The sequence below is a fragment of the Maribellus sediminis genome (assembly GCF_011799805.1).
Classification (GTDB): Bacteria; Bacteroidota; Bacteroidia; order Bacteroidales; family Prolixibacteraceae; genus Draconibacterium; species Draconibacterium sediminis_A.
The window spans coordinates 1,211,100-1,672,472 of record NZ_WXUB01000001.1; the positions used below are offsets into that span (position 1 = coordinate 1,211,100).

The window sequence follows — 461,373 nt, forward strand, 5'->3', positions numbered from 1 at the left end:
CATTACTAAAACATGGTTTGGTGCCGCGTCAAAGATTTATCCACCCCAAATTCAGGTTAGTGCAAATGGTAAGAGGAGTGATGTTACCAAGTTAAACGATGGCGCTACTTTGAAATTAGATAGACCTCCTAATGGTCAAACCTATTATATTGTCGGCAATGACTATTTTATCCAAGTGTACGCTCGTGTTCTCATCAAACATAAAAAACTAACAAAATGAAAACCACACTGCAAACCGAAATTACAGTAAAAGATCTTTGCGAAGGCTTTGTATATAACGAACTCGAAGGCAAGGGACTTTTTGGGCTGGCCGGAAAACTTACCATTCAGCCCGAATATCAACGTAACTACATTTATGCCGATGGCCGTAGAGATGTGGCGGTTATTGAATCCATCCTCAAAGGTTATCCGCTGGGGCTTATCTATTTTGTAAAAGTAGCCGACGATAAGTTTGAGGTGCTCGACGGACAACAACGAATTACGAGCTTTGGCCGTTATGTTACCAACAAATTTGCAGTAATCGACGAAAACGGCAAACCGCATTACTTTGGCGGTTTGGCCGCCGACAAACAAAAGCTTATACTCGAAACTCCTTTGCTGATTTACGAATGCGAAGGCGAGGAAAGCGAAATAAAGGAGTGGTTCCGCACCATTAACATCGCGGGGATACCGCTTAACGACCAGGAAGTAAACAATGCCATTTTCTCAGGTCCTTTTGTTACGCTGGCCAAGGAAGAATTTAGCAATACCCAAAATTCCAATACCCAGAAATGGAGCGCTTATATAAAAGGTAGCGCCAACCGCCAGGAATTTCTCGAACGCGCGCTCGACTGGGTGAGCAAAGGAAATATCGTTTCGTATATGAGCCAGCATCGTTACGACAATAGCATTAAAGAATTAAAAACCTATTTCAATAGTGTAATCGATTGGGTAAGCGGTGTATTTATCGATGTAGAAAAAGAGATGTGCGGTTTGGAATGGGGGCGTTTGTACGAAACATATCATAATAAAGCGTATGATCCGAAAAAAGTTTCGGACGCAGTGCAAAAGCTTATCAGCGATTCGTATGTAACAAACCGGAAGGGGATTTTTGAATATATACTTGGTGGTTCGGTCGATACTAAACTACTTAATGTGCGGGTATTTAATGAGCCAATAAAAAAGGCAAGCTATAAAATGCAAACCTCAGATGCTGAGAAGAAAGGCATTTCCAATTGTCCACATTGTGCATTAGGCCACGATGCTAATAAACAAAAAATCTGGAAACTGAGCGAAATGGATGCCGACCATGTAACCGCATGGAGCAAAGGCGGCGCCACCGATGACAAAAACTGCCAGATGTTGTGCAAAACACATAACAGGGTAAAGGGGAATCGTTAAAAGAATATTATGGGAAATATCGCCACGGATACAACAACGCAAATTGCTCTGCTGAAAGAGCGAGGCATGACCTTAGATTTGCCAGAAGATAAAGTTAAAGAACATCTATTGGATATTGGCTATTATCGTTTGGGCTTTTACTGGTATCCGTTTCAGAAGAACACAGATCATGAATTCATCGAAGGAACGAAGTTTTCGGATGTGATTAAACTCTATTATTTAGACAGCGATCTTCGAATCTTATTAATCAAATATACCAACAGGATTGAAATTAACTTTCGCACAAAAGTAATTTATTATGTGTCTAATCATTACATTGAATCGCCAACATGGTTTGCTGATCCTGCTATTGTGAACAAAGAAATTATAGATTTCCTTGATAAAAACTATGATCAGAAATTCATAAAAAACAATAAACCAATAAAACAACATCATTTTAAACACATTAATGATAAATATGCCCCGGCATGGAAAACCTTAGAGTTTCTTACGTTTGGAAATGTATTCAATATTTACAAAAACGTAAAGAATAGGGCGTTAAAAGAACAAATAGCAAATGAGTTTGGCGTTGTGAGTCTGGATAAATTTTACAATCTGTTTAAAGTAATACTTGATATAAGAAACAGTTGTGCACACGGTGATGTTCTTTATGACTACAGGCGACCAACGGGAATCTCTGTAATCCCGTCTATTCCTTTTAATAATAAGGATAGAAGTTCTCTTGATTCGTGTGTTAGAGTAATTTCTTATTTCCTGGGAAATATTTCTAAAAACAGACAAGCGGATCTCAAAGATTCCATAAAAAAACTATTTGGGAAATATGCTGATAATGCAGCGCTTAAAACTATTATCGAAGATAAAATAAACTACAATTTCAAGGAGAACATTTGAATTTGATAACAAAGTTTTTAACTTTGTACCCGCAGTGCACTGCTATTCGTTTATCGCTTTAGTTTCTGCACTTAAAAATATTCTAATAAACCCGGGTTCACCCCGGGTTTTTGCGTTTATATATTTACCCTTACTGGTGTGCCCGTGAATTAAGGGATTATAATATTCCTTTTATAAACTCAAACAGTTTTTCACCTACTCGCTCCTTAACAATTGACCCATTCAACACAATTTTCGAAACAGTAACCTAATTTTTTATCAAATCTGATTGAATAGATGCGATTTAAAGGCCATTCTTTGATTTTCGATTAAATTTGCGCCGGAATTAATAAACTCAAAAATTATGAAGGCATTTGTATTTCCCGGACAGGGAGCACAATACCCGGGAATGGGAAAAGATCTTTATGAAAATTCGGCAGAAGCGAAAGCGCTGTTCGAAAAAGCAAATGATATTCTTGGATTCGATATTACCAAAATTATGTTCGAAGGTGATGTGGAAGACCTGAAGCAAACAAAGGTTACACAACCTGCCATTTTCCTGCATTCGGTATTGCTGGCTAAAACATTAAAAGATTTTGCACCCGATATGGTTGCCGGTCACTCGTTGGGTGAATTTTCGGCACTGGTGGCAAACGGAACGCTAACGTTCGAAGACGGACTGAAGCTGGTTTCGCAACGTGCGATGGCCATGCAAAAAGCCTGCGAAATTGAGCCATCAACTATGGCTGCTATTGTAGGACTGGAAGATGCAGTGGTTGAAGAAGTTTGTGCCGAGATCGATGACGTAGTAGTTCCGGCTAACTACAATTGCCCGGGACAGCTGGTAATTTCCGGTTCGGAGGCCGGCATTGACAAAGCTTGTGCCCTGTTAACTGAAAAAGGTGCTAAACGCGCTTTAAAACTGGTAGTTGGTGGTGCATTCCACTCGCCGTTTATGGAGCCTGCCCGCGAAGAACTGGCAGCTGCCATTGAAGCGACTACATTTAGTGTGCCTGCTTGTCCGGTGTATCAGAACGTTGATGCAAAACCGGTATCAGATCCGGCGGTAATTAAGGAAAACCTTATTGCACAGTTGACCGCTCCGGTAAAATGGACACAGATTGTTCAGAATATGATTGCCGACGGAGCTACTTCATTCACTGAAGTTGGTCCGGGAAAAGTGTTACAAGGCCTGGTTAAAAAAGTTGACCGCGCCATGGAAACTTTTGGTGTGAACAGCTACGAGGGATAAGAAATATTCTCATGACATAAAAAATCCCGGTAAGCATTGGCTTACCGGGATTTTCTTTTGGGAAGGATTGCCTAATCCATATTTTTTTGCAGCATCCGGTAAATGGTAGATTTCCCAATTCCCAGTTTCGATGCCACTAAGCGTACATTCTGATTGTATTTATTCAGAAAGAATTTTACGATTTCGTTGTTGTATTCTTCCAGGGTTTTCTCCGAAGCCAGCAGGTTCTGCACGTTTTCATCCACATTCATGTTCAGGTGGCTGGGCTTGATAACATCGCGGCTGCACATTACACAGGCCAGTTCCATAATCGCTTTCAATTCCCTGATATTTCCCGGGTAATGATAGGTAAGCAACATCTGTTTGGCTTCCTCCGAAATGGTTTTGGGCTCCAGATCGTTGTCTCTGCAAAATTCATCGACAAAGAATTTCGCCAGCAGAATTTTGTCGTTGCCACGCTGCCGCAGTGGCGGTATTTCGATAGGTAAACCGAGCAGGCGGTAATAAAGGTCCTGCCTGAATTTATCATCGGTTGCCAGTGCCGACAGGTTTTTATGGGTGGCGGTAATGATCCTTACATCTAGTGGAATATTGTCGTGGCCGCCCAGACGAACCAGTTCGCGCTCCTGAATCACCCGAAGCAGTTTGGCCTGCAGATTCAGGTTCAGGTCGGCAATTTCGTCTAAGAAAAGTGTTCCGCCGTTGGCCATTTCAAATTTCCCGATCTTCTGAAAATCAGCGCCGGTAAATGCTCCCTTTTCGTGTCCAAATAATTCGCTTTCAATCAGTCCGTCGGGAATGGCAGAGACGTTTACAGCCACAAAAGGTTTGTTGCTTCTTCTCGAGTTATAATGGATGCCTTTTGCTACCAATTCCTTACCGGTTCCGGTTTCGCCCGAAATGGATACCGAAATATTGGTTTGAATGGCTTTATTCATCAAATCAAAAACATGGTCGATTTCGCGACTGTTCCCTTTTATAAGGTTCTTGAAGTTATAGCGTTCCTTTACAGCATCTTTAAGAATAATATTTTCTTTAACCAACTGATCGGTTTTGTAAATATTCCTGATGATGTTGCTTAGTTTTTCGCGGGTATCGGGCGCTTTCATAATGTAATCATAAGCGCCGTTCTTCATCAACTCAATGGCAGTGTCAATACTGTCCTGAGCCGATATAACGATAACATTCGCTTCGGGGTGCTCTATCTGGATTTTTTGCAACACTTCTTTCCCGGTCATGTCGGGTAGGGTATAATCGAGTGTTACCACGTCGGGTTTCTCGTGAAGTGCATTAATGAAGTCGGTTCCGTTATAAAATACTTTTACCTGGAGGTTGTCATCAGTGAGTTGCTTCTTAAGCACTCGGGCATATAGTTCGTTGTCTTCAACTATAAATACCTTGTACTGGGTTTGCTGGTTTTGCTTTGACATGTTTTTGTACTAATTGCGAAAACTAAAATAGATAAAAGAATCATGCGTAACAAGTGCTTTGTCCAAAATATGGAAAATATTTAGGAGGGTATCCCATATTCAAAAAAAGTTTCCTCGATATGGAATATGTGTTTAAAAACTTATAAGCTACTATTTGAAATTTTTCCAATGATGTTATGGTTCTCTTCGGATTTAGCCATTAATGCCGGAGGGCCAACTTTTTCTGTCTTTTGCCTCTTGTTCCTTGCCAATTCCCAATTTGGTAACATCCTCAAATGTCTGTCAATACCTCAGGGTGCTACATCGTAAAAAGTAAAAGAACGAATTCGACTAGATTGCATTAATTTATAATGATTGGTTTTAGTTCATTAAATTTTGAAGAATAGAAGTAATGCACCCGATATGTAAAAATCAATTCTTAAATTTAGCATTTTACGAACCAAAATTCCGGGAAGAAACGTTCCGGCACACTAGTCAGAATTCTTCTTCGGAGTAAAAAATAGTATACTATGAATTATCGTGCTTTCCATAAATTGTCTTATGGCTTATATATTATTGCTACCGAACACGAAGGTGAAAAGGTTGGGTATATTGGAAATACTGCTTTTCAGGTCACTTCCGAACCTTCGAAAATTGCTATAAGCAGTAACAAGGATAATTATTCAACTCAAAAAATAATCGACAGTAAAAAATTCTCGCTTTCGGTTTTGAAGAAGGAAGTTGAAACATCATTGATCGGTAAGTTTGGTTTTATGTCGAGTTCCGACATTGACAAGTTCGATGGAGTTATGACAAAACGATCGGTTACAGGAGCTCCGATTGTGATTAATTCCTGCGTGGCCTGGCTCGATTGTAAAGTGCTGGATACCGTTGATGTGGGCACACATATATTGATTATTGCTGAGGTTGTTGACAGCGATATTATTTCGAACGAGGAACCACTGACTTACGATTATTACCACAAAAAATACAAAATGTTCGCTCCTAAAAATGCACCTACTTACATCGATAAAGATAAGCTGGGTGACGAGCCGGAGCCCGAACCGGAACCTCCGAAAGAAGAAAAGAAAGAAAAAGCCAAAACGATTGATGAGAACGGGGTATTTACCTGCTCAATTTGTGGTTTCAGATACGATCCTGAAGAAGGCGATCCTTCAGCCGGAATACCTCCGGGAACACCATTCGAAGACCTGCCCGACGATTATAAATGTCCGATTTGTAACGCCAGCAAGGAGTATTTTAAAAAGGATTTATAAGGTGCGGTGCGTGCCGTCGCAATATGGTTTATTCGACGAATGTTTGCACTGGCACAACCACACATCTTTCTTTTCATCAATGGTGAAAGCTACGGGTGTTATGCCGGTTACTTTGTGTGAACCGTCGCAAAAAGGTTGATTCTGGCTTCTTCCACAGGCGCACCAGAAATAGGTGCCGGGCTCAAGCGTTAGCATTTTGGGAGCTTTTTTAGCAATAACAGGTTTGTCCATATTTAATCGTTTTTCTTTGTAAATTCAACACCAAAACTTAATAATATAAAATGAAACACTACATTTTGTTCATTTGGGGAGTCCTTCTTTCTACATTCGTATTGGGGCAAAACTCAAAATATCAGGAGTTTTTTGTTGGGACATATACATCAGAAGGAGCTGAAGGAATTAATCTTTGCAAGCTCAATACTGAAACGGGTGAAATTAATCTTGAAAATACTTTCACCGGAATTGAGAATCCTTCGTTTTTACGTTTATCGCCCAATAAGAAATTCTTGTATGCGGTTTCTGAAGCCGGAGATGCCGGAAGTTTTGTTTATGCCTATGAGGTGGTTAATAATGAGCTTAAATTTTTGAACAAACAAAGTTCTAACGGACAGGGCCCCTGTCATGTTGATGTTTCGTCAAAGGGAAGTTATGTTGCGGTGGCCTGTTATGGTGGTGGTACAACATCGATTTATCCGGTGTTAAAAAACGGCAAACTTATGGAGGCTTTTATTACCAACGTTAACTCCGGTACGGGACCTGTTAAAGATCGCCAGGCAAAACCACATGCCCATTCCATAAAATTTTCGCCTTTTGAAAGCCTTGTTTTCAGTGCCGACCTTGGGACTGATCAACTCGATATTTACCAATTAAACTTCGGCGGTTTAAAAAAAGCCGAACAGAAATTTGTTAAACTGCCTCCCGGCTCCGGACCCAGGCATTTCGATTTCCATCCCAACGGAAAGGTGATTTATGTGATCAATGAATTGAACTCAACGGTTTCAGCGATCAGAAAAGAAGGTAATGACTGGAAAGTTTTTCAAAACATTTCAACTTTACCGAAAGATTTTAAAGGAGAAAGTTATTGTGCCGACATTCATGTTTCGAAAGACGGTAAATACGTGTATGGCTCCAATCGCGGACACAACTCTATCGCTGTTTTCGAAGTGAATCCAACCGATCAGTCGTTAAAGTTGTTGGAAACGGTTTCGGTTGAAGGAAACTGGCCAAGGAATTTTGGCATTACACCCGACGGAACCCGGATGTTGGTTGCCAACCAGCGAAGTAGTAATATCACGGTATTCAATATCGATAAAGAAACCGGCAGACTAGAATTCACGGGTAAAGAAATTAAATTGCCAGCCCCGGTTTGTATTGAATTTTTGTAAGTTTCTTTCCGGGATGAGGCGGCTGAAGGATTGAAGGATTGGGAGATGAATGCTTAAATGCTTTAATTCGGAAATGCTTAAATTTTTTAATAGTGTGTAACGACAATCTTCATCGATCTCAATCAATCTCGATCAATCTCAATCAATCACCTGTTCACAGGAACTAGCTTAATTTCGAACTGATCAGTTTGATAAATTCTTCGCGTGTAGCTACTTTTTGGAAAGCTCCGGTAAAATCGGAAGTTGTGGTTATTGAATGTTGTTTTTGAATCCCTCTCATTTGCATACACAGGTGTTGTGCTTCAATTACTACAGCTACGCCAAGAGGTTGTAAGGTTTCCTGTATGCATTCTTTAATTTGCAGTGTCAGACGTTCCTGAACCTGCAGCCGGCGCGCAAAAACATCGACAACTCGCGCAATCTTGCTTAAGCCGGTAATGGTGCCATTAGGAATATAAGCCACATGTGCTTTACCAAAAAACGGCAATAAATGGTGTTCACACATCGAATAAATCTCAATGTCTTTAACAATTACCATTTGGCGGTAGTCTTCTTTGAACATGGCCGATTTCAGTATCTCAACCGGATCGGCAGTGTAGCCGTGCAATAAAAACTGCATGGCTTTGGCCACTCGTTCCGGTGTTTTATTGAGTCCTTCCCGCGTTGGATCTTCTCCGATTATTGTTAAAATTTCAGTGTAATGTTTCGAAAGTTCACGGGTTGATTCGTCGTCATATGAATCTGTTCTCTGGTATCCGTTCGTGTTGTCAGAATTAATTGAACACATTTTTTTGAATTAAAGTTAGTACAAAGATTAACTTTTTTTCAGAAAAACAGTATTAAAGCATAAACACGGTAAACGAATCAAAAATATTCTGCTATCAAAAAATTATGAAGATATTGTTAGTTGCAGCCACGTGGATGGAAGTGAATCTTCTGGTTGAGGAGCTGGAAAAAGTTGAAGAGAAAAGTCACTTGTTAAAAACCTACCGTTTGGGTGAAAATCTAATCGATGTTCTCATTTCAGGGATCGGTGTCACGTTCACAACCTTTCATTTAACCAGTACTTTGCATCAGGAAGAATACGATTTAGTGATCAATTTCGGAATTGCGGGAAGCTTGACACATCAACTCGAAATAGGAGAGGTTGTTAATGTAGTGTACGAGGAATTTGCTGATCTTGGCATTGAGACCTCGCATGAGTTCTTAACGCTGTTTGAATCGGGGTATATGAATATCAACGAGTTTCCTTTCGAGAATGGCATTTTAAAAGCTACCAGCATGTTGGAATGGGACCAATTGAAGAAAGTACGCGGAATAACTGTTAGCAAGAGCCACCGAAACCGGGAAAGTATTAGCAAGATATTATCAAAATTCTCTGGCCATACCGAATCCATGGAAGGAGCAGCTGTTTTTTATGTTTGCAATTGGATGGGCGTTGAATGTTGTCAAATTCGTGCAATATCAAATTATTTAGAGCCCGACAGCTCGGCAAAATGGAACATTCCGCTTGCGCTGGATAATTTAAAGCACAGTTTGCTACGTCAATTGAAACAATTGGCCGTTTCTGTAAATTAAATAGATGCTGTAAAAATTCTTTACGCACATTTCTTTGTCCGTGAAGAAGCTGATCCTCTGTTCACTGAAATTTTTCAATAAAAACTTAATGTAAAGAAGCAACCTTTAAGGGCCGCATTTCACCTAATTAGTACCAGATGTTTGTCTATTAAAGAAAGTTAAATTTATTTTGTGCACCGTGCAATAAAAACGAAGTGGATGAGTTTTATGAGAAAGCCAGATTTCAGAATACAGAGTTTTTACTGTACTAAAAAATCGCATATTCAATGATTGTAGTAACAGGCGCAGCCGGTTTTATCGGAAGTTATTTAGTAGGGAGACTCAATAGAGCAGGTTATACCGATCTGATTCTGGTTGACAAATTCGATGACCCCTGGAAAGATTTAAACCTTTTACATAAGAAATACCGGAAATTTATCGATCGCGATAATTTCTTCAAATGGTTAATTAAGCATTCAGCTGATGTCGATTTCATCTTTCATCTTGGTGCACGGACCGATACAGTAGGGCAGGAGCCTGAACTCTATCAGCAGCTTAACTTGATTTATTCGCAGCGTCTTTGGAATATTTGTTCCGAAATTCAGGTGCCTTTGCTTTATGCATCATCGGCAGCTACCTACGGAAACGGCGAGGAAGGCTTCTCGGATTCACACGTGAAAATTCGTGACTTGCGACCGCTGAATCTTTATGGTTGGTCGAAACACGATTTTGATGTTTGGGCGTTGAAACAATTTCGTACACCTCCGTTCTGGGCGGGCATGAAATTTTTTAATGTGTATGGTCCGAATGAATACCATAAAGGACGAATGGCGTCGGTAGTATTGCATGCTTACAAAACAATTCGCGAAACCGGACAAATGCAATTGTTCCGTTCACACCATAAAGCGTATAAAGACGGACAGCAAAGTCGCGATTTTATTTATGTAGAAGACATTGCTGATGTAATGATGTTCTTTATGGAGAACCAGAATAATTCAGGTATTTTCAATGTGGGCACCGGGAAAGCCCGTTCGTACTTCGATTTGACTACAAGTGTTTTTAAAAGCATGAAAATTGAACCGAACATTTCATTTATTGACACTCCGGTTGATCTTCGTGGACGATATCAGTATTTTACCGAAGCCGAAATCAATAAATTACGTGAAGCAGGATACCGAAAACCGTTTGTTGAGTTGGAAGATGGTGTTTCGCAGTATGTTAAAGAATTTCTGGTAGCGGAATCCTGTTACTAGCCTGCCGGATTTTCGTGTTCTCATTCCCTTTCATTTTCGCAGCTAATTCTTTTTCGAAGAAGTTCAGCTATTTCTTTTGCAAAAAACCTATTTTTATGGCAAGCATAATTGTTCAATGAAAAAAGTTGTACTGCATTTCCTGTTTGCCATAATCGTTATTGGCGATCTTATTGGAGAATACCTTCAAAACCCTCAAATCGATCATATTTTTAAGCCATTGATCTTAGTGTGGATTGCTGTTTATTTTTTGATCTACTCAAGAAATGTTGATCGGAAGGTAATTCGCTTTGCGGTGCTTGCTTTTCTTGCCTCGTGGATCGGTGACTTGTTTATGATGTTCGCCGCCGATTTCATTTATTTTGTTTCCGGAATTGCCGGTTTTTTGATTGCACAGGTGCTCTACGTTTACCTTTTTCTCCGCACGATCAACCTGTCGGGTAAAAAGCCATTTTTAAAGAAGAAACCGTTTTGGCTAATCCCGTACATCGCTTATGGAATACTAATTTACATTGTATTGTTTCCGCATCTTGATAACGTGCTGAGAATAGCTGTTTTTGTGTATATGGTATCTATTCTAACCATGTCGGTTATGGCCTTGAACCGTTATGGAAACGGACATCCACAAAGTTTTACTCTGGTATTTGCAGGCTCGTTGTTATTTATCATTTCCGACAGTTTAATTGCAATAAACCGGTTTTTGGTGGCCATTCCATATGAGGGGCTGTTAATTATGGCCACCTATATTGCTGCTCAATACCTGATAATGCGTGGTTTGTTGAGGCAATATGAATAAAAAATCCCGATTTGAATAGAACAAACCGGGATCGTGCCTGATGTATTTTGTTTATTTACGAAGCAAATATTTTCGAATTCGAACTTATAATCCTGTCAATAAATAGCAATATTGATGAGGCTATTAATATTCCGGCAACACTTAGCGGAACAGAACCTATTTTACCAAAGAAACTGTTGAAAGAATTACTAACGGTTTCGTTTACCTGTGGCAATAGCCGGGCAGTTTCTTCCTGAGGCTGAGCGCCAGAACCGGCCATGAAAAACATGGCAGCCAGTAACACCACAAACACGACCAGTATCGTCCAAAAACCTCTGCCCAATACCCGTTCGGCTTTGATTTTTTCGAAAACACTATCCTCCTCAAAAATCCTGTTCATCACCCGTGCAGAGAACTTCTCGCCGGGCGAATCCAATTGCATGCTTTGCAGTAAGGCTTGCAGTTTTATGTCTTCTAATTCGCTCATAATATGGTGTATAATTCATCCTTCATAATGTTACTGATAATCGTATAGAGCTTTTTTCGCGCTCTGTATAGCTTTACTTTCGTGTTACTTTCCGATAAGCCGGTGACTTTGCCGATATCTTCGATTGATTGTTCCTCGAAATAATACAGCAGCACCAGCGTATATTCATCTTCGGGAAGTTGGTCCAAGGCCTGCTTAATTACCTGCGCCCTGTTTTCTGCCGGAATACCATCGAGATTCAGCTCCTCGGATTCATCTTTTATTTCAATTTCGCTTGTCGACGCAAAGTTCATTTTGCGTTTTCTGATCTCCGAAATACAGGAGTTGTAGGTAATACGGTACAGCCAGGTCGAAAATTTTGCATTTCCTTTAAAAGTATGCAACGAATTGTATGCCTTAATAAAGCTTTCCTGGGCCAGCTCTTCCGCGTCTTCACGATTTTTAAGAACTTTCAGAGCTATTGAAAATACAATTTCTTTGTATTTCTCTACGATATAAGAAAAAGCATTTGTCTCACCACTTTTTACTTTTTCTATGTAATAGATATCGTCTTTTTGCTCCATCTGTTTCTTTGACGCAAGATCATTTTGGTGGTTACAAGTTACTAAGAAAATTTTCATGCTGATAGCGCAGAAAAGACAGATTTATTTAAAACGACCAAGTCACGAAGAAACCGAAAAAGGAGATTTTATTCACTAAGCTTTGTGCCTTGTGGTAAAAAAGTTCGAAGAAATCAGTAAAGTGACTAATCAGCAAGAAAAAAAATGAAAAAGTTGTAACCACAGAAATAAAGTGGCGTCAAAAGGGCGAAAACAAATTAAAAAACAATTTAAAACGTAATATCATGGAAGGATTATTTGTACCGATCGGATTTTTTCTGGCAGTGTTCGCAATATTATATGTATACTGGACAACCAGAACAAAAGAGCGCCTGGCATTAGTTGAAAAAGGTCTTGATGCAGGTATCTTTAAAGGTGAATGCTCGCAGCTGGCACTGGTTAAATGGGGCATCTTTTTAATTGCCATTGGACTGGGAGTAGTTGCCGGCTTTGCTTTGTCGAGAACCATTAACGAAGTAGTTGCTTTCTTTACAGCAATTTTGGTTTGTGGCGGAGTAGGACTGATTGTGGCTTACCTCGTAACCAATAAATTACTCAAGAAGGAATAGAAAACAGAAAAGCCAAAACAATTAACAAAGGAAACGGATGTAAAAACTACATCCGTTTTTTGTGCGTATTAATTTCTTATTCAGCCTGCGCGCGAATAACTTTTCTGATGGCTTCCCTGCAAACTGGGCAAAATCCTTCGGCATTGTTGGTATTCATCCGGCAATCGATATACGGACTGAAAATGCCTTTGCTCATGTATCCTCCTCCTTCGTAGGCTCCAATGGTTTTAGTGTATTTTGCTGTTCGTGGCGTTGGAACCGGAGTTGATTCGTCGATCATTGATTTCCATTTTTTATCAAATTCAACCATGGTGGTAATGTTGGGTTCCCAGGGCTCAATTTCCAGGTTGTAGAAATCTTCGTAGGCTACGCTCGAGTTATAATATTCATCACCCAGTCCGGCAAATCCGTGACCAAATTCATGTACAATAATTTTTGGAGTCAGTTCATTATCGGATGAGCAAACGGTTAAAAAGTTGTAGAATCCGCCGCCACCATATCGTTCGGTATTCACCAGAATGTAAATATGATCGTAAGGCACCACCGAGGCTGCATCGTAAATTGTTTTCATATCGCTGGTGGTTAGGTAGCGCGGGAGATCGAAGGTATAAAAGCTGGAATTGAATTTGGTATTTTTATAAATGTGCTCTCCCGGAATGTCGGTTCCCGATTCTTCCGATTCAGTAAATACAGCTTTTACGTTAAAATTACTTTTCTCCGATTTGAACGGTTCAGCTTCAAAAAGGTAGTCGCTTACCCGTGCTGCATCGGCAAAGAACTTCTCCTGCTCTTTTGCAGTATAACCTTCTGCCAGAATTGCAATATCAACTTTATGTTCCGGCTTCCCGTTATCGAGAATGGCTTTAATTGGGTAGTCATCTTCTTTCTCATTCAGAATAAAATAGTTTTTTGGATCGATTTCAGTCGAATATATGGTTTTAAACGTACCGTCCCACTGCCGGGCATCGATTTGTAACTTCACATCTTTTTTGGGAAACGGGAATATGGCGGCCTGATAAAAGGTTTTTTCTGTTTTTTTAGCCTCCGCGGTAGTTTGCCATTCCTGGAAAAGCGTACTAAAACCTTTCGAAAAAATAAGGCTGTCAGATTTTAGATCGAAAACCCGGAAACGGTAGCTGCCGTAATTAAACGGATCAATCAGGTTGGTATGATTTCCTGCCCAATAAGGTTCTTGTTTCATCATTTCGGGGTAAACGGCAACTTTTTCGCTGTTTCCACCTAAAAGAAAATCGAAACGTAAGGCACCATTTTTATAGTAATTATTGAAGTTAATCTGAGCTGACAGAAAAGTGGGTACAAAAAGAAATAACCATAAAATAAATGATCTCATAGCAGCATTTTATAAATTTGTGGCCTAAATTATCAAATGTAATCTAAAATCACATGCATTATTTATATCGATTTCTATTACAGGAGTTCAGATTAATAGAAGGGTTTGAAACGTTTGCCAAACCTCTGGCAGCACTTTTAACTTTTTTGTCCATTGCGCTCGTTTCTTACTTATCCTATTTACTTGCGCGAAAGTTCATGTTGATTGTTGTGCATCGCATTGCAAATAAAACTCAAACCACCTGGGACGATATTTTGGTTGAAAACCACGTTTTCAAAGGACTAGCCAATTTGGTGCCGGCACTAATTTTCTTTTACACCGCGAATTTTGCAGGTCCCGAACCTATCGGACACTTTGGAAAGGCAGAACAGATTACTGCAGCTGATTTAGCAGATTTTTATGTCAATCTCGACAATTTCCTGATTCTGATGTCGAAAGTGTATTTGATTGGGATTGCAGTTCATCTTTTCAATGCTTTACTGAATTCGGTTCTTGGCATTTATAATACAACGCCATATGCAGCTACTCGTCCGATAAAAGGCTACATCCAACTGGTAAAGATTTTTATTTACAGTATGGCGGTTATTTTAATCATTGCCTCCTTGTTTAAAAAAGATCCCTGGGATTTGATTATTGGACTGGGAACGATGGCGGCTGTGTTGTTACTGATTTTCCGCGATACTATTCTGGGATTTGTAGCCTCAATACAGCTTTCGGCCAATAAAATGGTAAACCTTGGCGACTGGATAACGGTGCCCAAGCATAATGCTGACGGAACTGTAATTGATATTACTCTGAATACCGTTAAAGTGCAGAACTGGGATAAAACCATTTCTACAATTCCAACTTATGCCATGGTTTCAGAGTCGTTCAGCAACTGGAGGGGAATGGAAGAATCGGGTGGGCGCCGAATAAAACGATCGATTCTGATTGATGTAAATACGATTAAGTTTTGTGACGTGGCAATGCTAACACGATTCGAAAAATTTGATTTGATTCGTGATTACGTGAAGGAGAAGGAAAGGGAGCTTAAAGAATACAATAAACAGCGCAAACTATCGGATGACGATTACATTAGCGGACGCCACCAAACCAATGTAGGGATTTTCAGAAAGTACCTCGAAGTGTATTTAAAACAGCATCCAAAAGTTCACCAGAATATGACTTTCCTTGTACGACAACTACAGCCTGGAGGAAAAGGTTTACCAATCGAAATTTATGTCTTTTCGAAAGAACAGGAGTGGGCAAAATACGAGGCAATACAAGCCGATATTTTCGACCATATTTTTGCAGTAGTACCCGAATTTGAATTACGTGTTTTTCAGGAACTTTCGGGAGTGGATTTTGCACGCTCGGGTATGAACAGAATACCACAGGAAAATTGAAAAATATGGATGTGAAAATCCCTTCAACTTACGGTCTGTAAAATTTCGTATGTTTTAAAGCAGCATAGATTAGTATTTGTGATTTTTATCTACTTTTGTTTTACGATTTGAAACTCGTTTTGAAAATTTGAGGCACAGGTTCGGAATTCATTTTTGCGGAATTCTAATGTATATGTGTTCAAATTTATTGGGCGAGTTTAAAGAATTAATGGTTATAAATTACTTCGGAGCGGACTTTGCACACGAACTAAAAAACAGATACTAGCGAATTCCCTCGATTGCCAACAATGTAAACAATTAATGAGATGAAATCAACTGATTATTTTGAAGAGAAGGCAGCTGACATCGATGAACTGGATGAAAAAATACTAAAGCTGATCACCAAAAATGCACGTATCCCATTCCTTGAAGTAGCACGCGAATGCGGAGTTTCCGGTGCTGCAATTCATCAGCGCGTACAGCGATTATTGAATATTGGGGTTGTTCATGGCAGCGAATTTATTGTTAGCCCTCAAAAATTAGGCTACAATACCTGCGCGTACATGGGCATTTACCTCGAAAAGCAAAAATACCACACGCAGGTGGCTGAGGCACTCAGGAATATTCCGGAAATTGTGGAGTGTCACTACACTACCGGGGCCTATGCTATTTTTATTAAAATTCAAACCAAAACCAATACGCATTTGAAGCGCTTAATCGACCAGGACCTTCAGGATATTGAAGGTATTGCGCGTACCGAGACATTTATCTCACTTGAAATGGATTTTAAACGACAAGTTCCAATTAAATAAGAAAAGGCCGGTGAAAACCGGCCTTTTTTATTATTCGTTAGTTCAATTTACTGTTCATCAGAATAAACAAAGTTGTACGATTCGTCGTGCTGGCTGATATCCAGACCAATTTTTTCACCATGGGGAGAAATACGTAATGGAACGATCATATCGGTAATTTTATACATTAGAAAGGAACCTCCGAATGTAAATGCTCCAACAATAACAAGGGCAAGCAGGTGATAAAGGAAAGTCGTGATTTCGCCGTGAATTAAGCCAACTTCATTCGCAAAAACTGCGGTGAGGATCATACCGGTGATACCACCCATCCCATGTGCCGGGAATACATCCAGCGTATCGTCAAGTTTCGATTTTGTACGCAGCGTAATGGCATAATTACTAATTATTGCAGCGATAACTCCAATAAAGATACTTGAGCCAACATTAACAAAACCGGCGGCCGGTGTAATGGCAACCAAACCAACTACCAGTCCGATGGAGGCACCAACTGCAGACGGTTTTTTCCCTTGAGCCGCATCGAAAAATATCCAGGTAAGCATGGCAGCTGCTGAGGCTGTATTGGTGTTAACAAGTGCCGAAGCGGCAACATCATTGGCCGCTAATGCCGAACCCGCATTAAAACCAAACCAGCCAAACCAAAGCATTCCGGCTCCCAACAGGATGTACGGAATATTTGCTGGTTTGAATTCTTTATTGGCATCTTTTCTGCGTCCGAGGAACATAGCTCCGGCAAGTGCTGCGAAACCTGCTGACATATGTACAACGGTTCCACCGGCAAAATCAAGAACACCCCAGTTTCGCAAAAATCCGTTCGGATGCCAGGTCCAGTGGGCGAGTGGCGCATAAATAAAAAGGATGAATAATACCATAAATAACATGTAAGCGCGGAACCTGACTCGTCCGGCAAAGGAACCGGTGATGAGTGCCGGTGTGATGATTGCAAATTTCAGCTGAAACATGGCAAAAACCGCAAATGGAAATGTTGGAGCCAAATCCGGATTGGTACCACCACCAACGCCTTTAAACATGAAATACGTGGCAGGATTACCAAATAGTCCGAAACCTTCCGGACCAATACTGTCACCAAAAGCAATGCTAAAACCTACAATTACCCACAAAACACTAACTATCCCCATGGCAATAAAGCTCTGAAGCATTGTTGAGATAATGTTTCTCGACTGAATCATCCCGCCATAGAATAATGCCAGACCTGGAGTCATAAGCAGAACTAAACCGGTTGCAGTAAGCATCCATGCAGTGTCACCGGCATTCAGATTCGAATAATCTTGCTCGACTGTACCTGTAGGAATTAATACTCCGAGAAAAGCAACAATAACCAATAAGGCTAGTAGCAGCCACCAACTTGTTTTATTTTTCATACTCTGAAAATTTTAAAGCGCACCAAATCGAATTTAAGTGGATAGATACACTCATTCCACAACGATATAATGCGGATTTATTCCGTAATTAAGTTTTGTTTTTCTGTCTGTTTTGATAAAAATCAAAAGTAAATATATTAATTCATTACGGAAAAGCCTTATATTGTAGAAAAATGAAACTAAAAATTCAAGAATGTTCATAAAATGATAATATTGAAGTCCTGTTTTGGATGGATCAAAACTTTTGTTTTCATTTTGTTACTTTTTTGTAACGCTCATATAAAAACAGGGTTATAATGTTAAATTTTTGATATTTTTGTGGAAAATTGTTAGATATGACCTTGAGGAATACCTTAGACGACTGGGATCTTAAAATTTTAGACATCATAACTAAAAACGCCCGAATTCCCTTTAAAGATGTAGCCAAAGAAGTTGGAATTTCAAGAGCAGCCGTGCATCAGCGAGTTAACCGGATGGTTGACCTGGAAGTAATTGTTGGCTCGGGGTACCATATCAATCCCAAAAAAGTTGAATTTAAAACCTGTACCTACATTGGCATCTTTTTAGAGAAAGGTGGCCTGTTTACAGAAGTGGTTAAAAAACTGGAACAAATTCCGGAGATCGTGGAGTGCCACTATACAACCGGGGCTTATGCCATTTTTATTAAGGTTTATGCCAAGGATAACGAGCACCTGAAATCGATTTTAAGTGGCCAGATTCAGAAAATACAGGGAGTTGCCAGTACAGAAACTTTCATTTCGCTCGAAGAATCGTTCAAACGAACTATTCCTGTAAACATTTAATTTCTTTGACGTACAGCTTCGTAGATCATCAACGCGGCTGAAACAGAAACGTTCAGAGATTCTATTTTTCCATTGATTGGGATTTTTAATTCTTCATCGGCAAGCTTTAACAGCTTGGGCGAGATACCTATGTCTTCAGATCCCATAACAATGGCGAGCGGAGCGGTCATATCGGCAGCGGTATACAACTTATCTCCCTTTTCGGTGGCGGCCACAATATAAATTCCAGAATCCTTCAGGTATCTTACAGTGTCTTCAAGGTTCCTTACTTTGCAGATAGGTAAGTGATGAATAGCACCTGCCGATGTTTTCACAGCATCAGCTCCAATGCGAGCCATACCTTTTTCAGGTATAATGATTGCCTGAACTCCGGCGCATTCGGCAGAGCGCGCAATGGCACCAAAATTTCTCACATCAGTTATCTGGTCAAGAACGAGCAATAAGGGATTTTGGCCGGCTTCATAAATCCCGGGTAATACGGTTTCAATATTGTCGAATTCAACGGGTGAAACAAACGCGATAACTCCCTGGTGATTTTTTCGCGTAATTCGGTTGATTTTTTCTATTGGAACATACTGAAAGGCAATGCCGTTTTCTTTTATGAGTAGGTGGAGCTCTGAAATCAATTCGTTTTTTAGGCCTGTTTTAATCAGCACCTTATCAATGGTTTTTCCTGTTTTTATGGCCTCGATAACTGAACGAGTTCCAAATACAAAATCTTCTTTGTTAATCATGATTTGTAAATTGTTCTGCTAAACTTAAAGTTAGTTGTTTTTATGCGAAGTTTGGGATTTATCTACCAGGTTTTACGCGATGTCCAATCCTCAAGCTCTTCGTGCAGTAACTCCCACTCATACATCACCTGCTCAAGTTTGTGTTTAAGTTGTTCGTATTGATCAAATACTGATTGGTCCTCGATACTTTCAGGAGAAGCAAGTAGCTTGTCCATATTTTTGATGTTGTCTTCAATTTCTGCTATCTGAGTTTCTGTGGTTTCAACCTTTTTTTCCAAACGGGAAATATTTCGATTGATTTCTTTTTGTTCCTCGAAACTCAGTTCCTGTTTCGGTTTTTCCTTTGAAGCCGAAGCCGACTTTGTCGTTCCTTTTTGCGTTTCAAGTTCTTTCAACGACTCCATCTTTTTTCGGTATAGAAAATCGAAAATGCCTCCCAGGTATTGTTTGGCCTTTTTATTTCTGAACTCATATACACAATTTACTAGTCCGTCAAGAAAATCACGGTCGTGTGATACCACAAGTACGGTTCCTGTGAAATTGTTGAGTGCGTTTTTCAGGATTTCTTTCGAGCGGATATCCAGGTGGTTTGTTGGTTCGTCAAGAATCAGAAAATTAACGGGCTCCAACATAAGCCGGATCATTGCTAATCGCGATTTTTCGCCACCACTTAGCACCTTAACTTTTTTATCGATGTCTTCGCCACGAAACAAAAAAGCTGCCAGTATATCTCTGATTTTTGTACGAATATCGCCAACGGCAATTTCATCGATAGTTTCAAAAACCGTTAACTCTTCATTCAACAGTTGGGCCTGGTTTTGCGCAAAATAGCCGACTTTTACATTGTGACCCAGTGTCATTTGGCCTTCATGTGCCAGTTCGTTCATGATGATTCGGGCAAGCGTGGTTTTACCTTCGCCGTTCCTTCCCACAAATGCAGTTTTATCACCACTTTCAATGGTCAGGTCAACGTTCTTTAAAACAAGCAGATCGCCATACGATTTGCTGATGTTTTTCCCTTCAACGACCACTTTGCCTGATCTCGGAGCAGGAGGGAAATTTAGTTTCAAGGCTGCGTTATCTTCTTCCTCAATTTCAATCCTGTCGATTTTTTCCAATTGCTTAATGCGCGATTGCACCTGAACAGCCTTACTGGCCTTGTACCTGAATCGCTCAATAAATTTCTCGGTATCATCGATCATTTTTTGCTGGTTTCTGTATGCTGCCAGCGTAATCTCTTTTTGTTCCTGTTTCCAGTCAAGAAAAGCCGAGTAATTCATTTTCTGATCCAGAATCTTACCCAGCGAAATTTCTATGGTTCGGTTGCACACCGCATTCAGAAATGTTTTATCGTGCGAAACCAGAACTACGGCGCCTTTATAATCTTTCAGAAAATCTTCCAGCCATTGAATGGATTCGATGTCGAGGTGGTTGGTCGGTTCATCCAGCAAAAATACATCCGGTTTTTTCAACAGGATCTTTGCGAGCTCTACACGCATACGCCATCCTCCACTGAAATCAGAAGTTGGTCGATCAAAATCTGTCCGCTCAAATCCCAGTCCTATTAAAGTGCGCTCAAGTTCGGCTTCATAATTATCTCCGCCAAGCAGTTGATAGCGCTCGTTCAATTCGGTAACGATATCCAATTTATTGAGGTATTCCTCTGAATGGTAATCTTCGCTTTCTGCAATTTCTGTGTTCAGGCGGGCAATTCGTTTTTCTAAATTAAGCAGCTCTTCAAAAGCCAGAACCGCTTCCTCTTTTAATGTTCTGGTATCTGACAACTTCATCTGCTGTGGCAGGTAACCAAGGCTAGCATCCTTCGGCATTCCAACACTTCCTGAGGTTGGATGTTCTGTTCCGCTAACAATCTTTAATAATGTAGTTTTACCCGCTCCGTTTTTACCGATCAGCCCGATTCGATCCTTCGGATTAATTAGAAAACTGATTTCCTTAAACAGCTCGAATCCGCCGAAGCTAAGGTTTATTTTATCTAATGATATCATTATTGCTTTTGAAAAGCCGCAAATATAATTAATAATGAATGATATAGGATGTTAAATTTTAGACAAAAAAAATACCCTTCCGGGTAAAAAAGGAAGGGGAAAGCACTATGGACGCTTTTTGAAGATGATTGATAATTTACAAACCCCTAAACACAAAACCAATCATAAATACAGAAGTCGCTTTCCCCTATTTAGTTTTACTTATTGAAAATAAAACCAACCATTAAATCAGTAACAAATATAGATAAATGATTAATATAGCATTACATAATCTAACATAAAATTGATTTTATATAGACAAAAAGCCATCGTTTTCCCATTCTGGGATATTTATTTTTTATTTGGGAACCAAGCTAGTGTTCGGTGGTAATGCCATCTTCATTAATAGTTTATATTTGCAGAAAATTTGTAGAAAAGTGGCTAGGAACAAGAAAAAACCATTTTACGAGAACGTAAAAATAAGTGACATAGGTGCGGAAGGTAAAGCAATTGCTAAGGTTGGCGACATGGTAGTTTTTACAAAACTGGCTATTCCGGGGGATGTTGTCGACTTGCAAGTGACTAAAAAACGTAAACGTTATCAGGAGGCTTTTATTAAAGAATACAAAGAACTAAGTAGTGATAGGATCGAAGCCTTTTGTGAGCACTTTGGAACTTGTGGTGGTTGCAAATGGCAAATGTTGCCCTATGAAAAGCAACTTTTTTATAAGCAGAAGCAAGTGGATGATCAGCTTACCCGGATTGGAAAAATCGAATTACCCGATGTCTCACCCATTTTAGGATCTGCCAGCGATACATTTTATCGTAACAAGCTCGAGTTCACCTTCTCGAATAAACGTTGGCTCACTTTTGAAGAAGTAGCAGAAGGGGAGGAAATCAGTGAACCGAACGCCTTAGGATTTCACGTTCCTGGCTTATTCGACAAGGTGATCAATATTAACAAGTGCTGGTTACAACCTGAGCCTTCTAACAAAATCAGGAACTTTATTTACGATTACGCCACAAAACATAAACTCGATTTTTTTGATATACGTGATCAGAAAGGTTTTCTGCGTACCCTTATTATTAGAACGGCCAGTACGGGTGAATTAATGGTCATTCTGTCGTTTTATAAAGAGGATGAGGAAAAACGTGTTGCGCTAATGGAGGCAGTAAATGAAACGTTCCCTGAAATTACAGCATTATTATATGTAATCAATACAAAAGGGAACGACACGATAACCGATCAGGAAATCCATGTTTTTAAAGGACGTGACCACATTTTGGAGAATATGGAAGGACTGAAATTCAAAATCGGCCCGAAAAGTTTTTATCAAACCAATTCGGAACAGGCATATGAATTATACAAAGTAGCCCGCGAATTTGCCGATCTGAAAGGAGACGAAACCGTTTATGATTTGTATACAGGGACAGGTACGATTGCCAATTTCGTGGCAAAAAGTGCGAAAAAAGTAATCGGTATCGAATATGTTCCTGAAGCTATTGAGGATGCAAAAGTGAATTCTTCGATCAATAACATAACGAACACATCGTTTTGGGCCGGAGATATCAAAAATATTCTGAATGAGGATTTTGTAAAAGAAAATGGAAAAGCGGATGTAATTATTACCGATCCGCCTCGAGCCGGAATGCATGCCGATGTTGTTCAGTCCATTCTTTCAATGAATCCCGATAAAATAGTTTATGTTAGCTGCAATCCGGCCACACAGGCCAGAGACATCGCACTGTTAGACGAATTATACCAGGTTAACAAAATTCAACCTGTCGACATGTTTCCTCACACCCATCATGTGGAAAATGTTGTTTTGCTTACCCGGAGGTCTTGATTTATTAAGTTAGATAGCCTAACTTAGTGAAACCAAATACTATCATAATGATGTTTGGTTTAAAATAAGGGTCGTATTAAAAAGCTGGAATCAGTTTTTTAATATTTGTATTGGTATAATTCGTAAAATCCTAAATTCAGAATACTATGAAAAAGATCTTACTTTTTTTATTGGGCTTTCTTCCTGTTATGTTAACAGCCCAGCAAAAATGCGTCTTCTTCGAGAAGATGGTAAAACTAGACACCGAAAAGACTAATCTAAACACCTCCCAAAGCGATTTTGGACCGGCATTCGTTGATAATGAACTTTGGTTCTCGGCATTTGACGATGAAGAAATTGAAAAACTGAGCAGTGGTTCCGATAAAAAAATCTACTATAACTTATTTACTGTTCCTGTTGATGCCAAAGGTAACGTAACAGGCACAAAAACGATGAAATTTGCAGAATTGAGTCAGGGATATCACGCCGGACCGGCCTCGTATTGTAAAGCCACCGGCGAATTGTTTTTAACCCTGAGCAACTTCGAAAATCCTGACATCAAGAATAAAGTCTATCAAAAAGCTAACATTCGTTTAAAAATAATTATTGCCAGGAAAGTAAATGGCGTGTGGGAAAAAACAGGTGAATTGCCGTTTAACAGCCCTGAATATTCAGTAGGGCATCCATCGGTTACTTCAACTGGTGATACTTTGTATTTTGCTTCTGATATTCCTGAGAAAGGCCTTGGTGGAACAGATATTTACATGACCATACGTAGCAATGGAGTTTGGGGAGAGATGAAGAATCTTGGTGATAAGATCAATACATCAGGAGACGACATGTTTCCTTTCATCTTCAAAGATAGAATACTGATTTATGCATCAAACGGATTGGGTGATGGTGATGATCTGGATATCTATGCGGCAGGTTTAATGGGCGATAACGTAATGGAACCGAACGCCATAAGCGAATTAAATTCTGATGGTGACGATTTTGCATTTGTAATTCATCCCAAAGGCGAAGTAGGATACTATACTTCGAATAAAGCCGGAGGAGTTGGAAGCGATGATATTTACAAAGTAAATATAACTCCACAGGGTAAACATGAACTTGAATTGGTTGTGATGGATAAAAAAACAATGCAGCCAATACCCGATGCAAAAATTACGTTCGCCGGAGTATTAAGCACCATAACTGGACTTATTTTCAAACAAGAACTTGAAAAAGAAAAAAGCTACGCGGTTGCCACAAACATCGATGGATATATGAATGATTCAAAAACCATTTCAACTGTTGGAAAACCTTTTGGGGTAATCAAAGATACGCTGTGGGTTGAGAAGGTTGAAGTAGGACAGAAGTTTGTGATGGAAAATATTTACTATGATTTCGATAAGTCAGATATTCTTCCGGCGTCTGCTGTTGAACTCGACAAACTGGTGAAAGTAATGAAAGATAATCCTGGTTGGAAAGTTGAGTTGGGATCGCACACTGATAGCAGAGGTAGTGATGCTTATAACGAGGATCTGAGCCAGAGACGTTCTGATTCGGCAGTGGCTTACATTATCGGTAAAGGCATTCCACAGGATCGCATTATTGCCAAAGGTTACGGCGAAACTCAACTGGTTAACAAATGCGATGACGGTGTTCCCTGTTCACCGGAAGAACACCGTAAAAACCGCCGTACTGAGTTTAAGATTCTTGAAATGAACTAAGATAATTGAATTTGTTATTTGAGTAGAAAGCTGTTCATTATGGGCAGCTTTCTTTGTTTTTGTATTTTTACTCCGATGGCTACAACCCAGGTAAATATTCGTAAAATCATTCACATCGATATGGATGCTTTTTTTGCTTCGGTTGAGCAACTGGATCATCCGGAGTTGCGTGGTAAGCCTATCGCTGTTGGTGGTTCGAGCGAGCGGGGAGTTGTAGCTGCAGCCAGTTACGAAGCGCGAAAATTTGGAGTGAGGTCGGCCATGGCATCAAAAGTTGCAAAACAGAAATGCCCCGATTTGATTTTTGTGAAACATCGTTTTGAAAGGTACCGGCAGATTTCGCAGCAAATTCGAAGCATATTTCTGGAATATACCGATCTGGTTGAACCACTTTCGCTTGATGAAGCATACCTCGATGTAACATTAGCGAAAAAAGGAAAACCTTCGGCAACACTTATTGCACAGGAAATAAGAAAGCGTATTTACGACGAAACCGGTCTTACTGCTTCTGCCGGGGTTTCTTACAATAAATTCCTGGCAAAAGTGAGCTCTGATGTTAACAAACCAAACGGCATTTTTGTGGTAACTCCGGCTGAAGCACAGGAATTCATCGATCAGTTAGAGGTGAAAAAGTTTTATGGTATTGGAAAAGTGACAGCTTCAAAACTGAACAAAATGGGGGTGTGGTTTGGACGCGATCTTCGAAAAATCGATCGTTTGGAGCTGGTTCATATGTTTGGGAAAGCAGGGAACTATTACTACGATATTTGTCGGGGTGTGGATAATCGTTCGGTTCAACCTTCGCGCGAAAGAAAATCAGTAGGAGCCGAAAATACTTTTGAACACGACTTATTTTCTGAGAAAGAGCTGCAAGACGAATTGCTGAAGATTGCCGAAAAAGTGTGGAAACGTAGTTCAAAGTCGGAAGTAAAAGCCAAAACTTTAACTCTCAAATTTAAGTATGCCGACTTTGAACAACACACCAGGAGCAAAACAATTGAAACAGGTTTTACCTCAAAAGAACAATTTCTGGAAGAAAGTTTAAGGCTTTTGAAAGTTGATGAAGGATTTCCCAAAGGCATCCGTTTGCTCGGCCTGACCTTATCCAATTTCATGCACGAAGAGAAGAAAGAAGAGGCAGTTCAACTGGTCATTGAATTTTAAAGAGGAATTATTTGCACCGATCGCTTGCAGATTCTCACCAATCTCTTGTATCTTTCAGCAAACTAAGTTGTGAATTATGAAGCGCATCAAAAACTTCTTTGCAATACTGATTTTACTGGTAATAGTTGTTTACATGCTGGGACCAAAACCGGCAAAACCTGAACTGAACAAAGATCTCCCGTCAGTTTCGACAAGCATTAGTAGCATCGACGCTTACATTGAAAAAGTGGAAGCAGCTTTCGACATTAAACCTGACAACGAATCACGTATTTTCTGGGCAAACGATTCTGTTCATGAACGCACAGAGTATTGTGTGCTATATCTTCACGGCTTCTCTGCCTCGTGGTACGAAGGTTATCCGGCACATGTGGAATTTGCAAAGCATTTCGGATTCAATTTGTACACCCCTCGTTTGCACGACCATGGTTTGGTAACAGAAGATCCGCTGCTTGATATGACTCCGGATAAACTTTGGGAATCGGCAAAAGAGGCGCTCATGGTTGCACGCAGCCTTGGTAAAAAAGTGATCATCATGAGTACTTCAACAGGTGGAACGCTCGGGTTGAAGTTAGCCGCCGATTTTCCTGAATATGTAGATGGATTAATTATGTATTCACCAAATATCAGGATCAACAACAGCACAGCTTTTATTCTAACCAAACCCTGGGGATTGCAGATTGGCCGCAAGGTAACCGGAGGAAAGTACCGGATTACGAACGAAGATTTTGAATCAAAAGACTGTCAGTACTGGAACTGTAAATATCGTCTGGAAGCAGTTGTGTATCTGCAGCAGTTGGTTGAAGCTACCATGAAAAAAAGTACGTTCAACCAGGTAACTACGCCGGTTTTCCTTGGTTATTATTATAAAGATGAAGAACACCAGGACGAAACAGTTCGGGTAGATGCCATGTTGAAAATGTTCGATCAGTTGGGAACTCTTCCTACGCAAAAGGTAAAAAAAGCATTTCCAGAAGCCGGAGAACACGTCATTGGTTGTGAACTCACTTCGGGTTGTGTTGACGAAGTAATTGCAGAAACCATTGATTTTGGGGAGAATATTATGGGGTTTAAACCGGTAGAATGAATCACTAGGAAATCAACGAAGCTGCTTCTTCATCCAAGAACCAGATAAGATCACCATTTGTTGGGGCAATGTAATACGCCGGTAAAAGTTTGGCTGCTTCATTGTCGTTCATTATCTCCGAAACACGCATTGCTTTGTTTTCGCCTGTTACAAGAAAATAAATCCGGTTGGCATTGTTCAACACATTTCCGGTGAGGGTGATCCTTTTTTGTCCGCTTATGGGATGTTGCGCTACCGCACAGTTTTCGGGATAATCGAATAACTCAATCTGGTCGGGGAATATCGAAGCTGTATGTCCATCGTCGCCAAGCCCCAGAATGATCAGGTCGAAAACCGGATCTTTTCCCCTCGAGTTCAGCGTGTCTTCCAATTCTTTTGAATAACGTTTGGCTTCCTGTTCCGGATCTTCTTCACCACGAATTCGGTGTATGTTTTCCTCCGGAATATCAATATTCGACAGCAGATAATCCACAGTCATTTTGTAGTTGCTTTGTTCACTGTCGGGCGAAACACAACGTTCATCTCCCCACCACAAATGGATGCGTTTCCATGGGATTTCGTCCTTGTATTTTTTACTGATCTTTTTGAAAAGACCTTTTGGAGAATTCCCGCCGGAAAGTGCTATGTCAAAAGCTTTTTGCTGCGATTCCTGGGTTAACTTGATGATGCTTTTGGCAATTGCATTATATACCTTCTTTGGCGACTTGTAGATTTTAACCTCGGTAATATGCTCCATGGTGAACAAGAGTTATTGTTTATTCAAATATAATTAAAGCTCGCAATACAAACCATCGTTAGTTAAATTTTTACAGGGATAGCGCCAGTTGCTATTCGGGATCAAGTTTTCCGATTCTTCGGGCCCCCATGTTCCGGCCGGATAACCATAAATCGGAATTTCCGGGTTGCTTTCCCATGCATTTATAATTGGCTGGACAAATTCCCATGCTTTTTCAACAGCGTCGCCACGGGCGTAAAGCGTTGCATCACCGATCATACAATCGTGTAACAAGCGTTCGTAGGCTGCCGGAACTTTCGTATCGGCCAGATCGGAATAATGAAAGTCCATATTCACACTTTGTACTTTGAAGCCGGCTCCCGGTGTTTTCATGCCAAATTTGAATAAAATACCTTCGTCGGGCTGAATGCGGATAATTAGCTGGTTATGAGTTTGTACCTGGCCATGACTGTCAAATAAGTGATGCGGAACTTTTTTAAAGGTGATCACGATCTCGGTAACGCGCGTCGGTAATTTTTTCCCGGTTCTGATGAGAAAAGGAACGCCGGCCCAGCGCCAGTTATCAATAAAAAATTTGAGGGCTACAAAGGTTTCCGTCCGCGAAAGCCGGTCAACACCATTTTCATCGCGATAAGCCGGAACTGCTTCACCTTTAATTTTTGAAGCAGTGTACTGCCCCCTGATCACATACCTGGAAACTTCATTTTCATGTATTGGCCGTATCGACTGGAATACTTTCAGAATTTCGTTTCTGATAGCATCGGCTTCAACTACCACCGGTGGTTCCATGGCTACAAAGCCGGTTACCTGCAACAGGTGGTTCTGAACCATGTCGCGAAGTGCACCCGAATGATCATAGTAGCCACCACGGTCTTCCACCCCAAGACTTTCTGCCGAAGTTATTTCAACACGTTCAATGTATCGGCGGTTCCACAATGGCTCAAAAATTCCGTTCGAAAAACGGGTGACCAACATGTTTTGCACCGTTTCCTTCCCGAGGTAATGATCGATACGATAAATCTGGTCTTCTGCAAAATAATTCAGTAACTGAATGTTTAGTTCTTTTGCCGTTTTCAGGTTGGTCCCAAATGGTTTCTCAACGATCAGCCGCCTGAAAAATTCATTTGATTTCGACAGTCCTACTTCATCCAGCAATCGTGGAATTACGGAATATAACGAAGGTGGAGTGGAAAGGTAAAAAATGTAATTCTGATCGATATTTAATTCTGAAGTCAGTTGTTCCAAACGTGATTTCAGTGGTTTAAAATCGTCGGCTGAATTATTTTGCACCGACTGATAAAATAGCTTCTGTTTAAACGCGTTCAGCTGCTCGTCTTCGGGCAAAAATTCGTCAGCCCGCGTCCTGAAATCTTCATCCGAAAGCTCGGAACGGGAAGCTCCCAACACGGCAAACTTCTCGGGTAATAGCTTTTGTTTATACAGTTCGAAAAGTGCCGGGATAAGTTTGCGTTTGGTAAGGTCGCCCGAAGCTCCAAAGATTATGAGTATTTGACTTTTTGCTTGTTTCATCTGTCAGAATATATTATGCTGAACGCTAATCGTTGAAATGAAATTCCCTTCAATTAAAACGAGGTTCAGAATTTAAAGGTCGTTTTTTGAATTTATATTTCAACAGCATAAACCAGCACATTGTTCTCGATAAAATGAAAATACATTTTAAAAGAAATGTTACTGCTTTGCTGTATCAATTTTCCTTTGAATGGTCTGCCGTTTTCAGGCACAAAATCATCAATTCTGATCTGGCTGTTAAAATGTATACCATGTTCATCGGCACACTTGAAAATGGCCTCTTTTGCCGACCAGTAGGCAACTTTGGCCAGTTGTTGATCTTCAAAAACGCTGATCGTAGTTTTTTCAATGGCATGAAGAAAGCGGTCAGCAACTCTGTCAATATTGCGATCAGCCCGTTCAATATCGATTCCTATTCTATTGTTGGAAACAAAAACGCAGGCAAAATCGGCTGAGTGTGAAATGCTGATTTTTTTATAGCTGTTTTTTAAATGTGGCTTTCCAAAACCGTTGTATTCGATTTCCGGGATTTCGCCAAATGCCATTTTTAAAAGCATGCGAGCGGCTAGAAATTCTACCTTTCGTTTTTCTGAACGCATGGCGGCGAACCGAAGATCATCTTCATTGGGAAGCTGAATTTGTGTCAACAATTCTTTCGGATTCTCCTCCAGTTTCCAGGTTCCAATCCAGCCATATTCCGTTTGTATTTGCTTAAAAAATGGCATTACTTCCAGTGGGTGGTTTCAATCATTCTGATTACATCCGGTTCCAGGAAATTAATGACCGGACGAAGCGAGTCAATGTCAGGAACTTCACTGATATAAAATGCCCCGCGCAGAAAATGTTTGGTACTGTCGGTTAGAAAAAACTGCATGGGCGATGCCGCATTGCCATGTATGTTGTAAATGGTGCCATAAACTTTTTCGGGGCGGTTTATAAAAATCTTTTCGTCGATGGCAGTGGCTTTTATTGAGTGTTTGTAGGCCAGTGACCGCGTTTCTTCCATTAATTCGATGAGTAGCTCTCGCGCTGGTTGACTACCGTTTTGAAGATCGTAATAGGAAAAATGGATTTGTGCATTATTTGCAGGAACCTCCACTGTTATCCAGTCTTTCTCAGCCGGATTAGTGCGGTTTGCACTTACAGTAGCATAATCCGGAACTTCAAATTCATAAGGAAAATTGCCCTGCAATTCGCTGTAACTTTTTTTCGGGAAATCGATTCTGAAAAAACCTCTCGGTTTTGGCGTGTGCTTTTCGCCACACCCGAAAACGAAGAGAACTAAAAAAATTACTGAGAGGAAGCGCATAAAGATTGTTTTTGCTAAAACGCCTTTTCGGGCTTGTTTATTGAATCTTGACCTTTATTTCTTTGATTCTTCGGTTGTCAACCTGTTTAATGGTAAACAAAAACTGTTTACATTTTATTTCTTCGTTCAGTTTCGGGATCTCACCTTTTAGTTCAAGGATCAAACCGGCGAGGGTATCGGCGTCGCCTTTCACTTCGTCGAAAATGGTATCGTCGCAATTGGTTATACGGTAGAAATCACCCAGCAAAATCTTGGCATCGAACACAAAATTCTTATCGTCGATTTTGGTAAAGTATTTTTCTTCTTCATCAAATTCATCGGTGATGTCGCCAACAATTTCTTCCAGGATATCTTCGAGTGTAACGATTCCAGAAGTTCCGCCATACTCATCAACAACAACAGCAAGATGGATCTTCGATTTCTGAAACTCTTCGAGCAGCGAACTGATCTTTTTCGTATCGGGTACATAAAAAGGCGGCCTGATAAGCGTTTGCCACTTAAAGACCTTGGTTTTATGGTAATGCGGCAGAATATCTTTAATGTATAAAATGCCGCTAACATTGTCGAAACTTTCGATATAAACAGGTATGCGCGAATAACCCGATTTATTGATGGTATTAATTACCTCGTCGAATTCGGTTTTAATATCGAGTGCAACTACATCTACGCGAGGTTTCATAATCTCGCTAACGTTTTTGTTGCCAAATTTTACGATGCCTTCCAAAATGTCTTTTTCATCGGAAAGTTCGTGTTCCGAAGTTAATTCGAGCGCCTGCGAAATTTCATTCATCGAAATGTTCTTCCGGTGTTTTTGCAAGCGACGATTAACAAATCCGGTAGAATAAATAAGTATTGAATTGATCGGGCGAAATAATTTCTCGAGTGTTTGAAGTGGCAGTGCCATCAGTTTTGCAAAACGCAAAGCAGTATGCGAGGCGTATACTTTTGGAATGATCTCGCCAAACAGCAGAAGGAAAAAAGTAATGAGCACCACCTGGAAAATAAACTCAAGGAGCGGTGCATTTACAAACGAAACCAGGTTGTTGGCCACAAATGCCGTCAGAATAATAATTCCGACATTCACGAAATTGTTGGTAACGAGAATAGTTGCCAGCAATTTCTCCGGATTATCAAGATTCTCCAAAACGCGCTGATTCGTGCGGCCCGGCTTTTTCAGTTTTTGCTTTTCGGCTGCACTTAACGAAAAATAAGCCACCTCGGAACCACTGATCATGGCCGAGGTGAAAAGCAGCAGTAAAACAACAATTAATGCCAAAATTATCCCAATAGTCAGGGGATGAAAATCAATGTTCCAGCCACTCAAGTCTATGGCTCCGGGTAACGGGTCTGTTTCCAAATTTCAAATTTTTGGTTAGAACGGTAAGTCATCGTCGCCTTCCGGAGTGTCGATATCTGGTTCACTCACTTGTGGTGTCGATGTTCTTGGTGTTTCCATGCTTCCCCCTCCAGGTTCCGATGTCGGACCGGAATCTTTTGAGCCAAGCATTTGCATCACATCTCCGTAAATCTCTGTCGTATATCTTTTGTTGCCGTCTTTGTCGTCGTACGAACGTGTTCTAATTCTGCCCTCGATGTATAACTGGCGGCCTTTGGTAACATACTTTTCTGCAACGTCGGCAAGGCCACGCCACAATACAATATTATGCCACTCGGTGGTGGTCACTCTTTCGCCGTTTTTGGCGGTGTACGATTCTGATGTAGCCAATGGAAAATTAGCAACGGCAACTCCTGAATCCAAATGTCTTACTTCGGGATCTTTCCCTACGTTTCCTACTAAAATAACTTTGTTTACTGACATAATTCTTAATTATTTAGGTTAACATTATTGATTAATATTTGTCATGTTTATCATTAAAATCAACAGCTTCTAAAAAGATTTCCAGTAACCTGGGTACAGCAAATTTAGAAATATCTTTTTTATTTACCTTAACGAATGGATTTTCAATTGTAACATCTTTCGAAATTTCAACCCGGATTAATTTTGCCCAAATAATCTGATGGCTTAAAATGTGTTTTTTTGCTTCCGAAACCGAAACTACATTAAAAGTTGTATTACTTGGCAGTGCGGGTATTTTTTGCTGAATAATTTGTTTGTCGGTAAGGGCATTTTGTGTTTCAGTAAGTGGTAACTGGTATAAGTTTTTCCAAATATCATTCCCGATGCGTTTTTCCATAAAGATAGCATCACCCTGTTCTATCAGGTAATAATAAAAGTAGCGTGTACTTTGTTTCGTTTTCTTTTCCTTCACCGGGAGGAATTCAACCTTCTTATTTATTACAGCATAACACGATTGTTGCAAGGGGCAATTCCTGCAATCGGGATTTTTAGGAGTACATTGCAGTGCGCCGAATTCCATAAAGGCCTGGTTGTGCATTCCCGGGTCGCTTCCTTCAATCAGTGTTTCCGCCAGTTCAAGGAACTCTTTTTTCCCAATGGTTGAATCGATGGGAGTTTCAATTCCGAAGTAACGCGACAGTACCCGGTACACATTTCCGTCGACCGCCGGATAGGGACGTTGAAATGCAATGGAAGCCACCGCAGCGGCAGTGTATGGCCCAACTCCGGGCAGCATTCTTATATTATTATATTCAGAAGGAAAAACACCGTCGTATTTTTCTGCAATTTCTTTGGCTGCACGATGCAGGTTTCTCGCCCGCGAATAATAACCAAGTCCCTGCCATAGTTTTAGCACCTTATCTTCCGGCGCATTGGCCAGATCAATTATTGTCGGAAATGTATCGGTAAACTTAAGGTAATATGAACTCCCCTGGTCAATTCGGGTTTGCTGGAGGATGATTTCGGAAATCCATATTTTATACGGATCACTTGTTTGACGCCACGGTAAATCACGTTTGTTTTTTCTGTACCAATTGTAAATTGCCCCTGATAAATGCTGCATTTTCTTCTAACCCACTAAAAATCTTGAGAAAAACAAAAATAATTTATTTGAAAAAGCTTTTCGGTTTTTAAATTATTTTTATTTTTGCACACTCGATTAAAAACGATTAATATATTAAAAATAAATATTTTAAGAGATGACAAAGGCAGATATTGTAAACGAAATTTCGAAAGAAACTGGAATTGAAAAAGTAACTGTTCAGAAAACAGTTGAAGCTTTTATGGAAACAGTAAAAGATTCATTGGTAGATGGAAAAAATGTATATTTAAGAGGTTTCGGTAGTTTTGTTGTGAAAAAGAGAGCAGAAAAAACTGCAAGAAATATTTCAAAAAATACAACGATTATCATTCCAGCTCACAATATTCCTTCGTTCAAGCCAGCTAAAACATTTGTATCGGAAGTTAAGAACCAAGTAAAAAAATAGAGTTATGCCAAGCGGAAAGAAGAGAAAGAGACATAAGATGGCCACTCATAAGCGCAAAAAAAGATTGCGTAAAAACAGGCACAAAAAGAAAAAATAGAGTTCTGTTAAGATAGAATTCTTTAGCGATGATGATTAAACCTAAAGCAATGTTGCTTTAGGTTTAATCTGTTTAAATAGTAGTATTAACCAATAAAATTACAGTTTAAAATTTAGGTTGTGAGTAGCGATTTAATAATTGATGTAACTCCATCCGAAATTGTTATTGCTTTACAGGAGAATAAAAAGCTTGTAGAATTAACAAGAGAAAAAAGCGGGGCAAAGTTTGCCGTCGGGGATATTTACCTCGGAAAAGTAAAAAAAATAATGCCCAGCTTAAACGCCGCGTTTATCGACGTAGGTTACAGCAAAGACGCTTTTTTACATTACCTTGACATGGGGCCACAGTTTGCCACATTAAACAAATTCCTGCGAATAGTTTCATCACGAAAAAACAAGGTTTCTTCCATCGCAAGAATTAAGTCAGAACCTGATATTAACAAGGAAGGTAAAGTAAACGAGCTATTAAAAGTAGGCCAGAAAATACTGGTACAAGTTGCCAAAGAGCCCATTTCAACGAAAGGGCCACGACTAACATCAGAGATTTCAATAGCAGGCCGAAACCTGGTTCTAATGCCATTTAGCGACAAGATTTCAGTATCGCAAAAGATTAGAACCAACGAAGAAAAAAACCGGTTAAAAAAACTGGTACAAAGCATTAAGCCCCGAAAGTACGGGGTGATTATCCGAACTGTAGCCGAAGGAAAAAAAGTAGCAGAACTCGATCAAGAGCTGCGACGCCTGGTCGATAAGTGGGAAACAACATTTCACAAGCTTAGCAGGGCACAGGTACCGTCACTAATTATCGGTGAACTGGACCGTACAACCGCTCTATTGCGCGACATTTATCATCCTGACTTTAACAGCATTATTGTAAACGAACAGTCGGCGTTCGAAGAAATTGCCGATTACATAGGTAGCATTGCACCTGACAAGCAAAAAATTGTCAAGTACTACAAAGGACGCCGTCCTATTTTCGAGCACTATAGCATCGAAAAACAAATAAAGGCGTCGTTTGGCAAAACCGTTTCTTTTAAAGATGGTGCCTATTTAATCGTAGAACATACCGAAGCGTTTCATGTAATAGATGTTAACAGCGGGAACCGCGCGAGAGCCGGAAACGACCAGGAATCGAATGCACTGGAAGTGAACCTGGCCGCCTGCGATGAAATAGCAAGACAATTAAGGCTGAGAGACATGGGTGGAATCATAGTTATTGATTTCATCGACATGCATGTCGCCGCCAACCGCCAGAAAGTAAATGATTACATGAAGGAGGTGATGGCGAGGGATCGGACTAAGCACAACATTTTACCACTCAGTAAATTCTGTTTAATGCAGATCACCCGGCAACGTGTAAGACCGGAAGAAAATATTGAAACGGCAGAAAGCTGCCCGACCTGTAACGGAAGTGGTAAAATAGTGCCCTCTATCTTATTTGCCGACGATATTAACGGCAAAGTAAAATACGCTCTTAAGGAGCTGAATAAAAAGAAATTATCCTTGAAAGTTCATCCATTTATGGCTGCCTATCTAACGAAAGGACTCAAAAGCCCGAGAAACAAATGGTTCTCAAAGTATTTGAAATGGGTGAAGGTGGAAGGAAACAGTGCATATTCGTATTTGGAATATCACTTCTACGATGAAAGCATGGAAGAAATAATCTTGTGAAAAGGAGCCGTTCAGTAATGAACGGCTTTTTTTTATCCGAAGCTTACCTATGTTCAAAGCACAATAGTACCCCTGAGATTGATAGAAAACACCCGAAGTTTATATGAGGAGGCTACATTTTATCTTTATCAAATGATCAATAGCTGATCAGCTGAAAATTATAGATGCAGTCAGTCGATTGTGGATAAAAGTTGAAATTCAGGTTTAATTCTTTAATCCGGATTTTAAAATATTATTTCGATAAAGACCGTTCAATTGTACTGTTTTGCTTATTTTCGAACCAATCAAATAAATTATGATGAATTACCGGAAGATTTTCCTGCTTTTGTTTCTTTTTCTTTCGTGGCAGATAAATGCCATGGAAATCAAAGGACGTATCAGCCTGGAGGAAGGTTGGCAACCGGTAGTTTTCCTGGCAGCTTTAAATTCTCCGGTTGATTTGTTTGTAGCTTCCCCTGACTTTATTCTTGCTGAAACATTTATTCAAGCCGATGGGAGCTTTGAAATAAGAACCGATGACGTTCCCGAAAATCCTGGGTTTTATCGACTCTATCTGGTGAAAGCAGATATTTCGCTTGTTGAGTTTAATACCACTGAGAACAGAAATTACATTCACCTGCTACTCGACAGAAATTCAACCATTGAGTTGCAGGCAAGTGTAAGCAATAACGCCTTGGTGATTGATGGGCTTGCCGGAAGTGCAGTGAAGGAAAACCTGGATATTTTGAATTTCGATCGCGAATATGTGCGACGCGGCAAAATGCTGACGGGTGATTTAACAAAGGTGAGAAGGGATTTCCTGACCAATGATATGACAGCCTATATTCGTCAGTTTGTAAGCAGCCAGGAGAATGCGCTTGTCGGGCTTTATGCACTGTATCATATCGATGATAAGAACACTGATTTTTTGCTTAACAGTGAGTTTTACTTTGACTTTCAACAAAAACTGGAAGACCAGTTTCCAATAAATACCTACACCGATGCTTATAATGACTTGCTGAAAGAACTGATCGGTTTTCGCGATTACGTTTGTGAAATGCCTGGAATTCAGCCCAAGTGGAAAGACCAGCTAATTATTGCTGAGTCATTTATCATCGTTTTATTATTGGTGTTTACGGTTTGGTTGATCGTAACAAAAAGGAAACTCAAGTTTAGCCAGGCCAACCTTAATCCGAAATCCCTTTACGACAGTTTAACCACGAAACAGCAGGAAATTTTAGGCATGTTGGCCAATGGTAAAACCAATAAAGAGATTGCGCAGGAATTATTTGTTGAGGTAAGTACCGTAAAAACGCATATCAACAACATTTACAGACAATTAAATGTGACTACGCGTAAAGAGGCAATCGATTATTTCAGACAGATTGTTGGACAATAAAGGGGGTCTAGTCCCTATTTCAATCCGGCTACTACTCATCTGCGATGCCTAAATTTCCTATTATTGTTCGCTGTAATACGAATCCAAAAAAAAAAATATTCTATAGATGAGAAAAATTACACTTGCACTGTTTCTTTTTGTTTTGGCCATAGCGGCCAGGTCACAGGTAGTTGAACCAGTAACCTGGAGTTTTTCGCAAAATAAAGTTTCAGAAACTGAATACGATTTATTATTGACAGCCAAAATTGATGAGGGCTGGCACCTTTATGCCACCGAACTTCCTGAAGGTGGTCCAATTCAAACTACTTTTTATTTTGAAGGTTTAGAAAACACTGAATTATCAGGTGAGATATCAGCCGATAAAGAAGCTATCGACAAGTTCGATCCTTCGTTTCAGCTCGATGTAAAATATTACGAGAAAGAAGTAACCTTCAAACAACGCGTGAAACTCACAGGAACTTCCGGCATCGTAAATGGTTACGTTGAATTTATGAGTTGTAACGACGAAACCTGCACTCCGCCAATGGATCAGGAGTTCAACTTTAAATTGGACGGCGGTAACGCTGCAGCAGCAACTACGGTTCAGGCTGATACAGATTCGGATGATGCAGGTGGCCAAAAACGCAATTACTGGAGTATATTCTTTATAGCATTTTTGGGTGGATTGGCAGCTTTGCTTACTCCATGTGTTTTCCCGATGATACCGATGACGGTAAGCTTCTTTACAAAACAAAGTAAAACGCAGGCAGGCGGTATTAGAAACGGAATCTGGTACGGGCTTTCAATCATCATTATTTATGTGATATTGGGTACGGTTGTAACAGCCGTATTTGGTGCCGAAAGTTTAAATAATCTCTCCACAAATCCATGGTTTAACATATTCTTCGCCTTACTGTTATTCGTTTTTGCCTTTTCATTTATGGGGGCATTTGAAATTGTATTGCCAAGCAGCTGGGTGAATGCTGTTGATCGTAAAGCAGACAAAGGTGGATTAATAGGTATTTTCTTTATGGCTTTTGCTTTGGCTTTGGTTTCGTTCTCATGCACGGGACCGATCGTTGGAGCTTTGATTGTTGAAGCGGCACGAAGCGGTGGTATGGCACCGGTTGTAGGAATGTTAGGATTTTCATCGGCACTGGCCATTCCTTTCGCCTTGTTCGCAGCCTTCCCGGGTTGGTTGAATTCACTGCCAAAATCGGGTGGTTGGTTGAATTCTGTTAAAGTAGTTCTCGGTTTCCTTGAATTTGCTTTTGCATTTAAATTTCTGTCGATAGCTGATATGGTACTCGATTTGAGAATTTTGGAACGCGAAGAATATTTGGCTATTTGGATCGCAATCTTCATGGGATTGGCACTTTATTTATGGGGAAAAATAAAATTACCACACGATTCGCCAATGACCCATTTACCTGTTTCAAGGTTCGTGTTGGGAACCATGGTATTTGCCTTTGTTATTTATATGATTCCGGGCTTATGGGGAGCACCTGTGAAAATGATCAGCGGATTCCCTCCTCCTGTCGATTATGCCGAATCACCGCAGGGGGTAGGTAAATCACAGGTTCAGGGCGTAGCCACTTCTTCGGTGAACGTTGATCCGGGTAAACATATTGGTCCGCACGGAATTCCGTTGTATGAAGATTACGACAAAGCTTTGTCGGAATCGATTAAAACGGGTAAACCCTTGTTAATCGATTTTACAGGAAAAGGTTGTACAAACTGCCGGAAAATGGAGGACAATGTTTGGGTAGACCCGGAAGTTAAGAAGATGTTTCTTGAGGACTACGTAGTGGTATCGTTATTTGTCGACCTGAGAGAAAAACTACCGGAAAGCGAACAATACATTTCGGAAACAACAGGTAAGAAGGTACGCACAGTGGGAAATAAATGGACGGATTTTCAGATATCGCGGTTTCACAGAAACACACAACCCTATTACGTTATCCTCGACCAAAATGAAACAGAATTGGTTGAAGGGTATGGATATAATTCTGATCCTGAGGAATTTATTTCCTGGTTGAAAACCGGATTGGAAATGAACAGAAACAAGTAACAACAAATTAAGAACTATATACATGAAAAAGGTATTATTTACAGCAGTAATCGCTTTTCTGGCGGTAATGGCTCAGGCACAAATGATCGTTCCCGTAAAATGGGACATCGAAATTAAAGAGTTGCCAGGTGGCAATCAATACGAGATTGTGGCAAAGGCTAAGATCGATCCGGGTTTTAAATTGTATGGTGTGAACATGGCCGATGGTGGCCCGATAAAAACTTCGTTCAATTTCGAAACCACGGAAAATTGTAAAAAGGTTGGAAAACCGGTTGAAGTTACTCCTTCAAAAAAGATGCACGACAAGATCTTCGATATGGAAGTAACCTATTTCAAAGAAACCGCTACTATTTCTCATAAAATCTGGGTGACAGAAAAGCCGGCAAAAGTTGCAGGGTACATTCAGTGGATGAGCTGTAACGACGACATGTGTACGCCGCCCACCGACGAAGAGTTTGAGTTTGTGATCAAGTAACACAACTCACGCGATAGAAGGTAAAACCACCTGTAAACTTTTTTAGCAGTTTGCAGGTGGTTTTTTTTATTTGCATTTGTCTGTGGTTAACTAAAATTTTGTTGCACAGGCTTTTTGGTTGAAAGTTTAAAAGCCAATAACTTTAGAGAAATTAAAACAGGTTTGAAATGAAACGAGGATTGTTATTCTGGAATGTTGATACGCAGGTTGATTTTATGGAACCCAGCGGGAAATTATATGCCCCGGGAGCAGAACAAATTAAACCGGCATTGAAACAGCTTACTGAATTCGCGGCTCATAATAATATTCAGGTAGTAAATACTGCAGATTTTCACTATCCCAATTCGGCAGAGCTTTCTGCAGAGCCTGACTTTATTCTCACTTTTCCTGAACATTGCATGGCAGATACAGAAGGTGCAGAATATGTTGCTGAAACCAAACCGGAAGATCCGCTTGTATTCGACTGGAACAAAGAATATTTCTCGTTAGATGAAGTAAAGACACACAGAAATGTTGTGATCAGAAAAGATGCATTTGATGTTTTTGCCGGAAATCCTTACACGGATAAAATTGTTGAATTAATTGCTCCTGAAACAGTAGTGGTTTACGGAGTTACAACGAATGTTTGTGTCAACGATGCGGTAATTGGATTGGCCAGACGAGTAGATAAAGTTTTTGTAGTTGAAGATGCAATAAAGGAACTGCCGAATATTCCTTTGCCATTTGATAAATGGGAAAAGCTGGGCGTGAAAATGATCACTGCTGCACAACTCGACGAACTTTTAAGTTAGAAATAAAAAAGAGCCGTTTCGTTATGAAACGGCTCTTTCACTGTCAACTGCGATTGAACGCTTTGACTATTCTTTACAGTCTTTACATGCATTGTAAATACCTTCGAACATTTCTTTTACATCGGAAGCGGCAACAGCTGAGAAAGCAATACGAAGCACATTACCCAAACTGATCAGGCCAATGCTGTATTTCTCTATCAATAGCTGACGAATTTCGTCGCCATTTAATCCTTCAGTCAGCTTCACACACATAAAATAGCCCGAGTTGTATGGCAAAGCCTCAAAGTATTCCAGGTATTTTTCTTCCAGTAAGGCAGCTTTAACGGCATCGTAGCGTTTTTGCATGATGTTGTACTTGGCTGCTTTCTGATCGGCATATTCCTGGCTTTCGAAAGCTGCCAGCAACAACGATTGCGAAATATTGGCTGCATTCGAAATGTTTCCACGGATAGCACCGGCGGTTTTTGATTCAAGTGCACTGTATAATGCCGCATCACCGCCTTTTATTCCATAGGTGATAAATCCAACACGGAAACCCCAAACATAATCTTCCTTGGTAGCGCCGTCAACCTTAACTGCCAGAACATTTTCGTGCAACTGGCTCAATGGCGAGAAGATACTTTCTTTGGCAATTCCTTCTTCGTAAACCAGTCCAAAATAGGCGTCGTCGATAATGGCAACAATTTTATTTCCTTTGTCAGCAGAAGCGTTTATAATTTCAACAATAGCATCCTGTTCAGCATCGGTTGGCGTATAACCCGATGGATTATTCGGAAAATTGAGGATCACGACTTTTTTGCCAATTCCACCTTCATTCAATTTGGCTTCAAAAGCTTCCAAATCGAATCCACCATCTTTAAACAGGTTGAATTTGGTGATTGCCGAACCATAAGCATTGGTCAGTGTCAGGTTGTAATTTCCCCAGAAAAGGTCGGGAACAATCACTTCATCCTCAGGATCCAGAAACATATAGCCCGCCATGCTAATACCATGCGTCAACGCGTTGGTAACAACCGGTAAGCTAAGTTCCACTCCGCTTAAGGACGGGTTTTTATCGTAAATCATGCTTTTCCACTTGGCGCGAATATCAGGGCGGCCAAAGCTTGGTGCATAGGGAAAAACCAGCGACGGATCGAGGTTGATCTTTGATGCAATGGCTTCCAAACGCATCGGTGTGCCATCGTCTTCAACGGCGGCTCCAATTGTGGCGTTAATCTTTGTTCCTTTAGCTTCGGCGGTTTGACCTAAAATTCCCTTTTTCGGGAAAAATATGCTTTTGCCCCTTTCGGAAAGCATTTCAAAAACAATACTGCTTTTTTCCTGGATTACGCTGTTTAGTTCAGCTGCCTGTGGATTCATAATGAATTAATCTTTTAGTCTGTTTTGTTAAGTACCTCAATTTTTACGCAAGATAGAAAATTGAATATTATATTGGCGGGTAGTGTTCGCAACTTGCTTTTATTTTTGATAATATGCTAACATTCTGATTGAGCAGAGATTATTGACAAGGAAAATTGTAGCTTTTGAAACTCAATCGTTTCGGCAAAAACTTCATCTTACCTGGATTTATATTTGGGTTTGGAATGATGAACGACTTGCTATTACCTGCTATTTAATCCCAAACAAATTTCCATTCGCCATTTTCCTGGAGTTTCCAAACGGTGTGAAAAATACCCGTGTCGCGGCTGGTTACGCCGGATGAATCTGTTACTGAATAGATATATTTTCCGTAGGTATAGCCCAAATCTCCCGATTTTGCAACATCAACAAAGTCAGGTTCCCAGGTTAAACTTACGCCTTCCTGTTTTGCCAAGCTATTCCCAAAACTTTTTTCAATGGCCACTTTGCCAACTATTAGTTTATTGTTGCGCATCAGAACCGCACTGTCGGCTGCAAAATGTAAAAACGCTGCAGCAATTCCTTCATTTTCGGCCATGTTGTTAAAAGCTCTTTCAGCTTCAATAATTTCCTGTTTGGCTTTATCTGTTCGCTTATTGTTTTGCACGTTACAAGCGGTGAGAAACATAATCAAAACGAGTAAATGCAGTTTGCTAATTTTCATTTCAACCTGAAATAAATAAGTTTAAACCATGCGAAGGGCTCCAACAATTATAAAGAAACCTAATAAGGCTACCACACTTGTTATTACAACAAGCGTACTGGCTCGTTTATGGTTTTTCCATTCGAGTAGGAATGTAGGAATGGCCATAATCCCGGCAATCAGGAATCCCAAATATGCAGGAAACAACTTAGCTTCAATCGGCACTTCATTCAGAATTTCGTCGTTCAATTCTTCGGCGACAACTTCCTCAGGAGTTAAAAAATTGCCAGCTGCGAGGAAATCGCCCAACAGGACAATTAACGCAAAAATGCCCAACAGAATGAACATGGCTTCACCTGTCAGCCGGAACACTTTTTTTTGCTCTACCCATCCGTAAACTATTACAAACAACGCTGCAAATACGATCCATTGCGGGAAGGTGTATAAAAATACCTGGTTCATTGAATTTTAATTTAGTTAGAACAAAGGTTAAAATTTTTGTGAAATTAAAAAGCTTATTCCAATTCGCGGTAGGAAAAGATTAATTTCGGCACCAGAAACAATGAAGCATGAAGAAAGAATTGGATATAGATAGCAGAGCCAGGGCACTTATTTTTGACCTCGACGGTACCCTGGCCGATACAATGCAGGTGCATTTTTTGGCTTACCAACACATTTTGAGCCAATACGGAATTGATTACACCTATGAAACTTTTATGTCGCTTGCGGGTGTTCCTGCGTTTGGTACCATCGAAAGAATAAATGAAATGTTTGGTACTTCGCTTGTTCCTGAAGAGGTTGGGAATGCCAAAGAAGCCGAGTACGAAAAAATCATGCACCAGATGAAGCCCATCGAGCCGGTTGTGGAACTGGTGAAAAAGTATCACGGTAAACTCCCGATGTCGGTTGGAACGGGAGGCTATCACCGTTTGGCCTGGAAAACCCTGCAAATAATAGGACTCGATAAATATTTTGATATTCTTGTTTCAGCCGAAGATGTGGAGAAGCATAAACCACACCCGGATACTTTTCTTCGCTGTGCCGAACTAATGGGCGTTGCGCCTGAGCATTGCCAGGTTTTCGAAGACGGTCAGCCGGGTATGCAGGCTGCGAAAGCAGCCGGAATGATGGCTACTTTGGTTACTGATTATTTCGACGATACTGTTCGGGTCTAGTCGCTAATTTTAATTGTTGTAAAGAACGGAATTTCGGGATGGTTGTTTTTTGCGCCGTATTTTAGTGCGGTGACAAAAGAGGCGCCTATCAATAATTATCCGGAAATCCTGTACTTTCAATGATACAGAATTTCCGGAGAATCAGAGGAAGTGAAGTAATCCTTTCGGACGTCTTCAGTACTTCAATAAAATTACCAGTTCAAATCGTCGCAAACATCCTGTTCAAAAAGGTGTTCGATAAGGATTTTGATTCTTCCGTCGTCCATGGTTTCCGAAGTGATATTCGAAGTAGACGAATTCAGGTAATTGCCGTTCGCATCAAAGTCGGTACTAAATTCATCGTGTTCCCAGTTTTCTTGCCATAAAAAGCGAATCTCGTAATCTTCGTTGGCTTTGGCCAGAATGTCTACAACGCCACCTTTCATATAAATTCCCTGCCAGGGATCGCCACTGTCTTTAATCCTTATTTCTGCACTGTAAGTCGGTGCCAGTGCAATGGTCGGTTCACCCGAGCAAAATGCTTTCAACACAATCAGGTACTCCACATAACCGTCTTCCGCTTCAACATCAACATTGTAGCTTCCGCTGCACAGGTTATCAACTTCAAGCGAAGCAATTGCCTTAAACGCCGGATTATTGTCTCGGAAAACGATAGTTGCCGCTGTGTTCGGAACATTTTCCAAAGTAATGCTTTGGGGGAACGTTCCTTTAAAATTAGTTGTCTTTATGAGTTGACCAGCCGAGTTATAAATGTCGGCATCAATTGAAAAACTGGTTTTTGAATTCGAAGAAAAATTAAGTGTACCCCCGATCCCGCAAATGTCGTCGATCGAGGCACTGGCCAGGATGTAGGATAGATTCAGGTTGTAATGCTCCACCGTAACTGCAGAAATACTCCAGGCATCACCAATTGTGCTTGCAAAGCCAAAAAGATCGGGTGCTGTTGTTCCGGTGTAGGTACAACTTTGGGAAATTTTTCCGCCGTTTAAATCTTTAACGGTGCGTCCGCCGACGGTTAGTCTAACCAGATCGCCAATTTCGAGTCGTTGAAACAGGGCCACTTTTTCCGAACCATTCTCCAACACCTTGTCGGTGGCTGCCGGAAATCCGGTTTTTATATCAAAAGTAAGTTGTATGAATCCCGTAGGACTGGCTTTGGCAGCTGCTTCCAATTCTTCTACACTACCGAATAAAGTCTGCCCGCTGGCATCTTTAAAGTTGATCAGGTCTTCTTTTAAGATTTTGTAATTCACTTTATAATCTTTCCCAACACTCGCCGATTTGGTAACACCAAAAACCGAGAAAATGAATGAATCGCCACTGTCTTCTCCGTTTAAAGTTTCTTCATCGCCACCTGAAACTGGCGACAGGTACAATTCATAGGTTTTTGTTCCTTCAATGTTTACCTGAATATTTTGCGTGAAGGTTTGATAACCGTCCACTTCAACATGCACTGTAAAATCAAGTGGCGAGCTTTCCGAAAATGGCACATACGGATCAACGGTCAGTTCCAGTTGTCCCTGCGATGTCAGAAATTCGGATTCTTTTTCGCCTGCAAAAGTTACAATGTCGCCGGCATTGGTTCCGGTAAACCAAACACGGGCTTCTTCGGTTATTTGTTCGTTGCTTGCAACATCGATAACCTTGTAGGTCATCGGGGTGGTAAAAATGTTAAGATCTACGATCAGCAGATTTATATCTTCTCCTGTTTCTTTATCCTTTAACGGATTGTCGAACATGTCGCCACAACCCGAAAACAGTAATAGCAGAATAAAACTAAGAAGTGTGTTTTTGTATTTTAGTAAGTTACTTTTCATGATCTGTGATTTTAAAGGTTAAAATATCCGGTAAGCGAGGTTAAGCTTTATTACAGGGTAGATTTTGTACGCGCTGAACTGGTCGGAAAGGTATTCTGCCTGTCCAAATGCAGGATCGGAAGTTGGCGACAATAATCCGTCGGATTCAATTGTCAATACAGGAGCTCCCATGTAATAAATGCCCATTTCAAAATTGAAGGTCAGACGTTTGGCCCGTCCCATAAAAGCCTGATAACCGGCTCCAACGTAGGGCGAAACTTTTAGTCCCGGTTTCATATTCATGCTGAATGTACCGATATCTTCAGCAGGAATAGTAATATCGCCTAACTGGTAATCTCCAACGGCCCGTCCGTCAACAGCAGGCTTAAACGAATTAGCAATAATTCCGGTAGAGATGTAGAGGTTTTTGGTGTAACTAAAATCGCCCAGGAATAAAACGCCGCCACTTTGGTAATCGAAATAAGCATTGTAGTCAATTCCGTTTTCATCAAAATCGAAGTTGTGCGTAAAATTCATTGTTTCGAAACCGGTTTTTAGGGCGAACCAGTTATTAAACACATATTTGGCATTAAAGCCCCAGCCATTGGTCGACGCATTGCCACCCAGGTAAAATCCACTGAAATCTGTTGTTTTGTAGCTGGTTGGAAATTGATCGTCCTGAGCCGAAACATGAAGGCCGTACATGAGCAAAACAGCCATAAAGGCGAGGGTACAGAATCTTTTCATTTTAGAAATTTGGTTAATGTTGTCCACGTTTTGAAAACGTTAAAGTGATTTAATGGTTCGCTAAAAATAGGAAAAATGTCAAAGATAAATTTTGATAGCGGTTTAATTTACTTTTAAGTTTGTCTATATTCGTGTATGGATTTTAAGGTAGTATCTGATTATAAACCCACTGGCGATCAGCCGGAAGCCATTAAGCAACTGGTTGAAGGAATCGTGAACGGAGAGCGGTTTCAGACCTTGTTAGGTGTAACAGGATCGGGAAAAACTTTTACCGTGGCCAATGTTATTAAAGAAGTTCAGCGACCAACTTTGTTGCTAAGCCACAACAAAACTCTGGCAGCGCAGTTGTACAGCGAAATGAAACAATTTTTCCCGAATAATGCAGTGGAATATTTTGTTTCGTACTACGATTATTACCAGCCTGAAGCTTATTTGCCAACAACCGATACTTATATCGAAAAAGACCTTTCCATTAACCAGGATATCGAAAAACTGCGCTTGAGTGCAACATCTTCCTTGCTTTCCGGAAGGCGCGATGTGCTCGTGGTTTCATCGGTGTCGTGTTTATACGGAATTGGTAATCCCGAAGATTTTCATGCCAACGTTACCAGCATTGTTGTTGGCGAGAAGATTTCACGAAATGTTATGCTGCATCAATTGGTGGAAGCTTTGTACTCCCGAAGTGAAGTGGATTTTCAACGTGGTAATTTTCGGGTTAAGGGTGATACAGTGGACATATTTCCGGCTTATGCCGATGTGGCATACCGAATTACTTTTTGGGGCGATGAGATCGAGGAAATCAACAGTTTCGATCCGGTAGATGGATTGACCATCGAAAGCATGGATCAGGTGAAGATTTATCCGGCCAATATATTTGTGACCACTAAAGACCGAATGAAGTCGGCCATTCACCACATTCAGGATGACTTGGTAAAACAAGTAGAATTTTTTAAAGAAATTGGCAAGCCACTCGAAGCAAAACGCATTCTCGAACGCACCGAATACGATATGGAAATGATGCGTGAATTGGGTTATTGCCCCGGAATTGAGAATTACTCGCGTTATTTCGATGGCCGGGCAGCAGGTACCCGTCCGTTCTGTTTACTCGATTATTTTCCCGATGATTTTCTGACCGTAATTGATGAAAGCCACGTGACCATTCCGCAGATTCGAGCCATGTATGGTGGTGATAATTCACGAAAAGTCAACCTGGTGGAATATGGATTTCGATTACCTGCTGCAATTGACAACCGACCGTTGCGATTCGAGGAGTTTGAAAACCTGGTGAACCAAACGATCTATGTCAGCGCAACTCCGGCCGATTACGAACTGGCCAAATGCGAAGGGATAGTGGTTGAACAGATCATTCGCCCGACGGGTTTGCTCGATCCGATCATCGATGTTCGACCAAGTACCAACCAGATTGATGACCTGATGCACGAGATCAACCTCAGAATTGAAAAAAATGAGCGCGTTCTTGTGACTACCTTAACCAAACGAATGGCCGAGGAACTGTCGAAATACCTCGTGAACATGGGCGTTAAAACGCGCTACATTCACTCGGATGTCGATACCATGGAGCGTATTGAAATTATGGAGCAGTTGCGAAAAGGCGAGTTTGATGTTTTGGTGGGGATCAACTTGCTTCGCGAGGGACTGGATTTGCCTGAAGTTTCGCTGGTTGCCATACTTGATGCCGATAAAGAAGGTTTCCTTCGTTCAGAAAGATCTTTAACACAAACAGCAGGACGTGCTGCGCGTAACCTTAACGGAATGGTGATCATGTACGCCGATAAGATTACCGATTCGATGCGGAGGACCATTGACTCGACAAATTACCGCCGCGAAAAACAATTGAAATACAATGAGGCAAACAACATTACGCCAACCGCGATTATAAAACCAACACGCGAAATTATCGGTTACGAATACCGCAGCGATAAACAACCACAGTACGAAGGCGGACTGGGACAGCCCGATATTGCTGCCGATCCGGTGGTGCAGTACATGAGCATCGACGGCTTGCAGAAAGCGATCGACAAAACCGAAAAACAAATGAAAGCATCCGCAAAAGAGCTCGATTTTATTGAAGCTGCCCGACTGCGCGACGAAATGTTTGCTTTGCAGAATATTCTTCAGGAGCGGAAACGCGAGGCTGAAAAGAAAGCACAATAAAACAAGGTTGACTGCATAATCTTCGCTTTTCGGAACCTGATGTATCTTTCGTTTTGTTTACTGCGCAAGATGAAAATTTTCCTAAATTTGATTTAAAGTGTAATTTAGCCGCAAATTTTAAGGGAATGGAATTTTCATTTTCGAACATAATTACACAAGTAAAAGAACTGATCTTTACTCCAACTGATTTCTGGAAAGCAATTAAAGAAAATTCAGAAAACAGTAAAACGTTGTGGCTGTTGTACATGCTGCCGATTTTGCTGGTTGTGGCGGTGGCAGTTTTCGTTGGAGAGTTTTTTAAACGCACGGATTTCTTCATCGAATATCCGCTATTGAAAGCTTTGCGCGAAATCCTGCTTTTTATTTCTCAGTATTTCATCAGTGTGTTTTTAACCACTGAACTGATGAAGTCGTTCGGAGCCGAAAAGCAAATTGATATTGCTCGTAAACTGGTGGTATATTCTATGACTCCCTTGTTGCTGGTTTCGGTTGTTACCGGTCTTTTCCCGTTTCTGTACGTGCTGGATATTCTTGGCGTGTACAGTTTTTACATCTTCTGGATCGGGGTGAAAGAACTACTCACTTTCCCGGAAAATAAAGAGAACAGTTACATTTTAATTACGATAGTAGCTAACTTTTTTGTGTTCAGCTTTTTAAGTGTTCTGCTATCAAAATTGCTAAATGCATATTATTAAATCAGATAAGAGTAAATAGTAGTGAGTAATGAGAAAAAGCAAGGATTTGTAAAATTGATTAAATATTAAAAGAGTATCTCAAAATTGAGCAAAGATTGTACGCTGTACTCAAATCTCAACACTCGTATCTTAGTACTCAATTCTAAAAAATATGGCACACAATAATCAGCAAAATATCAGTATTAAAAACCGTAAGGCGACGTTCGAATATGAATTGGTAGAACGTTTTGTTGCGGGTATGATGCTGGTTGGTACCGAAATAAAATCCATCAGGAGCGGGAAGGTGAACCTAACCGATTCGTATTGTCAGGTTATACGCGGTGAATTGTATGTAATCAACCTGCACATTGCTGAGTACGAAATGGGGAACATAAACAACCACATAGCCAAACGCGACCGGAAATTATTGCTGAACAGGAAGGAAATTCAAAAGCTGGAAAAGAAAACCAAGGAATCGGGATTCACCATTGTTCCTGTTAAACTCTTTGTGAACGACAAGGGATTGGCAAAACTGGAAATTGCACTGGCGCGTGGTAAAAAGACCTACGACAAACGGGAATCATTAAAAACCAAGGATGCCAAGCGCGATATCGACCGAATGATGAAACATTAGACGATTTTATGTGTTAAGTTGTGGTAAAAATTAAAACCGAATGAAGAAGTTACACAAAATACAGGCATTGTTTTTAGCTTTAGTTCTAACGCTTTCGCTCAACTTAGAAGCCTTGGGGTGGGGGGCCAACGGACACAGAGCCATTGCCGAAATTGCCAATCAGCAACTTGACAAATCAACTAAAAAGAAAATAGAAGCACTGCTTGGTGACAGTTACCTGCCGCTCTACGGCACTTATGCCGACGATGTACGTTCAGAACGAGATAATCCCTTATCGCGTGTGCCGCATTACGTAAACATGCCTTTTGAGAAAACCTATGAAACGTCGGACAAAAACGAACAGGGCGATTTGGTGACGGTTATGAACGACATGATCAGCACGTTGAAGGCTAAAAACGCGACCAAAGAAGAAAAAGCTGTCGCATTAAAATTTATTATCCATCTGGTTGCCGATGCCCACCAACCCATGCATGTTGGTTTGGCTGACGACCTTGGCGGTAATAAGGTTGATGTAAAATGGTTTGGCAAGGAAACCAACCTGCATCGCGTTTGGGATACCAATATTATCGAATCTACTTTTCTTAGCTATCTGGAGTTGGCACGTTTTGCCGAATCGGCAGTAGTCAGCAGCCAGATTGATAAAACGGCTATTTCTGTTGTCGGCTGGATTGATGAGACGCACGAATACACCAAACTCATCTATGATAATCTGGGCGACAGAAATTACGGTTACGATTATTTTCACCAGTTCGAACCTCTGGTGATGCAGCAAATCAATGTTGCCGGCTATCGTTTGGGGAATTTCCTGAACGATGTAATGAAGGATCTTAAGCTGAGCGATCTAAAATAATCCATATCGTCAACTACACACTTTCCAGATTTTCGAACGGAATAACTTTATCGCCTTTGTATTTTAAAAGCAGGTTGGCAACTGCAAGCGTATCTTTTTCGCAATATTTGATTATCCGGTCAATGTCATTTTCTTCCCAGTAAACTTTGGCAACCTGGCTGCCGTCGATATCGTCTTTCGGCGTTGGAATATTGAAGAGTTCGCAAAGTAAGGAAAGCGACGTATAATGCTTGTAATCGCCAAATTTCCATAACTGCAGGGTATCGATTAAAACATCCTTTACTTCCCATGGTTTTGCCCCGGCCATATCGAGTACTTTAGGCAGGCGCAGGTTGTTTACGAGTGCCCGGCGCGATATATACGGGAAATCGAATTCCTGTCCGTTATGCGCACACAGCCTGCGTTTTCCTGATTTTGCAAAACGGCTGAGAGCATTAAAAAAATTCTGGATCAGCATTTTCTCATCTTCATCGTAAAACGATTTTACACGGAACCACAATTCTCCTTTTTTCTGGGTAACGTAACCGGCCGAAATACAGATAATACGGCCAAATTCGGCATAAATACCTGCCCGGTCGTAAAGCTCTTCGGCAGGTTCACCGTTGTTGATCTGGAACTGCATTTTGTGGGCCCACAATTGTTGCCACTTTTCAGTGAGTTCGGTGTATTCAGGCGCCAAAGGAACAGTTTCAATGTCAAGGAATAAAATCTCTTCGATGTTCAAATTATGTAACATTACCGGGTAATTAAGGTTTGAAGAATGTGGTTGGTGAGAATTTGAATAGCAATTTTGTTTTTCCCGCCCTGCGGAACAATGATATCGGCGTAGCGTTTAGTGGGTTCAATAAATTGCAGGTGACTTGGGCGAACTGTTTGTTCGTAACGGGCAAGCACTTGGGAAACATCGCGGCCACGTTCCTGGATATCACGTTGAATAACACGCGAAAGCCGGATGTCGGAATCGCAATCAACATAAACTTTTATGTCCATCAGGTCGCGCAAGGCTTTGCTGGTGAGGCATAAAATACCTTCAATAATCAGCACATGGCGTGGTTCTACCCGTTTTGTTTCAGCCGATCGTGTACAGGAGATAAAGGAATAAACCGGTTCTTCAATTGCTTCGCCTCGCTGCAATTGTTTTACGTGCTCAATCATCAGGTCGAACTCGATTGATTCAGGATGGTCGAAGTTTTTTTTACGGCGTTCTTCCAGCGTGAGGTGGCTGTTATCGTAGTAATAGGAGTCGTGCGAGAGAACTGCTACTTCTTCAGTCGAAAACTGCTCACAAATTTTGTTTACCACGGTGGTCTTTCCCGAACCCGTTCCTCCTGCTATGCCAATAATCAGCATGTTCTTGTAATTAATTGTTATCTTTCTTTTCCGTGGGCAAATTAGCCAAATGGAATGCTAAGAAAACACTAATTTCGTAGCATTAAAAGCACAATTTACAAAAAATAGACAGCAATGATCAACCATGTGGTTCTTTTTAAGTTGAAGACATATCCCGACGCCGAGAAAAAGCAAGTTCTTGAACAATTCAAAAACATGTTGCTGGGATTAAAAGACAAAATCGAGGAGTTGAAATACTGCCAGGTAGGTGAAAATTACGAACTGAACGCTAAAAGTTTCGATCTGGCCTTAATTACCCATTTCGACAGTATCGAGGACCTCGATGCATACCGTGTTCATCCCGAACATATGAAAGTGGTTGAATTTGCCGGTGAAATTGTTGCAGACCGTGCTGCTGTTGATTTTCAATTTTAATTAAACTCTTTTGCTGATTGGCTGTTTGAAAAGTCGTCACATTTAAAAATGCAATTTATCATGAGCGGATTATATCCTATAAAATTCAGACCGATATTTCACGAAAAAATCTGGGGCGGCAACCGTATGCGCACCATTTTAAACAAAGACTACGGCGATCTGCCCAATTGCGGCGAAAGCTGGGAACTATCGGGTGTTGAAGGCAATATTTCAGTTGTAAGCAATGGTTTTCTCGAAGGAAACGATCTGAACGATCTGATTGAAATTTATATGGGCGACCTGGTAGGCGAGAAGGTCTATGAAAAGTTTGGTAACGAATTTCCTTTGCTGATAAAATTCATCGATGCACAGGACGATCTTTCAATTCAGGTTCATCCGAATGATAAACTCTCGAAAGAGCGCCACAATGCCTATGGTAAAACCGAAATGTGGTATGTGGCTGGTGCCGAAGAAGGAGCTCTGATCAACTCTGGATTTAACCAGGAAGTAAACCGCGAAAAATACCTTGAATATTTGAATGCCGGTAAACTGACGGATCTGTTGCATTACGATGAGGCAAATGTTGGTGATGTGTTCTTTATCCCGGCGGGGCGTGTTCATGCCATCGGCAAAGGATCGCTGGTAGCTGAAATTCAGCAAACATCGGATGTTACCTATCGCATTTTCGATTACAACCGAAAAGATGACAAGGGAAACGAGCGCGAATTGCACACCGATCTGGCACTCGATGCCATCGATTTTTCGTATTCGAGTGAATACAAAACCAGCTATAAAACCGAAATCAACGTTACAAAAGAACTGGTGAGCTGTCCTTATTTCACCACCAACATTATTGAATTTGATAAAGAGTTGGATAAGGATTACAATGCCGTTGATTCGTTTGTAATATATATGACCCTGGAAGGAAGTTTCGATATTAAAACCGAAGGCGGAACCGAAACTGCAGAAATGGGCGACACAATTCTGATACCTGCCACACTGGAATCGGTGCAATTAAAACCACGCAGCGAAAGGGTAAAAATCCTGGAAGTTTATATTAAGTAGCTGAGAATTTCTTAACTTCAGAATTCATACCAAATCAATTTTTGATGGAGATAAAAGAAGCTCAGTTTTTAATGAGCAATACTGAAGTAGAAAAGTGCCCGGCCCCCAACAAGCCGGAGTATGCTTTTATTGGCCGCTCTAACGTGGGCAAATCATCGTTGATAAATATGCTCACCAATAAAAAGTCGCTGGCTAAAACATCGGGCAAACCCGGAAAGACACGTCTGCTGAACCATTTTCTGATAAACAAAGAATGGTACCTGGTAGATTTACCGGGTTACGGTTACGCCAAAGTGCCCAAGGCTGAGCGCATGAAATGGGAGAAAATGCTGCAAAATTATATCCTGAAACGCGAAAACCTGTATTGCCTTTTTGTGCTCATCGATTCGAGACATCCGGCGCAGCAAGTCGACCTGGAGTTTATGGAATGGTTGGGTGTCAGCGAAATCCCTTTTAGTATCATTTTCACAAAAACCGACAAGCTTCGGCCGGTCGAGCTGGAAGAAAATCTGAAAGCTTACGAAAAGAAAATGTTCGAGACCTGGGAAACCATGCCCGGATATTTTATTTCGTCGGCAGAAACCGGAGCCGGTAAGGATGAGATACTTGCATTTATCGACGACCTAAATAAAAATCAATAGGACGTTTGTTTTTAATCGTTCTATAAGATAATTTAGAGACGATATCATTCAAAGTTTTAACTTTGCAGCATAAAACTACATCGTACAGATTAACGAAAATTCGAATGAAGACTCACCCGCTTAAAATTTTTACAGGAAGAAATTCAAGGTATTTAACAGAAAAAATTTGCGACAGTCTGGATGTCGATCTTGGACATTCGTCGTGCCCGGTTTTTGCCGATGGCGAGTTTGAACCTTGCTACGAGGAAACCATCCGTGGTTCGCATGTTTTTATTGTGCAGTCGACACCACCACCGGCTGATAACCTTTTGGAATTGCTGTTAATGATTGATGCTGCCAAACGTGCGAGCGCCTACAAAGTTATTGCAGTAATCCCTTACTTTGGCTATGCCCGTCAGGACCGCAAAGACAAACCGCGTGTCTCGATCGGAGCCAAACTGGTTGCCGATCTGTTATCGACTGCCGGAATTGACCGCCTGATAACCATGGACCTGCATGCCGACCAGATTCAGGGCTTTTTCAACGTTCCTGTAGATCATTTGTATGCATCAACTTTGTTTGTTCCGTTTATCGAAAAAATGGGATTGAAAGACGTGGTGATTGCTTCGCCTGACGTTGGTGGAACCAAGCGTGCCAATACCTATGCAAAAATGCTGGAAACCGGTATCGTTATCTGTCACAAAACCCGCGCTCGTCCGAATGAAGTTGGAAACATGACCGTGATTGGTGATGTAAAAGGCAAAGATGTGATTATTGTTGATGACATGATAGACACTGCCGGTACAATAACCAAGGCAGCCAATCTGATGAAGAAAGAAGGAGCACGCAGTGTACGCGCTTTTGCTGCGCATGGAGTGCTGTCGGGACCCGCAGTTGAACGCATCGAAAAATCAGAACTGGAAGAGGTTTATTTTACTGATTCGATTAAGTCGCGTGCTGAAAGTTCGAAGATCCGTTATATCTCTACTGCCGACGCTTTTGCCGAGGCCATCAGAAGGGTATATAAAAATCAGTCAATAAGTTCGTTATATTACAAATAATTTATACTTTTGCACCGCTTTTTCCATAAGCAGAGGCATTAATAATGTGCATGCTGTTGGCCCTGAGAAAATCGGGGAGGACTGAGTACCATGATTATTAACGAAAAATTATTTAAAATGCAATCACTTACAATTAAAGGGGACATTCGTACTGCCCTTGGCAAAAAAGATGCTAAAAAATTACGCGCCGAAGAAAAAGCTCCGGCAGTATTGTACGGTGGAGATGAACCGATCCATTTTTCAGTTGATTTTGCAGAACTACGTCAGTTGATCTATACTCCAAATGTATACCTGATCGACCTTGAATTAGGCGGAAAATCATACAAAGCAATCATGCAGGATATCCAATGGCATCCGGTTGATGAGCAAGTACTTCATGTTGATTTTCTTAAAATCAGTGATGATAAGCCAATTAAAATGGAAGTGCCAATCAAAGTTTCAGGACACGCTAAAGGTATCAAAGCCGGTGGTAAACTGAATACCAACTTGCGTCGTTTGAAAGTAAAAGCTTTGGCTGCCGACCTGCCTGATACCATCAACATCGATGTAACCAAATTAGGTTTGGGACAAAGTATTAAAGTTGCCAACCTGAGCGTTGACAATGTTGAATTCCTTGATCCAAAATCTAACGTAGTAGTTAGCGTTGCCATCACAAGGGCTGCAAGATCTGCTGCCGGTGCTGCTGTTGCCATGGATGATGATGAAGAAGAAGGAGGAGAAGAAGTTGCTGCTGAAGGCGGTGAAGAATAAATCTTAAAATCAATTTGTGTGAAGTACTTAATTGCCGGTCTCGGTAATATAGGACCAGAATACAAAAATACTCGCCATAATATTGGCTTTCAAATATTGGACGCTCTCGCTGAGGCGTCCAATATTAGTTTTAGCGATAAGCGATATGGTTTTGTGGCTGAGTTGAAATTCAAGGCAAGAACCTTTATTTTGCTAAAGCCAACCACGTACATGAACCTTAGTGGCCGTGCAGTTCATTACTGGATGAATAAGGAAAAAATCGACATTAAGAACCTGCTGGTTCTGGTCGATGATCTCGCTTTATCTTTCGGAACTTTGCGTGTTCGGGCAAAAGGAGGCGCCGGTGGTCATAACGGGCTCGAAAACATTAACCAGGTTCTTGGACGTAACGACTACGCACGTTTACGTTTTGGCATTGGCGATGATTTCCATAAAGGTTACCAGGTGGATTATGTCCTTGGGGAATGGAACAAAGAAGAACAAAAGGAATTGCCTTTTAAAATTGATGATTGCATCGATATCATTAAAAGCTTCGGAACGATTGGTGTTGAGAGAACGATGAACGTTTACAACAAGAGATAAACGTTATGGCTGAAGGTGTTCGCATTGACAAATGGTTGTGGGCTGTGAGGATATTCAAAACTCGCAGTCAGGCCACCGAAGCCTGTAAAAAGGGACAGGTTACCATCGATAAATTTCCGGCGAAGGCATCGCGCGAAATTCATGTTGGTGAAATCGTTCAGGTACGAAAAGCGCCGATAACAAGAAGTTTTAAAGTACTTGCTCTGACCGGAAAACGGATGGGAGCTAAACTGGTTTCCGATTTTTTGCTGGATGTAACACCGCCGGAAGAACTTGAGATCATCGAGATGCAAAAACACATGCGTTGGAGCGAACGTGCAAAAGGAACCGGCCGGCCAACCAAAAAAGACCGACGCGATCTGGACGATTTTTTTGATTGGGGAGAGTAAGAACTGAGGGACTGATTTGGTGAAGTATTGCTTTCTTTACCTAATGACTCTTCTTTAAACTCTGAACTCTAAACTTTAAACTCAATAGTATGCTGATAGCAAAACAAAAACGAAAAGAGAACATAGCTGAATACATCCTTTACCTTTACCAGGTAGAAGACCTCATAAGGGCTTTCAAACTCGATATGGATATAATTGAGCAGCGCCTTGTGAGCAGTTACAAAGCTGATGATAAAACAAAAGCAGAAATCACCGACTGGTATACCAACCTGGTGTTGATGATGGAACGCGAACAGATCAGGGAGAAAGGCCATTTACAATTCCTGAAGAACCTGATCGATGATCTTGACGACTTTCATTTAAAGTTGATGGAATCGAAAAAAGATCCGTTGTATGTTCAAACTTTTCAAACTGTTGCCGGCCTAATAACTGAGTTAAAGCAGAAAAATCCGGATGCAAAAAATGAGGTCGATCTGGGAATCACAGCGATTTATGGATTTCTGTTATTGAAAATGCAGCAGAAACAAATCTCGATTGATACTACCGAGGCTATTAAACGTATCAGCAAGTGGCTTAGCGATCTTTCAAAGTTGTACCGCGATTTTGAATCCGGCGAACTTAGTTTTGAATAAACCTGCAGGTATTGCGTTTCCCGAACCAACGGTAACGGTTTCGTGCAATCCAGCGGTAAATCCCGTCGCGTAATTTTTTAGGAATAATTCTGAACCCTGACGACCACTTCCATGGCCAGGGCAACAGACGCCCTATTTCAATGGCAGCTTCAGATTCAATGTAAACCGTTTCATTCAGTATTAGAATGACGGAGTCTGTTTCTTCGGGAATTTGATAGCTTTTCACAAGTTTCACGCCTTCATCCGATTGCAGCGAAATATACCGGAACTGCTTCCGTTTATCCCTTTTCAGAATGAAATTAATGGCAGCGTTGCAGAGGTTGCAAACGCCATCGAACAATATGATTGGTAATCTCTGATTCACAGTATAAAAACAGATTGAAAAGCATAGAGTTTAATTTAATGAAAAAAGAGCTTTATTATGATGAATGTGTACAAGTTCAAAGTATTTTTTTGTTTTATTTACATCTGTTCTGTTTTGTAAAATTGATCATATGAGAGTTCCCAAAAAGTATAAAATTTATCTTCAACCAACACTTATATCAGTAGTAATTTTTGTTTTACTGGCTGCTGGCATTTCCGGTTTTACAAAATACAAACTGGGTTTGTGGGAGAAAGATATAAGGGCAGGATTATTCGATGTTGTCTCAGGGAAAAAGTCGAAACTGGAAAAAGCTTTGTATTCACGCATTTTTTATACTCGCGGAGTTGCTGCCTATGTTTCGTTAAATCCGGAAATTTCGCAGGATGAGTTCGCAGAGCTGGCCAAAGAATACATCAAAAACGATACGGTAATTAGTACAATGTCGCTGTCGAAAGACTGTATCATTACCGACATTTACCCTGTAGAAGGCCATGAGGAAGCAATTGGCCTTAATTTGCTGGAACATCCCGAGCGTAAGAAAATAGTAGAAAAAACCATAGAAACACATTTAACTTTTATTGCCGGTCCTGTTGAATTGGTGGAAGGTGGTATCGCGTTTATCAGCTATACCCCGGTCTTCGACAAAACGATGACGGGAAAAGAGCGTTTTTGGGGAGTTACTGATATTGTGATCAAACGCGATGAGCTCTTAAACGAGGCGGGTTTAAATAAATTAGAAAATGGATTTGAGTATGCGTTACGGGGAGTAAACGGCGATGGTTACGAAGGAGATGTATTTTGGGGTGATCCTGCCATTTTTGATCAGAATCCGGTAGAAATTTCAGTTGATTTACCGATCGGTAAGTGGATACTGGCTGCTGCACCTTCATCCGGATGGAGAAAGTATGCCGATCAGGATAAGGCCATGTTTATGGTGTTGTTGTTCAGTGCGATAATTATCAGTATTCTTATCTGGCTGTTTGTAAATGCCCTGTCGAAAATCAGCAGAAACGAGAAAGAGCTGAAAGCCATCTTTGCATCGTTGGATAGCCTGATTATCGAACTGGATTCGAATGGAAGATATCTGAAGATTGCAGCAATAAACGAGGATGATCTTATTTTGCCTAAAGAAGAGTTGATCGGCAAATTTATTCACGATGTTTTTGATCCGTCGAAAACGGAATACATAATGCAGGCAATAAAAAACTGTTTAAAATCGAAAGAGCTGCAGGTGGTTGAATACTCAATTGTTCTTAACGGAAAAGAAAAATGGTTCTCTGCCAGAATAAGTTACAAAAGTTACGACAGCATAATTTTTAATGCCTATGATATTACCGAAGCCAAAGAGCGGGAAAAACAGTTGCAGGAATCAGAGCTGCAATTAAAAGAATTAAACGCATCGAAAGATAAGTTCTTCTCAATCATTGCGCACGATTTGCGTAGCCCCCTGGCCGGGCAAAAAGGAGTGATCGATATTCTGTTGGCAGAGCAGGATGAACTCGATGAAAAAACCAAAAGAGATCTGCTGAAAAGCGTTCAAACCTCATCGAACCAGCTGTACGTGTTACTGGAGAATCTGTTGAAGTGGGCGCTTTCTCAATCTGGAGCTTTGAATTCCGTTCCAACTAAATTTGATTTATATTCAACGTATGATGCTGTTATACAGCGTTATGAAACGAGTGCCCGTCTGAAAGCTATTCAGCTGGAAGATAAGCTTACCGAAGGAATTGTGGTTATGGCTGATGAACAACTTACAGATACAGTGCTTCGGAATTTGGTTTCCAATGCCATAAAATTTACACAACAGGGCGGTAAAGTAAGTGTGCATTCAGAAGTTGTTCAACAGAATGGAAAGTCCTTCTGCAAAGTGAGTGTATCTGATACTGGGATAGGAATATCACCTGAAGTACTGGAGAAGCTGTTTAAAACAGGAAATAGTAAATCTTCAAACGGTACAGCCAACGAGATGGGTAGTGGACTTGGGTTGCTACTGTGCAAAGAGTTTGTTGGAATTCAGGGCGGCGAGATCTGGGCCGAAAGTACTGTTGGTAAAGGCTCTGTTTTCTCTTTCACACTTCCAATGGCAGAATAGAGTTTACTTTTTCAATTAAAATAAATCGGGAAAGTAAGCGTGTAAATCCAGGGGATCCTCCATCATTTTTTGCTGATCTTTTAACCGGGAAATAAGTTGCATTTTTATATCAATGAATTCCGATTGATCGGATAAATCAACGGTTTCGAGCGGATCATTTTCCAGATCAAATAACAGGATTTTCGGAACCCGCGGGTACACGATCAGTTTGTACCGGTCGGTCCTGATCATGCGTTGAAAGTTGATGTAGGCACCATAAATCTCAGGATAAAAACTTTCGGTTTTCTCCTCGCTGATCAAGGGCATCAAGCTGTTAAATTCTACATATTCAGGCTTGTCAATACCTGCCAAATCAAATGTTGTGGCCATAATATCCTGAAGATAAACCTGCATATCACGTTTTTCATTTTCAGGAATATCGGGTCCGGCTACAATTAGCGGAACGCGCATACTATGATCGTACATATTTTGTTTGCCAACCAAGCCGTGATGGCCAACAGCCAGACCATGATCGGCACTAAACAGGATGTAAGTGTTTTTGTCCTGGCCGGTTTCTTTTAAATAGGCTAAAATGCGCCCGATCTGATCATCCAAATGTGTGATGATGGCATAATATTCCTGACGGTGAGTTTGAATTGAATAGGTTGTTCGTGGAAAAGGAGCGAGGCGTTCGTCCCGCAGTCCTTCGCCACAACCGATACTGTCTTTGTAAGGATACCGTTCCTTGAAATTTTCCGGGATGGCAATTTCATCGACCGGATACATTTCAACATACTTTTTCGGCGATTGCCGGGGATCGTGAGGAGCGTTGAAAGCGAGGTACATAAAAAACGGGTGTTCACTCGTTTTCGCCTGATTCAAAAAATCGATGGCATTGTCGCCAACCACTTCGGTCCAGTGTTTACCTCCCTGCCAGTAACCTCCGTATTTGGTGTGCCATGGCAGCCAGGTGGTATCATTAGGCGATAAAGGGCGGTTGTAGGCTTCGGGCATCGAACCCGGCATTCCCGGTCGTATATCGCGCACATGCTGAAACAAACTGTCGGCTGAAATGGACACGTGCCATTTGCCCGTCATGTAGGTATCGTAACCGGCTGCCTGTAGCTGCAAACTCCAGAACTGCCGCTCGTTTTTCATATTCTCGTAGTTGGCCTGCGATGATTTTGCTCGCCAAAGGTAACGGCCGGTATTTAACATGGCCCGGCTGGCTACACAAACTGCTCCGTTCCAACCACCCATATTGTAGGTGTGTGTGAAAGTTACCCCTTGTTCGGCAAGTTTGTCGAGGTTTGGAGTGATCACCTCAGTGTTACCAGCAAAGTGAACGGCTTCGTAACTTAAGTCGTCAGCAAAAATAAAAAGGATGTTTGGGCGTGCAGTCTCTTTTTCCCGGCACCCGATAAATAGAATCGAAAGTGCAACAGCGAAATAGAAATACCTCATTTTATAAGCTTAGGTTTATCTATTCAAGATTACCATTTTTTTTGCAAATAAAAAATGAGTTGGATTAAGGGGACTAAAAAACGAAAATTCGGGTTTATTTATTTGTTTTAAAGTCCTGAATTAAACCTTCGGCCAGCCAGTTGGCAACCGCTTGCCGGTTGGTGGGAATGATCAGTCGTTTTATATCGCGTTCGTGGTTCATATTACCAAGTTCGATATAAACTGCCACTGGCCAGGTGTTGCGTACCACATACAATCCCCGGTCAGAAACAGTCCCCCCATAACCACGGCCGGGTTGATGTTCCTGGTATTTCTTCTGGAATGTATCTTTCAAAATAGTTGCCGCCTTTTTGCCGGTGTCACTACGTTTATCGTGATAAAAGAAAACGTCGATATTCTCGCCCTGTGAACGCGAATCCACATGAATAGCGATCATCCGTTGAAAAGCCCCACGGTTCTTTTTATACAATGCATTAACGGCATCCGAGCGTTGGCGGAGACGTTTAGTCTGGTTGAGCGGAATGGTCTGTTTCGGGTAGCAATACTCGTCGTGATCGACTTTCAAATAGTTTTCTTCACGAATTCCGTCATTCGGGTCGCGGGTGATAATGTAAACTGTTGCTCCATCCATAATCAGGTTTCGGGCAAGTCGCAAAGTTACATCGTAGGCATATTCATCTTCGCACACGGTGTGGCCGTTGTATTTTCCAACGGCTCCCGGGTCGGGGCCTCCGTGTCCGGCTACCAGGTAGTAAATCGCTCCATTGAGTGTGTTACTTTCGATTGGAACATCGGCCTTTTCCTTTCCAAAAATCTCGTAACGGACTGTCTTTCCTGTTCCCTCAGCCGGTTTTTCCGTCTTCCCTGCTGTCGTTTCGTTTACAGCAGTTTCACCATCCGGAAGCTTGTATTTTACGCCGGCAAGCAAGGTATTGTTTTTGCCAAGGTTCTCCTTGTTTAGCGCAATAAAGTCTTCCATGGTTTCGGTAACCGAATAGCCGTAACGTTTTAATAAACTGTAGATTCCGTCACCTTTTTTGGCCACCACTTCTTTTGTTTGTGCTGAAGTAATGATCGGTAGAAAGGCCGTAATAAGAACCAGGAATAAAATAATCTGAAAGCGTGATTTTATATGTAAGTTTGAAACGAACATCGAATTGTATTTCATTTAATAATAACGACTCACTTGCTAAAATAAAGGTAACTTCCAGAAGTTTTTTTTGTTCACGCTACAATCTTTCAGCCATACACTGTTGATAACTTGCCTTGGCTTATCGGCTCAAATGCATCGGAACTGCTGGAAACTGCTGTCAGACTTGTCACTTCCAAAGATTGACAGGGTAGTTGAAAGCCTTCACAAAATATAAACTTCGATTTGTATATTTGATCAAACAAATGAAACGAATACATCGCTTATCACTGTCTTTCACCTCCGGAATCCTGTTAAGTCTGCCCTGGCTCGGCTTTCCCGGATGGATACTTTTCGTTGCATTTGTACCACTACTTTTTCTTGAAGATTTTTTCAAAAGGAAAAAAGATCAGTATCCTTCCATTTCGCTGCCGCAACATGTTTTTTTAGCCACGCTGGTCTGGAATGTTCTGGCTTCGTGGTGGATGGCTAAAGTTTCAATTGTTGGTGTGGGTTCAGCCATGGTTTTCAATGCTTTTCTGATGGCAGGAGTGTGGTGGATTGCCCATTTAGCAGGTCGAAAACTATCACCAGGATTAGGGTATTTGTTGCTAATTGCCTTATGGATTTCGTTCGAGTACATTCAGTTTAACTGGGATATAGAATGGCCCTGTTTGCAAATGGGCAGTGTACTTGCAGACCATGTCAAATTGATTCAGTGGTATGAATATACCGGAACATTCGGAGGAACACTTTGGCTGTTAGTATTGAATTTAATGCTATTTCGAATCTTTAAGCATCTCCAGCAAAAAACACCCTTCTTACACATCGTTCCAACAACTACCATTTTCTTGTTAGCGCTGATCGTGCCTTTACTTATTTCGAATAGGCAGTATAATAGTTATGAAGAAAAGCCGGATCCGGTTCAGATTACAATTATTCAACCCAATGTTGATCCTTATAACGAAAGTTTTGATATGGCAGCCGAAGAGGAGAAACTGAATCGTTTTATGACATTGGCAGCAGAAGTTACAAGCGATGAAACAGACTTTATTTTGGGGCCTGAGACTGTTTTTGAAAATCCCACTTACTGGAATGAGGCCAATTTCGGCAGCAACGAATTTATAACACGATTAAGCGCATTCATAGGGCAATACAAAAAGGCCGAGCTGGTTTTTGGAGTTTCCTCCTTTCATGTTTATAAAAATAAGAATGAAGCTACAATAACTGCCCAAAACAGGGACGGGATAATTTACGACAGGTACAACACTGCTTTATACCTGACCAGGGAAGGAGAGCTGCAAACCTATCATAAATCGAAGCTGGTTGCAGGCGTGGAAAAAGCACCCTTTCTGAAATACTTCCCGTTTTTAAAGAACTGGTTTCTTGATCTGGGTGGTGCATCGGGTAACCTTGGCCGACAAAAAGAAGCATCGAATTTTGTTTGTGAAAACGGAGTGAAAGTGGCGCCTGTGATCTGTTTCGAATCGGTTTTTGGAGAATATCTTACGGATTATGTAAACGCCGGTGCCGAAGTTATTTTCGTAATCACCAACGACGGGTGGTGGAAAAACTCACGAGGGTATAAGCAACACCTGCTTTTTTCGCAGTTGCGAGCCATTGAAACCCGACGGAGCATCGCACGTACTGCCAATACTGGTACATCATGTTTTATTAATCAACGCGGCGAGGTGGAACAAGCTACTGAATGGTGGGTAGAAACAGCAATTTCAGGAAGCATCAACAAAAACGATAAGATCACTTTTTATGCACAATATGGCGATTACATTGCCCGCGTAGCACTGTTTGTAAGTGTAATGCTTGTTTTACTGCTGATTGTGCGAAATTTCACGGAAGAGCAAAAAAAATCCGCACCAATTTGATTTGTGTAAAACCCCTGTATAACAGGATTTGAGTGCCCGATTGATCAAACTTCCACCGGTCCGAAGACTCATCCGTCAGCTGACGGACTACAAGGCCTGTTTTTACAACCATAAAGAGCTTTCTCGGTTTAATTTTTTCTGTTGAGTTTACCAATCTAATTAATGCGGAAAATATCTTTTTTCTATCTGAAAGAACGCTTGCTTGTTGATTCAAATGTAGCTGTAAGCATTGGTATATGCAAATTTTAGCACTTAATTCTAGGCTTCCACAATGTAACAGATTGTTGGTTAGTTTATTAAAACCGGGCCTTTTTGTTGGAGTATAAATATTTAATTACGAATATGAACATTATGATCCAATATTGTTTGAAAGGTCAGGAAATCAGCATGTTATATTCTTATTTCTAATGCCGTCCATTGATGAACGATTTTAAACCATCCCTAAGTAATTCAGTATGGTGCTTTTATGACGCCTGGCTAAGATTTAAGGTTTTGGAAATTCTGTTCAAACGGTATTGATATAACTGTGTACCTTTAATAAATCGACCAATACTAGAATAAAAAACGGGAATCGGAGATAATCCGGATTCCCGTTCTACAACTAACTAATTAAACTAACTTAAATATAAAGTTCAACTTTATTTCCATTGTATTTTACAGTTTCAACCAAGCCTTTGTCCGACAGGAATGGAATGGCATTTTCACCTGAAACCTTGTGAATGCGGAACACTCGATTTTCGATCATTCCATCAAATCCACCTTCACGATCCGTGATCGTAAGTTTGTGTTGATCTTCGGAGTATTCAAACTTAATGGTGCTGAATTTTCCTTCCTCGTAATTGTAATTGGTCGATTCGTCTTCGTACAAGGTAAAACTTCCGTCTTTTCCGGTATATACATAAATGTCGATAGGCGCATCACGCTTCTGATCGGTGTATTCAATTTCAGGACCGGCAGGAAGAATGGAACCTTCGCGCACATAAAGTGGCATCCGCTCGTAAGGAGCTTCCACATTGAGTTGCTGACCTCCTTCTATAAATTCGCCTGAATAAAGGTTGTACCAACCTGTACTTTCCGGGAAATAAACTTCACGTGAGGTCGCTTCATATTCGTATACCGGGCAAACCAGCAACGACGAGCCAAACATAAACTGATCGCCAATATTCAAAACATTTTTATCTGCAGAAAAATCCATGGCTAAGCCACGCATGATGGTGTAATCTTCGTGGTAAACAGCGCCCGTAAGGCTGTAGATATAAGGCATCAAACGGTAACGCAGTTTGTTGTAATACAGCATCGATTTATACGCCGGATGGCTTTCGGGAGCGATGTTCCAGATTTCGCGGTAAGGATACTGACCATGTACCCTGAAAAGCGGAGCAAAGGTTCCGAACTGGTACCAGCGGGTATTCAATTCGCGCCATTCTTTCATGTCTTCGCTGCCTTCCTCGGCACGTTCAAATTTCTTTTGAACACAGAAACCGCCAATATCCATGGTCCAGTAGGGCAGACCCGACATCGAGAAGTTGATCCCTGCCGAAATCTGTGCTTTCATATCCTCCCAGGTTGTACCAATGTCGCCACTCCAGGTAGTTGTTCCGTAACGCTGCATGCCGGCAAAACCCGAACGTGTCAGGATAAATACGCGGTCAACCGGATTTTCCTGACGCTGGCCTTCGTAAATACCTTTGGCATTCATTAAAGCATAAGCATTGAAATATTGGGTTGATGGCCCCATTGATGTTGGGTTCATCAGTTTTTTGCGGTACTCTATACTGGCATTCGACAGAATATCGGGTTCGGTAGCATCGAGCCACCAGGCATCAATACCTTTCGAATAAAGTTTTTCGTTGATCTGTTTCCAAAACAGTTTTCGAGCGTCGGCGCTGTAGGCATCGTAAAAAGAACCGATATAACCCGGCCATATCCAGTCTTTGATGCTGTCGTTGATGGCTTGTTTGTACATCCAGCCGTTCTCATCAAATTCTTTGTAATGTTCTGTTCCAAGGTAAAATTTGGGCCACACCGAAATCAGGATACGGGCATTGTTTTCATGCACCATGTCAATCATTCCTTCCGGATTGGGGAATCGTGCGGCATCAAAATCGTGACTTCCCCATTCGGTAACCGGCCAGTACGACCAGTCTTGCACAATATTGTCGATCGGGATGTGTCGTTTCCTAAATTCTTTCAGGGTATTTTCCAACTCATCCTGTGTTTTGTAGCGTTCGCGACTTTGCCAGAAACCCATGGCCCATTTCGGCATCACCTGCGCTTTTCCTGTAAGGTGGCGGTAGCGCGAAATCACATCGTCCATCGATTCACCTTTCATGAAATAGTAGTTGATCTGGTTGCCCATTTCAGAGTAAAACGAAATGTCATCCTGCTGTTCGGCCGGTACAGGAGACAGTGCTTTTAATCCGATGTACGAAATACCGCCGTCAGGAAACCATTCCAGCTTCAGGTCGTGTTTTGTTCCGGGCTCCATTTCAACCTGGAATTTGGCTACTGATGGATTCCATGCAGTCCGCCATTTGTCGGCCATTAACTGCCCGTCGATCCAGATTTTTGTATAACCGGCGTAATACAGCAAGAAGTGATACAAGCCACTTTCAGGGGCTTCAATCTGTCCTTCCCAGGTTATTTTGGCATTGTTGAAATCGAAACCTTCAGGGAAATTCTCAACAGTTTCCAGGTTTTCGTAATCGATGGTCGATTCGTTCCTGACCGTAAAAACATGGTCAGTTTCAGTATTGTCAATATAAGTTGCTGTCAGGCTGTTTGCTTCGCCGTCCTTGTTATAAAGTTTGAATTGATCCATTTGACCATAGGGACGCGGATCACCAAATCTCGATAGCGAATAGTTGTCCCACAACAAACCATAGTTTTTTGTTGAAATGATAAAAGGAATAGAAACCTTGGTATTGTATTGAAACAGTTCCTCGTTCTTGCCTTTGTAGTTCATTTCGTCGGCCTGGTGTTGTCCCAAACCGTAAAGCGCCTCGTTATCCGACGACTCGAAAACCTGTTGCATACTGTAGGCTTTTACACCGTCAACTTCAATTGGTTCGAGGTTTTTACCACCATTGGCTTTTTCCTGCAGGTAAAGGTTTCCTGCTTCGTCGTAGAATTGAACTTCGCCACTTAGTTTCGATACTTTTACTGTTGTTTTTGAAGTTGATACCAACAGAAAATCGCCGTCGTCTTTTACGTCGAATTCAACTGTTTTTATTTCAGACTGAACAACCAGGCTTTCTTCGTCGCTAAACGTTTTGGTGGCACTTGCCGAAACTTTTATGATCTCTTCATCAACCGGAGCGATTAGGATCGCTTTTACAGTGTTAGCTTTTGTTGGATATACGATCACTCCGTTTTCACTCGATTCCCAGTTTTGCTGCGAACACGAAAAACTAAAGAGTGCGATAAGCAGTACGATTAAAAATTGTTTCATCGGTATATTTATTTACTTGTTATTGTCTCAAAATCTGTCCGTCTTATAATTTCTTAGAATGGATAGTTCCCTTCTTCAGCTCCTTTTAGCAAGCCTTTGTACGAAAGCGAATCTCGCACCATGTTGTTGGTGCGGTCGAATATTGAATTATCCCAACAAAATGGTATAATGCCTTTATTTTTCGATTCGCGGGCAATTGTTTCATAAAAGTAAGCCCTCGATTCGTCGTGTTTTTGTTGCCATTCCTGGTTGCCCAAATGACGGTGCATCGCCCCGAATTCACCCAAAATAACAGGGATGCCGACATTCACAAACTTGGTTTTCGCTTTTAGGAACTGCGCGGCGAGGTAATTTTCTTCACAATCCCAGTTTGGATAACGGTCGGGTGCGTCGGCAACATGATAGGGAGCCCCCCAGAAATAAAACATTTTTCCCCAGTCAGCATCTTCATCCATCAGGCAAAACTGATAGGGAGAATAGTAGTGAACTTCGGCAAACAGCCTGTTTGCTACTTGGTCGGTTGGCATAAACTGAAGCGAAACGGACTTGTCGATATTGGTATACGGTGCCTGTACGATGAGGTTCCGGTATGCATTCCGTCCACCGGTTGCCCGCACCACATCTATAAAAGTTTGCAGATAAACCTTTAAAACATTGGCCTGTTGCTGGTCTTCGGCATTTGGTTCGTTGGCACCTGCAAACAAAAGGTGCTCATCGTAATCGCGGAAATACACGGCAATTTGTTTCCAGATAATCGCTTGTTTGGCCGCTAATTCTTCCTGTTTGGCCGGTGTGCAATTATTTTCGAGCCAGCCGCCGTCCCAGTGAATGTTCAGAATGGCGTACATCTCGTTATTCACGCAATAATCAACAACTTCCTTTACCCGTTGGAGCCAACTTTCCTTTATTCGGTAATCTTCTTGGTCGATGAGGTACTGATCCCACGAACAGGGAATTCGAACCGCGTTGAATCCTGAAGCTTTCACCGCTGCGATCAGATCGTTGGTTGTTTTGGGGTTTCCCCAGGCTGTTTCTCCGCCAATGGCTTCCAATGTATTCACCAGGTTCCAGCCCAGGTGGATTTTTGCAGCCAGTGTTTTTGCATCGCTCTCCATTCCGCTGGCGTCGGGTTCAATATAGCTGGCAATCGCCGGCTGGAAAGCATCCTGTGAAACGGAAATGCTGACAGGATCGACCTCTAAACCACTAATGGTAACAGTTGCAGAGCGCTCACTCTCTTTATAGCTGGCTTTTGCCGAAATGGTAATGGTTGCATTGGAATGTGAACTTTGCCGCGATGCAGTACACCACGGTTCATTGCTACTAATGGTCCATGCGGTGTTTGATGTAATCGAAATATTTTGGGTGCCACCATCGGCAGTGAAACTGAGTGAAACAGGGATAGCCGATAATTCATTTGGAATTAGTGGTTTGTCTTCCGGATTTTCTGATTTGCTGCATGCTAAACCAAGAGCGGCCAGCACAAAAAACAGAAGAACGTAGGTAGCCGATTTCATTTTAATAATTTATTCGTTAGAGTTAGATGTGAAGTACAAATATAATCTATATTGTGAAAACGACAATAACTTTCCTGCAACAGGATGAAAAGTATTGAAATGCTGTTCGTTTTAGGCAACTATAGTTTCCTTTTTCTAAAATAATACGAACGGTAGAGATAAATTTTAATGCTTAACTTTACTTCTGCTAAAATCATGCTAAACGATTCAAATCTGTTCGAATGAAACTTTTGTCGATTCTATCACTGTTGTTTCTTGCCAACATTACATGGGCTCAAAAGAGTATGCCTACCGACTCAAAGGCCACAACTGAAACAATCAATCTGTACCGTAACCTGATGCAACTGCAACACGAAAAACTGATGTTTGGACATCAGGATGATCTGGCTTACGGGCACACCTGGGTGTTTGAAGAAGGCCGCTCGGATGTGAAGGAGGTTTGTGGTGATTATCCGGCGGTTTATGGTTGGGAGCTTGGTCACATTGAACTGGGTGACGCTTACAGTCTTGATTCTGTATATTTCGATAAAATTCAAAAGTGGATAAAAAAAGTATACGACAGAGGTGGCGTAAATACCATAAGCTGGCATTTGCGAAATCCTTATACCGGCGGCACAGCCTGGGATACATCATCAAAACAAGCGGTTAAATCTATTTTGCCGGGAGGCGAAAAACACGAGTTGTTTTGCACGTATCTCGACCGACTGGCAACTTTTCTGGAAGGACTAAAAACGGAGGATGGAACATACATTCCGGTTCTTTTCAGACCTTATCATGAGCACACCGGAAGTTGGTTCTGGTGGGGAAAGAATCTCTGTACTCCGGTCGAATACAAAGCACTGTGGCGGTTTACGGTAGGTTATCTTCAAAACGAAAAGAATATACACCATCTTTTGTATTCGTATTCGACTGATCGTGTTAAAACAGTTGATGAGTACCTGGAGCGCTATCCCGGAGACGATATTGTCGATATTCTGGCCTTTGATCTTTACGACCGTGGCCCCGATTATCCTGAGGCATTAAGAACCTGCGCGACCATTGTAACCGACTTGGCTAAAAACAGAAATAAAGTGGCAACCATGAGTGAAACGGGTGCATCGCTTTCCGAAAATCCTGAGTGGTGGACAAAAACTTTGCTCGAAGCTGTCAAACCCTTCGATTTGTCGTATGTGCTTGTTTGGCGAAATCCTTGGAAACGTGCTGATCACGGTGCATTTGGACCTTACAAAAACAGCCCTGATGCTACAGACTTTGTGAAATTTTACAACGATCCGAAGACCGTATTTCAGAAAGAAGTAAGCAAGCTAAATCTGTACAAAAGTAAGTGATTTAAAAAACTGAATTCAGGAAGTCTATTCCAGGAAAAAATTGGTCTCTATCAGTTGTGTGGCCCGGATGGCTTCTTCATTGGTTCTGAAGCTGTTTTTGTCTTTGCGGAGCAATTTCCTGAGTTCTTTCTTTTTATCGGGGAAAAGCGCAAGTAAGGAACCCCGTTTAAGCTTAACCTTTTCAAAATGCATATCGGGAAAGCAGATATAATAATTCCGACGCAGTACAAAATCCGAAACCTGCAATAAACCATTACGGTCCTTATATGGCGAGGTTTTTTCCTCCATCGTCCGGTTAAATATTACAAGTTGAAGCCTACCTTCGTACAGCATTTCAAAATAATGATCGCCTTTTGGTATTCGGTCGAACTCCATTTTCTTAAAGCGTTGCGATGCTTTTACTCTTTTATCAAATACAAATTCTGATACCGCATCTTTATCAATTGTAATGGCGCGTCTGTTGTTTGTATTTAAATAGATCAATTCATCGTCTACAGTATTGTATTTAAGATGAAGGTTGGTGTAAACATCTCCGTTTATGAGAACTACCGAACCTGTTTCCCAATTGTCATCATAAAACTGTGAACCTCTTGGTATATAAATCGGATAGAATTGTTTGCCGGGGATTTTGTAATTCGTGGTATTCGAAGCCGTTGTTAGTTTTATCTCAGGCGAAAATTTGTTTTTCTGTGCCCAGGAAACCGACACCAGCAGCATAAACAAAACAAAAGCCAGAACGCATTTTGTATTAAATGCCATTACTGATTTAGCGTATGTTTTTGTGTACATCATTTTATTTTTGCCTTTATCGCTTACCGGTTTTCGAAAACCTTGTGGTGTTGTAAAATATTTTGTTGTTTGCTTATTACAATTACGTCAACTACAATATCTCCCTGTATATCCGAAGTATCGAAATTTATTGTTTCCGAAGAGCTTACTTCTGTCCATGTTTTCCGGAAGAAAACCTTTTTGAAATCAGGAGTATTTGTTCTTCTCCAAGAAGTGTTCTTGAAATTCCATTTTGATTCAGGCTGCAAACACTGGTAGCGTATCAGGTTGACTCCTTCAATGTTCTCCACCCAGGTCGTCGATGGCTGGTGAGTATAAACTGCCAGTACTCCGCTAAAGCCAAGGTCACCAAAATACTGTTTATAGAAAACCGCATCAACCTTTTTTATTCTGCTAGTTCCCATGTCGGAAAATATTTTAGGATCGAACACCGGAACGCCATCCAGTAGTTTAAAAGGTTCGTCATTGAAAATATTATCGGTGCCGTGGTCGAACAAACGGATGGTCACTTCATCTTTTCGTTCACGGTACTGAACACCACGCAGAATTTCGCGCGAAATTTCCTGGAAATCGGGTAGATCGATAAATTCTTCAGGGTAAAATGAAGCAGTTGGCTTCCCGTAAAACGGATAAGAAAATTCGGTACTTATCGAAAACGTATCGGTACTGATCTTGTTGTAAGTTTTGAAAAATCTGTCGAAATAAGCCGCTTTTATAAGGTCTTCTGCATAGCTTCGTTCTTCGTTATTCATGAATTTTTGAGAAGTAACAAAAGCCGGTGTCTCAATGTAGTTTTCATAGAATTCAATGCTGTTCAAGCCAGGCGTTTCTGTTAATTCCTGAACGATGAGGTCGCCAATTCCGTAGGCATTCCGCAGGTAGAAATAAAAACGACCAAGACTGTCGGAAATGCAATAATCGAAGTAGGGTAGAGTATCCGATATGCTTAGTATTATCTTTGCCCCCTGAACTTCTTTTCCATCCTGATTCGAAAATATTTTACCCTTTATCAGCAAACCATTCTTTTCGCGAAAGGGCATATATGCTGCTTCTTTTTGAACAAGTGGAGCACTTACCCAACCCGTACTGAAAGCTTCCGAGTTGACGTCGGCCAAGCGGGCAGTAACGATCATTTCTTCTGCTTCGTTCTGAATTTCTTCAGGAATGTTGATGGTGAAACTCACAGGCTTTGATCCTTCCACTCCCTTGTTCTTTACGATTCGAATCTCGTTTAACTGATCGAAATTTTGCAATGAAAATTCGGGGTAGTTTAAACTACTGATTTCAGTGTCGAAGCGGTTATATACCGTTAAAAGGCGTTGATGAACCACAGCAGATGTTTGTGCCATTTGTACATTGGTAAACGCTTTTAAAACGTAGGTGCCGCTTGAAAGCGAATCGGGAACGGGCAGAAAACCGCGGCCGGTAATTTCGTTTGATACAATGTTTACGCGTGTGATATGTTTGCCATCCAGTTTATCAAGTTGAACATGAACCACATTTCCCGCTACGTTTTCACGTGTACCATCGAAAACCGCTGTGGTGAACCAAACGGTGTCGCCGCTGACGCATGAAGTACGGTCGGGAATTAAAAATACCTTTTCCTGTGCAGTGGTGGTTAGTCCCATTACGAACACGAACAAGAGTAATATGGCTGAATATTTTTTATTCATCAGGATAGGTTCTGGATATTTGTTCCCAGAAATCAGGGCGATCATCTTTTATATAACCTCTTTCGGGAATATCATAGAAATAAGGAATTTTTCGTAGCCAGAATTCTTCCCGTTTTCTGGTATAATACAGAAAGTAACGGTACTCTGACCGGGTTGTGATCTCAAAATTGCCGAGTACTAGCTTCGACGGATCGCTGTCGCAATACATGTTGCCTTGTAACTGCACGTAAACCGGATCAAATATTCTTCCTTCAGTTCCAAGTTGCTGGTTAAGGTCATTATAATAGTTATAGGAATTTTCGTTAATGCCAAATTCATCAATAAGATAGATCCAGCCCATGAAAGACAAGGTATCAGGCATGTATTTGAAATAGTCATCCTCAAAAAACTCCAGCGGATGTTTTGAGATATCGCGGCTTGCACTGTAGGAAGGCGGACCGGCAATGTTAAAGATACCGCTCGGATAAACCGAACGCCAAATGTATATAGGACGGGTTTCAGGCATACCCATAATCACAGTATCGTAAGTATCCATGTATTGAATGACTTTTCTGCCGTAAAAGCGATAGTGGTTTAAGGTTTCCTGATCATTAATATCTGCAAGGATTTGAATACCGTATTCTTTTACAATGTCATCAGCAGTGTTGGCAGCGCCCCTGACAGAAACTCTGTAATCCCTTTCTCCATATACTGTATCGATAACAGGAGTTATCGGAACTTCCTGAGCTTCGGATATGTATTGTTTGCCATCGAGATTGATATGCAGCGTGTAAATACGGTTAGGATTGAGAAGTTCATTCGTGATATATATTCCCGCAGTTGATTCGGCAAAATTCAATGTGCCTCCCTCGTCGTCAGTGAGGAAAACAGTTGCTCCGCTAACCCTGGGATACGATTCGTCGGTAGCATTAAAGCCCCTTGATCGGTATAGTTTAATGCTGTTGAATTGCTGATCAACCCGAAGAATGGCCTCAACCACCAGCATGTCATCTACTTCATCTATCTTTGGATTGTAGATCTCCTCGCAGGCTACAAAAGTCAGGATAAGAATCAATATGTATAAACCTTGCTTCATATCAGAACTTAAAATTGTAGGTTAATGATGGAACCGGAACTCCGATAATCGACATTTTATACAATCCATTACCTCGAGAGCCCGAACCCGGTGATGCTTTACGGTAATACACCGAATACGGATTATTTCGACCATAAACATTGTAAACCGATAAGGTCCAGCTGCCTTTCCACATTCGCTTTCTTCTCAGGTTTTCATCGAAAGTAAGCGAAATGTCCAGACGATGATAAGGTTCCATTCGGTATTTATTTCTGTCGGAATAATAAACCAGCGTTTCACCGGCGTACTGGTAAGTCATCTCAGGCAAAGTAACCGGCCTTCCCGAAATAAAAACGAAGTTACCCGATACCCTCCATCTGCGGCTGATATTGTAAGTTGCAACAGCTGAAAGGTCGTGTGGTTTATCGTATATCGAGGGGTAATAATCGCCCTTATTAATCTGTTCTTCGTCGAATTCACCCGTAGTTTCCCGCATGGTACGCGAATAAGTGTAGTTCAGCCAGCCTGTCAATCTTCCTTCTTTTTTGTTGAGTGACAATTCCAGTCCATAGGAATAACCATCAGCCGGAATGAGGTCGGTTTCCAGGTGCTCGTTCATAATAATTTGAGCGCCGTTTTTGTATTCTATCAGGTTTTGCAATTGCTTGTAATACGCTTCAACAGTAAAATCGATGCCGGTAAAAAGCATATTATTGGTAAGCCCTACGGTTATCTGATCGTTAATCAGAGGCTCCAGGTGATAATCGCTGGTTTTCCAGATTTCTGCCGGCGAAATTACAGCGCTGTTGCTAATTTGATTCACATACTGTCGGGTTCGCTGGTAACTCAGTTTAAACGAATAACCATTTTCGGCATCATAATTCATTGAGATGCGAGGTTCCAGACCACCGTATGATTTTACCGTTTCGTTTTTGCCGAACTCCCTGGTGTCGATCACTGTTTCCGGGCTTTTGGGGTGGTTCTCGTCATAAATTAAAACGGTCGATGGCCCTCGTAAGGCAAACAAACTATAGCGTAATCCGGCATTCAGTGTTAATCCCGGAGTGATATCAAACTCATCGCTGGCATAAACAGCACCTTCAAATGCTTTTTCCGGGTTTATTTTTTGAGGAACCACAATGGTTGTATCGGAATAAGCCGAAATTTCACCGGGTTCGTTTTCATACCTGATCAGGTTAAAGCCGGTTTGTGTATTGTGCAACGGGTGCGGATGCCAGATCAGGTTATATTTTGCAGCATCGTACCGGATGTTGTTATCCAGGTAATAAGCTTCATAATCTTTTCCATCGGCCAGATCGGTTAGTCTGAAATGGTAATCACTGTGCGACAGGTTCAACTCGCCAAACAGATTTTCAGTGAATTTGTTACGCGATTGTAAATTGAGCAGCAGATTGCCATATTCATTAACCGATTGTGAACTTGTACTGAACTCGTCGTTGCTGATATAGCCCATTAAACGCAGCGAGTTGTGTTTGTCGAAACGGTACATCAACTTTCCGCTGGCATCGTAAAAATTGGTGGTACTTTCCGAAACAACAGGATCGGGCACCAGGTCGAGCAGCCAATCGGAATACGACAATCTTCCGCCGGCAGCAATGGTCAGTTTTTTATCTTTGGTCAGCGGTCCGTCCAGCGCCAGTCTCGAGTTGATGGTTCCAATTCCGCCATAAACACGCAAAATGTCGGAGTCGCCGTTTTTTATGTCTACTTCCATAACCGATGATACACGTTCGCCATAGCGTGCCGGCAGCCCGCCCTTAAAAACACGGAGGTCTTCCACAAGGTCGGGATTAATCATCGACAAAAATCCGAAGAGGTGAGTGCTGTTGAAAACAGGAGAACCGTCGAGTAAAATCAGGTTCTGGTCCGAATTTCCGCCTCGTACGTTAAAGCCCGACGAAAGTTCACCAACAGAAGTGATCCCCGGCATCATGGTAATACTTTTTATAACGTCGCGCTCGCCCATCAGTAAGGGCAGGTTTTTTATTTCTTTCGACGTCATTTGTACCAGACTGGTTTGCGTGCGCGACGAGTTAAACTCATCCGCAACAACAATCACTTCTTCCAGGTTGTGCGTTTCTTCAAAAAGTTCGAACTCAGCCTCACCGGATTCGATCAACTTGATTTTTTGCTCATACTCCTGAAAACCCATGTACGAAATTTTTAGAATATGTTCGCCGCTGGGAAGATCCAGGGTAAACTTACCTTCCGAATTTGTAGAGGCTCCCTTCTCAAGTTTTGGTTCGTAGATTACTGCTCCCGGAAGTGGATCGCCGGTTTTTCCGTCGATTACTTTCCCGGTTATTGTTCCGGTTCTGTATTTTCCCAGGTTAATTGGATCGCCAATCACCAAAATTCCCCCTGACGCATCGAATGTTGTTCGGGTATCCATACGCCGTGGATAAACCAAAATGGCATTATTCTGAAATACCTCGAAAGTAAGGTCGTGTGTTAAAAAAATACTATTCAATGCGCGAAGGAGAGGATTTTCGTTAAACGTTGTGTTTATGGTATAAGGGGCTACCCATGATTTCTTGTAAAATACCTGAACACCATAATCTTTTTCAAGGGTTTGCAAAAAACTTTCGAGCGGAACATTCCTGAAATTACCCGATATTTTAATCGCTTCAAGCTTTTGGGCCTGAACAGGTAATGTATTCGTGAAGATCAACATCAAGCACAGGAAAAAAATAGATCGGCTTAATAGTGTTTTCTGCATTGCTTAATTGCGATAAGTCCGGTTGGTTGCAAAATTAGCGTTCTAAAATTACATAATTTTTTAGTGTATTTCCAGCTTTCAATATAAAACAGGTATGCTTCAAAACACCCTAAATTATTTTAAAATAATATGTATTATTTTAAGTTGCTTAATTACAGTTCTTTTCGGCAGCGTTGATTTTTTTGTGTTAGACCAAACAAATTGTCAGTGGTTTAATCTTCAAATAACATTTCTATATACAGGTAGTTTTTTTATAAGAATTAAAAGCGCAGAGGCAAACTTATTCTGTAAGAATATCTCAATTGTAAGCGGACCAAGCATTCCTGAAGGTTTCAGAATGATTTTTCGGGGTGTTGCCCCCTAAAAGAGTTCCAAAGGATAATGTTTGTGTTGGGTTTAAAAAATTAGTTCGAATTTGATCGATTGAAACTGACAAAGACTGATCCGCACCTTCTTTCCCGGAATCGGATCACGAAACCGGGAAAGAAAATGCAATCAGGAATAAGATCAGTAATCACTTCATTTAAGTTTCACCGGACTGATCATGAAACTAAACTCGTAATTCTGGTAAGGAATGCGGTATTGTTCAAGTGGGAGATAGCCCCAGCTGTTGATACAACCCAGTCCCATTTGTACTTTGTCGATGCAAACCGTAACAAAGTCGCTTTTCGGAACTTCAGGAGCATGTCGCTGATCTTTGTCCAGACCGTCATCCAAAGCGTCAACAGTGTAATTTAAAGCCGAAGCTGAGAAAGCAGCATCCGACACAAATTTCAAGCCGCTACCACTGATATTTGCTTGTTTCCACCAGCGGATGTCGGATTTTGTACCGGTTTCCTGCGGACGAATGTAAGGGTAAAACTGCTCGCAGACATCCTGGTTGTAAATTCCGATAAATTCAGAATATTTACGATCCACATAGTTTTCAACAGGTCCGCGGCCATAGTATTCAATGTTGCTGTAAGCCTTTGGCATTTCCAGTTTCATTCCAAAGCGGAACATGTCGGAAACTTCGCTGTTGGCACCGGCAATAAGTTTTTGTGTCACTTTTATTTCACCAGCGTTATTGATAACATACTGAAGTTCAAGTTGGCCTGAAATGTCTGGCATTTCGTAGGTGGCAGCAACTTTTACAAGTTGATCTGCTTCCTCTGCATCCAGTGATTTGAGTTTCATTTCAGGATTGTTCCAAACCCGGTAACGACGTTGGAGTCGAGCACCAAAATCGTTGTCGGTTGGGGCGCGCCAGAAGTTGGGAACCAACTGGCTACCTTCAACCAGCATTGCCTTGCCATTAACGATGTAACGGCTTAAAAATCCGTTTTGTTTATTAAAATCAAGGCTGAAATTTTCGCCAATGATCCGCAGATAATGATAGTCGTTTTCTTTAATTGTTGGTACAGTAACTGTTTGGTTCGAAGCCTGTTTGTTTGAAATTTCGAGCGCTTTGAAATCCCATGCTTTCGCTTCCAGCTGGTCTTTCGACAGGGTGTAACCAGCCGGAACAGGACCTTCAGCTTCTTTTAATTTATAAGCTACGTTTACAAATACTTCATTTGCGTTCAAATCAGCAGGAACACTCAACCCAAGATTAATTGTTGCTTTCTGATGAGGTGCAACATTCAGATCTTTTACAGTGCCTGTTTCAACTACTTTTCCATCGGCTACCAATTCCCAATCGAGGTAGAAATTGGAGAGATCGCGGAAGAAATATTCGTTGTAAACTTCTACAGTACCTTTTTTCAAATCAACCGGTGTTGTCCAGATCGACTGATAGAAATAACCCACTTCGTAATAGTGCGGATTTGGAACGCGGTCGGGACTGATCAAACCGTTGTCGAGGAAATTATTGTCGGAAGCATCGTATGGATTGAAATCGCCACCGTAAGCATAAATCGGTTGACCGTCTTTGTTTTTCCAGTGAATACTCTGGTCAACAAAATCCCAAATAAATCCACCCTGGTAATTCGGATACTTACGAATAAGGTCCCAGTATTCCTTGAAACCACCCATTGAGTTACCCATAGCATGTGCATATTCACACTGAATCAACGGTTTATCAGTGTCCTTTTGACCATATTGGTCGCAACGGTCGTTCGGATAATACATCGGGCAGAAAATATCGGAGTATTCGTTGCCGTGAGCCTGTTCGTATTGAACCGGACGCGAATTATCGTAATCTTTTATCCATGTGTAACATGCTTCGAAGTTGGGGCCAAAACCGGCTTCGTTACCCAGCGACCATGTAATTACCGCAGGATGGTTGAAGTTGCGTAAAACGTTGCGTTGGTTACGTTGTAGGTGCGCCAGAGCAAACGCCTCATTTTTGGCCAGGGTTTGAGGACCGTACCCCATTCCGTGTGATTCGATATTGGCTTCGGCTACCATATAAATCCCGTATTCATCACACAGGTCGTACCAGGTGCTGTTGTCGGGGTAGTGGCAGGTACGCACAGCATTTACATTGAATTTTTTCATCATTTCAATGTCCTGAATCATGCGTTCGCGCGAAACAACATAACCGCCATCGGGATCAAGCTCATGACGGTTAACACCCTTTATCAGGATAGCCTTGCCGTTTACACAAAGTTGTCCGTTAAGCATTTCCACCTTACGGAATCCTACTTTTACAGGGATAACTTCAAGTACTTTATCACCACTTTTTACTGTAGCTGTAAGTTTATATAATACAGGTGTTTCAGCTGTCCATTTTGCGGGATTTGTTACGGATAATTCCGTACGGAAATTACTGGAAGTATTTACGGATTTTTCTACTACGGTATTTCCCGCAGCATCGGTGAGTGCTAAATCAACGCTTCCTTTACCAACGAGGTTTAAGGCAACAATCAGACTGCCGTTGACATAGTCAGTATCCAGATCCGGTGTAACTTTTATATCCTGCAGGTAAGTAGCATTTCTGCTGTACAGGTAGCAATCGCGTCCAACGCCAGAAAAACGCCAGAAATCCTGGTCTTCAAGATACGATCCGTCGCTCCAGCGAAATACCTGGAATGCGATGAGGTTTTTCCCCGGCTTCAGGTATTTTGTAAGGTCGAATTCAGCTTCGAGTTTGCTGTCTTCGCTGTATCCTACAAATTTGCCATTCACATAAAGCGTTATGTTAGAAGTAACCGATCCGAAGTGGGCAAATATCTTTTTGCCGTCCCACGAGGCAGGTATTTCAATTTCTTTGCGATAAGTACCCACGTGGTTGTTCTCTTCAGGAACAACAGGAGGATTGTTTCTGTATTGGTTTCTCCAGGCATAACCAACGTTTACATAGATTGGATCGCCATAACCATTTAATTCCCACATTGCAGGAACCTGAATTTTGTCCCAGCCTTTGTCGTTAAAATCGGTTCCAAAACAATCAGTCGGCCGTTGCCAGGCGTGTTCAACCCAGTTAAAATTCCAGGTTCCGTTCAAGCTTAGGAAATTGGCCGATTGTTCCATGCAACCGGTTTCTGCACTTTCTGCTGATTCGAAAGCAAAATAAGTGCTGTGCATTGGCGTGCGGTTAATCTCGTTCATCTTTGGATCTTGCCACGGATCATCCTGAGCATGAATAACTTGAGATGCTAAAAGCATCAAAATGATTAAGGTTTTTAACTTCATGATTTATTAAATATTAGTTGGTAATCTGTAACGGTTCTATGCCTTCAAAGGTAGGTATTACTTCTAAAATATTTCCATTTACATCGAACTCAAGTTTGTCGATACACACTTCGCGGTGAAAACCTCCCGAGCCGCGTGGCATATCAACTCCCTTCGGATAAGTAAAGCGGTGGTAAACCAGGTACCATTCATCTTTCCCGGGAACCTGAACAGCTGAATTGTGTCCGGTTGCAAAAATATTGGTTTCCGGATCGCGCTGAATTACAATGTTGTTTTCAGGAATCGTAAGTTTGCCCATTGGGCTGTCAGCTTTTGCCCACCTTACTTTGTAGTTGGGGCTTCGGGTATCGTCTTCCGACCACATAAAATAATAGGTTCCATTTCGATATATCACATAGGTACCTTCACGAAAAGTGCCATCCACATTAAAGGTCTTAAATGTTTTCATATTGAGCGATACCATATCGTCGTTCAGTTCTGCTCCGGCCATGTAGCCATTTCCCCAATAGAGGTAGGTTTTATTTGTTTTTGGATCGGTAAAAACGTCAGGATCAATCTCCTGGCCACGGTTGATGCCTTTGGGTTTCCAGTCAATTAAGGCTTTGCCACTGTCAACAAAAGGTCCGGTTGGACTATCAGCCACAGCCACCCCGATTTTCTGAGCCGCAGTGAAATAATAGAAATATTTGTATTCGCCATTTATTTTCTTTTCAACGATACAGGGCGCCCAGGCATTTCTATTCGCCCAGCTCACATCTTTATGCAGATCGAGAATGATTCCTTCATCTGTCCAGTCAACCAAATTATCCGAAGAAAATACCTTGAAATAATAGCCCGACCAGCCATCGAAACCATCGCTTGTTGGATAAATATAATATTTGCCTGTTTTTTCGGAATACAAAATATCAGGATCGGCATAGTAGCCTTCCAATACCGGGTTGTGATCTTCGGAAGCACTGACCTGGTAGACCACATTTCCCTTTCCTTCGATTGAAAAAGTATAAGCCACCGGCCCGTTTGAGAAATCCTGTGGCCCGAGCGGACTAGCCGAGAAACCAGGCCAGCATTTGAATTCCGGATCGAAGTTTTTTAAATCGACTCCTCTTTTTACGGGCAAATGAATGGTTCTTTCTTTTCCTTTTATATCCACGTTCAGCTTCTTCAACTGGGGAGAAGTTATATCAACAAACAGGTCATCAAAGTTTCCCCATTTAGCAACCAAACGTTTTAATTCCTTTCCGGTAATTGGCATCACCGTTCCGTGGCGCGGATGAAAATTCATCGAAATATCTTCATCGATCACTTCGAAATGTTCCAGGTCAGAACTTTTGGTGAATTGGTAGCGTCCGTTGGTATACACATCATACATCAGGATGTATTCATCCGAATTATTAAGTTTGAAAACACTACTGCCTTCAACCCGGTTTCTTTCGCTGTCAACACGCTTGTCGCTTACCAGTTTATAGCCTTCAGTGAGTTTATCCGAAATTGCCAGTTTTATTCCTGGATCGCCGTCTTCCGCTTTATGGAACAGGTAAAATTTGCCGTTAAACGGAATTATATCGCCATCGATACAGGCTTTCGTGTTACTATCTGCCGGAGGAAAATACAACTGCTTCGGAGCTGCCTCCAGTGCAGTAAAATCTTTGTTCGTATAAGCGTAATAGATAATGTCGGGGGCGCCATCGCCGCTGCGCATCGAGAAATAAACCATGTATTTCCCGGTTTCTTCGTCGTAAATAGTTTGAGGAGCCCAAACACGGTCAACTTTGCCGAATTCATTTGGGAAAGTTTCGGGAATATTTACAACCGATGTTTGCCAGTTGATCAAGTCGGTCGATTTCATCAAAATCATTGCAAAATTGTTCCAACCCTGTTCAGGGACATATAAATCGGTGGCTACCATGTAAAAGGTTTTGCCATCGGCACCACGTAAAATATGAGGGTCACGAACGCCACCTGATGTACTGATCTGTTTCGAATCAAGAACCGGGTAATTTCCATTCAGTGCCAGATAATGATAGCCGTCGGTGCTTATTGCAAAGCGAACAGCTTCCTGCTGTGGACCGTTTCCTGTAAAGTATGCAAATAGGTAGCCTTCCATATTTTCAGGTTTGCTACATCCGGTCATGAAAAGGACAACAGATAACATCAAAACGAAATGAAAGGAGAGGTTCTTTGTGATTTTTAGGTTTATCATATGAATTGATCTAAGGTTGAATTTTGAGTTTGCAGATGTAAAATGCATTTCCCAGCGCTTTTAATTGAAAGTTGTTTTTATTTGTATTTATGAATGTGTTTGTCGGTATAATATTGTTTGGTGCTTCCAGCGTATTTACTGCTTCTGGCACGTTTGAATGCAGGCAGCTTACCAGTACTTGATTGTCTTGAATTGTTCCTTTAAGTCCTCGCAACGAAATATCGATAGTCTGAATTTCAGCAGAAGCATTAACTACTTTTACAATAATTTCCGAGGTATTTGCATCAATACAAGAAGATGCATATAAACCATCTTTTCCCGAAATAATATCCCCACCTGAGGTAATTGAAAGTACGTTTGTTCCAACATTCTGTGCATACATTTGCTGCACGTAATAATTTGGTGTGCGCACAACATTAAGGTTGTCGAACCAGATCATATCAGGTTTCCACTGCCAGGCATCGAAATGGGCAAATAAAGGTGCATAAGTAGCCAGGTGAACAACATCGGCATTTCGCTCCAAACCGGTCATAAAAGCAGCTTCAGCAATTGCTCCTGCTACGTTATTGTCGCGGCTTCTGGGGTGGGCGGCATATTCACCGGCAAATACTTTTGGCCCGTTCCGGTCGTAACTGTCGTAACGTTCAGCATTTTCCAGAAACCATTCGGGGCTGCGGTAATAGTGCTCGTCTACCAGGTCTACTTTCAGTTCCTTCATTTTTGGCCACAGGTAGTCAAAATTTTCACCATCGGGAGCCGGACCTGCTGTTCCAATAATCTTGATTTCAGGATACTTTTTTTGGATGGCTTCCATAAACGGGATCAAACGTTCCACATAACCTTCGCCCCACTGTTCGTTTCCAATCGCTATATATTTCAGATGAAACGGTTCCGGATGCCCCATCTCGGCGCGTACTTTTCCCCATTTCGAATCGGCAGGTCCGTTGGCAAATTCTATCAGATCCACTGCATCGTCAATATAGGGTTGCAAATCACCAACAGCTACACATTCTGTACTTTCGTACTGACAAGCCAGTCCGCAACTCACTACAGGAAGCGGTTCAGCACCCAAATCGTCACTAAGCAAGAAGAACTCGTAAAAACCCAGTCCGTAAGTCTGGTAATAATCCGGAAAGAAACGATGTTTGAAGGTGTAGTTCCAGCGGTTTTCATTCAACGGACGGTTTTCAACAGGGCCTACGCTGTTCTTCCACTGGTAGCGGGTTTCGAGTGTATTGCCTTCGATGATACAACCTCCGGGAAAACGAAACACACCCGGATTCAGATCGTATAGAGCTTCAACCAAATCTTTTCGCAATCCGTTCTCGCGGTTTTTCCAGGTTTCTGTCGGGAACATCGAAATGTGATCGAGATCCACTTCGCCGGCAGTTTCCAGTACCAAACGAATTTTTCCTTTTAAAGCTGTTTCTCCGGCCTTAACAGTGCATTCGTATTTTTTCCAGTCGGAACCACTTACCAACAGGTTTTCTTTCCCGATTGTATTGTTATCACTAATCAGTTCAATTCTGAATTTCTTTTCAGCACCATCTAAGGAGCGGGCGTAAAACGAAAACCGGTAAGTATTGTTTTGTTTGAATCCAATTCCTGTGAAACCAACGTTTTCCAGGCCGGTTCCTCTGCGAAGGCCTTTTTCATTTAATCGCACATAATGCGGATTCCGATCGAAACAAGGATCTTCATCCATCACTTTTACATCGCCAAACGGTGTCCAGCCAACAAAAGGCTGATCAAATTCGAACGAGCGGTTTTTGATTAGTTCGGCGTATAAACCGCCGTCGGCACCAAAATTAATGTCTTCGAAAAACACCCCGTACATATCGGGCTGAATCTCAGATCCAACTTTGCTTGCATCAACGGTAAATGTTTTTTGCGCCCACAATGCTGAGTGGACAAGAATCAATAGAATTATTACTCCGGAATATTTCATGAGAAATCTAGTTTTAGTCAATTGTTTCGTAAATTATAGATTAATCCAAACCTTCATTTTGTTGGCACCTCGGTTGTTCCAAACAAAATAAGGTATCGCTTTAAAATTTTCATTTTTAGTGTTTCCTGAGGCATTAATTACTTCAACGCCATGAAGTAAGCTTGCATCGAAACTGGTGCTGAATTCTGAATCAGGAGTGACAGCAACCTGGTCGATTTGCGGATTATCTGCTTCTTCGAGGCAATACACGATAGGGCCGCGTTCAATGGCTACTTTGCCACGATCATCTTCCACATTTTCGTTTGCAAGCACTTTCTTTACTTCCATCGGTAGGTTCAGCTCAACCTCGTCGCCTTCCTGCCAGTTGTGATTTAAAACAGCAAATCCTTTTTCTGTTTCATAATCAACTTCCTGACCGTTTATCTTTATGGTTGGAGGGGCAGTCGACTTGTTTTCATACGAATACAAATCGCTGGGTACCGGTTGATTTTCAGCCCACCCCGGAATGCGCAGTTTTAAGTTGAAGTTGCTTGCAGCTTCCGTTTTTATTGTGAGTTTAACCGTGCCATCCCAGGGATAATTCGTTTCCTGGTTAATGCCAACCTTTGTGTTTTCCAAGTCGACTTCGGTAGAACTTTGAACATATAAATTCACATACAGATCTTCTCCGTGATGCGCATAAATATAGCCAGCCACCGAAGACATGAAGCGCGCCAGGTTGGTGGGGCAACACGAGCAATCGAACCAGGGCTGACGAGTAAGAGCACCGCGGTTAAAAGGATAATGCATGTTGCATTCCAGCGGATTTGGATAAAAGAAATGGGTGCCATCGAGCGAAACGCCCGAGATCACATTGTTGTAAAGACTTCTCTCCAGAACATCCAAATATTTGGCATCACCTTTCAACAGAAACATGCGGTAATTCCAGTAAACATTGGCAATGGCAGCGCAGGTTTCGTTGTAGGCTGATGCGTTTGGCAATTCATAATTATCGCCAAAGGCTTCGCCGTCGTGTCGTGAACCGATTCCACCTGTGAGGTACATTTTTTTAGAAACCACATTGTTCCAGATATTTTCTACGGCAGCTGTGTACCCCGAATCATTATAGAACGCAGCAATATCGGTCATTCCGGCGTACATGTAGGCTGCGCGAACAGCATGGCCAACGGCTTCATCCTGTTGTGTTACCGGTTTATGATCCTGAGTGTACGGCCCGTGAAGACGGTGCTTGGTGCTGTCGCCACGAGTATCCAGAAAATGACGCGCCAGTTTCAGGTAGTCTTCGTTTTGCGTGATAAGGTACAGTTTTATCAGTCCGGTTTCAACAATCTGGTGGCCAGGAACAAAACCCGGATGTTCTTCAGTAAAAACCTTTACTAAAAGGTCGGCATTTTTGAGTGCAATATTCAGGAAGTTCGTTTTTCCGGTGGCGGCATAATGTGCGGCAGCCGCTTCGAACAAGTGACCGCTGTTGTACAATTCGTGACTGCAATCCAGATTTTGCCATCGTGCTCCTGCCGGACACCAACTTGCCGGAGCATTGGTTGTATCTATTGTTTTGTAGGTCGTCAGGTAGCCATCGGCTTCCTGTCCGATTGCAATAATAGCGATTATCGAATCCACATACGCATCCAGTTTGGGATCGGGGAAAGTGGTGAGCGAATAAGCTGCTCCCTCGATGGTTTTATACACATCGGTGTCGTCGAACGGCATTTCGCCTTTTACGGGGCCTGCCATTTTTCCGCCGGCAATCAGGAAATTATCCATTCGGCCCATTTCTTCACACTTCTGAAATGCGGCCGGAATGGTATGGTCTCTGTTAACTTTGATTTTAGGTAGCCAGAAATTGTCGTTTAGCTGAACCTGATTGAATGCCACTCCTGAAATCGGATATGCCGATCGGAGCTTGTCTTTTTCCTTTACATTCTGACAGGAAAACATCGCAACAATTGCGAACAGGATCACAGCTCTGTTGATCCATATTTTAACCGGTTTAGTTTGCATTATTTTAGTTGGATACATGGTTGTACTATCATCAAGGCAAATTTCTAAAAATCTATCTTTGTCAACGGACTGATTTTAGTCGAATAACTGTCAGAGAATAGGCAGGCACTTCAATTTCAAATTCAGAACTAACTGAAATTTTACTCGTTACAGGCTTTGCTTTTTCGTCGGTAACTTCTCCCTGAAGCGTGATCAATTCAGCGTCCCCTTCAATTACAGGAAGGTCAGCCAGGTTTATTGTTGAGTTGATTTGCACCGGAAGAAGGTTTGCCAGCTTCAGAATATAATCGCCTGATTCGCGGTCGAAAACTACCGATGATGCAACCCGCTTTTTCAGGTTCTCATTTCCGTCAGATAGTTTGATCAGCGAAGCATAAAATTCATCTCCCGCATTTTGTCCAAACAATTTTTGCACGTAATAATCGGTGGTGAGAAACACTTCAGAGTTGTTAAAATATATCAGGTCCGGGTTCCACTGCGTATGACCGTGTTTGGCTAGTAAAGGTGCGTACGAAGTCATGCTCACCACATCGGCATTGCGTTCCACATTTATCAGGTGAAGTGCATCGCAAAGTGCCGTTTCCATGTTTAAGCGGCGTCCCGGAATGTGCGTGGCATATTCGCCCAAATAAACCTTCGATTTCGTACGGTCGTAACGGTCGTAAAAATCCTGGTTGCTTAAATACCATCCCGGAGGTTGATAGTAATGTTCGTCCACCATCGGCACTTTTAGTTTGGAAGCGATTTCCCAGCCAACTCTGTAATCAGTTCCTTCCGAGAACGGTCCAACTGTGCCGATCACGGTAATTTCGGGATACTTTTCTTTTATCGCATTGAAGATCATTGTGAAACGCTCTTCAAAAATGTCGGTGATCAAATCTTCGTTTCCAATACCCACATATTTTAGGTTGAAAGGCTCGGGATGTCCGGCTTCAGCGCGCAGCTTACCCCACTTCGTACTTTTGTCGCCATTGGCCCATTCAATCAAATCAAGAATATCCTGAACATACTGATCCATATCGCACATTGGGATTCCGCATTGCTGACCGTGGCCTCCGGTTGATGAATTTTGGCAGGGAACTCCCGCTGCAATAACAGGTAGTGGCTCGGCGCCAATATCCTCACAAAACTGAAAATATTCGAAATAACCCAATCCCATCGATTGATGATAATTCCAAATATTTCGGTCGGGTTTGCGGCTTTCCAACGGGCCGATGGTGTTTTTCCAGCGGTAAATGTTGTCGAGGCCGTCGCCATGCGTAACACAGCCCCCCGGGAATCGCACAAAGCGTGGATGAAGATCAGCAATAGCCTTTGCCAGATCGGGGCGCAAACCATTTTCCCGGCCTTTAAAAGTTTGCTGCGGGAATAGCGAAATCATGTCGAGCGCTACCTTCCCGGTAAACTGCGGAACGACCTGCAATCTTGCATTTCCAATACTTTCATTTGCCATTAAAACGAGTTCCAGTTTTTTCCAGTCAGCGGCAACCGGTTTCGTGCTGGCCTGGGCATAAACTTTCCCGTTTTCATCTACCAGGCGAACCAGCAACTTTCCTTTAGCTCCGGTCAAGCCTTTCGCAAAAACCGAGAAATTGTATTTGTCGCCGGCTTTTAACAGAATGCCGTCAAAACCTTCGTTTTGAAGTGCCTCTCCGACCTGCGAAATCGTCAGAACCGCAAAGTGTTTTTGATTGGGATGTACCGGTGCCAGTGTGTCGATTGTAAATCCGGATTCGCTCCCGGTAAAGCTCCACGCTTTTTTACTGTTCCAGTTAAGATCACGGAACTTGGTGTCGGCCGGATTGTATTCAAAACCACGATTCTGAATAAGTTCGGCATACAAACCACCATCGGCTGCGTAATTAATGTCTTCAAAAAAAACTCCGATCAGCAGATCACTGATCGCCTTGCTGTTTTCGGGATCAACGGTTATTTCAGCCTTCAAATCTTTTAAATCGGCAAAACGCTCGGCATCATCGGTCAAACGTTCGGCACGTTGAATTTCACGAAACTTCGACAACTCGTAAAATTTTATCAGGCCATCGATTACCGGCCAGGATACTTTCGAAATTACCCCAAGCTGCTTATTTCCATCGATCAGAACTTCTTCGCGCGCATTTATCCGGTCGTTCTCAGTGCCTTCAACCGTTGGCGAATAGCTTTTAAAATCGGTGGTAGTGGTTTTAAATATTTTCTGATCGCCGTCGATATTACTCAGCCAGGTTATCAGGTAGTTCTGTTCGTTTGATTGATAGGAAACTTCCGGCAACATGACATTTCCATCGTTCATTACTTCCGGATACGATTGAGGTTCCCAGGTAAATAAATCGTTAGTTGCCGCATGTGCAAATTGTCCTACCTGTTCATTCAAACTCCAGATGGCATGCCATGTTTCCTGCTGATCCTGAAACAAAAATGGCGTTAACATTCGTTTCTGAGAGCCCCACGCTCCGAAATCGCAAAACAGAAAGCGAAATTCCGGACCGATGCCGTTCCAATTTTTCCGGTCGATACTCCATGCATAATGCAACCCGTTATGTCCACCATTTTTTGTTGTGGCATACGAAAAAACATAGGCAGAATCGGGCTGATTGGCAAGCAGATTTTGAGCCAATATTAACAGAACCAGCGAGAATAACAGAGCTATCCGTTTCATTGGAATTCGATTTAGTTGATTACGATTTGAAAATGGATATCTGTTACGTTTTTAACACGTTATCCAGGTTCAATTAAAATTACTGCAAAATAAGAAAAGCCTGCATTTTTACCACATTTTCAAGGTTCAAACCGGCCACATTTGTTAATTATTTCTGCCGGAACGGTTGACCTGTGATATTGTACTGATTCGACTTTTTGAAAAGGAAAGCTGCGACAGTTGTGATTCAAAATTTGCGAATCATTTTAGAAGATGCTGGATGCAATTATTATTGTGGATAAGGTGACTAAGTCGGATTAGTGATGGAGAGGGTTGTTGAGGCAAGAGGTTGTATCAATACTTTTTGAGTGATAAAAAGTAATTGTTCGGGGAGTAAAGTCAGGTTAATTTTGGCGAATTTGTGTGCACCGCCATAAACGACGATGCACAGTATACTGTTTGCTGTGAATGATTGCTTATAACGAATTCAGGTTAAATAAAATTCTTCAAGCTTTACTCCTCCGAACTCAGCGAAACACAATAGCGATGTACGATTTCGGGGAAGTCTTCGAATTGATAGGCATTATTTTCAATGTCGTTAACCAACGAGCGATTCATCGAAAACAGTTTTACGCAATCTTTATAATTTTCTGCTGTAAACTCGTGCCAACGCATATTTATTTTGAGCAGGTAACTTTTTATTTCTTCCATTTCCGATTCAATACCCGTGTTTACCATTTTTGTGGTTACAAAATAATAGAGCGGATACAAATCGTCGTTCACCCGGTAATAGAAATGTCCTTTTTTCGACGGGAATGCTGACAGTGTAATATCGTTACGGCTTTCGAAAACCATTTTACCACCGTCGGTTTCCAAAAAGTACCCATTGATCATTGTAGGTTTAAAAGATTTCTTTTTGCCACCGGCATCAATAAATCTCACCTTGTTTTGCATTTTCGTGATGTGTTCGAGTAAAATGTTGGCTTTAATAGTATCGTTGTTTAAACTTATAATGCCTCCCGGGAAATATCGTTCGTTTTCCTGTGAAGCAGCATCGAAACTAATCGAATAAAGTAATACGAAGAATAAAAAAAAATACTTCATGGCTATGGTTTTTTAGTTAAATATTTGATGGTTAAATACATAAATTGTGCCGTTTTAAATGGTTAGATGGCTCAAATGGATTAAGGTTTAAAGTGTGTTCATGAAATTATTGTTTTCACGTATGTGTTTTATATAACGAACTTATTGTTTAATTATTTTACGGGTTGATATAAATCCTTTTAAATCGGCCAGTTGTAAAATATAAATTCCCGGATTAAGCGATGAAATATCCAATTGGGTGATTTGCTGATTTACATCACGCCTCGAAAGAATTGTTTTGCCCGTAAGGTCGAGTAGCAAAACGTAATCGAGGTATTCACCCGACTTAATGTTTAATCTTTCACTGGCAGGATTCGGATAAACAAGGATATCCGCCTCTTCTGAAATTGCGGCGGTATAAGTTTGTTGACAATCGCCAAGCATATTCTGATCGAGCCATTGAAGACGTGTTTTTATCCAGTTTTTAAGTTTCTCTACCTCGCCTTCGTATGTTTTTGGTTGCGCATCAACTTCGGGAGCCCCAACATTAATTCCCAATATCTGCCATTTCTGAAAATGCCGAACCTGGGCATCTTTTACCTCGTTGTACAACGAATCGATTGTTACATTAATAGCGGCATCAGACAAGAGGCCTGCCCGGGCATCAAAATATCGGCAGTTGGTTTTGTTTTTGAAATTGGAATCGTAAAACAAACGAATCATCCAGCCCGGCGATTTAACATCGGGGTTACAATCGTTAATTTTATACGCCCAACCTGATCCATCGGTGGCTTTGAAAATATAGCATTGGTTTATGTTTTTCCAGGCCCAGTCGAAATCCCAAACAGGTCCTGCAACTATTTTACCGTTTTTGTCTTTATGGAAATAACGACTTTTCTTATAGCCATCGTTATTTCTGGAAATTTCGCTCACAATAAAATAGTCGATAAAACTTTCTTCATCGAGGTAGGCGGCATACCCGGTTGATGGATCAGCATAGTGTGAACTGTATAGTGTCGATTCGAAATCGGTAACATAATCTTCGAGGTAATTTTTTTGTTGCCATACCAGTTCATCCCATGTGGGATCGTAATAAACAAAATGTATATTGAATTCCGGATGATTAATTGGGCGATATGGCGACAACCAGCTATTGTTATTGTTCCAGTAGTCGATTTTAAATATATAACCGCCGGTAAGTTCTTCACCTGCAATGTCTTCTTCTTTCAGTTTTGCAATGTCAACCCTGTTTTTATCGCGTTTGATTTTTTCCCCAAATAAATAAATCCCCTGGTAGTTGCCATTCAGAAAAACTTCAACATACCGTGCCCGGGGTGCGTAGTTACCCAGCGCTTCGAACATTTTGTATGCGAGAATATTCCGCATAAACGATTTGTCGTTGTAATTCGAAAGCAGTACCCAGTCATTTTCTTCAGGTAGTCCGAGCAAGCTTACATTTTTATTTGATCCATCGGCCTCGCGGGTTTCGAGGGCATAAGGTTTTTGCGGGTAGCCCTGCGAGGAAGCGCCACGCAATTCAATTCCAATCCATCCATCGTATTCGTTGGCAGTATCGGTGTACCTGTTTTGACCATTTGTATTGTTAATTATTTTCATGCGAACCATAATTTTAGGTTCGTCAGGAATGGTCTTTCCATCGGTTTCGATTTTAACGATGGGCAAATTCGAAACAAACGAAGTGTTCTGCGCGTGTGCATTATTTGAAAAATGACCAGTGCAAATCAGTAGTAGAAAAAGCAATTGTTTTTTTAGCTTGTGCATGCTTTTAGTTTTTAATGAATTTTACTCGGTACGTTTGCTGCTTGTCATTGCTGATAACCAAATAATACATTCCGGGCGACAGGTGGGCGACATTTATTGATTGACTTGCTGCCGGCAAATTATGCTGTTCATCCACTTTATTCCCGGTGCCTGAATAAATGTTGTAGTTCCATTTCCCGTTGATGTTTCCGGGGAAGTCAAGTGTCAGCCTGTCGTTGCACGGAACCGGAAAAACATTGATCATTTTGCTAAGTTCATTTTCGATTACCGAAGTCACATTATCCTTGTGGTAACAGCCGGTCAATGCAATTTCGGCGATGCTGGCCCAGGTATTTCCATTTTGTTCAGAAATTGCTCGGAAACGCAGGTATCGTCCGGTGGTAGCTTCAAAACTGATATTTTTTTCATTTGCACCACTATCAAAACTTCCGGTAGTAACCGGAACGCCCCAGTTCGACCGGGAATCGGAAATGTATATTTCGTAGTTTTTTATTCTTCCGTTACTGCTGTTTTGCCGGGGAAGGTACTTTAATCCACTGAGGTTGAAGGTGTCGCCCAAATCGATCTGAATTTCATGCGGGTAGCCGGGGCTTGAATAGTACCATTCGGTGTGCCAGATAGTCGTCGGATCCTCGTCGAAAGCATTAACGGCACTGCCATCTTCTCCTGCAGTTTCTTCGCTATCAACGTAAAAAAGGCTCCACAGGCTTTTATCCAGCCTGCCGGGGTTGCTGCAATCAGTTAACGACGGACAAGTTGTAGTTTCAACCATGTTCGGAATGGTTTTACTGTACGCTTCACCATCGACAGTCACTGTTAAAGTTACATCGTAACTCCCCGGGTTTCCCAGAACTACTTTTGGATTTCTCTTATTTACATTATCAATGTAAAGCGGTTCAGGCGATATTGACCATTCCCAGGTGGCCCCCGAATGATTGAGAATTGAATGGTCGTCGAAATAAAGGGTGTCTTCCATACACGAATAAAAGGCTTTTTCGACCCAGGGATTAATAAGCGGGGTAAATGTAGTATCTACCATTTTTACTTCCCAGATTCCGGCATTTCCGGCCATCCGTATTTTACTGTCGCGGTAAAAGGGTAGGGCACTGTTAACACTTACTCCCGAAGGGTATTTTTCGTTAAAATCTAACCAGTAGGGATAACCTTCTTCGCGTGTGTAAACTTTTGACGTTTCTCCATTTATTGAATTGGTGAAAATATAGAGTCGATCCTTACCATTTTTTGTTGGTTGAATCACCAGGCATTTGGTATATTCCTGCAATCCATCGCTCCAGTCGGTCCAGGTGTCACCACCATCATCCGAGCGGAATATTTTTCCAATGTCATCCGACCAGGTTCCATTTTGCAGACAGACGTATATTTTATCTTCATCGGTTGGCGAGAGCACAAAAAATAATTTACCATTCCAGGAAGCATTGGCATAAGTCCCGTTGGTTAATGATGGTTTTCTCTCCCAGGTTATACCACCATCAGTACTTTTATACAGGCCGTAATTTACAATATCGACAAAAAGCAGGTTGGGATTTACAGGACTAATTTGCAGAAAACGCACCCTGCCGGGAAACTGGTGTAAGAGATCGAACGATTGTCCCATGTCAGTACTTCTCCAAAAACCATTTTCTTCACCCAAATAAATAGTGCCGTAGTAATTCGGATGCTGAACAAGGTTACCACGTCGGCCACCGTATTCGTCCATGTTAGGGTATTTGCTAAATATGAAACGGCCTTCAGCATATCCGTCCGATTTATCGGGTAAAATCCATCCGTTTCCAAGATCATTGAAAGCAACGTGACGGCTTTTACCTTTTATTACCCATCCTGTGGGCGATTCGGCTCCTCCCATTCGCAGAGCTTTTCCATCGTAAAAGTCGGTAAGGGCTGTGTTTCCATTGTGGTACCTTCCGCCAACAATAATATCTTCGTTCCATCCCTGATCGAATCCCCACATGTCGGAGCCCAGAATTCCATACGAACGCGAACTGTAGTTTTCAACATCGGAAAAATAATCGGTCGAAAAATTCATGCCTCCGTCAGTAGCCACCCACATTTCTCCGTTCTCCAGAATTTTCATATCCTGAATATCAGGGTGAATAGGAAAATTACCACCATAGCCACCAATTTTGGTGAAACCCGAGCCTCCATTAGTGGATTTATAAAGTGTAGTTGTTCCAACAAATAGTATATTCTCGTTATTCGGAGAAACTTCAAGTACGAGATCGAAGTATCCCTGTCCGTTATTCATTTCCAAGGCAGGGGTTTTCCCTGATGCCAGTTTCACCCAGTTCCATTCATTATTTGTAATTGTTCCTTTATACAAATAAGGTGTTTCGTCTTCATCGGAACTAAGCATTACGGCAAATAGTACATCCTGGTTGTTGGCTGTTACTGCCAGTAATCCACCACTGTATTCTGTAATAGCTGACGGGAAATTTTCCTGAACCGAAAAATTACTTCCACCATCGGTTGAAATTACCAGTGTATATTTTCCGCTGCTATTTTTGCTGAGTCCATAAATTACATCACTAGTATTTGGTTTAATATCAACATCATAAGTTGGGTAATTCCATTTTTTTTGCCACACAACTCCGCCGGTGGTTGAAATAAAAAGACCCTCTCCGGCAGCAGCCATAATTTTATTTGGATTGTTTGCGTCAATCTTCAGGCGGCTTGCACTAAACAGGTTGTTTAATGGCAATAGTGGTGCCCATGTTTTTCCACCATCGGTGGTTTTATGTATTTGTTTTCCTGCTGCCACGTAAACTGTATCAGGTGAATTTGGATGAATGGCAACCGCCGTAATTCCTCCACCAAAAGGATAGTTAAGACCAAGAGGTTCCCAGCTTGAGCCTTTGTCGGTACTTTTATTTACATATCCTGTTTCGGTTCCGCAGTAAATAATATTTTCATTGGTAGCAGCAACATCAAAGGAATAAACATTTACCTGCCAGGGGCATTGTTTTGGATGTCCGTTTTCGCCAATCCGGTCACTGCTGATGTTTGGATCGTTTAACCAGGTGGTCTCTACCGGTCCTAAAAAACGCCAGCCGGTATTGCCTGCATGGGTCGATTTTAAAAGCTTCTGTTGGGCGGATTGCTGCTCATACAATTTATTTTGCCATTCATCAGAATGAAGAATATCTATTTCACCATCGGCGTTGGTATAATCTGCTATTACACGCGACCAAATTTTGTAATAGCGAGTCAGGGCCGATTTTTCATTTGGATGAAGATTGGAATATCGCTCAAAATCATTTCTGATTTGATGATAGTTAACCGGGTATTGATAAAGCATTTTTTGCCAGCCCGTGTAGGACTCAGAATATGCTGGTTTAACTGTTTTATCGATACCGGGTAATTCATCGTAAGGTGTAAAATGAGATTGTGCTTTGGTAAAAAAAGGAATAAGTAGGAGGAGAATAAGTTGTAAAAGTATTGTTTTCATAGGCGTATGAAAAAGAAAACCCGTTGAAACGGGTTTTCTTTTTAAAATTATCTAAGCTAATAAAGCTATTCTATTACTTGTCCGTAAACATTCATTTCTGCCAGGAAGGTAAAATTCTTTGGCCCTTCTAGCGCCACAAATTTGAAATACCTGGCTGTTGGCAAGAAAGCCATCGGATAGAATTGGAAATCGTTGATTTGATTGTTAAAAGGGAAAGTTCCCTGATCTTCGAAGTTTACTCCATCCATACTGGTCAAGATCTGGAATTTTGTATGACCATTTCCATTTCCTTTTCTTCTTGCAAAATCCATCGCAAACATTCGGACAGTTTTTTTCATGTCGATTGTTATATGGTGCGGATAATCCGGTGAAGCGGTTGACCACGTGGTATGCCAGAATGTATTTACGTCGTCATCAAAAGCAGCAGTTACGTATCCATTTACCGGACCTTCACCACCAGCTTCTTCTGAAGAGAAGTCGACAGCTTCCCAAACCGATTTGTCCATTTTAGCTGCAACCTGTCCGTAAACATCCAGCTCGGCCAGGAAGGCAAAGAAATTAGAACCCTTAGTTGCTACGTATTTTACGTAACGAGCCATCGGTAACGAAGGCAGGTTATAAGACATACTATCCAGACCGGCATCGTAGCTAAATGTGCCCTGTTGGGTGTAATTCACTCCGTCTAAACTGGTATGAATCTGGAATTCGGTTTGTCCGCGGCTATCGCCCTGACGTCGGAAGGTTTTAATCATATTGATTTTTACAATATCCTTCATGTCAACGGTGAAATGGTGTGGATATCCCGGATTGCCGCCACTCCATTGTGTATGCCAGAATGTACCCAGGTTATTATCGATTGCAGCAGAAGCTAAGCCGTTTGGAGCTCCTTCTGCGGGTTCTTCAGTAGAAAAATCGATAATTTCCCAGTTGGTTTTAGCAATTTTAGTACCGTTGAATTCAATAAACGTAGGCAAAGTTTCAGTGGCTTCGGCTGACGCAAATGTGTCGATGGCATTTTCTTCGGGAATGTAATACGACTTGTAAGTCATTTCACTTTCCGACTGCCAACCCCTGATTACCAGCTTGTCCATGTCGGGAGCAAGGGTTGCTGTTACGGTTGCTCCATCAGAGTTAATGTAGCTGTATTCAACTCCGGTATGACCTTTTCCTGGTGTTCCCCACATTACTGTAACCGAGTCAACAGTTCCTCCTCCTTCAATGCTCAGAACCGGACGGTTTGTTAAACCTGCCTGGTATTTCAGGTCGTAAGAAGAGCCGGTAACCTGTGTTTTTACAGAGCGGTTTCCATTTTTGTCGATCGTGTAAATCTTAAAGAGGTACGATTTCTCTTCCAGGTTATTGATCATAAAGGTTATGGAATCGAGTGGTACTGCCGGCGTTATTTCTTCGGTTTGCGAGTCGGCGCCGTCGTTCCATTCAATAACACATTTATTCACGTTTATGGCATTAAACAGATAATACTTAATGCCGATCCTGTTTTTACCTGCAAATGTTTCCGGTATTAGGGGCTTGGGCGCATAAATAACCTCGCCATCCAGGTATTCACTATGTATGTCTTCCATATCCTGACAGGCATTAAAAAGCAATGCAAGGCCAAAAATGAAAGCAAATATTATAGTTATTTTTTTCATATGTTTTAGTTTTTATTCAGATATTTCTTGTCCGTAAAAAGTAATCTCCCCAAAGTGTGAGAATCCTGTTAATCCCCAGGTTTCATGTATCACAAATCGAACATATCTCACTTCCGGATCATCTAAAGTAAACGAGTATTCATCACCACTCAACAGGTGTTCATCATCTTCAGCAGCAGTTCCGCCCTCTAACGAAGGTCGTCTTGCAACACATCCGTTTTCAGGAGCTACACGAAGCGGGAACCAGTTATCGAGGCTGCCGTCTTGTGCAGGTGCTTCCTTAATTCCCCAAATATCCATCAAACGCGGATTACCATGTCGGTAGGCGAATGTTTGACGTTGGTGGACAATAACCCTACTAAGTTTTACATTAGCTCCAAGGTCAAGTGTTAACCTTTGTGGCCAACCATCAGAACCGGCATAGGTGTGGTTAAAGGTATTGATGTCATCGTCCCAGGCATATTCTGCTCTTCCTTCCCAGGCATTCCAGGCTGAAGGTGGATCATTAGCCAGCTGAACCAACACCCATTTCTCTTTATCCAGTTTTTGTTCGAAAAGCGGAGTAACTGTTATTTTTGCGGTATCAGAATAATTATCCCACCTGTCGCGAACCACAACAGCGAACTCACGTTCTTCAGGTTCAAATCCCCTGATGGTATATTCTCCTTCAGTAACCCCCGAATAAACAACATTTAGTAAGCTCAGAGTTCCTGTAGAATCTTCAGCCATGAAAAAGAAAGCCAAAGAGGCATTGTTTTCGTTTTGCCAACGGAAACGAACGCCACCGAAGTCGCCCACCATTTCAATGGTATTTTTTACAGAATGAACATCGGGAAGTTCCGGGTTAACTTTTACAGTTACCGGGCTGGAAACATTTTCGCTACGGTCTACAGCATATAAGGTAACGGTTTTTTCGTTCGTGTCGCCGAAGCCCTCCACCTGAATCATATTCAGATAGCCTGAACTTTTGCTTTCCATCATTCTTCCGTCTGATAAGGTATATTCCGCTTTTACATAAAGCAGGTCCTCGTCTGATGGAAGACTATAGGAAATCATTGCAGCACCGGGTAAGTTTTCAACCTGTGGATTCGTAATTGGCCCCGGAGGATTTGAGTCCGGAAACAATGGTTTATGGGTATCTTCCTCACAACCACTCAACAGGGTTATAATTGCGAATATTGCGATTAAATTAATGTATTTTTTCATCTTTTAAATCTTTAAAATTAAGCTACTACCAGCCCGGGTTTTGCACCAGGTTCGGGTTTTTAACGATTTCCTCTTCGCGTATTGGCCACAAGTAGTCCTTGAAATTGTACGAAGGTGTAAAGATGGTTGTTACATTGTAGAAACCAGTTCCTGCTCCATTAATGTTCCACCCACGAATCGGTTGGTTCATGTATTTCTCTGCATCCTTCCATCTTCTTAAGTCCCAGAAACGCTGTCCTTCAAACGCCAGTTCGATTAAGCGTTCCTGTTTAATAATCTCACGCATTCCTTCCTTAGTGGTAGGTTTATCGGGTTGGGTGGAATAGTTGGCCCAACTTTCAACAACACCTTCGAGTCCTGCTCTTTCTCTTACTAAATCAATGTATTCATATACTTCGGCATCAGGTGTACTTTTTACTTCGTTTAGTGCCTCAGCATACAACAGGAATACATCGGCCAGACGAATGATCGGGAACGGATATTCGTAATAAGCCAACATGGTGTTGGTATTCAGAGCACTGTTCGGATTGATCAGTTTCTTCACGAAATATCCGGTTGCTGAGAATTCGCCCTGGTTACGTTTTGTAGCCAGTTCGCCCTGACGTGTTTGCACGTAGTAATAAGTAGGATCCATGAAATAGGTTCCGCGGTCGAAGGCAATGCTGGCGTAAAAACGTGCTTCACGATCGAAGTGCAGAACTGCAGTTTGTTCACCCGAGCGCACAAAATCACTTTCTTCAGTAACGGCGGTTCTTAGTTCAAAACGGTTAGCGTAATCAAAGTTGGCATCTTCATCAATCGGCACACCGTTTTTAGTGTAAAACAACTCGGCCATACGCAGGGTTGATGCATAAAACTGGCTAACCGGGTTCGATGAAGTTACCTGGATCATCAATGGTACACACATACGCTGGTAACCCTGAGAGAATCTGAAGTCGGTGGAACCCCACAACAATTCCGGGCTGTTACGGTCGGTGAAAATAGAACGTATAACACATTCCCGTTCCAAATCTGAAGAGATGTCCGATTTTGTGCGGTACTCGTTCACCAAACTGTGATTAGCAGCCAGTGCAGTGTCGATAGCAGCTTTTGCTGCATTGGCAGCAATTTGCCATTTATTAGGATCGTAGGCTTGATTAAAAAGGCTTACACCTCTGTTGTCGACTACCGAAGAATAATCGGTATTTCCGTTAAAAAGCGGACTGGCAGCTGTTGCCAGCACTCGAGCTTTCATTGCCAGTGCGATTGGCCGTGTAATACGTCCCAGCTCAATGGCTTCTGATGTAAGTCGCATAGGAAGATCAGGTGAAGCTTCGTCAATCAGTTCAACAATGTAACTCACTACATCGTCAACCGGATCGCGGTAAACCTGTACATCTTCGGTGTTGGTATAAATCGGTAGGTTTTCGCGAATGATCGGAATTGGCCCGTACGATTTAAACAACCAAAAATGATAATAGGCTTTCAGAAACTTAACCTCGGCAATCCAACGTGCTTTTTCCGCACCGGTAAGGTCTGTTGCGTTGTCAATCTCTTCAAGAAAGATGTTGCAGTCGCGAATGGCAATGTACATGCTTTTACCCCGCATGCGGCCATCCCAGAAATTCAGGTGAGGATCATTTGTATTTTGTAATCCACGGGCTATTAATGCCGAGTTAAAATTACTGCCAACTATTTCTTCGTTGAACCAAACTTCGTCGCCCGAACCAATACCTGAATTAATCCATGGGTCGCCAAAGTTGGGCAGATAGCTGTAACAAGTAGCCAGAAATTTTTCAGCCGATGCCTTGTCAACAAAAGCATCGTCGATGGTGGCTACGTTATCGGGTACTACGTCAAGATAATCACACGAAAATGCTGTGAATAATATGAGTAGAACTGTTATACTGTGTTTTATATTCTTCATATCCTTATTCTTTTAATGTTTAAAACCCTACCTGAATACCGATGTTAACTACACGCTGAACCGGATATCCAAGGCCGTTTCCACCCATTTCAGGATCCCATAGTTTAAACTTGCTAAAAGTAAGCAGGTTAGTACCACTCAAATAGATTCGGCAATTATCCAGACCAATTCTTTGATAAACACTGGTTGGTATAGTATAGCCAAATTCGGCTGATTTTAATCGCAGGAATGCTCCGTCTTGCATAAACCAGGTATTTCTGGCGGTGTTATTCGGTTCGGCCGTATCGGATAAACGTGGCCAGAGTGCATATACATCCTGGTTAGCTTCCGACCAGTGGCTGTCGGCGTATGCCTGTAACAAGGCATTGTTTTTTTCGAAACCGCTAAATGGATCACCACCCCATGAATGATTGATAAATGGTGCAGTGGCATTTGCATCGATCCAGAACGATGAACGGGCTGATCCCTGGAAGAATACGGAAGCATCGAATCCTTTCCAACCGGCAGATACACCAAAACCATAAATAATTTCAGGTGTGGTAGGATAACCAATCGGAACCTGGTCTAAAGAGGTGATCTTATCATCGCCGTTTATGTCGCGGTACTTGATATCCCCACCACGAACTTCACTACCTCCGAATGTCTGCTCCGGTGAGTTTATTACTTCCCAATCGTCAACAAACAAGCGCTCGGCAATGTAGCCCCACTGCTGATCGATCGCTTGTCCGACTCTCGATTTCCATGGTGTTGCGCTGTAATCGGGTTCTTCCACCTTCTCGAAAATACCCCGGGCATAGGTGAAGTTACCACGTCCGGTTAACCATATACCATTGTCGAATATTTGGTTGTAGTCCAGTGACACATCAATACCCTTGCTAGATGCTTCGCCCACGTTAGCTTTTGTACTGGCCTGCAATCCGAATGTTGAAAATGCCAAACGGTCCATGAGGATATTGGTCCTGTATTCACTAAAGATATCGGCCTGGATTTCTAATTTGTCCCACAAACCAAGTTCGATACCAATGTTGGTTTTTGTAGCTGTTTCCCAGGTTATCTGGTCGTTGGCATAGCGCGAAATCGAAACTCCGTTTACGGTATAATTTGAGTTGGTTCCCCAACTGTATTGCCGGTCGCCGGTATCATTAAGGTTTACATTCGACAGGTAGAAAAAGCGGTCATTACGAGAACCAATCTGATCGTTACCAACCTTTCCATAAGTCGCTTTAATTTTCAGTTTCGAAATGGTGGGTTTCAGTCCCTGCATAAAAGCTTCGTTTGATACAAACCATGCGGCACCCGCCGAAGGGAAGAAACCAAAACGCTCTTGTTTCGAGAAACGTTCAGTACCGTTATACCCAAAGTTAAACTCGGCAAAATAACGGCTGTCGTATGAATAAGTAAAACGGCCTGATAGTCCGAGGTTACGGCTTGGAAGTGATGCCTGAAGGCTTCCTTCGTTACCCGAAAGTGATTGCCTCATTATACCAACTAAAAGCCCGCTTACTCCGTGTTTATCACTAAAAGTTTGATCGTATGACAATGCGGCTTCTGAATAGAAAGAAGATGACACTGTTTTATTTCCCTCCTGATAGTCGAGCGAAGTACGCCCTTCATTGGCATTCAGTACGGTTAGTTCATATTCTTCAGTTCTTGGATCATAATCCGTTACGGTATAGTAAAATGGATTATACGAACGTACTACATCGAAATAGGCATTTCTGGTGGTGTTACCCAGGAAACGGGCTCGAAGTCCGTCGGTAACAAATGAAAGATCCTGCTTTATTTCGAATTGGGCCAGCATCAGCGATTGGCTGTATTCCTTATATCCTCTTACGAGTTCAGCATAAGGGTTGATGTAATTGGCATTTCCGTAGTTACCAAACAAAATGTGTTGTGTATTGGCGTGCGCTGCATCGGGTTCGTAAACCGCCGGGAAATAAGCCGGATTCGAACGCATGATAGCCCGGTACATTTCCTGACCACCCTGGATCGGTCCGCGGTAATCGTCGAATGTTCCGTGAACACGAACAACAGCTTCCGTAGTGTTGGTTACATTGATATTAATGTTTGAACGGATCAGGTAGCGTTTCAGGTCGATATTACTGTTAAACGAGTTGTCGCCACGTACATTAAGAATACCGTTGTCTTTCGAAACAGAACCTGCGATGTAGTAACGTGCCACTTTACCTCCACCCGACATGTTCAGGTTCAAACGCTGGTTCATGGCATAATCTTTTAACAATTCATCCTGCCAGTCGGTTTGTGGAAATACCATTGGGTTTTTACCTGCTATGGTATTATCGATCTTGCTTTGCGAATAAGGAAGGAATCCAAGTGGATCGCGTGTTCTAACTGCTTCATTGTGCAGTTTCATGTAGGTAATCGGATCGGCAAAATCGATATTCTGAGTTGGCTGCGATAAGGAGTTCTCGAAGCGTATACTCACTTTAGCCGCTCCTTCACGTCCTTCTTTTGTAGTTACCAGGATAACACCGTTTGCTCCACGAGCACCATAAAGTGCTGTTGCTGTAGCATCCTTCATAATCGAGAACGCTGCAATATCATCGGGATGCAGGCGTGAAAGGTCGGTAGCCGAAAGTTCGATACCGTCAATCAGAATAAGTGGGTCTTTTTTGTAACCAAAGGTAGTTACACCGCGAATGAAGAACTGGGCATTATCCTGTCCCGGTTCACCACTTCGCTGGTAAGAAATAACTCCCGACATTCTACCGGCCAGAGCAGTAGTAAGGTTACTTGCAGGTACACGCAGTTCATCGGGGCGTACCGTTTCGATCGATGCAAGTACGCTTTCCTTTTTCTGTTTGGCGTAAGCTACAACCGTAACATCTTCCAGTTCCTCGGTTTTTTCCGATAAGGTTATTTTCAAAGTAGTTTGGTTACCTACGTCAACTACTTGCGACTCCATTCCGATAAACGAGAAAACCAGTTTGTCATCAGATGTAGCGTCGATTGAAAAAGTTCCGTCAACGTCGGTAATAACACCACGTGTGGTTCCGAGCACAGTAACTGTAGCTCCCGGCAGTGGCGATCCGCTTTTGTCGACAATGGTACCTGTAATCTTTTTTTGCTGAGGAAGGTCCGAATTGGCCTTTGAGTCGATTTCTACTTCGGCTTTTGCGCGAATTATTACAGTTTGATCATCTATTTCATAATCAAATCCCTGTGGAACCAGGTATTTGTTTAAGATTTCTTCAACAGAAGTAGCGTTCTCGTCGATATTGATTTTATCCAGTTCATCGAATAAATCAGCACGATAAAGAAATGTAAACTCGCTTTGTTCTTCTATTTTACTTAAAACTTCGGTTACTTTCGCATTTTGTAGTTGCAAGGTAAGTTTTGTAGCCTGTGAGTAAACACTCGCCTGCGACTGCATAACTCCCAAAACTAATAGTAGCACAGTAACCTTCATAAATAAAATACATTTGAGCCAACTGAAACAGAAGGCCCCTTCTTTCATTTTTTTCATAAGCTGGTAAATAATGGTTTTAAAAAATTATAGTGCGTGTAAACGCACAGGGAATTACTTCCCAAATCAACTTGTTAGTTTAAAAAAATGGTATTCTCATAGGCACTAAAAGTTATTTCATTTGTTTTACTAAGTTTTACTAATATCGTTTGTATATTCTCGTATCGTTTTAAATTGCCACTGAATTTTATTTCTCGGGTTTCGTCGTTATTGAATTGAAATTCAACATCGTACCATCTCGCCAGTATTTTTGTCATTTCTTCAAGACTCATGTTTCTGAAATAGAAGCGACCCTCACTCCACGACGTAAATTCGCTGACATTTACCTTTTTTGTTTCAAATACTTCGTTGTCTTTTCTGAATACGGATTGATGACCGGGAATTAGTTCGTGTTCAGCTCCTCCGACAACACTGTTGGTTACGTGTCCTTCAATTAAAGTAGTGCAGGTTTCGTTTTCTTCGGGGTACGATTTAATATTAAAGGTGGTGCCATAAACTTTGGTAAGGTGTTTTCCGGTGCTAATAATAAAAGGTTTCGCAGCATCCGACTTCACCTTAAAGAAGGCTTCCCCGATCAATTCCACATTCCTCGAGTTGCCTGTGAATTCAACCGGGTACCTCAGTATCGATTCCGAATTGATTTTTACCGTAGTTCCATCTGTCAGCACAAGATCGTATTCTCCGCCTCTGGGAACAATTAATGTATTGTATCGTATTTCTTTAGGTTTCTTTGTGATCTTCTGATCCTTTTCTTTCGTTTGGTAGTTCAGTACCTTGTTGCTGTTATTTATAAGTACCTCATCGTTACTGATTACCGTGTCGGTTTGGGCTTCCAGTTCAACTTGCGAGCCATTTTCGAATACAAGAGTTGCCTTTGATATTCCCGGATCGAAACTGATATCTGAAATCGGAACGGGTTGTATTTGCCGGCTTTGATTAAGTACAAAAAACAACGCCAGTCCTGCAATCACCAGAAAACCGGCTGCAACCGAAATTTGCCATCGTATATTTCGCTTCTTATTTATGGAACGGCTAATGTTTCTCCAGGCAGTTTCCATATCCGGATTGTATTGAACCAAATTGTTTTCCGAATATTTCTTCTTTACATTTTCAAAATACGCGCGATGCTTCGAAGATGATTTTAGCCATACATCCAGCTCCTGCTGATCTTGCTCAGACAGATCAGAATGAAAATATTTCCAAAGTATGTGATAATCGATTTTGCTGTTCACTTCACAAGTTGTTCGTAACAGTAAGGCACATCTAAACGACAAAAGGTTTACTTACACTTGAAAAAAATTAACCCGTTAACAATTTTAGTTGCTTGCGTAAGATGATGCGGCCCTTAAAAAGGTGTGATTTTACTGTATTTTCGCTAACCGAAAGGTTTTGCGCTATTTCTTTTATACTTAGTTCTTCCTTAAAGCGCAAAAAGAATATCTGGTACATTTTTTCAGGCAACTTCATTAAAGCTTGCTGAACTTCTTCCAGTAATTCTGTGTCATGATGCTCTTCTTCCTTTAATTGGAGTAAAGCCGCTTCGAGATATAAGATTTGGTGTTTGTCGTAAATCTGTATGGCTCGTAACTGATTGAGACAGGAGTTTTTTACCGCTTTGAATAAATAGGATTTTAAAGATTGTGTTAACTCGATTTTTGATGCATTTTCCCAGAGATAGATAAAGACACCCTGAACCACGTCTTCGGCTAAGGGAATATCGTTTAAAAAACGATCAGCATACTGCACCAATATACGATAATGTATATTGAATAATTCCCGATATGCCCGTTCATCTCCTGCCCTGATTTTAGACAAAATAGTTTTATCCTTCAACACAATGGCTAAGTTTGTTCAGTTAGTAAAAAAAAATGGTAATTACTTACCCTTTCCCGTTAGTTTTACCGAAGTGAATAACAAGCTGAATGTAAAATGATTTGTCCCAATTGTTACATTCTTATTCCTACTTCAGGTTTTCAAATGTATGTAATAAGATTAGTGTTTCAAAACATGAATTAAGAAAAATTAACGTTTTTGATTTTGTGTTATTTACAGTAACCCCTGGTTTGTTATGGCTAAGATTCATACATATAGTGAATTACAGTTATTAAGAGGTTGTTGAAAAATTTAAAAACTTTTATACATCATTTTAATTTATTTAAAACAACAACTTGTTCCTGGTCTCCCGGCGCTCTCAAATTCAATATTTTACCACCCGATATCGTATCGGTTTGTACGCATTCTCCTTTTCTGATGTCCATCCAGTACACTTCAAATTCTGAGTCTGCATTTTGCATATCCAGTCCAACTTCACCGCCGTTGGTAAAAAATACCACATAAGCTTCTCCCGTGGCCGAAGCCAGGTAGGCTTCGTTGTCTTCCCTGTCCGACAGCAAATCATTTCCAGGTTGAAGGTTCCAGAATTTTACGCTTTTTTCTATTTCGCGGACCGTTTTAATCGAATTCAGAGAAATATCAGATAATCCAAGGCCTGATGTCGGGCGATGGAAACGTGCAGCGGCGGCTCCACCCAAAATGTGCCTCCACCAACGCTCCAGGCCGTCATCAGTATTGCCAAAAGTGCCACCATCGGCGCCGTAGGTTTTTACTGTGTTTAATGGCCTTGGTTGCCCGGAAATATAATTTCGTACCCATTGAAAGTTGTCCCAGTGTACCTGTCCTTTTTTCTGATTGTTTTGCGATACATCGCAAAATGCATATCGCTCAGGATGATCGAAAGTGCGTTTATGATGGTCCGATTTTAAATCCCAGTCGTCCCACATTTCTGTAACACAGATTTTCTTGCCGGCCATAGCCGCCCTTTTCAAAATATACTCCGCCCAAAATGTAGCCCATTCTTCCTGGGCCGAAGTTTCATTATCCATGCAGTACAATACGTTGTCGTACTTTAGTGAATACGAAAGCATTTTATCTACAAATCTTTTTTGGTATGCCAGCAGAAGCTCGTTGTTTTGCTGCTGCGGCGTGGTGTAAAAAAAAGGTTGTCTGTTAGTACCCGGATGGTCGGGATATTTTTCGCCCAGTTTTGATTCTTCATTGTTATAATTGATATTGTTTTTGGGATTATAAGGATTCTTGATCCAGTTATCACGTGAATAATCAAAACGATCCCACACTTCAATTTGCACAATAATATCTCGTTTCCTGGTTGCTTTCAGAAACTGTTCAAAACGATCCCAGTAAGTTTTATTCCACCTGTTAAGATCGTGTTTTCCGTTGTTGAGTTGCTGATAAGGATAAACTTCAAAGCTTTTATCGTACCTGTCACTCATGGTGTTACGCACGTAGTTGGCACCAACCATTACCATCGAATCCAGTTGCGGAATCAGTATTTCTTTTGGCCACTGAAAAAGGTTGTCATCATCACTGGCTCCAAGCAATAAAATGGGTTCGTTTTTGTACTGCCAATACCAATGATTTTCGGTCCAGGGCTGAATTCGTTTACTCTCCTTATTTGTTCCGCTTTGTAACTGAACGAAAAGAAACAGGCTGAAAATGTAAATCTGTAAGTTCATGGTTTAGTTGCTTTAATTTCAATTGTTGCCGGGTAATTCAAAGTACCAAGATACAGATTAATGGTTTGAACATTAATTGTTTGGCAAGTATTTCATGTTGGCAAATTAATTTTATACCTGCTTTTGGCCGATTGTTACTGAACAGTGTTGCTAATAACTCAATCTTTAAATAATTTAGTCAGCTGAAAATACTGACTGATATTCGCAGTTTTTTTAGTTGCCGGGCAGGCAGAACAAAATCTTTACTATGCAAACCAAAACTTTAGGATCAACCGATATGTCGTGTCCACCCATAATATACGGAACCAGCTTTCTGGGAAACCTCTACCGCGAACTGTCGTGGGAAGAAAAACTTTCGCTGATGCGCGAATGGTTTAATGTTTCCGAAGGAAAAGTGATGATTGACAGCGCCGGTAAATATGGCGCCGGACTGGCACTGGAAGTTATTGGCAGAGGCCTCGCAGAGTTGGGTGTTCAACCTGAAGCAATCACAATCAGTAATAAACTGGGCTGGTACCGGGTGCCGCTGGAAACAGAAGAACCAACTTTTGAGCCCGGAGCCTGGGCAAACCTGAAATACGATGCTGTTCAGAAGATCAGTTACGAAGGTATCCTGCAGTGTTGGGAACAAGGTTGCGAGTTACTGGGCGAGGCTTACAAACCTGAAGTGGTTTCTGTTCACGATCCGGATGAATACCTTGCTGCCGCTACTGATGAAGCTGACCGCGAAAAACGTTTGCAGGATATATTGGGAGCGTATAAAGCTTTGTTCGAGCTAAAAGAAAAAGGCGAAGTAAAAGCGGTTGGAATCGGCTCGAAAGACTGGCTGGTCATTAAAGAATTGTATGAAAAGGTGAAGTTCGACTGGGTGATGTTTGCCAATAAATTCACCATTTACCACCACCCAAAAGCGATTGTTGATTTTGTGAAGCAACTTGGTGATGACGGAGTGGGAGTGATTAATTCCGCCATTTTTAATGCAGGATTTTTAACAGGTGGCGAATATTTCGATTACCGCGTAGTCAGCCCCGAAAATCCTGACGACAGGCACCTGTTTGAATGGCGTGAAAAGTTCTTTGCAAGTTGTGAGAAATTTGACATTGCACCCGGCGATGCTTGTTTGAAGTTTGCGCTTTCGGCACCTCAGATTCAGGCAGTGGCATTAAATCCGAGCAAACCGAAACGAATGGCAAACAACAAAGCTCTGTTGGAGAAAGAATTCCCCATAGAATTTTGGTCTGAATTGAAGGCTGAAGGTATAATTGAACAAGATTACCCGTATTTATAAACTACCGACTATGATTATTGATACGCACCACCATTACTGGAATTACGACCCGGTTGAATACGACTGGATCGATGATGATATGGCCCAAATCCGCCGCAGCTTTTTACCTGCCGACCTAAAAGAAACATTGAAAGGAACCGGAGTTGAAGGCGTTGTAACGGTTCAGGCCCGGCAAAGCCTGGAAGAGACCAACTGGTTGTTGGAACTGGCTGCCGAAAATGAGTTTATGCGTGGCATAGTTGGCTGGCTTCCGTTGGCTGCTGAAAATATTGGAGAGCTACTGGATAAATACAGCCAAGACAAAAATCTGAAGTCGCTTCGTCATGTGGTTCAGGGTGAACCGGATCCGAACTTTATTCTTGGAAAGGAATTTAACCGTGGAATTTCGCTGCTTAAAAACTACGATTTGGCCTATGATATTCTGATTTTTGAGCACCAATTGGTCAATACCATCACATTTGTCGACCAGCATCCTGATCAGCAGTTTGTGCTCGATCACATTGCCAAACCACGCATAAAAGCGAATGAGCTGGAACCGTGGGCAAAATATTTATGGGAACTGGCCGAACGTGAAAATGTAAGCTGCAAAATAAGTGGAATGGTTACCGAAGCTGATTTTAATAACTGGACTGAGGAACAGTTGAAACCTTATTTCGATGTAGTGATTAAAGCATTCGGCCCCGAACGTTTGCTGTTTGGATCAGACTGGCCGGTGTGCCTTGTTGCCACCGAATATTCTGACTGGCTGAACCTGGTAAAAAAGCAGCTGGCACAATTTTCAGAAGAAGAACAAAAAATGATATTTCATAAAAATGCCGAAAAGGTGTATCAACTTTAAAATTAGAAATAGATGAAGGCAATAGAGATAACAGAAGCAGGGGAGATGCAGTTGGTTGAGCGTGCTTTGCCACAACCGGCCAGTGGCGAGATTTTGCTAAAATTAAAATATGTGGGCTTTTGCGGCTCCGACCTAAGTACTTACCTTGGTAAAAATCCACTGGTTCAGTATCCGCGAGTTCCGGGTCACGAAATTTCTGCCGTTATTGAAGAAATAGGAGAGAATGTACCTGATACTTTTTCTGTTGGTCAATTGGTAACGGTGGTGCCATACACCAATTGCGGACAGTGTAGCTCGTGTAAAAAGAAACGTTTTAATGCCTGTCGCTACAACCAGACTTTGGGTGTTCAGCGTGATGGTGCCATGGCCGAGTACATCTCAGTTCCGTGGCAAAAGGTGTTAAAAGATGAGGCCTTATCAGATTTGCAACTGGCGTTGGTAGAACCGCTCACTGTTGGTTTCCATGCGATTGACAACGGAAAAGTGACCGATATCGACACGGTGATGGTTTTTGGTTGCGGAATGATTGGTAGTGGTGCTATAATTCGGGCCAAACTTCGTGGAGCCACAGTTATAGCCGTTGATATTGATGACTCAAAACTGGAAGTGGCCAAAGAATTGGGCGCAACGTATACCATCAACTCAAAAGATCAGAACCTGCATGAGGAGCTGGAGAAAATTACGAATGGCGACGGGCCAACAGTGGTGATCGAAGCTGCCGGTAATCCGATAACCTACAAAGCTGCGATTGAAGAAGTGGCTTTTGCCGGCCGTGTGGTTTGCATCGGTTACGCCGGTTCCGAGATTTCATTCTCAACCAAATTATGGGTGCAGAAAGAGCTGGAGATCATGGGATCGAGAAATGCGAATCCTAGCGATTTTGAAGCTGTGATGAAATACCTGCGAGAAAGTGACCTGGACGAAAGTTTACTGGTTTCAAGAATCGTTGATCCGGAAGATGCACCCGAGACGATGAAAGAATGGTCGGAAGCGCCGGGCAAGATCCTGAAGATTTTGGTGAAATTCTAGTTATGATTATTCACCGGGTGACTATAAGTTGTAAAAAAGAGTCACCCGGTGAATAGTGCCTAAGTATTACATATTTTTTAGGTACTCCGTCAATAATTCCTGATAAGCTTCCATGCTATCCATATCACGAAGAATTCTACCTCCCTCGATAAACTGAACATTATCCCGATATTTCATCAGGATCGATTTGGCGCCTTGTCTGCCATTAAGTTTTCCAAGCTCATCAAAATAGTGATGATCGAAAACCGCAGGAACGCCCTCCCAGCCTTCATCCGATCTTGAAGCTATAATTGAAGCTTTTCCGGAAGAAAAGGAATCAATCAATTTCTGAAGATGAGCCACACTCATTAATGGCTGATCAACCAAGGTAAAAAGTACAGCCGACGATGAAGGAAAATCAGCCTGCAACTTTTCCATGCAGGTAGCAACGGAACTACCCATTCCGCTTTCCCAGTTTGAATTGATGACGAAGTTTGCATTGTATTTATCGATTACCGGAATAATTTTTTCAGCATTAGCACCCAAAACAACGATGATCGGATGCCCGAGTTTTTGTAAAATTTGTAGTTGGTGTTCAATCAATGTTACTTCTCCCCACCGAAGCAATTGTTTGGCTTGCCCCATTCGGGAGGAACCACCGGCAGCCAGCAATATTACGGGAATTTCATCCATGAATGGAACTGAGTTTGTCGCGTAAACGAATAGGTTCCTGTTGGCGCACCACGCCCAGAATTTCAGCCAGAATTGAAACTGAAATTTCAGCCGCACTTTCAGCACCGATACTGATTCCGGCCGGCCCGTGAATCTGTTCCAGGAAGTCAATTGAAATGTCAGGTTTGTAATCCAGCACCATATTCAACACACGTTCCCTACGACTGAACGAGCCCAACAAACCAATGTAGGCAGGTTGCGCATCTTTTAAAGCCATCAGGTACTGAACGTCTTTATTGAAACTGTGTGTCATTAACACTACAGCAGTCTGATTGTCAATTTTCAGTTGGTCAATTTCGTCGAAAGCCGGTGTTATCAATTCGCTGGCTCCCGGGAAATAATCGCAGGATTTTTCTTCATCGGGCGACGCCACAACGGTCACTTCCCAGCCCAACAGTTTTGCTGCCTGACTGAGCTGCACCGCATCGTGTTCCGCGCCAAAAATAAACAGCCGGAAAAGTGGCTCAAAACTCTGCGAAAAGCATTCCAACTCATCATTTCTTGAAGGCTGGAAATCAGGAGATAGGCTGTATTGTTTTCCGTTTATTTGAAGCACAGAGCCCATTCCGTCAAACTCGCCAACTTCGTTCACGAACCAGGTTTCCATTTCGAAAGTTTGACGAGCGTTGAGTTGTTTTTCAAAATCAGCGAGCAATTCAGAAGACAGGCTTACCGGTTCAATAAGCATATGAATAATGCCCTCGCAACCGATGCGTAAACGGCCGTCGTAACTCATTACTTTTGCTTTGCCACTTTTAAAAACACTCTGCGCCTGCCGGATGATTTCATTTTCCACACAGCCGCCACTTATGGCGCCCACTGTTTCTCCATCTTCGCCAACGACCATTCGCACACCGGGTCTTCGGTAAGATGTACCATTGAGGGCAACTACCGAAACAAAAACAGCTTTTTTACCCTGTTTTTGCCAGGCGTGCACTGTTTCAAATAGTTGTTTAAGTTCGTGCGTCATTTTGGTTTTTCTTCAGTTTTAAACTTCGAAAGTGTTCTTGATAAACGGCTGATGATAATAACGGGTTCCGGTGGCTTTGTAAAGCGCATTGGCCAGCGCGGCCATAACCGGCGGATATGGTGGTTCTCCCAGTCCGGTAGGGTGGATGTCGTTTTCAATAAAGTAGGTATCAATCTTTTTCGGAGCTTCAGCATGGCGGATCAAACGATAACCATCGAAGTTACTTTGTTCGGGTTCGCCATTGTTAAAGGTAATTTCACCATACATCGCGGTACCGATTCCGTCAACTACCGAACCTTCCGACATATTTCTGGCGGCATCGGGATTGATTACAATTCCACAATCAACCGAGCTGTAAACGTGATCCACTTTTGGTTCTCCGTTTTCCAACACTATATCGACTACCTGTGCAACGTAACTGCGGTGGCAGAAATACGCGGCAACACCGCGGTTTTTCCCTTCGGAATTGGTATTCCATCCCGATTTTTCGCGAATGTCTTCCAGCACGCCGGCATAACGCGCGGCATCGTAATCGTTGTTCTCACCAACCGGATTTTCCTGTGCCCGTTTTAGCAAATCGAGCCGGAACTGAATCGAATCGACACCCATAACTTCGGTCAGTTCGTCGAGAAACGATTGTTCGGCAGCGGCATTGAAGTTACTGCCCGGTGCCCTGAATGCGCCTACACTGATATTCGAATCAACAGACCAGCTTTCAGCCAGGTAGTTATCAATTGCCCCGGCCGGGAAGCGGTTGGCGTGCAGTGCATTTTGAGGAATACCACCCATTTTTACATGGAAGCCAATAAGCTTGTTGTCGGCATCCAACGCGGCCCGGTACACAGCGTGGTACATCGGTCGGTAAATACCAAAGGTCATTTCGTCTTCGCGGGTGTACACCAGTTTAACGGGCGCTTTCATCTTTTGTGAGATCACCGCCACTTCCGCCATAAAGTGGCCATATAAACGACGGCCAAAACCACCTCCCATTCTTGTCATTTGAACTTCCACATTTTCCACTGGTAATCCCAACCTCTCGGCAATGGTTTTTTGCATCGGTTCCGGCGACTGTATTGGACCAACCAATGTTGCGTTATCTTCTTTTACATCGGCAAAAAAGTTCATCGGTTCCATGGGGCTGTGAGCCAGGAAAGGAGCCGTGTAAGTACGTTCAATTATTTTGGCAGCCTTTTTAAATGCTTCCTCCGGATTTCCGTCGCGGCGGACAACACGGGCATCTTTTGATGCTTCTGCTATTATTTTTTTTCTGTGATTGGAAGAACTCTCCAAACCACCGGGGACGGTAACATCGCGACTGTCGCCACCCCAGCCTGCTGCTTTGTAATTTTGCACATCAAATGGTTCCCATTCTGCATTCAGCATCAGTTTTGCCGTCCACACTTCCCAGGTGGTATTTCCCACAATTGCCACTAATTCGGTAAACGAAGTTGTGTCGGACCACTGACGCGAATAATCGTCGTTATATACATTAATTGCAAAAACGTCTTTAATACCAGGCATCGATTTTACCTCAGCGGCATCAAACGATTTGAGTTTCAGACCAAAAGCCGGCGGATGAACGATCATGGCGGTTAACATGCCATCCACTTTATAATCGAGGCCGAATAATGGTTTTCCGGTTACAATTTTCAACCCATCAACGTTTTTTTGCGAATGGCCTATAATTTTAAAATCACCAAGGTCCTTGAGATCTACTTCTTCAGGAACAGCTATTTCTGAAGCCGCTGAAGCAAACTTGCCGTATCCGGCTTCTTTCCCGCTGGATTTGTGGAAAATAATTCCGTCTTCGGTTGTTAATTCATCAACCGAAACATCCCAGGCTTGTGCTGCTGCCGTCAGTAACATTAAACGCGCGGAAGCACCGGCCATTCTTAATGCCGTGAAGGTGGTGCGTATGGAATCGCTGCCACCGGCCAGCTGGCGGGTATATTTTTTTGTGTTGAGCGGAGCCTGTTCAACCAGCACATTTTTCCAGTCGATATCGAGTTCCTCAGCAACAATCATCGGCATTGACGTTTTAACGTTCTGCCCGATTTCGGGATTCGGCGAAAAAATGGTAGTAACGCCATTATCTCCTATTTTTAAATAGGCGTTGATTTCGAACCACTCTTCTGGTATTACCAAACCTTTCGGCGCATTGGTACTACACCCCGAAGCAAGCCAGTTAAATCCGATTAGCAGACCACCACCGGCTGCCAGCGAGCTTTTTAAAAAAGAACGTCTGTTGTATGTTGTTTTAATCCGTGTCATGTTTCGCGATTTTAATTCAACTAATAAACTTATGATTTCGCTGCTGTTTTAATGGCCGCTTTAATCCGTGTGTAGGTTCCGCAACGGCAAATGTTTCCATTCATAGCCGTTTCTATCTCTTCATCAGTAGGACTTGGATTTGCGTTGAGCAGCGCGGTTGCCGACATGATCTGTCCGGACTGGCAGTAGCCGCATTGTGCTACATCGTGTTCGATCCAGGCCTGCTGAACCGGATGATCACCGTTTTCTGAAAGTCCTTCAATGGTTGTAATTTCCTTGTCTCCAACCGAATCGACAAAGGTGATGCACGAACGTACTGCCCGGCCATCGAGATGGATGGTACAGGCGCCACATTGTGCGATTCCGCAACCGTACTTGGTTCCCAACAGGTTTAAATGATCGCGAAGCACCCACAACATCGGGGTGGAAGGATCAACGTCAACCTGGTATTCTTTTTTGTTGATTTTTAGAGTGTAAACAGCCATGATTTTAGAAGTATTTTGAATTTAATTTTCCTCGAAGTTGGTTTATGTACAATGTGATATGCAATTAAATATACGAAAAACAAACTAGTGTAAAAAAAGGTTGTGTCGGTAAGTGACTAAATGACTGCAGAGTGATACAATGATTTGGTTGAAAGCGAACTATAAGGCGCATAAATATTGGCCTAAACGAAATCTTCAGGATATTGAGGTATTGAATATGAATCTGAGGTTTTCAGTTCAAATAATCCTATTGGTCTTATTCACATCAAATATTGCTGATGTTATTCAAGGCCAATCTGATTCTCTTTGTCATTTCTTACGACCGGATTAAATACGACAGCTTAATAAAAAATCCGCGTTGTTGCTGAGTTGGTCTGTGGTTTTGGTCGAGGAAATTTAGATCCGCATCGGTCTGTTCATACAAAGCTCCGTACCCAATGTGCCCCACCGTGCCGGGAATGTAGGTAAACGAAAGCAACACATCGCCAAGAAATTCTTTACTATACCCGTTGTATTCGCCCACACCACGCAAAAACAGGTATTTATTAAACTGGTAGGTTACTTTCAGGCGTTCGATGGGGTAGTTGTAAATTTTTTCGTCGCTGCCATCGGCCCTAAAATCGTACCACGAAAAACTTGCCTCTGCATTTAATTTTGGCAAGGGTTGAAAGCTGAACATCGAAGTGATTTTATTGTATTTGCCCTGCTCCGGATCGGCCGAATAGTAAATCCCGTTCATCCGGCGGTAAACTACATGACCTTCGAACCAGTTTCCGGCAGCACCGCCAAGCAGCACATTTATACCCCCGGTATTAAACCGTTCACCCATAAAAATTTCGTTGCTCAACAGGTATTTAATTTTAAAGACACCGCGTCCTTGTGTGCGCACCTGTGCCGACACAAAATTGTAGGTTTCATTCATGTTGTAAATACGGTCGCGGGTATAGGTGGTAAACAGTTCAAAATCGAGGCGGTTAAACACTTTATTGCCGGGGTAAATCTTGGGCATCAGCAAACCGGCCAGTTGATAAATCCCGGTTCGGGTTACATACCCGGTTTCCACACGAAAATCTTCGTCAACACCTTTCGCCGAAACTTTGTAGGTCAGGTTACGGGTATCGTGGGTTAACACAAGCCCAAAACTATTACCGGGATTCTTTTCTTCAGCAACAATAGTTTGACTGTGGAACCCATTGTATTCGAACATCGTCGATTTATTTAAACGAATTTGTCCGTCGACACCCAATACACGGTTGTTAAATTCCGGCGCCTCACGACCGGTGTATAAAAAGCCCAGGAAACTTTCGTCTTTCAGGTTGCGTTTGTAGCGAAACAGCGGGAAATGTGCATATTCGTTTTTTCCATCTTCGGTTTCGGTGCCCAGTTCATCCGCCGAATACAAAATGTTTACTTCATCTTTTTTACCGATTTTTCCGGTGAGTTTAGCCCCGGTAAGCGGATTAACAATGGTTCGTGTGTGCACCATCATTTGAATGGGATCGATAACCGAAGTTTGCGTAGCTGCCACATTGAATTTCTCCAGCCCCTCCAAAAAGAAAGGACGTTTTTCGGGATACAACAACTGGTAGCGCAGGTTTACGTCAATCTGCCCGGCATCGGCTTCTACCTGGCTAAAGTCGGGGTTTAGTGTTCCGTCGAAAACAAGGTCCGAAGTAATGCCGTATTTAACTGTCAGGCTCGCTTCAGGCTTGCGCTGGTCTTTTACCATTTTTCCATCCTGGTTGATATCGGTGTGTTTGTAGGTAACTGCCGGAAGTATTTCCCAAAGTCTGTGGTAATTGATGCCGGCGTAGTTCACTCCCATAAACTGGGTTAAAAAGGCATATCCTTTTTCGGGATCCATTTCGGGAACTGAACCATGCGTTTTTGTGCGTGCAATGGTTCGTTCGAGGAAAAGCCCCATTTGCACGGTGTCGTTTTTCGAAAAACGGATACTTTTCAAAGGAATCCTGATTTCAACGCTATAACCGTCATCGTCGATTTTGCCGGCGCTGTACCATACTAGGTCGATACTCGGATCTTCGGTTCCGGCAGCAAAACGCGAGTCGCCCTGAATCCCCAGCGGGTTCACATAAAAGGCGTACAGCGATTGCTGGTCGTTATGCGAATCAAGATTTACGCATACAAAATCGTCATCAAAAATCTGGTCGCGGGCCGAAACAGTGGCTTTTATTTTATCCGGTTCGCTATCGTAACATCTAAAGGCAAAGTACAGGTTCTCCTCGTCGTAACTTAACCAGGCTTCGGTTTTTTCGGGCATGGGTTTTTCAAAGTCGGGGATGAAAGTTATAAAGCCTGTAAATTTATTGGCACTCGTCCAGGTTGCATCATCAAGCTTCCCATCAATAACCGGTGGTTGAGTGGTTTTTACTACGTTGACTTCCTGTTTGGCGGCAATACAATTAATGGAAATAAGAATGAAAAGAATTAGGTAAGGTGATTTCATGCACAGTCTGGTTTTTCAGCAGTGAATATAGGTTTTTCAGCTGATAAGTCGATCAATTTGGCAATTTGTTACACGTAAAACATCAAGTAAGAAAATCTTAGTATAAAGTCGAAAGTTGTATTTCCTTTAAAGATTAGTCCAGATTCGCTGGTTGCGACGAATTTCCGACCCAAGTTGATTATTACGGAACTAACTAATTCGTTGGTCAGTCATAGATTTGTGTTCAAACCGAATTAAGGACAAATCAAAAAAAATGAGCAAAGTATTTTTACTGTTCTTTACAATTTCCACGATTCTTTTATTTACGAATTGTCAGCAAAAGAAGACCGAATTTAGTGGTAATCCGCTTTTTGAAGAGCCTTTAACCGCAGATCCTGCTGTTCTTGTTTACAAGGACACCCTTTATCTTTTTACCGGTTCAGATGAGGTGCCTGTGGGAGAAGACGGGTTTGTGATGAAAAAGTGGTATGTGTTTTCTACGGCAGATATGGTAAACTGGACCAACCATGGAGTAAAACTGAGTGTTGAAGATTTCGATTGGGCATCGAAAAACGCTTTTGCCGGGCACTGTGTGGAAAACCACGGTAAATTTTGGTGGTATGTGCCTATGGTGGTGAAAGATACAACAACCATTCTACACGAAGGATTTGGAATCGGCGTAGCGGTTGCCGATCACCCGCTGGGACCTTATAAAGATGCTTCAGGGCAACCCATCATCTGCGACACCACTGCAAATTCGATCGTTCTGAATATTGATCCGGCAGTTTATGTCGACGATGACGGGCAGGTTTACATGTATTGGGGATCGTGGAACGCAGCCCGCTACGTAAAGTTGAAAGACAATATGATTGAAACAGACGGGCCGGTTGAAACCGTTAAAGCCACAAACTTTTTCGAAGCGCCCTGGATTCACAAAAAGGGTGAAACCTACTACCTCTCGTATGCAGCACATTACCCTTCTACAACCGAATATTCGACTTCTAAAAGCATAACCGGCCCATGGGAATACCAGGGAGTGATTAATGATACCATTCCAAACTCGCCCACGAATCACCAGGCCATTGTAACTTTTAAAGGACAGGACTATATTTTTTATCACAATGCTGATACGCCTACAGGAGGACCTTTCCGCCGCAGTGTTTGTGTCGATAAACTGGAATACGATGAGAACGGGAAAATCATGAAATTGGTTCGTACCAAAACAGGTGTTCCTGTAATTGAATAAATGACAAATTGGCAATTTACCAGGACTAATATTAGGTTTCGTTTTTGAAGATAGTTTTTCTAATTATTTAGAGAACCTGATCAGGTTGAACTGATTGTATTGAATGTTGAAAACCAGAAGCTTTCCGCTGAGTACTTCGCCGTATCCGGTTATGATTTTTATGATTTCGTTGGCCTGAAGAGTACCGGCAACTCCCGGTAAAACACCCAGCAACCCGATTTCATTTTCAAGGTAAATTCCATCTTTTGGAACGCTAGGGAAAAGGTCGGCATAAACCGGCCCGTGCTTATAGTTGAACACACTCAGTTGGGCTTCGTAATTTAACACCGACGCAAAAGCCAGCGGCTTATTCAACTTTGCCGACACTTTGCCGATAAGCGCCCGGGATTGATAATTGTCGGTGCAATCGGCAATCACATCATACCTGTTAAACAGTTCTTCTGTATTCGATTCGTTCAACCTGAAATCAAAGCTTTCAACTTCAATTTCGGGGTACAAGGCACGAAGCTTTTTCGAAGCAAGTTCCACTTTTTTCTGTCCAACTTCGGCTGATGTATAAAGTATCTGACGCTGAAGATTGGAAACACTGACCACATCATCATCAACAATGCCAATGTTGCCAATTCCTGCGGCGGCCAGATAAATTAATAGCGGACTTCCCAAACCTCCGGCACCAATAACCAGTACCCGGGCATTCTTTAATTTTTGTTGTCCCTGTTCACCAATTTCAGCCAGCGACAGGTGCCGTGTAAAACGAGAATAGTCCTCTTTATTTAGCTTCCTCATGATGCTGATGCTGATGCTGATGTTCGTGGTCGTTGCTTACACAGTCACAGTTTTGCCCCCATTCGCTGGTGCCGTCGGTAAAAAACTCGTGTTTCCAAATGGGAACCTCGTTCTTTACCCGATCGATAATAAAGCGATTCGCATCGTAAGCTTCCTTTCGGTGCCCCGATCCGGTGATGACCACAACGGCACAACCACTAATATCAACTTTGCCCAAACGGTGCACACACACGGCCTGATTAAGCTTGAACCGGGTTTTGGCTTCTTCTAAAATCTTTGCGATCATTTTGTTGGCCATCGGTTCATAGGCTTCGTATTCGAGGTGTGTAACTGCCCGGCCTTTATTATTGTCGCGCACTTCGCCGCTAAAAAGAACTACCGCACCACTGTTTGGATTTCGGAATTCGGCAAATAGTTCGGCGTAGTTTATCTCGTCATATTGCAGGTGTTTCATAGATCATTCATTTTAACCTCCGCTCGATGGAGGAATTAAAAACAAGGTGTCAACGGCTTCTATTTTTTCATCAGGCTGAACAAATTCTTCATTTACCGCAATCCGGCAACTCGCTAAAACATCATTTGCTTCAGGGTTAACAAGTTTCAGTTCATCGATAACTGCCGAGTAGGTTGCTCCCGGTTCAACAACCACGGTAGTTTCTCCGCCAAAGTATTTTCGAAGCCCGGCAAAACACACAATCTTTATCGTTCTTTTATCCATTTTATCCTCCTATATTTCTCATTGATAATTTGCTGCCATGAAACCGAACCGGTTGTTTTAGTAAAAGCAGTCCTTTCAGTTTCTCTGATAATAAACCTTTGTCGTGCACAAAGGGTGAAAGTTTCTCGCCATGGGCATTGCTCAAACAACCGTAAAAAATGCCGTTGCTGTCCATTCTTAAGCGGTTGCAGTCGTGACAAAAAGGTGTTGATTCGTTGGCGATTATCCCGAAAATTCCACCACCGGATGTTCGCCAGTAATTGGCTGTTTCTGCATGTTCTCTGGGTAGTTCTTCAATTGCATACTTTTTCTGAATTTCCTTCAGCATCTCCTCTTCCGAAAAGAAATGACCGTTTTTCGATTGATAAAGGTGTCCCATTTTCATCAACTCCAGAAAGCGGATTTTGATCCCCAGTTTGGTGGCATAATCGAGCAAGGGAATTATTTGCGATTCATTCTCACCACGCATAATAACGGCATTCAGTTTAACTTTCATTCCGGCATCGATGGCTGCTTCAATACCTGCAAACACCCTCGTTGGATCGGGATGCCGCGCTATTTTTTTGAACAACTCCAGGTCGATCGCATCCACCGAAATATTTACTGATTTTACCCCGGCCTCATAAAGTTTTACGGCTTTCTCTTTCAGGTAATACGCATTGGTGGTGAGGCGGATATCAGTAATTCCAAGGTTTCGGATATTACCAACCAGGGTGTAAAGATCGCGGTAAAGTAACGGTTCTCCTCCGGTTAAGCGTATGCTTTTTAGTTTGCTTAAGCTGTGAACTTCAGAAATTATTTTGGCGAATTCATCAGGTGTGAGCGGCTGCTCCTTAGCTGATTTTCCTATGGATGGTGCCGGAATATCCCCCAGATCTTCACTCACACAATACACGCACGAAAAATTGCAGGTATTCAGTAAACTTATCCTCAACTTCTCAAATCGACGTCCTATGCGATCTTCAATTTTCGTCATGCTAATTTAACTGATGAGCGAAATATTTGTTTTTGGAATTCGGTTTTTTGTGTTTAAATGCTGACTGATCAACACTGTTTATTTTGAATTACCGGAACGAGTAGGGTTTGGAGCAGGAAATTATACTATTTTTAAAGTTGGACAAGCTGAGTTAACAGGAGATACTTTGAGGTGAATAGCCAAAGACGGAGAAATGATGTCTTAATGTTTTGAAAAACAGTCGTGTTGGTGCGGCGGTAATAGAACGTGCAGTGCAGGATTTTCCATATGAAAGTTATTAATCGACCAAAATTCCCCCTGTGTTTGACCAGATGAACGTCATGAGGAGGTGGTAATTTCAATACTTTTAGCACCCGATCATTGCAATAAAACTAAACCTGAAATGAAAAAAATGACCCGTATATTCTTAGCAGTTTTTATGCTGATGATGGCGATTTCGACAATGGCTGAAAAGAAGCCAAATATTTTGTGGATCACCATTGAAGATTCGTCACCACAATTTTTTGGTTGTTACGGAAATAAACAGGCACATACGCCGGTAATCGATAAATTGGCCGAGGAAGGTGTGCGTTTTACCAACGCCTTTTCAACCGGAACTGTTTGTTCGCCAAGCCGAAGCACAATAATTACCGGAGTGCGGACTTACAAGGCAGGTACCGGAAATCACCGCAGTAATTATCCTGTGCCTGATTACATTAAGGGATTTCCTTACTACATGCAGCAGCAGGGATATTACGTTACCAACAATGCGAAAACCGATTACAATATTGCCAAAGAAAAGGCATTTATAAAGGAAGCCTGGAACGAGAGTTCGGGACAAGCAGGTTGGTGGAACCGAAAACCGGGACAAGCTTTTTTTGCGGTTTTTAATTTTAATGATTCGCATCAATCGCGAACCATGACAATGCCTTACGAATGGTATACAAAAAATGTGTGGGAGCAACTCGAAGCTGATGAACGAATTGCTGAAACGGCTTTTGAAATGCCGCCCATTTATCGCGAAAGTGCCGAAATGCGCAAACACTTTGCACGTGTTTACAACTCCATTTCGCTAACCGATAAACGAATCGGTCAGTTGCTCGATCGTCTCGAAAGCGACCAACTTCGCGACAGTACCATCATCTTCTTTTTTGCCGATCATGGCGAAGGCGAACCACGTGGAAAAACAAACGGTATCGACTACGGTTATCGCGTGCCCTTCGTAGTTTGGTTCCCTGAAATGTACAAGCACCTTTCACCATGGGGTGAAGCAGGTGTTGTTAGCAATGAATTACTGAATTTCGAAGATTTGGCACCTACGCTTATCAGTTTGTCAGGCGGAGCGGTGCCTGATTATCTCGAAGGAAGAGTTTTGTTAGGTGAGAAACGATCGGCTCCGGTTGACCATCTTGTGTTGTCGGCCGATCGGTCGGATAACGGAATTGATATGGTAAGATCTGTAACCGACGGACGTTTTATGTACTCGCGTAATTACCTGCCTTTTATTCCGCAGGGACGTTACATTCGGTACATGTACATTTCGGAAATTGTGCAGCAAATGCGAAGCGATTATGAAAATGAACTGCTTGATTCGCTGCAGCAAAGCTATTTTGAACCGCGCCCGGCAGAATACCTTTTCGACATTAAAAACGACCTGTGGGAAACCAATAACCTTGCGAATAATCCGGCTTACAGCGAAGTGTTGCAACGCATGCGAAACCAACTTGACAATGAATTGGAGAAGGCTCGCGATGTACTGTTTCTGCCGGAATATGAGATCGGCTTAATTTCAGAAAAACAAACGCCCTACGAATTTCGGAAAAACGATGCAAGCTATCCATTTGATAGGATTTATCAGGCAGCAAAGCTTTCAGGTAAACAAGGAGCGGACATAACGAAAACGCAGGTAGAGCTACTTAAAAATAAAAACAAAGTAGTTCGTTATTGGGCAATTATGGGATTGCGAAGCCAGCCTGTAGAATTTTTGGAAGCTTACAAAACAAAGGTCGAGCAGAGCATAGGCGATGAATATCCGCCGGCTTCGGTGGCTGCAGCAGCAATTGCTTTTCGAAACTGGCAAAACAAAAATGCGGAGCAGGTACTGATGGAAGCCTGTAAATCGGAGAACCTGGATATTTCATTGCTAGCGATCAATTTTTTAATGTACACTGAGAATAAACAACCATTTGTAGATACCATTTGGGAGGTTTACAAAATGCCTGATAGAGACTACAATGTAAAAGCTGCCTGCATGGATTTCCTGGGTAGTTTAAACCTGGTTCCAAACAATTACGAAAACCGGGACTGATGAAATTGAAACGAGCATGCTAAATTTTTATCTTGCAGAAGGATAACTATCGTGCGAGTTTCATGTAACACCATTACGACTAACAATTATTGACGAATGAAAAATTTATTATTGACACTATTTTCGGTACTGATCTTTTTGCCTGCAATTGCACAAAATCAGAAGAGTTTTCAACCGGGCGAGCTATGGCCCGATAATAAAGGGATACACATTAATGCTCATGGTGGCGGAATGTTATTTTACGAAGGAAAGTATTACTGGTTTGGCGAGCACAAAATAGACGGGAAAATGGGCAACAGAGCAATGGTTGGAGTACACTGTTATTCTTCGGCCGATCTGCTTAACTGGACTGACGAAGGTATTGCCCTTGAAGTGGATAAGGACAATCCTGATTCGGATATTACACAGGGATGTATCCTTGAAAGGCCCAAGGTAATTTACAATGCCAAAACCGGGAAGTTTGTTATGTGGTTTCATCTCGAACTAAAGGGAATGGGATACGCAGCAGCGCGTACCGGTTTAGCAGTTGCCGACAAGGTTACCGGACCGTTCACTTTTGTGCGTTCGTTAAATCCGAATGCAGGGAAGTGGCCACTTAATTTTGCGGATGAGTTAAAAGGCAAAAACTGGCCCGATGATCTGAAACCGTGGAGCGATGAATGGGTACAGGCAGTTAAGGATGGCATGCTTCTGAAACGTGACTTTCAGAAAGGCCAAATGGCGCGGGATATGACACTTTATGTTGACAAAGATGGAAAAGCATACCATATTCATGCATCGGAGGAAAACCTGACCTTGCACATTTCTGAGCTGACAGATGATTACCTTGGGTTTACCGGAAATTATATTCGCGTTCAGCCAACCGGGCACAATGAAGCACCATCAATTTTCGAACACAATGGTAAATACTATATGATCACTTCGGGCTGTACCGGATGGGCTCCCAATGCAGCTCGCTTACTGGTGTCGGATTCTGTTATGGGCGAGTGGGAATACGTCAACAATCCATGTGTTGGTGACGACCGCGATCTTACTTTTCATTCGCAAAGCACCTACATTCTGCCGGTTGAAGGAAAGACCGATGCTTTTATTTTTATGGCCGACCGTTGGCAACCTCAAAATCCGATTGATGGTCGCTACATTTGGTTACCCATTCAGTTCGATGACAAAGGATTGCCGGTTTTGGAATGGATGGACAGCTGGAGTATGGAAATCTTTGACCGATAATTTGGTTCAATAAAATAGTTGTTTAAATAAAGCTAATACCTAAGGACTTACGAATGAAACTTAACAGACTATTACTTGTTGCTGCACTTCTGCTGGGAGCCTTTACAGGCTTTACACAGCAGAAACAACCCAACTTTATTATTATACTGGCTGATGACCTGGGTTATGCCGATTTAAGCCTCAACGGCAGCAAACAAATATCTACTCCACATATTGATAAATTGGCTGAAAATGGCGTTAATTTCACTAACGGATATGTTTCGGGGCCGGTTTGCAGTCCGTCGAGGGCTGGATTACTCACCGGTAGAAACCAGGTAACTTTTGGACACGACAATAACCTCGGAGGTGTTCTCCCTGGATTTGATGAGGAATACAACGGTTTACCTTTAACCGAAACGCTTATTGCCCAACGTTTGCACGATCTTGGCTATACTACCGGGCTGGTTGGAAAATGGCACCTTGGAACGCTTCCAAAATTTCACCCCTTGAATCGCGGATTCGACGAATTTTGGGGATACACAGGTGGCGGCCACGACTATTTCACAGCAAAAGCCGACGGAAAAGGTTATCAGGCACCCATTGAGTGTAACTATAAAACACCTCAGGAACTTACGTATATTACCGATGATAAGGGCGATGAGTGCGTTGATTTTATTGCACGCCACAAGGACGAGCCATTTTTTCTGTTCGCCTCTTTCAACGCACCGCATGCACCCATGCAGGCAACTACAGAAGATCTTAAGTTGTTCCAGCACATTAAGGATGAAAAACGACGCAGCTATTGCGCCATGGTTCACCGCCTCGATGTAAATGTTGGCAGGATAATGCAGGCACTCGAAGAAAACGGGGTTGCTGAAAATACCCTGGTCGTTTTTCTTAGCGATAACGGTGGCCCGTGTGATTCGAACGGATCGATAAATGCACCATTTAACGGGCAAAAAGGTATATTGCTCGAAGGCGGTATACATGTTCCTTTTGTAATGAGCTGGCCCGGTAATTTGCCGGCGGGTGAAACCTATGAACATCCGGTTATCTCCCTGGATCTGGCTGCTACTTTTTTCGAGCTGGCTGGAGGTGTAAAAACTGATGAGGTAAAATTCGACGGCGTGAATCTGGTTCCGTATTTAAAGGATAAAGCAAGTGGTAAGCCTCACGAATCATTCAACTGGCGGTTTACAATAAGTGCAGCCATCAGGCAGGGAAACTGGAAACTGGTGCGTTTACCCGATCGTCTGCCCCTGCTTTTCGATCTGTCAAAAGATATTTCCGAACAAAATAATGTTGCACTCGACCATCTCGACGTAACGACTTCGTTGTTAAAGCAACTTGGCGATTGGGACGTGTCGCTCCCGCACCCGGTATTTTTGGAAGGTGCGGTTTGGAAAAAGCGTCAGCTAAAACTTTATGACAATCATTATCAGTTGGTTCAGCCTGAATAGGAATATTTCCACCAGTATTGGAAGCAGGCATATTCAATAGAATTATTATCTTGCCATGGCCTGAATTTAAAGTTCTGCTCACAGACGATAAATTTCGTGCACTAAAACTGATAGAACAAATGAATGAGATTAACTGATATGAAAAAGTTGATCAAATATCAGCTTACCCTCTTGCTGATTTATTGGTCAGTTGTTGTTAATGCTCAGCCCGAACAATTACTAAAAAATTTCTTCACAGTTGATAATGGTCTTTCGCATAACGAAGTAACTTCGATTGTTCAGGACCATGATGGATTTATCTGGTTTGGAACACGCGGTGGACTGAACCGTTACGATGGCTACGATTTTAAGATTTTTAACCAGGTTCCGGGTGATTCCAACAGTTTGGTTAACCCATCCATCGAATCGTTGTTTGTTGATAGAAAGGGAAATATTTGGATAGGAACCAAGTCAGGCGGTGTCAGTAAATACGATGCCGACAAAGAAGAATTCTCCAATATCGTTTCAAACTACAGGAATAAAAGTGAGGTATTACCCGATAGCCGGGTTTTATCGTTTTACGAAGATAAGAACGACCGCATTTGGATGGGAACATGGAACCACGGTTTGATTATTTATGATGAGCATAATAAAACATCAATCCGATTATTAAGTGGTGCAGTAAATTCGATTGTCGAAACCCTTAATGGCGATATATGGGTGGGTAGCAATAATGGGCTTTATAAGTTCTTTTCAACAAAAGACAATATCATACAGGTTGATATGCCGCATATTTCAATGGTGTGTCATGAGATTCAATATGACCCCAAAAGAAATGTCTTATGGATAGCAGAATCAGGATTGACCAAGTTTGATTTGCACACTTACGAACGAACCTACTATGAAATTGGTGATGCGTTTAAAGGCCAAACAGTTCATGCTTATGAATCGATATATTTAGATAATAATGGCATGGTATGGCTGGGGACGTGGGGAACCGGATTCTATTATTTCGATCCCGCCCGCGAGGTTTTTCAGCGTTACCAGATTTATCCTGAAAACAGGGCAACATTGAACAAGGATTATGATGCTGTTTTGACTATCTTCCAGGATAGAGATAATAATCTTTGGTTGGGAACTAACGGTGGCGGTATATGCGTGCTTACACCTAAATTAGACTTTAAAACTGTGGGTTTTAATCCACAACGATTTAAGGGGCTTCGGAATACCCGCATAATGACAGTAGTTAATGATAAAAAGAAGAACCTGTGGTTGGGAACGATTGGAAGTGGTCTGGTATGGTCGCCCGATCGCGAAAACTTTTATCCGGTAGCCTATCCGGAGGGAGTTAACCAGTCGAGGTTCCTGATTATAAAATATTTATACGAAGATAAAGCAGGAGTTATTTGGGTGGGGACAAATATTGGGACCTACATTATTCAGTTCAGGGATAACGTGCCACAGATGATCCTACCAAACCTTGATCCGAAGTATCTAAACAGGTGGCGACAGGTCGTTTCAATTATCGATGCTCAGGATAAATTGTGGCTGGGGAGTTTAATGAGTGGCTTATGTATTTTTGATAAAACACAAGATTATAAGTTAGTTAAGCATTTGAATATTAATGATGAGGAATCGGGTGATTTGAACAGCGACAGGATAAGCTATTTGTTTGAAGACAGTCGTGGAAGGATATGGGTGGGAACTTATAATGGTTTGCATGTTTACAATCCTTCGGATACAACAGTTGTTTTAGCAGAAGACTATTTTGAGATTGACGGTGAATTTACCGGTAACATCATCACCTGCATCGATCAGGATATAAACGGGAATTTGTGGATAGGTACGCCTAACGGCCTCAATAAGTTGTCAGAAGCTGAAAATTCGCGTTTCTCGTTAAAGTTGTACACCGAAAAAGACGGCCTTGCCAGTAATTTTATCAAAGGAATTTCGGGAGATTCGGAAGGAAATATCTGGATCAGTACGAGTTTGGGAATCTCGAGGATTGATGGAAAAGGAGAGGGTAATGCCATTCGAAATTACAAAGAAAGCGATGGTGTTGGCGGAAAGAATTTTACTGAGGCATCTGTCTTCCGAAATGGCGAAGGCGAAATATTTTTTGGTGGATCCAATGGTCTCACTTACTTTAATCCCGGTAAAATAGAGGCGCTTCCAACCGCACACAAACCTGTGCTTACCGAACTCAAAATTCTGAATGAACCTGTTTCCATTAATCAGGAGTATGGATCAAAGGTTGTTATGGATCAGTCCATTATTCATGAAGATAAAATCGCAATTCCTTACCGGTTCAATAATTTTGAAATACAGTTTTCGGCACTTGATTACCGTTCGCAAGGCGGGAATCTGTACAAGTATAAACTTGAAAAATACGACAACGACTGGCAATATATCGGTACAAGGAGGTTTGTGAATTTTAACAGTTTAAGGCCCGGAGAATACAAGTTGCTCGTAATGAGTGCCAATAGTCACAACGTTTGGAATGAAGAACCAACGAGTTTGACGATCGAAATTCTTCCTCCGTTTTGGCAAACCTGGTACGCTCTTTTATTTTATATCCTACTTGTTGTTGGCATTGTTTCTGTGATCAGGTGGAACGCAGTAAAACAGGTGCGTCTGGCCAACAGTCTGGAAATGGAGAAGTTGAAGCACAGGCAGGATCAAAAGATCAATGAAATGCGCCTGCGTTTCTTTACCAATCTCTCACACGAATTTCGTACACCTCTGACTTTAATTCTGGCGCCGCTAAAAGAATTGTTGCGGAAAAAGGAAGAATATCAACTTACTGAAGAAACTGAGCACAAAATTAAGATCATCAATAACAATTCGGTCCGCTTAATGAAGCTGATAAATCAGCTGCTCGATTTTAGAAAGCTGGAAACGGGAAACGCCAAACTTTACGCATCAGAAACAAATGTGGTAGAATTAGTTAGCGAATTGTGTCAACCGTTTCAGGAACTGGCAGCAATTAATAACATTAGGTTTAAGGCTGACCTCGATATTCAAACTGCATACCTTTGGATTGACAGGGATAAAATTGAGATTATCGTCAATAATTTATTATCCAATGCTTTTAAGCACGTGCAGGAAAATGGCAAAGTTGAAGTTGCCCTGTACGAAGAAGAGGAAGAGGTGTTGCTGACAGTATCGGATAATGGGCGCGGCATACCCAAAAGCGAGCTTGAATTTATTTTTGACCGTTTTTACCGGGGAGCCGACAGCAAAATGGATGGCAGTTCGGGGATTGGCCTTGCCCTGGCAAAACGTTTTACTGAATTACACAAAGGAAACATATCGGTGGTAAGCGAACCATTCAAGCTCACGCAGTTTACTGTTGCCATTCCTAAAGGAACGGGGCATTTAAAACCTGAAGAAATTGTTGAGCCTAAAACCGAAAAGAAACGCCCGGGATTTAACGATGGAGTGCTTAAGAATATCTTTCCGAATAAGACGACGAATTCAGTTGCGTCAGATGAATGTATTCTGGTTGTTGAAGATAACCGGGAGATGCGGGATTACCTGGTGAATATATTGTCGCCTTTGTATCGGCTTGAAACGGCCGAAAACGGAAAGGCAGGCTACGAAAAAGCACAGAGTTTGAAACCCGATCTCATTGTTTCGGATGTAATGATGCCGGAGATGGATGGCTTCGAATTTTGCAAGAAATTGCGTGAGGATGAGAATTTGGCTACCATTCCGTTAATCTTTTTAACCGCCAAAGACGATGAGCAATTTCGCTTTTTGGGAACACAACTTGGAGCCGATGACTTTATTTCCAAGCCATTCGACCCGATATTACTCACCGAAAAAGTAAAGAACATACTTTCGCGGCAGAAAAAGTTGCAAAAGCAATACAGCAAATCGGTTCGCCTTGAACCTTCTGATGTTCTAATAACTTCTTCGGAAGAACTGTTTATTGAAAAGGCAATTTCCATTGTTGAAGCTAATTTGCACAATTCAAATTTTACTTCCGATACCCTTGCTTCGGGAATGAACATGAGTACATCGTCGCTTTATCGCCGATTGAAGAGTTTAACCGGGTATTCTACCGCTGAATTTATTCGGTCGCTCCGAATAAAACGCGCTGCTCAACTGATGGCGGACAAAGAAAAGACCATCACCGAAATTGCATTCGATGTTGGTTTTAACGATGTAAAACATTTTCGAACCGTCTTTCAAAAACAGTTTAAATGTACTCCCACCGAGTACCGTCAAAAGTTATAGCTTCTTATTTTTAATCCGTTCTGCAAAAATGCAAGGTGCTGAATGTGAATGACTGAATGGCTTGTCCTATTTTTGTTATTCTCTAGGTTATCAGTCTTTTAAGCTTTTGTTTGACCGAATATTCCCCTTCTTGTGAAAAGTAAAATAAGTTGGGATTGAACGAAATTTCACCCATCATTTCCCAAGCTGCTTCCTTTTGAAAGGTTCAAATTTTCGAGTTTTGAAGTATAGTTTTTAGTTAAACTAAACCGAAACTTATGAACAAGAAAAAAAACATCCCAAAAGGACTGTTCGCCTTTCGTGCTATTAATGTCATCCTTTACCTCATGCTCATCGCAATCGTGATTTTACTTTTTATGTTTCTCTAATAATAACTAATTACATTCTTATGAAACAAGCTAATCAAATTCTGATCAGAAAGTTGTGTTTGGTGTTTGTGGTCATTTTGCTGGCCTCATCCGCATGGGCACAACAAACAATTACCGGAAAAGTAACCGACGAAACCGGGGAGTCGCTTCCCGGGGTAGCAGTTATTCTTCGCGGTTCAACAATTGGTACGGTAACCGACATTGATGGGTTATATACACTTCAGGTACCCGATGGCGGAACTTTACAGTTCAATTTTGTAGGTATGAAAGTTGTAACCGAACCGATCGACGGCCGCACAACGATCGACGTAACCATGCAGGTGGATGCAATAGGACTGGAAGAAGTTGTTGCGGTAGGTTATGGCGTACAAAAGAAAGCCACTTTAACCGGATCGGTGGGTAATGTTAAGGCTGAGGAAATGTTGCAGCGGCCGGTGGCCAATACCACTGAGTTGCTGCAAGGCCAGGTATCCGGTCTGTACACGCGTCAAACCAGTGGGCTGCCCGGAGCCGATGGAACCACATTAAACATCAGGGGATATGGAGACAATCCGCTGGTGTTAATCGATGGGATTGAAGGCAGTCTCGGTCAGGTTGATCCAAACGATATCGAATCGGTGAGTGTGTTAAAAGATGCTTCGGCTGCAGTTTACGGTGCCCGTGCCGGTAATGGTGTAATTCTGGTTACCACCAAAAGAGGTACTGAAAAACCATCACAGATTACCTATCACGGGAATGTATCATTTACAGCTCCTACATTCCTGCCTGATTTGGTTGATGCCAGAAAATGGGCAGAGTTGCTGAATGAATCGGGACTGAATCCTGATGATTACAGCCCTGCACATGTGCATTACGATGCCGATTCCAAAAGACTAATAAATACAATGGATGACAGTGATTATTATGGTTACGATTGGGATGAAGCTTTGTATCGCGACTGGACACCTCAGCAGCAACACAACATTAGTGCAAGCGGTGGAACCAGCACTGTCAAGTATTTTGTTTCGGCAGGTTATGTCGATCAGGCCAGTATTTTTACATCAGGCGATTACGATTATAAACGATATAACATTCGTTCAAATATCGATGCAAAGATCAAGAAAAACCTGAGTGTTTCGGTTGATTTTGCTTACCGCAGTTCAAGGCTCGACAAGGCCAACTTTGGTGTCGACGATATGTACAACTCGTTACAGACCGCTAAACCCGTTTACCCGTATTATCACGAAGAGGATCCAACACGCGCCGCTTATTCAGGATTCCTCCAACGTTCGCCTTACCATCAAACCTTTAAAGATTTTTCAGGTTTTCAGGATAACCGCGATAAAGTGTTGCAGGGAGCCTTGGAAATGAAATACACCATTCCGTTTGTAAAAGGCCTGGTGGCTAAAGCACGCCTGAACTACGAAGAATCCATGAAATGGAACAAGCGCGTGTCGCAACCCTATGATGTGTGGGATTATAATCCACTTGCAGCTCAGGCCGGAGATGACCCCTGGGTAAAACGTGGAACGCAGAATACCAATAATATGTTGGTTTATTCCAACCGTTCAACCGAATTATTGCCGCAGGTAAGCCTGCAATACGACAAGATCATCGGCGACCACACGTTAAAAGCCGTATTGGTAGGTGAAACGTGGAGTTACAAATGGACCAGTTTGCAAGGTTCCAGAAAAGACATTCTTTCGTTTGAGGCACCCTACCTGATCTACGCATCAGAAGAAGGAAAAGACAATGCAGAGAATCTGCAAACCAATGGAGATGTAGGAACAACAGAACGTGCGCGTGCATCGGTTATCGGTCGTGTTAATTACGATTACAAAGGAAAATACATTGCCGAGGTGGCCATGCGTGCTGATGCTTCGGGCGAATACCCACCCGAAGGTCGCTGGGGTTATTTCCCAAGTGTAAGCGTTGGCTGGCGATTGTCGGAAGAGGCATTTCTGAAAGATAATTTTAGCAAAATGAATAACCTGAAATTACGTGCTTCCTATGGTATCCTGGGGAACGATGCGGTTTCGTCGTTCGACTATTTATCGGGTTACACCATTTCAACCAATTATTACGTATTTGGTTCTTCTCCTGCACCGGTAATTGCATCGGCAGGTTTGGCCAACCCAAATATTACCTGGGAAACCATGAAAATGAGCAACATAGGTTTGGATGGTACTTTTTGGGATGGCTTACTCGGGTTTGAACTTGAATACTATTATCGTTTAAGGGAGAACATTTTGGCACAACCAACCGAACAGGTGCCAAGCACTTTTGGTGCCAGTTTACCGCGTACCAACCTGAATAAACGCGACAACCGCGGTATTGAATTAACACTGACGCACACCAACAAGATCGGAGATTTTTCTTACGATATTTCACCGATGTTTGCCTGGACACGAGGCAAATATGTGGATTTGGATGAGGATGTGTTGCCAACAACCGGAGATCTTGATCCGGAAACATTGGAATTCAATAAATTGTGGAATGCCCGCTATGTAAACGAAGGCCAGTGGGACGATCGTTTCTGGGGTTATGTTTCCGACGGTTTCTTCATGAACCAGGAACAAATCGATAATTACGAAGTCGATCAGGATCAGGCCGGAAACCAAACCATTAAAGTAGGTGATATCATTTACAAAGACCTGAACGGTGACAATTACATCGACTGGCGCGACCAGAAAGTGATCGGGAAATCAGGATTGCCAAAAACGATGTACAGCATGGATATGGGAGCCAGCTGGAAAGGACTTTCCTTACGCATGTTATGGCAGGGAGGATCCAATTATATGGTCACCATCGCAGGTTCGGCAGCTGCTCCGTTCTCTAACGAATCAATTCCACTTTCGCAACATTACGATTATCGTGCAATTGTTGGTCAGGACGGTAACGGACTGGATTACATTACTAATCCTGATGATTTTAAACTTCCTCCGGTTACGCAAAACGGAAGAACGTCAAACAACAACAAAACATCTGACATTTGGAGCTACGATGCAGCTTATGTCCGGCTAAAAAACATAAATCTGTCGTATACACTTCCAAGAACGTTGATTGAGCAAGCAGGCTTCTCGAATTGTATCCTGTATTTCAGTGGTACAAATATGTTGTCATTTAGTAATCTGGGTATCTGGAAAAATAATTTCGATCCTGAAGTAACCGGGGCAAACAATCGGGATTACCCACCGGTGAAAACAGTAACCTTTGGTATCAGGCTCACTTTGTAATCTTTAAAAAAGTATAGAACATGAAAAAGATATTCATAATATTACCATTATTTGTATTGCTGTTCGGATGTAACGATTTGCTGGACATTGCGCCTACAAACATTATTTCGGAAGATGCAGTGAAAAACGACCCGGTCCTTGTGGACGCTTTCTTAAACAAAATTTATGTGAACACCCGCTTTCAGTCGGGAAGCACTTATGCGCCCGATCAGGCCTTGTTGCATGTAATGTCGGGCGAAGCAAACGTGTTTGCCGGCTGGCAGGTACCTTTTGCTGCTGCCATGAAAATTATCGATGAAAATGGTGCACACAGTCAGGCAGAATACTGGCCTTACGGCAATATTCGCTCGTGTAACGAGATCATCGATATGCTTAAAGAAGCCACTTTCGATCCGGAGCTTATAGAACAAAAAACGGCGGAAGCACGCTGGTTACGGGCCTTCATGTATTTCGATCTGGTAAAACGTTACGGTGGCGTTCCACTCATCACGGTAGCTCAGAGTATTGACCAGCCTATCGAAGAATTATATGTAGAGCGAAATTCTGAAAAAGAGATCTACGATTTCATAGCATCCGAAATGGATGACCTGGCTAACATTTTACCTGAAAGTTATTCAACTGATGAATTTGGACGTCCTACAAAATGGGCTGCACTGGCATTAAAAAGCCGTGCGATGTTGTATGCCGGAAGTATTGCGAAATACGGAACGGTTCAGTTGAATGGCCTGCTTGGAATTCCTTCGGGTGAAGCCAACAGCTATTATCAAAAATCATACGATGCAGCCATGGCCATTATTAATGGTGGTATGCATCCGCTTTATAAGGAAAATCCTGATCCACAGGCCAATTACGGCGAAATTTTCATAAAAGACGGAAATTCGGAAGTAATTTTTGCTGAAGTGTACGATCTAGGTTTATTAAAAACCCATTCCTGGAACTTTGTTTGTATGCCCGATGGATTTCAGACGGGCTGGGGATCGAACAATTGGATGTACCTTGAATCGTGGGAGCGCTACGAATACAATGATGGCTCTTCAGCCATGTGGGACAATAGTTTACTTGACGGAAAACATAAATTCTCGCTGGATTCTATCATTCGAAATAAAGATCCACGCTTTTTGGCAAGCGCATTTTATCCGGAAACTCCCTGGCAGGATGCTACAGTTTATGTGCATACTTCCACAAAAGGAACGATACCGGCTGGCTCTGATTGGCCTAACGCCGCTCCAAACCGTAATAAAATCAAAACAGGGATGATGATTAAAAAACGGGTAAATGAAGCGATTAAACTTCCTATCGGGGGTGAAGACGAAACCGACTGGATCGTATTCAGAACCGCAGAGATGTATCTGAATGCTGCTGAAGCCAAATTTGAAATGGGTGAGGTAGATGCTGCCCGTAACCTGGTGAATATCATTAGAGACCGCGCAGGAATGCCCGACAAACAAACCCTTTCGCTGGATGAATTGCGTAACGAACGTTATGTTGAATTGTACATTGAGGAACATCATTACTGGGACATTCGTCGCTGGCGTATTGCGGTTGATGAACTCAACGGAAAAGGTTTTCACGGAGTTGTATGGGATTACTACATTGACGAAGATAAATACACCCTTAAGATTAAAGACGGTGATTTCGGACAAATCCGGACTTTTGCCGAAAGAAATTATTATTTCCCAATAGGACTCGATAGAATTGCCGATAACCCGAATTTAGTTGAGAATCCGGGATACTAGCATAGTTTCGTTTGGTTAGTTAACACAGGGGCCATATTATTGGCCCCTGGTTTTCAAAATAAAACAGGGTACTAAAACCCGTATATTTGATAAAAAACTAAAATGAAAAGAGTACTTTTTTGCCTGGTATTGTTCGCCGTATTTTTTGCTTCGTGTACCCGTGATGAGAAAAATGAGGCGCCAAATCTGATCCTGATCCTGGTGGATGACATGGGCTATGCCGACGTTGGCTTTAATGGTTGCACCGATATTCCAACTCCCAATATTGATAAATTGGCGGAAGGCGGTGTGCGTTTTACCAACGGATACGTTAGTTACTGCGTTTGTGGCCCAAGTAGGGCAGGTCTTCTTACCGGCCGATATCAGGACCGATTTGGTTTTAGCAGAAATCCGCTGTTTGCACCAAACGATCCCGGGATGGGATTGCCGTTAACTGAAGAAACCCTTGCCGATGCCTTAAAGAAGGCGGGTTACAAATCGCTGGCAATTGGAAAATGGCACATGGGAGCACATGAATCGTTACACCCTTTAAAAAGAGGATTTGATGATTTTTACGGATTTTTAAGTGGTGGTCACCGATATTTTCCGGAAGAACTGACCCTGAATGATCCGTTTGAGGCAACCTCACAATTCGACGGTTACAAAACACGCCTGCTACGAAATTACGAAAGAGTAGATGAAACCGAGTATTTGACTGATGCTTTATCGCGTGAAGCGGTTTCGTACATCGAAAAAAACAAAGACAATCCGTTTTTTATTTACCTCGCCTATAATGCACCGCATGCACCCTTGCAGGCCACCGAAAAATACCTGAGCAGGTTTGAAAACATTGATAATAAAAAAAGAAAAACCTACGCAGCCATGGTAAGTGCGGTTGACGATGGAGTTGGACTCATACTAAATAAACTGGAAGAACTGAATTTGGAAGAAAATACACTCGTGGTATTTTTATCCGACAACGGCGGACCTGAAAACCACAACGCTTCGGATAACGGAATTTTGCGCGGACAAAAAGGCGATTTATTTGAAGGGGGAATACGAGTACCTTTTGCAATGAAATGGCGCGGAACGATTCCGGCAGGTGAAGTATATGAAAATCCCATAATCTCACTCGATATTTTTGCAACGATAATCGCTCAGAGCGGTAAGAAAATACCGCTGAAAAACGAAATTGATGGTGTCGATTTGATCCCGTATCTGAAGGGGGAGAATAATTCGCAACCACACGATCAATTATTTTGGCGAAAATTTGATGCACAGGATTATGCCGTTCGTCAGGGAGATGATAAACTGCTGATAAAAGCTGATAGTAAAAACATGCTTTTTAACCTCACTGATGATATTTCGGAAGAAAACAACCTTGAGGAACAGAGGCCAGATAGAGTTTTACAGCTAACCAAAGAATTTCAGAACTGGAACAGAAATATGAAGGATCCGATTTTTATGGGATTGAGTCAAGATAAGAAATATAATGAGCTTCATCCTGAAAGATTTGAAAAGCTTACAGAATAAGAAAACCTAAACCAAATGAACCTTAATAAACTTATTGTATTAGCTGGTGTATTTGTTGTTTTCGGTAGCGTTCTTTTAAACGTACAATCGGCTACAATAAATACTTGAAATTATAAACACACAGAACTCAACATGATGAACCAATTCACTAAATTATTACTCGTTATTATTTTATCGGCTAACTTTTTTGGATGTTCTCAGAAAACATCCAATCAAAACGAAAAGCCAAACGTTCTGCTCATCATTGTTGATGATCAGGGCTATGCTGATTTTGAACCGTTTGAAAATCATTCGCCTGAAATTTCAACCCCAAATATGAACCGGCTTGCCGAAGCGGGTACGGTATTTACCGAGGCATATACAACGGCACCGGTTTGCAGCCCTTCCAGAGCAGGGTTAATGACCGGGAAGAACCAATTCCGTTGGGATGAGAAAGCAAGTTGGGGACCTGGCTTACCCGACAATGTGAAAACCATTGCCGAATATTTGAAAGAAGCAGGTTACACTACCGCCCGAATTGGGAAAGCTGATTTTGGAACAAATTACCATAAATTCGATGTGCGTGAATATCCTTTAAATCACGGTTATGATTACTTTCTAGGATTTAGCGCACATGCTCACGACTATTGGTTAACTTCGGAAGAGATCGCTGACCGCACACCCGATCCGAATGGAACCAGCGCACACCTTGGGCCATTAATGGAAAACAAGGGCTACAAAAGTTATCCTGATGACGAATACCTGACCGATATTTTTACCAACGAAGCCATCAAATACCTGAAATCGGAAAAAGATGCTCCCTTCTTTTTAACGCTGGCGTACAACTCGGTACACCATATAATTCACGAAGTTCCGCAAAAATACCTGGACAAATACCAGGTGGAGCCAATCCATAATTATGAACCCGATTCGATGGAAACATTTAATAATCAAAAACCGGGATCTTATTCAGCTTATTACGAAAAATATACGCGACTTGGTGCCATTCAGGATGAGGACATGCGAAAGTTTTATCTGGCCAATCTTGATTGTCTCGACGATAACATCGGTCGTGTTTTGGATGCGCTGAATGAGCAGGGACTCGATCAGGAAACAATGATAATTTTTGTTTCCGATAATGGTGGCTCTCCGTTAACCGGCGCTAAAAATGCTCCGCTTTCTGCCGGCAAATATTCGCTTTGGGAAGGAGGAATTCGGGTGCCGATGGCAATAAGCTGGCCGGGAAAAGTGAAAGCCGGGAAAGTTGAAACCAATTATGTTTCAACTACCGATATTTTACCAACCATAAGCAATGCCGCCGGAATTGAGCTTACCGACGAGACTATAGATGGAATTGACCTTTTACACCCCAACCAGGATCGTGTGCTGGTTTGGCGGTGGGGAAATACCTGGGCGGTGCGCAAAGGCAACTGGAAACTTACCAATACCAACGAACAGTGGGGAAAAGGCCGTCCGTCCGATTTTTATATTAAACCGATATCTGATGATCTGAGCCTTAAACTTTTTAATCTTTCTGATGATCCGGGAGAACGTGATAATCTTGCGCTTACTATGCCCGAAAAAGTAAAAGAGCTTGAAAACGCTTATAATAATTGGTTGGAAGAAAATAGCAGGAAGTATTAACCACAGTCATAATTGCAATAAAAATGGATAAAATTACAGCTGTATTTGCCCTATTATTATTGAATTCGATCGTTCTCGCTCAACCCAATTGGGAAAATGAACAGGTAATCGGTATCAACAAAGAACCTGTTCACGCCACTTTTTACCCCTTAAATTCAGTGGGAGATGCTTTTGAGGATGGAATGAAATCACAGTGGGTTCAACTCCTGAACGGTACCTGGAAATTCAATTGGGTAGCCAATGTGGATGACCGGCCAATGGATTTTTTTCAAACTAATTTCGATGCTTCTGATTGGACCGAGATCCCGGTTCCTTCCTGCTGGCAAATGCAAGGATTTGGCACACCCATCTATACAAATATTACCTATCCGTTTGACAAGAATCCTCCTAAAATCTCGGGAGAAAATGGCAATCCGGTTGGTTCGTACCTGCGTACGTTTACTATTCCCGAAAATTGGGATGGAAGAGAAGTCTTTATCCATTTCGATGGAGTTTCTTCAGCTTTTTACATTTGGGTGAATGGCGAAAAAGTGGGGTACAGTCAGGGAAGCCGCACCCCGGCAGAATTCAACCTTACCAATTATTTGCAAAAGGGCGAAAATAAGATTGCCGTGCAGGTTTTTCAGTGGTGCGATGGCAGTTACCTCGAAGACCAGGATGGCTGGCGAATGAGTGGAATTTTCAGGGATGTGTATTTGTATGCTACACCCAAAATGCAGATTCAGGATTTCTTCGTGACAACCGACCTGGATGAACATTACCGGGACGCAGTTATCGATGTAACTGTCAAATTAAAAAATTACAACAAGCGCACTTTTAAGAACGGTGCTGTTGAGTTTAAGCTGCTGGATGTTAGTGGAAGCGAAATTGAACTAGCAGGTGAAACAGCTCAACAACTATCCGGTATTAAGCCGGGCGAAACAAGTGAGATTAAGTTGCAGGCAAAGGTTGAAAATCCATTAAAATGGACACACGAAACACCCAACCTGTACAAAGTTTGTGTGCTTTTAAAGGACGATGAAGAGCTGAGTGAAGTAGTGGCTTGTAATACCGGATTTCGCGAAATCGAGATCAAAGACCGCCAATTGTTACTGAACGGAAAACCGGTTCTTTTCAAGGGTGTGAATAAGGTGGAGCATCATCCTGTTTATGGGAAAACTGTAACACGCGAATGGCTTGAAAACGAGGTGGTTCTAATGAAACAACATAACATTAACTCCATTCGGACAGCCCATTATCCGCCACATCCGTATTTACTCGATTTGTGCGACCGATACGGTATTTTGCTGATTGATGAAGCGAATGTGGAATCACATGGCATGGGTTACGGAGCAGAATCACTGGCTAAAGATCCGGCATGGGAGAAGGCGCATGTTCAGCGTTTGCGTTCAATGATTCAGCGCGATAAGAACCACCCAAGCGTTATCCTTTGGTCGCATGGAAATGAAGCAGGCAACGGGGTGAATTTTGTGGCCATGAACGAAGAAGCACACCGGCTCGATCCAACACGTCCGACACATTATCATTTTGCCGAAGATCCGGTTTCATCGGATGTGATTGGAGGTTGGAAACGGGGAAACGGGCCAATCTGGCAAGGGCGTTACCTTGAAGTAACCGATTTGTACAAGTACCAGTTTTCCGACGATCCACGACCATTTATTTTAAATGAATACGCTCATGCCATGGGGAATGCCATGGGAAATCTCAAAGAATATGTTGATGCTTTTGAAGAAGTTGACGGTCTGATTGGTGGGCATATCTGGGACTGGCTTGACCAGGGCATTGAACAAAAAACACAGTCGGGAGAAGCGTATTTTGCTTATGGTGGCGACTTTGGCGATCATCCGAATGATAAAAATTTCTGTCTGAATGGCATTGTCTTGCCCGATCTGAGCGTAACGCCAAAAACCATTGAAGTAAAAAGAGTTTACCAAAACATTGGCTTCAGGCTTGTTAACGGGAATGTCCTGGAAATAGTAAACAAAAACCGGCATATATCGCTGGATGGTATCACGTTTTACTGGAGTGTTTTGGAGAACGGACAAACGATTGATTCGGGAAATCTCAAAGACGATGTGGGGCCCGGATTGACAGAAAATGTCACGATTCCGATTAACTATTCGCAGTTTCAAAAAGGCAAAGAATACCTGTTGAATATTTCCGCAAAACAGGATGACGAAACGCTGTGGTCGCCGTCAAATTTCGAAATTGCTTACGACCAGTTTATACTTCAGGAGTGGAATTTCAAAAACGAATTTGCACATTCAGGGAGCAATAAGTTGCGTGTTGAAGAAACAGGTGATTATGTGACTGCCTCGGGAGATGATTTCGTTTTTACCTTCGACAAGAAAAACGGCATTATCACTGACTATAAAATCCACGCAGAACCAATTCTTCAGCAGGGGCCAACACTGCAGGTTTGGCGTGCACCCACCGACAACGACGGCTCATACTGGCCCGACGGCAATAACAAACGAACCTGCAAACTGTGGCTCGACGCCGGATTGAATGAAATGAAAAATGACGTAAAAAGCTTTGAGATCAAAGAATCGAATGCCGGGAAATTGACTTTTGTGACCAAAAATATTCTTTCGAATTCAGAGAATATAGCGGGATTTAATTACGATGTGGAATATACGGTTTATGCCGACGGTACTTTCAGTATGAACACAAAAGTGGAGCCGTTTGGCGAACTTCCCAACCTTCCGCGGTTGGGTTACCTGCTGGTTTTTAATGATGCTTTTAATCAGTTCAAATGGTATGGTCGTGGACCTCACGAAAATTATAACGACAGAAAAGTTGGTGCATTGATAGGGAATTATTCGGGTACGGTGGATGATCAGTTTACGTATTATGTGGTTCCTCAGGAGAACGGCAATAAAACGGATGTTCGCTGGGCCAGGCTTACCGATTCAAAGGGAATTGGATTGCAGGTTGCCGGCGATATTCCATTGGAGACCTCGGTGCATCATTACAGTGCAAAGGCTTTGTCCGAGGCCGTTCATACTTACGAATTGCAAAAAGAAAACAAAACCTACTGGAACATTGACTACCGTCAGGGAGGCCTTGGTGGCAATAGTTGTGGTCCTTTGCCACTTGAAAAATATTTGCTAAAACCTGAAGCTGTGCAGTTCAGCTTATTTTTCACTCCAATTTCAAATTAAATGAGAAAACGGTATGATCTTTCAAAAGACCCCGGCGAACAGCATAATGTAGCCTCCGAGCATCCCGAAGTGCATGCCCGGATTCAAACCGTTGCAGAGAGTGAATGTGTGGATTCAGAATATTTTAAACACTAAACCATGAATAAACTTCTTCTAATAATTATTGTCTTGCTTTTTGCTTCCTGTTCAAAAGAGGAACAGTCGAAACAAATTTACTATGTAAATAGCGAAACAGGGAGCGATACTAACAACGGAATGACACCGGAAACTGCCTGGAAAAGTTTTGATCGAATAACTAAAATAGAACTAAAACCAGGTGCTCAAATTCTGTTGGCATCAGGTTCTGTATTTAATGGAGGATTGGTTTTGGAGGATGTTTCGGGAACTTCTGATGCGCTGGTAGAAATTAGCATGTACAAATATTCTGAAAATACGAATCTGCCTGTTATTGATGCGAAAGGATTTGCCAATGGAATAACACTGCTAAACTGTAGTAATGTTGTTGTGTCTGATCTTGAAATTACCGGAAATGGGGGAGGTGTTATTCAAGCCGGAAACTCAGGACAAAATATGCATTGCGGAGTGTTGGTAACAACTACAACCGAAGGGGTTTATGAAAATATTCAGTTGAAAAACCTAAAGATACGCGATGTTTTTTTTGAAGATGCAGGTTATAAAAGAGGCAAGGATGAAGTACGCACTGCAAACGGGACTCAAAGCTATGGTTGGGGCATTCGTGTTATTAATCAGCTGGAGAAGGCGGAAATAAAAAGTATCGTAATCGAAAATTGTGAGGTCAGCAATGTTGCTCACACAGGCATTAAATTAACCGGACGAAACCAAAATATCAGTGAGGTTAAACTTTACAGCAACCGGGTTTTATTTTCCGGTGGCCCCGGAATGCAGATGAGCGGAGTTAAAAATGCACACATTCAAAAAAATTATATCGACCATTCGGGCAGCAACAACGATTCACGAAAGTGGGGGCGTGGCAGTGGCCTGTGGACCTGGGGTTGCTCTGATGTTTTAATCGAACACAATTCGTTCAGAAATGCTAATGGTCCGGGAGATTCAGCCGGGTGCCATATCGATTTTAATTGTAAAAATGTTGTAGTTCAATATTGTTTTAGTGAAAACAATGCCGGTGGATTTTGTGAGATTTTAGGCAATAATTATAACTGTGCGTATCGATACAATATCAGCGTTAACGATGGCCATCGTGTTAAAGGTGAGAATGGCGCATTTCAGGAAGGGAAAATATTTTGGCTAAGCGGATACAATGGCGACAAACCGCGAAAGGGGCCTTTTAATAGTTATTTTTATAACAATACCATTTACGTTAATAAGGATATTGTAGCCAAAATTGCAGTCGACCGGGCGTCATCCGGAGTGCTTATTGCCAATAATATTTTTTGCATCGAAGGCGAAAGCCGGGCAGTTCAGGGCGACCAGTATAAGCCGGAAACAGAGGGGCAATCGCAGGTGGAAAATATCGTATTTAAAAACAACTTATACCTGAAAAAAGAAAATTGGCCCGTTGATGTTTTAATTCAGGATGAGGGCCAGATTGTTGGCGACCCCCAATTTAAAAATCCTGGAGGACTGAATAAAGAGGATTATATTCCAGGTAATATTGACCTTATAAAAGATAAGGGGATAAAAGTTGAACCAATTCCGGGAGATTCGATCGGTTTGACAATCGGATTAGACGTAGAATATGATTATTTTGGCAACAAAATAGAAGGTTTACCCGACCTGGGAGCTATTCAATGCAAATAGTATAAGCTACAGCTTAATGAACTAATTTATATTTTCATAAGGAGTGGCACAAGCAGATTAAAAACAAAATATTACCATGTACAAAGCGATTCTATTTATTTTTTTAGTAGCAATCTTGTTTGGATGCGATACAAACCGGAAAATTCAAAGCTTAGTCCCGAATGAGGTTGGGACAGCTCCAAATTATTGGTGCACATGGTATTGGCAAAACTACCTCATCCTAAAAGGGCAGGAAGTAACAAATCCTGATGCTGCAACTGTTTATACAAATACAGCAGCAAGAGAAGAAATGAACGAAGAGAATATCTTTGGTGAGCAAGGCATGGCGGTGGTAATGTTGCCGAAAACAAGAAGCGACTATTATTTTGTGATTGACCACGGCTGGCAAGATAAACGAATCAAGGATAATACATTTTTCACCTTAATAATGGACACGCTTGATTTTCCCAGATGCGCAAAGTTCGATCCAAAGGAACGAATAAAACAAATGAACCTTGATATCAAAGAACTGGGTTGGAAAGGACTTGGATTGTGGGTTCGGGGAAATCCGTCGGAGGATGAAATGAGAAAATTTGTGGAGTGGAGCAAATATGCAGGAGTTGAATACTGGAAGATAGATGGAGGGGATATTGCCCATTATTACGCCTCCAAAATTAAAGATGAGATATATCCTGAGCTGACTTTGGAGCATATTACGGGTACAGGACCGGTAAATCCTAAATGGAATACCCCCGGGTTAACTTCATATCTTTCAGTTTATAATGGACAAAATGCTGTTTCTCAGGAATTGAATGCTTCATTAAATTCGACTACAGAAAAAGCAGAAAAATCATTGGATGTTATCAAAAATACAGATGTATTCAGAACGTATGATGCAGCACCTTTGCTGGTGAGTACAACTACCATGCAAAGAGTACATGATATATTAGTGCAAACTGCAGGTAACAATGACTATAAAGCCTTTCTTAATATTCAGGATGATTGTAACATTGCTGCAGCTTTGGGTTTACTTGTTGCAGCTAAACGTCACCCGATGAATACCCCGCGAATGTACGATGGAAAAGATTTTCATTTACAGATTTCCGGAGACCGACATGTAGACAAACGACTAAATGAAATGGATAGACTTGCATTATGGCAACGTATTGCACCTCCAATGGTTGCCGGTTATGGAACCTATCATTTTTCGACCCAAAGCCTTGTCGACAGTATTGTTTTCCAAAAAAATGACACTTGGCTAAAGTCGACACACGGAAAGATGGTACGGCAAAGTGCTCCTGCAATAATGACTCGAAATATAGCTCTTCCCGAAGTTAAATGCGAAGGAATACCACCTTATGTACTGGCTTCAAAATTTCCAAATGGTGCTATAGCAATTGCTACTGAAGGGCGGGTTACACCCGATAAAAGCTGGCAACATCCAAAGGCCGATATTACATTAAAGGAAGTGGAGCTTAATAAACCCATCGGTATATTTGGTTACTATGAATCTTTAACATTCGAATTTTCAGAAACCTTACCTGATGAAATTAAGATTTATGGACAGGATCTTTTGTCAAAAAAAGCAATCGATATCACAAATAAAATAAAGAGAAATAAGAATAGCTTTATAATTCAAGGTGATCTGATTGATGAAATAGGAACTATGGCCGGAGACAAAGGCGATATCTCGGTTCCGGGAATGGTTATTAAAATTATTTCTGATAGAGTCAATTAGCCAGTTTCTAAGATTTATCCGGGCAATGATAGGCGATGTTGGTTGTCAAATGATCAAATAATATAATGATGGGCATATGTTGAATTTCGTTTTTAAAAATATTAATACTGAAAATTCTATTAAAATGAATAAACTCAGAACTGCTTTTTATTCCGTACTACTTCTGATCTCGGTGTCGTTCGTGGCTTGCACATCTTCTACACAATCGAAGCAAGAAACGGCAGCACCGGAAACAAAACCCAATATTGTAATTATTTACCTCGATGATTTGGGGTATGGCGATATGGGGGCCTACGGAGCAACTGAAATTAAAACGCCAAATATGGATCGTTTGGCAAACGATGGTGTTATGTTTACCGACGGACATGCTTCGTCGTCAACCTGTACCCCAAGTCGTTATGCGTTGTTAACCGGCATGTATCCTTGGCGAAACAAAGATGCTAAGATTTTGCCGGGTACGGCACCGCTGATTATTGATACGGCACAGGTAACTATCCCAAAAATGCTGAAGGGACAGGGTTATTACACCGGAGTTGTAGGTAAATGGCACCTCGGTTTGGGAACCGGGCATGTTGATTGGAATAAACATGTTTCTCCCGGCCCGAATGAAGTTGGTTTCGATTACGCCTACATTATGGCGGCCACACAGGACAGGGTTCCTACGGTTTATCTTGAAAACGGACTGGTAGAAGGACTGGATCCGAACGATCCGATTGAGGTGGATTACGAGAAAAAGTTTGAAGGAGAACCTACCGGAAAAGACAATCCTGAGTTGCTAACCATGAAATGGCACCACGGGCATAATAATTCAATAGTAAATGGAATTCCGCGAATTGGATTTATGAAAGGTGGCGAAAAAGCTAAATGGAGCGATGTGGATATGGCCGATCATTTTTTGGCAAAAGCTCAGGATTATGTGAAGGAACATAAGGACGAACCGTTCTTTTTATACTATGCCTTGCAGCAACCACACGTTCCGCGTACTCCAAATCCACGGTTTGTAGGTAGTACCGATTTGGGGCCGCGTGGCGATGTGATTGTTGAAGCCGACTGGTGTATTGGTGAATTTCTGAAAACCCTGGAAGAAGAAGGAATTCTGGAAAATACACTGATTATTTTCTCAAGCGATAATGGCCCGGTGTTGAATGATGGTTATTATGATGATGCGGTAGAGCGAATTGGCGATCATGATCAGAATGGAGGGCTTAGAGGCGGAAAATACAGCTTATTCGAAGCCGGCACACGTGTTCCGTTTATTACCTACTGGAAAGGAAAGATTATGCCCGCAAAATCGGATGCGCTGATTAGTCAGATTGATCTGCTGGCCTCGCTGGCAAAACTTACCGGAACAGAAGAAGGCACCACCGACAGCCAGGAATTACTGGATGTTCTTCTTGGAAAATCAGAAAAGGGGAGAGAAGATCTCGTTTTGGAAGCCACTTCGCGGACAGCTTATCGTAAGGGCCAATGGTTGATGATTCCGCCATACAAAGGCCCGGCAAAAATTGCTTCGGTAAACATTGAAATTGGTAACGCACCTGAGTATCAACTCTACAATTTAAGTGACGATTTAGGGCAGCAGGAGAATATTGCAGCAGGTAATCCTGATGTTCTAAAGGAAATGATAAAGGAATACACAGCCATTGTTGGAGTCCCAAATTCGGAGGTGGAAGCAGTGGAGCTAAAGTAGTTTTCTGAACACTTTAACCAGGATATAGAAGAAAGTCTATGGGAAGATTATCAAATCGACCATGGACTTTTTTTGTGTCTTTTAGGAAGATAGCTATTCAGGTTTGGATAAATTTGGCTCTGATATCATCAGCCTAAGTTTGAACTTTCGAAAACAAATCTTATGCAAAAAAAAAAGAGTCACAAGAAATAAATCTTGTAACTCTTTGATTTTTAGTGGTCGGGATACCAGGATTCGAACCTGGGACCCCCTGCTCCCAAAGCAGGTGCGCTAACCGGACTGCGCTACATCCCGATGTTATATTTTTTTGCGGAGAGAGGGGGATTCGAACCCCCGGTACGGTTACCCGTACGTCAGTTTAGCAAACTGGTGGTTTCAGCCACTCACCCACCTCTCCTTTTTAAAATGAAGTGCGGCAGTTTAGCATCCCGAATTCTCGGGATCAGCCACTCATCCATCTCTGCTAAAGATGATTAAAGTTGCTAAATTTCCCTCGCCTCTCAGCGGTGGTCATTAAAACTTCATCACAGTGTCAAAAGAACGTTGTTACTGTTCGTTTTTCGTGCGTGCAAAAGTAGAAATTGTTTTTACATTGACAAAAATTTCATGAAAAAAAAGGCGAAAAAAGCACACTTCCTTTAGTCGGCTATTTCTTGTTTTCTGTAGTGCCTTATTTTTCAGCAGATTCAGCGTTTTTCATTTGTATTGTTCAATGATTTTTGCGGCAATATTTCCAGGTACCTTGAAAACTGTACCATGGCGCACACCTCCTGTAAACGATATTTTTTCTGAAATATCCTTCCAGTTTTTTAGATCGCTTGATTCAACAGCTCCCATTTCTTTTTTACGGTATTTGTCGAAGTACACAATGTATTTATCCCCGGATTTAATGCAGGTGGGGCCTTCAGCCCAGTAGTTTCCCGTAATTGGTTCCGAGGCATCGGAGTACGGACCGGTAATTGTAGTTGCAGTTGCCCAACGGATATTTTTCTCCGGGTCGGGCCAGCGTGTTTCATCTTTTAAGAACAACACGTACTTATTCTTCAGTTTTAATATAGAACCATCAATTACGTTGAAGCCACGATCGTACAGCAATTTTGTATCGCTAAACGTCTCGAAATCGTTCGTGGTAACATAGTACATACGGTGGTTGTAGCCATCGTCGCCGATGGCATCGGTTTCAGGGAAACGGCCGGGAATGGTGGTTGACCAGAAAATCATGTATTGTTTTTCTTCATCGTCGTAAACGATTTCCGGTGCCCAGCAGTTTCTTGCAGTCGCTTCATGCTCCATCACCGGAATATATTTTTGTTCCGACCAGGTGATCAGATCTTTCGAACTGGCGTAACCGATCCCTTTTTCTGTCCAGCCGGCTGTCCAAACCATGTGGAATTGTTTGTCGGGGCCGAAAATGATACAGGGATCGCGCATTAAAACGCTTTCTCCAACAGCCGGAGTTAAAAATGATTCATCGTTTTTTAAAGTGTTCCATTTATAGCCGTCGTTGCTGTAGGCTAAATGCAGCCCGTCTTCACCGTTCCCTTTAAAATAGGAGAAAAACAACACATCATTTTGTGCAATGCCAAATAATGGCAGTACTAAAAAGACGAATAGCAGTCGTTTAAAATTCATAATTCGGAATTTGATTACAGCAAAAATATGGATTCCGTTTCAATGAAACGATCGGAAATTCAGCTAATCCTTATCGATTTTGAGATTATCGGCATGGAGTTGTTTAGATATTGTGTTTAAAAGGTTAAACAAAAGTACGTTTTATCTGTTTCTTCATTTTGTATTAAATAGTAGAAACAGAAATACAATTATCCAATGAGTTACAGGGAAGAAATACTTTTCACCAATTTCAGCAAGGAAAGAAATGGAAAAGAAACAAACGGGAAACATCACGATACCTTAGGCGATAATCATGTTGCCACATCAATTGATACCCCTTTGCGCAAGGATGCATTTGAACTAAGCGATGAACAAAAAATAGCGCTTATTGAAGACAAGTTTCGCGATATTATGCAAGTAATCGGACTTGATCTTAACGACGATAGTTTGCAGGGAACACCGCATCGTGTGGCCAAAATGTTTGTTCAGGAAATCTTTTACGGGCTGAATCCGGCGAATAAACCCAAAATCTCGGTTTTCGACAATAAATTCAAATACGGTGAAATGTTGCTGGAAAAGAACATCAATATGAACTCGTTTTGCGAGCACCACTTTTTACCAATCGTTGGAAAAGCACACGTGGCTTACATTTCGAGCGGCGAGGTGATCGGGTTAAGCAAAATCAACCGGATTGTAGATTATTTTGCACGCCGCCCACAGGTGCAGGAACGCCTGACGGTACAAATTGCCGCCGAACTCAAAAAGGTGTTGAAGACCGATGATGTGGCAGTGGTGATCGACGCCAAACACATGTGTGTTTCGTGCCGCGGCATCAAAGACGAAAGCAGCACGACCATTACCGCAGAATATTCGGGTAAATTCAAGGAAAAAGATACACGCGAAGAATTTCTGAAATACCTGAATCTGTAAAACTACCGATTCAGGATTTTCCTTCGAAATAGCTTTCCTGCATGCTTATAACCGATTTGTGAAATTCAGGAAAGCGCAACCACAGGTCTTTGTCGCAGTTTTTTAACGATTTGCATTCAATACAGGAGTCGAACTTCTTTTTGATTGCGCAGCTGCGAACAGTGCAGTTGGTCATCACAACTCCTGCAGGCTTGTCATCATTTTTACATCCGAAACAGAAAATTTTGTCGGCAGAGAATTCTACATGGTAACGTTCTTTGATTTCCCACTGATCATAAGCTGCTTTTTTTAGCGTTGAATCATTTTTCAGGGAAGCTTCCAAAAACTGGCAGTCTTTGGGGCAGGTATAGCCGCAGTAATTCAGTTTTTTCGGATCTTGTACCTCGTCCTGTGGAAAAGAGAAGGCCAGTAATTTTCCCGAAACAAGTAGGGCGCATCCGGCAATGGAAGAGTTTCTGATAAATTGGCGACGGTCAGATTGAGTTCTCATACTTGGTAGTATTGGTTTTTGATTAATAGACAATTGCAAACGAACTTACCCTTAAGGCACTTTATTCTGAATGCTGCTTTCGTGTGCGTTAATTGTTCACAAAATCTTCATTATTTACGTGTGTATCAATTCTTCGTCACGGTCAAAATGTATTAACTTTGAGCCTTAAAATTTTAAACCAGGAAAAATGAAGAGAGATACTGCGGTTTTTGACATTATAAAAAAGGAACACGAACGCCAGTTAAGCGGAATCGAATTAATTGCGTCGGAGAACTTTGTCAGCGATCAGGTGATGGAAGCTATGGGTTCGGTGCTGACCAACAAATATGCAGAAGGCTACCCGGGGAAAAGGTATTACGGAGGTTGCCAGTTTGTTGACGAAAGCGAACAACTTGCCATCGACCGCATCAAGAAGATCTACGATGCAGAATGGGCGAACGTTCAGCCGCACTCAGGAGCTCAGGCAAACGCTGCGGTTTTGAGTGTTATTTTGAAACCCGGAGATACTTTTCTTGGTTTGGATCTTTCGCACGGAGGTCACCTTTCGCACGGTTCGCATGTAAACTCATCGGGCATTTTATACAATCCGGTGGCTTACAAAGTAAAAGAAGATACCGGAATGGTGGATTACGACGAAATGGAAGCTTTGGCCATCGAGCACAAACCAAAACTGATTATTGGTGGAGCATCGGCTTACAGTCGTGAGTGGGACTACAAACGCATGCGCGAAATTGCTGATAAAGTGGGCGCACTGTTTATGGTAGATATGGCTCACCCTGCAGGTTTAATTGCAGCCGGTTTGCTCGATAATCCATTGAAATATGCTCACGTTGTAACATCTACAACGCACAAAACATTACGTGGTCCGCGTGGTGGAATCATTCTTATAGGGAAAGATTTTGAAAATCCATGGGGAATTACAACACCCAAAGGTGTGGTACGTACAATGTCATCTTTGCTGGATTCAGCTGTTTTCCCGGGACAACAGGGTGGACCGCTTGAACATGTAATTGCAGCTAAAGCCGTTGCTTTTGGCGAAGCCCTCGAGCCGGAATACAAAGAATACCAGGCCCAGGTAAAAAAGAATGCTGCAGTAATGGCACAGGCTTTTGTTGATTTGGGATACAAAGTTATTTCAGGTGGAACCGACAACCACTCGATGTTGATCGACCTGCGTACCAAATATCCTGAGATTACAGGTAAACTGGTTGAAAATACCATTGTGAATGCTGAGATCACAGTAAACAAAAACATGGTTCCTTTCGACAGCCGCTCACCGTTCCAGACTTCTGGTTTGCGTGTGGGAACACCGGCCATTACCACCCGTGGTGTTAAAGAAGACCTGATGCCGGTTATCGTTCAGCTAATCGACGACGCTATTGCCAATATCGACAACGATAAAATGATCAAATCAATTGGCGAAAAAGTACACGGAATGATGAAAGATTATCCGCTTTTTGCGTATTAGGAATTAAAAACCGAACAACATAAAACCCTAAGGGAGCTTTGCACCCTTAGGGTTTTTCTTTTACTTTTGGTAGGTTGGCGAACGCCGCCGATCCATCCCGATGAGCTTTGCCGAATCGGGGAAACTCTGAACTCAATTCGTTATGGAATGGTACCTTATTTTAGCTTTAATCGGAACCGGAATTGCAGCCGGTTTTATTAATACCACAGCCGGAGGTGGTTCAATGCTCACACTTCCTTTGTTGATGTTTTTGGGTTTGCCGGCCAATGTGGCTAACGGTACTAACCGGGTTGCAATTCTGCTGCAGAATGTAATCGGTGTTCAAACTTTCAGAAAAAAGCAGGTGCTCGATTTAAAAACCGATTACAAACTTGCAATACCTGCCATCATCGGATCGGTTATCGGGGCTTTGGTTGCGGTAGAAATAAATGTGGAGTTGCTAAAAAATATCATTGCAGGTTTAATGGTTCTGTTGTTGCTTGTTGTGGTATTAAAACCCGACGTTTGGATAAAGGAACGCGCCGGTTCAACACTGGCAAAACCTACCGTTTTACAATATATAATTTTCTTTTTTATTGGTTTGTATGGTGGCTTTATTCAAATGGGTGTTGGCTTCTTTTTACTCGCCGGACTTGTGCTGGGCTGTGGTCAGGATCTGGTTCGGGCCAATGCAATCAAGGTTTTTATTGTACTGATTTATACTGTTTTTTCATTGGGGATATTTATTTACAACAAGCAGGTTGATATTTTAGCCGGATTGATCCTGGCAGCCGGGAACATGTTTGGAGCCTGGCTGGGGGCCAACTTCGCCGTAAAAGGCGGTGCAAAATATGTGAGGTACGTTCTCATTTTGGCCATGATCATTGTGATCTTAAATTTGTTTGGATTGTTTGGTTAAGCGTACAACAGTAGATAACGAAGACTCCGTTCATCGGAGCGAATTCTCCCCTCGAGGGGAGTGCCCGAAGGGAAGGGGTGATTAACTTTTAAATACAGTTTCGATTTGCAGCACAAAACTAAAATACCAGTCACAGTTATCACCGGTTTTCTGGGGGCCGGGAAAACCACTTTTATCAATAACCTTCTTCAAAAGTACCAGGGACGGAAATTTGCATTGGTGGAGAATGAATTTGGCGAGGTGGCTATCGATACCAAACTGATAAAAGGTGTTGATGCCAGTCAGATGTTCGAATTGAAACAAGGCTGTATTTGCTGTACCATTACCGATGAATATGAACTGGTATTACAGGAATTGGCCGAACGTTTTCTGGATGTAGAACATTTGCTGATTGAAACGACCGGCGTGGCTGATCCGGCCGGTGTTATCCAGCCTTTTTTTCACGACGAGCAACTAAAGGAACTGTATCAGTATAACGGGACCATCTGTTTGCTGGATACTTTGCATTATAAGGATCAGCCGGAGAAAGAGCTTACTATGAAACAGCTGGCTGTGGCCGACCTTATACTTGTAAATAAATCGGAAAAGCTAGATAAGAGGTCTACAGCTGATATTAAATCTGAACTTCGCGCTATCAATCCATTTGCTGTTGTTGATTTTACCTCATTTGGTCAAGCTGAAGAAATTGAATTAGATCAACTCCAAGAGAAGGAGCGGTCGGTTTTCGATTTTGTGAGTTTGGCTTCTTCACACACACACATTCAAACAAAAACGTATAAGTTCGACCACCTGTTGAGCAGGGAAGAGTTTATGCGTAACCTGGAATACACCATCGACATTTATAAACGAGAGATTTACCGGGTAAAAGGAGTGCTGTACTTTCAAAACGAGCCTTTTGAATACATTCTTCAGGGCGTTGGCGGCAGTTTCGAATTGATCGAGGGAGATCCTTACCTAAAGCCCGGTGAAAGTAAAATTGTGTTTATCGGGAAACTGGAAAATGTAAAGTTCCGATCAGTTTAACAAAGCGATCCACAACGGAATAATAATCACCGAAAGCAGTGTGCCCAGCACTACAATTCTAGCTACCAGTTTTGTTTCCAGTTTGTACTGAACAGCCAATGCGTAAGGTGTCAGTCCAAGCGGCATGGCAGCGTCGAGGATGGTAGCTTTTAGTTGCAGGTCATTTAATCCGGCGGTGTGAATACCGAAGTGCAGCAGAAAAGGGAAAACAAACATCGTAATTACTACAAAAACAAAAACACGGATCCACTCACGGGGAGCGCCAATTTTATTCTGCCCGAGGAAAATTCCAAGCGAAAACAATACCACCGCGGTTACCGATTCAGCAAAAAGGCTGATGGTTTTATCGATAAACGAAGGGACCTTGATTTGAAATACAACAATAGCAACTCCCACAAAAACCGAAAGCAGCAATGGGTTTTTGACCAGGCTAAGTACCAACTTTTTCGGCTGAATGCCTTCTTCACCGGTTGCTTCGATGAGGATGATCCCAAGCGTCAGCAGCCAGAAAACATACACTGAAGAAAGAATGGCTGCCACCGGCAAAATTTCATCTCCAAAACTGTTACGCAGAACCGGAATACCGAGGTACGCCACGTTACCAAACGAAAGAATCAGGAAGAGCGAACTTCTCAGTTGCTTTGAGAATTTGAAGATGCGTGCAATGGGGAAGGCCAGCAACATGCAACCCGCGATGTATGCCGAATTGATAAGAATAAGCTGCGTATAGGATTCGCCCTGCGGATCGAGGTGCATCAGCGAAGCGATCACCAGTGCCGGGAATCCGATCCAGAGCGCATACTTGTTAAGTACATCAACCCACGGACCGTGTGAGGCTTTGCTGCGCGAAAATAGTGTTCCGGTAAAAATAACGAGAAACAGGGGAGCAACCGTTTTCAGGGCCAGCAGGAAATGTGCCATAATACCCTTTTTACTTGTTAACGGGCAGCGCCCATTCGCCGTAACTGATGTGCTCGCGAACGTCGGTCACAAACATGCCCGCCTCTCTGGCTGCTGAAATACCCAGATCGCCGTCTTCGAAAACCTGGCAAAATTGGGATTCAACGCCCATTAGTTCGGCACAGCGTACAAAGGTTTCGGGGTGTGGTTTGTGTTTCTCCACATCGTCGGCAGAAACAACAAAATCGAAATAATCCGTCAATCCCAATGCTTTCAGCTGCACTTCAGCGCTGCGGCCACTGGCACCGGTTCCAACTGCCATTGGCAATTTTCCGTGGTAGTTTTTTACAATGGCGATTACTTCTGCAACGGGCTCCAGCAAATGGGCCAGATCCCAAAACGATTGTTGCTTCAAACGCACCAGTACATTTGGATCTTCATCCAACTTGTATTGCTCAATTATTCGTTTGGCAAACTCGATGGTAGGCCGGCCCGTCATTTCGAAAATGATATTCGGATCAAATTCAAATCCGTATTTTTCGCCTACCAGTTTCCATGTTTCCACATGCACCGGCAACGAATTCGAAAGCGTTCCGTCTAAATCAAAAATCAAAGCTTTAGCCTCAGAATGTACTGATATTCCCATCTTAAATTGTTTGCGTTCAAAAGTAATACAACCCAAAAATATGGCATTTGTTCCCAAAGCTTCCTACAAAAACTTAATTATCACTTAATGGATGTATTGCATTTATTATCTTTGAAGAAACCAATAAACCGTATAAATCCTATGAAAAAGTTACTGCTCCTCGTCCTCTCATTCTTTACTTTATTGTCATTTGCAAATGGCTCCGGCAATAATCCGAAAGGTAAGCAAAAAGATATCGTGTCGGAGAAATGGCAACTGGTATGGGAAGATAATTTTGATGTTGACGGCTTGCCTGATTCCGAAATTTGGGGATACGAGGTTGGTTATGTTCGAAATCGTGAAGCGCAATATTATACGAAGGGCAGAGTGGAAAATGCCAGAGTTGAAAACGATTGTCTGGTAATTGAAGCGAGAAAGGACAACTGGGAGGGCCATGAAATCACATCGGCGAGTTTACAAACTTACGGTAAAAAGAGCATCCTTTACGGAAAGATTGAAGTACGCGCAAAATTACCCACAGGCAAAGGCACCTGGCCCGCAATCTGGATGTTAGGCGACAGTTACGGCGAAGGTACCAGGTGGCCCGACTGCGGAGAAATCGATATCATGGAAAATGTAGGCTTTAATCCCGACCGGATTCATGCCAATGTTCATACTAAAAAATTCAATCACTCTATTGGAACAGGCAGAGGAAGTTACATTGATATTGAGAAGCCGTTTGAAGATTTTCATGTTTATGCGCTCGAATGGGACGAGAAAGAATTGCGTTTTTATGTGGACGATCAGCTCTATTTTACCTGTAAAGATGACGGAACGGGTAACGATGCCTGGCCATTTGATAAACCTCAATACCTGATTTTGAATCTGGCAATCGGAGGAACCTGGGGCGGTCAGCAGGGAATAGCCGACGATCTCTTGCCCCAAAAATATTACATCGATTATGTTCGTGTATACAAACAAAAGTGAATTGGAATAAAAAAGAGGCCCGTCCGTTTGGATGGCCTCTTTCCAGATATACTCTTGAATAGAACTCTTACTGGTCGATTTCCCACGAAATAACAATATTGGTTCCCATTTTTACCTCGTCGGGTTCCATCAGATCGATTATTTCACTATATGATTCAGCCTGCATCATTAGTCCTGATTTCCGCAAGGCGGGAGGATTATTAATTCCGATGATATTCGGCTCGCCGTACTGAATAGCACTGATCTTGCTTAACTCAACACCTGATGCAGCGGCAATTATCCCTGCTTTTTCTTTTGCATCGTCAACGGCAAGCTTTATGAGCTTTGCTTTTACTTCGGCGATCTGTTTTTCCGAAAGCTGAAAGTTCAGGTTGAAATTCGATTCCAGATTGTCTTTAATGAGTGTGAAGATCAAATCGTTTTTGTCGTAATCCCTTTTGGTGCGAACGGTTAGCGGAACGGTAGCCTGGTAGCCGTCGAATACCATTTTTCGCAGTTCGGGGTCATGGCGTTGAATTTCCCTGATGGAATAGTTGTTGGTTTTAATCAGGTTCTTATCGATACCATTATCGGTAAACAGCGATTTTATTTCCGCCAGTTTTTGCACCGCGAGATCGGAACAGGTTTTATAATCAGTATCTTTTACCGACATCATAACGTTGAACCAGATTTCCTCGGGAAGCAGTTTTACTTCCGATTTTCCTTCAACGGTTAACAAACTTTTTTCAGCCGATTGTGCAAACGAAGCTGCAGCAAAAAAGATTACCGCAAGAATTAAAACAACTTTCTTCATGACCTTAATTTTTGATGATTTTTGTAGTAAATCTGTTTTTCTGGTTTTGCAAGGAAACAAAATAAATGCCAGAAGTCAATGTGCTAAGTTCGATTTCGTTCTTAAAGTTATTTAAAGTCCGGCTTAGAACAATGCGACCCTGCAGGTTGCTGATCACTATCTGCTGAAAATCATCGCGGTTATTTAGTATCAGTTTGTTCTGAACCGGGTTTGGAAATATCTGGCTGTCCACATCTTTTTTCAATAAGGAAGATGAAGGTTCCTGTAGTTCGATCGATTCCAGAACAATGGATTTGAAAGACACATTTTCAGCCGAGCGCCCCATATCGAAAACGATTCTGGCGGCATTATCATTTTCCTTCATATCGAATACGTAGGAATACGTGGCGAATTCGGTGCCGATATTCGTGGAATTGTATCCGCTGTACGACGACCATGGCGACACGCTTTGGCCGGTATAGGCGTTAATTTGTCGCTGCCCGGCGGCTTTTGCCACAAATGTTACCCGGTATTTTTTTCCCGCTTCAAGTCGGACGTTGTTTTTTACCAGCTGAACATGCCAGTTTTCGGTGCCAACACTGTTGATAGTAATGTCGAGATTGCCCGATGAATTTTCTTTGATGGCAGACGCGCCACCTTGAGTGTAGACGTTCCAGCCCGAAGTATTCTGCGAAAAGCCGGATGTATAAACAGGGGTACCGACATAATAAGCCGGTTCGGGCATCGGATTGTGCAGGAGTGCATCAACCAGAAACTTTCTGTAAGTGTCGCTGCCGGGATTGTAAATTCCAAAACCTGCGCTGAATTCCCAGTAGGCCCAGCTCCAGTTCTGGCTTTCGAAATAGCGGGCCAGGTAGGTAGTCCATTTGCCACGTGAGCTTTCGTCGGCTTTGCTGTACGAACCGAATTCGCCAATGTGAACAGGAACATTGTTTTGTGTTTCCATGGTTTTTAAAGGGGCAAAATCGTTTTGAATTACCTGCCGTTCGGTTTCGGTATCGTTCCATTTGGTTCCCAGCCAGGCGTCCGATCCTTCCGACCATTCCGCACCCTGGTGTGTAAAATGAAACGGGTTGTAGTAGTGGATGGTCAAAATAATATTGTCATCGTTGGGGAGTTCGAGTTTCGGTAATCCACCTAAACCTCCCCATTCCGGAGTGCCGATCAGAACTACGCGCTTAGGATTTGTTACCCTTATCTTCGCCAGCGCATCAACAAGGAAAGTATTCCATTTTGTGGCCGTCATGGCACCATTGGGTTCGTTTAATATTTCGAAAAGCAACTCGTCGGGGTAATCTTTAAAGAACTCTGCTATCTGTTCCCATTGAGCCAGGAAACGTGCCTTTTGCGCATCCGGATCTGTCAGCAATGCTTCGTGGTGGTGCATGTTTATAATTGCCAATAATCCGTTATTGAGGCACGAATCAACCACTTGCTTTATGCGATTGAGGAAAATTTCTTCTATGGTGAATGGGAAGGTGGAAGAGCTTCTGGCTTCCGGTTCCCAGCGAATCGGAATTCGAACATGATGAAAGCCAAGATCAGCAATTATTCCTGCATATTCAGCCTGCCAGGGATTTCCCCAACCTGTTTCTGTGGGGGCCTCAAACATATTTCCGAAATTGACACCGCGCCCCAGTTTTTCGTTAATTTCAAAAGCATGTTCACGGTTTTGTGCAAAAACAGAGCAGGCACACGTAAGCAGCAACATCAAAAAGAAAGATTTCATAAGGTTTGATTTTGTTGTGCTTGTAAAGGTAAAAAAAGAGGCCGCAAAACCTTTCGCTTGCAGCCTTAAAATCGTTTGGTATTTAGTGAACTAAACCAGCTTTTTTTTGAAAAAATCAGCAGTACGTTGCCAGGCCAGTTTAGCGGCTTTTTCATCGTAACGCGGCGTGGTGTCGTTGTGAAATCCGTGATTGGCGCCTTCATAAATATAGGCCGTGTACTCTTTGTTATTTGCTTTTAGCGCCGCTTCATAAGCGGGCCAGCCGGCATTTACACGCTGGTCGAGGCCGGCATAATGCAGCAACAAGGGCGCCTGAATCTTTGGAACATCTTCAGCATCAGGTTGCCCACCGTAAAACGGAACGGCAGCTTTCAAATCCGGAACCCGAACAGCCATCATGTTCGAAATCCAGCCACCAAAACAAAAACCTACCACTCCAATATTTCCGTCACATTCGGGATGGTTTTTGAGGGTTTCAAAGGCAGCAATAAAATCCTCCAGCATTTCATTTCGGTCGCGTTTGCTTTGAAGGGCACGGCCATCGTCGTCATTGCCCGGGTAACCACCCAGCGGTGTTAAAGCATCCGGCGAAAGCGAAATAAAACCTTCAAGTGCAGCTCTTCGTCCAACATCGGCGATGTGCGGATTCAGCCCACGATTTTCGTGAACAACCACAATGCCCGGTAATTTTTTAGTATTGCCTGCAGGTCTCGAAAGTTGTCCCCTGATTTTACCCCCGCCTTTTGGCGAGGCATATTCGATGGTCTCGGTCTTTAACCTGCTGTCATCGGCTTTTACCTGTATCTTTTCCTGGTAATCAGGCATTATAAAACTCATCAGCGACGCTACCGTCAATCCACCAACGGCATAAGCCGAAAGTCGTTCCATAAACTGCCGGCGATCGATCTTGTTGTGTGCGTACTCGTCGTACAGGTCAAATACTCCCTGGTCAACCTGTTCTTTTTTTATGTTTTTCATGGAAAAGTATTTTCATTAAAAACCTGAAAAAGAATGTTTTGTTCAAGAAGAGCAAAGGCTTTTTTCGAGAAGGTACAAAACGTAAGGAAAGTAAAACGAGGGATTACCCGGAACTTAATTCAACGGGAGGATTCGGTGCTGTTCATTTCCAAAACCGGTCACTTCAATCTTGTTTTTGCTGAGTTTTACAATTGAAAAACTGTTGATATCAGCGGTTTCTACCATGCCTTTCAGGTTTAGGAAATGTATGCCATCGGTGAAGGTATAATTGCCTGCATGATTATGTCCGTTCATCCAGCATTTTACGCAATCATATTTTTTCAGGAGGTCAACAACTTCTTCGGTGTTCCAAAGTGAATGGGCATCGTAGGGCAGAAGCGGATAATGACAAAACAGGATTACTTTTTGCTGCTTGTCTTGTGCTTCCTGCAGCTCGCGTTCCATCCATTGAAGTTGCTCGTTACCAATTCCACCGTTCCATTCGTGGTAATTGGGTTTGCCTTCGTTCTTCAAGGTTGTGGTGAGTGTCTTTGCTTTTTCAACGATATTGGGGTCGTTCGATTGAAACGTAACATCGCTCCCGTTCAAAAAGATAAAACGCCAGCCTTTTTTTACAAACGAATACCACGTTTTATCAAGCATTAGTTTTTGAGGTACTTCTTGCAAATCCGCAATATTAACTTCCAGATCGTGATTGCCGATCACCTGGAAAATTTCTGTTTTCGATTGCGCTAAAATGGGAGTTATACTGTCGTAACTCGAAATATCCCTGTCGATCAGATCGCCCAGTCCAACGATAAACTTTACATTGCTACTGTTAAATTGCCGGATGCAGTCGTTCAGTTTGCCGAGTGAATTTCTGTAAAAACGGGTGCCCTTGGTGTCGCAATCGCAATACTGGCAATCGGCGAATACCCCAACTGTAATTTGCGATTTTGCCATTTGACTGAAACTGAATAGAAGCAGAACAAAGAATAGTTTTAGAATCGATTTTCCCGACATTGAATTTAATTTATGTTTCCTGTAACACCAGGATTGCTAATTTAGCAAGGAACATTCAAAATAGAATATGCAAAAGTCAATAATTCTTCTGGTTACCCTTTTTTTAGGGCTTTCGGCAATTGCCGAAAATCGCTTAAGTGAAAAGGATGAGCGCGCTATCCGTAACCTGCTTCAGCTGCAGTCGGAAGCCTGGAACGAAGGCAATCTCGAAAAATTTATGGAAACCTACTGGCACTCCGATCAACTGGCATTTGTTGGTGGTAATGGCCCCACTTATGGCTGGGATGCCACGCTCGAGCGCTACAAAAAAGGTTACCCCGACAAAAAAGCAATGGGCCACCTTCAGTTTAAGGTGCTTCGCCTTCAGAAAATCGACCGGAAAACAGTGTTTATGATCGGACGTTACGACCTTACCCGTGAGATCGGCGATGCTGCCGGGCACTTTACGCTGGTGTTTCAAAAGATCGACGGAGCGTGGAAGATTGTTAGCGATCATTCCAGCGCGGAAAACTGATTATTCTTCTTTTTTTAGCGGATCACGAATAGTATTTTCGCCCTTCACATTCAAAATAGATTACCGTGAAGAGATTAGTCCTTTTATTTTTGATCCTCAGCCAGATTGCAGTTGCCCAAACCAAACAAATGAGTCTCGAAGACGCCGTTTGGGGACGCTACACCTATTTACGCCCCGAATCGGTAAGCGGGCTAAACTGGAGAACCGACGGAACTTATACACAGGTTGACGAAAATGCACTGGTTGAAACCGATGCCAAAAGCGGCAACAAACAAACCTTGCTTACGGTGGCTCAGTTGAGTGAAATTACCAACAGGGACTTTACCCGCTTTCCGTATTACGAATGGAATTCTGAAAATGAGCTGCTGATCCGCACACAGCAAAGTTACCTGGTCGTTGATCTTGCAAAAACGCAGCTGAATTACGAAATCATAGTGCCCGAAGGAGCCGAGGATCTGAATTTCAGCAAAACCGGGAAATTTGTTGCCTACGTTCAGAATAATAACCTCTTTGTTGTTGATGCACAAAATAAAACAACACAAATAACCACCGACGGCGGCAACGGTATTGTAAACGGGAAGACCGTACACCGCAACGAATTTGGCATTTCAGGCGGGATTTATATTTCACCGAAAGCCAATTTTATTGCTTTTTACCGCAAGGACGAAAGCATGGTAAAAGATTATCCGCTGGTTGATTTTATGGCACGCGAAGCCGAATACACCCCGGTGAAATACCCGATGGCCGGAATGGCAAGTCACCACGTTACGCTGGGTGTTTACACTATCGCAAGCGGAAAAACGGTATTTCTTAAGACCGGTGAACCGCTCGATCATTTTCTGACCAACGTGGCCTGGTCGCCCGACGAAAAAAACATTTACATGGCCGAGCTCAACCGCGAACAAAACCACATGCAGCTAAATTGTTACGATGTTGCCAACGGCGAACGTGTTAAAACGCTGTTCGAAGAAACAGCCGATACTTATGTTGAGCCGCTGTACCCCATTCAGTTTTCGAAAGTAAATACCGGCGAGTTTTATTACCTGAGCCGCCAGGATGGCTGGTTTCATGTGTACAAATACAATACAAACGGCGACTTGCTGCAGCAAATCACAAAAGGGGAGTGGGAGGTAACTGCAATCCTTGGTTTCGATGAAAAGGAAAAACAGTTGTTTGTTGAAGGTACCCTGGACGATCCGCTGCAAAACAACCTGTACAAAGTGGATGTAAAGTCGGGGGCAACCACACGGCTGAGCAGCGACGAAGGCATTCATCACGGTACATTGAGCCCGAATACCACCTATCTTATCGATAGCTGGAACGCTACTTCGGTTCCCGGCAAAGTTGACGTGGTGAGCACCAAAGGCAAACCGGTGCGGAATGTTTTTACAGCCAACGATCCGGTAGCGGATTACGACCTGGGCGAAAACAAACTGGTGACCTTAAAAACCAAAGACGGCAACTACGATCTGTATGGCCGCCTGATCCTGCCAACCCATTTCGATCCTACGAAAAAATACCCGGTGGTGGTGTACGTTTACGGCGGGCCGCATTCGCAGCTGGTAGATAAGAGCTGGCACAACCAGGCACGCTGGTGGCAGTATTACATGGCTTCGCAGGGCTACATTGCGTTTACGCTCGATAACCGCGGAACCAGTAACCGCGGGCGCAGTTTCGAGACCGCGATCCACCGTCAGTTGGGCGTGTTGGAAACCGAAGACCAGATGCAGGGAATCGAGTTCCTGCTTTCGCTGCCTTATGTTGATGCCGACCGCATTGGTGTGCACGGCTGGAGCTACGGTGGTTTTATGACCCTGAACCTGATGACACGCCACCCCGAAGTGTTTAAAGTGGGTGTTGCCGGCGGGCCTGTGGTCGACTGGAGCATGTACGAGATTATGTACGGCGAACGCTACATGGACATGCCGCAGGAAAACCCGGAAGGTTACGGAGAAACAAACATGACCAGCCATATCAAAAATTTGCAGGGAAAATTAATGCTGATCCACGGCGTTCAGGACGAAACAGTGGTGATGCAGCACAGCATGAAGTACCTGCGCGAATGTGTGAAGGAAGGCAAGCAGGTCGACTTTTTTGCTTACCCGATTCACCCGCACAACGTACGCGGAAAAGACCGCATCCACCTGATGCAAAAAGTAAGTCAGTACTTTTTCGATTATTTGTAATCCAAAGGGATCCGATCCGTATCCGTTGAACCCGGAATGGATCGGATCCTTCTTTCAGTAGACCTTGGAGGTTTCAAAAAGCTTCAAGGTCTGAACTCACCATTGGTTTTCGTCCGGGACAACCAACAAGCTCTTATCAACTTTCTTCGCCGGACGAGTTGCTGGCTGGTCATTAACCCGGCGCTGCACACCGGGCTGATTGCTCGCGCCCCTTTGGGGCTTTTTCCCTCTTAGTCCTGAAGGGACGAAAGCTAACAGCCCGGGGCAAATGAATCCGGCGACTGACGGATGAAGGCCGCCCTGGGATAAATGTGTGGGAAAAACAGGCGCAACCGCAGAACTATTTTGAAAATATGCATTGGCATGCGCCGCATAAGAATTGTTGATTAGAAGTGGGAGAGGGATCCGATCCGTGTGAGATAAAACAATGACGGATCGGATCCTTTTTATAGAAGCGGCCTTGAAGGGTTCTTAAACCTTCAAGGTTTGGATGCTCGCACGTAGCTATCGCCCGATTTTATCGAATGAGTTCAAAATAAAATACTAGTCCGCGATACAATTGCGAACCAGCGGGGCGAACCAGCAGAGGACTTAACATTCGGTGTCGTCCCTCCGGGACTTATGTTTGTGTTGGCATGATGTTTTACCAATCTGTCGTCCCTAATGGGACTTTTAACCTGCAGAAACTACTGAATCGATTTTAATCCCGGAGGGATGAAATATCTGTAGCCCCGCCTTTTAAGGCGGGGTATTGGGTGCAGCAAAAAAAGGCGGTGCAAGCAGTTGGTTGTTCGGGCTTGTTGGTGGTTTGCACCGCAATTATGGTGAGATTGCTTCTCCCGGGTGCCCGGGATCGCAATGACTGCATAAGTGTATAATATCCGGCAGCCGGCGGAAGGCGAAGCAATCTCAGATACTATCGAATCAATCTTAATCCCGGAGGGATGAAATGTTCGTAGGTCTGAGGATGCGAACGTACATTGCTCCGAACTTTCCCTGTTTTTTTCCTTCACTCCCCATGGGAATTACCTTTCTCCCCGGGGTAACCATAGCTATTCCCTAAAAAAAATAGTTCCGATAACAGAGGAAACAGCTGTCGTGGACAAGGAAATAATGGCTGTGGACAAGTCCGGCATCGTTCCGGACAAGGAAATCATAGACATTCCCTAAGAAATAATGTCTCTGGCATAGGAAATAACTATGATGGACAAGGAAATAATGCCTGTGGACAAGTCCGGCATCGTACCGGATAAGGAAATTATAGCTATTTCCTAAGAAATAATGTTGCTGGCATAGGAAATATCGATGATGGACAAGGAAATAATCCCTCCGGATAAGGAAATTATCCTTCTCCCCCGATGCTGCAAGCCTGTTCCCCGCTTACGAAAGCCGCGGAAACACTGTCTTTGTTATCATATTCAGGTGTTTAGCTGCAAAACATCCTGTGTTTCTGTTGAACAAAACATTTTTATTTCTATCTTCGGGAAAACTAAAAATTAATACCTTACTAATGAAAATGCTCCCTCCTATAAAATTCAGAAAAGATGGTATGCCCCATAATTTGGTTCCATTATCCAAAGTGATAAAAGTGAAATAATACAACTTGCTGGATTTCATGTATAGTAACGACAAATTTTTAAAAAATTTAGAACAAAATAACATAATTATGATACATACTATAAGGTTAGGCAATTATAAGGCATTTAAAAGTGGCGAAATAAAAATTAAACCTATAACTATTCTACTTGGCACTAACAGTGCAGGGAAAAGTAGCTTAATACAATTATTGTTAATGATTACTCAAACATTCAGTAGTAGAAAAAATAGACAAAATATTCTTCAACTCAATGGTGATTTGGTAAAATTAGGAGAGAACAAAAATATTTTTCATAATAAAAAAACGAGTTCTAACATACGACTTTGTTTTGATATTTCCAATATAGAATATAAACGAGTTATTGAAAATGTCAATGAAAGAATATTTGAATTATTTTATACGCTAGATAAAATTTATTCCCTTATTACCATTAAAGAAGACGATAACAGAATCATAAGAAGAGCTAGAGACATTCGTTACCAATTTACACCAAGTTTTGAAGAAATAATGGATGTTGGTAATGTTTTCTCAAAGCTCAGTGGGCTAAAGAGAAAAATTAATATGGCCGCCAAAAACTTACCTTCAAAAGAATTTGAAAAAATAATGGATATATATTTTCGGAATATGTGGAGATATGATGATTCGAATATTTATTCATCAGCTGAGAAGAAAATTATTGTGGATTTCGCTCCCTATAAACACGCTTCTCAGTTCGCAAACACTTTATCCAATATTGATTTTAAAAATTTGGAAATTGAGTATGTCATAAAATACAATGAAAAAAATAGAACTACTGAGCTAGAGGGATTTACAATAAATGCAAAAAATCAAGTAATACTGAATTATTACTATAAAAATGTTCGAAGAGGAAAACATCATGTATTGCAAAGTGATGTGTTTGATAGTGAGTTGCTTGAAAAATACTCAAGTAAATTCGGAAACACTATAGATTTAACAAACCTGGAATTGGCAAGTCGTATGGTCGTAAGACGAAAAAGAGATAATTTTTTCATTGAATTTCTTCTACAACTTATTGAACAAACAATAAGTCCTATAAAAGATAATTTCAACCATAGAAATATTAACTATATAAATCCATTAAGAGCGTACCCAAGACGTTATTATTTTCAAGATGAGGTTATAAATTCCTATTCTGTTAGCACAGTGGACTCAATACAATTAATTGAGCTTTTTAGAGAACGAACAGATATTAAAAGGAAGGTAAACTCCTGGATGAAGAAATTTAACATTAACGTAGACATTGACCAATTAGAAGAAGTAATTCACAAAATTAGAGTTCATCATAGTGGTTTAAGTTTAGATATCACAGATGTAGGCTTTGGCATATCACAAGTAATGCCAATTATTGCACAAAGTTATTTAGCTAGGAATAATTCAATTACTTTGATAGAACAGCCAGAAATTCACTTACATCCAAAGATGCAAGCAGAACTAGCCGATTTATTTATTGATACATGTAAGGACGATAATATTACAAGAAACTTTATTATCGAAACACACAGTGAATATTTATTAAAAAGACTTAGAAGGAGGATATCTGATGGGAGCATCGACGCCTCGGATGTCGCCATTTACTTTATACATCCAAAAAATGATTCAAGAAATCACGCAATAATTGAGAATGTAGAAATAAGCGATACTGGTGAGTTTGAGTGGCCAAGCGATTTTTATGCAGATGATTTAAAGGATACTATTGAATTTCTAAAGAATCAGATATAACTATGGATTATACAGTTTGTTCAAAGGTACTAGAAACTGCAAGTAAAGAGTTAAAGTACGCATATGATTTACTATGGCACTTTATTCAAGAAAATCCTAATAGAGTTGTAATTAATGATAAAATACTTGAGGAGTACATTAAATATGCCAATGAATCAGGTACAATTCGTGAATGGATTAAAGGAATGGATTTTAAGAAATACTGGAAACCAGTTGCTATTAATGATTTTGAAAATCTATTTATTGATACCTGCAGAAGAACTCATGATAAAAGATTAATTGTATGTGAAAAGGAGGATTATAATCCTATTAATTATAATGGAATAACTGTTTTTAATAAAGATGAAGCGATTTCAGAATTACAACCAGCAGGGATCGTAATTAATCAAAGTGGCAATAATAACCAAGCTGCAACGGGCAATAATTCTTCAAATATTAAGTAATATGGCAACAATTAATCAGACTGGAAATGATAACCAAGCATCAACAGGAGATAACTCTCCTAATATTAGAGGTAACAGAAATAAAATAGGAATTCCTGATAAAAGAAGCATTGGTTGGTTTACAAGTGGTGTTATTCTTCCAATATTGGTTGGATTAATACTTGAGATTACTAAACAAGGAAAAGTAAGTGAATTATTATACTATATAATTAGGATTTTTAGCGAATGACGTTTGGCAACAATCTTTCGGATTAGTCTCTCGCTCCTGCTTCTCCTCCGCTCGCGCCTCCCGATCCGTCAGCTGACGGATGGGATGCAATCGGTGTGTCTCCGAAAGGATTGAATCTTTTCACGAACAAGATCATGAAAAAAAAACTAACCAATGACAGAATTAACAACTCAAAATTATCCTAACGTAGCTCAAAGTTTTGGAATTACAGGGATTGTAATCCTCGGTATGATCTTCCTTGCGCCGGTTTTAGCATTGGAGAAATTGATTGGCAAAGAAGCCTCCATGCTGCTGTATTACCTGCTGGCAATCGGGCTGCCTTTTTTTCTGGTTTATACCATACGTAAAAGAAAAACAAGTAAGCACTCGTTTAACATCGCTATTGAAAACAAGCTGATAATTCCCTGGGTGGTAGTTGGAACAATTGCTTTATTGTTTGGAATTGTTTCACCGCTTGGAAATCTGATTCCCATGCCCGAGAGCATTAAAAAAGCATTTATGGATTTTGGAAGTCAAACCGGGGTTTTTGCGTTTTTGATGATGGTGGTGGCCGCTCCAATACTGGAAGAATTAATATTTCGGGGGATAATCCTTGATGGATTGCTGAAAAATTATTCACCCCAAAAATCCATCCTGATTTCCGCTTTGCTTTTTGGACTGGTGCACCTGAATCCCTGGCAATTTGTAACCGGACTGATTATCGGAATCTTTTCGGGATGGGTGTATTACCGTACCAGGAGTTTGTCGTATTCGATAATCATACACGCATCGGCTAATTTAAGTGCCTATTTAACGCACTTTTTTGTTGATGATTCAACGGCCATGGATGAAACCCTGGTACAAATGTATGGCGGGCTAACAAATTTGATTTTAGCCATTGTTGGGTCAATAATTATCGTTTTGGTGAGTACTTACTTTTTGCAAAAGGAATTTAATAAAGCGCCGCTGAAAGTGGCAGCAGCGCACGAAGAGGAGAGCTCGTAGTTGTATGTGGTGACCCGCTCTCGCCGCTCGCGCCTCCCGATCCGTCAGCTGACGGATGGGATGTAATCGGTGTGTCTCCGAAAGGATTGAAATATAAATTTCAGCCTGTGGCTGATTTTTGATTCGCGCCAGCCAAGGTCTAATGTTCAGATATAGCATATGAAAAACACAAAAACAGTTACACAAATATTGCTTCAGTCAGTAATGGTTTTCTGTATACTGTTGTTGCCCATTGTGATTCTCAATATTTCGGTGGCAAAATTTGTGTTTACAAAAATAGTGATTGTTATACCCCTGGTAATTCTTAGCCTGGTATTTTCATTTACCCTTCTGAAGAGTCGGGTTGCAGGCATTACAGTTGTTCTGTCATTTGCTTTTTTTATGTCTCTGGTTTCAATAGTAATTGGAACTATTGAAAAAGATTATGAGGAAGAAGTAGTCTGGAGTTTGAATGCGGACAAATTTACAAGTGACTTTACGGTTGGGAATGAAGGCCATTTATACCTGAAAGCACAAATAAATGGTGCTCCGGGACTTTTTCTTTTCGATACGGGTTGTGGTGTAACTGTAGTTAATGAGAAATACATTAGCAACGGAAGCTTGAAGTGGAAACACCTTACAATTAAAGATGCGAATGGTATAAGACAAAATAAACCTTCTCATATTGTTAGAGAGTTCGAATTGGGCGACATTTCAATTAGAAACTTAAAAACCTATCCCCTTGACTCGCTGACGTGGACTTCTTCTGATGGAATATTTTTTGGGCACGACAGTGTTGTTGGAGTTCTCGGAAATGATATCATATCCAAATTTACCTGGGATTTCGATCTCTTAAATCAATGTGTTACCGTCTCAAATAACAAAGCGTATTGCAGTACTTTATCCGACTCCCTGGCTATTGATTTAGTTTCAAAAAATAACGTTAAAGAAATCCCGGTGTTTATCAACGAAACAGCGAAAATGCTTCTTCTCGATTTCGGGTGTAGTTCTCCTATAATTCTTTCCGATTCAATACCACAGGGAAAAGAGTCTGAAAAGGAGAAAATAACTTTTTATCAGGCTCGCGGGAAAGGAGGATTAAACCATTTAGATTCAATTAATAATCAGACCATCGATGGCAGTTTTGTTGACATAAAATTCGGGAAATATGAATATAACAATATTAGATGTGTTAATAATAACCATGCCGATTTATTAGGCATTCCCTTTATATGGTCGTTTGAAAGGGTCGTTTTAGATTTTCCGAATAACAAATCCTACTTTATTTCCGCCAACTTAAATGCAAGCCAATTCAGCGTTAAGAACCATAGTTGGCAGTCCGTTATAGATAATGATAATACCATAGAACTATATCCAAAACCCGGGGGAACTGTAATTTCAATTGAAAGTGAATCAAAACAGGTTAATTATGTGGCTTTTGGATACACAAAATTATATAAGCAGAAAGGTCGTGTTTATCGTATGTTCTGTCAGGACTCTGTTCGTTTACCGGATGGCAAAACGATAAACGGACCGGTAACAATGGAACTAAACAACTAAGACCCTGCTCGCCGCTATCGCACGATCTTATTGTGTGATTAAAAAATAAACTATTGGTCCGCGATGCAATCGCTAACCAGCTGGGCTTTGGAAAATGGAAATACTGAAAATGAAGAAAGTAACTTAGAACAGGAATAAATAACTGATATTTTTTGTTCGGGTTGCGATAACATTTGAAAACGTAAATTTTACATTGATATAAAACAAAAAATTCTAAAATAATATGTAGAGTCGCGGCACTTCTGAAAAGTAAAAGGAAGACGTGATGGACAAAAAACTTTAAAATTTTTATCAGATGGAAAAATCAATTATTCTACTAACCTTATTGTTTGCCTTTGGAGGTGCTTTTGCCCAAAAAGGTAAAGTTACAAGTGCTCAGAATTTTAAAGACACCGGTAAACTCGACAAGGCTTTGGAAGCCATTAAAGAAGCCATTGATCCTTCTAACGAGAAGGCTGAAAAGTCTATTCCATGGTCAAAAACATGGGAAGTTCGTGGCGAAATTTACCAGGCAATATTTGAGAGTCAGGATGCCAATGTGAAAGCTTTAGCGGAAGATCCGTTAACAACAGCTTTGGAATCGTACAAAAAAGCTTTGGAACTCGACGACAAAGGTAAAGGCTCTAACAGCATTAAAATTAAACTGACTCTGTTGACCAACAACCTGAGCAACCAGGCGGTTGAAGCTTTTAATACTAACGATTACGAAACTGCACTTAGATCTTTCGAGCAGATTCTTGATATTCAGAACATCGATATTGTAAAAGCTGATAATCCGGATGCTGTTGATACGGTGATTATATATAATAGCGGTTTGGCCGCATACTATTCTCAACAGTACGAAAAAGCCATCACATATTATGGTGAGGCTGCAAAATACAATTACAATGGTGAGAGCGCTTACCGAATGATTTATGAATCATACATGAATCTGAAGGACACGACAAAAGCGCTGGAAACAATTAAGGAAGGGTTTGAGAAATATCCGGCTGACAATGATATTCTGACCAGTATGATCGACTTGTACCTTAAAACCAATCAGACTAAGGAAGCGATGAAATATTTGGATATGGCTATCAAGCAGGATCCAAATAACGTTACTTATCACTTTGCACAGGGTACTTTATACGAGCGTTTTGGCGATGAAGAAAATGCTATTAAATGCTACGAAGAGGCTATGAAAGTTGATCCAACTTTCTTTGACGCTCATTACAACATTGGTGCATTGTACTACAACAAAGGAGTACAGCAATATGATGTAGCCCGCGATGTTCCGGCTAACGAAAATGAAAAGTACGAGGCCGAACTGAAAAAAGTCGATCAGTGGTTCGAGAAATCATTGCCTTACATGGAAAAATGCCTTGAGCTGAATCCTGAAGATATTAATACGCTTGAGTCGTTGAAAAGCCTGTACTACCGTATGAAAGATATGGACAAGTACAACGCCATTCTTGAAAAGCTGGGGGAGTAATCACACTGTTTCCTTATGATATCGAAAGCCGTTCTGTTTACAGATCGGCTTTTTAGCGTTTTCACGGATTCGATCCGAACGTGTTTCAACTGGAAAGGATCGGATCCCTTTATCGTAGCGTCTGTACCTAGACTAACGCCGCTATAGCTCTATTTTATCGAATGATCTCAAAATAAATACTAGTCCGCGATGCAATCGCGAATCAGCGATGTCGTCCCGCTGGGACTTATGTTTGTAATCACATTCTGTTATACCAACCTGCCGTCCCTAACGGGACTTTTAATCTGCAGAAACTACTGAATCGATTTTAATCCCGGAGGGATGAAATGTGTTTAGCCTCCCGACGTTCGCAAACTCAGTCGGGACAGGCCGTCCTTTTAAGGCGGGGTAGTAAGTGCAGCAAAAAAGCTGTGCAGGCAATTGGTTGTTCGGGCTGATCGGTGTTTTGCACCGCAATTGTGGTGAGCTTGTTTTTCCCGAGTGCCCGGGATCGCAATTGCCACACGATTTGTCAACTGCCGAAAAACGAAGCAATCTGTTTCGCGGCGTGGGCACTTACTGAAAATTTTCGGTAAGCGCCCGCAAAAATTTTAACTTTACAGTTACTTGTCTACCGGTAAAAAACATTTCGAATGAAATGGATGTTTAAACGATCCAAAAACAACAACAATATGGCAACAATTTTTAAAGCACAGGAAAGAGAATTTAAGGAACATCCGAACAGAATTGATAACTACCGCCTGTTTACGGAAGTATCGAGAAGCAAAAAAGGAATAAATCCGGAGAACTTAAACTTTGATTTGAGGCAATTGAATCCCGAACAGTACTCAGCTCCTTTTCATTTCCATCGATTTGCGGAAGAACTGTTCATGATTATTTCCGGATCAGCTACATTGAGAACGCCTGAAGGACTGACCGTGGTGAATACCGGCGACCTGATCTTTTTTGAAAAAGGAGAAACAGGGGCACATCAATTATACAATCATACAACAGAAAGTTGTGTTTACCTCGATATAAGAACGTACATAGGTTACGATATTGCTGAATATCCCGATTCGAATAAAATATTGATAGCTCCTACCTTTGAAATTTTTGAGAATAGCGCTCAGGTTGGCTATTTTAAAGGTGAAGAGAATATTAAGGAGGTGTGGAAACAAGTTGAAGACGAAGAAAAGTAAGAGCGTGCACTCAAACAGTTCTTTTCGCCGCTATCGCCCGATTTTATCGTGTGATTTCAAAATAAACTAGTGGTCTGCGAAGCAATCGCGAACCGGCGGGGACGTTAAACAAACCTGTCAATACGAGCCAATCCGCCTGCAGAATAAAACGTGATAGCCCAAAAAACAACCGATACTCAGGAACTTAAGTTCTCATTAACTGTTGTAACAGAATCATGTAGCAACTTAACTGATGAAATCGAATCGTTTAGCTTTTATTTCTCTGCTTCTTATTTCGCTTGCCTGCTCAGGTCAGCAAAGCAAAAAGATCGATAGGGAAACCGGCAGAGCAACTCCGGCTCCAAGGCTCAGGGTTTATTAGACCGACTCGGAGGAGGAAAAGGAAGCACTCGGCGAATCCTTTACTGGAATTACCAGCGACGGGAAAATTCGTCAGGGGCTTTATCCCATCGAGGTGACCGGTCTGAGCACGGAACCCATAAAAAATGCAGTTGAAAATTTCCTGCGCTCGTTAAACGATGAACAAAAGGAAAGCTGTGTTTTTCCGGTCGACGATAAGGAATGGCGTCGGTGGAGCAATATCGATATCGGATTGTACAAACGCACCGGAATTGGACTTGCTGATCTAAGCGAAGAGCAGAAAGATCTGTCCTTTCAAATCCTCCATGAGAGCTTAAGTCCAAAGGGATTCGAAAAAACGCAGGACATCATGAAAATGGAGGATTATCTGGCCCGTTTGTCAGGTGAATTCGAAAACCTGGGGCACGACAAATACTGGTTTACATTTTTTGGAAAACCTTCGGATACCGAACCCTGGGGCTGGCAACTCGACGGCCATCACCTGGTAATTAATTACTTTGTGCTGGGCGGTCAGATTGTTATGACACCCACCTTTATGGGATCGGAACCAAATTACATTGAAGATGGTGAAAATGCCGGAACCCGGACATTTGAAAAGGAAGAACTACTCGGATTGACCTTGTACCATTCGTTAGATGATGAACAAAAGCAGCAGGCTACTTTATTCGACAGAAAAGAGGTGGCCTACAACCAAACGGAGTCGTTTCGTGATAATGCTGTTCTTCCGTATGCCGGCATTAAAGCATCCGCGTTCAGCGAATCACAACTAATGCTGTTGAAAGGCTTAATTTCTGAATATGTTGGCAATATGCGCGAAGGCTATTCAAAAATAAAAATGGATGAGGTGTTGGCGCATATCGATGAAACTTACTTTTCGTGGGTAGGCGCGATGGACGGAAGTGGGCCGTTTTATTACCGGATTCAAAGCCCGGTAATAATCATTGAATTCGATCATCAAAAGCCGGTTTTCCTCGAAGGAGATAAACCCTCGAAGAAACACGTTCACACTGTAGTGAGAACGCCCAACGGAAACGATTATGGAAAAGATCTGCTTCGTCAGCATTTGGAACAACATGCGCATTAACTTTCAGTGCTTAAGGAGATTGCCTGAATCGCTTGCCGGCATCGAAGGCATCCGATTGGGGTAGTACGGCACCGGCGGGAGCTTCATAAAATTACCCTTACACCAATTGGCACGAGCTGCTCAACAAAAAGCAAAATACAGTTGTTTTGGAGAAAACATAACTAAATGGCACAAATTAATCCTTACATCCATTTTAACGGAAATGCAGAAGAAGCATTTTCCTTTTATAAATCGGTTTTTGGCGGAGAGTTCGCCATGATCATGCGTTTCAAAGATATGCCGGGCGTCCCTGAAGGTTCGTTTTCAGAAAGTGAAGCCAACAAAATTATGCACATTGCCTTACCCATTGGTGAAAGCGATGTTTTAATGGGGAGCGATACCCCACAATCGCTGGGAAAGCACAACGAAAATGAAACGAGAAGCAAAATTTCGATAAATGCTGAAACCCGGGAAGAAGCTGATATATTATTTAAGGGGCTTTCGGAAGGAGGGAAAATAGAAGTGCCGATTGCCGACAGCCCGTGGGGTTCGTATTTTGGCATGTTCAGAGACAAATATGGGATTGAATGGATAGTGGATTTCGACCCAAATTATAATGGGCGGGTATAACATCCGATGTCGTCCCGCCGGGACTTATTGTTGTGATCGCATTATATTTTACCGATATGCCGTCCCTATCGGGACTTTTAATCAGCAACAACACCGAATCAATTTTAATCCCGGAGGGATGAAATATCTGTAGCCTCCCGACGTTCGCAAACTCAGTCGGGACAGGCCGTCCTTTTAAGGCGGGGTATTAAGTGCCACAAATATAGCGGTGCAATCAGTAAGTTCTTCGGGCATGTTGGTGGTTTGCACCGCAATTATGGCGTAATTGTTTCAATTATCCCTACTGAATCCATGTTCACGCCTCCTGCTAACAAATTTCACAACCCAACAACTTTTTCATCCCCTTAGCGGTTATTGAACGGGAAAGGCATTCAAAATAATTTCTTCTTGTAAACCAAACGAATCAAACAAATGAGCAAGATAATCTTCGACAGCGGCATATCGCTCGATGGCTTTTTCGCAGGCGAAAACAGAAGTCCCAAAAATCCGATGGGCGGAGTATCAGGAAAACTGCACCAGTGGATGTTTCAGCAAAAAGCATTTTGGAAACAGATAAAAATGGAAGGCGGTGCAGAATATGGTGCCGACAGTAAAGTAATTGAAGCGGTGTTTGCACGGACAGGCGCTTACATCATGGGGAAACGCATGTTCGAAGAAGGCGAAGTGGCCTGGGCAGAAGATTTATACGAAGCCGATGTTTTTGTGCTGACACACGAAAAACGGGAACCCTGGGCGCATGGCAAGCGCACTACCTTTTATTTCGTTAACGACGGGATAGAAAGTGCACTGGAGAAAGCCAGGCAATCGGCCCGGGGAAAGGATATTCGAATACAGGGCGGGGCGAATACGATCCAGCAGTTTCTGAACGCAGGGCTTATCGACGAATTTTTGATACACATCGCACCCGTATTTCTGGGTAGCGGAATCCGGCTTTTCGACGGGATTGAAAAAGAAAAGTATGACATTGAGATTGCAGAAGTTATTCCATCGGACCTGACGACACATATACGCTATAAACTGACAAAAAAATAGGACAGGCTGCCCGCCGAACGTGCCTTCCGGGAAGTATAGGGGTAAGCAGCAAAGTAAGATTGCAGCTGTGGTTCATCCTTCGCAATGACTTTGCCCGGAATGAACAACCGGGTATCGTCCCGCCGGGACTTATGTTTGTGTTCGCATGATGGTTTACCAATCTGTCGTCCCTAACGGGACTTTTAATCTGCAGAAACTACTGAATCGATTTTAATCCCGGAGGGATGAAATAGTTGTAGCCCCGCCTTTTAAGGCGGGGTAATAAGTGCCACAAATATAGCGGTGCAAGCAGTTAGTTGTTCGGGCTTGTCGGTGGTTTGCACCGCAATTATTGCGAGCTTGCTTCAGTCCCCGAACAATCGGGGCAGGCTGTTCTTCCTGTCTTCATCTGCGAATGATAGAAACTGGTGCGACCACCTCCCTCTCGCATACTCGGGTACTCCTCCTGGTCAGGAGGAGAAATTCTTTTTACAAAACAGACTTTGAAATACAATAAATATCCCGGCACGAATTTTTCCCATCCTCTCTGAGGAGGGGTGCCCCGATCCGTCAGTTGACGGACGGGGTGGGGTGGTGTTCTAGTTGAAAAATAAAACAGGCTGCTCGCATGTGAACAACCTGTTTCCTTATGTGATAAATCTTGTAATCGGATTCTATAGATTGCTTCTCCCGGGTGCTCGGGATCGCAATGACGATGTACAGAGGGGATACCTGGCAGCGGACAATGAATTGATTTATTCTGACATGATTCCTGATAGTCCGCTGCCTGCGACTTTAAACAAACCTGTCATTGCGAGCCAATCCGCCAGCCGGCGGAAGGCGAAGCAATCTGTGGCAATTTAATTAAGTTACCCTATTCCGTTCAGAAATTTACAGTATTCAAATACTTGTCAACCAGCAAACCATTTTTGATTTCCGGGTTGAAGGTAAAAGCACGTTTGGCTTTAAACTGAAGGATCAGGATGGTGCCGTCGCCTTCTACCGCTGCCTGATCGCCGATGTTTACAAAAGTGGGGTAGAGCACCCTGTCGCCGTTCGAGTGCAAACGGTTGTAGGTGAAGTTGTCCATTTCTTTTGTATTCACGGTTGTTACACCAACATATTCCAAGTCGTTACCGCTGTAGGGGAGTGCAAAACTAAAGGCATTCACCGATGTTAGCCCGCTGCCTTCCACTTTTATCTCCACGGTTTCGCCGGCTTTGTAGCTGCTTTTTGCTGAACTTAAAGTCAGTTTTCCTGCTACTTTTTCTACCGGCGCGTTGCTGATCCCGTCGTTTAGCTGGGTGCTTACGTTTGATATATCGTAGGCATCGATCAGGCCGTTCTTGTTTACGTCGCCACGACTCACATAACCAAAATCGCTGTCGCCTTCGCGCAAACCGGTGTAGTTCATGTACGAGGTCAGGTCGTTTTTGTCGATCACACCGTCGTTGTTGATGTCGCCCGGCAGGAAGCTTTCGGTTCCCGGAACTTTGAAAATGTAGATTTGCCGTCCGGAGCCAAAATCGCCATACGCTTTGTCAACCGACAGTTTGATGTAACGAACCACAGGCTGGTCTTTCAATACAAATGTTTTCGCTTCGTTATCAGCTTTCCACTCAAAACTTCCGGCATCCGTCCAGTTTTCCTTGTCGCTGCTGTAGGAAATATTGCCAGTTTGTATGATGCCGTTTTTCCCGCTCAGACGTGGCAGGTAAACAATTTTCTCCAGCTGGTTAATCGATTTCAGATCGATCACAATTTCAAACGGAAGCGCGTTTTCACCGTAGCGGGTATGCATCATCGAATTTTCATCGAAGTCGAACAGTTTGCTCAAACCTTCGCCCCCCTGCATGTTGGCCGTACATTCTGCCCTGATTCCCTTAATTGCAAACTGCAGCGGATCGGCTTTTGTTGTAGCCGTGAAACTGATCCATGCTGAAGTTCCGCTTTTATTTACAGCGCGGGCTTTGAAGGTATAATTCGTTTCCGGTCTTAGATTTTCGAACAGCAATTCGTTGTTTTTGATGTGGGTGTACAACATGCCATTGAACTGCAGTTCGTAGTAATCGGCATTGTCCACTTTTTCCCAGCTAGGTTTCAGAGTATAAGCCGTAGCGTTGGTGCCGGCAACCGCAACATTTTTAAAATCAGATAAATCGCCTGAATTGTTTAGCAACTTGTTTTCCATTTTATACTCATAGCCGCTAAGCTGAAGCTGAACGCTGTTTTGGCTAATGTCGGTTTTTTTAACCTTTACCAGCAACTGCGGGTTTTTGGTGATCTTTACTTTTTCGAATTCGCTGCCTTTCGTAGCAAACTGATTCATGTTTACCGCCGGATTGTAATAGTAAACATTGCTTCTCTTCCTGAAAGCCTCCATCGATTTCACATGTTTTAGGCGCACTTTTTTATCGCCGATTTTTGCTGAAACATTTTTGGGTTGGCTTGTTACATTGATCCGGAATTCCGTTGCTTTCTCTTTTTCGAAACCATTGAAAGAACCGTTTGTCGGTTCCACAGTCAGGTTCACTACATCGCCGTCAACTTCCGAAGTAATGCGTGTTTTGGCAAATTCGTTGTTGAGGTAGGCGGTAGTTACACCGTCGTCGTCGTATTCGGTGAAAGATGATTTTCCGTAAGGATAGATCTCAAAGATCCTCACTTGTTTGTTGATCTCGTTGACATTGTTGTTCGGGTTTACCATTGGAATAATGGCGCCTCGTTTTACAAACACCGGAAGTTTCCAGATCGGAGCATCAAAATTGTTGATGATCCGTCCGCCTTCGTAAACCTCGCCTGTAAAATAGTCGACCCAGCTTCCTTCGGGTAAATAAATGTGGTCGCGAATGTCGTTCCCCTCTTCATCCGATTTGGTATCCTGATAAATGGGAGCAACCAGAAAATCGGGGCCGAACATAAACTGGTATTCGGTATTTTCCCCCAATGTGTACGCATTCTGTTCTTCGAGGAACATCGCCCTGATTGCCGGCAATCCGTCAACCGCTTCGTGCGCCACACTGTAGGCATATGGCAACAATTCCGATTTCAGTTTTAAATAGTTTCGGTTGATCGAAGTGGCAGGTTCATTCAAAGCGTGCGGATATTTCTCGTTGGCGCCCCAGCCGTCCATGTTCAACTCCATTAATGTAAACGTCTTCCATTGGAAATCGCGCATATTGATGATCGGGTTTTTACCTCCGAAAATGCCGTCCATGTCGTTGGTAATGTTGGGTTGCCCCGACAATCCCGAGCCAATAAATGTAGGAATGTGGAAACGAATGTACTCCCATTTGCCACCCGTTTGGTCGCCCGACCAGATTGTGGCATAGCGTTGTGTACCTGCCCAGCCGTCAAGCGAAATGATAAAGGGACGTGCGTTGTTTCCGTGTTCCTGCATAATTTCGGCAGCATCCTGCACGCCGTTCAATCCAAACGAATAGCCGGCGCCTACCCAGGCCACATCGGTTTTTAACACGCGAACTCCGGCTACGCCAACTTCCTTTACAATATCGCGCTGCAAAAGCGCTTCAATGGTATCGATGGGGTGGAGATCAGACTGTGTCCACAAACCAATTTCAACACCCTGCTCACGGGCGTAGTCGCCAAAATCTTTCAGGTTGGCAATGTTTCCGTCTAAAGTTGAGGTTTGTCCGTACCCCGCGCCATAACCGTCGTTGGGCAAGATCCAGCCAAGTGGCATATCGTGGTTTTTGTAGCGGTCGACAACGGCCCTGGCTGAAAACTGGTAGTTGTTCAGCTCGCCGTTCAGCGACTCTTTGGTACCGCCGTTGTCCTTTTGCGATTCTTTGTAACGTTTGCCGTCTTCAAAAAGAATTCCGGTTGAATCTTCTTTCCAGTAGTCGCGGTTGTAGGCGTTCAGGTGGCCTTCGTAGAATCCGAATTTCGGGATCAGCACCGGATTTCCGGTAAGTTGATAGAAATCGTTCAACAAAGCCACAGCGCCGTCATTTACCATAAAAAATACGTCGAGGTAATCGGTGTCGTGCGAGAGTGTTACATGATCTTTGTTTCTGGCGCCAAAGCTGTAGGTGCCTTTTTTGAACGTGTAGGCCATAAAACCATAGCCATTGGTCGACCAGTAAAAGGGATTCGGAGAAGCCACACCTCCGTCGGTCCAGCTGTTTTGGTTCTCGATGGCGATTACTTTTCCTTTATGCGAAAAACGTCCGTTTTGCACGCCACCACCATAGAAATATTCATCCGCACCTTCGCTTAACTGAATTTCTACTTTGTTTTTTCCGAAGGCGATCGGAGCGATGGATTGTACAACCGTTTTCCCTGTTTTCAGATTTTTAAGTTCGAAGGTTGTTGTCTTTTTATTGATGTTTAGCTGAACATCAGTCGTTTTTATCGTGATCGTGTTTCCGGCGTCACATACATCCAGTTCTGTAACTGCCTTTCGTGGATTCTTAACCAGAATTTCTGCAGGTGGTTCAGCCTGAGGTGCTCGCATGCCTTTGCCACTGTTGTCCTGAAACATCCGGAAAATATTGTTTCCGTAAAAGTCAATCAACATAAGCTGATTGTTCGAAAACTCAATTTCTACGGTGGTGGAATTTGTTTTTTTTGCAGCGGTAATTTCTACTTGCTCTTCTTCGTTGCTCTGTGCACCAACACAGGTTGAGCTAAAAACAAGAAGCATTGAAAGGATAAATGCGCTGATTTTTCTTACTGAATTCTGCATCTGATTTGTATTGGTTATTCTATTTGTCAGTTTTATTGATCGATAATTTTGCTGTGCTGTAAAGTAAAACAAAACAAGCAAATTGAATCATGACTTTTGTAAATATTTTAAAAGTTTAGGGATGGCTTAAAATATTTCATAAAGTGGAAGGCGGAAATTGGAGGTTGAAAACAGGTATTTTTGAGCTATATAATTGATTTATTTATTTTTAAACCACCTCCCCCTGACACTCATTTCAATCGGTCAAGGTACTCCTCCTTGTCAAGGAGGAGAAATGTTTGTACCACACAACTTGTCATTTGGAATTCAACAAACTTTTGTAATTCGGATTTCCCCTCCTTGCTGAGGAGGGGTGCCCCGATCCGTCAGCTGACGGACGGGGTGGGGTGGTGAAACTTTGGAAAAGGTTATACCCAAAAGGAACAGAAACTGATTATTTAAACCCAACAGCAGCATAGCCCACCCAGTGGTGCGGCGTGGCAATGGCGGTGCGTCCCATGTCGAGGTCGTCAACCGGAATATGTTTTTGGCTTATGCTGGTTTCGTATGCAAGCGGAACACCGGCAAGAGGCGTTGCATTTTCCTCTTGTTGCAGTTTCAAGGCTACTTTTAGCCCGAGTGGAACAGAATAGCGTCCACACCAGGTCCATTTGTATTGGCGGAAATCGTCGTCCTTAACCGTATAGCCGATAAAACGATTGGGCTGCTCATCGGTAAGTTCGCCTGTAAAACAGTTTTGAATGATCTCATGTTCCAGCGCAACGGCCTGCCGGTAGCCTGTGCTGTCGCAACCAAAACGGGCGTAATTACTGCCGCCCCATTCTTCATCGCCGTAATGCACAGCATCGGTTGTGATCAGTATCGAAAAATCTTTTCCCCAAACCAGTTGGTCAGCTGAAGTAACTGATTTGATTGCAGTGGCCAGCTGCCCGGCGATCGTATCCATTTTTGCGGAAGACATGTATGGAACAAGGATGGAGATAATTTCGGTTTCAGGATTTTGCATTTGCAGAAAGGGGAGCATCGACTCCACCGAGTGTTCGATCATTTGCATGCTATCGTGAACTACATACAGTTCTTTTGGAAGTTGCTGGATGATCTTATCGCGCAGCGGTGAAACCTGCACTTCTCCCTTTGGCCCCTGCCAGGCATCGAAACTATCGAATACAATCCGGTCTTCGAGCTCGAAATTCAAGGCCCGGTGCGCTACCCCAAAAATGATCACAGTTTTTGAACGCACGTTTTTCAAAACAGCCGGATACAGCCAGCTGGCGTAGGTATAATCGTCGTGCGGACAGATGGCGGCTCTCCATGCCGTTTCCGGCGATTGCGAAACGGCGTCAAGTTCGCTTCCGAAGTCTTTATTGATTCGATACAACACCGAATCCATTTGCCAACTCAAATGAGCAAAACCAACGGTATCAACCACCTGCCGTACTCTCGCTTCGCCCGTTTCACTGTTTTTTGGCGAAGAACAACTTGAGAATAAAATAGAAATGACAAGGAATGAAAAGAGAGCGTTCAGATTCATTTTTGTGTTTTTCATAAAGATAGACGATTTCTTCAAAACTGCTGATCAAATGTTTTCAAACTGAGCTTCCTTCCGTTCTATTTAAAAGCTGGATAGAGAGTGGGATTAGATTGCTTCTCCGCCAGCTGGCGGAGAAGCAATCTCTCATTCTGCCGAGGAAGGTAATGTTGAGTTTTTACCGGTGTTGGCAATATTCCGGATCATGCCGTTAAAAATAAAATAGTGAAAGGGGGAAGTAAGGATCCAGTATAAACGTCCCCAAATGCCACGGGGCCGGAAGGTGGCTGTTTGGTGCAGCACATTATTTTCATCAATTTTGAATTCGAGCCAGGCCTCGCCTGGAAGTTTCATTTCGGCAAAAAGCAGAAGGCGTTTTTTCTCGCGGCTGGCATACAATACGCGCCAGAAATCCAGCGACTCGCCCGGCTTTATATCATCCGGAAGTTTCCGCCCGCGACGCAGCCCAACACCTCCAAACAGCATGTCGAACAAACCACGGATCTTCCACAACCAGTTGGCGAAATAATAGCCTTTGTCGCCGCCGATTGTCCAAATGTTATGCATTACTTTGTTCACGTCGGTGATCTCCACTTTTTTTATGTCTTTGTAACAACCAAAATTCGGGACTTCAATAAAATCAGACAAAGTAAGTCCGAGGCTGCTGCTGATGATCGAATCGCGCCAACTGCTTAGTACCAGGTGCTGCTTGATTCGCAGAAAGGCATATTTAAGTGCGGTCTTGTAGGTGATCGGCTGAATGTTAAGGATTTGCTGCAGTTCATTGTCCCTGCAGGTAACGTCATTTTTCATGCTGTCGGCAAGACTAATCGCCAGTTTGTACGAAACCGTGGTAATAAAAAACAACCAGTACGACGACACGCGCGGCGTGATGAGCGAGGTGGTGTAGATCCGGCGTTTCAGGTGACGAACTTCAGCGTATTGCAGCATCATATCTTTGTAGGTCAGTATTTCGGGGCCTCCAATATCGAAGGTGCGGCCGAAGCACTGATCGTGTCCCATCACACCCACCAGAAACTTAATGACGTCGCGAATGGCAATCGGTTGCGATGGCGTAAGTATCCATTTGGGAGTGACCATTATTGGCAATTTCTCCACAATGTCGCGGATGATCTCAAAGGACGCACTGCCTGAGCCAACAATTATTCCTGCACGCAGCACGGTAAGTTGATAATGTTCGCTTTTCAGAATATCTTCCACTTTCCGGCGCGAACTCAGGTGTTTCGAAAGTTTATCGGTGTTGGAAATGCCACTCAGGTAAATTACCTGTTTTACTGCCGTAGAGTGCATGTAACTTTTAAAGTTGCTGGCTGCCAGCGATTCAAGCGCATCAAATTTATCCTGCGATGTCGACATGGAATGGATGAGGTAGTAGGCAATATCAATATCCTGCGGCAGAAGATCGGGGGTGATTGGGTGCAGAAAATCAATTTCAATCAGTTCAATTTTATCGAGCAGCGCCTGGTGTAATCCGATCCGGCTTTTTTCGCGCACGCAACAAATAACCTCGTGTCCTTTATCGATAAGAACAGGGAGGAGTCTTTTGCCGACATAGCCGGTTACACCGGTTAAAAGTATCTTCATTGCACTAACTTATTGCAATTTAAACTTCAGTGTGTTTAAGAAAGTTTAGAACTTCATGCGCGAAAACTTGCTTTAAGTTAGTAAAATTCGAATTTTAGCGGCAGCCATCGGCAACTTTTACATATGATTTCATATTTTTGCCCACCTGAGAACGTTAATTAAATCAATTACAAAGTCAAAGGTTTTTTCCGATTGAAATACCAGCTCAAATATCTTTTTCTGCTACTTTTCCTGCCTTTGGTAAGTCGATCGCAACCTGATACGATCTCAAATCTCACCCTTCAAAATTTTGCTCAGAACCTTAGCGGACATGAGATTTATGTTGCCGGCACTTCAAATAGTAGTGAACCCAGCACTACTTTTCCCGATCAGTTTAAAGCGAATAAAGGAAGTTTGTTTCACGACGAACTCGCATTGTCTGCTAAATTTTACGACTTTCTAAACCGCTTTCCTGCATCGGACAGGGAAAAGCTGGTGCAGCGTTTTGCGAACTACGATAACTATTTTGCGACGGTTTTAAAGGAGGCAGGCTTGCCTGAAGATTTGAAATACCTGGCACCGGCCCTATCGGCCATGAACCCGGTGGCTGCCGATCAGGATAAACGTGCCGGGATTTGGCAACTGACGCATTTTCAGGGTGTTTTTAACGATCTGGAAATAAACAAACTTGTTGATGAGCGTTTCGATACTTATAAATCAACGGAAGCATTTACTACACAACTAAAAAAGAATATCGATTTGTTTGGCTCGACGGAATATGCTGTTCTGGCTTATCTCTCGGGAAATACGAGTTTCAGAAATGCACTCGCTGTTGTTGGTGATCGTGCTTCGGTACCAAGTCTGATAACCTATTTGCCCGATGATGTGAATGAAAGCCTGGCTGCTTTTCAGGCGGTAACAGTTTTTCTGAAAAATGTGGAAGTTACGGAGCCTGCAGTGTCAGGTAACCCGGATACCGTTTTTGTTGTTCAGAAAATGCATTTTCAGCAGGTGTCGAAAGTGTTGGACATTTCTTTAAAGGATTTACAAAACCTGAATCCGAAATACCGTTATTCCATCGTTCCGGGCGACGAAGAAAAATCCGTGCTGCTGCTTCCGGCAGGCAAGGGGGCCGATTATTTGACCATGCAGGACACAATTGCTACTGCTTTTGATTCTACTTTGTTTGAAGTTCTGGCGCAAAAGGTGGAATATCCGCCGGCTCCGAATCGGCAATATGTGGGCGAACCTGTTAAGGACCTTGAAATTGAAGGCAAAACAAAAATTAAATACACCATAAAAACCGGTGATGTATTGGGATTTATTGCTGAGGATTTTGACGTGCGGGTAGCCGACCTGAAATACTGGAACAATATTTACAACGAACGAAAAATACGGGCAGGGGCTACACTCGATATTTTTGTGGATGACGAAAATGCCGATTATTACCGCAAGCGTTATCCGGAGCCAACGGCAAAAGCGGCAACTGCCGAATCAACAGCGCCTACTGTTTATCCGATTCCTGAATCAGCGAAAAAGATCGAGCACGTGGTTAAAAGCGGCGAATCGCCCTATGTAATCGCTAAAAAGTACCAGGGAGTAACACCCGAAGCCATTTTGTACTGGAACGGTATCAGCGATGCACGGAAAATTCAGATCGGTCAGAAACTAACCATTTATTCCATCCAATGAGACCCTTACAAACATTAGCATACATTTTGGGCGTTTTTCTGCTGCTATCGGGGGTGATGCTGATCACGCCAAAGAACGGTGTAGAAATTGGCGGCTTTACTTTTCATATGCCAACGCTAAAGGAAATGCTGGTGAACGATAAGGTGGAATACGCCGATCTTTCTGATATCATTAATCAACAGTTTGAAATCGATTCGCTGGTGGAGTTCGAGGTGGACACCCTGATGGGCGATACTCTGGTTGAAGTGATTCACCGTGCCAATTACGATACGCTGGTACAACGCATCCAAAAGCTGGAGATGAACCGGCTTGGGCGCGAGAACCTCGAAAAATTCTTTTATCATTTGCAACACGATTCGCTAACCCGGATCATGCATTATGGCGACAGCCAGATTGAAGGTGACCGGATCACTTCTTTTGTAAGAAACAAACTGCAGGTGCGTTTTGGCGGAACCGGAGTGGGTTTGCGCCCGGCACTTCAACCTTACGATTACGTATTTAGTGCCAACCAGTTTAACTCTGAAAACTGGAAACGCTACCCGATTTACGGTGCGGTGGATTCGACCATTACCCACAGCAGGTACGGCGTAATGGGGGCTTTTTCGCGCTATGCTCCGTTAGTGCCGGATTCGGTACCATTTACAGATTCTACTTTTTATGAAGCTGAAATGACTGTTTCGAAATCGGATATATCCTACCGAAAAACACGCGAATACGATTACATGCGCCTGTTCTATGGAAATACAAGACGTCCGGTTAAAACGGTGGTCATTGCCCGGGGAGATACGGTGTTGACTGATTCGCTTCAGGCTGATATTGATTATGCGGTGCTGGAATGTGCTTTGCCCGATTCCACCGAAAGTGTAACCATCAAATTCACGGGTTACGATGGTCCCGATGTTTACGGAATAGAACTGGCATCACAAAGCGGTGTGATCATGGATAACATTGCCTTGCGTGGAAGTTCGGGCACCATTTTCACAAAAGCCGATTACGAGCATAGCCTGAAAATGTACAACGATTTACATCCTTCACTTTTCATCCTGCAATTTGGCGGAAATGTGGTGCCGTACATACAGAGCAGTAAAGCCATAAAACGCTACGGCCGCTATTTTGGCAGTCAGATAAAACGCATAAAGGAACTGTGTCCGGAGGCTGCGATTCTGGTGATTGGCCCAAGTGATATGTCTACCAAGGAGAAGGACAAATATGTGACTTACGCTCACCTGCCTGAACTGGTGGCAACATTGCGCGAAGTTACCGTTACCAGTGGCTGTGCCTACTGGGATATGTATACGGCAATGGGAGGTTACAACAGCATGCCCTCGTGGGTGAATGCCGATCCTGAACTGGCACGTCCCGATTATGTGCACTTTTCGGCAAAAGGTGCCCGCCTGGTCGCCAATATGTTCTACAATTCACTGATGTTCGAGTACAATAACTATTTGGAGGAGGCCAGGAAATGAGGGGAAGTGGGAGTTTAGAGTTCAGAGCCTGTTCGGCTTATGTTTGTAGACGGATTCAGGGCTTATTCAATCTTGTAGCCCAGTCTCCACACAATCTCTTTTCAATCTCTATCAATCTTCATCAATCCGTAAAAGCCCGAAGCTCGTGGCTCGCAACCAGAAACTTGCCGCTAATTGTTCTTGGCATTTTCATGCTGCTATCTGGAGCTAGTTTTGCTCAGGAAGAAGCCTACCTCTATCATATAAATCCATACAACTTTATTCGGTACGATCTCAATCAGATGCACTATCCCGGTGGCAGGGAAAACATTGACCGCTTTCAGAATAAGCTTGAAAAACTGATGACGACCGGGGAAGGCCGCATGAATATTGTACACATTGGCGGATCGCACATTCAGGCAGGATCGTTTTCGGGGCAAATGCGCACCCGTTTTCAGCAAATGAACGGCGACATGAATGCCGGCTGGGGATTTATGTTTCCTTACCGGATTTCGAGAACCAATTCGCCTTTTGGCTATTACATCCGTTACAACGGAAGCTGGAGAAGTTTCAGAAATGTAGAAAGCAAAAAAAGCGGAACCCTTGGAGTGGGAGGGATTTCGGCTACAACCGCTTCGCCAAAAGCTGAGCTAACCATTTTGCTCGAGAAGGAAAATGTACTGGATTACAGTTTTAATCAACTTCGGATCTACTATCAAAATAAGGCTGATAATTATTCGGTTTCGGTTGATAGCGCTTTGATTTCGAAATCAACAAAAACCGATGATTACATCGACTTCACACTGAATGAATTTGTCGACAGTTTGAAAATAACACTAACCAAAGATCCGGGTAAAGCCGGTGAGTTTACGCTGTTTGGGATGACTACTGAAAAAGCTACGAACGGTATCATGTACCACAGCATCGGGGTGAACGGGGCGCATGTTCCGGCTTATTTGCGTTGCCAGCTTTTTAGCGAGCAGCTGGCCGAAATGCAGCCTGATATGGTTATTCTGGGAATCGGGATTAATGATGCGTACGGCCGGCGTTTTTCCGAAAGCCGCTTCGAAAGCAACTATGCACAGCTGATTGCCGAAATAAAACAGGCAGCTCCCGAAGCGCTGATTGTTTTTACCACCAACAACGACAGTTACCTGTACCGAAGATATGTGAACAAGAACGGTGAGAAAGTGCGCGATAGCATGTTTCGTATGGCCGAACAATACAAGGCTGGTGTGTGGGACATGTTTGAAGTAATGGGTGGTTTGAACTCGATTGTACTGTGGCAGAAAAATCAGCTGGCACAAAGCGATAAAATTCATTTTACCCGCGAAGGTTATTTACTTATTGCCGACCTGTTTTTTACCGCTTTTATGCAGGATTTTGAAAAACAACTTCAAACCAAACATAAGCTTGCAGAAGATGCGGCGCAACCGGAAAGGAATGATCTTTCAAAACCTTCGGACACAAATAACGGAGAATAACAAATTAGAAAACCGCTAAAACTTGGACTTACTTCAACAAATAGATTTTTCGGAACTGGCAAGAAATATTTTCTTCTACGATAAAAGCGCACCCCTGATTTTTACGCGTTTTTTCTTTTGGGCTTTTTTTGCCATTGTATTGTTGGGGTACTCGCTTGTTTACAAGAATAAAAACCGAAGCATCAGGGCAGGATACCTGTTTATGGCAAGTTTGTTTTTCTATTATAAATCGAGCGGATTTTTCTTTTTTATTCTGCTCTTTAGTACACTCACCGATTTTTTTATTGGAAAATGGATTTACAATTCGAAAAACGAATTGTTACGAAAAACGTTGATCGCTACCAGTGTGGTTGTCAACCTGGGATTGCTGGCCTATTTTAAGTATGCCTATTTCTTTGTCGACAGCGTTAACCTGATGTTCGGCACCGATGTTCATGTGATCAATCACCTGGCGCTTTGGGCGAATGAAGCCACCGGAACGCATTTTAATGTGAACCAGATTCTGCTGCCTGTAGGTATTTCGTTTTTTACTTTTCAAACCATCAGTTATTCGGTCGACGTTTATCGCGGCGAGACGAAACCGGTGAATAACCTTATTGATTTTGGGTTTTATGTCTCGTTTTTTCCGCAGCTGGTGGCAGGACCAATCGTTCGTGCTTCGGGCTTTATAAAACAGATTTACGAGGATTACCACCTTACGCGTCCGGAGTTTGGATGGGCACTATTTATGATCTTAAAAGGACTAATAAAAAAGATATTTATCGGCGACTACATTGCCATTAATTTTGTCGACCGTGTGTTTTCCGATCCGCTGCATTATTCAGGCTTCGAAAACCTGATGGCACTGTTTGGCTATTCGCTGCAGGTGTATGTCGATTTTTCGGGCTATACCGATATTGCCATCGGCGTTGCCCTGTTAATGGGCTATCGTTTGCCGCAAAATTTTAATTCGCCTTACAAAGCCAAAAACGTGGGCGAATTCTGGAAACGCTGGCATATGTCGCTGTCGTCGTGGTTGAAGGATTATTTGTACATCCCGATTGGCGGAAACCGCGAAGGTTCGGTATTTAGTTACATCAGTTTGGGTGTAATCCTGGCCATCATTGTTTTGTTGGCAGGCAAACTCATTCTGGTCCCTATTTTTGCAGCTCTGGTACTTGTTTTTGGCTTACTCGCCCGGTTCTCCTCAAAAATCAGGCGTAGTATCGATACCAACATCAACCTGATGCTGACCATGTTGCTGGGCGGATTGTGGCACGGTGCTTCGTGGCAGTTCATCATCTGGGGCGGATTAAACGGAATTGGTCTGGTTGTTTATAAATTCTGGCGAAAAATCAGTCCGTGGGAGAACAGAAGCAATATCCTGGTAAACGTTTGGAAGATCGCCATTACCTTCACTTTCATCACTTTTACGCGTGTGTTTTTCCGTTCCGAATCAATGGATGTAGTGAACGGAATGCTACACCAGATCGGTACCAACCTCGATCTTACCCTTATTCCGAAAGTTTTGGTAGCCTATAAACTGGTGTTTCTGGTGATGTTGTTCGGATTTGTAATCCACTGGCTCAGTCAGAAATGGAAAGACCGGATCATGAACTGGTTCATCGATTCGCCAATCTGGATGCAAGCTGTTGTTGCCGCAGTTACGGTGGTCATCGTTTACCAATCCATTTCGTCGGACATGCAACCTTTTATTTACTTCCAGTTCTAATGCTAGCTACTCAAATGGTTTTGGGTAGGGTTGCACCGGTTCAAACGACATAAATCTACTTTTCGACTGTTCGTCGAGCACTACGCCAACAAAGCTCATGTCGCTGGGGTGGAAGGGGTAAAACGCCAGCCTGAAACGGAAGGTCTCAAAAACAAGGTTTTCGTTGTGAAGCCTTATTCCCACTCCGAGTCCGGAATAATAATTCTGAGTGAAGATCAGTTTGTTGCTTTCTCCAATGATTCCAAGATCGGCGAATCCAAAGAGTGCCATATTAAACTTGTAGAATTGGCGGGGCAGAAAAACAACGTGTTCAAACTTGGCAGAAAACCGTTGTTGCCCAATTGCCGTTCGGCTGTTAAACCCGCGAATATGATCGAAGCGTCTCAATGTAAGGTATTCCAGATCGTAGCGTTCAATGCCAAGTGTATAACTCAGATTAATAAACGAACGTACCTGTTTACTTCCTGCTGAAACCAGTTTTGTAATGAACTCGAGCTCACCGTTGATCTGTCCCTGTTCAAAATTCCCCTTATTGAAGTAGCCTCCAATTCCGGTGGACATAAACACGTAACCTGTACGGCTTAAGAGAAGATTACCGTTAGAGGTTTCGAATTGAAAAAAATGCCGGTCGCCAAATTCGTTGGCATCGTAACCGTAAAGCAGTTCGTGTTTGTAGCCTTCCGGAATATCCTCGGTGATGCCATAACTGTAGATCAACTGGTCCTGAACGTAGCGGCGTTGTGTGAGGTTGATACCGGCCATATACATGGAGCGGTTGGCGAAAAGATGCTCGTTGCCCGGTTCTATTTTCGGTTTCTCAAAAAAGCTAACGTTGTGAAAGGATGCTGTTAAGGTTAGCTGTGTCAGGTTTTCGTTATTGGTATTCAGGTTAAAACTGTGGCCGGCCCATAAGTTATAGTATGATTCGTTTAAGGGTTCCTCAAATTTTATGGGATCGTCGTTGGTTATTCGCTCGGTTCTGAACAATCGGTTCACACTCAGCCCGTAACCCCATTTTATTTCTTCGGTAATAAAGGGCTTTTCCAGGTTGTAAATAAAGCCTTCGTCTCTGAAAGTGTTCAGGTAGCCCAGTTCCATATCGAGGAAACGGCCGCCAATGTTGTTTATCTTGTAATAGGTTTCAATGCCCAGGTAAGGCTCCTGGTTCAGGTGACCCACAAATTTTACCGAAAACTCGTGGCCTATACCGAAGATATTTTTGTTATACAGCCTGATATCGCCCGAACTTGTGCCGTTAACCCCGCCCGATGCACCAAACGAAAACCGGTCTTTTGTAAGTACCTTCACATTTGCGAACGCGGAGTAAATGCTGTCCTGTTCGATTACAAATTTTACATCTTTCAGGTAAGGCAGTTTACGTATCAAGCGTTCGTTCTCGTACATCAGCTCCGGATCGATGATGTCGCCAATTTTAAAAAGCAGTTGCTTTTCAATGGTTTTCAGGTTCGATTTGGTATGAATGGTATTGGCAAAGCGTTCAGCCCAGTTATCGACTTTTTTATCGGGGTTGGTAAATGATGGTCCGAAAACTTCGAGTGCCTCAATTTCTATTTTTGCAATCACCATTCCCTCATATTGGTTGAAATAGTCGAGCGCAAGCGCCTTTTTATCTACATATGGGCGGGGTGGCGAAATCAGAACGTCGTAAAGCCAACCGGTGAATTTATTTCGGTTGGCCCGGTTGGCAAGGCTATCGTAAAATTCGTCTTGTCGCTGAAATTTGATCATGGAAGCAGAATCGGGCAAAACGACCTGTGCTACGGCAGGTGATCCCATAACAGACCTAACTATTGCCAGCAAAAGAAATATGTACCACCGTCTTATCATGTTCTACTTCTACCCAATTTCCTGCTTCTTCAACAACTGTTTTCAAGGTCTATCGAAAATTAGCCAATTTTATGTGATTCGTTATTAATTGCCGTTAAATTTCGTTAAACAGGTGTTGATTTCAAAAAAAAACCATCTGCTAAATGCAAATGGTTTTTATCATCGTCTTGTACTTAATTTCTATTTATTTCGGTGTTCCAGAAAGGCATTCAGGAATTTCTGATCGTTCTCATCGCTGTCGCCGTAGGAGGCACGTAGCTCGACCAGTCTTTTATGCAGATCTTCCCTGATGTCTGTGTAGACCGGATCGTCGTATACATTATTCATTTCATGCGGATCGGTTTCCAGATCGTACAGTTCCCATTCATCAACATCGTAATAAAAATGAATGAGTTTGTAACGTTCAGTTGCGATCCCGTAATGGCGTTTTACCATGTGCTCGGCCGGATATTCATAATAGGTATAATACACCGCATCGCGCCACTCGCTTGTTTTGCCACTAACCAGATCACGGAACGAAATACCCTGCATTTCTTTGGGGATTTCAATGCCTGCATAATCAAGAAAAGTTGGAGCAAAGTCGAGGTTCTGTACCAGTTTATCGATTTTTGTTCCGGCTTTAATTTCTTTAGGAAATCGCACCAGCAGCGGTGTGCGGAACGATTCTTCGTACATGAAACGTTTGTCGAACCAGCCGTGTTCGCCTAAATAAAAACCCTGGTCCGAAGTATAAACCACAATGGTATTTTCAGCAAGTCCGGCTTCTTCGAGGTAATCGAGTACCTCGCCAACACCGTCGTCAACCGATTTTATGGTACGCAGGTAGTCTTTAATGTATCGGTTGAATTTCCATTTGGCCAATTCTTCACCTTCTAATTTAGCGGCACGAAAGGCATCGTTTTTTGGCGTGTAGGCGGCCAGCCAGTCGGCGCGTTGTTTTTCAGTAAAACGATCGAGTTGTTTTTCAAATCCGGTAGGATTTCCGTCAGGATCAGTTATCAGTTTAAAATCGTGCCCCCAGCGTGCATCACCGTCAATTTTCATTTCCTGCGTTTTTGCCGCAGTGCCCCGGTTGCTGTAATCGTCGAAATAGTTTACCGGAGGTTCAAAAGTTATATCATCATATAAAGTAAGGTATTCAGGTGCTGGTTTCCAGTTACGGTGTGGTGCTTTCTGATGATATAAGGCGCAAAAAGGTTTGTTCGGATCTCTTTTGTTTTTTAACCAGTCGAGCATGCGTTCGGTCACAATATCGGTACAATAGCCTTCAATCCGTTCCCATTTTCCACTTCCGTTCAGCATGAACTCAGGATTGTAGTAACTTCCCTGTCCGCGCAATACCATCGAATAATCAAATCCCTGAGGAGCACCATCGAGGTGTATTTTTCCGATCATCGCCGTTTCGTATCCGTTGGCCTGCATCAGCTTCGGGAAATTGTCCTGATCCCAGTTAAAAGGTTGCAGGTTGTCGACTTTCCCGTTTATAAAACTGTGTTTACCGGTGAGCAATACTGCACGGCTTGGTGCGCATATTGAGTTGGTAACACAGGCACGGTTAAAAATTGCTCCTTCCTCGGCAATACGGTCGATGTTGGGTGTTTTATTGAGTCCGTAACCATAAGCGCTGATTGCCTGGTAGGCATGGTCGTCGCTCATTATAAACAGGATGTTTGGTCGTTGGGGAGTTTTTTCAACGTTGCCACTACACCCGAACAGGATAGCACCGAATGACAACAGGAGAACAAAAAGGCTCAAATTCTTCATTATTGTAGTTGTTTTAGATTTCTTCAGCCGTGCAATTTTACCCAAAAAAAACAGAACTTAAAAAAGTTAACCACGATCTGGATATTGTTGCTTACACAGTAAATTTGATTTCACTGCATATTTAAGACTTTTTTGTTTTGCGATAAGTTATTAATGAAATTTAGCTTGACAAAAATCTTATTAAAATATTTAAAAAAGATTTGGATTAGTGTTAAATCTTTCCGTAACTTGCACCGGTTACTAACTTAACTATTTAGTCTTATGATTCTCATCCAGGAAATTGAGCATGTAGAATTGACCGGTAACGTTTTAAAGAATTATCGGAGAAAGAAAAAGATTCTTGATCTGCTCTATCATAAGGAAACCCTTTCGGCAACTGAATTAAGTAAGAAAATCGGAGTAAGTGTACCTACCTCAATTTCGCTACTAAAGGAATTAAGCGAAGACGAGTTGGTTGAAGTTCGTGGTACAGGTCCATCGAAAGGTGGTAGAAGACCGGCTGTATTTGGTTTAAAAAGCGATTCCATTTTTGTGGTTTCTTGTGAGCTTGGCCGATATACCGGAAAAGTTGGCATTTTCGATGCACATAACCAGTTAGTTGCACCTATCGTAAAATTCAAGACCAGTATCGACGACGACGAACTTATTGATAAGATCTACAACGAAGTTGCCAGTATTGTACGTGCAAAACGAATTAATCCGAAGCGGATATACGGTGTAGGAATTGCTATGCCTGGTTTGGTTGACGAAAAAGAAGGATATAACCATACCATAAAAAAGGAAGAGTTACGCAATGTAGCCAAACGCATGCGTACAAAGTTCAATAAGCTGGTTTATGTAAATAACGATGCCCGAATGCAAGCATATGGAGAATTTATTTTTGGAGCTGCAAAAGGACATAAGAATGCACTCATTCTTAACTGGAACTGGGGACTTGGATTGGGAATGATCCTGGACGGTAAGATCTACAGCGGGGCAGCCGGTTTTGCCGGTGAGTTTTCTCATATAAAATTTATCGACGACGGTGAATTATGTATCTGCGGTAAAAGAGGCTGTTTAGAAACTGTTTCTTCAGCTTACGTCATAATTCGTCGTGCGCAGGAAGCAGTGAAAGCGAACACGGTTTCGCAACTAACCGCAAAATTCAAGGGGCGTGAATCTGAAATTACCGTTGAAGATATTATTCAGGCAGCCCGTCTGGGCGACGAATGCTCCATAAATCTGCTTGGTGAAGTAGGTGCCGCAGTTGGAAAGGCACTGGCAAATGCCATTCAGCTTTTAAATCCCGATGTAATAGTACTCGGAGGCGTCGTTTCTGCGGCCAAACAATATGTGCTGAATCCTATTCAGCAATCGATTCACACGCATAGTCTGGAACAAATTTCGGGCGATGTACAACTTCTTATTTCTGAAAGCTGGGAACAAGCCGGACTTCTGGGGACGACGGCCATGTTATTTCAGAAGCTATTTAGTAATATGTATAATTAATCTAGTTCAAATCGTTTAAATTAAAATCTATGCAAAAGATTTTTTTGATTTTGGTAATGTGTTTTGCACTACTAGGTAGTGCTTACGCACAACAAACAGTATCGGGGACGGTGACAGGCGATGATGGCCTGGGCATTCCCGGTGTGTCAATTTTGGAGCAGGGTACTGCAAACGGTACCGTGACCGATATTGATGGAAAGTATTCTCTTTCCGTTAAAGATGATGCAATACTGGTTTATTCATTTGTTGGGATGGAAATGGTGGAAGAAACCGTTGCCGGCCGTTCAACAATTGATGTAGTAATGAAGGCCAGTACAGTTGGTCTTGATGAAGTTGTAGTAACAGCTTTGGGTATTCAAAAAGAAGCAAAAGCCCTGGGTTATTCTGTTGCTAAAGTGGATAACGAAAGAATTCTGGCCAGTGGTACGCCGGTAAACGCTTTACAATCATTGTACGGTAGTGCTGCGGGTGTTCAGGTTGCTTCAACAGCAACAGGCCCGGCTGGTGGTATGAAAATCAACATTCGTAACGCAGTTTCTTTTGATGCCAATTCAACAACACGTCCGTTAATTGTTGTTGACGGTGTTCCAATTCACGATGAAAATACAGGGATGAATTATAATGCCCGTACGGGTAGGGATAATGGTACCGGTATCAACGACATCAACCCTGATGATATTGCATCCTTTGAGATTCTTAAAGGCGCAAAAGCTTCGGTTCTTTACGGAAGTGAAGGTGCCAACGGTGTTATTTTAATTACCACAAAAAGTGGTTCAAGAAGTGGTGGATTAGGAATTTCTGCTTCGTTCACAACATCGTGGGATAACATTGCTTTTATGCCTGAATTACAAGACCAGTATGGTACAGGTAGAAGCCCGAGTAATTCCCAAACCGATGCACAAGGTTATTACCTGGATGAAAATGGTGTAAGAACCTTGGATTACAGCGGAAGTGCTTTCGGACCAAAATTCGATCCTAGTGTTCAACTGAAATGGTGGGATGGAACTACCCGCCCATGGGTTGCTCAGGATAAATCAATTTATGATCAGTTATTTGAGCAGGGACGTCAAAACACTACCAACGTGGCATTAAGCTCTGGTAACGATAAAGGATCGATTCGTTTTTCATACACTAATATGCAGCTCGACCCGGTATACCCAGGATCGGAATACGACAAAAATACTTTTAGTATTAGTGCCATGTACAAAATGAATGATTACATCACAGTAAAATACTCAGGTAACTATTATGTTACAAGTAACCTTAATTCAGCCTATGCCGGTTCGTTTGATGCGCAGGGTGCAAGGGCAAGCCTGGGAGCATATTCTGCTGATATTGATGTAGCCTTGTTAGAACAATACATGGTTACTGAGGATGGATACAACTATTTTGCAAATCCTAACCTTACCAATTTTGTTTCAACAGGTCGTCAGTCAATTGTTGGTACACTTTGGGACTGGACCCAAAATGAATCGAATTTTGATCGTATTCACAACATTCAATCACTTACTGTTGATCTGAAACTGAATAAAACCTTCAGTGCAACCATCATGGGTGGATTGGATAATACCAATGAAAGAAGTGTTTACAAAGGAAAATTGCAGGACCCAAGTTTAATTGGACCTAACAGTGGTGCTGTTTTTACAGACCAGGCAAGGATTATCCGCAAAACTTATGGTCAGGGAATGATCAACTTTGATACAGATGTAAACGAATTTAATATTTCAGGTTTTGTAGGTGGAGTTATTCGTCAGAATTACATGGAAATGAAAGGAGCCACACAAATTGGAGGAATGGTAATTCCAAACTTCTTCTCATTTTCGAACCTTCCTTCTGGTGTACAACCTGTTTATATGTACGAAAACGGAGAAGATATTTTATACAGTTTACTGGGATCAGCTCAGTTGGCCTGGAAAGACCAGGTTTATGTTGAAGCACAGGTTCGTAACGACTGGTCTTCAATTCTTCCTCCACAAAACAACAGCTACTTTTACCCTGGTGTAAGTGCTTCATGGATTGCATCAAGTTCGCTCGATTTGCCTGAAATAATTGAATTCCTTAAGGTAAGAGCATCCTGGGCAGACGTAGGTCGTCCCGGACCACGCTACTTTAGTAACGTAAACCTTGGAGTATCGGCTTCAGGCGGAGGTTATATTGTATCTCCTCCAAGCGACCTTCCTCCAATGGATGATGATTTCGTTCCGAACCTGAAACCTGAAAGAAAACGTGAATACGAGTTTGGTTTGGAGAGTTACCTTTTCGCAAATCAACGTCTGGGAATTGATTTCTCGATTTACCATTCGAATACATACGACCAGATTATGTCGGTTACTGCACCTCCCGGACTTGGTGTAAACAACATCAGAATGAATGCCGGAGATGTAGCCAACAATGGTTGGGAACTTGCGTTAAAGACAAAACCTGTATTTGGCCGTGATTTTAAATGGAACCTCGACCTTACATTTGCAGGAAGTAAAACAAGGGTTAAAGAACTTGATGGAAGCTTATCTTCGCTTACTTTATGGAGTACCAACGGTTTGAATGCTGTTGCCGAAGTAGGTGGCGAATATGGTTTGATTTACCAGCAGACAGGATGGCAACATTACATCAATCCTTCGGATGAAAATGATCCGAATAATGGTAAACGCATTGTTCAAGACAGTGGTACACGCTATAAGTACTCGTCGACCAGTAGTAAAATGGTTGGAAAATTGTTGCCTGATGTAACAGGTGGATTGTTTACATCTTTCCAATACAAAAACTTCAACCTGAAAGTTAATATGGACTACTCATTTGGTGCCTTCTTTATTTCAGAAGGAGAAACCTATATGATGGCTGCCGGTGTACTTAAAGAATCGTTGAAATACAGGGATGAAGCATCGGGTGGTGTTGCGTATTATTTAGATAATACCGGAAAGAAAATTGCAGGAAATAATCCTTCAGGTGATACTTACCACGATGGTGTTTTACTGGATGGAGTATTTGCCAACGGAAATGTAAACAATCAGGTTGTTTCAGCTGAAGATTACTATTACGATTCTTACTTCTCTAACGGATTTTATCCTGAAGACAGGTTGTTTAAAAGCGATTATATCGCATTGCGTAACATAGCATTGGATTACACCGTACCATATACTATTTCGAAAAAAGTTGGTTTAAATAATTTAGTGCTTTCGGTATTTGCAAACAACGTAGCATACTTGTACAAAGATGCACCAAATACCTATCCTGAGTCATCCAATGGTACCAGTTGGAATAACAGTAGTTACGGAACTACTGCCTTACCTTCTCAGCGTTCAATTGGATTAGCAATTAAAGTTAAACTATAAAAATGGAAGACACGATGAAAAATATAATTTCTAAATCAATTCTCGCTCTACTGGTATTGCTGGGATCTTTTGGCTGTCAGGACAAGTTGGAAGAATTGTACCAGGATCCTGATGGATTTTCAAAAGCCCAGGCCGACAAGGCGGGTGTGAGTGTGATTGCAGGATACTTTACCTCGCAATGTACACGTGGATTTTTATTGAGAGGTGAATATGGAGCATCCTACCACCAAATGAGAAGTGGTTCTCGTGTTATGGGAACCGGTGTACAGATCTATTATACTACCAATGCTTATGGTTTCTCTTACACTTTAAGAGATGTTGAAGGTGACTGGGGATCGAACGGATTTAATCAAACCGTTTTTAATAAAATCAACAGCGACTGGATCAAACAGGTACTTTGGGCGCAAAAGGAATTCAACAAAACTCCTGAAGAAGAGCGTACTACAATGGACGTTTTATTCATGCGCCTCTTACATGTACTAAAAGCAGTAGGATATCAGCGTGCGATCGATCTCTACGACGAAGTTCCTTATTTCGAAACAGGATCGGCTGGTGCTCTTGAAGGTGATAAAGCAAACTACATTGGACAGAGCGAGATTTATCCGAAGATTATTGCGGAAATGAAAGAAATTGATGACTATTTGGCTGGCTTGGAACTAACTGATTCAGAACAGGCAATTTTTACACAGCAAGACGTTATCTTCCAGGGGGATATCATGCAGTGGCGCAAATATGTGAATTCATTGCGTGTGCGTTGGGCACTTACAATTAGTGAAGTTGAACCTGGCATTACTCAAACCGTACTTTCTGAAACCAGCGGAAAACCATTGTTCGACTCGTATAATGATGTGGCAGGTTTAGCCGACATTGCTATTGTTGAACCTTATCGTTTGCAGGTAGAACTTGGTATTACCCGTGCATTTAGAGAACGTGCTGACGAATGTCGTGCTCCTAAACTTTTCCTGGATGATGTAATGCATTGCACTCCAGTTGAAAAAAGTGTTGAAATGAATGGTGAAACACTCTATTATTTCGACGGGGATAATTCAGAAGAAGGTTTAATGAATGGAACAGTTGATCCAAGGGTAGCTTACCTGTTCTCGAAAGATGTTATGGGAAGGTATGTTGGCGCAGAAACCGGATGGGATGACGGAACCGATGCTAACAGTTACTTCAACAAAGCTATGAGAGGATATTATATCAATGATCCGATCATGACTGACATCAATGTAACATCAATTACATTTGGTGCAGAAGGTTACGAGCAAACCATTAACTTAAATGATGAAGCCGCAGCCGATTTGTCGAAACGTGAAGCTTATTTACGTGAAGCTTTCCGCACACGTTGTGGACAGTACCTTGATATTAACTGGACCATCGGTACCGACCGCAACATGGTTTCTGAATATAATGTTCGTCCACAGTACAACTTCGATATTCGTTACCCCACCTTACATGCTGTTGAAACAGAGTTGAATTTGGCCGAGGCAGCCGTAAGAGGTTTTGGTACTGTGAACGGTTCTGCACGCGAACACTACAAGAACGCGATTATATTGTCATGCGATTACTGGTATCATATGAATGTGGACAATAAGTACTCGAAACAAACTACTCCTTCCTATCCAAGTAATATGGATAATTCAAGGATTGAAAGAGACAGGCCAACTATGCAGTACGATGCAAGCGCTTATGCCGAATACGAAGCTCAGCGTTTTGATGGATTATCCGATCAGGAAAAAGTAGAGGCAATTTTCTATCAGTTGCAATTGCACTACAATTTCTTCAATTTTGAAACTCCATATACTGCAGCACGTCGTTTAATTAAATACCTTGGAGATAATCCTGGTTCTCCGTTTGAATTATTCAAATGGAAAGAAAGAATGACCTATAATCCGAGTATTCAGGCATCCGATCCTGAAAACTGGGCAAAAATCAGTCAGCATAACGATCCTGACCTGCCAATTTGGTTCACCGGTCGAACTGAAAAATGGAAAAACGTTCTCGAGTAAAATCTAACTTAAATATTGAATACGAATATGAAAAAGATATTATTTATAATGATAATTGCATTTGCAGCCTTTGCATGTAGCAAGGATGAAGGAACAATTATGGGAACTGCAAGTGCTGATGGTGGAAACGTTGTTTCAGGAATAACGGTGAAGCTATATAACGAAAATGCCAGTCACCTGAAAGAGACCACGACTGACAGTGGAGGTAATTTCTCTTTTTCCGGACTAAAATCAGGGAATTATTATATTGCTGCTACAGTTACAGTCAATGGTGAAGTTTGGGATACCGGCAATACACCACAGATGGTTTTTGTAAGCGATGATATTGAAAAAGAAGTAGCTCTTACACTCAGTAAGAAGTAGGACTAGTTTGGTTAGATTAAACCGCTGTTCGTCGTTTGACGGATGGCGGTTTTTTTATGCTTTAATTGTTCCACAGCAGAAATGGCAGGGTTTTTAGCTGAAGGTATTGATTATCTTATGTTTGTGTTGTATCTTTTTTGAAAAAGACCATGTCTACTATTCTCAACTATTTTGGGCTGATTCTGAAATGGCTCCTCATCATCCTGTTCTTATTATTCGCATTGACCACCTTCCTGGGGAAATCCTATGTACAAACACTTGTTTTGTTGCTGGTAGTTGCTTCGCTCGTTTGGTGGCCCGCAGTAATCGGTAAAAAATGGAATAGGGCTATTGCGCTTGGTTCGCGCATAGCTTTTGTGATCATTTTATTAGTGGTCAATTTTGTGGCTTTCAGACCTGGTCCCAAAACCACCATTTACACTTCCGACACAGGAAAAAAAGAACTCTACCGTGTTTATCGTGACCAGCTAAAGAACTGGCCGGATAATACTGAAAATATTTTGATCGAAACGGAGTATGGCCGCGTTCATGTATTGGCTTGTGGGGAGAAAACAAATCCTCCAATTGTACTGTTACATGCCGCATCGATGGGGGCACACTCCTGGGCCGAAAACCTGGCTCCCTTGTTGCCGTATTATCGTATTTTTGCCATCGACAACATTGGAGAAGGAAACCTGAGTGAACTCACCGATGCATCGATCTATCCGATGAACGGGCAGCAGATTGCCGACCTGTATTCCATGATTTTTGATGAATTGAATATCGAAAGTGCTCCTGTTCTTGGCGCTTCAAATGGCGGATATATCGCGCAGTGCCTGGCTTATTATCATCCGGGGAAAGTAGATAAACTGGCCTTGTTCTGCCCGATGGGGATTACGCAACTGAGCGGTTCAAGCATTTTTATGCTGGCAGTAGCCTCCATGTATCCTTTCGATTTTATACGAGACTGGGTAGCCAACTGGGCGCTTGGTACAGATCCCGCTGTACATAAGAAATATGGCAAGTGGTTTAATTGCATTATGGCGTCAACCATTCCTTCGGTTGCCCAACCTGTTCCCATGTTAACTGAGCAGAAACAAACAATGGATTTGCCGGTGTTGTTGTTTCTTGGAACCAGTGATAAACTGGTTGGAGACGTCAGGCTCGCCGCAAACCTGGCCGGCGATTATCCGAATATTCAAACTAAAGTGCTGGAATCGGGACACATGATCGCAGTAGAGCATGCCGATACTGTTAATCCGATTTTAATCTCCTTTCTGCTCAACGATATCAATTAGAGGCAGTATTTCAATTGTAAGAATATCAGGATTTTAATTAAGTAGTCGTTTTTTATTGTTAAAAAAGTTATTCTTCACGCAACCTCATTTCACCACTTCCCATCTACTAGTTAATGGAAGTCCAAAACTTCCGCATTGCTGCTAAAAACTAAAATTCAAACGAATGAAGAAATTGTGTCTGTTATTACTTGGGCTGGTTTTTCTTTTACCCACCTTCGCCCAATCCGAAAAAGGGTACATTCATTTAAAGAATGGATCTGTTGTCAAAGGAAAATATATCTATTCTGCCGATGCTGAAAAGGTCAGTGTTCAGTCGGGTGGAAGCCTCTGGATGTTTGATGCGGCCGAAATTGACAGCATCACTTCGCACCGAGGTGGTAAACCGGCTTATGTCCCCGAAAATGACAACTCCAAACTGTTCTATCGCACCGAACTGGGTGTGCTTGCAGGAAATGCCGACAACAGTCAGTCGGCACCTTTCAGTATTACCGGATCGGTAAATTACCGGGTTACTCCACGGTTGTCTGCCGGTCTTGGTTTAGGTGTCGAATTCTTAAAAGAATCTTACCTGCCGGTGTTTGGCAACTTCGAATATAAATTCCGGAGCTCGCTTTCATCGCCTTATGTATTCCTGAAAGCTGGTTACCAGGTTCCGATCGAAGAATCAAACGCAGTGTATTACGATGTGGTGCCCTTGTGGATGAGTTACTGGCCCTGGCCAAATGTAAGTGGCGATGAACCGCTTGATACCAAAGGCGGATTTCTGATCAACCCGGGAGTTGGCTATCAGCAAATGTTTTCGCAGAATTTTGGGATGACATTCGCAGTTGGTTACCAGTTTCATCGTCTCAATTATGCTGCAAGCGATGATTACGAACTGGATATTGATTACAACCGTGTAACGGTTAAAGTGGGTATCATTTTTAAATAAAGCTGAACTATGAAAACAATACGAAATATATTCTTTTTACTGACGGTTGTATTTGGATTCACTTCTTGCATGGACGAATACACCGAAGAATTTACAGCCAACAAACCGATTTATCTTTCCTACGAAGATTTACGAACTTCGGTGAAATACTCCGATGCCCGCGTTCTGGTAAATCCCGGGAAGATTTATTTCAAAGACGATCTGATTTTTATAAATGAAGAATTTCAGGGTGTGCACATCATCAACAATGCCAATCCTGCCGATCCGCAAAATATTGGTTTTATCGAAATTCCGGGCAACGTCGACATTGCCATCAAAAACAACACACTTTATGCCGATAGTTACATCGATTTGGTAGCTATTGATATCAGCGATATCAGCAATCCAACTGAACTTAATCGTGTTGAAGATGTGTTTCCGTATACTTTACCTCCTTATGATGAGGAGCATAGGGTTGCCGACATCGATGAGGAAAAAGGTGTGGTGATTGGTTGGGAGCTAACCCGGGTGCGCCAGGAAATGGAGTACCATTACTACCCGGTTTACAGGTGGGGCTATTACGAAGATTTTGCAATGATGGATGGAGCATTAAGCAGTGGTGGCGGATCAGCTCAGGGCTCAACCTTCGGAATTGGTGGTTCGATGGCACGCTTCGGATTATACGACGATTACCTGTATGTGGTTGATCACAGTAACCTGAATATTTTCGAGGTGAAAACCGATGGGCAGCCTAAAGATATCGGAAAGCAATACGTTGGCTGGAATGTGGAAACCATGTTTATGTACGATAATCATATGTTTCTGGGAACACAATCAGGAATGATCGTTTTTAGCCTCGAAGTTCCAACGGTACCTTCTTATGTCAGCGATTTCTGGCACGTTACCAGTTGCGACCCGGTTGTAATTGCCGATGGATATGCCTACATTACTTTAAGAGGTGGAACAACCTGCGGAAGCACGGTTAATCGCCTGGATGTGCTGGAACTGGCCGACAATTATGTCGACAATAACCTGGTTGCTTCGTACCCTCTCAATGGCCCATACGGCCTTGGAATTGATGATGATATTCTTTTTGTATGTGATGGCGATGCCGGCCTTAAAGTTTATGATGCTACCGACAAAACCCAGATAGACGACCACATGATTGCCATTTTCCCCAACATTAATACCTACGATGTAATTCCGGTGAACGGTTACCTTTTTATGATTGGTGACGATGGTTTTTATTTGTACGATTATTCCGACCTGAATAACATTCAGAAAATTGGTGAAATTCCGGTGTTCAGAGAAGATTAAACAATGTTCGAAATACGTCATGCCTTCACTTTTGTGAGGGTGTGACTATATGTTTTGAATACGAGAAATGCTGTGAAAATAGTATCATTTGTATAAAACTGCGGTTCGCACCAAGTAAATGAACGGATTTCCATAAATAGAGGTAACGCGAACACTTTGACTTTCATTCATTTTTGGTAATTTTGGATGAAATGCAACAAGAAGAAAGTCATGGATGGAATTAAATACATAACAGATGAGGCAGGACGGCGTATAGCTGTTCAAATTGATTTAGAAAAACATAAACAGTTTATCGAGGATTATCTGGATTTTATCGAGGATGAAAATGATGTTCGGAATGTTGTAAACGAACCATTGATCCCATTAGAAGAAGTAATTTCAAAATTTGAAAAACTTCATGGGGAAAAATTATAAAATAGTTTTTCGAAAATCAGCAGAAAAGCAATTGCTTAAATTACCCAAAGAAACAGCAAGAAATATTCTGAAACAGATTCAATCACTTTCTGCAAATCCTGTCCCTTCCAGATCAAAGAAAATGGCAGGTTTCGATAATGTTTTTAGATTACGCTTTCGTAATTACAGGATAGTCTACCGTATTGAAAAGGATGAATTAATAATAGAAATTATTAAGATAGGTCACCGTCAAAATATTTATAAATAACTAACATTCCGGATTAATAAACGCATTGAGCGCTGTGCAATGACAATAGTTAATCTCTGGTGATAAATATATTTTAAGGCTCGGCAAACTGTCGGGCTTGTTTCATTGTTAAGCTAGTGTAATTCTGTATTTTTGTCCTTCTGTTTCAGGATACAGGAATATTTATTATTGACTATCAAATCAAATGGCGATGAGTAAGAAAAAGGGATGGAGAGTAGCAATGACAGTGATGACCTTGTTTAATATTGTGGCTTTGGTCATGGTTTTGAGTTCGGCAAGTCCCGATGATTCAAAGAAAAAAGAAGCCGGTGAAGCACGTTACGAAAGCGTTAGATTACCCGACAAAGTAAGTTTTGCCGGCGAAGCCATGCCGCTCGATCGTTTCTATGTGAAGGAAGCACTCGACCGTGAACTGTTGTCGAATGCCTATTTTCATTCGCAAACCATTCGCTACATCAAAATGGCGCCGCGTTATTTTAAAATCATCGAGCCCATTCTGAAAGAAAAAGGTATTCCTGATGATTTTAAATACCTGGCAGTAGCCGAAAGCGGCCTCGATCCGCGTGCGGTTTCTCCGGCGCGTGCCGTTGGTTTCTGGCAGTTGCTCGAAGGAACCGGAAAAGATTACGGTTTGGAGATCAACAGCGAAGTGGATGAACGTTATCACGTCGAAAAAGCAACATACGTGGCATGCGATTACCTGAAAGATGCCTACGAAAAATTTGGTAGCTGGACACTAGTTGCGGCAGCATACAATCGTGGTATGACCGGTGTGAAAAAGCAAATGGACCGCCAGGAACAGGAAGATTATTACGACCTGTTGATCACGACCGAAACAGCCCGTTATGTGTACCGGATCGTGGCGCTGAAACTGATTATGGAGAATCCCGAGAAATACCATTTTTACATTTCAGAAGCCGATAAATACCCGGTTATTCCAACTAAAAAAGTTGAAATTACCGGCTCGGTGGCCAACTTTGCCGATTATGCAAAAGAACAGGGACTGAGTTACAAACTATTTAAGGATTTTAATCCCTGGTTGCGCGAAAACACGCTCACTTACTCGGGAAAAAAAAGATACTGGGTGGAAATCCCGAAATTGTAAATTAAGTTTTATAACCCGTCATGCTGTCCGCCAACTGGCGGATTCAGCATCTGCTAAAGGTTCCTATCCTGCAATTGAAGGACGGAATGACGTATTGCTAAGATGAATGGCTAAAAAAGCAAAAACAGATATCGACGAACAACTGGAGCTCGAATCGGAAGAAAAGATTGTGGTTCATGGTGCACGTGTTCACAATCTGAAGAACATCGATGTGGAAATTCCGCGAAACAAACTCACCGTGATTACCGGTTTGAGTGGCAGTGGAAAATCGTCGCTGGCATTCGATACCATTTACGCTGAAGGACAACGCCGCTACATCGAAACGTTTTCGGCGTACGCGCGTTCGTTCCTCGGTAACATGGAACGCCCCGATGTGGACAAGATCACCGGATTAAGCCCAGTAATCTCGATCGAGCAAAAAGTGACCACCCGCAATCCAAGATCGACTGTTGGAACGGTAACCGAGATCTACGATTTTCTGCGTTTGCTGTATGCTCGCGCCGGCGAAGCTTATTCGTACAATACGGGCGAAAAAATGGTGAAGTACACCGAGGAAAAGATCATCCAACTCATAAAGTCTGATTTCGCAGGAAAACGCATCAATATTCTGGCTCCGGTGGTAAAAGGCCGGAAAGGACATTACCGCGAGTTGTTCGAGTCGATTTTAAGGAAAGGATTTCTGACTGCCCGTGTTGATGGCGAACTCACCGAACTGAGGCATAATTTTAAGGTCGATCGTTATAAAAACCACTTTATCGAAATCCTGATCGATAAGCTGATTGTGGATGAAGCCGATACAAAGCGTTTGAAAGAAAGTGTGCAAACGGCACTGAAACACGGCCACGGGATATTGATGATCCTCGATCACGACACTCAGATAGCCAAGTATTACAGCCGTTTGTTGATGTGCCCTACCACCGGGATCTCCTACAATGAACCGGCACCACATAATTTTTCGTTTAACTCGCCACAAGGAGCCTGCCCGAAATGCAACGGGTTGGGGCGCATCACCGAGATTGACATGGACAAGGTGATCCCCGATAGAAACCTGAGCATTGGCAAAGGGGCGATCGCTCCGCTCGGACCTTTTAAAAATTCGCTTATTTTCTGGCAGATCGAAGCACTGGGCGAGAAATACGATTTCGATTTGAAAACGCCAGTTAAAGAAATTTCTGAAGAAGGAATCGACGCGGTGCTGTTTGGAAGTAACGAACGCATACAGCTAAAAAATACACCGCTGGGCAGCAGCATGAATTACATGATGAGCTACGATGGTGTTATCAAATACATCGATAATCAGCGTGAAGAAAGTACGTCGAAAAAGGCACAAAAGTGGGCCAACCAGTTTGTAAAGAAAATTGAGTGTCCCGAGTGCCACGGCATGCGTCTGAAAAAGGAATCGCTGCATTTTAAAATCGACGATAAAAACATCTCCGAACTCTCGAAACTCGATCTCGATGAGCTGGGTGTCTGGCTCGATGGTCTGGAAGAACGGATCACCGAACGTCAGCGCATTATTGGTGCCGAAGTGATCAAAGAAATTCGCGACCGCCTGGGTTTTATGCTGGGTGTTGGACTGAATTACCTCGCACTCGACCGAACGGCTCAAAGTCTTTCGGGTGGGGAGTCGCAGCGTATCAGGCTGGCTACTCAAATCGGTTCGCAGCTGGTGAATGTGCTGTATATTCTTGACGAGCCAAGTATTGGCCTTCATCACCGCGATAACCTGAAACTGATTCAGGCGCTCGAGCAGCTTCGCGATTCAGGGAACTCGGTGGTTGTGGTGGAACACGATAAAGATACCATGCTGCACGCCGATCACCTGATCGACATGGGGCCACACGCCGGCCGTCATGGAGGAGAGGTGGTTTTTGAAGGCAAGCCGGAAGATGTACTTAAAGCCAAAACACTCACTTCCGACTACCTGAACGAACGCAAAACGATTGAAATTCCGAAGGTACGCCGAAACGGAAAATCAGACATTCTAAAAATTAGTGGCTGCTCGGGTAATAACCTGCAGAATGTGACCATCGAAATTCCCTTAGGCAAGTTTATTTGCGTGACGGGTGTTTCGGGAAGTGGAAAATCAACCCTGATAAACGAAACGCTGCAACCCATTTTAAGCCAGTATTTTTACAAATCGGTGAAGGATCCGCTGCCTTACAAAAAGGTGGAAGGATTGAAACTTGTTGATAAAGTGATCCGTGTTGATCAGTCGCCGATCGGCCGCACACCGCGTTCAAATCCGGTGACGTATACCAATGTTTTTTCCGATATCCGAAACCTGTTCTCGCAATTGCCTGAGGCAAAAATACGGGGCTACAAACCCGGTCGTTTTTCGTTTAACGTAAAAGGTGGCCGTTGCGAAGAATGCCAGGGTGGGGGACTCAAACTCATTGAAATGAATTTTCTGCCCGATGTGTATGTGCATTGCGACAAATGCGACGGGAAACGCTACAACCGCGAAACGCTGGAGGTGCGTTACAAAGGAAAATCGATCAGCGATGTGCTGGATATGACCATCAACCAGGGCGTGGAATTTTTTGAAAATATCCCGTCGATTGCCGTTAAACTCGAGACGCTTAAAGACGTGGGACTGGGTTATATAACGCTGGGTCAGTCAGCCACAACACTGTCGGGAGGAGAGGCACAACGCGTAAAATTGGCCTCAGAGCTGGCCAAACGCGATACCGGCCAAACACTTTACATTCTCGATGAACCGACTACCGGTCTGCATTTCGAAGACATTCGTGTGTTGCTCGAAGTCCTCAATAAACTCGTTGACAAAGGGAATACCGTAATTGTGATCGAGCATAATCTGGATGTGATTAAAGTAGCCGACCACATCATCGATTTGGGCCCCGAAGGCGGAAAGCATGGCGGCAAAATTCTTTGCAGCGGTACTCCTGAAGAGGTGGCGCTGAATAAAAAGTCGTACACCGCAAAATTTCTGAAAGCAGAGTTGGGATTATAAAATTAGAAATTGAACTGTGTTGTAATGTAGTAGTCGAATATCGGCATCTGCGTCATTAGTTCCACTTTGGATGCTTCTTAAGCTCGTTTTCCAAAGCCGCTTTTATAGTCAGTTCTTCAGGTTTTAGTGAATCTGAAGTTAAGGGATATTTCTCCAGTTTATCATTCGTTAGCTTGAAAAATGTACTGTTCTGGTACAATTTGTAATCCAGCGTTCGAACAAATTGATTCCGGTATTGATTTACATTTTTTCCCCATCGAGGATCGTAATGAACAAAGGCAGTTTCCCGGGGCTTGTATTCGCCACCAACCAGCAAGGGATAAAAACTCTTTCCGTCGTTTTCCTTGCCTTCAATGCCTGCCAGTTCGGCGAGTGTCGGGAAGAAGTCGCTAAACTCAATAAGATCTTCGTAAACACTGCTTTCCTTTATTTGCCCGGGCCACGAAACAATTAAAGGTACGTGCGTGCCGGCATCGATGGTATTTCCTTTGGCTCCCTGAATAGGCGTACCCGCACGCATTTTGGAAGTGATAGTTGGATGCGTGCCGTTATCGCCGGTGAAAATTACCAACGTGTTTTCATCCAGGTTCAGTTCTTTTAATTTATCCATGATTTTACCGACAATTTTATCGGTGTAAGCCACCATGTCCTTAAAATAGGCGGTATCGTTTTTATAGCGGTTTTCTTTAACAACCCAGTCTTTTGAATCGGGTGTTGGAACAAAAGGATCGTGCACCAGTACCATAGGATAGTAAACAAAGAAGGGCTGATCTTTTTTACGTTCGATAAAATCCAGTATGTAGTCCGCAAAAATATTCGGGCCATAGATGTCGGCATTTCTTTCCAGCGCCATCCCGTTCTGTTCGATCATCGGATCGGCATAACGTTCGCCTTCGCTTCTGTCTTTGGTAAGTTGCCACAGGCAATATTCATCAAATCCGAATTTATTGGGGCGGGTGTTGTCGTTCCAATCCGCAATCTGATCTTTATACGACAGCCCGTTCAGTTGCCATTTGCCGGCAATACAGGTGGCGTAGCCTGCATCTTGCATCACATTTCCGAAGGTATATTCCGAAAGGTTTAGATGGCCGAAATAATCATAGTTACGGTAGTTGTATTTCCCGGTCATTATTTTCACCCGCGAAGGCGTGCACAAAGGCTGAGAAACACAGTTCTCGAAACGTATGCCTTCCGATGCCAGCTGATCGATGCGTGGTGTTTGATACGAGGCGGAACCGTAAGCTCCCACACATTCGTAGCCCATGTCATCGGCCATGATCAGTATCACATTTGGCATTTTTTTATCCGTGCTCGTAGTGCACGAAAGCAGAAAAAGTACAAATGATAAGAGGGATATTTTAAAAACGAATTTCATAACATTCATTGATCTGCAATAAATAAAATGTTTTGCAAGATACTATCATCTGCTTTTCCGTCCACTTTTATATTCAAGTTTTTTAGCCCGGTCGCTTTAAGTGCACCTGGACTGTATTTCGATATTATGGTTTTATTATAGCATAATTACTGGTAGCCTATTCTAATGTTCTTTTGTCATTTTAATAGTAACGATATTTATGAGTTTGGGTTAATTTTCAAATTCCAACTGACCTATTTGTCTGGTTTCTTTATTGTCTGCGAGTTGCACTGTAATGTGTTTGGCTTCTTGCTGCTCTGTTCCATAGTTGGTAAATAAAGTAGCATAAATAGTAACGGGGCCGGTAATTGTTTGTCTTGCCTCACTGAAATAGTTCACATACACTGTATAAGTGCCACGTTTTGCCTCTTTCAACGAATATTCTTCCGGACCGTATCCTCGTGTGAAATCTGAGCTTATTTTTCCTCCGATTTTGGTTTGGGTATGCTCGTAATAGCATTTCTCCCCATTCGGATCAATAACCCATAAATCGATATCATTTTCGTTGCTACTCCAATCTATTGTTATTCTGATATCCAGAGGCATTGGAACAATATACTCAGGATTAACAGATTTAATGTCCAGATCAGTTTTGTGCAACAGAATCAGATTATTGAATTCGTTAAGAACAACATCTTTTATTTCTTCAAAACGATTCCAATCACTATCTAAAATGTATAAATATGTATCCAAAGCCTTTTGGAATTGCTTGTTTGCGGCAAAGGCCAAAGCTAAATCCCGAAACGATTGAGGTTCCTCAGGACGAAGCCTTTTTATTTCTTCGTAAATTTCAATTGCAGTTGAATATTCTCCTTCGTGCATCAGGCGTTTTGCCACCACTTTTAACAGCTCAGGATTCTCGAGATCCAGTTCTAGGGTATTTGATAGAATCCGAACTGCCTTATCATTCATTTTCTTTTCAAACAGAAAGTCAGCAACTTGTATGTAGAATGACGGACGGTTTCTGTTTTCCTCTTTAAAAACATAATAGAGCGAATCAATAGCAGTGTCAGAAGCATCACGCAATACGTTCATGTACGGTGCATCGGGCAACCAAGCCTGAACCTTTATTTCAGGTTTAGAAATTGTTTTTAATGCAGGTGAGTCATCAACTTCCGATTCTTCTGCCAATTCAAGATCATCATTAATCATCATTAATGCATCTACATCTCTGACCGGAGGTGGTGGAGGAGGAGGTGGATTTGATCCTTCCTCCCTTGTAATTGGTATAACTTCATCTGCTTCAGAAATGGAGAACAGTACATCGGCATTTTCGCCTGATTGTGTGTTGTTTTTGGTTGAGGTTGGTATTGGATTTACATACCAGGACTGAAGTCTTTCGATTCGCTCCAAATTTCTTTTATGAATTACTTTAGGAGATACCTCTTTTTCTTTCACAAAAGTTGCCAATACTTTGTTGTATTCGTCCTTTAATTCTTCAGGCGGACTAATATTGTATTGAACATAGTCTTCTACCCGGTCGAGAACAATAAAGGCTGTATTTGGGGTGACGATATTGAATTTACTGCCAAGCTGTAATATTTCTTTTTCGTTTCTTTTGTAATTCATTTCCAGGGCTGCTATCTTCTTCCCGGCCCAAATTCTGGAAATAGCAGTGTTTGAAATTTTGCTTATTTCAAAAGTCTGAGTTTTTGTAATTGTTCCGCTATTTCCATAATTAACATCCAATACTGCCTTCTCTCCGGTTAAAATGCCTGCAAGCTCGAAGTATCCGTTTATGCGGGTAGGAGTATTGGGAAAGACTTCTTTCAGTTTAGAATTGTTGTAATTACACGACAAAAATTTCTCTTCGGTATGCAACATCATTTGCAATGCTTCATCCACTGATGTAAAGTTTAAATCAATGAATTCTCCATCAGTCACGCTTGCAACTCTTTTTAAAAATGAATAATTGCTTCCTATACTTGACGAGATGGAATAAACCGGAATAGCAGAAGTTTCAAATTGATCTTCCCCAATTGTATTTATTGCATCTGAAAACAGGAGGATTTCGTCGCAATTTTTGTCCGGTTTAATTTTGTCTAAGCAAGTAGCTCCATCGTTTTTTAGCTGTTTGATATAATTAATCAGTTCGCCAGGATCTTGTTTAATACTAAAAATTTTAGGAGAGCCTAACCTTTGATTAAAAGTAATAAGGGTAACCTCTTTATTACCTTTTAGTGCAAGCAGGTAATTTTTCAGTAAAACCAATTCTTTGTCTATATCCCGATTGAATGCAGAGAATGAATTGTCCCAGTATATTGTGATTTTCCCGGGCACTTCTTTTTCAGCAGAGCTTAGTTCTGGCGTTTTTATGATCAGGTAGAAATATGTTTGACCGTCCACCTCACAAGTAAACAGTTGATGATTCGATTTGGAAAATCTTGGAATTGTAAACTTCAATGGAGAATTGGATGAGAAGTTTTGTCTTACGAGGTTTAAACAATAGGCGTCATCCGTATTGTCAAATTTAATGTTTTCAAAGTTGGTTGAAATGTGCTTGTCTTCAGATTGACTCTTAACCACTTTTACATCGAGCTTAAATTCACCGATGTTTTTGGATGTCTTCAATGGCAGCGAATAATACAAATTATCATCATCTCCGCGAAGTGTTTCAGATATTGCCAAAACAACTCTTTTTGTCCCATTTCCCGGAATTGGAAAAATTCGTGTTTTAAAGAAATTTCCTTTGGTGATATTCGCAATTCCGGGATCAATATTTTGTCTGATGACAGCTTCAAAAGTTTGCCGTGCTTTTATTTTTTCCACGATAGCACCTTCTCTTAATTTACCATTAACCTCCAAGGCATACCTGCAGATTTCCTGACCATCGGCAAGTGGCAACGATAACTCACCTTCCAGGTTCCGATTAAACGGATTATAAAAGATAATGTCGAAAGTTGTTGTTGAAATATTTCCAACAACATCTACATTTACCTTAAGTTGGGATATCTCAAGGTCTTGTTTTTTTTCTGCATTTTGAATGCTGAGTGAAGGAATCTGGCCAAAAGTCAATTGGCAAATAATAAGTCCTAGAATTGTTGTTAGTGTTTTCATATTGGCTGGTTTTTTAGTTAATTCCCGTTAATGGAAATTTCTGTTTTTATGTTTAACCATTAACTAAAAACATACAACCAAAAATCGTTCCGATAATTTTAACTTGTAAAATTATGTTTATATGTGCTGGTTTACAGGCGAATATTTTTTGTACTCAGCACAATTAGATTGGCAGGAGGTAGCACACTCGTTTGTATTGTCAAATGAAATAACAAAAATACAACAGTGAATGGTATGTTGTCGTTGCGGATTGCGATTGATGTCCGTATACAGAACGAAGCTAATCATGCGGGAATGCGGGGCTACTAACTGCATCAGACATCGCAATACTATTTAGAAAATGTAAAAGGTTACTTTTATTTTTTTATTTCCCATTTCGGAGTAACAGCAATTCTTTTTCCATCTTCCGTTGAATATTCCTCTAATGAGTTTTCTTTTGCCTGTATACAAATGTACACCATGTTTTCTTCTGACGTGTTGCATAAGCTTCTGATACCATCAGGTGCAACTCTTATTACACTTCCTTCCTGAATGGGAAAACAATCATCATCTACCTGATAATAACCTGAACCTTTAAGTATGATATAAGTTTCTTCGTCGTTGTAATGTATATGGAAATATCCTAATTCTGATTTTGGCGGTATTGTTGTAAATGATATTTCTGTTCCGGTTGATTTGGTAAGGTCTTTTAAAAAAACTTTCCCAATAATCTCTGTTTTTAGAATTGGATGAATAAGTGAATATTTTTCTACATCTTTTAATCTGCCAACATTTACCGCTGTATAATTCTTGTTTTCTGAAATCAATGCTAGTTTTTTCATTTTCCTGTGCTTTATTGATTGGATAATCTTTGAATTAATTCCACTATCTCTTCTTTCTTAAAAATATTTATTTGTTTAGTTTAAAGCAGCGCTGCCTTATACCATGTCATAACAAAAGTTTTCTAGTTTTTATTTAAATATCCAAGTTTCATTAAGTCGTTATTGTCTTTAGTTAAATAAGTTATGCCATTCGAAATTACATAAATTTCATCGCAGGTGTCGATAATATGTTCATACAAATGGTCGGTAATGATAATGCCTTTGTTTGTTTTCTCGTGCCGGATCAACTTTTTTATTGTTTCAACATGCACCGGCATTACCTGTGAGAATGGTTCGTCAAGCATACAAAATTTTGTCTTGGAGGCGAGAATCACGTAAATCTCTACAATCCTGCTTTCTCCTCCCGAAAGCTTACCAATCTTAAAACTGTAATACTTTTTAAATTCGGGAAAGTATCCTGCGAAACGGGAAAAGTCCAATCTGAAATCGTTAAATATTCTTTTAATTGTGATGTTTCCCGGCATAAAATTAAACTGAGGCAGGTATCTTATGTTCCCGGGATTTCGATAAGCGTCGTAAATGACATTCCCATCCAGTCTAATTGATTTATTAGTTGTTTTAAGTTCGCCATATATAATGTTCATCAGGCATGTTTTGCCGGAACCATTACGCCCCAGAATTCCGGTTGCTTTCCCGGTTTCATTTTTGAGATAAACATCCTGCAGAACTCTTTTGGTATCGAATTCAAGAATTATACTGTCAACTTCCAGGGTGTGTTTCATGAAGATGTGATGCTAAAATTAGAAGTGCAGTCAGAAAAAATAAAAAGTCGAATACCAGAATAGGAACCCACAATGCAATTTTCGAAACTCCGAGATTTTTATAATAGTAATACTGTTTGGCTTTGTACTCATTAATGGAATACAAGGTGAGGCCAAGCGTAATAATTTTGAACCAAAACAAAACCTGAATGAGGTAAATTCCTTTTGCACCGAAACCATATAAAATACCCAGGCAAATAAACGTTATCAAGAAACTTGAAAGTGCGAAGGATTTATAAAAGGTAAGTATTAGTCGTATGGTTCTCATTTATAGATTATACTGTTGCTGTAAGAAGACGGGATTTCACACTACCCCCCTGTGTTCATTTTTAATTCAACTTAAGCGGTGTTTTTGGTTTTGATTTCTTTTGGTTATGGAATAAAATTAAACATAAAACTTTGAATATGTTAATTAAAAAACATTAAAAAAAGCTAATGAAGTAAGCTCAGTTATTCATTATCAGCTGTTTCTTTATCTGAGCCTTGCTTGATCCCCGGACTTACTGTTGCTGTGTAAGGGATGTCATCTTTTGAAAAGATGACATCCTTCAGCGAGATCCGATCCCTGGTTTAAATTTGTAAGTTGCCATGAAAAAACATTGTTTAACATTAATCGGCTATTGAAATGTATACTTTGTACTGTATCGGTACTTCAAACCGGGCTTTTCCCACACCGAAAGTCTGAAGTTTATTGTTTTCAATCCCTCTCTTTAATTGGCACTATTGCCGTCGGCAAATCTATGCAAGCATTTTCGTATTTTCTCATTAAAGCATTTGAAACCTCAATCCCTCAGTCCTTCAATCCCTCAATCCTTTAATCCATCAGTCTCTCTTCCTCCGCCTTCTTCTCCTTCTTGCAACTTGCCAACTTTTACCTACATTTACTTTTGAAAACAGACAGCGATGAAAGAAGTAGAAATTTTTTGCAAGAATACCGGTTCGTACCACAGTTATCCCATGGGCACTTCGCTGCTCGAAATCAGTAACGATCTGAATATTAAAGACGATCATTGTGTGTGCGGTGCCATTGTTAACAACCAGGCCCGCGAACTTTCGTTTTGCGTGGTAAAACCCAAGCAGATCGAGTTTATCGATGTATCGCATCCCGATGGCATGCGGCTGTACACACGCAGCCTGATATTTATTTTGTATGCAGCCGTTAAGGAAGTTTTCCCTCATGTCGATTTCAGGGTGCAAAACGGTATCTCGAATGGCTACTTCTGCGAACTTCGTGGACTGGAGCGCGAGATCAGCGAATCGGATGTGTTTTCGATAAAACAGGAAATGCAGGCACTTATCGATGCCGATCTTCCCTTTGTAAAAAAGGATTTGCTGACGACCGAAGCCGTGGATCTGTTAATGAAACAGGGCCTCGAAGAAAAGGCGCAGTTGATCGGGCAACAGGGACAATTGTACACGCATCTGTATTTTTTGAACGAGCTTGCCGATTACCTCTATGGACATTTACTCCCTTCAACCGCTTACATCCGGAATTTTGGGCTGATCCCTTATTACGATGGTCTGTTGCTTATCGTCCCGCGCCGGAAGAACTTTTTGAAATTGCGCAAAGTGAGTTACCACGATAAACTGTTCGAGATTTTCCAGGAACAAAAAGACTGGGCCGGAATTATTGATGTTTCAACGGTAGGTAGTTTAAACGAGCGTACCCTAAATGGAAGGGGAGGCGATGTGATAAAAATTTCGGAAGCCCTGCACGAAAAGAAAATTGCCGAAATCGCGAACATGATCTCGCAACGAAACGGCGACGCAAAAGTGGTGCTGATTGCCGGACCGTCGGCGTCGGGAAAAACCACTTTTAGCAAACGTTTGGGGGTTCAACTGGCAGTAAATGGCTTGCGCCCTCACCATGTTTCACTCGACGATTATTTTGTCGACCGCGAACAAACACCCAAAGACGAGCACGGCGAATACGATTTCGAAGCCCTGGAAGCCATCGACATAAAGTTTTTTAACCAGCAGATGATCGAGTTGTTCGACGGACAGAAGGTGAGGTTGCCCCGCTTCGATTTTCACCTGGGAAAACGTGCACAGAATGGCGACACACTGCAGCTCACTCCCGGCGATATTCTGATAGTTGAAGGAATTCACGGCATGAATCCCGGCCTGCTCACACAAATTGAGGAACGTAACACTTTCAAGATATTTATTTCGGCTCTTACACAGATCTCGATGGATGAGCACACGCACATTTCCACGGCTGATAACCGCCTGCTGCGGCGCACCATCCGCGATGCCCAATACCGCGGCTACCATGCTGCCGATACCATTAAACGCTGGCCTTCAGTACGAAAAGGCGAGGAACGCAATATTTTCCCGTACCAGGAAAATGCCGATGTAATGTTTAACTCGGCCACATTGTACGAACTGGCTGTGCTAAAAAAGTATGCGGAACCTTTGCTAAAATCTGTACTCGAAAACCAGGACGAATATTCGGAGGCCACCCGCCTGCTCGAATTTCTTTCGTATTTCAAACAGATCAGCGACGAGGAAATTCCGCCAACTTCTTTGCTTCGTGAGTTTTTGGGCGGCAGTAGTTTTGTCTACTAGCTGCAAACCACAAGCTGCAAGCCGCTAGCGTTTCACCGGTTGACTAAAGTTCACCCGGTGAATGGTAAAGAATATCGAATGTCGATTAGCGATTAGTGATTGCAGATTTTTAAGAGCGATTCAATCCTTCAGTCCTTCAATCCCTCAGTCTATAAATCGGCGCTTCGTGTTTCATGAATTCAAAATAATCCTTTTAGCGCCGCGGATTGTGTTCTTGATTTACGAATGATGATTAACGATTAGCGATTGCAGATTTATTAAGTACGAATCAATCCTTCAATCTCATCTTCCTTTGCATCAGCCGACGGACTGCGATGATAGCCTTCGCTTTTTATTGAATTTCAGAGAATTGCGATTCTTGTGTTTTATTTGTAATTTAACGAGTGCTTTTCAATTTAAATAACATAAAACACCTTTAGGATACGCAATACGGGCGGGATGAGCGTGTGTTCTGGAAATCATTATTCAAAACATAAAAATTGTAGTAATGATAGTATCAAGGTCATTATTATTGTCAATTTCTCAGGAACCATTCTTGCTATAAATAATCATTAGGGAACGAATAAACTTCAACATGAAAAAATTAAGTATCAGTATAATTGATCTTATTCATAACAGTAGCTCGCGTTCGCTGTATCGGAAAATTATGTTTCCCAACTATATCAGTATCATGCCCCAGATTATTGGAGTTTGGTGTCGTCAACTCGGTCACGAGGTACACTACGCTTTTTATACCGGGATGCAGGAAATTAAAACACTTTGGGATGAAAACAGCGATGTTGTGTTTATAAGTTCGTTTACGTTTACAGCACAATATGCGTATGCGCTGAGTAATTATTTTAGAAGTAAAGGCAAGATAACTGTGCTTGGAGGACCGCATGCCCGCTGTTATCCTGAGGATGCCTGTAAGTATTTCGACTATGTTTTAGGTTTGGTTGATGAGGAGTTGTTAAAAGACCTCTTGCATAGTCTCGAACCTCAAAAACAGGGGGGAATTTACCTGAATGCAAAAGCCCAGCCCAAATCTTTACCGGGAGCCAGGGACAGGTGGAACTTTATTGAAACCGCTCATAAGAAGCAGCACATTATCAAATTTGTGCAAATGATTGCAAGTTTGGGTTGCCCATATGGTTGCGACTTTTGCATCGATTCAAAAATCCCATACCAGTTGCTCGATTTAGATGTACTAAAGGATGATCTTCGCTTTTTAACCACAAAAATTAAACGTCCGAAGGTGAGTTGGTACGATCCTAATTTTGGAGTAAAGTTCGATACCATTATGGAAAGTATTGAATCTGCCATACCTCCGGGGAGTATCGATTTCGTGGCTGAATGTAATCTGTCGACACTGTCGGAGCAAAATGCACGAAGGTTACAACAGAACAGTTTTAAAATGGTAATGCCGGGAATTGAGTCCTGGTATGGTTATGGAAATAAATCGAAAACGGGTAATAATACCGGGTATGAAAAAGTAAAACAAGTTGCAGAACACGTAAATATGATCCAGAAATATATCCCGCATGTTCAAACTAATTTTTTGCTCGGACTTGATTCTGAATCGGGGGATGAACCATTTGATTTAACCCGGAGATTTGTCGATCTGGCTCCGGTGGCTTATCCGTCTTTTGCGCTGCTTTCGGTTTACGGAAAGGCTGCCGTTGAAAATGTGAAGTATGAGAACGAGGACAGGATCATTCCCTTTCCCTTTCATTACATGATGTCGGTTCATACGTTGAATATCGTACCAAAGAATTATTCGTGGGAAGAGTTTTATCGTCAGTATATCAATTTGTTGAGACACTGTTTTTCACCGTCTACAATTCATAAAAGGTTTAAAAATAATGATGAACCCAATTCGAAATGGTTAATCCTTTTGCTTTCTCTTTCTCTTGGCGGGCGCGGGAAGATCAAATTTTTAGAGTCCTTACTTGAACGCTTGAAAAATGATAACGAATTCCAAGCCTTTGTACGAAAGGATTCCACTGAAATTCCCCGGTTCATGACCGAAAGAATTAAAAGCGACCTCGGAGAATTATGGGAATGGCTACCCGATAAAACCTTTCGCTATGAGACGAACGTTCATTCAGCCATGCCTGTGACTTTGTCGGATGAGGTCCCGAATTAAATGCGCCATTCTCGGGATATATTTATGAGAAGTTTACCAAAAGCTTCAAGCTGCAAGCTTCAAGCTACAAGTGCTTCACCGATTGACTTTAGATCACCCGGTTAATAGGTATGAATCAGTCCTTCAATCCCTCAATCCTTCAAGTTGAGATCCCTCTCCGTCAGCCGACGCCTCGGGATGACAAAAGATGAGTTAATAGAGCAGCGCTTCGTATTATATGATTTAAAAATAATCCCTTTTGCGCCGCGGATTGTGTTTTTGATTGACGAATGATGATTAACGATTTGCGATTACAGATTTGTTAGGTACGAATTGATCCTACAGTTAATCAAGGCTTCAATCCCTCAATCCTTCCGTCCTTCAACTTTTCTGCGAGTGCCGACTGAGCTGCATTTCACACATCAATTCTGTCACTTCACGCAATTTTTGTTAATAAGGTCCCCGACGTCCGGATATTTTTGGTTGCAATTTGAAAAAGCAGAAACAATCAAAAATATCATACGATGCAATTTAGAAACATTTTACTGGTAGTATCAGCTGCAATTTTTGCCCTGTCGGGTTGCAAAAGTTCAACCGGAGAAGCGCCTCTGGCCGAAACAATTAAGTACGTAAAAGTAGAGACAATTAACGATGGAGTAGTTCAGAACTCCATGACGCTGAACGGAAAGGTGAAGGAAAAAAGCCTTACTTCACTTTCTTTCCGTGTTGGCGGTCCTTTGAAAAAACTGAATGTAAAACCCGGCGATTATGTTCGCGCGGGGCAGGTTATTGCCGAGATCGACAAACGCGATTACGAACTTCAGCTGGCAACCACCAAAGCACAATTCGAGCAGGTGGAAGGAGAATACAACCGTTACAAGCAGTTGATCGATCAAAACAAAATTCCGGAGAACACCTTCGAAAAGATAAAATCGGGTTACCTGATGGCCAAAACAGCTTACGAAAATGCGCAGAACCAATTGCATGATACCGAGTTGAAAGCGCCATTTTCGGGCTACATTTATGAGAAGTTTGCCGAAAATTTCCAAACTGTAGGTGCCGGAATGCCGATCGTTTCGATCATCGATAATTCGCACCTCGAGGTAGTTGCTTCGGTTTCTGAAAGTCAGCTGAACAAGGTAAAGAACGACCAGGAGAGTTTTGTAAATGTGGCCAACGCCGGAATTACCAAAATGCCGGTTGACGTGTTTAGTGTTGGCGAGAAAGCAAAAAAGGATGGTTTGTACGAAGTTAAATTTTCGTTCGAAAACCAGAACCACATGAATGTTGCTCCGGGTATGACCGCAGAAGTAACCGTTTACTGCAAGGCTGAAGCCAATCATTTGTCGGTGTCGCAGTCAGCCATTTTCCACGAAAAAACAACCACTTATGTCTGGATCTTCAATCCTTCGACAAGCAAAGTCGAAAAACGTGAAGTAAGGATTTCGCTCGACGGAACAAAAGGACGTGTGAACCTGGTTTCCGGGGTACAAAACGGCGAGCAAGTGGTTACAGCAGGTGTGCATTACCTGGTTGAGGGCCAAAAAGTAAAGCCACTTGAAAATCCTTCGGTAACTAATATCGGAGGGCTGCTGTAATGTTGGAGAAACTATTGAATCAAAAAGCCATGATTTCGACAATACTGTTCGCGGTATTGTTTGGAGGGATCATCGCTTACAATAATATCGGAAAGCTCGAAGATGCCGAGATCCCGATCAAAGCGGCAACGGTAATTACGGTTTACCCGGGGGCAACGGCGCATGAAGTGGAACTGGAAGTTACCGACATGCTCGAAAAAGCGATTCAGAAACTGGAGAACATCGACGATATTACTTCTGTGTCAGAACCGGGGCTGTCCATCATCACGGTAAATATAAAGTCGAATGTAAAAACACCCGACTTGCCACAGTTGTGGGACCACCTTCGCCGGAAAGTGAACGATGTAAAAGGAAGTTTGCCTTCGGGTGCTATGGAGCCAATCGTTAACGACGACTTTGCCGATGTGTACGGAATTTTATACGCTATTACGGCCGACGGTTATACGCACGAAGAACTGGTGAAATATACCGAGTACATCGAGCGTGAGTTACTGGCTGTTGACGGTGTTCGCCGGTCGCAGATATTCGGGGAACAAACACAAACCATCGATGTGGTTTTTTCTTCTGAAAAACTGGCCGGATTGAGTGTTAATCCCATGTATATTGCTGCGGCCATTCAAAACGAAACCGCGATCATCAACCCGGGATCGGTTGTAGCCGGCAAAGAATCGATTCGTGTGGGAGTGGGGCAGAAAATCACGACAATTGATGAGATTGAAAACCTGCTGATCCAGGTTCCCGGTGGAGGAAATTTCCGTTTGGGAGACATTGCCACCGTAGAAAAATCGTACCTCGAACCGAAGCGATCGGCATTGTATTATAACAATCACGCAGGTTTAACGCTTGGTTTGTCGAACGAAAGCGGGATCAATGTGGTAAAACTGGGTGAAAAACTCGACGAGAAACTGGCTCAGCTGCAAAAGGAATTGCCGGCCGGAATCGAGGTCAACCAGGTGTATTATCAGCCCGACCGGGTGGATGCAGCCGTAAAAGATTTTATGCTGAACCTGGCCATGTCGGTTGGGATTGTGATCGTTGTACTGATGTTTGCCATGGGCTTACGTTCGGGGTTGCTTATTTCAAGCGGACTGGTGTTCACCATTATGGGAACCCTGATTGTGATGCTGGCTATCGGACTGCCGTTGCACCGTGTTTCTTTGGCAGCCATTATTTTGGCCATGGGTATGTTGGTGGATAACGCCATTGTTGTCGCCGACGGTATTTTGGTCGACTTAAAAGCCGGCATGGACCGCAGTAAAGCTTTTGTAAATACCGCGAAGAAAACGGCACTGCCACTGCTTGGTGCAACCGCTGTTGCCATCCTGGCTTTCCTGCCTTTGCGCATGTCGCCAAATGCTGCCGGCGAATTTCTTTCGTCGCTATTCACCGTATTGATCATTTCGTTGTCGCTGAGTTGGGTATTTGCTATGATCCAGACGCCTTTTAATGCGAAATATTTCTACCGTAAAACACGTCCGAAAGGTGAACATGCCGAACACTATGATTCGATGTTTTACCGCATTTTCAGGGGATCGCTGCAGTGGGCAATTCGAAATAAATTCCTGTTTACCATTGGTTCATTTGCTGTTCTGATCTTTGCTTTCTGGTCGTTCCGTTTTGTAAAAGTCGATTTTATGTCGAAAATGGCTTACGATCAGTTCTTTATTGAATACACGCTGCCACAGGGCGCCGATATTGAAGCAGTGGAAAACGACCTTCAGCAAATTCAAAAAGATATTCTGGCGATGGATGGTGTGCATTCGGTTACAGCTTCGGCTGGCCGTCCACCGGCACGCTACCTCCTGATGCGTCACATGCAAACCGGAGGTTTTAATTACGGCGATCTCATTATCGAAACCGACAATACAGATAGGGTGCCTGAAATTATCCCTAAAATTGAGGAGTACCTGAATCAGAATTATCCCGATGCTTTCTTCCGGGTAATGGAATATGGCGCGGCCTTTTCCGATGCCGATATTGAGGCACAGTTTACCGGACCCGATCCGGCAGTACTGAAGGATTTGGCCAACAAGGCAAAACAGATTTTTTTAGAGGAACCGGCAGCAATAAATGTTACCGACAACTGGAAAAATCAAACGAAAAAGATCGTTCCCGAATATTCGGTAGAACGGGCACAACCGCTTGGATTGACCCGCTCGGACGTGGGGAATTCGATTTTGGTTGCCACCAACGGAATGCCGATCGGAGCCATTTACGAAGGCGACCGTATGTTGCCGATCGTACTACGTACCGACAATAATGTAGGAGAAAATGTAGAGCAACTGATGAACATTCCGGTTTGGGGACAACGCAGCCAGGCCAGTGTTCCGCTCTCGCAGATTGCAGACACCTTAAAAGTGACCTGGGATTATGAATTGATCAACCGTCTGGACAATGAGCGTTCGATAAAAGCACAGTGCGATGCAGCAGAAGGATTTACAGCTGCCGAGGTGCAGGCCATGTTTCAGGATAAGGTTAAAGCTATTGATTTGCCCGATGGATATAAATTGAACTGGGAGGGAGCAACCGCACGTTCGAGTGAAGCGAACAGCGGACTGTTTATGTTTCTTCCGCTGGCAATTGGTTTAATGGCCATCATAATTATCGGTCTGTTTAACAACCTGAAACAACCGCTCATTATCTTCCTTGTAGTGCCTTTCGCATTTATCGGAATTGTGCTTGGGCTGGTAAGTACCGGCATCTTCCTGACCTTCGCCGGAATTATTGGCGCCCTTGGATTGATTGGAATGATGATTAAAAATGCGGTGGTGTTGCTCGATGAAATCAACCATAATATCTACGAAGGCAAAGACCGCCTGACTGCTACCATCGATGCGGCTTTATCGCGCTTGCGTCCGGTAATGATGGCATCGTTGACAACTATTCTGGGGATGGCGCCACTGATCACCGATTCGATGTTTAATTCAACAGCAATCGTGATCATGTTTGGTTTGGCAGTAGGATCGCTGATTACATTGATTGTAGTGCCGGTGTTGTACACGGTTTTGTACAGGATTGATGGGAGTGAACTAAAAATGGCAATGAAATAGGGTCGCACTTAGAAGAGTGGATGAATGAAAATTTAAGAAGAGAATAATGAAGAAAACAATAAAATTTATGATGGGCTCGCTGATGTTGCTGGCAGTTGTTGCAGGTTTTAATACTGCATCTGCTCAAAAAGTGATGACACTGGAAGAATGCAGGCAACAGGCGGTTGAATTCAACAAGGAATTGAAAAATGCAGCATTACAGAATAAAGAAGCGCAGATAAACCAGAAGGTAGCCAGAACGGCTTACCTGCCTTCTGTAGGATTTACATCGTCGTTGATGCACCGCCCCAATATGGATCCGATCAGTATGCCGGGATATTTTCTTCCGACTGCAAATAGCGAGGAAGATGCTATGAATGGCAACTTTTCGGGAACCAGCGATGTTTGGAAACCCGGAACAACAATCGACCTGAAAAGCCTTACGCTTTTAACCGGAGGATTCGAAGTAAACCAGCCAGTTTACGTTGGTGGAAAAATTCGCTACTCGAATCAACAGGCCGATGCCGGCGTTGCCATAGCCGATCTGGCGCTGAATATGAAATATTCGGATGTGATTGAACAGACCGATAAGGCATTCTGGCAGGTAGCATCGGTTCAGGAAAATATTAAAATTGCCGAAGATTACATTAAAATGCTGGCTGAACTGGAAGACCAGATGAACGCCATGTACGAAGTGGGTTTGCAACCTGCAAGTGAGAAATTACGTGTAACTGTTCAGAAAAACCAGGCTGAATTAAACCTGATGACTGCCCGAAACGGACTGAGGGTGGCAAAAATGTACCTGAATCAGATTCTGGGACAAGCGCTCGAAACCGAAATTCAGATTGAATACAAGGAAGTGGCAAGCGTAGAGTTGTTCGATCTTGAAAACGGATTGTTTGAAGCAATTAACAAACGTAATGAATTGAAAATTCTGGAAAAGCAAAAAGAACTGAGTGAACTTGATGCAAAAATCACCAGGGCCGATTATCTGCCCCAGGTTGGTGTTAGTGCACAATATACCAGCTATTGGGTGAGAGATGTATATGAAGATATCAATTTTCAACCCATGTTGGCGGCGCAGGTTTCCATCCCGATTTTCCAGTGGGGGCAGGGCAAAAAGAAAATGCAGGCTGCCCAGCTTAAAGTTCAGCAGGCTGAAACAGATTTGCAACATACAAATGATTTGATTAATCTTGAGGTAATGCAGGTTAAAGTTCAGGTTGAAGAAGCATACGAAAGAGTGTCGCTTGCCAAAAAGAGTGTTGAGGAAGCTGAAGAAAGTCTGGAAGAGACCCGCGCAAGTTTCGAAGTGGGATTAAATACAACTACCGACATGTTGAATTCGCAGGCTGAGTGGCAGGCATCGAAAGCACGGTTAACGCAGGCTGTGGCTAATTTCGAGGTACTGAAAATACGCTGGCAAAGTGTAACCGGGAACTTGTACATTCCTGAAACTGCCGAATAAATGCAGAGGTGGATTAAATGAAGTGTTTACAGTTACATAGCAAAAAGAAGGACGATCTGTTTCTCCGTTTACCGGGTTACGAACCGCTTAGTATAATTATTCGGTTTGTAATTACCAGCATCATTGCTTTTGGAGTGTTGCGCTTCATTGTTGCCATTACAGATGTGCCGCCGGAAATTGATGAAAGGATTCCTTTTGTTATTTATGTGGTGGTGGTGCTGGCCTTCAACCTGGCTGTGGAATTACAGATTGTTCTGGATAACGTGCTCGAACGGTTTCTACCGGTACCTACCAGGATAAAACTGCGGTTGTTTTTACAGATCAGTGTAGGTATCCTTTTTTTGGTTGCTGCACACCGGGTTATCATGTTTTTTGTTGATCCAAAATTAACCCTAGAAGAATCGCGGCCCGGAGTAATTCTGGGGATGGCAGCCGGACTGATTTTTGTGCAGATGGTGGCAAATTCGCTGACGCTGGCAAGGTTAACGCAGAAGTGGGTGAATTTGCAGGAAACAATTGCAGAAATGAAGCGCGAAAAACTCCAGATGGATTACAACATGTTACAGGATCAGTTGAATCCGCACTTTCTGTTCAATAACCTGAGTGTGCTGAAATCGTTGATCATTTACGATCCCGATGTTGCCGTGGAATTTACCGAGAATTTTACCGATGTCTACCGTTATGTTCTCCAAAGCCGGAATAAACGCCTGGTTAAATTATCGGAAGAATTTGAATTTATGAAAGCATATTACGCCTTGCACAAAGAACGCCTTGGAGACGGGATTGCCGTGGAAACAAATGTTCCGAAAGGCATTCTGGACAAGGAAATCGCTCCGCTGACCGGTCAGCTGCTGATTGAAAATGCAGTGAAACACAACATCACCAGTAAGGAAACACCGTTGAAAATTAGCGTTACAGTTGAGGATAATTACCTGGTGGTTTCGAATAATATGAATTTAAGAACGACATCGTATTCTACAAAAACGGGATTAAAGAACCTGTTTAAGCGCTACGAGATGCTAACCGAAAGGGAGATCGTCGTTCAGTATGATAAGGAACGGTTTGAAGTAAAAGTGCCGCTATTATAATTAGTAGTGAGTATTTAGTAATGAGTATTGAGATGAAAGACATTTTGAAACGTTGGAGAAATTTTATTGAAGTATGTCTCAAATCTCCTGTCTCACAATCTCAAGTCTAAAAGAATGAGAGTAATTATTGTTGAAGACGAAATGCACAACTACCGCCTGTTAAAAGGCATGGTAGAAAAGCTCCGGCCCGGATGGGAGATTCTGGACGGGCTGGAAAGCGTAAAAAGCACGGTGGAGTGGCTCACTAACAATTCTTCACCCGACCTTATTTTTATGGATATTCAGCTAACAGATGGCATTAGTTTTTCGGTGTTCGATGAGGTACAGGTCGACAGCATGGTCATTTTTACTACGGCTTACGACGAATATGCATTACGTGCCTTCCAGGTGAACAGCATCGATTATCTGCTAAAGCCAATAAAACAGGAAAAGCTGGAGCAGGCCATCGTAAAATTTGAGAACCTTGTGAAACCTCAACAGGAAAGCAATGCAATAAAACCCGATTATAAAGAACTTTTACAGGCGATTACTCAGGGAGAAAAGAAATACAGGAAACGTTTTCTGGTTTCAGGTGCAACCGCATTTTTTAAGCTCGATACCGATGACATTGCTTGGTTTTATACCCAGGATCGGGTAACAACTGCTGTTACTTTTGCGGGAAAAGAACACACTATTGATTTGACCATTGAGAAGCTGGAGGAGCAACTCGATCCCGAGATGTTCTTCCGCACCAACCGAAGTTCAATTGTTCATATAAATGCTATCCGGAAGTTTGAGAACCATTTTGGCGGCAAACTGATACTACGCCTCATTCATCCTTTCGACGAGCCAATAATGATCAGCAGGTTAAAAGCCGCTGAATTCAAGGAATGGGTAGGGAACTAAACCTGTAACTGTTAGTATAAAAGTGAATTACACGAAAAAGAATCCAATGAAAAACAGAAAAGAGTTATTTGAAGAAGCAAAATCCCTGATTGTTGAATCGAATCCGCACAAGGAAAGCATACTTTATCACAATATTTTCTCGCTGAAAGTTAACGGCTTTTATCCTTTCTCATCGAAACAGGATGTAATGGGACTGGTTAATTTTTTGAACAATATCGATTAAATAATCGGAATCCAAATTTTCTGCAATCCCAACAGTTTGACAGGGATTCAAAATCTCTTAAATGATTATTTGGCCCGAACGTATTTTTCCTGCCGGTAATTTTTTTTGTCGTATGTCCAGTCGTCTTTTATAGGATAAACCTGGTAAAGGGTGTCTCCTTTTATTTCAAGCAGCACCTTAACAGCCTTCCCTTCATTTGCTCCACTTACCATGTGAATAAAATTTTCGGTGTAGTGTGTTCCATCGATAGAATAAGTTGCACTGCCATAATTGTACCTGTCCCCTCCATTAACATGGAATTTTCCTACAAACAGTACATGATCTTTTGTCCAGGTTTTTAACTGTTCTCCATTGAGATAATTTGATTCACCATTATTGACGACTTTGTAGGAAACCATCTGCCAGGTTCCTTCCAGCTTTTTGACCGGTGGCATGAATGCCATAAGGCAAAATACAACTAAGATTGAGGCTAATTTTTTCATGAATTGTGGTTTTTTGAGTGATTAATTCATTTATTTGGATAAATACCTTATACCCTAATACAGAATAAGAGTTACATAAATGAGCGAATAATTTGTTTCACGAATATTTCAGTTCACATCATCTGGCGTCTTTCATTTTCGTTATTCTTTCACACCATTATATAGCTATCACCTAAAAAATAAATAGCAGGTAAAAAAGCTTCATGATTTTTGGCTTATATACAGTGTAATTTTATTCAGGTTGAATCCATTTTATTGAGTGCAAAAAACTGTACCGCATTTCAACGAAAATTTTCGGATTTTTCAGCCCAATGTTGTGTAAGTTTTTACAGCCTGAAATCTCATTTGAAGGTAATTTTGCGTACTGGTTGAACAACAGCAAGTTGTAATGTACTGTTTGCAGTGTATTTTTCATTTTGCAACCTTCATGTTGCAAACGTGAACTTCCTCAAAATTTAGTATTTTTGCAGTGTTGCGAACTAAGTGATTGATTTCGTTTAGGTTGCTTTTATGTTTAGCAGGTGTTGAGACGGAACGACGAGATGTCAATAATAGAATATAAAACAATCTCTTTATCATGTTAAATCATGGTGCTATAATGACTTTTTCAAACTTTTGTCAGGGTCTCGACAGTTCCACTTTACTATTTTTGAACCGTTTTTTATAGAAGCACATTTCGTTAACGTTCGCGTTAACGATTTTGAATAAAGTTTTAAGTCAATAGATGAAAACAGGAATTTACATTACCAATACCGAGCGCAGTACAGGAAGGTCGCTGGTGGCACTGGGTATCTTCAAACAGTTACTGTCAAAAGTAAGCCGCGTGGGTTATTTCAGACCCATCATCAACGACCAGCCGCATGGCAAGCGCGATAACCACATCGAAACTATGCTCAAGTATTTCAACCTTGAGATGGATTACAAAGATGCTTATGGTTTTACGATGTCGCAGGTGGTGAAGTACATGAATCGTGGTCAGGAAGCCCGCCTGATTGAAAAAATCATCGAGCAGTACAAAGCCCTCGAAGAAAACTTCGATTACATTGTGGTTGAAGGAGCCGACTTTGCCGACAAAGGTGTTGCCATTGAATTTGAGCTCGACATTGAAATTGCCAAAAACCTGGCGTTGCCGACGATCCTGGTCAGCTCTGCACAAGGAAAGGAAATTAAGGATGCAGCTTCAAACGTTGATCTGGCCGTAAAAACGTGTGCCGAACTGGATGTAAATGTACTTTCGGTAGTCATGAACCGTGTTCCGGAAGATAAGATCGACGAAATGAAAGCCGAACTCGAAAGTGTGATTCCGGCGGATACGGCAATTGAGATTATTCCCGATATTCCGCAACTGGCAAGCCCGGTTGTTCGCGAGATTCTGGAAGAACTAAATGGAAAAGTATTGTTGGGGGAAAACTTATTGTGTAAACAGGTTGATCGCATCGATATTGGTGCCATGCAACTGCGTAATTTCCTCGATCGTCTTGGCGATAACAGTCTGATCATTACTCCGGGCGACCGCTCCGATATTATTTTGGGTGCGTTGCAGGCAAATGTTTCAGCCAACTACCCAACGGTTTCTGGTATTGTGGTTACCGGCGGACTACCTCCGCGCAAAGCCATTATGAAACTGATTGAAGGGCTGCCAAGCATTGTCCCGATCATTCTGGTTGACGATGTAACTTTTGATGCTGCCAATAAAGTGGCACATGTTAAACCAAAAATCCGCCCGGGTATCACACGCAAAATCGAACTAAGTATCTCAACATTTGAAAAATATGTTGATTGCGAATACCTGATCGAACGTTTCCAGAATTATCACACCGATGTGGTTACTCCACACATGTTCCAGTACAGCCTGGTTGCCAAAGCCAAATCGAAAAAAATGCACATTGTATTGCCCGAAGGTATGGACAACCGTATTCTGATGGCTGCAGCAAGCCTGGTACAACAGAATGTGGTAGATATAACCTTGCTTGGTAAACGCGAGGAAATACAGGCAAAAGCCGCTGAGATTGGTATTAATCTTTCTGAGAAAGTAAATATCATCAATCCGGTTGAATCGGAGTATTACGAAGACTACTGGAAAACCTATTACGAATTACGTAAACACAAAAATATTCCCGAAGAAATGGCGCAGGACGCCCTGGCCGATGTATCGTACTTTGGTACCATGATGGTTTACAAAGGACATGCCGACGGAATGGTTTCGGGAGCAGCACATACCACCGCACATACCATTATTCCTGCACTGCAGTTTGTTAAAACTCGTCCGGGAGTATCTACTGTTTCATCGTGTTTCTTTATGTGTCTCGATGATCATGTTTCGGTATTTGGCGATTGTGCTGTAAACGTAAGTCCTACCGCCGATCAGTTGGCAGAAATTGCTATTTCATCAGCCGAATCGGCAAAAGCATTTGGTATTGAGCCTAAAGTGGCCATGCTTTCTTATTCATCAGGAACATCGGGTACCGGTGCCGAAGTGGATAAAGTAAGGGCTGCAACAGAAAAGGCCAAACAATTACGTCCCGACCTGAAGATTGAAGGTCCTATTCAGTACGACGCGGCGGTTGATCCGAGTGTAGGGAAAAGCAAAATGCCCGATTCGGAAGTGGCAGGACAGGCAACTGTACTGGTATTTCCCGATTTGAATACCGGAAACAACACTTACAAAGCCGTTCAACGTGAAACCGGTGCACTGGCAATCGGCCCAATGTTGCAAGGCTTGAACAAACCGGTGAACGACCTGAGTCGTGGTTGTACTGTTGACGATATTTTCAACACAGTAGTTATCACAGCCATTCAGGCGCAGGAGGGATTCTAATCTAAATAATACAAGTATAAATAGATTGAAGGCTCATCCCCGTTAAATCCCCCTTCGAAGGGGAAGGAACCGAAGTGACAGGGGGATGATTTAATATAAAGAGCAAATTAAAAATTATTCAATGAACATATTAGTAGTAAACGCGGGAAGTTCGTCGATCAAATATCAATTGATTGATATGACCACGGAAAAACCGCTATCAAGTGGGATTGTTGAACGTATCGGATTGGAAGAAGGTACCATCACCCACAAAACATTTTTGAACGGAGAAGAAAAGAAAACCAAAGAAGTATTCCCGATTCCGGATCACACTGTTGGTTTGAAACGCGTTGCCGAACTTTTGGTTGACGCGGAGTGGGGTGTAATCAGCGATCCGTCGGAAATTCAGGCTGTTGGACACCGTTTGGTACATGGAGGCGAGGCCTTTACAAAAACAGTGGTTATCACCGAGGAAGTAAAAGCAAAAGTGAAAGAGCTTTTCCCGTTGGCACCACTGCACAACCCGGCTAACCTGATTGGTGTTGAAGTAGCAGAAAAGGTATTCCCGAATGCTACTCAGATTGGGGTTTTCGATACTGCTTTCCACCAAACAATGCCGGAAGTTGCTTACCGTTATGCTATTCCGAATGAATTATATACCGAAATGGGTATCCGTAAATACGGTTTCCACGGAACATCGCACAAATATGTTTCTGAAAAAGCCGCTGAATACCTTGGAAATGAAAAGGCAAAAGTAGTGACCATTCACCTGGGTAATGGTGCATCAATGGCAGCTGTTGACGGTGGTGTTTGTAAAGATACAACCATGGGGATAGGACCACTGAACGGCCTGATCATGGGAACACGTTCCGGAGATGTCGATCCGTCGATCATTTTCTACCTGATTGAACAAAAAGGTTATTCGGTTGCCGAAGTTTCAAAAATACTGAACAAGGAAAGTGGCATGCAGGGACTTACCGGCGATACCGATATGCGCGATATCGAAGACCGTTACATAAAGGGCGATAAAACAGCAGTTCTGGCTTACGAAATGTATGCTTATCGTATTCAGCAGTTTATCGGAAAGTATGCCGCAGCAATGAATGGACTTGATGCCATTGTATTTACCGCCGGAATTGGTGAGAATGATACCATCGCTCGTAGTCTTGTTTGTAAGAACATGACTTATTTCGGAATTGAAATGGACGAAGCAAAGAATGCTGTACGTAGCAAGGATATTCGCGAAATAAATGTTGAAGGAGCAAAAACCAAGGTTTTGGTTATCTCAACCAACGAAGAACTGGAAATTGCACAACAGTCATACAATTTGGTGAAGTAAGATTGTATAAACGATATTGAATAGGCGGCGTAAGTTCTTTACGCCGCCTATTTTTTTAAAATCTATGGTGATTCACCTTAAATCACGGTTCTAAGTTTTCATACTCACCCTTGCTCACTCTCTATGAATTTACCCTTTATACACAAATACAAGGAATGAGCGATTTTGATCAGCTCCAGAAATTCGGCGCATTATAGTGTACCTTTTCAATGCTTTGCCGCAATTGCGCCGATTTTGTAGGATCATTAACCCCGGGCGGCACTCACCCCGAATGTTCGGGGGTCGTTCTGCCCGGGGCTGAATGATGAAGGACTTTCAGCCCTTCGATTGGCAAAACTTGCTTTCGAGATTTTAAAAAAACAGCACTGAAAGTGCGTTGTATTTTAGCCCAGGCCAAAGTAATTCAAAGAATTACGGCGGCCTGGGTTACAATAGCATGATGTACCTCGTCCGGCGAAAAAGGCTGATCGAAGCTGAACAATTGTTCCGGACGAAAATGGAGCAGAACCTCGCAAAGATGTATATAAAGGGAAGCTCTATGAATAGAGGGAGCGAGGGAGAGTCTGCACAAAATTGTATGGCTTTCATGCCTGTTGGTGATTCCTGAGAATCATGATTGTTATATTGAAGTAAAAAGTGATCGTTCTATTTTTTCACCTTTAATAAAATCCTGATATTTGAAAACTCAAAATTAGAAGAATGACAACTAAAAATATTCCAACTGTACTAGGCGTAGGCAATGCGCTTGTTGATGTAATTTCTGTGCTTGAGAGCGATGCTTTGCTGGAAACGTTTGGCCTGCCACGGGGCAGTATGACCCTGGTTGATGCTGAGCGTTCGAAGCAGATCTATGAAGCAACCTATTCTGATAAAAGTGAATTAACAACCGGTGGATCGGTGGCAAATACCATGCGCGGAATGGCCAATCTTGGAAGTGCAGGCGGCTACATGGGAAAAGTTGGAAAAGACGAGTTAGGCGAACTCTTCAAAAACGATTTCGAAAAACGCGGCCTCACCACACACCTGGTTTTTAGCGATACTGTTGATACCGGTCGGGTAATGGCTTTGGTAAGTCAGGATTCGGAACGTACGATGGCTACCTACCTGGGGGCAGCAGCAGAGATGCGTGCCGAAGAATTTCAGACTGATGTGCTGGGCAACTACAACTACATGTACGTTGAAGGCTACCTGGTTTTCAATCACGATCTGATTAAAGCCGGTGTTGAATTGGCCCGGGAAAAGGATTTGAAAGTAGCGCTCGATCTGTCAAGTTTTAATGTGGTGGAAGCTAATCTCGATTTTCTGAAAGAGCTTGTAAAAACGCATGTTGATATTGTTTTTGCAAATGAAGAGGAAGCCAAATCTTTTACCGGTCTCGATCCGGAAGCTGCATTGCATGAAATTGCAAAAGATTGTGAGTTGGTGATTGTAAAACTCGGAAAGGAAGGATCGCTCATAAAGTACAAAGGCGAAGTAACCCGCGTGGGTTCAATTCCTGCCAAAGCGCTTGATACTACCGGTGCCGGTGATGCTTATGCCGCCGGATTCTTCTATGGGCTGACCAATGGCTACGATATGGCAACCTGCGGAAAAATTGCTGCCCTGGTTTCAGGAAAAGTAGTGGAAGTTATGGGCCCCAATCTACCCGATTCGGCTTGGGCAGAAGTAAAGCAGGAAATCGCAAAGATTGTGGGATAGAGAGTTAAAAGTTCAGAGTTTAGAGTTCAGAGTTCAGAGCCCGCCTGAACGAATTCCTGCGGGCAGGGTTAAAGTTTAGAGTGGAACAGGCGATTTCCAATCGCCTGAATCTATAAAACAAAAGGATGGCATCCGTTTTTGTGTCAATACACGCGGATGCCATCCTTTTTTCTGCAAATGACTAATGATTAAAACAATCCGTGAATCTGTGCATCGATCTTGTCGATCACATAACTCAAATCTTCAGGATTGGCCGTAAAATCAAGATCATCCACATTGATCACCAGTAATTTTCCCATTTTGTAGTTGTTGACCCAGCTCTCGTAGCGGTCGTTCAACTGTTTCAAATAATCCAGGCGGATCGAATTTTCATACTCCCTACCACGTTTCTGGATCTGGTTAACCAGTGTAGGAATACTGCCGCGCAGGTAAATCAACAAATCAGGCGGTTCTATGAGGCTGATCATCAGGTCGAAAAGCGTTTTATAGTTTTTAAAGTCGCGGGTGCTCATCAGGCCCATGCTGTGCAGGTTGGGAGCAAAAATCTCCGCATCCTCATAAATCGTACGGTCCTGTATAATGGTTTTTCCCGATTTACGGATATCAATAATTTGCTTAAAACGGGAGTTCAAAAAGTAGATCTGCAAATTGAACGACCAACGCTGCATATCGTTGTAAAAATCGTTGAGGTATGGATTCTCGTCCACATCCTCGTAATGTGGCGTCCATTTGTAATGTTTCGCAAGTAATTCAGTAAGAGTGGTTTTTCCCGCCCCTATATTTCCGGCTATCGCTATGTGCATTGTTGATGTTTATTTGAGAATCTAAAGTATGAAAAAATTATCTTTTATCGGGTAACATGTTCATAAGTTCGTCCAGATACTGTCGGTTATTGGCCAGTCGCGGAATTTTATTTTGCCCCCCGATTTTACCGCGTTGTTTCATCCAATTGTAAAATGTTCCTTTCGGTGCATTTACCACATGCGGCATTTCCAGTGTGAGGTTTTTATGGCGCTTGGCTTCATAATCCGAATTCAGGGTTTTTAGCGTATTATCCAGTATACTGGTAAAGTGATCCAGGTCTTTTGGAGGCACATCAAATTCGATGATCCATTGATGGGCACCACGCTGGTTTTCTCCCATAAATATTGGTCCGGCGGTATATTCGTTAACAATGGCTCCCGTGTGCTGGCAAGCCACATTCATGGCATTCTCGGCATTATCTATAATAACTTCTTCGCCAAAGGCATTGATAAAATGTTTGGTTCGTCCGGTAACTTTTATTTTGAACGGATATTTACAGGTGAATTTTATCGTGTCCCCAATAATGTAGCGCCACAAACCGGCACTTGTGGAGATAACCAGTGCGTAATTTTCGTCCAGTTCAACCTCTTCCAGTCCCAGCACAGTTGGGTTTGCTTTTCCAAACTCCGACATAGGGATGAATTCGTAAAAAATACCATAGTCGAGCATCAGCAGCATGTCGTTCTGATGTTCGTTATCCTGAATGCCGAAAAATCCTTCCGAAGCGTTATACGTTTCCAGGTAGTGCATTTGCGACGACGGGATCAGGTTACGGAACTGCTCGCGATACGGCTCGAAGTTTACGCCGCCATGAGCAAAAACCTCGAGATTAGGCCACACTTCCAGGAGATTCGTTTTTCCAGTTGTTTCGAGTACCTTTTTCAGCAGCACCAGGTACCAGGACGGAACGCCTGCAAAACCGGTCACATTTTCTTCGAGCGCCGTTTCAATTATCTTTTCAATCTTTTCCTCAAACTCCTCAATTAGTGCAATCTCGGTAGTTGGTGTGCGAAACAGATCGCTCCAGAATGGCACGTTCTCCAGCATAATGGCCGATAAATCGCCGTAATACGAATTGTTACTAAAGTTGTTTATCCGGTGACTGCCGCCAAGTGTCAACACTTTGCCTTTTAAAAGCTTGGTTTCGGGATGTGTATGAATGTATTGCATAAAAACATCCTTTGGGCCTTGCAGGTGGCAATTTTCAAGCGCTTCGCGGGTGACCGGGATAAATTTACTTTTGTCGCTGGTGGTTCCCGATGATTTGGCAAACCATTTGGTTTCGCCAGGCCACAGTACATCGCGCTCGCCTTCACGCAAACGGTCGACATAGGGTTTTATATCGTTATAATCCTGAAGAGGATTGTTCTCCTGAAATTCCTTCAGCGAAGTGATCGATTCAAAATTGTGCGCCTTGCCCCAAACAGTATCCTTGGCACTCTGAATCAGGTTAAAAAGGGTTTCGTTCTGAATCTCTAACGGGTATCTGCGGTAGTATTGGATTTCGTCACTACGTCGTGTAGTCACCCAGCGTACAACTGAATTAATTAGCGGCATACAACACAAATTGGTTCGAAGCCAAATTTATGAATTTATGTTGAAATGGCTGGCAAAAATAAAAGACGGTATTTCTGCGTTAAACGATAAAAAAGAATCACTCGCCGATTATGTAGTTTTTTTAGTCACCCGTGATTTTTATTTTTATATTCGTTATCATTTCTTAAAAACCGGGGTGTAACTGCTGTATGAACACTCAAAAGAATCAAATTTATGAAACAAGCATGATGCTTAGTAATTCAGAAATTGAATTCAAATTCATGCGGGTTCCATTTGTACCACTAAAGTCGAATAAAAATGAATTACATTGACATAATTTTACTGATCCTGCTTATTCTGGCGGCGGTCAGCGGATTTAAAAAAGGACTGGTTGCCGAGGTAGCTTCACTGGCTGCCCTTATCCTTGGAATCTGGGGTGCCATCGAGTTTTCATACATCACTTCCGATTTTCTGGTCGAAAACTTCGATCTGAAAACTGATCACCTGAACATCATCTCTTTTGTGGTAACTTTTGTGGTCATTGTAATTCTGGTGCACATTGTGGGAAATGTGGTTAACAAAATGCTCGAAACCGTGATGCTGGGTTTTGTAAATAAACTGGCCGGCCTCGTTTTTGGCGTTTTAAAATCTGCCCTTATTCTGAGCATTCTACTTGTTGTTTTCGACAAAATTGATGAAGACGTGCACATTCTTCCTGAAAAGACAAAAGAAAATTCAAGAATGTACGAACCCATCCGATCGTTTGCTCCGTCGATTTTCCCGTTTATTGAAAACTGGAGCATAAATGGCGATAAAAAGAACCGAGATTCACATGTGGTCTAAATTGAAAGAACGTATTCAGCAGAAAAGAACAAAAGCTCCTGCGGGAGACCATTGCTGCAAGAATTGTGAAACCGAATTCACCGGGCATTATTGCCCCAACTGCGGGCAGGCGGTTAAAGAGTTTGACAAACCGTTTAGTTTTATTTTTTACAATTTTCTGGGTGATTTTTTTGCTTTCGATACGCGTTTTTTCAAAACGCTGTTTCTCCTGATTGCCAAACCCGGGTTTCTTACCAAACAATATTTCGATGGAAAACGTGTGCGTTATGCACCGCCCTTCAGAATCTATATTTTTGTAAGTTTTATCCTCTTTTTACTCTTGCAGAATTTCACAAACCGGGGATTAACAACGGTGCTCGATTCGGAACTTGATGGCGATAAAATCGGGTTGGATTCTGCTTCAATGGTTGTGGCTGATTCTATCCTTAGCACGGTCAATCAAGACATGGATCCGGAGCAGAAAGCGGTGGTCGATTCGCTGGTGGCTCCGTTTGTGGTCAAGGATACAACAGGAGAGGAGGGACAGAATTTCAAACTGGACATGGAAACATTTCGGGAGACCCGAAATCTGCGTCAGGCTTTGAATAAATACGCCATAAGCCTGGAAGAGGATCTTGAAGTTGAGACCGATCCGGAGAAAAGAACCGAACTGCGCGAATACATCCGCTATTGCCGCTCACCCGAAACGGCGCTGGCAAAAATTCTCCAATACATTTCATGGGCCTTTTTCCTGCTGTTACCGCTGTTTGCCGTTTTATTGAAACTGGTGTACATCCGGCGCAGGCAAAACTATATGCGCCACCTGGTATTTTCCATACACATTCATTCGTTTGTGCTCCTGGTAATGATAGCAATTATGGCGCTGTTTATGAGTTTTGGTACAAAAGTTACCTTGATCAGTACCATTTTATTCCTGTCGGTGCCCTTGTATTTTATTATTGCGATGAAAAAATTTTACGGGCAATCGGTAGGCAAGGCCATCATGAAATTCTTTGCCGTTTCTTTTATGTACAATATCGTGTTCTGGATAATTGTAATCTATGCCTCTTTAAATGCGATTAACCTGGTATAGTTAAGGTGAAAACCATAGATTCTATTGAAAACGGTATTCGCCGATCTGTTGGAAACCCCGCAGAAAGTCGTTTGTTTTCATTCGCTTTTTACCTGCAAGCTGAATGTCGGTGATTTGTAGCCAACCATCGCCGCAAGCCACTTTCAGGTAGTTTTTACCATCGGTTTCAATGCTTCCCGGTTTTGTAGTTTTACCATCAGCATGCATGACAAAAAACATTTTTGCCGAAATTTCCTGTCCGCTTTTTTCATGTACCAGCGTAGTCCAGGCAGCAGGGTAGGGCGACAAGCCTCGAATGAGGTTGCGAACCGATTCAACATCTTTCGACCAATCGATTTTGCAGTCGTCTTTAAAAATCTTTGGAGCATGTTTAATCTCAGTTTCGCCAGCCAGTTCTTCCTGAGGAATGGCTTTGTAATCGCCTGAAGCCAATGCATCAACAGTTTCCACAACAAGTCCGGCACCAATTTCCATTAAACTATCGTGGATGGTTCCAACGGTATCATTTTCCCAGATATCGATCTCTTTTTTGAAAAGGATTTTTCCGGTATCAATTTCATGATCGAGCAAAAAGGTAGTAACACCGGTTTTTGTTTCGCCATTTATTACCGCCCAGTTCAAAGGTGCTGCACCGCGATATTGCGGAAGCAAAGAACCGTGCAGGTTAAAAGTTCCTAGGCGTGGCATGGCCCAAACTACTTCGGGTAACATGCGGAAAGCAACAACCACCTGCAGGTCGGCATTCAGAGCTTCCAACTCGGCTAAAAATTCCGGATTCTTAAGCTTTTCGGGTTGAAGCACTTTCAATGAATTTGCTACAGCATATTTTTTTACCGCAGATTCTGCAAGTTGTTTTCCCCTGCCTGCCGGACGGTCGGGAGCCGTAATTACTCCAACTACATTGTACCCGTTTTCAACCAGTTTTTGGAGACTGGCCACTGCAAAATCGGGAGTCCCCATAAATACGATGCGCAGATCTTTTCCTTGTGTCATTTGCTTTTTCTTAATACGGTGTTTCCTTTTTGGGCTTTTGGCCAGTAAGGGCAGTGCCGGCAACCATTGGCACAACAATAACCTCGGTTGGTCAGGTATTCCTCAGTCATGACCCGGTAGCCCTTCTCCATATAAAAATCTTTTCCCTCTGTTAACTCATCTTCGAATTTGTCGCTAAAGAGGTCATCGAAATAGCCCATAAACTAATTTTTTGCAAAACTAAGGATTATTGTTTGAATGCAAGAATGCTTTAATGCCTTAATGTTTTACCTTTTCCAAAGTTCAAAACTTTGGAAAAGTTGCATTCAGGAAAGTTGTCGATAACTGAAAATACTTAATTTTAGACATTACATAAAAGAATAAGCAATTCAAAATGAGCATAGAACGCGATTATTTGATGCGGCAAATGATGCAACTCTTCCAGGTGCTGCGAAAAATTCTGGGCCTCCGCGAAGACGGTGAAATTGAGGAAGCCCAATCACAGGTGAGGTATTTCTACCGCATTTTAAATATCAACACCGATATCCAAAAACTGGGTATTGAAGAACTGCTTTATTTGTTGCAGGAAGAAAAAAAGTTCACCAATGAGCAGATCGAGCTTTTTGCTTTTGTTTTGAAGGAACAGGGAGAAATGGCCGATGAAGAAACACTGCGCCTCGATTATTTCAGGAAAGCCTGGTTTCTGCTGGATAAAGTGGACAAGGAAAGCATTTCTTTTTCGATAGAAAGGCAAATGAAGTTGCAGGAATTAAATGCATATCTGAATTGAATTTATTGCTAAATTCAGAAATAAACGACCAACTTATAAACTAAACCGACTGATGAAACAGCTACTTCTTTTTATTACTCTGGGCCTTATTACTCCTCTGTTGACCAATGCAAAAATTCATCCCGAAAAGCTGAGGTGTGAGTACCTCGAAAATCCTTTCGTTGTTGATGATTTGCACCCGCATTTGTCGTGGATAAACGTGGCCGATGATGGCGAGAGGGGACAATTACAAACTGCCTGTCAGATACGAGTTGCCAGTTCGCTACAAAATCTTGAACAAGCCGATTTATGGTTAAGCCCTAAACTGAATTCAACTCGTGTGGCATACCAGGGTAAAGACTTGCAATCGCGGCAGGAGTGTTGGTGGCAGGTTCGCGTGTGGGATAAAAACGGCCATGTTTCAGCGTGGAGTGAACCGGGATTCTGGCGCATGGGAATTCTTAACGATTCGGAGTGGAAAGCGAATTGGATAGGTGCCCCCTGGCAGGGAGAGGAAACCTTGCCCAAACCCATGAATCCAAACGCTGAACTGCCTGCTGAATTACCACCTCCGGCACCCCTGTTAAGAAAAGAATTTCGGGTGAAAAAGGAGGTAAAAAGTGCCGTGGCTTTTGTTACCGGCCTTGGCTATTTTGAGTTGTACCTGAACGGCAAAAAGGTTGGCAATGATGTATTGGTTCCCAATCAAACCAATTATGACAAACGCCCGGGATTGTTGAACCAGAATATTCCGCTTCCCGACGACTTTCGAAAATATAAAGTGATGTACCTGGCTTACGATGTTTCACAGGAATTATCAGGCGGAGACAATTGTGTTGGCGGCATTTTGGGAAATGGTTTTTACAATCCGGCCAAGTACTGGGCCGAAGGATACGGAACGCCACGGTTTTTGCTGCAACTTCACATCAGTTATACCGACGGAACGGAAGATGTGATCGTGAGTGATGAAACCTGGAAAGCCGGCAGAAGTCCCATTTTAATGGATATGGTGTATTACGGCGAACATTACGATGCCCGCCTCGAACAACCGGGATGGTGCTCGCTCGGATTTGATGACAGTAGCTGGGAGCAGGTTGCCATGCGTAAAGCACCTGAAGGAGAGCTGGTGGCACATACTGCCCGACCCGATAAAGTGGTGCAACAACTGCAACCTGTCCGATTGGAAAAAATGTACAATGGAAATTATAAGGTCGATTTTGGAGAAGAAATTTCGGGTTGGGTACGGCTAAAAGATGTTGAAGGCCCGGCCGGTCATAAAGTTGAAATCAGGTATTTGAGTAATTCCTATTCAGGCGACAATTCATACATTTTTTCCGGCAATGGAAAGGAGAACTACGCGGCACGCTTTAACTGGTTTGTTTTTCGTGAAGTGGAGATCGTGAACTGGCCCGGAATTCTGAATCCCGAGCAAATTATTGCTGAGGTAGTAAATACCGAAATTCCGGAAACCGCTGAGTTCGAAACATCGAACCCGATGTTTAATGCCATCAATAAAATCTGGAAACGGAGCCAGATGGATAACATGCACGGCGGTGTTGCCAGCGATTGTCCGCATCGCGAACGGTCGCCATACACCGGCGACGGACAGGTTGCCTGTGTTACCGTGATGCATAATTTCGATGCCCGCAACTTTTATCAGAAATGGATACGCGATATTATTGATGCGCAGCTAGTTGAAAGCGGCTATGTTCCTAACGGAGCGCCCTGGCAGCCCGGCTGTGGTGGGGGAGTGGCCTGGGGAGCTGCTATTTGCATCATGCCCTGGGAATACTATGTGCATTACGGCGATAAGGATATGCTGACAGACTCGTATTTTGCCATGAAAGAATACATCCGTTATATGGAACAGTGGATCGATGCTGAAGGAATCATGCTTTCGCAGCGTACCGGAAAGGATGGGAATGTGCTGCGCTGGTTTAATTTAGGCGATTGGGTAGCACCCGGAAACTTGCCGCCGGATGACATGGTACATACTTTTTATTTCTGGCGTTGTGCTGATATTGCCGCCAAAACTGCAGCAGCTTTAGGTGAAAAATCAAAAGAGGTAAAGCATTACGACGATTTGGCAAAAAGGACAAAAGAAGCATTCTTTAAGCGTTTTTATAACGAAGAATCAGGAACCTACGGGCCGGCAGGAGGAAATATATTTGCCCTTAAAATGGGCGTGCCGCCGGAACAATATTCTAAAGTTATCGCTGCGTTGAAAAAAGATATTCAAAAAAACAATGGTCATCTGGATACAGGAATCTTTGGTACGCAGTTTTTTTTCGAAGTGCTTTCAGAAAACGGACTGCATGATTTAGCATATGAGGCGATGAATAAAAAGTGCGAACCCGGTTATGGCCGTTGGTTAGACCTGGGTGCAACCACAACCTGGGAACATTGGAATACCACAGGCTCGCACAATCACCCCATGTTTGGCGGTGGTTTGGTTTGGTATTACCGGAAACTGGCGGGAATGCAGGCCGATGAGGCAGAACCGGGGTACAAGCATCTTATTTTTAAACCACAGCCGGTTGAAGACATTTCATTTGTTCGATATTCCAACGAAACATCCTTCGGGAACGCCGGTATTCACTGGCAGAAGGATAATTCGAATTTTTCTATGGAAGTTACAATTCCGGTTGGGGCGCATGCCAGTATTTATGTACCTTGTGAAAGCGGTCAAATAACAAAAGAAGGTGGTGTTCCTGTTAACGAAAACAGCGACATTCAATACCTGGGCTGGAATAACGGATATTCACAAATTAATGCAGGCAGCGGAATCTATCATTTTACCGTTGATTAAAATTTACTTTTAAAACGAATTGAACAAAACCAACATAAACAGATGAAATCATCAAAAATATTTTTCTTCTCGATTGTAGTAGCACTCGCCGGCTTTCTGTTTGGATTCGATACGGTGGTGATTTCGGGTGCCGATCAGCAGTTGCAGGCCTTTTGGCAAAGTTCCGATCTTTTTCACGGCCTGGTGGTCATGTCCACGGCATTATGGGGAACGGTTGTGGGTGCTATATTTGGCTCAATTCCTACCAACCGGTTAGGACGAAAGAAAACCCTGATGAGTATTGGTGCCCTTTTTTTTATTTCGGCCCTTGGATCAGCAATTGCCTCCGATCCTTATGTGTTTGCAGTTCTTCGCTTTATAGGCGGTCTTGGAATTGGCGTTTCCACCGTTGTAGCGCCGTCCTATGTGTCGGAGATTGCACCACCCGATCAACGGGGCAAACTCGTGGCCCTGTATCAGTTTAACATCGTTTTTGGGATTCTGATGGCCTATGTTTCGAATTACCTGTTAAAAGACATTGGCGAAAATGCCTGGCGCTGGATGCTGGGTGTTGAGGCCATTCCGGCTTTTATTTATTCGATGCTCGTTTTAAGAGTGCCCGAAAGCCCGCGCTGGTTGATGGAATACAAAAACGACAAAATTGCTGCGACACAGATCTTAAAAAGCATTTTTAACAACGAGGATGTTGAACGTGAAATTACGGCCATTGAAAATGAGAAAGCGGATGAGGTGGTGAACGAAAATATTTACATGAAGAAATTCCGGGTTCCGCTGATGCTGGCCTTTTTTATCGCCTTTTTTAATCAGCTCTCGGGAATAAATGCCTTTTTGTATTATGCTCCCCGGATTTTTGAATTGGCCGGACTCGAGAAATCTGCTTCTTTTTTGAGCTCGATCGGCATTGGCGTAATCAACTTGGTGTTTACACTCATCGGTATTTCAATGATCGACAAGTTTGGGCGCAAAACACTGATGTACATCTGTTCCTTCGGTTATATATTTTCCCTTTCGCTGGTAACCGCTGCCTTTGCTTTGAAGTGGGAAGGAATGCTGGTGCCCTTGTTCTTTTTTATTTTTATTGCGGCGCATGCAGTGGGGCAGGGAGCTGTTATCTGGGTATTTATCTCTGAAATATTTCCAACCAGGTTGCGGGCATCCGGACAAGCTTTTGGTGCTTCAGTACACTGGATTTTGGCTGCTGCCATTCCGGCTTTGATTCCTTTTCTTTTTGGACAAATTGGTCCGGCGCTGGTTTATGCCTTTTTCGGAATAATGATGGTGGGACAGCTTTTTTGGGTCGTTTTAAAAATGCCCGAGACCAAAGGACAGACCCTGGAAAGCCTTGCAGCTAAATTGTCAAGTTAATTTAAAGACATTCAGGATTGTCAGTTTATTTCGCAAAGTATCATAATCTGAATATTTTGTTAATTATATTTAGCCAGTTATTTTTAAACATTTAATATGCAACTTAAACCAGGCCTAAGATTCTTAGCTATTGTAGTATTGTTTTTTGTCTTTAGTTCAGAGACGAGTGCACAAAAACGAAGCACCCAAAACATTATCGACCGAGAATCGATCACGCAAGGGCAATACACCCTGATCTATATTAACAAGGATGAAAATTTCAAATCGGAGATCGGGCAAAAGCTAAAGGAAACTTTTTTTGAAGTTTATCCGGAAATGGCCCGCGAGTACAACCGGAAAGCAGCTAAAAAGGTGGTTTTTGTCATCGATCCGGCGTATGATGGAGTCGCCGCCACTTCCAATGCCAGGGTCGTGTTTAATCCAAGGTGGTTCGACCGTTCGCCAAACGATATTGATGTTGTAACCCATGAAGTAATGCACATTGTTCAGGATTACGGGAATACGCCGGGGCCCTGGTGGGTAACCGAAGGCATAGCCGATTATGTGCGTTATAAATACGGGGTGAACAATGCGGCTGCTGGCTGGTCATTACCCGAAGTAACAGACAAGCAGAATTACGATAATTCGTATCGGATAAGCGCCCGCTTTTTTGTTTGGATTGAGCAAAATAAAAACAAGCATTTTATAAAGAAAATGGATAGGGTGATGCGAAAGCACACTTATGAGGATGAAATTTGGGTAAAGCTTACCGGGAAAAATCCGACAGAACTTTGGCAGGAATATACCTTAAATCCACAGATTTAAGAAGCTGAGGATTCTGCTGATGAACGTTTGAAGGATGTGCTTAAAGTAAGTCGCCCCATCGTTTCAGCAAGTCTTTTTTGCAGGATGCGGCAATAAACGGATCGTTAATGGCGCGGGTCACTTCCGGATCGAATTCTTCGGCATAAATCCATTTATAAACCTGTTGAATGGAAACGGAGTCTTTTCGCTCTATAAGTTCCATGGTATCGCCGGCTTTAACATGCCCGTTTTCAAGAACACGAACATAAACGCCCGAAAAACCGGAATCCACAAACTTGCGAACGATTAGTTTATCGTTGAAACGAAATTCAAGCTTAAAACAGGGTTGCCTGGGTTGTGTAGCCTGAACAACAGCTTTGCCGATTTTAAAAATATCGCCAATGTTGACTTCAGCTTCGTGCAAGCCTTCAACGGTAAGGTTTTCTCCAAACATTCCCCACGGAAGTTCCGATTCGGGATACAGCTTCTGCCAGTACTGATAATGATCGGCAGAATACAGATAACATGCCTTGTCAGTTCCTCCATGGTAGCGCCGGTCGATTACGTGGTCTTTATCCACATCCTCCGTTCCAAGGTAAATGCCGTATTCCACCGGAAACTTGAAAATGCCGGTTTTAACTTCTTCCCCGTGGTGTACGAAGGTTCTTGGTTCGCCTATATTGGTGGAAATTATTTTCATCCGTAATATTTTTGAGTTCAAAGTTCAGAGTTCAAAGTTCAGTATCAGTTCCCCGAATATTTAAGCATTAAGGCATTTAAGCATTATTGCATTCAATCCTTCAATCCTTCCGTCCCTCAGTCCTTCTGTCCCTCAATCCTTCCGTCCCTCAATCCTTCACCCTACGCAATATTTCGTTCCTTCTTAATGTTCTCGTAGGCTTGATTCACCTTCTGAAACTTTTCTTTGGCAGCATTCTGAATTTCCGTACCCAGCGTACTCACTTTATCGGGGTGGAATTTCATGGCCATTCTTCGGTATGCTTTTTTTACTTCATCGTCGGTAGCGGTTCGTTCAATTTCCAGGATTTTATAGTCTGAATCGGTATTTGGAACAAACATTGCCTGAATGGATTCGTAATCATTCCGCTGAATTCCCATCAGGTTGCAAATCTGATTAATGAGCTCCAATTCTCTTGGATCCACCTGGCCGTCGGCTTGTGCAATTCCAAACAAAAAATGAACGAGCTGCAAACGGGCCGAATAATTCATATTCGCCTGAATCTGACGGCAGACTTCATTTACAGGAATAGTTTGCTGCAACAGATCGCGTAACATTTTAATGGCTTCCTGTGCCGAGTCTTCACCAAAATTATGAACGAGAAACCTTTTTACATAATCCAGTTCCGATTTCAGCACCTTGCCGTCGGCTTTCATTACGGCAGCTACCAAAACAAGCAGGCTCATAACATAGCCGCCGGTGGTAGTTTGCGACGAATAACCTCTTGTTCCACGCTTAACGGCTTCCTGTCCGCCATCGAACATCGAACCAACCATAAAACCTACTATTCCTCCAATGGGGCCTCCAAAAGCCCAACCCAGGCCGCCACCTATCCATTTACCAAATTTTGCCATCTTCTCTTAATTGTTTGTCAATCTTTATTATGCCCGGAAGTATAAGATCCGAGTCTGAATTTTTTATTTCTGCAGTTGCCAGTTTTCGTTTCTCCGAATCGGGCCACTGTTTTTTAATTCTCTCAATTACCTGTTGTTCCGTTACCTTATCGCGTTTCATTACGCGGGCTATACGTTCCTTTTCCGGTGCCGAAACGAGCAAGGTGTAGTCCATCATTTTATAAAAGCCACTTTCGAAAAGAATGGCGGCTTCGTGAATGACGTATGGAGCTGTTTGTTCTTTTGCCCATGCTAAAAACTCAGCCCGAACCACCGGATGGATCAGTTCGTTTACCTTTTGCAGTTGAATGTCGTTGTTAAATATGTAGCCGGCAAGTTTTTTTCGGTCAAGGGTCCCATTTTCGGTATAAATGTCGCTTCCAAACAGTTCGATGAGTCCTTTTCTGATAACGGGGTTTGTATTGGTAAGGTGTTTGGCCACACTATCGGCTTCGAAAACAGGCACTCCCAGAAACCTGAAAACCTTGCAAACAGTAGATTTTCCGCTTCCTATTCCTCCCGTGATACCAACAGTAACAGCCATTTTTAATTTTTTTCTATCAGGTATTCCACTGCATCGGGCGAGGTTCTTACCACTTGAATGTAAGATGACCTCTTTTCGATAATAACGTTTAAGTTGCTGGTGTTGCCCGAACTTTCGTTATAATCAACAAAGGCATTTATATCGTTTGAAGTAAGCTCTTCAAATTCGCTTAAACCAACAAGGCAGGTCACGTTCACCTCTGAAGGGAACAGTTTTACATTCACACTGTCCGGTTTATTTTTTATCAGAATTGGAATGTGAAGCAGCTTTTCGGTGTACTTTTCCACTTCGATTTTTAACAGCGTTTTATTCGGACTAATTGATGTATGTTCCGGGTGGAGAATATCGAGGTTTTTCTCAACAGTTTCATCCAGTTCATTAAATGTTTTCATTTCGGTGCTTAGGGAACTAATGGTATCAACAATCCCTGAAGGTCCTGTGATCTTTACTGTTCCCGGATCCAGCTCAACCGGACTTTTAAGGTTGAACTGACTCTTGAAACTTACATTGACATTTGCCTTAATTTGCACCGTTTTTGTTTTCAGGCTGTCGAGAACGATTGGAATATGGTCGGGCAGAACTTCCAGAATTTTTATTTCATTACTCACCTGGCTTTCGATGCGACGTAAAAGTGTGTACGACTGTATGGTGTACGTTCCGTTTTGCGATTCGATGTTTTTAGTGATGTTGTTGAGGTTTAGCACGATGGGCGAAAATGAAAGGCTGAGTTTATGTCTGAGCAGGGTAAAACCACCTGCATCCACTTTCAGCTCTAGTTTCGATGGCGGTGTGTTGGCCAAAAACTGCCGGTTAGGCGGATTAATGTACTTCACCGGATATGAAATGGTAGTTGAATAGTCTTTGCCAAGTGCATTTAAAAACCAAAGCCCGGTAGCAATAAGCAGACACACCAAAAAAATGACAACACGTTTGTCATTCTTGATGTGATCCATTTTTAAGTACTCCGGTATTTTGTGGATGCTTTTATTCATTCGAAACTGAAAAGCACAAATTTAACCAAATCTGTCAATATGTAAACCGAAGAAAGCCGGGAAGTTCGAATTCCCGGCTACTATTAATTTTATAGTTGAAACGTTTTTAATTTTCATGCTGATAAGCGTGTTTCAAAGGCGCAAAATTATCTTCGCCAATAATAACCGTATTACCCGGTGAAACATCACGAGCTGAGAAGAAACCAAGTACGCGTTTATTGTCGCTCGAACTTAAGTTTCCCTGCACGTTTGCCGGCGGTACACTAAACGGATTGCCTGCAAATGCCTGGTTTACCATGCCCAGGTAAAAGTCGTAGATCGGTGCCGTAATCGACAGCTGTTCCACATAAATCGTGTCGCCCATACGAAGTATCTGGTCTTCATCGTCTTCGTAGAAATCAGTAAAAATCTCAAAATCGTAGATGTAATTTCCGTCAACCAGTTCGTCGCTGGCAAACGACAAATTTTCGCTTTCGTACAGCAAGTTATTGTTGATGTAGATATCCCACTTGTAGTAATCGCCTTCGCCCGGTGTTTCCTGCGAACTGATGAAAATGGCTAAAAATTCGAAATCGCCGCGGGCCGACAGGTTGACTTTTACCGAATCGAGTGTCTCCACTTTTTTCATGTAATCGCTGGCAGTAACTTGAACGCCGTCGGAAGTTGTAATCCTTAAATAGTATGTTTTATCAGGTTGGGCTTCGTAAGTTACATTGCCCGGAAGCACGTAAATTCCGCTATTGCTTACCTCTTTTAAGACAACGCTGTTGGAGTAATTTTCGTTGTCTGAAATCTCCACAACGGCATCGTTTATAGGTGGATTCTGTTCGCTGTTGTCAACCGGAAGTGTGCTCTGTAACTTCACATACACATTGTCGGTTGGTCGGTTCTCGAGGTAAGCTTCCACCGAAATCAGATCAATATTTTCTTCGTTCAAATCAACTTCAATCACGTCTTCACATGAATAGAGAACAGCCGAAAGAAGCGTTGCGATAATCAGTATTTTAAATGTGAATATTCTTTTCATGGCCTTAAAATTTAAAATTGTAGGTGATGGATGGGATAGGTGCGCCTATGATCGATAATCGAACGAATTCGGTTTGATTGAGGTTATCCTCGTTGGCCCGCGGTGTAATGGAATATGCATTCCTGCGGCCGTATACATTGTACACCGAGAAATTCAACGACTGTTTAAAGCGTCGGTGCTCGTTCTTTTTGAAATCGTAGGTTACCGAAAGATCAAGGCGGTGATAATCGGGAATACGGTAGCTGTTACGCGCCGAATATTCGTAAATCTGGTTGCCCTGAACGTAGTATTTCGATACCGGATAGGAGGTAGGCGTACCTGTAGCCAGAATGAAATTAGCTGCAAAGTTCCAGCGTTTATTCAATTCGTAATTACCTACTACCGAAAGATCGTGCGTTCTGTCGTACGACGAAGGATACGGATCACCATTGTTGATGCCTTCTATGGTTCGTGTGGTTTTCGACCAGGTATAACCAACCCAGCCGGTTAGCTGTCCCTGTGTTTTCTTAACAAGTAATTCCACACCCTTCGATTCGCCACTGCCGTGCAGGAGTTCGGTTTCAATCGAATTATTCAGGAATAGTTCGGCACCTTCTTTATAATCCAGCACGTTTTTCATGTCTTTATAATACAATTCAACTGAAGTTTCCCACATGTTTCTGGCAAGATTCCTGAAGTACCCAACCGACACCTGATCAACGATAAGCGGTTCGATGTAAGTGCTAGTCGGTAACCATATATCAAGAGGCGACGGCGACTGGGTGTTGGTGATGAGATGCAGGTTTTGAACCATGCGGTTGTACGACGCCTTTGCTGAGCTGTTAGCATCTACAGTGTATTTCAAACCTAAACGAGGTTCAATATGTACAACTGCGTCGCCCACTTTGTCCCACTTACCATATTTCACAGTTTCTGTAATTTCATTCTTTTGAGGTTGTTCGGGATTCTCGTAGAAATTTACTTCTCCCGGTCCGATTTGCTGAAAGTGACTTAATCTTAATCCGTACTGCATCGAGAAACGGTCGGAAATAATCTGTTCGTTACTCAGGTAAACCGCACTTTCAAGGGCATTGTATTCGGCCAGTTCCATATCCGAGAACATGGAGTTTTCGCCGTTGGTTGCAACCTTGCCCGGCTTGAAATTGTGGTGGATCGCATTCACACCGTATTTTATGGTGTTCTTTGGGTTTAGAAATAAGGTGAAATCCAGTTTCGCATTGTAATCGCGAATGCGTGACGACCAGTCGAAGTTATCGGCATTGTCTCCGGGAACCCCAAGGTTGTAATCGTAGTTGGAGTAGATAGCCGACACATTCATAAACAGTTTATCGCCAAAAATGTGGTTCCAGCGAGCCGTTGCAGTGGCATTTCCCCAACGCATGTAAAGCGATTCACCCAGTTCAAAATTATCGTCACCCATATATCCTGAAAGGAAAATCCGGTTTTTATCGTTGATTACCAGGTTCGACTTTCCGTTCAAATCGTAAAAATAAAGTTTGTTTTCTTTTAATTCTTCAAGACCGACAGCTCTTCCCAATACATCGTAATACGTACGTCTTCCGGCAAGAATAAAACTCCATTTATCTTTAATGATCGGGCCTTCAATCGTCAATCTACTTGAAAGATTTCCGATTCCGCCATCAAATCCGAAGCGTTTTGAGTTACCGTCTTTTTGACGAATATCGATCACCGAAGAGGCTTTCCCGCCAAATTGTGCCGGAATACCGCTTTTGTAAACCTGGATATCGTTAATGGCATTTGAGTTAAACACCGAGAAAAAACCCATAAGGTGCGATGCATTGTACACCGGAGCTTCATCCAGGATCATCAGGTTTTCGTCGGGGCCACCGCCACGTACATACAAACCTGAACTTGCTTCGCCACCACTTTGGATACCCGGCAGCAGCTGAATGGATTTAATAATGTCGACTTCGCCCATAAAGGCCGGAAGTTTCTGAATGGTTTTTACCGGCAACTTGGTCATGCCCATCTGGATGCGTTCCACATTGGCATTGGCAGCTTCGGCTTTTACAACTACCTCTTCAATTTTTTGCGAATCGTCGGTGAGTGAAAAAGTTTTAGTGCTGTTTTCGGTGGCTTTAACAGGTTCCTGAATGGTGGTATAACCAATATAGGAAACATGCATGTTGTAGGAGCCTTCGGGAATTGTTAGCGAGTAAAATCCGTAGGCATTACTGGCTGTTCCCTGTTTCAACTCGGGGATGTAGACAGTGGCTCCAATCAAGGCCTCGCCGTTGGAGGCATCCTTGATGTAACCACTTAATGTTACTTCCTGCGCCCTCGTCAGAGTTGAGAGAAAAAGAAGGAGCAGGATAATGTTCTGTTTTAACATTTGGCTTTTGTTTTCTGTTAATAATTGTTTATTGTTTCTTGGCAGCACGAATTTAAATTGTTCAGTTTTCATATCTGGTTTGTTTCCGACCAATAAACTGATTTTGTCGGTGAACAAACATATACTGCTCAAAATGAATTCGTTTTACACTTTTTGAAAGACAAACGAAAAATCTAAGGGTTGCAGTTCGTGTATTAAATTTCATTAAAAGAATGACCGGGGGTAAAATTTGATCTGCTTATTCAGTTTGTAATGAGCGAGTTTAAATGAGAAGAGTGAATACCCGGATTGATCCTGTTATAGATTGAGATCGTTCTTCGGATCAGAAAGTAATCCGGGTAAAAATCCGAAATTCATTATTCTTTTTATGTTTTAAAGTTGGGCCATTGTAGAGAAATTCGTGACGTAGCCCAAGTCCAAGGTGTTTGGTAACTGAGTAAGCCAATTCGGTTTCCAATTCACAACCTACATCATCAGTTGCATAAAAAAGAATACTCGTCCAGTTTTTTAGATTTATTCTTTCTGACAACTGATAATTGTTATCAAGATAAAGCGAAGGTGCTTTCTTATGTATTTCAATATCACCCCTTATTATAAACAACTGCAGATAATTGTACAGCACTGATAAACGAGTGCCTCCCATCTTTTTGGTTTCAAAAAAATAGCCGGGGCCAATTCCTCCCAGCAAAATAATATAATCAATATCAACACCTTCAAATGTCCGTTGATTACGTTCAATTATTCCCTGTCCTGCCACATGCCACTTTTTATGTAAGGTATGGTACCAGTTTACTCTTAAATTTTGCTCATTGTCGTCTTTTTTGCCGTTATCCAAGCTAAAATCTGATTCCAGTTTTATATCAATTTCGTCGAGCCGGCCTATAAGCGAAGCACCAAAGCGTAAATCGAAATCAAACTCCTTATCATCATCTTCGTTCGACCACTCGGCAGCTCCGCTGATGTAAGAATCGCTGGTGGTCCATTTTCTGATATGCTCAACTGAATCGATGGTTGTACTATCATTAATTGTAGTCAACGTATCGGAAATTAGGGATGTGACAATTATGGGTTGGGCAGCCAACGCCGGAGCCACAACTGCCAATAAAAAGAGGAAAAATATCAGATTTCTCTTCAGACCATTATAGAACATAATATAATAATTGAATCATAATGTTTTTACCTATAAATTTAATTTTAAATGTAATACAGGCAATACCTGTTAATACCTTTATATTATTTTTGGATTAAAGTGAACAGTGCCGAAGATCTTTCTTTTTTGCTTTTATGCAGGCGTGTCTTTTAACACGTGTGGCATTCGTAGTAAACTTTCTTATTCATCAGGCGTTTTTATTAATAATTGTAATACCCCATATTGATGGGTTGTTGATATTATTAACATATTATTTCAAATTCACACAATAACTAAAATGCAATTATGAAACACAAAAACTTACGTGGCCCGATGCTTGTGGCCATAATCTTAACATTATCATTTTGGACTTTTGCCCAGAATAAACCGAATATCCTTGTCATCATGGTTGATGACGTTGCTCCGAATGCGTTAAGTTGTTACAGCTTAGGTCTGCAGTATCCAACACCGAATATCGACCGGATTGCAAAAGAAGGCGTACTTTTTACCGACCATTATTCGCAGCCCAGTTGTACGGCCGGTCGTGCTGCTTTTATTACCGGACAAAAGCCGGTTCGTACCGGACTTACGACGGTTGGACAGCCCGGTAATCCACTTGGTCTGAAAAAAGAAGATCCAACCCTGGCCGAGTTGCTGAAACCGCTGGGATATATGACGGCGCAGTATGGAAAAAACCACCTGGGCGACCGTAACGAACACCTGCCAACCGTGCATGGATTCGACGAATTTTTTGGAAACCTGTATCACCTGAACGTTTCGGAAGAAGAAGAGCAGGCTGATTATCCGAAAAGCAAGGAATTCTATGAAAAGTACGGACCGCGTGGTATCATCGAATCGTATGCTACCGATACTTACGATCCAACAGAAGATCCGCGTTTTGGTGTGATTGGCAAACAGAAAGTTACCGATACCGGAAAACTCACCAGTAAGCGTATGGAAACCTTCGACGAAGAGCTGGTAGCCAAAACCGAAGATTTTATAAAACGGGCACACGATGCCGGCAAGCCATTTTTTATCTGGCATGCAACAAGCCGTATGCACGTTTACACGCACCTGAAAGAAGAATCACGTAACCTGGCCACACCGATAAGTACCGATATGGACCTGTTTGGTTCAGGGTTAATGGAACATGACGGACAGGTGGGTGAAATTCTGGATTACCTCGATGAATTAGGAATTGCAGACAATACCATTGTAATTTATACCACCGATAATGGCCCTGAACAAAGTACCTGGCCCGATGCCGGAGTAACCATGTTCCGTGGCGAGAAAATGACAACCTACGAAGGTGGTGTTCGTGCGCCGTTCTTGGTACGCTGGCCTAAAAACATTCCTGCAGGATTAATCCGTAACGGTATTTCGGCACACGAAGATGTACTGCCTACCATTATGGCAGCCGTTGGCGAGCCTGAAATAAAAGACGAATTAAAAGCCGGGAAAACCATTGGCGATATGACCTACAAAGTGTACATCGACGGATTTAACAACCTCGATTACTGGGAAGGAAAAACCGATGAATCGGCACGAAACTATTTCTTCTATTATTACGAATCGGGTTTAACAGCTATGCGTGTTGGCCCATGGAAAATGCATTTTGCCACCAAGGAACGTTATTTCGATGATATGGTGACGCATACCATGCCACAGCTTTTTAACCTGCGGAAAGACCCGTTTGAAAAATATGACGATATCTATGGTTTCGAACTGATTATGCACAAATCGTGGGTAATGCAACCGGCTATTGGTATGTTAACGGAGCATTTGTCGAGCTTTAAGGATTTTCCTCCTCGTCAGGCTGCTGCTTCGCTCGATATTAATAAAGCTATTGATGCTATTTTGAAATCGGATACTAGACAGTAAATATTGTAATGTCGAAAGAATATTATATGGGGCACTCAAAGCGGGTGCCCTTTTTACTTTTCAACCCAGTGGTTGTGAGTATGTTTTATAGATTATTTGTGATTGAGTTCTTAGCATAAAGACTCGTGTGAGGCTACTTGATTCTCTGGAATTGTTTAATAATTAATTGAATTAGCTGAACAAGATAATCTGAAACAATGTTTATTTACAAATGAATATGTTTCATTGTGGAATCTATTCTTTTGCAGTATTGGAAAGACAATTAAATGAATTACTCTTTTTATTCTGAATTAATATTGAATTTATTTGTTGACTTGCTTAACTTATATCAGAATAATGAACTAATAATTGTAAAATACCATTTTATAACACGCAATTCAAATGCATAAACATTAACGACAATGAAACACAATTTTAGAATCTTAAAGAGAAGTTTATTAGTGCTGCTCTTCTTACCGTTTGTAACTTTTGCTCAGGACAAGCCTAATATTTTAATCATTTTCCCTGATGATGTGGGCTGGAGCAATGTAAGCGCTTATGGACACGGCGTAATGGGATACACCACTCCCAATATCGACCGGATTGCCAATGAAGGTATCATGTTTACCGAACATTATGCTCAGCCATCCTGCACAGCGGGTCGTGCTGCGTTAATTACAGGACAGTATCCCATTCGTAGTGGCATGACCACAGTTGGCAGACCCGGTGCTGAACTTGGTCTCAAAAATGAGACCCCTACTCTTGCCGAAGTTCTTAAAGAACAGGGCTATGCAACCGGGCAATTTGGGAAAAATCACCTGGGCGACAGAAACTCTCACCTCCCTACAGTTCACGGATTTGATGAATTCTTTGGAAATCTTTATCACCTGAACACTCAGGAAGAGTACCAGCAAATGGATTATCCGCAAGATCCGGAATATTTTAAAAAATTCGGAACACGTGGCGTACTTCATACCTGGGCAACCGACGTGGATGACCCAACGGTTGATCCAAGGTTTGGAAAAGTAGGGAAACAAAAGATTGAAGATACCGGTCAACTCTCGAGAGAAAGGATGGAAACCGTAGATGAAGAATTTATGGAGGCAATGGTGGACTTCATGAAAAGAGCTAAAAATGATGATAAACCTTTTTTCGCCTGGTTTAATCCGAGCAGAATGCACATGTTCACCCACTTGAAACCCGAGCATCGATATCTGGCGTTACCTTACACTACCGAGCACGATTTTTATGGAAGTGGTATGATTGAACACGATATGATGATTGGAGAACTGCTCGACGAGCTGGAGAAAATGGGTGTATTGGAAAATACCATTGTTATTTATTCTACCGATAATGGTCCTGAACACAGTGCCCGTACGCATGGTGGAACTACCCCTTTCAGAGGCGAAAAAATGACGACTTATGAAGGAGGTGTTCGGGTGCCAATGATGGTGATGTGGAAAGATAAAATTAAAGCAGGCAGGACACTTCGGGGCATTCAGGCACATATGGATATTTTTACTACACTGGCTGCAGCAGCAGGGGTACCTGATGTTGTTGAAAAAATGGATAAGGAACGTCATCAGTACATCGACGGTGTAAATAACCTGGATTACTGGCTGGGTAAATCGGATGAAAGCAACAGGAATAATTTTATCTATTACCACGAGTCAGATATACGGGCAGTACGTATAAATCAATGGAAAATGCACTTTCAAACCAGTGAAAATTATTACGCGCCTTATGTGAAGCAAAAGTTTCCAATCATGTACAACATCCATTTCGATCCATTCGAAAGCTTCGACAACCTTACGGACAGATCGGACATGTTGCAACGAAAGCAATTTATTAACGAACCGATGCAGGAACTGCTTACTGAACACATTGAATCGCTGGTGGAATATCCACCCGTTCAAAAGGCAGCCAGCTTCGATTTTTCTGAGATAATCAGGCAATTGAGTGAAGGAAAACAATAGCGGAAATTCAATTCTCAATTGTTTAAATTTTGTGAGACTAATTTAAGTGATACAAAATACAATAAAAGGGCATCCAAAACGGATGCCCTTTTTGATACTGAGTTAATAAAGGCCCCAATCGCCTTACGGGATTAAAGTTTATTCTTCCGGTTTTTTCCGGCGTTTTTTTACCACCTCGTTGTTTTCGGCTATAATGGTGGCAATGGTACGTGCAAATCAGCGCCAGCTTGTGAATTCACTAACCCCGGCATTAATACCGGGCTTAGGCAACATATTCCAACCGTTGGCAAGAAGTGTGATATGCCCATAACATGTATTGTATGATTATAAAGTGCCGGAAAATCACTATTTTACATAGAAATTAGTCTTTTAAACCATACAATATGAAAACCAAGAACCTTCCTTATTTTATTCTGGTAGTAGTTATGTCTCTTGCTTTTGCCAACAAAACGTATGGACAGGAAATATTACCATTTCCACCAACGCCTTCAGCTTCAAAGGCAGGAATAACGTTATCCGAGTCAACTCACCAGAAAAGACAAACGGTTAATCACCTCCCCGAGGACGCTCCCAACATTGTCATCATATTAATCGACGATGTAGGTCCCGGACAAGCCGGTACTTTTGGTGGCGAATTTAACACGCCTACTTTAAGCAAAATTGCTGAAGAAGGAATTTCTTACAACCGGTTTCACTCAACAGCTATGTGTTCGCCTACCCGGGCTTCGTTACTAACCGGGCGAAATCACCACAAAGTTGGAAATGGTCAGATTCCGGAATACGCAAACGACTGGGATGGTTATACCGGAGTGATCCCCAGAAGTGCTGCAACCGTTGCAGAAGTACTAAAAAATTATGGCTATTCCACCTCCGCTTTTGGCAAGTGGCACAATACTGCACCCGAAGAGTCAAGTGCTGCCGGTCCTTTCGACCACTGGCCTACGGGTTATGGCTTCGAATATTTTTACGGTTTCATGGCTGGCGATGCCTCGCAATACGAACCTACCTTATTTGAGAACACAACATTGGTTCCCGAGGAACACTTTCACAAAAAAGGCTATCACCTGAGTGAAGATTTGGCAGACCAGGCTATCAACTGGATGCGTCAACACAAAGCAATAGAGCCCGACAAACCTTTTTTAATGTACTGGTCGAGTGGGGCGGTACACGGCCCCCACCACGTAACAAAAGAATGGGCTGATAAATACAAGGGGAAATTTGATGATGGCTGGGACGAGTACAGAAAGCGTGTGTATGAAAAGGCAAAAAAACTGGGATGGATACCTGAAAACGCAAAACTTACGCCACGTCCGTCGACAATGCAAGCATGGGATGACATTCCTGAAGATGAAAGAGCATTCCAGCTGCGTTTGATGGAAGTGTATGCAGGATATGCAGAGCATGTGGATGCACAAGTTGGTAAAGTAATTGATGAACTTGACAATTTAGGGTATGAGGACAATACCCTGGTTTTCTATATATGGGGAGACAATGGTGCCTCGTCGGAAGGGCAACAAGGTACACTTGCAGAGTTGCTGGCACAAAACGGTGTAAAAACAACTACAAAACAGCAAATTGAAGCACTCAATAAGATTGGTGGTTTGGATGAATTGGGAGGGAGTAAAGTGGAAAATATGATGCATGCAGGATGGGCATGGGGAGGTAGTTCTCCTTACAAAGGAACCAAACTTGTAGCAGCATACTTTGGTGGTACCCGTCAACCAATGGCGGTTAGATGGCCTAAGGTAATTAAACATGATAAGGTACCACGGTCTCAGTTTCACCATGTCAATGATATCGTCCCAACAATATATGATATTCTCAATATTACCCCTCCGAGAGTTGTAAATGGGGCAGAACAAATGGAACTTGACGGGACCAGTATGAAATATACATTTGACGACCCAACTGCTGAAGGTAGAAAGGGTGCCCAGTATTTTGAAATCCACACAAGCCGGGGGATCTATAAAGATGGTTGGTTTGCCTGTGCATTTGGAGTTCGAACTCCGTGGGTCCAAGGTCTTCCTGACTTCGATAATTGGGATCCAATGAAAGAACCCTGGGAATTGTACAATTTAGAAGAAGACTGGTCGCAAGCCAATGACCTGGCAAAAAGTAACCCGGATAAACTTGATGAGATGAAGAGTACCTTCCTGGTGGAGGCGGCCAGAAACAATGTATTGCCTATCGGCGGGACTTTTTGGTCAACAGCAGCCTTGCACCCCGAAGATGCTCCGGCTAGCCCAATGACAGAATGGAACTTCGCCGGGCCAATAAAACGAATTCCCGAAGCTGCTTCGCCTCGATTTGGAAGCACATCAAACCAAATGGATTTTGATGTTACGGTTCCCAAAAACGCGAATGGTGTATTGTGTGCTGTGGGTGGTTATCCAGGCGGAGTAAGCTTTTTTATAAAAGATGGATATCTGAACTATGAATATTGTTTTTTTCTGATGGATCGCACCAGGATTGTTGCCAGTGAAAAACTTCCTGAGGGTAAAGTAAATATTCAACTTTTGTCGGAGCTGGAAAACGGGCCGGCCTCAGCTTTGAATATCACTATAAAAGTAAACGGGAAAGAGGTAGCAAAAGGAAAAGTACCTCGCTCTATTGCATCAACTATTTCCTATAACGATGGCTTTGATATCGGCCAGGACCTGGGATCGCCGGTTTCTGATGCCTATTTTGACAACGCTCCATTTACTTTTAACGGGCAAATAAACAAGGTTGTGGCGAGGTATTTAGAGTAAAAAGTATTTACGAATACACACCAGTTGCCAATATTTCATGCAAAAAAAGGATGTCATCTTTCCGAGAAGATGACATCCTTTTTTAGAAAATTCTTTAAAGTTTCAATTCGTTTTACGAATCAAAAATCGATAAGTGACTTACTTCGCGCGTCTTACATTTACGGCATTCAGTCCTCTTTTACCTTCTTCCAGGTCAAAAGTTACTTCATCGTTCTCTTTTACAAAATCTTTCAATCCCGATGAGTGAACGAAATATTCTTTTGGTGAATCGGCATCTTTAACAAATCCAAATCCTTTCGATTCGTTAAAAAATTTAATAGTCCCTTTATTCATACTTGTTGTCCGGTAATTAATATCTTCTTCTGTTAAATCCACCGCCACCGCGGTTATCACGGCCACCGTCATTTCTTTCAACTCGTGGACGGGCAACATTTACATTCAGCGTTTTGCCTTCGAATTCCGTTTCATTCAAAGCTTCAATAGCTTCTTTTCCTGCTGCATCAGCCATTTCAACAAAGCCGAAGCCACGTGAATCGCCGGTGTATTTGTCTGTAATCACTTTTGCAGAGCTAACTTCTCCGTATGCTGCAAATAATTCTTCTAAGCTTGTACTTGTAGTGTTGTAGCTTAAGTTCGAAACATAAATATTCATTCTTTTATATATTAAATGTGAATAATAATTTTTATTGTGCCGGTTCTATTTTTATGGCATTTAATCCTCTGTTTCCCCGGGCCAGTTCAAAGGTCACTGTGGCACCTTCAGCAATGTTGGGGAATGCATCGGTAATGTGAAAAAAGTATTTCTCGGTGCTGGCCACGTCTTTAATAAACCCGTATCCTTTATCGTCTTTAAAGTGCTCAACGCGTCCTTTTAAGGGCTCGTCATCCTGCTCGTCCTTTTTAGGTGTCGAAATCGCTATTTTACTTGCATCCACTCCCTTTTTTTTGCGGGTGATATCAGGAGCTTCACTTGTAATCCTCCCGTTTTCATCAACGTACGCTATCATATCGTCGAACGATCCACTGCTTCCGCTGGCTTTGCGTTCATCTCTGCGCTGTTGTTTTTCTTTTCGCTTTTGTGCGCGTTTTTTTTCTAATTCTTTTTTTTGAAATGAAATTGATGATCTACCCATTCAGTCTGTTTTTTAATTCTTATTTCGTGTTTAAACCGCTACCGGGATTAATTTCTTCCCGGTTAAACGCTGTATGTTTCGAACCAAAGAATGTTGGTCTTCGGAACAAAATGAAAGCGCCGTTCCCTTGTTTCCGGCCCGCCCGGTACGCCCGATGCGGTGAACGTAAGTTTCGGCCACTTCAGGCAGGTCGAAATTGATTACTGTTTCAAGGTTTACAATGTCAATTCCACGTGCAGCAATGTCGGTGGCTACGATAACTTTTGTTTTTCGTGATTTAAAATTCTCCAGAGCACGCTGTCTTGCCCCCTGTGATTTATTTCCGTGAATGGCCTCACTGCCAATTCCTTTACGCTTGAGTATTCGCACTATTTTATCGGCACCGTGTTTTGTACGCGAAAAAATAAGTACCGATTTGTTCAGGTCCTGTTTCAGCAACGACACCAGCAATTCACTTTTGTGTTGTCGTTCAACGTAATACAGGTGCTGTTCTATTTGTTCGGTGGTCGACGAAACCGGAGTGATTTTTACCATTACCGGATTATGCAGTATCGACCGCGACAGTGTTGAAATTGCCGCTGGCATGGTTGCCGAAAAAAACAACGTTTGTTTTTGTTGTGGCAGCAGAGGCAGTAAACGTTTAATGTCGTGAATAAAACCCATGTCGAGCATGCGGTCGGCCTCATCGAGTACAAAATGTTCAACGTGTTTCAGCGAAATGTACTTTTGATTGATAAGGTCGAGCAGACGCCCAGGGGTTGCCACCAGAATGTCGAGCCCGTTGCGTAATTTATCAACTTGTGGTTTTTGGTTCACACCACCAAAAATTACTGCATGGCGAAGGCCCGAAAATTTCCCGTATTCCCAAAAGCTTTCGCCAATTTGTATAGCCAGCTCCCTGGTTGGGGTTAATATAAGGGCTTTTATTTCGCGGCGTCTTTCGTTTCTGAAAGATTCGTTCAGCTGTTGTATAATGGGGATGGCAAAGGCCGCCGTTTTCCCGGTGCCTGTTTGTGCTATGCCCAATATATCGCGGCCACTCAGCGCAGCCGGTATTGCCTTCTCCTGAATAGGAGTAGGCGTTTTGTAGTTTTTGTTATGCAGAGCTTTTAGTATCGGCTCCGAAATGTTTAATTCTTTAAATGTCATATTTTATTTTCTGTGACTTTACACAGCGTTTTTAATTAATAAATGTGAGGAATGTTTCGTGATTTGAGGATGGTAACAAACTAACTTCATTCAAAAAAGCAACTGCACAATTCCGCCCCTTATAGGTGGTTTTGTACAAGCGCAAATTCCTCTTTGTTTTGAACGAACCCGCTCAAAATGTTTCTCTATTGTTTTCGGTTGCTACTAATTTGGAAGAAGGTAAGGACCACATCAGATCAAAGGGCAAAACGCCGGAGGGTATTCTTACTTTACAAAATAATTGTGTCATATATTAAAAAGTGTGTGTCACGATTTTGCTTTACACACTTCGCGACTTGTTAATCTGTACAAGAAAGTTGATTTTGATGTCGATTTGACGATGGGAAGATTCGCTGACAGGTTGCGAAACAAAGCATTGCTATAAAGACGATTCAATAAAAACCTGATTGTCAAGGCGACAAAGGTACACATTTAATTGGAATAAAATAATTAATACTGATTTATCTGATTTATGGGACGAGCTTGTCTCGATTTTCAGTCTTTGAATTGTGTTATATCTTGTACCTGATCGAAATACTTTTTTGAACGTTTGAGATGAATAAAATTTATAGTGAACTTTTAATTTCAGATAAATCGTTCATTACATGCCATTTATTAAATGCGTATCAACGCCACGAAGAAATTAATCTCACTCACAATCTTAAGTTTCATTGTGTTCGGGAATAAGTAGAACTAAACTGTCGATTTAAAAGACGGTAAGTACCAGTGTCCTCCAAAATAAAAGGATGTCATCTTTCTGAAAGATGACATCCTTTTTTTTATGAATAATTCGATTCTAAGGATTCTGTTTTTTCTCGGCAGGTTCAATATTAACGGCATTCAATCCGCGATTTCCTTTTGCCAGCTCAAATGTTACCATGTCGCCCTCAGCAATGTTGGGGAAGGCCTCGCTAATGTGGAAAAAGTACTTTTCGATGCTCCCCAGGTCTTTAATAAATCCGTAACCTTTATCTTCCTTGAAGTGTTCCACCCGTCCTTTTAATGGCACATCTTCCTGTTCTTCTTGCTTTGGTGTTGAAACCGCAATTTCATTCACATCAATTTCCGTTTTTTTCGTGAGATCAGGAGCTTCGCTTGTAATCATCCCGTTTTCATCAACATACGCTATCATATCATCAAGTGATCCACCTCCACTGTTGGCTTTTCGCTCTTCTTTACGTTGTTGTTTTTCTTTCCTTTTTTTTGCTCGTTTTTTCTCTAACTCTTTTTTATTATACGAAATTGATGATCGACCCATGCATTATATTTTTAAAATTCTGACTTTCTATTTAACACAATAACCATTTTAACCTCCAGCGTGGAAATGGCTAATACAACTATTAGGCATTAATTCCTGTTACTGGGAACAAGGCGAAACAGCTTTCCTTTTTTCCGGCGCAACCTGTTATTCTAAACAGAAACTTGAGTTTAATGTCGGTCTGACGATGAGAAGATTCGCTGACAGGCAGCGAAACACAGCATTGTTTTTGACTATTCAATTATTACCGGAATGCCAGGACTGCAAAGTTAGGAATTATATTGGAAATAGTAAATATTCCGGATTTATATGTTCCGTGCTGGTTAACGAGACGGACACTTTACCCAATTAAGTGCGACTTAATTGTGCCCTTAAGAAAAGATTGACGTTTTTGGAGCGTTTGCTCCACCACAATTATTACTGGTTTTTTTGCTCCAGATTTTTTAAAACCTCCTGTGCAAATTCCGAATTTTTACTGTCTTCTTCGAGGTTATTGTAACGGGTGCGAATTGTGGCAGTGTCTAAAAGATCGAGTTCACGGCTTAAAGCATACGCATCAAAAACTTCGTAGATCCGGTGTACTTTATGCCCGTAATTTGTCATCGAACCTTCGGGAGTAAGTGCATTGGCATATTTACCAAAGAGTTCTTTTTCGAGTACCCCGGTTGAAGTTGCTTCACGAAGAACCAGGTAAGCATTCAAATCGGGAACTTGAATGTTTTTCAGAAATTCAATTTTCTGATTCTCGAGGTCCTGCATCTTTTCTTTAAAAATCAGCATTTTGGCATTCACCTGATCTTCATTCAGGGTACTGTCCGATAGAATCTTTCGCAGTTCTGCCAGATCATTCATTTCGGTTTTCCTGAAGCCGAGAAACTTGTTGTAGATTTTGGCGATCGGCGTACCTGAAAAAGCACGGTCAAATTCATCTTTTACTGCAACTTGCAAGCGCTCTCCATTTGCGATCAAAAAATCAAAGGCGATACTGTCTTTTCCTTTTTCAACGATCTTGTAAGGAGCAAGATGCTCGTTTATATTTGAATTTTCGAAAACAAACTTCCCTTTATCAACCTGGGCCGAATCAAGCAAAATATCGGCTTCCATCGGGTTAACCTTATAAAGGTAAACCACTTTGCTTGTTATGCCGGAACCTTTAATCTGCCAGTTATTTTTCTCTTTTCCGCAATTCTGCATTAATACAGCGGCAAGAATAAGCGCCAAGAGTTTTAATTTTTGTATGTGCTTCATTCGTGTTCTATTTTTTGCCAGGATTGGCGTCTAACGAATTTTACGGTTATGAAAGTTAAAACTAATTTCTTTTATCTGTGGCAATGATGTTTTTTTTTCCTTCGTTACCTGGCTTTTTTCATATTGATTTAATTTGAAAAGTTTAAGTATGAAGTGCCGGAATTTTTTGTAATATTAATCTACAATCCACTTTATTCGAATCACAATTTACATCAATTCAGCTTTTTGCTATCCGGTTTTTCATCGATGGCCAACTTTTCTGTTGTCAATTTCCAACCAACAGATTCTATCAATTCCCGTATTACCTGAATGGTATCGGTTGCCTGGTTTTGGGCAATCAGAAAAAGATCGCTTTCTGCAACTTTCTCACGGATAAACTCCTTCGATTTTTTATTGAGTGCCGTTAGATCTGTTCCGCCAAATTTATTGATGATGCCTTTTTGAACATCATAATATTCCAGGTCACTGTCGATGCTTAAAATCTCAGGATTTGGAAACTGGCTTAACAATACTTGCTTTTTAGGGGTGTCGATTTCGATCCTGATTTTTGTTAGATCGAATCCGATCAGTACTTTGGCTTTTACAATCAGCAGGGCTTTCTTTTCAAACTGAATAAGTTTGAATAACATGTTTTTCTCATCGCGATGGGTGAAGATTTCAGAGAATTCGCCCTCGACGGTGATAAGTTTGCATACCTGTTTAATTTTTTCGAGAAGTAATACCGATTGCTGGTGCAGCTGCTTTTCCTTTTTATTTTTATAATAAAAGTTACTCGCAGCGATTCCGAGCACCAGACCTAAAATTAATCCCAAAAGAACCAGGGTTTCCATATGCAAATTGTTTCAATACTAAGTTAGTATTTTTTGTAAAAAGCCGAATTACCCTATTTCATGTTAAATGAGCCTGCGCAGTGGTCATTGTTGTAACTTCGATTTTCCCTGACCTGTTTCTTCTTCTGTACCAAGAAATGCGTTTGCAATCATGAAAGCCGGAGTATCGCGAACCGAAGACGACAGGTTGCAGGCATAGCCAATCACCATTTTATGTTCAGGAAAAATCAATACTGAAGCTGAACCTCCCGGAGCTGTGCCTTCGAGGCCGTAAACGGTATTTCCAAAGTTGTCTTTAAAAATTATCCAGCCATTTACCATTCTCGAAATGTTATCGTTATAAAGTTTCAGCGGTTCGAATAGATTTTCACGGGTTTCTTCCGAGAAGTAATCGCCCGTAAGAAAAGTGTTGCCAAGCTTTACGAGGTCTTCTGCATTCGAAAGCAATCCTTTTGATGGTTCGTTCATACGTAAATCGTAGAAGCTTGCATTTACAACCTGCGCAATAATATTGGGCTCGAAAAAGTTGCTACGGTTGGCAATGGTGATAAATGGATTATCGGGTACCGTATTTTCAAAACCCAATGTATCAATCACATATTTATTCAGCAATTTATAAAATTTTTCGCCGGTGGTTTTCTCCATAATGGCACCCAGCAGGTTGTAATTAAAGCAGCTGGGATTTTGAAATTCTCCGGGTGGCATTTCCAGCGGATCGTCTTTAAATAGTTTTATACCTTGTTGCAGCGAAGTACTCACATGTTTTAGCTCCTCATCGCCTCTTGGCGGACGAATTCCGGATGTTTCGTTGGCCAGTTGGCTGATGGTCACTTTCCCTCTTTTTTCGGGAAAATCGGGGTAATAGAATTGCACCGATGAATCGGGAACCAAAGCACCTTCTTCCACAAGTTTTTGATACAATACGTTGGTAAACAAAGAGGAAAGCTCGCCAATTCTGAATTTGGTGGAACGTTTTGCCGGAACTTCAAGATCTTTTGAAGCCCATCCAATTCCTTCGGAATACACCAGTTTACCATCGATGGAAACAGCTACGTTTGCTCCCGGAATAGAGTTTTGTGCCATATGAAATGCCACCTTCTTTCGCGCCGATTTGATTGGCTCGATGTATTTTTTGTCGTATTGGATATCAGTGTTGGCCTTTTTGCAGTTAGACAGACCAAACAGCAATAATAATAAAAGTACAAATTGAAAGTTTCGTCTCATCTTAATTCGGTTTTGGTAAAACAGCACCAAAAATATAAAAAATCAAAAATGGATGTGGGTTAAATTTTATTAAAATTCGAGATAAAGGCCCTTTGTTTGCTGGTTCTTCAGAAGTTGCTAAATGAAATTCTTATTGTTTAACAGATTGAAAAACGCTACTTTATAGGTGGTGCTCACGGGTATGAGTTTGTCTTTAATACGTATGGCGTTGTTTTCGATGTAATCAATCTTGTCAATCGAAATCAGGTACGATTTATGAACGCGAACAAAACGCTGCGGATCGAGCAGTTCCTGCATTTTTTTGAAATTAAGCAGCGTCATGATCTTGCTATCCTCGGTATGAATCTGGAGATAATCACGTTGACCCTCAATGTAAAGTATTTTATTAAAATAAACTTTTACGGTTTTATTTCCCGATTTAATAAAGGTAAACTCGGCATGATCGTTTTGTTGATCGCTCGTATTTCCTGTTGAAATTTGATGTTGCTGTTGATGTTGCTGCTGCTGATTCTGATCTTTCAAAAAGCGAACATAAACCTTTTCAACTGCCTTCACAAAGCGTTCAAACGGAATTGGTTTCAACAGGTAATCCACCACGTCGAGTTCATAGGCTTTAAGCGCGTATTCGTCATACGCAGTAGTTAATATTACGTATGGCGGATCTTTTAGTGTTTCGAGCAGCTGAATCCCGGTAAATTCATCCATTTGAATGTCGAGGAAAATAAGATCGACTTTGTTTTCGCGCAGAAATGAAAAGGTTGCCAGTGCGTTGTCGAACGTTCCCAGCAGATTCAGGTAATCAATCTTTTCGGCAAAACGCTGTATTTTTTTTAGTGCCAAAAGTTCGTCGTCGACGGCTATGCAGTTCATCTTCATTTTTGCAGGATTTTCAGTGGGACTCTAAGGTACACCTCAAATTTATCCATATTCCTTTTGATATCAAAAGAATAATTATCGTCGTGAATCAATTTCAGCCTTTTCTCCACGTTTATCAATCCGGTTCCCGAACCGCTGTCGGGCAGTTTAAAGTCGTTGCGTTTTACATAGTTTTTGGTATGCAACTCAATATTATCGTCGGTAATGTAGAAATCAATTTCTATTCCCGGCGGATCGGCTTGTTTGTTGCAATGTTTCACCGCATTTTCAATAATTGGGATGAAAAGCAGGGGTGGAACTTCTTTGAAATTGGTAGAGCCTTTTACTTCGAATCGTAAAAAATGGGGCGAATTAAAACTCAGTTTGGCCAGCTCCAGATAATCCTTTATATACTCCATTTCCCGATCAAGGTTCACCTTTTCATGGTTCGATTCCTGCAACATGTATCGCATAATCTTCGACAATAAGAATATGGCATTCGAAGCTTTTTCCTTGTCCTCAAAAATCAGCGCATCGATGTTATTCAGTACATTAAAAAGAAAATGAGGATTGACTTGTGATCGTAAAATTCCAAGTTCAGATTGAACCGTTTTTCGTTGCAATTCAGAGTGGGCGAGTTGTATTTTATAAAAGTAACTGAAGAGTTTCAGCGCCGATGCCGTGCCGATGATCATGAGGTTGTTCACAATAAACGAGAACATTTCGCTGATCGGTGATTTTCGGATGACCCAGAAACCAAGCTTGGGCTGAATATTGTACATGATGTATTGCGAAATTGCAATATTGAACCCGAAAGTAATAACGGCCCCCAATGTAAATAAGAGGAAATTTCGGTTTTTCAGAATGAATTTCGGAATCAGAAACTCGATGACAACATAGGTGGCCATGATGTCGAAGGGTATGTACAAGAGGTTTACGAAGGCTTCAAATGAAAAGCCCCCAACAACTATTCTCGGCACTGTAAAGAATGCAAATATTACAATCCAGAACAGTACATGATTTAACACCCTGTACTTAAATATTTTCATTGCAGTTTTTTATATCGAAAACAACTCAAAAGTACGTCAACTTCCGAGCAGTTTCATTATCCCTTGACTTACAACTACAATTGTACAAGAAATTTGTTGAATAACTAGCTGATATTCGTTTATTTAACCAATAATTTCTTCAAATTGTATTTGGTCGAGTATTTGGTTTGTTTAGTAGATAATATCTCAGCTGTTGTAGAGTATAATTACTGTTTCGTAGAAGCAATGTTCGTTTCTTCCTTTTCCGACCAAGCAACCGCAAGTTATCAATCAGTGTTTATTATTTTTTATCTACAATCGTACACACTGTAGCATCGCCGGTAACATTTACCACCGTACGCATCATGTCGAGTATTCTGTCAACGGGTAAAATAATGGCTATCCATGCTGGGTTTAAATCAACGGATTGCAACACCACCATCAACATTACCAGGCCGGCACTCGGGATTGCAGCCGAACCGATACTTGCCAATGTTGCAGTAAGTACCACTGTAAGTTGTTGCCCCAAACTTAAATCAATCATGTGCATTTGTGCAAGAAAAATTACAGCCACCGCCTGGTACAAGCTTGTGCCGTCCATATTAATGGTGGCACCAATTGGTAAAACAAAACTTACTGTTTTTTTGTCAATCTTTAAATTTTCCTCGACGCACTCCATGGTAACAGGAAGAGTTGCAGCACTCGAACTGGTAGAAAATGCCAGTGCCTGAGCAGGACTTATCCCTTTAAAGAACTCCCTGTATTTCATTTTTATACCAAATACTTTAAGCAGTAGTGGGTAAATGCCAAACGCCATAATCACTAATCCAACAAAAACGATAATCGAGTACCATGTCAGGCCCATAAAAAGATCAAGAACTTTACCCGGATCATCGCCGGCAATATCTCCAACCACACCCGCCATTAAAGCAAATACAAAATAGGGCGCAGCTTTCATTGTAATATCAATCATTTTGATGAATGCATCGGACATGCCGTTTACGATCCGGATTATAGGATCGGCTTTTTCTGAATCGATATACAGCAATGCCATCCCAAAGAAAATTGCAAAGAATATGATTTGAAGCATTGAGCCGTTGCCCGATAAAGCATTGAAAATATTCTCAGGAATCAAGTCGACCAGGGCTTGTAACGGACCTGTTTCTTTTTGCACGGTTTGCGAAACACTTTCAGAAAGTGCTTCTGCGCTACTGGCAATACTTTCTTTGTTTTTTAGAGCTTCCTCGTAAAGTTTGTTGTGTTGTAAAATTGGATTATCAAAGGTTTCAATATTATTTTTATCTGCCCAAATTTCGTAGGTTATCCTGCTTTCAACGCGTACTTCTTCTGATAACTTTTTGCCGGGAGAGAATACATTAACCAATAATAATCCAACCGTAACCGCAATTAATGTAGTGGCTATATATAAAGAAAGGGTTTTAAGGCCCATTTTACCCAAGTCTTTCGGATTGCCTAAACCAACTATTCCGCTAATAATCGAGAATAATATAAGAGGAATAGCGATGAGTTTTAATAGGGCAATGAAAATATCTCCAAACGGGGCAATCCAGTTTCTGGTAAAATTACTCCACCCCAAATAACTTGATAATAAAGCCCAAATAATACCTAACCCTAAGGCAATAATTATTTGAAGATAGAGTGGAATTTTAATGCTTTTCATGAGATAATTTACATTTTGCTTCTATGGAGGCACTAAAATATTCTTTTTTATATGATTTGGCAAAGTTGGCAGGAAAAGAATCGGTATTATACAAAAACAGGTGAATACTATTAAATATTCACCTGCCTGTTTATTGCGTTTTACAAAATTCTTACAACGGAATATTGCCGTGTTTTTTCGGCGGATTCGATTTCCTTTTATTGTGCGTCATTTCCAGTGCATCAACAATTTTCTTACGGGTATTTTTCGGATGAATGATTTCGTCGATATAACCCAGAGACGCTGCCTTGTATGGATTCGCAAATTTTTCGCGGTATTCTTCAACGGCTTTTGTTTTTTCCTCAGCGCTTAATCCATTTCGGTGAATGATGTTAATAGCGCCCTCGGGGCCCATAACCGCAATCTCAGCGGTTGGATAAGCCAGGTTTACATCGGCCCCAATGTGTTTGCTCGACATTACATCGTAGGCACCACCATATGCTTTTCGCGTGATAATGGTAATTTTCGGAACGGTTGCTTCTGCGAATGCATAAAGCAATTTGGCACCGTGCTTAATGATTCCTCCGAACTCCTGGTTGGTTCCCGGCAAAAATCCCGGAACATCAACAAAGGTTACCAACGGAAGGTTAAAGGCATCGCAGAAACGAACGAAGCGAGCCGCTTTTACCGATGAATTGATATCAAGCACTCCGGCCAGGTGGCCTGGCTGGTTCGCAACAATTCCAACCGGGCGTCCGCCAAAACGGGCAAAACCTACGATAATATTTTGTGCATACTGAGGCTGAACCTCCAGGAAGTGCTTGTTGTCGATCACCGTCTGGATGATTTCGTGCATATCGTACGGCTTGTTCGGATCAACCGGAACAATTTCCTGAAGGTGTTCATCAATACGGTCAACAGGATCCATCGATGGAATTACCGGTGGATCTTCAAGGTTGTTCGATGGAAGGAAACTCAGTAACTCACGCACCATCATAATTGTCTGTTCCTCATCTGAGCCGCTAAAATGTGCCACACCGCTTTTTGTACTGTGTGTATGTGCACCTCCCAGTTCTTCTTTGCTAACGTCTTCGTGGGTAACAGTTTTAATCACCTCCGGCCCGGTTACGAACATGTGGCTTTTTTCATTTACCATGAAGATAAAATCGGTAAGGGCAGGGGAGTATACCGCTCCGCCGGCACATGGCCCCAGAATAGCCGAAATTTGTGGAATTACACCAGAAGAGATCACGTTGTTGTAAAAAATGTCGGCATATCCAGCCAAACTTTCTACACCTTCCTGTATACGTGCACCACCAGAGTCGTTCAGTCCGACTACAGGCGCTCCCATTTTAAGTGCCAGTTCCTGTATCTTTACAATTTTATCGGCATTGGCACGGCTCAGTGAACCACCAAAAACGGTAAAATCCTGGGCAAAAACATATACGAGTCTTCCGTTTACTTTTCCATAACCCGAAACCAGACCATCGCCTAAAACTTTTTGAGCTTCCATCCCGAAATCGTAATTCCGGTGGGTCATCAGTTTATCGATTTCATTAAAAGTTCCCGGATCGAGAAACTCCAAAATTCTTTCGCGTGCTGTTTTTTTACCGGCCGCGTGTTGTTTTTCAATTCTCTCTTCGCCACCTCCAAGTTCAGCTTGTTTGTTATAGGTGTCGAGTTGATTGTATTTTGCTTTTAAATCCATTCTTTAATTGAAATTAGTCAAGTTCGATTAATACCTGGTTACTGTCAACCGTATCTTCATTCTTTACGTGTATTTTTTTGATTACGCCATCACGCGGGGCCTTGTATTCACTTTCCATTTTCATGGCAGAAATAATGATCACGGTTTCGCCTTCTTTTACTTCGTCACCTTCCGAAACCATAACCTTTACAACTTTTCCAGGCATTGGCGATGAAATGTTACTTCCTGCAGCTCCCGCAGCTCCTGCATTTCGGTTTTGAAGGTATCGGGCTTCTGCATCGATCACTTCAACATCATACGTATCATACAACGTGTATGCTGTATATTTTTTAGGCGCATTTGGAACAAGCTCAATGTCGTAGGAGTGGCCACTTTCAAGAATAGAGAAAGTACCGTCGACAGTATGCATCAGGTCTACCTCATATTTCTTGCCGTCTACCTCTACTTCAAGCATGTTTCCTTCCTGTTTCAGCAGGTTCACCCAGGCAACCCTGTCGCCTATTTTTACTTCAACTGGCATGTCTTTTTTTTAAAAATGATTTACATGTGAAATTTTCTTCCATCGGCTTTGTGCCGCAACAAATTCTTTCTTGTTGGGGGTGACATTTGCAATTTTATCGAGGTAATCGATAAATGCTGCAAGAATTACCATGTCTTCAGGAGCGTCCGATTTTGGCTTGCTCTGCAACTGCTCCTGGTTGTTCTCGATAAAATGCGTATCGTAATTTCCGGCAATAAAATTTTCGTTGTTCATCACCCTCTCCAGCATTTTAATCGAAGTTTTTACGCCGGTAATTTTATACTCATATAAAGCACGACGCATTCTCGCAATAGCTTCGTCGCGTGTTTTTCCCCAAACGATCAATTTCGAGATCATCGGGTCGTAATAAATCGGGATCTCATAACCCTCATAAACATAGCCGTCAGTACGAACACCCAGTCCGAGTGGATCGGAGATTTTGTATACTTTTCCGGCACTTGGCATGAAGTTGTTATCCGGATCTTCGGCGTAAACACGGCACTCTATGGCATGACCTTTTTGTCTCAGATCGCTTTGCCCAAATTCGAGCTCTTTTCCTTCTGCTACAAAAATCTGCTGTTTAACCAGGTCGATACCGGTCACACGCTCGGTAATCGGGTGTTCCACCTGCAGCCGGGTATTCATTTCAAGAAAATAATAATTGAGGTCGTTATCTACCAGGAATTCGATGGTTCCGGCCCCGTAATAATTTACAGCTTTGGCAGCTTCAACAGCCGATTTTCCCATTTCATCCCTCAATTCCCGGGTCATCAGTGGCGAAGGCGTTTCTTCAATCATTTTCTGATGACGACGTTGTACCGAACATTCGCGTTCGAAAAGGTGAACCGTATTTCCGTGCTGGTCGGCAAGAATCTGAAATTCGATGTGATGCGGCGAGCTGATGTATTTCTCAATGTAAACGGCATCGTCGCCAAAAGCTGACTTCGCTTCCGAACGCGCTGCCCGAACTGCAGATACAATATCAGCCTCGTTTTTTACCAGTCGCATACCTTTTCCACCACCACCAGCTGAAGCCTTAATCATCACCGGTAAACCAATCTTCTGAATAATAGCTAAGGCTTCTTCCTCACTTTTGATTTCACCGTCGGTTCCGGGAACTACCGGAATGCCTGCAGCTGTCATCGCCTCGCGGGCCTGGATTTTATCACCCATTCGCACAATTACTTCCGGCGAAGGACCAATAAATGTGATCCCTTCCTGAGCGCATCTGCGAGCAAATTCAGCATTTTCCGATAAAAATCCGTAACCGGGATGAATGGCATCGGCATTACTTTTCTTCGCTATTTCTAATATTTTATCAATGTTCAGGTAGCTTTCCGAGGATGGCGCCTTGCCTACATAATAGGCTTCGTGGGCGTATCGTACATGAAGTGATGTTCTGTCGGCTTCCGAATAAATGGCCACGGTTTCAATGTCCATTTCCCGACAAGTACGCATTACTCTGATAGCTATTTCCCCCCTGTTGGCGATCAGAATCTTTTTGATTTTATTCATACAATTTGATTTCTCAATTTTTAATGTCAACTATGAAACTTAATTAGTTTTTTCCATTTTTAATATTTAACCCCATTTGTCCGTTTCATAGAACGTTATTCAATTGTTAAGCTGCTTTTAAGTCTGCATTAATAACTCTGTTCCTTAAAAATTGTTTAGATGTATTCTTAATGAACGGTGAAAAATATTTGTTGCCACAGTAACGGCAAATTCATTTGTGTTAATAAATGTAAATTTCTCTAATTATCTCTTTTTCGCCGATCCGCAATTTGAATTTGTGGCAGTTTTAGTCAAAAGTTGAAAATTCTTAATTAGTATTTTGTTAATAATAAAACAACATTAAATTTGTGTTTGTGATTAAAAACCAATCATGATTAAGTATCAATTAGCTCTCATACTGGGATTTCTTTTTTTTAATGCTTTCGCTCAGGATCTCAACTATACACTTTCTGACGATTCGCTGGTAAATCATTACGCCAGTATAAAAAGAATATATTACGCCACTCGCACCGATATTGCTCCCAAAATCGATGGTCGCCTTGACGATGAATGCTGGAAAACGGTTGGAACATGGGACGGCGATTTTGTTCAACAACAACCGCACCAGGCTAAACCGCCTTCGCAGGAAACAGAAATTAAAATACTATACGACGATAAGTACCTCTATTTTGCAGTTATTGCACACGATAAGGAACCCGAAAAGATGAGCCCTATTCTGGGGCCGCGCGATGATGCCTACAGTGGGGATATTGCCGGTGTTGCGCTCGATACCTACAACGATAAACAAACCGCTTTCGAATTTAATTTAACCTCGGCCGGGCAAAAGGTTGATCTGATGCATTTGGGCGAATACGGTTGGGATTTTAACTGGAACGCAGTGTGGGACGGCAAAACGTCAATTGGCGATTCGGCCTGGTATGCCGAAATGCGGATTCCGTTTACCCAAATACGTTTTGCCAATAAGGAAGAACATGTTTGGGGAATGCATATCTGGCGATACATTTATCGTTTGTCGGAAGAAAGCCAGTGGAAACTTATTCCGATCGATGCCCCGGCAATGGTTTATATTTTTGGCGAACTACGCGGAATAGAAGACATTCCTTATAAACGAAACTTCGAAATTATGCCTTATGGCAAAGCCAAATACATCCCGGATTCGTACGATAAAAGCAATTTCGGTTTTGGTGTAGACGGGAAAATAGGGGTGAGTTCGAATTTTACCCTCGATTATACGTTTAATCCTGATTTTGGGCAGGTGGAAGCGGATCCATCGGAATTAAATCTTACGTCGTACGAAGTTTTTTACGATGAAAAACGTCCCTTCTTTTTGGAAGGTAAGAGCATACTTGAATACAATTCAGGCTCTGATATGTTGTATTACTCGCGTCGCATCGGGCATGCTCCAAGTTATGTGCCCTGGGTCGACGAAGAAGCAGGTGAAGAGTTGTCGGTACCCGATAACACATCAATAATTAACGCGTTGAAATTGACCGGAAAGAATAAAAACGGATTATCGGTGGGAGTTGTGAACAGTGTGACCGCTGCGGAAGAGGCCATTATCAAGAGTGGGAATTCAGAAGAAAAAATTGCTGCCGAACCTTTTACCAATTACAGCATTGGCCGAATCAAGCAGGATTTTAATGAAGGCAGCACCACCATTGGCGGAATTTTTACCTCGACCATCAGAAATATAAAGGACGATAACCTGAATTTTTTAGCAGATAACTCATTAGTCGGTGGTTTAGATGTTGAACACAATTGGCTGAACCGGAAATATTATATAGCCGGTAAAAGTTTTTTCTCGCAGGTAAATGGCAACGAAGAAGCCATATCAGCTTTACAACGTAACTCAAGGCACTATTATCAGCGTGAAGATGCCGATCACCTGGAATATGATCCGGAACTAACTACGCTTGGTGGATGGGGAGGAGATTTTAGCGGAGGAAAACGAAGTGGAAAATTCAGAATTGAAGGTGAACTGGAGTGGCGCTCGCCGGGAGTAGAATTAAACGATGTAGGTTATCTGCGACAAGCCGATTACATAGATCAGGATCTGGACATTGAATACCGTGTAAATAAACCGAAAGGGATTTTACTGAGTTATTCGTTCGATCTCCGTCAGCGTCATCACTGGAGTTATGGCGGCGAAAATTTGGGTGACGACCTGCGTGGCCACATGCGGCTTAAGTTTTCCAATTACTGGACTTTTGATATGGTACTTAATCATGCGTTTAATGTGGTTGACACGCGGAAGCTGAGAGGCGGACCTTCACTGAGGATCGATAATGAAACAGGTCATCGGTATATGCTTCAAACCAATTCATCAAAAGACCTGTTTTTTGCTTTTGGGGCCGATTACGAAAGACTTTCAGATAAACTCACCAAAAACGATGAATATGTATTTCAGGCGTATTGGAGAGTCAGCAATCGATTTTTATTATCGTCGCAGTCAGTGTATACCATTTCAAAAGATAACAACCAGTATCTGAAATCGACCATTGTAAACGATAAACGAAATTATTTGGTTGGCCTGCTCGACCGACAGACTTTTTATACCACGCTGCGTGCCGAATTTTTTATCACTCCCGAGTTGTCGTTGCAGTACTATGGAAGTCCGTATGTTTCAACCGGGAAATACCTCGATTACCGACGAGTTGATAACTCAAAGGCTGGCAACCCTGATGAGCGTTTTGAAGTGCTAAATAAAACAACTGATGGTTTGCTGGTTGATGGTTCCGGCAATGTTTTTCATGATTTTTCGTCGTACGACTTCGACTTTAATTTCCAGGAGTTTCGTTCGAATTTTGTGGCGCGTTGGGAGTATAAAACCGGATCGACAGTTTACTTTGTTTGGACCCATAATCGTACGGGTTACGCGGAAGTCTATGAACCGTCTTTATTCGACAGCATTAAAGGGATAAGTAAGTTAAGCGCCCAAAATGCTTTCATGATTAAACTGAGCTACTGGTTCTCGTTGTAGCCGAAAAACCTATCTTTGCGCCTTAAACATACAGTTATACCTGTAATTTCTAATTAGTAAGGCCGTGAAATTCAGAGAATATATTCCATATTATAAGCGCAACCTGCATCTGGCTTTCCCAATTGTGTTATCGCAAATAGGGCAGATTATGGTAGCGTTGATCGATAATGCAATGGTTGGACATGTTGGAACAACCGAGCTGGCTGCTGCATCGTTTGCCAATAGTGTATTTATGATCGGTATGGTTTTCGGTATGGGTCTAACTTTTGGTATGACCCCTCTGGTTGGAACTGCCTTTGGCAACAAGGATGTGAAGTCAACGGTGGTGTGGTTGAAGAACGGGATCTTTACACATCTCATTGCTGCAATGGGTTTAACTCTTTTGATGTTTGGGGTATATCTTCTTCTGCCTTTTATGGGGCAAACTCCTGAAGTACTCGCCCTTGCCAAACCGTATTTCATTTTGCTCTGCTTTTCGTACCTTCCTTTTATCCTGTTTTTTTCGTTCAAGCAATTTTTCGAGGGAGTTGGAAATACAAAAATGGCTATGGCCATCACCTTATCCGCCAATGTCGTGAATATCGTGGTGAACTATGTGCTCATATTCGGAAAATTTGGTTTCCCTGAATTGGGACTTATTGGTGCAGGAATCGGAACTCTGGTTTCCAGAATCGTTATGCCGATCATGTTTATTGTTTTGATTAGCAGAAAGGCCCGGTTTCTTGAATATTTTAAAATGGCGAATCGCGAAATTATCTCAGGGGAAAAAATTATTCAGCTTTTAAAAATTGGCGTTCCCATAGGTTTTCAATTGATTGTTGAAGTAACTGCTTTCGGGATCGGAGCTGTAATGATGGGATGGCTGGGCGAAACACCGCTCGCCGCACATCAGGTTGCACTGGGATTAGCTTCATTCACTTATATGATTTCATTGGGGGTTTCGCAGGCAAATACCATCAGGGTTAGCCATCAGATTGGCTTAAAAGATTACAGGGCGATGAAAACGGCCGCAGTGGCTTCGACACACCTTGTACTGGCATTTATGTCGATAGCAGCGCTGGCATTTATCGGTGGAAAAAACGTTTTACCCTATTTGTTTACCACCGATGTTGAAGTGGTTCGTATTTCGGCAGGATTGCTAATTATTGCTGCCGTTTTTCAGATTTTCGATGGCTTGCAGGTTGTGATGCTAAGCACGCTGCGTGGAATGTCGGATGTTACGGCCCCAATGTTTATTGCTTTTATTGCCTACCTGCTTATCGGAATTCCTACCAGTTATGGTTTTGCATTCTTACTCAATATAGGGCCCCAGGGAATCTGGTTTGGTTACCTGGTTGGATTGGGAACTGCAGGCATTCTGTTTTACTTCAGGTTTAAAAAGAATCTTCGGAAATTGAGCGTTGGATAAAAAAAAACGGGTTACCCTTTTGTGGCTGATAACCCGATTGTTCATAGTCTAGTTTAGTTAGATCAGAAAACTTATTGGTCTAATAGAGAAAAGGTAGTTTTAATAAGTTTCGTAATCTTGTTCATTAAGGCAGGGCTAAGATAGTATAAAAATGGTTTAATCATTAATCATTTTTAAAAATTAATTAATATTTGTTAAAAAACTAATGGTGGTAGTTTGTAAGGTATTGATATTCAGTAATGGTGAAAATAACAATATGTTTTAGAAAACGTTTGCGGTTTTTCGAACATTGTCGGAATATATTTAAATCTGTTAGTTTTATGCTAAGTTGACAAAAGTCATGTAATTCATCAGGTAAATTGACGTATGGGAAATGCTTTGAGATTTTATTTAAATATTAAAATAACTTACAGAAAATATTAAAAATGAAACAGGTTGTTCTAACAGGAATTAAAAAAATGGAGATGGTAGAGGTTGCAGCTCCAATAATCACTTCTGCTGATGAGGTAAAAATAAAATTAAAAGTTATTGGTGTATGCGGATCCGATATTCACTATTACTCGGAAGGAAGGATCGGAAGTCAGGTGGTAGAATTTCCTTTTCCTGTTGGGCATGAATGTTCAGGTGTGATTGTCGAAAAAGGGGAGAACGTTGATCATGTAAATATTGGTGATTTGGTTGTCGTCGATCCTTCAGTTTATTGCGGAGTATGCGACCAGTGTCTGGCAGGCAGACCACATACCTGTCGAAGTAATAAATTTTTAGGCTGCCCCGGTCAACTGGATGGCTGTTTGGGCGAATACATCGTACTGCCAGGATTTACCTGCTTCCCGGTTACCGGAACTTTGAACCCTGTTCAGGCGGCACTTATCGAGCCACTCAGCATTGGCTTGTATGCTGTAAAACTTGCAGCTTTGGCCAATAACAAACAAAGTGTAGCTATTTTCGGTGCCGGGCCAATTGGTTTAAGTATTCTGCTAAAATTGAAAGCTGATGGTGTTAAGAACATCGGCATGGTTGAACCCTTGGCTTATCGCCTTGAAAAAGCCCTGGAAATAGGAGCAGAGTATGGCATACAACCAAATATCGAAGATGTGGAAGCAAAGGTTAGCGCGATGAACGAATTATTACTTGATGTAGTGTTTGAAGCCAGTGGCGAACAAGATGCAGTTGACAATGCTTTAAAAGTTTTAAAGCCGGGAGGCAAATTGATTTTGGTTGGGATTCCACCCGATGCCCTGTATACTTTCAATATGGACCTCATGCGCCGAAATGAAATTACCGTTGTTAATGTACGTCGCCAAAATGATTGTGTTGAAGAAGCCATTGAACTTGTTCAGTCCGGAAAGGTAAATGCCGAACTAATGGTGACGCATCAATTCAAGCTTGAAGAAACCGATAAGGCATTCGATATTGTGGAAGGTTATAAAGACGGTGCGATTAAGGCAATGATCACTTTTGATTGATACCAAAAAAGAATCGTCATTCTTTGCAGGAATGACGATTCGAATAGTATACAGTGTTTAATTTGGATTTACTTTTTCCAAAGCAGTTCCATTTCTTCCAGCGTTTTATTTTTGGTTTCAGGAACCATTTTCCACACAAAAATGAACGAGAGGATGCTCATTATTCCATAAAAGAAATAAGTGCCGCCACTGCTGAATTCCATCATTGCAGGGTAAGTCGACGAAATGAAGTAGTTGGCTGCCCACTGTGCCGCCACAGCAACTGCCACTGCTTTTCCACGGATCTTATTCGGGAATAATTCTGAAATAAGTACCCAGCAAATCGGGCCCCACGACATCATAAACGAAGCCGTGTAAACAATGATGAACACCAAAGTTCCGATGCCGATAACTTTCATAAAGGCAAGCGAACCAATTGCGAACATGCCGATTGCCATACCAACAGAACCTACCATTAACAGTGGTTTACGTCCCCATTTATCAACGGTAAGAATAGCAACTACGGTAAAGATCACATTCACTAGTCCCATGATAATGGTTTGCATCATTGAAGCATCTTTTTCGGCGCCCATACTTTCAAAAATACGGGGGGCGTAATAAAGTGCTACGTTTATCCCTACAAACTGCTGAAAAACCGAGAGCAGGATTCCTATGATGATCACTACTTTTCCGTAAGAGAATAACTTGGCCGACGATTTAACAACAGAACCTTTGATTTCCTGCATGATCTCAGCGGCACGTACAGCACCGTTTATTTTGGTAAGGATTTGCAAAGCTTTTTCGTTCTGGTTTTTTATCGCCAGATAGCGCGGTGTTTCAGGAACGAAAAACAACAAAATACCAAAAAGTCCTGCCGGAATAGCTTCTGAAGTGAACATGCGTCTCCATCCAACTGTGTTGATCCAGTCTAATGTTTGACCGTTGGCAATACCCCAGTTCACAAAATAAACTACCAGCATACCAAAAATAATGGCAAACTGGTTCAGCGAAACCAGTCGACCGCGAATATCTGCCGGCGCAATTTCACCAATGTACATCGGACTTACAGCTGAAGCCAGTCCAACTCCAATTCCACCGATTATACGGTAAAAGTTGAACATGTACAGCAATCCCATTGTTGGCACTCCTTTTTCGAAAAATAGAAACTCGGGATTGCCCGATCCGAGTGCAGATACAAAAAACAGTACAGCTGCAAGAAACAGGGTATTCTTTCTACCCAGTTTCGAAGCCAGTAGTCCGGAAATGCTTCCACCTAGAATACAGCCGATAAGCGCACTCGAAATGGTTGCTCCGTGTGCCAGCGAACTCAATCCAAGACTAGTTATCAAAAAGGCTTGTATCGACTTGTCGGCACCGGAGATCACAGCCGTGTCGTAACCAAACAAAAGGCCACCAAGGGTGGCTACTAATGTTATGGTTGCAATATAGAAGGTGTTTCTTTCCTTCATTTTAGATGTACCAGTTGATCAGTTGCTCAATCAATTCCTGTTTGCCACTGATCTGTGCCGGCTCACCAACTTCGGCTGCTACTTTAGTAAGGTCTTCAAGACTCAGTTTACCCGATTCAAATTCCAAACCTTTACCTGAATCGAACGAAGCATAACGGTTTTTACGCATCGACAGGTATTGCGAATCACTCAGGATTTTATCAGCAATTACCAGTGCACGGGCAAATACGTCCATACCACCAATATGAGCAATAAAGATATCTTCAAGGTCGGTAGAGTTACGGCGTGTTTTGGCGTCGAAATTGATACCACCGTGATTGAAACCACCAGCCTGAAGAACTTCGAGCATCGCTTCGGTAATTTCGTAAATATTAGTTGGGAATTCGTCTGTATCCCAGCCGTTTTGGTAGTCACCTTTGTTAGCGTCAATCGATCCCAGCATACCTGCATCGGCCGACATTCTAAGGTCGTGAGCAAAAGTATGACCGGCCAAAGTAGCGTGGTTCACCTCAATATTCAGTTTGAAATCCTTGTCAAGACCATGTGCTTTCAGGAAGCCGATAACGGTTTGTGCATCGAAATCATACTGGTGTTTAGTTGGCTCCATCGGTTTCGGTTCAATAAAGAAAGTTCCGTTAAAACCTGCTTTTCTACCATAATCGCGGGCAACAGTAAGGAATTGTCCAAGGTGAGCCAGTTCGCGTTTTGTATCGGTGTTGTGCAGGCTCATGTAACCTTCACGTCCTCCCCAGAATACATAGCCGGTTCCACCCAGTTCGATGGTGGCATCGATGGCATTTTTAACCTGAACAGCAGCATTTGCCAGTACATTGAAATCAGGATTGGTTGACGCTCCGTTCATGTAACGTGGATCAGAAAAAACGTTGGCTGTTCCCCAAAGCAGTTTTACGCCTGAAGCAGCTTGTTTTTCTTTGGCGTAATCAATAATTTTTGCCAGTTTCTTTTCAATTTCGAAAACAGAACCACCACCAACAACGTCAGTATCGTGGAAACAGTAATACGGAATGTTCATTTTTGTAATGAACTCGAAGGCTGCATCCATTTTTTCCTTTGCAGCATCAATTGCATCAGCAGCACCTACCCATGGGAAAATCTGTGTTCCGGGTCCAAACGGATCTTCTCCGGTTCCACAGAAGGTATGCCAGTAAGCCACTGCAAAACGCAGGTGGTCTTTCATTGTTTTTCCTGCAACTACTTTGTTCTCGTCGTACCATTTAAATGCCAATGGATTTTTTGAATCAGGGCCTTCGTATTTAATTTGGTCGATGCCCTTAAAGTACTCTTTGTTTCCTTTTAATACTTCCATGATTGTTTATTTTAGTGAATTAATATTGTTGTTTGATTCTTGATGTTCAAAGCTCGTGGCTCGCGGCTCATAGCTCTTTGCTCATTTTATAGCCTTTTCAAGCTGTATTTTCCAGTTTTCGTAAGCATCAGTATATTCAGCTGATTTAGAAGAATCAGGTTCAATAACTTCCAGCTTTTTCAGGTTGGTAAAGGCTTCTTCAAACGATTTGTAATACCCCGAACCAACTCCGGCACCACGAGCAGCACCAACCGATCCGTCGGTATTATACAATTCAATCGTGGCACCTGAAATACCAGCCAGTGTGTTGCGGAAAATCGGGCTGAGGAACATGTTTGCTTTTCCGGCACGGATCACCGATGCATTGATTCCGATGTTTGCCATTATGTCCATACCGTATTTGAACGAGAAAACGATTCCTTCCTGGGCTGCACGCAATAAATGTCCTTTCTTGTGAATATTGAAGTTTACTCCCGAGATTTGCGAACCTATATTTTTGTTGTTCAGAACACGTTCAGCTCCGTTACCAAAAGGCAGAATAGATACACCGGCTGAGCCGATGGGAGCACCTGCCGCCAGCTCATTCATTTCTTCGTACGAAACCGATTCGCCAATCATGCGTTTCAACCAGGCATTCAGAATTCCGGTTCCATTTATGCACAGCAGCACACCAAGTCTTGGATCAACATCCGAATGATTCACATGCGCGAAGGTATTTACCCGTGATTGCGGATCGTATTTTACCTCGTCGCTAACACCATAAACAACACCCGAAGTTCCTGCAGTGGTAGCAATCTCTCCCGGATTAAGCACGTTCAGCGATAAAGCATTGTTGGGCTGGTCGCCGGCACGGTAGCTTACTTTTGTTTTGGTTGAAAGCCCCAATTCCATGGCAGCTGATTCTGACAGTTGACCGGAATTGACAAAAGTCGGAACAATTTCGGGAATGATTTCGGATGAAAAACCATAGTTGTCGAATAAAAGATCGGCCAAACGGTTTTCCTTGAAATTCCACATAATGCCCTCTGATAATCCGCTAACTGTTGTTTGTGCTGCTCCTGTTAGTTTCATGGCAATGTAATCGCCCGGAAGCATAATTTTATGAACCCTTGCAAATAATTCAGGCTCGTTGTCTTTTACCCACTTTAGTTTCGAGGCAGTAAAATTACCCGGCGAATTCAGCAGGTTGGTTAAACAACGTTGTCCTCCGATTTCTTCAAATGCGCGGTCGCCAATTGCCGCTGCACGGCTGTCGCACCAGATAATGGATGGACGGATAACCTCCTGGTTTTTATCCACCATAACCAAACCATGCATTTGGTAAGATATTCCGATGGCTTCAATACTTTCGCGGTCGACTTTCGAAGCGTTCAGAACATCGGCAAGTGCCAGTTTCAAATTTTCCCACCACAACTCAGGTGCCTGTTCGGCCCAACCTGCTTTGTGTGCGGTTATTTTCATTTCCTGTTTTGGGTAGAAGGAAGAGGCAACAACTGCGCCTGTTTCTCCCTGTATGAGTGAGACCTTTACAGAAGAGCTTCCAATGTCGAATCCTAATAAATGCATGATTATTATCGGTTTAATTTTTATTATATTTCAATCTGTTCTGTTCTGTTATGTTTGCAAAATTACGTGCTATTTTGATTTCGTCAAATACATGAATAATGTTTTATAGCATATTATACGGAACTTCGGATCTTTAAGCGGGTAGGGACCTCGTATTTGATGGTGCCGCCCGAAGTAACAAACTCAGCGGCTTTTTGCCCCATCAGTTTAAAGTCTGTAGAAATAACGGTAATTCCGTTCTTGACATATTTTTTCATAGGCGTATCGTTGTACGAAATCACGCCAACTTCGCGACCCGGTTCAAATCCCTTTTCTTCGCATTGATCGAGAAAACCGGCAAGGGTGCGGTCGCTTACCAGCAGGTAGAGCGCATTTTTCTTTATCTGAAATTCCTTATCGCTGTAAATTATGGAGTGCTTAACTTTCTTGTCGGTACAAAATTGTTCGAAATATTCAACAGCTTCTTTTGGGTGATAAGTAAAACTAGGATAATAAAAAATGAACTCCCCGTATTTCTTTAAAGTGTCAAAATTGTCGTTTAAACAGGTATAAACGGCCTGCCCAAAATCCTGGAAAATAACCGATGATTTTTCGGGGGCTCTTATACTCCAGTCGATAATGAGCAGTTGATCTTCCGGAATTTTGGAAATGATCTTCGAAACCTTTCTGTTGTCAAAATTCATGATAATGTACTTACTGTATTTACCCAGACTTTCGTCGATGATCTTTTCGAAAATATCGATGTTGTAATGGTGAAAATGCAGATCGACACTGATATCTTTTGGCAGTTGATTGATAAAAGAATGATACAACACCTCTTTATAGGCTTTAAACGTATCGAGAAAAAGGAAAACTTTGGTGATCTTTCGGGTAACAAAATAACCGCGATTGGGAACCGACTCCACAACTCCACGGCGTTTTAACTCAGCATAAGCTTTAAAAACGGTATCTCGCGATAGCTGTGTATCGTTCATGATCTGGTTGACCGAAGGCAGCATTTCACCCTCTTTCAGTTGATTCTGACTTATGGCATCGATAATGACTTCAACCAGTTGCTGAAATTTCAATACGCTTGAATTATCATCGATAATCAGTTTCAATTCGCTCATTTTAAGGCTCAGTTTTGTTCTGTTCTGTTCTACAAAATTAAGGCTATTTATGAATAACTGAAGTATTGCCATAATAAATAATCGAAGGTTTAACATTTATTAATCCTTGAAGGATAATATGCATTTGGCATCGGCGTTTTGAAATTAAAGGATAGGGTGATGTAATTTTTTCTTGTGGTTAAGTTTGGTCAGCAATTCTTTTGTACTTCACTTTTATCCTTTTTCTTTTTTTATTTCCTTTAGATTTTAGAATAAAACCAAAGTTTATGATACGCGACCTCATTATCAGAAACCGCAGTTACCGACGCTTCGACTCTGCAGTTAAACTCACCGATGAACAAATAAGTAAATGGATTGATTTGGCACGAATGGCCGCAAGCGGACGGAATATGCAGCCACTGAAATATGCCCTTGTTACTTCGCCTGAAACCTGTGAGAAGATCTTTCCTTTTTTGGGTTGGGCAGGATACTTAAGCAACTGGAAAGGTCCGGCGGAAGGAGAACGCCCCGTGGCTTTTGTAGTTGTTTTGAACGACCATCAAATTTCAGATAATCATTATTGCGACGATGGAATTGCCATGCAAAGCATTTTGCTTGGTGCGGTTGAAGACGGTTTTGGAGGGTGCATTATCGGCTCTGTAAATAAAAGCAAAGTGGCTAAAATTCTTCAGTTGGATGAGACGTTGGAAATACTTTGGTTAATAGCACTTGGCAAGCCGGCTGAGAAAGTAGTACTCGAAACCGCCGAAAATGATATTAAATACTGGCGCGATGAGGAACAAGTACATCATGTACCAAAACGCCCATTAGAAGAAGTAATCGTGAAACTAAAAAGTTAAAGCCATAAAACAATCATGATTCCAGGGAATCACCAACAGGAATGAAAGCCATACAATTTTATGCAGACTCTCCCTCATTCCCTCTCTGCTCGCAGAGAGGGACGATTGTGTCGTAGGCACAATCAGGGTGAGTTAATAATAAATGATTCTACCCCTGATAACCAATTATTGCACTACGAGACTTTCAGAAAAAAAAAGGACGACATAAATGCCGTCCTTTTTACAGTTTAACCCCCAAAATTAACCTCGTATAAATAACGCCTTAATAATGTGCTGTGCCATTTTCGGATTTTCTTTCAGCCGGCGTGTTGAGTATCCAAACCATTGTTTCCCGTAAGGAACATAAACACGCATCCGGTGGCCTTCGTCAACAATCGATTGACGTAACTCAGGAGTAACTCCGTAAAGCATTTGAAACTCGTACATGCTTTTCGGGATGTTCATTTCCCTGATTAGTTTGATTGCTTCGTCTACCAAATATTTATCGTGGGTAGCAATTCCTGCATACATATTATTTTCGAACATGTATTTCAGGTCGGCCAGGTAATTGGCCCGTACTTCTTCATAACCTTTAAATGCTATTCGCTCAGGCTCAACATAAATACCTTTACAAAGACGGAAACTGAGCGGAGCGCTTTCCGAATTCAAATCGTTGAGTCCTTCCAGATCGCTTTTTGTGCGGCGCATGTAGGCCTGTACAACGAGCCCAACATTTTTCGGAAATTCTTTGCGTAGTTTTCTGAAAAGCTCGATCTCGAGATCGACACACTGCGAATCTTCCATATCGATTCGAACAAATGAATCCTTTTCAGCTGCAAAAGCAACAATTTCGCGAATATAATTGTAGCAAACTTCTTTATCGATCAGCAAACCAAAACTGGTTGGTTTCAGCGAGAAATTACCCACTACGTTTTCGTTCGTAAAACGTTCGATCACCTCGAGGTATTCGTTTTTATTCTGTTCAGCTTCGTCGATCGAACGGATAAATTCACCCAAAATATCAATAGTAACTTCTATCCCTTTTTCGTTCAAAAGTTTCGATGCCAGTAAACCATCTTCTATTGTTTCGCCGGCTATGTACCTTTTCGAAAACACCCATATCAGTTTTTTCGGCATGTAGGGAAGAATATTTGCTATTATCTTATTCAACATTGTAGACTTTAAGTTTCACATATATCGTATTTGTCAAAAATACATTATAACGAAACTCTAATTCAATGATGTTTATCAGTGAGTGAATATGATTTACCGCATGTTTTTTGTAGAACTGGTTGTGAATTAGTGAGATAAAAAAAGTTTGAATTCGGTTATCGCATTTCAACGAAACTTATATCTTTGTCCGAACTAAAAAAACAGACGAACCTATACGTTCAGTATTAAAAGAATTAAATAAATGAAAGGATCATCATTAGTTGTTAGTGCGATTTTGTTTGTGGCTGTTGCCGTTTTATATGTATTGCATTTTACCGGAAATGGGAATAACACACAAAGCTCTCAGGTTAGAAGTAGCAACGGAGAATCTGCCGGCGGTTTAAGAATTGCTTATGTAAAAGCCGATTCAGTAATTCTAAATTACGAACTGTCGCAGGATCTGCACGACGATTTCACAAAAAAGCAGGAAGCTTACACTACAGAATACGGTACAAAGCGTCAGTTGTTTGAAAAAGAAGCTGCAGCTTTTCAGGAAAAATTACAACGTGGAGGTTTCCTTACCGAACAACGTGCGGTTCAGGAACGCGACCGATTGATGGGAAAAGAACAGGAGATTCTGAAACTCGATCAGGAGTTGTCGAATAAATTGGCCGAACTTCAGCAAGCCAACAACCAACAAATACTGGATAAACTAATGGATTATCTGAAAAAGTATAACGAAACTGCGCAGTACGATTACATTTTTAATGGTGCCGATGTACTGATCGGTAACGAGGCGCACAACATAACCGGTGAAGTTTTAACCGCGCTTAACGAAGAATATAAAGCAAGCAAGCCAGAGTAGAAATTACGATACTATTTGAGAAATCCGGGTAATGCCCGGATTTTTTTTGCCTTTTATTTTAGCTTTGTAAACGATGTTTGCCGATAAGTATTTAATTAAAAATCAGAATGTAGCGTTGGTTCAGGATGAGCCGGATGAACACACAGGATTGATTGTTGTGATTCCGTGTTTGAATGAACCTGAGATTGTAAAAACGCTCGAAAGTTTAGTGCGTTGCGACAGGCCCGGATCCACTGTTGAAATTATTGTGCTGATCAACCATTCAGAAACTGCAGCTGAAAATATCACTCAGCAAAATCAGCAAACCAAGGCAGAGCTTGATGTTTGGATGCGAAGTAAGACTAGTGATGAACTTCGCTTTTACGCGGTGGGGCCCGTAGTTCTGAGAAAGAAGTGGGCCGGTGCAGGTCTGGCCAGAAAGAAGGGAATGGATGAAGCAGTTCGGCGCTTTAATCTTCTGAATAAAACTGATGGTATCATTGTATCGCTTGATGCTGATACCCTGGTAGCAAAGAATTACCTCGTTGAACTGGAACGGCATTTTAAAAAACATCCTAAACAGGTTGGAGCAACGTTAGCCTTTGAGCATCCCAAAGATCAGCTCGATAACAAACACCGCGAGGGAATTGAATTGTATGAAAAATACCTTTACTATTATAAAAATTCACTCGATTTTGCCGGATATCCGCATGCGATGTTTACTATAGGATCTGCCTTTGCTGTTACTGCCGACGCCTATGTGCGAAGAGGAGGTATGAATAGAAGACAGGCGGGCGAGGATTTCTATTTTTTGCAAAACCTGGTACAACTTGGAACAGTTGGCGAAATTACAGGAACGAAGGTGTATCCATCGGCACGTTTGTCGGATCGTGTACCTTTTGGTACCGGACCAATTCTTTCGAAGTGGATGAGTGGTGAAGAAGATCTGCTAAAAACATACAGTTTTCAGTCCTTCATCGATCTGAAGAAGTTCTTCGATATAAAATGTTCACTTTACAAAACAGATTTCGAAAAGTACAATTCGATATTGAAGGAGCTCCCAAACGGTATTTCCGAATTTCTACACGAAACCGATTTTTGGCTTGAACTGGAAGATTTAAACAGGAACTGCTCTACTTCAGTAGCTTTTAAAAATCGATTTTTTCAGAAATTCAACGCATTTAAAATTCTCAAATACCTGAACTTTATGCAGGAAAATCATTATCCGGCGGTCAATTTGAATACACAGTTACAATTGCTTGAAAACGCCTCTTGTTAGTTTTGTGCTTCAAAAAGCTATACAAGGCTACTTAATCGTTAATAATTTAATTGAATCTAAATAATGATGACGCGCTTAATGTGCAGTTAATCAGCGTGTCGTACACGAATAGAGTAAATGGGGATAATAATTTAAATTCTGAACTTTGTTTTTTTACCATTCTTTGTACATTTGCGAAAACGTTAATGTTAAACTAAAAATTCATTGTTATGGCATACAAAATTTCAGATGAATGTATTGCATGTGGAACTTGTATTGACGAGTGCCCGGTTGACGCGATTGCAGAAGGAGATATCTATACTATCGATCCGGAACTTTGCACCGACTGTGGTTCATGCGCAGAGGTTTGCCCGGTAGAAGCTATTTCGATCGACGAATAAACCGGTCAGCATAAAAGACACAAAAGCTCGTTAGTTAATCTGGCGGGCTTTTTTGTTATAAAGGAATTCCTTGCAACCAATATGTTTTATGCGGCATTTTTAGCAGTTCTTTTTTCTTTTTCAAAGACTCTCTTTCATAGTTTCTCCCCCGCAATTTCAACCTAACTTTCTCGACATACCTTCTGTTTTCAGCTAAATCCTTATCAACCTTGACATAATTCATATGAATTTATAGGCATTAGCAGTTGATTTATTCCTTCAATTTCGTACCTTTTATTATCAATTTAAACAAAATGAAGTTACTTCTCGAAAACATAAAAGAACTTGTTCAGGTTGAAGATGAACCCTTTGATTTCAGGGCTGGAAAGGAAATGGCGACGGTTAAAACCATTAAAAATGCTTATATAATTATACGCGATGAAATTATCGAGGATTTTGGCCCGATGAGTGCCCTTAAGGACAGGTATCGCGACGATGATTTATTGATTGAGATAGATTGCAGCAACCGTTTGGTGTACCCCAGTTTTTGCGATTCGCATACCCATCTTGTTTATCCTGCACCACGCGAAAAGGAGTTTGTTGATCGAATCAAAGGTTTGACGTATGAAGAGATTGCCAAGAATGGTGGTGGAATCCTGAACACTGCCAAACGGCTTCACGAAATGTCGGAAGCAGAGCTATATAACGACGCCATGCACCGGGTAATTGAGGTTATAAAAATGGGAACCGGCGCAATTGAGATTAAGAGTGGTTACGGATTGAATGTCGAAGACGAATTGAAAATGCTTCGTGTTAATCGTTGGATCCGTGAAACGGCACCTATCTGCGTGCGTTCTACTTTTTTGGGAGCTCATGCCATTCCGCTGGAATACAAAAACAATCCTTCGAAATACGTCGATATCATTATCAATGAGATGATTCCGCAGGTAGTTGCCGAAGATCTCGCCGATTATATCGATGTTTTCTGCGATAAGGGTTTTTTCTCGGTTGAAGATACCGAGCGGATTTTAATGGCCGGTATTAAACATGGTCTGCGTCCAAAAATTCACGCCAACGAGCTGGGTTTGACCGGCGGTGTTCAGGTTGGAGTTAAGTACAATGCACTTTCTGTTGATCATCTGGAGTTTATCGGAAAAGAAGAGATCGAGGCATTGAAAGACACCGAAACAATGCCGACGGTACTTCCGGGAGCTGCCTTTTTTCTGGGTATGAAACTGTCACCGGTCCGTGAAATGATCGATGCCGGATTACCAATTGCTTTGGCTTCGGATTATAATCCCGGATCGTCGCCCAGTGGGAACATGAGCCTGATCTCGGCAATGGGTTGCATCAAATACAAAATGCTTCCCGAAGAAGTGATCAATGCAACTACCATTAATTCAGCATACGCCATGGGATTACACGAATCGTACGGAACCATTGCACGTGGGAAAATAGCGAATATGTTTATTACTTCAGAAATGCCCGGAATCGAATATTTGCCCTATTCTTATGGCTCGAACCTGGTTGAAACCGTCATCCTGAATGGCGAGGTGCAATCATTTTAGAATTCACTGCTAAATATCATTCGATTTTCAGATTCTCCTCATTAATTTCGAATCGACTTTGGGGCATTTAACCACGAAGTCGCACAATGTTTGACACCAAGTTACACGAAATATGGAAATTGAAGTATTGTTTAAAAATGTTTTGGATTGTGCTTTTAAGGTACATACAGAATTGGGACTGGGATTGCTCGAAAGTGCATATGAAGAATGTATGAAATATGAAATTCAGCAAAAAGATCTTGTGGTTGAAGCGCAAAAACCAATGCCTCTGGTTTACAAAAAAGTGAAGTTGGATGTCGGATACCGAATGGATTTATTGGTGGAAAACAAGGTAGTTATTGAAATTAAATCGGTTGATGCACTAAATGAAGTTCATCTGGCACAGTTAATTACCTATCAAAAATTATCAGGATGTAAGCTTGGGTTGCTTGTGTATTTTAATGTGAAAAGTTTAAAAGATGGAATTAAAAGAGTAATTGTATAAAAATCACTTGGAGAGACTTAGTGAAGAACTTTGCGCCCTTAGTGGTCAAAAAGAAATCTAAATCGATGAAGAAAATTATAGAATGCGTGCCTAATTTTTCTGAAGGCCGCGATATGAGCATAATAAAAGAAATTACAAATGCCATTGAAAGTGTGGCAGAGATAAGCTTGCTGGATGTTGATCCGGGGAAAGCGACCAACCGCACCGTTGTAACATTTGTAGGCGAACCCGATGATGTTCTAGAAGCAGCGTTTCGGGGGATTAAAAAAGCGGCTGAACTGATTGATATGAGTCAACATCACGGTGAACACCCGCGTTTTGGAGCCACCGATGTTTGTCCCTTGGTGCCCGTTGCCAACGTAACAATGGAAGAAGCAGTGGAATACGCCCGCAAACTGGCCAAAAGAGTTGGCGAGGAGCTTGAAATTCCGGTATTCTGCTACGAATTTGCGGCATTCAATGAGAAGCGCAGGAGCCTGGCGAATTGTCGCTCAGGTGAATATGAAGCTTTAAAAGAACGTATTTCTTCCGATGAATGGAAACCCGATTTCGGTCCGACAGCATGGAATGAGAAAGTAGCCGGAAGCGGTGCCACAGCAATTGGTGCACGAAATTTCCTGATCGCGTACAATATAAATCTGAATACGACTTCAACCCGCCGTGCGAATGCCATCGCTTTTGACGTGCGCGAAGCTGGCCGTGTAAAACGCGAAGGGAATCCGGTAACCGGAAAAATTGTAAACGATGAAAACGGCGAGCCCGTTCGCATTCCGGGAACGCTTAAAAAAACGCGTGCGATTGGTTGGTACATCGAGGAATACGGCGTAGCACAGATCTCGATGAACCTGACTGATATTACCGTAACCCCGGTTCATGTAGCTTTTGATGAAGTTGTGGAAAAAGCCGGCGAACGTGGAATTCGTGTGACAGGTTCGGAATTGGTTGGGCTGATTCCCCTGCAAGCCATGCTCGATGCAGGAAAATATTTTCTGAAAAAGCAGGAGCGATCTACCGGAATCTCAGACGAAGAGATCATTAAAATTGCGGTGAAGTCGCTGGGGTTGGATGAATTGTACCCCTTCGATCCGAAGAAAAAAATTATTGAATACGTTATCGAAGACAAGTCGGCGAAAAAACTGATCGATATGACGCTGACCCGGTTCAAGGATGAAACAGCGTCGGAATCACCTGCTCCCGGTGGAGGTTCTATTTCTGCTTATGTTGGTGCGCTCGGTGCAGCTTTAGGATCGATGGTAGCCAATCTTTCAGCACATAAACGCGGCTGGGATGCTCGTTGGGAAGAGTTTTCTGATTGGGCTGAAAAGGGGAAAACTTATCATAGCGCTTTGCTGAATTGTGTGGATGAAGACACCGACGCTTTCAACAAAATAATGGCGGCTTTTGGTTTGCCAAAATCGAGTGAGCAGGAAATTGCCGAGCGAAAGCAAGCTATTCACGATGCTACGAAAAATGCGATTGAAGTACCCTTAAAAGTGATGCAACTGGCACACGATTCCATGGAAGTGATGGCTGCCATGGCCGATTTTGGAAATCCGAACTCGGTGTCGGATGCCGGAGTTGGTGCGCTCTGTGCGCGCACGGCAGTAGAAGGAGCTTATCTGAATGTGAAAATCAACGCCGCGGGTTTTGGCGACAAGGCGTTTCTTGAAACAGCACTTCAAAAGGCAGAAGATCTGTTAAGTTCTGCCCGCGAAAAAGAAAACCGGATCTTGAAAACGGTCCACGAAAAGATTGAAGGATAGCAAAATAAAAGGCGATGGAAATGATTTTCATCGCCTTAATTTTTTGATTTTGTCGGCTACTGTTCCGCGTTCACTCATCCTGATGATCCAAAACAAAAGCAGGATCCATTTTCCCGGTTGTGTGATTATTTTTGTTTTGGCAGCAACTTTCCGGTCCCTCACATTTGTTTCTTCGGGCCAATCGTTAGACTGCAAACCTGCCATTTGGACGGCAAATCTCCACGCTCCTTTTCGTGCGAGCTCCATACTCCAGTCAACAATATAATTATCAACCTTGCCGGATAGCCGAAGCAACTTCCGAAGAAAAGGCCAGATCGATGAAAGTCCTTGTTGCACCTCATTAACCAGGGAAGCTAAAATATCGTTGATGCGTTTAAAATCATTCTCCAAATTATCAATGGGATTGCCTTCTGAAATTTCGGCTGCTGCAATTCCCAGATCCAGGTTTATGTGTGCGTTCATGCCCAGTAAAAGGTGTTGCACGACGATCAGGTTCGAATTTTGTGCTTCCGTAAAAGCAACTTCCCACGATTTGGTTACCCCTTGTTTCTTTGTCCAGGCAAAATAGGCATCGATGTAACGTTTGGCAAATACAACATCGAGTTTTTCCATTCGCGGGCCTTCATCAAAAAAGCCGGCCGCAATTTCTTCTTTTACTTTAATGGTTACTTTCTGATAAAGTACAGCGAAATACCCCAGGGTGTTTTCAGTGGCCAGGCACTCTTCAATTATTTCTTCCAGAATGGCGATAACATCATCGATGGTGGTAATGGGCTTCATTTGGTTTGAGTTTGTGTTTCAACAATAACAAAAAAGCCCACCAAGTGTTGAAAACAAAAAGAACCCACCGGCGGATGGATTCTTTAGCTGCGACCTTGATTTTTGCAAACCTTTATTTTTTCCGTGCAACCAAAACAATAATGAGAGAACGAGCAATTAGAAAAGTTAAGATACCAACCAGCGGTCCTACCAAAGCCATTTTAAGTGAGCTGGCAAACATGCTGGGACTAATATCGCCGGCAGCCTGAATTTTATCGAACGCCGAAATCAATCCGATTGTACGGCCTAAATAACCCCAGGCAATGCAAAACCATGAAATGGATACGATCAGTGATTTTGTTTTGTCGAAGTCGGCTTTCCCCATCGTTGCACGAACAAAAAGTACAATCATAACAAGTAGCAAGAGCAAAATTGGATAAGTGATATAAACACCTCCGTCGTTGAGAATTTCAATAAGATGCGACATAACTAAGTTTTTATTGTGAATACTGAATCGAATTTACAGAAGATTCATTATTCTATTTTTTTATTGCGACCGGGTGAACGATAACGTTGTTTTTCGACGGATTTAAAGGTATAAAATGAAATTCAACCTATAAACTGCAAAAGCGGGCATAAAATGGTTCATTGGTCTATAAAGAACCTGCGATTCAAAGAAAATGTGTAACATTGTTTGTATGAATTTGTTGCGAATATTAAAGACAAGGTTGGTGTTGGTTCACGTGTTATTATGGGTAGCAGTGTGGTTTTTCTTCGCTTACTTTTTTAGTTACAACAACGATAATACAAGTTACATTCTCTGGTTCTCCAGTCTGCTGCTTCCGCTTACCATGGGAGTTACCTATTTCATGGTCTATTTTTTAATTCCGCGATATTTGCTAACAAAAAAATACTGGAAATTCGGGCTTTACACTTTTTATTTGCTTGTATTTACCTCGTACGAAATTGTTTTGTTGCTCTATGGTTGTCTTTATTTTCTGCTGCATTTCGATATAAACAGTATGCCGCCAATGAGCAAAAATTTTACGTTTGTATTTGTACTTGTTATTTTGGTTGTGGGTTTTGTAAGCTTTGCAAGTTTGTTTAATCACAATTTAAAAACGCTTTCAAAAAATAAAGAACTTCAGAACAAGATACTCGAAACGCAGCTTCAGCTAAAGGAACAGGAGTTGCATTACCTGAAAAAGCAGATTCATCCGCATTTCCTGTTCAACACACTGAATACGATCTATGGATTTGCTCTCAAAAAATCGGAACATACACCTGAGATAATTCTGAAACTATCGAATCTGCTCGACTATATCCTTTATCAGGTTGATAAGCCACGAGTGAGTTTAAAGGAAGAAGTGCTGCACATAAAGGAATATATCGAGTTGGAGAAGATCCGTTTTAAAGATACTCTGAAAGTGATTTTTCTCGCTGATGAAATAGATGAAAACATTCAGGTTGCCCCGATGTTGCTGATCCCTTTTGTTGAGAATGCCTTTAAACACGGGAATTTGCTTGAAGGTTATTTACAAATAAAAATCACGATAAAAGTTCAGGGGAAGAAACTGGACTTTTCGATTGGGAATACTTATCTCAACCACGACGAGGAGGAAAAATATGGTGGTATTGGCCTGAAAAATATTCGTAAGCGTTTGGAGTTGAATTATAAGGATAATTATCACCTGTCGGGGAAGGTTGAGGGCCAATGGTATTTTGCCGAGTTAGTGATCAGTGACCTGACTAAAGCTAAAAGCAATGAAAAAGATTAAGTGCATTATTGTTGACGATGAGCCCGTAGCCAGGGAAATTCTGGAAAGCCACCTGGCAAAGATCGAAAGCATGGAACTTGCAGGAAGCTGCAAAAATGCCATGGAAGCTTTTCATTTGATCAGCACTCAGGATATCGATCTCCTGTTTTTAGATATTAATATGCCCGAAATTTCAGGTCTTTCGCTGGCCAAATCGATCAACAAGAACATCAAAATAATTTTTACCACTGCCTATAGAGAATATGCGATTGATGGATTTGATCTGCAGGCAGTTGATTACCTGCTAAAACCCATTTCATTTGAACGATTGCTGCAGGGAGTTAATAAGTTTTACAACGAGAGCGTTCATGTTCAGCAGGCGCCGGAGCAAAAGATTATAGCCGAAACCAATGAATCATTTTTTGTTCGGTCGGATCGGAAAATGGTAAAGATTAACTGCGACGAAATTCTTTACATTGAAAGCATGGCCGATTACATTCGTATTTTTCTGAAAACCAAAAATGTGGTTACACGCGAAACCATTTCCAGTATTGAGGGAAAGTTGCCGCAGCAGGATTTTATGCGTGTTCACCGGTCGTTTATCGTTGCAAAAAATTCCATCGACTCGTTTACTTCCGAATACGTGGAGATAGGAAAAAAACAAATACCGATCAGCAGAAGCTACAGAACCGAAGTTCTGAACCGCCTGGAAAACTAGGTATACAAAGTGTTTTACAACGACAGGTCCCGAACTTCTTCCATCAACCTTTTTCGTTTAGTAGGAGTTAATCCAAGTTTTGCTATTTCATGCTGATTATCCTGAATCTGACGGCAAAGAACAATGCCGGCCTCCATGAGCAATTGTTTTTGTTTTACGCTTAACCGGGTGAGTGAAGTAACCGGGAACAGGTGATGTTTTTCAATCCGGTCTTTTAACGCATTGTTCGCGGGAAAATCCCAGCTCATCATTTTTAATCCACTGCATAATCCGTACGAAATTGCATCCTCAGAAAAACGGGTGTTGGTAACCACCCAGCCTTCAAAATTCAAACCTTTCAATTCAGGATTGTTTTTAATCCGGTCGATAATGTCATTCATTCGCGAACGAATATATAGCGGAACCTGTACATTCGATATCTTATCGGGGCTGTTGTGGTATTTGCACTCCATCAAACACTGGGTACTCGAGTTGGTGGCCACTACATCCACTTCGTGCTGAACGCAAATTCCCTGCATCAGCTGGCCCGTTTTTACCGAGTAGCCTTCAGCTTTCATCAACTCGCCTACAAAATGTTCAAACGGAAAGCCTGTGGGGCCGAGTTCCATAATGGCCTTTTTGAGCTTATAACGTGCCGCGGTACCACCCCGCAATTTCCGAAGTAGCTGAAAAGCCCGGGCATAGATCTTTTGTGTTGTCACTCCTTCGTGAATCCAGCCAATAATGTCTTTTACAATGATTGAGATATTTTCTTCGGAAGCACCCGCTTTGCGCAGCGAACTTTCCAGTTTTCGTTGTGAAAAAGGCTCGCTTACTCCTGAAGCTTTTCGTACCAAATGTTTGTGTTGCATAGTTTATGTTTGAATGCCCTAAAAATACCATTTATCTATATAAAATCAGTGGTGGATTACCAAACTCATTTACCCTGAGTTTGGTATTCATAAGATTGATGTATTTGGCGAAAGTATTTTCATAATTTATCTTTATGAAAATTCAACTAAACCTGATTATGGAAAGAAGAACCTTTTTGAAAAATACCGGGCTCACCGTTGGTGCCATCGGATTAGCAGGCCCGAGCTCTAAACTTTTTGCACAATCAAAAATAGAGAACAAGCTTCCGCGTTGGAGAGGATTTAACCTGCTCGATTACTTTTCTCCCGATAAAAACGATACCAGTCGTGGTAAAACTACCGACGAAGACTTAAAGTGGATGGCCGATTGGGGATTCGATTTTGTACGAATTCCGATGGCATATCCACGCTATGTGAAATTTGATCCTTCGAAAAAGATCACCCCGGAGGATGTTTTGAATTTTGATGATAAAGTAATGGACGACGTTGAAGCGCTCGTTGATCGGGCCAATAAATATAATATTCATGTTAGTTTTGATTTACACCGTGCTCCTGGATTTTGTATAAATGCAGGTTTTCACGAACCTTATAATTTATGGGAAGATCAGGCAGCAAAAGATGCTTTTTATGCCCATTGGGAAATGTGGGCAAAACGTTTTGCATCCAGAACACGCGATCAAATAAGTTTTGATTTGGTTAATGAGCCATGTACACGTGAAGATATGAATGACCAGTTTTCAAAACGTGGTCCGATTCCGGGGGAACTGTATCGTGAGGTTGTTGTAAATTGTTTGGAGAGAATTCACAACTATAATCCCGATCGCTTAGTTGTTGCTGACGGCAATAACGGTGGAGGTGAAGTTATCCCTGAACTGTTCGGTTTAAATGTTGGACAAAGTTGCCGTGGATATTTTCCGCACTATATTTCTCACTATCGCGCTCCCTGGGTATTTGAAAATCCTGATGATGCCCCTGAAGTGGTGTGGCCGGGTACTATTGACGGTAAATATTTCGACAGAAAAAGTTTAGAAACATTTTATCGTCCATGGATTGAAGCCTTAAGAAATGGAGTGGGGGTGCATTGCGGAGAGTTCGGTTGCTGGCAGGAAACGCCGCACGAAGTTTTTCTGGCCTGGTTCGAGGATGTACTAAGCGTATTAACAGAACACAATATTGGCTGGGGACTTTGGGAATTCAAAGGAACTTTCGACATATTGAATTCTGGTAGAAAAGATGTGGAATACGAAGATTGGTACGGGTACAAACTGGATACGAAATTATTGAAATTACTTCAGAAATATTAGAAGCCCCGGATTGTATTTTGCTGCAGATATTGGAAATAAAAAAAGGACGGGTCAACACCCATCCTTTTCATCTAACTAAACCAATAAAACTAATCAAACCTAAACTTATGAACTAAAACTATGCTACAAATGTAGGCTGAAATTTTGCTTTCTAGGTTAACCTAATGTTAAAAAATGTGTTTTATAACATATAATTAATCTATGGCTATTCGAGCTTGTCTATTGTGCTTTTAATGAAGTGTTGTGTTGCAATTACTTTGTATGACATCTTTGGTATTTGTTGGGAGAAAGTTTGCGAGTCGAAAATAAAAAAAGGACGGGTCAACACCCATCCTTTTCGTCTAACTAAACCAATAAAACTAATCAAACCTAAACTTATGAACTAAAACTATACTGCAAATGTAGGTGGAAAATTCGTACGGTAGGTTAACCTAATGTTAAAAAATATGTTTTACAGCATATAATAAATCTATGAGCATTAGAGCTCCTCTATTGCGCTTTTTGTGACTTTAATAATGAAAATAACTTTGTATGACATATTCAGCGTTTGAAGGAAGGGGCAGCTGGTCAAAATAAAAAAAGGACAGGTCAACACCCATCCTTTTCATCTAACTAAACCAATAAAACTAATCAAACCTAAACTTATGAACTAAAACTATGCTACAAATGTAAGTCAAATTACTTACTGTAAGGTTAACACAATGTTAAAAAATATTATTTTATTTATTCAATTTGTCTATGAAGATTAGAAAAAATTGATGAATGAGGACAAAATTATACATATGATTGCAATATGCTATTTATTGTGTGAAAATATTTCGATTTGTAATTAGCGGTAGAATATGCGATTCAGAAATAAAAAAAGGACGGGTCAATACCCATCCTTTTCATCTAACTAAACCAATAAAACTAATCAAACCTAAACCTATGAACTAAAACTATGCGTCAAAGATATGCTGAAAAACATGAAAAGATCGCATCGAAATCGGAAAAGTGTATTTTTTACACCATTTTTTAAGTGAATGTTAATTGCGATGAACATAACTAAAAGAAAGCCCATCGTCGGCTGAAGATGGGCTTTTAGTATTTTGAACAGTAATTAGGTTTTACTCTTTGCTCTTGGGCTCGTCACCGGCAATGGCATCTCGCATTGAAGTGTCGGCCATAATGTTTTTGTACTTCATGTAATCCATTATTCCCAGGTTCCCCGAACGGAATGCCTCTGAAATGGCGAGCGGCACCTGAACTTCGGCCTCAATTACTTTGGCACGTGCTTCCTGAGCTTTCGCTTTCATTTCCTGCTCCAACGCAATAGCCATGGCTCTGCGTTCTTCTGCTTTTGCCTGTGCAATGTTTTTATCGGCTTCAGCCTGGTCCATTTGCAGTACAGCTCCAATGTTTTTACCGATATCGATATCTGCAATATCAATCGATAGTATTTCAAATGCGGTTCCTGCGTCCAACCCTTTATCGAGTACTACTCTAGAAATAAAATCGGGATTTTCAAGTACCGCTTTGTGTGAATGTGAAGATCCAATGGAAGATACAATACCTTCGCCGACACGCGCAAGTACAGTTTCTTCGCCGGCGCCACCCACCAATTGTTTAATGTTGGCACGAACGGTCACCCGCGCTTTAGCAATCAGCTGAATTCCGTCTTTTGAAACGGCGGTAACCGGTGGTGTATTAATTACTTTCGGATTTACCGACATCTGAACAGCTTCAAATACATCGCGCCCTGCAAGGTCGATAGCTGTGGCCATATTAAAAGGTAGTTCGATATTGGCCTTTGCTGCTGACACGAGTGCGTGAACAACTTTGGCAACGTGTCCGCCGGCCAAATAGTGAGCTTCAAGTGCATCGCGACTTAAGGGAACATCAGCTTTGGTTCCTTCAATGAGTGCACGTACGATAATTCCGGGTGGAACTTTACGAAAACGCATCAGGAATAACTGGATCAGTGAAATTCGAACGCCCGAAACCAGGGCCGAAAACCATAAACCGATCGGAATAAAGTAGAGGATAATAAATAATAATACGATTACACCTATTATTAATCCCCAGGTACCTACTGTTTCAATCATTTTATTTTTTATTTATTGGTTCAACGATTATTTTATTGGAAACGATCTTCAATACCTTTATTTCTGTATTGTGATCGATAAATGCACCGGTTGACTGTGCTTCCACAACTTCTCCGTTAACTCTTACTTTCCCCATCGGGGCAAGTCTTCCAATTGTTTTTCCGGTATCGCCAACAACAATCTTTTGGCTGTCGATGAGTTCAATCTTTCCTTCGATGTTTTTTTCAAGAATCATCTTTTTCCCCGCTCTCGACTTAAAAAAATAATAGATCATTGCCGGTGCAACAATTAGCACTATTAATAAGGTGATAAATCCGGCGGTGTTTCCAAGCTCTGTGAAAGCAATGTAAACACTTGCAATCAGAAGTAAAAAGCCTCCAATTCCTGCTATTGTTACTCCCGGTATTACCGCAAATTCAATGAGTAAAAGCACAAGCCCAAGGAGGATGAGCAATATTATGGCAAATATCGACATGGTTTATTAGTCTATTGTAGCATTTAGTTCTCTGTCTAACAAGGCGTCTTTAAGTGGTTTCAGTTCGGTAAAACTGCCTTTCTTTACGTCGCATTTTCCCTTGTAATGAACCAGGTATGTGCATTGTGTAGCTTGCTCGAAATTGTGTTCGCAAATTTCGATCAATGCATCAATCACATAATCAAATGTGTGCACATCGTCGTTATGCAACGTCAGGAAATTCTCCTCCTTTACCTTTTCGTTGGAATCCTTAGAAGGTATATTTTTAGGTTCTTTAATCGTCATTTTTCCTGTTCCAGTTTTTTAGCCTCATTCAAAGTTATTCTTTTTCCGTTAAAATACGGTACAACAAATGCATCTTCTATTCCTTCCTGCCGCACCTGGTTTTGCATTTTTACGGCATCTTCATAATTGGTCAGGTTTCCGGTAGTGTACACTACAACACCGCGATCGTCGGTATAGTTCTCAATTTTACGGATATACGAAAGTTTGTCGAAAAGTTTTTTCACATAAGCGGGCAAGCCCCGGCTGTATGCGCCTATCTGAATTTTATAAACAAGCCCTTCCTGGTTATTTTCTTCGTTTGCAGGTGTTGCAACCGGAATAGTTTGTGCCACTTCCTGCGGGATAATTAAAGTAGTATCAATTGGTTCTTCTGCTCGTTGCTCTGGTTTGGAATATGATCTGGCCAGTTCCTGCAGCTGTTTTGAAAAGGCAATTCGGTCGGATTCTGATTGAGCACTCCAGTAATCATCTTCTGCTTTAATGGCAAGCGTATTGAATTCCCTGGTTTCTTTTTGAAGGGAAAACAACTCGCTTTCGCCCGCAATTATCTTATTGCCCAGCTGATCGCGTTGTGCGGTTGTATTTGCTTTGGCATACGATGTTCTCCAGCTGTCCATCAAGGCTTTTAACGAATCCAGTTTGGAAGCTGATTTTTCCCATTTCAGATAATTGTTTAATCCTTCATCGGTTTGAAAATTCGAAGTGTCGATGTATGTCATTTCTCCGTTGATGGTAAAATCAATTCGTTCAAGTTTAGCTTTTTCCGGTATTGTTTCTTCAATCACGTCAGTTTGAACAATAGAATCAGTAGTAATGGAGTCGAACGCCAGAGAATCAACTAAAGTGGATTCGTTTCCTGCTTCAGCATAAACAATTCCCGCTCTTATGCTTGCACTTTCATCAATTTTAGCTTGCTCTTCTTCAGGGCGCGGAAGCGGCGCGATTACCGTTTCTTCTTCTACATAAGGGGTGTACGGATTAATGTGTTCTTCGCATTGCCTTATTTTTTCCGGCAGATTTAGATCAGCCTGCTCGTCTTCACTTACTTGGTTTTGAAATATTTTGTAATGCCGGATGGCATCTTCCCAACGGTTTTGAGCCTGGTACTGAATGCCAAGATAATAGTCGGTTTTTAAGGGCGACTCACCCGTGCTCCCTTTTAGTAAATATGTAATCTCTTTTTGCCCGTATTGTTGGTTCTCTGTTCGGCAGGCACCATAAAAATAGTTCACCATCAGGTGATCGGGATTCTTGTCGAGTAATTCTTTCAGCAGTATTTCTGCCTCTTTGTATTGCTGCTGATCGAACAATTTTATGGCCTTCACCAAAGTGTTATCCTGTTCGTTTGCAAAAATCGAAATCGAAGCAAACATTAAAACAAAGCTTATTGTTACAAGTACGCGCGTTCTTTTATAATTCATCAAAAATCAAATTCAGTTTCTGATATGTAAATTTAACAAAAAACTGTGTTTTGTGAATTTAAATCAGTGAGACTTTGATTTTGTATGCTTAAATAATTTAGTCGAACTGATCCCGGGTTACAGACGAGGTATCTTAAAATTTTAGTTGAAAAAGTGAGTTGCGTAGAAGTAGAAAACAGATTGGCATAATTGACATCTTGCTTTTTGCGAAGTAGTTAATTTAGTCTGAATTGAATACGAAGAAGTGGAAGACGCGCAGGAGAAATAGCATTTAATAACTTATATTTGTAGAACGTAATAACTCAAAAAAATGACAAGCTTAAAAGTTGGAGACAAAGCACCCGTGTTTGAGGGAGTAAACCAAAATGGAGAAAAAATAAGCCTGAAAGATTACGCCGGGAAAAAACTTATCCTGTATTTTTATCCCAAAGACAATACTCCGGGATGTACTGCTGAATCGTGCAACCTGAACGATAATTACGAAGCCTGGCTTCAAAAAGGTTTTGATGTTGTTGGAGTTAGTCCTGATAGTCAGAAGTCACATCAGAATTTTATTGCTAAATTTGGTTTTCGTTTCAATTTGATCTCGGACACTGAACACGAAATTCTGGAGGCTTACGGTGCATGGGGATTAAAGAAAATGTATGGGAAAGAGTACATGGGAGTGTTACGAAAAACGTTTGTGATTGACGAAAATGGTGTTATCAGCGAAATTTTTGAGAAAGTTGACACTAAGGATCACAGCAACCAGATAATAGAAGCATTAAAATTATAAGCTAATCTTAAATGACCAAAGAAGAAAAATCAGAAATGAATAAGGAAAAGCTGAAAGCGCTTCAGCTTACGATGGATAAAATTGAAAAAAGTTATGGAAAAGGTTCTATCATGCGAATGGGCGACCAGGGCGATGAAACAGTACCGGCCATATCATCAGGATCGATAGCACTTGATATTGCGTTAGGTGTTGGCGGTTTCCCAAAAGGAAGGGTTATTGAGATTTATGGCCCTGAATCGTCGGGTAAAACCACGCTGGCCATTCACGCGATTGCCGAGGCTCAGAAAGCCGGTGGCATTGCTGCCATTATCGATGCCGAGCATGCTTTCGATCCGTATTACGCCAAAAAACTCGGCGTAAATATCGACGAACTCTTGATTTCGCAGCCCGACAATGGTGAACAGGCGCTGGAAATTGCAGATAACCTGATTCGTTCGGGAGCACTCGATATTGTTGTGATCGACTCGGTTGCAGCCTTAACTCCAAAAGCCGAACTGGAAGGCGAGATGGGCGACTCGAAGATGGGATTGCAGGCACGTTTGATGTCGCAGGCGCTGCGTAAACTTACAGCCAACATCAACAAAACAAAAACCTGCTGTATTTTCATTAACCAGTTGCGCGAGAAAATTGGGGTAATGTTTGGAAACCCGGAAACAACAACCGGTGGTAACGCGCTGAAATTTTACGCTTCTGTTCGTTTGGATATCCGTCGCATTGGTCAGATTAAAGATGGCGAAGAAGTAAACGGAAACCATGTTCGTGTAAAAGTGGTGAAGAACAAAGTTGCTCCGCCATTCCGTAAAGCTGAATTCGATATTATGTACGGCGAAGGAATTTCCAAGTCGGGCGAGATCATCGATTTGGGTGTTGAGTTGAACATTATCAAAAAAAGCGGATCGTGGTTTAGCTATGGCGAAACCAAACTCGGACAGGGACGTGAAACCGTTCGTAACCTTATTATTGATAATCCTGAACTGGCCCACGAACTCGAAACTAAAATAGTTGAAACCATAACAGGAACCGTTACGACCGTTTAAGAGAAAAAACATAGACAGAATATACCGGGTGAATTGTTTCTGTCGATTCATCCGGTTTTTTTATAACCAAACTGTGAAACAGCAAAAATTCCGATCCGGGATTCCTAATTAACTAAGTATGAAATGAGCATCCGAAGGATTTCGCAATTTTTAATAACAAACAAGCGAATTACATCTGATGCCAAAAGATATTAATTATAATCAGATGAAAGTGTTGAAATTTGGCGGAACATCCGTAGGTTCTGCCGCAAACATCAAACGAGTTAAGGAGATCGTTCTTGGAGAAAAGGGCGATGTGATAGTAGTAGTTTCCGCATTAGGCGGAATAACCGATAAAATACTGACGGCAGCGAACAATGCTGCCACGGGTACAGGTGACTTTCATACTGAACTTACGGAAATCAGAACCAAACACGACGAAACACTTCATGAGCTTTTTAATGGTTCGGGAGCGATAAATGAAATTGTAGCAGATTTGCTCGATGAACTGGAGCAGATTCTTACAGGGATAACACTTGTTGGGGAATTAACTGCAAAAACACTCGACCGTATTGCCGGAATTGGAGAGCGGATCTCGTCGCATATTGTGGCTCAATTTATTGGGGCCGAAAGAAAGGACTCTTCAAAATTTATACGAACCGATAGTAATTTTGGAAAAGCTTCAGTTGATTTCGAAATTACCGATCAACAAATCCGTGATGCCTTTTCCGGTTTTAGCGGAATGGCAGTGGTTCCCGGATTTATTTCAAAAAACAACAAAGGCGAATTTACAACGCTGGGCCGTGGCGGATCAGATTTTACTGCCGCCATTATCGCAGCAGCACTCGATGCCGAAATACTGGAAATCTGGACGGATGTGAATGGTTTTATGACTGCCGATCCACGAGTGATCAGAAAAGCATACACCATTCCGGAACTGACCTATTCGGAGGCGATGGAATTATCGCATTTTGGTGCCAAGGTGATTTATCCGCCAACAATTTTGCCCGTCTATAAAAAGGGAATTCCTATTCTCATCAAAAATACTTTTGAACCCGAAAATCCGGGAACAAAAATCGTGAAGGGAGTTAAAAACGGATTCGACCGGCCTATCAAAGGGATTTCATCTATTTCAGGCATTACTCTGTTGACCATGCAGGGGATTGGTATGGTGGGAGTTACGGGTATTTCCATGCGATTGTTTACCGCACTGGCAAGTGTAAATGTGAATGTTATTTTGATTTCGCAGGCTTCTTCCGAAAACTCCATTAGTATTGCCATTGAAGAAAAGGCCATTGAAAAAGCGGAAACAGCTATTCGTGAAGAATTTGAAAAGGAAATTGCCAACGGACAAGTCAATAAAATTGAACTCGACAGCAATGTGTCGGTTGTGGCCATCGTAGGCGAAAATATGAAACATACCACCGGTATTGCCGGAAAACTTTTCTCCACCATCGGGAAAAGCGGGGTGAACATTATTGCTATTGCCCAGGGAGCTTCGGAGTTGAATATTTCGTGGGTAGTAAAAAACGATGAACTTCGGAAGACGCTTAACGTGGTTCACGAATCCTTCTTTTTGTCGGAATTTGTGGAGATCAACGTTTTTCTGATGGGAATTGGAACAGTTGGTGGCAACCTCCTGCAACAGTTGCAGCAGCAGCAGGAGCGCTTGCTGAAAGAGAAGCACCTGCGTGTAAAATTAACTGGCGTAGCTAATTCCAGAAAAATGGTTTTTAACCGCGAAGGAATTGACATTGCCGATTTCCACGAGCAGCTTGATAATTCGGACAAGACTTCCGGATTACAGGCTTTTGTCGATGAAATGGTGGAAATGAATATTTTCAACTCGGTTTTTGTCGACTGTACGGCTTCTGATGATGTGGCCGATTTGTACAAACAAATTCTGCGTGCCAATATCTCGGTGGTTACTGCCAATAAAGTAGCCGCATCATCGGCTTATTCCAATTATGCTGAGTTGAAAAAAATTGCGAAGCAAAAAGGTGTGAAGTTCCTGTTCGAAACAAATGTTGGAGCTGGACTTCCGATCATCAATACCTTGAACGACCTGGTTAATTCAGGCGACAAGATTCTAAAAATTGAAGCAGTACTCTCGGGAACCCTGAATTATATTTTTAATACCATTTCTGAAACGATACCATTTAGCCAAACCATAAAAATGGCGAAGGATGTGGGGTACTCAGAGCCCGATCCAAGAATTGATTTGAGTGGCGTTGATGTTGCGCGTAAAATATTAATACTTGCACGCGAATCAGGTTATGTTATTGAAATGGAAGATATCCAAATCGAACGCTTTGTTCCCGATTCGTTATTTGAAGGCACGTTGGACGAGTTCTGGAAGGGCATTCCTGCTTTGGACGCAGAATTCGAAGAACGAAGAAAAGTGCTGGAAGCCGGAAATAAAAAATGGCGTTTTGTTGCCCGTTTCGAAGATGGGAAAGCTTCTGCGGGATTGGAAGAAGTGGATGCGACACATCCGTTTTACGACCTCGAAGGAAGTAACAACCTGGTAATGTACACCACCGAACGTTACGATGAGTTCCCGATGCTGATCAAAGGATACGGGGCGGGTGCATCGGTTACTGCAGCCGGTGTATTTGCGGATTTGATCAAAGTGTCAAACATTTAAATCGAAGATCATGAAGTATATAATAATATTGGGTGATGGAATGTCGGATGAGCCTTTGGCTGCATACGGCAACAAAACACCGCTTCAAATGGCGAATAAGCCGCACATCGACTGGTTGGCAAAACATGGACAGTCGGGGATGTTGAAGACCGTTCCCGAAACCATGCATCCGGGAAGCGAAATTGCCAATATGGCTGTGTTGGGTTACGATGTAGAGAAGGTTTTCGAGGGCAGGGGAGTAATAGAAGCTGCCAGCATAGGAGTCGAACTCGAACCAGGCGATCTTGGAATGCGTTGTAATCTGATTTGTGTTGAAGGAGATATTCTTAAAAACCATTCAGCAGGCCATATTTCCAGTGAAGAAGCGGAGGTTATCATTCGTTTTTTGGACGAAAAACTGGGAAACGACAATGTGAAATTTTACCCCGGAGTTTCCTACCGGCATTTGCTGGTGATAAAAGGCGGAATTAAAGATTTTGCCTGTACGCCGCCGCATGATGTCCCCGGCACACCTTTTCGCGATGTGATGCCTGAATCAAAATCACCTGAGGCGCAAGCAACCTGCGACCTGGTTACTGAGCTGATCATGAAATCACAGGAGCTTTTAAAAGATCACCCGATCAACTTGAAAAGAAAAGAGGCAGGAAAAGATCCGGCCAACAGTATCTGGCCGTGGTCGCCGGGATATAAACCGGCCATGCCTACGTTAAAAGAAATGTTCGGTATCGAGAAATCGGCCGTAATTTCAGCAGTTGATCTCATTCAGGGGATTGGAGTTTATGCCGGAATGGATGTGATCAAGGTTGAAGGAGCAACCGGACTTTACGATACCAATTACGAAGGAAAAGCAAAGGCTGCTGTTGATGCTTTAAAAGACCACGACCTGGTTTACCTGCATATTGAAGCCAGTGATGAGGCCGGACATGAAGGTGATGTGGAACTAAAAACAAAAACCATTGAATACCTCGACGGGCGTGTAGTAAAATACATCCTCGAAGAAACAGCAAAAATGGAGGAAGAAGTGGCGATCGCCATCTTGCCCGATCATCCAACACCTTGTGCTTTAAAAACGCACACTCGTGAACCCGTTCCGTTTTCGATTTACAAACCAGGTAACCCGGCTGACGGCGTACAGGTATACGATGAATTCGATCCCAGGAAAGGCGTTTTGGGCTTACTCGAAGGCGACGAGTTTATTCGTGAATTTCTGGGACAGCGATAACCTGATTTTTGAATGCACAAATTAAATTAATGATATTTGTCATGTTTTAAAGATGGCGATCGGCTGAATTGTGCCAACTATACGATAGATTTGAACACTGTTATGAGATACTATAGTACCAATAAAAATACCCCGGAAGTTTCGTTGAAAGAAGCTGTGGTAAAGGGTCTGGCAGCCGATAACGGTTTGTTTATGCCCGAACGGATTGAAAAATTCGAGCCGGAGTTCTTCGAAACGATTGATCAGCTTTCATTTCAGGAAATTGCCTTTGAAGTTGCTTTAAGGTTCTTCGGAGAAGATGTGGAGCACGAGCATTTAAAAGAGATTGTTTACGATACGCTTCAATTCGATTGCCCGGTGGTTAAGGTCACCGATAAAATTTATTCCCTTGAGTTGTTTCACGGACCAACGCTGGCTTTTAAAGATGTTGGGGCACGTTTTATGGCGCGTCTGCTCAATTATTTCCTCGAGAAAAAGGAGCAGCTTGTAAATGTTTTGGTGGCAACTTCAGGCGATACCGGAAGTGCAGTTGCAAATGGATTTTTAGGAGTTGAAGGTATTCATGTTCATGTCCTCTATCCGAAAGGAAAAGTGAGCAAAATTCAGGAAGCGCAGTTTACCACGCTGGGGCAGAATATCACTGCATTGGAAGTAGAAGGAACATTCGATGATTGTCAGCACCTGGTAAAGACCGCCTTTTTGGATAAGGAACTGAATGAAAAAGTGATTCTGACATCGGCAAATTCAATCAATGTTGCACGTTTTCTTCCGCAGGCTTTTTATTATTTCAATGCCTATGCATGCCTAAAAGAAAGTGGTGTGCTGGAAGGGAAAGAACTGGTTGTTTCGGTGCCCAGTGGCAACTTTGGAAACTTGACAGCCGGTTTGATTGCTGCTGAAATGGGATTGCCTGTTAAACAGTTCATTGCTGCCAATAATGCTAACGATGTGGTTTTTGAATACCTCGAAACGGGGAAATACAATCCGAGGCCTTCAGTGGAAACCATTGCCAATGCCATGGATGTTGGAGCGCCCAGCAATTTTGCCCGTATTTTGGATTTATACGACCATTCGCATCAGCGGATTTCCGAAAAAATAAAAGGTTTCAGGTATTCCGACGAAACCATTCGAAAAGTGATTCTTGAGGTTTATCACGAAACAAGTTATCTCTGTGATCCTCATGGAGCTTGCGGCTATCAGTCGCTGGTTGAATACCTCGAAGGAAACCAGCTGGGCGTATTTTTGGAAACTGCACATCCGGCTAAATTCACTGAAACAGTGGAAGATGTGATTGGAAAAGGAAAAGTAGAACTACCGGATAAACTGGCTGCTTTTATGAAAGGAGAGAAGCAATCGATTAAACTGAATAAACAATACGAAGACTTTATGAATTATTTATTGGAGTAGTTTGTATTTTTTTGAAAATGAACAAATAAGGTCTTCGTCGGTTTTTAAATTAGAATTATAAACAGTGACATTCAGCTAAAAATTGAAATAGTATATTACATTTGTAATAGAAGAGTTTGTCAAAACTCGACCTAAATGTTAACGAAATCAAATTATGAGACAACTGAAAATTACCAAGCAGGTAACGAACCGCGATACCCTCTCGCTGGATAAGTACCTGCATGAAATCGGGAAGGTAGAGTTGTTGTCAGCGGAGAAGGAAGTTGAACTGGCCAAACGCATTAAAAAGGGAGACCGGGAAGCACTGGAAACACTGATCAAAGCGAATTTGAGATTTGTTGTTTCGGTTTCCAAGCAATACCAGAATCAAGGGCTTAGTCTACCCGATCTGATCAACGAAGGTAACCTGGGATTAATCAAAGCAGCCGAACGTTTCGACGAAACGCGTGGCTTCAAGTTTATTTCATACGCCGTTTGGTGGATTCGCCAATCTATTTTGCAGGCTCTGGCAGAACAGGCTCGAATTGTCCGTTTACCACTCAATAAAATAGGTTCGATCAACAAAATTAACAAGGCGTTTAATAAACTTGAACAGGAATTCCAGCGTGAACCTACCGTTGAGGAACTTGCTGAACTAATGGATATACGACCTGATCTGATTGAAGACTCAATGAATTCCTCAAATGTACATATATCAATGGATGCTCCTTTGCGCGAAGAAGAAGCCAACAATATGTACGATGTGATGATGAACGAAGATTCGCCAAAACCCGACGAAGATTTAATGGATAACTCTTTGCGTCAGGAAATTGAGCGATCTTTAGCAACATTGGGCGATCGTGAGGCTGAAATTCTTCGTTATTATTTCGGATTGAAAGGTTATCAGCAACATACGCTCGAAGAAATCGGCGATGAGTTTGGCCTTACCCGGGAGCGTGTTCGTCAGATTAAAGAAAAAGCAATTAAGAAGTTAAAAAACCAATACCGTAACCGATTACTCAAATCGTACCTCGGGAAATAAAACAATGCGAATGAAGCGATTGGTGGCACCCTCCATTCTATCAGCTGATTTTAACAACCTCGGAAAAGACATTGAACTGATCAACAGAAGTGAAGCGGATTATATTCATTTCGATGTGATGGACGGTGTTTTTGTTCCCAACATCTCTTTCGGTATCCCCGTAATTGAGCATGTAAACAAAATAGCAACAAAGCCGCTCGATGTGCATCTGATGATCGTAAATCCCGATCATTTTATCGAACCTTTTGTAAACGCAGGAGCATCAATCATAACTGTGCATTACGAGGCTTGTCAGCATTTGCACCGCACGGTTCAGCACATTAAATCGTTTGGCGTAAAGGCCAGTGTTTGTTTGAATCCGCATACTTCGGTTGAGTTCCTTCAGGATGTAATCGAAGACCTGGATATGGTGCTGCTGATGTCGGTGAATCCGGGATTCGGCGGTCAGGAATTTATCGAAAACACCTACAAAAAAGTAAGTCAGTTACGCAAATTGATCGACGACCGAGGTTCGGATTGTTTGATTGAAGTTGACGGAGGTGTGAATTATGAAACAGGTAAGAAACTGTACGAAGCAGGCGCAAATGTGCTGGTAGCAGGCAGTTTTGTATTTAAATCGGAAAATCCGGAAGCAATAATTTCAGGGTTGAAGCAACTTTGATTTCTGCTCCACCTTGGTACATTCTGCTCCATTCTTTTCAATAACCATTCGAGGCAAATCGCGAAGCTGGCATTCAGCCGAACAATCAGAACAGTTATGCGGGTGACTAACGGCCTTGCCTGAAACAGCTTTCTTTGCAGGTTTTTTACGGCGGAACCGTTTGGCAAATTTCATTACCGTAACCGTTACTGCTGCGCCAATAATCATGTATGTTATAATTTCCTGAATCATCATTATACTAACATATTACCGATATTGAAAACTACAAATGCCGCAACCCATGCCAGTGTAGTAGTATAAAGTACGGAAAAAGCAGCCCATTTCCACGATCCCGATTCATTTTTTATGGTAGCCACCACGCCGATACACGGGAAATAGATCAGAATAAAGATGAGGAAGGCCAAAGCAGTAGGTGTTGTAAATATCTTTTCTCCCACTCTTTTACCAGAAACGAACACTTCGTCGTTCAGTTTTTTCTGCAGACTGACTGTATTTTCATCATTTTCTGATTGATACAATACTCCCATCGTACTTACCACAATTTCTTTGGCTGGTAGTCCGGCTAACAAGGCGATACTCATTTTCCAGTCGAAACCAAGCGGCCGCATCACGGGTTCAATAACACGCCCCATTCTTCCCAGGTATGAATTAATCAGTCGGTCTGATTCCTGTTCGGTTTTTACCTGATTGATCTGCTCTTCTTTGTGGTTCTCATTGAGTTCTCTGTTATTTTCAATTTGCGCGATCTGTTCGGCAAACTGTGGCGATTTTTTTGTTTCGCGCGGGAAATATTCCAATGCCCAGATAATAATCACACCAAGCAGAATAATAGTACCAATTTTCTTGAGATAATGCTGAGTTTTATCCCACATGTGATAAAGCACGTTGCGTAACGTGGGTAAACGATAAGTGGGGAGCTCCATAACAAATGGAGTTTCCTTGTTTTTGAAAACTGTTTTGTTCAGGATTTGCGCCGTAAGAAAGGCAAAAATTATTCCCACTGCATATATGCCGATCAAAATCCACGCCTGGTTTTTTACAAAAAAGGCTGAGATAATCAGTATGTAAACGGGCAAACGCGCACTGCATGACATAAACGGTATGATCAGCATGGTCAGTATCCGGTCACCCTTGTTACGCATGGATCGGGTAGCTAAAATTGCCGGAACATTGCACCCAAATCCCATGATCATCGGAATAAACGAACGTCCGTGCAAGCCAAAACGGTGCATAATCGTGTCCATAATAAAAGCCGCACGTGCCATATAACCCGAGCCTTCCAGCAGCGAAATAAAGAAGAAGAGTATAAGAATGTTGGGCAGAAAAACCAGAACACTTCCCGTCCCGTTGATTATTCCGTCAACCAGCAAATCGTTCAGCATGCCTTCGGGCAAAACCTTACCAACAAAATCGCCGAGAGCGGCAACACCCGCATCAATCCAGTCCATAGGGTAGGCACCCACTTTAAAGGTTGTCCAGAACATGAAGAACAGTAAGCCGGTGAAAATAGGAAAACCCAAATACTTATGGGTAAGCACACTATCGATCTTCTCCGAGCGGGTTTTTTTCCCTTCTTCCGGATTGTTGTAAGTTTCCTTTAGTGCACCGGTTATAAAACTGTATTTGGCGTTGGTTACTACCGTTTCGCTGTCTTCGTTTTCAAGCAGCTCAATTTTTCTTATCTCCTTATTGGTGATCTCCTTAATGTCCTCGAAATTTTGGTAATTCGAGAGCAATTCAAGTATCTGCTTGTCTTTTTCGAGCAGTTTAATGGCAATAAAACGCGAAGATATTTTGTCGGTGATCGGCTTAAATTCTTTGACTTTTTGACGGATCAGTTTGATCGCCTCTTCAAGATCCTTTCCGTAATTGATGTGCACATGCCGCGAAACGGTGTCTTTACCTTCGAATACGTCGATGGCCTTATCAATTAAAGCATCAATTCCCTGTCCTTTTGAGCTTACGGTAGGTACAACCGGAATCCCGACAAGGCTGGCCAGTGCATCCTGATTCAGTTCCAGTTTATTTTTTTGCAGTTCGTCGAACATATTAAGCGCGATAACGGTGCGTAAATCCATGTCGATCAGCTGCGTTGTCAGAAACAGGCTGCGTTCGAGGTTGGTCGAATCCAACACATTAATAACGATGTCGGGAGTTTGCTCGTAGATAAATTTTCTAACGTAAATCTCTTCGGTTGAATAGGCCGTCAAACTGTAAGTTCCCGGCAGATCGTAAAAATTAAACGTATAGCCTTTTGATTTAAAAGTTGCTTTGTGAATATCAACAGTTACTCCGCTATAGTTTCCAACGCGTTCTTTCGAACCTGAAATAGCATTGAAAATGGTGGTCTTTCCACAGTTTGGATTTCCGACAAGTGCAATATTTATTGTACGTGATCGCTCCGACTGATTAATCAGATTAATGTTCCGATCGATCGTGCCTTCATAATTATTCCCCGAGTTGATCTCGAATTCATCAAGAGGAACCACCTCAATCATTTCGCACTCCGATTGCCGTAGCGATACGTTGTAGTTCAGTATCTTAAATTCAGTTGGGCCATTAAAGGGAGTTTTCTTGATTACTCTCACCTCTTTCCCCCGAACGAATCCCATTTCTGAAATTCTTTTTCGGAAGGATCCATGGCCCAGAATTTTGGTGATAATAACCGGATCGTTATGTGTAACCTCGCTTAATTTCACTGCTTCCCTTCGCCTTCTGTTTCTATATTTAAATTAAATAAAAATAAGCGAACAAAGATATTCAATTTTCACTCATTTAAAATAAATTCAAAATCTTCTTTACATAGTAAGGTCAAGTGGTTATTTTTGTTCAAAGATAGTTGAGGAATGGAGGAAGATAAATATTACCAGAACATACAAAAAGCATTCGAGGATTTGCCCGAAAACTTTAGCATTCTGGAAGAGCAGATCGATATCGAGGTTCAAATGAAATATTTTGAATATACGAAGGAGGCCACCCGGAAAGAAAATGCTGAAGCGTGTTTCGAGAACAGGGAGGAGCTTTTTGATGCGTCTGTAGGAGAGGAGAGGAAGAAGGAGATTTTAACGGCAATTGCGGTATACGACGATGTGAAAGCTTATCGTACGCTCGAGAAATTTGTTAAAGAATCGGACGGACCGTTGAAGCAGTGGGGAATACTCGCGCTTCAGGAAAGCCGAATGTTGATGCAAAGTTCGTTGCTCGACGAGCAGCAGGTTTTTATTTCAACCGGCCTTGGCGGAAAAGGAAAGAAACTACGGTATTTTACGGTTTTTATTAATGAAAATAGAGAAGAGTTGCTGACTGAAAGCCAGCAGAAACTGTTAAAAGACGAACTTGTTTTTGAATTGAAGAAACACGACGGTGTTTTCGAATCGATGGATTTTATGGAAGGTTTTTCATCGGGGCTGGTAATGTTACCGCTTCAGGTCGATATTAAGTCAGTGTTTCAGAATGTGATTTCAGAATGTAACCAATACGGTGGATTTTTGCAGGAAGATTTGATAATTACCAATGTTAAGGTTTTATCAAGAGGAGAGATTATTCAAATAATTCACCAGAAAAAAAACGAAGAAGATAATGAGTTGGACAGCGAATAAAATTAATGTAGCCATTCAGGTTTTGCCTGAAGCCGAAGGTAAAATTAAATATACTTTGGTAGATGAAGCCATTGTGGCTATCGAAAAATCGGGATTCAGGTATCAGGTTTGCCCTTTCGAAACGGTGGTTGAATGCACATTCGATGACCTGCCCGGCTTGATGAAAAGCATCCACGAAGCCTGTAAAGATGCGGGAACCGAGCGGATGCTGATGAATTTGAAAGTGCAGGTAAACTTTACCACTGATGTTACCATTGAGGACAAAATGGAAAAGTATTCTTAAATTGAAGTAATTTTTGTCGGTTTTTTACAAATTAGTTTTATATTTGCACCGCTTTTAAAGCAAACACGTTCCGGACCTGTAGCTTAATTGGATAGAGCACCTGACTACGGATCAGGAGGTTAGGGGTTCGAGTCCCTTCAGGTTCACTCAAAAATCAAAGAGTTGCAAGGTTAATTTCTTGCGACTCTTTTTTGTTTGCATTAAATAAGCTTCAAAAACAGGTGCCTTTAAAGGCTACGAAAATCCTTTTGAAATTTTAATAACTTTCTTAATGCTTTACCAAAGTTAACAGCACTACAACAAGCTATTAAAGCAATTGTGAATTATTTAAAGTAGCTTTTAATGTTAACAAAGAATTGTCAAGCAAATTCTGAAATAGAATATTTTTAGGCAACCAATGCTATTTAATCAGCCCTTTTTCTTTGTACAACTCTATAAAATGCTGGTCAAGTTCATCAGAATCTTTGTACTTCAAGCGAATATCCTTAAGCTTCTGTTTCATGGTAGCAGCAACTTCGGTGTAGGCCGGATCGTTATACACGCTGTTTAGTTCCAACGGATCTTTTTTGCGGTCGTACAGTTCCCATTCGTCGATGTCGTAATAAAAGTGCACCAATTTGTATTCTTTGGTCACAATTCCGTAGTGGCGTTTCACCATATGAAATCCCGGATATTCGTAGTACTGGTAGTAAACTGCATCTCGAGTCCAGGCAGCTGTATTGCCCAACAATAAAGGCATCAGACTTTCTCCCTGCATATCATCGGGCTGTTCAACACCGGCTGCGTCCAGAAAAGTTTGTGCAAAATCCAGGTTCTGCACCATTTCATCGGAAACCGAAGCGGGACTAATTTTCCCGGGCCACTTTACCAAAAGCGGAGTTTTAAACGATTCGTTGTAAATAAAGCGCTTATCAAACCAGCCGTGTTCACCCAAATAAAATCCCTGGTCGGAAGTATAAACAATAATGGTGTTTTTATCCAGCCCGGATTCTTCCAGGTGATCGAGCAGGCGACCAACATTTTCATCAACTGCAGCGATACATCCAAGGTAATCTTGCATATAACGCTGGTATTTCCAACGCAAAAACGCCGAATCATCCATACTTGGGTACATTTGTGCAAATTCCTCATTAATGGGGCCATATACCTCATCCCAGCTTTCTTTCTGCTCAGGGGTCAGCCTCTTGTATTTTTCATTGAAAACCCGTTTCCCCCAATCGCTGGGTTCTTTTATTTCAAGTTTATCTGCAACTTCCGGATAGATCTTGTTATCAGCCGAAACCGTCATGTGTTTAAGTAGATTCATTTCTGCTTCTTTGGCTGCTGTGCCTCTCCCTTCATAATCATCGAAAAGCGTAACAGGCTCGGGAAAAATTTTCTTTGTAAACTCACGATAATGGCGCTCGGCAGGAATCCATTCGCGGTGCGGTGCTTTGTGCAGATACATTAAAAAGAAGGGCTGATCGTCTTTTCTTCGGTGATCAAGCCAATCAATTGTCAAATCGGTGATTATGTCGGTAACATAACCCATAATTGTTGTATCGCCCTTGTTGGTAATAAACTGGGGATTATAATAGTCGCCCTGCCCCGGCAGAATCTTAAATTCATCGAAACCTTTTGGATTGTTCCCAAAATGCAGTTTGCCAAACATGGCGGTCTGGTAACCGGCATTGTGGAGTAGTTGAGGAAAAGTAATATTCGTGGTATCAAAAGGAAAGTTGTTATCGATCTTGCCGTTAATGTGCGTGTGCTTTCCTGTGAGGATGGTGGCTCTCGAAGGAGCACAAATGGAGTTGGTAACACAAGCATTGGTGAATAACATTCCTTCCTCTGCTATCCTATCTATGTTTGGTGTTTTTATGAGCTTGTCGGTATAAGCACTAATGGCCTGATAAGCGTGGTCATCGCTCATAATAAAAATAATGTTCGGGCGCTTGGGAGGTTCTGATTCTGAGTTGCACGAACTTAAAAGAATTAACAAAGCAATAATAGCCATAAGAAAGATCGGATGTTTTTCAATTTTCAACATGATATCACATTTTTTGATTATTCCAGAGTGAAACTTGCAGAAAGCGATGCATTGGAATTACCACCTACAAACACTTTAAATTCGCCAGGTTCGGCATAAAACGAAAGATCGGGATGGTAAAAAGCCAGGTCTTGTGCACGTATTGTAAAGGTAACTTCCTTGGTATCCCCCTTTGGAATAAATACCTTATTGAAACCTTTTAACAAACGCATTGGCGGGGTGATGCTGGCCACCATATCACGTACATACAACTGTACCACTTCCTCGCCATCATAATCACCGCTATTGGTTACTGAAACGGATACTTTTATTTCATCAAGATTGGTCAACGTTGGTTTATCCAAAATCAGGTCCTTGTATTCAAATGAGGTATAACTTAATCCATAACCAAACGGGAACAATGGTGAGTTGGGCGCATCAAGGTAATTCGATTTAAATTTTTGAAATTCATCACTTCCCTGCGGACGCCCTGTGTTGCGGATGCTGTAATAAATGGGCACCTGTCCTACATTTACAGGGAAGGTGGCTGTGAGTTTCCCTGACGGATTATAATCGCCAAAAAGCACATCGGCTAATGCATTACCTCCTTCAATACCGGCATGCCACATTTGTAACAAAGCATCTGCCAATTCCACTTCTTCGCCAATTGCCATTGGGCGGCCGCTCATATTTACAACGACCAATGGCCTTCCTGTTTTTTCCAGTTCGCGTAGTAATTTTTTCTGGCTCATGGGTAAGCTTATGTCCGTTCTACTGGATGATTCGCCCGACATTTCAGTGGCTTCTCCAACAACTGCAATGATTACATCTGCCCTTCGTGCTAAAGAAATGGCTTCCTTTAGCATTGCTTCAGGCGAGCGTTCATCGATAAAAATTTTGGGGCCAAAAACGTTGATCTTTTTTGCAAAATCAGGATCATTACAAATATTAGCTCCTTTTGCGTGAAGAATCTTCACCTGATCGCCAAGTACATTGTTAAAACCTTCGAGAACGGTAACGGCATAACGCGCTTCTCCGGTTGGAGCCCAGGTTCCGAGCATATTGTTACGGCTGTCGACCAGGGGGCCGACCAACGCAACAGTTCCCGATTTTTTAAGGGGTAGTAGTTGCTCATCATTTTTTAACAGCACCATGGAACGTGCAGCAGCCTGGCGTGCGAGTTGGCGATGAACGGGTGTTAAGATATCTGTAGCCGGACGGTCTGCGTTGAAATAGAGATACGGATCCTGGAACAATCCCAGCTTATATTTCGCCTCCAAAATTCGCCGACAGGCTTTATTAATATCCTCTTCACTAACCATTCCTTCTTCCAGAGATTGTGTCAGCGTAGTAAGAAATCCTTCACCAACCATGTCCATGTCGAGACCGGCCTTGAGAGCCATAGCTGAAACTTGCTGCAGGTCTCCCAATCCATGTGCGATCATTTCATTTACGGAAGTATAATCCGATACCACAAAACCATCAAATCCCCACATATCGCGTAAAATAGTGGTGAGCAACCATTTATTTCCACTTGCCGGTACCCCGTCCACATCGTTGAACGACGTCATTACACTTCCAACCCCGGCTTCAATGGCAGCTTTATATGGTGGAAAATAATCATTGAACATCCTTAAATGCGACATGTCAACAGTATTGTAATCGCGACCTGCTTCAGGGGCGCCATAAAGTGCAAAGTGTTTTACAGTGGCCAGCATTGTTGTTGGATCTCTCAAATCTTTTTGTTGATAGCCTTCAACCATAGCTTTTGCTATTTCCGATCCCAAAAAAGGATCTTCTCCGGCACCTTCTGAAATGCGCCCCCAGCGTGGATCGCGCGAAACGTCGACCATGGGCGAAAAGTTCCAGAAAATACCATCAGCAGTAGCTTCTTTGGCGGCGACACTAGCCGTTTGTTTGATAAGTTCCATGTCCCAGGTACAAGACAAACCAATTGGAAGCGGGAAAGTTGTTTTGTAACCATGAATGACGTCAGACCCAAAAATCATGGGAATACCGAGACGACTTTCTTCAACCGCCAGTCGTTGTGCCTGTCGCGTTTTCTCCGGTCCGTAAACCCCAAAAATTCCTCCTACCTGGCCGGTTTTTATTTTTTGTTCTACATCGGTACTAACAACCGACCCGGTTAAAATTCCGCCACCCGGTGTTACCAGATTTAACTGGCCGATCTTCTCCTGGGTGGTCATTTTCGACATTAAATCTGAAATATAAGTATCCATTTCCGTATCACCAGGTTCGGTGCCCGGATGCTGACACCCGGCGAATAATAGAACAGTTGCAACAAACGAGAGAAAGCGTTTCATATCTTTTGCATTTAAATGATTTTCTAGTCTATTTTAATCGGTTCTGTTTTTCCCGAAATTCCATTTTCGTTAAAAGCTTCAATGGAAAAATAATACTGCGTATTTCGATCGAGACAGCGCATAAACAGTTCGTTTGAATCGTAAACCAGCCACGAGTGATACATTTTGTCGGGCGCAATTCCCCAGAAAATGTTGTATCCCTGGGCACCTTCTACCGCATTCCATGTGAGCGATGCATCTCTTCGGTCAGCTTCACGTTTTACATGAAAACTTTTAACACCTTTTGGCTTATTTCCCAGGCCCAATCCAAAAACCCTGATCTCAGACATAGCGAAGTTATTCCCTGGAACTTTAATGTTTTTGTATCGAACAAATTTTGCTTTTACAGGCTGATTAAGAACCATGTATGCGTTGGGTGCGTCTTTGTAACTTTCGCTGCGATCAACCGCAGTCAGCCAGTTTCTGCCATCTTCGGAAACTTCGAGCATAAAACGATGACGTAATCCCTCCACTCTTGTGTAGATGCCTGATTCATAATCGTGAAAATTCAACTGAAAAGCATAAACCATTCCGGGGTGCGACATTTCGATTTCTATCCACTGCCGATCGTCGTTGGTTTCGGCAACCCAAAACGATTTTGGACTTTCGTCGGTCAATACTTTCGAAACAATATCACCCTTCTCATTCTTTTCGAGGGGCAATTCTGTAGTGGTAACTTCATCATCATTTGAAGTAAATTTTACAATTTGTTTTAGGGATGATGATACCGTAACTTTTCCTTTGTACGATAGCAGCATCCAACCACAATGCTCGCCTGCTTTGGTTGGATGGTCTGGTGCAAAGCGCGGGTAATCACCGTAATCTGAATTCGAATACATCAGGCCTTCCTCATCAAAATAAGTGGGAAACATACACAGGCGGCGTTCCCATTGAGCGTTCGAAGCAAGTGCCATGGTAGCAAAATGCCAGTATTGTCCGTTGGTTTGTTTAACTGTAATACCATGACCGGCTCCGTTGGTAAATCCGCCAGGCTTAAAACTCATCGGATTGTTTTTCATGTATTTAAAAGGCCCCAGCGGTGTTTCGCCAATATACACGCCATCGGCATACACATTAAACTGGGTTCCCGGTGCCGCGTATTGCAGGTAATATTTTCCGTCGTGCCTGGTTATCGAGGCACCTTCCATGTAACCTTCCTTCAAAGTAGGGTGAAAATTGTTTTCTCCAAAACGTTCCCAGCCGTGCTCTTCCTCCACAAGATTGATAAGGTCCTTTTTTACACCGGTTTCAAGAAAACGATCATCCTTATTCAACATTTTTACTCGTATGGGATAAACATTCGACGAGCCCCAGTACAGGTACGTCTTTCCGTCGTCGTCGATAAAAAGTTCTGAGTCCTGTATATTGTTGGAGATAGAAGCTGTTGGAGTCCATTTGCCACTCTTCGGATCATCGGTATAAAGAATACTTCCGTATCCGGCCGGATCGCCCGCAAAGTAAACCAGTGAATCTTTGTAATTGAAAGCTGTCGGTGCGTTACATCCTTCGAAAAACCACTGTTGTGGCTTGATAAAATCCCAGTTTACCAAATCGAAAGAATGCCAGTAACCAAACGAACGGGTGACAAACATGTAATATTCACCACGAAACTCGATCACCGCCGGATCGGCTCCGGATCGGTAGGAAATATTCCGGGCTGAATTATAGACCATATAAGTGTAATCGATATCCAGCGGATTGCAGTAGGTTTTCGGTACTAATTCCTGACCAGATATCGAAAAAGAGATCAGTGTAAATAGTATAAAACAACTTGACAGTTTGAACTTTAGTTGCATGCTACAATTGGTAAAATCTTGTTATAATTCTTTGATCCAAATATTCCGGAACTGAACCAAACTTGAAGCTCCATTTAATTTGCCGGTCTCAGGATTTATCCCTCCATGATGCTGAAAACCAATCGGACCTTTTACATTTAGCCCCGGATAAAGCGCATTGTTTATTACTACAATTCCATTGTTTTTAATGGTTATCCGTTCGCCTACAACAGTTATATCGAATGCATTCCAGAGTCCAACCGGATTATCCTGATTAGAACTCGGTACAGCTCCGGCCCTGACCTCTGCCGGCAAATCTTTATTGTTTCTTACTGACCATAACTCTCCTGAACCAACCGACCAGCACCAAAGATTGGTTTGGCCAACTCCTTTTAAAAGAATTCCCGAATCGGAATTTGGACCAAGTGGTTCGATAATATTCCCTTCTTCGTCGCGCAAATATTCACCATTGGGTAAAATGGTAGGTAGTTTAAACAGATGGTCACCATAGCCTTTGAAGCGCCATTCAACATGCAATTGAAAATCCATGTATTCTTTTTCAGACATCAGACTTTTATTGCCATTTGCTTCTGAACGCGCATCGTAATCAATCACCCCGTCTATAACCGACCAGTGTCCGTTATCACCTTGGGGTATTATCCACCCTGAGAGATCTTCTCCATTAAACAGTTTTGTGTATCCTTCTTTTTCATAGATACATTTATCCTGAGCTAAAACCGCTCCAAGATTGATACACAGAAAGTACACAGAAATCAAAAGTATTTTATTCGTTTTCATGATTATTATTTTAAGTTGGTTTAATTCATTTATAATTCCCAGCCTTTTCGGTATTTACGAGACACAAATTCGTTAGCTTTTTCCAGGTTCGTGACTCTTAAGTTTTTATTGTCCCATTCCAGACGGTCGTCCATTCTGATAGCAAGATTTCCCAAACAAATCGCTTCAGCAACGGTTTGCACATGAACAAAATCTCCCCGCGATGCTTTTCCTCCTTTAAATGCCCGTATCATTTCAGTTGTCTGATCGATTAATTCAACCTCCGGAATTTTAATCGAACTAACCAGTTGTTCTTCATTTTTTACATCGAGTAAAACTGCATTTCGATAACCGTAATCAGTTAGAATGATTCCATTTTCGCCGATAAACATTACACCATCTTCAGGCATTGATTTGCCTTTTTTAATTAATGACTTTGGTGTTGCAGGCTTTATCCCACCTTCGTACCAAAATACATCCATTGTAGAATTTTTATTCTTAACCGGAACCTCCCAGTAAAGAGTTGCAGCATGAGGGTAACTTAAATTATTTTTCACCCAAGTACTTCTGAAATCCCGAATTTCACAGGTGAAACTCGACGAGGCTTCAGCCAACTCAGGCATTCCAAGATTTAAAATCCGCCAATCTTTCCAGAAACCGTAGTAGCCCATGTCGGCCAGGCAACCGGCACCAAATTCATACCAGCCACGAAATACGGTGTGTGTATAGTCTGGCGAATAAGGCCTGTTGGTTGAAGGCCCCAGCCAAAGCTGCCAATCGAAACCTTCCGGGATTGGTGCCGGCTTGGGCAAATAAGGTGAACCTTGCGGCCACATTGGGCGGTTTGTCCAGCGATGTAATTCTTTTACCTCACCAATTATTCCGCTGTCAATCCAGGCTTTTAAGGTATAAAGTTCGGCCGGATCCTGAAAAGCAAAACACTGGGTAGCAACCTGAGTTTCTTTTGCGGTATCACAAATCAACCTGGTTTCGTTCATAAAATTTGCAATAGGTTTGTGGGTGGCAACAGCCAGATTTTTCTTCATACCTGCCAAAGCAATTGCCCCATGCAAATGGTCAGGTGTCATGATAAAGATGGCATCCAAATCCTGCTCTTTTTCCAACTGTTCTCTAAAGTCGGCATAGGCACTTATTCCTTTAAAGGAACTACTACCTGTTTTTTCAGCATAAAATTCCTGGATTCGTTTTCGACCAATTTCTCTACCGCCGGGAGCACCTTTCTTTTCACCTTGGGATTTTCCCCAAAGCGGATAATCAAAACTTTCTTTGTTGGGATCGCAAACCGAAACAAATTGCAACTCATCCCGTTCCAACCAGCCCGGAAGTTGTTTTAAGGCTTGTGTTCCAGAACCGATGAGTGCAACATTTATTTTGTCACTGGGAGAAGTTTGTCCATTTCTTCCCATGACATACGAAGGGAGTATTGTTAGTCCTACTCCGGTAGTTGCAGTCTGTGAGATAAATTTACGTCGGTTTAGATTTTTAAGTGTTGTCATTGTCTAATTTTTGTCATAATGAATTTTCACATACTCAAACATCTCAAGCTAAATCTATCAATTCCAATTAGGTATACATATGTATTACCGGCCAATCGTGTGTCTGTTCCAATATGTTTAGTCTTTATGTTTTTCATACTGCCTTAATTAGAAATGGTTAAGTTTTTAAGTCGACTTGCCTGCCGTTAAAATCAATTATTAGCAACAGTAAATCCGAGTTTTTTTAATCCTCCCTGAACATCCTCGTTCTTCATAAAGAGATTCCACAAAAGTCCGGACCGGTAGTTTTCTATCATCACAGGAATGGGGCCCTGATCGATGGCAAGATAACGAGGCAGATACCAATTATTAGATTGGCTGTATGCATCATATGGGCCGTATTTCCCTAAGAGCGAATCAGCCTCCAGGTAGAGGTATTTCAGAAAGCGCATCGATTCTTCAGGTGTATAAGGAAACGAAGAAAGCGCCGCTGTAGGCGAGATGACTCCCAGATCCATTTTACCCGGACGGTGTCCGGCGTAACCACGCATTGAATAACTTGAAGTAAAACCCCATTGATTCTCTCCGTAACCTTCATATCCTTTCGGATTGTCGAGTGCATAACGATAATGTATGCTGGCATGGTTCACATTAAGTTTCCAGTAATCGGCATATTTATCTTTTAAGCCTTTTGGATTCAATCCCAGATAGGAATAGTGGGCCCAGAAAAGTGGACCGATGGGATCGTCATTGTGTTCGTAAAAATCGAGGACAGTACTCAGACCATAATAAACTGTATCCTCTGCAATGGCACCGTTTCGTGCCCAGCCTTTGTCGTAAACTTCGGCATCGATCGGATGTGTGGGAGATGATGCCGCCAGTACATACATGATCAGACACTCATTGTAACCGCCAACCGGGAAATTCATTTCCCAGCCGTATTTGGGCGACCAGTGCCAGTAAAGCACATCCTTACCCTGCGTGTACCAGTCCCATTCTACTCCTTCCCAAAGTTTTTGAATATCGGCTGCCAACTGCTGTTCTTCCGGATTCCCTTCTTTAAAATATTCGGCAACAGTCAGAAGTCCCTGAACCAGGAACGCCGTTTCAACCAAATCGCCGCCATCATCTTTTTTACTGAAAGGACTTACCTTCCCGGAGGGGCCATCCAGCCAGTGTGGCCAGGCGCCATGAAAGCGATCGGCTTTTGCCAGGTAGGCAACAATTTTCTGATAACGCTCGAGTGCTTGCTGACGTGTAATGAAACCGCGTTCAATCCCTACCAAAATGGCCATTAAGCCAAAACCTGTGCCTCCGGTTGTAACAATGTTCTGGTCGTGGTGCGGATAGACATTATCCATATGAATGCGTTCCCTAGCCATGCCAGAGGTGGGTTCGGCACCATCCCAGAAATACTCGAAAGTTTGATGCTGAACAAGATTCAACAATGAGTCCTCAACATGCTTCTTCTCGTCTTGAATATTCTCAACCGACTTTTTATTTCCGGAGTTACATCCTGAAAAACCAAGGCTAATAATAAAAGCGATCAATATTAAAGGTAAAATAAATTTCTTCATGATATTTCTAATAAGTAAAACCTAATTTTGCTAAGCCATCCTGCACTTCGGTACACGACATAAACAATTCCCAAAGAAGACTGGTAAGGTAGTTTTCAATCATTACGACTATCGGTCCCTGGTCTATGGCCAGGTAAGAAGAAGCAACCCATCCGTTTGTAAAATCAAACGCATCATAAAATCCATATTCTCCCCAGAGTTTGTCTCCGAGCACATAGTAAAAATAGCGCAGTGCTTCCATCGATTCTTCAGGTGTGTATGGCATCGACGAAAGGGCAGCTGTAGGAGTAATAACTCCGCGATCGTTGTTTGGCGAATGTGCTGAATAGCCTGTAAAGCCATCGCTGGCCGTGAGCCCCCAGCACGCATCGGAATATGAAACATATTTCTGTGGATTGTCGGCACAATATGCATGGTTAATTTTTGAATGGTTGACATTCTGGTCCCAGTAATTGGCAAATTGATCAGATAGATTTCGAGGATCGAGTCCCAGGAATGAATAATGTGCAAAGAAAAGTGGACCACCCATGTCGTTTCGGAGAGGCAACGTGTAACCGTAATACGAATTACCGCCTGAGTTTACCATATTCCCGTTTCGTGACCAGCCTTTGGTGTAAACATCTTTGTCGATTGTTTGGGTAGTTGACGATGCAGCCAGCACATAAATAATAAGGGCTTCATTCCAGCCGGTAATCTTATGGTTTTTCTCCCAACCGTAATTGGGCGACCAGTGCCAGTACAAAACGTCCTGGCCACCTTGTGTGTACCAATCCCATTCAACGGCTTCCCAAAGCATGTTTATTTTATTAATTATATCAGCTTCCTTTGCAACGCCGGCGTTTAAATATTGTCTGACTGTCAGTAATCCCTGAATCATAAAAGCGGTTTCTACCAGATCACCACCATCATCGTTCGAACTAAAGGGAACTGTTTTGCCCGTTTCACCATTCATCCAGTGAGGCCAAACCCCGTGAAAACGATCGGCCTGAGCCAGAAAATCAACAATGGTTTTCAATCGATCAATTCCTTGCTGTCGGGTAATAAATCCGCGTTGAATTCCCACAATTATCGACATTACTCCAAAACCTGAACCTCCAATTGTAACCGTATTTGCTGAAGTATTTCTTTCTCGTGCCAATCCACTAACCGGGTGGCCAAAATCCCAGAAATATTTGAAAGTTTGTTGTTGAACCAGCGTTAACAGTTCCTCGTCCGGAATCAAGGGAAATTTCAACGTGGTATCTGCTTCGGTATAAAAATTCAGATCAAGCCCATCAAACGGTTTTCCAATACTGTTTTCAATAGTAGAAGAAATGCTGAATTGACTTTTTGCATATCCATCCAATGTTTCAAGCACCACACACGATACTGTTTTATCATTAATCTGATTTATATTAAAGCTGATAGAAGCGCCATTTGATTTCAGTGTAGAGGAATTAAAAATATCGCTTGCACCAACCGAAGAATTAAAGAGAAGTTCTATTTGCGGTTTTCTGGCGGTATTCAAAATCCTGGTTGTGGGATTAACTTCTTCTCCATCGATAAATACAGCTTCAAGTACAAGAGGGGGAGTCAGTGTTCTAAATGCATATTCCACTCCCTTAAAAGTCTCATCATTTTCTCCTTTCAGACCATTTGAAATGCGTAGTTTATATGTTTTGCTTTCATCCAACTCCGGATGGTCGATCTTCACCAGTTTATTCTCGCTGAAAAATGAAAAATCACTGTCCATTTCCTCATTGGTATCGTCAAGAATTGAAATGTTTGCCTCAGCCGAAACCGTGTTCACAGCACGATCAAAACGAATTTCGATGGGTTCGTTTAAAACGATATCCTCAGTTATATCCATTGGTTTCAATTCCGATTCCCCGATGTACACATAAGAAACATTGAGTTCTTCCGGTGAGGGTTCCGGGTCGTTGTTATTCTTACTACATGAAAGCATAAGAACAATCGGCAACAATAAGAACAATAATTTGTGCATTACAATTCGATTATGGATGGTAGAAAATGATAGAGGCCACCCGGTTTCCCAGGCAGCCTCTACTGTTAGAAAAACCTAACTAAACTAACTATACACTTAGCTGTTAACTCTCATCAGCAATAATCTGCTGAATGTCGGCTTGAGTTAACACCTTATTGAAAAATCGTAGTTCATCCAATAAACTTTCGTCAGACCAGTGGTTCCATCCGGTAAAGCGGGGATCACCTGACATAATTGTCAGAATATCGCATCCAGTCCAATCGATTCCAGTAAAATCACTTTGTTTAACCACTTCTCCATCGATGTAAACCAAACATTCTTTTCCTGAAATAGAGAATGCAAAATGGTGCCATTCTTCAACAGCTGGATCTAAACGAGCAGCTTCACCACCGTCTACCCACGTATCAGCAGTTCCGTTTCCTGCGTTGAGTTTAAATTGCATTAATCCTCCGCCTGGTTCTCTGAAAAAACGGAAACCACTTTTTCGATTGTTTTGCACATCGGGATAGTTTTCATTTTCAGTATCAGGTGGTCCCATTACTAATATGCCGGCACGTTGTCCATACGTTGGTTCAGGATCGGTTAATCTTATTTTCATCCAGAAAGCTGCGCTTAACAGGTTGTTCTGTAAAGCATCGCTCGGAAAAGTCAAATACGATTCTGGAGCTCCTGCATAGGCTTTACCCACTTTACCATCGGCATATCCAGGTGTTCCGGTAACCGTGGGCTGGGTTTGTGAAACATATTCAAGGAAAGTTTCCTCGAACGGCATATAGAAGATCTCGCCTTCGTATTTTGGAGTATAGGTAAAATCTTTGCCCGACTCTTCGGTGATAATACTTTGAATTTCATCCTGGGTAAGCGCACGATCAAAAATTCGCAGTTCATCCAACAAACTTTCGTCCGACCAGTGATTCCAACCGGTAAAACGCGGAGCTCCCGACATTATGGATAAGATATCACATCCCGTCCAATCGATACCTGAAAAAGCACCTTCTTTTACCATCTGACCGTCGATATATACTTTTGCTTCAGTTTGCGAAATAGTGAAGGCAAAATGGCGCCATTCCTCAATGCTTGGATCAATACGTGCATCTGCTCCGCCATCAAACCATGTGTCAGCCTCTCCGTTTCCGGCATTAAGTTTAAACTGCATCAATCCTCCACCAGGTTCTCTAAAGAATCTAAAACCATTTTTACGGTTGTTTGGAGCATCCGGATGTTCAGGATCTTCAGGTCCCATAACCAGGATTCCGGCGCGTTGACCGTAGCTGGGTGCAGGATCAGATAGCCTAACTTTCATCCAGAAAATAGCAGATATCTCGTCGCTTTGGAATTCCTCGCCGGAGAAAGTCAGATAAGAATTGGGAGCCCCCATGTAGGATTTCAATCCACCCAGTGCTTCATTTGAAAATCCCGGATTTCCTACAACAGTTGGCACTTCAAAACTTACCATATTCATGAAATCACCCTCGAAAGGCATGTATAAAACCTCGCCAGGATATTTTGGTACATATGGAGGGACTTTCTCGAAATCCACTTCAACTGTTGTGGATTTGTTATCGAGGTCGGTGGCCACCACCGAAACGGTATGTTCACCGTATCCAACATTATCGTACATCAAGGTATCGATAATAAGTCTGCGGTAATCGTTAAATTCCGAATAGCTGGCAATTTCAGTTCCATCATAGAGAACTTTTACCGTCCCAATTTCGATGTCATCGCTTACTTCGAACTTAATATTTACCGAGGAAATAACCTCCGGTAACGAAATTTCTGTACCATTTGTCGGGTAAATCAAAGTAACCTGCGGGGCTGATTCGTCAGGCCCCGGATCCACTTTCGAAATCGAATCGATGTAATTTTGATCACAGGCATTGATTAGAATTACCATCAGTGCCAGAAATATTATTTTAAAATATGTCTTCATTTCATTTTCGTTTTTAGTTCGTTGGATTGACTACTTCTTCCAATTGGGGTAATTCAGAAACCTGAGGTGCAGGCAGTACAAAATAGGCTTTGTCCATGGTGAAGATTTTACCTTCATGTGTCAACTCTGATACGTTTTCGGTGCGCACCATGTCGTGAAACCGGATATCCCACTCTGTTCCCAATTCCGCTAATTTTTCATTCAGGACGTTTTGTGTTGAAACTCCACTAAGAGGATCCATTCCCGCTCTCGCTCTCACCAGATTTACAGCCTGATCAGCGGTCATTGAAATATTGCTGTTTGCACCCCTTGTTAGGGCTTCTGCATATACCAAAAGTATTTCGGCGTAGCGTATTACGATCATATTTTTACCGCTTCCGGGTCCATTCCTTCCTTCCGTCAATTCTGTTGATGGTTGTATCCATTTTCCGGCTCCCCACTTTTTCCGGGCGTTATCAATAAAAACATCTCCTTCTCTGTTGGTGTTATCAATCCAATCGGGCAATGTTCCCCATTCATTTTCAATTTCTGCCATACCTGCAGGAGTCCAGTGAACAGATGTTTCAAGCCTTACGGTTTCACCCCTGTCGAGCATAAACTTGATAAACTTTTTGGTTGGTTCGTAGAATCCCCAACCGCCACCGGCTCCGGTCACAGCAGGATCCCAGGCAAGTCCGAACGGGCTAAACAAGTGACCAAATCTATCCCCGGTTGCAGAACCAAAGTCAGAATACTGAAATTCAAGAATAATCTCGTCATCTAATTTTCCGGCTTTCTTGAACAGGTGATAATAATCGTCGGATAATTCATATTCACCTGAACTGATAATGGCTGCTGCTGCATTTGCTGCGCCCTGGTAATCTTTCATCTCCTGGTAGGCCAATGCCTGTAAAGCGTAAGCTGTATAACGGGTAATTCCCCCACGTACGTCACTTCGCTTATTTGGATGCATATCCGGCAGAAGTGGAATCACCTCGTTCATTTCATCAACTATGTACTGCATTACTTGTTCCATGTTACTGGCCGGAGTATTTTGAATGTTATCCAATTGGTCGATTACAATAATCTTCCCGAATGCTTTTGCCAGATTCAAATAAAGGTAAGCTCTGATAGTTTTGCATTCAGCAATATACTGGTCAACCAGAGCATCATTGTTGGCAGCTTCACGATATTTTTCGATCTCATCCATTTCAGTGAAAACGTTAATAATATCGTTGTAGTGATTTTGCCAAACGGCATTCAAATTCCAGTGACTGGGCAAATACGTAAAGTTGTCCTGTTCCTGCATAGGAGCCTGATCACCTGCCGCGTTAACATCATCGCCGCGGATACCAAGCGTTATCGGACCTTCCCAGCCACGAGTATACAATCCGTAATAAGCTCCTAAAAGAGGCAATTTTATATCCTCACCTATTGAGTAATCCACATCACTGGTGAAAGCTTCATCCTCAAATGGTTCATCGAGTTTATCGGTACACCCAATTACCGAAATCAGTAGCAACCCACTTAAAAATACGGGTGCAAAATATTTTATTAAATGTTTTATTTTCATGATTCTACGTGTTTAGAATTTAAGATTTACACCAATTGTATAAATGGCAGGCACCGGATAAAACTGACGGTCGATTCCGTTGGGTACCTCCGGAGAAAATCCATTGTATTTGAATACGGTTAATGGTTTTTCAGCCGTAACATAGATTCGGGCATCGGGCATTCCCCGGCCCAGCAACTCATCTCCCTTAATATTATAGGCAATCTGGATGTTCTGGATCCGGAAGTAAGCGCCATCCTCAAGAAAATAGTCGCTGAAATTTTGGTTCCATCCTTTTCTTAGTCCTGCTGCCGATGGATACTTATTGGAAGTTCCTTCTCCATTCCACAATCCTTTAGCAAGATCAGCATCTATATTTGTATCATTAGTCCAGATAATTTCTCCTCTTTTTCTGTTGAGGATCTTGTTTCCACTCTGCCCCATGATATTCATTGAGAATTCCAGGTTCTTATAATTCAAAGCCAAAAATCCTCCATAGTTAAATGTTGGAATATATGAACCAATAAACAGCTTGTCGTCATCATCAAGAATATCATCATTGTTCTGGTCTCGAAATTTAAGATCTCCTGGGACCAGACCATTTGCTGTTGCAATTGGATCTGCATCAATTTCTGATTGATTTTGATAAACACCCGCTACTTCGTAACCAAAAAATGAGAGCAGTGGTTCTCCCACTTGTGAACGTTGGCGGAACTCAGCCTGACCTCCATCAAGATAGGCCTGACCGTATAGGTCGCGTACCTCATTTTTGAGGGTTGAAATGTTACCTCCAATGGTATAACTTAAGTTATTTGATATTTCGTTTCTCCAGGTAACAGCCAATTCCAATCCCTGATTTCTAATGGTACCTACATTTCGAAGTACACTTCCGGATTGAAGTTTCAGACTTACGGGAATTGCAGCATCTTCCGTATCGCGGATGTAATAATCTGCCTCGATACTTAATCGATTACTAAACAATTCGGCATTCAATCCAAAATTTGTGCCGGTAACGGTTTCCCAGCCTAAATATCCAAAAGTACTGGTAGTTATTGTTCCGTCAACCTGCGTTTCATCAATCGCTAAATACACCGGATTGGTAGTGTTTGCACCATCCTGACGCGCAATTTTATCGTTACCCAGTTTACCCCATCCGGCTCTTAATTTCAGGTAATTGAGCACCGAACCTTCTTGTATGAAATCTTCCTCGGTTACCACCCAACCAAGTCCAAACGCCGGGAATGTTCCCCAGGTCTCCTGATACTTCTGGGTACCTTCTCTACGCACGGTAGCGTAGGCAATATATTTATTTTTGTAATTGTAGGATACCCGTCCAAAATAAGACAATCCATGAAGACGCTCCGCGCCATCATTGGCATCTTTCGATGTTTCGGATAAGGTTTGACCAATGTACCATGCATTCTCATTTAATGGAATGTCTTCGGCTGAAGCTACAAGGTAATCGTACCATTCGTCGCGGTAAGATGATCCGGCCATCACGGTTAGATTATGGTCTCCAAAACTATCGCCGTATGTCAGTGTATTGTCCCAGAACTGATTAACATCCGTAGTTCTCGAGGAACTGATAGTTGAATGAATTCTGTTGCTGTTTTGTGTTTCGCTAATAAAATAAGGCAACCCAACATTTCTGGCTTTTAAGAACATCATTGAAGTATTGTAAGTCGTTTTGAATCGAACCAGATTGGGAACAAGTTCAATTTCCGCATAGATCCCTGCAAGCACTTTTCGTATATCCTGCCTGTTATCCGTGTAGGCAAGTTGGAGGAAAGGGTTTTGCGCACCACGATAATCCAGAACCTGTGCATTTGCATAATTGCTGGCTGTAGTATGACCTTGCGATAAAAGATATTCGTAGTGCTTATCATCATATACCGGAAGTATAGGAACAGCATGGTAAGCACTAAACCAGGCACCGTCATCGGCAATGTATCGTGTGCCGTTACTAACATTAAAATTAACACCTGTTTTCAGCCAGTCATTTGCCTGATGATCAATTGAAGTTCTAATATTCATTCGCTTGTAGGAGTTTTCGGCTTCCAAAAGTCCCTCCTGATCGAAATAACTTATTCCAAGTGAATATGATGTTTTATCGTTTCCTCCAAGAACTGATAAAGAATGATTTTGCTGGGCGGCATGCGATTTCATAATTTCAGCATACCAGTCAGTGTTCACATTTGGTACATTAGGATTCACCCGGCTTCTCCCATATCGTTGCATCGCATTTTCGATAAAACTTATATCAACAGCTGATCCGGTTTGATAAATGTAATCAACAAACTGCTCGGCATTTGACATCTGCATCACATTTTGCGGTACCTGAATTCCATAGTAACCATCGTAGGTTATGGAAGTTTTGGTATTTTTTGCTCCCTTTTTAGTAGTTATAAGTACAACTCCATTCGCAGCACGAACTCCGTAAATGGCCGATGCTGAAGCATCTTTCAATACCGAAAGTGTTTCAATGTCAGATGGATTAAGAAAGTCGATGTTATCAAAATACATTCCATCCACAACATATAATGGAGCTGAATTACTACTTGTTGGAAATGATCCAATTCCCCGAATCCTAACTGTAGGCTCGCTGCCCGGAGCACCGGAGTTTACAATTTGCACACCTGCTACTTTACCCTGTAAGGCTTGCATTGCCTGACCTGTCGGCGTTTTTACGAGTTCATCCGATTTAACTGTAGTTATGGATGAGGTGAGATCCTTTACTTTTAACTCACCATAGCCAACCACAACTACCTCCTCGAGACCAACAACGTCCTGTTTTAGCTGGACGCTGTACGTAATCGATTGACTGGCAGTCATTTCCTGAGATAGAAATCCGATATAACTGAAAACTACTTTTGACCCCTGACGTACTGTTAATGAATAATTTCCGTCAATATCCGTCACTGTACCGTTGGTTGTACCCTTTTCGATTACCGATACCCCCGGTAGTGTTACTCCTGTATCGTCAACAACCGTTCCCGAGATGGTAATTCTATCCTGGGCAAAGAGGGTTGTACACGAAAATAGGAGAAATAAAATAAAGATAGGTTTTCGCATAACTTTATGATTTGAATTAGTTTGATGCAAAGTTAAGGCATTCGTTGAAGCACAAGCAACTGAATTCATACACCAATCATTCACATTACCTAAGTGAAGTATTTCATTACCTCATTATTACCTCATCCTGTGAAAATGACAATACTTATAAAGAGCAGATATAGAGTCGTATATGTGTTTTTATTTATTATTTATTGTATAATATATTTTACAAGACATGTGTTAGGTTTTACTAATTTGAGGGGTAATTTGATAAAATGAAGATAAATTGTACTATCTTAATTCATGTGAAACAGAAAATACAACTTAATGGTCTGCAAAAGAATTGTGTTTATTGCTATTTTGTTATCCTGTTTTATTGCGCTTGTCGAAGCCAGCGATCAGGTATCCGGTATTATTCAGTTCGATCAAACAACCTACAAGGGTGCACGTCAGAACTGGAGTGTTAGCGTATCGGAAACTGGAACCGTTTATTTTGCCAACCACACCGGCCTGCTGGTTTTTGATGGGACAACCTGGACACTGAACAATCTTCCTAATCGCACCATTTTAAGGTCGGTGAAAGCACGAAACGATTCAGTGATATACACCGGCGGTTATATGGAACTCGGCTATTGGAAACCAAATGAAAGAGGCGAACTGATTTATTACTCGCTTGATTCGAAAGCCAGGTCCTTTCTGGATTCCATGCCCAATATGGAGTTTTGGAATATTGCCGTAAAAGATGATTATGTTTATTTTCAGTCATTTCAAAAGATTCTGGCCTATCATAATGATAGTATTATACCAATAGATCTGGATGGAAGTATTTCTGTTATGAATCAAGTAAATAATAAAGTCTTGGTTTCGGTAAGAAATAATGGTATTTGGGAAATTGATGGCGAAGATGTTAAGCCAGTTACAACAAGTGAAAAATTAATAGGAACGACAGCAAAGTTTATTCTTCCTTTCGAGGATTCGAACATCTTAATAGGGACTGTAGAACAAGGTATCTTAATGTGGGATGGAAAAGAAATTTCAACATGGAATGAGTCGTGGAACCAGTATTTTATTGATAATGAGCTTAACCGAGGCTATTATACTGATGAAAAGAAAGTTTTAATTGGTACCCTTGCTGACGGACTGATAGTTTTTAATAAGGATGGAGACGCACTAAACAAAATTAATACCGAAAATGGACTTTCAAACAATACGGTTTTAGGTATTGTGTGCGACAGGTGGCATAATATCTGGTTAGCACTTGATATTGGCATCGGATTTATATCAGGCAACCAACAAAGAAGTTTTACAATACAGCGGCTTCCAGGAACGGGTGCAATATATGCCAGTGCTATTTTCGATAATAAACTCTATCTGGGAACAAATCAAGGGCTTTTTGTTAAAAGCAATGATTTTAAAGACAACCATGTATCGATCATCCCTGAGACACAGGATCAAATCTGGGATTTGAAAGTATTTGGCGAAGAATTACTGGTAGGACATAACCAAGGCACATTTGTAGTAAAAAACGACAAATTCAATCAAATATCGGATGAGGCCGGAGCATTCAATTTTGTTCAGGATCCGTTTTATCCCAATCTCATCATTCAATCCACTTATAACAACCTTGTGGTGTACGAGAAAACAGAAAACGGGATCATGCGAAGAAACTCGATAAACGGATTTGCCAACCTAATCCGCTACATCGAATTTGACCATTTAGGGAACATCTGGGCAAGCCACATGCATCGTGGAATTTTCAAGATACAGGTCGATGATAGACGCGAAAACGTTCTTAGTAGTGAGTATTTTGGTCAAAATGCTTTCGGAAAGGACAATACCATTCATGTTTTTAAGGTAGAAAACCGGATCGTCTTTACGACAGGTGAAAAGCTTTATACATTCGACGACCTGCAAGATTCAATAGTACCGCATACAATGCTAAATGGTACAGTTGGCAAATACGCATCTTCACATCGTATTGTCCCGGCCCCTAATCATCATTACTGGTTTCTTGGAAAAGAATACATAGGGCTGTTTTCAATTTTACAAGACAACATTAAACTTATTAAAGAATATCCTACTTCCATTTTTAATAATCCCTTACCTGTTGAAGGATTCGAAAACTTGCTACCAACCAATGAATATTCTGCCATTCTATGTCTTCAGAATGGTCTTGCCTTGCTGGATGCGTCCGTAACAAATAATACTGTCGATCTTATTGAACAATTTAGACCTGTTGCTCGCAAAATAGAATTAAACAATCCTAAAAACAAAAGCATATCGCTACCTTTAGAAGCAAATGAAGCCGTGATAAATTACAATTATAACACAGTATCATTAAGGTTTTCATTTCCATTTCTAAGCGGAATCCCCGTTTCCTACAAGTATTTATTGGAAGGACTTGGGGACGAATGGTCGGAGACCGGTCCAAATTCTGAATTCCGTTTTGAGCGACTGCCTCCCGGAGAGTATGTTTTTAAAGTCAAGGCAGTTAATCTATGGGGAAAAGAAAGTCAAATCTACCGCTTTTCTTTTAAAGTACTTCCTCCCTTGTATGCATCGAAATGGGCAATACTATTTTATGTTGTTATACTGATTGCTGTTCTATTGATATTCAGAAGATTGGGAATACGGAAAACCCTCAGGAAGGAACAAATGCAACACGAAAAACGTGAACAGGAACTGGTACGTTTACGAAACGAAAAACTAAGAAGCGAAGTACGTTTCAAGAGTAAAGAACTAGCTAATTCTACAATGGCCATCATTCGGAAGAACGAGTTCCTGATCGATCTCAAAATGATCATTAGAAAACATAAGAATGAACTCGGTTCGCGTTATCCGGATAAGTATTATAATTATTTGAACAGTAAAATCGATGACAATATCTCAAGCCGTGATGATCGTAAAATTTTCGAAAACAACTTTGAACGGGCTTACGAGCAGTTCTTTCAGAAAATGAAGACCGAGTATCCGGAACTGACGTCAAGCGACCTTCAGTTGTGTGCTTACCTGAGAATGAACCTGTCATCAAAAGAAATTGCACCGTTACTTGGTATTTCTGTTCGCGGTGTGGAAAATCACCGCTATCGCTTGCGCAAAAAACTGAATCTGGAACACGATGAAAGTTTGATTGACAACATTCTGAGAGTATCATTATAAGGTTGAACAACGCCACATATAAGAACAATACTGTTTCATGATTGACTTATAAGATCCTGCTTTCCTGAGAATCCTTAAAAATCATAGTCTTGCACCAGAGATTAAACAACAAAACTAATCTGAGTTATTTATTTCCGATTTTGATGATCTGTTGTTATTATGATATATAACCCGGAGGTAAGTGGCTTGAATAGTCTTGTAAGTGCCTTTCAGGCAGTAGGATAGGGGCCGGTTGTATTTGGTGTGTTCTTGTTTGCTTAATAACTCCCTGGTTATCTGATTTTTGTGAGTTTATACCAACTCGAATCGGGTACATAACCGCAAATTTCCGTTATACAACCATATCACAAAAATTAGTCTTGCAATTTTGCCTTAAACTTTAATTCAACATTTAATAACAGAATGCAGCGTGCACCGTTTCAATAAAATCAGGACTTGTAATACAATAAATTAAAAGTTGCCAGTCTTTGTAAGTGTTCCCATTTCAGTTGATTATGTGTTTTTTACAGTTTGATTTTTAGTTAAGTGTATCTTGTACGCTTAAGAATGTTTTGTATATTGCGTGAAAACTCAACCGATGAAATACATACAATATAAATGGTCATTACTTCTGCTGTTCTTTTTAGCTTCTTGTTCCGGATCAAAAACTACTGAGTCTTTCGCACCGGGAGAATTTAAAACCTGGGCTCCAACTCCGCCAATGGGCTGGAACAGCTGGGATTGCTACGGGCCGACCGTTGAAGAACACGAGGTGAAAGCCAATGCCGATTATATGGCCGCCAAGCTGAAAGAATTTGGTTGGGAATACATTGTGGTTGATATTCGCTGGTTTGTTGAAAACGATAAAGCCGGTGGTTACAACCAGACCGACCCGCGCTATGTTATTGACGAATATGGCCGCTATCAGCCCGCAATAAATCGTTTCCCTTCGGCTGCTGACGGAAAAGGTTTTCAAGAATTGGCCGATTATATCCACAGCAAAGGTTTGAAGTTTGGTATTCACATTATGCGGGGAATTCCTAAAATTGCGGTAGAGCAGAAATTACCCATTCTGGGAACTGACGGAGTTACTGCCGACCAGATATATTCCACAGAACTACAGTGCCCGTGGCTGCGCGATAATTATACAATCGTGGCAGATAAACCCGGAGCCCAGGAATATTACAATTCAATATTTGATATGTATGCTTCCTGGGGAGTTGATTTTGTGAAAGTGGATGATTTGTCACGGCCTTACCACAAAGCAGAAATCGAGCTGATCAGAAATGCGATCGATCAGTGTGGGCGGCCGATAGTTTTGAGTACTTCGCCGGGAGCAACACCAATTGAAGCAGCTGAACACGTTCGCGAGCATGCCAACATGTGGCGAATGGTGGATGATGTTTGGGACACCTGGAATCATTTTACGCATTTAATTAAAGTGGCAGAACAGTGGTATCCATACATTCAACCTGGCACCTGGCCCGATTGCGATATGATTCCACTCGGACGTATCTCAATTCGTGGCGAAAGAGGAGAGGACCGCATGACCCGGCTCACAAAAGACGAGCAATACTCGCTCATGACTTTGTTTACTATTTTTAAATCGCCACTGATGTTTGGAGGTGATCTACCAAGTAACGATGCTTTCACATTGTCGCTGTTAACCAACAAAGAAGTTTTGCGGATGCACCGCGAGAGCACCAATGTACGTCAGTTGTTTCAGGAAGACGGAAAAGTTGCCATTACTTCTGAAAATCCCAATACCGGAGAAATTTACCTGGCATTATTTAATATCTCGGATGAAGTTGAACCCTTAGAAATTATAGCGGCTGTTGGTGATCCCGATGTAAATAGTAAATATACTGTAACAAATATGTGGACGGGTGAAAGTTTAGGAACCTTCACAACAAGTTTTAGCCAGATTTTAGCGGCGCACGCGTGTGGCTTGTACAAGCTTGAAAAAGAAGAATCGAATTGACATGTTATTGCAGATTCGGACTTCCTGTCTTTCTACAAAGTTTTGCATTGGGGATAATCAGTTGTTCAGCGACTTCAAAGTTTAAACAAATAAATATATTTGTTTCGGGTGTCAGTTAATGAGGTAGTCGCTTTTTAAATCAAACGGATCAAGGTGATGAGGAGCAGTATAAAGTGGATCTTCCCATTTCTTTTACTTCTGAACAACTTCGCGGGATTTTCCAATTCAGGGAGATTAACTTTTATACATTATACGAACGAAGACGGTTTGCCATCGTCGTACATAAAAAGTATTTGTCAGGACCAGTATGGATTTATCTGGGCGGCCACCCGAAGCTCGGTTTGTCGGTTCGACGGACGTAATTTTAAAACCTTCCAGGCGGTTGATAAAAACGGAAATGCCTTCGACATCTGGAGTAAACAAATTTTCCTGCTGCACGATTCCGTGCTGATTGCACAAACTACCACGAACGATTATTATTCCTTTAATTTCGAACTCGAACGTTTCGAGTTGAATCAGATGTTGGCGCAGTTGGATACTGTATTAAACGTTGTTCCTTCACAAAACGGATTATGGATCTTTGGCAATTCAGAAGTGAAATTTCTCGATTCCCGGAAGAATAGCTTAAAGCCATTCAGCGATGAACTCCCGTTTGCAAGGTTGTCTCAAAACGCCTCGGTTATTAATGTAAGGGAAAAGAACGATATGCTGGTGGCATTTACTTCGCAACGTAATTTATATGTATTCGACCTAAAGCAGAAACAACAGCGCGAAATTCATGTGCCCGACGGTTTACAAAGCACTGCACTCGAACACTTTTACCTCGATAACAGCAATAATTTGTGGATGGGAACCACCGGAAACGGTTTGTTTCGAATTAACCTGTTGAACGGAAATGTACAACGATTCACAGCCCAGCAAACAGGTAAGTTCAGGCTTTTACATAACCTGGTACATACCATTGCCGAGGATCAAATGAACAGGGTTTGGATAGGTACAGAAGACGGTTTATGTGTTTGGTCGCCATATACCGAATCGTTCGAATATTACCAGTACGACATCAATAATCCCGAAGGATTGAATACCAATCCAATTTATAATGTATTTTCCGACCGGCAGGGGAATATGTGGCTGGGAACCTATTTCGGAGGTATAAATCTATGGAGTAATTCCAGTAACTTCTTTAGAGTTTGGCAGACCGGGACCAGTGAAAATCATATTAGCGGAAGTGCCGTAAGCTGTATCACAGAAAACCGGAACGGAAATATCTGGATTGGGATGGAGGACATGGGCATCAACCGGATTGACGGGGAAAGCGGGCAAATTACAAAGGTGATTAACGAAAGCAACGGTTTGTCGTTTAATAACGTACACGATTTGTTGTTTGAAACGCCCGATAAATTATGGATTGCAACCTATACCGGTGGCATAAACATTTATAACCTCAAAACAAATTCGTTTGAATACATCAATACCGAAAATCATCCGGATTTGCCTACAAACGATATTTACAACCTGCTGCAGGTTGGCGACTCCATATTTATAGCCAGTACGGGTGGAGTTGTGATTTACAATCTGAAAAGTAATCGCATCACACGAATTAACGAACCTGAACTGGCATCCATGCCTGTTATGTATATGTTCGAGGGTGCCAATAAAATCTGGTTTTCATCGTATTTAGGAACCTTCTTTTACGATAAGAAACAAAACAAATTCGGGCTGTTTAACAAGTTTCTTCACCTGAAGAATATCAATTTCGTTAAAACAGACTCTAAAAACCGGGTTTGGGCTGGCGATTGTTTACAAGGTTTATGGGCTTACGATTATGCCACTGATTCGCTTTTCCATTACAACGAACAGAATGGTTTCCCGTTCTCATGGATATTTAGTCTCGAAGAAGGAAATGACGGCAGCCTTTGGGCAAGTGGTGATAAAGGATTGGTGCATTTCAATCCGGAAACCGGGGAACAGGTTTGGTATAACCGCGAGTCGGGGCTTTCGTTTGAGCAGTTCAACTACCGGGCGTCGTATAAGGATCATGCCGGGAATATTTATTTCGGAGGAAATAACGGTCTTGTTTCATTTAACGAAAACAACCATTATGACGAAAACAAGGCACTCGACGTTGTATTCACAGGTATGCAGCTGTTTAATCAGCCGCTTATTCCCGGAACTAATTCGGCGCTCAGAAAATCGCTTAATGTTGATCCCGAGGTTAATTTTAAATACAAGGAAAATGTTTTCACGATAGAATATTCCGGGCTGTATTTTCAAAATCGAGGGAATTGCCAGTACGCCTATTACCTCAAAAATTTCGAAGAGAGCTGGAACTATGTCGGGAACCGCGATTTTGCCACCTATACGAACCTTAGTCCGGGAGAGTACTACTTTCATGTAAAAGCTTCGATCGATAATACGCAGTGGGGCGATGAATTTAAAACTGTTAAGATCGTTATCGAACCGCCTTTCTGGCTTTCAAACTGGGGATTTCTGATTTATACCCTTGTTTTTATCCTGTTGCTGTTTACCTTTTTTATGGTAACAACACGTATTCAAAAGTCGAAAGCTATGGCCGAAATGGAACGCCGTGAAAAAGAATACATCAGCCAGATCAATAACTTCAAACTCGAATTTTTTACCAATATTTCGCACGAATTACGCACACCGTTGACTTTAATTCTGGGACCTATTACACGAATTATCCAGGAAGAAAAGCTGACACCGGCTTTGAGCAAGAAAATGAAAGGCATTAAAAACAATACCCAGCGTTTGTTAAGCCTGATTAACCAGTTACTCGAATTCCGCAAAATTGAAAGCGGGAAGGAAAAACTGCAGGTAAGCCACCAGAACCTGATTGCCTTCCTCGAAAATGTTGAAGAATCGTTTGCAGAATCGGCTGGAATGAAGGGTGTACAACTGCATTTCGAGAAAAACAATATGGATGAATCAATCTGGCTCGACTGCCGAAAATACGAGTATATTTTCGTGAATTTACTCTCAAATGCGCTAAAATTCACTCCCAAAGGAGGTTCGGTGAAAGTAAGGGCTGAACTTATAAATGATGTTGCAAACAATAAAAAAATATTCCAAACAAGTATTTCGGATACGGGGATAGGAATTGAATCATACAAACTCAACAGGATATTCGATCGCTTTTACAGTGCCGATACTTCAGAGACAAGTGTTAACACAGGATCGGGCATTGGTCTGGCTTTTGTAAAAAGCCTGGTTAAACTGCACAAAGGAACAATAACAGCAGAAAGTAAAATCGGAAAAGGTTCGGTTTTCACGGTTCGTATTCCGGTTGAGCGTGCTGACTACAAGGATAAAGAGATTGTATTGGGCGAAGGGCAATACCTGCCGCATCTCGATGCAATGGAGAATGTTCGTTTATACCCGGCAGTGAATCACGAGCAGGAGAGCCTGAGTAAGCAACCGCTTATTCTGGTGATAGATGACAACCGTGAATTACTCGATTTCATTTCGGAAACACTTTCGGAAGAGTTTAAAGTGCTTACTGCCATTGATGGAAACGAGGCCCTCGAAATATTGGAGAAAAATGTGCCAGATCTCATCATCAGCGATGTTATGATGCCGGGGATCGACGGATTTGAACTGGCCCGGAAATTAAAAACCGATATAAATACTTCACATATTCCAATTGTCCTGCTTACTGCAAAAAGTGGTCAGGAAAATGAATACGAGGGATTGCAAACCGGTGCCGACTACTACATTGAGAAACCATTCTTGCCGCATATGTTGCAGCAACAGGTACAGAATGTGCTTCACACCCGAAAGAACCTGATCAAGCGCTTTAAAACCGATACAAATATTCTTCCCACGGACATGGCGTCTTCGGAATCAGATAAAATTCTGATTGAAAAGATAACACATCTCATCCTGGAAAATATCGATTACAACGAGTTGGATGTTTCCTTCCTGGTTCAGGAGGCGGGAATAAGCAGGTCGTTGTTACATACCAAGTTAAAAAAACTCACCGGTTGTTCGGCCACCGAATTTATCCGTTCCATTCGTTTAAAAGAAGCGGTGAAACTGATTGCCGACGGTAAGTGTAACATTTCGGAGGCGGCCTTCCAAACCGGCTTCTCCAGCCCGGCTTATTTTAGCCGTAGATTCAAAGAATATTTTGGAGTTTCCCCTAAAGATTATTTCAATCAATAATCTCGTGCAATTCACTTTTAACACCACTAAATAACTTTTCAAATTAGTGCCTCCCTTTTGCCGCATTTCTGACGAGTAAGAAATGGGTTTATTCTGACATATTTCTTAAGATATTGATACCCAGCAAGCACTTTGACATTCGTATAAGTTTTTTGGACATCCGTTATCGTCGGTTTCATCAAATTAGAATTACTTGCTCAGGACAATATCAGCTGCGAAACTGATTGCGCTTATGAAATGGGTTCCGATTGTTCGGGACGAATTGTATGGGATGCTATTGAAAATAAACAATGTTGATCATATGATCATGAAAAAATTAACCTGACAAAATTTAATGCATATGAAAAAAACGTAACAGAAACTAACACTTCCAAATCTCCACAAAAGTTTTATAGAGGGTAACTCAACTACCCTGGTTTATAACCTGAGATTTAAAATTGAAATTCTTCAGCTGTCAAAAAAAAAGCCTATTAAAACTGACAGTAACAATTACTAAATTAAAAACGATGTGAAATGAAATCTATTCAATCAAGAAAAACACGAATGTTCTGCTATGTCTTGTTTCTCCTGATCGTTCCGTTCACAGTTTTCGGTCAAAACAAGCGTATTACCGGAACTGTTTACGACGAACAGGGAGTTTCTTTGCCTGGCGTTACGGTTATGGTTGTGGGTACAACAACAGGTACAACCACCGACATTGATGGTAAATATTCGATCAGTGTAAATTCCGGGGGCGCTTTACAGTTCTCATACATTGGCTTTACCACCCAGGAAGTAGAGGTGGGTAGCCAAACAGCAATCGATGTAACAATGAAAGTTGCAACCATTGGTATTGATGAGGTTGTTGCCATTGGTTATGGTACTCAGCGTAAAGGCGATGTTACCAGTGCGATTTCTAGTGTAAAAGCCGAAGATTTTAGTGTTGGTAAAATCAACGATGCAGCCGACCTGGTGAAAGGTAAAATAGCCGGTTTAAGCATTACCAAATCTTCGGGCGACCCGAATGCCACTTCAAGCATCATGCTGCGCGGTATCACTACCATCATGGGTAGTGTTCAGCCACTGGTACTGGTTGACGGTATCGAAGGTTCGTTAACTACTGTTGCTCCCGAAAACATTGAATCTATCGATGTACTGAAAGACGCATCGGCAGCTGCTATTTATGGTACTCGTGGTGCAAACGGCGTAATTCTTATCACCACTAAATCCGGACAGCGCGGTTCGTATTCAAATGCTACTTATTCAAGTTATGCTTCTTTGTCGGAATGGTATAAAACTGCCGAATTCATGGACACACATGATGTGATTTACGGCCTTACCAATTTTGATTACGAAGGTTACGATACCGACTGGTTGGCGGCTGTAACACGCGAAGCCGGTTACACGCAAAACCATTCTTTAAGCTTCGAAGGAGGTACCCAAAAATCTTCTTATTCGGCCAACGTAACTTATGCCGACGAAGAAGGAATTATGCGTAAAAGTGACCGAAACAACCTGAAAGCTCAGCTCGATTTTAGTCAGTACGCAATGAACGATATTATAAAGTTGAACCTGAATGTGTTGTATTCAACAAACAGCAATACCAATAATAGCAACAGCTATGTTTATCGTCAGGCTTTAATTCACAATCCTTCGTCGCCTGTATATCACGAAGACGGAGCTTACTACGAAGAATTTAACCGTTTTCAGTATTATAATCCACGCGAAATTCAGGACGAACATATTGGAGACAGCCGTTCGAAATATGCCCGTGTAATCGGTAATGTTACCATTGAACCGGTTAAAGGATGGCAAACCAATGTGATGTTATCGCGGAAAGAGATCAGCACGACTTCGCAAAACTACTACACCAGTAAATATTATTCGCAAAGTACGGTTGATCCTGAAGATCAGTATCGCACAATTCCAAAGGTTAGAGGTAGCGCTTCAAAAGGATCGAGCAATACTAAAAGCGATAACCTGGAGTTGACTTCGAAATATGACCTTAAAATTGAAAAAAGCAGGATGACTGCCTTAGTAGGTTACAGCTACCTGTATAATGTATATGATACTTACAGTGCCGGAAACTCGGAGTTTCCTTCAGAATCGTACTTATACAACAACCTGGCGCAAGGCTTGTACCTTACCGATGAGGACCATACTGCATATATGAGTTCGTATAAAAACGATAATAAGCTGATCGGTTTCTTTGGCCGCGCTACTTACGGTTACGATAACCGTTTCAATGCCATGGTGAGTGTACGTCGCGAAGGATCGTCGAAATTTGGTAAAAACTACCAGTGGGGTACTTTTCCCTCGGTTTCGCTGGGATGGACCATCAGCAATGAAGAATTTATGAATAGCACCACCTGGATCGACAATTTAAAATTGCGCGCAGGTTATGGTGTAACCGGTGTTAGTCCGAATGATCCTTATATGTCGTTAACAACTTTCGATTACGATGCATATGGAAAACACCTGAGTATGGACGGAAAATGGGCACCATCGTTAAAAGTGGCCCAAAACCCGAATCCCGACCTGAAATGGGAAACAACCGCTGAGGTGAACGTAGGTCTTGACTGGACCGTATTAAATTCACGATTGAGCGGTGCCATCGATGTTTACTCGAAAAAGACATCTGACCTTTTGTACTGGTACTCCGTTCCGGTTCCGCCAAACATGTATGGAACCACCATCGCAAACGTTGGTAAAATGGAAAACAAAGGTATCGAGCTCATGATTTCAGGAACGCCTGTTCAAAAAGGTGATTTTGAATGGAAATCAACTTTAACCTTGTCGCATAACGCAAACAAACTGATCAGCTTGTCAAACGATCTGTACGAAACCGACAACTTTATGGAAGTTGGTGGAGTTAGCGACCCGATCTCTGTTCCTACTCATGCTATGGAAGTTGGTCACCGTCTGGGTGATTTCTGGGGATTGAAATCGAGAGGTGTAAGCAAAGACGGCTTTGTATGGGTTGAAGTGTACGACGATGCAACAGAAACATGGTCGTATAAAGAATTCGACACCAGCTACAACCTCGAACCTAACCGTCAGCGTTTAGGAAGCGGACTTCCACAGGTGTATGCCGGATGGAACAACACTTTCCGTTATAAAAACTTTGATCTTAGCCTGATGTTTACCGGCCAGTTTGGCTATAAAATATTAAATGTTCAGCGTAGTTTCTACGAGAACAACTCAATTGCCTACAACCGCCTGAAAACTGCCGGCGATCTGCTTCCGGCTATCGATGCAACGGGTGCTCCGGTGATGGACGAAACTACCGGAGAGCAAGTGATGGTGCGTTTATCAGGTTCGATGCCACAGGGAGTTTGGAGCGATCATATTGAAAATGGCGATTTTGTGAAATTAACAAACGCTACATTAGGGTATACCGTGCCAATTGGAGGTAATCTTGAGAAATACATTAAAAATATGCGCTTCTATGTAAGCGGACAGAACCTCTTCTGTATAACCGGCTACTCGGGTCTGGATCCTGAAGTATCAAATTACTTCCTGGCACCGGGTATCGACGACCGTGATAAGTATCCAACTGTTCGTTCTTACACATTTGGACTTTCTGTTAACTTTTAAAATTTGAGGATATGAAATTCATTAAAAACTCTATACTAAGTCTTGCAGTAACAACCCTGTTGTTATTCGCAGCATGTACCGATTTGGAGGAAACAGTTTACTCCGGCCTCACCGATGAAACCATCGATGTAAACGACCCTGAAATCCTGGGCTACATGATGGGTGAGGTTTATGCACAATTCCGTTTTCTGTATTGGGGATGGAACGGTTATTTCGATGTGAACGAAGAGTGTACCGATACTTACATGACACCAAAACGTCTTGGAATTGGTTGGGGCGACTTGTATATCCCAATGCACAAGCACCAATGGAACTCAACCCAGGGGCATATCGATCCATTATGGTATTACGCTTATGTAGGAATCGGTTATGCCAATAAATGTCTGGATGTATTGCCGGAAACCGGGCCGGAACAGGCACAGATGCGATTTATGCGAGCGCTTAATTACTATGTACTGGTCGATGCTTTCCGTAATGTTCCTCTGGAAACTACTCAGGAACTGGAAGCCGGTTACCTGCCGGAGCAAAAGTCGGCACAGGAAGTTTTTGATTTCTGTGTAACTGAAATGAATGCCATTAAAGATGAACTCGGAACCGATAAGGTGTTTGGTTATCCGAACCGTTTTGCTGCCGACATGATACTGGCAAAATTATACCTGAATTACAATGCTTATTTCAGAACCAGCGACGACAGCTATTACGAGAAAGCACTGGCCGAGGTTGATGATATTCTTACAAACGGTGGATACGCTTTGGCTCCGAATTACCTTGATAATTTCAGAGTTAGCATTTCTTCTTCACCTGAAGTAATTTTTGCCCTTCCACTGGATAAAACCAATGCCAGACATAATTATTTGGTAAATAAATGTCTGGTGGGTGCAGGCGCTGCTGCATATGGTTACAACGGATCGCCATGGAACGGAAGTTGTGCTGTGCCTCAGTTTATCGAAAGTTACCAGGAAGGCGACCAGCGTTTAACTGATACATGGACAGGTGGTGTTCAACGTTTTGCAACTGAAGATGCCAATGGAAATGTGATTCCTCAATCGGGCGACCCAATTCCTTTCAGCACCGACGACTGGGCCGGCGAAGGTTACCTGAATTATTCATTGCGTGTTCACTCTATCGATAATCCGGGTGCATATCAGCAGGAAGGTTATCGTTTTGTGAAAAGCGAAATTGAAGCTGGAGACGTGGGTACTTACGGAAACGATGTGGCTTTCTTCCGCCTGGCTGATGCCATGTTTATCAAAGCTGAATGTTTATTGCGTTTGGGACAGGATGAGCAAACTGCTGCCGATCTTATCAGCGAAGTTCGTGCCCGTTCTTTCGAATCGGCACAGGCCGCTATTCGTACCGTTGCCGACCTGAAAGGTGGTAGTGTTTACGATTACGGACACCGCGAATACACCAGCGAAGGATTTGCCAATTTCGACCCGGCTTCATACATCGTTACCAACGAAGGTGGCGACGACATCATCCTGGGGGGATTGCTCGACGACCTGGCCTGGGAATTTGTTGGCGAACACCATCGCCGTCAGGATCTGATTCGTTTTAAAATGGAAGACGGAAGAAACGTGTTCAACGGAAAATCGTGGTTCTGTAAAGACGCCACAACCGAAACACACTGGGATGTATATCCAATTCCGCAAGCTGCTATGGATGCCAATATTTCGCTTGTTCAGAACGAGGGGTATCAAACTAATTCAAACTAGCAGAAGTAGTTTATGCTGAAAATTAAAAATTACGACAAATGAAAAAGATAAATATTTTAATAATTCTGTCGCTTATCATTACGGCTGGAATATTCAGTTGCAAGGACAACGAAGATTTTAGCGGTCTGCATGATCTGACCGATGACGAGATTGCCGAAATTGCCCGTCAGGACTCAATTGCCCAGGCGCAAAAAGAAAGGATCAATGCCGATCTGGTTCTTGAATACTCAATGGATATTACCATTAGCGGTTCCTTATACGAAGGTGGGAACCTGGAAATTGAGTTGGATAAAATCGCCGAGAAATTTGGAATAACAGAGGCCGAATTGCTGGCAGGAATTGCCGGAGAAAGCGGTGCGCCTGAAGTAAAAGGTTTTGCAATTGCCGGAACTACACACGCCGATATAGCCGGTGCTTCAAACACCAACGCACCGTGGGGGCACTGGTGGGACCGCCGTGGCGATTTAACTGCCTGGGGCGACTCAGCCATGGTTTTTGCCGAGTTCTATCCTGAAAACGGTTACTTCTCAGTTGGACAGTATCCGGGGCATTTAACTGCAGGTCAGAAGGTGACTTTCATCGAGGCATTGAAATACAACGAAATTCGCATAGCTGTAAAAATTACGGTGAATGCGGTTGCTCCTGGTCAGATTACAGCTGATGTGGTAAGTACACAAGACCTTACAATTGAAGTTACTGCAAAAAGTGTTTACGATCCTGATCCACTTACTTTCGATTTGGCTGCAGTATTAAACGATCTTGGAATTGATTCATTGACTGAAGCAACATTTATTGGAGTTAACGAAGATGGTTCATATGCCACCGAGGCGGTTACCGGTTACGGTTTCTGGTACGATTTTAACGGATATGTAGGAGCATGGGGCGATAATGCCAGTGTTTATACCAATTATGGCGAATTCGAGGATAACCAAATCAGTATTGGTCAGTATCCTGATCACCTGGCTGCCGATGAAACTTATACGATTAAGTACGGTTTCATGGCTAATAATAAAATCGTAATGCTCAACATCACCATTAAAGTTCTTGGCTATGTTGATCCAGAAACTGCACCTGAAGGAAATCCTGAAGCAATGACAATCGATATCGAACTGAGCAAACCTTACAGTAACGATTATGCATCAGTTACCGCCGATATTAAGGAAACATTCCGTCAGGCCTTTAAAATGACCACATACCAGATACATAAAGCTATTGGCGACGGTACCTTCAAATTGTATCAGGGTGCCGTAACCGAAGAGGATCCTTCTTACACGGCTGATGTTCCCGGTTATTGGTTGAAAGAAGATGGAACTGCCGGTGGTTGGGGCGAATCGGTTGTATGGACAAGTGTTGGCCACAGCGAAACCGATTTGTACCTCTATGGAGGTAACCACCCGGATAATGCTACTGCAGGTATGACCGTTACAACCACTTATATTGCTACTTGTAACGGAGGATCAGTAACCATCAATCTTACTTTTATTGTTGAAGGCGACAATTATATTGATCCGGAAACAGCGCCTGAAGGTGATCCAGAGAATCTGACCATTGATGTTACTTTAAGCAAGCCTTATAGCGACGATTATGCTTCTGTTACTGCTGATGTGAAAGAAACATTGCGTCAGGCGTTCAAAATGACAACTTATCAGATTCATAAAGCCATCCAGGACGGTACGCTGAAATTATATCAGGGATCGGCAAGCGAAGTTGATCCGTCTTACACTGCCGATGTTCCCGGTTACTGGTTAAATGCTGATGGTACTGCTGTTGGTTGGGCCGAAGGTGTTGTTTGGACAAGCCTTGGTCACTCCGAATCTGAATTGTACCTCTATGGTGGTAACCATCCGGAGAATGCAACAGCAGGTACAACCGTTACAACTACCTATGTTGCTGTTTGTAATGGCGGTTCGGCAACGATTAATCTCACCTTTGTTATTGAAGGTGAAACAACACCGGAACCTAAAGATCTGACCTTGACTTATAACGTCTCATTTGCAGCAGATTCTGTTAACTATTCGGGCACAACAGTTAGTTTAAGTGCCAACGGTGACATAGATAAAGTAGCAGAAGCGCTGTTAATGGAGTCTTCGGCAATTGAAGCAGCCTTGCTTGCTGCCAAAGAAACGCCACAGGAAGGCAAAATTGCTTTTGCAGCGGTTGAACCCGGTGGAAGCTTAAATTACAATACCACTGCAAACGGACTTGGTTTCTGGTTCGATAGCACAGGTGCTGTTATTGGCTGGGGTAGTGATAACGACAGCAAATTGTTCTCTGAATTTACCTCAGCAGATTTCACCTTTAGTATTGGTCAGTTCCCGGGTAAGAGCAGTGCTGGTGATACCTATACCGTTAAGGAAGCATTTGTTTACACAAAAGACGGTGTAGAATATCAGGTTACATTTGTATTTAATGTTACCATCAATTAAAGTATTGTTAGTTATTACTTTTACAGTATAATAGATTAAACTTGATTAATGAATAGTTTTAAATCACAGTTGAGAGTGCATAAGTCGGAGAAATCCGGCTTATGCCACTTTTTATTTCCGGTTATATTTTTATTGATTTCTTCATTTGTTTTTGCAGCCTGCGGCGGAAGCGATACGCCAACACCGGAACCTGATCCTGATCCGGACCCGGTAGTTGAAGACACAACCAAAACGCCTTCGGTTACGATTTTAACAGAGGATGATGTGGTGGACTTCGACAAGTTCTACAAACCGAAAGAATTCAAAAATATGGATTTCCTGAGGGGAGACAGCAAATGGTCGTTTGTGCGCAGCAAACAATCCGAGCACTTTGTGGTGTTCTGGGAACCCGGTTTTGGATTAAATCCAAATGCCGACAGTGTGCCGGAAGCACTTCGTGTGGATGTTGACGATCTGCTGGTAAAAGCCGAAGAGTTTTTCCAGGTGAATGTGAATACCCTGAATTTTGCCGAACTGGGTGCAGGTAAATCAAATCTCGACAAATACAAGATGGAAATTTACCTCTTGTACCAAACTGAATGGCTGGCTACCGGAAGTGGTTACGACGATATGATTGGTGCGCTTTGGGTTAATCCAAGCACCTGTAAACCGGTTGGTTCAACCATCGCCCACGAAATTGGCCACAGTTTTCAGTTCCAGGTATATGCCGACCTCTTGGCTTACGGAGGAATTGAGAACGATTTTACCCGCGGATTCCGCTACGGATTTGGGGGTAATGGCGGTAACGGTTTTTGGGAGCAAACAGCACAATGGCAATCTTTTCAATCTTATCCGGCGCAAGCTTTTACATCGTACGATTTTTCGGTGTACATGGATAATTACCACCGTCATTTTGGTCACGAGTGGCAACGTTATGCCAGTTACTGGCTGCATTACTACTGGACAGATAAGCACGGAATCGATTTTATAGGAAAACTGTGGCGTGAAGCTATCAGACCCGAAGATCCGATTGAAGCCTACATGCGGATTAACGGTTTGTCGGTTGACGAAATGAATGCCGAACTTTACGATGCGGCAGCTCACATGGCAAGTTGGGATATAGATGCTATTCGCTCGCTTGGAAGTAATTATATCGGTCAGTTCAAGTACAAATTCTATCAGCTTGAAGACGGAACTTATCAGGTAGCTTACAGAAGTTGTCCGGGAACAACCGGATACAATGTAATTCCGTTAAATGTTCCCGAAGCAGGAACGGTGATCACAACTTCTTTTAAAGCTTTGCAACCCGGATCAGCACTGGCTTCAGCCGATCCCGGAGAATATTCAGAGGATGGAACAACACTTACAACACGCAACTACAACAGCGGAACGTTAACACGTGCCGGCTGGCGCTATGGTTATGTGGCACTGTTAAGCAGCGGCGAACGGGTTTATGGTGAAATGAACCGGAAAACTTCGGCTGATATCGAATTTACAGTTCCCGAAGGATGCGAACGTTTGTGGCTGGTTGTATTGGGTGCACCATCGAGTTATCAGGCACATGCCTGGGATGAGCGGGAAAGTAACGACGACCAGTGGCCGTACACGGTAAAATTTACCAATACCGATTTGTTGGGTTCTGTTGTTATCGATCCGAATGGTACTCCTGAAGATCTTACGCTGACCTATGATATTTCATTCCCTGCCGATGCTTCGGCATATTCGGGAACAACAGTTAGTCTGAATGGCAACGGCGATATTACCAAAGTGGCAGAAGCACTTGTATTACAGCCATCAGCAATTGCCGCTGCTTTACTCGCTGCAAAACAAACACCACAGGAAGGTAAAATTGCCTTTGCAGCCGTTGAGCCCGATGGTAGCCTGAATTACAATACAACGGCCAACGGACTGGGTTTCTGGTTCGATAGCACCGGAGCCGTTATTGGCTGGGGCAGCGATAACGACAGTAAAGTTTTCTCTGAATTCACTGCCGATAATTTCAACTTTAGCATCGGACAATATCCGGGGAAAAGTAGTGCAGGCGATAAATACACCATTAAAGAAGCTTTTGTGTATACCAAAAACGCCGCTCAATACAGGGTAACTTTTGTATTTAATATTACCATCAACTAAAGAAATTGAAGCGCCTTTTTTTCCATAGCGGCTATAAATTCAAACCGAATGTACTGGCACTGATGGTGTGCTTGTCGGTGTTGATGTTCACGCGTTGTTCAGAGGATGAAGTTATCGATCCTGACGAAGATGGGAAAGAAGAGGTGGCGCAGGAAACGTACTTGGTGGCCCGGTTGGCAATAATAACCGAAAATGCAACGGCAATTTCAACCCGGGAAACCTATGTGAATTGCGGAATAACAATCGAATCAGATAAGGCGGAATGGAATTATTCGGGCACCGGAAAAATCAGGGGGAGAGGAAACTCAACCTGGCTCTGGTACCCGAAGAAACCATACCGGATTAAACTGGAAGAGAAAGCTGGAATACTGGGTCTTGATCCGAATAAAGACTGGGTGCTACTGGCCGATTACCGCGACCCAACGCATTTGATGAACACCTTTGTTTTTACAGTGGGTCAGGGATTGGGACTGCCTTTTACCAACCACATTCGTTATGCAGAAGTAACGCTGAATAACGAATACATCGGTTTATATACGATTACCGAACAAATTGAGGAAGGTAAAAACCGTGTAGCCATCGATTCAACACATGGGATTTTGTTGTCGCTGGATAGAGATGATGGTCCTGAGTTGGCACCTCAGGAAAGCGATAACTTCTGGTCGTCGATTTATCAGTTACCGGTTTGCATTAAGCATCCAAATAATGTCTCTTCGGCACGAATGGCACAAATAAAAAGCGATTTTGCTAAACTTGAGAATGCACTAAAATCAGCAGATTATGAGCGTGTTGCCCAGGAATTAGATATTTCGTCTTTTATCGATTACATGCTCATTCAGGAACTTGTTTACAACGTTGAAGTTGATGCTCCGCGAAGCATTTATCTGCATAAGGATATTTATGGTTTATGGGTGATGGGACCGCTTTGGGACTTCGATGCAGGATTCGATTTCGACTGGGGAACCATGTACACCGGACATAATTACTTTGCAAGCCACCGCGAACTGGTACTGGGAACCGATCCCGTTCATCACGCGGGTGGTTATCATGTGCCTTCGTTTTTTACCGATTTATTCCGGAGCAAACGGTTTTTAAGCGAGTACAGGGCGCGTTGGTCCGAAATAAAGGACAAATTAATGAGCGACTACTGGACCACCACATTGGTTTATGCCGATGGTTTTGCAGCTGCCATGCAGCGCGACGCCGATCGCTGGCCGATTGGAAAGTATAACCGGACGCAAATCAGCCAAATGGAAAACTGGCTAACGAACAGAATAACGTACCTGACGAGTGTTATTGACAATTATCCGGCGGGAACGATTGAGTGATAAATAGAATACATAAATAAGAAAAACAAAGTAGCGGATCCTGAGTTTGGGGCGAGTTATCTTTAAAACGAACTGACAATTTTATTAAGATGAAGCATATTTTTTTCTTTCTGATAGGATTGGGCCTTGCATTGAATGCGGGAGCAATACTATCGAAACAAGCTGCAGATTTAGATTCCATTGATGTTGATATGGGCTCGCTGAAGTTTTCTACCTCGGTTTTTAACCTGGAGATATTAAAATCGTCGCACACTGTAGCCGGTCTGCATCCGGTTTCGGAACCCGGTTTTGACTTTACACCAGGCGAATGGCTTCCATACCGCAAAAAAGCAGGCTATTATCACCTGGGTGACATTAATTTCAGAATACGAACAAACGGTAGCGGAGATTGGGAAAGCTACTCTTCAGCTGCTTCCAGAAAGAATGTCAGCGAAATAACTGCAGACAATGCCAATATTCTTGCTGCTTCCGATTTATCTGAGCTTTTCCCCGAGGATGCCCCGGTTAAAGTTACGCGTTACTGGGAAAAAGATGGAGAGAACCTTGTTCTTCGCTTCGATATTAAAAACGTTTCGAACAAGGATATTGAAATAGGAGCACTTGGAATTCCGGTAATTTTCAATAATAATCATTCGCGTAAATCACTTGATGAAGCGCATGCCGAAAATGTTTTTTATGATCCATATATCGGAATGGATGCCGGCTATTTACAGGTGATCCGATTAAAAGGAACCGGCCAGGTTTTGCTGGTACTGCCTTATAACGATTCGCCTTTCGAGGCTTACAACCCTTTACTCGACGATCCGACTCGTCGCGGAATTACCTTCGAAGGTTTTCATGAATGGATGATCCACAGCAAAGCTTATGCTGAAAACGAGTGGAAAGAAGCTGAGCAATGGAATACGCCAACTTCTGAAATTCTGAAGCCCGGCAAAACCAGAACCGTTGGATTGAAATTCGTTCTCTCGGATTCCATTCACAACATTGAAAATACACTGATCGAAAACGACCGTCCGGTTGCGGTTGGAGTTCCCGGTTACGTACTTCCACAGGATGTGAATGGCGAACTTTTTTTGAAGTACGATCAGAAAATCAAAAAGATGGAAGTGGAACCGGAAGGGGCGCTTGAACTGACCAAACAAAATGCCACCGAAAACAATTGGCAAAAATATACAGTTCAGGGGAAACTTTGGGGGCGTGCCCGCCTGACCATCACGTATAAAAACGGACTGCAACAAACGATAAACTACAAGGTTATTAAGCCCGAAAAGCAGGTTGTTGCCGATAACGGACATTTCCTGACTACGGAGCAGTGGTTTGATGAACCTAACGATCTTTTCGATCGCTCGCCATCGGTAATTACCTACGATTACGAAGAAAAGAAACCGGTAACACAGGACAGCCGTGCCTGGATTTGTGGACTGGGCGATGAAGGAGGTTCAGGATCATGGTTAAATGCCATTATGAAACAGTTAGTTGAACCTGATCCGGCTGAAATTGCCAAACTCGAAGACTTTGTGCAGCAAACCATGTGGGGCGGCATTCAGTACAACGAAGGACCGTTGAAATACGGCGTGCGGAAAAGTATGTTCTACTACGAACCCGACTCGATGCCTGCCGGAACTTACAGCAAGGATATCAATTATAAAACCTGGGCGGCCTGGAATAAGGAGCATGCCATGTCGGTTGAACGCTCGTACAATTATCCGCATGTGGCAGCGGCACACTGGGTGATGTACCGTCTGGCTCGTAACTACGAAGGACTGGCAAAACAGCAATCGTGGGACTGGTACCTGTTGAATGCCTACCAAACGTCGATGGCGATGATGGAACTGGCACCGTATTATGCGCAGTTTGGCCAAATGGAAGGAAGTGTTTTTGTACATATTCTGGATGATTTGAAAGCAGAAGGTATGTGGGAATATGCCCGCAAACTTGAAGAAAAAATGAAAGGCCGCACCGAACACTGGGCCTCTTTGAATTATCCTTTTGGAAGTGAAATGCCATGGGATTCAACCGGTCAGGAAGAAGTATATATGTGGTCGGAATATTTTGGCCACCAGGATAAAGCAGAAACTACCCTGCGTGCAATTTTGGCTTATATGCCAACAATTCCTCACTGGGCTTACAACGGAAATGCGCGCCGTTACTGGGATTTTCTTTACGGAGGAAAACTTTCAAGGGTGGAGCGCCAGATCCATCATTATGGTTCGGGGCTAAACGCGATTCCTGTATTGGAAGAATATCGTAATATGCCTGACGATCTGTACCTGCTGCGTGTTGGTTATGGTGGCCTGATGGGAACGCTTTCGAACATTACCGAAGACGGTTTTGCACCGGCAGCTTTCCATTCGTTCCCTTCTACTTTGAAAAACGACGGAATCTCAGGTGATTACGGTCCCGGATTTTATGGATATGCAGTTAACTCGTCAAGCTATCTTACCAAACACGATGAGTTTGGCTGGCTGGCTTTTGGTGGAAACCTAAGTGAGGATGACGATGTGGTAAAAGTAGAATTAACTACTGCTGCCAAATCACGTTTTTACCTGGCTCCGCTCAAACTTTGGTTGACGCTCGACGCCGGTAAATTCAAATCGGTGGCTTACAATACCAGTTCGGGAGAAGTTTCAATAGAGTTAGATGCAGCAAACGATTTTACTCCTAAAGCATATTTGAGGTTAAAGTCGTACGAGAAGGACACCAAAATTGCGCTTAGTAAATATCCGATGAACAAACGTGGCCAGTATGAAATCCCTCTTGAAAATGAAACAGTAAAATTTGGTTTGAATTAGAGTAAGTTCAACATTGGCTGAAATGGAAGCATTGAAATCAACGGAAATCAATCGTAAGAATTTTCTTCGAAAAGCTTGTTGGGCCGGAGCCTGTATTTGCGGCTTTATGCCTGTTGCCGGCGGTGGAACGAATGAGCGGGATTCCGTTGACGAAGAATCAGTGAATACAGATTTGAAGCTGATGCAAGACTGGATTTCAAACCTGCTTTTGAGTCTTGGTGAAAATCTGACAGAAGATGATTGCCGCAAAGTGTTAAAAACTAGTGCAATGGCTCATTACGATTTTCTCACTATGGAGAAAGTTCTTGCACCTTATATTGGAGACCTGTTGAGTTTTAATGCTTTTATTAGCAAGGAGTGGGGATGGATGGTTGATTATAATCCGGATACCGGGGTACTGATTGCCAACGAAAATAAACCGCATTGTGTTTGCCCTTTGCTCAATCAAAAACAAGCTAATAAGTATCCTGCTTTGTGCTATTGCTCCGAAGGTTTTGCCGAAAAAATGTTTTCGGAGGTAATCGGTTATCCGGTTACAGCTCGTGTTCTTACTTCAGTTCAACGCGGAGATAATCATTGTGTTTATGAAGTTAAAACAAGAATGCACTAAATTGTAGCCATTATAAACCAAGGCAAAAACGAAATAATATAATGCTTAAAAACCTTATGAAAAAACTGTTTGTAGTATTGCTGATCGCAGTTACATTTTCTCCGGTTAGTGTTTGGAGTCAGATAACAAAAGACGATTATCTGCGGGCCGATTCAGTGATGAAGCTTGGTGAATTGGTTTACAACGAAGTTTCAGGAGTCAATTGGATAGATTCTACCAATTCGTTCTGGTACCGCGTGAAAACAAGGGATGGAGTTGAATACAAAATTGTTGATTCGGAGAAAGCAACAAAAAAAGCAGCTTTCGATGTTCAGAAACTTGTTGATGTGCTCAATGAACAACTGGAGCGGAAAACGACAGTTGACCGGCTTCGTCTCGATCGTTTGAAATTCGATCTGGAAAAAAATGAGATTCATTTCATTACTGAAAATGCCTACTGGACCTGCAGCCTGAAGAAATACATTTTAGTTAAAGATTCATTGCGAAAAGAACGCCCTGATCGTGGATATTGGGGAAAGTTTTGGGATGAGCAGGGGAACGATCCTGTTGTTTCACCCGATAGTGTCTGGACTGCATTTTTGCGCGAGTACAACGTCTACATCAAGAATAACAAGGATAACAAAGAATATCAGTTGAGTTTCGACGGCAGCAAAGGTGAGTTTTATTCGTCGTACTTTTCGTGGTCGCCCGACTCAAAAAAACTGGCTGTAAACAAGGTGCGCGACAACTACCACCGCCAGATATTTTTTGTGGAGTCTTCACCGAAATCGCAGCTGCAACCCATTTTGCATTACCGCGATTACCTGAAACCGGGTGATGCAGTACCTGTTAAACAACCTGCGTTGTTCGATGTGGAAAATAAAAAGCAGCTGCCTGTTGATGGCACCGCCTTTTTAAATCAGTTCGATCTTTCGAATCCGAGATGGCGCAAAAACAGCGAGGCATTTACTTTTGAGTTTAACCAGCGAGGACACCAGGTTTACCAGGTAGCCGAAGTTGATGCAACATTAGGCGATGTTCGTGTGATCATCGACGAACACAGCCCGACATTTATCGATTACAGCGGCAAAAAATACCGTTATGATCTGGAAGATAAGAATGAAATCATCTGGGCTTCTGAGCGCGATGGCTGGAATCATCTTTACCTGATAGATGCCGCAACAGGAAAGGTAAAAAATCAAATAACAAAAGGCGATTGGGTAGTACGCCGTGTTTTAAAGATAGATGAAGATTCGGAAACCATTTTCTTTTACGGTTCAGGTAAAAACAAGGGTGAAGATCCTTATTATCTGCACTGTTACCGTGTGAATTTCGACGGAAGCGAATTAACTGATCTTACTCCGGAAGCCATGAATCACGATGTGATGTTTTCGAAAAACCTGAATTATTTTGCCGATACCTATTCAACAGTTCAAACTCCGCCAACCACAGTTTTACGGCGTGCATCGGATGGCGGAATTGTAATGGAACTGGAAACGACGGATATCAAAGATTTGCTTGAAAAAGGCTGGATCGCGCCTGAACCATTTGTGGCCAAAGCCCGCGATGGCAAAACCGATATTTGGGGAAATATTTACCGGCCAACAAATTTCGATGCGAATAAATCTTATCCCGTTATCGAATACATTTATGCAGGCCCGCACAGTTCATTTGCGCAAAAGAGCTTCCGTGCTGTAAATTCTCCCTTTTCAAGCCTGGCCGAACTTGGATTTATTATCGTTCAACTGGATGGAATGGGAACATCTAACCGCTCGAAAGCCTTTCACGATGTGTGCTGGAAAAACCTGAAAGATGCCGGTTTCCCCGATCGTATTTTATGGATAAAAGCAGCGGCCGAAAAGTACAGTTACATGGATACAACCCGGGTTGGACTCTTTGGTGGTTCAGCCGGCGGACAGAGCACCTTGGCCGGCTTGCTGTTTCATCCCGAATTTTACAAAGCCGGTGTTTCGTCGTGCGGTTGCCACGATAACCGCATGGACAAAATCTGGTGGAACGAACAGTGGATGGGATACCCGATCGGGCCGCAATACGAAGAATGCTCGAATGTGGTGAACGCGGGTAAACTCGATGGCAAACTCATGCTGATTGTTGGCGAAATGGACGACAATGTTGATCCGGCTTCTACCATGCAGGTAGCCGATGCGCTGATTAAAGCCGACAAAGATTTTGAACTGGTGGTTTTGCCTGGATCAAATCACACCCTCGGCGGAACTTACGGCGAGCAGAAGCGCCGTGACTTTTTTGTACGCAATTTTCTGAAAGAGGAAACACCCGATTGGAATAAAAGCAAATAAAATCAGAGAAGAAAGAGAATATGAATTGTAAGAGCTTACTATCTGTTGCATTAACGTTATGCAGTTTGTTCTTGCTGACGGCAACATCATCGTGTGCCAGTGGAAAAGGTGACGATGCTAAAACTTATGAGATCACCAGTCCCCCGAAGAAACTAAATCTCGATCCGTTTTATAAAAAATATGTCAATGTGAATGGTATTCATATCATTAGTTCGCACAGGGTACCCGATTCAGCTTTTGTTAAGGCTTGCGAGATTATCGATTTTATGACGGCCGGATTACCCGAAAATGTGCTGGATCAGATGGTAAGTGTGGATACCCGTGTGGGTATTATGGCGCGTTACGAAGGAACAACTGATATTCCTGAACACGCTCATCTGGCCAACGATACAACGCTGAACTGGGATGTACGTGCACGTGGTTTGGGAGGAACGCTGGAAGAACCTTTAACAACCTGTGCCGAAGAAAATCTGTTGTGTTATCAGATTGATAAGTACCATGCCGAGGATATTCTGATCCACGAGTTTGCACATACGATTCATGGCGTTGGAATTCTGCCGCTCGATCCCAATTTTAACGATCTCTTGCAGGAAAAACTCGATGCAGCAATGGCAGCAGGCAAATACAAAAATACTTATGCAGCCACCAATATCTGGGAATACTGGGCCGAGGGTGTTCAAAACTGGTTCAATGTAAATGCCGAAGTCGAACACACCGACGGAAAACACAACTGGGTTAACACCCGCAGCGATATGAAAAAATACGATCCTGATTTGTACAGTATCGTTAGCAACTATTTCCCTGAGTTTGAAGTGAGCCCATCGTGTCATGCGGCCACCAACTTGTTTACCGAATAAAAGTAATTACAATGAAGATTTATAATTTACTAATTGGAGTGGTATGTAGTTTTTTCGCAATGAGTACAACTTCAACCTTTGCACAAAGCGGAGATCAGATTCTGGACGGAATCGGTGAAACAGACTTAATTTCCCGCTATCAGTTTAACGGAGATGTCAGAGACTGGTCCAGGAATAATTTACATGGAAGTATTCTGGGAGACGGTTTTCGGTTTGCCGACGACGAGGAGTTCGAAAAAGTGCTTTCCTTATCTGGCGACGAAACATTTGTTACCATTCCCGGTGAATCGGTGCGGGCAGAAGAATCCCTGAGTATCAGCGGATGGATATATTTGCGTTCACCCAAAAGCGGTCAGGTGTTTTTTGATTTAGGGAAAAACAGCAAGACGCATTTCTTTGCTGCTCCATCCGGAACTTCAGAACAAGAAGGTTTTCAGGCACAAATCGTAACGAGTGAGAAAAAATATACCGCTACCTCACCGGCACTCATACCCTATAAATGGAACCATGTTGCCGTTGTGTTCGATGCTCCATCCAAAACACTTTCAACCTATGTTAACGGTAAACTTGCAGGCGAAGCAAAAAATATAGAAGTGGATTTGAGTCAACTTTTCGATACTAATTCAGCAAAAAATAATCAGCTTTATATCGGAAAATCAATGACTTCCGGCAGTCCTTATTTAAACGCCAGGTTACACGATTTCAGGATTTACAGAATCCCTTTAAGCGAAAGCCAGGTTGCGCTTATTCATAATAATGCTTTAAAAGCAGGCGAAACGGCGGTAAGAACACGACATGGTGATGCACGCGATCTGCCTAAGTTCCCGGAAACAACTCCACAACTGTATAACGCATTCCTGAGCAGTGTTCCGGATATTCACGTGGAAACGGTTGTTGGAGTGTTGCCGCGTTTACCTCGTTTGGTTCCGGGTGTTTACGAAAATGGTGTCGAAGGACCGGAGGTAAAAGTAATTTGGCCGGCGCCGGAAAACAACGACGAGGTACTTCGTGCAGGACAATTCACCATTACCGGCCGCGTTTCAGGAACCAATCTTCAACCCAAAGCGCTTGTAACGGTTAAGGAATCAAAAGCACCGGCTACGCCCGATCGCGCACTGGAAACGTTCCGTCTCGATCGGGTTACTTTAGATACCGATCTTCATGATCACGCCACAAAATTTATTGAAAACCGTGATAAATTTATCACTGGCCTCGCTAACACAAATCCCGACAATTTCCTTTATATGTTCCGTAATGCTTTTGGTCAGAAACAACCTGAAGGAGCAGAGGCTATGGAAGTTTGGGACAGCCAGGAAACAAAACTGCGCGGTCACGCATCCGGACATTATTTAAGCGCCATTGCTCAAGCTTATGCCAGCACGGGTTACGATGCATCGCTTCAGGCAAATTTTGCTGAAAAGATGGATTATATGGTGAATACCTTGTATGAACTTTCACAGATGTCGGGGAATCCAAAAACAAACGGAGGCGAAAGTGTGTCAGATCCATTGTTAGTGCCGCCCGGACCGGGAAAATCAGAATTTAATTCCGATTTAAGCGAAGAAGGAATCCGTACCGATTACTGGAACTGGGGCAAAGGCTTTATCAGCGCTTATCCGCCAGACCAGTTTATAATGTTGGAAAACGGAGCCCTCTACGGAACTGATAACACCAGAATATGGGCGCCTTATTACACTTTGCATAAAATATTTGCCGGGCTGATGGACATTTACGACGTGAGCGGCAATGAAAAAGCGCTTGAAATAGTGACAGGCATGGGCGATTGGGTGTATGCCCGCTTGAGCCAGCTGCCTACGAAAACGCTTATTAGCATGTGGAACCGCTACATCGCAGGAGAGTTTGGTGGAATGAACGAAGCCATGGCGCGGCTGTACCGTTTAACCGGTGAATCGCGTTACATGGAAACCGCCAGGTTGTTCGATAACATCAGGTTGTTTTATGGCGATGCCGAACATGCCCACGGGCTGGCAAAAAATGTAGATTTATTTCGCGGTTTACACGCCAATCAACACATTCCGCAAATTATGGGGGCGCTCGAGATTTACCGCGATTCAGAAATGCCGGAATACTACCACATTGCCGATAACTTTTGGGACATGGTTACCAACGATTACATGTACAGCATTGGTGGCATAGCCGGAGCACGTAATCCGGCAAATGCAGAATGCTTCACTGCACAGCCGTCAACGCTTTATGAAAATGGATTTTCGGAAGGTGGACAGAATGAAACCTGTGGAACCTATAACATGCTAAAACTGAGCCGCAACCTGTTTCTTTTTGATCATCGTGCTGAGTTGATGGATTATTACGAACGTGGACTATACAATCATATTCTGGCTTCTGTAGCAGAGCATTCACCTGGCAATACATATCATGTTTCGTTACGACCGGGAGCTGCAAAACAGTTTGGAAATGCCGATATGCATGGTTTTACCTGCTGTAACGGAACAGCGCTCGAAAGCAGCACAAAGCTTCAGAATACTATTTATTTTAGAAGTGCCGACGAGCGGGCTTTGTATGTGAATCTGTATGTACCTTCAACGTTGAACTGGGCAGATAAGAATATAACTGTAACGCAATCAACTGCTTTCCCAAAAGAAGACCACACGGTATTGACCATTAAAGGAAGTGGTAAATTCGATCTGAATGTGCGCGTTCCACATTGGGCTACAAAAGGTTTTTTTGTGAAGATTAACGGACAGGATGAAAAAGTTGATGCGGTACCCGGAAGCTACCTCACCTTAAGCCGAAAATGGAAAGACGGCGATAAAATCGAGTTGCGTATGCCATTCCATTTTTACCTGGAACCCGTAATGGATCAGCAAAATGTTGCCAGTTTGTTTTACGGCCCGGTTCTGCTGGCTGCTCAGGAAGATGAACCACGCAAAGAATGGCGAAAAATAACATTGGATGCTTCAGATATTGGTAAATCGATCACCGGTGATCCGGAACAGTTGCTGTTCAATATCGATGGTGTTGTATTTAAACCGTTTTATGATACTTACGGTCGTCATTCGGTTTATCTTGATGTTACTTTAAAATAGACTTGTTTGAAATCGAATTCATTCAGAAAGTTGACATGAAAAGATTGAGCGTAATCAGAACAGCATTTTTAGCCGTAATATTATTATTATTAGCCGCGTGTCGCTTACCAGTGGTTCAGGAAAAAAAGGAGTACATCAAAAATCCGGTATTGCCGGGTTGGTTTGCCGATCCAACGATTAAAAAGTTTGGCGATATTTATTACATCTATGCCACCACCGACAACGAAATGCTGGCGTCGGGGGCACCAACGGTGTGGTACAGCCGCGATCTGCAAAACTGGTACAACTATATCATGGAAGTACCTTCGCTAAACTCTGTCAACCTACGTAACTTTTGGGCGCCTGATATTCTTGAAGGCGACGATGGCCGCTACTACCTCTATTTCGGGAATTGCCAGGCCGGATGCAACATTTACGGCTATGTTTCCGATTCGCCACTTGGTCCCTGGGAAAAGCTGCACGACGATGATACGCCGGTAATTGCAAACGGTTATCCCATTCAGAATTTCCCTTCGCTCGATGCGCAGTTTTTCCGCGACGACGACGGAACCATTTATGGTTACTGGGGAACCTGGGTGCACTACAACCACGGTTATGCGGTTGGCGTGTTGAACAATGAAACCATGGATGAGGTAAGTGATGGTGCAAATATTCCGCTGGAACAAACACCCAATCCGTTTGAAGCGGCTTACCCGATGAAAAAGGGCGAAAAATACATTCTGATGTATTCAGCAGAATCGTGTCACAATGAGACTTACAAAGTCCTTTATTCGTATGCCGACAGTCCGTTTGGTCCGTTTAATCCGGGTGAAAATAATCCCATTCTTCAAACCAATGAAGACGGATCAACCCATGGTCCGGGGCATCATTCAGTATTGCAAAACGGTAATGATTATTACATTGTGTATCACAAGCACGATTATCCGTTTACCGCGGGTGGAATGGCACGCCAGGTTTGTATTGACAGTATGATTTTCGAAAACGATTCAACCATAAAAGCTGTCGTACCAACTACTCGGGGTATTGAAGCTTTTGTAAAATCTGAAGTTCCTGAAAATATAGCTGACCAGGCCGGTGCTTCAGCTTCTTCTTTCTATCATTTGAACTCGCCGGATTACGATTATGGATATTCACCTGCCAATGCTTTTGATGATGACAACGCAACCATGTGGAAAGCGGCTGATAACACTTTTCCGCAAAGCCTGACCGTTGATTTGGGTGAAGAAAAGAAAGTTGAACGGGTAGCTACTCAGTTTGAATTTGCCACCTATTATTACCAGTACAAAATTGAATATTCAATCGATAACGAAAACTGGGAGGTTTTTGCCGACCGTTCGGCAAACCGAATTCCCGGTAGTCCGATGATCGATGACAATTCAGTAAAGGCACGCTACTTAAAATTAACAGTTTTAGGAGCCGAAAAGACAGGTGTACTAGCCGCTGTTTGGAACATGAAAATTTATTCTTCGGCTTTTGAACTTCCTATTCAAATTGAAAACAAAGCATCGGAAATTGAACCGGGTGCAGCGAGTTCTGAAAGTCTTTTGGCCGGCTTCGAAATTGATGAGCAGTCATCGCTGAAGTCGCTCGCCAATACCGGGACTTTGGGTGAAAATTTCACCGTTGAAGGAGATTTGGCTTTGGTAACAGACAAAGAAACGGGAGAACACGCCATTGATTTTCGCAACGGTTTTCTTCAGTTAGATGGGGTAGAAGTGCCACGCAGCCTGGAATGGAACGGATCTTTTTCGGTAGTTGCGCGAGTAAAAAATCCGGTGATCGGTAACGAGGGTGAATGCCTGGCTTCATGGTGTAACCGACGTGAATTGTACCTCGCAAACACTTTTAACGCGCCTTTTTACAACAAAAGTAATTACGGTGCCATGGCGCATCTCGATGGTCATTTTGATATGCCTTTTAATAACTTGCCCGAAGCCAATAAATGGCACACAATTGTAGTAACCTTCGATGGAGTTGTGGAGAAAGTGTATGTTGACGGCAAGCTCGATAATTCGCAAAACATGTTGCTATCTTCACAAATAAAGGGTGCAAAAATCAGAATCGGTGCTTCTGATGTAGGTGAATACTATACCGGGTTGATGAGTCGCTTCGCTTTATACGATTATGCACTTTCCGAAAAAGAAATTGGTGAATTTTAATATCTTTGGTGTCATATTTACACTTAATATTAAGTTATTCTTATAAGCGGTATTCAGCTTTGTCTGATTTTAAGTTGAGTGAATTATATTTGGCACAAACTATAGAGAAATTCAAAATAAAATTAAACCAATAACAAAGAATTAATGAGTACATTAGACTGGATCGTAATTGCGGCGTTCGCTGCAGTTTTAATCGGAATTATCGTTTGGGTTTTTCGGCAAAAGGAAGAGACATCAGGCGACTATTTTTTGGCAGGAAGAGGAGCTACGTGGGTAGCCATCGGAGCTTCCATATTTGCATCAAACATTGGATCTGAACACCTGATCGGTCTGGCCGGGGCAGGTGCCTCGAGCGGGATGGCAATGGCCCACTGGGAAATCCAGGGCTGGATGATCCTGATACTTGGCTGGGTTTTCGTACCGTTCTATTCGCGAAGTATGGTAACCACCATGCCCGAATTCCTGGAACGACGTTACAACAAGGAATCACGCACCATTTTATCGATGATATCGCTGATCAGTTACGTGCTGACAAAAGTAGCCGTAACGGTTTATGCAGGTGGCTTGGTTTTCAAGGAAGTTTTTGGTATTGAAACCATGTGGGGAATCGATTTCTTCTGGATCTCCGCCATCGGACTTGTACTGATCACGGCCATTTACACGGTAATCGGCGGTATGAAATCGGTACTGTACACTTCGGTATTGCAGACACCTATTTTGTTGCTCGGATCGGTTATCATTGTCGTGCTCGGACTACGTGCACTTGGTGGCTGGGACGAAATGATGCGCATTACCAGTGCTGTTCAGATTAACGAATACGGCGATACCATGACCAACCTTATCCGGAGCAACAGGGATGCTGACTTCCCATGGCTGGGAGTGCTGATCGGTTCTTCGGTGATTGGTTTCTGGTACTGGTGTACCGACCAGTATATCGTTCAGCGTGTATTGTCGGGAAAAAACGAGACTCAGGCAAGAAGAGGTACCATTTTTGGTGCTTACCTGAAATTGACCCCTGTATTCCTGTTTATGATTCCCGGAATGATCGCCTTTGCGCTGGCAAAAAAAGGAGTAGTAATCAATGGCGAAGTATTTAGCCTTACATCTTCGGATGCAGCCTTCCCGACACTGGTGGCCAAATTACTGCCTGCGGGTGTAAAAGGTTTGGTAGTATCGGGTATTCTTGCCGCTTTGATGAGTTCACTGGCTTCGTTGTTTAACTCATCGGCCATGTTGTTTACCATCGACTTCTACAAGAAATACAAGCCTGAGGCGAGCGAAAAGAAACTCTTAACCGTTGGACGAATTGCCACCGTTGTTGTTGTTGTACTCGGAATTTTGTGGATCCCGATCATGCGCAGCGTTGGAAGCGTTTTGTATGAATACCTGCAGGATGTTCAGTCGGTATTGTCGCCTGGAATTGCAGCAGCTTTCCTGCTTGGAATCCTGTGGACGAAAGCCACTCCGAAAGCAGGTATGTGGGGGATGATCGTTGGATTTATCATCGGGGTTATCCGAATCGGATCGAAAGTGATGTACACGGGTCTGGCCAAATCAGCCGGTTATGCCGATGTAAAACTCTGGGCAGCTGAGCAGGGTGTGAATAACTGGTTTTACACGCTTTTCTACGATGTAAACTGGTTGTTCTTCAGTGGCGGAATGCTGGTGTTCAGTTTGCTGGTAATAGTTGTTGTGAGCCAGTTTACAAAACAGGCAGAAGCTTCACAGATTCAGGGACTCACCTTTGCATCGATTACCACTGAACAAAAAGCAGCTTCACGCGCCAGCTGGAACCGCTGGGATATCATTCATACAGTAATTATTCTTGGAATTACCACGGTATTCTATATTTATTTCTGGTAGAATTCTGTATTACCTTTTAATCAATAAAAAGAACCCGGATGGAACGATCCGGGTTTTTTTATGTCTTTTTCAATCTATTTTCTTGGCTGAATGGTTGTCTGTTTTCGGAATTCGGATGGAGTAACACCCACCTTCTTTTTAAAAATCAGGCTGAAATAATGGATGGTTTGAAAGCCCAGTTCCAGGCTGATTTCCTTGATGCTCTTATCAGTACTTACCAACATTTCCTTGGCCCGCATGATGCGAAGCTGCAAATGATACTGGCCGGGAGAAACGCCCGTGAATTTCCGGAACATTCTGCGAAAATAGGAGTAACCGATATTTCGCTTCTCAACCAGTTCTTCCAGGTTGATTTCCTGGTTGAGGTGCTGACGCATATAAAACCGGACTTCCTCTATCACTTTTGCAATCGGTTTTCCGGAGAAGCCTTTTTGCTTTTCAAACGAAATAAGGTAGCCCAACATTTTTACTACCATTCCTGAAGCAATTTGCTGGTAGCCGGGTTGTTCTTTTTCAACCAGGTCCATAATCTTCAGGTGCGTATCGATAATTTCTTCCTTAATACCCGGAAGAAGTACAGGTTGCTGCCTGGTGAAAACACTGTTCGCCAGAAAATGATCGGCAATTTTACCCTTAAAACCTACATAATGCTCTACCCAGCCTGTTTGTTTGTTGGGCCGGTACCGGTGCCAGTCGCCCGGGAGAATTACCAGCAGCGAGCCTTCTTTTACCGGAAATTTTCCATGTCGGTTTTCAAATATTCCCGAACCTTCAGAAATGTAATTCAACTGGTATTCACGCAAAATACGGCCCTGTTTCCAGTCGAAAGTATATTCCGAAGGATGTTCTCCCCTGGGAGGATAAGCCGTGCCAGGCTCAATCTTTGCCGAGCCGGCTACACTGAGGTAAATGCCCCATTCCAGATCTTCTTCACTCGTGGTTAAATATTTAAACTGACGTTTCATAAAATGGTGTCAAAAAGTATAAATATAAAGCCATTTTCTGTATTGTTTCTTTCTCGAAGTGCTTTTATATTTGTTAGCATTATAAGAATCTAACGTAATCAATAATTGTAACTTAATTTCAATCAAACCATTATGCAAGCATTATTAGGTATTATTTTTCATTCCCTTGGAGGTATGTCCTCGGGTAGTTGGTATATGCCATACGACTGGGTGAAAAAGTGGCGCTGGGAAATCTACTGGATTACCGGAGGACTTTTTTCATGGCTGATTATGCCATTTATAGCCGTTGTTTTTACCATTCCTGACTGGATGGGAATTCTACATGCTGCTGACGGTAGCGTGCTTCGCAATACCTACATTATGGGATTGCTTTGGGGAATTGGGGGATTAACTTACGGACTGGCCATCCGCTATCTTGGAATGTCGCTGGGAAATTCGGTGTTGTTGGGCATTACTTCTGTAGTGGGATCGCTCGGACTGCCTGTATTACGGAATATTCCGGCAATGGCAGAAATTTTACCCAACGGTCTTTCTTTTACCGATTTGTTTAGCAGCCCCGGTGGAAGAATTGTGTTGCTGGGTATATTGATTTTGCTTACCGGGATTATCCTGAGTGGACGTGCCGGTATTATGAAAGACAAAGATTTAAGAGGACATAAAGAAGGCGTAAATACTGAATTTAAGTTGGGATTTGGTTTGTTTATTGCCATTGTATCCGGCGTGTTAAGTGCCTTTTTCAGCTTCGGAATCGACACCGGAAAGGAGATGGGAATTGCGGCCAGAGAACTGGCAGTTCAGGCAAGTTATCCATTGCTGGCAGGAGGCGAAGGAGGTGCTCCAATAACCTATCTCTTCGAAAATAACATCATCTTTTTTGTAATACTCTGGGGGGGCTTAACCACCAACCTGATCTGGTCGATCGCACTGATTTTCAGAAATAAAACCGGAAAAGATTTTATCGATAAGAAAACACCGTTGATCAGTAATTACCTGTTTTGTGCATTGGCAGGAACTACCTGGTTTTTGCAGTTCTTTTTCTACGGAATGGGTGAAACCAAAATCGGTAACGGCGCAAGCTCGTGGACGCTGCACATGGCAACCATCATCTTAACTGCTAACCTTTGGGGATTCTGGCGCAAGGAATGGAAAGGCGTTTCGAAGAAAACCTATAACACAATTATTGTTGGAATTGGTGCCATTTTACTGTCAGTAATTGTAATTGGTGTGGCTAAATGGCTGTATCCTGAACTTAACGCACTGGGATAATGAAACGGCTGGCATTTAAAATGCACCTTAACAAAGGGCAGAAAGAGGAATACAAAAAGCGCCACGCAGAAATTTGGCCCGAACTGAAACTTTTGCTGAAGGAGGCGGGCATAAGTGAGTACTCCATTTTTCTGGATGAGGAAACAGGAATTTTGTTTGCCTTTCAGAAGGTTTCGGGTGATGGTGGTTCGCAGGATCTGGGGCAAACTGAAATTGTGCAAAAGTGGTGGAAATACATGGCCGATATCATGCAAACCAATCCCGATAATTCTCCCGTAAGTACCGAGCTGGAGGAAGTTTTTTACATGAAATGAATCAAAACAATATAATGATGAATAAAGCAGATTTAGTCAGAAAGGCTTACGAACTCGCTAAAGAATCATATGCTGCCATTGGTGTTGATACCGATGCTGCACTTGCTAAAATGAAAGATGTGACAATTTCGCTGCATTGCTGGCAAACCGACGATGTTGGTGGTTTTGAAACACCCGATGCCGAACTTGGTGGCGGTGGCATTCAAACTACCGGAAACTATCCCGGAAAAGCAAATACAATTGAGGAAATGCGCGCCGATTTGGATAAGGTCCTGGCACTGCTGCCGGGTAAACAACGTTTGAATTTGCATGCCATTTACGGCGATTTTAAAGGTGAATTTGTTGATCGCGATCAAATTGAATTAAAGCATTTCCAGAGCTGGATCGATTGGGCAAAAGAGCGTGAAATGGGCCTGGATTTTAATGCAACCTGTTTTTCGCATCCGAAAGCCGACGATGGTTTTACTTTATCGAGTAAGAATGAAGAAAACCGTAAATTCTGGGTTGAACACGTAAGACGTTGCCGTGCAATTGCTGCTGAAATGGGCAAGCAACTGGGAACGCCCTGTGTGCATAACACCTGGATTCCGGACGGAACAAAAGATACACCGGTCGATCGTAACGGATACCGCACCATTCTTAGGAAATCGCTGGATGAGGCATTCGCTGAAGAATATCCGAAGGAATACATGAAGGATGCTGTGGAAAGTAAAGTTTTCGGAATTGGTGTTGAATCAATGACCGTTGGCTCGCATGATTTTTACCTGGGTTATGCCGTTAAAAACAATAAATTAATTTGTATCGATAGCGGACACTTTCATCCGACCGAAGTGGTAGGCGATAAAATTTCATCCTGCTTACAATACGTCGATGAGTTGTTACTGCACATTACCCGCCCCATCCGCTGGGATTCGGATCATGTGGTAACCCTGAATGAAGATGTGCAGCTGATCGCTTCGGAAATTATGCGCAACGATTTTCTCGATCGCGTAAATATTGGTCTCGATTTCTTTGATGCATCGATAAATCGCATTGGAGCTTATGTAACGGGGACCCGCGCGGCACAGAAAGCATTTCTGATCGCGGCACTGGAACCAACTGCCGATCTGATTAAATTAGAGGAGGCAGGTAAAAATTTCGAACGGCTGGCAACGCTGGAAGAATTGAAAACAATGCCGTTCAGCGCTGTTTGGGATTATTATTGTTTGCAGGAAGGCGTGCCTGTTGGCGCCGACTATATTGGCGAAATCCAGAAGTACGAAGCAGATGTTTTGTTAAAACGATAATAGTTTATTATTCCATATTAGAAAGCCCGCTTAAGTACTAAGCGGGCTTTTCGTTTTTTATCAGCGCTTTTATTCAGCGTTATATTCAAACCAATTGTAATCAGCAACAGCTTTCGCTGCTTTACCGTTTCCTGTGGCATATAAACCCACATAAACACCTGTAAATCCACCAACCGTTTCAGTGCTTAAATAACGGCTGTCAACCTTCTGTATTTCCGTAAATGGATCACTTCCCTGGGCGTAACCGAACGAATAAGTTGAAGTTTCTCCCTTCACCTGAAGTTTTACCGGCCCGGGTTTAATGGCCACTTTCTCCGATTTGTATTCTACCGAGCCAAATTTCAGTTTTGCCTGTAAATAGCGTTTCCCGTCTTCTTTTATTACCATTAAATCGAAATGCATGCCGTTATTTAAAAGGATCAGTCCGGCTTCTTCATTTTCCGCTTCCGGATCGAATTCGATCTCAGTAACGGATGTAAAGTTCAGATCAGAAACTCTTCTCCCGATAAAGGTTGATGTAGTATATTGGGAGATGTTTTCGGCCGAACCTTTTAAGCGTAAATAGCCCGGACGTTCAGATAAAGAATAATTACCTTCATTCGGAATTTGAATGAAATTCCAGTCCAAACCGGGTTTTTCGGTATCAAATTCGGTTCGTTCAGGTTTGGCAGCGAATGGTTGCAATGGCAGAGTGGGGCAGGTCATTTTATCAAAAACGGTTCCGCTTCCGTTAACCGTTGGCCAGCCGTTTTGTGGCCAGCTTACCGGTGCCAAACAGGTTTCGCGGCCAAGTAAATGATGAACAGGGTAACTTATCGAACGGTAGCCGTGAAAAACAATCCACCACGAATTGTCGTGGGCCTGAATAATATCGGCATGGCCAACACCCTGTATTGGACTACTTTGGCCGGCAGCATTAGCATGAGCCAGAATCGGATTAGCCGGATTATTTGTATAGGGCCCCCAAATGTTATTGCTTCGCGAAATACATACCGAATGCGCCTCTTCTGTGCCGCCTTCCGAATCCATCAGGTAATAAAATCCATCCTTTTTGTAAATATGCGGACCTTCGGCATAGCGGCCGCCGGTACCGTACCAAACTTGTTTCCCCTCGGTAAGCAGGTTCCCGGTTTCCATATCTATCTCATATAGTTTGAACTCGCTGGAGATAACATAGCTTTTACCATCCTCGTCCCAGAAAAGGTCGGGATCGATGCCACCTACTTCAATAAAAACCGGATCGGACCACGGGCCGGCCGGATCTTTGGCCGTAACATAGAAATTACCCGATGGATTACCGAAGCTAGTTGTAATCATATAGAAAGTTCCTTCGTGGTAGCGAATAGTGGCCGCAAAAATATTCAGACCGTTCGGTAATTGTTCTTTGCGGTGAATGCAGTGTCCGATCTTTTCCCAGTTCACCAGGTCTTTGCTGTGAAATACCGGTACGCCCGGGAAGTATTCAAAGGTGCTGGTGATCAGGTAGTAATCGTCGCCTACACGACATACACTGGGGTCGGAGTAAAATCCAGGAATCACGGGATTGTTGTACGTTACCGTTTCACCGGGAAGCGGAGGAGTTGCAAACGGATTACTTCTTATTTGCCCGGTCTGATTTGTTTGAGCAAAAGAACTTAGCGCCAGAAACGACAGCAGTGAGATCAGTAATTTTCTCATCGTTAGGTTTGTTAAACTGGTTACGATTATATTATACTGTAAAACTAACAAATAGATTGGATTTACACGCCGAATGAAGAATGAACCAACGTAATTGTTGCTCAACTTCCTGAATAAAACCGTTGTTATGGTGTGAAAATGTATTCGTAAATTTAATAAGCGTTCGTGCCGGTACGAACGATAAGATTATTAGATATGCTTACACAATTTCTCTTATTAGCCATTTTTGGTATCGCCATGGCTCATTTTGAAGGCGTGGTAGTGGTTTATCTCCGAAAAGCCATCGGCCTGCTTGAGTCTGACACGGAAGCGGGAAACAAAGAATTACTGGAACAGGTTCCAAAACGCTACATCAAAATAGAGATGACACGTGAAGCCGCTACCATTGTAATGCTGCTTGCTGTTGCTTTGCTGGTAGGTGGTTCGTGGCTCGACCGGCTAATGGTTTTTCTTTGGACCTTTGCTTTTTGGGACTTGTTTTATTATGTTTCGCTGTACCTGTTAATCAAGTGGCCGCCGCGTTTAACTACTATTGATGTTTTGTTTTTGATTCCACGTCCATGGATTGCCCCGGTTTGGTTTCCGGTTGGTGTATCATCGCTAACTATTATCTCGATTGCCATGTTTTATTTGTTTTGAGGGGCGTCCTTCTATAGTTAGTAATGGTTTTTTATTCCGGGTCAACCGGGATTCAAAACGAATTTAGATTTGAACAGACATGTTTAAGCATCAAAGATGAATTTTTTGATTTAGTTTAGAATACGTCCTTTTCGGTATTCCCGGGGCGATTGATTCATAACCTTTTTGAACATTCTTGAAAAGTAGAACTGATCTTCAAAACCTACCTCGCGTGCTACCTCAGAAATCGAAAGTTCCCGGTTGTCGAGATGCCTGCAGGATTGCTGAATTTTTAACTGGTTAAAATAGTCAATTGGAGAAAATCCTGTTCTGCTTAAAAATAAACGCGTGAAATACGAGCCGGAGAGGTGAACTTCATTGGCCAGCTGTTTTAAGGTGACCTTATTTTTAAGGTTGACAAGCATAAAATTAATGGCTAAGCTCACAGGGTCGTTACTAAGCTGTTCATTTATACTTCGGTATTGTTTTATGTGGGTAAACGAAGCCAGCAAACGTGGCAGACAAAGGTTGACATATTCCAGCGTTTCAATTCCATAACCCATTTCGAGGCATTTAAAAATTTCGCCAAACAAATCGAGGCGCTCATTAATCCGCGATGTACTTGTCCGTTCAATAGGAATGGAACGTGAAAAAGCATTTGAAATAAATTTTGTCTTTTCTCCTCCAATATGAATCCAGTATATCGACCAGGGATCTTCCTTATCGGCATAATACGAATGTGCCGTGTGTTGTGGAATAATAAAAAAATGATCAGCGGGTAGAGCATGCACAACGCCGGCAATTTTAATGTATCCCGAACCTTCAATATTATAAATAAGTATGGCCTGGGCACTTCCTTCAGGCCTTTCCCGGTAGTGATAAAGTGCATGTGGGTAGTACCCGATATCGGTAATGTATAAACCTTCAAACAGCGGATTTTGAAGCAACTTTTCTCGCGTCGACTCAGGAATGATATAACTCAGCTGCCCGGGAAATCCTTCCTTTCTTTTCATAGGTTGAAGGTGTTTTTTGTTAATGTCAGTGTTACGATGTTGGACTTATTGTATTTTTAATAGCCAGATATTCACGGTATTATGTTGAATGTTTGTGCACGATCAAAAATATATAAATATTGCAAATTAAGGTAATATTATCCATGAAATAGAAATATTCTTCATGGTTGAAATGATTCCAATCTGTTACTTTTGGATGTAAGAAAATGAACAAACCGATGAGACGACCTACAATCAAATTTTCTAAGCCGGAGAATCAGGATAATTTAAGGGGAGTTGCATCAAATACCTTTGAAAGTACTAAACTGTAAAGAGATGAACAAAGCAAACTTCAACAAACAATTCATATTTTGGATTACTGCAGTGTCTGCCATGGGCGGACTTCTTTTTGGTTACGATTGGGTAGTAATTGGTGGTGCCAAACCTTTTTACGAACGTTTTTTTGAAATTACCGCTTCTCCCTATCTTCAGGGGTGGGCCATGAGCAGTGCCTTGATTGGCTGTTTCCTTGGAGCCTTAACTTCCGGAGTGTTATCCGACCGGTTTGGACGAAAGATTTTATTGATTTTCGCTGCAGCTTTATTCACCATCTCTGCAATAGGAACGGGCGCAGTCAACAACTTTACTCTTTTTATTACCTATCGTTTAATTGGCGGTCTGGGAATCGGATTAGCTTCGGCAGTTTCTCCCATGTACATTGCCGAAATATCGCCGGCTCATATCCGGGGGCGATTGGTTTCTGTTAACCAGTTAACCATTGTAATTGGTATTCTGGCTGCACAGACTGCAAATTATTTGATAGCCGATAAGGTAGGAGCGAATGCCACTGACGCCGAAATTCTGAATTCGTGGAACGGGCAAATGGGATGGCGGTGGATGTTTTGGGCCGAAGTTGTTCCGGCTTCTGCTTTTTTCATTTTGGCCTTTTTTATTCCTGAAAGTCCGCGTTTCCTGGTGAAAACCGGACAGACCGAAAAAGCAACCAGTATTTTAACACGTATTGGCGGTAAAGCTTATGCAACTGAAGAAGAGAAAAATATTGAGCATACCTTAAAATCATTTACCAGTAAAATTAACCTGAAAGCTCTTCTTGATAAAAAGGTAGTTCCGGTTTTAATTATCGGAATTGTGTTGGCAGCTTATCAGCAGTGGTGCGGAATTAATGTAATCTTTAATTACGCTGAAGAAGTGTTTGTTGCAGCAGGATATTCGGTTGACGATATGCTGTTCAATATTATCATAACAGGTACAGTCAACTTGATTTTCACGTTGGTGTCCATGCGCGTAGTTGACAGTCTGGGGCGTCGGAAACTGATGTTGTTTGGATCGATCGGATTAGCTGTGATTTATTTTTTCCTGGGTGGAAGTTACATGCTGAACCTCGACGGCATCATCGTGTTGATCCTCGTTCTTTTGGGTATTGCCACTTATGCGATGACTCTGGCACCAACAACCTGGGTCGTTCTGTCCGAAATATTTCCGAACCGTGTGCGAGGCGCCGCAATGGCTGTTGCAACAACTGCACTTTGGATCGCGAGTTTCCTGTTAACCTACACATTCCCGGTTCTGAATAAGTTATTAAATGCCGGTGGAACATTTTGGCTGTATGCATTAATCAGTCTTTTCGGCTTTTTATTCATTCTGAAAAAATTGCCTGAAACCAAAGGCAAGTCACTGGAAGAGATTGAAGAATCTTTTGATAAAAAAGGAACAATCTAGCGTCGAATATCCAGTATCCAATATCCAGTATCAAATATCCGTTATCAAGCATCAAACATCAAATATTTAAAATGAAAGTAAAAGCCTGGCAAGAAAAACTGATGATTCCTACTTACGAACTTGGAAAATCAGAAATTAATCCTGTATTCTTTGAGAAAAGGGTTTACCAGGGATCTTCAGGTAAAGTTTATCCGGTTCCGTTTATTGATAAGGTTTACGATCATAAGACAGAGCGTAAATATGATGCGGCAATCCTGGAAAACGAATTTGTAAAGTTGGTCATGTTGCCCGAAATTGGCGGTCGGATATTTGAAGCACAAGACAAAACCAACAACAATTATAATTTCTTTTATCAGCAAAAGGTTATAAAACCGGCACTGGTTGGTTTGGCCGGTCCGTGGATCAGTGGGGGTGTGGAATTTAACTGGCCACAGCATCATCGTCCGGGAACGTTTTTACCTGCTGATGTTTATATTGAAGAAGAAGCCGATGGCGCCAGAACAATCTGGATGTCAGAATACGATCCGATGTACCGTTTGAAAGGAATGCACGGGATTCGTATTCGCCCCGACAGCGCTTTAATTGAACTGCGAGGGCGTTTGTTTAACCGCACGCCATTAACACAGACTTTTTTGTGGTGGGCGAACGTAGCGGTTGAGGTCCACAAAGATTACCAGAGCTTTTTTCCGCCCGATGTGCATTATGTGGCCGATCATGCCGTGCGCGCACAAAGCAGTTTCCCTTTTGCCGAAAACGATTATTACGGCATTCCTTACCACGAAAGATCTGGAAGGAATGATTTGCGGAATTATAACAATATTCCTGTTCCAACCAGTTACATGGTTTGCGATACCAAATACAATTTCTTTGGTGGTTATGATTTTAAAGCCGATGGAGGATTTGTCCATGTTGCAAACCGTCATATTTCACCAGGGAAAAAGCAGTGGACCTGGGGAAGCGAAGCATTTGGACGCGCCTGGGACCGGGAACTAACGGATGAAGGAGGGCCGTATTTCGAGTTAATGGCGGGGGTTTATACCGATAATCAACCTGATTTTGCCTACCTGCTGCCTTACGAGACAAAAACCTTTTCGCAATTCTGGTGGAGTTATAAAAACCTGGGGCCGGTGCAAAATGCCAACAAAGATATGGCTGTTCGGCTCGAAATTCAACAAGGGAACAGATTGGATTTGGGTGTGGCTGCAAGTCGAAAATTCGAAAACCTTCAGTTTATCCTGTTGATTGGGAATGAGAAGAAAGTTTTTGAAAAGATGACGGTTTCGCCTGAGAGACCATGGAAAGATAATTCAATTCAAATTCAGGCCGGACAGGAAAATACTATTTCGCTGATTGTTGTTGATGACCAGGGAAAAGAACTGATCGCTTACCATCACCGCGAAGTTCCGAAAGAAAGGAACCGCAAACTGGCTTTCGAACCGAAACAACCCGACGAAATTGAAAGTGCCAACGATCTGGAATTGATTGGCGAACACCTGGAATTGTATCGACATCCTACACGCTATCCGGAAACTTACTGGAAAGAAGCCATTAAAAAGGATCCGAAAAGCTACAAATCATATATCGGACTAGGCCGGGTTGAACTTAAGAACGGCAGGTTTAATGAAGCTAAAAAATATTTCAGAAAGGCCATTGATATCATAACGACCTACCATCCAAACCCGGCAACGGGCGAGGCGCATTATTTCTGTGGTTTGGCCTGTTCGTTCCGGAATAAAAAAGAAGAAGCATATGCTTTGTTTTACAAATCAACCTGGAATTTTGAGTGGCGTTCGGCTGCTTATTATCAACTGGCTGCACTCGACTGTTTAAAGGCAGATTATCAAACCGCCCTGGAGCATTTGGAGGCTTCACTGGATACCAATCGTCAGAATAACAAAGCGCAAATTTTAAAAGCTGTTGTCCTGAAAAATCTGGGGAAAAAGAAAGCTGCTCATCATGTATTGGATGAATTGTTCAAAACAGATCCACTCGACCAATGGGCAAAATTTGAGCTGGCAACAATTAAAGGAGAATATGCCGATTTTATTCATTCATCACGAAATGACGCCCAGACTGTAATCGACATCGCTTTTGATTATGCCGAAGCCGGATTTTACCGTGAAGCCATCGAGCTGATCGAATTACATCATACTCATGAAATTCCTGAATGTGCAGTACCAAATCCGATGGCCAAATCCACAATGACGGAATTTGTTTTGGCCTGGCTATACGAATTGAGTGGAGATACGACAAAAGCTTCCGAAGTGCTGGGAAAAACGAAATCTGCTTCCTGCGACTATGTTTTCCCATCGCGCAGCTACGAACAGGTGGTTTTGGAATGGGCCTTGAAAGTTGATCCTGAAAATACTGTGGCAGCATTTGGACTGGGGAACTACTATTTCAACCTAAAACGTCATAAGGATGCCATTAACATTTGGCAACAGGCAGCCAATGCAAACAGCACTTATGGTACCTTATATCGCAATCTGGGGATCGCTTACTGGAACACGTTTGAGGATGGTGGAAAGGCCCGAAAAGCCTTTTTAAAAGCAGTTGAACTCGCTCCCGGCGATATGCGTATCCGATACGAATTCGATCAGTTGCGTAAAAAACTGAATGATGATCCCGGGAAGCGTTTGGAGAGTTTGCTGCCTATCAGGGAACAATTGATAATTCGTGATGATTTTTCGGTTGAACTGGCTGCTTTGTACAATTTTAAAGGCGAATACAATTGTGCCTTGACGCTGTTGAATAGTCGGAATTTCCACCCTTGGGAGGGCGGCGAAGGTCAGGTATTGAGGCAGTTTACCTACGCCTGTTTGAAACTGGGACAACAAGCCCTAAAGGCTGGCGATGCCGATACAGCGCTGGCGTATTTCCGGAAGTCAATAGAAACACCGGATAATCTGGGCGAAAAATACCATCCGCTACAAGCTGTTGCCCATATAAATTACTGGAAAGGAATGGCACTGAAAGCTTTGGGGAAAGATGAAGAAGCCAATTTACACTTTCAGGAAAGCACAAACGAAGAAGGAGATTTTATAGATATGGCCGTGAGTACTTTTTCCGAGTTGTCGTACTACAAAGCACTTTCGTTAAAGGAATTGGGTAAAAACAAAGAGTCGAAAGAATTGCTGGAAGCTATTTTGAAGTTTGGAGAAGCAAAATTGAACGAACAGGCGCAAATTGATTATTTTGCTACTTCATTGCCACTCATGTTGGTATTTGAGGATGATATTCAAAAGCGAAATACTATTGATGCGAGCTATTTAATTGCCCTCGCACAAGTTGGATTAGGAGACAATGAAAATGCCACAAAGAATCTAAAAGAAGTGTTGAAGTTAAATTCAATGCATGTGGGTGCTAAAGATTTATTGGAACAACTTGGAGGAACCGTTTACTTAACTGTTGATAAAAACCAAATGAAATGAAACGACTACTTGGCATAATCACTTTGTTCATTCTTGTTACTGTAGGATGCAAACAGTCGCGAATTCCTGAGTTGGATCTGTCAGGTGAATGGAGCTACAAACTGGATAAGAGCGAAATTGGCGAAAAAGAGAAATGGTACACTGTTGAGTTTTCTGATAAAATTGTTCTGCCCGGAGCTTTGCGGGATTACAATATTGGCGATGAGCCAAGCTTGTCAACTGACTGGACAGGAAGTATATACGACAGCTCTTGGTATTTTAATCCGGCCATGGAAAAGTATCGTCGCGCCGGCGATATTAAATTCCCGTTTTGGTTAACTCCGGTTAAACACTATAAAGGAATTGCCTGGTATCAGAATGAGATAGAGATTCCTGCAAACTGGCAGGGTAAAGATGTAATTGTTTATTTAGAACGTCCGCATTGGCAAACCACGGTTTGGATCGATTCGCTGCAAATTGGCTCGGAGAACAGTTTGTCGACACCACATCAGTTTGTAATTCCTGCTGAAGTTGCTTCTGCAGGCATGCACCGTATTACAGTGAAAGTAGACAATGCCATTCGTGAAATCGATCCGGGAGTTAATTCTTCCAGTATAACCGATCACACACAGGGAAACTGGAACGGCTTGGTAGGCGATCTAAAAATGTATCCAGCATCCAAAATTCGTATTGAACAGGTTAAAATCACACCAAAACTTTGGGAAAAGTTGGTTAAGGTTGAAGTTGAACTGAACAATGAACTTCCAAAAGGTAGTTTAGAATTTGAAATACAGGGACAGAATTTTAATGCTGATCTTCAAAAAATTTCAAAAAACTGGGAGGATAATAAACGCTCCATGACTTTTGAAATTCCAATGGGAGAAAATTTTAAAACCTGGAGTGAATTCTCTCCTGATATCTATGAAATGACTGTTTCTCTAAAAGAGAATTCCAAAATCACAGAAACAAAAAAGATTCAGTTTGGAATGCGCGAATTTAGGGTTAACGGAAAGCATTTTGAGATCAACGGAATTCCGGTATTCCTGCGCGGAACCACTGAATGCAGCGTTTTTCCCTTAACCGGTTATCCGCCAACCGACGAAAAAGAATGGACACGGATTTTTGATATCTGTAAAGATTTTGGCTTGAACCACATGCGCTTTCATTCGTATTGCCCGCCGGAAGCTGCATTTTCTGCAGCCGACAAAGCCGGGATTTACCTGCATGTTGAAGGTCCAAGCTGGGCGAAGTACTCAACTACGCTGGGCAATGGCAAACCCATCGATGAATACCTGATGAAGGAAACAAAACGAATTATTGATACCTATGGCAATCACCCGTCGTTTGTAATGATGGCATATGGCAACGAACCTTCCGGGAATTATGTTCCCTATCTCGAAAATTGGGTAGATCACTTCAAAGCATACGACCCCCAGCGGCTATTTACCGGTATGTCTTCCGGGCGCAGTTGGGCAATCATCCAAAACAGCGATTTTATCGACCGCTCACCACCACGAGGTTTGGAATGGAACAACAGGCAACCAAATTCGCAATTTGATTACAGAAATAAAACAGAGAACCAGCAGCGCCCATATGTGACCTTTGAAATGGGACAGTGGTGTGTTTTCCCAAATTTCGATGAGATTGATAAATACACCGGTTCTTTAAAAGCGAAGAACTTTGAATTGTTCCGCGAAGATCTGGCCGATCATCACATGGCAGATCAGGCCGGTGATTTTTTGACAGCCTCCGGAAAATTACAGGCATCGTGTTACAAACAGGAGATTGAAGCAACTTTGAGAACACCAAACCTTGCAGGATTCCAGCTCTTAAGCCTGAATGATTTCTCGGGACAGGGAACTGCCCTGGTAGGTGTGTTGGATGCGTTCTGGGATGAAAAAGGATACATTACGGCTTCAGAATTTAAATCATTTTGTAACAAGGTTGTACCGCTTGCTCGATTGCCGAAATATACATTTGAATCGAACGAAATAATGGAAGCAAAAATAGAGATCGCCAATTTTTGTGGTCATGTTTTGGAGAATGAAACAGTAAAGTGGAAGTTGTGGAAGGATTCAGTAACAGTGATAAAAGACGGCAAATTTGAACCACAATCGATCCCTCTTGGAAATTGCAATGAAATAGGAACATTAGAAATTCCACTCGATTTTGTGCAGCAGGCAGCACAATTTACGTTATCAGTTTTGGTAGGCGAATACGAAAACAGCTGGAAGATCTGGATTTATCCTGATTCGAAGACTGAGTTAAAGAATGAAAATATTGTAATCACGGATAAAATCGGCCCCGATGTTAAACGAGCCCTTGAAGATGGAAAGTCGGTATTGTTGCTGGCAGCAGGAAAAGTAGAGAACGGGAAAGATGTGGTGCAGTATTATACGCCTGTTTTCTGGAATACATCGTGGTTTCGGATGCGTCCGCCGCATACCACCGGGATTTTAATTCAGAAGGAGCATCCGGTGTTTAACGATTTTCCAACAGATTCGTACAGCGATCTGCAATGGTGGGAGATCAGTAATCGTCAGCAGGTGATGAACCTGGAGAATTTCCCTGCTGATTTTCGGCCACTTGTGCAGCCCATCGACACCTGGTTTCTGAATCGCCGGTTGGCTATGTTGTTTGAAGCGAAAGTAGGGAACGGGAAACTAATGGTTTGCAGTGCAGATTTAAGCGTTGATCTGAATCAAAGACCTGTTGCCCGTCAGTTAAAGAACAGCATTCTTAAGTACATGAAATCTGATGAGTTCGCTCCTGAATCGGAGATTGATTATTCGGTAATTAATGAGCTGTTTGAAAAGAAAAAGCGCGAGGGTTGGAATTCGCACGTGAGAGTGGATCCCTGACTCATTATTTAAAATTAGAAAAGATGAAAATGAAAATCGCATTCATCCTCCTTGCGTTTTTGGCGTTAACTGTTCAGGCGCAAACAGTATACAAAATCAATATTAATCAACCCGAAAATACAATTCTTCGTGGGCATCTTGATCTTGGCGGTTCAAATCCGGATGGAGAAGAGATTTCGGTTAACAGCTACTACATCGAAAGGGATGGTAAACCGTTTTTTCCGATTGTTGGTGAATTCCATTATTCAAGGTTTCCCGAGGAATACTGGGAAGAGGAAATTATAAAAATGAAAGCGGGTGGAATTAATGTTATTGCGACCTATGTTTTCTGGAATCTTCATGAGCGTGAGGAAGGAAAGTTTGACTGGACGGGTGACCTGAATCTCCGGAAGTTTTTGGAACTGATCGAAAAGCATGACTTGTATTCTATCGTTCGAATAGGGCCATTTTGCCATGGCGAAATACGGAATGGTGGAATCCCGGATTGGCTTTATGGAAGGGCTTTCGAAATTCGTAGCAATGATCAGGAATACCTTTCGTATGTAGACATTTTGTACGGGCAAATTGCAGATCAGATGAAAGGTCTTCTATACAAAGATGGTGGTCCGGTAATCGGCGTTCAGTTGGAAAACGAATTTCAGCATTCAGCTGCTCCCTGGGAGTTTGGGTACCCTGGCAGCAAAAAGGAAAGTACCGTTGCTGACAGGGACGCGGCCTTAACGCATGAACAAATTACAGTTACCGACGGGAAAAATCCCTGGTCGGAATACGGAAAACTACATATGGTTAACCTGAAGGAAATTGCAAAGAAGAACGGGATCGAGGTTCCGCTTTATACGGCAACCGGTTGGGGAAATGCGACGATTGTTGAAAAAGGGAGCATTCCGGTTACAGCAGGTTATGCTTACCCGTTTTGGGCTGCTCCGGGTCCATCAAGATTCTATCTTTTTAAGGATATTAAAAACAATCCTGATTACAGTCCGGTGAGTTACGATGCTGAACTTTACCCTTCCATTTCAGCAGAAATTGGCCCGGGCATTCAGCCTAAATATACTCGCCGGCCAATTGTTCCATACGAAAGTGTAAATCCGTTAATGGTAAGGATTATTGGAAGCGGCTCAAATGGAATCGGTTATTACATGTATCACGGTGGTTCGACTCCGAAATTCGATGGGAAATTTTATAACGAAGGAGTCAATGGAATTCCTCGTGTGAATTACGATTTTCAGGCACCAATTGGGCAGTATGGACAGGTTCGTTATCATTTTAAGCACCTTAGAATGTTGCACCTGTTTTTGGAGTCGTACGGTGAAGAGCTGGCACCTATGAAAACAGTTCTACCGCCAACCAATGCGGCTATTACTCCTGATGATATTGAAACCTTGAGATATGCTGTCCGTTCGTATGAAGAATCCGGATTTCTGTTTCTCATCAATTTTCAGGATCATATAGAAGTAAAAAATATTAATGATGTAAACGTTCAGGTTGAGACAAAAAATGAAACGATCTCATTTCCTTCGAAGGGCTCATTCAATGTTTCCAAAGATGCCAGTGCCATTTTACCTTTTAATTTGAAGCTTGGGAAAACAACAATAAAATCAGCTACTGTTCAACCTTTAACTATTTTGCGAGGTGATGATGCTGATTATTATGTTTTTAGCACGATAGACGGGATTGCGGGAGAGCTGAACTTTTCGTCGGAAACCAAAATATCGAAACTGAAAAATGCCACAGTTGACAGTGATGGCGGGCTTAAAACAGTGAAAGCGGCAAGTGCTAAGCCATTTTCGTTTGTGGCCGATGGTGCAAAGTTTTTAGTACTTCCCGAGGATATGGCGATTAATGCAATAAAGATCAACGAAGTACTTTATATTTCTGATGCCTTGGTTCTGGAAAACAGCTCCGACATACAGTTCATTAGTAAGGATGAGGAAAATTTACTACACATTTTTCCGGAAGAGAAAAGAACTTTCAACGCTTCGGCAGCAAATATAGAAAAGGTAAAATCCGTTAATGATGGCTTCGACTCGTATTCCATAACATTTGAAGCAGTTAAACCGGAAATCACTTTCGAAAAAGTAAGTTCGAAGAAATACATAATGAAGCTAAATTCCGATATTTCGAAGCTGAACGATGTATTCGTGGAAGCCGATTATGTTGGTGACCGCGCTCTGGCTTTTATCGACGGAGAATTGATAACCGATCATTTTTACCAGGAACGGAAGTGGGAGTTAAGTCTGAAAAAAATTGCTCCCCGTTTAACAGATAATGAAATGGTTTTGATTTTCCAACCAATGTACCCGGATTATGAATACCTAAATGATTTACACCATGTTCCAGATTTCAAGAATAGAAGTTATTTGGAAATAAAAGGATTTGAGGTTGTTCCGGAATATAAAACCAATCTTTATTGAAAACTGATAGTTTCCTTAAAGTAAACTTCCAAAGTATGTGTCCATTGGTTGACAAAAATCAAAAAACGAACGCTGTAAGGCGTTCGTAATCAGATTTATGTATTTCGTGAAAGTGGAGCTGGCGGGAGTCGAAAATTATGTGTATTTAGCACTAAATTAGCTATTTGTGAATGGGCGGATTTGAGTGTTAACCGAATCGTTCACCAGCGTTGTTTTTACATTTATTTTGGTATTAATTATTGCGTTTTGAATATTTCATTGTACCTCAATTCAATCTGCTTAACTTCGGTTTCGGATAAAGCTTCAAACTCTTTTTCTCTGGCTCGTTTAGAAAGTTCTCCATTGTTCTGATCCAAGAACCGAACCAATAAAGCAACCATTTTATCCGGCATTTCAAATTCATCATCTACAAAACGTTTAAATTCATCGTAATGCCCAAGATAGGATACCTCCGCGGGTATGATATTTTCAATGGTATCGATTACGCAATCGTAAAGAAATTCAGCTTGAGGAGTGATATCGAAATAACGGTAATAGTCAATTGTATCATTTAATACCTCTATATTATGGTCTGCAGTTTCTCTCCATTCAATGTAGTCTAGAAGAGGATGAGAATATTTTTCTAATATCATTCGGTAATCATCAATATGGTCCAGTATTGAAGCTGAAACCGGAAATATTATACCCCGTTGTGAGAAATTCTTCTTAGCCAGAGTGTGATGTATTAAGTATCGATGAATCCTTCCATTCCCGTCTTCAAATGGATGTATAAAAACAAAACCAAATGCTATCATCGAAGCAGCCAATACTGCATCAAATTCATTTTTTATTAATAGCTTGTTTGTAGCAATCAGACCAGCTATTAAGGTTTCAATATCTTGCCATCTTGCTGAAATGTGCTCTGGTATAGGCTCTCCTGTAGTTCTGTCATGTTCTCCAACAAAACCTCCCTTTTTTCGAAAACCCATCTCAACGAAGCGATCGTTTTCAATAACGATTTGTTGTAGTCGGGCCAATTCTTCAAAACGTAAATCTATACTGCCTGCTTGTCCTATGACTTGTCCCCAGCGGGCAGCACGTTTAGCCTTTGGGCTTTCTCCTTCTATTTTGAATGAAGCTTTGGAATCTTTCAATAGCAGAAATGAAGAAGCTCGTTGCAAAATATCTTTATGTATATCATTTAGATATAACCTGTTCTTTTCAGAAAATTGAGTTTGAATGTAATTTTCAAGTTTTGGTGTTTTTCTGATTAGTGGGCAAAATTCCGGAGTTCCGGGAAGATTGTTTATAACTAAATGTCGGGAAGATTTTTCTCCCAATACTGCAAATTGAAGTTTTTCATCAACCAAAGGAACATAACTTTTCCGGGAGAGGGCTTCTTTTCCCTCTAACTGCTTCCCTGTAATCCATTCGATTAAAAACCATATTCTCCTGCTGTATTGACCGGTTGGTTCAATATTAACCAGGTTTTTTAATTGTTCTGCTGAATAATGTTGAGTAATCTTTCTATATACCAGGAGGTTGATACCTTCATATTTCAGTGCGAAAACCAATTGTTTGTACAAGGCTTCAATTTCTGTCAAATCAGAATTATCCGCAGGTAGATATGATTTGGGAAGGATTTTCCAATCATCGGTTTCATAGTTTTTATTCTGGTTACATACTAAAGTAATTTGATAAGGAATTGGAATGGGGAGTCTTAATTTATCGATGATTGCAGCGTAGCCAACGATATGTCCTTTTTCAGGACTCTGTTTCCCATGAAAAACAGGTGCGATCTGAGAAAAATGGGTGCTATTGTTCATTTTTGTAGAATTTCAAGTGCAATATAAAAATAAAATGGGCGCAGTGCAAGAATTGTGAGCGCATATTGTGTGTTTGTAACTAAAACGAGCGCATGTGGAGTGCTTTAAATTTTAAGATTGTTCCCAAGAATAAACAAGAATTGTTCAATATTTTCTCCTGTTGTTTCAAGTTCATTTGAAATTTCATTAGCATTATAAGGATTAAACAATCGGTTGAAATATGATTCTGAACCCCCGAAACTCGGTGATGTCGAGGGGTCAGAAGTCATAAAGTGGTGGTCAAAAGTGGAGCTGGCGGGAGTCGAACCCGCGTCCAAACGAGGAAGCTACAAGCTTTCTACATGCTTATCCCCAGACTTGATTTTCGAATAAACGCCGGATCAGGGCCACCAACGTTTACCTTAGCTCTTTAATTTTCGCAGAAACGCCAGAGCCTCATTTCCACTAGCTTCGATTTACTTGCACCGCCTGATCGGACCGCTTCAAAGCATTAGCATCCGGGCGATGTCTCGTCCCAAAACCTAGTTTCGGAATTAAGGTAACCTACTTAGTTCGGTTACGCAGCAAGAGCGTAATTATTTTCGCCAATTGTGGTTTGATCATTATTTTAAAGGGTCAACAACCAAAACCCTGCATGCTTACCTGCCTCTTCTACCCGCTGTCAAAACCAGTCAGCCCCGTAGAATAGTGCGCAAATATAAGAAAATCTATTCGATCTCTACACCCTTAAAACGTGAAGTCCGGGTGGCTTGTTTCAAAGTTCGCCGGCAAAATCTTTCAACCAGCTTTTTAATTCGGCACCAATTTCAGGATCTTTCAATCCAAATTCGATATTGGTTTTCAGGAATCCAAGTTTATTTCCTATGTCGTAACGTTTACCTTTGAATTTCATGCCGTACATAGGATGATTTTTAACCATCTCGCGCATGGCGTCGGTCAATTGAATTTCGTTGTTTTTACCCGGCAATGTTGTTTCGAGGTAATCGAAAATTTCGGGTGTAAACAAGTAGCGACTAGCAACGGCCAGGTTTGATGGCGCTTCTTCCACCGATGGTTTTTCAATCCAGTCGTTGGCTTTTACCACATTATCCGAAATCGATTCGCCATCTACAACACCATAGCGGCTTACCAGTTCAGGCTTAACTTCTTCGAGCGCAATAACCGAACCTTTTTGCTGGTTATACACATCGATGAGCTGCTTGGTAACAGGACCATCTTCGCTCTGAACCAGGGTATCGCCAAGAAGGATCACAAATGGTTCGTTTCCAACATGACACCTGGCATGCAAAATGGCATCGCCCAGTCCGTTCATTTCTTTTTGCCAGACAAAATGAATGTTGGCCATTTCCGAAATCGCCCGAATTTTTTCAAGCATCTCGAAATTCTCCTTTTGAGCCAGCGTTTCTTCCAGAACAGGACTTCTGTCGAAGTGTTCCTCGATGGCACGTTTACCTTTCCCGATGATCATTAAAATATCGGTAATGCCACTGGCAACGGCTTCTTCTACTACATACTGGATAACGGGAGTATCTATAATCGGGATCATTTCCTTTGGCGACGATTTGGTGGCCGGCAAAAACCGGGTACCGTAACCTGCTGCAGGAATTACTGCTTTTTTAACCATTTTTCTTGTTTACTATACTGGGTTTTATCACTTCTATTTCTTTTGCAGCCAGCGCGCTTTTTAGATTTTCAAACATGTTTTCATCGGCGTAAGTACCAATGATCGCACCGCCTGAACCTGTAAATTTTGCTGATGCTCCAACAGATCTTGCTGTTTCAACCATCTCAATATTACCGTCGGAAATGGCAACCAGACTTCTCCGCAGATCAAAATTCTGATTGATGAGATCGTGAATGGCCTCTTGATCGTTTTTATGCAGTGCGTCGCGATAGGAGTCGGTCAACCCGATCCATTTCTCCATGGCTTCGTGCACTACTTTCTCGCCAATATTATAACGTGCCCGCAAATTATTGTGCAAGACTTCGGTACCTTCCGAAAGGTTTTTCCGGAAAGCAATGTACATATTTTTGAAGTTTTCGGCCTTTAACAACTCGTAGTTGCCGTAACCTTGTTTATCCATTGTGGCCTTATTGAAATCCATAAAAACGGGTTGTTCATAAGCTTGGGCTACGCGATCCTGCAAACCGGCAGCAATACCCAGTTCAACGGTTTCAACACTTAAAACAAGATTGGCCATTACTGCTCGCGGAATGTCAACACCGTAAAACGACATCAAGGCTTTCATACAGGCGGTGATAATGGCACTCGATCCGGCAAGACCAAGACGCAATGGTATATCGGAATGATAACGGATGGTAAAATTCCGTCCGTCGAGTTTTATATTTTGGCGTTCGCAGTATTCGTAAAATACTTTAATTGCACCTTTCAGTAAGCGGATTCCACCGTAATATCCTTTCAAATTCACGTTTTCAACCAAATGATGGATACTGTCGAAAGACGTGATATCCATACCCTGCGGATAGATCTTCAGTTCGGGTGAGTGGTACAGCTGTACGCTGGCTTTAAAATTCGAGAACAAAAAAGCTATGGTTTTCCCATAGTATCCATCCGAGGGATTACCGATAACGGCAGCCCGCGGGTAGGAGTGTGTTTCTATAATCATTGTTTTGTCTTTTGGCTTTCTTATTTATTCCAGGCCTCAACGGCTTTAAGGTTCATTTCGTTTTCTATGTTTTTAGCTGCAGGTGTATAAAGGAATTCAAGTTCGGCGGCAAATCCTTCGGTAACTTTACCGCGAACCATTTTCATGGTAGCATTCAGCATTTTGTTATCGGTTGAGAATGCGTAAGGCAAAATGGCAACCGTTGCCGGCAACCAGCGTTCGGGGAACATTCCTGCGTATTTACCTCCTTTTTTGTACTCCTGTAATTCCTGTTGAATGATGGCTATCGTTTCTTTGTTTCCTTCAGCGGAACCTTTCTCAATTCCTCGGTTTTTCAGTTCGCGGTTGATGGCATCAATGTCGGGAACAATCATTCCCACAGTGTACGGATTTTGGTTGTTGTAAAGCATTACCTGCTGAATATATGGAGACTGGTCAACAACGGCTTCCTCGATTCCTTCGGGACTGTATTTTTCCCCATCGTTACCAATCAGCAGACTTTTAAAACGGCCCAGTACATAAAGAAAACCATCTTTTCCCATGTAACCCATATCGCCGGTATGCAGCCAACCGTCTTTTAAGGTTTCGGCTGTGGCAGTCGGGTTGTTCCAATACCCCAGCATCACATTGTCGCCTTTAACAACAATTTCTCCTTTTTCGCCAATTGGTAGTTCTTTACCGTCTTCATCCAGAATTTTAAGTTCGAGGTCTTTTACCAATTTTCCCGAAGAGCCGAATTTAACATCATGCGGCACATTCGACGAAATAACAGGTGAAGCCTCAGTAAGCCCGTATCCCTGGCAGATTGGCATCCCGATAGCATAGAAATATTTTTGAAGTTCCACATCGAGCAGAGCACCTCCTCCGATAAAGAATTCCATATTGCCACCAAATCCTTCACGAATTTTTGTGAACAGAATTTTATCAAAAATCCAGTACAGCGGTTTCAGGAAAAAGCGCAATCCTTTTCCCCGGTTATTTCCGTAGCCGTTATGGGCATAGGCAACTTTTAGTGCAAACTCGTATAACTTGTAAAGCGTATTCCCTTTTTTACGAATTCCAGCCTCAATATTTTTCTTGAAAGTTTTGGAGTAAGCCGGTACACTCATCATAAGCGATGGCTTAATTTCCTGAATATTTTTAGGAATATTTTTTAGCGTTTCGAGCGGAGAATTTCCAACTTCAACCGATGCAATGCTTGCGCCTTTATACATAAATACATAAAGACAGGTAGTGTGCGCAAAAGCATGATCCCACGGAAGGATAGCCAGCGTGATCCATTCGGTTTTTAGGTGCATCAGCGAATTCGACTGTACAACATTTGCCGCATAATTCAATTGCGACAACATGATGCCTTTGGGATCGGCAGTGGTTCCCGAAGTGTAGGAAATATTGGCTACATCATCAGGTTGAACGGCTTTCCAAACGGCCTCCACTTTTTCCGGATTTTCTTTGCGGTATTTTGCGCCGTCTTTCACAATCTTACGGTAATCGAGGTCATTGTCACCCGGATTTTCTTTTCCGTCGAGATAAATTACTTTTTCAAGATCGGGCAACTGTTCGCGAATGGCCTCAACTTTATAGGCATGCTGTTTCGAAACAAAAATGTACTTGCTTCCGCTATGCTGGAGCCTGAAAGCCAACTCATTGTCCTGTAGCCGGATGGAGAGCGGAACATTTGTTCCACCGGCATACAACATTCCCAGTTCGCTGATGATCCAGTCGTTTCGTCCATCAGCTATTAGTCCGGCACGATCGCCTTTTTTGAAACCCATTTGTATCAGCCCTGCAGCCAGGTCCAATACTTTTTCATGCGTTTCCTTGTAGGTAGTGCCTTCATACTTATCAGTGGTTTTCTCCCACAGGTAAAAATTATCGGGGTAATTAGCTACGGCGGTTTCAAATAATTCGATAATGGTTTTCATAATGCAGCACAATTTTAGTTCGAAATAAACCGGTCGCGAAGATACATGACTCGTTTTATTTTACACTTTTTAGAATGAAAAATTCAGTTAGACGAAATCAAAAATAGTAAAAAGGAGCTTGCATTAATCTACTTACGACCATAAAAAATGCCCTTTCGGGCATTTCAATTTATTCAGTAATAAATTTATAGACAGTTTTTTGGTCGTAAATTTCTCCTGGCTTTAACAGCGTAGTAGGAAATTTACGGTGGTGAACTGAATCGGGGAAGTGTTGTGTTTCCAGTGCCACTCCCGAGAATTTACCAAATCTCTTTTTGCCGTCAATTGTAAGCTCCGGATTCCAGTAGCCGGTGTACAATTGAATGCCTGGCTGCGTGGTGTACACTTCAACTTTCCTTCCGCTTTGCGCTTCCGATAAGGCACCTACATATTCCAGTTCGTTGGGTTCATTGTCGAAAACATAGTTGTCGTCGTAGCCCATCTCCAGACCAGCTGCACCCAGTTTTCGCGGCGTGTTAAAATCATAAGCAGTACCCACAACAGGAATGATTTTGCCTGTTGGAATCTGATCGATCATTTCGGTCATTTTGGTAGCAGTGAGTTCCAACTCGTGATTCAAAACATTTTCTTTAAAGGCACTCAGGTTGAAGTAAGTGTGGTTTGTCAGGTTAACCACAGTGGTTTTATCTGTTTCAGCATAATACTGAATTCCAAGTTCATTTTCCTTATTTAAGGTGTAGATGCAGGTAACTTTTAGGTTTCCCGGGTAATTCTCTTCACCGTCAGGACTCAAATAAGTTAGCTTTACACCAACTTCGCCGGCTTCTTCAATGATTTCAGCATCGAACAATTTACGGTCGAAACCAATGTTTCCGCCATGCAGGCTGTTTGGGCCGTTATTTATGGCTAACTGATATTTTTCTCCGTTAATTTCGAGTTCTCCTTTTGCTATTCGGTTGCCGAACCGTCCGATAATCGCGCCAAAATACGGGTAGCTTCCCAGGTATTCGTCGCTCAGGTAAGTTTCGAGTTTTTCGAAGCCACAAACCACATTGTCGATACTGCCATTTTTATTGGGCATATCTACAGCTGTAATAATTGCTCCGTAATTAGTTATTTTAATAGTAATGTTATCGTTGCTAAGTGTGAAAAGTTTTGCTTCTGTTCCGTCTTTAAGTGTTCCAAATGTTGAAGTTGTAATATTCATAACAATAATGCTTTAAATTCCGATTTTATTGATAAATGCGGTGTAAGATATTTCTTTTTTACAATTTGCAGTTTAAATTTTCTGAAATAAATGGTTTCTTTTCTGATTGATTTCAGCATTTGACCGCATGAAATTCAATGCCCTACAAATTTGCAAAAAAAGAAAAACCAACTGGTGGGTACTGGTGGTGTTGTAGAGCATATTTTTATTCCTTAAAACTTCTATTTTTGTACTCACCAAATCTGATTTATGGTAGCTAAACGTATTATTCATATCGATCCAAAATCATCGAAACCCAAGTATCGGCAAATCATCGATTCGATATTTACGGCCATTGAAAAACGATGGTTAAAAAAGGGCGATAAAATACCATCGATAAACCAGATTTGTGCCAACTTCAACCTCAGTCGCGATACGGTAATGGTGGCGTTTAACGAATTAAAAGCGAAGGGTATCATTCTCAGCCAGCCGGGGAAGGGCTACTACATTGCCAGCACCGAAATTCAGCTTGAAGAGAAGGTTTTTGTTTTGTTCGACGAGTTGAATGCGTTTAAGGAAGACCTTTACAACGGACTGATGAACGAATTGAAAGGGAAGGCCTATGTTGATGTTTACTTTCATCATTTCAATTATAAGGTTTTCAAAAATCTGATTGCCGAGAGTATAGGTAAGTATACTTCGTATGTGATTATGCCTGCTTCTTTCGATAACATCGGTCACCTGCTGACCAAGTTGCCGAATGATAAAGTTTATATACTCGACCGTATGAAAAAGGAGCTTAAAAACTATTCGGTGGTTTATCAGGATTTTGAGCAGGACCTTTACAATGCGATGACCGAAGGAAAGTCAATTCTGAAAAAATACAGAAAACTGGTTTTCGTCAATCCCGGAGGTAAGGAGCCTGTTGAACGGACGGCAGGTTTCGAGAAATTCTGCAAAGAGAACGAAATCGCTTATGAAGTGGTGAAAAGCCTGAATAGTGCCAATCCGTCGATGTACGAAGCCTATTTTATTATTTCTGATCGCGAATTGGTGGAAGTGATAAAACTGGCTAAAAAATACAAGTACAAACTGGGCAAACGTTTTGGAATTGTTTCGTTTAACGACACTACCCTGAAGGAAGTGGTTGCAGGTGGTATAACAACCATTTCAACCGACTTTAACGAAATGGGGCAGACCCTGGCGCAAATGGTATTGAACAAGAAAAAGGGTCAGGTTAGAAATCCGTCGAAATTGATTGTTAGAAGCAGCCTGTAAAATTGAAATAAATATATAAATCAATAAAAATTAATAAGAGAACATTATGACACAAATTACAAGTTTGGTTGAAAAAATCAACGGAGGAAATAATCCTGTTTTTCAGGAATTGTACGGAACCGATGCTGCTGTATTAAAAGCACAGGCAGAAAGATATGCCGATCTGATGGATGAATTTGAAAGCACTTACGCAAACAGCGATGTAAGTTTATTTAGTTCGCCCGGACGTACCGAAATTGGTGGTAACCATACCGACCACAACTACGGCCGTGTGTTGGCAGGTGCCGTGAACCTCGATAATATTGCTGTTGCGGCAGCAAATGGAAGCGATACCATTCGCATTAAATCTGCAGGATATCCTGAATTCCAGGTCGATCTTTCTGACTTGAATATTGACGAATCGAAGTTCTACACTTCAGAGGCAATTGTAAAAGGGATTGCTGCAAAAATGAAAGCTAATGGATACGCAATTGGTGGTTTCGATGCCTGTATTGAAGGCCGTGTACCAAAAGGTTCGGGTTTGAGTTCTTCTGCATCTTTCGAAGTACTGATCGGTGCCATTATCAACGAGCTTTTTAACGACGGAAAAATGTCGGCTGTTGAAAATGCTATTATCGGGCAGTGGTCGGAAAATAACTATTTCGGAAAACCTTGTGGTTTGATGGACCAGACAGCTTGTTCGGTTGGTGGCTTGATCACTATCGATTTTAAAGATCCTGCGAATCCGATCGTAAAAGAGGTTGATTTCGATTTTGTTTCAACCGGATTCTCACTGGTAATTACCGATGTTGGTGGTGGTCACGACGACCCGGCTTCGCAGGCAGAGTATGCCTCGTTACCTACTGAAATGAAAGCCGTAGCAGCCGAACTCGGAGCAAACGTATTGCGCGAAGTTACTTTGGAACAGATCATTGATAAAATTCCTGAAATTCGCGAAAAAACTGGTGACCGAGCTATTTTACGTGCCTTCCACTTTCAGGGCGACAACCAGCGTGTAGTTGACCAGGTAGCAGCTTTGGAAAACAACGATTTTGCTGCTTTCCTGAAAATGGTAGTTGAATCGGGTTACAGTTCGTACATGTACAACCAGAATATTTTCGATGTGGTGCACAAAGACGAGCAGGTAGTTTCGCTGGCACTGGCATTAAGCGAAATGATACTGAAAGGAAGCGGTGCATGGCGTGTTCATGGTGGTGGTTTTGGTGGAACCATTCAGGCCTTTGTTCCACAAGAGAAAATCGACGAATACGTAAAAACACTGGAGCATGTTTATGGTAAGGGATCTTGTCACAAACTCTTCATCCGTTCAAAAGGATCGGTTAAACTCGATTTGTAAATAGATTGCTAAAATGTGAATGGTTGCCGGCTCATTCATAATGGAAGTATTTTAAATAAATAAAAAAGTACAGGCAAGCGTTCGCAAATTCAATCGATATTTTAACTTTGGGGCAGAAAGTCAATTCGGGCGTATACGAAAAGCATACGGGATTGGCTTTCAGCCTAAATTAACGAGATACATTTCTAATGATATTCAAACTGGAACGTTTCTTTTTTCAGCACCTCAATCTTATTCTGTTTTTAAGAGGATTAGCCGAAAAATTTCCGGTTGCATTTCAAAATAGGAATTCGAATAATTACTACTTAAATCAATATTAATCATTATGGAATCAAAAAAACAAAATTACACGGTGCCGATTATAATGATGATCCTGCTTTTTGGTATGATCGCATTTGTAACAAATCTTGCTGCACCAATGGGAGTTGTCCTGAAGGACCAGTTTGGGGCAAGCAATTTTGAAGGGATGCTTGGTAATGCAATGAACTTTATTGCCTACGCCATTATGGGAATCCCCGGCGGCTTGCTTTTGCAACGAGTTGGTTATAAAAAGACAGCTTTGATTGCTGTTGCTGTAGGTTTTATAGGTGTAGGAATTCAATACCTTTCAGGACATGCTAGCCAAGATTCAGCTTTTTCAGTTTATTTGGTAGGCGCTCTTGTATCCGGTTTTTCAATGACTTTGTTGAACACCGTTGTAAATCCAATGCTAAACACCTTAGGTGGTGGTGGCAATAAAGGAAACCAGCTTATCCAGGTAGGAGGTTCATTTAACTCGGTAATGGCCACCTTCACACCTGCCTTTGTTGGGATTTTGATTGGTGAAGCTGCCAAAGCACAGATTTCGGATGTTTTCCCGGTGATGTACATTGCCATGGGAGTTTTTGCCCTGGTATTCTTTGTACTAATGGGTGTAAAAATTCCTGAACCACATGCAGAACACAAATCAGAATCACTGAAGAGTGCAATGACGGGTGCTTTACAGTATCGTCATTTAATACTTGGTGCAGTTGCCATCTTTATTTATGTAGGTGTTGAAATTGGTGTTCCGGGATTTCTGAATTTCTGGTTGTCAGATTCACCTGTAGGAAAAACAACCGCCGGTTATGTAGTCGGAACCTATTGGTTTTTAATGTTAATTGGCCGCCTGGTGGGAGCTTCGATAGGTAGTAAAGTAAGCAGTAAATCAATGCTTACAGTTACATCGTTAGTTGGAATTATTTTAATTGCTGCAGCAATGTTTTCATCAACAGCCAATGAAGTTTCGTTGCCTGTTTTGATGAGATCGGCAACCGGCTCGCTATCATTTGGTTTGGCAGAAGTGCCAATTAATGCCATGTTACTTGTTTTGGTAGGTTTGTGTACCTCAATTATGTGGGGTGGTATTTTTAACCTTGCCGTTGAAGGTTTAGGAAAATATACAGCAGCCGCTTCCGGAATTTTTATGACCATGGTAGTTGGTGGAGGTATCCTTCCGCTGATTCAGGGTAAAGTTGCCGATATAGCTGGTTATTTACCAAGTTACTGGGTAATCTTACTCGGTTTGGGATACCTGTTATTCTATGCACTTATTGGTAGTAAAGTTCACAAACGTGCAGATGCATAAATTGTAGAAAATATACCGTTATCCTTCATTTTGTCGGATAACAATCAATTCGGGATTATCCCTAAAGCCACTCGTTGCATGACGGGTGGCTTTTTTTTCTGAAAGTCTCGTAGTGCAATAATTGGTTATCAGGGGTAGAATCATTTATTATTAACTCACCCTGATTGTGCCTACGACACAATCGTCCCTCTCTGCTCGCAGAGAGGGAATGAGGGAGAGTCTGCATAAATTTGTATGGCTTTCATTCCTGTTGGTGATTCCCTGGAATCATGATTGTTTTATCCGCAGATCAGATATTCCCTATTTGCTGTTCAATAGCATTTAACAATATCCGGATTTTAAAAAATAAACGTTAATTTCACCGTTATTAATTAAACCAAGTTCAAACCAAAACAATGGATTATGAGTAGTTTAGACTGGATCATTCTCGGCCTGTTTTTTCTTGGGCTGATTGGAATTATTGTATGGGTTCTCCTGCAAAAAGAGAAAGATACTTCAGATTATTTTCTGGCTGGGAGAGATGCTACCTGGATAGCAATTGGTGCCTCCATTTTTGCCTCGAATATTGGCTCCGAACACTTAGTGGGACTGGCCGGCGCCGGTGCTGAAAGTGGTATGGCCATGGCCCACTGGGAAATGCACGGCTGGATGATATTGATGCTGGGATGGCTTTTTGTTCCCTTTTACGCAAGGAGCAAAGTTTTCACCATGCCCGAGTTCCTCGAAAGACGATACAATCCGCATGCACGTTCATTTTTATCCGTAATTTCAATTGTTAGCTACGTGCTTACGAAGGTGGCTGTAACAGTGTATGCCGGAGGTGTTGTTTTTAAGGATGTTTTTAATATCGATTACGTTACTTTCTTCGGATACAACATCGATTTCTTTTGGATAAGCGCCATCGGTCTGGTGGTTTTAACCGGTTTGTACACCACATTTGGCGGGATGAAAGCGGTGCTTTATACCTCTGTGCTGCAAACTCCCATTCTTTTAATAGGCTCCATCGCCATTTTAGTGCTCGGAATAATAAAAGTGGGAGGCTGGAACGAACTAATGGAAATTACGCGTGCCAATGTAACGGTACATGGCGATTCAATGACCAGTTTGATGCGGTCGCATAACGATCCTGATTTCCCGTGGACAGGTGTGATACTGGGCTCAGCAATTATAGGTTTCTGGTACTGGTGTACCGATCAGTTTATTGTTCAGCGTGTACTTTCTGGACGCGATATGAAACAGGCAAGACGTGGTGCCATTTTTGGTGCTTACCTGAAATTAACTCCGGTTTTTATCTTTTTAATTCCGGGTATGATTGCTTATGCCTTAAACCAAAAAGGCTTGATAACACTGTCTTCTAACGATGCGGCTTTTTCTACCTTGGTAACAGAGCTGCTGCCAATCGGTTTTAAAGGAATTGTAATTGGTGGTATTCTGGCTGCATTAATGAGTTCGCTGGCTTCTTTATTTAACTCGTCGGCCATGTTGTTTACGATCGACTTTTACAAAAAATATGTGCCTGATGCAACTGAGAAGCATTACGTTTTGGTTGGTCGTTTGGCAACAGTTGTAATTGTGTTGCTGGGTATCCTTTGGATTCCGGTTATGAAAGGCATAGGAAAAGTGCTTTATGAGTACTTACAGGACGTTCAGTCATTACTTGCTCCTGGTATTGCGGCAGTATTTCTACTCGGAGTCATTTCGAAAAAAACAACTCCGGCAGCCGGTTTATGGGGATTAATAATTGGTTTTACTCTTGGAATGTTACGTCTTGGACTTAATGTATTTTCAGGTTCTGTTGGCGAAGAATCGATCCTTTATAAAGTAATTTTATCGCATAACTGGTTGCATTACGAAATATATCTGTTTATCCTGGTTATCATATCAATGATAGTAATCAGTTACTTTACCAAACCGAAAGATCCGAATACCATTGTTGGTTTAACCATGGGATCAGCCACTGCCGAACAACGTGCTGAAGTTCGCGACAGCTGGGGGAAATGGGATGTTATAAATTCAATTGTTATCATTGTTATTATTATCGCATTCTATTCCTATTTCTGGTAGAATTCATTTTAAATCTTCAAAAGAAAATAGCTGTTCATCATGTGGTGGACAGCTATTTTTTATAAATTCGATTTTTTAAAAATCCATATGTACGATATAATCGGTGATGTTCATGGTGAGGCTTCCATGTTAAAGAAGCTCTTAAAAAAAATGGGGTACGAGAAAACCAATGGCAGTTTTTCGCACCCTGATCGTAAGGCAGTTTTTGTAGGTGATTTTATCAATAGGGGGCCTGAGATCCGCAAAACGCTTCGCATGATCCGATCGATGGTTGAAGCCGGAAATGCTTATGCTGTGCTGGGCAACCACGAAATTAATGCGATCATTTATCACACCAAAGACAAACAAGGATCATTACTCATCAGAAAGCCCAATAAGTATTTCTTATCGTTATTTAAGACCATTAACGAATTTAAACTGGAACCACTGGAGTGGAAAGATACTTTGAACTGGCTGAGAACACTTCCACTTTTTCTCGATTTTGGTGACATTCGAATAGTACATGCCTGTTGGTCGGAAAAGGCAATTGAAGTTGCCCGGTCGATCTACACAGAAGGCAGGATTAAAAAAAAGGTTTTCCGAACGATTCACAAAAACTCCGATTCTGAAATCAGCCAGAACGTTTGGTTGCTGACAAAAGGAGTTTATTTGAAGATGCCTTCCGATCTACACGTCAGAAATAACAAGGGAGTGATGCCACGTTCATTTCGTATTAAGTGGTGGGAAGATCCGAAAGGAAAGACATTTAAGGACTTATCGTTTGAAAGCAAATATACACTGCCCGATTATACCGTTCCTGTGGAAATTTTGCCCGGAGTACATCCTTATCCCGAAGATGCTCCACTTTTGTTTTTTGGACACTATTGCCGATGGAACGGACCTGTGATAATAAAACCCAATATCTGCTGTGTAGATTCCTGTGTAACAGGCACCTCCAATTTAACGGCCTACCGGTGGAGCGGAGAAAAGGTTCTGAACCCTGATAATGTGGTCACTTTGAAGTAAATAATTTACTGTAATGTTCTTGTTATCAGTGGTATATGTAAATTTTCAAAAAAATTATTTTTTGTATTGCAGGTAAAAAAAGAAAGTATATATTTGCAACACCTTTCGCAAAGGGGATTTAAGCCGCGAGCGGGGGTAAGTTCTAAAAATACGGTGGCGTAGTTCAGTTGGTTAGAATGCCGGCCTGTCACGCCGGAGGTCGCGAGTTCGAGTCTCGTCGTCACCGCAATTTTTTGAGAATATTATTTGACACTATATTTTATGGTGGCGTAGTTCAGTTGGTTAGAATGCCGGCCTGTCACGCCGGAGGTCGCGAGTTCGAGTCTCGTCGTCACCGCTTAAAAAAGCAGCTCTTTGGGCTGCTTTTTTTGTATTCAATTGTGAATTCCAAACTGAATTGGAGAATGTAGTAAGTTTCTTGATATAGACAGTTTTTTCTCATAGAACACTTGTTGAGATTAAGATACTTTGTAACTTTTAATTATGAAGTATTTTGTTTATATCCTACAAAGCGAAAAGGATTCCAGCTTTTATATCGGTTATACTTCAGATTTAGATCAAAGACTCCAAAAGCATAATTCCGGTAGTACCAGGTATTCTTCACGAAAGCGACCATGGAAGCTGGTCTATGTGGAAGATTTTTTAGATAAGTCAGAAGCAATTAGACGTGAACGCTTTCTAAAAAAACAGAGGAATAGAAGTTTCTATCAACGATTAATTGATGCAAAGAATTGAGGTAGCGAGTTTCCCGAATTCTCGGGATCGTCACCGCTTAAAAAAGCAGCTCTTTGGGCTGCTTTTTTTGTATTCAATTGTGTATTCCAAACTGAATTGGAGAAGACTCACGTTAAAAATCCAGTGGATTATATTATTAGTACAACAGCAATACAATTTTAAATTATATGCCTGCCGGCGGCCATACTATTAGCCTTGAACCAAATAGTATGCACAAAGTTCAAGGCTGCTTTTGTTCATTTCCCTGCGTTTTCATAAAACCCAAGTTCGGTCGCCTGCCTGCCGGTAGGCAGGGGTGATCTCCTTCCCGAATACTCAGGAGAGTTTCCCGCTCTCACTAAAGTTTTATTTCAACTCCGGGCAACGACCAAAAAAGACCAGTCCAATTTTGCACAGACAACAAATCTGAAAGTTACTTTGGAGCTTTGGCGTCGGTTATTGAGCCAGAAATCTCATGTGTTCCAATCCATTTTTTAATGGTGGCTTTCCCGCAACTGACGATGCCGCTGATAATAGATCACTTTATCCAGATAATCCGGAGTAATTACGGGAAAAGTGGAATCGTAATCCGGGATGATTGATCGTGTATTCGTTACATCAAACTCACAATATTCATTCAAATAGGGCAAGTACTGTTTTAACGACCGCAACATCATTTCTTCAGTGTAACTAAATTTTTCGGGGAATTTATACACGAACGACAGGTTGATAAAATCCTGTATGCCGAATGCTTGTGCCATAAGTTTAACGATCTCGTAATTCGACTGAGGATGCGGATGACACAAATGATAAGTTTTGCACGGGGCAGTAGATTCTGTGCCTACTTTTATTAAGGCATCTACGATGGGATTAACCGGTGCGAGGTTCGGGCGGGCGGTAGGATCAATAGGCATCCTGAATTCCTTGCTGGGATTCACATTTTTATCGTTTTTGAAATGTTTCTGGATTCGTGTAACCACATAAACCAAAGCATTAAAATGTGTAAGCGTTGGCGAGCGGCCGGTTACCGAGTCATTGATGATAATTGAAGGACGGGTTATGCAAAGAGGCAGTTGAAGTTGTTCACACAATTTGGTTACTTCAACTTCGGCGCTTAGTTTACTTTTCTCATAATTATTACGGTGTTCCTGGCCTTCATCCAATTCGCCTTCCAAAATTTTACCTTTTCTTTTTCCTGCAACATATGCTGTGCTTACGTGCACCACTTTCGATAAATGGTTATGAAAAGCTTTGATGATATTTAAGGGGCCCGAAACATTAATGTTGTGTTGCATTTCAGGACTGGGAGGATTAAAACGTGTATCTCCTGCAACATGAAACAGTAAAGTTTCAGAATCGAAATGATGACTGTGGATAAGGTTTTGCATTTCCAGCCTCGGGTTGCAAATATCTACATCGTGACAAAACAGATTTTTAAACAAAGCTCTGTTTTCAGGAACGCCGGTGATATCGTCAATCGCATGAAAAATCCTTGTTTCGAATGATGTACTGTTTTTTGAGCGTCCCAGCACGTGGACAATCCAACCTTGTTTAAGTAATTTGAGCGCCAATCGGGAGCCGATAAATCCGGTTGCTCCGGTAACAATTGCGGTTTTCATCTGTTTTACTTCATTTTTGATTAATTAATAATAAATCAGCGTATTAGCAGGAAGTATAGTCTGGGATATCGTTTTCAAAGTACGGTTTCAACCTAAAATATACAGACAGGAGATAAAGGCAGTTTTTGGTAAAATTTGTTTACAGTCTCTAGTTTATACGAAAAAGAAAGATTTAGTTACATTTCGTAAAAGCAGAATATTTTGGGCGTTTCGTGGAGTGTAATGCTCTGTTCCGGGAAGTTTATTCCTCTTCGTTAATTAAGCGTTTTTTTATTCTGAAGGCTTCCACAGGATTTTTAAAGAAGACCTGGAAAATATCGTACTGGGCAACGCCGGCATTCTCCAGTGCTGGTATCAGATAATTTTCAATATCGGTAAATCCCCTGAAGTCCCCACCGTCCGGTTCTCCCGGTTTATACCAGCCTGCATCGTGCGAGAACAGCAAGGTATGCAGAACAGCATGTTTTTTCATAAAAAGGAAGAACTCAACGTAGCGCTCAGCATCTTCGGGTTTGAATTTATCCCACGAAATAAAAGCTCCCATTTTTGCGGCTTTCAAAAGTTGGTTAATGTCCCTTTCGTCACTGGCGTGTGTCCAGATAAATGCAGATGGATCTATTCCATATTGCTGAAGTATTTCCAGTTGCTCGAAGGCCGGTTCCGCAGGTCCGGTGTGCGACATAATGGTCAGTCCGGTTTCAAGATGCGTTATGCAGGCAGCTTCAACGATTTTTCGGTTAATGTCCTGAAGTGGCGCACGTTCAACCGAAATTTTTATAAAACCCGGATAAACACTGGTCCCTTCAATTCCGTTTTTGGCTTCATCGATCCAGCGGGCGGCTATTTCCTGAGCTGTTTCAGTGAATGCATGTTGCGGCAAAAACTTTCCGTTGTAGGCTGAATAGTATCCGGTATTGGTTATAATCTGAACTCCCGATTTCTCGGAAAGTGTTTTTAATAACTCAACATCCCGCCCAAGATATGCCGGAGTGCAATCCACCAGGGTTTTATAATTCAGTTTTTTTATTTCGATAAGATAGGGTAGTACTTTTTCAATTACTTCATCTTTATTCCAGCGATGATAACCGGTACTGTCGGCTCCGATAAAATCTACAAGGAGGTGTTCATGCACCAGTGTCTTTCCCATTTTTTTAAGCGGGATTCCTCCCGTAACTGTTGTAATTTCAGGAAGATCGGAAGAACAGGAAATTAGTACGAGAAAGGAAAATGTAAAGATGAAAAGTCTTCTTAAAATCATAGGATTTAGTTTTCTGTGAAGATAAACAATTAAACAGGTTCAGAGTTTAAGCCTGACCGAAGTAAAAAAGAATGAATTTTTACAGGATTCTATTTACTTGATTTTTTGGGTTGTTTGACTACCAAAATTGCACCGGTTAAAAGAATCAGTGCTCCAAATATTGTAACTGGAGTAAAACGTTCGTGCTGCACCCACGACACATCCATTTTTGTGAGGATTCCCATAGTAACGAAGGTGATCATCGGATTCATTATAAGAATAATGCTGACTTTATTGGCTTCAATATATTGTAATGCTTTTGCCAAAAAAGTGTAGGCTACCAGGGTATTCATCCCCAGAAAAAAGAGGAGTACCCACCAGGTCCAGTGCAGATGAAGCAGCGGAGTCAGGTTTAGAAACGGAATGTAAAGAATGGCAGGCAACCCGAATAACACGAGATTCAAACTGTTTACAGGGTGTTTTACTACCAGTTTCTTTTGAAGAATGGCATAAGTAGCCCAGGCTGCGGCGCTTGAAAACGTGAAGAGGATGCCTGTATTGTAACTTCCTTTTGCTTCAAAAAATGCAGCTAACTGATCGCGGTAAAAGAAAACGAATCCAACAATGGCAATAGCAAAGCCGATGATCTGTTTTTTATGAAGCGGTTCTTTAAACAATACAAATCCTGCTGTCGCCAGTAGCAGCGGGCCACTCTGAATTATCAGGTTGGCATTGCTGGGTGTGGTGTAGTGCACTCCCAACATGTAACCCATATAATTCCACGAAAGAGCCAGGGCCGCCAAAATCAACAGAAGCGGCGGTCTGGTAATTATTTTAAATGAAGAAGGATTTTTTATTGCCAGCCATCCGGAAAGTCCAACGAAAGCAATTAAAAACCTGAACCAAACTACGGTTACCGGATCAACTTCGCGAACAGCTACTTTTAAGGCAATCCCCAGAAACCCCCACAAAAAGGCTGTAATGCCTACGTAAATGATACCTTTTGTGTGGTTCTGCATCTTTTAATCTAACTGAAAAATTTGGATGAGGTTTCGGTTCAAACGACTGATATAGTGATCTTCAATCCTTCCTAATTCGCCAATAACAAGATCACTGTCAATTGTGGCTAATTTGCTAACTCGAATTAAGGAAGACTTTTTAATTCCATTTTCTGCTGAAGGTGTAATTTCGATGTCAAATTCTTCTTCCCATTGAAATTGTGTTGTGATGAAACATACAGTAACATCTTTTACCGAACTGCACAGTACCAGTGCCGGTCTAAGTTTCCTCCCTGATAAATCTGTGAATGGAAAAGGAATTAGTACAATGTCACCTTTTTGCATGTCCAGCTAGTTTTGGAAGAAAGAATTATTGAAAAGATTAGTTATTTGTATCTTTCTTTCAGATCATTAACGGTATACAAATCTTCCTCATTCTGCAAATAATCGAAAACTTTTGATTCGGAAGTTAATTGTTGTATCCCTTCTGTTAAAAGGGCATCGTCAATTTTTTGCAACAGAAAATCCACAAAATCTTCTACTTCCGGAAGTTTCTCATCCGGAAGCCTGTTCAGTTTCCTAATCGTATTCTTTATGGTTAAATCTCTGTTCATTCTGTTTAAACAAAGATAGTTTCCTTTTTTGTTTAGCGCAACTCTGCAGCCAAATCGCGACCAAAAGCAGCAATAAGACGTTGCATAGTTTTATCGATTTGTTTGTCGTTCAGCGTTTTGTTGTCGTCGCGAAGAATAAAACTTACCGCGTACGATTTTTTACCTTCCGGTACACCTTTGCCCTCGTAAACATCAAACAAATCAACTTCGCGCAGGAGCTGACGTTCTGATTTAAATGCCAGTTGTTTTATTTGGTTGAATGTAATGCTCTTTTCGATTAACAAGGCAAGGTCTCTGCGAACAGCCGGAAACTTCGGTAACTCGTCAAACAGCACCTTGTGTTTTTTATGAGCATGGAAAACATTGTCCCAATTGAAATCGGCATAGTAAACCGGAGAATCGATATCGAATTTTTTCAGGAAGCTGCCTGCGACGATACCCAATTCCAAAACCACCTTGTTGTTGTAAGTATAGCTTAAACCGTCGGAGAACAATTCGCTTTCCGAAGCAGCAACCTGTGTGTTCTGATTCAAGAGTCCAAGACGTTTCAAAATCTTTTCGGCATAGCTTTTCAATCCAAAAAATGATGCGCTTTCTTCTTTGGTTGTCCAGTTTTCCTGTTCCTTATTGCCGGTAACGAATAATCCAAGATGATTTTCTTCCCAGTAATTATTGGCAGGCTGGTCTTTCAACTGCGTGCCTTTATAGAAATAGCAATTCCCAAACTCATAGAATTTAAGATTTTTACTTTGACGGTTAGCGTTGTAGGCAATCGATTCCAAACCTCCAAACAGCAGTGTCTGGCGCATACCGTTCAAATCGGCACTTAGCGGATTCAAAATAATCACGGTTTGTTCGGCTTTGAAATCCTTTAAGTTCTCGTAATACGATGCTTTGGTTAACGAGTTCGACCAGATTTCATTAAAACCCTGGGCTGTCAGCATTTCGGCAACCAGATTTTTTACGCCGTCAGGGCTTGGTTTTTCTGCAGTTTGCAGCGATGCGTTTACCTGGGTTGGTATTTCAACATTGTTGTAACCGTAAATTCGGAGGATTTCCTCTATAACATCGGCCTCGCGTTTTACATCAACACGGTAAGGAGGAACGCTGAGCGAAAGTCCTGTTTCAGTTTCAGCATCGATTTTTATTTCGAGTGAAGTAAGAATGTTTTTGATCAACTCAGCACCCAGATCTTTTCCGATCAGCCGGGCGATGTTGGCGTAACTTACTTCAACCTTGAAATCTTCGATCGGTTCGGGATAAATATCCACGATTTCAGAAGAGATGTTTCCACCTGCAATTTCCTTGATCAGCATGGCAGCACGTTTCAGCGCATAAATTGTGTTGTTTGGATCAACTCCACGTTCGAAACGGAACGACGCATCGGTATTCAGTCCGTGGCGACGAGCCGTTTTTCGTATATAAACCGGATCGAAGCAGGCACTTTCAAGGAAAATATTTTTTGTCGATTCTTTTACGCCCGATTTGATGCCACCAAAAACACCACCAATACACATGGCTTCTTCGGTGTTGCAGATCATCAGGTCGTCCTGGTGCAATTCACGTTCAACTTCATCCAAAGTGGTGAATTTTGTGCCGGCGTTCAGTGTTTTAACAACTACCTTGTTTCCTGCGATTTCGTCAGCATCAAAAGCGTGCAGCGGCTGACCGGTTTCGAAAAGCACATAATTGGTAATGTCTACCACATTGTTGATGGGCGAGTGGCCAATCATTTTCAGGCGGTTTTGCAACCACTCCGGCGATTCTTTTATTTCAACTCCTGAAATGGTCACACCGGCATAACGCGGGCACGCTTCGGGCGTTCCTACTTCTACAGGAATTTCAAGGTCTTGATTGTCAACCATAAAGGCGTCAATCGAAGGTTTTGAATAGCTTGTCTTTTCCGCTTTACTTAAAAAGGCAGCCAAATCGCGGGCAACACCGATTACGGAAGCTCCGTCGATCCGGTTTGGAGTCAGATCGATCTCGATCACCCAGTCCGATTCAATACGAAAGTAATCTTTGGCAGGGGTACCCACTTTTGCATTTTCATCCAACACCATGATGCCATCATGATCGGTACCAATCCCAATTTCATCTTCGGCACAGATCATTCCCATGGACACTTCGCCCCTGATCTTCGATTTTTTGATCGTAAATTCCTGGTCTCCGTCGTAAAGTGTTGTTCCCACAGTAGCAACAACTACTTTTTGCCCGGCCGCCACATTTGGCGCACCGCAAACAATGGGTAAAGCTTCATCGGTTCCAACATTCACGGTGGTTATGCTCAGGTGATCGGAGTTTGGATGTTCCTTGCAGGTCATAACCTCGCCAATAACCAGTCCTTCCAGGCCACCTTTTATTGTTTCTACTTCTTCCAGACCACCAACTTCGAGGCCGGTTTGCGTTAGAATATCACAAATTTCTTCCGGAGACTTGTTCAATTGGATATATTCTTTTAACCAGGAATAAGCTATCTTCATTTTAATCGAATTTTCTGTCTTTTTTTGAATGCGACAAAAGTAAGGATTTTTATCTGACCAACCGAACCGTAAAAGGCTTCCTTTAGAATTATGACCAAAACTTTAGCAAACAGGTGCTTTAGCGGATTTTTTCAACTTCAAACCTTGCAGTCTGTCATATAAAACAAAGGCAGAAATGTTTATCTTGCGCGGCAAAATTGTAAATCATAATCTTTTAGAAATGAAAAAACTGCTGTTTTTAATTATTGTTGCTGCACTGGCGTTTACCTCGTGCCAGTCGCAAAAAAATGAAAGTAAAATTGATATGAATAATCCGTTTTTTAAGGAGTGGAATACGCCTTTTGGTGTGCCACCTTTCGATGAAATAAAGAATGAAGATTTCCGCCCTGCTTTTGCAGAGGGAATGCGTTTGCACAAGGAAGAAATTGATGCAATTGTAAATAACCCGGAAGAGCCAACTTTTGAAAACACAATGGTTGCCCTGGATAAATCCGGATCGTTTTTAAATCGTGTAAATAATGTGTTTAGCAACTTAAGTGGTGCACATACCAACGATAGTATTCAGACCATTGAAAAAGATATCGAACCGCTATTATCGGCACACTACGACGATATTAACCTGAATGAAGGTTTATTCAAAAAAGTGAAAGCGGTTTACGAGCAGCGTGAAAACCTTGATCTGACTACTGAGGAAGCACGTTTTCTGGAGAAAAAATACAAGTCGTTTGTACGAGGTGGTGCGGAACTTCCAGCAGATAAAAAAGCTCGTATGCGCGAGATCAACGGTGAATTGGCAACGCTGTCGGTACAATTTGGCGAAAACGTTTTGAAAGATAACAATGCTTTCAAACTGGTTATTGAAGATGAAGCTGATTTAGAAGGTTTGCCGGCATCTTCTGTTTCGGCTGCTGCTGCCACTGCAAAAGAAGAAGGACAAGAAGGCAAATGGATTTTTACCATTAGCCGCCCGAGTTTGTATCCTTTCCTTACTTATTCGCCAAACCGGGCCTTGCGTGAGAAGTTGTACAAAGGTTACATCCTGAAAGGCGATAATGGCAATGAATACGACAACAATAAAATTGTAGCCCGAATTGTTGAATTGCGCAGCGAGCGTGCAAAACTGTTTGGTTACAACAACCATGCAGAATATATTCTGGTAGAGAATATGGCTCAGAATCCTGAAAATGTGTACGATATTTTAACTCAGGTTTGGGAAAAGGCTTTGCCGGTAGCTAAACAAGAGGTGGTTGATATGCAGGCTATTGCCGACAAAGAAGGCGCCAATATTAAAATTGAAGGCTGGGATTGGTGGTATTATGCCGAGAAAGTTCGCCAGGATAAATATGCATTGAGCGAAGAAGATGTAAAACCCTATTTCCAGGTTGACAACGTACAGAAAGGAATTTTTACCCTGGCTAACAAGCTTTGGGGAATCACATTCACAGAAAGAACCGATTTGCCAAAATACCACAAAGACGGAAAAGTGTTTGAAGTGAAAGAAGCCGATGGTAAACCAATTGGTATTTTTTACACCGATTATTTTGCACGCCCAAGCAAACGTGGTGGTGCATGGATGAGCTCTTTCCGCAAACAGGAAATGAAGGACGGCGAAAATGTACTTCCGGTAATCACCAACGTGTGTAACTTCCCGGCTCCGACAGAAGACATGCCTTCGTTGCTGAGTTTGGATCAGGTAACAACCATGTTCCATGAGTTTGGTCATGGCTTGCACGGCCTGCTTTCTGATTGCGAAACCAGAACCTTGTCGGGAACTTCGGTTTCACGCGACTTTGTTGAGCTTCCATCGCAAATTATGGAAAACTGGGCTTTTGAACCTGAAATGCTTGCATTGTATGCAAAGCATTATAAAACAGGTGAAGTAATTCCTGATGAACTGGTTAAGAAAATCAACAATGCAGCGCATTTTAACCAGGGTTTTACTACTATTGAATTCCTGGCAGCTGGTTTGCTGGACATGGATTTCCACACCTTAAATGAAGTGGATCCGAATATGGATGTTGCGGCTTTTGAAAAAGCGTCGATGGATAAATACGGATTGATTCCGCAAATTGCGCCACGTTACCGCAGTACCTACTTCTCACATATCTTCTCGGGAGGTTATTCATCAGGTTACTACGCTTATTTGTGGGCCGAAGTATTGGATAAGGACGCATTTCAGGCGTTTAAAGAAAACGGTTTGTTTGACCAGGCAACTGCTGCTTCGTTCCGCGAGAATGTGTTGTCGAAAGGTGGATCAGACGATCCGATGAACCTGTACCTGCAGTTCCGTGGAAAAGAACCGGGAATTGAGCCACTGTTGAAAGGCAGAGGATTGATGTAATTGATAAGAGTATTCAGTGGTGAGTACTGAGTATTGAGTATATGAAAAAAGCGTCGTATCAGATTTGGTACGACGCTTTTTTGGTATAGAAAACTTTGTGGATCTTTGTGAATTCTTCTTGGTATTTTGTGTAATAAATTACGCCTTTTCTTCTTTCTGAATAATTGGAAATGGTTTGGTAACCTCGCCGGTGTATACCGTTACGTGTGGGAATGGAATCTCGATTCCTTCTGCATCGAAGGTGGATTTAATATCCAGGAAGATGGAATTTTTTACTGCCAGGTAATTGGTTTTTTCGAACCAAACTCCCAATAAAATATCGATACTACTTGAACCAAACTCTTTAAATACGATCAAAGGTTCGGGTTCGTCGAGGCAAAGTGGATTTTGTTTCGTCACTCTCTCAAGCAATTCTTTTACTTTTTTCAGATCTTCTTTGTAGGCAACGCTCACATTAAAATCGAGACGGCGGATCGGAAACTTCGTAACATTCGTCAACTCGGTGCTAATAATGGTTTGATTTGGAATGCGCAACAATAAATTATCGAAGGTTTTAATTTTGATGGAGAGCAGGTCGATGCTGTATACAACGCCCGATTTATCGCCAACTCTAATTACATCGCCAATCTCAAACGATTTTTCAGAAACCAGGAAAAAGCCGCTTACAATGTTCCCGATACTTGTTTGAGAAGCTACACCCACTACTAAGCCGATTACCCCGGCAGTTCCAAAAAGTGGCGCAACCGGAATTTTCAGTTCGGCAATGATAACCGCTGCCAGAGCCAAATACCCGGTATAGTTTATGGCCCTGCTTATGATCATTTGCCGTTGCTTCGACAATGTTTTAGGTAGTAGCCTCTTTACTAAGTAAGATACGCCGTGAATCAGGATTAGTCCGACTACAATAATGATCACCGCTATTATCAAACGTTCCAGGTTTTCGGCATTAAAATATTTCGACCAGTCAAATTCCATTATTCAGTACGATTATAAATGTTTCTAATAAAATGAAAATTCGCTTTTAACAGGCTTTTGGTATCATCGTTTCGGGCTTTGGCCAGTACATTGGGATTATCGCCATGATATTGTTTCGAAGTTCCGTAACTGACCGAACTAATGTTGTCCTGTCCTCTGTATTCCAGTTTAACAACACTGGTTACAAGTTTAAGATCGTTTCTGAACAGCGACATGTTATCCGCTTTTATGATCAGGCGTTGTACTTCAAGTTGCTGGTCCCAGTTATTGAAAATGGTAACCGGACAAACAGCTTCCAGTTCGTTGAAATCTTTACTGTCGAAATTCAGATGATATTCGTTGCCCAGTGAAAAAGCAGCCACGCCATTGTCCGGCTCACCAAACCAGGTGTCGGAAAGCCTGCGCGAAGGAATTTCCTTTAAGAGGTTATCTTCCTGAATTTTTGAAAAGTAAAGCTGTAAAACCAGAGGAATACGCACAAAAAAGGTCATGCGCTGATGCGGAGCAATCACCATTTTATTGCCTTTGAATACCAGTGGTTTATATTGAAGGGCAGGAGCTATGATCAGGCTGTTCGACTTTCCGGAATGGTAGTATTCTCCCTCACGGATGTCATCCTTATTCACTTCTTCAGGATTGGAAACATCGTCGAACACCTTAATAAACCAACCCTCTTTCTCCCGTCTTACACCCAAAACAAAGGTATTACAGGGAATCAGTTCCGCTTCACCGGGTTGAATTGACCACTTTCGAAACAATGAATTTTTTTCCATTTACATAATTTAAAAACTAAATGTACAAAAATTTGCAGATGAAGTAAATGCAGACAAAAAAAATCCGGGACTCAGCCCGGATTCGTTAAGTTGAATTGATATATCCTGATCGGTGACCGGCTTATTCCAGGTCACCTACTTCAATGTCGAGAGCTTTGGTGATTTTTCCGATCTGTTGCGGATCAATCATCCCCCGAATGCTGATCAGGGCGTTATCGTCGCCACCAACCACCAGCAGTAAGTCGGATAGTTTTCCGTTGCCTGCATCTTTTGCCAGGAAACGAACCACTTCATCGTCCTCAGTTACTTCCATCAGTACTTCAAAATCGTTGTTTTTGAAAAAGCCGTCAGCTTCCAGCTCCTTGTAAAAATCAATCGATTTGTTCAGTTCATCGTTGTCTACGGTAAGCACGCGAATGCCGTTCAAACTCGAAAGCATCTCCTGTGTTGCTTTATCTCCGGTTTCAATTCCGGCGGCAAAACCAAGCAGTTTGCCCGAAATATTCACGGTTGTAAATCCCTTTTGGTTGGCGTATTTTTCAAACAGTTTGTCAACCGGGTCTTTCTGTGCGAACACTGCCATGGGCAGCAAAATCGCTAAAATGATTATTAGTTTCTTCATGACGTTTTATTTTTTAATTTTTGTTACACTTGTTTTGTCTCCGAATTGCAGGTTGCCTGTTTCTTGTTGCATGCTCACCAAAACTTTGGCCTGCTTTTCAGTTGGTATTTTATTTTAATTGGTTTGTTGTTGGTCTTCAAGTCGTTCGATTCCTTCGTAGAATTCGGTAACCGGAGCAGTTCCTTTTTGGATGGGGTCTTTGGCTACCCTCAGCTTGTCGAAATTGCTTAATTCTGCAAGTCCTTTGTTGTATCTGCCGGAAACGAATTCCAGGGTTTCTTTGGCATAGGCATAAGCCTGTTCCGGATCTTCAAAGGTGTCGTTATACGATCTTTGCTGTTCCTGGTAAAAGAGGAAGCCCCCAAGTACAATGATAACCGAAGCCGCGATGCCCGTTACAATCTTCCACATCGAACGGTAATGCGTTTTTTCGCGGTGTTCGTTTTCAAGAATGTAATCCATCACATCTTCCTCAATGGTCGGATCATCGGCGATACCGGCCAGTTCGGAAATTCCTCCAAAAAACTCTGCATATTGTGCTACCTCTTCAGCTATTTCTCCCGATTGGAAGTAGGCTTCCAGTTGTCGCTCCTCTGCCTCGGAACTTTCTCCGTTAAAATAGCGTTGCAGTAATTGTTTTACTTCTTCGGTCTTCATTTTCTCTCAATTTTAAAAATTCATCACGCACTTTTTTTCGTGCTCTCGACAGGTTTACCCTGATCGCATTGATCTGTAAATTAGTTACCTCGGCAATTTCGTCGTACGAAAGTTGTTCGATATCGCGCAGCTGCATAATTGTTCGTTGCAGATCGGGCAATTTCAAAATCAGGTTTCGTATCTGACCTGCCGTTTCACTTAATTCAACTTTTGAATGAACGTCCACCGTCTGAGCTTTTAGCTTCCGGTCGGTTTCTTCGTCAATGGCAACCACTTTGTTGGCTCGCAGTACATCGAGGCAGCGGTTGCGTGTCATGCGCATGGTAAACGCCTCTATGTTTTCTATTTCGCCCAGTGTATCGCGCTTTTGCCAGAGTTTCAGGAATACATCCTGAACTACGTCGCGCGCCTGCTCCTCGTCTTTCAGAAAGTGAGTGGCAAAACGCAGCAGCTTTCGGCTAAGCGGTAGTACACTTGTTTTAAAGTCTCGGGCAACCATGCTTTGTTTTTTGCTTCATTTCAAAGGTAAGACGCAGGCCTGTGAAAAGCATTACATGGCGGATGAAAATTTTTTGTTTTTAGTTTGAAATGGCTGTTTGTACGGGCAATCTGAATGAAATATTTACTCCATCTCGCCAACAATTATCGGAAGTTGCTGAGGAAGAATCTCAATTTGAAACTGACTTTTGCCAAGTGATTCTCCATCCACTTCGCCGGCCAGTGGCTTTTGCGACCAGATGGTAACTTTTTTAGCCTGGTAACACGACACACGCCGATCTTTTACATAGTTTCCATTGTACAGCCCGATCAGGTTGCGAAGAATGCCTGCCAATCCAATTTTTTTAATGATGGTAACTTCGAACAGTCCGTTGTTAGGGATAGCTCCGGGTGCCTGCATCATTCCGGCGCCATTGTATTTCCCTATTCCGAGGCTGGCAGAGAAAATATAATCTTCAAGCTCATTGTTATCGATCGATATTCGCGCCTTCTCTGTTTGGTATTCAAGGTAAGCCCTGAAGACACTCACCAGGTAAATCCACAGGCCGGTGTGCCCTTTGTCTTTTAGATGATTGGCTTTTTGTGCAGCAAGTGCGTCAAAACCAAAGCCTGCCATATTCAAAAAATAACGGGTGGATTCTGCTCCATTTTGCGTGTATGTAATTTTCCCGATATCCTGACGAAAAACTTTTCGTTCAACGATTTTTTTGACTGCTCCGTTATAGTTATTTGGAATTCCAAATGTTCGTATCCAGTCGTTCCCGGTACCAACCGGAATGACGCCTGTTACTACCTCGTTTTTATGGCTTGCATTGCTCCGGAAGATCCCGTTCAATACTTCGTTGAGTGTGCCGTCGCCTCCGGCAATAATAATTTGTGTGTCACCTTGTTCAACCGCATCTTGTGCCAGTTGAATGGCATGTTTGGGATATTCGGAAATAAGTAACTCGTATGTGAATCCCTCTTTTTTCAGGCTTTTTTCGATTTCTTCTTGATCTCTGCGGCCTTTACTGCCGCCGGCATGGGGATTTAGAATGACGATCCATTTTTCGCTGGTCTTACTCATACAACTTAATGAAGTTGAGAAAGATAGTGTTTTTGTGTGATCTATTGAACCTGGCACTGAAAATTTTCCGGACTAGATTCAGCTTGCATTCACGTTTAGCTGGAAACGATCGATTTCGGTAAAAAAAAAGCAGCCCGGTTTCCCGGACTGCTTCAGCACATGGTGATTATTAAAAAAGATTATCAGAATTTAAAAAGCTCTTATTGCACGCACACCATGTGTATTCGATTTGCTTTGAGATGTTTCAGATCCTGAAGTGAAATCAAGCGCTTTTGCTGCGCTAAAAGTTACTTCGGTAGAACTCCAGTAGCTATCAGCAGCAAAGGCGCTTCCGCTATTTGCTGTCGCTGTTGTATTAATCTGGTCTTTACTTGCATACATCAGCGAAAGTTCATGTGCCGATGGCAAGTACCAGTTGCCGTAAGTCGATGAGCCTTCTGTAATCTGTAGTTCGTTGCTTACGCGTGCAGCATAGGTAGCACCGTCATCGCCGATTGCAGCAGTAGCAGCGATGATAATAAATGTATTTCCGGCACCGGCAAAAGCTCCGTCGCCCATTGCACGTGTATTCCCATTGGTGCCTCCATCCCAGCGTACGGCTGCACTTTGGTCTTCTTTAGCACAAACCAAACCGTGTTGGCCGCTATCGTCAACCCAAAACACAATGCCGCCAAAAGCAAAATCGCCTATGACGTAAGAAGTACTTGCTACCTGGTCGTCAACATATTTTTTTGTTGCTGGTTCGTAGTCGTTATCAGGAGTGAATGCCGATGAATTATTCAAAGACAAAACATCAGCCTTTTTAGCGTAAGATGAAAGGTCCTGATCTCCGGTGTTTATTCCCGAAAGGTTGCCTAGCTTGCTTATGTGGGCGGCTGTAATATTTGCGGCCTCGCTGGCAGTGAATACCGGGTCGCTTTCAGTCGGTGATGATCCGGAAATTCCGCTTAAAGTAGTACGCACTGCGGCAACACTGTCTTGCAGGGCAGCAATTGTAGCCAGCTGACTCAGATCCTGATCGCCGGTATTTACTCCCGACAGATTACTCAGGTTGGTGATGTCGGTTGTTGTAATATTTACCGCTTCACTTGCAGCAAACACCGGATCGGTTTCGTCTCCTGAAGTTACTGAAAGTGAATTCAGCGTAGCGCGAATTGCAGCAGCAGTATCAATAACTGCTGATTTGGTAGCTAAATTACTAAGGTCCTGATCACCTGTGTTAACACCTGAAAGATTACCCAGATTGGTGATGTCGGATGCAGTAATTTTTGCAGCTTCGCTTTCAGCATACAAAGGATCAGCTTCGCTTATGCCACCGGTTACAGTTTCAGCAGTTTTAGCATAAAGAGCATAAGGAACACTTAACAGCTGGCTTGTGCCCGTAATCGTGTAGTTGGTTCCACCGGTTGGATCGGTTTGAGTTTTAATAATATAGGTTCCTTTCGACCAATCGATATCAGAGAATACACCATTCATAACGTTTGCATCTTCTGAACCAATTTGGATACTCACCAAACCATTTGAATTAGTTGTTGCTGTTTGAGTTTCAACATAAATAGAGGCACCGTAAATCGATCCTTCAAGGATGCTGATTTGCATGCCTACTTCCTGATTGGCAACTAATTGGCCAGCGTCATTACGTATAATGGCCTGGTAACTTAATTTCTCCGGACTCTGTGCCCAACTTGTAATTATTAGCAATAGGGCTGAGATTATTAGTACTGTTTTTTTCATGAGTTTAATTTTTAATGATTTTGAAATTCTTGAGGGTTTGCTGATTATTTGAAATTTGCACAAAGTAGGTTGCAGCAACCAGGTGCTGCATGGAAATCTTTACTTCATGTTGATCCACCTGCTTTTCTTCCAGCAACTGTCCTTTCATGTCGAACACCCTGTAATACAGATTGGTGTAATCGACATTGTCGGTTTTTAAAGTCAAATAATCGGTAGTAGGATTTGGGTAGGCTACAATTCCCAATTGAATCTCCGGGTATTCAACACCGGTAACAACCTGAATTTCGAATGGTTGTTGAACTCCCTGCGCCACCGAATACGTAGTATCCGATTGAAACGCATACAGGATTTGACCAACCGAGTAGCTTAGGGTACCTCCGGTTCCGGTAGCGGTGCCTCCTGCCACATTGGTTGATTCCTGCGCATATAAGCTGGTAAAGCTCATACAAAGCAGAAATAATGCGAATAGGCAAAATCTTTTCTTCTTCATAAAATTCCTCCTTTTTTTGATTTAATGTTTAGTACTTCATTTAATGGTTCTATTTTCAAAATACTGTCGGAAGAGAAACCGACATAAAAAAGCAATCTTTCTATATTATATAATTATAAATATGTTGTTCTAGCTTGTTGCAACATACCTATCCCTTATCACTAAATCACAATTCAACTTTTGCAAATTGAATGTGTTGAGCGACCCGTTTTATAGTACCCGTGTTTCAATGTCAGGAAGTATTTGTACATACTTCTTTCAGCCCGTGATGGGGATGAATTTTGAATTTATTGCCTGTGCAATTGTTCGAAGGTGTGTGCGTAATATCTTGAATATTAATTGCATTGGTATTAACAGGAAGACCTGTAATATCACATTCAGTTTCGCTGTTTGCAAAACAAACAATCAGGAAATGCAACACCCTGCCTAAAAAAATAAAATATTACATGATTAAATAAAATAATTGGTTTTAAAGTTCATTATTATCATCTTAAAAAGCGTAATCAAATGTAAATAATGAAACTGACAATCTCAAATATTATGTATAGATGGAAAGTGTTTATCTAATCAAAACAGGTGAAATTAGTTCTGCTTTTCTGTAAGTTATTTCGCTCTAAAAATTTGAATAACAGTTTTATAGACAATAAAAAATGCAATGTTAAATTGTTTATAAATGTGTTGATAACAAAAATGTATTATTTTATAATTCAGATCGTTGAGGTGTTGATAAATGGTATTTAACATTGTTAAATACGAGGTATTCAGGACTAAATGATTCGACAAAATAGAGTCTGCTTGATAAAGAACTTATACAAATTAAGTGACTTGATCCTATAGGTTTGAACATAAGGATGTTAGCGGGATTGATTGACTTTTAACTCCAAAAACTCGTTTATATTGTCGAAGATTGCGCGGGAAAAGGAGCGTACAAAACGTTTATTCTCAATTCCAAGGATCCATTCAAAACCTCTGGCTTCGCTAACCAGGAAGGCCTCATCCATGTCAAATAAAAGTTCGGTTTTTATCTCGGTCGGCTCCAGAATTTTTAATTGCATTTCAGCGGCCTGCTCTAAAACTATTTTTCTCATCACATCGTTGTAACAACCCGATTCAAGTGAGGGAGTAATCAAAACACCGTTCTTGATAAAATAGACGTTAGCGGCTATGGATTCGATAACAAATCCTTGCTCATCACAAATAATGGAATTTTGAAACGGCGTTTCCGCTAAGGTAGTTTTTGCAGCATTCCAAAAAAGCTGGTTTTGACTGCTTAAGTTGTTAAATGATTGTTTGCTTCCCTTTCTCGCTGAGGAAATATTTACGAGCAAGCCTTGTTCGTTGAGCGGGAAATTAAATCCGGTGTAGTTTTCCGCAGTAACCAGAAAATTGACCTCTTGGGCTGAAATTGAAAACTGAAATAGTAAGTGGCCTGAACGGTAATATTTGTTCTTATTAAGCAGGCGTTTGCACAAGCGAAACAGCTCGCGAAAATTGGTAAATAAAGGAGGTAAATCTGCCCCGAGAGAATTTAGTTGTTCTTTTAAATTTGCAACATTCTCTTTTAAAAGAGGGATACCTCCAAATCCAAACCATACCTTTTGAGAAACTAGAATCGGGTCATTCCAGAGAAAGCCACTCAAATTGGCTTCTTCCTTTGCAATGATATTTCCGTTAACGATCAGGAATTGCATGGTTTACAGAAACGAAAACAACTGGTCGATAAAACGATCGAACAACGATGGTTTTAAAAGTATGGGAAAAATAAACCCAAAAACAGCTCCCAGGAAATGCGCGTCGTGTGCCACATTATCCTTTTGCTTTTTACTCATTTGGTAGGAATAAAAAAGGTAGCCGGCTGCAAACAAAATTCCCGGAATGGGCAGCACTGCAAAAAGATAAAGTGGTTCCCATGGATTGAAAAAGATGGTGGCAAACAAAACGGCCGACACAGCACCCGAAGCACCAACTGCATTGTAGTAATAATTATTTCTGTTTTTTATCAGGCTCCAGAGGTTCGAAGCCAATATACCGCCAAAATACAACAACACAAAATAAGCAGTGGCACTTCGCCCGAAATAATACCCAAAGTATTGTTCAATGTTGCGGCCGAAGAAATAAAGTACCAGCATGTTAACACCCAGATGTGCCCAGCCCGCATGAATAAAGGCATGCGAAACCAGCCGGTAATACTCCTTCCGGTGAATAATTTGTGCAGCATTGAACTGTAATTTCGATGCCAGCTCGTGATTCTGAAATCCCAGGTACGAAATCAGTACGGTAATGCCTATAATAAACCAGGTTATCATCAATGTAAAATTTTATAAATCATTTCTTTTTGCAGGTCGGCTGTGTCTACCATGGTTGAGGAGTTGAAGCCCTTGCTTTTCATATCGTACTCGCGCAAAATGCCCATTATTTCATACAATTTGGTGGGGGAGTAGCGTTTGGCTGCTGCCACATATTCTTTGGCAAAAAACGGGTGAACCCTTAATTCGGCAGCAACACTGCGTTCCGATTTATCTTTTAAGAAATGATAGGTAAACAATTTTGAAAAATAGAAATACAAACCGGCAACCGTTTTCTGCATTGGATTAAGCGTGGCATTCGACCCAAAATAATTGATGATCTTGTTAGCTTTCAATACATTTTTTTCGCCCAGTGCGTTTTGTAACTCAAGCAGGTTAAAATCCTTGCTCACGCCAATATTAAGCTCAATATGCTCCGGGGTAATCCGGTTAGTATCTTTTACCGCAATCACCAGTTTATTCAGTTCGTTGGCTATTTTCCCTAACTCACTGCCCAGATAGGCTGTGAGTAACTGCGCTGCCTGTGGTGTGATGCTGTAGTTGTGTTCTTTCAGATAGGTGTCAATCCAACCCGGCACCTGGTTTTCGTACAACTTTTTCGAGGTAAAAACCACGCCGTTCTTTTTGATGGCTTTAACCAGTTTACTTCGTGCATCAAGTGTTTTGTACTTATAAGCCAGCACCAGAATAGTCGATTCCAGTGGTTTTTCGGCATACGAAGCCAGCAATTCAATTTTGCTCAGACTTTGTGCTTCCTTTACAACAATCACCTGTTTGCTGGCCATCATCGGGAAACGCATCGAGCTTTCAGCAATATTTATCGGATCGGAATCCTTACCGTAAAACACGGTTTGATTGAAGCCCTTTTCGGCATCTGTCAGCACATGGTCCTCAATGAAATCCGATAATACATCGATGTAATAGGGCTCTTCGCCTTGCAATAAATAAATGGGGTGATAAATACCCTTTTTGAGGTTTTGAAGAATAGTGAGATACTCCATATTAAAATCTCAGGTGTTTTACGGAAAGTCCGTTGTTTTTTATTTCCATCAAAGCGTCAATTCCAGCCTGAATGTGTTTTTCTACAAACTCTGAAGTTACCTTTTGGTCGCTGGCCGAGGTTTTCACGCCCGATGAGATCATGGGTTGATCGGAAACCAGTAAAAGTGCTCCGGTTGGTATTGAATTGGTAAAACCTACCGTAAATAAAGTAGCGGTTTCCATATCGATGGCAATAGCACGGGTTTTCTTCAGGTATTTTTTAAAATTGTTATCGAACTCCCAAACCCGGCGGTTAATGGTGGTTACAACCCCCGTCCAGTAATCTTGCCCCGAGTTACGCAGAATGTGCGAAACAGCTCGCTGCAAGCTAAATGCAGGCAGCGCCGGTATTTCCGGTGGAAGGTAATCATCAGAAGTTCCTTCGCGTCGGATGGCGGCTATTGGTAAGATAAGATCGCCCAGTTGATTTTTCTTTTTTAAACCGCCGCATTTGCCCAGAAAAAGTACACTTTTCGGATGAATGGCACTAAGCAAATCCATTATTGTAGCTGCATTCGGACTTCCCATGCCAAAGTTGATGATGGTAATTCCTTCAGCGGTTGCACTAGGCATATTTCTATCGCTTCCTTCTACCGGAACTTCAAATTTACGGGCAAACTTTTCCACATAGTCCTGGAAATTGGTAAGTAGAATATAAGAGCCTATATCCTCCAGTTTTTTCCCGGTATAGCGCGGTAACCAGTTTTCAACAATCTCTTTTTTTGTCTTCATAAAAGTGAATTATCTTACCTTTGAACAATTGGAAATAACATAAGTTGATAGACAGTCACAAATGTACATTTTTCAGCGTCGTCAGCCAAAATGAGTTAATAACTTACTGTTTAATAAATGGAGAAACTGAATTTGCCGGAATATGATTTTCGAATAAAAACCGAGAACGGGAAACAACTGATTTTTGACAGCATTCGAAAAAAGTTTGTGGCATTGACGCCGGAAGAATGGGTGCGTCAGAATTTTGTTCAGTTTCTGAAACAGGAAAAGCATTTCCCGGAGAGTTTGATGGCAGTTGAAAAGCAAATAATGGTGAACAGTAATCCACGCCGTTTCGATTTGCTTGTTTATTCGCGAAAGGGGCAGCCGCATTTAATTGCTGAGTTTAAAGCACCCGGTGTTAAGATCACGCAGGAAACCTTCGATCAGGTGGTGCGTTACAACATGGCTTTGCGTGTTGAGCGCGTAGTGGTGTCGAACGGGATGCAGCATTTTGCCTGCGAAATCGATTATTCCACTAATTCGTATTCGTTTTTAAGGGAGATTCCGGAGTTTTAGCACAACATTTTCTGGTACAATTCTTCGTCCTTCCAGCCGTATAGCGTTTTAAGCCAGTTCTTTTTAACGCCAATCAGTTCATACCCTGTTTTTTTAAAAAGATGAATGCTTTCTGTATTGTCAGAAGCAATGTCGGCATACAGTTGTTTTAACCCGAGAATTTCTAAAGCATAACCTGAAAGTGCTTCAAGTGCGTCGGTGGCATAACCGTGTCTGCGGTCCTGTGTTTTATGAATCAGAATTCCAACCCCGGCGCGGAGGTGATAGGGTTCGAAATCAAAAAGATCGATAGCTCCCACAGCTTCGTTTTGTTCATTCTGAATGATCAGGCGCAGTTGTTTGGTAGCATAAATATCTTTGGCCGATTCAGCAATGTATTCGGCTAAAATGTGTTTCGAAAATGGCGTTTTGGTGTTGCTCACATCCCAAATCTCCATGCTGTTTTCCCATTGGTACAGCAGGTCGATATCCTCAGGCTCGAGGGGGCGGAGACTGATTTTGCCGTGTGTCAGGTATTTATTCATTTTCTATCCAGCTTTTTCCATGCTTTTAGCAGGATCTCTGCATCAGTCAATATAAGATAATCTTTGGCATAAAGCATATTCAAGCGTTTAATTTTTTCATTATCAAGCGTTATTTCCGGAAAAAGATCGGCAGGATGCAGGATTCCCGGTTTAAGTCCAGGCAGGCTTTCAAATGTGCCTTCAATCCCGGAATAGCCGATTATGGATTTTCTACCGAACAGTACTTTCCAAACGTTGGCGAAAAAAACGGTTTTCTGCTTGAAGAACCAGCCCAATACCGGACTAAGTAACAGAAGAAGTATTGCGATCTCAACATCGAAAAGTCGTTTCTTTCTTCGGTTCGAAGATTTTGAAATGGCGTTTACATTCACCACATAAAGATCGCCGGCAGTGTGAATGGAATTGCTGCCAATAATGCTGATACTTTCGGGAGGTGCAATTTTATACTCTACATCCAGTTGCGTGAGGTCGAGCATGGCACGGATGATTTCGGCAGAACTGATGTTTTCGGCACAAAAAATAAGTTCGTTAATCCGGTTAATGTTGATGATTTCGGTGAGTTGATCGATGTGGCCAATGTATTGTTCTCCGCTATCTTCCTCATCAATCGCAATAAAACCGGCCAGCTGCGAATTTAAACGGGTTTCCTCCAGGATCTGTTTTACACGGTTCGCTTCGTGCGAATGACCAACAATGGCAATACGTTTTACCCGGGTAAGGTCGAGCCTGAATCCGGGGATTTTTAACCAGTGTCCAAAAAATCTTAAAAGCATTAGTGAAATTCCTGACCACGCTGTTCCAAGTAGAATAAGAGCGCGCGAAAAACGATAATGCTCATCGACCAGTGAATAGGCCAGCAGCAGCGAAATTACGCCCCATAAAATTCCCCGTAATAATTTATAAATACTGAGTGGTTTGCGGTACCCTCCCGACGACAAAATCCCTGTAAGGAAGAATAGAATGTACACCGGAACGATCAAATACATGAATTCGTCGGGGTAATATTCCCGGCTGTGAAAACGCATGTTTTCCCAGATCGGCGTGATCAAAAAGAAGCCCAGGAAAATAAGCAGTGCATCGAGCGCGGGGATCAGGATTTTTGCAAATATTCGCTTACAGATGGATAAAAAAGCCCTGAAATAGATGGCCAAATGAATCAGGAGCGAGAAAATACCTGCTTTGCGCGCGCTAAAGTGTTTGCGTGCAAAGATGGCCATAGCATTGTAAAATACTTTTACATAGTTCAGCGATCCTTTTTTGGTGCTTTCACCCTTGTAATGAATGATGGTTGTCCGGGGCGAATAGTAATTTTTAAAGCCTGCTTTCTGAATACGATACGAGAGATCAATGTCTTCACCATACATGAAAAAGCTTTCATCGAGCAGGCCGACTTTTTCCAGTGTCGTTTTTCTGATCAGCATAAAGGCGCCTGCCAGCACGTCAACCTCGTGTGTTTCGTTTTCATCGAGATAGGAGAGGTGGTATTTCCCGAAAACTTTCGATTTTGGGAAAAGTGCAGACAAGCCGAACATTTTGTAAAATGCTACCCATGGAGTTGGCAGTCCGCGTTTCGACTCAGGTAAAAAACGTCCCCGACCATCAATCATCTTTACTCCAAGTCCACCGGCATCAGGATGCAAATCCATAAACGTGATCACCTTTTCGAAAGTGTCCTCCTCAACCACGGTGTCGGGATTGAGCAGCAACACATATTTCCCATTGGCAAGTTTAATGGCCTGGTTGTTGGCTTTCGAGAAACCCACGTTTTGGTGATTCTCGATCAGTGTAACATCGGGAAATTTATCGCGGAGTAATTGCGTGGAACCGTCAACCGAATTATTGTCGACAACAAATATTTCTGTTTGCACATTTTTAGCGGCTTTTTGCACCGAATGCAGACATTGCTCCAGAAAATGTTTGACGTTGTAATTGACGATAATTACCGATAGATCCATAGGTCAGCAAAAGCTAAGAGTTCAAATGTAGGCAATACTTTTGGATAACGGAAAAAACATAAAAATGTGATGTGAAATCTTACTTTCCGGTTGAACTTTCATAGGGTACACGGTTTACCAGCGAACGCCCCAGTGTTATTTCATCGGTATACTCCAGTTCGTCGCCAATTGAAACGCCACGCGCCAGTGTCGAGATTTTTACCTCAAAATCTTTCAATTTTCGGTAGATGTAAAAGTTGGTGGTGTCGCCTTCCATAGTGGTCGAAAGTGCCAGAATAACTTCGATGATCTCGCCTTCCTGAATACGTTCGATCAGCGAGCCGATTTCGAGGTCGGATGGTCCGATCCCGTCCATCGGCGAAATAATGCCACCCAGAACATGGTAGAGTCCGTTGTATTGCTGCGTATTTTCAATCGACATAACATCGCGGATGTTTTCTACCACACAAATTACGCTGGTATTTCGTGACGTATTCGAACAGATATTACAAATTTCGGTATCCGAAATATTGTGGCAAATTTTGCAGTGTTTGATCTCAGTTCGCAATTGAATCAAACTGTTTCCAAAAGCTGAAACCTGTTCCTGATCCTGTCGCAGCAGGTGCAAAACCAGCCTCAAGGCACTTTTTCGTCCAATTCCTGGTAGTTTTGAAAATTCGTTCACGGCGTTCTCCAGTAAACGCGATGGGTATTTATCCATGTTCATTTTTCAAAAATAGATTGAAAAAATAAAATTACATCCTAAATCATCAGCTTTAATGGTACTCACTGCATTTTTATGTATATTAAAACTTTCAAATTGAAGTTATACCTAACAAATAAACAATTTAGAGAATGAAATCACTCACATTAATTCTGATCATTTCTATACTGTCGCTGGTAAGTTATGGACAGGTAAATGATTCAACGCAAGTGGCCCAAGTTCAAAAAACCAAACTCGACAGAAGTAAGATTTATTATGGTGGTTACGTAACCATGAACTTTAGCAGGGATTATAGTGTAGTTGGTGCTCAGCCAATGGTGGCCTACAAACTCACGCCAAAATTATCGACGGGAGTTCAGGTAACTTACGAGTACATAAATTACAAGGATTTCGACGATTACAGTGGTTCGAATTATGGAGCAAGTGTTTTTAGCCGGTATCGTTTTACGCCGCGTTTGTATGGACATGCCGAATTTCAGTTGATGAGTTATAAATGGCTGTACTCGGATGGGGACAACCGAAAAACTGCACCTATGCTGTACCTCGGAGGTGGTTTTAGTCAGCCAATTTCCCGGAACACCTGGTTTACAGCTCAGGTTTTGTTCGATGTGCTGAACCATGAAAACTCACCCTACAAAGATTGGGAACCTTATTTTAGTGTGGGCGTAGGTGTTGGATTCTAAGATTAAGTTTTATTGTGAATGTCGATGATGGTATGAGGAGATTCCTCTCCGTCAGTTGACGGATCGGAATGACAAAAAATTAGGAAAGTTTGCAGGTCGTGGGGATATTTGGTGGCGCAGCCACCAAATATCCCCACGACCTGCGCTTGTCCGACCATCTGTTGGTCATCCTGAGCGTATCCGTCATCCGACGGAGGAGCGAAAGGATCTTTTATTAAAGTTCATCGCAGTTTGATTGTGCATCGATAACCGCAATAGCAGTCATATTTATAATTTCCCTTACGGTGCTGTCGCGCTGCAAAATGTGGATTGGTTTTTTCATCCCCATTAAAATCGGGCCAACGGCTTCAGCCGGTCCCAACGATTGCAAGATCTTATAGGTAATGTTTCCCGAACTCAGGTTGGGGAAAATCAACACATTGGCATCTTCGTCGCCCAGTTTATTGAAGGGATAACGCGAGTAACGCAGCTTCCCGTTCAGGGCGTAATTGGCCTGCATTTCGCCGTCGACCATCAGATCCGGGTATTTTTCGTGCAACATCTGAACGGCTTCTTTCACACGAACCGGGCTGCCCTCACCTTTGTAAGCACCAAAATTGGAATACGATAACATGGCAATTTTCGGCTTAATGTTAAAGCACTGAACTTCGGCTGCGGTGAGGATGGTTGTGTCGGCCAACACCTGTGCCGATGGATTCATATTTACGGTGGTATCTGATAAAAACAGCGGGCCACGTTTTGTAAGCAGGATGTACATGCCGGCAATGTGATTGAATTTTTCTTTTACGCCAACCACCTGCAAAGCCGGACGAATGGTGGACGAATATTTACGTGAGAATCCTGAAATAAATGCGTCGGCTTCGCCGGTTTCAACCATCATGGAGCCAAAGTAGTCGCGATTGTACATTTTTTCCACGCATTCGTTGTAGGTCATTCCTTTTCGCTTGCGTTTCTCGTACAGGATTTTCGCGAATTCGTGCCGTTTTACGTCGCTTACTGATTCGTAAAGATCGATGATCGGGACATTGGTGATATCCAGTTGATTTTCCTTGATCAAAGCGTGTATTTTGTCTTTATTGCCAATAAGGATGGGTTTGGCTATACCTTCGCGCAGCACAAACTGAACAGCTTTTAAGATGCGGTAACTATTGGCTTCGGCAAACACAATTCGTTTCGGATCTTGTCTCGCTTTATTCCTGATTCCCATGATCAGTTTGTTATCGATTCCCAGGCGGTTTCTCAATTCCTGCTCATAGGCGGTCCAGCTCTTAATGGGATTTCGGGCTACTCCGGTTTCCATGGCCGCATGTGCCACTGCTGTAGAAACCGTAGTGATCAACCGTGGATCGAGTGGTTTTGGAATAATATAATCTTTTCCGAAAGTGATGTTTTGGACATTGTAAGCTCGTGCTACCATTTCGGGCACATAATCTTTCGCCAGTTTTGCAAGTGCCTTGGCAGCTGCAATTTTCATCTCTTCATTAATCGTGGTTGCACGAACATCAAGTGCTCCTCTGAAAATGAATGGAAATCCGAGTACATTATTAATTTGATTCGGATAATCGCTACGACCGGTGGCCATAATAATGTCATCGCGAACCGAAGTTGCGTCTTCATAAGATATCTCGGGATCTGGATTAGCCATCGCGAAAACAATCGGATCTTTAGCCATCGATTTGATCATTTTTTTACTCACCACATCGCCAACCGAGAGTCCCAGAAAAACGTCAGCATCTTTCATGGCTTCCTGCAAAGTGTTTATTTTTCGTAGGGTAACAAATTCTTGCTTGATGGGATTCAGGTCGGTGCGCTCCATGTTTAGCACACCTTTACTATCCAGCATCACAACATTTTCGTGCTTAACACCCAAACTCTCATAAAGCCTGATGCAGGAAACTGCTGCTGCACCGGCGCCATTTACGACCACCTTAATGTTTTCAATCTTTTTATGGTTCAACTCCAGGGCATTTAATAATCCTGCAGCCGAAATAATGGCTGTTCCGTGCTGGTCGTCGTGAAACACCGGTATGTTTAATTCCTTTTTCAGGGTTTCTTCAATTTCAAAACACTCCGGTGCTTTTATATCTTCCAGATTTATTCCGCCAAAAGTTGGAGCTATGGCTTTTACCACTTCAATCAGTTTCTTCGGATCCTTCTCATTCACCTCAATATCGAAGACGTCGACGTCGGCAAAGATTTTGAAAAGCAGACCTTTGCCTTCCATGACTGGTTTCCCGGCTTCCGGACCGATATCACCCAACCCAAGTACGGCAGTACCGTTTGAAACCACAGCCACCAGGTTGCCTTTGGCCGTGTATTTATAGGCGTTGTCAACGTTTTTTTGGATTTCGAGACAAGGTTGGGCAACTCCGGGAGTGTACGCCAGTGAAAGGTCGTACTGGGTGTTGTGCGGTTTGGTTGGTACAACTTCAATTTTACCCGGCCTGTCTTTTTGATGGTAGTTGAGGGCATCGACTCTTCTCAGTTTAGCCATGGCGAATATTTTTTGGTTACACTCAAATTTACTGATAAATAGCGGCCTAATGTCAGGATAAAAATCAGGTTAAAAATGATTTTAAAACACATTCCTGTATTTACAGAATCGCAAGATGTTCTCAAAAATGAGGAATAAAGAAAGCAGTAAATTCGTTTTAAGTTTATTGAACTTTATATCTGAACACAGTGATTTTTTATGTAAATTGAATCATTATCCTAAATTATTGACCTATGAATGCAGCTCATGTTGGCAACGTAAACAAACACTACTGGTGGATTCCCATGGTATCGGGATTAACTCTGTTGTTATTCGGAATCTGGTTTTTGGTGGCCCCGCTCGACAGTTTTAAATCGCTTACCATTGTATTCGGTTTGATAATCATGTTAAGCGGTGTTTACGAAATGTACATCGCTTTAAGAAACCGAAAGGCTGTACTGAATTATATATCGTTTTTATGGGGCGGTGTGTTAAATGTTATTTTGGGTATTTTGTTGATTTTGAATCCTGAAGCAATTTTATGGATCATTAGTTTGGTGATTGGCTTCTGGATGATTTTTAAGGGTGGAGAGCAAATTAAAAAAGCTTTTCAATTAAAAAAGGCGAAGAGTAAAAATTGGAAGGGTGTGATGATATTTGGGATTGTGCTGATTCTGATAGCGGCCATTTTGTTGTGGCATCCCGAGATTATCGGATTTACCATTGCCATCTGGACATCACTTGCATTTATGCTTATTGGAGTATTCCGGATTTATCTTGCGTTACAGTTCAGGAAAATGAATGATTAGAATCCTGATAAAGCTATTGCTGATCGGAGCCGGAAAGAAATTCATTAAAATTTCCACTGATAAATGTTGCCTTTAAATCGGGGTGAGCGTCGAGCGTTTTCTCCCAAATTATCTGCATGTTCATTTCCCTGAAACGCTGAACCTTTAATTTCTGAAAGGTAATGCCGGCAAATATATAATCTTCTGGCGCCTGCTTTTTGAAGTACGACAACATTCGGTTTATGAGGTAATACGAATTGTCCAGTGAATTGGAATAGATGGAATAAAAGTAAAACACTTCGGGATTTTCGTCCTTAAATCTGGCCAGGTCGCTAACCGTTAGTTCGTTCTCCGTCATCTTCTGGTCGCGAATTTTTTCGTATACCTCATATTTCAAGGGGAATATCGAAACATGTCCGCCATGATAACCTGATTGTTCCCGTATCACCAGGTTCAAACCGGGTAATAAACGGGCTGCGGTTTTTAGTACATCCAGTGGAATTGGACTGCAGTTCTTCTGATTTTTCTGAATATAACTGATAAACTCAAAATCTTTATCGTCGGCTATGGTCTCAATACGAGTGGTGTGGTATTCTTCTTCCGCAATAAAATCTTTCGAATGTCTTACCATGCTCGATAACAGCGTAAGCGAATACATCCAGCGTTTGAAATCAAAATACACAGGTATGGGTTGTTCAGTATTCAGGTTTCGGATAACCTGGTGAGGGAATCCCATATTTTCAATCAAGAGCTTTTCTTTTTCGGCTTTTATAAGACTTTCGTTTTTTTCCCACCTGATCACGGTGCGAACATCCACATCAATCATGGCCGAAAAATCAATCTGAGTTAGTCCTCTGTGTTTGCGGTAATCAACAAGGAACTCACCTAATGTGTGATACTTTTTCATGGGTTATTTTATTCATCTAAATATAGTGAAAATAAAAAAATTGCCGACCTGACATTTCGTGTCATGTATGCCCCGGAATACTCCCCTTATTTTTGCCTTCGAAAGTTGAATGATGATAATGAAGATATTCAAGGTGTTGGAGAGTTACCTCGGGGAAGGGCTTCCAGATAATGGAAGTAAAAAGATGGCCGCAGCAAACATTATCCGTTTGCTGTCGGCCGTCGACCTCGAAGCAGAAGTTATACCGGAACGGAATAAAGATATGTTGTGTAGGTTGATCGCCTCGCTAAAAGGAGATGAGTTAAGTGCTGAGGAAGAGGCGATCATTTTTGAAATTACAGGTAAAACAGAATTGGAAAGAAATTCGAAAGACAGTAAAAATGATAACTGAAATTAAACAAAATATTAGCCTGGAAAGAATTGCATTAAGAATATCGCTGGTTGCGATGATAACTTATGGTGTAATTCTGACCTTAGTGCTCTTACTCTGAGCCGTTTTAGGAACAATGTTCAGTATTGTAAACGGTTAAAACACAAAATCATAGCACATTCGACTCTGGGAATTTTCCCAGAGTCTTTTTAAAACGAAAACATTAAAAGAAAAAATAATCATATGAAAAAAGAAAAAAACACCAGCTCCATTAAAGAAAATTGGATAATGGAGGAAAGCATTAAGGCCTTACGGGCCGAGGCCGAAAAGAAGCACGGTAAGTCGAGAATGAACGAGATTGGAAAACAATACGAAAAAGTTCCGCACCCGACACTCAGGAATACCTTTATTTTGAAAGAGAAAAAGCAATCGTAACTGAGATCGCAATTAGTACAGATAAGACATGAAGACATTCACAATACAGAAATCTGAGTTAAAGCCATATAATGGCGGAAGCAAGCTTATGGCCTATCCTCAATTTTCGGCATTAAATCCCGGAATGGCGATAACACTCAGTTTAATAGTTCCCGGAGCCGGACATATTTATATGGGCCGGGTAAATTCGGGTTTAAAATGGTTTGCTGCAGTTATGCTTGGTTACATGCTGCTGGTAATTCCCGGAATAATTCTACACAGCGTTTGTTTATACCGTGCAGGTATAAACCGTAAAAATACTTAAGAACTTATATTGATTGTTGTTTAATGTTTTCAGGGGTTTTGGCTATTGAGCCGAAGCCCCTTTTTTGTGCTGCCAGTTTTTTGAAGCTTCTCTTTAATGTCAGGGCATTTTCAGTGAACTGGATTGCTTGAGGATAAATTTAGGCTCCCTTATTCTGTCATATATGGTTGCTTGATCACTGTTTCAACAGAAGATTAAAATTGATAGGTTGAACTTTTTGGTATGGTTGAAACATTGAAGAATTTTAAATAGAATTCAAGGAAAAGAGGTTTAAGTATTGAATAAACTATCTCGCCGATTCGTATTAAAAAGTTTATAGTTGATATTCACTATAAGGAAGACCATGCTTTCAAACTTGGCGATATCGGTAATGATTTTCAGAATATATACTGAGTTTAGATTTGAATGGTTTTGAAATGAAATTAATTTTCTATTTTCACCAGAACTAACTAATCTATTCTCTGTGGTGCAATGAGTTTCTCGGACTCAAATAGCGGTTCTCCAGACTTAACCTTATTTAAAAAAGGAGACGAGCATACCTTTGAACTCATTTTCGATAAGTACTATGAAAGACTAGTTGGCTTTTGTAACCAGTTTATTTCAGATCTTGATAAGTCCAAAAGTCTAGCTCAGCAGGCATTCATAAAATTATGGATGAATCGTGATAAAATAGAACAAATCAATGGAATTACTGCATTCCTGTACACAGCTGCAAAGACCGAGTGTCTTAATTTTCTACGCCAGGAAAAGTACAGATACACCTACCAAAATAATGCACTACAGAATAGGGAAAAACTCTTAAATCAGGAAGTTCTGGAATCATTTCGATTCGACAGGCTTGAATACCAGGAACTGGAAGAGATGATCCAATCGGCACTTGATAAACTTCCTGAAAAATGCCGACAGGTTTTTATAAAAAGCCGTTTCGAATACATGAAAAACCGAGAGATTGCAGAAGAACTGGGTATTGCGGTTAAGTCAGTAGAAGGAAATATCACCCGTGCGCTCAAATTCTTACGTAAAGAATTGCAAGACATACTGCCACTTGTGATGTGGATGTTCTAAGATAATCTAAGATACAATCAGAAAGATATTCACTTTTATTTTATAGCTTTATAAGTGAGTAGATATTTAAAAGAAGAAAAAATGCAGCAATTAATTTTACTGGTACTTTTAAATATAATTTCGGTTGTTTGTTTTGCTCAGAACTATAAAACAACGGGCAAGATTATCATTAATGATAAAGAATTAAACAATCTAATTGATACTGCTACAGGCATAGAAATTATTGCTGAAGGCTTTAACTGGCCGGAAGGGCCACTTTGGCTGGCTGCAGACAACAAACTAATATTTTCTGATGTTCCTGAAAATGTGATTTTTGAGTGGACAGAATCGCAAGGGATACAGATCTACCTTCGAACTTCAGGGTATACCGGAGACACCCAAAGAGGTGGGGAGATGGGTTCAAACGGACTTCTTTTAAGTCCCGAAGGAGATTTGGTTCTGTGCCAGCACGGAGACCGCAGAATTGCAAGAATGAAGACTTCTCCAACATCACCTGAATCAAAATTTGAAACGCTCGCCCACAAATATGAGGGGAAAAGATTAAACAGTCCTAATGATGCCGTTTATAGTAAAAGCGAAGAATTGTATTTTACTGATCCTCCTTATGGTTTGGAGAAGAAAATGGATGATTCGGCAAAGGAATTAAATTTTCAGGGTGTATTTAAAATTTCAAAAAATGGTACTGTTCAATTGCTTACTAATGAATTAGAATGCCCAAATGGGATCGCATTTTCACCGGATTACTCAAAATTGTATGTTGCGAATTCTGATCCAAATTATGCGATTTGGATGGTTTATGATGTAAAAAAGGATGGAACGCTTGAAAATGGTAAGGTCTTTTATGATGCGACTGATTTGGCACATAAAGAAAAAGGCCTACCTGACGGCATGAAAGTGCACATGAACGGAACTGTTTTTGCAACAGGGCCGGGCGGCATCTTTATTTTTTCCGGTGACGGTAAAATTCTTGGGCGAATAAAAACAGGTCAGGAAACTTCAAATTGTGCTTTTAACGATGATTATTCGGCGCTGTACATAACTGCCGATAATTATATCTTACGGGTACGTTTAAAAAATGAAGGGCAGTAGAACAATTTTCACTTCTTTACATACTGCTGAAAGGAGAATGCTTCAGTTATTCTATTCCCATTAAATTGAAGAATCTCTTCAAATTTCTCTGCCAGGTATAAAAAATATGGAATTTGATAAAGGGTATTTAACTTCTCATGTGTACTCAGTATAACATATGGCAAAAATGAACAACAATATTATTCAGAAATACCTGCAGGGAAAAGCAAGTAACAAAGAGAAGGAACAACTGTTTAACTGGTTGGATGAGAGTGCCTCCAATAAGGAAGAGTATATTGAAATAAAAAAAATATGGGCTTTAACTTCGCGTGAAAAGAATGTTGAGGGCAAAACCTGGAGTGATATAAAACCATCGGAATCAAAACCGGCAAAAACCAAAACATTACAACACTGGTTGGCACGAGCTGCAATTTTTCTGCTTCTGATTAGTTGTGGCGCTATTGGCAGTCATTTCTTTTCAAAAACAATGGAAAACGAGAGCCCTGTTTACTCACAGATGTGCACCATTATTTCCCCTGCAGGGCAAATAACCAATGTTAAATTACCTGATGGTACTTTGGTAATGCTAAACTCCGGAACAAAAATTCAGTATTCAAATGATTTTACCTATGGAAATCGTGAGTTATACCTCGAAGGAGAAGCATTTTTTGATGTACAAAAAGATGTTGAACATCCATTTATTGTTAATTCCGAATTTCTTGGCGTAAAAGTGTATGGAACCTCTTTTAATATTCAGGCGTATCCTGAAGACAGAGCGTTTACTGCAACACTTATCGAGGGAAGCATCGGCCTGTTAAATACAAGCGGAGATGAGGTGACAAAACTGGTGCCTGGTGAAAAAGCATATTTCGCTGAAAGTGAAACAAGGATAGATATTAGATACGTAGATACAGAGATGTATACCTCGTGGAAGGAAGGACTGGTTACTTACCGAAACGAACGCCTGGAGGATATAGCCAAACAAATTGAACGTTGGTATAATGTTGAAATAATTATTCAAAAAGAGGGCCTGGGTGATGAAAGGTATTTTGGTACTATTTTGAAAAACAAACCTATCGATCAAATTCTTGAGGTACTAAAATTAACCACTTCGCTGGAATACGAGATTATACCCAGGGCAAATGAGCCAAGTCTGATTTACTGGAAATAAGATATTGAATTAACTAATTAAACTTATTGCTGACTTATGAATAGAGCTGATACTTCCTAAAAAGACGACAGGCCAAAAATACTGGAAATATTTTTAGCCTGTTCAGCTTTACCGGTACGCCAATACCAGTAACGCTTTGATAAATAAAACTTAGTATTTACCAATAACATGTCAAATTTATGAAAAAAACAGACAAGTGCCCTTGTGTATATGGGCAACTAAAAAAAGTTTTAATGATTATGAAACTAACAACCTTTCTTGTCCTACTACTAACTCTGAATGCATTTGCTGAATCCTATGCGCAATCCGCAAAAATTACGCTAACAATGGAACAGGCAACTGTAAAGGAGGTTATTGAGCAAATTGAAAGTGAAACCGAATTTTACTTCATGTTGAAGTATGATGATCACCTTATGAATCGATATGTGGATATTGCTTTTGATAATGCAAATATCCATGATGTGCTTACCCAGCTTTTTGACGCCAACAAGTATAATTACAAGATAATTGACCGCTACATTGCTGTAACTCCGGTTGATGAAATTGCAATGGATGCAGATGATCAGGCAACAATATCGGGAATTGTGACTGACACTAATGGGGAAGCTTTACCTGGAGTAACAGTACTGTTTAAAGGTACTACCAATGGTACGGTAACTGATATTAATGGCTATTATGAATTGCCGGTAACCGAAGGGAAGATTCTTGTTTTCTCGTTTGTAGGAATGAAAACACAGGAAGTTGAACTGGAAGGGCAAACTAAACTCGATATTACGCTTCAAGTTGATGCAATTGGCCTTGAAGAAGTTGTGGCAATTGGGTATGGTACAGTGAAAAAGAGTGATTTAACCGGTTCTGTAGCATCACTACGAAAAGACGATTTGAACAAAGGAGTAACTCCTACAGTTGCCGGATTATTGCAAGGTAAAGCCGCCGGAGTACAGATCACACAAGCCAGTAATGAACCTGGTGGTGGAACCACAGTGCAAATTCGAGGGGCTGGCTCTGTAAATGCAGGTTCCGGACCGCTATATGTTATCGACGGTCTTCCCATTGAAAATGGTCAGGTAATTTCAGGTAACGGAACAACAATACCCGGGGTGAGGGTTCCTCGTAGTCCGATGGCTAATATCAATCCCGCAGACATTGAATCAATTGAGATTTTAAAAGATGCTTCAGCTACGGCTATTTATGGTGCTCGTGGTGCCAACGGTGTTATACTGGTTACCACAAAGAAAGGTTCATCCGGGGCAATGAGAGTTACCTATAACGGATACACCGGGATTCAAACGCCAAAAGATATGATCGAAGTCCTTGGGGCGGAGGATTATATGAGAATACTTAATGATATTTTGGATACTCCCGGCTCAAACGTGCCGGAAGCAGAACGTGTCACCGAAATTCAGGACGGGGGTACCAATTGGCAGGACGAATTATTGCGTAACGCCGTTATTCAAAGCCATAGTTTATCGTTCACGGGCGGAGGAAATAAAACCAAGTATTTTGCGTCCTTGAATTATTTTAATCAGGAAGGAGTTTTGATAACTTCAGGTTATGAACGTTATGATTCAAGACTTAATCTCGAACACAAAACAGATAAAATGACGTTTGGTGTAAACTTCTCTACCTCTTACACGCATGATAACACAGTGCCGATCGGTTTTAGTACCAATGAAGAGGGAAGTTCGTTATATGCAGCAAGGGGATATGATCCAACACTGAGCATTTTCGATGAAGATGGAAACTATCAAGTTGTTTCATGGATGAACCTCGATAACCCACTTGCCCTTGTATATGGAAAAACAAGTAATACAGATAACTACAGAACGCTTGGGACCATATTCGGAGAATATACCCTATTGAAAGGATGGACTGCAAAGTTAAACATCGGTTTTGATAGCAGAAACAGCCGTAGGGATACCTACGTCTCGCGTTTGACAAAAGATGGAAGAGCAAATTCAGGAATTGGAACTGTATTAACCGGAACCAGAAATAACTATCTGGGCGAATTTACAAGTACCTACAACCGTAGTTTGGAAAATAACAGCAGTTTTACAGTAATGGGTGGTATCACTTACCAAAAATTTATAAACAGCAATTTTTCCGGAACGGGGAAAGGCTTTCCGGTTGATGAATCAGAAACCAATAATATGTCGTTAGCGAATGCTGCGTTGTATACTATGGATAGCTCAAAAAATAACAATAAGTTGCTATCTTATATCGGACGCGCTAATTATAATTTATTCAATGAGTTCCTTTTTACCGCTACTTTAAGGGTTGACGGATCGTCTCGTTTCGGCGAGAATAACAAGTATGGTTATTTTCCTTCAGGAGCATTTGCTTGGAAAATGCATGAACGTGAGTTTATTCAGGATCTGAATTTGTTCAGCATGTTAAAATTGAGAGCTAGTATAGGGCGTACTGGTAATCAGGATATTGGCAACTTTCTGTCGATCACTACCTTTAACCAAGGAGGAAATGTTATTCTTGGGGGTGAACAATATGTTACATTGGCTCCAACACGAATTGCAAATCCTGACTTGAAGTGGGAAACCACAGAACAAATTAATGTTGGTTTTGATATGGGATTTCTGGATAACCGGATATTGATTTCAATGGATTATTTCCAAAAGAATACGTTTGATATGTTGTTTGCTTTACCGATACCTGCATCAACGGGTTATACATCCATCATGTCAAATATTGGTAATATAAAAAACAGTGGATTCGAATTTACTATTGACTCAAGGAACCTGACCGGTAAATTGAAATGGAACACTAATCTAAATTTCAGTACATTGAAAAACAAGGTAACAGATATTGGAGATATTTCCGAAATCATTCATACTGGTGCAGGTCAATCGACATCTCAGATAGCCATTATCCGAAAAGGAGAAGCGCTTAATTCGTTCTATGGATATAAGACTGACGGCATATGGCAAACCCAGGACGAAATCGATGCTTCAGGTACATTAGACCCGGTAAAACCTGGAGATGTTAAATTTGTAGATATTAATGGTGATCATGTCGTTAATACCAATGATCGCGTTATTCTCGGGAAATCAATCCCTTCATTTACAATGGGTTTAACGAACCAGCTGGAATACAAAAATTTCCAACTGAATTTCTTTATTGATGCCGCAACTAATGTTGAGATGTTAAACAATTCAAAGGTTGAAACCTACTACCCGGTAAGTCACCGAAGAAACAGAATGGCGGAACCTTACTTAAATCGTTGGACTGAAACAAACCCTTCGAACGAATGGCCGTCATTTGTAAATCCTGCGGGACAGGGGAACAAAGCTGTTAGTGATTTAACAGTTGAAGATGCCTCTTATATCCGACTATCTACCGCTCAATTAACATATCAGGTTCCGTTGAAGAGCAAAAAGATATTTGATCATATAAGTGTATATGTTAGTGGACAAAACCTATACACAATAACGAATTATTCAGGACAAGATCCTACAACTAACTCAAACGGTAACAGTAGTTTGAAAATTGATTTCAACTCATACCCTGTGTACCGGACTTATACTTTTGGAGTAGAATTAGGTTTTTAACTTTTAAAACGAAATTATTATGAATTTTAAATATTATTTTTCAACCGTTTTACTGGTAGTATCATTATTGTTTACCAGCTGTGAGGATCAATTAGAAGAAGAGGTATTTTCGCAACTTGATCCGGCCACTTTATTTAATTCTGCAAACGGAATAGAACGTGTTCTTTTTGGGGCATACCGCGACGCCCAAATTACCGATAACTTTGGTGGTAATATTTGGTTTCAGGAAGAATGGACTTGCGACCATTTTTGGGAAACCGGTGGCGCTGTTAATCTTCAGGCAACCGTTATGCTTGCTTTCACTTGGGATGCATCTTATCCAACACACTGGACTGGCTTGTGGAACAACTGTTATTACTCAGTCAGAAATTGTAATCTTGTTTTGGAAAACATTGATCAATCGCCGGTTGATGATGCAACAAAGGCGAGATTAACAGCTGAAGCCCGATTTGTAAGGGCATCTGCATACTACATTTTGTATACCATGTGGGGACCCGTACCGCTTAGGTTAAGCACCACAGGCGATTTGGAAATGGCCCGTGCTACCGATGCCGAAATGCGGGAGTTTTTTGAAAAAGAGTTTACCGATGTTTCTACTGTCCTTCCATCCAGGGATACACCCGGGTATCAGTATGGACGTGCTACAAAAGGAGCTGCACTGGGCTATCTTACAAAATTTTACCTTAATACAAAACAGTGGCAAAAATGCGCTGATGCAGCTAAAAAACTCATGGATTTAGATGAGTACGAGTTATGGTCTGATTATACAACTCTGTTCACGGTTGAAAACGAAACGAAGCAAAAGGAATTAGTCTGGGTTTATCCATGTAGTACACAGCGTCCAGGAAACGAGTTTATGAATGGAGCTTATCCTCCTCAATTTGCAAGAACAGTTGATGGATCTATTGTATTTAAGGTGAACCAGAGGAACTGGGCAAGGCAGGATCGCGTATTGGATTCATTCTATAATTCGTTTGATCCGAATGATGAACGCAGAAAGTTGATAATTACCGAATATATCAATACCGCAGGCAAGACCGTGTCGTTGTTGAATAAGAATAATACACGATCATTCAAATATACGCCTGACCCGGATGCCGTTGGAAACAGCAATGGCAATGACCTTGCAGTTATTCGCTATGCTGATATTTTACTGTCACGTGCGGAAGCATTAAACGAGTTGAACGGGCCCACCCAGGAATCTCTGGATTTAATTCAGCAAGTTCGCGACAGAGCTGGTTTGACAACCCCACTTGTATTGGGCGATTATACAAAAGAATCATTGCGCGACCGGATTCTCGACGAAAGAGGGTGGGAATTATATGGAGAAAAAGTACGCAGACAGGATTTATTGCGTATGGGAAAATTCATCAGCTCAGCCAAGGCAAGAGGGATTACCATTGCTGACGATCATCATAAGCTTTTTCCAATTCCACAAACTGAAATCAATGCTAATCCATTGTGTGAACAAAATCCAGGTTATTAGTTAGAGCATAGTATAGTTTAGGTAAAGCATATCCCTTGAAAAAGGGATATGCTTTCATTTCCTGCGAACAGAGTACATCAGTCAATAAAAAAATCCTATTTTATGATTCAATTTATTATGCTCAGTTGTATTACTTCCGGTATTCAGCATCAAAAAGGTACCCATCCGGGAGTGGCAGTTATTAAAGACAATTATAAACTGATCAAGTACTACGAAGACAATTCTGAATACTTGTTTGATATGGATAAGGATCCTCAGGAGTTGAACAATATTGCTAATTTGAATCAGAAAATTCTCGAGGAGTTAAATCGGGATATCGACAGCTATTTTGAAACGCATGATATACAATTACCCACGCTAAATACAGATTACGATATTAGCAACGATCCGGGTAGAAACTATTTCGGAATTAAAGCGCAATTACTAAAAGAACCGTACTTTATCGTAAAGTAGCATAGGGGTAAACTGCTTTAAAGCATTAAAATAGCTGGGTTCTGATGCTATTCTCCGCGATGGAGTGTTTCCGGGGATTTTAGCAATAAATGTTGAAATCTGAACGAAAGTCCCCATGTCACGAAGATATTTGCTAACGAGAGCCAGTCGGTAGATGTAATTTTGAAAGCTGTATAATATATAATCTAAACAAGTATGTATAAAAACATCATCACTTTAGTTTTCGCATTTCTTTTTGTTAGCGTGTTGCATACAAATGCAGAACAAAAACCTAATATTCTAATCATCATGGCGGATGATTGTACGCACAGTGATTTGCCGCTTTACGGAGGACAGAATGTTAAAACACCACATATCGATCAACTGGCTTCGCAGGGAATGACCTTTAATAATGCCTTTGTCACCATGTCGATGTGTGTGCCCTGCCGTGCTGAATTATATACCGGCTTGCAACCTGTTAGCAGCGGTGTTTGCTGGAACCATGCCATTGCACGAACTGGAACCCAAAGTATTGTTCAATATTTGGGAGAGCTGGATTACCGCGTTGGTATTACCGGTAAAGTACATGCCGACCCCCGCAGTGTTTATCCTTTTGAGATAGTGGAAGGAGTGGAAGACAATTGCGTTTCAACAACAGCAAAATACGATGCTGCCGGTATGAGAGAGTTTATGGCACGCGATCAGGAACAACCCTTCTGTATGGTAACAGCCTTGGTGGTGCCTCATATTCCATGGACAGTTGGCGATCCTTCTCATTTCAAACCCGAAGAATTTGACCTTCCGCCATACCTGGCTGATAACAAAGAAACACGCACCGAATTTGCCAAATACCTGGCCGAAGTAGAGGTGCTTGACCAACAAATAGGAGAAACTTTAGCCTTGCTTGATGAGCTTAATATTGCCGATAATACCATCGTGATTTTTACATCGGAGCAAGGTGCACAGTTGCCATTTTGTAAATGGACCAACTGGAACAATGGCGTGCACACCGGATTTGTTGTGCGCTGGCCCGGAAAAGTAGAAAGTGGTGTCCGCACCGATGCACTTATTCAGTACAACGATGTGTTGCCAACTTTGCTTGATGCACTTGGAAGTACTACCAAAGCCGAATTTGACGGTAGCAGCTTTTTACCCGTTCTGCTCGGAGAAAAAGATACGCACCGCGAATATGCCTACTTTATGCATAACAACGTGCCCGAAGGTCCGGCATATCCAATTCGTTCAGTTACCGATGGTAAGTACCACTACATACGTAATCTTAGCCCTGAAAACCTTTATATCGAGCGGCATCTGATGGCGCGTATGCCACTAAATAAATACTGGCCATCATGGGTTTTCGATGCTTCGGATGATCCTGAAATTTTGGATTTGGTAACCCGTTACCAGAAACGTCCGGCAGAAGAACTTTATAATTTGGTTGACGATCCGAACGAGATGAAGAACCTGAGCAATCAGAAAGAGGTAAGTGGAATTCAGAAAAAGCTTTCGAAGGAACTCGACAAATGGCTGAAAGAACAGGGCGATCCGGGTGCCGGACTCGACACTTACGAAGAGCTTCAAAATGCAAGAAAAGGCAATCATTTTAAAGCCTTAAATGATTGAATTGTAGGTTTTTGGTTGGGAGTTTGGTGGAAATCAAATTTCTGATTTATTAAATGATTTTACCAGTTCTATAATTCAATATCCAGATAGAAATTTAAAACAAGAATAATTTTGCATAAACAATTTAAAAGATGAAGAAGATTAAATTTAATTTAACAGCCATTGTTCTGTTAATCAGCTTTGGACTTTATGCCCAGGATTGGCAGCCGGTAGGCGATAGAATTAAAACCCGCTGGGCTGAAAAAGTAACTCCTGATAATGTTTGGAAAGAATACCCACGTCCTCAAATGGTGCGTCCTGAATGGAAAAGCCTGAACGGTCTTTGGGAATATGCTGTAACATCAAAAAACGCGACAAAACCTGAAGCCTGGGAACAAAATATCCTGGTTCCTTTTGCCTTGGAAACACCACTTTCAGGTGTTGGAAGACGAATTGAATCAAACGAAGTAATTTGGTACAAACAGTCTTTTGAACTGGCTCCAAAAGCAAACGAACGCCAGTTGTTAAATTTCGAAGGTGTTGATTACAAATGTATGGTTTGGGTTAACGGCGAACTGGCCGGTTCGCATGTTGGCGGTAACCTGCCTTTTTCGTTTGATGTAACCGATTTGGTGAAACCGGGCGAAAACGAAGTAAAACTACGCGTGATCGACGGAACAGATGATTTCGACTTATACCAGTTACGCGGAAAACAAAAGCGCGATAACGGTGGTATCTGGTACACGCCATCGTCAGGAATTTGGGCACCTGTTTGGATTGAATCGGTTCCTGAAACCTATATTAAGTCGGTAAAACTATTGGCCGACATGTATGGCGAATTAAAGGCAGAAGCAACAATTGGCGGTTTACAACAAAAAGTCCAGTTGCAGGTTAGCGTTTTTGATAACGACGAGCTTGTGGCACAGAAAAAGGGGCTGTGTAACAACGTATTGTTAAGCGTAAAAAATGCTAAACTTTGGTCTCCTTCGTCTCCAAAACTTTACGATCTGAAAATTGAATTGCTCGATGAAGACGGACAAGTTCTTGATGTTGTAACTTCTTACACCGGATTCAGAACAGTTGGAAAAGCCTGCGATGCAGAAGGTAACTGGCGATTCACTTTAAACGGCAAAGAAATTTTCCATTACGGACCACTTGATCAGGGATGGTGGCCTGAAAGTTTTTTGCTTCCTCCATCGGATGAGGCTATCGTTTGGGAAATGGATTTTCTGAAAAAGGCAGGATTTAACATGATCCGCAAGCATAAAAAAGCTGAAATTCGTCGATATTATTACCATGCCGACCGTATGGGATTTGTAATTTGGCAAGACCAGACATCGGGTGGTAGCGGTGGCCGCGAATGGCCAAAATGGAAAAGACTGCACATGGAGAGCGAAGATTATGCTCCGAAAAGACCAGATCAGTGGCACAGAGAAGATGCACTTGATGCAGACTGGCCGGACTGGGCACATGAGTTATATAAAAACGAACTGAAAACAATGATTGATGTGCTTTACAATCATCCGTCGGTAGTAGTTTGGACAACCTTTAACGAACGCTGGGGGCAACATCGCAGTATGGAAGTTGGTAACTGGGTAGAAGCCTACGATCCGTCGCGCCTGTTAAACATTGCCAGTGGTGGTAACTTCTTCGAAGTGGGCGACATTGCCGATCAGCACGAGTATCCGCATCCAAATTATCCTTTAGACGTAGAACTTTACAATGATTACATAAAAGCTGTTGGTGAATTTGGTGGCCATGGTTGGGCTGAGAAAGACCATATCTGGGATACATCAAAAAGGAACTGGGGTTACGGTGGAATGCCAAAAACTAAAGAAGAATACATCGAACGTTATGTTGAAAGTTGTAGAATTCTTGGTGAGTTAAGAAAAAAAGGAATCAGTGCGGGTGTTTATACCCAAACTACTGATGTTGAAGGTGAACTTAACGGACTGATAACCTACGATAGGGCAGTAATGAAAATATCACCGGAAGAACTTTATGAAATTCATAAAAAAGCCGGATTACTTGATTAATCTGATTCATGAAAAAGAAAGCTATAATACTTAGTATATTTTTCGGTTGTTTGTTGCTTGTTGTTCAAACAGTTTCAGCAGGTAACCCACCTTCCGAAGCAGCCGGTCAGCAACCAAATATCGTATTTATCCTCGCCGATGATTGTACGCACTGGGATATTGGTTGCTACGGAAGTGTGGATTCAAAAACACCTAATATTGATAAGCTGGCTTCAGAGGGGATACTTTTTACACGATGCTACGAAGCAGCTCCGATGTGTTCGCCAACCCGGCATAATATTTTTACCGGTTTGTACCCGGTAAAAACGGGGGCTTATCCAAATCATACTAACGCATATCAGGGAACCGAAAGTATTGTGCAATACCTGACCCCTCTGAGGTACAGGGTTGCACTTTCCGGTAAAAGGCATATTGGTCCCGAAGCGGTATTTCCTTTCGAGTATCTCGGAACCAAAAATAATCCGGAGTTCGATTTGGTTGAAGGGTTTCTAAAGGAAGTGAAAGAAAGCAAAGAAGCCTTTGCATTGATGCTTACTTCAAACGAACCACACACGCAGTGGAGCAAAGGCGATCCATCGCAGTTCGATCCCGAGAAAATTACTTTGCCGCCGCATTTTGTCGATACAAAAGAAACCCGCGAAGCCTATTGCCGGTACCTCGCCGAAATTAACTTCCTCGACGGGCAGGTAGAACAAGCACTCACTTTGCTCGATAAATACGGTTTTACCGAAAATACAATGGTTGTTTTTGCCAGCGAGCAGGGCAACAGTTTCCCCTTTGCCAAATGGACCTGTTACGAGGCCGGTGTTAAATCGGCACTAATAGCCAAAATGCCGCAAAAAATTCAGCCCGGAACCACATCAAATGCCATTGTGGAATATTCCGATTTGCTGCCAACTTTTATTGATGCGGCTGGTGGTAAAATTCCCGAGAAACTGGATGGAAAAAGTCTATTACCGCTAATGCTCGGAAAAGCTGAAAAAGTAAAAGATTACGCTTACAGCCTGCAGACAACAAGAGGTATTCATAATGGCAGCGAACAGTATCCTATTCGGGCTATTGTAAACGATCGTTACCGCTATATCTGGAATATTACACCCGATGTTGAATTCAAAAACGTGGTAAACAACAGAGGTGAAAAAGGTACACTGTGGTACAAATCGTGGGAAGAAAAAGCGGAAACAGATAAGAACGCCGAGGCCCTCGTGAAAAAGTATCGAATTAGACCGGAAGAGGAACTTTACGACATTATTGACGATAAGTGGTGTGAGAAAAACCTGGCCGAGTTGCCTGAATTTGAAAGCATAAAAAAGCAGCTTCGAAACGAGCTGATTAAATGGATGGAAGAATGCGGAGACGAGGGATTAAAAACCGAAATGGAAGCTTTTGAACACATGCCGGGTAGACATAACTAAAAAGTAAAACTATAAACACGAGTCTAAACCAATTAAAAAAAATGAAACAAATCTGCCTGCTTTTTTTTGTGAGCTTTTTACTGATCAATTGTAAAGGCGAAAAACAAAATACGGAACAATCGGAGCCCGGTCGTCCAAATATCATTTTAATTCTTTCGGACGATATGGGATATTCCGATCTGGGTTGCTACGGCGGCGAAGTGGAAACACCAAACCTGGATGCCCTGGCAGCAAACGGTTTACGTTTTACCCAGTTTTACAACGGTGCGCGTTGTTGCCCAACTCGTGCCAGTTTAATTTCGGGTTGTTACCCGCACCAGGTTGGAATTGGGCACATGACCAACACACCAAATAATTTTGCCGAGCACGATTTGGGAATTACGGAATACCGTGGCTTTTTAAACGGTAATGCGGTTACCATTGGTGAAGTAATGAAAGATGCCGGTTATGCAACCCTGATGACCGGGAAATGGCACCTTGGAATTTCCGATAAACAAAAATGGCCGCTTCAACGTGGGTTTGATAAGTTTTACGGAATTATACCCGGCGCAAGTAACTTTTTTAAACCTACATATCCGCGCGGAATTACTTACATGAACGATACGATTTCAGTTACCGACGAGGATTATTATACCACCGATGCTTTTACCGATTATGCGATTAAATTCATCGACGAATCGGCGCAGGAAGAACCTGAAAAACCGTTTTTCCTTTACCTGGCTTACACCGCGCCACACTGGCCTATGAATGCCCCTCAAAATGTAGTTGAAAAATACAAAGGCAAATACATGGAGGGATGGACAAAGCTGCGCGAAACACGATTTGCCCGCATGAAAGAGATGGGAATCATTGATGAGAACTGGGAACTCAGCGACCAGGATTCAAGAGAATGGGATTCCTTGGACGATGAAAAGAAAAAGGAGATGGATGTGCGCCGGGCTATTTATTCGGCAATGATCGATCAGATGGATCAGAACATTGGTAAACTGGTTGACTACCTTAAAAAAGAGGATGAATTGGATAATACGCTGATCATTTTCCTGAATGACAACGGAGCATGTGCCGAAGGTGGAGAACTGGGCGGCGGTCCTGCAGAGCAGCTCGAAACCAAAGAGGGTTATTTCCTGACCTATGGCGGCGCCTGGGCCAATGCATCAAACACACCCTACCGCGAATACAAACACTGGGTACACGAAGGTGGAATCGGTACACCTTTTATTGTGCACTATCCCAACCTTATTCCTAAAGAAAAACAGGGACAGCTTGTTTCAGAATACGGCTTTTTGCCCGATCTGATGGCCACTTTTGTTGATGTTGCACAAACAAGCTACCCTACAGAATACAATGGAAACGAGATTGTACCGGCGGCTGGTAAAAGTTTGGTTCCGCTTTTCGAAGGAGAGAACAAACGCATTCATACCGAACCTATTTTCTGGGAACACGAAGGAAACAAAGCCGTTCGTTTGGGTAAATACAAGCTGGTTTCGAAATGGAACAACAAACGCGAAACCGAGTGGGAATTGTACGATATGGAAACCGACCGGACCGAGATGAACGATTTAGCCCAAAGTATGCCCGGGAAGGTTGCCGAGATGGACAAAATGTACAGAGAATGGGCCACAAAAAATAATGTGCTGCCCTGGACTGAGATAAGGAAAATGTATCAGGAAAAGAGAAAAAAGAACTGAAAATCAAGGATATGATCTCAATAAACATAAATAAGGTTATTGTACTGCTGATTTTACTGTCAGGCTTTTTTATGGCTTGCACTAAAAAAAATCATACGGAACAAGCTAAACAATGGAGCATCGAAAAAGCCAATTCATGGTACGATCAGTACCCGTTTCTTGTAGGTGGAAATTATGTGCCGGCCTCGGCCATCAACCAGCTGGAAATGTGGCAGGAAGATACTTTCGACCCGGATCGAATTGATTTTGAATTGCGCCGGGCCTCAGAAATCGGTATGAATACCATGCGCGTATTTCTACACGATTTGGCATGGAAACAAGATAACGAAGGATTTTTTAATCGGGTAGATCAGTTTCTGACGATTGCCGACAAACACGGAATTAAACCCATGTTTGTGATCTTTGACGGTGTTTGGAATCCGTATCCAAAAGCAGGGAAACAACCGGAGCCGGTGCCACATGTGCACAATTCGGGCTGGGTGCAATCGCCCGGTCGAGAAATTTTAGAGAACTCCGAAAAACAGGACGAGCTAAAAGAATACGTTCAGGCTGTTATTACAAGATATAAAGATGACGAACGGGTTTTGATTTGGGATTTGTTTAACGAACCCGATAATTCGAATGCCGGAAACTTTGGAGGTGGAAGTAAAGAGCAGGAAATGGCTCCGGAAGAAAAACTGGAGCGGGCACTGGAGCTGTTGCAGAAGGCATTTGCCTGGGCGCGCGAAATAAATCCTTCGCAACCTTTAACTGCAGGTGTTTGGGGAGCTCCAACCTGGTTACAAGAACCTGATTCCATAGAAAAATTCAGTCTCGAAAATTCGGATATTATCTCATTTCACAGTTATGATGGTCTGGAATCAACGCAGAAAATGGTTGATGGTCTGAAAAAATATAAGCGCCCGTTAATGTGTACCGAGTACATGGCCCGCACGGCAGGTTCAACATTTGAAGCCATTCTGCCCATCTTTCATAAAAACAGGGTGGCCGCTTACAACTGGGGTTTGTTTTCCGGTAAATCGCAAACCATTTATCCATGGGAATCGTGGACAAAAGAATATACCGCTGAACCGGAGCTCTGGTTTCACGATGTGTTTAGGGAAGATGGAACACCCTATGATAAGCAGGAAACAAGGTTAATTCAACAATTATCGATAAGGCCGGTTACCGTTTTAAGCAAAACTCCGGCAGTAGCAAAACCCGACAACCGGGAAACAATAGAAGCCGGACTACAGGCACACGATAAATCGTTGTTTATAAAAGACGGCTGGATTCGTGATCCATATATTGTTACAAGTCCCGATGGCGACTACTACCTCACCGGAACAACTCCTTTAAATGATGAGGATTGGGTGAATACCGACCCGTACAATTTGGGATTGGGCGACTATTCCTGCGTGGGCTGGAAGGCGCACATTTGGAAAAGCAAGGATTTAATCGACTGGGAACCGGTGGAAAATGCCTTTAGTTTAAAAGATGGTATTTGGGCAAAAACACATCCGGAAAGTTTTGAGGACACCGATTCTTCAAAATGGTTGTTGTGGGCACCCGAAATTCACTGGACAGGCGATCGCTGGGCTTTGGTTCATACCAGCCCTTTCCCGCAAAACGGGGCAAACCTGTCGCTTTCAAACGGTGCAGAACCTGTTGGCCCATGGGAAAATCCAATGGGAGAGAAGATTGGACGGCGACATGATCCATCTTTATTTAAAGACGACGATGAAAGCTGGTGGCTGATTTGGGGCGCTACACAAATTGCTAAATTAAAACCTGACTTTTCAGGTTTTGAAGGTGAACCAATAAGAATAGGACCTAGTGGTGACACTAAGAATATGGGCCACGAAGGTTGCCTGATTATGAAAATTGATGGGAAATACGTGTTGTTTGGTACGGGCTGGTCAACAGGCCTGATGCGACGTGGAACCTATAATTTGTATTATGCCGTAGCCGATAAAATTACCGGCCCATACAGCGAACGCAAATTTGTGGGACGTTTCCTCGGGCACGGAACGCCTTTCAAAACCAAAGACGGAAACTGGTGGTGTACTGCCTTTTTTAACGCCAATGTGCCGCCGCTTGATCCAGCAGGGATTGAAGATGACAATTTGATTTTTACAGCAGCTTCCATTAATCAGCGCGGAACTACAATTGTTCCTCTCGATGTTTTTACTAACGATGAAGGAGAACTGATTATCCGCGCAAAAGTTTCGGAATACGCAACTCGGGGACCGGACGAAGCACAGAAATTTGATGAATAATATGAAGAACTGGTATTTACAAACAATAGTACTTCTCGCAATAGTTGCAGTTGGCAGCTTTGGGTCATTTGCCGGAAACGAAACCACTTCAAAGCCAAATATCATTATCATTCTTGCTGATGATCTTGGTTATGCTGATGTTGGTTTTCATGGAAGCGATATTAAAACACCACATATCGATCGTATTGCAAGCGAAGGTGTGGTGCTTGAGCAGTATTACGCCTGCCCGATGTGTTCGCCAACCCGGGCCGGATTAATGACCGGCCGTTACCCCATTCGTTTCGGATTGATGCGCGCGGTTGTTCCGCCTCAACGTGTGTTTGGTATGCCACCCGAGGAAACAACCATTGCCGAAATGCTAAGCGAAGCAGGGTACAAATACCGCGGTATAACCGGAAAGTGGCACCTTGGTCACCAGGAAAAGAAATGGACACCGGCCAACCAGGGGTTTACGTTTTTTGAAGGATGTCACAACGGTGCAGTCGATTATTTTACACAAGACAGAAACGGAGAACGGGATTGGCAGGAATTGGCCAAACCTTCGGAAAAGACTGGTTATACAACCGATTTAATTGGCAACGCTGCCGTTGAATTTATTCAATCTGTTCCAAAGGATGAACCTTTCTTTTTGTATGTGCCTTTTACGGCTCCTCATTCGCCGTTTCAAGCCAAAGATGAGGATTTGAAAAAATATCCAAATCGGCAAGGAGACAAGAAAACTTATGCCGCCATGGTTGATTGTATGGATCAGAATATTGGAAGAATATTGGCCAGCATCGAAGATCGTGGACAGTTGGATAATACCTTCATATTGTTTTGCAGCGATAATGGTGGCGTTAAAAAGGTGGCCGATAATTCACCTCACCGTGGTTCAAAACTTACTGTTTACGAAGGAGGAATAAATGTTGTTGCCGCAGTCAGGTGGCCGGCCGGAAATATTTCGGGTGGCAAAATAATTGAAGAGAGAGTTGGATACATTGATGTATTTCCAACAATTGCCGGAATTGCCGGTTGCAATCAATTACCGGCTGAATTGGATGGGATAGATATGATAGAAGCACTACAAGGTGAAAAATTGCCGGATCGCACCTGGTTTACCTATCTCGACCAAGGCGGGGAGAAAGTGGAGCAGTTTGCCTTAAATACCGACGAGTGGAAGTTAATATGGCGACGTAATGCAGCTGATAGTTCGAGAGAACAAGAAAAAACCGAGCTGTACCGGATAGGTGAGGATCCTGGTGAAGTCGTTAATTTAAATACGGAACAAGAGGCAGTTGTCGAAAAGCTAAAAATGGAAATCGGTAATATTTATAAGTTAAAATCGAAAAATCAAATACCGAGATACGATGAAAAAGAAAAGCTTTCCGGTCCGGTCTTGCCAAACTGGTTTCCGGAAAATTAAAACGCAGGACTTAGAAGATAAGGAGAGAGGAAAAGCAGTAAAGAGCAGATAGCTAAGAATAAAAATTTTTGTATAAACAGTATTACGATATGAAAAATCGAATTTATTTTATCATTGCACTGGTGTTGTTGGTAAGCAACGTAAAATACACTTTTGCACAGAAATCAGAAAAACCCAATGTACTATTGATTTTGGTCGACGACTTGAAACCCAACCTGGGGGTTTATGGCGATGAAACCGCAAAAAGTCCGAATATCGATCGGCTGGCTTCAAAAGGAATGACCTTTAAAAATGCTTATTGTAACCAGGCAGTTTGTATGGCATCGCGCTATAACTTATTACTTGGGGCCCGTTCAACCAGTACCGGAATTTTCAATTTTGGCACCCAGTTTCGCGAAGTATACCCTGATGCAGTTACTTTGCCTCAGTATTTTATGAATGCAGGTTACCACGTTGAATCGATGGGTAAGGTATTTCATATCGGGCACGGAAACGACAACGACGAAGCATCGTGGAGTATTCCTCACCACAAAGAAAAAGTAATTGAATACCTGGTTCCTGAAAGTACCAACAGAGAGTTAACCCGTGAAGAGGCTTATTTCCAAAACTCGGCAATGTTTATCGAAGATCTTCCTAAAAACTGGAAATTACCAAGAGGTGCAGCCTGGGAAAGCCCTGATGTGCTGGACGAAGCGTATGCCGATGGACGTGTAGCAACACATGCTATTAACCGCTTGCGAAAATTGAGTAAAAATCCTGATCAGCCGTTTTTTATGGCCGTTGGATTTGCCCGTCCGCACCTGCCATTCTGTGCTCCTAAAAAATACTGGGATATGTATGATCCCAACGAACTACCTATGCCAGTAAACGAAGAGCAACCCAAGGATGCACCTGAATGTGCCTTAAAACGAAGGGGCGAAATTGTTCAGTTTTTCCCGATTCCTGAACAGGAAACAGGGATTTATGATGACGACTTAAAGCGAAAGCTGATTCACGGTTATTATGCCAGTATGAGTTACATGGATGCTCAGCTGGGGCGCGTAGTTGAAGAGTTGGAACGTCTGGGCCTGGACGAAAACACCATCATTGTGTTATGGGGCGACCACGGCTGGCATTTGGGCGATCACGGAACATGGACAAAACATACGAACTTTGAACAGGCAACCCGAATTCCTATTGTTTATGTTGCTCCGGGTGTAACAACTCCGGGTACAAAAACCGACCAGTTAACTGAAACTGTTGATATTTACACCACTTTGGCTGACCTTGCAGGCCTTGGAAAACCAGATGTTCCGCAACCAATTGACGGAACCAGTTTGGTACCTGTTTTAAAAGATGGTACAAAGCGAGTGAAGGATCATGCCTATCATGCTTTTAACAAAGGTGGCTATATGGGAGAAGCCATACGCACAGAGCAGTACCGTATGGTGCGCTGGACACCAATGAGAGATGCGAACAAAGAAGTTTTGTATGAGTTGTACGACTACGTAAACGATCCGCATGAAACTCAAAACTGGGCAGCGCAAAAGCCTGAAAAGGTTGCTGAACTGGAACAGTTGTTAAACAGTCACCCAAAGGCAAAAACAAGGCCTGGGAAGTAGAGTCAAATTAATCATCGAATTATGAATCGAATAATTATTTTTCTATCAATAATTTTATCGTTTTGCTTTACAAATACCTTTGCCGGCAATGGTGTTCAGCAAAACAACGATAAAAAAACAAACATCCTTTTTGTCTTTATCGACGATATGGGCTTTGCCGATTTAGGATGTTATGGACGAGAAGATGTTCATACGCCAAATATCGATCGTTTGGCGAGTGAGGGGATTTTATTTACCCAGTTTTATGTGAACTCGCCAATTTGTTCTCCATCGCGAACAGCGGCTACAACCGGGCAATATCCGGCGCGTTGGGGAATAACTTCCTACATCGACAGCCGTAAAGCGAATGAAAACCGGGGAATGAAAAATTACCTCGATTTGTCGGCTCCGTCGGTAGCCCGCAACATTCAGGCAGCAGGCTATTACACCGCACACATTGGCAAATGGCACATGGGTGGCGGACGCGATGTCGGTGAGGCTCCGTTAATTACGGAGTACGGTTTTGACGAATCGGTAACACAGTTTGAAGGTTTGGGCGAGCGTTTTCTGGCGACCTACGAAACGCTGAATCTTCCAGACAGTACGCGCGGATTGGAAAAACAATCTGCCCGCTTGGGAAGGGGAGAAGTACATTGGGCAAAACGCGAGAATTTTACACAGATTTTTGTCGACCGCACCATTGATGCCATTGAAAATGCACAAAAAGCGAACAAGCCTTTTTACATTAATCTTTGGCCCGATGATATCCATACGCCGCTTGAGCCGCCAAAAGAATTACGTGGTGACCTATCAACAAAAGCACGGTTTTTGGGTGTGATGCAAGAGATCGACAAACACATGGGCCGACTTTTTGATTACATTCGAAGTAATCCGCAACTCCGCGATAATACGCTGATAATTTTTACCAGCGATAATGGTCCCGACAAAGCAGTGAACACAGCAGGACCATTTCGTGGCTACAAAACAGTGCTGTACGAAGGCGGATTCCGTGAACCGTTTATCAGCTGGTGGCCGGGTAAAATTTCAGAGAAGAAAGCGGGCACAAAGAACACTAAAACGGTAATGGCCGCAATCGATCTTCCTTTGGTATTTATGGAAATTGCGGGAGCCACTCCGGATGAAAATGTAACATACGATGGCGAGTTGATGCTGGATGCCATTTCTGGGAAAAAACAACAAAAAAGATCAAAACCGATTTTTTGGATTCGCCCACCGGATCGCCCGGGGTATGAAGGAACCCGAGCGCCGGATTTGGCTGTTCGAAAAGGAGATTACAAGTTGCTGATGAATTTCGATGGATCGAATGTTCAGCTGTATAACCTTGAAAAAGACATGGGCGAAACACAGAACTTAAAAGATAAGGAACCCGGCAAAGCTGCCGAGTTAAAAAAAGAGCTGGAAGAATGGTTTAACACCTATCCGTTAGACATTGATTTAACAAAGTTCTCCTTTAAAAAATGATGAATAATACCCTTAAATTCCTGGTGTTTCTGTTAGCTTCATTTTGTTTTGTTGCTTGTGCGCACAACAATAGCAAGAAGCAAAATGATGTTCCGGCACCTCTTTTTGTAGATCCAAACTATCAGGGATCCTGCGACCCGGAGATCGTTTGGAACGAACACGAACAGCAGTGGTACATTTATTATACAGCCCGTCGTCCGATGCTGGAAAATACCTGGCTGCAAACACCAATTGGGGTGGCTGTTTCAAAAGACATGATAAACTGGGAATTTAAGGGTTATTGCAAATTTGATGGTGTAGGCGGTGAAAAAAATGCAGCATCAACATTTTGGGCGCCTGCAATTATTTCGGCCACCGATACTTTGCACATGTTTGTAACCTGGAAACCCGACACCATCCCAACTCAGGGTGCCTGGGGTGGGCAGGGGTGGATTGTGCATTATAAAACACCTCTTACGAACCCTGTTGATGGCTGGCAAAAGGTAAGTGCCTTGCATGGCGATAACCTGAATACAATCGATGCTACCGTTTACCAAAGTAAAAATCAGTATCACGTTTGGTTTAAAGGAAAGGAACAGGGAGCAAAGAAAAATGAGCTCTACCATTTAACCACTTCCGATTTTACAAACTGGCAAAAAGCCGGCTTTTCAAAAAGCGATGTATTTAATGCCGAAGCAACCGGATCCAATTTCGAGGAGGCTCCTTATATTTTTCAGTGGAAAGGGAAGTATTGGTTGATTACCGATCCGCACAACGGCTTTTTTGTATACAGTTCTGCCGATGCCGAAAACTGGAAATTTCAGGGTACGATATTAAAAGAAGGTGGCACACGAAATTTGGATAATTCGATGGCGCGGCATTGCAGCGTTGCAGTAAAAGACGGCCGGGCTTTTATTTTTTATCATGTGGAACCCTGGCGGCGTTACGATCTCGAAAAACTAAAAGGCGAGGGGAGAAAACGGATTTTCGATCAGCCATTAAAAAACAGGGAAAGTGTGCTGCAAATGGCAGAGCTGGAAATAGTTAACGGCCAATTGATTTGTAACAGAAATAAAAGAGTAGAATTGGAATAATTGAGGTATACTTGTTTTCTCATGGTGCAGCAGCTGTCTGTTATGATCTCTGGGATGACAATTATGCGCCAAATATTCTGATGGAAAGTCGCAGGTCAGAAAATTTGAATATCGCCTTATTTGCATTTAATTTGCCAATTCATCGATCACAAAGAACCTTTTATTAAAACTCTTAAGGAAGTGCACGAATTTTTGGATCGTCACCATAACATTAAGGCGGCTTGCACAGATTTTGGGGGAAGTTTGAATTTGGTGCCTACTAATTGGAAATTTGAAGAATAGTAGTGCATTAGAATATATAGTTTAATTTAGGATTGCGAATCATAATCGAAACCAAGTTATTCAGAACCAAAAACTAATCAAATATGAAACAAATTCTTTCAATAGCAGCAATTCTGGTTGTTAGCATTTTGAGTGGATGTCAGCCAGGTAAAGAAAGAGTGGAAAAGCGAGCTCCCAATATCCTTTTTGCTATTGCTGATGATGCTTCCTGGAAACATTTTGGTGCTTACGGATGCGACTGGGTGAAAACACCAGCTTTTGACCGAATTGCCAAAAATGGAATTCTGTTTACTCGTGCCTACACTCCCAATGCTAAATGTGCGCCATCACGGTCGTGCATATTAACCGGGCGTAACACCTGGCAAATGGAAGAAGCTTGTAACCATTCACCAAATTTCCCGGCCAAATTTAAAACATATCCTGAGGTGTTAAGCGAAAACGGTTACTTTGTTGGAAGTGTCGGGAAAGGTTGGGCTCCGGGTAATCCGGGCAAAATAAATGGGAAAAGACGGGAGCTTACCGGTGTCAAATTCGATGAACTTAAAGTACCCCCGGTTACCACCGGCATTTCAACAAATGACTATGCTGCAAATTTTGAGGCATTTCTGGCTGCACGTCCTGCTGACAAGCCATTTTGTTTTTGGTACGGTTGTTTCGAGCCACACCGGAATTATGAGTTTAAATCAGGAATAAACAAGGGAAATAAGAATATTGACGAAATCGATGAAGTACCTTCATTTTGGCCCGATGTTGACACCGTAAGGGCAGACATGCTGGATTATGCTTTTGAGATAGAGCATTTTGATGCACATTTAAACCGGATGTTACGAAAGCTGGAGGAAATTGGAGAATTAGAAAATACCATCGTTATTGTAACTGCAGACAACGGAATGCCATTTCCGCGCATTAAAGGGCAGGAATACGAGTACTCTAATCATTTGCCACTGGCAATATGTTGGCCCAATGGTATTAAAAATCCTGGTCGTATTGTCGATGATTTTGTGAATTTTATTGATTTTGTACCTACCTATCTTGAATTGACAGGATTGACAGCAGAGCAAGTTGGAATGCAGCCAACTACTGGTAATAGCCTTACTGATATTTTTTATTCAAAAAAAGATGGAACTGTAAATCCCGAACGTGATTTTGTTCTGATAGGAAAAGAACGTCACGATATTGGCCGGCCAAATGATCAGGGCTACCCCATCCGGGGAATAATCCGTGATAATTATTTGTACATCCGCAATTTCAAACCGGAGCGTTGGCCCGCTGGAAATCCCGAGACCGGATATCTAAATTGTGATGGAAGTCCTACAAAGACATACATTCTCGATACCCGGAGAAAGAAAGGACAACTTGAATATTGGCAGCTCAATTTTGGAAAACGCGTTTCAGAAGAGCTATACAATATTAACACGGATCCGTTTTGTATGAAAAATCTTGCCTTAGATGAAGCTTTTGCTGAGCTCAAAAACAAAATGGATGAAGAGATGCTGGAAAAATTAAGGATGCAAGGCGATCCCAGGATACTTGGCAACGGCGATGTTTTCGATAATTATGAATACTCTGGTGTAGTCAGAAATTACTACAATCGTTATATGCAAGGTGAAGAAGTGCCTGCTAATTGGGTGAACAAGAGTGATTACGATGCTGAACTGGCGGAATAAATTGGTGTTTTATCCAATATCTTTAATCGAAAAGGCTAAAAAAGTGTAGAAAGGAGCAACAATTTATTTAGGTTGAGAGCATTTCTGCGTGATGTTCAATTAGCTTAATAATGGCAGTACAACCCTAACAGCTTTGTCAAAAATCCGTGTATCCCTGCATTGGTGCTTCCTTTAGGAATGGAACTATTTATTAGTTATTTATGGTCTTTTTTTGATGACAATTTTGTGCAAATAAAAAGGGCTCACAACTTAATTCGGTTGTGAACCCTTTCGTTTTTTTCAGTAGCGAGAGGCGGGCTTGAACCGCCGACCCCCTGATTACATGTCATAATATTTAAAGAGCATAGCCCACGCAGTATGAAAGTTGAATATGTTTTCTATTTTATTCAACGATACAGCCGAATAAATCCACTTAATTTCTGTGTGTCCAATACTCTTTATACACCAGCTTGATTCAATATTTAATCCGAAATAACTTTTCTATAGTTATGCTTTTAACATCGAAATCTGTCTGTCAATGAGGCTTTTCCAGTCTTTTGGAAATTGTACTTTAATAGTGTAATAAGAATTCTCATGCCCAAAGAAGATGTCTTTACTAAATAATCCGAACCACTTGCGTATGTTTAATGAATGAATCTGAGCAAGATTAAAAGTCTCCAAAATCCTGCCTTCCTCATTCGCAAAGAATAATTTTTTCTTAGTTAAAATTAATTTTCCCCTTGTTTTGCTTTTGATAGTAACCAGTTTGCAGTCGGTCTCAATCTCAATCACGATCCTTTCGTTGATTAGCTGTTCTGTGATAACCATTTTATTTAGTTTAGCCATAGCACTATTTTTTACTTGATCACAAATTTGCCGGCTTCAAAACTTTCGTCGTCCTTAATCAGCCTGCATATGTACATGCCGGAAACATATCCCCCAAGTTCTAATTCGTGTTGATATTCACCGGAGGTCAAATTCCCCAAATCAACAGACTGCACTTTTATCCCGGTAGCGTTGTAAATCTCGATCCTGGTATTCGAATCGTTTTCAAGTCGGAAAACAAGGTTCGTGCGTCCATTCGTAACCGGGTTTGGATAGATATTCATCGTTTGCTCCGAACTGAGTTTTATATCCGGATTATTCCTGTTACCGTAAGGGCTTGCTTTTACTGCATCCGGGTCGTCGAAAACCTGTACATATACATAGCTATATACAAAGCCATCTTCTTTGCCATCGTCGGCCGCAAAAATCAGTACGGCAGTTCCCTCCATTATCGGGTAAAGTCCGATGTAAACCGTTCCAAAAGCCATGTCCACAATTTCCGGATTATAGTTTCCGGCATAGGTCTGTAATTCATCTCCATCCGGATCGGTGAATAATTCGGCCGGGTCGATGGTAAACGGATTTGGATCAGACAGGTTTAGTTCAATGTTTTCGAAGTCGGTATTAAAAACAGGTGGCCTGTTCTTATTCTCAACTTCCAGTAATACTGTGTCAGCAGAAACGTTCCCGGCTGCATCGGTAACAAACACCGGGATTTTGTAGAACCCTTCACTTTCGTAATTGGTATTTACAGTCAACTGAGCGGTGTTGTTCGAAGTTTGATTGGATGTAAGTTCTATACCATCTTCAAACTGCCCGGTTTCAAAAGTCATGGATTCTCCTTCATTATCTTTAAACAGGTAATTCAGAACAGTCTCTTCAGTTTCTGTCACTCTTAAAGTATCCTTGTAAATGTTTGGGAAATATTCAAAATCAGGTGCTCCATTTACTCTCAGTTCAATATTGAACTCATCACTCGATCTATTCACATCGTTGCTTGTTGCTAAAACTTTTGCGATGTGTTCGCCTGCTCGGGCCAATTTTGCATCAACCATGGCTTTTATTGCCACCGACTCGCCGGAATTTACTTCGCCACCTAAATTATCCAGCGACAACCAGGCGCCATCTCCGGCAGCTGTAACTGCTCTCATCTTCCAAACCCGGGTATCACTGGGGGGTTCATTTTTAATCCAGTAGAATGTGTCTTCGGGTCGAATTAATCCCGTAAAATTACGTGGTACTATATCTAGATCGTTGGCTAGCTCAAATCCAAAATAGCGAAAGCTAGGTGGTTGTACAATGATGATATAGAAATCTTCTCCTTCAGGAATTTGAATACCCTGTTCCAAAGGAATATTAATCCATTGCTGGTCGATAGTACGATCAATAACATATTTTTGTTCGTACAGTTTTTCACCTGCCGTAGGATCTTCTCCTCCAAGGTAAACCATCAGCCTTAGGTATTCGTTAACAGCGGTTAAATATTCGAATGCCCTGACATGAGTAAGGAAGAATCCTCCGCTTGGTGCAGTTAAACGAGAGGCAAATGCCAGGTCGCCCATTTCAATCATAGGAGTGAAAACACCGTCAGCAGGTTCTTTTGTATCCAATGCGACTTCGCGTACAGAAGCCAGTTGGTCGGTATTGAAATTCCCGATTTCATCAACAATAAGCGGAAGTTCTATATCTCCGCCTTCGGGTATAATCGTTGGCAATAAATCGTACGTTAAAATTCCGGGACCATCATTTTTTATTGAAAATCTATACTCCTGAATGTCATCACTATTGGCGTTAAATACCTGATCGGTAGCGGTCCATGCAAATACCGGAGAATCGACCGGTTTTGCCAGGATACGGATATTGGTAGTTTCTGAATCACCTGCAAATCGAATCATTCCATTTACATCGTTTTGTGTCTTTACCGGAATTTCAAGTTTTAGTACAAATTCATCCCACGGATTGATTGTAATAGGATTTAACAAGGTACCGGAACTGTTTTTGATAATCTTGTCGCCATTTGAATCATAAAGCAGCAAATCATCCAAACCTTCACCTTTTATAGATATAATGGTTAACGGATCCGATCCGGGATTATTCAGTTTTATGGTCTCGTTTAAAGTAAGGTCCTGTGTGAAAATAACATCTCCCCAGTTTAATGTATCAGGGGCACTTAATTCAGGCTTGCCCGTTACATTTACTTGTACCGGAATAGTGTACTTTGACTGAGAATCGCTGTTGCTGTATAAAACCACAGTATCGCGGTAGGTGCCGCTTTTGTATATTCTTTCGGCTGAAATTTCAAGATCGAAGTTTTTGTTTTCGCCACTTGAAATTTTATTTCGGAGCGGAGGAATAAATGCCAGTGAACTTTTGTCGGAAAGAATGGACCAGTCCAATATCCACGATCTTGTTGTTTCCACTGTTTCCTCTTCATCGGGGCTTTCCAAACCGTAATTTAACACGCCTTGCCATCCCGATACTTTTTTATAGTGGAAATAGATGGATCCATCGGCCTGCATTTCCAACTGAAAAGTCAGTTTTCCGGGTGATATTGACGACTCAACTGCCTGAAACTGGTTCCATTGAAGTATAACTCTGGAGTCTTCTGTTCTTAGTCGAACTCCATCACCTTCAATCGAAGGAACTATATTTTCTGACCAAAACGGAGCTATAACCCCGGCAAATCCGTCTCCCTTCTCAAAATCCAAACGATAATCGTCCGACTCGGGTTCCACAACCGCGACATAACCATTTTTTGAAATCCAGATGGTATCGTACATTTTGCCAAAAAACGGGAATTCAAAAGGTAAGGGCAGCATGTACTGCTCACCTTGTTCTATTATTAACACCTCTGAGCTATCATTGATGTCTTCCCATTTATAGAATGGCCTTTCTTCACCGCTCTTGCCCCACCAGTATCCGAATTTCGAATCGACATCTACTGAGTTTGTACTTCCGCCTCTCTTCTGTCCTTCGGCATTTATCCAGGAGAACCAGTTGTTTGCAAAAGTAGAATGCAGGTCAATGTTTTTGGGTAAGTTTTCAAGAGACAGGGGAACAGTTTTGTGTTCACCGGCAAGCAGGTCAACTACAATATTGTCCGGAACTGAAATAGTATACGAAGGATCCTCGAACGCATTTGCCACTAACACCACTGATTTTTGTGTTCCGTTATCAAAAGTAATGTTCATTGTCCCGGTAAGCTCACCTGTTGCAGAGGGAGTAAACGTTAGAGGAATTTGAACTTTAGAATTGGCACCCAATGCATAAGGAAGACTTAATTGGCTTGAAAATTCAGCTTGGCTGAAGCTAACAGATTTGATCTTAACTTCAGATGTTCCCTGGTTTGTAATTTTTGCAAATGAATTTGAAGCAAATCCAAGCTTAACTGGATTGAACAGTGCGCTGTCAATTGATAAAATCTCAGGTGTTCCGGTTACTTTAATTATCAAGGGATAGTATTCATATCCGTTTACAGTATTTGTTTTAACCACGAACGGATTGTTGTAAACACCTTCATACGCATTAACCATTTCAGGATTGATGGTTAATTCGATATTTTTTGAAGTTTCGGTGTTTACTATTCCGTCTCTTGAATTGGCTGATACAATCATATTAATCCCGGCATCGGGTTCAAACCGGATTACCTGGCCGCTGTATAATTTGTTGGTTGAACCAAAATCCTTAAACAATAAAAGTTGCTCACGTGTGAGGCCCTGAATAGCAACAGTATAATCCATTTCCTCAGTAATAGCCTCCAGGTTTTTGTAGCGGAATTCAATAGCTCCATTGCGGAACAAAACTATCTGGTAGTCGATAATCCCAGCAGAAACAGAACCCGATTGACCGGGATCTATGATGTCTGCTGATACCGTAAATACACTATGATCGCCAAAAGAATACTGCTGTAATTCGCGTATTTTTAAGTAGTGATCCTTTATCCGTATTGGAATGAAAAGCCCTTTTGAAAAACCATAAACGTCGGCTTCGGGATCGTTTCCTAAAAGTCCATCGTAATAAAGAAACAGTTGGCCACGCAGATTGGCATAAATTATCTCAGGCATTTCGTTAAAAAATGGAAATTTCATTGCCAGATCCATTGTGGCTTCCTTTATATCCGTGTTTCCGTATTTATTCGAATAGGCTGAAATATCTTCCCATTGATTATCCTCCGGCCCTCCTACATCCTGCGAGGTGAGTATTTCGTAATGAAAGGTGTATGGTAAGATCCCGTTTGTACTGTTTATAATCGAATAATGAGATAAATCGTATTCAAGTGCTGTAGAAGAACTATTGTTTTTTAGTTGAACATCTACCTTCCTGATTTCGTTATAAGCAAGTTCTATAGTATCAATCGCTGTTGAAATTTCCAGCTCAGGAGACTCAGTTACCGTAAATTCTGTAGGTAATTCAATGGTTCCGATATTGGTTTCCAGTATTAGCCTGGTTTGAATCAAGCCGGT

At 42.1% G+C, this 461,373-nt stretch carries 339 protein-coding genes, 5 tRNA genes and 1 other RNA gene (2 of these 345 running past the window's edge); 186 read left to right on the plus strand and 159 right to left on the minus strand.

Going from position 1 to position 461,373, the window contains the following annotated elements; translation table 11 throughout:
• The 4 genes from HFD85_RS04705 to fabD form a co-directional block, all read left to right on the plus strand.
• On the plus strand, nt 1-220 hold the 3' portion of the coding sequence (locus HFD85_RS04705; RefSeq protein WP_167605511.1) for an adenine-specific methyltransferase EcoRI family protein. The gene continues 974 nt to the left of window position 1, outside the view; 220 of the gene's 1,194 nt are visible here — the last part of the coding sequence; its start codon lies off the left edge, out of view; it ends in the stop codon at nt 218-220.
• Nucleotides 217-1,380 (plus strand): HNH endonuclease family protein, encoded by a 1,164-nt coding sequence (locus HFD85_RS04710; RefSeq protein WP_167605513.1) that lies wholly within the window; start codon nt 217-219, stop codon nt 1,378-1,380. Before HFD85_RS04705 ends, HFD85_RS04710 begins: the two co-directional genes overlap by 4 nt.
• Before the next feature lie 9 nt (nt 1,381-1,389).
• Entirely contained in the window at nt 1,390-2,271 is an 882-nt protein-coding gene (locus HFD85_RS04715; protein WP_167605515.1) for an Abi family protein, read from the plus strand.
• A gap of 343 nt (nt 2,272-2,614) precedes the next feature.
• On the plus strand, nt 2,615-3,502 hold the full coding sequence (gene fabD / locus HFD85_RS04720) for an ACP S-malonyltransferase (RefSeq protein ID WP_167605517.1): 888 nt from the start codon (nt 2,615-2,617) through the stop codon (nt 3,500-3,502).
• 71 nt (nt 3,503-3,573) lie between these two features.
• Here the strand turns inward: fabD and HFD85_RS04725 are convergent, their stop codons facing one another.
• Nucleotides 3,574-4,932: a sigma-54-dependent transcriptional regulator gene (locus HFD85_RS04725; RefSeq protein ID WP_167605519.1), complete on the minus strand. Its 1,359-nt coding sequence runs from the start codon at nt 4,930-4,932 to the stop codon at nt 3,574-3,576.
• Between the two features lie 509 nt (nt 4,933-5,441).
• Here HFD85_RS04725 and HFD85_RS21865 point away from each other — a divergent pair.
• Complete coding sequence (locus HFD85_RS21865; RefSeq protein WP_167605521.1) at nt 5,442-6,188, plus strand: flavin reductase; 747 nt, start codon at nt 5,442-5,444, stop codon at nt 6,186-6,188.
• On the opposite strand, the gene HFD85_RS04735 is transcribed toward HFD85_RS21865, so the two are convergent.
• The gene (locus HFD85_RS04735) at nt 6,183-6,419 is read right to left on the minus strand and encodes a CDGSH iron-sulfur domain-containing protein (protein WP_167605523.1); all 237 of its coding nucleotides are present in this window, start codon (nt 6,417-6,419) and stop codon (nt 6,183-6,185) included. The genes HFD85_RS21865 and HFD85_RS04735 overlap by 6 nt on opposite strands.
• Before the next feature lie 50 nt (nt 6,420-6,469).
• On the opposite strand from HFD85_RS04735, the gene HFD85_RS04740 reads away from it, so the two are divergent.
• A complete protein-coding gene (locus HFD85_RS04740; RefSeq protein ID WP_167605525.1) occupies nt 6,470-7,573 on the plus strand; it encodes a lactonase family protein in 1,104 nt (367 codons plus the stop codon).
• Nucleotides 7,574-7,736: 163 nt separating this feature from the next.
• On the opposite strand, the gene folE (HFD85_RS04745) is transcribed toward HFD85_RS04740, so the two are convergent.
• A complete protein-coding gene (gene folE / locus HFD85_RS04745) occupies nt 7,737-8,360 on the minus strand; it encodes a GTP cyclohydrolase I FolE (protein ID WP_167605527.1) in 624 nt (207 codons plus the stop codon).
• 104 nt (nt 8,361-8,464) lie between these two features.
• On the opposite strand from folE (HFD85_RS04745), the gene mqnB reads away from it, so the two are divergent.
• The 3 genes from mqnB to HFD85_RS04760 all read left to right on the plus strand — a co-directional run bounded on the left by mqnB (nt 8,465) and on the right by HFD85_RS04760 (nt 11,176).
• The gene (gene mqnB, locus HFD85_RS04750; RefSeq protein WP_167605529.1) at nt 8,465-9,151 is read left to right on the plus strand and encodes a futalosine hydrolase; all 687 of its coding nucleotides are present in this window, start codon (nt 8,465-8,467) and stop codon (nt 9,149-9,151) included.
• A gap of 266 nt (nt 9,152-9,417) precedes the next feature.
• A complete protein-coding gene (gene rfaD, locus HFD85_RS04755; RefSeq protein ID WP_167605531.1) occupies nt 9,418-10,383 on the plus strand; it encodes an ADP-glyceromanno-heptose 6-epimerase in 966 nt (321 codons plus the stop codon).
• Nucleotides 10,384-10,498: 115 nt separating this feature from the next.
• Nucleotides 10,499-11,176, plus strand: a complete 678-nt coding sequence (locus tag HFD85_RS04760) for a lysoplasmalogenase (protein WP_167605533.1) — start codon at nt 10,499-10,501, stop codon at nt 11,174-11,176.
• Between the two features lie 55 nt (nt 11,177-11,231).
• Here the strand turns inward: HFD85_RS04760 and HFD85_RS04765 are convergent, their stop codons facing one another.
• Together HFD85_RS04765 and HFD85_RS04770 are read right to left on the minus strand one after the other, a co-directional pair.
• Nucleotides 11,232-11,642 carry a hypothetical protein gene (locus HFD85_RS04765; RefSeq protein ID WP_167605535.1) on the minus strand — a complete coding sequence of 137 codons (411 nt, stop codon included), beginning with the start codon at nt 11,640-11,642 and terminating at the stop codon, nt 11,232-11,234.
• Nucleotides 11,639-12,205, minus strand: coding sequence for an RNA polymerase sigma factor (locus HFD85_RS04770; protein WP_167605537.1), 567 nt, complete (start codon nt 12,203-12,205; stop codon nt 11,639-11,641). Before HFD85_RS04770 ends, HFD85_RS04765 begins: the two co-directional genes overlap by 4 nt.
• 281 nt (nt 12,206-12,486) lie before the next feature.
• Here HFD85_RS04770 and HFD85_RS04775 point away from each other — a divergent pair, with 281 nt between their 5' ends.
• Nucleotides 12,487-12,810: a DUF6249 domain-containing protein gene (locus HFD85_RS04775; protein WP_167605539.1), complete on the plus strand. Its 324-nt coding sequence runs from the start codon at nt 12,487-12,489 to the stop codon at nt 12,808-12,810.
• Between the two features lie 76 nt (nt 12,811-12,886).
• Here HFD85_RS04775 and HFD85_RS04780 read toward each other — a convergent pair whose 3' ends face one another.
• Nucleotides 12,887-14,161 (minus strand): M64 family metallopeptidase, encoded by a 1,275-nt coding sequence (locus HFD85_RS04780; protein ID WP_167605541.1) that lies wholly within the window; start codon nt 14,159-14,161, stop codon nt 12,887-12,889.
• A 53-nt stretch (nt 14,162-14,214) separates the two neighbouring features.
• Here HFD85_RS04780 and HFD85_RS04785 point away from each other — a divergent pair, with 53 nt between their 5' ends.
• On the plus strand, nt 14,215-15,546 hold the full coding sequence (locus HFD85_RS04785) for a mechanosensitive ion channel family protein (RefSeq protein ID WP_167605544.1): 1,332 nt from the start codon (nt 14,215-14,217) through the stop codon (nt 15,544-15,546).
• Between the two features lie 305 nt (nt 15,547-15,851).
• Entirely contained in the window at nt 15,852-16,337 is a 486-nt protein-coding gene (locus tag HFD85_RS04790) for an Lrp/AsnC family transcriptional regulator (RefSeq protein ID WP_167605546.1), read from the plus strand.
• Nucleotides 16,338-16,384: 47 nt separating this feature from the next.
• On the opposite strand, the gene HFD85_RS04795 is transcribed toward HFD85_RS04790, so the two are convergent.
• Nucleotides 16,385-17,716 carry an ammonium transporter gene (locus HFD85_RS04795; protein ID WP_167605548.1) on the minus strand — a complete coding sequence of 444 codons (1,332 nt, stop codon included), beginning with the start codon at nt 17,714-17,716 and terminating at the stop codon, nt 16,385-16,387.
• Between the two features lie 335 nt (nt 17,717-18,051).
• On the opposite strand from HFD85_RS04795, the gene HFD85_RS04800 reads away from it, so the two are divergent.
• A complete protein-coding gene (locus HFD85_RS04800; protein ID WP_167605550.1) occupies nt 18,052-18,519 on the plus strand; it encodes an Lrp/AsnC family transcriptional regulator in 468 nt (155 codons plus the stop codon).
• Here the strand turns inward: HFD85_RS04800 and rlmB are convergent.
• Nucleotides 18,516-19,253 (minus strand): 23S rRNA (guanosine(2251)-2'-O)-methyltransferase RlmB, encoded by a 738-nt coding sequence (gene rlmB / locus HFD85_RS04805; RefSeq protein ID WP_167605552.1) that lies wholly within the window; start codon nt 19,251-19,253, stop codon nt 18,516-18,518. The two genes, HFD85_RS04800 and rlmB, sit on opposite strands and share 4 nt — an antisense overlap.
• A gap of 62 nt (nt 19,254-19,315) precedes the next feature.
• Nucleotides 19,316-21,259 carry a ribosomal protection-like ABC-F family protein gene (abc-f, locus tag HFD85_RS04810; RefSeq protein WP_167605554.1) on the minus strand — a complete coding sequence of 648 codons (1,944 nt, stop codon included), beginning with the start codon at nt 21,257-21,259 and terminating at the stop codon, nt 19,316-19,318.
• Between the two features lie 416 nt (nt 21,260-21,675).
• On the opposite strand from abc-f, the gene rlmD reads away from it, so the two are divergent.
• The 4 genes from rlmD to HFD85_RS04830 all read left to right on the plus strand — a co-directional run bounded on the left by rlmD (nt 21,676) and on the right by HFD85_RS04830 (nt 27,024).
• Nucleotides 21,676-23,085 carry a 23S rRNA (uracil(1939)-C(5))-methyltransferase RlmD gene (rlmD, locus tag HFD85_RS04815; RefSeq protein WP_167605556.1) on the plus strand — a complete coding sequence of 470 codons (1,410 nt, stop codon included), beginning with the start codon at nt 21,676-21,678 and terminating at the stop codon, nt 23,083-23,085.
• 146 nt (nt 23,086-23,231) lie between these two features.
• Nucleotides 23,232-24,776 (plus strand): OmpA family protein, encoded by a 1,545-nt coding sequence (locus HFD85_RS04820; RefSeq protein ID WP_167605558.1) that lies wholly within the window; start codon nt 23,232-23,234, stop codon nt 24,774-24,776.
• Between the two features lie 39 nt (nt 24,777-24,815).
• Nucleotides 24,816-25,940 carry a DNA polymerase IV gene (gene dinB / locus HFD85_RS04825; RefSeq protein ID WP_240925007.1) on the plus strand — a complete coding sequence of 375 codons (1,125 nt, stop codon included), beginning with the start codon at nt 24,816-24,818 and terminating at the stop codon, nt 25,938-25,940.
• 76 nt (nt 25,941-26,016) lie between these two features.
• Nucleotides 26,017-27,024 (plus strand): alpha/beta hydrolase, encoded by a 1,008-nt coding sequence (locus HFD85_RS04830; protein ID WP_167605560.1) that lies wholly within the window; start codon nt 26,017-26,019, stop codon nt 27,022-27,024.
• Nucleotides 27,025-27,028: 4 nt separating this feature from the next.
• On the opposite strand, the gene pgl is transcribed toward HFD85_RS04830, so the two are convergent.
• The 7 genes from pgl to mutY all read right to left on the minus strand — a co-directional run bounded on the left by pgl (nt 27,029) and on the right by mutY (nt 33,520).
• Entirely contained in the window at nt 27,029-27,760 is a 732-nt protein-coding gene (pgl, locus tag HFD85_RS04835; protein ID WP_167605563.1) for a 6-phosphogluconolactonase, read from the minus strand.
• Between the two features lie 33 nt (nt 27,761-27,793).
• The gene (gene zwf, locus HFD85_RS04840) at nt 27,794-29,290 is read right to left on the minus strand and encodes a glucose-6-phosphate dehydrogenase (RefSeq protein ID WP_167605565.1); all 1,497 of its coding nucleotides are present in this window, start codon (nt 29,288-29,290) and stop codon (nt 27,794-27,796) included.
• Nucleotides 29,291-29,382: 92 nt separating this feature from the next.
• Nucleotides 29,383-30,015 (minus strand): 4'-phosphopantetheinyl transferase family protein, encoded by a 633-nt coding sequence (locus HFD85_RS04845; protein ID WP_167605567.1) that lies wholly within the window; start codon nt 30,013-30,015, stop codon nt 29,383-29,385.
• Nucleotides 30,015-30,599 carry a gliding motility lipoprotein GldD gene (gene gldD / locus HFD85_RS04850; protein ID WP_167605569.1) on the minus strand — a complete coding sequence of 195 codons (585 nt, stop codon included), beginning with the start codon at nt 30,597-30,599 and terminating at the stop codon, nt 30,015-30,017. Before gldD ends, HFD85_RS04845 begins: the two co-directional genes overlap by 1 nt.
• A 37-nt stretch (nt 30,600-30,636) precedes the next feature.
• The gene (gldE, locus tag HFD85_RS04855) at nt 30,637-31,956 is read right to left on the minus strand and encodes a gliding motility-associated protein GldE (RefSeq protein ID WP_240925008.1); all 1,320 of its coding nucleotides are present in this window, start codon (nt 31,954-31,956) and stop codon (nt 30,637-30,639) included.
• A 15-nt stretch (nt 31,957-31,971) separates the two neighbouring features.
• The gene (locus HFD85_RS04860) at nt 31,972-32,418 is read right to left on the minus strand and encodes a single-stranded DNA-binding protein (RefSeq protein ID WP_167605571.1); all 447 of its coding nucleotides are present in this window, start codon (nt 32,416-32,418) and stop codon (nt 31,972-31,974) included.
• Nucleotides 32,419-32,449: 31 nt separating this feature from the next.
• Nucleotides 32,450-33,520 (minus strand): A/G-specific adenine glycosylase, encoded by a 1,071-nt coding sequence (gene mutY, locus HFD85_RS04865; RefSeq protein WP_167605573.1) that lies wholly within the window; start codon nt 33,518-33,520, stop codon nt 32,450-32,452.
• Nucleotides 33,521-33,656: 136 nt separating this feature from the next.
• On the opposite strand from mutY, the gene HFD85_RS04870 reads away from it, so the two are divergent.
• The 6 genes from HFD85_RS04870 to HFD85_RS04895 all read left to right on the plus strand — a co-directional run bounded on the left by HFD85_RS04870 (nt 33,657) and on the right by HFD85_RS04895 (nt 40,405).
• The gene (locus tag HFD85_RS04870; RefSeq protein ID WP_167605575.1) at nt 33,657-33,944 is read left to right on the plus strand and encodes an HU family DNA-binding protein; all 288 of its coding nucleotides are present in this window, start codon (nt 33,657-33,659) and stop codon (nt 33,942-33,944) included.
• Nucleotides 33,945-34,160: 216 nt separating this feature from the next.
• A complete protein-coding gene (locus HFD85_RS04875; protein ID WP_167605577.1) occupies nt 34,161-35,711 on the plus strand; it encodes an Rne/Rng family ribonuclease in 1,551 nt (516 codons plus the stop codon).
• Between the two features lie 298 nt (nt 35,712-36,009).
• Nucleotides 36,010-37,089 (plus strand): helix-turn-helix domain-containing protein, encoded by a 1,080-nt coding sequence (locus tag HFD85_RS04880; RefSeq protein ID WP_167605579.1) that lies wholly within the window; start codon nt 36,010-36,012, stop codon nt 37,087-37,089.
• Nucleotides 37,090-37,195: 106 nt separating this feature from the next.
• Complete coding sequence (locus tag HFD85_RS04885; RefSeq protein WP_167605581.1) at nt 37,196-39,139, plus strand: protein-disulfide reductase DsbD family protein; 1,944 nt, start codon at nt 37,196-37,198, stop codon at nt 39,137-39,139.
• Between the two features lie 22 nt (nt 39,140-39,161).
• Complete coding sequence (locus HFD85_RS04890; RefSeq protein ID WP_167605583.1) at nt 39,162-39,614, plus strand: protein-disulfide reductase DsbD domain-containing protein; 453 nt, start codon at nt 39,162-39,164, stop codon at nt 39,612-39,614.
• A 167-nt stretch (nt 39,615-39,781) separates the two neighbouring features.
• A complete protein-coding gene (locus HFD85_RS04895) occupies nt 39,782-40,405 on the plus strand; it encodes a cysteine hydrolase family protein (protein WP_167605585.1) in 624 nt (207 codons plus the stop codon).
• Nucleotides 40,406-40,471: 66 nt separating this feature from the next.
• Here the strand turns inward: HFD85_RS04895 and HFD85_RS04900 are convergent, their stop codons facing one another.
• The 3 genes from HFD85_RS04900 to HFD85_RS04910 form a co-directional block, all read right to left on the minus strand.
• Nucleotides 40,472-41,764: an aminotransferase class I/II-fold pyridoxal phosphate-dependent enzyme gene (locus tag HFD85_RS04900; protein WP_167605587.1), complete on the minus strand. Its 1,293-nt coding sequence runs from the start codon at nt 41,762-41,764 to the stop codon at nt 40,472-40,474.
• A gap of 253 nt (nt 41,765-42,017) precedes the next feature.
• Entirely contained in the window at nt 42,018-42,467 is a 450-nt protein-coding gene (locus tag HFD85_RS04905) for a YybH family protein (RefSeq protein ID WP_167605589.1), read from the minus strand.
• A 21-nt stretch (nt 42,468-42,488) separates the two neighbouring features.
• Nucleotides 42,489-42,908: a hypothetical protein gene (locus HFD85_RS04910; RefSeq protein ID WP_167605591.1), complete on the minus strand. Its 420-nt coding sequence runs from the start codon at nt 42,906-42,908 to the stop codon at nt 42,489-42,491.
• A gap of 107 nt (nt 42,909-43,015) precedes the next feature.
• Between HFD85_RS04910 and HFD85_RS04915 the strand changes: the two genes are divergently transcribed.
• The gene (locus tag HFD85_RS04915; RefSeq protein WP_167605593.1) at nt 43,016-43,621 is read left to right on the plus strand and encodes an HAD family hydrolase; all 606 of its coding nucleotides are present in this window, start codon (nt 43,016-43,018) and stop codon (nt 43,619-43,621) included.
• 191 nt (nt 43,622-43,812) lie between these two features.
• On the opposite strand, the gene HFD85_RS04920 is transcribed toward HFD85_RS04915, so the two are convergent.
• Nucleotides 43,813-45,438: a hypothetical protein gene (locus tag HFD85_RS04920; RefSeq protein WP_167605595.1), complete on the minus strand. Its 1,626-nt coding sequence runs from the start codon at nt 45,436-45,438 to the stop codon at nt 43,813-43,815.
• An 18-nt stretch (nt 45,439-45,456) separates the two neighbouring features.
• Entirely contained in the window at nt 45,457-46,164 is a 708-nt protein-coding gene (locus HFD85_RS04925) for a hypothetical protein (RefSeq protein ID WP_167605597.1), read from the minus strand.
• Nucleotides 46,165-46,299: 135 nt separating this feature from the next.
• On the opposite strand from HFD85_RS04925, the gene uvrB reads away from it, so the two are divergent.
• The 4 genes from uvrB (at nt 46,300) to HFD85_RS04945 (ending at nt 50,497) form a co-directional block, all read left to right on the plus strand.
• Complete coding sequence (uvrB, locus tag HFD85_RS04930; protein ID WP_167605599.1) at nt 46,300-48,339, plus strand: excinuclease ABC subunit UvrB; 2,040 nt, start codon at nt 46,300-46,302, stop codon at nt 48,337-48,339.
• Between the two features lie 125 nt (nt 48,340-48,464).
• Complete coding sequence (locus HFD85_RS04935) at nt 48,465-49,034, plus strand: Yip1 family protein (protein WP_167605601.1); 570 nt, start codon at nt 48,465-48,467, stop codon at nt 49,032-49,034.
• Between the two features lie 151 nt (nt 49,035-49,185).
• Nucleotides 49,186-49,647 carry an SsrA-binding protein SmpB gene (gene smpB, locus HFD85_RS04940; RefSeq protein WP_167605604.1) on the plus strand — a complete coding sequence of 154 codons (462 nt, stop codon included), beginning with the start codon at nt 49,186-49,188 and terminating at the stop codon, nt 49,645-49,647.
• Between the two features lie 40 nt (nt 49,648-49,687).
• Complete coding sequence (locus tag HFD85_RS04945; RefSeq protein WP_167605606.1) at nt 49,688-50,497, plus strand: S1/P1 nuclease; 810 nt, start codon at nt 49,688-49,690, stop codon at nt 50,495-50,497.
• 13 nt (nt 50,498-50,510) lie between these two features.
• Here HFD85_RS04945 and HFD85_RS04950 read toward each other — a convergent pair whose 3' ends face one another.
• Nucleotides 50,511-51,233, minus strand: coding sequence for a 3'-5' exonuclease (locus tag HFD85_RS04950; protein WP_167605608.1), 723 nt, complete (start codon nt 51,231-51,233; stop codon nt 50,511-50,513).
• On the minus strand, nt 51,233-51,847 hold the full coding sequence (gene udk, locus HFD85_RS04955) for a uridine kinase (protein ID WP_167605610.1): 615 nt from the start codon (nt 51,845-51,847) through the stop codon (nt 51,233-51,235). Before udk ends, HFD85_RS04950 begins: the two co-directional genes overlap by 1 nt.
• A 114-nt stretch (nt 51,848-51,961) precedes the next feature.
• On the opposite strand from udk, the gene HFD85_RS04960 reads away from it, so the two are divergent.
• The 8 genes from HFD85_RS04960 (at nt 51,962) to HFD85_RS04995 (ending at nt 57,339) form a co-directional block, all read left to right on the plus strand.
• A complete protein-coding gene (locus HFD85_RS04960) occupies nt 51,962-52,261 on the plus strand; it encodes a Dabb family protein (RefSeq protein WP_167605612.1) in 300 nt (99 codons plus the stop codon).
• A gap of 60 nt (nt 52,262-52,321) precedes the next feature.
• Nucleotides 52,322-53,305 carry a type I phosphomannose isomerase catalytic subunit gene (locus HFD85_RS04965; RefSeq protein WP_167605614.1) on the plus strand — a complete coding sequence of 328 codons (984 nt, stop codon included), beginning with the start codon at nt 52,322-52,324 and terminating at the stop codon, nt 53,303-53,305.
• Nucleotides 53,306-53,349: 44 nt separating this feature from the next.
• Entirely contained in the window at nt 53,350-53,946 is a 597-nt protein-coding gene (gene yihA / locus HFD85_RS04970; protein ID WP_167605616.1) for a ribosome biogenesis GTP-binding protein YihA/YsxC, read from the plus strand.
• Nucleotides 53,947-54,050: 104 nt separating this feature from the next.
• Nucleotides 54,051-54,986: a ribose-phosphate pyrophosphokinase gene (locus tag HFD85_RS04975; RefSeq protein ID WP_167605618.1), complete on the plus strand. Its 936-nt coding sequence runs from the start codon at nt 54,051-54,053 to the stop codon at nt 54,984-54,986.
• A gap of 117 nt (nt 54,987-55,103) precedes the next feature.
• Nucleotides 55,104-55,736, plus strand: a complete 633-nt coding sequence (locus tag HFD85_RS04980; RefSeq protein WP_167605620.1) for a 50S ribosomal protein L25/general stress protein Ctc — start codon at nt 55,104-55,106, stop codon at nt 55,734-55,736.
• An 18-nt stretch (nt 55,737-55,754) separates the two neighbouring features.
• On the plus strand, nt 55,755-56,318 hold the full coding sequence (gene pth / locus HFD85_RS04985) for an aminoacyl-tRNA hydrolase (protein ID WP_167605622.1): 564 nt from the start codon (nt 55,755-55,757) through the stop codon (nt 56,316-56,318).
• Nucleotides 56,319-56,323: 5 nt separating this feature from the next.
• Nucleotides 56,324-56,707, plus strand: a complete 384-nt coding sequence (locus HFD85_RS04990) for an RNA-binding S4 domain-containing protein (protein ID WP_167605624.1) — start codon at nt 56,324-56,326, stop codon at nt 56,705-56,707.
• A gap of 89 nt (nt 56,708-56,796) precedes the next feature.
• Nucleotides 56,797-57,339 carry a DUF4924 family protein gene (locus HFD85_RS04995; protein WP_167605626.1) on the plus strand — a complete coding sequence of 181 codons (543 nt, stop codon included), beginning with the start codon at nt 56,797-56,799 and terminating at the stop codon, nt 57,337-57,339.
• Here HFD85_RS04995 and HFD85_RS05000 read toward each other — a convergent pair.
• The gene (locus HFD85_RS05000) at nt 57,326-57,703 is read right to left on the minus strand and encodes a thiol-disulfide oxidoreductase DCC family protein (protein WP_167605628.1); all 378 of its coding nucleotides are present in this window, start codon (nt 57,701-57,703) and stop codon (nt 57,326-57,328) included. The genes HFD85_RS04995 and HFD85_RS05000 overlap by 14 nt on opposite strands.
• Before the next feature lie 130 nt (nt 57,704-57,833).
• Here HFD85_RS05000 and HFD85_RS05005 point away from each other — a divergent pair, with 130 nt between their 5' ends.
• A complete protein-coding gene (locus HFD85_RS05005; protein ID WP_167605630.1) occupies nt 57,834-59,795 on the plus strand; it encodes an ATP-binding protein in 1,962 nt (653 codons plus the stop codon).
• Between the two features lie 15 nt (nt 59,796-59,810).
• Here HFD85_RS05005 and HFD85_RS05010 read toward each other — a convergent pair whose 3' ends face one another.
• The gene (locus tag HFD85_RS05010) at nt 59,811-61,238 is read right to left on the minus strand and encodes a sulfatase family protein (protein ID WP_167605632.1); all 1,428 of its coding nucleotides are present in this window, start codon (nt 61,236-61,238) and stop codon (nt 59,811-59,813) included.
• A gap of 94 nt (nt 61,239-61,332) precedes the next feature.
• Nucleotides 61,333-62,391: an N-acetylmuramoyl-L-alanine amidase family protein gene (locus tag HFD85_RS05015; protein WP_167605634.1), complete on the minus strand. Its 1,059-nt coding sequence runs from the start codon at nt 62,389-62,391 to the stop codon at nt 61,333-61,335.
• A gap of 242 nt (nt 62,392-62,633) precedes the next feature.
• Here HFD85_RS05015 and lnt point away from each other — a divergent pair, with 242 nt between their 5' ends.
• A complete protein-coding gene (lnt, locus tag HFD85_RS05020; RefSeq protein ID WP_167605636.1) occupies nt 62,634-64,250 on the plus strand; it encodes an apolipoprotein N-acyltransferase in 1,617 nt (538 codons plus the stop codon).
• Between the two features lie 619 nt (nt 64,251-64,869).
• Here lnt and HFD85_RS05025 read toward each other — a convergent pair.
• Both HFD85_RS05025 and HFD85_RS05030 read right to left on the minus strand, forming a co-directional pair.
• A complete protein-coding gene (locus HFD85_RS05025) occupies nt 64,870-67,701 on the minus strand; it encodes a TIM-barrel domain-containing protein (RefSeq protein WP_206081861.1) in 2,832 nt (943 codons plus the stop codon).
• Between the two features lie 53 nt (nt 67,702-67,754).
• On the minus strand, nt 67,755-69,218 hold the full coding sequence (locus HFD85_RS05030) for a cellulase family glycosylhydrolase (RefSeq protein ID WP_167605638.1): 1,464 nt from the start codon (nt 69,216-69,218) through the stop codon (nt 67,755-67,757).
• Between the two features lie 221 nt (nt 69,219-69,439).
• On the opposite strand from HFD85_RS05030, the gene HFD85_RS05035 reads away from it, so the two are divergent.
• Nucleotides 69,440-70,546 (plus strand): glycoside hydrolase family 26 protein, encoded by a 1,107-nt coding sequence (locus HFD85_RS05035; RefSeq protein ID WP_167605640.1) that lies wholly within the window; start codon nt 69,440-69,442, stop codon nt 70,544-70,546.
• A gap of 24 nt (nt 70,547-70,570) precedes the next feature.
• On the opposite strand, the gene HFD85_RS05040 is transcribed toward HFD85_RS05035, so the two are convergent.
• From HFD85_RS05040 to HFD85_RS05130, 19 genes are all read right to left on the minus strand, one after another.
• Nucleotides 70,571-71,338, minus strand: coding sequence for a hypothetical protein (locus HFD85_RS05040; RefSeq protein ID WP_167605642.1), 768 nt, complete (start codon nt 71,336-71,338; stop codon nt 70,571-70,573).
• 20 nt (nt 71,339-71,358) lie between these two features.
• Nucleotides 71,359-73,008 (minus strand): hypothetical protein, encoded by a 1,650-nt coding sequence (locus HFD85_RS05045; RefSeq protein ID WP_167605644.1) that lies wholly within the window; start codon nt 73,006-73,008, stop codon nt 71,359-71,361.
• Complete coding sequence (locus tag HFD85_RS05050; RefSeq protein WP_167605646.1) at nt 73,001-74,083, minus strand: DUF4249 domain-containing protein; 1,083 nt, start codon at nt 74,081-74,083, stop codon at nt 73,001-73,003. The genes HFD85_RS05045 and HFD85_RS05050 overlap by 8 nt, the downstream gene beginning before the upstream one ends.
• A 1-nt stretch (nt 74,084) precedes the next feature.
• The gene (locus HFD85_RS05055; protein WP_167605648.1) at nt 74,085-76,757 is read right to left on the minus strand and encodes a carboxypeptidase-like regulatory domain-containing protein; all 2,673 of its coding nucleotides are present in this window, start codon (nt 76,755-76,757) and stop codon (nt 74,085-74,087) included.
• Between the two features lie 564 nt (nt 76,758-77,321).
• Nucleotides 77,322-80,417: a glycoside hydrolase family 2 TIM barrel-domain containing protein gene (locus tag HFD85_RS05060; protein ID WP_167605650.1), complete on the minus strand. Its 3,096-nt coding sequence runs from the start codon at nt 80,415-80,417 to the stop codon at nt 77,322-77,324.
• 13 nt (nt 80,418-80,430) lie between these two features.
• Nucleotides 80,431-82,521: a glycoside hydrolase family 43 protein gene (locus HFD85_RS05065; RefSeq protein ID WP_240925009.1), complete on the minus strand. Its 2,091-nt coding sequence runs from the start codon at nt 82,519-82,521 to the stop codon at nt 80,431-80,433.
• A 106-nt stretch (nt 82,522-82,627) separates the two neighbouring features.
• Nucleotides 82,628-84,565 (minus strand): alpha-L-arabinofuranosidase C-terminal domain-containing protein, encoded by a 1,938-nt coding sequence (locus HFD85_RS05070; protein WP_167605655.1) that lies wholly within the window; start codon nt 84,563-84,565, stop codon nt 82,628-82,630.
• Between the two features lie 33 nt (nt 84,566-84,598).
• The gene (locus tag HFD85_RS05075; RefSeq protein WP_167605658.1) at nt 84,599-86,569 is read right to left on the minus strand and encodes a glycoside hydrolase family 127 protein; all 1,971 of its coding nucleotides are present in this window, start codon (nt 86,567-86,569) and stop codon (nt 84,599-84,601) included.
• Nucleotides 86,570-86,630: 61 nt separating this feature from the next.
• A complete protein-coding gene (locus HFD85_RS05080; protein ID WP_167605661.1) occupies nt 86,631-89,225 on the minus strand; it encodes an alpha-L-arabinofuranosidase C-terminal domain-containing protein in 2,595 nt (864 codons plus the stop codon).
• 492 nt (nt 89,226-89,717) lie between these two features.
• Nucleotides 89,718-90,308: a hypothetical protein gene (locus tag HFD85_RS05085; RefSeq protein WP_167605664.1), complete on the minus strand. Its 591-nt coding sequence runs from the start codon at nt 90,306-90,308 to the stop codon at nt 89,718-89,720.
• Nucleotides 90,309-90,449: 141 nt separating this feature from the next.
• Nucleotides 90,450-92,069: a CotH kinase family protein gene (locus HFD85_RS05090; protein ID WP_167605668.1), complete on the minus strand. Its 1,620-nt coding sequence runs from the start codon at nt 92,067-92,069 to the stop codon at nt 90,450-90,452.
• A gap of 4 nt (nt 92,070-92,073) precedes the next feature.
• Nucleotides 92,074-95,532: a discoidin domain-containing protein gene (locus tag HFD85_RS05095; RefSeq protein ID WP_167605672.1), complete on the minus strand. Its 3,459-nt coding sequence runs from the start codon at nt 95,530-95,532 to the stop codon at nt 92,074-92,076.
• Between the two features lie 65 nt (nt 95,533-95,597).
• Nucleotides 95,598-97,184: a DUF4998 domain-containing protein gene (locus HFD85_RS05100; RefSeq protein WP_167605675.1), complete on the minus strand. Its 1,587-nt coding sequence runs from the start codon at nt 97,182-97,184 to the stop codon at nt 95,598-95,600.
• 12 nt (nt 97,185-97,196) lie between these two features.
• Nucleotides 97,197-98,390: a DUF4959 domain-containing protein gene (locus HFD85_RS05105; protein WP_167605678.1), complete on the minus strand. Its 1,194-nt coding sequence runs from the start codon at nt 98,388-98,390 to the stop codon at nt 97,197-97,199.
• A gap of 25 nt (nt 98,391-98,415) precedes the next feature.
• On the minus strand, nt 98,416-100,296 hold the full coding sequence (locus tag HFD85_RS05110) for a RagB/SusD family nutrient uptake outer membrane protein (RefSeq protein ID WP_167605681.1): 1,881 nt from the start codon (nt 100,294-100,296) through the stop codon (nt 98,416-98,418).
• Nucleotides 100,297-100,315: 19 nt separating this feature from the next.
• Nucleotides 100,316-103,726, minus strand: a complete 3,411-nt coding sequence (locus HFD85_RS05115) for a TonB-dependent receptor (protein ID WP_206081862.1) — start codon at nt 103,724-103,726, stop codon at nt 100,316-100,318.
• Between the two features lie 131 nt (nt 103,727-103,857).
• Nucleotides 103,858-105,015 carry a FecR family protein gene (locus tag HFD85_RS05120; RefSeq protein WP_167605684.1) on the minus strand — a complete coding sequence of 386 codons (1,158 nt, stop codon included), beginning with the start codon at nt 105,013-105,015 and terminating at the stop codon, nt 103,858-103,860.
• Between the two features lie 67 nt (nt 105,016-105,082).
• Nucleotides 105,083-105,619 (minus strand): RNA polymerase sigma factor, encoded by a 537-nt coding sequence (locus tag HFD85_RS05125; protein ID WP_167605687.1) that lies wholly within the window; start codon nt 105,617-105,619, stop codon nt 105,083-105,085.
• A 305-nt stretch (nt 105,620-105,924) separates the two neighbouring features.
• The gene (locus HFD85_RS05130; RefSeq protein WP_167605690.1) at nt 105,925-107,316 is read right to left on the minus strand and encodes a putative collagen-binding domain-containing protein; all 1,392 of its coding nucleotides are present in this window, start codon (nt 107,314-107,316) and stop codon (nt 105,925-105,927) included.
• A 247-nt stretch (nt 107,317-107,563) separates the two neighbouring features.
• Between HFD85_RS05130 and HFD85_RS05135 the strand changes: the two genes are divergently transcribed.
• The 3 genes from HFD85_RS05135 to HFD85_RS05145 are packed head-to-tail and all read left to right on the plus strand — an operon-like array spanning nt 107,564 to nt 110,471.
• The gene (locus HFD85_RS05135; RefSeq protein ID WP_240925010.1) at nt 107,564-108,604 is read left to right on the plus strand and encodes an aldo/keto reductase; all 1,041 of its coding nucleotides are present in this window, start codon (nt 107,564-107,566) and stop codon (nt 108,602-108,604) included.
• Nucleotides 108,605-108,614: 10 nt separating this feature from the next.
• A complete protein-coding gene (locus tag HFD85_RS05140; RefSeq protein ID WP_167605693.1) occupies nt 108,615-109,442 on the plus strand; it encodes an amidohydrolase family protein in 828 nt (275 codons plus the stop codon).
• A gap of 12 nt (nt 109,443-109,454) precedes the next feature.
• The gene (locus tag HFD85_RS05145) at nt 109,455-110,471 is read left to right on the plus strand and encodes a zinc-binding alcohol dehydrogenase family protein (RefSeq protein ID WP_167605696.1); all 1,017 of its coding nucleotides are present in this window, start codon (nt 109,455-109,457) and stop codon (nt 110,469-110,471) included.
• A 66-nt stretch (nt 110,472-110,537) separates the two neighbouring features.
• On the opposite strand, the gene HFD85_RS05150 is transcribed toward HFD85_RS05145, so the two are convergent.
• From HFD85_RS05150 to HFD85_RS05170, 5 genes are all read right to left on the minus strand, one after another.
• On the minus strand, nt 110,538-111,143 hold the full coding sequence (locus HFD85_RS05150) for a nucleotidyltransferase family protein (RefSeq protein ID WP_167605699.1): 606 nt from the start codon (nt 111,141-111,143) through the stop codon (nt 110,538-110,540).
• On the minus strand, nt 111,136-112,152 hold the full coding sequence (locus HFD85_RS05155; protein WP_167605702.1) for an XdhC family protein: 1,017 nt from the start codon (nt 112,150-112,152) through the stop codon (nt 111,136-111,138). Before HFD85_RS05155 ends, HFD85_RS05150 begins: the two co-directional genes overlap by 8 nt.
• 18 nt (nt 112,153-112,170) lie before the next feature.
• Nucleotides 112,171-114,423: a xanthine dehydrogenase family protein molybdopterin-binding subunit gene (locus tag HFD85_RS05160; protein ID WP_167605705.1), complete on the minus strand. Its 2,253-nt coding sequence runs from the start codon at nt 114,421-114,423 to the stop codon at nt 112,171-112,173.
• Between the two features lie 29 nt (nt 114,424-114,452).
• Nucleotides 114,453-114,908: a (2Fe-2S)-binding protein gene (locus tag HFD85_RS05165; protein WP_167605708.1), complete on the minus strand. Its 456-nt coding sequence runs from the start codon at nt 114,906-114,908 to the stop codon at nt 114,453-114,455.
• Between the two features lie 316 nt (nt 114,909-115,224).
• Nucleotides 115,225-117,375 carry a carbohydrate binding family 9 domain-containing protein gene (locus tag HFD85_RS05170; protein WP_167605711.1) on the minus strand — a complete coding sequence of 717 codons (2,151 nt, stop codon included), beginning with the start codon at nt 117,373-117,375 and terminating at the stop codon, nt 115,225-115,227.
• Between the two features lie 253 nt (nt 117,376-117,628).
• Here HFD85_RS05170 and HFD85_RS05175 point away from each other — a divergent pair, with 253 nt between their 5' ends.
• Nucleotides 117,629-118,600: a glycoside hydrolase family 43 protein gene (locus tag HFD85_RS05175; RefSeq protein ID WP_167605714.1), complete on the plus strand. Its 972-nt coding sequence runs from the start codon at nt 117,629-117,631 to the stop codon at nt 118,598-118,600.
• A gap of 63 nt (nt 118,601-118,663) precedes the next feature.
• Here HFD85_RS05175 and HFD85_RS05180 read toward each other — a convergent pair whose 3' ends face one another.
• Genes HFD85_RS05180 through HFD85_RS05195 form a run of 4 tightly spaced genes read right to left on the minus strand, consistent with a single transcriptional unit; the run spans nt 118,664 to nt 121,080 of the window.
• The gene (locus HFD85_RS05180; RefSeq protein ID WP_167605717.1) at nt 118,664-119,386 is read right to left on the minus strand and encodes a HesA/MoeB/ThiF family protein; all 723 of its coding nucleotides are present in this window, start codon (nt 119,384-119,386) and stop codon (nt 118,664-118,666) included.
• Nucleotides 119,370-119,840, minus strand: coding sequence for a molybdenum cofactor biosynthesis protein MoaE (locus HFD85_RS05185; RefSeq protein ID WP_167605720.1), 471 nt, complete (start codon nt 119,838-119,840; stop codon nt 119,370-119,372). The genes HFD85_RS05180 and HFD85_RS05185 overlap by 17 nt, the downstream gene beginning before the upstream one ends.
• 12 nt (nt 119,841-119,852) lie before the next feature.
• On the minus strand, nt 119,853-120,104 hold the full coding sequence (locus HFD85_RS05190) for a MoaD/ThiS family protein (protein WP_167605723.1): 252 nt from the start codon (nt 120,102-120,104) through the stop codon (nt 119,853-119,855).
• A 1-nt stretch (nt 120,105) separates the two neighbouring features.
• A complete protein-coding gene (locus tag HFD85_RS05195) occupies nt 120,106-121,080 on the minus strand; it encodes a GTP 3',8-cyclase MoaA (protein ID WP_167605726.1) in 975 nt (324 codons plus the stop codon).
• Between the two features lie 382 nt (nt 121,081-121,462).
• Here HFD85_RS05195 and HFD85_RS05200 point away from each other — a divergent pair, with 382 nt between their 5' ends.
• The 13 genes from HFD85_RS05200 to HFD85_RS05255 all read left to right on the plus strand — a co-directional run bounded on the left by HFD85_RS05200 (nt 121,463) and on the right by HFD85_RS05255 (nt 147,058).
• A complete protein-coding gene (locus tag HFD85_RS05200; RefSeq protein WP_206081863.1) occupies nt 121,463-123,367 on the plus strand; it encodes a sulfatase family protein in 1,905 nt (634 codons plus the stop codon).
• A 96-nt stretch (nt 123,368-123,463) separates the two neighbouring features.
• Nucleotides 123,464-124,594 (plus strand): glycoside hydrolase family 43 protein, encoded by a 1,131-nt coding sequence (locus HFD85_RS05205; protein ID WP_167605729.1) that lies wholly within the window; start codon nt 123,464-123,466, stop codon nt 124,592-124,594.
• Nucleotides 124,595-124,647: 53 nt separating this feature from the next.
• A complete protein-coding gene (locus HFD85_RS05210; protein WP_167605732.1) occupies nt 124,648-126,033 on the plus strand; it encodes a sulfatase-like hydrolase/transferase in 1,386 nt (461 codons plus the stop codon).
• Between the two features lie 138 nt (nt 126,034-126,171).
• Nucleotides 126,172-130,254, plus strand: a complete 4,083-nt coding sequence (locus HFD85_RS05215; protein WP_167605735.1) for a hybrid sensor histidine kinase/response regulator transcription factor — start codon at nt 126,172-126,174, stop codon at nt 130,252-130,254.
• A 388-nt stretch (nt 130,255-130,642) separates the two neighbouring features.
• Nucleotides 130,643-133,837, plus strand: a complete 3,195-nt coding sequence (locus HFD85_RS05220) for a SusC/RagA family TonB-linked outer membrane protein (RefSeq protein WP_167605738.1) — start codon at nt 130,643-130,645, stop codon at nt 133,835-133,837.
• Between the two features lie 20 nt (nt 133,838-133,857).
• The gene (locus HFD85_RS05225) at nt 133,858-135,573 is read left to right on the plus strand and encodes a RagB/SusD family nutrient uptake outer membrane protein (RefSeq protein ID WP_167605741.1); all 1,716 of its coding nucleotides are present in this window, start codon (nt 133,858-133,860) and stop codon (nt 135,571-135,573) included.
• A gap of 102 nt (nt 135,574-135,675) precedes the next feature.
• Nucleotides 135,676-137,085, plus strand: a complete 1,410-nt coding sequence (locus tag HFD85_RS05230; RefSeq protein WP_167605744.1) for a sulfatase-like hydrolase/transferase — start codon at nt 135,676-135,678, stop codon at nt 137,083-137,085.
• A gap of 132 nt (nt 137,086-137,217) precedes the next feature.
• On the plus strand, nt 137,218-138,708 hold the full coding sequence (locus HFD85_RS05235) for a sulfatase family protein (protein ID WP_167605747.1): 1,491 nt from the start codon (nt 137,218-137,220) through the stop codon (nt 138,706-138,708).
• A gap of 23 nt (nt 138,709-138,731) precedes the next feature.
• A complete protein-coding gene (gene lacZ / locus HFD85_RS05240; RefSeq protein ID WP_167605750.1) occupies nt 138,732-141,872 on the plus strand; it encodes a beta-galactosidase, LacZ type in 3,141 nt (1,046 codons plus the stop codon).
• A complete protein-coding gene (locus HFD85_RS21830; protein ID WP_277345446.1) occupies nt 141,873-142,007 on the plus strand; it encodes a hypothetical protein in 135 nt (44 codons plus the stop codon). It abuts the gene before it with no gap.
• A 3-nt stretch (nt 142,008-142,010) separates the two neighbouring features.
• Nucleotides 142,011-143,651 (plus strand): right-handed parallel beta-helix repeat-containing protein, encoded by a 1,641-nt coding sequence (locus HFD85_RS05245; protein ID WP_167605753.1) that lies wholly within the window; start codon nt 142,011-142,013, stop codon nt 143,649-143,651.
• Between the two features lie 76 nt (nt 143,652-143,727).
• Entirely contained in the window at nt 143,728-145,368 is a 1,641-nt protein-coding gene (locus tag HFD85_RS05250) for a hypothetical protein (RefSeq protein WP_167605756.1), read from the plus strand.
• A 124-nt stretch (nt 145,369-145,492) separates the two neighbouring features.
• Nucleotides 145,493-147,058, plus strand: coding sequence for a sulfatase family protein (locus HFD85_RS05255; protein ID WP_167605759.1), 1,566 nt, complete (start codon nt 145,493-145,495; stop codon nt 147,056-147,058).
• 216 nt (nt 147,059-147,274) lie between these two features.
• Here HFD85_RS05255 and HFD85_RS05260 read toward each other — a convergent pair.
• The 3 genes from HFD85_RS05260 to HFD85_RS05270 all read right to left on the minus strand — a co-directional run bounded on the left by HFD85_RS05260 (nt 147,275) and on the right by HFD85_RS05270 (nt 148,690).
• Nucleotides 147,275-147,352, minus strand: a tRNA-Pro gene (locus tag HFD85_RS05260).
• A gap of 16 nt (nt 147,353-147,368) precedes the next feature.
• Nucleotides 147,369-147,455, minus strand: a tRNA-Ser gene (locus tag HFD85_RS05265).
• 299 nt (nt 147,456-147,754) lie between these two features.
• Nucleotides 147,755-148,690, minus strand: coding sequence for a glycoside hydrolase family 43 protein (locus HFD85_RS05270; RefSeq protein WP_167605762.1), 936 nt, complete (start codon nt 148,688-148,690; stop codon nt 147,755-147,757).
• A gap of 195 nt (nt 148,691-148,885) precedes the next feature.
• On the opposite strand from HFD85_RS05270, the gene folE (HFD85_RS05275) reads away from it, so the two are divergent.
• Nucleotides 148,886-149,599 (plus strand): GTP cyclohydrolase I FolE, encoded by a 714-nt coding sequence (gene folE, locus HFD85_RS05275; protein ID WP_167605765.1) that lies wholly within the window; start codon nt 148,886-148,888, stop codon nt 149,597-149,599.
• Between the two features lie 10 nt (nt 149,600-149,609).
• Here folE (HFD85_RS05275) and HFD85_RS05280 read toward each other — a convergent pair whose 3' ends face one another.
• A complete protein-coding gene (locus HFD85_RS05280) occupies nt 149,610-150,089 on the minus strand; it encodes a DUF3795 domain-containing protein (protein ID WP_167605768.1) in 480 nt (159 codons plus the stop codon).
• Between the two features lie 187 nt (nt 150,090-150,276).
• Between HFD85_RS05280 and glyA the strand changes: the two genes are divergently transcribed.
• From glyA to HFD85_RS05295, 3 genes are all read left to right on the plus strand, one after another.
• Nucleotides 150,277-151,557, plus strand: a complete 1,281-nt coding sequence (glyA, locus tag HFD85_RS05285) for a serine hydroxymethyltransferase (protein WP_167605771.1) — start codon at nt 150,277-150,279, stop codon at nt 151,555-151,557.
• A gap of 142 nt (nt 151,558-151,699) precedes the next feature.
• The gene (locus HFD85_RS05290) at nt 151,700-152,455 is read left to right on the plus strand and encodes a sulfite exporter TauE/SafE family protein (protein ID WP_167605774.1); all 756 of its coding nucleotides are present in this window, start codon (nt 151,700-151,702) and stop codon (nt 152,453-152,455) included.
• Nucleotides 152,456-152,560: 105 nt separating this feature from the next.
• Nucleotides 152,561-153,478, plus strand: coding sequence for a CobW family GTP-binding protein (locus HFD85_RS05295; protein ID WP_167605777.1), 918 nt, complete (start codon nt 152,561-152,563; stop codon nt 153,476-153,478).
• Here the strand turns inward: HFD85_RS05295 and HFD85_RS05300 are convergent.
• Entirely contained in the window at nt 153,470-154,399 is a 930-nt protein-coding gene (locus tag HFD85_RS05300) for an AEC family transporter (protein WP_167605780.1), read from the minus strand. The two genes, HFD85_RS05295 and HFD85_RS05300, sit on opposite strands and share 9 nt — an antisense overlap.
• A gap of 10 nt (nt 154,400-154,409) precedes the next feature.
• Entirely contained in the window at nt 154,410-155,024 is a 615-nt protein-coding gene (locus HFD85_RS05305; protein ID WP_167605783.1) for a beta-phosphoglucomutase family hydrolase, read from the minus strand.
• Nucleotides 155,025-155,165: 141 nt separating this feature from the next.
• Here HFD85_RS05305 and HFD85_RS05310 point away from each other — a divergent pair, with 141 nt between their 5' ends.
• Complete coding sequence (locus HFD85_RS05310; protein WP_167605786.1) at nt 155,166-155,990, plus strand: glycoside hydrolase family 16 protein; 825 nt, start codon at nt 155,166-155,168, stop codon at nt 155,988-155,990.
• A 67-nt stretch (nt 155,991-156,057) separates the two neighbouring features.
• Here the strand turns inward: HFD85_RS05310 and HFD85_RS05315 are convergent, their stop codons facing one another.
• The 4 genes from HFD85_RS05315 to HFD85_RS05330 form a co-directional block, all read right to left on the minus strand.
• Nucleotides 156,058-156,783: an SIMPL domain-containing protein gene (locus tag HFD85_RS05315; RefSeq protein ID WP_167605789.1), complete on the minus strand. Its 726-nt coding sequence runs from the start codon at nt 156,781-156,783 to the stop codon at nt 156,058-156,060.
• A 4-nt stretch (nt 156,784-156,787) separates the two neighbouring features.
• Nucleotides 156,788-158,512: a cellulase family glycosylhydrolase gene (locus HFD85_RS05320; protein ID WP_240925011.1), complete on the minus strand. Its 1,725-nt coding sequence runs from the start codon at nt 158,510-158,512 to the stop codon at nt 156,788-156,790.
• Nucleotides 158,513-158,602: 90 nt separating this feature from the next.
• Entirely contained in the window at nt 158,603-159,490 is an 888-nt protein-coding gene (locus tag HFD85_RS05325; RefSeq protein ID WP_167605792.1) for a dienelactone hydrolase family protein, read from the minus strand.
• 114 nt (nt 159,491-159,604) lie between these two features.
• Nucleotides 159,605-160,432, minus strand: a complete 828-nt coding sequence (locus HFD85_RS05330) for a metallophosphoesterase (protein ID WP_167605795.1) — start codon at nt 160,430-160,432, stop codon at nt 159,605-159,607.
• 127 nt (nt 160,433-160,559) lie between these two features.
• On the opposite strand from HFD85_RS05330, the gene HFD85_RS05335 reads away from it, so the two are divergent.
• The 12 genes from HFD85_RS05335 to HFD85_RS05390 all read left to right on the plus strand — a co-directional run bounded on the left by HFD85_RS05335 (nt 160,560) and on the right by HFD85_RS05390 (nt 175,458).
• Nucleotides 160,560-161,006, plus strand: coding sequence for a YybH family protein (locus HFD85_RS05335; protein ID WP_167605798.1), 447 nt, complete (start codon nt 160,560-160,562; stop codon nt 161,004-161,006).
• Nucleotides 161,007-161,071: 65 nt separating this feature from the next.
• The gene (locus HFD85_RS05340; RefSeq protein ID WP_167605801.1) at nt 161,072-163,192 is read left to right on the plus strand and encodes a S9 family peptidase; all 2,121 of its coding nucleotides are present in this window, start codon (nt 161,072-161,074) and stop codon (nt 163,190-163,192) included.
• Between the two features lie 1,666 nt (nt 163,193-164,858).
• Nucleotides 164,859-166,529, plus strand: coding sequence for an AAA family ATPase (locus HFD85_RS05345; protein ID WP_167605804.1), 1,671 nt, complete (start codon nt 164,859-164,861; stop codon nt 166,527-166,529).
• A 2-nt stretch (nt 166,530-166,531) separates the two neighbouring features.
• Complete coding sequence (locus tag HFD85_RS05350; RefSeq protein WP_167605807.1) at nt 166,532-166,972, plus strand: hypothetical protein; 441 nt, start codon at nt 166,532-166,534, stop codon at nt 166,970-166,972.
• A 1-nt stretch (nt 166,973) separates the two neighbouring features.
• Complete coding sequence (locus HFD85_RS05355) at nt 166,974-167,201, plus strand: hypothetical protein (RefSeq protein ID WP_167605810.1); 228 nt, start codon at nt 166,974-166,976, stop codon at nt 167,199-167,201.
• A gap of 153 nt (nt 167,202-167,354) precedes the next feature.
• Nucleotides 167,355-168,185: a CPBP family intramembrane glutamic endopeptidase gene (locus HFD85_RS05360; RefSeq protein ID WP_167605813.1), complete on the plus strand. Its 831-nt coding sequence runs from the start codon at nt 167,355-167,357 to the stop codon at nt 168,183-168,185.
• 252 nt (nt 168,186-168,437) lie between these two features.
• On the plus strand, nt 168,438-169,724 hold the full coding sequence (locus tag HFD85_RS05365) for a retropepsin-like aspartic protease (RefSeq protein ID WP_167605817.1): 1,287 nt from the start codon (nt 168,438-168,440) through the stop codon (nt 169,722-169,724).
• 295 nt (nt 169,725-170,019) lie between these two features.
• The gene (locus HFD85_RS05370; protein WP_167605820.1) at nt 170,020-171,195 is read left to right on the plus strand and encodes a tetratricopeptide repeat protein; all 1,176 of its coding nucleotides are present in this window, start codon (nt 170,020-170,022) and stop codon (nt 171,193-171,195) included.
• A gap of 671 nt (nt 171,196-171,866) precedes the next feature.
• Entirely contained in the window at nt 171,867-172,373 is a 507-nt protein-coding gene (locus HFD85_RS05375) for a cupin domain-containing protein (RefSeq protein WP_167605822.1), read from the plus strand.
• A 454-nt stretch (nt 172,374-172,827) separates the two neighbouring features.
• Entirely contained in the window at nt 172,828-173,817 is a 990-nt protein-coding gene (locus HFD85_RS05380; RefSeq protein WP_167605825.1) for a DUF3500 domain-containing protein, read from the plus strand.
• Nucleotides 173,818-173,982: 165 nt separating this feature from the next.
• Nucleotides 173,983-174,426, plus strand: a complete 444-nt coding sequence (locus tag HFD85_RS05385) for a VOC family protein (RefSeq protein WP_167605828.1) — start codon at nt 173,983-173,985, stop codon at nt 174,424-174,426.
• A 411-nt stretch (nt 174,427-174,837) separates the two neighbouring features.
• Nucleotides 174,838-175,458: a dihydrofolate reductase family protein gene (locus HFD85_RS05390; protein ID WP_167605831.1), complete on the plus strand. Its 621-nt coding sequence runs from the start codon at nt 174,838-174,840 to the stop codon at nt 175,456-175,458.
• An 862-nt stretch (nt 175,459-176,320) separates the two neighbouring features.
• Here HFD85_RS05390 and HFD85_RS05395 read toward each other — a convergent pair.
• From HFD85_RS05395 to HFD85_RS05405, 3 genes are all read right to left on the minus strand, one after another.
• Nucleotides 176,321-180,145: a TIM-barrel domain-containing protein gene (locus HFD85_RS05395; RefSeq protein ID WP_167605834.1), complete on the minus strand. Its 3,825-nt coding sequence runs from the start codon at nt 180,143-180,145 to the stop codon at nt 176,321-176,323.
• 433 nt (nt 180,146-180,578) lie between these two features.
• Nucleotides 180,579-181,691 (minus strand): AmmeMemoRadiSam system protein B, encoded by a 1,113-nt coding sequence (amrB, locus tag HFD85_RS05400; RefSeq protein ID WP_167605837.1) that lies wholly within the window; start codon nt 181,689-181,691, stop codon nt 180,579-180,581.
• Between the two features lie 129 nt (nt 181,692-181,820).
• Nucleotides 181,821-183,278 (minus strand): SDR family oxidoreductase, encoded by a 1,458-nt coding sequence (locus HFD85_RS05405; RefSeq protein ID WP_167605840.1) that lies wholly within the window; start codon nt 183,276-183,278, stop codon nt 181,821-181,823.
• Between the two features lie 192 nt (nt 183,279-183,470).
• Here HFD85_RS05405 and HFD85_RS05410 point away from each other — a divergent pair, with 192 nt between their 5' ends.
• The 4 genes from HFD85_RS05410 to HFD85_RS05425 all read left to right on the plus strand — a co-directional run bounded on the left by HFD85_RS05410 (nt 183,471) and on the right by HFD85_RS05425 (nt 189,589).
• Nucleotides 183,471-184,949: a LysM peptidoglycan-binding domain-containing protein gene (locus HFD85_RS05410; protein ID WP_167605843.1), complete on the plus strand. Its 1,479-nt coding sequence runs from the start codon at nt 183,471-183,473 to the stop codon at nt 184,947-184,949.
• Complete coding sequence (locus HFD85_RS05415) at nt 184,946-186,415, plus strand: GDSL-type esterase/lipase family protein (protein ID WP_167605846.1); 1,470 nt, start codon at nt 184,946-184,948, stop codon at nt 186,413-186,415. Before HFD85_RS05410 ends, HFD85_RS05415 begins: the two co-directional genes overlap by 4 nt.
• 164 nt (nt 186,416-186,579) lie before the next feature.
• Nucleotides 186,580-187,878 (plus strand): GDSL-type esterase/lipase family protein, encoded by a 1,299-nt coding sequence (locus tag HFD85_RS05420; protein ID WP_167605849.1) that lies wholly within the window; start codon nt 186,580-186,582, stop codon nt 187,876-187,878.
• A 22-nt stretch (nt 187,879-187,900) separates the two neighbouring features.
• Nucleotides 187,901-189,589, plus strand: a complete 1,689-nt coding sequence (locus HFD85_RS05425) for an MBOAT family O-acyltransferase (protein WP_206081864.1) — start codon at nt 187,901-187,903, stop codon at nt 189,587-189,589.
• A gap of 6 nt (nt 189,590-189,595) precedes the next feature.
• Here the strand turns inward: HFD85_RS05425 and HFD85_RS05430 are convergent, their stop codons facing one another.
• Nucleotides 189,596-191,386 carry a BamA/TamA family outer membrane protein gene (locus HFD85_RS05430; protein ID WP_167605851.1) on the minus strand — a complete coding sequence of 597 codons (1,791 nt, stop codon included), beginning with the start codon at nt 191,384-191,386 and terminating at the stop codon, nt 189,596-189,598.
• 231 nt (nt 191,387-191,617) lie between these two features.
• Entirely contained in the window at nt 191,618-193,201 is a 1,584-nt protein-coding gene (locus HFD85_RS05435) for a sulfatase family protein (RefSeq protein ID WP_167605854.1), read from the minus strand.
• A gap of 261 nt (nt 193,202-193,462) precedes the next feature.
• On the opposite strand from HFD85_RS05435, the gene HFD85_RS05440 reads away from it, so the two are divergent.
• The 11 genes from HFD85_RS05440 (at nt 193,463) to uvrA (ending at nt 208,634) form a co-directional block, all read left to right on the plus strand.
• Nucleotides 193,463-194,689, plus strand: a complete 1,227-nt coding sequence (locus HFD85_RS05440) for an ROK family transcriptional regulator (RefSeq protein ID WP_167605857.1) — start codon at nt 193,463-193,465, stop codon at nt 194,687-194,689.
• Between the two features lie 29 nt (nt 194,690-194,718).
• The gene (locus tag HFD85_RS05445; RefSeq protein ID WP_167605860.1) at nt 194,719-198,018 is read left to right on the plus strand and encodes a SusC/RagA family TonB-linked outer membrane protein; all 3,300 of its coding nucleotides are present in this window, start codon (nt 194,719-194,721) and stop codon (nt 198,016-198,018) included.
• Nucleotides 198,019-198,032: 14 nt separating this feature from the next.
• Nucleotides 198,033-200,027 (plus strand): SusD/RagB family nutrient-binding outer membrane lipoprotein, encoded by a 1,995-nt coding sequence (locus HFD85_RS05450; protein ID WP_167605863.1) that lies wholly within the window; start codon nt 198,033-198,035, stop codon nt 200,025-200,027.
• A gap of 27 nt (nt 200,028-200,054) precedes the next feature.
• Entirely contained in the window at nt 200,055-200,390 is a 336-nt protein-coding gene (locus HFD85_RS05455; protein ID WP_167605866.1) for an SdrD B-like domain-containing protein, read from the plus strand.
• Between the two features lie 149 nt (nt 200,391-200,539).
• Nucleotides 200,540-201,667, plus strand: coding sequence for an alpha/beta fold hydrolase (locus HFD85_RS05460; protein ID WP_167605869.1), 1,128 nt, complete (start codon nt 200,540-200,542; stop codon nt 201,665-201,667).
• Between the two features lie 163 nt (nt 201,668-201,830).
• Nucleotides 201,831-202,598, plus strand: coding sequence for a porin family protein (locus HFD85_RS05465; protein ID WP_167605872.1), 768 nt, complete (start codon nt 201,831-201,833; stop codon nt 202,596-202,598).
• Nucleotides 202,599-202,607: 9 nt separating this feature from the next.
• The gene (locus HFD85_RS05470; protein WP_167605875.1) at nt 202,608-203,894 is read left to right on the plus strand and encodes an LVIVD repeat-containing protein; all 1,287 of its coding nucleotides are present in this window, start codon (nt 202,608-202,610) and stop codon (nt 203,892-203,894) included.
• 210 nt (nt 203,895-204,104) lie between these two features.
• Nucleotides 204,105-204,308 carry a hypothetical protein gene (locus HFD85_RS05475; RefSeq protein WP_167605878.1) on the plus strand — a complete coding sequence of 68 codons (204 nt, stop codon included), beginning with the start codon at nt 204,105-204,107 and terminating at the stop codon, nt 204,306-204,308.
• Nucleotides 204,292-204,555 (plus strand): type II toxin-antitoxin system RelE family toxin, encoded by a 264-nt coding sequence (locus HFD85_RS05480; protein ID WP_167605881.1) that lies wholly within the window; start codon nt 204,292-204,294, stop codon nt 204,553-204,555. The genes HFD85_RS05475 and HFD85_RS05480 overlap by 17 nt, the downstream gene beginning before the upstream one ends.
• Before the next feature lie 190 nt (nt 204,556-204,745).
• Nucleotides 204,746-205,660 (plus strand): lytic transglycosylase domain-containing protein, encoded by a 915-nt coding sequence (locus HFD85_RS05485; RefSeq protein ID WP_206081865.1) that lies wholly within the window; start codon nt 204,746-204,748, stop codon nt 205,658-205,660.
• Between the two features lie 106 nt (nt 205,661-205,766).
• A complete protein-coding gene (gene uvrA / locus HFD85_RS05490) occupies nt 205,767-208,634 on the plus strand; it encodes an excinuclease ABC subunit UvrA (RefSeq protein WP_167605884.1) in 2,868 nt (955 codons plus the stop codon).
• A gap of 55 nt (nt 208,635-208,689) precedes the next feature.
• Here the strand turns inward: uvrA and HFD85_RS05495 are convergent, their stop codons facing one another.
• The 4 genes from HFD85_RS05495 to HFD85_RS05510 form a co-directional block, all read right to left on the minus strand.
• Nucleotides 208,690-209,931, minus strand: coding sequence for a sulfatase family protein (locus tag HFD85_RS05495; RefSeq protein ID WP_167605887.1), 1,242 nt, complete (start codon nt 209,929-209,931; stop codon nt 208,690-208,692).
• Between the two features lie 288 nt (nt 209,932-210,219).
• Nucleotides 210,220-213,105: a VIT domain-containing protein gene (locus tag HFD85_RS05500; protein ID WP_167605889.1), complete on the minus strand. Its 2,886-nt coding sequence runs from the start codon at nt 213,103-213,105 to the stop codon at nt 210,220-210,222.
• A gap of 356 nt (nt 213,106-213,461) precedes the next feature.
• On the minus strand, nt 213,462-213,926 hold the full coding sequence (locus tag HFD85_RS05505) for a cupin domain-containing protein (RefSeq protein ID WP_167605892.1): 465 nt from the start codon (nt 213,924-213,926) through the stop codon (nt 213,462-213,464).
• A 122-nt stretch (nt 213,927-214,048) separates the two neighbouring features.
• On the minus strand, nt 214,049-214,708 hold the full coding sequence (locus HFD85_RS05510; protein ID WP_167605895.1) for an ATP-binding cassette domain-containing protein: 660 nt from the start codon (nt 214,706-214,708) through the stop codon (nt 214,049-214,051).
• Nucleotides 214,709-215,650: 942 nt separating this feature from the next.
• Here HFD85_RS05510 and HFD85_RS05515 point away from each other — a divergent pair.
• The 8 genes from HFD85_RS05515 (at nt 215,651) to HFD85_RS05550 (ending at nt 227,710) form a co-directional block, all read left to right on the plus strand.
• Nucleotides 215,651-217,315, plus strand: coding sequence for a nucleoside kinase (locus HFD85_RS05515; protein ID WP_167605898.1), 1,665 nt, complete (start codon nt 215,651-215,653; stop codon nt 217,313-217,315).
• Between the two features lie 574 nt (nt 217,316-217,889).
• Entirely contained in the window at nt 217,890-219,440 is a 1,551-nt protein-coding gene (locus HFD85_RS05520) for a radical SAM protein (RefSeq protein WP_167605901.1), read from the plus strand.
• Nucleotides 219,441-219,943: 503 nt separating this feature from the next.
• Nucleotides 219,944-221,017, plus strand: a complete 1,074-nt coding sequence (locus tag HFD85_RS05525) for an efflux RND transporter periplasmic adaptor subunit (RefSeq protein WP_167605905.1) — start codon at nt 219,944-219,946, stop codon at nt 221,015-221,017.
• Nucleotides 221,017-224,067: an efflux RND transporter permease subunit gene (locus tag HFD85_RS05530; RefSeq protein WP_167605908.1), complete on the plus strand. Its 3,051-nt coding sequence runs from the start codon at nt 221,017-221,019 to the stop codon at nt 224,065-224,067. The genes HFD85_RS05525 and HFD85_RS05530 overlap by 1 nt, the downstream gene beginning before the upstream one ends.
• A gap of 46 nt (nt 224,068-224,113) precedes the next feature.
• Nucleotides 224,114-225,514 carry a TolC family protein gene (locus HFD85_RS05535; RefSeq protein ID WP_167605911.1) on the plus strand — a complete coding sequence of 467 codons (1,401 nt, stop codon included), beginning with the start codon at nt 224,114-224,116 and terminating at the stop codon, nt 225,512-225,514.
• Between the two features lie 17 nt (nt 225,515-225,531).
• Nucleotides 225,532-226,602 carry a sensor histidine kinase gene (locus tag HFD85_RS05540; RefSeq protein WP_167605913.1) on the plus strand — a complete coding sequence of 357 codons (1,071 nt, stop codon included), beginning with the start codon at nt 225,532-225,534 and terminating at the stop codon, nt 226,600-226,602.
• 114 nt (nt 226,603-226,716) lie between these two features.
• Nucleotides 226,717-227,487 carry a LytR/AlgR family response regulator transcription factor gene (locus HFD85_RS05545; RefSeq protein WP_167605917.1) on the plus strand — a complete coding sequence of 257 codons (771 nt, stop codon included), beginning with the start codon at nt 226,717-226,719 and terminating at the stop codon, nt 227,485-227,487.
• A gap of 46 nt (nt 227,488-227,533) precedes the next feature.
• Nucleotides 227,534-227,710 carry a hypothetical protein gene (locus HFD85_RS05550; RefSeq protein ID WP_167605921.1) on the plus strand — a complete coding sequence of 59 codons (177 nt, stop codon included), beginning with the start codon at nt 227,534-227,536 and terminating at the stop codon, nt 227,708-227,710.
• A 65-nt stretch (nt 227,711-227,775) separates the two neighbouring features.
• Here HFD85_RS05550 and HFD85_RS05555 read toward each other — a convergent pair whose 3' ends face one another.
• A complete protein-coding gene (locus HFD85_RS05555; protein WP_167605924.1) occupies nt 227,776-228,192 on the minus strand; it encodes a hypothetical protein in 417 nt (138 codons plus the stop codon).
• Between the two features lie 724 nt (nt 228,193-228,916).
• Here HFD85_RS05555 and pta point away from each other — a divergent pair.
• The 3 genes from pta (at nt 228,917) to HFD85_RS05570 (ending at nt 234,026) form a co-directional block, all read left to right on the plus strand.
• A complete protein-coding gene (pta, locus tag HFD85_RS05560) occupies nt 228,917-231,010 on the plus strand; it encodes a phosphate acetyltransferase (protein WP_167605927.1) in 2,094 nt (697 codons plus the stop codon).
• A gap of 121 nt (nt 231,011-231,131) precedes the next feature.
• Nucleotides 231,132-232,328: an acetate/propionate family kinase gene (locus HFD85_RS05565; RefSeq protein ID WP_167605930.1), complete on the plus strand. Its 1,197-nt coding sequence runs from the start codon at nt 231,132-231,134 to the stop codon at nt 232,326-232,328.
• A 699-nt stretch (nt 232,329-233,027) separates the two neighbouring features.
• Nucleotides 233,028-234,026, plus strand: a complete 999-nt coding sequence (locus tag HFD85_RS05570) for an adenosine kinase (protein WP_167605933.1) — start codon at nt 233,028-233,030, stop codon at nt 234,024-234,026.
• A 188-nt stretch (nt 234,027-234,214) separates the two neighbouring features.
• Here the strand turns inward: HFD85_RS05570 and HFD85_RS05575 are convergent, their stop codons facing one another.
• Nucleotides 234,215-234,829 carry a deoxynucleoside kinase gene (locus tag HFD85_RS05575; protein ID WP_167605936.1) on the minus strand — a complete coding sequence of 205 codons (615 nt, stop codon included), beginning with the start codon at nt 234,827-234,829 and terminating at the stop codon, nt 234,215-234,217.
• Between the two features lie 37 nt (nt 234,830-234,866).
• On the minus strand, nt 234,867-236,387 hold the full coding sequence (locus tag HFD85_RS05580) for a GH3 auxin-responsive promoter family protein (RefSeq protein WP_167605939.1): 1,521 nt from the start codon (nt 236,385-236,387) through the stop codon (nt 234,867-234,869).
• A 37-nt stretch (nt 236,388-236,424) separates the two neighbouring features.
• Between HFD85_RS05580 and HFD85_RS05585 the strand changes: the two genes are divergently transcribed.
• The 3 genes from HFD85_RS05585 (at nt 236,425) to HFD85_RS05595 (ending at nt 238,281) form a co-directional block, all read left to right on the plus strand.
• Nucleotides 236,425-236,568, plus strand: a complete 144-nt coding sequence (locus tag HFD85_RS05585) for a hypothetical protein (RefSeq protein ID WP_167605942.1) — start codon at nt 236,425-236,427, stop codon at nt 236,566-236,568.
• Nucleotides 236,569-236,684: 116 nt separating this feature from the next.
• Nucleotides 236,685-237,209 carry a CvpA family protein gene (locus tag HFD85_RS05590; protein WP_167605945.1) on the plus strand — a complete coding sequence of 175 codons (525 nt, stop codon included), beginning with the start codon at nt 236,685-236,687 and terminating at the stop codon, nt 237,207-237,209.
• Nucleotides 237,172-238,281 (plus strand): DUF3667 domain-containing protein, encoded by a 1,110-nt coding sequence (locus HFD85_RS05595; RefSeq protein WP_167605948.1) that lies wholly within the window; start codon nt 237,172-237,174, stop codon nt 238,279-238,281. The genes HFD85_RS05590 and HFD85_RS05595 overlap by 38 nt, the downstream gene beginning before the upstream one ends.
• Nucleotides 238,282-238,302: 21 nt before the next feature.
• Here HFD85_RS05595 and fmt read toward each other — a convergent pair whose 3' ends face one another.
• Complete coding sequence (gene fmt / locus HFD85_RS05600) at nt 238,303-239,274, minus strand: methionyl-tRNA formyltransferase (RefSeq protein WP_167605951.1); 972 nt, start codon at nt 239,272-239,274, stop codon at nt 238,303-238,305.
• Nucleotides 239,271-239,474 (minus strand): C1orf53 family protein, encoded by a 204-nt coding sequence (locus HFD85_RS05605; protein WP_167605953.1) that lies wholly within the window; start codon nt 239,472-239,474, stop codon nt 239,271-239,273. Before HFD85_RS05605 ends, fmt begins: the two co-directional genes overlap by 4 nt.
• A 173-nt stretch (nt 239,475-239,647) precedes the next feature.
• Here HFD85_RS05605 and HFD85_RS05610 point away from each other — a divergent pair, with 173 nt between their 5' ends.
• From HFD85_RS05610 to HFD85_RS05625, 4 genes are all read left to right on the plus strand, one after another.
• Nucleotides 239,648-240,043 carry a hypothetical protein gene (locus HFD85_RS05610; RefSeq protein ID WP_167605956.1) on the plus strand — a complete coding sequence of 132 codons (396 nt, stop codon included), beginning with the start codon at nt 239,648-239,650 and terminating at the stop codon, nt 240,041-240,043.
• Nucleotides 240,044-240,095: 52 nt separating this feature from the next.
• Nucleotides 240,096-242,831, plus strand: coding sequence for a family 78 glycoside hydrolase catalytic domain (locus HFD85_RS05615; RefSeq protein WP_167605959.1), 2,736 nt, complete (start codon nt 240,096-240,098; stop codon nt 242,829-242,831).
• 18 nt (nt 242,832-242,849) lie between these two features.
• Nucleotides 242,850-244,196 (plus strand): sugar porter family MFS transporter, encoded by a 1,347-nt coding sequence (locus HFD85_RS05620; RefSeq protein ID WP_277345450.1) that lies wholly within the window; start codon nt 242,850-242,852, stop codon nt 244,194-244,196.
• Nucleotides 244,197-244,292: 96 nt separating this feature from the next.
• Nucleotides 244,293-245,000: a basic secretory protein-like protein gene (locus HFD85_RS05625; protein WP_167605965.1), complete on the plus strand. Its 708-nt coding sequence runs from the start codon at nt 244,293-244,295 to the stop codon at nt 244,998-245,000.
• Between the two features lie 40 nt (nt 245,001-245,040).
• Here HFD85_RS05625 and HFD85_RS05630 read toward each other — a convergent pair whose 3' ends face one another.
• From HFD85_RS05630 to HFD85_RS05660, 7 genes are all read right to left on the minus strand, one after another.
• Complete coding sequence (locus HFD85_RS05630) at nt 245,041-245,679, minus strand: MOSC domain-containing protein (RefSeq protein WP_167605968.1); 639 nt, start codon at nt 245,677-245,679, stop codon at nt 245,041-245,043.
• 161 nt (nt 245,680-245,840) lie between these two features.
• Nucleotides 245,841-246,572 (minus strand): TerB family tellurite resistance protein, encoded by a 732-nt coding sequence (locus tag HFD85_RS05635; protein WP_167605971.1) that lies wholly within the window; start codon nt 246,570-246,572, stop codon nt 245,841-245,843.
• Complete coding sequence (gene coaE / locus HFD85_RS05640; RefSeq protein ID WP_167605974.1) at nt 246,556-247,155, minus strand: dephospho-CoA kinase; 600 nt, start codon at nt 247,153-247,155, stop codon at nt 246,556-246,558. Before coaE ends, HFD85_RS05635 begins: the two co-directional genes overlap by 17 nt.
• 2 nt (nt 247,156-247,157) lie before the next feature.
• A complete protein-coding gene (locus HFD85_RS05645; RefSeq protein WP_167605977.1) occupies nt 247,158-248,108 on the minus strand; it encodes a CdaR family protein in 951 nt (316 codons plus the stop codon).
• A gap of 145 nt (nt 248,109-248,253) precedes the next feature.
• Entirely contained in the window at nt 248,254-249,174 is a 921-nt protein-coding gene (locus HFD85_RS05650; protein ID WP_167605980.1) for a DUF4249 domain-containing protein, read from the minus strand.
• 4 nt (nt 249,175-249,178) lie between these two features.
• Nucleotides 249,179-251,527, minus strand: a complete 2,349-nt coding sequence (locus tag HFD85_RS05655; protein ID WP_167605984.1) for a TonB-dependent receptor — start codon at nt 251,525-251,527, stop codon at nt 249,179-249,181.
• 322 nt (nt 251,528-251,849) lie between these two features.
• Nucleotides 251,850-252,677, minus strand: a complete 828-nt coding sequence (locus HFD85_RS05660) for a DUF481 domain-containing protein (RefSeq protein WP_167605987.1) — start codon at nt 252,675-252,677, stop codon at nt 251,850-251,852.
• Nucleotides 252,678-252,962: 285 nt separating this feature from the next.
• Between HFD85_RS05660 and HFD85_RS05665 the strand changes: the two genes are divergently transcribed.
• The 3 genes from HFD85_RS05665 (at nt 252,963) to HFD85_RS05675 (ending at nt 259,242) form a co-directional block, all read left to right on the plus strand.
• Nucleotides 252,963-254,537: an arylsulfatase gene (locus HFD85_RS05665; RefSeq protein ID WP_167605990.1), complete on the plus strand. Its 1,575-nt coding sequence runs from the start codon at nt 252,963-252,965 to the stop codon at nt 254,535-254,537.
• Nucleotides 254,538-254,938: 401 nt separating this feature from the next.
• Complete coding sequence (locus HFD85_RS05670; protein WP_167605993.1) at nt 254,939-256,492, plus strand: arylsulfatase; 1,554 nt, start codon at nt 254,939-254,941, stop codon at nt 256,490-256,492.
• Between the two features lie 383 nt (nt 256,493-256,875).
• Entirely contained in the window at nt 256,876-259,242 is a 2,367-nt protein-coding gene (locus tag HFD85_RS05675; protein ID WP_167605996.1) for an arylsulfatase, read from the plus strand.
• A 138-nt stretch (nt 259,243-259,380) separates the two neighbouring features.
• Here the strand turns inward: HFD85_RS05675 and HFD85_RS05680 are convergent, their stop codons facing one another.
• The 14 genes from HFD85_RS05680 to accC form a co-directional block, all read right to left on the minus strand.
• On the minus strand, nt 259,381-259,575 hold the full coding sequence (locus HFD85_RS05680; RefSeq protein ID WP_167605999.1) for a cold-shock protein: 195 nt from the start codon (nt 259,573-259,575) through the stop codon (nt 259,381-259,383).
• Nucleotides 259,576-259,591: 16 nt separating this feature from the next.
• Nucleotides 259,592-259,894, minus strand: coding sequence for an RNA recognition motif domain-containing protein (locus HFD85_RS05685; protein ID WP_167606002.1), 303 nt, complete (start codon nt 259,892-259,894; stop codon nt 259,592-259,594).
• 31 nt (nt 259,895-259,925) lie between these two features.
• Complete coding sequence (locus HFD85_RS05690) at nt 259,926-260,375, minus strand: cold-shock protein (RefSeq protein WP_167606005.1); 450 nt, start codon at nt 260,373-260,375, stop codon at nt 259,926-259,928.
• Nucleotides 260,376-260,405: 30 nt separating this feature from the next.
• Nucleotides 260,406-261,524 (minus strand): DEAD/DEAH box helicase, encoded by a 1,119-nt coding sequence (locus HFD85_RS05695; protein ID WP_167606008.1) that lies wholly within the window; start codon nt 261,522-261,524, stop codon nt 260,406-260,408.
• Between the two features lie 835 nt (nt 261,525-262,359).
• Nucleotides 262,360-262,821: a cold-shock protein gene (locus HFD85_RS05700; protein WP_167606011.1), complete on the minus strand. Its 462-nt coding sequence runs from the start codon at nt 262,819-262,821 to the stop codon at nt 262,360-262,362.
• Nucleotides 262,822-263,238: 417 nt separating this feature from the next.
• Nucleotides 263,239-264,069 carry a hypothetical protein gene (locus HFD85_RS05705; RefSeq protein ID WP_167606014.1) on the minus strand — a complete coding sequence of 277 codons (831 nt, stop codon included), beginning with the start codon at nt 264,067-264,069 and terminating at the stop codon, nt 263,239-263,241.
• A gap of 212 nt (nt 264,070-264,281) precedes the next feature.
• Nucleotides 264,282-264,899: a DUF4230 domain-containing protein gene (locus tag HFD85_RS05710; RefSeq protein WP_167606017.1), complete on the minus strand. Its 618-nt coding sequence runs from the start codon at nt 264,897-264,899 to the stop codon at nt 264,282-264,284.
• 84 nt (nt 264,900-264,983) lie between these two features.
• A complete protein-coding gene (locus HFD85_RS05715) occupies nt 264,984-266,123 on the minus strand; it encodes a serine hydrolase domain-containing protein (RefSeq protein ID WP_167606021.1) in 1,140 nt (379 codons plus the stop codon).
• A 117-nt stretch (nt 266,124-266,240) separates the two neighbouring features.
• Nucleotides 266,241-266,999, minus strand: coding sequence for a LytR/AlgR family response regulator transcription factor (locus tag HFD85_RS05720; RefSeq protein WP_167606024.1), 759 nt, complete (start codon nt 266,997-266,999; stop codon nt 266,241-266,243).
• On the minus strand, nt 266,996-268,027 hold the full coding sequence (locus tag HFD85_RS05725) for a sensor histidine kinase (protein WP_167606027.1): 1,032 nt from the start codon (nt 268,025-268,027) through the stop codon (nt 266,996-266,998). The genes HFD85_RS05720 and HFD85_RS05725 overlap by 4 nt, the downstream gene beginning before the upstream one ends.
• 280 nt (nt 268,028-268,307) lie before the next feature.
• Complete coding sequence (locus HFD85_RS05730; RefSeq protein ID WP_167606030.1) at nt 268,308-269,687, minus strand: dicarboxylate/amino acid:cation symporter; 1,380 nt, start codon at nt 269,685-269,687, stop codon at nt 268,308-268,310.
• A gap of 151 nt (nt 269,688-269,838) precedes the next feature.
• Complete coding sequence (locus HFD85_RS05735) at nt 269,839-271,374, minus strand: acyl-CoA carboxylase subunit beta (RefSeq protein ID WP_167606033.1); 1,536 nt, start codon at nt 271,372-271,374, stop codon at nt 269,839-269,841.
• A gap of 13 nt (nt 271,375-271,387) precedes the next feature.
• A complete protein-coding gene (locus HFD85_RS05740) occupies nt 271,388-271,894 on the minus strand; it encodes a biotin/lipoyl-containing protein (RefSeq protein WP_167606036.1) in 507 nt (168 codons plus the stop codon).
• Nucleotides 271,895-271,903: 9 nt separating this feature from the next.
• Nucleotides 271,904-273,409, minus strand: a complete 1,506-nt coding sequence (gene accC, locus HFD85_RS05745) for an acetyl-CoA carboxylase biotin carboxylase subunit (RefSeq protein WP_167606039.1) — start codon at nt 273,407-273,409, stop codon at nt 271,904-271,906.
• A 370-nt stretch (nt 273,410-273,779) separates the two neighbouring features.
• Here accC and HFD85_RS05750 point away from each other — a divergent pair, with 370 nt between their 5' ends.
• From HFD85_RS05750 to HFD85_RS05760, 3 genes are all read left to right on the plus strand, one after another.
• The gene (locus HFD85_RS05750; RefSeq protein ID WP_167606042.1) at nt 273,780-276,389 is read left to right on the plus strand and encodes a DUF5916 domain-containing protein; all 2,610 of its coding nucleotides are present in this window, start codon (nt 273,780-273,782) and stop codon (nt 276,387-276,389) included.
• A gap of 64 nt (nt 276,390-276,453) precedes the next feature.
• The gene (locus tag HFD85_RS05755) at nt 276,454-277,797 is read left to right on the plus strand and encodes an MATE family efflux transporter (RefSeq protein ID WP_167606045.1); all 1,344 of its coding nucleotides are present in this window, start codon (nt 276,454-276,456) and stop codon (nt 277,795-277,797) included.
• A gap of 425 nt (nt 277,798-278,222) precedes the next feature.
• Nucleotides 278,223-279,263: a zinc-dependent alcohol dehydrogenase gene (locus tag HFD85_RS05760; protein ID WP_167606048.1), complete on the plus strand. Its 1,041-nt coding sequence runs from the start codon at nt 278,223-278,225 to the stop codon at nt 279,261-279,263.
• Between the two features lie 68 nt (nt 279,264-279,331).
• On the opposite strand, the gene xylE is transcribed toward HFD85_RS05760, so the two are convergent.
• The 4 genes from xylE to HFD85_RS05780 all read right to left on the minus strand — a co-directional run bounded on the left by xylE (nt 279,332) and on the right by HFD85_RS05780 (nt 284,713).
• On the minus strand, nt 279,332-280,711 hold the full coding sequence (xylE, locus tag HFD85_RS05765; protein ID WP_167606051.1) for a D-xylose transporter XylE: 1,380 nt from the start codon (nt 280,709-280,711) through the stop codon (nt 279,332-279,334).
• A 1-nt stretch (nt 280,712) separates the two neighbouring features.
• The gene (xylA, locus tag HFD85_RS05770) at nt 280,713-282,038 is read right to left on the minus strand and encodes a xylose isomerase (RefSeq protein ID WP_167606053.1); all 1,326 of its coding nucleotides are present in this window, start codon (nt 282,036-282,038) and stop codon (nt 280,713-280,715) included.
• An 81-nt stretch (nt 282,039-282,119) separates the two neighbouring features.
• The gene (locus HFD85_RS05775) at nt 282,120-283,604 is read right to left on the minus strand and encodes a xylulokinase (RefSeq protein ID WP_167606055.1); all 1,485 of its coding nucleotides are present in this window, start codon (nt 283,602-283,604) and stop codon (nt 282,120-282,122) included.
• 113 nt (nt 283,605-283,717) lie between these two features.
• Nucleotides 283,718-284,713 carry a GntR family transcriptional regulator gene (locus HFD85_RS05780; protein WP_167606057.1) on the minus strand — a complete coding sequence of 332 codons (996 nt, stop codon included), beginning with the start codon at nt 284,711-284,713 and terminating at the stop codon, nt 283,718-283,720.
• Nucleotides 284,714-284,979: 266 nt separating this feature from the next.
• Here HFD85_RS05780 and HFD85_RS05785 point away from each other — a divergent pair, with 266 nt between their 5' ends.
• The gene (locus tag HFD85_RS05785) at nt 284,980-285,552 is read left to right on the plus strand and encodes a nitroreductase family protein (RefSeq protein ID WP_167606059.1); all 573 of its coding nucleotides are present in this window, start codon (nt 284,980-284,982) and stop codon (nt 285,550-285,552) included.
• Between the two features lie 240 nt (nt 285,553-285,792).
• On the opposite strand, the gene HFD85_RS05790 is transcribed toward HFD85_RS05785, so the two are convergent.
• The gene (locus HFD85_RS05790) at nt 285,793-286,704 is read right to left on the minus strand and encodes a proline dehydrogenase family protein (protein ID WP_167606061.1); all 912 of its coding nucleotides are present in this window, start codon (nt 286,702-286,704) and stop codon (nt 285,793-285,795) included.
• A gap of 241 nt (nt 286,705-286,945) precedes the next feature.
• On the opposite strand from HFD85_RS05790, the gene HFD85_RS05795 reads away from it, so the two are divergent.
• From HFD85_RS05795 to ftcD, 6 genes are all read left to right on the plus strand, one after another.
• Complete coding sequence (locus tag HFD85_RS05795) at nt 286,946-287,548, plus strand: OmpH/Skp family outer membrane protein (RefSeq protein WP_167606063.1); 603 nt, start codon at nt 286,946-286,948, stop codon at nt 287,546-287,548.
• Nucleotides 287,549-287,621: 73 nt separating this feature from the next.
• The gene (locus HFD85_RS05800; RefSeq protein WP_167606065.1) at nt 287,622-288,806 is read left to right on the plus strand and encodes a glycosyltransferase family 2 protein; all 1,185 of its coding nucleotides are present in this window, start codon (nt 287,622-287,624) and stop codon (nt 288,804-288,806) included.
• A 209-nt stretch (nt 288,807-289,015) separates the two neighbouring features.
• On the plus strand, nt 289,016-289,186 hold the full coding sequence (locus tag HFD85_RS05805; protein ID WP_167606067.1) for a DUF362 domain-containing protein: 171 nt from the start codon (nt 289,016-289,018) through the stop codon (nt 289,184-289,186).
• Nucleotides 289,187-289,479: 293 nt separating this feature from the next.
• The gene (hutI, locus tag HFD85_RS05810; protein WP_167606069.1) at nt 289,480-290,733 is read left to right on the plus strand and encodes an imidazolonepropionase; all 1,254 of its coding nucleotides are present in this window, start codon (nt 289,480-289,482) and stop codon (nt 290,731-290,733) included.
• A gap of 112 nt (nt 290,734-290,845) precedes the next feature.
• Complete coding sequence (locus HFD85_RS05815; RefSeq protein WP_167606072.1) at nt 290,846-291,217, plus strand: GxxExxY protein; 372 nt, start codon at nt 290,846-290,848, stop codon at nt 291,215-291,217.
• Between the two features lie 65 nt (nt 291,218-291,282).
• Nucleotides 291,283-292,980, plus strand: a complete 1,698-nt coding sequence (gene ftcD / locus HFD85_RS05820) for a glutamate formimidoyltransferase (RefSeq protein ID WP_167606075.1) — start codon at nt 291,283-291,285, stop codon at nt 292,978-292,980.
• A 27-nt stretch (nt 292,981-293,007) separates the two neighbouring features.
• Here the strand turns inward: ftcD and HFD85_RS05825 are convergent, their stop codons facing one another.
• Together HFD85_RS05825 and HFD85_RS05830 are read right to left on the minus strand one after the other, a co-directional pair.
• Entirely contained in the window at nt 293,008-293,760 is a 753-nt protein-coding gene (locus HFD85_RS05825) for a DUF5995 family protein (RefSeq protein WP_167606077.1), read from the minus strand.
• A 112-nt stretch (nt 293,761-293,872) separates the two neighbouring features.
• Nucleotides 293,873-294,226: a MotA/TolQ/ExbB proton channel family protein gene (locus HFD85_RS05830; protein WP_167606080.1), complete on the minus strand. Its 354-nt coding sequence runs from the start codon at nt 294,224-294,226 to the stop codon at nt 293,873-293,875.
• Nucleotides 294,227-294,437: 211 nt separating this feature from the next.
• Here HFD85_RS05830 and HFD85_RS05835 point away from each other — a divergent pair, with 211 nt between their 5' ends.
• Both HFD85_RS05835 and HFD85_RS05840 read left to right on the plus strand, forming a co-directional pair.
• Nucleotides 294,438-295,517 (plus strand): sensor histidine kinase, encoded by a 1,080-nt coding sequence (locus HFD85_RS05835; protein ID WP_167606082.1) that lies wholly within the window; start codon nt 294,438-294,440, stop codon nt 295,515-295,517.
• Nucleotides 295,504-296,214, plus strand: a complete 711-nt coding sequence (locus HFD85_RS05840; protein ID WP_167606085.1) for a LytR/AlgR family response regulator transcription factor — start codon at nt 295,504-295,506, stop codon at nt 296,212-296,214. The genes HFD85_RS05835 and HFD85_RS05840 overlap by 14 nt, the downstream gene beginning before the upstream one ends.
• Nucleotides 296,215-296,228: 14 nt before the next feature.
• Here the strand turns inward: HFD85_RS05840 and HFD85_RS05845 are convergent, their stop codons facing one another.
• Nucleotides 296,229-297,065 carry a restriction endonuclease gene (locus tag HFD85_RS05845; RefSeq protein WP_167606087.1) on the minus strand — a complete coding sequence of 279 codons (837 nt, stop codon included), beginning with the start codon at nt 297,063-297,065 and terminating at the stop codon, nt 296,229-296,231.
• A gap of 134 nt (nt 297,066-297,199) precedes the next feature.
• On the opposite strand from HFD85_RS05845, the gene HFD85_RS05850 reads away from it, so the two are divergent.
• A complete protein-coding gene (locus tag HFD85_RS05850) occupies nt 297,200-298,369 on the plus strand; it encodes a glycoside hydrolase family 5 protein (RefSeq protein WP_206081866.1) in 1,170 nt (389 codons plus the stop codon).
• A 1,106-nt stretch (nt 298,370-299,475) separates the two neighbouring features.
• Here the strand turns inward: HFD85_RS05850 and floA are convergent.
• Genes floA through HFD85_RS05870 form a run of 4 tightly spaced genes read right to left on the minus strand, consistent with a single transcriptional unit; the run spans nt 299,476 to nt 302,634 of the window.
• Nucleotides 299,476-300,453, minus strand: a complete 978-nt coding sequence (floA, locus tag HFD85_RS05855; RefSeq protein WP_167606090.1) for a flotillin-like protein FloA — start codon at nt 300,451-300,453, stop codon at nt 299,476-299,478.
• A 1-nt stretch (nt 300,454) separates the two neighbouring features.
• Entirely contained in the window at nt 300,455-300,928 is a 474-nt protein-coding gene (locus tag HFD85_RS05860) for an NfeD family protein (protein WP_167606093.1), read from the minus strand.
• Nucleotides 300,929-300,934: 6 nt separating this feature from the next.
• Nucleotides 300,935-301,213 carry an ATP-dependent Clp protease adaptor ClpS gene (locus tag HFD85_RS05865; RefSeq protein ID WP_167606095.1) on the minus strand — a complete coding sequence of 93 codons (279 nt, stop codon included), beginning with the start codon at nt 301,211-301,213 and terminating at the stop codon, nt 300,935-300,937.
• Nucleotides 301,210-302,634 (minus strand): SPOR domain-containing protein, encoded by a 1,425-nt coding sequence (locus tag HFD85_RS05870; protein ID WP_167606098.1) that lies wholly within the window; start codon nt 302,632-302,634, stop codon nt 301,210-301,212. Before HFD85_RS05870 ends, HFD85_RS05865 begins: the two co-directional genes overlap by 4 nt.
• Nucleotides 302,635-302,944: 310 nt before the next feature.
• On the opposite strand from HFD85_RS05870, the gene bcp reads away from it, so the two are divergent.
• From bcp to rpe, 7 genes are all read left to right on the plus strand, one after another.
• Nucleotides 302,945-303,409: a thioredoxin-dependent thiol peroxidase gene (gene bcp, locus HFD85_RS05875; RefSeq protein ID WP_167606100.1), complete on the plus strand. Its 465-nt coding sequence runs from the start codon at nt 302,945-302,947 to the stop codon at nt 303,407-303,409.
• An 11-nt stretch (nt 303,410-303,420) separates the two neighbouring features.
• Nucleotides 303,421-304,446, plus strand: coding sequence for a recombinase RecA (gene recA / locus HFD85_RS05880; protein ID WP_167606103.1), 1,026 nt, complete (start codon nt 303,421-303,423; stop codon nt 304,444-304,446).
• A 205-nt stretch (nt 304,447-304,651) separates the two neighbouring features.
• Nucleotides 304,652-307,072, plus strand: coding sequence for a bifunctional aspartate kinase/homoserine dehydrogenase I (gene thrA, locus HFD85_RS05885; RefSeq protein ID WP_167606105.1), 2,421 nt, complete (start codon nt 304,652-304,654; stop codon nt 307,070-307,072).
• Nucleotides 307,073-307,082: 10 nt separating this feature from the next.
• Nucleotides 307,083-308,294: a cofactor-independent phosphoglycerate mutase gene (locus HFD85_RS05890; RefSeq protein WP_167606108.1), complete on the plus strand. Its 1,212-nt coding sequence runs from the start codon at nt 307,083-307,085 to the stop codon at nt 308,292-308,294.
• A gap of 102 nt (nt 308,295-308,396) precedes the next feature.
• Complete coding sequence (gene thrC, locus HFD85_RS05895; protein ID WP_167606111.1) at nt 308,397-309,701, plus strand: threonine synthase; 1,305 nt, start codon at nt 308,397-308,399, stop codon at nt 309,699-309,701.
• Between the two features lie 154 nt (nt 309,702-309,855).
• Nucleotides 309,856-310,722, plus strand: coding sequence for a sigma-70 family RNA polymerase sigma factor (locus HFD85_RS05900; RefSeq protein WP_167606114.1), 867 nt, complete (start codon nt 309,856-309,858; stop codon nt 310,720-310,722).
• Nucleotides 310,723-310,732: 10 nt separating this feature from the next.
• A complete protein-coding gene (rpe, locus tag HFD85_RS05905) occupies nt 310,733-311,383 on the plus strand; it encodes a ribulose-phosphate 3-epimerase (protein ID WP_167606117.1) in 651 nt (216 codons plus the stop codon).
• On the opposite strand, the gene HFD85_RS05910 is transcribed toward rpe, so the two are convergent.
• Together HFD85_RS05910 and feoB are read right to left on the minus strand one after the other, a co-directional pair.
• Nucleotides 311,363-311,617, minus strand: coding sequence for a hypothetical protein (locus HFD85_RS05910; protein WP_167606119.1), 255 nt, complete (start codon nt 311,615-311,617; stop codon nt 311,363-311,365). The genes rpe and HFD85_RS05910 overlap by 21 nt on opposite strands.
• Nucleotides 311,617-314,082, minus strand: a complete 2,466-nt coding sequence (feoB, locus tag HFD85_RS05915) for a ferrous iron transport protein B (protein WP_167606122.1) — start codon at nt 314,080-314,082, stop codon at nt 311,617-311,619. The genes HFD85_RS05910 and feoB overlap by 1 nt, the downstream gene beginning before the upstream one ends.
• A 147-nt stretch (nt 314,083-314,229) precedes the next feature.
• Here feoB and HFD85_RS05920 point away from each other — a divergent pair, with 147 nt between their 5' ends.
• The 3 genes from HFD85_RS05920 to HFD85_RS05930 all read left to right on the plus strand — a co-directional run bounded on the left by HFD85_RS05920 (nt 314,230) and on the right by HFD85_RS05930 (nt 315,411).
• Nucleotides 314,230-314,982, plus strand: coding sequence for a hypothetical protein (locus HFD85_RS05920; RefSeq protein ID WP_167606125.1), 753 nt, complete (start codon nt 314,230-314,232; stop codon nt 314,980-314,982).
• The gene (locus HFD85_RS05925; RefSeq protein ID WP_167606127.1) at nt 314,963-315,265 is read left to right on the plus strand and encodes a thiamine-binding protein; all 303 of its coding nucleotides are present in this window, start codon (nt 314,963-314,965) and stop codon (nt 315,263-315,265) included. Before HFD85_RS05920 ends, HFD85_RS05925 begins: the two co-directional genes overlap by 20 nt.
• Before the next feature lie 72 nt (nt 315,266-315,337).
• A tRNA-Arg gene (locus HFD85_RS05930) sits at nt 315,338-315,411 on the plus strand.
• A 254-nt stretch (nt 315,412-315,665) separates the two neighbouring features.
• Here HFD85_RS05930 and HFD85_RS05935 read toward each other — a convergent pair.
• The 10 genes from HFD85_RS05935 to HFD85_RS05980 all read right to left on the minus strand — a co-directional run bounded on the left by HFD85_RS05935 (nt 315,666) and on the right by HFD85_RS05980 (nt 333,778).
• A complete protein-coding gene (locus tag HFD85_RS05935; RefSeq protein WP_167606130.1) occupies nt 315,666-317,294 on the minus strand; it encodes a sulfatase family protein in 1,629 nt (542 codons plus the stop codon).
• A 17-nt stretch (nt 317,295-317,311) separates the two neighbouring features.
• Nucleotides 317,312-319,597 carry a beta-glucosidase BglX gene (gene bglX / locus HFD85_RS05940; protein ID WP_167606133.1) on the minus strand — a complete coding sequence of 762 codons (2,286 nt, stop codon included), beginning with the start codon at nt 319,595-319,597 and terminating at the stop codon, nt 317,312-317,314.
• Nucleotides 319,598-319,620: 23 nt separating this feature from the next.
• Nucleotides 319,621-321,432 carry a family 43 glycosylhydrolase gene (locus HFD85_RS05945; RefSeq protein WP_167606135.1) on the minus strand — a complete coding sequence of 604 codons (1,812 nt, stop codon included), beginning with the start codon at nt 321,430-321,432 and terminating at the stop codon, nt 319,621-319,623.
• A 21-nt stretch (nt 321,433-321,453) separates the two neighbouring features.
• Complete coding sequence (locus tag HFD85_RS05950; protein ID WP_167606138.1) at nt 321,454-322,209, minus strand: 3-keto-disaccharide hydrolase; 756 nt, start codon at nt 322,207-322,209, stop codon at nt 321,454-321,456.
• Nucleotides 322,210-322,238: 29 nt separating this feature from the next.
• A complete protein-coding gene (locus HFD85_RS05955; RefSeq protein ID WP_167606141.1) occupies nt 322,239-323,705 on the minus strand; it encodes a Gfo/Idh/MocA family oxidoreductase in 1,467 nt (488 codons plus the stop codon).
• Nucleotides 323,706-323,896: 191 nt separating this feature from the next.
• Complete coding sequence (locus tag HFD85_RS05960; protein WP_167606144.1) at nt 323,897-325,261, minus strand: glucoamylase family protein; 1,365 nt, start codon at nt 325,259-325,261, stop codon at nt 323,897-323,899.
• 7 nt (nt 325,262-325,268) lie between these two features.
• Nucleotides 325,269-327,245 (minus strand): glucoamylase family protein, encoded by a 1,977-nt coding sequence (locus tag HFD85_RS05965; protein ID WP_167606147.1) that lies wholly within the window; start codon nt 327,243-327,245, stop codon nt 325,269-325,271.
• 103 nt (nt 327,246-327,348) lie between these two features.
• Nucleotides 327,349-329,175 (minus strand): LamG-like jellyroll fold domain-containing protein, encoded by a 1,827-nt coding sequence (locus tag HFD85_RS05970; RefSeq protein ID WP_167606149.1) that lies wholly within the window; start codon nt 329,173-329,175, stop codon nt 327,349-327,351.
• 13 nt (nt 329,176-329,188) lie between these two features.
• On the minus strand, nt 329,189-330,727 hold the full coding sequence (locus tag HFD85_RS05975; protein WP_167606152.1) for a RagB/SusD family nutrient uptake outer membrane protein: 1,539 nt from the start codon (nt 330,725-330,727) through the stop codon (nt 329,189-329,191).
• 12 nt (nt 330,728-330,739) lie between these two features.
• A complete protein-coding gene (locus tag HFD85_RS05980) occupies nt 330,740-333,778 on the minus strand; it encodes a SusC/RagA family TonB-linked outer membrane protein (RefSeq protein WP_167606155.1) in 3,039 nt (1,012 codons plus the stop codon).
• A 309-nt stretch (nt 333,779-334,087) separates the two neighbouring features.
• Between HFD85_RS05980 and HFD85_RS05985 the strand changes: the two genes are divergently transcribed.
• The 15 genes from HFD85_RS05985 to HFD85_RS06055 all read left to right on the plus strand — a co-directional run bounded on the left by HFD85_RS05985 (nt 334,088) and on the right by HFD85_RS06055 (nt 367,861).
• Nucleotides 334,088-336,919: a helix-turn-helix and ligand-binding sensor domain-containing protein gene (locus HFD85_RS05985; protein WP_167606157.1), complete on the plus strand. Its 2,832-nt coding sequence runs from the start codon at nt 334,088-334,090 to the stop codon at nt 336,917-336,919.
• 577 nt (nt 336,920-337,496) lie between these two features.
• Nucleotides 337,497-338,879: a glycoside hydrolase family 27 protein gene (locus HFD85_RS05990; protein WP_167606160.1), complete on the plus strand. Its 1,383-nt coding sequence runs from the start codon at nt 337,497-337,499 to the stop codon at nt 338,877-338,879.
• A 156-nt stretch (nt 338,880-339,035) separates the two neighbouring features.
• On the plus strand, nt 339,036-343,061 hold the full coding sequence (locus tag HFD85_RS05995) for a hybrid sensor histidine kinase/response regulator transcription factor (protein WP_167606163.1): 4,026 nt from the start codon (nt 339,036-339,038) through the stop codon (nt 343,059-343,061).
• Between the two features lie 513 nt (nt 343,062-343,574).
• On the plus strand, nt 343,575-346,637 hold the full coding sequence (locus HFD85_RS06000) for a SusC/RagA family TonB-linked outer membrane protein (protein WP_167606166.1): 3,063 nt from the start codon (nt 343,575-343,577) through the stop codon (nt 346,635-346,637).
• A gap of 11 nt (nt 346,638-346,648) precedes the next feature.
• On the plus strand, nt 346,649-348,352 hold the full coding sequence (locus HFD85_RS06005) for a RagB/SusD family nutrient uptake outer membrane protein (RefSeq protein WP_167606169.1): 1,704 nt from the start codon (nt 346,649-346,651) through the stop codon (nt 348,350-348,352).
• A gap of 38 nt (nt 348,353-348,390) precedes the next feature.
• Nucleotides 348,391-350,778: a DUF4859 domain-containing protein gene (locus tag HFD85_RS06010; RefSeq protein ID WP_167606171.1), complete on the plus strand. Its 2,388-nt coding sequence runs from the start codon at nt 348,391-348,393 to the stop codon at nt 350,776-350,778.
• Between the two features lie 48 nt (nt 350,779-350,826).
• Nucleotides 350,827-352,890 carry a DUF4859 domain-containing protein gene (locus HFD85_RS06015; RefSeq protein WP_167606173.1) on the plus strand — a complete coding sequence of 688 codons (2,064 nt, stop codon included), beginning with the start codon at nt 350,827-350,829 and terminating at the stop codon, nt 352,888-352,890.
• A gap of 5 nt (nt 352,891-352,895) precedes the next feature.
• Nucleotides 352,896-354,218, plus strand: coding sequence for a CotH kinase family protein (locus HFD85_RS06020; RefSeq protein WP_167606175.1), 1,323 nt, complete (start codon nt 352,896-352,898; stop codon nt 354,216-354,218).
• An 89-nt stretch (nt 354,219-354,307) separates the two neighbouring features.
• The gene (locus HFD85_RS06025) at nt 354,308-357,010 is read left to right on the plus strand and encodes a DUF5695 domain-containing protein (RefSeq protein WP_167606177.1); all 2,703 of its coding nucleotides are present in this window, start codon (nt 354,308-354,310) and stop codon (nt 357,008-357,010) included.
• Nucleotides 357,011-357,032: 22 nt separating this feature from the next.
• A complete protein-coding gene (locus tag HFD85_RS06030) occupies nt 357,033-357,620 on the plus strand; it encodes a hypothetical protein (RefSeq protein ID WP_167606180.1) in 588 nt (195 codons plus the stop codon).
• 56 nt (nt 357,621-357,676) lie between these two features.
• Nucleotides 357,677-359,917, plus strand: coding sequence for a S9 family peptidase (locus HFD85_RS06035; protein ID WP_167606182.1), 2,241 nt, complete (start codon nt 357,677-357,679; stop codon nt 359,915-359,917).
• A gap of 20 nt (nt 359,918-359,937) precedes the next feature.
• Nucleotides 359,938-360,774 (plus strand): M90 metallopeptidase family protein, encoded by an 837-nt coding sequence (locus HFD85_RS06040; RefSeq protein WP_167606184.1) that lies wholly within the window; start codon nt 359,938-359,940, stop codon nt 360,772-360,774.
• An 11-nt stretch (nt 360,775-360,785) separates the two neighbouring features.
• Nucleotides 360,786-363,839 carry a beta-L-arabinofuranosidase domain-containing protein gene (locus tag HFD85_RS06045; RefSeq protein ID WP_167606186.1) on the plus strand — a complete coding sequence of 1,018 codons (3,054 nt, stop codon included), beginning with the start codon at nt 360,786-360,788 and terminating at the stop codon, nt 363,837-363,839.
• 35 nt (nt 363,840-363,874) lie between these two features.
• Nucleotides 363,875-365,998, plus strand: coding sequence for a family 43 glycosylhydrolase (locus HFD85_RS06050; protein WP_167606188.1), 2,124 nt, complete (start codon nt 363,875-363,877; stop codon nt 365,996-365,998).
• A gap of 144 nt (nt 365,999-366,142) precedes the next feature.
• Nucleotides 366,143-367,861 carry a sodium:solute symporter gene (locus HFD85_RS06055; RefSeq protein WP_167606190.1) on the plus strand — a complete coding sequence of 573 codons (1,719 nt, stop codon included), beginning with the start codon at nt 366,143-366,145 and terminating at the stop codon, nt 367,859-367,861.
• A 74-nt stretch (nt 367,862-367,935) separates the two neighbouring features.
• Here HFD85_RS06055 and HFD85_RS06060 read toward each other — a convergent pair whose 3' ends face one another.
• Nucleotides 367,936-368,826: an AraC family transcriptional regulator gene (locus tag HFD85_RS06060; RefSeq protein WP_167606193.1), complete on the minus strand. Its 891-nt coding sequence runs from the start codon at nt 368,824-368,826 to the stop codon at nt 367,936-367,938.
• Nucleotides 368,827-368,958: 132 nt separating this feature from the next.
• Between HFD85_RS06060 and HFD85_RS06065 the strand changes: the two genes are divergently transcribed.
• The 3 genes from HFD85_RS06065 to HFD85_RS06075 are packed head-to-tail and all read left to right on the plus strand — an operon-like array spanning nt 368,959 to nt 371,692.
• Nucleotides 368,959-370,092: an L-rhamnose/proton symporter RhaT gene (locus tag HFD85_RS06065; RefSeq protein ID WP_167606195.1), complete on the plus strand. Its 1,134-nt coding sequence runs from the start codon at nt 368,959-368,961 to the stop codon at nt 370,090-370,092.
• Nucleotides 370,092-370,406 (plus strand): L-rhamnose mutarotase, encoded by a 315-nt coding sequence (gene rhaM, locus HFD85_RS06070; protein WP_167606198.1) that lies wholly within the window; start codon nt 370,092-370,094, stop codon nt 370,404-370,406. The genes HFD85_RS06065 and rhaM overlap by 1 nt, the downstream gene beginning before the upstream one ends.
• A gap of 14 nt (nt 370,407-370,420) precedes the next feature.
• Nucleotides 370,421-371,692 (plus strand): L-rhamnose isomerase, encoded by a 1,272-nt coding sequence (locus tag HFD85_RS06075; protein ID WP_240925013.1) that lies wholly within the window; start codon nt 370,421-370,423, stop codon nt 371,690-371,692.
• Between the two features lie 69 nt (nt 371,693-371,761).
• Here HFD85_RS06075 and HFD85_RS06080 read toward each other — a convergent pair whose 3' ends face one another.
• Nucleotides 371,762-373,369, minus strand: coding sequence for a glycoside hydrolase family 43 protein (locus HFD85_RS06080; protein ID WP_167606200.1), 1,608 nt, complete (start codon nt 373,367-373,369; stop codon nt 371,762-371,764).
• A gap of 195 nt (nt 373,370-373,564) precedes the next feature.
• On the opposite strand from HFD85_RS06080, the gene HFD85_RS06085 reads away from it, so the two are divergent.
• Nucleotides 373,565-374,008, plus strand: coding sequence for a hypothetical protein (locus HFD85_RS06085; protein WP_167606202.1), 444 nt, complete (start codon nt 373,565-373,567; stop codon nt 374,006-374,008).
• Nucleotides 374,009-374,118: 110 nt separating this feature from the next.
• Here HFD85_RS06085 and HFD85_RS06090 read toward each other — a convergent pair whose 3' ends face one another.
• Nucleotides 374,119-375,000 (minus strand): AraC family transcriptional regulator, encoded by an 882-nt coding sequence (locus tag HFD85_RS06090; RefSeq protein ID WP_167606204.1) that lies wholly within the window; start codon nt 374,998-375,000, stop codon nt 374,119-374,121.
• Between the two features lie 315 nt (nt 375,001-375,315).
• Between HFD85_RS06090 and HFD85_RS06095 the strand changes: the two genes are divergently transcribed.
• The 4 genes from HFD85_RS06095 to HFD85_RS06110 all read left to right on the plus strand — a co-directional run bounded on the left by HFD85_RS06095 (nt 375,316) and on the right by HFD85_RS06110 (nt 385,404).
• Nucleotides 375,316-376,719, plus strand: a complete 1,404-nt coding sequence (locus HFD85_RS06095) for a sugar porter family MFS transporter (protein ID WP_167606207.1) — start codon at nt 375,316-375,318, stop codon at nt 376,717-376,719.
• A gap of 71 nt (nt 376,720-376,790) precedes the next feature.
• Complete coding sequence (locus tag HFD85_RS06100) at nt 376,791-380,150, plus strand: DUF5107 domain-containing protein (RefSeq protein ID WP_167606209.1); 3,360 nt, start codon at nt 376,791-376,793, stop codon at nt 380,148-380,150.
• The gene (locus HFD85_RS06105) at nt 380,147-382,990 is read left to right on the plus strand and encodes a glycoside hydrolase family 2 TIM barrel-domain containing protein (RefSeq protein WP_167606212.1); all 2,844 of its coding nucleotides are present in this window, start codon (nt 380,147-380,149) and stop codon (nt 382,988-382,990) included. Before HFD85_RS06100 ends, HFD85_RS06105 begins: the two co-directional genes overlap by 4 nt.
• Nucleotides 382,991-383,013: 23 nt before the next feature.
• Nucleotides 383,014-385,404, plus strand: a complete 2,391-nt coding sequence (locus HFD85_RS06110) for a beta-galactosidase (RefSeq protein ID WP_167606214.1) — start codon at nt 383,014-383,016, stop codon at nt 385,402-385,404.
• A gap of 236 nt (nt 385,405-385,640) precedes the next feature.
• Here the strand turns inward: HFD85_RS06110 and HFD85_RS06115 are convergent, their stop codons facing one another.
• From HFD85_RS06115 to HFD85_RS06140, 6 genes are all read right to left on the minus strand, one after another.
• Complete coding sequence (locus tag HFD85_RS06115) at nt 385,641-387,209, minus strand: Fic family protein (RefSeq protein WP_167606217.1); 1,569 nt, start codon at nt 387,207-387,209, stop codon at nt 385,641-385,643.
• A 283-nt stretch (nt 387,210-387,492) separates the two neighbouring features.
• Nucleotides 387,493-387,888: a transfer-messenger RNA gene (gene ssrA / locus HFD85_RS06120) on the minus strand.
• 75 nt (nt 387,889-387,963) lie between these two features.
• The gene (galU, locus tag HFD85_RS06125; protein ID WP_167606220.1) at nt 387,964-388,833 is read right to left on the minus strand and encodes a UTP--glucose-1-phosphate uridylyltransferase GalU; all 870 of its coding nucleotides are present in this window, start codon (nt 388,831-388,833) and stop codon (nt 387,964-387,966) included.
• Nucleotides 388,826-389,836, minus strand: coding sequence for a mevalonate kinase family protein (locus tag HFD85_RS06130; RefSeq protein WP_167606222.1), 1,011 nt, complete (start codon nt 389,834-389,836; stop codon nt 388,826-388,828). Before HFD85_RS06130 ends, galU begins: the two co-directional genes overlap by 8 nt.
• A 20-nt stretch (nt 389,837-389,856) precedes the next feature.
• Nucleotides 389,857-391,761, minus strand: a complete 1,905-nt coding sequence (locus tag HFD85_RS06135) for an AMP-dependent synthetase/ligase (RefSeq protein ID WP_206081867.1) — start codon at nt 391,759-391,761, stop codon at nt 389,857-389,859.
• Nucleotides 391,762-391,930: 169 nt separating this feature from the next.
• A complete protein-coding gene (locus HFD85_RS06140) occupies nt 391,931-392,968 on the minus strand; it encodes an aldose epimerase family protein (protein ID WP_167606224.1) in 1,038 nt (345 codons plus the stop codon).
• A gap of 249 nt (nt 392,969-393,217) precedes the next feature.
• On the opposite strand from HFD85_RS06140, the gene HFD85_RS06145 reads away from it, so the two are divergent.
• From HFD85_RS06145 to HFD85_RS21875, 8 genes are all read left to right on the plus strand, one after another.
• Nucleotides 393,218-394,225 carry a GntR family transcriptional regulator gene (locus HFD85_RS06145; RefSeq protein ID WP_167606226.1) on the plus strand — a complete coding sequence of 336 codons (1,008 nt, stop codon included), beginning with the start codon at nt 393,218-393,220 and terminating at the stop codon, nt 394,223-394,225.
• A gap of 46 nt (nt 394,226-394,271) precedes the next feature.
• Nucleotides 394,272-395,561: a galactokinase gene (locus tag HFD85_RS06150; protein WP_167606229.1), complete on the plus strand. Its 1,290-nt coding sequence runs from the start codon at nt 394,272-394,274 to the stop codon at nt 395,559-395,561.
• Between the two features lie 325 nt (nt 395,562-395,886).
• The gene (locus HFD85_RS06155; RefSeq protein WP_167606232.1) at nt 395,887-397,167 is read left to right on the plus strand and encodes an MFS transporter; all 1,281 of its coding nucleotides are present in this window, start codon (nt 395,887-395,889) and stop codon (nt 397,165-397,167) included.
• 402 nt (nt 397,168-397,569) lie between these two features.
• Nucleotides 397,570-399,231 (plus strand): sodium:solute symporter, encoded by a 1,662-nt coding sequence (locus HFD85_RS06160; protein ID WP_167606235.1) that lies wholly within the window; start codon nt 397,570-397,572, stop codon nt 399,229-399,231.
• 87 nt (nt 399,232-399,318) lie between these two features.
• Nucleotides 399,319-400,236, plus strand: a complete 918-nt coding sequence (locus HFD85_RS06165) for a metallophosphoesterase (protein ID WP_167606238.1) — start codon at nt 399,319-399,321, stop codon at nt 400,234-400,236.
• A 152-nt stretch (nt 400,237-400,388) separates the two neighbouring features.
• Nucleotides 400,389-400,462 (plus strand) — tRNA-Asp (locus HFD85_RS06170).
• Nucleotides 400,463-400,499: 37 nt separating this feature from the next.
• Nucleotides 400,500-400,573, plus strand: a tRNA-Asp gene (locus tag HFD85_RS06175).
• A 146-nt stretch (nt 400,574-400,719) separates the two neighbouring features.
• Nucleotides 400,720-400,971, plus strand: a complete 252-nt coding sequence (locus HFD85_RS21875) for a GIY-YIG nuclease family protein (protein WP_167606240.1) — start codon at nt 400,720-400,722, stop codon at nt 400,969-400,971.
• A 473-nt stretch (nt 400,972-401,444) separates the two neighbouring features.
• On the opposite strand, the gene HFD85_RS06185 is transcribed toward HFD85_RS21875, so the two are convergent.
• The 6 genes from HFD85_RS06185 to pheT form a co-directional block, all read right to left on the minus strand.
• Nucleotides 401,445-402,569 carry an SDR family oxidoreductase gene (locus HFD85_RS06185; RefSeq protein WP_167606243.1) on the minus strand — a complete coding sequence of 375 codons (1,125 nt, stop codon included), beginning with the start codon at nt 402,567-402,569 and terminating at the stop codon, nt 401,445-401,447.
• A gap of 241 nt (nt 402,570-402,810) precedes the next feature.
• Nucleotides 402,811-403,827, minus strand: coding sequence for a phosphotriesterase family protein (locus HFD85_RS06190; protein ID WP_167606246.1), 1,017 nt, complete (start codon nt 403,825-403,827; stop codon nt 402,811-402,813).
• A gap of 89 nt (nt 403,828-403,916) precedes the next feature.
• Nucleotides 403,917-404,825 (minus strand): DMT family transporter, encoded by a 909-nt coding sequence (locus tag HFD85_RS06195; RefSeq protein ID WP_167606249.1) that lies wholly within the window; start codon nt 404,823-404,825, stop codon nt 403,917-403,919.
• A 3-nt stretch (nt 404,826-404,828) separates the two neighbouring features.
• Complete coding sequence (locus HFD85_RS06200) at nt 404,829-405,149, minus strand: type II toxin-antitoxin system PemK/MazF family toxin (RefSeq protein WP_206081868.1); 321 nt, start codon at nt 405,147-405,149, stop codon at nt 404,829-404,831.
• Nucleotides 405,150-405,190: 41 nt separating this feature from the next.
• A complete protein-coding gene (locus HFD85_RS06205; protein ID WP_167606252.1) occupies nt 405,191-405,418 on the minus strand; it encodes a hypothetical protein in 228 nt (75 codons plus the stop codon).
• A gap of 32 nt (nt 405,419-405,450) precedes the next feature.
• Nucleotides 405,451-407,901, minus strand: coding sequence for a phenylalanine--tRNA ligase subunit beta (gene pheT / locus HFD85_RS06210; protein ID WP_167606255.1), 2,451 nt, complete (start codon nt 407,899-407,901; stop codon nt 405,451-405,453).
• A gap of 220 nt (nt 407,902-408,121) precedes the next feature.
• Here pheT and HFD85_RS06215 point away from each other — a divergent pair, with 220 nt between their 5' ends.
• Entirely contained in the window at nt 408,122-410,242 is a 2,121-nt protein-coding gene (locus HFD85_RS06215) for a M3 family metallopeptidase (RefSeq protein WP_167606258.1), read from the plus strand.
• 138 nt (nt 410,243-410,380) lie between these two features.
• Here the strand turns inward: HFD85_RS06215 and HFD85_RS06220 are convergent, their stop codons facing one another.
• The 12 genes from HFD85_RS06220 to HFD85_RS06275 all read right to left on the minus strand — a co-directional run bounded on the left by HFD85_RS06220 (nt 410,381) and on the right by HFD85_RS06275 (nt 421,136).
• Nucleotides 410,381-411,217, minus strand: a complete 837-nt coding sequence (locus HFD85_RS06220; protein ID WP_167606261.1) for a mechanosensitive ion channel family protein — start codon at nt 411,215-411,217, stop codon at nt 410,381-410,383.
• A complete protein-coding gene (locus tag HFD85_RS06225) occupies nt 411,217-411,990 on the minus strand; it encodes a DUF432 domain-containing protein (protein ID WP_167606263.1) in 774 nt (257 codons plus the stop codon). The genes HFD85_RS06220 and HFD85_RS06225 overlap by 1 nt, the downstream gene beginning before the upstream one ends.
• Before the next feature lie 121 nt (nt 411,991-412,111).
• A complete protein-coding gene (locus tag HFD85_RS06230) occupies nt 412,112-412,612 on the minus strand; it encodes a DUF4252 domain-containing protein (protein WP_167606266.1) in 501 nt (166 codons plus the stop codon).
• Nucleotides 412,613-412,726: 114 nt separating this feature from the next.
• A complete protein-coding gene (locus tag HFD85_RS06235; RefSeq protein WP_167606269.1) occupies nt 412,727-413,269 on the minus strand; it encodes an anti-sigma factor family protein in 543 nt (180 codons plus the stop codon).
• Complete coding sequence (locus HFD85_RS06240) at nt 413,226-413,768, minus strand: RNA polymerase sigma factor (protein ID WP_167606272.1); 543 nt, start codon at nt 413,766-413,768, stop codon at nt 413,226-413,228. Before HFD85_RS06240 ends, HFD85_RS06235 begins: the two co-directional genes overlap by 44 nt.
• Nucleotides 413,769-413,891: 123 nt before the next feature.
• A complete protein-coding gene (locus tag HFD85_RS06245) occupies nt 413,892-414,833 on the minus strand; it encodes a diacylglycerol/lipid kinase family protein (protein ID WP_167606274.1) in 942 nt (313 codons plus the stop codon).
• 189 nt (nt 414,834-415,022) lie between these two features.
• A complete protein-coding gene (locus HFD85_RS06250) occupies nt 415,023-416,567 on the minus strand; it encodes a DUF1566 domain-containing protein (RefSeq protein ID WP_167606277.1) in 1,545 nt (514 codons plus the stop codon).
• Nucleotides 416,568-416,571: 4 nt separating this feature from the next.
• Nucleotides 416,572-417,057 carry a T9SS type A sorting domain-containing protein gene (locus HFD85_RS06255; RefSeq protein WP_167606280.1) on the minus strand — a complete coding sequence of 162 codons (486 nt, stop codon included), beginning with the start codon at nt 417,055-417,057 and terminating at the stop codon, nt 416,572-416,574.
• Between the two features lie 854 nt (nt 417,058-417,911).
• Nucleotides 417,912-418,748 carry an aminotransferase class IV gene (locus HFD85_RS06260; RefSeq protein WP_167606282.1) on the minus strand — a complete coding sequence of 279 codons (837 nt, stop codon included), beginning with the start codon at nt 418,746-418,748 and terminating at the stop codon, nt 417,912-417,914.
• Between the two features lie 3 nt (nt 418,749-418,751).
• On the minus strand, nt 418,752-419,363 hold the full coding sequence (locus tag HFD85_RS06265) for a rhomboid family intramembrane serine protease (protein ID WP_167606285.1): 612 nt from the start codon (nt 419,361-419,363) through the stop codon (nt 418,752-418,754).
• The gene (gene holA / locus HFD85_RS06270) at nt 419,363-420,364 is read right to left on the minus strand and encodes a DNA polymerase III subunit delta (protein ID WP_167606288.1); all 1,002 of its coding nucleotides are present in this window, start codon (nt 420,362-420,364) and stop codon (nt 419,363-419,365) included. Before holA ends, HFD85_RS06265 begins: the two co-directional genes overlap by 1 nt.
• 1 nt (nt 420,365) lies before the next feature.
• On the minus strand, nt 420,366-421,136 hold the full coding sequence (locus HFD85_RS06275) for an AMP nucleosidase (RefSeq protein ID WP_167606291.1): 771 nt from the start codon (nt 421,134-421,136) through the stop codon (nt 420,366-420,368).
• A gap of 117 nt (nt 421,137-421,253) precedes the next feature.
• On the opposite strand from HFD85_RS06275, the gene HFD85_RS06280 reads away from it, so the two are divergent.
• Nucleotides 421,254-421,694 carry a type I restriction enzyme HsdR N-terminal domain-containing protein gene (locus HFD85_RS06280; RefSeq protein ID WP_167606294.1) on the plus strand — a complete coding sequence of 147 codons (441 nt, stop codon included), beginning with the start codon at nt 421,254-421,256 and terminating at the stop codon, nt 421,692-421,694.
• Here the strand turns inward: HFD85_RS06280 and HFD85_RS06285 are convergent.
• The 3 genes from HFD85_RS06285 to recR all read right to left on the minus strand — a co-directional run bounded on the left by HFD85_RS06285 (nt 421,691) and on the right by recR (nt 424,873).
• Nucleotides 421,691-422,218, minus strand: a complete 528-nt coding sequence (locus HFD85_RS06285; RefSeq protein WP_167606297.1) for a GNAT family N-acetyltransferase — start codon at nt 422,216-422,218, stop codon at nt 421,691-421,693. The two genes, HFD85_RS06280 and HFD85_RS06285, sit on opposite strands and share 4 nt — an antisense overlap.
• Nucleotides 422,215-424,173, minus strand: coding sequence for a glycosyltransferase (locus tag HFD85_RS06290; RefSeq protein WP_167606300.1), 1,959 nt, complete (start codon nt 424,171-424,173; stop codon nt 422,215-422,217). The genes HFD85_RS06285 and HFD85_RS06290 overlap by 4 nt, the downstream gene beginning before the upstream one ends.
• 79 nt (nt 424,174-424,252) lie before the next feature.
• Nucleotides 424,253-424,873 (minus strand): recombination mediator RecR, encoded by a 621-nt coding sequence (gene recR / locus HFD85_RS06295; protein WP_167606302.1) that lies wholly within the window; start codon nt 424,871-424,873, stop codon nt 424,253-424,255.
• A gap of 134 nt (nt 424,874-425,007) precedes the next feature.
• Here recR and HFD85_RS06300 point away from each other — a divergent pair, with 134 nt between their 5' ends.
• Nucleotides 425,008-425,559, plus strand: coding sequence for a hypothetical protein (locus tag HFD85_RS06300; RefSeq protein WP_167606305.1), 552 nt, complete (start codon nt 425,008-425,010; stop codon nt 425,557-425,559).
• A gap of 214 nt (nt 425,560-425,773) precedes the next feature.
• On the opposite strand, the gene HFD85_RS21965 is transcribed toward HFD85_RS06300, so the two are convergent.
• Nucleotides 425,774-428,053, minus strand: a complete 2,280-nt coding sequence (locus HFD85_RS21965; RefSeq protein WP_167606307.1) for an NADP-dependent malic enzyme — start codon at nt 428,051-428,053, stop codon at nt 425,774-425,776.
• A gap of 233 nt (nt 428,054-428,286) precedes the next feature.
• Here HFD85_RS21965 and HFD85_RS06310 point away from each other — a divergent pair, with 233 nt between their 5' ends.
• A complete protein-coding gene (locus HFD85_RS06310) occupies nt 428,287-428,841 on the plus strand; it encodes an HdeD family acid-resistance protein (RefSeq protein WP_167606310.1) in 555 nt (184 codons plus the stop codon).
• A 13-nt stretch (nt 428,842-428,854) separates the two neighbouring features.
• Here the strand turns inward: HFD85_RS06310 and HFD85_RS06315 are convergent, their stop codons facing one another.
• On the minus strand, nt 428,855-429,727 hold the full coding sequence (locus HFD85_RS06315; RefSeq protein ID WP_167606313.1) for a helix-turn-helix domain-containing protein: 873 nt from the start codon (nt 429,725-429,727) through the stop codon (nt 428,855-428,857).
• Nucleotides 429,728-429,845: 118 nt separating this feature from the next.
• On the opposite strand from HFD85_RS06315, the gene HFD85_RS06320 reads away from it, so the two are divergent.
• From HFD85_RS06320 to HFD85_RS06415, 19 genes are all read left to right on the plus strand, one after another.
• Nucleotides 429,846-430,118 (plus strand): hypothetical protein, encoded by a 273-nt coding sequence (locus HFD85_RS06320; protein WP_167606315.1) that lies wholly within the window; start codon nt 429,846-429,848, stop codon nt 430,116-430,118.
• A gap of 222 nt (nt 430,119-430,340) precedes the next feature.
• Entirely contained in the window at nt 430,341-430,532 is a 192-nt protein-coding gene (locus HFD85_RS06325) for a hypothetical protein (RefSeq protein WP_167606318.1), read from the plus strand.
• Nucleotides 430,533-430,560: 28 nt separating this feature from the next.
• On the plus strand, nt 430,561-430,836 hold the full coding sequence (locus HFD85_RS06330; protein ID WP_167606321.1) for a hypothetical protein: 276 nt from the start codon (nt 430,561-430,563) through the stop codon (nt 430,834-430,836).
• A gap of 471 nt (nt 430,837-431,307) precedes the next feature.
• Entirely contained in the window at nt 431,308-431,901 is a 594-nt protein-coding gene (locus tag HFD85_RS06335; protein WP_167606323.1) for an RNA polymerase sigma-70 factor, read from the plus strand.
• A gap of 81 nt (nt 431,902-431,982) precedes the next feature.
• Nucleotides 431,983-432,990 (plus strand): SMP-30/gluconolactonase/LRE family protein, encoded by a 1,008-nt coding sequence (locus tag HFD85_RS06340; protein WP_167606326.1) that lies wholly within the window; start codon nt 431,983-431,985, stop codon nt 432,988-432,990.
• A 166-nt stretch (nt 432,991-433,156) separates the two neighbouring features.
• The gene (locus HFD85_RS06345) at nt 433,157-434,140 is read left to right on the plus strand and encodes a FecR family protein (protein WP_167606329.1); all 984 of its coding nucleotides are present in this window, start codon (nt 433,157-433,159) and stop codon (nt 434,138-434,140) included.
• Nucleotides 434,141-434,319: 179 nt separating this feature from the next.
• On the plus strand, nt 434,320-437,703 hold the full coding sequence (locus HFD85_RS06350) for a SusC/RagA family TonB-linked outer membrane protein (protein ID WP_167606332.1): 3,384 nt from the start codon (nt 434,320-434,322) through the stop codon (nt 437,701-437,703).
• A gap of 19 nt (nt 437,704-437,722) precedes the next feature.
• A complete protein-coding gene (locus HFD85_RS06355) occupies nt 437,723-439,189 on the plus strand; it encodes a RagB/SusD family nutrient uptake outer membrane protein (protein WP_167606335.1) in 1,467 nt (488 codons plus the stop codon).
• Between the two features lie 102 nt (nt 439,190-439,291).
• Complete coding sequence (locus HFD85_RS06360) at nt 439,292-439,642, plus strand: sulfatase/phosphatase domain-containing protein (RefSeq protein ID WP_167606338.1); 351 nt, start codon at nt 439,292-439,294, stop codon at nt 439,640-439,642.
• Between the two features lie 195 nt (nt 439,643-439,837).
• Entirely contained in the window at nt 439,838-441,244 is a 1,407-nt protein-coding gene (locus tag HFD85_RS06365) for a sulfatase family protein (RefSeq protein ID WP_167606341.1), read from the plus strand.
• A gap of 131 nt (nt 441,245-441,375) precedes the next feature.
• Entirely contained in the window at nt 441,376-443,259 is a 1,884-nt protein-coding gene (locus tag HFD85_RS06370; protein ID WP_167606344.1) for a glycoside hydrolase family 2 protein, read from the plus strand.
• Between the two features lie 8 nt (nt 443,260-443,267).
• Complete coding sequence (locus HFD85_RS06375; protein ID WP_167606347.1) at nt 443,268-444,674, plus strand: sulfatase family protein; 1,407 nt, start codon at nt 443,268-443,270, stop codon at nt 444,672-444,674.
• A gap of 41 nt (nt 444,675-444,715) precedes the next feature.
• A complete protein-coding gene (locus HFD85_RS06380; RefSeq protein ID WP_167606350.1) occupies nt 444,716-446,362 on the plus strand; it encodes an arylsulfatase in 1,647 nt (548 codons plus the stop codon).
• 11 nt (nt 446,363-446,373) lie between these two features.
• Nucleotides 446,374-448,620 (plus strand): family 43 glycosylhydrolase, encoded by a 2,247-nt coding sequence (locus HFD85_RS21685; protein WP_206081870.1) that lies wholly within the window; start codon nt 446,374-446,376, stop codon nt 448,618-448,620.
• A gap of 1 nt (nt 448,621) precedes the next feature.
• Nucleotides 448,622-450,022 carry an arylsulfatase B gene (locus HFD85_RS06395; RefSeq protein ID WP_167606354.1) on the plus strand — a complete coding sequence of 467 codons (1,401 nt, stop codon included), beginning with the start codon at nt 448,622-448,624 and terminating at the stop codon, nt 450,020-450,022.
• 89 nt (nt 450,023-450,111) lie between these two features.
• Nucleotides 450,112-451,623, plus strand: a complete 1,512-nt coding sequence (locus tag HFD85_RS06400; protein WP_167606357.1) for a sulfatase — start codon at nt 450,112-450,114, stop codon at nt 451,621-451,623.
• 21 nt (nt 451,624-451,644) lie between these two features.
• Nucleotides 451,645-453,084 (plus strand): sulfatase-like hydrolase/transferase, encoded by a 1,440-nt coding sequence (locus HFD85_RS06405; RefSeq protein ID WP_167606361.1) that lies wholly within the window; start codon nt 451,645-451,647, stop codon nt 453,082-453,084.
• Entirely contained in the window at nt 453,081-454,157 is a 1,077-nt protein-coding gene (locus HFD85_RS06410) for a family 43 glycosylhydrolase (protein WP_167606365.1), read from the plus strand. Before HFD85_RS06405 ends, HFD85_RS06410 begins: the two co-directional genes overlap by 4 nt.
• A gap of 365 nt (nt 454,158-454,522) precedes the next feature.
• A complete protein-coding gene (locus HFD85_RS06415; protein WP_167606369.1) occupies nt 454,523-456,106 on the plus strand; it encodes a sulfatase family protein in 1,584 nt (527 codons plus the stop codon).
• 486 nt (nt 456,107-456,592) lie between these two features.
• Here HFD85_RS06415 and HFD85_RS06420 read toward each other — a convergent pair whose 3' ends face one another.
• Complete coding sequence (locus HFD85_RS06420) at nt 456,593-456,931, minus strand: hypothetical protein (protein ID WP_167606373.1); 339 nt, start codon at nt 456,929-456,931, stop codon at nt 456,593-456,595.
• Between the two features lie 11 nt (nt 456,932-456,942).
• A protein-coding gene (locus HFD85_RS06425) for a S8 family serine peptidase (protein ID WP_167606375.1) crosses the window boundary here: on the minus strand, nt 456,943-461,373 show its 3' portion. 3,096 nt of this gene lie beyond the right edge of the window; only the last 4,431 of its 7,527 coding nucleotides appear in the window; its start codon lies off the right edge, out of view; its stop codon occupies nt 456,943-456,945.

Excerpts from the sequence above, each read along its gene's own strand:
- HFD85_RS04710 (WP_167605513.1), top strand. The coding sequence starts at position 217 with ATGAAAACCACACTGCAAACCGAAATTACAGTAAAAGATCTTTGCGAA.
- HFD85_RS04715 (WP_167605515.1), top strand. The coding sequence starts at position 1,390 with ATGGGAAATATCGCCACGGATACAACAACGCAAATTGCTCTGCTGAAA.
- fabD (WP_167605517.1), top strand. The coding sequence starts at position 2,615 with ATGAAGGCATTTGTATTTCCCGGACAGGGAGCACAATACCCGGGAATG.
- HFD85_RS04725 (WP_167605519.1), bottom strand. The coding sequence starts at position 4,932 with ATGTCAAAGCAAAACCAGCAAACCCAGTACAAGGTATTTATAGTTGAA.
- HFD85_RS21865 (WP_167605521.1), top strand. The coding sequence starts at position 5,442 with ATGAATTATCGTGCTTTCCATAAATTGTCTTATGGCTTATATATTATT.
- HFD85_RS04735 (WP_167605523.1), bottom strand. The coding sequence starts at position 6,419 with ATGGACAAACCTGTTATTGCTAAAAAAGCTCCCAAAATGCTAACGCTT.
- HFD85_RS04740 (WP_167605525.1), top strand. The coding sequence starts at position 6,470 with ATGAAACACTACATTTTGTTCATTTGGGGAGTCCTTCTTTCTACATTC.
- folE (WP_167605527.1), bottom strand. The coding sequence starts at position 8,360 with ATGTGTTCAATTAATTCTGACAACACGAACGGATACCAGAGAACAGAT.
- mqnB (WP_167605529.1), top strand. The coding sequence starts at position 8,465 with ATGAAGATATTGTTAGTTGCAGCCACGTGGATGGAAGTGAATCTTCTG.
- rfaD (WP_167605531.1), top strand. The coding sequence starts at position 9,418 with ATGATTGTAGTAACAGGCGCAGCCGGTTTTATCGGAAGTTATTTAGTA.
- HFD85_RS04760 (WP_167605533.1), top strand. The coding sequence starts at position 10,499 with ATGAAAAAAGTTGTACTGCATTTCCTGTTTGCCATAATCGTTATTGGC.
- HFD85_RS04765 (WP_167605535.1), bottom strand. The coding sequence starts at position 11,642 with ATGAGCGAATTAGAAGACATAAAACTGCAAGCCTTACTGCAAAGCATG.
- HFD85_RS04770 (WP_167605537.1), bottom strand. The coding sequence starts at position 12,205 with ATGGAGCAAAAAGACGATATCTATTACATAGAAAAAGTAAAAAGTGGT.
- HFD85_RS04775 (WP_167605539.1), top strand. The coding sequence starts at position 12,487 with ATGGAAGGATTATTTGTACCGATCGGATTTTTTCTGGCAGTGTTCGCA.
- HFD85_RS04780 (WP_167605541.1), bottom strand. The coding sequence starts at position 14,161 with ATGAGATCATTTATTTTATGGTTATTTCTTTTTGTACCCACTTTTCTG.
- HFD85_RS04785 (WP_167605544.1), top strand. The coding sequence starts at position 14,215 with ATGCATTATTTATATCGATTTCTATTACAGGAGTTCAGATTAATAGAA.
- HFD85_RS04790 (WP_167605546.1), top strand. The coding sequence starts at position 15,852 with ATGAAATCAACTGATTATTTTGAAGAGAAGGCAGCTGACATCGATGAA.
- HFD85_RS04795 (WP_167605548.1), bottom strand. The coding sequence starts at position 17,716 with ATGAAAAATAAAACAAGTTGGTGGCTGCTACTAGCCTTATTGGTTATT.
- HFD85_RS04800 (WP_167605550.1), top strand. The coding sequence starts at position 18,052 with ATGACCTTGAGGAATACCTTAGACGACTGGGATCTTAAAATTTTAGAC.
- rlmB (WP_167605552.1), bottom strand. The coding sequence starts at position 19,253 with ATGATTAACAAAGAAGATTTTGTATTTGGAACTCGTTCAGTTATCGAG.
- abc-f (WP_167605554.1), bottom strand. The coding sequence starts at position 21,259 with ATGATATCATTAGATAAAATAAACCTTAGCTTCGGCGGATTCGAGCTG.
- HFD85_RS04820 (WP_167605558.1), top strand. The coding sequence starts at position 23,232 with ATGAAAAAGATCTTACTTTTTTTATTGGGCTTTCTTCCTGTTATGTTA.
- dinB (WP_240925007.1), top strand. The coding sequence starts at position 24,816 with ATGGGCAGCTTTCTTTGTTTTTGTATTTTTACTCCGATGGCTACAACC.
- HFD85_RS04830 (WP_167605560.1), top strand. The coding sequence starts at position 26,017 with ATGAAGCGCATCAAAAACTTCTTTGCAATACTGATTTTACTGGTAATA.
- pgl (WP_167605563.1), bottom strand. The coding sequence starts at position 27,760 with ATGGAGCATATTACCGAGGTTAAAATCTACAAGTCGCCAAAGAAGGTA.
- zwf (WP_167605565.1), bottom strand. The coding sequence starts at position 29,290 with ATGAAACAAGCAAAAAGTCAAATACTCATAATCTTTGGAGCTTCGGGC.
- HFD85_RS04845 (WP_167605567.1), bottom strand. The coding sequence starts at position 30,015 with ATGCCATTTTTTAAGCAAATACAAACGGAATATGGCTGGATTGGAACC.
- gldD (WP_167605569.1), bottom strand. The coding sequence starts at position 30,599 with ATGCGCTTCCTCTCAGTAATTTTTTTAGTTCTCTTCGTTTTCGGGTGT.
- HFD85_RS04860 (WP_167605571.1), bottom strand. The coding sequence starts at position 32,418 with ATGTCAGTAAACAAAGTTATTTTAGTAGGAAACGTAGGGAAAGATCCC.
- mutY (WP_167605573.1), bottom strand. The coding sequence starts at position 33,520 with ATGCAGCATTTATCAGGGGCAATTTACAATTGGTACAGAAAAAACAAA.
- HFD85_RS04870 (WP_167605575.1), top strand. The coding sequence starts at position 33,657 with ATGACAAAGGCAGATATTGTAAACGAAATTTCGAAAGAAACTGGAATT.
- HFD85_RS04880 (WP_167605579.1), top strand. The coding sequence starts at position 36,010 with ATGAATTACCGGAAGATTTTCCTGCTTTTGTTTCTTTTTCTTTCGTGG.
- HFD85_RS04885 (WP_167605581.1), top strand. The coding sequence starts at position 37,196 with ATGAGAAAAATTACACTTGCACTGTTTCTTTTTGTTTTGGCCATAGCG.
- HFD85_RS04890 (WP_167605583.1), top strand. The coding sequence starts at position 39,162 with ATGAAAAAGGTATTATTTACAGCAGTAATCGCTTTTCTGGCGGTAATG.
- HFD85_RS04895 (WP_167605585.1), top strand. The coding sequence starts at position 39,782 with ATGAAACGAGGATTGTTATTCTGGAATGTTGATACGCAGGTTGATTTT.
- HFD85_RS04900 (WP_167605587.1), bottom strand. The coding sequence starts at position 41,764 with ATGAATCCACAGGCAGCTGAACTAAACAGCGTAATCCAGGAAAAAAGC.
- HFD85_RS04905 (WP_167605589.1), bottom strand. The coding sequence starts at position 42,467 with ATGAAAATTAGCAAACTGCATTTACTCGTTTTGATTATGTTTCTCACC.
- HFD85_RS04910 (WP_167605591.1), bottom strand. The coding sequence starts at position 42,908 with ATGAACCAGGTATTTTTATACACCTTCCCGCAATGGATCGTATTTGCA.
- HFD85_RS04915 (WP_167605593.1), top strand. The coding sequence starts at position 43,016 with ATGAAGAAAGAATTGGATATAGATAGCAGAGCCAGGGCACTTATTTTT.
- HFD85_RS04920 (WP_167605595.1), bottom strand. The coding sequence starts at position 45,438 with ATGAAAAGTAACTTACTAAAATACAAAAACACACTTCTTAGTTTTATT.
- HFD85_RS04925 (WP_167605597.1), bottom strand. The coding sequence starts at position 46,164 with ATGAAAAGATTCTGTACCCTCGCCTTTATGGCTGTTTTGCTCATGTAC.
- uvrB (WP_167605599.1), top strand. The coding sequence starts at position 46,300 with ATGGATTTTAAGGTAGTATCTGATTATAAACCCACTGGCGATCAGCCG.
- HFD85_RS04935 (WP_167605601.1), top strand. The coding sequence starts at position 48,465 with ATGGAATTTTCATTTTCGAACATAATTACACAAGTAAAAGAACTGATC.
- smpB (WP_167605604.1), top strand. The coding sequence starts at position 49,186 with ATGGCACACAATAATCAGCAAAATATCAGTATTAAAAACCGTAAGGCG.
- HFD85_RS04945 (WP_167605606.1), top strand. The coding sequence starts at position 49,688 with ATGAAGAAGTTACACAAAATACAGGCATTGTTTTTAGCTTTAGTTCTA.
- HFD85_RS04950 (WP_167605608.1), bottom strand. The coding sequence starts at position 51,233 with ATGTTACATAATTTGAACATCGAAGAGATTTTATTCCTTGACATTGAA.
- udk (WP_167605610.1), bottom strand. The coding sequence starts at position 51,847 with ATGCTGATTATTGGCATAGCAGGAGGAACGGGTTCGGGAAAGACCACC.
- HFD85_RS04960 (WP_167605612.1), top strand. The coding sequence starts at position 51,962 with ATGATCAACCATGTGGTTCTTTTTAAGTTGAAGACATATCCCGACGCC.
- HFD85_RS04965 (WP_167605614.1), top strand. The coding sequence starts at position 52,322 with ATGAGCGGATTATATCCTATAAAATTCAGACCGATATTTCACGAAAAA.
- yihA (WP_167605616.1), top strand. The coding sequence starts at position 53,350 with ATGGAGATAAAAGAAGCTCAGTTTTTAATGAGCAATACTGAAGTAGAA.
- HFD85_RS04975 (WP_167605618.1), top strand. The coding sequence starts at position 54,051 with ATGAAGACTCACCCGCTTAAAATTTTTACAGGAAGAAATTCAAGGTAT.
- HFD85_RS04980 (WP_167605620.1), top strand. The coding sequence starts at position 55,104 with ATGCAATCACTTACAATTAAAGGGGACATTCGTACTGCCCTTGGCAAA.
- HFD85_RS04990 (WP_167605624.1), top strand. The coding sequence starts at position 56,324 with ATGGCTGAAGGTGTTCGCATTGACAAATGGTTGTGGGCTGTGAGGATA.
- HFD85_RS04995 (WP_167605626.1), top strand. The coding sequence starts at position 56,797 with ATGCTGATAGCAAAACAAAAACGAAAAGAGAACATAGCTGAATACATC.
- HFD85_RS05005 (WP_167605630.1), top strand. The coding sequence starts at position 57,834 with ATGAGAGTTCCCAAAAAGTATAAAATTTATCTTCAACCAACACTTATA.
- HFD85_RS05010 (WP_167605632.1), bottom strand. The coding sequence starts at position 61,238 with ATGAGGTATTTCTATTTCGCTGTTGCACTTTCGATTCTATTTATCGGG.
- HFD85_RS05015 (WP_167605634.1), bottom strand. The coding sequence starts at position 62,391 with ATGTTCGTTTCAAACTTACATATAAAATCACGCTTTCAGATTATTTTA.
- lnt (WP_167605636.1), top strand. The coding sequence starts at position 62,634 with ATGAAACGAATACATCGCTTATCACTGTCTTTCACCTCCGGAATCCTG.
- HFD85_RS05025 (WP_206081861.1), bottom strand. The coding sequence starts at position 67,701 with ATGAAACAATTTTTAATCGTACTGCTTATCGCACTCTTTAGTTTTTCG.
- HFD85_RS05030 (WP_167605638.1), bottom strand. The coding sequence starts at position 69,218 with ATGAAATCGGCTACCTACGTTCTTCTGTTTTTTGTGCTGGCCGCTCTT.
- HFD85_RS05035 (WP_167605640.1), top strand. The coding sequence starts at position 69,440 with ATGAAACTTTTGTCGATTCTATCACTGTTGTTTCTTGCCAACATTACA.
- HFD85_RS05040 (WP_167605642.1), bottom strand. The coding sequence starts at position 71,338 with ATGATGTACACAAAAACATACGCTAAATCAGTAATGGCATTTAATACA.
- HFD85_RS05045 (WP_167605644.1), bottom strand. The coding sequence starts at position 73,008 with ATGAATAAAAAATATTCAGCCATATTACTCTTGTTCGTGTTCGTAATG.
- HFD85_RS05050 (WP_167605646.1), bottom strand. The coding sequence starts at position 74,083 with ATGAAGCAAGGTTTATACATATTGATTCTTATCCTGACTTTTGTAGCC.
- HFD85_RS05055 (WP_167605648.1), bottom strand. The coding sequence starts at position 76,757 with ATGTTGATCTTCACGAATACATTACCTGTTCAGGCCCAAAAGCTTGAA.
- HFD85_RS05060 (WP_167605650.1), bottom strand. The coding sequence starts at position 80,417 with ATGAAGTTAAAAACCTTAATCATTTTGATGCTTTTAGCATCTCAAGTT.
- HFD85_RS05065 (WP_240925009.1), bottom strand. The coding sequence starts at position 82,521 with ATGGAAGGCTACCTATTTGCATACTTTACAGGAAACGGTCCACAGCAG.
- HFD85_RS05070 (WP_167605655.1), bottom strand. The coding sequence starts at position 84,565 with ATGAAATATTCCGGAGTAATAATTCTATTGATTCTTGTCCACTCAGCA.
- HFD85_RS05075 (WP_167605658.1), bottom strand. The coding sequence starts at position 86,569 with ATGCAAACTAAACCGGTTAAAATATGGATCAACAGAGCTGTGATCCTG.
- HFD85_RS05080 (WP_167605661.1), bottom strand. The coding sequence starts at position 89,225 with ATGAAACGGATAGCTCTGTTATTCTCGCTGGTTCTGTTAATATTGGCT.
- HFD85_RS05085 (WP_167605664.1), bottom strand. The coding sequence starts at position 90,308 with ATGAAGTATTTTTTTTTATTCTTCGTATTACTTTATTCGATTAGTTTC.
- HFD85_RS05090 (WP_167605668.1), bottom strand. The coding sequence starts at position 92,069 with ATGCACAAGCTAAAAAAACAATTGCTTTTTCTACTACTGATTTGCACT.
- HFD85_RS05095 (WP_167605672.1), bottom strand. The coding sequence starts at position 95,532 with ATGAAAACAATACTTTTACAACTTATTCTCCTCCTACTTATTCCTTTT.
- HFD85_RS05100 (WP_167605675.1), bottom strand. The coding sequence starts at position 97,184 with ATGAAAAAAATAACTATAATATTTGCTTTCATTTTTGGCCTTGCATTG.
- HFD85_RS05105 (WP_167605678.1), bottom strand. The coding sequence starts at position 98,390 with ATGAAAAAATACATTAATTTAATCGCAATATTCGCAATTATAACCCTG.
- HFD85_RS05110 (WP_167605681.1), bottom strand. The coding sequence starts at position 100,296 with ATGAAGAATATAAAACACAGTATAACAGTTCTACTCATATTATTCACA.
- HFD85_RS05115 (WP_206081862.1), bottom strand. The coding sequence starts at position 103,726 with ATGAAGGTTACTGTGCTACTATTAGTTTTGGGAGTTATGCAGTCGCAG.
- HFD85_RS05130 (WP_167605690.1), bottom strand. The coding sequence starts at position 107,316 with ATGAACTTACAGATTTACATTTTCAGCCTGTTTCTTTTCGTTCAGTTA.
- HFD85_RS05135 (WP_240925010.1), top strand. The coding sequence starts at position 107,564 with ATGCAAACCAAAACTTTAGGATCAACCGATATGTCGTGTCCACCCATA.
- HFD85_RS05140 (WP_167605693.1), top strand. The coding sequence starts at position 108,615 with ATGATTATTGATACGCACCACCATTACTGGAATTACGACCCGGTTGAA.
- HFD85_RS05145 (WP_167605696.1), top strand. The coding sequence starts at position 109,455 with ATGAAGGCAATAGAGATAACAGAAGCAGGGGAGATGCAGTTGGTTGAG.
- HFD85_RS05150 (WP_167605699.1), bottom strand. The coding sequence starts at position 111,143 with ATGGATGAAATTCCCGTAATATTGCTGGCTGCCGGTGGTTCCTCCCGA.
- HFD85_RS05155 (WP_167605702.1), bottom strand. The coding sequence starts at position 112,152 with ATGACGCACGAACTTAAACAACTATTTGAAACAGTGCACGCCTGGCAA.
- HFD85_RS05160 (WP_167605705.1), bottom strand. The coding sequence starts at position 114,423 with ATGACACGGATTAAAACAACATACAACAGACGTTCTTTTTTAAAAAGC.
- HFD85_RS05165 (WP_167605708.1), bottom strand. The coding sequence starts at position 114,908 with ATGGCTGTTTACACTCTAAAAATCAACAAAAAAGAATACCAGGTTGAC.
- HFD85_RS05170 (WP_167605711.1), bottom strand. The coding sequence starts at position 117,375 with ATGAAATCACCTTACCTAATTCTTTTCATTCTTATTTCCATTAATTGT.
- HFD85_RS05175 (WP_167605714.1), top strand. The coding sequence starts at position 117,629 with ATGAGCAAAGTATTTTTACTGTTCTTTACAATTTCCACGATTCTTTTA.
- HFD85_RS05180 (WP_167605717.1), bottom strand. The coding sequence starts at position 119,386 with ATGAGGAAGCTAAATAAAGAGGACTATTCTCGTTTTACACGGCACCTG.
- HFD85_RS05185 (WP_167605720.1), bottom strand. The coding sequence starts at position 119,840 with ATGAAACACCTGCAATATGACGAGATAAACTACGCCGAACTATTTGCC.
- HFD85_RS05190 (WP_167605723.1), bottom strand. The coding sequence starts at position 120,104 with ATGGATAAAAGAACGATAAAGATTGTGTGTTTTGCCGGGCTTCGAAAA.
- HFD85_RS05195 (WP_167605726.1), bottom strand. The coding sequence starts at position 121,080 with ATGACGAAAATTGAAGATCGCATAGGACGTCGATTTGAGAAGTTGAGG.
- HFD85_RS05200 (WP_206081863.1), top strand. The coding sequence starts at position 121,463 with ATGAAAAAAATGACCCGTATATTCTTAGCAGTTTTTATGCTGATGATG.
- HFD85_RS05205 (WP_167605729.1), top strand. The coding sequence starts at position 123,464 with ATGAAAAATTTATTATTGACACTATTTTCGGTACTGATCTTTTTGCCT.
- HFD85_RS05210 (WP_167605732.1), top strand. The coding sequence starts at position 124,648 with ATGAAACTTAACAGACTATTACTTGTTGCTGCACTTCTGCTGGGAGCC.
- HFD85_RS05215 (WP_167605735.1), top strand. The coding sequence starts at position 126,172 with ATGAAAAAGTTGATCAAATATCAGCTTACCCTCTTGCTGATTTATTGG.
- HFD85_RS05220 (WP_167605738.1), top strand. The coding sequence starts at position 130,643 with ATGAAACAAGCTAATCAAATTCTGATCAGAAAGTTGTGTTTGGTGTTT.
- HFD85_RS05225 (WP_167605741.1), top strand. The coding sequence starts at position 133,858 with ATGAAAAAGATATTCATAATATTACCATTATTTGTATTGCTGTTCGGA.
- HFD85_RS05230 (WP_167605744.1), top strand. The coding sequence starts at position 135,676 with ATGAAAAGAGTACTTTTTTGCCTGGTATTGTTCGCCGTATTTTTTGCT.
- HFD85_RS05235 (WP_167605747.1), top strand. The coding sequence starts at position 137,218 with ATGATGAACCAATTCACTAAATTATTACTCGTTATTATTTTATCGGCT.
- lacZ (WP_167605750.1), top strand. The coding sequence starts at position 138,732 with ATGGATAAAATTACAGCTGTATTTGCCCTATTATTATTGAATTCGATC.
- HFD85_RS21830 (WP_277345446.1), top strand. The coding sequence starts at position 141,873 with ATGAGAAAACGGTATGATCTTTCAAAAGACCCCGGCGAACAGCATAAT.
- HFD85_RS05245 (WP_167605753.1), top strand. The coding sequence starts at position 142,011 with ATGAATAAACTTCTTCTAATAATTATTGTCTTGCTTTTTGCTTCCTGT.
- HFD85_RS05250 (WP_167605756.1), top strand. The coding sequence starts at position 143,728 with ATGTACAAAGCGATTCTATTTATTTTTTTAGTAGCAATCTTGTTTGGA.
- HFD85_RS05255 (WP_167605759.1), top strand. The coding sequence starts at position 145,493 with ATGAATAAACTCAGAACTGCTTTTTATTCCGTACTACTTCTGATCTCG.
- HFD85_RS05270 (WP_167605762.1), bottom strand. The coding sequence starts at position 148,690 with ATGAATTTTAAACGACTGCTATTCGTCTTTTTAGTACTGCCATTATTT.
- folE (WP_167605765.1), top strand. The coding sequence starts at position 148,886 with ATGAGTTACAGGGAAGAAATACTTTTCACCAATTTCAGCAAGGAAAGA.
- HFD85_RS05280 (WP_167605768.1), bottom strand. The coding sequence starts at position 150,089 with ATGAGAACTCAATCTGACCGTCGCCAATTTATCAGAAACTCTTCCATT.
- glyA (WP_167605771.1), top strand. The coding sequence starts at position 150,277 with ATGAAGAGAGATACTGCGGTTTTTGACATTATAAAAAAGGAACACGAA.
- HFD85_RS05290 (WP_167605774.1), top strand. The coding sequence starts at position 151,700 with ATGGAATGGTACCTTATTTTAGCTTTAATCGGAACCGGAATTGCAGCC.
- HFD85_RS05300 (WP_167605780.1), bottom strand. The coding sequence starts at position 154,399 with ATGGCACATTTCCTGCTGGCCCTGAAAACGGTTGCTCCCCTGTTTCTC.
- HFD85_RS05305 (WP_167605783.1), bottom strand. The coding sequence starts at position 155,024 with ATGGGAATATCAGTACATTCTGAGGCTAAAGCTTTGATTTTTGATTTA.
- HFD85_RS05310 (WP_167605786.1), top strand. The coding sequence starts at position 155,166 with ATGAAAAAGTTACTGCTCCTCGTCCTCTCATTCTTTACTTTATTGTCA.
- HFD85_RS05315 (WP_167605789.1), bottom strand. The coding sequence starts at position 156,783 with ATGAAGAAAGTTGTTTTAATTCTTGCGGTAATCTTTTTTGCTGCAGCT.
- HFD85_RS05320 (WP_240925011.1), bottom strand. The coding sequence starts at position 158,512 with ATGAAATCTTTCTTTTTGATGTTGCTGCTTACGTGTGCCTGCTCTGTT.
- HFD85_RS05325 (WP_167605792.1), bottom strand. The coding sequence starts at position 159,490 with ATGAAAAACATAAAAAAAGAACAGGTTGACCAGGGAGTATTTGACCTG.
- HFD85_RS05330 (WP_167605795.1), bottom strand. The coding sequence starts at position 160,432 with ATGGCAAAATCGCAAATTACAGTTGGGGTATTCGCCGATTGCCAGTAT.
- HFD85_RS05335 (WP_167605798.1), top strand. The coding sequence starts at position 160,560 with ATGCAAAAGTCAATAATTCTTCTGGTTACCCTTTTTTTAGGGCTTTCG.
- HFD85_RS05345 (WP_167605804.1), top strand. The coding sequence starts at position 164,859 with ATGATACATACTATAAGGTTAGGCAATTATAAGGCATTTAAAAGTGGC.
- HFD85_RS05350 (WP_167605807.1), top strand. The coding sequence starts at position 166,532 with ATGGATTATACAGTTTGTTCAAAGGTACTAGAAACTGCAAGTAAAGAG.
- HFD85_RS05355 (WP_167605810.1), top strand. The coding sequence starts at position 166,974 with ATGGCAACAATTAATCAGACTGGAAATGATAACCAAGCATCAACAGGA.
- HFD85_RS05360 (WP_167605813.1), top strand. The coding sequence starts at position 167,355 with ATGACAGAATTAACAACTCAAAATTATCCTAACGTAGCTCAAAGTTTT.
- HFD85_RS05370 (WP_167605820.1), top strand. The coding sequence starts at position 170,020 with ATGGAAAAATCAATTATTCTACTAACCTTATTGTTTGCCTTTGGAGGT.
- HFD85_RS05375 (WP_167605822.1), top strand. The coding sequence starts at position 171,867 with ATGGCAACAATTTTTAAAGCACAGGAAAGAGAATTTAAGGAACATCCG.
- HFD85_RS05385 (WP_167605828.1), top strand. The coding sequence starts at position 173,983 with ATGGCACAAATTAATCCTTACATCCATTTTAACGGAAATGCAGAAGAA.
- HFD85_RS05390 (WP_167605831.1), top strand. The coding sequence starts at position 174,838 with ATGAGCAAGATAATCTTCGACAGCGGCATATCGCTCGATGGCTTTTTC.
- HFD85_RS05395 (WP_167605834.1), bottom strand. The coding sequence starts at position 180,145 with ATGCAGAATTCAGTAAGAAAAATCAGCGCATTTATCCTTTCAATGCTT.
- amrB (WP_167605837.1), bottom strand. The coding sequence starts at position 181,691 with ATGAAAAACACAAAAATGAATCTGAACGCTCTCTTTTCATTCCTTGTC.
- HFD85_RS05405 (WP_167605840.1), bottom strand. The coding sequence starts at position 183,278 with ATGAAGATACTTTTAACCGGTGTAACCGGCTATGTCGGCAAAAGACTC.
- HFD85_RS05415 (WP_167605846.1), top strand. The coding sequence starts at position 184,946 with ATGAGACCCTTACAAACATTAGCATACATTTTGGGCGTTTTTCTGCTG.
- HFD85_RS05430 (WP_167605851.1), bottom strand. The coding sequence starts at position 191,386 with ATGGGATCACCTGCCGTAGCACAGGTCGTTTTGCCCGATTCTGCTTCC.
- HFD85_RS05435 (WP_167605854.1), bottom strand. The coding sequence starts at position 193,201 with ATGAAGAATTTGAGCCTTTTTGTTCTCCTGTTGTCATTCGGTGCTATC.
- HFD85_RS05440 (WP_167605857.1), top strand. The coding sequence starts at position 193,463 with ATGATTCTCATCCAGGAAATTGAGCATGTAGAATTGACCGGTAACGTT.
- HFD85_RS05445 (WP_167605860.1), top strand. The coding sequence starts at position 194,719 with ATGCAAAAGATTTTTTTGATTTTGGTAATGTGTTTTGCACTACTAGGT.
- HFD85_RS05450 (WP_167605863.1), top strand. The coding sequence starts at position 198,033 with ATGAAAAATATAATTTCTAAATCAATTCTCGCTCTACTGGTATTGCTG.
- HFD85_RS05455 (WP_167605866.1), top strand. The coding sequence starts at position 200,055 with ATGAAAAAGATATTATTTATAATGATAATTGCATTTGCAGCCTTTGCA.
- HFD85_RS05460 (WP_167605869.1), top strand. The coding sequence starts at position 200,540 with ATGTCTACTATTCTCAACTATTTTGGGCTGATTCTGAAATGGCTCCTC.
- HFD85_RS05465 (WP_167605872.1), top strand. The coding sequence starts at position 201,831 with ATGAAGAAATTGTGTCTGTTATTACTTGGGCTGGTTTTTCTTTTACCC.
- HFD85_RS05470 (WP_167605875.1), top strand. The coding sequence starts at position 202,608 with ATGAAAACAATACGAAATATATTCTTTTTACTGACGGTTGTATTTGGA.
- HFD85_RS05475 (WP_167605878.1), top strand. The coding sequence starts at position 204,105 with ATGGATGGAATTAAATACATAACAGATGAGGCAGGACGGCGTATAGCT.
- HFD85_RS05480 (WP_167605881.1), top strand. The coding sequence starts at position 204,292 with ATGGGGAAAAATTATAAAATAGTTTTTCGAAAATCAGCAGAAAAGCAA.
- HFD85_RS05485 (WP_206081865.1), top strand. The coding sequence starts at position 204,746 with ATGAGTAAGAAAAAGGGATGGAGAGTAGCAATGACAGTGATGACCTTG.
- uvrA (WP_167605884.1), top strand. The coding sequence starts at position 205,767 with ATGGCTAAAAAAGCAAAAACAGATATCGACGAACAACTGGAGCTCGAA.
- HFD85_RS05495 (WP_167605887.1), bottom strand. The coding sequence starts at position 209,931 with ATGCCAAATGTGATACTGATCATGGCCGATGACATGGGCTACGAATGT.
- HFD85_RS05500 (WP_167605889.1), bottom strand. The coding sequence starts at position 213,105 with ATGAAAACACTAACAACAATTCTAGGACTTATTATTTGCCAATTGACT.
- HFD85_RS05505 (WP_167605892.1), bottom strand. The coding sequence starts at position 213,926 with ATGAAAAAACTAGCATTGATTTCAGAAAACAAGAATTATACAGCGGTA.
- HFD85_RS05510 (WP_167605895.1), bottom strand. The coding sequence starts at position 214,708 with ATGAAACACACCCTGGAAGTTGACAGTATAATTCTTGAATTCGATACC.
- HFD85_RS05515 (WP_167605898.1), top strand. The coding sequence starts at position 215,651 with ATGAAAGAAGTAGAAATTTTTTGCAAGAATACCGGTTCGTACCACAGT.
- HFD85_RS05520 (WP_167605901.1), top strand. The coding sequence starts at position 217,890 with ATGAAAAAATTAAGTATCAGTATAATTGATCTTATTCATAACAGTAGC.
- HFD85_RS05525 (WP_167605905.1), top strand. The coding sequence starts at position 219,944 with ATGCAATTTAGAAACATTTTACTGGTAGTATCAGCTGCAATTTTTGCC.
- HFD85_RS05530 (WP_167605908.1), top strand. The coding sequence starts at position 221,017 with ATGTTGGAGAAACTATTGAATCAAAAAGCCATGATTTCGACAATACTG.
- HFD85_RS05535 (WP_167605911.1), top strand. The coding sequence starts at position 224,114 with ATGAAGAAAACAATAAAATTTATGATGGGCTCGCTGATGTTGCTGGCA.
- HFD85_RS05540 (WP_167605913.1), top strand. The coding sequence starts at position 225,532 with ATGAAGTGTTTACAGTTACATAGCAAAAAGAAGGACGATCTGTTTCTC.
- HFD85_RS05545 (WP_167605917.1), top strand. The coding sequence starts at position 226,717 with ATGAGAGTAATTATTGTTGAAGACGAAATGCACAACTACCGCCTGTTA.
- HFD85_RS05550 (WP_167605921.1), top strand. The coding sequence starts at position 227,534 with ATGAAAAACAGAAAAGAGTTATTTGAAGAAGCAAAATCCCTGATTGTT.
- HFD85_RS05555 (WP_167605924.1), bottom strand. The coding sequence starts at position 228,192 with ATGAAAAAATTAGCCTCAATCTTAGTTGTATTTTGCCTTATGGCATTC.
- pta (WP_167605927.1), top strand. The coding sequence starts at position 228,917 with ATGAAAACAGGAATTTACATTACCAATACCGAGCGCAGTACAGGAAGG.
- HFD85_RS05565 (WP_167605930.1), top strand. The coding sequence starts at position 231,132 with ATGAACATATTAGTAGTAAACGCGGGAAGTTCGTCGATCAAATATCAA.
- HFD85_RS05570 (WP_167605933.1), top strand. The coding sequence starts at position 233,028 with ATGACAACTAAAAATATTCCAACTGTACTAGGCGTAGGCAATGCGCTT.
- HFD85_RS05575 (WP_167605936.1), bottom strand. The coding sequence starts at position 234,829 with ATGCACATAGCGATAGCCGGAAATATAGGGGCGGGAAAAACCACTCTT.
- HFD85_RS05580 (WP_167605939.1), bottom strand. The coding sequence starts at position 236,387 with ATGCCGCTAATTAATTCAGTTGTACGCTGGGTGACTACACGACGTAGT.
- HFD85_RS05585 (WP_167605942.1), top strand. The coding sequence starts at position 236,425 with ATGTTGAAATGGCTGGCAAAAATAAAAGACGGTATTTCTGCGTTAAAC.
- HFD85_RS05590 (WP_167605945.1), top strand. The coding sequence starts at position 236,685 with ATGAATTACATTGACATAATTTTACTGATCCTGCTTATTCTGGCGGCG.
- HFD85_RS05595 (WP_167605948.1), top strand. The coding sequence starts at position 237,172 with ATGGCGATAAAAAGAACCGAGATTCACATGTGGTCTAAATTGAAAGAA.
- fmt (WP_167605951.1), bottom strand. The coding sequence starts at position 239,274 with ATGACACAAGGAAAAGATCTGCGCATCGTATTTATGGGGACTCCCGAT.
- HFD85_RS05605 (WP_167605953.1), bottom strand. The coding sequence starts at position 239,474 with ATGGGCTATTTCGATGACCTCTTTAGCGACAAATTCGAAGATGAGTTA.
- HFD85_RS05610 (WP_167605956.1), top strand. The coding sequence starts at position 239,648 with ATGAGCATAGAACGCGATTATTTGATGCGGCAAATGATGCAACTCTTC.
- HFD85_RS05615 (WP_167605959.1), top strand. The coding sequence starts at position 240,096 with ATGAAACAGCTACTTCTTTTTATTACTCTGGGCCTTATTACTCCTCTG.
- HFD85_RS05625 (WP_167605965.1), top strand. The coding sequence starts at position 244,293 with ATGCAACTTAAACCAGGCCTAAGATTCTTAGCTATTGTAGTATTGTTT.
- HFD85_RS05630 (WP_167605968.1), bottom strand. The coding sequence starts at position 245,679 with ATGAAAATAATTTCCACCAATATAGGCGAACCAAGAACCTTCGTACAC.
- HFD85_RS05635 (WP_167605971.1), bottom strand. The coding sequence starts at position 246,572 with ATGGCAAAATTTGGTAAATGGATAGGTGGCGGCCTGGGTTGGGCTTTT.
- coaE (WP_167605974.1), bottom strand. The coding sequence starts at position 247,155 with ATGGCTGTTACTGTTGGTATCACGGGAGGAATAGGAAGCGGAAAATCT.
- HFD85_RS05645 (WP_167605977.1), bottom strand. The coding sequence starts at position 248,108 with ATGGATCACATCAAGAATGACAAACGTGTTGTCATTTTTTTGGTGTGT.
- HFD85_RS05650 (WP_167605980.1), bottom strand. The coding sequence starts at position 249,174 with ATGAAAAGAATATTCACATTTAAAATACTGATTATCGCAACGCTTCTT.
- HFD85_RS05655 (WP_167605984.1), bottom strand. The coding sequence starts at position 251,527 with ATGTTAAAACAGAACATTATCCTGCTCCTTCTTTTTCTCTCAACTCTG.
- HFD85_RS05660 (WP_167605987.1), bottom strand. The coding sequence starts at position 252,677 with ATGTTCTATAATGGTCTGAAGAGAAATCTGATATTTTTCCTCTTTTTA.
- HFD85_RS05665 (WP_167605990.1), top strand. The coding sequence starts at position 252,963 with ATGAAACACAAAAACTTACGTGGCCCGATGCTTGTGGCCATAATCTTA.
- HFD85_RS05670 (WP_167605993.1), top strand. The coding sequence starts at position 254,939 with ATGAAACACAATTTTAGAATCTTAAAGAGAAGTTTATTAGTGCTGCTC.
- HFD85_RS05675 (WP_167605996.1), top strand. The coding sequence starts at position 256,876 with ATGAAAACCAAGAACCTTCCTTATTTTATTCTGGTAGTAGTTATGTCT.
- HFD85_RS05680 (WP_167605999.1), bottom strand. The coding sequence starts at position 259,575 with ATGAATAAAGGGACTATTAAATTTTTTAACGAATCGAAAGGATTTGGA.
- HFD85_RS05685 (WP_167606002.1), bottom strand. The coding sequence starts at position 259,894 with ATGAATATTTATGTTTCGAACTTAAGCTACAACACTACAAGTACAAGC.
- HFD85_RS05690 (WP_167606005.1), bottom strand. The coding sequence starts at position 260,375 with ATGGGTAGATCATCAATTTCATTTCAAAAAAAAGAATTAGAAAAAAAA.
- HFD85_RS05695 (WP_167606008.1), bottom strand. The coding sequence starts at position 261,524 with ATGACATTTAAAGAATTAAACATTTCGGAGCCGATACTAAAAGCTCTG.
- HFD85_RS05700 (WP_167606011.1), bottom strand. The coding sequence starts at position 262,821 with ATGGGTCGATCATCAATTTCGTATAATAAAAAAGAGTTAGAGAAAAAA.
- HFD85_RS05705 (WP_167606014.1), bottom strand. The coding sequence starts at position 264,069 with ATGAAGCACATACAAAAATTAAAACTCTTGGCGCTTATTCTTGCCGCT.
- HFD85_RS05710 (WP_167606017.1), bottom strand. The coding sequence starts at position 264,899 with ATGGAAACCCTGGTTCTTTTGGGATTAATTTTAGGTCTGGTGCTCGGA.
- HFD85_RS05715 (WP_167606021.1), bottom strand. The coding sequence starts at position 266,123 with ATGAGACGAAACTTTCAATTTGTACTTTTATTATTATTGCTGTTTGGT.
- HFD85_RS05720 (WP_167606024.1), bottom strand. The coding sequence starts at position 266,999 with ATGAAGATGAACTGCATAGCCGTCGACGACGAACTTTTGGCACTAAAA.
- HFD85_RS05725 (WP_167606027.1), bottom strand. The coding sequence starts at position 268,027 with ATGAAAATATTTAAGTACAGGGTGTTAAATCATGTACTGTTCTGGATT.
- HFD85_RS05730 (WP_167606030.1), bottom strand. The coding sequence starts at position 269,687 with ATGAAAAGCATTAAAATTCCACTCTATCTTCAAATAATTATTGCCTTA.
- HFD85_RS05735 (WP_167606033.1), bottom strand. The coding sequence starts at position 271,374 with ATGGATTTAAAAGCAAAATACAATCAACTCGACACCTATAACAAACAA.
- HFD85_RS05740 (WP_167606036.1), bottom strand. The coding sequence starts at position 271,894 with ATGCCAGTTGAAGTAAAAATAGGCGACAGGGTTGCCTGGGTGAACCTG.
- accC (WP_167606039.1), bottom strand. The coding sequence starts at position 273,409 with ATGAATAAAATCAAAAAGATTCTGATCGCCAACAGGGGGGAAATAGCT.
- HFD85_RS05750 (WP_167606042.1), top strand. The coding sequence starts at position 273,780 with ATGATTAAGTATCAATTAGCTCTCATACTGGGATTTCTTTTTTTTAAT.
- HFD85_RS05760 (WP_167606048.1), top strand. The coding sequence starts at position 278,223 with ATGAAACAGGTTGTTCTAACAGGAATTAAAAAAATGGAGATGGTAGAG.
- xylE (WP_167606051.1), bottom strand. The coding sequence starts at position 280,711 with ATGAAGGAAAGAAACACCTTCTATATTGCAACCATAACATTAGTAGCC.
- xylA (WP_167606053.1), bottom strand. The coding sequence starts at position 282,038 with ATGGAAGTATTAAAAGGAAACAAAGAGTACTTTAAGGGCATCGACCAA.
- HFD85_RS05775 (WP_167606055.1), bottom strand. The coding sequence starts at position 283,604 with ATGCATTTATTAGGATTCGACATTGGAAGCTCTTCTGTAAAGGTCTCA.
- HFD85_RS05780 (WP_167606057.1), bottom strand. The coding sequence starts at position 284,713 with ATGAGCGAATTGAAACTGATTATCGATGATAATTCAAGCGTATTGAAA.
- HFD85_RS05785 (WP_167606059.1), top strand. The coding sequence starts at position 284,980 with ATGATACGCGACCTCATTATCAGAAACCGCAGTTACCGACGCTTCGAC.
- HFD85_RS05790 (WP_167606061.1), bottom strand. The coding sequence starts at position 286,704 with ATGTTGAATAAGATAATAGCAAATATTCTTCCCTACATGCCGAAAAAA.
- HFD85_RS05795 (WP_167606063.1), top strand. The coding sequence starts at position 286,946 with ATGAAAGGATCATCATTAGTTGTTAGTGCGATTTTGTTTGTGGCTGTT.
- HFD85_RS05800 (WP_167606065.1), top strand. The coding sequence starts at position 287,622 with ATGTTTGCCGATAAGTATTTAATTAAAAATCAGAATGTAGCGTTGGTT.
- HFD85_RS05805 (WP_167606067.1), top strand. The coding sequence starts at position 289,016 with ATGGCATACAAAATTTCAGATGAATGTATTGCATGTGGAACTTGTATT.
- hutI (WP_167606069.1), top strand. The coding sequence starts at position 289,480 with ATGAAGTTACTTCTCGAAAACATAAAAGAACTTGTTCAGGTTGAAGAT.
- HFD85_RS05815 (WP_167606072.1), top strand. The coding sequence starts at position 290,846 with ATGGAAATTGAAGTATTGTTTAAAAATGTTTTGGATTGTGCTTTTAAG.
- ftcD (WP_167606075.1), top strand. The coding sequence starts at position 291,283 with ATGAAGAAAATTATAGAATGCGTGCCTAATTTTTCTGAAGGCCGCGAT.
- HFD85_RS05825 (WP_167606077.1), bottom strand. The coding sequence starts at position 293,760 with ATGAAGCCCATTACCACCATCGATGATGTTATCGCCATTCTGGAAGAA.
- HFD85_RS05830 (WP_167606080.1), bottom strand. The coding sequence starts at position 294,226 with ATGTCGCATCTTATTGAAATTCTCAACGACGGAGGTGTTTATATCACT.
- HFD85_RS05835 (WP_167606082.1), top strand. The coding sequence starts at position 294,438 with ATGAATTTGTTGCGAATATTAAAGACAAGGTTGGTGTTGGTTCACGTG.
- HFD85_RS05840 (WP_167606085.1), top strand. The coding sequence starts at position 295,504 with ATGAAAAAGATTAAGTGCATTATTGTTGACGATGAGCCCGTAGCCAGG.
- HFD85_RS05845 (WP_167606087.1), bottom strand. The coding sequence starts at position 297,065 with ATGCAACACAAACATTTGGTACGAAAAGCTTCAGGAGTAAGCGAGCCT.
- HFD85_RS05850 (WP_206081866.1), top strand. The coding sequence starts at position 297,200 with ATGAAAATTCAACTAAACCTGATTATGGAAAGAAGAACCTTTTTGAAA.
- floA (WP_167606090.1), bottom strand. The coding sequence starts at position 300,453 with ATGATTGAAACAGTAGGTACCTGGGGATTAATAATAGGTGTAATCGTA.
- HFD85_RS05860 (WP_167606093.1), bottom strand. The coding sequence starts at position 300,928 with ATGTCGATATTTGCCATAATATTGCTCATCCTCCTTGGGCTTGTGCTT.
- HFD85_RS05865 (WP_167606095.1), bottom strand. The coding sequence starts at position 301,213 with ATGACGATTAAAGAACCTAAAAATATACCTTCTAAGGATTCCAACGAA.
- HFD85_RS05870 (WP_167606098.1), bottom strand. The coding sequence starts at position 302,634 with ATGAATTATAAAAGAACGCGCGTACTTGTAACAATAAGCTTTGTTTTA.
- bcp (WP_167606100.1), top strand. The coding sequence starts at position 302,945 with ATGACAAGCTTAAAAGTTGGAGACAAAGCACCCGTGTTTGAGGGAGTA.
- recA (WP_167606103.1), top strand. The coding sequence starts at position 303,421 with ATGACCAAAGAAGAAAAATCAGAAATGAATAAGGAAAAGCTGAAAGCG.
- thrA (WP_167606105.1), top strand. The coding sequence starts at position 304,652 with ATGAAAGTGTTGAAATTTGGCGGAACATCCGTAGGTTCTGCCGCAAAC.
- HFD85_RS05890 (WP_167606108.1), top strand. The coding sequence starts at position 307,083 with ATGAAGTATATAATAATATTGGGTGATGGAATGTCGGATGAGCCTTTG.
- thrC (WP_167606111.1), top strand. The coding sequence starts at position 308,397 with ATGAGATACTATAGTACCAATAAAAATACCCCGGAAGTTTCGTTGAAA.
- HFD85_RS05900 (WP_167606114.1), top strand. The coding sequence starts at position 309,856 with ATGAGACAACTGAAAATTACCAAGCAGGTAACGAACCGCGATACCCTC.
- rpe (WP_167606117.1), top strand. The coding sequence starts at position 310,733 with ATGAAGCGATTGGTGGCACCCTCCATTCTATCAGCTGATTTTAACAAC.
- HFD85_RS05910 (WP_167606119.1), bottom strand. The coding sequence starts at position 311,617 with ATGATGATTCAGGAAATTATAACATACATGATTATTGGCGCAGCAGTA.
- HFD85_RS05920 (WP_167606125.1), top strand. The coding sequence starts at position 314,230 with ATGGAGGAAGATAAATATTACCAGAACATACAAAAAGCATTCGAGGAT.
- HFD85_RS05925 (WP_167606127.1), top strand. The coding sequence starts at position 314,963 with ATGAGTTGGACAGCGAATAAAATTAATGTAGCCATTCAGGTTTTGCCT.
- HFD85_RS05935 (WP_167606130.1), bottom strand. The coding sequence starts at position 317,294 with ATGTTGAAAATTGAAAAACATCCGATCTTTCTTATGGCTATTATTGCT.
- bglX (WP_167606133.1), bottom strand. The coding sequence starts at position 319,597 with ATGAAACGCTTTCTCTCGTTTGTTGCAACTGTTCTATTATTCGCCGGG.
- HFD85_RS05945 (WP_167606135.1), bottom strand. The coding sequence starts at position 321,432 with ATGCAACTAAAGTTCAAACTGTCAAGTTGTTTTATACTATTTACACTG.
- HFD85_RS05950 (WP_167606138.1), bottom strand. The coding sequence starts at position 322,209 with ATGAAAACGAATAAAATACTTTTGATTTCTGTGTACTTTCTGTGTATC.
- HFD85_RS05955 (WP_167606141.1), bottom strand. The coding sequence starts at position 323,705 with ATGACAACACTTAAAAATCTAAACCGACGTAAATTTATCTCACAGACT.
- HFD85_RS05960 (WP_167606144.1), bottom strand. The coding sequence starts at position 325,261 with ATGAAGAAATTTATTTTACCTTTAATATTGATCGCTTTTATTATTAGC.
- HFD85_RS05965 (WP_167606147.1), bottom strand. The coding sequence starts at position 327,245 with ATGCACAAATTATTGTTCTTATTGTTGCCGATTGTTCTTATGCTTTCA.
- HFD85_RS05970 (WP_167606149.1), bottom strand. The coding sequence starts at position 329,175 with ATGAAGACATATTTTAAAATAATATTTCTGGCACTGATGGTAATTCTA.
- HFD85_RS05975 (WP_167606152.1), bottom strand. The coding sequence starts at position 330,727 with ATGAAAATAAAACATTTAATAAAATATTTTGCACCCGTATTTTTAAGT.
- HFD85_RS05980 (WP_167606155.1), bottom strand. The coding sequence starts at position 333,778 with ATGCGAAAACCTATCTTTATTTTATTTCTCCTATTTTCGTGTACAACC.
- HFD85_RS05985 (WP_167606157.1), top strand. The coding sequence starts at position 334,088 with ATGGTCTGCAAAAGAATTGTGTTTATTGCTATTTTGTTATCCTGTTTT.
- HFD85_RS05990 (WP_167606160.1), top strand. The coding sequence starts at position 337,497 with ATGAAATACATACAATATAAATGGTCATTACTTCTGCTGTTCTTTTTA.
- HFD85_RS05995 (WP_167606163.1), top strand. The coding sequence starts at position 339,036 with ATGAGGAGCAGTATAAAGTGGATCTTCCCATTTCTTTTACTTCTGAAC.
- HFD85_RS06000 (WP_167606166.1), top strand. The coding sequence starts at position 343,575 with ATGAAATCTATTCAATCAAGAAAAACACGAATGTTCTGCTATGTCTTG.
- HFD85_RS06005 (WP_167606169.1), top strand. The coding sequence starts at position 346,649 with ATGAAATTCATTAAAAACTCTATACTAAGTCTTGCAGTAACAACCCTG.
- HFD85_RS06010 (WP_167606171.1), top strand. The coding sequence starts at position 348,391 with ATGAAAAAGATAAATATTTTAATAATTCTGTCGCTTATCATTACGGCT.
- HFD85_RS06015 (WP_167606173.1), top strand. The coding sequence starts at position 350,827 with ATGAATAGTTTTAAATCACAGTTGAGAGTGCATAAGTCGGAGAAATCC.
- HFD85_RS06025 (WP_167606177.1), top strand. The coding sequence starts at position 354,308 with ATGAAGCATATTTTTTTCTTTCTGATAGGATTGGGCCTTGCATTGAAT.
- HFD85_RS06030 (WP_167606180.1), top strand. The coding sequence starts at position 357,033 with ATGGAAGCATTGAAATCAACGGAAATCAATCGTAAGAATTTTCTTCGA.
- HFD85_RS06035 (WP_167606182.1), top strand. The coding sequence starts at position 357,677 with ATGAAAAAACTGTTTGTAGTATTGCTGATCGCAGTTACATTTTCTCCG.
- HFD85_RS06040 (WP_167606184.1), top strand. The coding sequence starts at position 359,938 with ATGAATTGTAAGAGCTTACTATCTGTTGCATTAACGTTATGCAGTTTG.
- HFD85_RS06045 (WP_167606186.1), top strand. The coding sequence starts at position 360,786 with ATGAAGATTTATAATTTACTAATTGGAGTGGTATGTAGTTTTTTCGCA.
- HFD85_RS06050 (WP_167606188.1), top strand. The coding sequence starts at position 363,875 with ATGAAAAGATTGAGCGTAATCAGAACAGCATTTTTAGCCGTAATATTA.
- HFD85_RS06055 (WP_167606190.1), top strand. The coding sequence starts at position 366,143 with ATGAGTACATTAGACTGGATCGTAATTGCGGCGTTCGCTGCAGTTTTA.
- HFD85_RS06060 (WP_167606193.1), bottom strand. The coding sequence starts at position 368,826 with ATGAAACGTCAGTTTAAATATTTAACCACGAGTGAAGAAGATCTGGAA.
- HFD85_RS06065 (WP_167606195.1), top strand. The coding sequence starts at position 368,959 with ATGCAAGCATTATTAGGTATTATTTTTCATTCCCTTGGAGGTATGTCC.
- rhaM (WP_167606198.1), top strand. The coding sequence starts at position 370,092 with ATGAAACGGCTGGCATTTAAAATGCACCTTAACAAAGGGCAGAAAGAG.
- HFD85_RS06075 (WP_240925013.1), top strand. The coding sequence starts at position 370,421 with ATGATGAATAAAGCAGATTTAGTCAGAAAGGCTTACGAACTCGCTAAA.
- HFD85_RS06080 (WP_167606200.1), bottom strand. The coding sequence starts at position 373,369 with ATGAGAAAATTACTGATCTCACTGCTGTCGTTTCTGGCGCTAAGTTCT.
- HFD85_RS06085 (WP_167606202.1), top strand. The coding sequence starts at position 373,565 with ATGCTTACACAATTTCTCTTATTAGCCATTTTTGGTATCGCCATGGCT.
- HFD85_RS06090 (WP_167606204.1), bottom strand. The coding sequence starts at position 375,000 with ATGAAAAGAAAGGAAGGATTTCCCGGGCAGCTGAGTTATATCATTCCT.
- HFD85_RS06095 (WP_167606207.1), top strand. The coding sequence starts at position 375,316 with ATGAACAAAGCAAACTTCAACAAACAATTCATATTTTGGATTACTGCA.
- HFD85_RS06100 (WP_167606209.1), top strand. The coding sequence starts at position 376,791 with ATGAAAGTAAAAGCCTGGCAAGAAAAACTGATGATTCCTACTTACGAA.
- HFD85_RS06105 (WP_167606212.1), top strand. The coding sequence starts at position 380,147 with ATGAAACGACTACTTGGCATAATCACTTTGTTCATTCTTGTTACTGTA.
- HFD85_RS06110 (WP_167606214.1), top strand. The coding sequence starts at position 383,014 with ATGAAAATGAAAATCGCATTCATCCTCCTTGCGTTTTTGGCGTTAACT.
- HFD85_RS06115 (WP_167606217.1), bottom strand. The coding sequence starts at position 387,209 with ATGAACAATAGCACCCATTTTTCTCAGATCGCACCTGTTTTTCATGGG.
- galU (WP_167606220.1), bottom strand. The coding sequence starts at position 388,833 with ATGGTTAAAAAAGCAGTAATTCCTGCAGCAGGTTACGGTACCCGGTTT.
- HFD85_RS06130 (WP_167606222.1), bottom strand. The coding sequence starts at position 389,836 with ATGATTATAGAAACACACTCCTACCCGCGGGCTGCCGTTATCGGTAAT.
- HFD85_RS06135 (WP_206081867.1), bottom strand. The coding sequence starts at position 391,761 with ATGAAAACCATTATCGAATTATTTGAAACCGCCGTAGCTAATTACCCC.
- HFD85_RS06140 (WP_167606224.1), bottom strand. The coding sequence starts at position 392,968 with ATGAATATTACAACTTCAACATTTGGAACACTTAAAGACGGAACAGAA.
- HFD85_RS06145 (WP_167606226.1), top strand. The coding sequence starts at position 393,218 with ATGGTAGCTAAACGTATTATTCATATCGATCCAAAATCATCGAAACCC.
- HFD85_RS06150 (WP_167606229.1), top strand. The coding sequence starts at position 394,272 with ATGACACAAATTACAAGTTTGGTTGAAAAAATCAACGGAGGAAATAAT.
- HFD85_RS06155 (WP_167606232.1), top strand. The coding sequence starts at position 395,887 with ATGGAATCAAAAAAACAAAATTACACGGTGCCGATTATAATGATGATC.
- HFD85_RS06160 (WP_167606235.1), top strand. The coding sequence starts at position 397,570 with ATGAGTAGTTTAGACTGGATCATTCTCGGCCTGTTTTTTCTTGGGCTG.
- HFD85_RS06165 (WP_167606238.1), top strand. The coding sequence starts at position 399,319 with ATGTACGATATAATCGGTGATGTTCATGGTGAGGCTTCCATGTTAAAG.
- HFD85_RS21875 (WP_167606240.1), top strand. The coding sequence starts at position 400,720 with ATGAAGTATTTTGTTTATATCCTACAAAGCGAAAAGGATTCCAGCTTT.
- HFD85_RS06185 (WP_167606243.1), bottom strand. The coding sequence starts at position 402,569 with ATGAAAACCGCAATTGTTACCGGAGCAACCGGATTTATCGGCTCCCGA.
- HFD85_RS06190 (WP_167606246.1), bottom strand. The coding sequence starts at position 403,827 with ATGATTTTAAGAAGACTTTTCATCTTTACATTTTCCTTTCTCGTACTA.
- HFD85_RS06195 (WP_167606249.1), bottom strand. The coding sequence starts at position 404,825 with ATGCAGAACCACACAAAAGGTATCATTTACGTAGGCATTACAGCCTTT.
- HFD85_RS06200 (WP_206081868.1), bottom strand. The coding sequence starts at position 405,149 with ATGCAAAAAGGTGACATTGTACTAATTCCTTTTCCATTCACAGATTTA.
- HFD85_RS06205 (WP_167606252.1), bottom strand. The coding sequence starts at position 405,418 with ATGAACAGAGATTTAACCATAAAGAATACGATTAGGAAACTGAACAGG.
- pheT (WP_167606255.1), bottom strand. The coding sequence starts at position 407,901 with ATGAAGATAGCTTATTCCTGGTTAAAAGAATATATCCAATTGAACAAG.
- HFD85_RS06215 (WP_167606258.1), top strand. The coding sequence starts at position 408,122 with ATGAAAAAACTGCTGTTTTTAATTATTGTTGCTGCACTGGCGTTTACC.
- HFD85_RS06220 (WP_167606261.1), bottom strand. The coding sequence starts at position 411,217 with ATGGAATTTGACTGGTCGAAATATTTTAATGCCGAAAACCTGGAACGT.
- HFD85_RS06225 (WP_167606263.1), bottom strand. The coding sequence starts at position 411,990 with ATGGAAAAAAATTCATTGTTTCGAAAGTGGTCAATTCAACCCGGTGAA.
- HFD85_RS06230 (WP_167606266.1), bottom strand. The coding sequence starts at position 412,612 with ATGAAGAAACTAATAATCATTTTAGCGATTTTGCTGCCCATGGCAGTG.
- HFD85_RS06235 (WP_167606269.1), bottom strand. The coding sequence starts at position 413,269 with ATGAAGACCGAAGAAGTAAAACAATTACTGCAACGCTATTTTAACGGA.
- HFD85_RS06240 (WP_167606272.1), bottom strand. The coding sequence starts at position 413,768 with ATGGTTGCCCGAGACTTTAAAACAAGTGTACTACCGCTTAGCCGAAAG.
- HFD85_RS06245 (WP_167606274.1), bottom strand. The coding sequence starts at position 414,833 with ATGAGTAAGACCAGCGAAAAATGGATCGTCATTCTAAATCCCCATGCC.
- HFD85_RS06250 (WP_167606277.1), bottom strand. The coding sequence starts at position 416,567 with ATGAAAAAAACAGTACTAATAATCTCAGCCCTATTGCTAATAATTACA.
- HFD85_RS06255 (WP_167606280.1), bottom strand. The coding sequence starts at position 417,057 with ATGAAGAAGAAAAGATTTTGCCTATTCGCATTATTTCTGCTTTGTATG.
- HFD85_RS06260 (WP_167606282.1), bottom strand. The coding sequence starts at position 418,748 with ATGCAATTCCTGATCGTTAACGGAAATATCATTGCAAAGGAAGAAGCC.
- HFD85_RS06265 (WP_167606285.1), bottom strand. The coding sequence starts at position 419,363 with ATGATAACCTGGTTTATTATAGGCATTACCGTACTGATTTCGTACCTG.
- holA (WP_167606288.1), bottom strand. The coding sequence starts at position 420,364 with ATGGAGTATCTCACTATTCTTCAAAACCTCAAAAAGGGTATTTATCAC.
- HFD85_RS06275 (WP_167606291.1), bottom strand. The coding sequence starts at position 421,136 with ATGAAGACAAAAAAAGAGATTGTTGAAAACTGGTTACCGCGCTATACC.
- HFD85_RS06280 (WP_167606294.1), top strand. The coding sequence starts at position 421,254 with ATGGAGAAACTGAATTTGCCGGAATATGATTTTCGAATAAAAACCGAG.
- HFD85_RS06285 (WP_167606297.1), bottom strand. The coding sequence starts at position 422,218 with ATGAATAAATACCTGACACACGGCAAAATCAGTCTCCGCCCCCTCGAG.
- HFD85_RS06290 (WP_167606300.1), bottom strand. The coding sequence starts at position 424,173 with ATGGATCTATCGGTAATTATCGTCAATTACAACGTCAAACATTTTCTG.
- recR (WP_167606302.1), bottom strand. The coding sequence starts at position 424,873 with ATGGATAAATACCCATCGCGTTTACTGGAGAACGCCGTGAACGAATTT.
- HFD85_RS06300 (WP_167606305.1), top strand. The coding sequence starts at position 425,008 with ATGAAATCACTCACATTAATTCTGATCATTTCTATACTGTCGCTGGTA.
- HFD85_RS21965 (WP_167606307.1), bottom strand. The coding sequence starts at position 428,053 with ATGGCTAAACTGAGAAGAGTCGATGCCCTCAACTACCATCAAAAAGAC.
- HFD85_RS06310 (WP_167606310.1), top strand. The coding sequence starts at position 428,287 with ATGAATGCAGCTCATGTTGGCAACGTAAACAAACACTACTGGTGGATT.
- HFD85_RS06315 (WP_167606313.1), bottom strand. The coding sequence starts at position 429,727 with ATGAAAAAGTATCACACATTAGGTGAGTTCCTTGTTGATTACCGCAAA.
- HFD85_RS06320 (WP_167606315.1), top strand. The coding sequence starts at position 429,846 with ATGAAGATATTCAAGGTGTTGGAGAGTTACCTCGGGGAAGGGCTTCCA.
- HFD85_RS06325 (WP_167606318.1), top strand. The coding sequence starts at position 430,341 with ATGAAAAAAGAAAAAAACACCAGCTCCATTAAAGAAAATTGGATAATG.
- HFD85_RS06330 (WP_167606321.1), top strand. The coding sequence starts at position 430,561 with ATGAAGACATTCACAATACAGAAATCTGAGTTAAAGCCATATAATGGC.
- HFD85_RS06335 (WP_167606323.1), top strand. The coding sequence starts at position 431,308 with ATGAGTTTCTCGGACTCAAATAGCGGTTCTCCAGACTTAACCTTATTT.
- HFD85_RS06340 (WP_167606326.1), top strand. The coding sequence starts at position 431,983 with ATGCAGCAATTAATTTTACTGGTACTTTTAAATATAATTTCGGTTGTT.
- HFD85_RS06345 (WP_167606329.1), top strand. The coding sequence starts at position 433,157 with ATGAACAACAATATTATTCAGAAATACCTGCAGGGAAAAGCAAGTAAC.
- HFD85_RS06350 (WP_167606332.1), top strand. The coding sequence starts at position 434,320 with ATGAAAAAAACAGACAAGTGCCCTTGTGTATATGGGCAACTAAAAAAA.
- HFD85_RS06355 (WP_167606335.1), top strand. The coding sequence starts at position 437,723 with ATGAATTTTAAATATTATTTTTCAACCGTTTTACTGGTAGTATCATTA.
- HFD85_RS06360 (WP_167606338.1), top strand. The coding sequence starts at position 439,292 with ATGATTCAATTTATTATGCTCAGTTGTATTACTTCCGGTATTCAGCAT.
- HFD85_RS06365 (WP_167606341.1), top strand. The coding sequence starts at position 439,838 with ATGTATAAAAACATCATCACTTTAGTTTTCGCATTTCTTTTTGTTAGC.
- HFD85_RS06370 (WP_167606344.1), top strand. The coding sequence starts at position 441,376 with ATGAAGAAGATTAAATTTAATTTAACAGCCATTGTTCTGTTAATCAGC.
- HFD85_RS06375 (WP_167606347.1), top strand. The coding sequence starts at position 443,268 with ATGAAAAAGAAAGCTATAATACTTAGTATATTTTTCGGTTGTTTGTTG.
- HFD85_RS06380 (WP_167606350.1), top strand. The coding sequence starts at position 444,716 with ATGAAACAAATCTGCCTGCTTTTTTTTGTGAGCTTTTTACTGATCAAT.
- HFD85_RS21685 (WP_206081870.1), top strand. The coding sequence starts at position 446,374 with ATGATCTCAATAAACATAAATAAGGTTATTGTACTGCTGATTTTACTG.
- HFD85_RS06395 (WP_167606354.1), top strand. The coding sequence starts at position 448,622 with ATGAAGAACTGGTATTTACAAACAATAGTACTTCTCGCAATAGTTGCA.
- HFD85_RS06400 (WP_167606357.1), top strand. The coding sequence starts at position 450,112 with ATGAAAAATCGAATTTATTTTATCATTGCACTGGTGTTGTTGGTAAGC.
- HFD85_RS06405 (WP_167606361.1), top strand. The coding sequence starts at position 451,645 with ATGAATCGAATAATTATTTTTCTATCAATAATTTTATCGTTTTGCTTT.
- HFD85_RS06410 (WP_167606365.1), top strand. The coding sequence starts at position 453,081 with ATGATGAATAATACCCTTAAATTCCTGGTGTTTCTGTTAGCTTCATTT.
- HFD85_RS06415 (WP_167606369.1), top strand. The coding sequence starts at position 454,523 with ATGAAACAAATTCTTTCAATAGCAGCAATTCTGGTTGTTAGCATTTTG.
- HFD85_RS06420 (WP_167606373.1), bottom strand. The coding sequence starts at position 456,931 with ATGGCTAAACTAAATAAAATGGTTATCACAGAACAGCTAATCAACGAA.